Source organism: Nocardia jinanensis (assembly GCF_014645735.1).
Taxonomy (GTDB): Bacteria; Actinomycetota; Actinomycetes; order Mycobacteriales; family Mycobacteriaceae; genus Nocardia; species Nocardia jinanensis.
Window position 1 is genome coordinate 56519 of sequence record NZ_BMMH01000006.1, and the last position, 396001, is coordinate 452519.

332 protein-coding genes and 8 pseudogenes (1 of these 340 only partly in view) are annotated in these 396001 nt (G+C 66.8%); 141 read left to right on the plus strand and 199 right to left on the minus strand.

The features are described 5' to 3' along the window. A protein-coding gene (locus tag IEY68_RS15755) for a hydroxymethylglutaryl-CoA lyase-like TIM-barrel protein (protein WP_062999350.1) crosses the window boundary here: on the minus strand, positions 1–1062 show its 5' portion. Its footprint begins 390 nt before the window's first position; only the first 1062 of its 1452 coding nucleotides appear in the window; the start codon lies at positions 1060–1062; the stop codon falls past the left edge of the window. A 638-nt stretch (positions 1063–1700) separates the two neighbouring features. Here IEY68_RS15755 and IEY68_RS15760 point away from each other — a divergent pair. The 4 genes from IEY68_RS15760 to IEY68_RS15775 all read left to right on the plus strand — a co-directional run bounded on the left by IEY68_RS15760 (position 1701) and on the right by IEY68_RS15775 (position 5015). Beyond that, positions 1701–1946 carry a ferredoxin gene (locus tag IEY68_RS15760; RefSeq protein WP_229718815.1) on the plus strand — a complete coding sequence of 82 codons (246 nt, stop codon included), beginning with the start codon at positions 1701–1703 and terminating at the stop codon, positions 1944–1946. A 126-nt stretch (positions 1947–2072) separates the two neighbouring features. Next, on the plus strand, positions 2073–2393 hold the full coding sequence (locus tag IEY68_RS15765) for a hypothetical protein (RefSeq protein ID WP_062999354.1): 321 nt from the start codon (positions 2073–2075) through the stop codon (positions 2391–2393). A gap of 13 nt (positions 2394–2406) precedes the next feature. Beyond that, positions 2407–3957, plus strand: a complete 1551-nt coding sequence (locus tag IEY68_RS15770; RefSeq protein WP_062999356.1) for a class I adenylate-forming enzyme family protein — start codon at positions 2407–2409, stop codon at positions 3955–3957. Between the two features lie 44 nt (positions 3958–4001). Next, positions 4002–5015 (plus strand): amidohydrolase family protein, encoded by a 1014-nt coding sequence (locus IEY68_RS15775; RefSeq protein ID WP_062999358.1) that lies wholly within the window; start codon positions 4002–4004, stop codon positions 5013–5015. 226 nt (positions 5016–5241) lie between these two features. Here the strand turns inward: IEY68_RS15775 and IEY68_RS15780 are convergent. After that, positions 5242–6140 (minus strand): annotated as a pseudogene (locus IEY68_RS15780) (SDR family oxidoreductase). 98 nt (positions 6141–6238) lie between these two features. Between IEY68_RS15780 and IEY68_RS15785 the strand changes: the two are divergent. From IEY68_RS15785 to IEY68_RS15800, 5 genes and pseudogenes are all read left to right on the plus strand, one after another. After that, entirely contained in the window at positions 6239–6778 is a 540-nt protein-coding gene (locus tag IEY68_RS15785; protein WP_189094326.1) for a hypothetical protein, read from the plus strand. Positions 6779–6879: 101 nt separating this feature from the next. Further along, positions 6880–7179, plus strand: a pseudogene (locus IEY68_RS37100) (aromatic ring-hydroxylating oxygenase subunit alpha); the annotation flags it as partial. 586 nt (positions 7180–7765) lie between these two features. Next, a complete protein-coding gene (locus IEY68_RS36245) occupies positions 7766–8170 on the plus strand; it encodes an SRPBCC family protein (RefSeq protein ID WP_373292982.1) in 405 nt (134 codons plus the stop codon). 5 nt (positions 8171–8175) lie between these two features. Then, positions 8176–8739 carry a 3-phenylpropionate/cinnamic acid dioxygenase subunit beta gene (locus IEY68_RS15795; RefSeq protein ID WP_063916379.1) on the plus strand — a complete coding sequence of 188 codons (564 nt, stop codon included), beginning with the start codon at positions 8176–8178 and terminating at the stop codon, positions 8737–8739. A gap of 197 nt (positions 8740–8936) precedes the next feature. Next, positions 8937–9848: an NADP-dependent oxidoreductase gene (locus IEY68_RS15800; protein ID WP_062999364.1), complete on the plus strand. Its 912-nt coding sequence runs from the start codon at positions 8937–8939 to the stop codon at positions 9846–9848. A 32-nt stretch (positions 9849–9880) separates the two neighbouring features. On the opposite strand, the gene IEY68_RS15805 is transcribed toward IEY68_RS15800, so the two are convergent. The 12 genes from IEY68_RS15805 to IEY68_RS15860 form a co-directional block, all read right to left on the minus strand. After that, positions 9881–11230: a sensor domain-containing diguanylate cyclase gene (locus tag IEY68_RS15805; protein ID WP_063916374.1), complete on the minus strand. Its 1350-nt coding sequence runs from the start codon at positions 11228–11230 to the stop codon at positions 9881–9883. Between the two features lie 218 nt (positions 11231–11448). Then, positions 11449–12360 carry a hypothetical protein gene (locus IEY68_RS36250; RefSeq protein ID WP_229718817.1) on the minus strand — a complete coding sequence of 304 codons (912 nt, stop codon included), beginning with the start codon at positions 12358–12360 and terminating at the stop codon, positions 11449–11451. Then, positions 12357–13127 (minus strand): Rv1363c family protein, encoded by a 771-nt coding sequence (locus IEY68_RS15815; RefSeq protein WP_189094327.1) that lies wholly within the window; start codon positions 13125–13127, stop codon positions 12357–12359. The genes IEY68_RS36250 and IEY68_RS15815 overlap by 4 nt, the downstream gene beginning before the upstream one ends. Then, positions 13097–14548, minus strand: a complete 1452-nt coding sequence (locus IEY68_RS15820) for an MCE family protein (RefSeq protein WP_062999367.1) — start codon at positions 14546–14548, stop codon at positions 13097–13099. The genes IEY68_RS15815 and IEY68_RS15820 overlap by 31 nt, the downstream gene beginning before the upstream one ends. Further along, a complete protein-coding gene (locus IEY68_RS15825; RefSeq protein WP_189094328.1) occupies positions 14548–15690 on the minus strand; it encodes an MCE family protein in 1143 nt (380 codons plus the stop codon). Before IEY68_RS15825 ends, IEY68_RS15820 begins: the two co-directional genes overlap by 1 nt. After that, positions 15687–16934 (minus strand): MCE family protein, encoded by a 1248-nt coding sequence (locus tag IEY68_RS15830; protein ID WP_062999369.1) that lies wholly within the window; start codon positions 16932–16934, stop codon positions 15687–15689. The genes IEY68_RS15825 and IEY68_RS15830 overlap by 4 nt, the downstream gene beginning before the upstream one ends. Positions 16935–16937: 3 nt before the next feature. Beyond that, entirely contained in the window at positions 16938–18143 is a 1206-nt protein-coding gene (locus IEY68_RS15835; protein ID WP_062999547.1) for an MCE family protein, read from the minus strand. After that, positions 18140–19162: an MCE family protein gene (locus IEY68_RS15840; protein ID WP_062999372.1), complete on the minus strand. Its 1023-nt coding sequence runs from the start codon at positions 19160–19162 to the stop codon at positions 18140–18142. The genes IEY68_RS15835 and IEY68_RS15840 overlap by 4 nt, the downstream gene beginning before the upstream one ends. Further along, positions 19159–20376 carry an MCE family protein gene (locus tag IEY68_RS15845; protein WP_062999374.1) on the minus strand — a complete coding sequence of 406 codons (1218 nt, stop codon included), beginning with the start codon at positions 20374–20376 and terminating at the stop codon, positions 19159–19161. The genes IEY68_RS15840 and IEY68_RS15845 overlap by 4 nt, the downstream gene beginning before the upstream one ends. A 5-nt stretch (positions 20377–20381) precedes the next feature. Then, positions 20382–21239 (minus strand): ABC transporter permease, encoded by an 858-nt coding sequence (locus IEY68_RS15850; RefSeq protein WP_062999376.1) that lies wholly within the window; start codon positions 21237–21239, stop codon positions 20382–20384. Between the two features lie 2 nt (positions 21240–21241). Further along, positions 21242–21955: an MlaE family ABC transporter permease gene (locus tag IEY68_RS15855; RefSeq protein WP_062999549.1), complete on the minus strand. Its 714-nt coding sequence runs from the start codon at positions 21953–21955 to the stop codon at positions 21242–21244. 501 nt (positions 21956–22456) lie between these two features. Further along, entirely contained in the window at positions 22457–23197 is a 741-nt protein-coding gene (locus tag IEY68_RS15860) for a TetR/AcrR family transcriptional regulator (protein WP_062999551.1), read from the minus strand. A gap of 156 nt (positions 23198–23353) precedes the next feature. Between IEY68_RS15860 and IEY68_RS15865 the strand changes: the two genes are divergently transcribed. Continuing rightward, the gene (locus IEY68_RS15865; protein WP_062999378.1) at positions 23354–23725 is read left to right on the plus strand and encodes a DoxX family protein; all 372 of its coding nucleotides are present in this window, start codon (positions 23354–23356) and stop codon (positions 23723–23725) included. 120 nt (positions 23726–23845) lie between these two features. Here the strand turns inward: IEY68_RS15865 and IEY68_RS15870 are convergent, their stop codons facing one another. From IEY68_RS15870 to IEY68_RS15880, 3 genes are read right to left on the minus strand one after another with little or no spacing between them, the layout of a single operon-like run. Further along, positions 23846–24496 (minus strand): hotdog domain-containing protein, encoded by a 651-nt coding sequence (locus tag IEY68_RS15870; RefSeq protein ID WP_229718818.1) that lies wholly within the window; start codon positions 24494–24496, stop codon positions 23846–23848. Then, positions 24493–24732 carry a hypothetical protein gene (locus IEY68_RS15875; protein ID WP_062999555.1) on the minus strand — a complete coding sequence of 80 codons (240 nt, stop codon included), beginning with the start codon at positions 24730–24732 and terminating at the stop codon, positions 24493–24495. The genes IEY68_RS15870 and IEY68_RS15875 overlap by 4 nt, the downstream gene beginning before the upstream one ends. An 11-nt stretch (positions 24733–24743) precedes the next feature. Continuing rightward, a complete protein-coding gene (locus IEY68_RS15880; protein WP_062999557.1) occupies positions 24744–25868 on the minus strand; it encodes an amidohydrolase family protein in 1125 nt (374 codons plus the stop codon). Between the two features lie 204 nt (positions 25869–26072). Here IEY68_RS15880 and IEY68_RS15885 point away from each other — a divergent pair, with 204 nt between their 5' ends. Together IEY68_RS15885 and IEY68_RS15890 are read left to right on the plus strand one after the other, a co-directional pair. Next, positions 26073–26744, plus strand: coding sequence for a TetR/AcrR family transcriptional regulator (locus IEY68_RS15885; protein ID WP_062999380.1), 672 nt, complete (start codon positions 26073–26075; stop codon positions 26742–26744). Between the two features lie 57 nt (positions 26745–26801). Then, on the plus strand, positions 26802–27200 hold the full coding sequence (locus IEY68_RS15890; RefSeq protein WP_062999382.1) for a nuclear transport factor 2 family protein: 399 nt from the start codon (positions 26802–26804) through the stop codon (positions 27198–27200). 57 nt (positions 27201–27257) lie between these two features. On the opposite strand, the gene IEY68_RS15895 is transcribed toward IEY68_RS15890, so the two are convergent. Next, positions 27258–28115, minus strand: coding sequence for a TetR-type transcription factor C-terminal domain-containing protein (locus IEY68_RS15895; protein WP_229718819.1), 858 nt, complete (start codon positions 28113–28115; stop codon positions 27258–27260). 138 nt (positions 28116–28253) lie between these two features. Between IEY68_RS15895 and IEY68_RS15900 the strand changes: the two genes are divergently transcribed. The 3 genes from IEY68_RS15900 (at position 28254) to IEY68_RS15910 (ending at position 31200) form a co-directional block, all read left to right on the plus strand. After that, positions 28254–29462: an acyl-CoA dehydrogenase family protein gene (locus IEY68_RS15900; protein ID WP_062999386.1), complete on the plus strand. Its 1209-nt coding sequence runs from the start codon at positions 28254–28256 to the stop codon at positions 29460–29462. After that, on the plus strand, positions 29459–30469 hold the full coding sequence (locus IEY68_RS15905; protein WP_062999388.1) for a phosphotransferase family protein: 1011 nt from the start codon (positions 29459–29461) through the stop codon (positions 30467–30469). Before IEY68_RS15900 ends, IEY68_RS15905 begins: the two co-directional genes overlap by 4 nt. Before the next feature lie 182 nt (positions 30470–30651). Further along, entirely contained in the window at positions 30652–31200 is a 549-nt protein-coding gene (locus IEY68_RS15910; RefSeq protein ID WP_229718820.1) for a TetR/AcrR family transcriptional regulator, read from the plus strand. Here IEY68_RS15910 and IEY68_RS15915 read toward each other — a convergent pair. Next, entirely contained in the window at positions 31104–31913 is an 810-nt protein-coding gene (locus IEY68_RS15915) for an ABC transporter permease (protein ID WP_229718821.1), read from the minus strand. The two genes, IEY68_RS15910 and IEY68_RS15915, sit on opposite strands and share 97 nt — an antisense overlap. A 102-nt stretch (positions 31914–32015) precedes the next feature. Here IEY68_RS15915 and IEY68_RS36930 point away from each other — a divergent pair, with 102 nt between their 5' ends. Then, positions 32016–32246 (plus strand): ATP-binding cassette domain-containing protein, encoded by a 231-nt coding sequence (locus IEY68_RS36930; protein WP_062999394.1) that lies wholly within the window; start codon positions 32016–32018, stop codon positions 32244–32246. Positions 32247–32271: 25 nt separating this feature from the next. Continuing rightward, positions 32272–33021, plus strand: a complete 750-nt coding sequence (locus IEY68_RS15925) for an enoyl-CoA hydratase-related protein (protein WP_062999396.1) — start codon at positions 32272–32274, stop codon at positions 33019–33021. A 40-nt stretch (positions 33022–33061) separates the two neighbouring features. Here IEY68_RS15925 and IEY68_RS15930 read toward each other — a convergent pair whose 3' ends face one another. Then, a complete protein-coding gene (locus IEY68_RS15930; RefSeq protein ID WP_062999398.1) occupies positions 33062–34687 on the minus strand; it encodes an AMP-binding protein in 1626 nt (541 codons plus the stop codon). Between the two features lie 108 nt (positions 34688–34795). Further along, positions 34796–35251, minus strand: a complete 456-nt coding sequence (locus IEY68_RS15935) for a nuclear transport factor 2 family protein (protein WP_062999559.1) — start codon at positions 35249–35251, stop codon at positions 34796–34798. A gap of 347 nt (positions 35252–35598) precedes the next feature. Between IEY68_RS15935 and IEY68_RS15940 the strand changes: the two genes are divergently transcribed. Then, complete coding sequence (locus tag IEY68_RS15940; RefSeq protein ID WP_062999400.1) at positions 35599–36498, plus strand: NAD-dependent epimerase/dehydratase family protein; 900 nt, start codon at positions 35599–35601, stop codon at positions 36496–36498. 127 nt (positions 36499–36625) lie between these two features. On the opposite strand, the gene IEY68_RS15945 is transcribed toward IEY68_RS15940, so the two are convergent. Further along, a complete protein-coding gene (locus tag IEY68_RS15945) occupies positions 36626–37375 on the minus strand; it encodes an enoyl-CoA hydratase/isomerase family protein (RefSeq protein ID WP_062999402.1) in 750 nt (249 codons plus the stop codon). A gap of 108 nt (positions 37376–37483) precedes the next feature. On the opposite strand from IEY68_RS15945, the gene IEY68_RS15950 reads away from it, so the two are divergent. Continuing rightward, complete coding sequence (locus IEY68_RS15950) at positions 37484–38245, plus strand: 3-hydroxyacyl-CoA dehydrogenase (RefSeq protein WP_062999403.1); 762 nt, start codon at positions 37484–37486, stop codon at positions 38243–38245. 379 nt (positions 38246–38624) lie between these two features. On the opposite strand, the gene IEY68_RS15955 is transcribed toward IEY68_RS15950, so the two are convergent. Beyond that, entirely contained in the window at positions 38625–39275 is a 651-nt protein-coding gene (locus IEY68_RS15955) for a TetR/AcrR family transcriptional regulator (RefSeq protein ID WP_062999405.1), read from the minus strand. 105 nt (positions 39276–39380) lie between these two features. On the opposite strand from IEY68_RS15955, the gene IEY68_RS15960 reads away from it, so the two are divergent. From IEY68_RS15960 to IEY68_RS15980, 5 genes are read left to right on the plus strand one after another with little or no spacing between them, the layout of a single operon-like run. After that, entirely contained in the window at positions 39381–39629 is a 249-nt protein-coding gene (locus IEY68_RS15960) for a ferredoxin (RefSeq protein ID WP_268241630.1), read from the plus strand. Further along, on the plus strand, positions 39626–40843 hold the full coding sequence (locus tag IEY68_RS15965) for an NAD(P)/FAD-dependent oxidoreductase (protein WP_062999409.1): 1218 nt from the start codon (positions 39626–39628) through the stop codon (positions 40841–40843). Before IEY68_RS15960 ends, IEY68_RS15965 begins: the two co-directional genes overlap by 4 nt. 25 nt (positions 40844–40868) lie before the next feature. Further along, positions 40869–42080, plus strand: a complete 1212-nt coding sequence (locus tag IEY68_RS15970; protein WP_062999411.1) for a cytochrome P450 — start codon at positions 40869–40871, stop codon at positions 42078–42080. A gap of 11 nt (positions 42081–42091) precedes the next feature. Further along, positions 42092–42496, plus strand: coding sequence for a carboxymuconolactone decarboxylase family protein (locus IEY68_RS15975; RefSeq protein ID WP_189094330.1), 405 nt, complete (start codon positions 42092–42094; stop codon positions 42494–42496). Next, complete coding sequence (locus tag IEY68_RS15980; protein WP_062999415.1) at positions 42493–43296, plus strand: SDR family NAD(P)-dependent oxidoreductase; 804 nt, start codon at positions 42493–42495, stop codon at positions 43294–43296. The genes IEY68_RS15975 and IEY68_RS15980 overlap by 4 nt, the downstream gene beginning before the upstream one ends. A gap of 247 nt (positions 43297–43543) precedes the next feature. Here the strand turns inward: IEY68_RS15980 and IEY68_RS15985 are convergent, their stop codons facing one another. From IEY68_RS15985 to IEY68_RS16045, 13 genes are all read right to left on the minus strand, one after another. After that, positions 43544–45085: an acyl-CoA synthetase gene (locus IEY68_RS15985; RefSeq protein ID WP_062999417.1), complete on the minus strand. Its 1542-nt coding sequence runs from the start codon at positions 45083–45085 to the stop codon at positions 43544–43546. 55 nt (positions 45086–45140) lie between these two features. Further along, complete coding sequence (locus IEY68_RS15990) at positions 45141–46106, minus strand: NAD(P)H-dependent flavin oxidoreductase (protein ID WP_062999419.1); 966 nt, start codon at positions 46104–46106, stop codon at positions 45141–45143. Continuing rightward, complete coding sequence (locus IEY68_RS15995) at positions 46103–47155, minus strand: aldo/keto reductase (RefSeq protein WP_062999421.1); 1053 nt, start codon at positions 47153–47155, stop codon at positions 46103–46105. The genes IEY68_RS15990 and IEY68_RS15995 overlap by 4 nt, the downstream gene beginning before the upstream one ends. A gap of 2 nt (positions 47156–47157) precedes the next feature. Continuing rightward, positions 47158–48015 carry an enoyl-CoA hydratase-related protein gene (locus IEY68_RS16000; protein ID WP_189094331.1) on the minus strand — a complete coding sequence of 286 codons (858 nt, stop codon included), beginning with the start codon at positions 48013–48015 and terminating at the stop codon, positions 47158–47160. Then, positions 48012–48539: a DoxX family protein gene (locus IEY68_RS16005; RefSeq protein ID WP_062999423.1), complete on the minus strand. Its 528-nt coding sequence runs from the start codon at positions 48537–48539 to the stop codon at positions 48012–48014. Before IEY68_RS16005 ends, IEY68_RS16000 begins: the two co-directional genes overlap by 4 nt. A gap of 22 nt (positions 48540–48561) precedes the next feature. Further along, positions 48562–50862 carry an acyl-CoA dehydrogenase family protein gene (locus IEY68_RS16010; protein ID WP_229718823.1) on the minus strand — a complete coding sequence of 767 codons (2301 nt, stop codon included), beginning with the start codon at positions 50860–50862 and terminating at the stop codon, positions 48562–48564. Between the two features lie 133 nt (positions 50863–50995). Next, on the minus strand, positions 50996–51430 hold the full coding sequence (locus IEY68_RS16015) for an acyl-CoA thioesterase (protein WP_062999425.1): 435 nt from the start codon (positions 51428–51430) through the stop codon (positions 50996–50998). Then, the gene (locus IEY68_RS16020; RefSeq protein ID WP_062999566.1) at positions 51427–52086 is read right to left on the minus strand and encodes a PaaI family thioesterase; all 660 of its coding nucleotides are present in this window, start codon (positions 52084–52086) and stop codon (positions 51427–51429) included. Before IEY68_RS16020 ends, IEY68_RS16015 begins: the two co-directional genes overlap by 4 nt. Positions 52087–52155: 69 nt before the next feature. Further along, positions 52156–52965, minus strand: coding sequence for an acyl-CoA thioesterase (locus tag IEY68_RS16025; RefSeq protein WP_062999427.1), 810 nt, complete (start codon positions 52963–52965; stop codon positions 52156–52158). Next, positions 52958–53737: an enoyl-CoA hydratase-related protein gene (locus IEY68_RS16030; RefSeq protein ID WP_189094332.1), complete on the minus strand. Its 780-nt coding sequence runs from the start codon at positions 53735–53737 to the stop codon at positions 52958–52960. Before IEY68_RS16030 ends, IEY68_RS16025 begins: the two co-directional genes overlap by 8 nt. A gap of 16 nt (positions 53738–53753) precedes the next feature. Continuing rightward, positions 53754–54605 carry an alpha/beta fold hydrolase gene (locus IEY68_RS16035; RefSeq protein ID WP_062999429.1) on the minus strand — a complete coding sequence of 284 codons (852 nt, stop codon included), beginning with the start codon at positions 54603–54605 and terminating at the stop codon, positions 53754–53756. A 20-nt stretch (positions 54606–54625) separates the two neighbouring features. Beyond that, positions 54626–55612, minus strand: a complete 987-nt coding sequence (locus tag IEY68_RS16040) for an NAD(P)H-dependent flavin oxidoreductase (protein ID WP_062999431.1) — start codon at positions 55610–55612, stop codon at positions 54626–54628. A 10-nt stretch (positions 55613–55622) separates the two neighbouring features. Beyond that, positions 55623–56417, minus strand: a complete 795-nt coding sequence (locus tag IEY68_RS16045; RefSeq protein ID WP_229718824.1) for an enoyl-CoA hydratase/isomerase family protein — start codon at positions 56415–56417, stop codon at positions 55623–55625. Positions 56418–56801: 384 nt separating this feature from the next. Between IEY68_RS16045 and IEY68_RS16050 the strand changes: the two genes are divergently transcribed. From IEY68_RS16050 to IEY68_RS16060, 3 genes are read left to right on the plus strand one after another with little or no spacing between them, the layout of a single operon-like run. After that, positions 56802–58046 (plus strand): ABC transporter substrate-binding protein, encoded by a 1245-nt coding sequence (locus tag IEY68_RS16050; RefSeq protein WP_189094333.1) that lies wholly within the window; start codon positions 56802–56804, stop codon positions 58044–58046. Positions 58047–58091: 45 nt separating this feature from the next. Beyond that, positions 58092–60857: a branched-chain amino acid ABC transporter permease/ATP-binding protein gene (locus IEY68_RS16055; protein ID WP_062999433.1), complete on the plus strand. Its 2766-nt coding sequence runs from the start codon at positions 58092–58094 to the stop codon at positions 60855–60857. Further along, positions 60854–61579, plus strand: coding sequence for an ABC transporter ATP-binding protein (locus tag IEY68_RS16060; protein ID WP_062999435.1), 726 nt, complete (start codon positions 60854–60856; stop codon positions 61577–61579). Before IEY68_RS16055 ends, IEY68_RS16060 begins: the two co-directional genes overlap by 4 nt. A 215-nt stretch (positions 61580–61794) precedes the next feature. Here IEY68_RS16060 and IEY68_RS16065 read toward each other — a convergent pair whose 3' ends face one another. The 4 genes from IEY68_RS16065 to IEY68_RS16080 are packed head-to-tail and all read right to left on the minus strand — an operon-like array spanning position 61795 to position 66451. Further along, complete coding sequence (locus IEY68_RS16065; protein ID WP_062999437.1) at positions 61795–62592, minus strand: crotonase/enoyl-CoA hydratase family protein; 798 nt, start codon at positions 62590–62592, stop codon at positions 61795–61797. Further along, positions 62592–63737: a thiolase family protein gene (locus IEY68_RS16070; protein WP_062999439.1), complete on the minus strand. Its 1146-nt coding sequence runs from the start codon at positions 63735–63737 to the stop codon at positions 62592–62594. The genes IEY68_RS16065 and IEY68_RS16070 overlap by 1 nt, the downstream gene beginning before the upstream one ends. 13 nt (positions 63738–63750) lie before the next feature. Beyond that, positions 63751–64899: an acyl-CoA dehydrogenase family protein gene (locus IEY68_RS16075; RefSeq protein WP_062999441.1), complete on the minus strand. Its 1149-nt coding sequence runs from the start codon at positions 64897–64899 to the stop codon at positions 63751–63753. Between the two features lie 7 nt (positions 64900–64906). Then, positions 64907–66451, minus strand: a complete 1545-nt coding sequence (locus IEY68_RS16080; protein WP_062999443.1) for a class I adenylate-forming enzyme family protein — start codon at positions 66449–66451, stop codon at positions 64907–64909. 169 nt (positions 66452–66620) lie between these two features. Between IEY68_RS16080 and IEY68_RS16085 the strand changes: the two genes are divergently transcribed. Both IEY68_RS16085 and IEY68_RS16090 read left to right on the plus strand, forming a co-directional pair. Further along, a complete protein-coding gene (locus IEY68_RS16085; RefSeq protein ID WP_062999445.1) occupies positions 66621–67691 on the plus strand; it encodes an acyl-CoA dehydrogenase family protein in 1071 nt (356 codons plus the stop codon). Further along, positions 67688–68719: a TIGR03617 family F420-dependent LLM class oxidoreductase gene (locus IEY68_RS16090; RefSeq protein WP_062999447.1), complete on the plus strand. Its 1032-nt coding sequence runs from the start codon at positions 67688–67690 to the stop codon at positions 68717–68719. The genes IEY68_RS16085 and IEY68_RS16090 overlap by 4 nt, the downstream gene beginning before the upstream one ends. Positions 68720–68822: 103 nt before the next feature. Here IEY68_RS16090 and IEY68_RS16095 read toward each other — a convergent pair whose 3' ends face one another. Both IEY68_RS16095 and IEY68_RS16100 read right to left on the minus strand, forming a co-directional pair. Then, positions 68823–70010, minus strand: coding sequence for an acyl-CoA dehydrogenase family protein (locus tag IEY68_RS16095; protein WP_062999449.1), 1188 nt, complete (start codon positions 70008–70010; stop codon positions 68823–68825). Positions 70011–70053: 43 nt separating this feature from the next. After that, complete coding sequence (locus IEY68_RS16100) at positions 70054–70836, minus strand: enoyl-CoA hydratase/isomerase family protein (RefSeq protein ID WP_189094334.1); 783 nt, start codon at positions 70834–70836, stop codon at positions 70054–70056. Positions 70837–71037: 201 nt separating this feature from the next. Between IEY68_RS16100 and IEY68_RS16105 the strand changes: the two genes are divergently transcribed. Next, entirely contained in the window at positions 71038–72123 is a 1086-nt protein-coding gene (locus tag IEY68_RS16105) for an NADH:flavin oxidoreductase/NADH oxidase (protein ID WP_062999451.1), read from the plus strand. Positions 72124–72230: 107 nt separating this feature from the next. Here IEY68_RS16105 and IEY68_RS16110 read toward each other — a convergent pair whose 3' ends face one another. From IEY68_RS16110 to IEY68_RS16120, 3 genes are all read right to left on the minus strand, one after another. Continuing rightward, the gene (locus IEY68_RS16110; RefSeq protein WP_062999453.1) at positions 72231–73736 is read right to left on the minus strand and encodes an AMP-binding protein; all 1506 of its coding nucleotides are present in this window, start codon (positions 73734–73736) and stop codon (positions 72231–72233) included. A gap of 149 nt (positions 73737–73885) precedes the next feature. Then, positions 73886–76354, minus strand: a complete 2469-nt coding sequence (locus IEY68_RS16115) for a CaiB/BaiF CoA transferase family protein (protein ID WP_229718825.1) — start codon at positions 76352–76354, stop codon at positions 73886–73888. Positions 76355–76441: 87 nt separating this feature from the next. Further along, positions 76442–77905 (minus strand): aldehyde dehydrogenase family protein, encoded by a 1464-nt coding sequence (locus IEY68_RS16120; protein WP_062999455.1) that lies wholly within the window; start codon positions 77903–77905, stop codon positions 76442–76444. A 200-nt stretch (positions 77906–78105) separates the two neighbouring features. Here IEY68_RS16120 and IEY68_RS16125 point away from each other — a divergent pair, with 200 nt between their 5' ends. After that, positions 78106–78720 (plus strand): TetR/AcrR family transcriptional regulator, encoded by a 615-nt coding sequence (locus IEY68_RS16125; protein ID WP_062999457.1) that lies wholly within the window; start codon positions 78106–78108, stop codon positions 78718–78720. Positions 78721–78828: 108 nt separating this feature from the next. After that, complete coding sequence (locus IEY68_RS16130; RefSeq protein WP_062999459.1) at positions 78829–79659, plus strand: mycofactocin-coupled SDR family oxidoreductase; 831 nt, start codon at positions 78829–78831, stop codon at positions 79657–79659. A 22-nt stretch (positions 79660–79681) separates the two neighbouring features. On the opposite strand, the gene IEY68_RS16135 is transcribed toward IEY68_RS16130, so the two are convergent. From IEY68_RS16135 to IEY68_RS16155, 5 genes are all read right to left on the minus strand, one after another. Then, complete coding sequence (locus tag IEY68_RS16135; RefSeq protein ID WP_062999461.1) at positions 79682–80425, minus strand: SDR family NAD(P)-dependent oxidoreductase; 744 nt, start codon at positions 80423–80425, stop codon at positions 79682–79684. Then, positions 80422–81726 carry an acyl-CoA dehydrogenase family protein gene (locus tag IEY68_RS16140; RefSeq protein WP_062999463.1) on the minus strand — a complete coding sequence of 435 codons (1305 nt, stop codon included), beginning with the start codon at positions 81724–81726 and terminating at the stop codon, positions 80422–80424. Before IEY68_RS16140 ends, IEY68_RS16135 begins: the two co-directional genes overlap by 4 nt. Positions 81727–81774: 48 nt before the next feature. Continuing rightward, positions 81775–82818: a phosphotransferase family protein gene (locus IEY68_RS16145; protein ID WP_062999465.1), complete on the minus strand. Its 1044-nt coding sequence runs from the start codon at positions 82816–82818 to the stop codon at positions 81775–81777. Positions 82819–83012: 194 nt separating this feature from the next. Next, complete coding sequence (locus IEY68_RS16150) at positions 83013–83444, minus strand: Zn-ribbon domain-containing OB-fold protein (protein WP_062999467.1); 432 nt, start codon at positions 83442–83444, stop codon at positions 83013–83015. A 71-nt stretch (positions 83445–83515) separates the two neighbouring features. Continuing rightward, positions 83516–84715, minus strand: coding sequence for a thiolase C-terminal domain-containing protein (locus IEY68_RS16155; protein WP_062999578.1), 1200 nt, complete (start codon positions 84713–84715; stop codon positions 83516–83518). A 308-nt stretch (positions 84716–85023) separates the two neighbouring features. Here IEY68_RS16155 and IEY68_RS16160 point away from each other — a divergent pair, with 308 nt between their 5' ends. Beyond that, positions 85024–87489, plus strand: coding sequence for a CaiB/BaiF CoA transferase family protein (locus IEY68_RS16160; RefSeq protein ID WP_062999469.1), 2466 nt, complete (start codon positions 85024–85026; stop codon positions 87487–87489). Between the two features lie 297 nt (positions 87490–87786). Next, positions 87787–88581: a FadR/GntR family transcriptional regulator gene (locus IEY68_RS16165; protein ID WP_062999471.1), complete on the plus strand. Its 795-nt coding sequence runs from the start codon at positions 87787–87789 to the stop codon at positions 88579–88581. 274 nt (positions 88582–88855) lie between these two features. Here the strand turns inward: IEY68_RS16165 and IEY68_RS16170 are convergent, their stop codons facing one another. Then, a complete protein-coding gene (locus tag IEY68_RS16170; RefSeq protein WP_062999473.1) occupies positions 88856–90136 on the minus strand; it encodes an FAS1-like dehydratase domain-containing protein in 1281 nt (426 codons plus the stop codon). 180 nt (positions 90137–90316) lie between these two features. Here IEY68_RS16170 and IEY68_RS16175 point away from each other — a divergent pair, with 180 nt between their 5' ends. Next, the gene (locus IEY68_RS16175) at positions 90317–91126 is read left to right on the plus strand and encodes a FadR/GntR family transcriptional regulator (protein WP_062999475.1); all 810 of its coding nucleotides are present in this window, start codon (positions 90317–90319) and stop codon (positions 91124–91126) included. 113 nt (positions 91127–91239) lie between these two features. Here the strand turns inward: IEY68_RS16175 and IEY68_RS16180 are convergent, their stop codons facing one another. Beyond that, a complete protein-coding gene (locus tag IEY68_RS16180; protein WP_062999477.1) occupies positions 91240–92748 on the minus strand; it encodes a class I adenylate-forming enzyme family protein in 1509 nt (502 codons plus the stop codon). A 40-nt stretch (positions 92749–92788) separates the two neighbouring features. Continuing rightward, on the minus strand, positions 92789–93073 hold the full coding sequence (locus IEY68_RS16185) for a hypothetical protein (protein WP_229718826.1): 285 nt from the start codon (positions 93071–93073) through the stop codon (positions 92789–92791). A gap of 224 nt (positions 93074–93297) precedes the next feature. Here IEY68_RS16185 and IEY68_RS16190 point away from each other — a divergent pair, with 224 nt between their 5' ends. The 3 genes from IEY68_RS16190 to IEY68_RS16200 all read left to right on the plus strand — a co-directional run bounded on the left by IEY68_RS16190 (position 93298) and on the right by IEY68_RS16200 (position 97306). Next, positions 93298–94056, plus strand: coding sequence for an SDR family NAD(P)-dependent oxidoreductase (locus IEY68_RS16190; RefSeq protein WP_062999479.1), 759 nt, complete (start codon positions 93298–93300; stop codon positions 94054–94056). 30 nt (positions 94057–94086) lie between these two features. After that, on the plus strand, positions 94087–96228 hold the full coding sequence (locus tag IEY68_RS16195; RefSeq protein WP_062999481.1) for an acyl-CoA dehydrogenase family protein: 2142 nt from the start codon (positions 94087–94089) through the stop codon (positions 96226–96228). Between the two features lie 175 nt (positions 96229–96403). Then, positions 96404–97306: an acyl-CoA thioesterase gene (locus IEY68_RS16200; RefSeq protein ID WP_062999483.1), complete on the plus strand. Its 903-nt coding sequence runs from the start codon at positions 96404–96406 to the stop codon at positions 97304–97306. A 30-nt stretch (positions 97307–97336) separates the two neighbouring features. Here the strand turns inward: IEY68_RS16200 and IEY68_RS16205 are convergent, their stop codons facing one another. Together IEY68_RS16205 and IEY68_RS16210 are read right to left on the minus strand one after the other, a co-directional pair. After that, on the minus strand, positions 97337–98137 hold the full coding sequence (locus tag IEY68_RS16205) for an enoyl-CoA hydratase (RefSeq protein ID WP_062999485.1): 801 nt from the start codon (positions 98135–98137) through the stop codon (positions 97337–97339). A gap of 266 nt (positions 98138–98403) precedes the next feature. Further along, a complete protein-coding gene (locus IEY68_RS16210) occupies positions 98404–99045 on the minus strand; it encodes an FMN-dependent NADH-azoreductase (protein ID WP_062999487.1) in 642 nt (213 codons plus the stop codon). A gap of 342 nt (positions 99046–99387) precedes the next feature. Here IEY68_RS16210 and IEY68_RS16215 point away from each other — a divergent pair, with 342 nt between their 5' ends. Beyond that, complete coding sequence (locus IEY68_RS16215; protein WP_189094336.1) at positions 99388–100302, plus strand: DUF2889 domain-containing protein; 915 nt, start codon at positions 99388–99390, stop codon at positions 100300–100302. A 20-nt stretch (positions 100303–100322) separates the two neighbouring features. Here the strand turns inward: IEY68_RS16215 and IEY68_RS16220 are convergent, their stop codons facing one another. Together IEY68_RS16220 and IEY68_RS16225 are read right to left on the minus strand one after the other, a co-directional pair. Beyond that, entirely contained in the window at positions 100323–100973 is a 651-nt protein-coding gene (locus IEY68_RS16220) for a TetR/AcrR family transcriptional regulator (RefSeq protein ID WP_062999491.1), read from the minus strand. A gap of 169 nt (positions 100974–101142) precedes the next feature. Then, positions 101143–102360 (minus strand): hypothetical protein, encoded by a 1218-nt coding sequence (locus IEY68_RS16225; protein WP_189094337.1) that lies wholly within the window; start codon positions 102358–102360, stop codon positions 101143–101145. Between the two features lie 752 nt (positions 102361–103112). On the opposite strand from IEY68_RS16225, the gene IEY68_RS16230 reads away from it, so the two are divergent. After that, positions 103113–104291: a cytochrome P450 family protein gene (locus IEY68_RS16230; RefSeq protein ID WP_308434973.1), complete on the plus strand. Its 1179-nt coding sequence runs from the start codon at positions 103113–103115 to the stop codon at positions 104289–104291. A 238-nt stretch (positions 104292–104529) separates the two neighbouring features. Further along, entirely contained in the window at positions 104530–105495 is a 966-nt protein-coding gene (locus IEY68_RS16235) for a helix-turn-helix transcriptional regulator (RefSeq protein ID WP_062999582.1), read from the plus strand. Between the two features lie 112 nt (positions 105496–105607). Here IEY68_RS16235 and IEY68_RS16240 read toward each other — a convergent pair whose 3' ends face one another. Together IEY68_RS16240 and IEY68_RS16245 are read right to left on the minus strand one after the other, a co-directional pair. Next, positions 105608–106609, minus strand: a complete 1002-nt coding sequence (locus IEY68_RS16240; protein WP_062999497.1) for a DUF7064 domain-containing protein — start codon at positions 106607–106609, stop codon at positions 105608–105610. 45 nt (positions 106610–106654) lie between these two features. Further along, complete coding sequence (locus IEY68_RS16245) at positions 106655–107965, minus strand: hypothetical protein (RefSeq protein ID WP_062999499.1); 1311 nt, start codon at positions 107963–107965, stop codon at positions 106655–106657. A 283-nt stretch (positions 107966–108248) separates the two neighbouring features. Here IEY68_RS16245 and IEY68_RS16250 point away from each other — a divergent pair, with 283 nt between their 5' ends. Genes IEY68_RS16250 through IEY68_RS16265 form a run of 4 tightly spaced genes read left to right on the plus strand, consistent with a single transcriptional unit; the run spans position 108249 to position 110908 of the window. After that, entirely contained in the window at positions 108249–109226 is a 978-nt protein-coding gene (locus tag IEY68_RS16250; RefSeq protein ID WP_062999501.1) for a DUF7064 domain-containing protein, read from the plus strand. 4 nt (positions 109227–109230) lie between these two features. Continuing rightward, on the plus strand, positions 109231–109941 hold the full coding sequence (locus tag IEY68_RS16255; protein WP_189094338.1) for a hypothetical protein: 711 nt from the start codon (positions 109231–109233) through the stop codon (positions 109939–109941). Next, complete coding sequence (locus tag IEY68_RS16260; protein ID WP_062999505.1) at positions 109938–110615, plus strand: cytochrome c oxidase subunit 3; 678 nt, start codon at positions 109938–109940, stop codon at positions 110613–110615. The genes IEY68_RS16255 and IEY68_RS16260 overlap by 4 nt, the downstream gene beginning before the upstream one ends. Positions 110616–110638: 23 nt before the next feature. After that, on the plus strand, positions 110639–110908 hold the full coding sequence (locus IEY68_RS16265) for a cytochrome C oxidase subunit IV family protein (protein WP_062999506.1): 270 nt from the start codon (positions 110639–110641) through the stop codon (positions 110906–110908). Between the two features lie 24 nt (positions 110909–110932). On the opposite strand, the gene IEY68_RS16270 is transcribed toward IEY68_RS16265, so the two are convergent. The 5 genes from IEY68_RS16270 to IEY68_RS16290 form a co-directional block, all read right to left on the minus strand. Further along, positions 110933–111742, minus strand: coding sequence for a tyrosine-protein phosphatase (locus tag IEY68_RS16270; RefSeq protein WP_062999584.1), 810 nt, complete (start codon positions 111740–111742; stop codon positions 110933–110935). Positions 111743–111983: 241 nt separating this feature from the next. Beyond that, positions 111984–112175 carry a ferredoxin gene (locus IEY68_RS16275; protein WP_062999507.1) on the minus strand — a complete coding sequence of 64 codons (192 nt, stop codon included), beginning with the start codon at positions 112173–112175 and terminating at the stop codon, positions 111984–111986. Continuing rightward, positions 112172–113377 (minus strand): cytochrome P450, encoded by a 1206-nt coding sequence (locus IEY68_RS16280; RefSeq protein ID WP_062999508.1) that lies wholly within the window; start codon positions 113375–113377, stop codon positions 112172–112174. Before IEY68_RS16280 ends, IEY68_RS16275 begins: the two co-directional genes overlap by 4 nt. A 14-nt stretch (positions 113378–113391) precedes the next feature. Next, positions 113392–114714, minus strand: coding sequence for a hypothetical protein (locus IEY68_RS16285; protein ID WP_062999509.1), 1323 nt, complete (start codon positions 114712–114714; stop codon positions 113392–113394). Between the two features lie 7 nt (positions 114715–114721). Continuing rightward, positions 114722–115138, minus strand: coding sequence for a PEP-utilizing enzyme (locus tag IEY68_RS16290; RefSeq protein ID WP_062999511.1), 417 nt, complete (start codon positions 115136–115138; stop codon positions 114722–114724). Between the two features lie 157 nt (positions 115139–115295). Here IEY68_RS16290 and IEY68_RS16295 point away from each other — a divergent pair, with 157 nt between their 5' ends. From IEY68_RS16295 to IEY68_RS16320, 6 genes are all read left to right on the plus strand, one after another. Then, positions 115296–116291 (plus strand): helix-turn-helix transcriptional regulator, encoded by a 996-nt coding sequence (locus tag IEY68_RS16295; protein ID WP_373292981.1) that lies wholly within the window; start codon positions 115296–115298, stop codon positions 116289–116291. A 146-nt stretch (positions 116292–116437) separates the two neighbouring features. After that, entirely contained in the window at positions 116438–118036 is a 1599-nt protein-coding gene (locus IEY68_RS16300) for a pyruvate, phosphate dikinase (protein ID WP_062999590.1), read from the plus strand. After that, a complete protein-coding gene (locus tag IEY68_RS16305) occupies positions 118033–119265 on the plus strand; it encodes an NAD(P)/FAD-dependent oxidoreductase (protein WP_062999588.1) in 1233 nt (410 codons plus the stop codon). Before IEY68_RS16300 ends, IEY68_RS16305 begins: the two co-directional genes overlap by 4 nt. Before the next feature lie 18 nt (positions 119266–119283). Further along, positions 119284–120717, plus strand: a complete 1434-nt coding sequence (locus tag IEY68_RS16310) for an aldehyde dehydrogenase (RefSeq protein ID WP_062999513.1) — start codon at positions 119284–119286, stop codon at positions 120715–120717. Between the two features lie 21 nt (positions 120718–120738). Continuing rightward, positions 120739–121815: an alcohol dehydrogenase catalytic domain-containing protein gene (locus IEY68_RS16315; protein ID WP_062999515.1), complete on the plus strand. Its 1077-nt coding sequence runs from the start codon at positions 120739–120741 to the stop codon at positions 121813–121815. Between the two features lie 32 nt (positions 121816–121847). Further along, the gene (locus IEY68_RS16320) at positions 121848–122441 is read left to right on the plus strand and encodes a hypothetical protein (RefSeq protein WP_062999517.1); all 594 of its coding nucleotides are present in this window, start codon (positions 121848–121850) and stop codon (positions 122439–122441) included. A gap of 50 nt (positions 122442–122491) precedes the next feature. On the opposite strand, the gene IEY68_RS16325 is transcribed toward IEY68_RS16320, so the two are convergent. Genes IEY68_RS16325 through IEY68_RS16335 form a run of 3 tightly spaced genes read right to left on the minus strand, consistent with a single transcriptional unit; the run spans position 122492 to position 127895 of the window. After that, positions 122492–123619: an NAD(P)H-dependent flavin oxidoreductase gene (locus IEY68_RS16325; protein ID WP_062999519.1), complete on the minus strand. Its 1128-nt coding sequence runs from the start codon at positions 123617–123619 to the stop codon at positions 122492–122494. A gap of 28 nt (positions 123620–123647) precedes the next feature. Next, entirely contained in the window at positions 123648–125783 is a 2136-nt protein-coding gene (locus tag IEY68_RS16330; protein WP_062999521.1) for an acetate--CoA ligase family protein, read from the minus strand. A 27-nt stretch (positions 125784–125810) separates the two neighbouring features. Further along, complete coding sequence (locus IEY68_RS16335) at positions 125811–127895, minus strand: acyl-CoA dehydrogenase family protein (RefSeq protein WP_062999523.1); 2085 nt, start codon at positions 127893–127895, stop codon at positions 125811–125813. Positions 127896–128000: 105 nt separating this feature from the next. Here IEY68_RS16335 and IEY68_RS16340 point away from each other — a divergent pair, with 105 nt between their 5' ends. Continuing rightward, positions 128001–128606, plus strand: coding sequence for a TetR/AcrR family transcriptional regulator (locus IEY68_RS16340; RefSeq protein ID WP_062999525.1), 606 nt, complete (start codon positions 128001–128003; stop codon positions 128604–128606). Between the two features lie 59 nt (positions 128607–128665). On the opposite strand, the gene IEY68_RS16345 is transcribed toward IEY68_RS16340, so the two are convergent. Next, on the minus strand, positions 128666–131038 hold the full coding sequence (locus IEY68_RS16345; RefSeq protein WP_062999527.1) for an acetyl-CoA acetyltransferase: 2373 nt from the start codon (positions 131036–131038) through the stop codon (positions 128666–128668). 319 nt (positions 131039–131357) lie between these two features. Beyond that, complete coding sequence (locus tag IEY68_RS16350) at positions 131358–131525, minus strand: acyl-CoA dehydrogenase family protein (protein WP_308434974.1); 168 nt, start codon at positions 131523–131525, stop codon at positions 131358–131360. Between the two features lie 553 nt (positions 131526–132078). Here IEY68_RS16350 and IEY68_RS36260 point away from each other — a divergent pair. Next, entirely contained in the window at positions 132079–132312 is a 234-nt protein-coding gene (locus IEY68_RS36260) for a ferredoxin (protein WP_229718827.1), read from the plus strand. 174 nt (positions 132313–132486) lie between these two features. After that, the gene (locus IEY68_RS16360) at positions 132487–133749 is read left to right on the plus strand and encodes a cytochrome P450 (RefSeq protein WP_062999529.1); all 1263 of its coding nucleotides are present in this window, start codon (positions 132487–132489) and stop codon (positions 133747–133749) included. A 230-nt stretch (positions 133750–133979) separates the two neighbouring features. Here IEY68_RS16360 and IEY68_RS16365 read toward each other — a convergent pair whose 3' ends face one another. Next, entirely contained in the window at positions 133980–135233 is a 1254-nt protein-coding gene (locus IEY68_RS16365) for a cytochrome P450 family protein (protein ID WP_062999531.1), read from the minus strand. Between the two features lie 334 nt (positions 135234–135567). On the opposite strand from IEY68_RS16365, the gene IEY68_RS16370 reads away from it, so the two are divergent. After that, positions 135568–136557 (plus strand): LLM class flavin-dependent oxidoreductase, encoded by a 990-nt coding sequence (locus tag IEY68_RS16370; RefSeq protein ID WP_062999532.1) that lies wholly within the window; start codon positions 135568–135570, stop codon positions 136555–136557. 1942 nt (positions 136558–138499) lie between these two features. Next, positions 138500–139696, plus strand: a complete 1197-nt coding sequence (locus IEY68_RS16375) for an FAD-dependent monooxygenase (protein ID WP_229718828.1) — start codon at positions 138500–138502, stop codon at positions 139694–139696. On the opposite strand, the pseudogene IEY68_RS36265 reads toward IEY68_RS16375, so the two are convergent. Continuing rightward, positions 139669–139799, minus strand: a pseudogene (locus IEY68_RS36265) (APH(3'') family aminoglycoside O-phosphotransferase); the annotation flags it as partial. The gene IEY68_RS16375 and the pseudogene IEY68_RS36265 overlap by 28 nt on opposite strands. A 327-nt stretch (positions 139800–140126) precedes the next feature. Here IEY68_RS36265 and ctaD point away from each other — a divergent pair. Next, complete coding sequence (ctaD, locus tag IEY68_RS16380) at positions 140127–141890, plus strand: aa3-type cytochrome oxidase subunit I (RefSeq protein WP_062999534.1); 1764 nt, start codon at positions 140127–140129, stop codon at positions 141888–141890. Between the two features lie 144 nt (positions 141891–142034). Then, positions 142035–142328, plus strand: a complete 294-nt coding sequence (locus tag IEY68_RS16385) for a DUF427 domain-containing protein (RefSeq protein ID WP_058855901.1) — start codon at positions 142035–142037, stop codon at positions 142326–142328. A gap of 260 nt (positions 142329–142588) precedes the next feature. Here IEY68_RS16385 and IEY68_RS37105 read toward each other — a convergent pair. Next, positions 142589–142666: pseudogene (locus IEY68_RS37105) on the minus strand (hypothetical protein); the annotation flags it as partial. Between the two features lie 263 nt (positions 142667–142929). Between IEY68_RS37105 and IEY68_RS16395 the strand changes: the two are divergent. Continuing rightward, positions 142930–143670: a FadR/GntR family transcriptional regulator gene (locus IEY68_RS16395; RefSeq protein WP_156426299.1), complete on the plus strand. Its 741-nt coding sequence runs from the start codon at positions 142930–142932 to the stop codon at positions 143668–143670. A 24-nt stretch (positions 143671–143694) separates the two neighbouring features. Here the strand turns inward: IEY68_RS16395 and IEY68_RS16400 are convergent, their stop codons facing one another. From IEY68_RS16400 to IEY68_RS16435, 8 genes are all read right to left on the minus strand, one after another. Beyond that, positions 143695–144876 carry a CaiB/BaiF CoA transferase family protein gene (locus IEY68_RS16400; RefSeq protein WP_082681508.1) on the minus strand — a complete coding sequence of 394 codons (1182 nt, stop codon included), beginning with the start codon at positions 144874–144876 and terminating at the stop codon, positions 143695–143697. Continuing rightward, complete coding sequence (locus IEY68_RS16405; protein WP_058855904.1) at positions 144861–145562, minus strand: nitroreductase; 702 nt, start codon at positions 145560–145562, stop codon at positions 144861–144863. Before IEY68_RS16405 ends, IEY68_RS16400 begins: the two co-directional genes overlap by 16 nt. Positions 145563–145594: 32 nt before the next feature. Next, the gene (locus tag IEY68_RS16410; RefSeq protein ID WP_229718829.1) at positions 145595–147112 is read right to left on the minus strand and encodes a TRAP transporter large permease; all 1518 of its coding nucleotides are present in this window, start codon (positions 147110–147112) and stop codon (positions 145595–145597) included. Beyond that, positions 147105–147632, minus strand: a complete 528-nt coding sequence (locus IEY68_RS16415; protein WP_058855905.1) for a TRAP transporter small permease subunit — start codon at positions 147630–147632, stop codon at positions 147105–147107. The genes IEY68_RS16410 and IEY68_RS16415 overlap by 8 nt, the downstream gene beginning before the upstream one ends. 96 nt (positions 147633–147728) lie before the next feature. Then, a complete protein-coding gene (locus tag IEY68_RS16420; protein ID WP_058855906.1) occupies positions 147729–148931 on the minus strand; it encodes a C4-dicarboxylate TRAP transporter substrate-binding protein in 1203 nt (400 codons plus the stop codon). A 143-nt stretch (positions 148932–149074) separates the two neighbouring features. Continuing rightward, entirely contained in the window at positions 149075–150256 is a 1182-nt protein-coding gene (locus IEY68_RS16425) for an acyl-CoA dehydrogenase family protein (RefSeq protein WP_058855907.1), read from the minus strand. A gap of 30 nt (positions 150257–150286) precedes the next feature. Next, a complete protein-coding gene (locus tag IEY68_RS16430) occupies positions 150287–150769 on the minus strand; it encodes a MaoC/PaaZ C-terminal domain-containing protein (protein ID WP_058855908.1) in 483 nt (160 codons plus the stop codon). Next, complete coding sequence (locus tag IEY68_RS16435) at positions 150762–152963, minus strand: acetate--CoA ligase family protein (protein ID WP_082681509.1); 2202 nt, start codon at positions 152961–152963, stop codon at positions 150762–150764. The genes IEY68_RS16430 and IEY68_RS16435 overlap by 8 nt, the downstream gene beginning before the upstream one ends. 128 nt (positions 152964–153091) lie before the next feature. Here IEY68_RS16435 and IEY68_RS16440 point away from each other — a divergent pair, with 128 nt between their 5' ends. The 5 genes from IEY68_RS16440 to IEY68_RS36270 all read left to right on the plus strand — a co-directional run bounded on the left by IEY68_RS16440 (position 153092) and on the right by IEY68_RS36270 (position 158282). Further along, positions 153092–154285, plus strand: coding sequence for a thiolase family protein (locus tag IEY68_RS16440; protein WP_058855910.1), 1194 nt, complete (start codon positions 153092–153094; stop codon positions 154283–154285). Further along, on the plus strand, positions 154285–154716 hold the full coding sequence (locus tag IEY68_RS16445; RefSeq protein WP_058855911.1) for a Zn-ribbon domain-containing OB-fold protein: 432 nt from the start codon (positions 154285–154287) through the stop codon (positions 154714–154716). Before IEY68_RS16440 ends, IEY68_RS16445 begins: the two co-directional genes overlap by 1 nt. Before the next feature lie 84 nt (positions 154717–154800). Beyond that, a complete protein-coding gene (chcC2, locus tag IEY68_RS16450; RefSeq protein ID WP_058855912.1) occupies positions 154801–156534 on the plus strand; it encodes a 4-oxocyclohex-2-ene-1-carboxylate 5-dehydrogenase in 1734 nt (577 codons plus the stop codon). A gap of 1 nt (position 156535) precedes the next feature. Continuing rightward, entirely contained in the window at positions 156536–156844 is a 309-nt protein-coding gene (locus tag IEY68_RS16455) for a YciI family protein (protein WP_058855913.1), read from the plus strand. Between the two features lie 157 nt (positions 156845–157001). After that, positions 157002–158282: an MFS transporter gene (locus IEY68_RS36270; protein ID WP_063916375.1), complete on the plus strand. Its 1281-nt coding sequence runs from the start codon at positions 157002–157004 to the stop codon at positions 158280–158282. A 221-nt stretch (positions 158283–158503) separates the two neighbouring features. On the opposite strand, the gene IEY68_RS16465 is transcribed toward IEY68_RS36270, so the two are convergent. From IEY68_RS16465 to IEY68_RS37365, 5 genes are read right to left on the minus strand one after another with little or no spacing between them, the layout of a single operon-like run. Beyond that, positions 158504–159283 carry an alpha/beta hydrolase fold domain-containing protein gene (locus IEY68_RS16465; RefSeq protein WP_058855915.1) on the minus strand — a complete coding sequence of 260 codons (780 nt, stop codon included), beginning with the start codon at positions 159281–159283 and terminating at the stop codon, positions 158504–158506. Continuing rightward, positions 159280–159465, minus strand: coding sequence for a hypothetical protein (locus IEY68_RS16470; protein ID WP_156426300.1), 186 nt, complete (start codon positions 159463–159465; stop codon positions 159280–159282). The genes IEY68_RS16465 and IEY68_RS16470 overlap by 4 nt, the downstream gene beginning before the upstream one ends. A 34-nt stretch (positions 159466–159499) precedes the next feature. Then, positions 159500–159946: a phosphotransferase gene (locus IEY68_RS16475; protein ID WP_058855917.1), complete on the minus strand. Its 447-nt coding sequence runs from the start codon at positions 159944–159946 to the stop codon at positions 159500–159502. Then, positions 159936–160115, minus strand: coding sequence for a hypothetical protein (locus IEY68_RS36275; protein WP_058855918.1), 180 nt, complete (start codon positions 160113–160115; stop codon positions 159936–159938). The genes IEY68_RS16475 and IEY68_RS36275 overlap by 11 nt, the downstream gene beginning before the upstream one ends. Then, complete coding sequence (locus IEY68_RS37365; protein WP_505784202.1) at positions 160066–160278, minus strand: SDR family oxidoreductase; 213 nt, start codon at positions 160276–160278, stop codon at positions 160066–160068. Before IEY68_RS37365 ends, IEY68_RS36275 begins: the two co-directional genes overlap by 50 nt. A gap of 102 nt (positions 160279–160380) precedes the next feature. On the opposite strand from IEY68_RS37365, the pseudogene IEY68_RS37370 reads away from it, so the two are divergent. The 3 genes and pseudogenes from IEY68_RS37370 to IEY68_RS16490 all read left to right on the plus strand — a co-directional run. Next, positions 160381–160506: pseudogene (locus tag IEY68_RS37370) on the plus strand (TetR/AcrR family transcriptional regulator); the annotation flags it as partial. Positions 160507–160524: 18 nt separating this feature from the next. Next, positions 160525–161553, plus strand: a complete 1029-nt coding sequence (locus IEY68_RS16485) for a TetR family transcriptional regulator (protein WP_505784203.1) — start codon at positions 160525–160527, stop codon at positions 161551–161553. Positions 161554–161729: 176 nt separating this feature from the next. After that, positions 161730–162512 (plus strand): IclR family transcriptional regulator domain-containing protein, encoded by a 783-nt coding sequence (locus IEY68_RS16490; RefSeq protein ID WP_058855919.1) that lies wholly within the window; start codon positions 161730–161732, stop codon positions 162510–162512. A gap of 13 nt (positions 162513–162525) precedes the next feature. Here IEY68_RS16490 and IEY68_RS16495 read toward each other — a convergent pair whose 3' ends face one another. The 9 genes from IEY68_RS16495 to IEY68_RS16535 are packed head-to-tail and all read right to left on the minus strand — an operon-like array spanning position 162526 to position 170317. Beyond that, positions 162526–163482 carry a PDR/VanB family oxidoreductase gene (locus IEY68_RS16495; protein ID WP_058855920.1) on the minus strand — a complete coding sequence of 319 codons (957 nt, stop codon included), beginning with the start codon at positions 163480–163482 and terminating at the stop codon, positions 162526–162528. Further along, positions 163479–163979, minus strand: coding sequence for a hypothetical protein (locus IEY68_RS16500; protein WP_058855921.1), 501 nt, complete (start codon positions 163977–163979; stop codon positions 163479–163481). The genes IEY68_RS16495 and IEY68_RS16500 overlap by 4 nt, the downstream gene beginning before the upstream one ends. Beyond that, positions 163976–165094 carry a zinc-dependent alcohol dehydrogenase gene (locus tag IEY68_RS16505; RefSeq protein ID WP_058855922.1) on the minus strand — a complete coding sequence of 373 codons (1119 nt, stop codon included), beginning with the start codon at positions 165092–165094 and terminating at the stop codon, positions 163976–163978. Before IEY68_RS16505 ends, IEY68_RS16500 begins: the two co-directional genes overlap by 4 nt. Next, positions 165091–165963: an ABC transporter ATP-binding protein gene (locus IEY68_RS16510; protein WP_058855923.1), complete on the minus strand. Its 873-nt coding sequence runs from the start codon at positions 165961–165963 to the stop codon at positions 165091–165093. The genes IEY68_RS16505 and IEY68_RS16510 overlap by 4 nt, the downstream gene beginning before the upstream one ends. Positions 165964–165995: 32 nt before the next feature. Further along, complete coding sequence (locus IEY68_RS16515; protein WP_063916376.1) at positions 165996–166826, minus strand: ABC transporter permease; 831 nt, start codon at positions 166824–166826, stop codon at positions 165996–165998. Position 166827: 1 nt separating this feature from the next. Beyond that, positions 166828–167688 carry an ABC transporter substrate-binding protein gene (locus IEY68_RS16520; RefSeq protein WP_189094340.1) on the minus strand — a complete coding sequence of 287 codons (861 nt, stop codon included), beginning with the start codon at positions 167686–167688 and terminating at the stop codon, positions 166828–166830. Then, positions 167685–167897: a hypothetical protein gene (locus tag IEY68_RS16525; RefSeq protein WP_058855925.1), complete on the minus strand. Its 213-nt coding sequence runs from the start codon at positions 167895–167897 to the stop codon at positions 167685–167687. Before IEY68_RS16525 ends, IEY68_RS16520 begins: the two co-directional genes overlap by 4 nt. Before the next feature lie 18 nt (positions 167898–167915). Next, positions 167916–169199 (minus strand): aromatic ring-hydroxylating dioxygenase subunit alpha, encoded by a 1284-nt coding sequence (locus tag IEY68_RS16530; protein ID WP_058855926.1) that lies wholly within the window; start codon positions 169197–169199, stop codon positions 167916–167918. After that, a complete protein-coding gene (locus IEY68_RS16535; RefSeq protein ID WP_058855927.1) occupies positions 169193–170317 on the minus strand; it encodes an MFS transporter in 1125 nt (374 codons plus the stop codon). The genes IEY68_RS16530 and IEY68_RS16535 overlap by 7 nt, the downstream gene beginning before the upstream one ends. Before the next feature lie 197 nt (positions 170318–170514). On the opposite strand from IEY68_RS16535, the gene IEY68_RS16540 reads away from it, so the two are divergent. Further along, entirely contained in the window at positions 170515–171324 is an 810-nt protein-coding gene (locus tag IEY68_RS16540; RefSeq protein WP_058855928.1) for an IclR family transcriptional regulator domain-containing protein, read from the plus strand. 174 nt (positions 171325–171498) lie between these two features. Continuing rightward, entirely contained in the window at positions 171499–171810 is a 312-nt protein-coding gene (locus IEY68_RS16545) for a hypothetical protein (RefSeq protein ID WP_199804964.1), read from the plus strand. A 120-nt stretch (positions 171811–171930) separates the two neighbouring features. On the opposite strand, the gene IEY68_RS16550 is transcribed toward IEY68_RS16545, so the two are convergent. The 3 genes and pseudogenes from IEY68_RS16550 to IEY68_RS16560 all read right to left on the minus strand — a co-directional run. Next, the gene (locus IEY68_RS16550) at positions 171931–172584 is read right to left on the minus strand and encodes a beta-ketoacyl synthase N-terminal-like domain-containing protein (protein ID WP_229718830.1); all 654 of its coding nucleotides are present in this window, start codon (positions 172582–172584) and stop codon (positions 171931–171933) included. A 77-nt stretch (positions 172585–172661) separates the two neighbouring features. Further along, positions 172662–173171: a thioesterase domain-containing protein gene (locus tag IEY68_RS37110; protein WP_324609278.1), complete on the minus strand. Its 510-nt coding sequence runs from the start codon at positions 173169–173171 to the stop codon at positions 172662–172664. A 50-nt stretch (positions 173172–173221) separates the two neighbouring features. After that, positions 173222–175678: pseudogene (locus IEY68_RS16560) on the minus strand (type I polyketide synthase); the annotation flags it as partial. Positions 175679–176730: 1052 nt separating this feature from the next. Here IEY68_RS16560 and IEY68_RS16565 point away from each other — a divergent pair. Further along, positions 176731–182502 carry a helix-turn-helix domain-containing protein gene (locus IEY68_RS16565; protein ID WP_189094341.1) on the plus strand — a complete coding sequence of 1924 codons (5772 nt, stop codon included), beginning with the start codon at positions 176731–176733 and terminating at the stop codon, positions 182500–182502. A 413-nt stretch (positions 182503–182915) separates the two neighbouring features. Then, positions 182916–183185: a hypothetical protein gene (locus IEY68_RS16570; RefSeq protein WP_156426301.1), complete on the plus strand. Its 270-nt coding sequence runs from the start codon at positions 182916–182918 to the stop codon at positions 183183–183185. Positions 183186–183507: 322 nt separating this feature from the next. Here IEY68_RS16570 and IEY68_RS16575 read toward each other — a convergent pair whose 3' ends face one another. Then, entirely contained in the window at positions 183508–183936 is a 429-nt protein-coding gene (locus IEY68_RS16575; protein WP_058855935.1) for an NUDIX hydrolase, read from the minus strand. A gap of 239 nt (positions 183937–184175) precedes the next feature. Beyond that, complete coding sequence (locus IEY68_RS16580; RefSeq protein ID WP_058855936.1) at positions 184176–184583, minus strand: RidA family protein; 408 nt, start codon at positions 184581–184583, stop codon at positions 184176–184178. A 59-nt stretch (positions 184584–184642) separates the two neighbouring features. Between IEY68_RS16580 and IEY68_RS16585 the strand changes: the two genes are divergently transcribed. The 4 genes from IEY68_RS16585 to IEY68_RS16600 all read left to right on the plus strand — a co-directional run bounded on the left by IEY68_RS16585 (position 184643) and on the right by IEY68_RS16600 (position 192007). Continuing rightward, on the plus strand, positions 184643–185287 hold the full coding sequence (locus tag IEY68_RS16585) for a TetR/AcrR family transcriptional regulator (RefSeq protein ID WP_058855937.1): 645 nt from the start codon (positions 184643–184645) through the stop codon (positions 185285–185287). A 510-nt stretch (positions 185288–185797) separates the two neighbouring features. Next, positions 185798–186799, plus strand: a complete 1002-nt coding sequence (locus IEY68_RS16590; RefSeq protein ID WP_229718832.1) for a serine hydrolase — start codon at positions 185798–185800, stop codon at positions 186797–186799. After that, positions 186796–187254, plus strand: a complete 459-nt coding sequence (locus tag IEY68_RS16595) for a winged helix-turn-helix domain-containing protein (RefSeq protein ID WP_058855938.1) — start codon at positions 186796–186798, stop codon at positions 187252–187254. The genes IEY68_RS16590 and IEY68_RS16595 overlap by 4 nt, the downstream gene beginning before the upstream one ends. A gap of 289 nt (positions 187255–187543) precedes the next feature. After that, a complete protein-coding gene (locus tag IEY68_RS16600) occupies positions 187544–192007 on the plus strand; it encodes a glycerophosphodiester phosphodiesterase (RefSeq protein ID WP_444543821.1) in 4464 nt (1487 codons plus the stop codon). 416 nt (positions 192008–192423) lie between these two features. Here IEY68_RS16600 and IEY68_RS16605 read toward each other — a convergent pair whose 3' ends face one another. The 5 genes from IEY68_RS16605 to IEY68_RS16625 form a co-directional block, all read right to left on the minus strand. Then, positions 192424–192915 carry an NUDIX hydrolase gene (locus IEY68_RS16605; RefSeq protein ID WP_058856064.1) on the minus strand — a complete coding sequence of 164 codons (492 nt, stop codon included), beginning with the start codon at positions 192913–192915 and terminating at the stop codon, positions 192424–192426. 196 nt (positions 192916–193111) lie between these two features. After that, the gene (locus tag IEY68_RS16610) at positions 193112–195604 is read right to left on the minus strand and encodes an ATP-binding cassette domain-containing protein (protein ID WP_058855940.1); all 2493 of its coding nucleotides are present in this window, start codon (positions 195602–195604) and stop codon (positions 193112–193114) included. 64 nt (positions 195605–195668) lie between these two features. Next, positions 195669–196832: a substrate-binding domain-containing protein gene (locus tag IEY68_RS16615; protein WP_156426303.1), complete on the minus strand. Its 1164-nt coding sequence runs from the start codon at positions 196830–196832 to the stop codon at positions 195669–195671. A 38-nt stretch (positions 196833–196870) separates the two neighbouring features. Then, positions 196871–197920, minus strand: a complete 1050-nt coding sequence (locus IEY68_RS16620) for an ABC transporter permease (RefSeq protein ID WP_058855942.1) — start codon at positions 197918–197920, stop codon at positions 196871–196873. Next, positions 197913–198671 (minus strand): SDR family NAD(P)-dependent oxidoreductase, encoded by a 759-nt coding sequence (locus tag IEY68_RS16625; protein ID WP_058856065.1) that lies wholly within the window; start codon positions 198669–198671, stop codon positions 197913–197915. The genes IEY68_RS16620 and IEY68_RS16625 overlap by 8 nt, the downstream gene beginning before the upstream one ends. Before the next feature lie 114 nt (positions 198672–198785). On the opposite strand from IEY68_RS16625, the gene IEY68_RS16630 reads away from it, so the two are divergent. The 4 genes from IEY68_RS16630 to IEY68_RS16645 all read left to right on the plus strand — a co-directional run bounded on the left by IEY68_RS16630 (position 198786) and on the right by IEY68_RS16645 (position 203274). Beyond that, complete coding sequence (locus IEY68_RS16630) at positions 198786–199658, plus strand: carbon-nitrogen hydrolase family protein (RefSeq protein ID WP_063916392.1); 873 nt, start codon at positions 198786–198788, stop codon at positions 199656–199658. Between the two features lie 31 nt (positions 199659–199689). Continuing rightward, entirely contained in the window at positions 199690–200664 is a 975-nt protein-coding gene (locus IEY68_RS16635; RefSeq protein ID WP_058855943.1) for a cyclase family protein, read from the plus strand. Positions 200665–200739: 75 nt separating this feature from the next. Then, on the plus strand, positions 200740–202476 hold the full coding sequence (locus IEY68_RS16640; RefSeq protein ID WP_082681514.1) for a dihydroxy-acid dehydratase: 1737 nt from the start codon (positions 200740–200742) through the stop codon (positions 202474–202476). 87 nt (positions 202477–202563) lie between these two features. Further along, a complete protein-coding gene (locus IEY68_RS16645) occupies positions 202564–203274 on the plus strand; it encodes a GntR family transcriptional regulator (RefSeq protein WP_058855944.1) in 711 nt (236 codons plus the stop codon). Between the two features lie 823 nt (positions 203275–204097). Here IEY68_RS16645 and IEY68_RS16650 read toward each other — a convergent pair. The 6 genes from IEY68_RS16650 to IEY68_RS16675 form a co-directional block, all read right to left on the minus strand. Beyond that, positions 204098–205720: an outer membrane protein assembly factor BamB family protein gene (locus tag IEY68_RS16650; protein ID WP_058855945.1), complete on the minus strand. Its 1623-nt coding sequence runs from the start codon at positions 205718–205720 to the stop codon at positions 204098–204100. A gap of 240 nt (positions 205721–205960) precedes the next feature. Next, a complete protein-coding gene (locus tag IEY68_RS16655; RefSeq protein WP_058855946.1) occupies positions 205961–206749 on the minus strand; it encodes an SDR family oxidoreductase in 789 nt (262 codons plus the stop codon). A 311-nt stretch (positions 206750–207060) separates the two neighbouring features. Then, the gene (gene hydA, locus IEY68_RS16660) at positions 207061–208452 is read right to left on the minus strand and encodes a dihydropyrimidinase (RefSeq protein WP_058855947.1); all 1392 of its coding nucleotides are present in this window, start codon (positions 208450–208452) and stop codon (positions 207061–207063) included. After that, on the minus strand, positions 208449–208832 hold the full coding sequence (locus IEY68_RS16665) for an allophanate hydrolase-related protein (protein ID WP_058855948.1): 384 nt from the start codon (positions 208830–208832) through the stop codon (positions 208449–208451). The genes hydA and IEY68_RS16665 overlap by 4 nt, the downstream gene beginning before the upstream one ends. A gap of 11 nt (positions 208833–208843) precedes the next feature. Beyond that, the gene (locus IEY68_RS16670) at positions 208844–209992 is read right to left on the minus strand and encodes an NAD(P)/FAD-dependent oxidoreductase (protein ID WP_058855949.1); all 1149 of its coding nucleotides are present in this window, start codon (positions 209990–209992) and stop codon (positions 208844–208846) included. Then, positions 209982–210947, minus strand: coding sequence for a dihydrodipicolinate synthase family protein (locus IEY68_RS16675; RefSeq protein WP_058855950.1), 966 nt, complete (start codon positions 210945–210947; stop codon positions 209982–209984). Before IEY68_RS16675 ends, IEY68_RS16670 begins: the two co-directional genes overlap by 11 nt. Before the next feature lie 177 nt (positions 210948–211124). Here IEY68_RS16675 and IEY68_RS16680 point away from each other — a divergent pair, with 177 nt between their 5' ends. From IEY68_RS16680 to IEY68_RS16710, 7 genes are all read left to right on the plus strand, one after another. After that, entirely contained in the window at positions 211125–212171 is a 1047-nt protein-coding gene (locus IEY68_RS16680) for a LacI family DNA-binding transcriptional regulator (RefSeq protein WP_058855951.1), read from the plus strand. A gap of 170 nt (positions 212172–212341) precedes the next feature. Then, entirely contained in the window at positions 212342–213199 is an 858-nt protein-coding gene (locus IEY68_RS16685) for an ABC transporter substrate-binding protein (RefSeq protein WP_058856067.1), read from the plus strand. Positions 213200–213227: 28 nt separating this feature from the next. Next, positions 213228–213968 (plus strand): amino acid ABC transporter permease, encoded by a 741-nt coding sequence (locus IEY68_RS16690; RefSeq protein WP_058855952.1) that lies wholly within the window; start codon positions 213228–213230, stop codon positions 213966–213968. Positions 213969–213994: 26 nt separating this feature from the next. Further along, complete coding sequence (locus IEY68_RS16695; RefSeq protein ID WP_156426313.1) at positions 213995–214744, plus strand: amino acid ABC transporter ATP-binding protein; 750 nt, start codon at positions 213995–213997, stop codon at positions 214742–214744. A gap of 320 nt (positions 214745–215064) precedes the next feature. After that, entirely contained in the window at positions 215065–215442 is a 378-nt protein-coding gene (locus tag IEY68_RS16700) for an ArsR/SmtB family transcription factor (RefSeq protein ID WP_058855954.1), read from the plus strand. Beyond that, positions 215439–216533 (plus strand): ACR3 family arsenite efflux transporter, encoded by a 1095-nt coding sequence (arsB, locus tag IEY68_RS16705; protein ID WP_058855955.1) that lies wholly within the window; start codon positions 215439–215441, stop codon positions 216531–216533. Before IEY68_RS16700 ends, arsB begins: the two co-directional genes overlap by 4 nt. Positions 216534–216564: 31 nt before the next feature. After that, positions 216565–216972, plus strand: coding sequence for an arsenate reductase ArsC (locus IEY68_RS16710; protein ID WP_267886585.1), 408 nt, complete (start codon positions 216565–216567; stop codon positions 216970–216972). A 58-nt stretch (positions 216973–217030) separates the two neighbouring features. Here IEY68_RS16710 and IEY68_RS16715 read toward each other — a convergent pair whose 3' ends face one another. Further along, complete coding sequence (locus IEY68_RS16715) at positions 217031–217300, minus strand: hypothetical protein (protein ID WP_189094342.1); 270 nt, start codon at positions 217298–217300, stop codon at positions 217031–217033. A gap of 131 nt (positions 217301–217431) precedes the next feature. Then, entirely contained in the window at positions 217432–217947 is a 516-nt protein-coding gene (locus IEY68_RS16720) for an ArsI/CadI family heavy metal resistance metalloenzyme (protein WP_058856069.1), read from the minus strand. A 96-nt stretch (positions 217948–218043) separates the two neighbouring features. On the opposite strand from IEY68_RS16720, the gene IEY68_RS16725 reads away from it, so the two are divergent. Then, positions 218044–218403, plus strand: a complete 360-nt coding sequence (locus IEY68_RS16725) for an Rv2640c family ArsR-like transcriptional regulator (protein ID WP_058856070.1) — start codon at positions 218044–218046, stop codon at positions 218401–218403. A 593-nt stretch (positions 218404–218996) separates the two neighbouring features. Here the strand turns inward: IEY68_RS16725 and IEY68_RS16730 are convergent. After that, positions 218997–219218: a hypothetical protein gene (locus tag IEY68_RS16730; protein ID WP_058855957.1), complete on the minus strand. Its 222-nt coding sequence runs from the start codon at positions 219216–219218 to the stop codon at positions 218997–218999. 637 nt (positions 219219–219855) lie between these two features. Between IEY68_RS16730 and IEY68_RS16735 the strand changes: the two genes are divergently transcribed. Next, a complete protein-coding gene (locus IEY68_RS16735) occupies positions 219856–220977 on the plus strand; it encodes a cytochrome P450 family protein (RefSeq protein ID WP_229718833.1) in 1122 nt (373 codons plus the stop codon). 198 nt (positions 220978–221175) lie between these two features. Here IEY68_RS16735 and IEY68_RS16740 read toward each other — a convergent pair whose 3' ends face one another. From IEY68_RS16740 to IEY68_RS16765, 6 genes are all read right to left on the minus strand, one after another. Beyond that, entirely contained in the window at positions 221176–221808 is a 633-nt protein-coding gene (locus IEY68_RS16740; RefSeq protein ID WP_058855959.1) for a TetR/AcrR family transcriptional regulator, read from the minus strand. A 61-nt stretch (positions 221809–221869) separates the two neighbouring features. Then, entirely contained in the window at positions 221870–222730 is an 861-nt protein-coding gene (locus IEY68_RS16745) for an enoyl-CoA hydratase-related protein (protein ID WP_058855960.1), read from the minus strand. Positions 222731–222735: 5 nt separating this feature from the next. Beyond that, on the minus strand, positions 222736–224256 hold the full coding sequence (locus IEY68_RS16750) for a class I adenylate-forming enzyme family protein (RefSeq protein ID WP_058855961.1): 1521 nt from the start codon (positions 224254–224256) through the stop codon (positions 222736–222738). A gap of 46 nt (positions 224257–224302) precedes the next feature. Continuing rightward, on the minus strand, positions 224303–225169 hold the full coding sequence (locus tag IEY68_RS16755; protein WP_058855962.1) for an SDR family NAD(P)-dependent oxidoreductase: 867 nt from the start codon (positions 225167–225169) through the stop codon (positions 224303–224305). 211 nt (positions 225170–225380) lie between these two features. Then, a complete protein-coding gene (locus IEY68_RS16760) occupies positions 225381–226172 on the minus strand; it encodes an enoyl-CoA hydratase-related protein (protein WP_058855963.1) in 792 nt (263 codons plus the stop codon). A 28-nt stretch (positions 226173–226200) separates the two neighbouring features. Continuing rightward, positions 226201–227151 carry a PDR/VanB family oxidoreductase gene (locus IEY68_RS16765; protein ID WP_058855964.1) on the minus strand — a complete coding sequence of 317 codons (951 nt, stop codon included), beginning with the start codon at positions 227149–227151 and terminating at the stop codon, positions 226201–226203. Between the two features lie 138 nt (positions 227152–227289). Between IEY68_RS16765 and IEY68_RS16770 the strand changes: the two genes are divergently transcribed. Then, the gene (locus tag IEY68_RS16770) at positions 227290–228075 is read left to right on the plus strand and encodes an SDR family NAD(P)-dependent oxidoreductase (RefSeq protein WP_058855965.1); all 786 of its coding nucleotides are present in this window, start codon (positions 227290–227292) and stop codon (positions 228073–228075) included. Between the two features lie 266 nt (positions 228076–228341). Beyond that, complete coding sequence (locus tag IEY68_RS16775; RefSeq protein ID WP_058855966.1) at positions 228342–228977, plus strand: TetR family transcriptional regulator; 636 nt, start codon at positions 228342–228344, stop codon at positions 228975–228977. 86 nt (positions 228978–229063) lie between these two features. Here the strand turns inward: IEY68_RS16775 and IEY68_RS16780 are convergent, their stop codons facing one another. From IEY68_RS16780 to IEY68_RS16790, 3 genes are all read right to left on the minus strand, one after another. Beyond that, entirely contained in the window at positions 229064–230557 is a 1494-nt protein-coding gene (locus IEY68_RS16780; RefSeq protein ID WP_058855967.1) for an aldehyde dehydrogenase, read from the minus strand. A 15-nt stretch (positions 230558–230572) separates the two neighbouring features. Then, complete coding sequence (locus IEY68_RS16785) at positions 230573–231397, minus strand: mycofactocin-coupled SDR family oxidoreductase (RefSeq protein ID WP_058855968.1); 825 nt, start codon at positions 231395–231397, stop codon at positions 230573–230575. Between the two features lie 182 nt (positions 231398–231579). Beyond that, positions 231580–232515 (minus strand): GNAT family N-acetyltransferase, encoded by a 936-nt coding sequence (locus tag IEY68_RS16790; RefSeq protein WP_058855969.1) that lies wholly within the window; start codon positions 232513–232515, stop codon positions 231580–231582. Between the two features lie 154 nt (positions 232516–232669). Between IEY68_RS16790 and IEY68_RS16795 the strand changes: the two genes are divergently transcribed. The 3 genes from IEY68_RS16795 (at position 232670) to IEY68_RS16805 (ending at position 235704) form a co-directional block, all read left to right on the plus strand. Continuing rightward, a complete protein-coding gene (locus IEY68_RS16795; RefSeq protein WP_058855970.1) occupies positions 232670–233839 on the plus strand; it encodes an aromatic ring-hydroxylating oxygenase subunit alpha in 1170 nt (389 codons plus the stop codon). A gap of 26 nt (positions 233840–233865) precedes the next feature. Then, on the plus strand, positions 233866–235017 hold the full coding sequence (locus tag IEY68_RS16800; protein WP_058855971.1) for an acyl-CoA dehydrogenase family protein: 1152 nt from the start codon (positions 233866–233868) through the stop codon (positions 235015–235017). A gap of 144 nt (positions 235018–235161) precedes the next feature. Next, positions 235162–235704, plus strand: coding sequence for a Scr1 family TA system antitoxin-like transcriptional regulator (locus IEY68_RS16805; protein ID WP_058855972.1), 543 nt, complete (start codon positions 235162–235164; stop codon positions 235702–235704). On the opposite strand, the gene IEY68_RS16810 is transcribed toward IEY68_RS16805, so the two are convergent. The 16 genes and pseudogenes from IEY68_RS16810 to IEY68_RS16885 all read right to left on the minus strand — a co-directional run bounded on the left by IEY68_RS16810 (position 235667) and on the right by IEY68_RS16885 (position 254483). After that, positions 235667–238159, minus strand: coding sequence for a CaiB/BaiF CoA transferase family protein (locus tag IEY68_RS16810; protein WP_062999800.1), 2493 nt, complete (start codon positions 238157–238159; stop codon positions 235667–235669). The genes IEY68_RS16805 and IEY68_RS16810 overlap by 38 nt on opposite strands. A gap of 28 nt (positions 238160–238187) precedes the next feature. Continuing rightward, positions 238188–239633 carry an aldehyde dehydrogenase gene (locus IEY68_RS16815; protein WP_058855973.1) on the minus strand — a complete coding sequence of 482 codons (1446 nt, stop codon included), beginning with the start codon at positions 239631–239633 and terminating at the stop codon, positions 238188–238190. Positions 239634–239660: 27 nt separating this feature from the next. After that, positions 239661–240848, minus strand: coding sequence for a thiolase C-terminal domain-containing protein (locus tag IEY68_RS16820; RefSeq protein WP_058856071.1), 1188 nt, complete (start codon positions 240846–240848; stop codon positions 239661–239663). Further along, entirely contained in the window at positions 240845–241372 is a 528-nt protein-coding gene (locus IEY68_RS16825) for a Zn-ribbon domain-containing OB-fold protein (protein WP_082681515.1), read from the minus strand. The genes IEY68_RS16820 and IEY68_RS16825 overlap by 4 nt, the downstream gene beginning before the upstream one ends. Positions 241373–241443: 71 nt before the next feature. After that, the gene (locus IEY68_RS16830; protein WP_058855975.1) at positions 241444–241758 is read right to left on the minus strand and encodes a hypothetical protein; all 315 of its coding nucleotides are present in this window, start codon (positions 241756–241758) and stop codon (positions 241444–241446) included. Between the two features lie 119 nt (positions 241759–241877). Further along, the gene (locus tag IEY68_RS16835) at positions 241878–243365 is read right to left on the minus strand and encodes an acetyl-CoA acetyltransferase (protein WP_062999802.1); all 1488 of its coding nucleotides are present in this window, start codon (positions 243363–243365) and stop codon (positions 241878–241880) included. Continuing rightward, the gene (locus IEY68_RS16840) at positions 243362–244021 is read right to left on the minus strand and encodes an enoyl-CoA hydratase-related protein (RefSeq protein WP_058855976.1); all 660 of its coding nucleotides are present in this window, start codon (positions 244019–244021) and stop codon (positions 243362–243364) included. The genes IEY68_RS16835 and IEY68_RS16840 overlap by 4 nt, the downstream gene beginning before the upstream one ends. 161 nt (positions 244022–244182) lie before the next feature. Further along, entirely contained in the window at positions 244183–244467 is a 285-nt protein-coding gene (locus IEY68_RS16845) for an SDR family oxidoreductase (RefSeq protein WP_058855977.1), read from the minus strand. Between the two features lie 67 nt (positions 244468–244534). Beyond that, positions 244535–244801 (minus strand): annotated as a pseudogene (locus IEY68_RS37115) (hypothetical protein); the annotation flags it as partial. Then, the gene (locus IEY68_RS16855) at positions 244686–246320 is read right to left on the minus strand and encodes an FAD-dependent oxidoreductase (protein WP_058855978.1); all 1635 of its coding nucleotides are present in this window, start codon (positions 246318–246320) and stop codon (positions 244686–244688) included. The gene IEY68_RS16855 and the pseudogene IEY68_RS37115, both read right to left, overlap by 116 nt. Further along, positions 246317–248548: a molybdopterin-dependent oxidoreductase gene (locus tag IEY68_RS16860; protein ID WP_058855979.1), complete on the minus strand. Its 2232-nt coding sequence runs from the start codon at positions 248546–248548 to the stop codon at positions 246317–246319. The genes IEY68_RS16855 and IEY68_RS16860 overlap by 4 nt, the downstream gene beginning before the upstream one ends. Positions 248549–248818: 270 nt before the next feature. Next, the gene (locus IEY68_RS16865) at positions 248819–250363 is read right to left on the minus strand and encodes a class I adenylate-forming enzyme family protein (protein WP_058855981.1); all 1545 of its coding nucleotides are present in this window, start codon (positions 250361–250363) and stop codon (positions 248819–248821) included. 209 nt (positions 250364–250572) lie between these two features. After that, complete coding sequence (locus tag IEY68_RS16870; RefSeq protein WP_062999806.1) at positions 250573–251817, minus strand: CaiB/BaiF CoA transferase family protein; 1245 nt, start codon at positions 251815–251817, stop codon at positions 250573–250575. Further along, a complete protein-coding gene (locus tag IEY68_RS16875; protein WP_082681516.1) occupies positions 251814–252521 on the minus strand; it encodes a PaaI family thioesterase in 708 nt (235 codons plus the stop codon). Before IEY68_RS16875 ends, IEY68_RS16870 begins: the two co-directional genes overlap by 4 nt. Further along, complete coding sequence (locus IEY68_RS16880) at positions 252518–253291, minus strand: enoyl-CoA hydratase/isomerase family protein (protein WP_058855983.1); 774 nt, start codon at positions 253289–253291, stop codon at positions 252518–252520. Before IEY68_RS16880 ends, IEY68_RS16875 begins: the two co-directional genes overlap by 4 nt. A 7-nt stretch (positions 253292–253298) precedes the next feature. Continuing rightward, positions 253299–254483, minus strand: coding sequence for an aromatic ring-hydroxylating oxygenase subunit alpha (locus IEY68_RS16885; RefSeq protein WP_058855984.1), 1185 nt, complete (start codon positions 254481–254483; stop codon positions 253299–253301). A gap of 87 nt (positions 254484–254570) precedes the next feature. Between IEY68_RS16885 and IEY68_RS16890 the strand changes: the two genes are divergently transcribed. From IEY68_RS16890 to IEY68_RS16900, 3 genes are all read left to right on the plus strand, one after another. Further along, on the plus strand, positions 254571–255206 hold the full coding sequence (locus IEY68_RS16890; protein WP_229718834.1) for a TetR/AcrR family transcriptional regulator: 636 nt from the start codon (positions 254571–254573) through the stop codon (positions 255204–255206). Positions 255207–255800: 594 nt separating this feature from the next. Next, positions 255801–256043: a ferredoxin gene (locus IEY68_RS16895; protein ID WP_058855985.1), complete on the plus strand. Its 243-nt coding sequence runs from the start codon at positions 255801–255803 to the stop codon at positions 256041–256043. After that, complete coding sequence (locus IEY68_RS16900; protein WP_058855986.1) at positions 256040–257272, plus strand: cytochrome P450; 1233 nt, start codon at positions 256040–256042, stop codon at positions 257270–257272. Before IEY68_RS16895 ends, IEY68_RS16900 begins: the two co-directional genes overlap by 4 nt. A 518-nt stretch (positions 257273–257790) precedes the next feature. Here IEY68_RS16900 and IEY68_RS16905 read toward each other — a convergent pair. Further along, positions 257791–259080 (minus strand): MFS transporter, encoded by a 1290-nt coding sequence (locus IEY68_RS16905; RefSeq protein ID WP_058855987.1) that lies wholly within the window; start codon positions 259078–259080, stop codon positions 257791–257793. A gap of 246 nt (positions 259081–259326) precedes the next feature. On the opposite strand from IEY68_RS16905, the gene IEY68_RS16910 reads away from it, so the two are divergent. Genes IEY68_RS16910 through IEY68_RS16920 form a run of 3 tightly spaced genes read left to right on the plus strand, consistent with a single transcriptional unit; the run spans position 259327 to position 262199 of the window. Beyond that, positions 259327–260121, plus strand: coding sequence for an enoyl-CoA hydratase-related protein (locus tag IEY68_RS16910; protein WP_058855988.1), 795 nt, complete (start codon positions 259327–259329; stop codon positions 260119–260121). A 1-nt stretch (position 260122) separates the two neighbouring features. Continuing rightward, positions 260123–261259, plus strand: coding sequence for an acyl-CoA dehydrogenase family protein (locus tag IEY68_RS16915; protein WP_058855989.1), 1137 nt, complete (start codon positions 260123–260125; stop codon positions 261257–261259). Positions 261260–261299: 40 nt separating this feature from the next. Then, complete coding sequence (locus tag IEY68_RS16920) at positions 261300–262199, plus strand: SDR family oxidoreductase (protein ID WP_058855990.1); 900 nt, start codon at positions 261300–261302, stop codon at positions 262197–262199. Positions 262200–262276: 77 nt separating this feature from the next. Here the strand turns inward: IEY68_RS16920 and IEY68_RS16925 are convergent, their stop codons facing one another. The 5 genes from IEY68_RS16925 to IEY68_RS16945 are packed head-to-tail and all read right to left on the minus strand — an operon-like array spanning position 262277 to position 266847. Beyond that, positions 262277–263308, minus strand: coding sequence for an Rv3169 family protein (locus tag IEY68_RS16925; RefSeq protein WP_058855991.1), 1032 nt, complete (start codon positions 263306–263308; stop codon positions 262277–262279). Between the two features lie 36 nt (positions 263309–263344). Continuing rightward, the gene (locus IEY68_RS16930) at positions 263345–264388 is read right to left on the minus strand and encodes a phosphotransferase family protein (RefSeq protein ID WP_058856074.1); all 1044 of its coding nucleotides are present in this window, start codon (positions 264386–264388) and stop codon (positions 263345–263347) included. Between the two features lie 5 nt (positions 264389–264393). Further along, positions 264394–265206 (minus strand): enoyl-CoA hydratase/isomerase family protein, encoded by an 813-nt coding sequence (locus IEY68_RS16935; protein ID WP_058855992.1) that lies wholly within the window; start codon positions 265204–265206, stop codon positions 264394–264396. 30 nt (positions 265207–265236) lie between these two features. Beyond that, on the minus strand, positions 265237–266046 hold the full coding sequence (locus tag IEY68_RS16940) for an enoyl-CoA hydratase/isomerase family protein (RefSeq protein WP_058855993.1): 810 nt from the start codon (positions 266044–266046) through the stop codon (positions 265237–265239). 18 nt (positions 266047–266064) lie between these two features. Beyond that, positions 266065–266847, minus strand: coding sequence for an enoyl-CoA hydratase/isomerase family protein (locus IEY68_RS16945; protein WP_058855994.1), 783 nt, complete (start codon positions 266845–266847; stop codon positions 266065–266067). Positions 266848–267035: 188 nt separating this feature from the next. On the opposite strand from IEY68_RS16945, the gene IEY68_RS16950 reads away from it, so the two are divergent. Beyond that, positions 267036–267809, plus strand: a complete 774-nt coding sequence (locus IEY68_RS16950) for a FadR/GntR family transcriptional regulator (RefSeq protein WP_058856075.1) — start codon at positions 267036–267038, stop codon at positions 267807–267809. A gap of 51 nt (positions 267810–267860) precedes the next feature. Here IEY68_RS16950 and IEY68_RS16955 read toward each other — a convergent pair whose 3' ends face one another. From IEY68_RS16955 to IEY68_RS17000, 10 genes are all read right to left on the minus strand, one after another. Continuing rightward, positions 267861–268910, minus strand: coding sequence for an LLM class flavin-dependent oxidoreductase (locus IEY68_RS16955; protein ID WP_058855995.1), 1050 nt, complete (start codon positions 268908–268910; stop codon positions 267861–267863). A gap of 19 nt (positions 268911–268929) precedes the next feature. Beyond that, the gene (gene menB / locus IEY68_RS16960) at positions 268930–269772 is read right to left on the minus strand and encodes a 1,4-dihydroxy-2-naphthoyl-CoA synthase (RefSeq protein WP_058855996.1); all 843 of its coding nucleotides are present in this window, start codon (positions 269770–269772) and stop codon (positions 268930–268932) included. Further along, on the minus strand, positions 269769–270527 hold the full coding sequence (locus tag IEY68_RS16965) for an SDR family NAD(P)-dependent oxidoreductase (RefSeq protein ID WP_062999808.1): 759 nt from the start codon (positions 270525–270527) through the stop codon (positions 269769–269771). Before IEY68_RS16965 ends, menB begins: the two co-directional genes overlap by 4 nt. A 70-nt stretch (positions 270528–270597) precedes the next feature. Beyond that, positions 270598–271827, minus strand: a complete 1230-nt coding sequence (locus tag IEY68_RS16970; protein WP_058855997.1) for an acetyl-CoA hydrolase/transferase family protein — start codon at positions 271825–271827, stop codon at positions 270598–270600. Beyond that, complete coding sequence (locus IEY68_RS16975; protein ID WP_058855998.1) at positions 271827–273026, minus strand: thiolase family protein; 1200 nt, start codon at positions 273024–273026, stop codon at positions 271827–271829. Before IEY68_RS16975 ends, IEY68_RS16970 begins: the two co-directional genes overlap by 1 nt. A 1-nt stretch (position 273027) precedes the next feature. Further along, entirely contained in the window at positions 273028–273810 is a 783-nt protein-coding gene (locus IEY68_RS16980; RefSeq protein WP_058855999.1) for an SDR family NAD(P)-dependent oxidoreductase, read from the minus strand. Then, positions 273810–274976, minus strand: a complete 1167-nt coding sequence (locus tag IEY68_RS16985) for an acyl-CoA dehydrogenase family protein (protein ID WP_062999810.1) — start codon at positions 274974–274976, stop codon at positions 273810–273812. Before IEY68_RS16985 ends, IEY68_RS16980 begins: the two co-directional genes overlap by 1 nt. 63 nt (positions 274977–275039) lie before the next feature. Continuing rightward, a complete protein-coding gene (locus tag IEY68_RS16990; RefSeq protein ID WP_058856000.1) occupies positions 275040–276104 on the minus strand; it encodes an acyl-CoA dehydrogenase family protein in 1065 nt (354 codons plus the stop codon). A 9-nt stretch (positions 276105–276113) separates the two neighbouring features. Beyond that, positions 276114–278069: an AMP-binding protein gene (locus IEY68_RS16995; protein WP_058856001.1), complete on the minus strand. Its 1956-nt coding sequence runs from the start codon at positions 278067–278069 to the stop codon at positions 276114–276116. A 14-nt stretch (positions 278070–278083) separates the two neighbouring features. Beyond that, on the minus strand, positions 278084–279271 hold the full coding sequence (locus IEY68_RS17000; RefSeq protein ID WP_058856078.1) for an acyl-CoA dehydrogenase family protein: 1188 nt from the start codon (positions 279269–279271) through the stop codon (positions 278084–278086). Between the two features lie 65 nt (positions 279272–279336). Here IEY68_RS17000 and IEY68_RS17005 point away from each other — a divergent pair, with 65 nt between their 5' ends. After that, the gene (locus tag IEY68_RS17005; RefSeq protein WP_058856002.1) at positions 279337–279801 is read left to right on the plus strand and encodes an FAS1-like dehydratase domain-containing protein; all 465 of its coding nucleotides are present in this window, start codon (positions 279337–279339) and stop codon (positions 279799–279801) included. Then, the gene (locus IEY68_RS17010; RefSeq protein WP_058856003.1) at positions 279798–280208 is read left to right on the plus strand and encodes a MaoC/PaaZ C-terminal domain-containing protein; all 411 of its coding nucleotides are present in this window, start codon (positions 279798–279800) and stop codon (positions 280206–280208) included. The genes IEY68_RS17005 and IEY68_RS17010 overlap by 4 nt, the downstream gene beginning before the upstream one ends. A 36-nt stretch (positions 280209–280244) precedes the next feature. On the opposite strand, the gene IEY68_RS17015 is transcribed toward IEY68_RS17010, so the two are convergent. Genes IEY68_RS17015 through IEY68_RS17025 form a run of 3 tightly spaced genes read right to left on the minus strand, consistent with a single transcriptional unit; the run spans position 280245 to position 283713 of the window. After that, positions 280245–281222 carry a quinone oxidoreductase family protein gene (locus tag IEY68_RS17015; protein WP_058856004.1) on the minus strand — a complete coding sequence of 326 codons (978 nt, stop codon included), beginning with the start codon at positions 281220–281222 and terminating at the stop codon, positions 280245–280247. After that, positions 281219–282013: a PaaI family thioesterase gene (locus IEY68_RS17020; RefSeq protein WP_062999812.1), complete on the minus strand. Its 795-nt coding sequence runs from the start codon at positions 282011–282013 to the stop codon at positions 281219–281221. The genes IEY68_RS17015 and IEY68_RS17020 overlap by 4 nt, the downstream gene beginning before the upstream one ends. Beyond that, positions 282013–283713, minus strand: a complete 1701-nt coding sequence (locus IEY68_RS17025; RefSeq protein ID WP_058856079.1) for an AMP-binding protein — start codon at positions 283711–283713, stop codon at positions 282013–282015. Before IEY68_RS17025 ends, IEY68_RS17020 begins: the two co-directional genes overlap by 1 nt. Positions 283714–283968: 255 nt before the next feature. Here IEY68_RS17025 and IEY68_RS17030 point away from each other — a divergent pair, with 255 nt between their 5' ends. The 3 genes from IEY68_RS17030 to IEY68_RS17040 all read left to right on the plus strand — a co-directional run bounded on the left by IEY68_RS17030 (position 283969) and on the right by IEY68_RS17040 (position 287116). Next, a complete protein-coding gene (locus IEY68_RS17030) occupies positions 283969–285423 on the plus strand; it encodes an aldehyde dehydrogenase (RefSeq protein WP_058856005.1) in 1455 nt (484 codons plus the stop codon). A 71-nt stretch (positions 285424–285494) separates the two neighbouring features. Continuing rightward, positions 285495–286370 carry a helix-turn-helix transcriptional regulator gene (locus IEY68_RS17035; protein ID WP_156426304.1) on the plus strand — a complete coding sequence of 292 codons (876 nt, stop codon included), beginning with the start codon at positions 285495–285497 and terminating at the stop codon, positions 286368–286370. Beyond that, positions 286367–287116, plus strand: a complete 750-nt coding sequence (locus IEY68_RS17040) for a helix-turn-helix transcriptional regulator (protein ID WP_058856006.1) — start codon at positions 286367–286369, stop codon at positions 287114–287116. The genes IEY68_RS17035 and IEY68_RS17040 overlap by 4 nt, the downstream gene beginning before the upstream one ends. A 9-nt stretch (positions 287117–287125) precedes the next feature. Here IEY68_RS17040 and IEY68_RS17045 read toward each other — a convergent pair whose 3' ends face one another. Then, positions 287126–287443, minus strand: a complete 318-nt coding sequence (locus IEY68_RS17045; RefSeq protein ID WP_058856007.1) for a 2Fe-2S iron-sulfur cluster-binding protein — start codon at positions 287441–287443, stop codon at positions 287126–287128. Positions 287444–287684: 241 nt separating this feature from the next. Between IEY68_RS17045 and IEY68_RS17050 the strand changes: the two genes are divergently transcribed. The 3 genes from IEY68_RS17050 to IEY68_RS17060 are packed head-to-tail and all read left to right on the plus strand — an operon-like array spanning position 287685 to position 291401. After that, entirely contained in the window at positions 287685–289016 is a 1332-nt protein-coding gene (locus IEY68_RS17050) for a cytochrome P450 (RefSeq protein WP_058856008.1), read from the plus strand. After that, positions 289013–290254: an NAD(P)/FAD-dependent oxidoreductase gene (locus IEY68_RS17055; protein WP_058856009.1), complete on the plus strand. Its 1242-nt coding sequence runs from the start codon at positions 289013–289015 to the stop codon at positions 290252–290254. Before IEY68_RS17050 ends, IEY68_RS17055 begins: the two co-directional genes overlap by 4 nt. Positions 290255–290288: 34 nt before the next feature. After that, entirely contained in the window at positions 290289–291401 is a 1113-nt protein-coding gene (locus tag IEY68_RS17060; protein WP_058856010.1) for an NAD(P)-dependent alcohol dehydrogenase, read from the plus strand. Between the two features lie 199 nt (positions 291402–291600). Here IEY68_RS17060 and IEY68_RS17065 read toward each other — a convergent pair whose 3' ends face one another. Both IEY68_RS17065 and IEY68_RS17070 read right to left on the minus strand, forming a co-directional pair. Continuing rightward, on the minus strand, positions 291601–292488 hold the full coding sequence (locus tag IEY68_RS17065) for an HpcH/HpaI aldolase/citrate lyase family protein (RefSeq protein ID WP_058856011.1): 888 nt from the start codon (positions 292486–292488) through the stop codon (positions 291601–291603). Then, positions 292485–292937 (minus strand): MaoC family dehydratase, encoded by a 453-nt coding sequence (locus tag IEY68_RS17070; protein WP_058856081.1) that lies wholly within the window; start codon positions 292935–292937, stop codon positions 292485–292487. The genes IEY68_RS17065 and IEY68_RS17070 overlap by 4 nt, the downstream gene beginning before the upstream one ends. A 468-nt stretch (positions 292938–293405) precedes the next feature. Between IEY68_RS17070 and IEY68_RS17075 the strand changes: the two genes are divergently transcribed. Further along, positions 293406–293600 (plus strand): hypothetical protein, encoded by a 195-nt coding sequence (locus tag IEY68_RS17075; protein WP_058856012.1) that lies wholly within the window; start codon positions 293406–293408, stop codon positions 293598–293600. Between the two features lie 85 nt (positions 293601–293685). On the opposite strand, the gene IEY68_RS17080 is transcribed toward IEY68_RS17075, so the two are convergent. The 3 genes and pseudogenes from IEY68_RS17080 to IEY68_RS17090 form a co-directional block, all read right to left on the minus strand. Then, complete coding sequence (locus IEY68_RS17080) at positions 293686–293961, minus strand: hypothetical protein (RefSeq protein WP_229718835.1); 276 nt, start codon at positions 293959–293961, stop codon at positions 293686–293688. A gap of 382 nt (positions 293962–294343) precedes the next feature. Further along, positions 294344–294618, minus strand: a pseudogene (locus IEY68_RS17085) (RidA family protein); the annotation flags it as partial. Positions 294619–294643: 25 nt separating this feature from the next. Further along, on the minus strand, positions 294644–296029 hold the full coding sequence (locus tag IEY68_RS17090; protein WP_189094343.1) for an FAD-binding oxidoreductase: 1386 nt from the start codon (positions 296027–296029) through the stop codon (positions 294644–294646). Positions 296030–296267: 238 nt separating this feature from the next. Here IEY68_RS17090 and IEY68_RS17095 point away from each other — a divergent pair, with 238 nt between their 5' ends. Then, positions 296268–297131 (plus strand): LysR family transcriptional regulator, encoded by an 864-nt coding sequence (locus tag IEY68_RS17095; protein ID WP_058856015.1) that lies wholly within the window; start codon positions 296268–296270, stop codon positions 297129–297131. Here the strand turns inward: IEY68_RS17095 and IEY68_RS17100 are convergent. The 8 genes from IEY68_RS17100 to IEY68_RS17135 all read right to left on the minus strand — a co-directional run bounded on the left by IEY68_RS17100 (position 297113) and on the right by IEY68_RS17135 (position 305066). Then, the gene (locus IEY68_RS17100; protein ID WP_156426305.1) at positions 297113–297523 is read right to left on the minus strand and encodes a DUF3159 domain-containing protein; all 411 of its coding nucleotides are present in this window, start codon (positions 297521–297523) and stop codon (positions 297113–297115) included. The genes IEY68_RS17095 and IEY68_RS17100 overlap by 19 nt on opposite strands. Then, positions 297520–297777, minus strand: coding sequence for a hypothetical protein (locus tag IEY68_RS17105; protein WP_058856017.1), 258 nt, complete (start codon positions 297775–297777; stop codon positions 297520–297522). Before IEY68_RS17105 ends, IEY68_RS17100 begins: the two co-directional genes overlap by 4 nt. Positions 297778–298110: 333 nt before the next feature. Beyond that, positions 298111–300156 carry a CocE/NonD family hydrolase gene (locus tag IEY68_RS17110; RefSeq protein ID WP_058856019.1) on the minus strand — a complete coding sequence of 682 codons (2046 nt, stop codon included), beginning with the start codon at positions 300154–300156 and terminating at the stop codon, positions 298111–298113. 2 nt (positions 300157–300158) lie between these two features. Further along, on the minus strand, positions 300159–301679 hold the full coding sequence (locus IEY68_RS17115; protein ID WP_229718836.1) for an ATP-grasp domain-containing protein: 1521 nt from the start codon (positions 301677–301679) through the stop codon (positions 300159–300161). 105 nt (positions 301680–301784) lie between these two features. After that, positions 301785–302954: a zinc-dependent alcohol dehydrogenase gene (locus IEY68_RS17120; RefSeq protein ID WP_058856020.1), complete on the minus strand. Its 1170-nt coding sequence runs from the start codon at positions 302952–302954 to the stop codon at positions 301785–301787. Then, the gene (locus IEY68_RS17125; RefSeq protein ID WP_058856021.1) at positions 302954–303469 is read right to left on the minus strand and encodes an SRPBCC family protein; all 516 of its coding nucleotides are present in this window, start codon (positions 303467–303469) and stop codon (positions 302954–302956) included. The genes IEY68_RS17120 and IEY68_RS17125 overlap by 1 nt, the downstream gene beginning before the upstream one ends. A gap of 93 nt (positions 303470–303562) precedes the next feature. Next, entirely contained in the window at positions 303563–304147 is a 585-nt protein-coding gene (locus IEY68_RS17130) for a hemerythrin domain-containing protein (RefSeq protein ID WP_058856022.1), read from the minus strand. 28 nt (positions 304148–304175) lie between these two features. Further along, positions 304176–305066, minus strand: a complete 891-nt coding sequence (locus IEY68_RS17135) for a manganese catalase family protein (protein WP_058856023.1) — start codon at positions 305064–305066, stop codon at positions 304176–304178. A gap of 849 nt (positions 305067–305915) precedes the next feature. Here IEY68_RS17135 and IEY68_RS17140 point away from each other — a divergent pair. Next, a complete protein-coding gene (locus IEY68_RS17140; RefSeq protein WP_058856024.1) occupies positions 305916–306371 on the plus strand; it encodes an SRPBCC family protein in 456 nt (151 codons plus the stop codon). A gap of 91 nt (positions 306372–306462) precedes the next feature. Here IEY68_RS17140 and IEY68_RS17145 read toward each other — a convergent pair whose 3' ends face one another. Both IEY68_RS17145 and IEY68_RS17150 read right to left on the minus strand, forming a co-directional pair. Then, on the minus strand, positions 306463–307014 hold the full coding sequence (locus IEY68_RS17145) for a DUF2231 domain-containing protein (RefSeq protein ID WP_058856025.1): 552 nt from the start codon (positions 307012–307014) through the stop codon (positions 306463–306465). 328 nt (positions 307015–307342) lie between these two features. Next, positions 307343–308116, minus strand: coding sequence for an IclR family transcriptional regulator (locus tag IEY68_RS17150; RefSeq protein ID WP_189094344.1), 774 nt, complete (start codon positions 308114–308116; stop codon positions 307343–307345). 533 nt (positions 308117–308649) lie between these two features. Between IEY68_RS17150 and IEY68_RS17155 the strand changes: the two genes are divergently transcribed. The 12 genes from IEY68_RS17155 (at position 308650) to IEY68_RS17210 (ending at position 321481) form a co-directional block, all read left to right on the plus strand. Next, positions 308650–309567 (plus strand): MBL fold metallo-hydrolase, encoded by a 918-nt coding sequence (locus IEY68_RS17155; protein WP_156426306.1) that lies wholly within the window; start codon positions 308650–308652, stop codon positions 309565–309567. Further along, positions 309560–310384 carry an oxygen-binding di-iron domain-containing protein gene (locus IEY68_RS17160; protein ID WP_058856028.1) on the plus strand — a complete coding sequence of 275 codons (825 nt, stop codon included), beginning with the start codon at positions 309560–309562 and terminating at the stop codon, positions 310382–310384. Before IEY68_RS17155 ends, IEY68_RS17160 begins: the two co-directional genes overlap by 8 nt. A gap of 41 nt (positions 310385–310425) precedes the next feature. Beyond that, positions 310426–312072: an ABC transporter substrate-binding protein gene (locus IEY68_RS17165; protein WP_058856029.1), complete on the plus strand. Its 1647-nt coding sequence runs from the start codon at positions 310426–310428 to the stop codon at positions 312070–312072. Continuing rightward, positions 312063–313190, plus strand: a complete 1128-nt coding sequence (locus IEY68_RS17170; RefSeq protein ID WP_058856030.1) for an ABC transporter permease — start codon at positions 312063–312065, stop codon at positions 313188–313190. Before IEY68_RS17165 ends, IEY68_RS17170 begins: the two co-directional genes overlap by 10 nt. A gap of 10 nt (positions 313191–313200) precedes the next feature. Next, positions 313201–314118: an ABC transporter permease gene (locus IEY68_RS17175; RefSeq protein WP_058856031.1), complete on the plus strand. Its 918-nt coding sequence runs from the start codon at positions 313201–313203 to the stop codon at positions 314116–314118. Continuing rightward, the gene (locus IEY68_RS17180) at positions 314115–314954 is read left to right on the plus strand and encodes an ABC transporter ATP-binding protein (RefSeq protein ID WP_058856032.1); all 840 of its coding nucleotides are present in this window, start codon (positions 314115–314117) and stop codon (positions 314952–314954) included. Before IEY68_RS17175 ends, IEY68_RS17180 begins: the two co-directional genes overlap by 4 nt. Further along, positions 314951–315727: an ABC transporter ATP-binding protein gene (locus tag IEY68_RS17185; RefSeq protein ID WP_062999814.1), complete on the plus strand. Its 777-nt coding sequence runs from the start codon at positions 314951–314953 to the stop codon at positions 315725–315727. The genes IEY68_RS17180 and IEY68_RS17185 overlap by 4 nt, the downstream gene beginning before the upstream one ends. A 61-nt stretch (positions 315728–315788) precedes the next feature. Continuing rightward, the gene (locus IEY68_RS17190; protein ID WP_058856034.1) at positions 315789–317513 is read left to right on the plus strand and encodes a carbon-nitrogen hydrolase family protein; all 1725 of its coding nucleotides are present in this window, start codon (positions 315789–315791) and stop codon (positions 317511–317513) included. 7 nt (positions 317514–317520) lie between these two features. Next, positions 317521–319695 (plus strand): FAD-dependent monooxygenase, encoded by a 2175-nt coding sequence (locus IEY68_RS17195; RefSeq protein ID WP_058856035.1) that lies wholly within the window; start codon positions 317521–317523, stop codon positions 319693–319695. Beyond that, the gene (locus tag IEY68_RS17200; protein WP_058856036.1) at positions 319692–320459 is read left to right on the plus strand and encodes a maleate cis-trans isomerase family protein; all 768 of its coding nucleotides are present in this window, start codon (positions 319692–319694) and stop codon (positions 320457–320459) included. The genes IEY68_RS17195 and IEY68_RS17200 overlap by 4 nt, the downstream gene beginning before the upstream one ends. 21 nt (positions 320460–320480) lie before the next feature. Continuing rightward, positions 320481–320810, plus strand: coding sequence for a Dabb family protein (locus IEY68_RS17205; RefSeq protein WP_058856037.1), 330 nt, complete (start codon positions 320481–320483; stop codon positions 320808–320810). Beyond that, positions 320807–321481: an isochorismatase family protein gene (locus IEY68_RS17210; RefSeq protein ID WP_058856038.1), complete on the plus strand. Its 675-nt coding sequence runs from the start codon at positions 320807–320809 to the stop codon at positions 321479–321481. Before IEY68_RS17205 ends, IEY68_RS17210 begins: the two co-directional genes overlap by 4 nt. Before the next feature lie 126 nt (positions 321482–321607). Here IEY68_RS17210 and IEY68_RS17215 read toward each other — a convergent pair whose 3' ends face one another. Beyond that, positions 321608–322501, minus strand: a complete 894-nt coding sequence (locus tag IEY68_RS17215; RefSeq protein WP_156426308.1) for a serine hydrolase — start codon at positions 322499–322501, stop codon at positions 321608–321610. A 444-nt stretch (positions 322502–322945) separates the two neighbouring features. Between IEY68_RS17215 and IEY68_RS17220 the strand changes: the two genes are divergently transcribed. Continuing rightward, complete coding sequence (locus tag IEY68_RS17220; protein ID WP_189094345.1) at positions 322946–324202, plus strand: patatin-like phospholipase family protein; 1257 nt, start codon at positions 322946–322948, stop codon at positions 324200–324202. A 45-nt stretch (positions 324203–324247) separates the two neighbouring features. Here the strand turns inward: IEY68_RS17220 and IEY68_RS17225 are convergent, their stop codons facing one another. Genes IEY68_RS17225 through IEY68_RS17235 form a run of 3 tightly spaced genes read right to left on the minus strand, consistent with a single transcriptional unit; the run spans position 324248 to position 327221 of the window. Further along, positions 324248–325060: an ABC transporter ATP-binding protein gene (locus IEY68_RS17225; protein WP_058856040.1), complete on the minus strand. Its 813-nt coding sequence runs from the start codon at positions 325058–325060 to the stop codon at positions 324248–324250. Beyond that, entirely contained in the window at positions 325057–326139 is a 1083-nt protein-coding gene (locus IEY68_RS17230; RefSeq protein ID WP_063916393.1) for a FecCD family ABC transporter permease, read from the minus strand. The genes IEY68_RS17225 and IEY68_RS17230 overlap by 4 nt, the downstream gene beginning before the upstream one ends. Continuing rightward, positions 326136–327221, minus strand: a complete 1086-nt coding sequence (locus IEY68_RS17235; protein WP_199804970.1) for a FecCD family ABC transporter permease — start codon at positions 327219–327221, stop codon at positions 326136–326138. The genes IEY68_RS17230 and IEY68_RS17235 overlap by 4 nt, the downstream gene beginning before the upstream one ends. A 110-nt stretch (positions 327222–327331) precedes the next feature. On the opposite strand from IEY68_RS17235, the gene IEY68_RS17240 reads away from it, so the two are divergent. Continuing rightward, the gene (locus IEY68_RS17240) at positions 327332–328351 is read left to right on the plus strand and encodes an ABC transporter substrate-binding protein (RefSeq protein ID WP_063916400.1); all 1020 of its coding nucleotides are present in this window, start codon (positions 327332–327334) and stop codon (positions 328349–328351) included. 65 nt (positions 328352–328416) lie between these two features. After that, entirely contained in the window at positions 328417–329250 is an 834-nt protein-coding gene (locus IEY68_RS17245) for a siderophore-interacting protein (RefSeq protein WP_058856041.1), read from the plus strand. A gap of 375 nt (positions 329251–329625) precedes the next feature. Here IEY68_RS17245 and IEY68_RS17250 read toward each other — a convergent pair whose 3' ends face one another. The 3 genes from IEY68_RS17250 to IEY68_RS17260 form a co-directional block, all read right to left on the minus strand. Next, positions 329626–330273: an enoyl-CoA hydratase/isomerase family protein gene (locus tag IEY68_RS17250; protein WP_058856042.1), complete on the minus strand. Its 648-nt coding sequence runs from the start codon at positions 330271–330273 to the stop codon at positions 329626–329628. Between the two features lie 12 nt (positions 330274–330285). Further along, the gene (locus tag IEY68_RS17255) at positions 330286–330942 is read right to left on the minus strand and encodes a TetR/AcrR family transcriptional regulator (RefSeq protein ID WP_058856043.1); all 657 of its coding nucleotides are present in this window, start codon (positions 330940–330942) and stop codon (positions 330286–330288) included. A gap of 244 nt (positions 330943–331186) precedes the next feature. After that, complete coding sequence (locus IEY68_RS17260) at positions 331187–331621, minus strand: hypothetical protein (protein WP_058856044.1); 435 nt, start codon at positions 331619–331621, stop codon at positions 331187–331189. A gap of 97 nt (positions 331622–331718) precedes the next feature. Between IEY68_RS17260 and IEY68_RS17265 the strand changes: the two genes are divergently transcribed. From IEY68_RS17265 to IEY68_RS17275, 3 genes are all read left to right on the plus strand, one after another. Continuing rightward, a complete protein-coding gene (locus tag IEY68_RS17265) occupies positions 331719–332528 on the plus strand; it encodes a GTP pyrophosphokinase (RefSeq protein ID WP_082681521.1) in 810 nt (269 codons plus the stop codon). A 267-nt stretch (positions 332529–332795) separates the two neighbouring features. Beyond that, positions 332796–334739 carry an MFS transporter gene (locus IEY68_RS17270; protein WP_058856045.1) on the plus strand — a complete coding sequence of 648 codons (1944 nt, stop codon included), beginning with the start codon at positions 332796–332798 and terminating at the stop codon, positions 334737–334739. Next, complete coding sequence (locus IEY68_RS17275) at positions 334736–335323, plus strand: TetR/AcrR family transcriptional regulator (RefSeq protein WP_058856046.1); 588 nt, start codon at positions 334736–334738, stop codon at positions 335321–335323. The genes IEY68_RS17270 and IEY68_RS17275 overlap by 4 nt, the downstream gene beginning before the upstream one ends. Positions 335324–335671: 348 nt before the next feature. Here IEY68_RS17275 and IEY68_RS17280 read toward each other — a convergent pair whose 3' ends face one another. Then, positions 335672–336868 (minus strand): metallophosphoesterase, encoded by a 1197-nt coding sequence (locus IEY68_RS17280; RefSeq protein ID WP_229718837.1) that lies wholly within the window; start codon positions 336866–336868, stop codon positions 335672–335674. A 361-nt stretch (positions 336869–337229) separates the two neighbouring features. Here IEY68_RS17280 and IEY68_RS17285 point away from each other — a divergent pair, with 361 nt between their 5' ends. Both IEY68_RS17285 and IEY68_RS17290 read left to right on the plus strand, forming a co-directional pair. Further along, positions 337230–339197 carry a neutral/alkaline ceramidase gene (locus IEY68_RS17285; protein ID WP_058856047.1) on the plus strand — a complete coding sequence of 656 codons (1968 nt, stop codon included), beginning with the start codon at positions 337230–337232 and terminating at the stop codon, positions 339195–339197. Between the two features lie 344 nt (positions 339198–339541). Continuing rightward, positions 339542–340672 (plus strand): serine hydrolase domain-containing protein, encoded by a 1131-nt coding sequence (locus tag IEY68_RS17290; RefSeq protein ID WP_058856048.1) that lies wholly within the window; start codon positions 339542–339544, stop codon positions 340670–340672. A gap of 288 nt (positions 340673–340960) precedes the next feature. Here IEY68_RS17290 and IEY68_RS17295 read toward each other — a convergent pair whose 3' ends face one another. After that, on the minus strand, positions 340961–342712 hold the full coding sequence (locus IEY68_RS17295) for an ABC transporter ATP-binding protein (RefSeq protein WP_058856049.1): 1752 nt from the start codon (positions 342710–342712) through the stop codon (positions 340961–340963). After that, entirely contained in the window at positions 342712–344499 is a 1788-nt protein-coding gene (locus IEY68_RS17300; RefSeq protein WP_058856050.1) for an ABC transporter ATP-binding protein, read from the minus strand. Before IEY68_RS17300 ends, IEY68_RS17295 begins: the two co-directional genes overlap by 1 nt. Before the next feature lie 289 nt (positions 344500–344788). On the opposite strand from IEY68_RS17300, the gene IEY68_RS17305 reads away from it, so the two are divergent. Further along, positions 344789–345415, plus strand: a complete 627-nt coding sequence (locus tag IEY68_RS17305) for a TetR/AcrR family transcriptional regulator (RefSeq protein ID WP_058856051.1) — start codon at positions 344789–344791, stop codon at positions 345413–345415. 548 nt (positions 345416–345963) lie between these two features. Next, the gene (locus IEY68_RS17310; RefSeq protein WP_229718838.1) at positions 345964–346281 is read left to right on the plus strand and encodes a Zn-ribbon domain-containing OB-fold protein; all 318 of its coding nucleotides are present in this window, start codon (positions 345964–345966) and stop codon (positions 346279–346281) included. 1186 nt (positions 346282–347467) lie between these two features. Here IEY68_RS17310 and IEY68_RS36285 read toward each other — a convergent pair. The 8 genes from IEY68_RS36285 to IEY68_RS17350 all read right to left on the minus strand — a co-directional run bounded on the left by IEY68_RS36285 (position 347468) and on the right by IEY68_RS17350 (position 355425). Beyond that, positions 347468–349045, minus strand: coding sequence for an MFS transporter (locus tag IEY68_RS36285; RefSeq protein ID WP_199804972.1), 1578 nt, complete (start codon positions 349043–349045; stop codon positions 347468–347470). Beyond that, positions 349042–350112, minus strand: a complete 1071-nt coding sequence (locus IEY68_RS17320; protein ID WP_058856053.1) for an ABC transporter substrate-binding protein — start codon at positions 350110–350112, stop codon at positions 349042–349044. The genes IEY68_RS36285 and IEY68_RS17320 overlap by 4 nt, the downstream gene beginning before the upstream one ends. A 29-nt stretch (positions 350113–350141) precedes the next feature. After that, entirely contained in the window at positions 350142–350870 is a 729-nt protein-coding gene (locus IEY68_RS17325; RefSeq protein WP_058856054.1) for an ABC transporter ATP-binding protein, read from the minus strand. Then, positions 350867–351712, minus strand: coding sequence for an ABC transporter permease (locus IEY68_RS17330; protein ID WP_199804973.1), 846 nt, complete (start codon positions 351710–351712; stop codon positions 350867–350869). Before IEY68_RS17330 ends, IEY68_RS17325 begins: the two co-directional genes overlap by 4 nt. Before the next feature lie 149 nt (positions 351713–351861). Next, the gene (locus IEY68_RS17335; RefSeq protein WP_189094346.1) at positions 351862–352326 is read right to left on the minus strand and encodes a MarR family winged helix-turn-helix transcriptional regulator; all 465 of its coding nucleotides are present in this window, start codon (positions 352324–352326) and stop codon (positions 351862–351864) included. Positions 352327–352693: 367 nt separating this feature from the next. Next, positions 352694–352867, minus strand: a complete 174-nt coding sequence (locus IEY68_RS17340) for a hypothetical protein (protein ID WP_156426310.1) — start codon at positions 352865–352867, stop codon at positions 352694–352696. A 233-nt stretch (positions 352868–353100) separates the two neighbouring features. Continuing rightward, positions 353101–354903, minus strand: coding sequence for an MFS transporter (locus IEY68_RS17345; RefSeq protein WP_058856056.1), 1803 nt, complete (start codon positions 354901–354903; stop codon positions 353101–353103). A gap of 72 nt (positions 354904–354975) precedes the next feature. Next, positions 354976–355425 carry a MarR family winged helix-turn-helix transcriptional regulator gene (locus IEY68_RS17350; RefSeq protein ID WP_058856092.1) on the minus strand — a complete coding sequence of 150 codons (450 nt, stop codon included), beginning with the start codon at positions 355423–355425 and terminating at the stop codon, positions 354976–354978. Between the two features lie 180 nt (positions 355426–355605). Here IEY68_RS17350 and hrpB point away from each other — a divergent pair, with 180 nt between their 5' ends. Both hrpB and IEY68_RS17360 read left to right on the plus strand, forming a co-directional pair. After that, positions 355606–358065, plus strand: a complete 2460-nt coding sequence (hrpB, locus tag IEY68_RS17355) for an ATP-dependent helicase HrpB (RefSeq protein ID WP_058856057.1) — start codon at positions 355606–355608, stop codon at positions 358063–358065. A gap of 219 nt (positions 358066–358284) precedes the next feature. Then, positions 358285–359247, plus strand: a complete 963-nt coding sequence (locus IEY68_RS17360) for a peptidase (RefSeq protein WP_229718839.1) — start codon at positions 358285–358287, stop codon at positions 359245–359247. 50 nt (positions 359248–359297) lie between these two features. Here IEY68_RS17360 and IEY68_RS17365 read toward each other — a convergent pair whose 3' ends face one another. Then, positions 359298–361880 (minus strand): helix-turn-helix transcriptional regulator, encoded by a 2583-nt coding sequence (locus IEY68_RS17365; protein WP_062999815.1) that lies wholly within the window; start codon positions 361878–361880, stop codon positions 359298–359300. Between the two features lie 495 nt (positions 361881–362375). Here IEY68_RS17365 and IEY68_RS17370 point away from each other — a divergent pair, with 495 nt between their 5' ends. Further along, on the plus strand, positions 362376–363131 hold the full coding sequence (locus IEY68_RS17370) for a hypothetical protein (protein WP_062999817.1): 756 nt from the start codon (positions 362376–362378) through the stop codon (positions 363129–363131). A gap of 14 nt (positions 363132–363145) precedes the next feature. On the opposite strand, the gene IEY68_RS17375 is transcribed toward IEY68_RS17370, so the two are convergent. After that, positions 363146–363313, minus strand: a complete 168-nt coding sequence (locus tag IEY68_RS17375; protein ID WP_189094347.1) for a hypothetical protein — start codon at positions 363311–363313, stop codon at positions 363146–363148. Between the two features lie 11 nt (positions 363314–363324). After that, positions 363325–363723 (minus strand): hypothetical protein, encoded by a 399-nt coding sequence (locus IEY68_RS17380; protein WP_062999819.1) that lies wholly within the window; start codon positions 363721–363723, stop codon positions 363325–363327. Between the two features lie 302 nt (positions 363724–364025). Here IEY68_RS17380 and IEY68_RS17385 point away from each other — a divergent pair, with 302 nt between their 5' ends. The 3 genes from IEY68_RS17385 (at position 364026) to IEY68_RS17395 (ending at position 367025) form a co-directional block, all read left to right on the plus strand. After that, complete coding sequence (locus tag IEY68_RS17385) at positions 364026–364628, plus strand: nuclear transport factor 2 family protein (RefSeq protein WP_229718840.1); 603 nt, start codon at positions 364026–364028, stop codon at positions 364626–364628. 184 nt (positions 364629–364812) lie between these two features. Then, positions 364813–365454, plus strand: coding sequence for a TetR/AcrR family transcriptional regulator (locus IEY68_RS17390; protein WP_062999821.1), 642 nt, complete (start codon positions 364813–364815; stop codon positions 365452–365454). A gap of 311 nt (positions 365455–365765) precedes the next feature. Continuing rightward, positions 365766–367025 carry an MFS transporter gene (locus IEY68_RS17395; protein ID WP_062999823.1) on the plus strand — a complete coding sequence of 420 codons (1260 nt, stop codon included), beginning with the start codon at positions 365766–365768 and terminating at the stop codon, positions 367023–367025. Here IEY68_RS17395 and IEY68_RS36785 read toward each other — a convergent pair. Genes IEY68_RS36785 through IEY68_RS17410 form a run of 4 tightly spaced genes read right to left on the minus strand, consistent with a single transcriptional unit; the run spans position 367008 to position 369325 of the window. Further along, complete coding sequence (locus IEY68_RS36785) at positions 367008–367130, minus strand: hypothetical protein (RefSeq protein ID WP_268241629.1); 123 nt, start codon at positions 367128–367130, stop codon at positions 367008–367010. The genes IEY68_RS17395 and IEY68_RS36785 overlap by 18 nt on opposite strands. After that, positions 367127–367897, minus strand: coding sequence for a branched-chain amino acid ABC transporter permease (locus IEY68_RS17400; protein WP_062999825.1), 771 nt, complete (start codon positions 367895–367897; stop codon positions 367127–367129). Before IEY68_RS17400 ends, IEY68_RS36785 begins: the two co-directional genes overlap by 4 nt. After that, the gene (locus IEY68_RS17405) at positions 367894–368193 is read right to left on the minus strand and encodes a hypothetical protein (protein ID WP_062999827.1); all 300 of its coding nucleotides are present in this window, start codon (positions 368191–368193) and stop codon (positions 367894–367896) included. Before IEY68_RS17405 ends, IEY68_RS17400 begins: the two co-directional genes overlap by 4 nt. A gap of 28 nt (positions 368194–368221) precedes the next feature. Continuing rightward, positions 368222–369325 carry a GGDEF domain-containing protein gene (locus IEY68_RS17410; RefSeq protein ID WP_189094348.1) on the minus strand — a complete coding sequence of 368 codons (1104 nt, stop codon included), beginning with the start codon at positions 369323–369325 and terminating at the stop codon, positions 368222–368224. Positions 369326–369518: 193 nt separating this feature from the next. Here IEY68_RS17410 and IEY68_RS17415 point away from each other — a divergent pair, with 193 nt between their 5' ends. Continuing rightward, positions 369519–370361 carry a zinc-binding dehydrogenase gene (locus tag IEY68_RS17415; RefSeq protein ID WP_229718841.1) on the plus strand — a complete coding sequence of 281 codons (843 nt, stop codon included), beginning with the start codon at positions 369519–369521 and terminating at the stop codon, positions 370359–370361. A gap of 13 nt (positions 370362–370374) precedes the next feature. On the opposite strand, the gene IEY68_RS17420 is transcribed toward IEY68_RS17415, so the two are convergent. After that, positions 370375–395760 (minus strand): LuxR C-terminal-related transcriptional regulator, encoded by a 25386-nt coding sequence (locus tag IEY68_RS17420; RefSeq protein ID WP_229718842.1) that lies wholly within the window; start codon positions 395758–395760, stop codon positions 370375–370377. A 60-nt stretch (positions 395761–395820) separates the two neighbouring features. Between IEY68_RS17420 and IEY68_RS36290 the strand changes: the two genes are divergently transcribed. Next, positions 395821–396001 (plus strand): hypothetical protein (locus IEY68_RS36290; RefSeq protein ID WP_229718843.1); only part of this gene is annotated, 181 nt, incomplete at its 3' end.

Below are 396001 nucleotides of genomic sequence, written 5' to 3' on the forward strand. Positions count from 1 at the left end.
CTGCGTGAGGTCGATGCCGGTGTGCACCCCGTACAGCATTTCCATGGCACCGCTGATATGGGCGAGATCGCCTTGCGCCGGTCCCTCGGTGAATCCGTTGACCGAGGCCTCCAAGATGGTGGCCCCCGCCAGACCGGCCGCCACCGCGGTGGCGGTGGCCAGACCGAACATGTCATGGGTGTGGGCCGCTATCTCGATCTCACCCCCCGCTTCCCGAGCGAGGCGGACGAAATGCGCGAAACTTTCCGGAGATGTCCCCGAGGCGTGGTCACCGAGCTGGACGTCGTACGCGCCGGCCTCGGAAATGCCCCGGCAGTACTGGGCGACGTCCTCGTCGGTCGCATAGGACAGCAACAGCACACTGCCGCCCACTTTCACCCCGTGTGATACACCGAGTTCGATGAGCCGCTGCGCACGCGCCGTGACCTCGGTGGGCTCGACGGGGAACCGCAGATCTCCCCACTCGCGGCGCTGCCACGCCCGGTGATAGACAGCGCCGGCATACGCGGGCAACGCATCGCCCAGGAAGACACCGGACAGCACACGCACGACGTCGTAGCCCGCTTCGGCTGCCATACGCATATGCCGTTCGGTGCCGGCCCCGGTGTAGACCAGCTCGCAGTCCGGGTTGACGGCCTTGGCGGTCTCGACCTCCTCGCGCATCTCCTCGACCGTGTGCCCGCGACCGAACGATGACGTCTCCAGCGAGGAGACACCGGCTCGGACCAGCGCTTTCAGCAAGTGCAGCCGCTGCTGGTGGCTCAGCGATACATCACTCATCTGTTCGGTGACCCGCAGAGTCAGATCGCGCATACGCACGCTCGCCGGCCGTGGACCCACCACGTCCTCCCGGCGGTTCGCATCGCTGACCTTCCACTTTCCGGGTTCATACCCGGGGCCGGACCGAAAGGCATCGAGGCCTGCGCGCATCTTCGCGATCTGCGCGGTGGTGAAGATGTCACGGCCCCGTTGTCCGGCCGAGTCGGCCCGGGGGTCCGCTATGTCCGACGCGTGCCCCTCCTGAGCGCTCGGCGTACGAAGTGGCCCGCTGGAGATGGTCATCACCGATTCCTTTCATTTCAGCCGGATCGAGCCGGTCGCACCGCCTCGTGAACTCCTCGTCGGCACCCCGCACGACAACGGCCTGCACCGCAGCGCCGCGCTCGACGTGATCGGTCGAGCAGCGCGTTGTTCGGGCGCGATTCGCCGTCGGCCTACCGACAGGCATATCCAGGTAACTCCGAGACAAGCCGACGCCCCGGACGTGCGACCGAGCTGCAACGCAAAATTATCATTCTGGCTAATACTTTAACGCCAGAGACGTCGATCGCCAACTGCCCAAGGGCAGCCGGACCGCCTTCACGTGATGGTCACGCAACTACCGCTGACCCCAAAAATGGCCTCCACCTTTGGTTATTATCAGGAGTACCCGTTCGGCCCCGCACTTCGCCGACGGTGCTCGAGCTACCACTGTCAGGATCTCCAGGACTGCGCCGAGCGACCAGAATCCGGCGAGCCGACAGCCGCCCCCAGCGGGCCCCGAACCACATCGGAAACCGGGTAAACGGCCACATTCATGCCCACCGAGCTGGGGTGACAGCCACAAAGCACGCTTCCCGGCCGACGCTCCCCCACCCGTTCCAGCGTCGTCCCAATTATTAACCTCACGGCTAATTCTCTGCTATGGTGTCGCTGATCTCATGTCATGTCAGGAAGAGGTAGCGATGCATCGTGGCCACCCCGTCAATCTGCTCGAAATCGACCAGGACAAGTGCTGCGGATACGGCATCTGCGTCGAGATCTGTCCCGAGGTCTTCTCACTCGACCGGGACGGCTTCGTCGCTGCCGAGACGACCGAGATCCCGGACGAGCTGCTCGCCTCGGCCGAGGAGGCCGCCGGCAACTGCCCCGAGAACGTGCTGCGAATCAGCCGCCGCCCCGACTGACCCCCGACCGCCGAACTCGGCTCCTCGCACTGCCGACCTCGTACGCAAAGAAGGTTTCCCGTTGGCCGGACACACAACTCATTCGGACCAGACAACGCCGGACGCACAGAACGCGGCGGTGTTCCGGTGACCGACGCGATCGACCTCGAACCGGGCGCCCGCCTGATCAGTACCCGCTGCTCGACGCAGGTCATCGTAGTGCGGGCGCCTCGTTCTCCATTACAACTCACCTGCGGCGGCGACCCGATGCAATTACTCGACCCGACCCGGTCCCCAACTCTCGACGAGGCGCCGGCCGGGCCCGGCGGGGTCGTCCTGGGGAAACGATACGTCGACGAACATTCGGGCCTCGAATTGCTGTGTACCCGAGCAGGGTCCGGTCCGCTCTCGGCCGATGGCCGCGATATCGGACTCAAAGAGCCCAAACCGCTCCCCGCTTCGGACTGATCGGCAGCATGAGATGAATCTGTCCTTGCTTCTGGAGATGGCCGCCGGCGGGTTCGGTGAACGCGTTCTGTACTCGTCCCGGCCGCAGGCGGACGGCGAAGAACTGTTCACCGCCGCACGGCTCTACCAGCTTTCCCGGGCCGCGGCCCGGCACCTCACCGCGGCCGGCGCCACCGGAGTCGTGTATCTGGCCACCAACTCGCCGACATTCCCGCTGGCACTGTTCGCCGCGGCCGCCGCCGGGGTGCCGATGATCCCCTTGAACTATCGACTATCGGCCGAGCAGCTGGCGGACCAGCTCGCAGCCGATCGTGACAGCTACCTCATAGTGGACCCCGTCATCGCGGAGCGGATCGGCTGCACCGGATGGGTATCGCCCGCCGAATTCCTCGCCATGGCCGTCGTATCGGTCGAGGCCGGCGCCGACGCGGCGCCACTGTCCGCCGCCGACCCCGATGACATCGCGCTGCTGCTGTACACCAGCGGGACGACCTCGAAGCCCAAGGCCGCCGTACTGCGTCACCGCCACCTCACCGCATACGTCACCAACACGGTCGAATTCGGCTCCGCGGGCGCCGAAGAGGCCGGCCTGGTGAGTGTCCCGCCCTATCACGTCGCCGGCGTCTCCAACACAGTCACCAATCTCTACGCAGGCCGCCGGGTGATTCATCTACCGGACTTCTCGCCGGAAAGCTGGTTGGACACCGCTCGCACACAGGCGGCGACCCACGCGCTGGTAGTACCGACCATGCTCGCGCGCATCGTCGACCATCTGGGCGGGCGACCCGGCAACACACCGTCACTTCGGACATTGTCCTACGGCGGAGCGCCGATGCCCGCCGATGTCGTCGCGCGCGCGCTTCGTACGTTCCCCGGAGTCGATTTCGTCAATGCGTACGGCCTGACCGAGACCAGCTCCACCATCGCACTACTCGGTCCCGACGAGCACCGGGCCGCACTTGCCGCGACCGATCACGCCGGGCGGGCCCGGCTGGGCTCCGCGGGACGACTGCTGCCCGATATCGAGGCCGAGATCCGCGGGCCGGACGGAGAGCCGGTTGCGGCCGGAGCGCCGGGTACGTTGTGGGTTCGCGGTCCCCAGGTTTCGGGTGAATATCGCGACGGGGCGGCCCACCGCGACCCGGCGGGCTGGTTCGACACTCGCGACGAGGCATATCTGGACGCCGACGGGTATCTGTTCATCGTCGGCCGCGCCGACGACACGATTATCCGCGGCGGAGAGAACATCGCTCCGGTCGAGATCGAGGAAGCGCTCCGCGCACACGACAGCGTCCTCGACGCCGCCGTCGTCGGCATACCCGACCGTGAATGGGGCCACCGCATCGCGGCCGCGGTGGTCGTGGCACCCCAGCACCGCGACTCCACCTCGCCCGAGCAGCTGATGGCCCACGTGCGCGGGCTGCTCCGCAGTTCGAAGACACCGGACCAGATCGTCTTCGTCGCCGGCCTGCCCTACAACGACATGGGCAAACTCTCCCGGCGCTCGGTCGCCGAATCAGTACTCACCGGGTCCGAAACAGGCACGAACGAGGTAACAGCATGACACTCGGAATCGGCGCCTGATACCGCGAGAAAGGCTCCGACGCGATGATCATCGACGCACATGCCCACCATATCCAGCCCCGGATGCTCGGTTTCGAATCCGAGCGCGGATTCGGCCTTCTGCCCGATTCCGCCGGAAAGCAACGGATGCCGGCCACGGTGCGGCCGACGCCCGGCGCTCCGGATGCGAGTACCCCCGAGACCGGCGAGGGTGCTTCTCCGCTGGAATGGATGGAGGCGCCGAACCGGCTACGACAGATGGACGAGCGCGGTATCGACAAGTCGGTGATCTCCATCCCCGCGCATGCGTACATGTACCACACCGAGGACTTCGGCACACGATGGTGCCGGATGGTCAACGACGAATTCGCCGAATACTGCGCACAGGCGCCGGACCGGCTCTACTGGTGGGCGCCGCTGCCACTCCAGGATCCCAGTGAAGCGTTGACCGAACTGGACCGTGCGGTGAGTCTCGGTGCCCGCGGTATCAATACGGGTGGAGTGAACTTCGGTGGTCTGGAGTTCCACAGCGAGGAACTGCTACCGGTGTGGCAACGCTGTGCCGAACTGGACATACCGATCTATATCCACGGCCACAACCAGTCGATCACCTGGGAGGATCCGGCGAAGGACGGTTTCCGGACCACAGCTGTCCTGGGAGCCTGCCACGACGAGGCAGCAGCGTTCTGGAATCTGATCTGCGGGGGTGTCCTCGACAAGGCACGCAACCTGACGATATACATCACCCACGGCGGCGGCCTGGTGCCGTATCAGATCGGCCGATTCGCGCAAGCCAACAGCACTCTGTCCGACGGACGCAACAAGAAGCCGTTCCTGGACTATCTGGACCATTTCTACTTCGATACGCTCATTCACGATCCGATCATGCGGCAAGCCGTCATCGACTCGATCGGCGCCGACCGTCTGCTGTACGGCACGAATTTCAATGGTATCGACCAGATTCCCGGCTATCTGCTGGAGGGAATGAAGATCTCGGAGGCGGACGAGGCCAAGATCTGCTATCGGAACGCGGCGACCCTGCTGAGTATCGCGGTCTGATTCCCGATCGCCGTTCCCACCCGAAACAACCGAAGCGAGCCCAGTGATTCGCCGCCTCGGCCGCTCCACACCTATCCCCTGTGGTCCGCGCGCTGCCGACGCGCGCCCCACGACCGCCTCGACGCTGCGGCCGCCCCGGTAGTAGCCGGTGGCCGGATACGTCCAGTTCACGGCATAAGCCGACCGAGTGTCTCTGGGATGGCTCGGGGAACGACGAGGGCGGGCGTCACAGCGTGGCGCGCTGGGCCTTCGCGGCTTCGCTCGCGGCTTTGCTGTGTTCCCGAGCCCGGGCCCAGTCCTGCTCCGACATCGATGTCAGGCCCGCGAAGGTGCCCGGGCCCGCCAGCATCTGACCGCCGTCCATGGCGATGGTCTGCCCGGTCAGGTACTCGCAGGCATCGGAGAGCAGGAATATCGTGAGATCGGCGAGCTCCTCGACCGTCCCCGTGCGGCCCATCGGGATCTGGTCGGGCTGGGTGGCGCCGACCGAACTCTTCTCGGTGGGATTCAGCATCTCCCAGGCGTAGTCGGTCGGGATCGGTCCCGCGGCAATGGCATTGAGCCTTATTCCGTGCCGGGCCCACTCGACCGCGAGCGACATCGTCATGGCGTGAACGGCAGCCTTGGCCATGGCGGAGGGAACGACGAAGGCCGAACCCGTCCAGATCCACGTTGTCAGCGTGGACAGCACGACCCCGGGGTCCCGTCCCGTATCCAGCGGCTGCCCGCCGCATGCGTGGTGTGGAAGGACCCGTTCATGACGGTCGATGTCACCGCCGCATAGGCGCGCGGACTCAAGGACTCGGTCGGGGCGATGAAGTTGGCGGCCGCATTGTTGACAACGCTGGTCAGTGGGCCGTGTTCGGACCAGATGTGGTCCATGGTGGCCGATACCAGGTCCGGGTCGCGCACATCGACGGTATGCCTGTGCACGGAGCCGGGCCGGGACGCCGAAGCATGCGCCGCGGCCTCTTCGAGCACCGCGGGCCGACGACCCCAGAGATGCACCTCCGCACCGTGATCTACCAAATGCCGTGCGACGCCCCGGCCGAGGCCGGTGCCGCCGCCGGTGATCAGTACTCGTTTGCCCGCGAGTGCGCGAGATGTGAAGGGTGAGACGGTCAAGAGTTCGGTCCTGTCGATCGTATTGTCCCTGCGATGTAAATCACATACCATTTGACTAGTTAATTTTATCCTGCGCAACGCTGCGAAAGGAACACCACGTGGCTACATTCTCGACCTTTCATGAAACACGGAGTCGTCTGGAGAAATTGATCGCCGCCACCGAGACGCCCCGGTGGCGGCGGGGCCTGGAGGGCTTCCTCCAGCACTGGTGGGCCGAAGTCATCGGTGACCTCGACGCCGCGATGACAGTCTTCCCAGCGGAAGTGGTGTTCCGTACCTACGGTTCGATGGGCACCTCGTCCGAGTCCACAGTCGAGCAGCGGCGGGAGGTATATCAGGCCATCCTGGACGCCGGCATGTGCGCCGGCGGATCCTGGGACAACGAACAATTCCTCTTCGGCGACTCGGGCATTCTGATGGAAGCCACCTGGTCCTTCGTGCACTACGGCGCGCTGATTCCGGACCATCCGGAGCCACTGGACCCTGCCGGGCTGTACTTCGTTCAACGCCCGCTCTGCCTGCTGCTGCCGTTGACCGAGGACGGCCACTTGAAGGGCGAGATTCTCTACACCGCCCATCCGAGCCTGGTCGAGCCGCTCGATCCCGCTCGCAAGGACGATCTGCTGGGGGTTGTGTAGCAATGTCGACCGCAAGCCTGCCGCGCGGCGGCATCTCGACCACCCTCCCCGATGGCACCGCCGTGTCCGACCTCATCCATCGCGATAGTCGTGAGGTCGCGATGCGGGTGCTGGTGGATCCGGACGTGTACCGATTGGAGTTGCAGCGACTGTTCGGCAGTACCTGGAACGTGGTCGGACATGTGACCGAGATTCCGAACACAGGGGATTTCGTCACCAGATACATCGGCGAGGACCCGGTCATCGTGGTGCGCGACCGCGCCGGGGACATCCAGGTACTGCTGAACGTCTGCCAGCACCGAGGGATGCCGGTGTGCCGGTCCGAAGCGGGCACCGCGACTCAATTCCGGTGTATCTACCACGGCTGGGTCTACGACGAGCGGGGCAAGTTCCTCGGATCGCCGGTCGCCAACCAGCAGATGCACGGCGATATCCTCTCGAAGAGCCAACTCGGTCTGCGTCGGGCACGGGTCGGCACGCGCGCCGGGCTGATCTTCGCCACCTTGGACCAGGACGTGCCGCCGCTGGACGAGCATCTCGGTGAAATGGCCTGGTATCTGGATCTTTTCTTCGACATCAGCGAGGAAGGGCTGGAGGTCGTCGGACCACCACAGCGGTTCACCATTCGGGGCAACTGGAAACTCGCCGCCGAACAGTTCGTGGGCGGCGACGGCTACCACGCGCTCTCGCTGCACCGTTCGCAGTTCGACCTCGGTCTGCTCGGTACCACCGAGGCCATCACCGCGTCCACTGCGCCGGGTATGGAGGGACTCGATGTCTCTTTCGTCGAGGGACATGCCGCGCGGTGCTCGTATCTGGTGGCGATGGACCAGAACATTCCCGTATTGGAGCGGCTCGCGATCATCCCACCGGCCGGAATAACACCGGAAATGGTTCCGGCACTGGGCCGGCGCCTCGACAGCGACCAATTGCGGGTCCTCGCCGAAGCCCGGCCGGTGGTCGGGGGGGGTCTTCCCGAACACCGCGCTGTTCCGCTTCCCGTTCTTGAGCGCGGAGGGCGAACTGTCCGGGGTGGTCGGGTTCCACACCTTCGTGCCCAAAGGTCCCGACGCGGTGGAATTCTGGCATTGGTCGCTGGTCGAACGTGGTGCGCCGCCGGAGTTCAAGGAGAAGATCCGGCGCACCACCGTGCAGACGGTGGGCACCAGTGGCCAGATCGAACAGGACGACGGTGAATGCTGGCCGGCCACGACCCGCGCCGCGCGCGGTATCTACGCCGCTGAACAGACCCTCAAATACCAGGCGCTCCGAGGTGAGAGCAAGCCGGCCGACTGGCCCGGAGGCGGCATAGTGTCGGAAGGTTTCACCAAGGACGACGGCCAGTGGTACTGGTGGCAGCGCTATTTCGACTATCTGACCGGGAAGGTGTGACTGTGATGACGACTGGGACAACACCTGATTCCCAGCTGGGCGTGGATCCGGACCAGCGAATCCGGGTAGGCGAGCCACCCCACGGCGAACTACACGAATTTCTCGACGACGAAGCGGTGCTGCTCGACAACGACCGGCTCACCGAGTGGCTGCACACCCTCGCCGAGGACCTGGTGTACCGGGCGCCGGTGCGGGTCACTCGGAATCGTGCGGAGGGCCTCGGTTTCGCCGCGGCCATGGCCCATTTCGACGACACCTACAACTCGATCGCTCGACGTATCAAACGCGCGACCGAATCACCCAACGCGTGGGCGGTCGACCCGCCGTCGCGGGTGCAGCGACACATATCGAACGTCCGTGTCTACCGCACTCCCGAGCCGGCCGAGTACCGCGTACTCAGTTACGTACTCGCTGTCCGCAGCCACGCCGACTTTGCCGACCTCGATATCGTCTCCGCGGAACGCGACGATCTGGTGCGCCGTACGGCACAGGGTTTACTTCTGGCGCGACGGGACATCTATCTGGTCCAGTCCACCCTGGGAGTCCCCAACCTCGCCTTCTTCCTCTGAGGAATGCACGGATGGTTCGGCCGGCGGGCCGAACCATCCGTCATGTCATTCGAACCCGTAACGATCGGCTACAGCGGCGGCCCGAGGGTCCTACCCCCCGTGCGATGCCGGGACATCGACCGCCGATATGCCGTGCAGACCGAGACCGGCCACCGCCTGAAAGGTCAGGCGGTGGCGTCGACAAAGAAAGGTGATCTATGCGCGCCGTGAGATTCCACGAATACGGAGATCCCGAGATCCTGACCGTCGATCAGACCGCCGAACCACACGCCGGACCCGGAGAAATCCGTATCCGGGCCATCGCCGCCGGTGTGAACCCGGTCGACTGGAAGATCCGCGCAGGCCTCGTTCGCGAGTTCATGCCGGTGGAGCTGCCGGGCATCATCGGGCAAGATGCGGCAGGCATCGTCGACGAGGTCGGCGATGGCGTCACCACCGCGGCCGTCGGGGACGAGGTCTTCGGTCTCGCCGCGACCGGCGGCACTGCCGAATTCGTCGTCCTCAGCGCCTGGGCGAGCAAGCCCGCCGGCTGGAGCTGGGAGCAGGCCGCCGGCGCCGGTGTGGTCGTCGAGACCGCGACCAGATCCCTCGATCTGCTCGGTGTGGCCGAGGATATGACAGTGCTCATCGACGGCGCGGCCGGGGGCGTCGGCACCGCCGCGATCCAGCTCGCCCTGGCGCGGGGAGCGCGGGTGATCGGCACAGCCGGGTCGGCGAATCATGAACTGCTGCGCTCCCCCGGGGCGATGCCGACCACCTATGGTGCCGGTCTCGCCGAACGGGTCGCTGCGCTCGCTCCCGAAGGCGTGGACGCCGCTCTCGATACAGTGGGCGCGGGTTCGGTCCCGGAGCTGATCACGCTGGTGCCTGCGCCGGCGCAGGTGGTGAGCATTGCCGACCCGTCCGCGACCGAACACGGCGCCCACATGACCAGTGGGGAAACGGTGGCAGCACACGGTCTGGCCGAAGCCGCCCGACTCGCCGCCGCGGGGCGCTTCACCATCCCGATCGATTCCGTCTTCGACCTGCAGGAAGCAGCCGATGCACACCATCGGAGCCAGACCGGGCACGCGCACGGCAAGGTCGTGATCCGAATCCAGAACCCCTGAAATGACCGCGCCGAGACGCTGGATCCACCGCTTCACGGTCTACTCGGTCCCTGGGCTCTTCCGGCTTCCGCATCCGCCGCGGGGCTGGTGTCGAGCACTTGCAGCGCCCACTGATCCTTACCACCCGCCTTGGCGCGATAGAGCTCACGGTCCGCGGCGTCGAGCAACTCTTCGGCCTGCACACCCGCCACCACCGTCACCACCGCGCCGATACTGGCCGATACCCGGAGCTGGTGCTCCCCGACCGAGATCGGGTCCGCCAGCGCAGTGACCAGGGTCCTGGCGACGGCGGCGACGCTGTCGTCGTCGGCCGACGAGGAGACCAGCACCACGAATTCGTCGCCCCCGATCCGGGCGATCGTGTAGTCCTCGGTAGCGAGACTGTCGCGCATACGAGCGGCGGCGATACACAGAACCCGGTCGCCGACACCGTGTCCGTACCGGTCGTTGATCTCCTTGAACCTGTCGAGATCGACGAAACACAGCCCGACTCGGCCGCTGCCATCGGGTCGTGCCGACAAGTTCTCGATCTGCTCCAGCAGATGCCGCCGGTTCGACAGGCCGGTGAGCTGATCGTGACGGGCCTGCCAGTGCAGTTTCTCCTGGAGTCGGTGTCGCTCTGTCACGTCCTCGCCGACAGCGAGCAGGTAGTCGGGTCGTCCGCGGGTCCCCTTCACATAGGTAATGGAAAACGCGACCCAGACGGCACTGCCGTCCGCGCGGACTATCCGACGCTCCATCCGCACCGTGCCCTCCCGGGCGGGAACCAGCTTGTCGAACAGCCGGATACGGATCTCGTCCACATCGTCCGGGTGCGCGAAGCGGTAGATCGAGAGCCCTCGCATCTCCTCGATCCGGACACCGACCATATCGGCCAGGCACTGGTTCACCTCGATGAGCGTCCCCTCCGTGTCGCCGATGGCGATCGCCACCGCGAGGTTGTCGAAAACTATGCGGAACCGATCTCCTCCCACCGCCGCGGTAGCCCGGAACTCCGCCGATTCGCCACGGCCGGGAGGCGACGGTCGCCCGGACCCGGCCCACCTCTGATGCCCCAGACCGACAGCCACGAGTAGAGCTGTGATGCGACGGCAGGCTACGGCCGGCACCGGTCCGGGCAGTCCACGCCCGGCCAACTCGTACAGCACCTCCGCCGACACGATGGGTACCCGCGGATCGACGAAGCCCAGGGCAGCCACCCGCTCCCCCACTCGCACACCGACGGCGGCATCGAAGGGATCAGCGGTGAGTCCCGCCGCGAGGACCTCGACCAAGTCCCCCAAGACCTCCCGCACCCGCGATGACGACAGCGCCACTTCGCCGGTCGAGCTCAGCGCCTGCCACCACCGCGATACCACATCCGAACGCAGAAGCTCCTCCATTGCAACCTCTGAACTAATTCCCCTGTATCTGCATTGTCCCAGCTTATCGGGGAGAAATAACGGAAGGATCGGTATGGGCCTCCGATGGCCGACCCAGGCCGGCTGCGCATATTATCGCCGAGGCAGTCCCGGTGGGCGTGGCGTTATCGAGAGGTCGCCGGCGGTGGAGGCGGCAGCGTTCATGACACCGACCGGATCCACGGTGTGCGGACGCCTGGTCAGATCGGTTCGAACTTCGAAATCAGCCAGGTCCCGTCGGCCCTGACCAACTCGACACGGACCGTGCTGGCCAGCTTCGCCGGCTGCGGATTCTCCGCGGTTGTGGTGGTCTGGTTGACAAAAACGATGACTGTCGCAGTATTCGCCGCTGCGGACACGACCGCGGCCCCGGCAACCTCGGCCCGGGTGTGGACCTGTTTCTCCTTGGCAGCCGGAATCACCACATTCGTGGTGTACTCGGTGTAGTAGCCGAGGAAGTCGCCGGTCAGCTTCGCCGAGGCCGAGGAGAGATCGTTCTCCACCGTGCCCGGCCGGTAGCTCAGCAACGCCACCGTCGCATCGGAAGCCAGCCGGGCCGCGTCGGCGTGGATCTGCTCGGTGGCCTTGTCATTGCGGTAGTCCACCAGGTACTGGGTCACGGCGAGCCCGGCGAGGGCCGCGATGACGATCAGCAATCCGGCCACCGCGCGCCGGGGAGCCGCCGGGGAGCCGGGGGCGGATCCACGCAGAACTCTCGCGGCCGGGGTGCCGACGGGTCGGCCCCCACCACCACCCTTGCCGGCCGTACGACCGATCGCGCTGTGCCGATACACCATGTTCCACACCGCGGCGATGATGACGACGGCAGCCGTAGCGACCGGAACGTACAGCCATCGCGAGCCATCGAGCGTCACCACGATGAGCGCCGAGATCACGACGATGCACGCCGGGAGCCCGGCATCGATGAGGTAGTCGAGGGCTCGCCGACGCCGGCTCGACCAGGCACCGCCCGCGGCCGGCTCGGCCGACACCGCACCTTCCGGGTGCTCATTTTCCGGATCCCGATTCGTATCTCCGGCAGCGCTGGAGGTCGGCCTCTCCTCGTCGTCGAGCCGGATGCTTGTCACGCTCTTGTCGATATCGGTGGTCACGATGCGATGTACTCCATTTTGGCGATCTTGAACCGGTCCCCCTCCGGCGCTACGGTGACGCGCACCCGGAACGTACGCGGCTCTTCTTTGGCTCCGCCCGCATTCGAAACCTTCGAATGCGCGGCCACCAGTACCTGGGCGCTCCCGTCGTCGTTGACGCGCTCGAGGCCCGCCTCGGTGACCTCACCCGTGGTGACGACCTGCGCCTTCCGCACCACATCCCGGAACGGACCCGATTGCGGAGTGAACTCGTCACGCCATGCCCCGGTCGCGTCATCGAGGATCCGCGCCACGTCGTCCTCGGCGGTGTTGTGATTCACCGTCAGTACGTTGACGACCCCCTGTCGAGCCGCTTGGAGGTAGCCGAGCCGCTCCTCCGAGTCCGCAACGGCGTCTCGGTGGCCGACTGCGAGGTATCCGTTCACCCCGATGAGGCCGACAATGGCCACGACAACGGCGGCGGCGATGCCGAGGAGTAGATTCCGTTCACGTCGAGGAGGATTCGCGGCGGGTACGGCTTCGTCGGCGTCGGCGTCGGCGTCCGGAGGTTCGTCTGTGTCCCGGCTGTCCGGCGTTTCCGACCTGTCCGGCGAATCCGATTTCGCCGCCTCGGCCTCGGCTTCCGCTGCCGCGGCGACGGCTTCGGCTGCCTCCGCCTTGGCGATGGCGGCCTCCGCGGCCGCGCGGGCGGCCCGCACACGCGCACGCGCCGCGGCCGAGGGGCCCGGCACCGGAGCTACGCGGCCGGGTTCAACATGGTCTGCCATGACGGCTCCTCGGTGACGTGGTGCGGGTTGCGGGCGAGATCTTGTTGGGTATACGCCTGCCCGTCCGGGCCCACATACGCGCCGGTCTCCGGGTCGTAGGACGCGGTTCCCACTGATGGTGTGGCGGCGGCCGGTGCCGCTGCCCCCGGTGCGGGCGGCGCATTTCCCGCCGACGGCCGATACTCGGGGTTGTCGATGTAGGACTGCGATTCCCCGATCCACGGGTTGGTGCCGAGAGGCTGGTATTCCTCGTCGCTCTTGCACATCTCGACCGTGGGGGCGCGTTTTCCGGGTCGGTCCATACAGGGGTAGTTACGCGCCCCGCGCACCGCGTTCTGATCGGTCTGTGGCAGAGCGCAATACAGTGGGCGCGCTGGTCGCGTCGGGGCGTCCTGTGCCGACCCGTTGCGCCGCTCGGCGGCGGGCAGGAAGCCCACCGTGCACGGCTCGGGCGCGTTCAGGTTGAGGTTGAACGCCAGAATTCCGGAGTCGGTTCCCCCGGTGTTGGGGAAGTTGACCGTATCCACCGCGCTCATCCCCGCCGGCAGAATGACCAGAAGCTGCTCCAGCCCGGCGTTGTAGGTCGCCGCGACCTGCCCGAGGCCCACCAGGTTCGCGAGCAGGATCGGCGTGGTCGGCCGCAGACTCTGGAACAGCGCGTTCGCCTCGTCGGCGGCGTCGGCGCCACTGATCAGCAGATCGCGCACCTGCTGGTCGCTCGCCGCGAGTTGCCCTGTCAAGGTGTCGACGCTGGAGGCCCATGCGCGGATCGCCTCGTTGCTGATCGCCCCGGCATGCAGCACCGGACCGGCGTCCTCGATCAACGTCGTGATCGGCGAGATATTGTCCAGGACACCGGACGTGAGCGCATGCGACGAATCCAGCAGGCGTTGCAGCGAGGGCCCCGTACCGTGGAACGCGTTGTAGCCCTCGTGGATCACAGTCCGCAGATTCGCCCGCGGTATCGCGTCGAGACCGCGATCGACGGTATCGATCAGGGTTCCGATCTCCTGCGGAACCGACGTACGGTCGACGGGTATGACGTCTCCGTCCCGGAGGAACGGCTCGCCATCGGCCCGTGGTATCAGATCGATGTACTGCTCGCCGATCGCGGAGCGGCTGTGCACATTCGCGTCGAGGTTCTTCGGCACCTTCTCGTCGCTGAACATGCTCAACGTCGCTTCCGCGCCGGCGGGCGTGGCCGCCACATCGACCACTTTGCCCACCGTCGCGCCGCGGTAGCTGACGTTCGCTGTCGCGTAGAGGCCGCCGTTGGTGGCGAGTTCGACCTTGACGGTGTACCGGCCGATACCGAGCTGCGCGGGGATCTGCATGTACTCGATGCCCATGATGGTCACCGAGATGACGGTCAGGATCGAGAAGACGGCCAGCTGGATCCGGACGAATTTCGACAGCACCATCAGCGGCCTCCCGTCACCGGGCCGGTCAACGGGTTCGGCGTACCGAGCCCCGGTTGTCTGCCCACGGTTCGGCCGAGCGCGGTCTCGAGCGCGGTCAGCCGGCCCTCCAGCGGCGTTCCCTGCAACATGGAATTGTCGATGCGACCCAGTGTGAGGTCGAGGGTGGCGCTCAGATTCGCGTAGTCGCCCCGAACCCATCTGGGCAGTGTCTCTTCCGGCCACGGGAAGGTCGCATAGGCGCCCACTGCTCGGGTGAGGTCACCTCCGGCATCGGCGAGGCCCTGTAGTGCCGGTCGCAGGTTGCGCAGATTGGCGATCAGGTCGTCGCGGCTCTGAGTGACGACACTGTTGCCGACGGCGGCGAATCGGCCGACCGCGTCGATGGCGGCGACGAGGTTGTCCCGTTTCTGGTTGAGTACCTCGACGGCCGGCGGAATCGTCTCCAACGCGCCCGCGAGTACATCGCTTTGCCGGTTCACGGTGGCGGCGAGGCGATCGAGGCCCGCCATCGCGGCGATGATGTCGTCGCGCTGTCGATCGAGCCCATCGGTGAAGGTCTCCAGTTGTCCGAGCAAGCTGCGGACATCGGATTCCCGGCCGGACAAGGCGGCGTTGAGTTCGGTGTTGATCTGCTGGAGGTGACCGAGCCCGCTTCCGTTCAGCATGACCGATACGACAGCCAGGGTCTCTTCGGTGGTCGGATACTGGCTCGCTCGGTCCAGCGGTATCACGTCGCCGTCGCGCAGCCGATCTGTCTGCGGGGTGCCGATGGGCCCGGCGAGCTCGATGTGCTGACTCCCGAGCAGACTGGTTTGCCCGATGGTCGCGGTCGCATTCGCCGGCAGCACGACATCGCCGTTGAGGGCAACGGTCACCAGGGCGTGCCAGTCTCGGCGCTCGATCCCGGTGATGGTTCCGACGTTCACATCCGCCACCCGAACCCGCGAGTTCTCTTGAATGGCAGTGACATTGGGCATCTCGATGCGGACGGTGTAGGCGCCGGGTCCCTGGCCCTCGGTGCCGGGCAGCGGTAGCGAATTGAGACCGGTCCACTGTCCGCACCCGCTGAGCAGTACCGCCGACAGGCCACATATGGCGACGCCCGTGAGCGCCGCGGTAGCACGCCCGAATTTCGCTGTCATGACCCCGCCCTCGGCATCAGTCCGGCCAACCCGCTGCCCGCGGGAACGGGCGTCCCGGGGGTCGGCGCGGCGGACTGGGGGTCGAGGAATGGTTCGCTGTAGTCCACTTGATCCTCCCGCGCTTGGACGCCGGTGACAGGGTTCACCCCGACCGGCGGATAGTTGAACTGGATACTGTTCAGGACCGGCGCGAGGTACTGCACGCAGAGTTTCGCCGATTCGGCCGCTCCCAATTGGCTGGCTGCCTGGATCGCCCCGCAGATGAACTGGACGGGATTCTGCATCTGGCTGACCGCGAGCACGCCGGTGAGCGCGCCCTGTGCCGGTTGGTAGATGTTGTAGAAGTTCCCGAACGCGGTCGGCGCCACATGGAGCAACTGCTCGAGCACCGGCCGGCTCTCGTTGAGAGACGTAGTGACGGTGGTCAATCCGTCGACCGTATGCTTCAGTCGATCCCGATTCGCGGCAACGAATCGCTGCAGATCGGCAGCGACGGCGTCCACATCGGTGAGCGCGGCGGACAGTTCGTTGTCGGAGTTGGTCAAGACCTGACCGACCGAGGCCAGCCGGCCGTTGAACTGCACGATCTGTTGTTCGCTCGAGGCCAGTGCGCTGACGAAGGCCTGCAGATCGCGGAGCACGCTGAACAGATCGGCACGACCGTCGGAAATAGTCGTCATCGCCTCGGACAGTTTCGTCAAGGTCGTATTGATCCGATCGCCCTTGCCGTTCAGCGCGTTCGCCGCGGAATCGACGAACGAGCCCAGGGGGCCGGAAGGATCGTCCCGGGTCGGCTCCAACGACTCGGCCAGACGCTGGAGCTCCCCGCGGAAATCGTCCCATTCGACCGGAACCGCGGTACGTGTGATGTCGATCCGGTCGCCGTCGGACATTACGGGGCCGCCCGTGTAGGCGGGCGTGAACTGCACGGCTCTGGACGACACCAGACTCGGTGACAGGATCACGGCCTTGGCGTCCCGGGGAATCTCGACCGACGCGTCGTAGTGCAGGGACACCCGCACCTGATCACCGAGTGGTTCGATGCTGTCGATCGCCCCGATCGGCATACCGAGCAGCAACACGTCGTCACCCTCGTAGAGCCCGTTGGTGTTGGCGAAATAGGCCGTGACCGTGGTGTGGGCAACGGAGGAGTAGACGCGCCGGCCGAGAACGCCGAGGACCGACACCACAACGACGAGCAGGACCGCCGCCGGCACAACAAAACGGGTCTTCGGGAGTTTCACTGTTCAGCCTCCCATTCCTGGGATCGGGAGCCCTGGGATCCGGAGGTCAGGGATCGGGAGGCCAGGGATCGGCAAGCCGGGGGGCGGGGGCTCATGCGGTACCGGCCCGTTCGGTCCCGGGGCGGTACCGGTCGGCGGAATCGTGCCGCGCGGGCTGTCGTCTCCGCCGTCGATTGGGTGGCTGGGCACGCCGAGAACGCCGGGATCGACTCCCGCCTGCGCGAATGCGGCGTCTATGAAGGGCTGGAGGTACTGCCCCGGCAGCAAGTTGCTCACGTACGCCTTGAAGAACGGGCCCGAGGCCACCGATTCACCCAGCGACAGTGCGTACTGGCTCAACGGCAGCAGGGTCCGCTGGATATCGTCCTTGTGGGCGGACAACAGGTCGACGACTGCGTTCAACTTGTCCAGCGCCGGTGCCAATTGCGCCTCGTTCTCCGCCACGAGCAGACGTAATTGCTGTGCCGCCGCGCGCAGATTCGTCAGCAGGACATCGATGGCCTGCCGCCGCTCGTCGAGAGCGGTGAACAGAGTGCTGCCGTCCAGGATCAGCTGGTTGATCTGCGTGCTGCGCGCGGACAGCACGCCGGTCACCCCCGCGGCGTTGGACAGTAGATCTTTCAGCAATCCGTCGCGACTGCTGATCGAGGTCGACAACCGACTCACACCGTCGAGCGCCGCGCCGAGGCTGGGCTCGGCTTCGTCCAGGGTGTCACCGAGCACGTGCAACGCACCGGTGAGATCCTCGGTTTTCAGGCCGCTGATGGTCGTCGTGAGCTCACCGAGCGTATCGGTGAGCAGGTAAGGGGCGGTGGTGTGTTCGAGGCCGATGACGGCGTCGGGCTTCAGCACCGTGTCACCGCGGGGCCGCAGTTCGAGGGTTTTGCTGCCGAGCACCGTTCGCGTCTTGATCGCGGCCTCTGATTCGGCGCCCACCAGGACGCCCTCCGCGGAGAAACGGACAAGAACCTTGTTCTCGTCGAGCTCCATACCGGTCACCTTGCCGACTGTCACACCGGCCACCTCCACCGGCGCACCCACCTCCAGTCCACCGGCTTCGGCGAAGTGCGCACGATATTCACGGTGCGCACCCAGCAAAGGGAGTCTGTCGTAGTTCTGGGCGCTGAGAACTGCGGCGATGGTGAGCACCAAACCGACGATTCCGACCCGGAATGTGTCCGATACGTCGATCGGCTTCAGCGAATTCATGGTGCGGTGCACCTCCCGGCTCGTTGGCCGATGACGTCGATATAGGTGGGATCTCCGTTCGGACCGTTGACCTTCAAGGTGAGGTCGCACAGGTAGAAGTTGAAGAAATCGCCGTAGAGTCCGAGCCGGCTCAGGCGCTGGTAATCGTGCGGAAGGCGCGACAGGAGCCCGTCCATATAGTCCCGATCGTTGTCGATATTGGTGCTCACCCTTCCCAACTGCTGAACGTCTGCGCTGATATCGGGCCGGGTCACGTCGAGCAGCGAGGCAACCGTGGCCGAGGTGGCGCCGAGGTGGGCAAGCGAATCGGCGACGGGGTCGGCCTGTGCGGTGATTCCGCGTACCAGCTGCTGGAGATTGTCGACCATGGAATCGAACTGCTCGTCCCGGTCGTCGATAGTCGCCAACAGTCCGTTGAGGTTCGTGATCACGGCACCGATGAGCTGATCGCGGTCGGCCAGCGCGCCGGTGAGCTGCGCGGTCCGGCTCAAGACATTGGCCACTGTGCCGCCCTCGCCTTGCAGTACGGAGATGAGTTCCGCCGACAACTGGTTGACTTGATCGGGGTCGAGCGCTTTGAACAACGGCCGGAAGCCACCGATCAACGCGTCGAGATCCAAGGCGGGAGAGGTGTGGTCGAGGCCGATAGCGGCACCGGCCGGCAGCGGCGCCGAAGCACCGGGGCCCTCCAGCAATTCCAGATAGCGGTCCCCGACCAGATTCTCATACCGCACGACGGCACGGGTCCCCCCGCTGACGACGACGTCCTTGTCCAACGAGAAGGACACCCGCGCCAATGTGTTCTCGAGGACCCCGACGCTCTCGACCCGGCCCACCTCGATACCGGCGATCCGGACGAACTGGCCGGAGCGCAGTCCGGACACGTTGACGAAATCGGCCGAGTATTCCGCGCGGTCCTGGAAACGGAGCTTCCCGAAAACCGCGACGAGGCCGAACAGGACCATCAACATCACGAGGGCGAATACGGAGAACTTGACGATGGTGGCGGAGATTCTCATGGCCGGCCGGGACCTCCGATGGCGTTACCGAAGAGGAATTCGATCGCACTCGGGGAGCCGAGTCGCGGGGTGTAGGTGCCCGGCCCGTTGAGCGGGGCACCGGTATTCATCCGCAGGTACGGGGTGGGGTAGTTGTCCCAGGTGACCGGCGGATAGCAACCCGGCGCGCCGTGCGGCCCGCCCTTCGCCGCCACCACGGGCAGATTCTGCGGGTTCGTGTAGGGGTCGTCTCCGAACAGGAGACCGGCGTCGAGACTGATCGCGTGGTCGTTGATCTGCCGCGCCGAACGTACGGCCGTGGTCGCGCCGAGATGCGCCAGGCATGCGAACGACGGACTGTATTCGGCGAGAAGTTCCGTGGTCGGCACCAGCAGCCGCATCGAATCGACGATCCCGGCGCCGGTTTCGTCGAGGAACGCGCTCCCCGAATCACCGAGCCCGATGGCCGAGACCAGGAGACGCTCGAGGTTGTCCTGTTCATCGACCACCGACGCCGACGTCACGGTCGCATTCCGCAGGATCGACACGAGGTCTTCGCCGGCATCGCCGAAAGTATGCGCCACAGTGGCGGTATCGCGAAGGTCGGAGTGCAGCTGAGGGAGTCGCGGATTCAGCGCGGCCAGTGCGGTATCGGCGTCCGACAGTGTCTCGCCCAAGGCTTCACCGCGGCCCTGAAGACCCTCGGCGATGGCGCTCAGGGTGGCATTGAGTTGGTCCGGATCGATCTTCTCCAGGATCGAGGAGATGTTCTGGAAGACGGTGTTGACTTCCGTGGTCACGGTGCGGGCCCGTACCGATGCGCCCGGGGCCAAAGGTGTTGTCGCCGCGAGCCCGTCGGCGCCCAGCTCCACATACTTGGCCCCGAATACGGTCGAAGGCTTGATCTCCGCTTCGACGTTTCCGGGTATCCCGGCGAGTTCGGCCGGATCGATGGCGAGTTCGATACTCGCACCGTCGGGGGTATTGGCCACGCGCGCCACCCGGCCGACTTCTACACCGTGCACCTTCACTTTGGAACCGATATCGAGCACGAGGCCCGATCTCAGCGATACCACGGTAATCGGGATGCTCGTATCGAAGCCACCGCGAAATGAGGACAGACACACGGTGATGATCGCGGTGAGAGCGACTATCAACAGAATCCCGGCGGTCTTGTACCGCGGGGGACGGTAGCGCGACGTCTTGTCCTTCGATCCGATCGAGAAAGGACTCATACTCCTCAGCCCGCCAGGTTGAAATCGCCGGAGGTGCCGTATATCGCGAGAGATACGAGCAGGGTCACCATCACTACCGATACCAGCGAGGCGCGAACCGCTCGCCCGACCGCCTCACCGACCCCGGCGGGCCCGCCCGCCGCGTGGTAGCCGTAGTAGCAGTGGATCAGCATTACCGTCAGCGCCATCACGATCGCCTGCAGGAACGACCACCGCAGGTCCGAGGGACGCAAGAACGTGCTGAAGTAATGGTTGTAGACGCCCGAGGATTGACCGGCGATGAGTGTCGTATAGAACTGGGCCGACAGAAACGACATCAGGACCGCCATCGAATACAGCGGGATGATCGCGATCAGCCCGCCGATGACCCGAGTGGATACCAGGTAGGAAACAGATCGAACGGCCATGACTTCCAGGGCGTCGATTTCCTCGCTGATCCGCATCGCTCCCAGCTGTGCGGTGGCTCCGGCGCCGATGGTGGCGGCCAGCGCGATACCGGCCGTGGTCGGAACCACCACGCGGACATTGATGAACGCGGCGAAGAACCCGGTCAAGGCCTCGACGCCGATATCGCCCAGCGAGGCGAAGCCCTGAATTGCCAGCAGCGCGCCCGCCGACAAGGTCATGAAGGCTACGATCACCACAGTTCCGCCGATGACGGCGAGGGCACCGGAGCCCATCCCCATCTCGGCGACGAGGCGAATCGTCTCCTTTCGGTAGCCGGTCAGTGCGTGGCCGATATCGCGGAAGCTGCGGAAGTAGAACAGGCCCTGGTGCCCGGCCCGCTCCAGTGCCCTGGCCGGCGCCCCGATCAGCCGCACAGCGCTGGGATATCTGCTGCGAATTACCGATAAGTCTTCCATCTCTATCCCAACGTCGCTTTTACGCCGACAGCGGTCACCACGACATTCACCGCGAACAGGGCCATGAACGCGTAGACGACCGTTTCGTTCACGGCATCGCCGACACTTTTCGGGCCACCCTTGACGCTCAATCCCATATGACTTGCGACCAATGCCGCTATGAGACCGAACAATCCGGCCTTGACCTCCGAAATCACCACTTCCGGCAGGCCCGTCACCAAGGTCAGGCCGGATACGTAGGCCCCCGGCGTCACGTTCTGGGCGTAGACCGAGAATACGAATCCGCCCACCAGGCCGATCGTCACCACAAGTCCGTTGAGCAGCAGCGCTACCACTGTCGAGGCGAAGACACGCGGAACAACCAGGCGCTGAATCGGATCGATACCGAGAACTCGGATCGCGTCGATCTCCTCCCGCACGGTCCGTGCACCGAGGTCGGCGCAGATCGCGGTGGCGCCGGCACCGGCCACGATCAATACGGTGACCAACGGGCCGACCTGGGTCACCGCGCCGAGCCCGGCGCCGGCGCCCGACAGATCCGCCGCGCCGAATTCGACGAGCAGGATATTCAACGTGAAGATGACCAGAACAGTGAAGGGCATCGCCACCAGCAGGGTCGGCAAGAGTGCCACTCGAACCAGAAACCAGCCCTGATCGAAGAACTCACGCCACTGGAACGGGCGTTTGAAAGTCGCTCGGCCCGTGGCGGCGCACATCTGGAAGAACCCACCGACCGCACGGACCGGAACGCCGATGAGATGTTGCACTCCCGGACCTCCTCCGCACTGGCGCAATAATTAACCAGTGCGACAGTATGTGATTCCCACTACATTCACAACCCTCGATCCGAACCTCGGCGATCGGGCCAGAGCACCGCACACGCACGGTGAATGTGGCGCCTGCCTGCCAGATACCGGATCCCCGCCCAGGTTGTCTCGCGCAGCATCTCAGCAACACGATTGGCGTCGCAGCCCGGAAAACGGACGACCGACTCGACCTCGACTGCCGGGCAGGGACGCCGCTCAGGCTCTACGATTGGCCGCTGACCTGCTGATTCACACTAATTATTATTTAGTGAGTTAGTTTTTTGCCGTAGCATCGGATCGCCCGGCCCTTCACCATCGTTCGATAGCGTTCGCGACCGGAACCGGACGACGTGCGCCGGCCTGAAAGGTCTCGATCACGGCTGCTCCGAGCCGCGGGGCCGAGGTGGCGTGTCACGGGTCCGGGGTTGTGGAGCTTGTCGCGCCGGGCCGGTTTCCGGGCGCCCCGCCCGGCTGGGATCGGGTGAGGCGGACCATCGCGCGGTACAGCGCGCGGGGTTCCGGCGGCGAGGGTAGCGGAGCGAGTTCGGCTCCGGGGGTGGCAAATGCGCGCAACGCCTGGCCGACCAGTCGCTGCCAGGCGTCCGGAGCCGCGTCACCGGTCGCGGCGATGACGCCGGCGTTCGCCATGAGCAGCACGACCAGGTCCTGACTGACGAAGTCAGCGCGCAGGTGGCCGCTTCCCTGGGCGCGGTCGATGAGCTGCAGGAAGCCGTTGAAGGCTTGTGCGCGGCGGGCTTCCAGGGATTCGGCGGTGGGGAAGGTCATGGTCAGCACGTCCGCGAACCCGCGGTCGGCGGCCTGCATCGCACACACCGCCTGGATGTAGCCGGCGAACCCATGCCACGGGTCGGGATCGGCCAGTGCGGTGCCGGTGGCCGCGACATAGGCGTCCATACGATCGGCAAAGACCGCTGCGATCAGTTCCTCGCGGGTGGAGAACCGCCGCGACAGCGTGGCCTTACCCACCCCGGCTTCGCGAGCGACGGCCGCCATCGACACCCCCAGGCCTTCCCGGGCGAACAGCCGACGCGCGGCGGTCATGATGCGTTCGCGGTTGCGTTCGGCATCGACACGTAGTTCCGGTTCGCGCTGCTCGGGAAAGCCGGTGGCCGGCGTCGTCGGGAATGGCACAGCCACCACCCTACATAAGTGGAACACCGTACCCACTTATCTTGCTACACTCTCCGAGCGCACCGGGAGGCCCGTTCCACCCCGCAGATCGGGACCGGCAGGCGACAACCCACCGGGGCGTCGCGCTTCGCGCTCGATGATCGAAGGAGCTGTACGGTGAACGTTGCCCTGTGGATCGTGGCCGGGGTCCTGGCCGTCCTGTTCGGGATGGCCGGGGTGATGAAGGCCACCCAGCCCAAAGAAAAACTCGCCGAGAAGCTGCCGTGGGTCGCAGATGTCTCCGTCGGCACGCTGCGCCTGATCGGCGTCTCCGAGCTGCTCGGCGCGCTCGGGCTGATCCTGCCCGCGGTTACCGGGATCGCCCCGATTCTGACGCCGATCGCGGCAGCGGGGCTGGCCCTCATCATGGCCCTGGCCGTGGTCACCCACGCCCGCCGCAAGGAGCCGTCGGCGATCGTGTTCAACGTCGTGCTGTTCGCCGCCGCGGTATTCGTGGCCTGGGGACGCTTCGGCCCCTATAGCTTCTGACTCCCAGCTTCCCGCCGGGTCACCGCGCTGTGGACCAGCCGCTGACCCTCTACCCGAAAGCAGCGGGTCAGCGTGCCGCAGGCGCGCTGACCCGTCACCTGCCTCATCGTTGGATCGAGACTAGGGTTGACCCGGCCGGAGCTGGACGAACAACCCTTCCGCCTCCGCGCACAGGACATCGCCGTGCCGGATCTCGGCGCGCAGGACACGTTTACGGCCCTCTTCGCTGACGAACCGACCGCGAACCTGCAGTTCGACTCCGACCGGCGTGATGGACCGATAGTCGGTGTGCAGGTAGGCGGTGCGGCAGGGCGCCCGACCACCCGCCTGGGCCAATCGGCCCAGCACTTCGTCGAACAGCAGCGGGATCGCACCACCGTGCACGGCACCGCCCCCACCGAGGTAGTAGCGACCGAAAGTCACCGTGCCGTACACGCTGTCCCGGTCTCCCCCTTCCACGACAAAGGCCGGAGACATGGTCTGCCCCCGGCCGGGCAGATCGAGGCGCCGGGCGAAAATGGCACGGCGCTCCTCGACCGCCATCGGCGTCAGCTTCCCCGACCACGCGGCGAGGTCGGCGGCGAGGCCGGCGCTCGTCGCGGGGTCCGGCGCCGCCGCGGCCAGTACGTCGAGGAAATGCCGCAGTTCCGCGATCATGTCGCCGTATTCGGCGCCACCACCCGGGTTCGGTAATCCTGGTTCGCCCCACGTACGGGTCGGCGGGAAGCCTCCGCCCGACAGGGGAACATCGTCCGGCGCCTCGGCCGTCACGCGCTGATACTTCCGGTGTGGATCCGGGCCTGACGCAACCCCTCTTCCTGAGTGGGCGCCGTGGTCTCCCATTCACCACAGGTGCAGAACGCCCGGTAGTGGTCGTCCACGGGGATCACTGCCTGGCCGTCGTGGTAGCCGCCGGTGCCGGCCGCCGCCATGAAGAATTCCAGCGGCTTCTCGTTCAGGCCGCTCTCCTCGTCCGACACTGCCGGATCCTCCTTCGTCGTGGTCATCGCGTTCCCGGTCACTGCGCGTCGGCCGGGACCGGCGGGACGTGCGGGAACAGCTCGTAGAAGGTGCCCTGGGTGATGCGCAGGCGAGTCTCGTCGGAGATGCCGTCGAACAGTCCCTTGAGGGTGTCCTGGGTATGCCCGAAGGTGCCTTCCATATGCGGGTAGTCGCTACCGAACATCACATTCTTGTAGCCCATGTGATCGTAGGCGGCCACCGCGGTCTCGTCGTGCTGGAACGATGCGTAGATCTGGCTGAACAGGATCTCCTTGGGGTCACGGGAGAGCTTGGGCCGGACCGCCATGTGATGCTGGCGGTAACCCTCGATCATGCGGTCACCCAGGAACGGCACCCAGGTCGCGCCGCCCTCGGAGATCAGGACCCGCAGATTCGGATGCCGGTCCAGCGCACCCGAGGCAACCATCTTCATCGCCGCCCGCTGACCGGAGAACGTGGTCTCGGTGTAGTTCATCACCGCACCGCCGGGACCGCGGTACACCTGCCCCGCCCCGCCCGAGGCCATATCCACGGGATCGGTGCCGATATGGAAGGCCAGGACGATCCCGGCCTCCTCGGCGACCGTCCAGAACGGTTCCCAGCTACTGCGATGCCAGTCGTCGGCACTCGGATGCGGGGTGGTCGGCAGGAAGACGGCCTTGAAGCCCTGCTCCGCGGCCCAGGTCAATTCCTCCACCGCGTCGTTCACATCGAGGGTCGAGACCTGGGCGGTCACGACGTAACGGTCCGACACCGCCGTGATCTCCTCCAGTGCCCACTCGTTGCTCGCCCGCATGCACGCCTTCAGCAGCTCGGGAGTCCGGAAGGTCGAGGCCCACATGCCGAGCGACGGAAAGATGACCTCGCCCCAGACGCCCTCTTTGTCCAGGTCGGCCAGCCGGGCGCGGGCGTCGCGCACACCCTTGGGCTTGTGGCTCTCCTCGACGAACTGCACCGCCGCCGAGGAAGGCAGCTTGCGGCGGAACGACTGCCCGTCGACGTGCACCGTCTCCCACTCACCATCGGGCTCTTTCTCCGCGCGCGGAGTGAGATCGGCCAGCCGCTTCGGCAGTCGCTGCTGCCAGAGGTCGTCCGGCTCCAGAAAATGCGAGTCGCCGGAGTTGGTCCAGATCTTGCTCATCATCTCTCCCAGGGGGCTCGAGGACGCTCCCGATCTCTCACGGGTAGCCGAGACCCAGCATGGCACTTCCGAGCCGCGCAGTCCAGACAAATCTAATGATTAGTTCTTAGGTTTTTCCTTCTCGATGCGCAGACCGGGCAGAATCGACGATTTATGTAATACTCTCCGATTAGAAGCTCCGATATCGCGGGAACGAGTGGTTCGATGACTGGGATGGCAGAGACAGCCGAGCACAACGGGCGACGCAAGCACTCGACGGGCGAGTCGACCCGCATCGCCCTGATGGAAGCCGCCGAGCAACTGTTCGCGGCACGCGGTGTCGACGCCGTCACGCTCCGCGAGATACAGCTGGCCGCCGGCCAATCGAATTCTTCGGTGATCGGCTACCACTTCGGCTCTCGGGAAGGGCTGGTCCGCGCGCTGATCACCTACCGCCTCGCCGGACTCGACGCCGGTCGCCAGGCCCTGCTCGACCGGATCCGCGACGAGGGCACCGCCGCCGATCCGCGCGCGGTCGTCTGGCTCATGGTCCGACCGCTGGCCGACAGCATCCGGGCCGGGGAAATGTTCGTCCCGTTCCTCGCACGGCTGAGCGAAGATCCCGAGGCCCGCACCTCGTACTGGCCGGACCACCTGGAGGATTTCTGGAGTAGTGAGCGCATGGAGCAACTCGTCGAGGCCGCGCTTCAGGATCTGCCCGACCGTATCCGCCGCGGCCGGACGTTCCAGCTCTACAACAGCGTGCTGAACCTGCTCGGCGCGAGCGCCCGCACCCATCACATCAGCGAGGCCCAGCTACACAACTATGTCGACGGCTGGGTCGGCATGCTCACCGCACCGGTGTCCTACGAGACCCGCGCCCAGCTGACCGACTGACCGGCCGCCCGCACCACGTACCGAATTCCCACCGCCCACTCGCCAGGAAGGCACACCATGGCTGCGACCGACACCCCCTCCGCGGTGGCCGCGTGGCACCGGCTCGTCGCCGAGCCCGATACCGCGCGACTCCGGGATCTACTCGCACCCGAGGTGGTGTTCCGTTCACCGGCAGTGCACACACCGCAGGTTGGCCGCGATCGAGCCTTCGCCTACTTGTGGGCGGCCTTGCAGGTCCTCGGCCCGACATTGACCTACGGCCACCAGTGGTTCGATGACGATTCCGCCGTGCTGCGCTTCTCCGCGACCGTGGATGAGCTGGTGGTGGATGGTGTCGACCTCATCCGCTGGGATACCGACGGCCGCCTGACCGAGTTCACCGTCATGATTCGGCCTTTCAAGGCCTTGCAGGCCGTTATCGCGGCGATGGGAGCGGAACTGACACGGCAGCAGTGAACAGCGCCGGCGTAATGCCGAGAACCCGCTGATCCACACGGCTGACCTCCGGAACGCTCAGAGGGCGGTTTCTCGCCTTCCGAGCAGGTCGAGCGCGAAGGCCGAATACCGGCTCGCGATATGTTCCGGTGTGCTGGGGCCGTCGATACGGAACCACTGGGCCAGGGACGTGCACATCGTGGCGACGGCCCGTCCGGCCACGCGCGGATCCTGGGCCCGCAGGTAACCGTCGGTGATCGCGGCGGCTATCTCGTCGTCGAGTGCGTATTGGATCGCGTTGCGCGATGCGGTGATATGGCGGCGATTCTCACCGGTGAGGCTGCGCATCTCACTGGCGCCGATGAAGGCGAGCGCTCGGCGATGGGTGTGATAGAGCGCCAACGCCTCCACCATCAGGGCGACGCGGGCGATGCTCGTCGCGCCTTCCGCCCGCGCGGCGTCCACTCGCCAGTGCAGTTCGTCCATTGTGGTATCGAGTATCCGCATCAGGAGTCCCTGTTTGTCTCGATAACGGTGGTACACCCCGGGCACGCTGATACCGGCGCGGTGCGCCAGCGAACGCATCGTGGCGCCGTGATATCCCGTTTCGACGAACGATTCGAGCGCGGCGTGGAGTACCGGATCGAGGCGCAGGGGCGGGAAGTCCCGCCACCCGGCCGTCGGTCCCGGTGGGCGATCTCCATTGCTCCCGCGGGTAGCGACGGTCCGTACCGGGACGTCGCCGCCGCCGAGCAGGTCGTGCACGTCCACCTGGAGTGCCGCGGCGAACAATCGCAGGCGGTCGACGGTGACCTTGGTCTTTCCGTTCTCGATCGCGCTCAGGGTCGCCGGACTCAGCGAGAGACGGCGAGCCAATTCGCGCTGCGATATTCCCGCGGCTCGCCGAGCCGAGCGGATCGCCTCCGGTACGGCCATTGGATATGCACCTCGCTCCAGCATTCAGAAATCCTGAACATTTTGACGGTTGTTCGACACATATGCCAGGTTATAAGCCCGGCGGGCCGAACGATCGTTCCGACCCGTTTCCCGGCCCCCACCTTCGAGGAGTTTCGGATGCCCATCGATCTGTCCTGTGCGCCAGAGACCACCGAACTGGTGGAGCAGGTCCGGACCTTCGTCCGCGAGGTCGTGCTCCCGGTGGAGGACGCACACCTCGGCGATATCGCCGCCGCCGGCGGGGACACCGTGCGGGTCGAGTTGCAGCGGCAAGCGCAGCAGGCCGGGGTTTTCGCGCCGCATGCGCCGATCGAGTACGGCGGTCACGGGCTGAACATGTCCGAGCGCGCGCCGGTGTTCGAGGAGGCCGGGTACTCACTGTTCGGTCCCACGGCCCTGAATATCGCCGCGCCGGACGAAGGTAACGTCCATCTGCTGGCCCACGTCGCCGACCCGGAGCAGAAACAACAGTTCCTCGAGCCCCTCGCGCGCGGCGATATCCGTTCGGCCTTCGCGATGACCGAACCCGCACCGGGCGCGGGTTCGGATCCGGCGGCGCTGACCACCCGCGCGGTGCGCGCCGACGGCGGCTGGCGGATCACCGGCCACAAATGGTTCATCACCGGCGCAGACGGTGCGGGCTTTTTCATCATCTTCGCCCGCACCTCCGGTGAGCCGGGACAACGCGGGGGCGCCACGATGTTCCTCTGCCCGGCGGACGCACCCGGCCTGCGGGTGGGCCGGCATATCGGAACGCTGGACAAGGCCATGCTCGGTGGACACTGCGAGGTGTTCTTCGACGAGGTGTTCGTCCCGGATTCCGGCGTGCTGGGCGAAGTCGACCGCGGTTTCCAGTACGCGCAGGTACGCCTCGGGCCCGCCCGGATGACCCATGTCATGCGCTGGCTCGGCGCCGCCCGGCGCGGGCACGATATCGCAGTCGGCCATATCGCCCGGCGCGACGGATTCGGCACCAAACTCGGCGATCTCGGCATGACCCAGAAGATGGTGGCCGACAACGAGATCGATATCGCGGCGACCCGCGCCTTGCTGACCCGGGCCTGCTGGGAACTGGACCAGGGACAGCCCGCATCCGACTCGACATCCATCGCGAAGACCTTCGCCGCGGAAGCCATCTTCCGCATCGTGGACCGCAGCATCCAGATGTGCGGGGGCCTGGGTGTTTCCGACGATCTGCCGCTGGCCCGGCTCTCCCGCGAAGTCCGGCCGTTCCGGATCTACGACGGCCCGTCCGAAGTGCACCGCTGGGCCATCGCCAAACGAGTCGTCGGCGCCGCCAAACGCGCCGCGAAGGAAAACCAATGAGCACGCCCGGCATGGACGTCGCCGCATTACGCCGATACCTGATCGACGCGGGTGTACCCGTGCGTGGCGAACTGCGGGTCGAACTGATCAGCGGCGGACGATCCAACCTGACCTTCAAGGCCTACGACGACGAATCGACCTGGGTGGTACGGCGACCGCCGACGAGCGGACTGACTCCTTCCGCGCACGATATGTCGCGCGAGTACACCGTCGCCGGCCGGCTCCAGGGCACCCCGGTACCGGTCGCCCGAACCGTCACCTTCGATTCGGCGGGCACCGCACTCGGCGCCCCGATGACCGTCGTCGAATACGTCGACGGGCTCGTGATCCGAGACCGGGCAGATCTCGCGGCGCTCACCGACGCGCAGGTCGAGGCCGCCGCCGACACCCTGGTCTCGGTTCTCGTGGATCTGCACGCCGTCGACTACCAGGCGATCGGGCTCGGCGGCTTCGGCCGGCCGGATGGGTTCCTCGCTCGTCAGATCGCGCTGTGGGCTCGGCAATGGGAGCGGGTCAAAACTCGCGAACTCCCCGATGTGGCGGCGTTGCACGCGGCGTTGTCCGACGCGGTTCCGGCACATTCGGCCGCATCGATCATTCACGGCGATTTCCGTATCGACAACACCATTCTCGACGCCGCCCAGCCGAATATCGTTCGCGCAGCGGTCGACTGGGAACTCTCGACCCTCGGCGACCCGCTCACCGATATCGCCCTGATGTGCGTCTACCGCACGCCGAGCTTCGACCTCGTCCTCGGCACCGATGCCGCGTGGACCAGCCCCCGGCTGCCCGCCGCCGACGAACTCGCCCACCGGTACGCCACCCGCTCCGGCCGCGACCTCGGGAACTGGAACTTCTACACAGCACTGGCCAACTTCAAGCTGGGTGTCATCGGCGAGGGTATCGCCCATCGTGCACTGCGCGGCTCGGACGTGGGCGGCGATGCCCTGCGCGCCGCGGAGGTGACAGCAGAATTCATGGCCGCGGGATTGCGGGCTCTTTCGTAGCGCGTCCGGACCCGCCTACGATCCCGATTTCCCGCGCAGGCCACCGGCGAGGCCGCGCGGGAGAACCCATGGGAGAATACGGCTCCACAGGACGGGAGGGACAGATGGGCGCGACTGCTCACATAGGCCGCCCGATGGGAGCGGACGGAGACCGGACTCGCCGGCGGATCAAGGCTGCCACGATGAAGCACGTCGCCGAGGTCGGCTACGCCAATGCCACCATGAAAGCGATCGCCCAGGAAGCTCAGCTCACCAGCGCGGCGATCTACCACTACTTCCCGTCCAAGGAGTCGCTGGTGGTTGCCACGCTGGAGTCCGTACTAGGCGAAGTAGTGGGACGCCTCGAGGAAGCGGCGGAGCGGGAGGCCACACTGCTCGGCCGGCTGACCGCCATCCTCGAGGAGGCGCTCGCATGTGTCGAGGACTATCCGTCGGTGACCAGGTTCGAGGCGAGCATCTCGTTCGAGACCAATCGCCATCCGGACCTCTCCGCACTGCGCTCCCGCCGCCGCGAGGCCGAAGAGGAGTTGTACAGCCGGCTGATCAGCGATGCTGTGGCCCACGGTGAGCTTGCTCCCGATGTCGACGGACAGTCCCTGGTCGATGTCATTGTGTCGATTTCCTCCGGGTTGACCTACCTGTCGGCCACGTCGGTTCCGGAGCGACACCGCTGCGCCGTTCGCGCCGTGGAATCAATCCTGGATACCGGGCTACCGGTGGTCGGCAAGTAGCAGCGAACCCCGGGGATCACCCGGCACAAAACGCCCGAGTATCTGGAAGTCCGTGATGCCCTTCCGCGCACGCCGATCGGGAAGGTACGCAAGGCCGATCTCCGTCGAGAACTGCGCGTGGCGATCATCACGCGCTGCGCCATACCGCCGCTGAAACTGAAGGGCGCCGTATAGACGTTGTCGAATGCGGTGCGCAACAGCGATCCCCAGCTCGCCTGCGGCGGTGTCACGCCGAGACCGAGGAAGCCGAGGTTCGCCTCGGCGATCATCGCGATGCCGAAGAGCAGGCTGACCTGGACCAAAACGGGCGGGAAGGTATTGCGCAACACGTGGACGAACATGATGCGCAGCGGCCGGCAGCCGATGGCGACCGCCGCCTCCACGTATGTTTCCGAGCGCACCGCCATCGTGGCACCGCGAACGATGCGGAAGATCGAGGGCGAGAACACGATGCCGATCGCGAACATCGACGTCGCCATGGTCACGCGGGTGGCGTCGACGAGCCGGCTGAACTGGTCCCGGCCGAGAGCATCGGTGCCCAGCCAGAATTCGCCGTTCGGCGAGACGAGGGCATGGCGCAGGTTCAGCGCATTGGGTTCGGTACCCACGATGAACGGTCCGGCCACCACGACAATAGTGATGAAGGCGAGGAACACCAGGGCGCACAGCGTCACCCGGTCGCGGCACAGTGCGCGCACGACCGCCACGACCACGGATAGGTCGGCGAAAGCGCACCTTCACATAGAACACTATGTATACTAAGTTAGGTAGATCACGCAACCCCCGGTTTGTTTCCCGACCCGAAGTGGAGCACCATGCCCCTGCTCGACGTCCGCTCCCTGTCGAAAACCTTCCCGCACGGCTCCGCATCACGGCCGGCGGTCGACGATGTGTCGTTCACCTCGAACCAAGGCGAAACCCTCGCCCCGGTAGGCGAATCAGGCGCCGGCAAGTCCACCACGGGGCCGTCGCTGATCGTGTGTGACGAGCCCGTCGCGACCCTGCTGTCGGCCATCCCCGAGATGCCCGAGACCGCAGTGGCCTGAGCGCACCCCGGAGAGAAGCACCGCGATGACAGTACGAGAAACCATCCGGGGGCGAGTACTCGTCGTACACCTGGAGCGCGAAACGAAACGCAATGCCATCGACCGCGCGATGGCCGAAGGGATCGGCGCCGCCCTCGACCGGCTCGATGACGACGACCGATTGTGGGTCGGCATCATCACGGGGACCGATTCGGTATTTTCGGCGGGGTCGGACCTGAGCAGTGGCGGTGACGCGAAGACCGACCGCGGAGGCGAATACGGGCTGATCCGGCGTCAGCGCCGAAAGCCACTGATCGCAGCGGTCGAAGGCCCTGCCCTGGGCGGGGGATTCGAGATCGCCCTCGCGTGCGATCTGGTGGTGGCCTCGACCACGGCCCGGTTCGCCCTGCCGGAAACACGGCGCGGTGTGGTCGCGACGTCGGGAGCGTTGTTCCGGGCGGTGCGGACTCTGCCACTGCCTGTCGTCAAAGAACTTCTCATCACCGGCGCCGGCCTGTCCGCCGAACGAGCCCACCACTTCGGCCTCGTCAACAGGATCGCGGAGCCGGGCACCGCACTCCGCGAAGCGCTCGTTCTGGCCGACGATATCTGCGAATCTTCACCTGTCGCGGTCCGTCAGACCCTCGCGGCGCTCGCGGACCAGTACGCGGTCGCGGACGAAATCGGTTGGGCGGCAACCGCACGAGCAATCGACGCGATCATGACCTCGGAAGATCTCCAGGAGGGTGTACAGGCGTTCTTCGAGCGCCGCAGGCCGGAATGGCGAGGACGATGACGACCGGAGGGTCCGCGGCCGTGGACCCTCCGGCGCATACTTATCGGCTGCCGCCCTTCGGGAAGTGTTCGGCGCGGAGTTCGGCCTTGCGGATCTTGCCGAGTGCCGTCCGGGGCAGCGCATCGACCACGACGAGCCGCTCGGGTGTCTTCTGTTTCGCGAGACCGGATTTCGCGAAATGCTCGCGGATGCCGTCGAGATCGATCTCGGTGCCCGGCACCGGCACCACGACGGCGGCGACCACTTCCCCGAACCGGGGATCGGGAGCGGCCACGATGGCCGCCTCGGCCACTGCCGGGTGGGTCACCAGTACATCCTCGAGCTGGCCCGACGAGATGGTCTCCCCCGCCCGGATCACGACGTCCTTGATGCGATCGGTGATCGTGAGCCGCCCGTCGGCGTCGAGATGGCCGAGGTCACCGGTGCGCATCCAGCCGTCGGCGGTGAATGCCGAGGCGTTGAGCGTTTCGTCGCGGTACCCGACGAATTGATCGGGCCCGCGCGTGACGACCTCGCCATCGTCTCCGGGCGCCACGTCGGCGCCCGACTCGTCGACGATGCGCACCCGCACACCGGGAAGTGGCGCACCATCGGTGCCGAGGCGCGCGGGCTCGGGGTCGCTCGCGGTGCCCGAGGTGATGGTGGGTTGTTCGGTCGATCCGTAGCAGCGGTACGTGCTGATACCGGCAGCCGCTGCCCGGCGGACCAGGTCCTCGGGCACCGTCGCCGCGCCGATGAGGAATTCACGTAGCGTCGCCAGCTTGCCGGTGACATCTCCGAGGTCGAGCATGCCCATGAGGTGGAAGGGCGTACCCGAGGTCGCGGTGACGCGGTGCCGGGTGACCAGTTCGACGGCCAGCGCCGGATCCCAGGTATCCATGTAGACGGTGTCCTGACCGTGCAGCAGCGGCCGCAGCACACTGCCCACGCCCGCGATATGCCCGGGCGGGAACGAGACGAGCTGGACGGCGTCGGCACCGGATCCCAGGTACTGCGGCGCCGACCACTGCTCGGCGAGCAGCGAATTATGGCTGTGCTGTACGCCCTTCGGAGCAGAAGTGGTGCCGGAGGTGTAGATGAGCAAGGCGATATCGTCGGACCGGACGGCCGGGCGGGTGTACACCGCCGCGGTGGTGACGAACTCGTCCCATCCGACCGCGCCGGCGGGAACCGTACCGCCGCCCACGACGATCTGTTCCAGGCCGGGTATCCCGGCGTAGGAGGCGACGCGGTCGCCGTATTCGACCGAACGCCAGCGGTCGAGCTGGACGAGGACCTTGGCACCCGACTGTTCGAGGATGAAGCGGACCTCGTTCGGCCCGTAGATGTGCACGATCGGGACGAGGACCGCACCGGCGAGCAGTACCGCCGCGTAGGCGATCGATGCCTCGATCCGGTTGGGAAGCTGCACCGCGACGGTATCGCCGGGACGGACGCCACGCTCCTGTAGCGCCGCGGCCACCCGCCGCGCCAGCGTGTGGATCTCACCGACCGTCGTCACGAGTTGCGTTCCGCCGGTACCGGCGTATACGACGGTCGCCGCCGCTCCCGCGACACAGCTCTCGGCGAGCACGTCGGGCCACGTGCGGTCGCTGTAGAAGCCCTCGCGGTACCACATCGCGCGTAACGCGGCGGGATCGTAGGTGGTGATCTCGGGTGCTGTCATCTCGGCGCCTCGGTTCGCTTCGGGGTCATGATCTGTCTTCTCCGGCCTGCCGTCCACCGGCGCTGCGAGGCCGTGTGGGCGAGCACGCGTTGTCGTGGTGCGCGCGGTCTACTGCGACCACCGCGCCGCGAGGAACGAACCCGGCGCCGTCGTATCGACCGCCACCGAACGGTGCGCGAGAAGCCAGCGGTCGCCGACCGGGACGAACACATCCCGGTATCGGCCCCAGTGGTCCGCACCGTCGGGCCCGAACACCACGAAATAGGCACGGGTGTCGATACGCTCGGCAGTGATCGAATCGAACACCGGATCGGCGACGAAATGTCGCTGGAAGAATTTCGCTCCCGAGCTCGTCCGCGGGGGTTCGGCGGACGCAGTGCCGGCACCGAGCATCGCGACGATCGCGTCCCGCCCCGTCGCGGTGGACCTGCCCTTGATCTCGAGCGTGCCGTCCGGAGCGAAGCATTCGGCGAGTTCGTTGAGCTTCCCACCGTCGCCGGCGTGCGCGTACCGGGCGATCGTGTCGCGGACGCCTTCGCGAGCGAGCAGTTCCGTGAGGTCCATCGTCATAACGCCGTCAGCCACGTGCCGCGCGGCTTCGGCGCGGACCTGTCACCGGGGCCGGTATCGATCGGGTCCACTTCGGCTCCGTTTCGCTCGAGGTATGCCATGCTCGGACGCGGGTGTTGCCGAAGCCACACCATCGCTCAGAACAAGTATTACCTATCTAACTAGGTAGACGGCAAGGTTTCGTCGAACTCGGCCGCATATTCCCGGTACCCATGACATTGCTCGCGTCGGCGAAGCACTCACCGAGATCTCCGTCGTGCGAAACATTACACACCAAGTAAGCTATGTAATCCTCGCCGCTCCACGAGGCGCAGGCTCGACGAGAGTCCCGGGAGGACGCCATGAAGGTTCTTGTTTTCGGCGCGGGCGGGTTCCTCGGTTCCGCGCTCGTCCGGCGTTTCGTAGCCGGTGGGCACACCGTGCGCGGCCTGGTCCGCAACGACGCCGCCGCGGACGCGCTCCGGGCGGCCGGGGCCGAACCCGTGCTCGGCGACCTGCTCACCGACCCCGCGGCCACCGTGGCCCACGCGGCCGCCGCCGATATCGTCGTATACGCCGCACAGCTACTGCTCGAGCCCGAACGGCGCACCGTCGAGGCGTTGATCGACACTCTCGCGGGGACCGGGAAGACGCTGCTCTTCACGTCCGGCACCGGTGTCCTGTCGCAGCGCACCGACGGCGAGTGGAGCGAGGACACGTTCACCGAGTACGACGATTTCACCCCGTCCAAGTACATCGGCGGTCGCGTCGATACCGAGAATCTGGTGCGGGCCGCGGGTTCGCGCGGTGTCCGCGGCATTGTCGTGCGGCCCGCGATGATATGGGGTCACGGCCGCTCCCCCATGCTCGACGGCTTCCGCACGTCGATCGAGAAAACGGGCACGGTCTGCTATATCGGCCGCGGCCTGAATCTGTATTCGAACGTCCACGTCGACGACGTCGCCGAGATCTTCTACCTCGCGGCCGAGAAGGCGCCGGCGGGCGCGCTGTACCACGCGGTGTCGGGGGAAACGAATTTCCGCACGATCGCCGAGGCCCTCGCACGCCGGCACGGCGTACCGGCCCGCAGCATCGACCTGTCCGAAGGTGTGGAGATATGGGGCACCTTCGCCGCACTGATCGTCTTCTCGACGTGCAGCCGCACCCGTGCGCCCCGGTCGCGCCACGAGCTCGGCTGGCAACCGCATCCCGACCGGCTCGATGTGCTGGCCGAGCTCGACCTTCCGGTGGATGTGACCTGACCACCGGCGGCACCGGCCGCCGACGAACGCGAGTGCCGGTAATGCGGAAGGACCCGTCGGACAACAGGATCCGGACGCGCGATGCCAGGGGAGGTTCGAAAATCCGGACCTGCCCGGCGGAGCGATATCAGGACTTTCCGAGCAGCTTTCGGGTGAGGTTCTGGAACTGCGGCGAGGTCAGCAGATGACCCTGGAGGGCGCCGGCCTCGTCGAAGTTCTCGTCCACCGGCCAGGCCGCCCTGCGCGCCAATGCGGCGTAGTCGCCGAGAACGCGGCGATCGATATAGGACAGCGCCTCGACGCGAGCGAGCGACGCCGCCAGTGCGTCCGGTTCACCGCGTTCGGCCAGGCCCAGCTCCACCGCTCGATCCGCGGTGATCCGTTCCGGTGCCGCGAGCAACCGCCACAGTAGATTTGGCGCGATGCGGTGCAGCAGGGCTACGCCACCGGTTCCCGCGATCAGGCCCGCGCGGGCCCACCCTTGCATGAGAAAGCCCGCGGGGCCGACGAACCGCATATCGCACGCGAGGGCGAGGTCCATACCGAGTCCGACGGCCGCACCGTCCACGGCCGCGATGGTCGGGATCGGGCAATCACCGAGCGCGCGCACCATTGCCTGTACGCGGCGGTAGATGGTGCGATGGACCGCCTCGGGCGTCAGCGTACGGCCGAGTTCCGCGAAGTACGGCAGGTCGCCGCCCGCGGAGAATGCGCCCTCCCCGGTCAGGACGAGCGCTCGGGCATCGGGCTCGGACCCGGCCGCGGAGATGGCGTCGGACACGATATCGGCGTCGGCGGCCGACAGCGCGTTGCGCTTATCCGTCCAGCGCAGGGTGACGATCACTGCGCCGTCACGGACTTCGGTGGTTACCGGCATATCGTCTCCGTTCGTATCCGATAGCAGAACCCATCAGATAGATGACATAGTAAACTACGTCTAGCTAGTTAGCTTGCGAAACCGTCGCAGCACCGAAAGGAAATCCAGATGCAGATCAACGACAGCATCGCCGTCGTCACCGGCGGCGCCTCCGGCCTCGGCTTGGCCACCACCAAAGCCCTGCTGGCCGAAGGCGCCGTCGTCGTCATCATCGACCTGCCCTCCTCCGACGGCGAGGCGGTCGCCAAGGAACTCGGCGACCGGGTGCGCTTCGTCGCCGCGGATGTCACCGACGAGACCGCCGTCGCCGAGGCCCTCGACGTCGCCGAATCCCTGGGCCCGCTGCGTATCGCGGTGAACTGCGCCGGTATCGGCAATGCCATCAAGACTGTCGGCAAGAAGGGCGCCTTCCCCCTCGACGCCTTCACCAAGGTCGTCACCGTCAACCTCATCGGCACGTTCAACGTGATCCGCCTCGCCGCCGAACGCATCGCCCGGACCGAACCGGTCGAGGGCGAACGCGGTGTCATCATCAACACCGCCTCGGTCGCCGCCTACGAAGGCCAGATCGGCCAGGCCGCCTACTCCGCATCCAAGGGCGGGGTGGTGGGCATGACCCTGCCCATCGCCCGCGATCTCGCGTCCCTGCTCATTCGCGTCAACACGATCGCGCCGGGGCTTTTCAAGACGCCGCTGCTCGGCACCCTGCCCGACGAGGCCCAGAAATCTCTCGGCGCCCAGGTCCCGCACCCGTCCCGCCTCGGCGACCCGTCCGAGTACGGCGCCCTCGCCGCGCATATCGTCGCCAACCCCATGCTCAACGGTGAAACCATCCGCCTCGACGGCGCGATCCGGATGGCGCCCCGCTGAAACCCCCGGCGTTCCGCGCCTGCAAGACGTCGGATACGTGCGTGATCCGCCGGCGATGAAGGCGGAGCCGCCGAAAACGTCCGTTCCCACGGTCCTACGCAGCGGCGCGAGCTGCTGCGTAGGACATGAGCGGCAAACGTAGACACCCGACCGCCCGCAGCCGGTTCTGCCGAAGATGCCCGGGCTGCCGGAAAGACGCAGCCACGAGCGCGCCCGCCGCGCCGACGGCCGACACGGCCATCGAGTTCGAACCACCACGACACACACCTGCAGCACAGCAGCGGCACCACACCTCGACCACTGGTCCGGTGCAGGACTGCCGAAGAAATCCTCGACTCTCCGTGCTGAACACCTGCGGTCGATTTCGGGTGCCGAAACTCTAGCCGACGTCCACGACCGACCTGGTGAGGTCGTCGATGAACTCGTGTACACCGCCCTGCGGCCACACGTCGCGAACCGACAGGTCGAGCATCAAACGACCGTGCACGGCCGACCATAAGGACAGTGCCGCCTCCCGCGGGGCCATCGTCAGCCGCATACCTTCCTCCGCGAGCCACGTCACCGCGACCCGCCAGCGCTCGGCCACATCACCGGAGTTGGCGCCGTCGTCTCCCACCGCCTCCGGGGACACCGTGAAGATCAACCGGAAGCCGGCCGGGTTCTGCTGCGCGAAATCACAGTAGCTGTGCGCTACCGCCGCGAACCTCGCCGCGGGCCGCAGGCTCGCCGCGTCCTGTGCCGCTTGATCCATCTGCTCCAGCAGTCGGTCGAACAGGCAGTGCATGGCAGTACGCCCCAGCGTCTCCTTATCGGGAAAGTGCTGGTAAATGGCCGGTGGCGTGATGTTGGCCTCCTTGGCCACCTCCCGCAGCGACAGCGGAATGGGGCTCATCCGCTCCTCGTCGGCGATCAGCCGGAGCATCGCTTCCAGGATTTCGGTGCGCAGTCTGCCGCCTTCGCCCCGGGCATTGCGCGACCTGGCAAGACCCGGAGAACCAGACGTACCGGTCGAATCGGCGGATGAGGACATGCTTCCCAGGTTCGCACAACGCAAACCTGAAGCGAACATGACGCACACAACAGATGCCAACCGGAGAATCGCCTTTTCAACCAAACTAAACACTTGTAAATTTATATATGGAAAGTTAAAGACGGGCCGGCGTATTCCGACCCCTACCAGGGAGAACCCATGCAGATATTGATCGAAGAGGACAAGTGCTGCGGCGCCGGACAGTGTGTACTGGCCGCCCCGGAGGTCTTTGATCAGCGCGACGAGGACGGCGTCGTCGTACTGCTCGACGCCGAGCCCGGTGCGGATCAGTACGAAAACATCCGCAACGCAGCCGCCATCTGCCCCGCCGCGGCCATCGAGTTGCGGGAATGAGGCCGGCGCCACGCAGGGTCCTCGTCGTCGGGGCCTCGGCGGCCGGGTTGTCCGTAGTCGAGGGGCTTCGCCGCGCGGGGTACGAGGACGCACTCACTCTTGTCGGCGACGAACCGCACCTGCCCTACGATCGGCCGCCGCTGTCGAAACAACTGCTGTCGGGCGCCTGGCACACCGAGAAGCTCACACTGCGCCCCGCCGAGGCCTACCAGGATCTCGGCGTCGAGCTGGAACTCGGCACCCCGGCAGCATCTCTCGACGCGTCCGCCCGCGAGGTCCGCCTCACCGACGGCACCGCACTCGGCTACGACGCCTTGGTGGTCGCCACCGGCGTGCGGGCTCGCGCCCTGCCCGGAATCGACGGGATCGAGGGGGTACACCTGCTGCGCAATCTCGAAGACGCACTGGCCCTGCAGCGATCGCTGGCCGCACGGCCCCACCTGGCGATCGTCGGCGGCGGGTTCATCGGCGCCGAGGCCGCCGCCGTGGCCCGCGAACTGGGCTGCCGGGTCACCATGATCACCGACCGGCCGGTGCCGCTGTCCGACGCCGTCGGTGCCGAGGTCGGCGACATGCTGACCACCGTGCATCGCGACCACGGGGTCGACATCGTCACCGAGGCGATGGTCGAGAGCGTCACCAGCGAAAAGGGCCGCGCCACCGGCGTGCGGCTCGTCGACGGCCGCATCGTCGACGCCGATATTGTCGTCATCGGTATCGGCACCCGGCCCAACGTCGAATGGCTCGCCGGCAGCGGCATCCCTCTCGGCAACGGCGTCGAATGCGACGAGACCCTCTCTGCCGGCAACGGCATCTGGGCAGCGGGTGACGTGGCGTCCTTCCCCGACCCGGACACCGGCGAGCGCATACGTATCGAACACCGCACCAATGCCTCCGAACAGGGATCGGCCGTGGCGCGCAATATTCTCGCCCGCGCAGGCGAGGCCACACCGTTCCGCAGTGTGCCCTACGTCTGGTCCGACCAGTACGACCTCAAGATCCAGATCTACGGCCGCAGCCGCGGTGCCGACCGCATCCACGTCGTCGACGGCGATATCGCGGAGCGCAAGTTCACCGCGCTGTGCGCACGCGACGGCCGGGTGACCGCCGCTCTCGGCGTGAACATGGTCCGCCCGCTGCGTGCCCTGCGGTCCGTGGTCGCCGACCGCACCGATTGGACAACCGCCATGGCCGCGCACAGCCCCGCAGCCTGACCACACCACTACGCAAGGAGCAGCCTTGACGACCACCGAGCAACCCCGAGCCCCTCAATTCCCGCTGCACCGCGGATGCCCGTTCGCCCCGCCCGAACAGGCCACCGAATTCCGGGCGGAAGGCGCCCCACGGCGCGTGCGGATCTGGAGTGGCGCCCAGCCCTGGCTGATCACCCGCCATGACCAGATCCGCGAAGTACTCGGCGCCACCGATCGCTTCGGCGCCGATGTGACCGTGCCCGGCTTTCCCAGCACCAGCGATGCCCAGCCACATGTGGAAGGCGATCTCTTCTTCCGCAAGGACGGCGCCGAGCATCTGCCGACCCGGCGCGTCCTCAACCCCGATTTCACCGCGAAACGGTCCGAAGCGTTACGCCCCAGAATGATCGAGCTCACCGATCAGCTGATCGACCGGCTGGAAACCATGGAGCGCCCGGTCGACCTGATCGAACATTTCGCGCTCGCCCTGCCCACCGTCATCATCTGCGAAGTACTCGGGGTGCCGCCGGAGGACAGCCCGCGGGTCCACGAAGCGTCCAAGAAGGTGGTGCAACTCAGCATTTCCAAGGACGAAAAGCTCGCCGCCATGCAAGATATGCACGACGTTCTGCAGAAGCACGCGGAACGCAAGCGCACCGAGCCGGACAACGGTCTGCTGTCCCGCCTCGTCAACGAGTACGTCGACGAGAAAGGGCAATTCGATTTCGACTACGCCATTCGTCTCGGCATGCTCGCGATCAGCGCCGGGCACGAAACCACCGCCAACATGATCGGCCTCGGGATCCTGGCTCTCATCCGCGAACCCGAGCAGCGCCGGATCCTGCTGTCCGACCCGGACAAATACGCCGCCACCTGCGTCGAAGAGATGATGCGCTACTGGAGCATGGTGCAGACCGAACCGCGCCGTGTCTGCCTACAGGACACCGAAATCGGTGGCGTTCTCATCCGCGCCGGTGAAGGCGTCATCTGCAACCTGCCCGCCGCCAACCGCGACCCCGACGTGTTCGACAACCCCGAAGTCCTGGACATCACGCGCGTGGAGCGCCGGCATATCGGGTTCGGGTTCGGCGTCCACCAGTGCCTCGGCCAGAACCTCTCCCGCGTCGAGATGCAGGTGGCCTGGCCCCGGCTCTTCCAGCGTCTGCCCGACCTGCGGCTGACCGTCGACGAAACCGACCTGCACTTCCACAACGACGCGCTCACATACGGCCTCGAAGAACTGCCGGTCACCTGGTGAAAGGACCCGATATGACGGAAGATTCGTTCGCGCACCTACGGGAGCGCGGTATGCGGCGGATGCTGGAGGTAACCTGCGCCGACGAGACCACCCCGGCGCCGCCGATCGAGCCGCGTTCGGTCGAGGACCACGCCGTCACAGTCGTTTTCGGCGATCTGTGGTGCGGCGAGGCGCTCAGCGACCGGGACCGCAGACTGATCACTCTCGGGGTCCTCGGCGCGCTCGGCGCGGAGCGCGAACTGCCCTGGCATATCAAGGGCGCGCTCGAGTCCGGAGACCTCACGCCCGAGCAACTGCGTGAGGTGACGCTGCAGATCGCCCATTACGCGGGTGTGCCCCGGGGAGCGAGTATGTCGGCGATCATCCGCGAAACCACCGGAGCCACGTCCCCCGACGAGAAAGGCGGACAGCGATGACCGGCAGGCTCGACGGGCGCGTCGCGGTCGTGGTCGGGGGTGGCCAGACACCGGGCGCCACGCTCGGCAACGGACGCGCCGTAGCGTGCGCCTTCGCGCGCGAAGGCGCGAATGTCCTGGTCGTGGACCGCGACGCCGATTCGGCCGAGGACACTGCGGAGCTCATCCGGCAGGACGGCGGATTCGCCGTCTCGCACCGCGCGGACATCACTGTCGAACAGGATTGCGCGAGCATCCTCGACGCCGCACTGGCCGCATACGGCCAAGTCGACGTGCTGCACAACAACGTCGGCATCGTCCCGGCCGGCCGCACCGAGGACATCACGGCCGAGACCTGGCGGCACGGTTTCGAGGTGAACCTCACCGGCATGTGGCTCACGTGCAAGTACGTGCTGCCCCATATGCGCACCAGGCGAACCGGCGCAGTGATCAATATTTCGTCGATGGCCGGACTGCTGTACGCCGGCGACAACATCACCTACAGCACCTCCAAGGCCGCCGTGCATTCGATGACCCGCAGCCTCGCCATCGAATACGCGCCCCACGGCGTCCGGGTCAACTGCATCGCCCCGGGCATGATGGATACACCGATGGGTGTCGACGCCACCGCCCGCGCCACCGGGACCGACCGCGCGCAGATCGCCGCGAAGCGCGCGGCGATGGTCCCGATGGGGCATCAGGGCACCAGCGACGACGTCGCCAGGGCTGCCCTGTTCTTCGCCACGGACGACTCCGCGTTCATCACCGGCACCGTTCTTCCGGTGGACGGCGGATTCACCCTGCGGGCCGGACTGCTCTGACCACCCCGGACACGCGGGGCGAGGGCCGAACCGGCCGATCCGGCTCCGGCCGGCCGTGACCAGGGATCGTGCGGTGATTCGATCGATGTGCGGGACGAACCGCGCAGAACGGGTCACCGCACGTCCAGGGACCCGGGCACCCGACGTTCCCGAAGCCGGGTGCGGTGGTGCGGGTCCCGGCACGCTGTGCCGCACAGTGTGGAAAGGGTTCCCGCGACCCCACGGAGGACCGCGAACGCACCGTCGTTCAGCTCGAGGTCCGCGGCGGCCCGGCTTCCGCGTAGCCGGCCGACAGTTCGCGCCGCAAGATCTTGCCGCTCGGCAACCGTGGTATCACACCGAATCCGACCGAACGGGGCGCCTTGTAGTGCGCGATCTTCGCACGGCAGTAGTCGATCAGTTCTCGCTCGAGCTCCGGGCCCGGCGTCGCTCCGGCGGCAGGCTGGACCACGGCGTGCACTCGCTGGCCCATCTCGTCGTCCGGCAACCCGATCACCGCCACGTCGAGCACCGCGGGATGCAGGGTGAGGGCGTCTTCGATCTCCTGCGGATAGATGTTCACTCCGCCGGACAGGATCAGATCGGACCGGCGGGCGGACAGGTAGAGGTAGCCGTCCTCGTCGATATGCCCGAGGTCCCCGAGGGTGTTCCAGCCCTTGTCGTTGAACGCCTCCGCGGTTTTGGCGGCGTCGCCGAGGTACTCGAATCGTTCGATCTCGCTGAACCAGACGGTGCCCACCTCGCCCGGAGCGACGTCGTTGCCGTCGTCGTCGCAGATGTGCACGACGCCCCGGACGGCCCGGCCGACCGATCCCGGATGGGCGAGCCAGTCCGGGGTATCGATCATGAAGAACCCGGTTCCTTCGCTGCCGGAGTAGAACTCGGTCAGCGTGGGTCCGAACCATTCGATCATTCGCCGTTTGACCTCGACCGGGCACGGCGCGGCGGCGTGCACGACGAGCCGGAGACTCGAGACGTCGTAGCGGTCCCGGATATCGTCGTCGAGTTTGAGCATCCGCACGAACATGGTGGGGACGAACTGCGCGTGGGTCACCTTGCGCTCGTCGATGAGGTGGAGGGTGCGCTCGGCGTCGAACTTCTCCATGACGACCGCGGTGCCGCCGTTGCGCACGGTGCCGATCGTCCAGCCCAGCGGCGCCGCATGGTAGAGCGGGCCCGGACTGAGGTAGATGGTGTCCGGGCCGAAACCGAACGCGGTACCCATCAGGTGGTCGATGGCCAGTCCGGTGCCGAACGGCCGCCCGGTCAGTGCCGGGAGGATCCCCTTGGGACGCCCGGTCGTTCCGGACGAGTACAGCATGTACTGGCCCTCGGTCTCGTCGGCTATCGGTGTGACCGGAAGGTCGGCGACCGCGTCTTCGAGCCGTTCGGCGCCTTCGACGTTTCCCCCGGCCACCAGCCGCGACTGCAGCCCGGGTGCAGCGGCTTCGGCCGCGGCGGCGAGGTCGGCCAGCGCTGCCGAATGGATGAGCATGCGTGCGCCGCAGTTCGCGACGATATAGGACGCCTCGTCGGCGCTGAGGTGCCAGTTGACCGGCGTGTAGAGCAGGCCGGACCGCTGGGCAGCCCAGGCGACCGGGAAGACCTCGAGCTGATTCTGCATCAGGATCGCGAGGTGATCGCCGGGACCCAGCCCTCGGGACCGGAAGAGGTGCGCGATCCGGTTCGAGCGTTCCTCGAGTTCGCGATAGGTCAACGTATCGCCGCTGCCCGCCATCACGATCGCGGGTTTGTCGCCGTACCGCGCGGCCAGTTCGGTGAGGTTCATGCTGCCCCACTCCTTCTTGTCGGGCGTGGCCGGGTCGAGGTCGTATCCGGCCGATTCAGCTGTCGTCCGACAGCGTCTTACGCCAGTCCGCGGGTACGCGTGCACCGGCGAACTCCGCGGCGAGCCGGTCGACGACCGTCTGCACGCGCGGTACGTCGTCGATCAGCCCGGTCGAGTGCCCGGCGCTCCACACCGACTTCCACGGTTTGACGCCCTCGGGCAGGTTCGGCCGGTGTCGACCGGTAGGCCGGGGCAGGTTCGCGGGGTCGAGACCGGCCCGGATCATCGAGGGTTTCAGGAAGCTGGCCGGTAGACCGGCGATCGCGTCGGTGAAGAGTACGTCCTCGCTCTTGGCGGTGACCAGCATTTCCTTGTGGTCGGCGAAGGCACCCGATTCCGCGGTCGCGATGAATCTGGTGCCCATGACCACGATATCGGCGCCGAGCGCGAGCGCGGCCGCGATCCCGTGTCCGTCGGCGATACCACCGGCCAGCATGATCCGGCCGTCGAAGAAGCTGCGTACCTTCGGCAGGAACGAGAACGGCGACAGTGTGCCCGCGTGCCCGCCGGCACCCGCGCAGACCAGCATCAACCCGTCGACCCCTGCCTCGACGGCCTTCTCGGCGTGCCGGATGGTGGTCACATCGTGGAAGACCTGGCCGCCCCACTCGTGCGCCGCGTCGACGACCTCCCGCGGGTCGCCCATATTGGTCAGGATGAGCGGTGCGCGGTGTTTGCGCACGGTGGCCAGCGCCCGGTCGCGCGCCGTCTTGTCCAAGGCCGCGGAGGCGAGCATGTTCACGCAGAACGGCGCGAAATCGCCGCCGGCGTCGAGGGTCTCCTTCTCCGCCTCGCGGATGGCGTGCAGCCACGTCTCCAGGGTTTCCGGGTGGCGCGGGTTGGCGGACGGGAAGGCGCCGATGACGCCGGCCCGGCAGGAGGCGATGACCAGGTCCAGGTTGGAGACGATGAACATCGGCGCGGCCATCACCGGGAGTCTGAGCGAGTTCCAGTTGATCATGTGTTGTCGGCTCCGATCGGCCGGGGAGACCGGCGCAAGTGTTTGTGTCGCAGCGCTCGGGGTTCGTAGGCGAGATCGGCCCGCGCGATGGTCTCGCCCGGGGCGACGAGCTCGTCGACGAGGTCGAGCACCTCGTCGGTGAGTACGGTGCCGACGACCTTCAACTGGCTTTCCAGCTGATCCATCGTGCGGGGGCCGATGATCGTCGAGGTCACCGCGGGGTGCGCGAGGGTGAACCCGAGCGCCAGGGTGATCAGGTCCACGCCCGCCCCGGCGGCGATCTCGTCGAGCCTGTCCAGTAGCGCGAGCTTGCGCTGCGCCCCGTCGGAGTCGATCCGCCAGGATCCGCGACCGAGACGGCTGAAGCGTGCCTCGTCGCCGCCCGGGTTGTCACTGCGGTATTTTCCGGTGAGCCAACCTCCGTTCAGGGGGCTCCAGACGATCGCGCCCATGCCGTACTTCTGGCAGGTGGGGAACACGTCCCGCTCGGCGCCGCGCACGAAGATCGAGTACGGCGGCTGCTCGCAACGCGGCGTGATGTGACCGCGGTCGGCGGCCACCCACTGCGCCTCGACGATCGCCTCCGCGGGAAACGTCGAGGTGCCGACCATCCGCACCTTGCCCGCCCGGGCGAGATCGGACAGTGCGCCTAGGGTTTCGTCCAGGTCGGTGGCCTCGTCGAGCCGGTGCACCTGGTACAGGTCGATGTAGTCGGTGCCGAGGCGGCGCAGGCTGTCCTCGCAGGCGCGCACGATCCACCGGCGCGAAGCCCCGCGGTGGTTGGGGTCCCGGCTCATCGGGTTGAAGAACTTGGTGGCGACCACCACATCGTCGCGCCGGCCGGCGATCGCCTTGCCGACGATCTCCTCGGACTCGCCCCGCGAGTACGCGTCGGCGGTGTCGATGAAGTTGATGCCGGCGTCCAGGGCGCGGTCGATGATGCTGTGGCAGTCGTCGTGATCGGCATTGCCCAGGGCACCGAAGGACATCGCGCCGAGACACAACCGGGAGACCGTGACGCCACTGCGCCCGAGGTACTCGAACTCCATGCTCATCGCCCCTTCCAGACGGGTGCGCGTTTTTCGATGAAGGCACGCGGGCCTTCCGCGGCGTCCTCGGTCCGATGGATGTGCTCGTGCTCGGCGTGGTTACGCGCCCAGTCGGAAGCGGCGGCGGCGAATCGCGAATCGGTCAGCCCGGCGACGAGGCGTTTATGGGCCTGCACCGCCAGCGGCGCGTTCGCGGCAATCGCCTCGGCCAGGGCAAGAGCCGCGGTGAGGGCTTGCCCGTCGGGTACCACCCGGTTGACCAGGCCCCACCTCTCGGCTTGTGCGGCGCTGAACCGGTCGCCGAGCAACAGGATCTCCATCGCGATCGCGCGCGGCACCCACCGGGACAGCCACACCGCGCCGCCGCCGGAGGCGATATAGCCGCGCCGCACCTCCGGTAGGGAGAACTCCGCCGATTCCACCGCGACCACCAGATCGCAGGCCAGCGCCATTTCGGCGCCGCCGCCGATGGCGTGGCCGTTCACCGCGGCCACGATCGGCTTGTCGATCGGGTGCTCGCAGATCCCGCCGAATCCCCAACCCTGTTTGGCCGGGTCGGCGGGTTCGATACTGCGGCCGGCGGCCATTTCCCCGAGGTCGCCGCCGCTGCAGAAGCATGGGCCGACGGCACCGGTCAGGACGATCGCCCGCACGGCGGGGTCGGCCTGCGCGTATTCGAGCGCATCGCCGATCCCCTCGGCGACAGCCGCGTCGACCGCATTACGTACCCGGGGGCGGTCGATGGTGATCACCAGGACCGCGCCGTGCAGTTCGGTGCGGACCGGGCGCTCGGCCGTTTCGGTTGTGGCGGTCTCGTCCCTCGACGCGAGGTCGCGGGATATCAGCTCGGCTTGTGTCATTCCGTCGCCTGGCCCGCCGTGTCCGGTTCGCGCACCGGGCGATAGCACGTGCCCAGCAACGCCACCGCCGCCACGACGCCGAGGCCCGCGGAGACCGCGAACCCGGCCCAGCCGGTGAGGATGTCCGCCCCGAAGATCAACCGGTCCAGGCTTATCCGGCCCGCTCCGGCGACGGCGACCGATACCGCGCCGATCGCCAGGATCAGGTTGTACTCCCACCCGTTCCCGGCGATGAAGAAACCGCTGCCCCGGTGCACCGTCCACGCGGCCACCACCATCAGCGATACGAAGGCGGCCGCCGCGAAGGGGGTGAGCAGACCGAGTGCGAGCAGGATTCCGGCACCGACTTCGGTGAGCGCGGCCAGCCACGCGTGCACTGCGCCCGGACGCATTCCGATGCTGTCGAACCAGCCCGCGGTTCCGGGAATACGGCCCCCGCGGAACAGTTTTCCGTAGCCGTGTGCGGCCATGGTCAGCCCCAGGCATACCCGGAGCAGGGCCAGGCCCGCGTCGATCGAGGTCACAAGAACTCCTTGCCGAGTCAGGTCAGGACAGCCGGTCCAGTACCGCGCCGGCGGCGCGGTCGCGCAGATTCTCCGGCCGGCCCAATGCCACCTGGTTGGCGGTGGCCCGGCGCAGCAGCAGATGCGCGGGATGTTCCCAGGTGAAACCGATACCGCCGTGGATCTGGATGCAGGACTCGGCCGCCGAGACCGCGGCGTCGAGCGCGGCGGCCGCGGCGATATCCGCGGACAGCTGCGCCTCGGGATGGTCCGGATCGAGTTGCGCCGCGGCCAGCACCTGTCCGCGCGAACCTTCCGCGCCGATCAGCATCCCCGCGCAACGATGCGAAATAGCCTGGTACGAGCCGATCAACCGGCCGAACTGCTCACGCTGGCCGGCCCAGTCGACGGCGAGCGCCAGGGCCCTGTTCGCGATACCGACCGACTCCGCCGCGAGCACCACCTGGGCCGTTCGCCGGGACGCGTCGAGGATCCGGGTCACCTCCGCGCCGCGGGCGATGACCTCCGGCTCGACCCCGTCCAGCACCACGACGCCGATGGTGCCGGTGAGGTCCACCGATTCCTGCGGCTCGACCTCGGCATACATGGTTTTCACCGTGCCCAGGACCAGCTCACCGGTGCCGGCGTCACGGGCGAGCAGCACGAGCTGGTCGGCGACCGGCGCTCCCGGCACCCGCTCGACCGAACCGGACAGCCGGGATCCGTCCCACGTCGGCAGCGGGCCGTCGACGGCCCAGCCGTTGTCGTCCACCGGGACGACGAAAGCGGCGGTGGCACCGTCGCATACCGCCCGCACAGCCTCGGTGGCGCCGGCCTGACGCAGCACCTCGAGCGCGATCAGCGTCGGGACCAGGGGAACCGGCGCGACCGCGTAGCCGGCCTCTTCGACCGCGACCGCGAGCATCCGCGTCCCGGCACCACCGCCACCGAGGTCCTCCGGAACCGCGAGGCCGGGGAGACCGAACTCGACCAGTTCGTCCCAGAGCCCGATATCGTAGTCGGCGGTCTTCGACGCCCAGGACAGGAGCTTTTCGGTGCTGGTATGCGACGCCAGTGCCTTGCCGAGTACCTCGCGCAGCGCTGCCTCGTCCTCGTCCGGCCGGGTCAGCGGCCGGCCCGGCGCGACCGGCGCCGGACGGGTGCCCTCGCCGCGATGCGAGGGCAGGCCGAGTACCTGCTCAGCGATGGCGTTACGTTGGATCTCCGCGGTTCCGGCGCCGATGGTCGAGGCCCGGGTCATGAAGTAGCCGTAGGTCCAGCTGCCCCCGTCGACAGCACCTTTCGACCGGTTGCCCAGTGCGGCGCCCGTCCCGGTCAGCCGCTGCGCGAGCCGGTGCAGCTGCTGTTCGAATTCGGATTTGACCAGTCGGTTCACCGAGGCGACCCCACCGGGATCGGCCTTGCGCAGCACCGCGTCGAGTGCGCGCGCGCTGTTGGCGGCGATAGCGCGCACACCGGTCTCGACGTGGGCGAGTTCCTGACGTACCAGGGCGTTGTCGGCGTACCCCTGTTTCTTCGCGAGGGCGAACACCTTGTCGACCAGGCCGCGATAGCGGAATTCGTCGGCGAGGAACGCGGTGGCGCGTTCGTGGCCCAGGGAGGTCCGCATGACCGACCAGCCTTTGCCCTCCTCGCCGACCAGGTTCTCCACCGGCACCACGACGTCGTCGAAGAAGATCTCGGCGAAATGGTGTCCGCCGGCGGCATCGCGGAGGGGGCGCACGTCGATACCGGGCGAGTTCATCGGGATCAGCAGGTAGCTGATGCCGTCGGTGCCGCGGCCGGGTGGGCCGGTGCGCACCAGCGCGAACATCCAGTCTGCCTCGGCGGCCTGGGTGGTCCAGATCTTCTGGCCGGTGACGCGGTAGTTGTCGCCCTCGCGCACCGCTCTGGTGGACAGCGAGGCGAGGTCGCTGCCCGCGCCGGGTTCGGAGAAGCCCTGGCACCAGGCTTCCTCGGCCCGCAGCAGCGGCTCGAGGAAGCGCTTCTGCTGCGCGTCGGTGCCGTAGACGATCAGGGTGGGGGCGACGATGAAGGCGATCGAGTTCGGATGCTTCGGCACCCCGGCGGCGCTGGTCATCCGGTAGTAGTCGAGCTGATCCTCGAGCCCGAGCTCGAGCCCGCCGACCGATACCGGCCAGCCCGGGGCGGCCACCCCGGCATCGACCATCTCCGACTGCCACGCGCGCGCGGCGGCGGCGCGTTCCTCGGACGTCTTCGGCCGCGGACGCTTCGCGTAGGAGTCGAGCAACGCGGTCAGCCGCGCACGCCAGTCGCCCGTTTCGGTCGATCCCTCCAGCGGACCTGTCGTCGATCCAGCCACAACGTCTCCTCAGCTACCGATCAAGAGTCACTAGGTTAACTTAGTCATAGATTACAGCGAGCGCTTTCCGAGGGGAAGTCCCCCGCCCGTGAATCACGCGCAGCACCGGTCCTCCGCCCCGGCATCCGGAAACTCAGGCCGCATCGGGCAGGAGCAGCTTGCGCGCTGCCGCCCGGTACTCCTCGCTCAGCGGGACAGCTCCGGACTCCCCCGCGACGGTGTGCACATCGACCGAGCGCGACACCGCGACCGGCTTGCCGTTCTGGAACAATCCGGCTCGATGCGCTATCGAAGTCCGGCCGATCCGGTGCACACCGATCCCGAGCCGAACCTCCCCCGGGTACGTCACTTCCGCCAAGTAGTCGATATCGACATGGGCCAGCAGCATCCGCAGCGGCGTGCCGGCGGGCAGCAGCCCCTCGATCATCCGGTTCAGGGTGACGCGACCCTCTTCGAAGAAACGCGCGATCGCGACGTTGTTCACGTGACCGATCCGGTCGATATCGGCGAATATCAGGCTGATCTCACGTTCGCAGGGGTATGCGTCGAAGGGCAGCGGCGGCCTCATGTGCCGGTACCCGGCCGACCGGACTCCCCGCGGGCGATGAACAGTCCCTGCGCCGACACTGTCACCTGCCCGTCGGCGACGATCTCGCCGATCGTGTACAACTTGCGGCCCTCCCGGCCGATTCGCCGCGCCCGTACGGTGAGCGCGACGTACAGCGGCGTCGGCCTCCGATACGTCAGGTCGAGTTGCGCTGTCATACCGGCGGTCCCGGCCAGCTGGTTGGCCACGGCCAGCGCGCCGTCGAGCAGCAGGGCGCAGACACCGCCGTGCACCAGCGCCGGCGGGCCCTGATACGGAAGTCCCAGGGTGACAACACCTTCCGCCCAGCCGCCGCCCGCGTCCCGCATGGTCAGCGGTGGGGCGATCGGGTTCTCCGGACCGGTCGCGGGATCGTGTCGCGCGATCCCCTCGCCCTGCCACATCTCCGACAGCTGGGCGGGGACGGGCCGGGTGCGGCTCTCCAGCTGCTCGGCGATGCGCTGGAGTTCGGCGGCCGCGGCAGGTAGCCCGGCCTCGTCGGGCGCCGTACGGGCCAGCGCGTCCACGATCCGCCGGACCGCGGCCGCGGCGTCGTCGATCGGATCGTCGATCGGCGGTGCCGTAAGGCACGACTCACCGGGAGTCGCGCGGGACAGAACCTTGCGGCGAGTAGGCACGACCCAATCGATCGAGCGTGTGGTCTTCACGGATCAACGCCTCCCGCGTTCTGTGAGTTACCGATCAGGTCAGCGGCGATCGCTGTAGGCCATTTCCTGTGCCAGGCTCGCCACGATCTCGCCGTGGCCGATGACCGTGCCCCGGTACCAGCCGCGTTTACCCGCCGAGACACCCCGCCCGTGGTCGACGAAGAGCCAATCGTCCCAGCGCGGCGTCCGGTGGAACCACAGCGCGTGATCGAGGCTCGGCCCGAGGACCTCGGTGCCGACCGTGCGGCGCAGTCCGGTGGAGAAATCCGACATATAAGCGATGGCCGCGGCGTGCAGCAGCGGGTCATCGTGCGGTAGTTCGCAATTGGGGCGGACCCAGAATCTGGAGGGGAAGAACTTCTCTGGGCCCGACCAGTCCTCGACGCGGGCCAGTAGCGCCAGCTCGGGCTCCGAGGTCACGATCGGGCTTTGTTCCGGCGGGGCGAGCGGCACCACATCCGCCGTGGTGTGCTCCTCGCCCTCGGCGACCGTCCGGAACGACGCGGACATGTTGAAGATGACCTCGCCGTCCTGGAGTGCGACCACGCGGCGCGCCGAGTACGACCTGCCGTCCCGGTCGTTGTCGACACGGAAGACGACCGGTTGCGCGGCGTTGCCCCGCCGCAGGAAGTAACCGTGCAGTGAATGGGGCACACGGTCGGGCTCGACCGTTGCGCCGCAGGCCAGCAGGGCCTGCGCCAGTACCTGGCCGCCGTACAGCGCGCGATCGACCTCGAATCGGTGCACCGACCGGAACAGACCGCGATCGAGACGATCCAGCGTCAGGATGTCCGTGAGCGGGACAGTCCGTAGTTCATCCGCGCGCCTGCCCGTGGCCAACTCAGTCATCTCGGCTCGGCTTCGCCGCGCGCTTGCCGAAGCGGTCACCGATATCCTTGCCGTCGGGCCGCCAGGACGCCGAGGCCTCCGCCTCGAGGCCGAGGGCGTGGGCCACCGAGGCGCCGGCGCCTTCCTTCAGCAGGCGCAGCATTCGCTGCACCGCTACCGGATGCCCGGCCGCGATCGCCCCGGCGACGGCGAGAGTGCGTTCCATCAACTGCTCGTGCGGGACCACCTCGTTCGCCAGGCCGATGCGCAGCGCGGTGGCGGAGTCGATCGGTTCGCCGCTGAGGATGATCTGGGTCGCGGCGGGCAATCCCACGATGCGGGGCAGCATCGCGCTGCCACCCCAGCCGTTCAGCAGTCCGATCGAGGCGTGGGTGTCGGCGAATACGGCCTCCTCGGAGGCGATGATGAACGAGCAGTTCACCGCGAACTCGAACGCTCCGGTGTAGCAGGGCCCGTTGACCGCGGCGATCACCGGTTTGCCGATCGCGCGCAACGCCTGAGTAGGTGTGGTTCCCTCGGTACGCGGCGGCGGGCCGGTCAGCGCCTCGGGCAGGTCGACACCCGCGGAAAACGCGGTGCCCGCCCCGGTGATCACCACCACCCGGACATCCTCGTCCGCGTCGGCCTTCCACAGTTCCCGTTTGATCGCCTTGCGCATCGCCCGATTGATCGCATTACGCCGATCCGGCCGATTCAGCGTCAGGATCGCGACGTGGCCGTCACGAGTTACCAGGACCGGCTCGGCCTGGTCGTTGTCGTTGTCCGCACCCACGGGATTCCTCACATTCTCAGACGAATTCGACTACTGCTTCGGTGAACGCGTCGTTGTCATCACCGGCGGCGGTATGACCCGCACCGTCCAGCTCGACGCACCGCGCGCTCGGCACGGCCGCCAGGAATTCTTCGACAGCGCCCCGGCTGACCACATCGGACAGCGCGCCGCGGACGACCAGAATCGGCACGCCCAGACCGGCCGCCACCGATTCGAGTTCCCGCGCCCACGTGTGCAGGTCCTGCTGCGCCTTCCGGAGGAACTGCGGGTCCCAATGCCACCGCCAGCGCCCGTCCGGACGCCGGCGCAGGTTGCGGCGCAAACCTTCCGCGCTCCGCGGACGTTTCCGGTGCGGCAGGTACGCCGCAATCGCGTCCGCGGCCTGCTCGAGACTGGTGAAGCCGTCCGGGTTGCCCTCCATGAAGGCCCTGATCCGGCTCCCGCCGCCCTCCTCGATTCGCGGAACCACATCGACCAGCACGAGTTTGCGGATCCGGGCGGCGCCGAGCTCGCCGGCGGCCTGGAGTCCGGTCAGTCCGCCGAGGCTCGCCCCGACGAGGGTGACCGGTTCCCCGATCTGATCCACCACCGCGCAGATATCCCGGGCGAGGGTGTCCATGCCGTACTCGGCGGCCGAGGACGCCCAGGCACTGTCCCCGTGACCGCGGGTATCGATCGCGAGGACACGCAGGCCCCGGGCCGCCAGGTGGGCACCCGTCCGCTTCCATGAATGCCGGGTCTGGCCGGTTCCGTGCAGTAACAGCACCACCGGATCGCCGGCCCGCCCCCAGCAGTCCCCTACCAGCCGCAGGCCGCCCGACCCGCGGAACTGCACGGGCCGGGCAGATTCGGTGGTGGTGCTGCTCACTGCGCTCCTGTCCGACACTGTCAGGAGACCACGACCGGATCCGAGACGAGCGCCGCGTTGCGGCGCAGGACGATCTCGGCCTCGGCGGCGATCCGGGTGACCAGCTCGCCTGCCGTCGGGATGTCGTTGATCAGGCCCTGCACCATTCCGACGGTCCAGATCCCGGCCTCGGGGTCACCGTTCTCGTAGACCTTACGTCCGCGCGTACCCGCGACGAGTTCCTGGACATCCTTGAAACGGCCGCCCTTACCGAGGATATCGACCACCTCCTCGCTCACCGAGTTCTTCGCGGCGCGCATGGTGTTGCGCAGCTGCCGGAAGATGAGCTGGGTATCGAGTTCGGTCGCCTCGACGATCTGTTCCTTGATCCGCTCGTGGATCGGGCTTTCGACAGTGCACATGAAACGGGTGCCCATATTGATGCCGTCCGCGCCCAGCGCCAGCGCCGCGGCCAGCCCGCGGCCGTCGGCGAAACCGCCGGAGGCGAGGATGGGGACGGTCAGTTTGTCCGCCGCCGCCGGAATCAGCACCAAGCCGGGAACATCGTCCTCGCCGGGATGCCCGGCGCATTCGAAACCGTCGATGCTCACCGCGTCGACGCCCAGGCTCTGCGCCTTGAGAGCGTGCCGGACGCTGGTGCACTTGTGGATCACCTTGATGCCGTGCTGTTGGAAGTGCTCGACATGCACCTGCGGGTTGGAGCCCGCGGTCTCGACGATCGTCACCCCGGATTCGATGATCGCCTGGCGGTACTCCTCGTACGGCGGGGGGTTGATCGACAGCGTGAGGGTGAGGTTGACCCCGAACGGCTTATCGGTCATCTCCCGGGCACGCGCGATCTCTTTCGCCAGATCCTCCGGCGTGGGCTGAGTGAGCCCGGTGATGATGCCCAGACCGCCGGCCGCCGAGACCGCGGCGGCGAGTTCGGCACGACCGACCCACATCATGCCGCCTTGGACGATCGGGTGCTCGACGCCGAACTCCTCGGTGAAACGTGTCTTCAACATGGTGTGACTCCTAGACGTGCGCGGTGGTGGCCGGCTGCGAATCGGGGCGATAGAAGACAGCCTCTCGCTTCTCCAGGAAGGCCGCCTTCGCCTCCTCCGCCTCGGCGCCGACGATGTTGTTGGCTTGAACGTGGTTCTCCCGCTGCAGCGCGGCCTCGATACTGCCGCCGTCCGCCGCGGCATCGAGCAGCTGCTTGGTCAGCGAAAGCGCCTGGGCCGGCGCGTGCACCAGCCGGCGGGTCATGGACTCGACCGTGCTGTCGAGCTCGTCGGGCGCCACGACCCGGGTCACCAGACCGAGGTCCGAAGCCTGCGCCGCCGTGAGGATGTCACCGAAGAAGGCGAGTTCCTTCGCCTTCTGCAGCCCCACCAGTCGAGGCAGCAACCAGCTGCCACCGAAATCCAGCGACAGCGCGCGGCGAATGAATATTTGGGAGAACCGCGCCCGGTCGGTGGCCACGACGAGATCACAACCGAGCGCGAGGTTCCAGCCCGCACCGACCGCGACACCGTCGACCTTCGCGATGGTGGGGATGGTCAGCGCGGAGAGCGCCGCGGCGGCGTGGCTCGCGCGCTTCATATAGTCCAGCGCGTCGCCGGAGAGCCCTTCCAGGTCCGCCCCGGAGCAGAAGTCACCACCGGCTCCGGTCAGCACCATCACCCGGTCGCCCCCGGTGCGCTCGATCTCGGTGAAGGTCTCGGCGAGTTCGCGCCACATGGCGGGGTCGCCGGCGTTCTTCTTCTCCGGCCGCGACATCACCACCGTCACCACGCCGTCGCGCCGTTCGATTTCCAGCGTCTGCACCCTGCCCACCTCTCGGCCGACTATTTCCAGCAACCTCGCCAGAATCTCACCTAGATAACATAGTGCACTATGTCAGCGCCTGCAAGCCGCCGTTGATCGTCGGCCTATCGAGGCGGCAATCCGAGAAAATCGTTCACAACCCTCGGCACTTACGCACCGGGTCCACACACCTCCAGTGTCACGAGACCCCTCGCCCGACAATTCGCACCCCGAACACCGGAACCGGCGATGCGCGTCATGAATAAACACCTAGTGAACCTAGATTGCTTATTGACACATCTTGTCTGCGCACCCTACCTTTAGCTGGTCTCCGGCTTGTGATGCACATCACCCCATCGAGCGGTCCAGCTCGGTCACAGCCGCCCATGAGAGAAGGACTCCCCCATGGCCGATACGCATGCGAATTCGCCGACCGTCAAAACTCGGCTCGGCCGGCTCGGTCTGCTCGCACTGGTTCCCGCGATAGCACTCGCCACCGCCTGTGGCAGCGGCGGAGACTCCACGGGCACGGCCGCCGAGGCCCCGGACAGCGCCTTCCCCGACAAACCGGCGACCGGCAGCCCGATCAAGATCGGGCTGATCAATCCCGAGGGCGGCCCGGCGATTTCCCAGCCGTCGAACCGCGAGGCCGCGGAGGCCGTCGTGGCATACACGAACGCGAACCTCGGCGGAATCGCCGGGCATCCCATCGAACTCGTCACCTGCGCGAGCAAGGAGGATCCCGCCTCGAACCGCGATTGCGCCAACCAGATGGTCGAGGCGAAAGTCTCCGCCGTCGTCGTCACCACCACCGCCTACGGCGACACCATGGTCCCGGTCATCACCGGAGCGGGCATTCCCTACGTCACCCCGTCCGCCGCGGCCGGTGCGGAAATGACCACGCCCAACGCCTTCAGCCTCACCGGCGGATTCCCGGGCACTCTGAAATCGATGGCGGCCTACGCGGCCGGTAAGGGATACAAGAAGGTGACCGCCTTCGTCACCGAGAACGGCGCCGCGGTCCCCACCGCGAAGCAGATGGGCGGGGCCGCCTTCGGCGCCGCGGGCATCGATCTGCGGGTCGTGCCCATTCCCCTGGGCACGCCCGACGCGACACCCCAGGTCAGCTCGGGGATTTCCGGGGATATCGGCGCTGTGGCCGTGGTAGGCGACGCGACGATGTGTACCGCGGTGGTCAAATCGCTCGGCGCCCTCGGTGCGACCCAGGACAGAATGCTGATCCAGCCGTGCCTGGATCCCGCGACCATGGAGGCCATCGGCGACGCGATGGAAGGAGCCCATGTCTTCACCACCGCGGACCTGGTCTCCGACGATCCGGAGGCCGCGCTCTACCGCAGCGTGCTGAAAAGGTACGCACCCGACACCGACACCGCGGGCTACACCTACACCGGCTACCAGGGCATGCTCGGCCTCGTCCGCGCGGCGCAGGGCGTGACCGGCGACCCGACCGCCACGGCCGTCGCCACCGCGATCACCACGGCCGACAAGGTGACCCTGCCCGCCGGGCACGGCATGACCTTCGCCTGCGACGGCACGGCGCTGGCACAGCTGCGCTCGATCTGTAGCACGCAACTGGTGACGGTCACCATCACCGACGGCGAACCCACCGATCCGCAGGTCACCGAATAGGCCGACGGGGATTCCACGACCTATTCGATCCCCGAGGAGCTTTCCGTGACCGATCATCTGGTCTTCCTGGCATTGGGACTGGGCAACGGGGCCGTGTACGCGGCCCTGGGCCTGGCCCTGGTGATGACGTTCCGAAGTTCGGGCGTCGTGAACTTCAGTACCGGCGCGGTCGCCCTGTACGTGGCATACACGTACGGGTTGCTGCGCAAAGGTGAACTACTCAACCCGATTCCGGGCATGCCGAAATCGATCGATCTCGGCGGGCGCCTCGGCCTGCTGCCGGCGATGGGCATTTCGCTCGCCATCGCCGCGCTGCTGGGAACGTTGATCTACGCGATCGTCTTCCGGCCGTTACGCACCGCGCCACCGGTCGCGAAGGCGGTGGCGTCGATCGGCGTCATGCTCTTCGTACAGGCGCTCTTGGCGGTGCGGGTCGGCACCACACCGGTGTCGGTGAAAGCGATTCTGCCGTCCGGCGCCCTGTCCCTCGGCGATGCGCGCATCCCGGTGGACCGGCTGTGGTTCGCCGCGGTGATCCTGGCACTCGCGGTGGCTCTCACCCTGTTGTATCGCTGGACCCGCTTCGGCCTGGCGACCCGCGCCGCCGCCGAATCGGAGAAGGGGGCCCTGGTCACCGGGCTCTCCCCCGAACGCATCGCTTTCGGTAACTGGGCGCTCAGCACGATGGTGGCCGGGCTGAGCGGGATCCTGATCGCACCGATCGTGCCGCTCATCCCGGTGTCCTACACGCTGTTCATCGTGCCGGCGCTCGCGGCCGCGCTGGTCGGCAACTTCACCGCGATGGGGCTCACGGTGATCGCCGGACTCGGTATCGGCATGGTGCAGTCGGAGATGACGCACCTGCAGAGCACCGTGAGCTGGTTCCCGCAATCCGGGATGGCCGAACTCGTCGGGCTGGTCATGATCCTCATCTTCCTGGTGATCCGCGGAAAGCCCCTGCCCACCCGGGGCGCGATCATCCAGCAGACCCTCGGCCGGGCGCCACGGCCGCGGAACCTGCTGGTCCCCGCCGTACTTTCGGTGGTGGTCGCGGTGGCGGCGCTGCTGTGGACCTCGGGTAGCTACCGGGCCGCCGTGATCACCACCTTGATCCTCGCGGTGATCGCGCTATCGCAGGTGGTCGTCACCGGTTTCGCGGGTCAGATCTCGCTGGCCCAGCTCACGCTGGCCGGCGTCGGCGCGTTCACCCTGAGCCGCCTCACCGGCGACCTCGGTGTGCCGTTCCCCCTCGCACCGGTCCTCGCCGCCCTCGTCGCCACCGTGATCGGGGTGGTGGTAGGGCTGCCGGCGCTGCGGATCCGTGGCCTGCCGGTCACCGTGGTGACTCTGGCGCTGGCCGTTTTCCTCGAGACCTTCTGGTTCCGTAACAGCAACCTCAACGGTGGACTGGCCGGGGCGCATATCGAGAACCCGCGCCTGTTCGGCATCGACCTCGGTATCGGGGCCGGCGAGACGTATCCCCGGGTACCGTTCGGGCTCGTCTGCCTGGCTGTCCTGGTGCTGGTTGCGTTGTCCGTCGCCGCGCTGCGCACCAGCCGTCTCGGTGCCTCGATGCTGGCGGTCCGCGCCAACGAGCGTTCGGCCGCCGCGGCCGGAATCGACGTGGCCCGCACGAAGATCAAGGCCTTCGCCATCGGTGCGTTCATCGCCGGCCTGGGCGGTGCGCTGATGGGCTACCAGCAAACGGTCGCGACGGCCGAATCGTATTCGACAATCGCCGGAATCGGGCTGTTCGCCATCGTGTACATCGCCGGGATCACGTGCGTGTCCGGCGGTATCCTCGCCGGCGTGATCGGGGCCGGTGGCGTCATGTTCATCGTGATGGACCGATTCCTGCACCTCGGCGACTACTACGCGCTGATCTCCGGCGTCTTCCTGGTGCTGACGGTCATCAAGTACCCCGAGGGGCTCATCGGGCACCTGCACGAGCACACGGCACGAATCCGTGCCCTGCTCGGCCGGTTTCGCCCGCCCCGGCCCGGCCCGCCCGTTCCGGCGCCGCCCGCAGCCGAAATCGGGGCGCCGGAGCCGCGGGAGCTGCCCGCCGAGATCCTGTTGTCGGCCGACGGGGTCGGCGTGCGCTACGGCGGCGTCGTGGCGCTCGACGATATCGGCTTCGAGGTCCGCTCCGGCGAGATCCTCGGGTTGATCGGACCCAACGGGGCGGGCAAGACGACGTGTATCGACGCTCTCAGCGGGTTCGCGCCCGCGTCGGGGACGGTCACCCTGGGCGACCGGCGGATCGACGGTCTCGAACCGCACAAACGCAGCCGGCTCGGCCTCGGCCGGACCTTCCAGGGCATCGAACTGTACGACGATTTGACGGTGCGCGAGAACGTCGCCGTCGGGGTCGTGGCGGCGACACACCGTCCCGACGGCGCCGCGCCCTCGACCGCCGAGATCGACCGCCTGTTCGGCATGCTGCACCTCGACGAGGTGGCCGATCGTTCGGTCAACGAGCTGTCCCAGGGCCGGCGTCAACTGGTCTCGGTGGCCCGTGCACTCGCCGGACGCCCCCGGATCGTCCTGCTCGACGAGCCTGCCGCAGGCCTCGACAGCACCGAAAGCCGCTGGCTCGGCGAGCGTTTGCAAGCCGTCCGGGATGCGGGAGTGACCGTCCTGATGGTCGATCACGATATGGAACTCGTGCTCGAGATCTGCGACCGGATCGTCGTCCTCGACCTCGGGCGGGTCATCGCGGCGGGCACGCCCGCGGAGATCCAGTCGAATCCCGAAGTGGTGCGTGCCTATCTCGGCACCACCCATACAGCCACGGAGGTGTCCGCATGACCGCGGTTCTCGAATGCGCCGGGGTCGACGCCGGCTATTTCGCGGGGCGCCCGTGTGTGCGCGGTTTCGATCTGGTGCTGGAGCAGGGGGAGGTCCTCGCCCTGCTCGGGCCCAACGGCGCGGGCAAGACCACCCTGCTGATGACCCTCGCCGGGCTGCTGCCCAGCATCGGGGGCGCGATCAGCATCGCCGGCACCGCGATCGGACCCGGCCGCGCGCGGGCATCCTCCAGGGCCGGGCTGGTCCTGGTGCCGGACGACCGTGCGCTGTTCACCGGCCTCACCGTGCGGGAGAATCTCGAACTCGCACGCCACCGTTCGGGGCCGGCTGTTGCCGACATCATCGCGTACTTCCCGCCGCTCGGTGAACGGATCAAAGTCTGCGCGGGCATGCTGTCCGGCGGTGAGCAGCAGATGCTCGCGATCGGCCGGGCGCTGATGCAGAATCCGAAGGTACTGCTGATCGATGAGCTGAGCATGGGTCTGGCGCCGGTGATCGTCGAATCGCTGCTTCCGGTGATCCGCCGGGTCGCCGACGACAAGGGCACGGCGGTGATTCTCGTCGAGCAGCACGTACGGCTCGCCCTCGGAATCGCCGATACGGCCATAGTGCTCGCGCACGGGCACGACGTGTTGCGTGGCAGTGCGGCGGAACTCGCGGCGGCACCGGAAAAGATCGAGCGCGCCTATCTCGGCACCGCGGAGGCGAAAATCGGAACCTGACCTCGGGCCGGGGGCGGCACTCGGGGCCGCCCCCGGCCCGAGGTGTCGAGCTCATCCGCCATCGATCTCGATTATCCGTAGTCAGCTCACTACCAGCGCTTTTCGCCTCGGAGCGGACAGACGAAAAGTCCGCCCCTGTCCTCTTCGACAGGGGCGGACTGGACTCGCCGCCGGTGAGCTACTCCTGGCCCGACGGCGAGACAACCTTCGCTCGGCTACCGCGACTTCCACACGGGGGCGCGCTTTTCGGCGAAGGCCAGCGGGCCTTCCTTCGCGTCCTCGCTGTTCATCAGGTCCTGCCACTCGGCCTCCGAATGACCCCACCTGTCGTTCTCGCCGGGACGGTCGCCCGCCTGGATACCGAGCGCGATCCGCTTGCTGGCCTGCACCGACAGCGGAGCGTTGACCGCGATCCGCTCGGCCAGCGCCAGCGCCGCCTCGACCACAGCGCCGTCCGACACCACCTGGTTGATCAGACCGTACTCATGCGCGGTGGTCGCCGAGATCGGGTCTCCGGTGAGGATCATCTCCATGGCCAGACGCTGCGGGATCTGCGCCGGCAACCGGAACACCCCGCCCGCGCCGGCGAGCAACCCGCGCTTGACCTCGGGCAGCCCGAAGCTCGCGCCTTTCGCCGCGACGATGAGATCGGCGGCAAGGGCGAGTTCGGTGCCGCCGCCCAGCGCCGTGCCGTTGACGGCGGCGATGGTCGGTTTGCTGATGACGTGCCGGACGAATCCGGCGAAACCCCAGTGCTCGTTGCCGGGTGCGAACAGCCCCTCGCCGCGCGAGATCGCCTTGAGGTCCGCACCGGCGCAGAAGGATTTGTCGCCGGCACCGGTGATCACGACCACGCGAATCTCCGGGTCGTTCTCCGCCTGGACCAATGCGGCGCCGACGGCCGCGCTCACCGCGGCGTTCACCGCGTTGCGGGCCTCGGGACGGTTGATGGTGATCAGCAGGACATTGCCCTTGCGCTCGACCAGAGCGCCGACCTCGGTTGCCGCCGTCATCACTTCACCAGCTCGAGGATCGTCGCATTGGCCTGGCCGCCGCCCTCACACATGGTCTGCAGACCGTAGCGAATGTCGTTGCGGCGCATATGGAAGACCAGGTCGGTCAGAATCCGGGCACCGGAACCACCGAGGGGGTGGCCCAAGGCGATGGCGCCGCCGTTGGGGTTCAACTTCTCGTCCGGCGCGCCGATCTCCTTCTGCCACGCCATCGGTACCGGTGCGAAGGCCTCGTTGACCTCGAACACACCGATATCGTCGACCGATAGGCCCGACTTCTGCAATGCCTTCTCGGTCGCGGGGATGGGAGCACTGAGCATCATCACCGGGTCGGCGCCCGCGACGACCGCGGTGTGCACGCGCGCGATCGGCGTCAACCCGTGCTTCTGCGCGAACTCGTCGCTGACGATCAGCAGTGCCGCCGCCCCATCGGAGATCTGCGAGGAGTTGCCGGCGTGGATGACGCCATCCTCTTTGAAGACGGTCTTCAGGCCGGCCAGCTTCTCGACGGTGGTGCCGCGGCGGATACCTTCGTCCTTGGTGACGACCGTCCCGTCGGGCAGGGTGACGGGCACGATCTGCGCGTCGAACAGACCGGCGTCCTGCGCGGCCGCGGCGCGTTCGTGCGAGCGCGCGGAGAACGCGTCCACGTCGGTGCGCGACAGTGCCCACTTCTCGGCCATCATCTCGGCGCCGACGCCCTGATTGGGTGAAGCGTTGTAGCGCTCCATGAACTTCGGGCTGAGCGGGCTGCTGCCATCGGTCAGCGCGGCACCCATCGGAACCCGCGACATCGACTCGACACCGCCGGCCACGACCGCTTCGTAGTGCCCGGCGAGCACACTGGCGACCGCGAAGTTCAGCGACTGCTGCGACGATCCGCACTGACGGTCCACGGTCACACCCGGCACCGATTCCGGCCAGCCCGCCGCGAGCACCGCATTGCGCGCGATGTCATGGGTCTGCTCCCCGACCTGCCCGACGCAGCCCCAGATGACATCTTCGATCAACTCGGGCTCGATACCTGCCCGCTTCACCAGTTCCTGCAGCACCACGGCCGACAGATCGACGGGATGGATCCCGGACAGCCCACCGTTACGTTTCCCGACGGGGGTACGCACGGCCTCGACAATTACTGCACCCATGAGGGTTTCCTTTCTACAGTCCGAGCGAGCGCCCGATGATTTCCTTCATGATCTGGGTCGAACCGCCATAGATGGTCTGGATCCGCGCATCCGCGTAGGCCTTGGCGATCGGATACTCCATCATGAAGCCGTAACCACCGTGCATCTGCTGGCAGGTATAGATCAGTCGTTGCTGCAGTTCGGTGGTCCACCACTTGGCCTTGGCCGCGTCGGTGCCGTCGAGGGTGCCCGCGTTCAGCTCCGTGATGCACCGGTCGACGTAGACCTGCGCGAGATCGACCTCCGTCTCGAGCGTCGCCAGCTCGAACTTGTTGGCTTGGAAGGAACCGATCGGCGTACCGAATGCCTTGCGGGACTTGACGTATTCGAGGGTCGCGTCCAGCAGCGTCCGGCAGGAGGCGACGGCCGAGACCGCGATGGACAGCCGTTCCATCGGCAGGTTGCGCATCAGGTGCAGGAAACCCTTGCCGACTTCACCGACCACATTCGCGGACGGAACCCGCACCTCGTCGAAGGTGAGTTCCGCGGTGTCCTGGGAATGCAAACCGAGTTTCTCGAGGTTGCGGCCGCGGGTGAACCCCGCCATATCGCGCTCGACGGCCAGCAAAGTGAACGCCCCGCTCGCCTTGGCATCCGGGTCGGTGCGGGCGACCACGATGACGAGGTCGGCATGGATCCCGGACGAGATGAAGGTCTTCGACCCCGACAGCACCCAATGGTCGCCGTCTTTGCGCGCGGACGTGCGGATCCCCTGCAGATCGCTGCCCGCGCCCGGTTCGGTCATCGCCACCGCGACGACCAGTTCGCCGGCCGCGAAAGCCGGCAGCCAGCGGGCCTTCTGCTCGGCGTTGGTGAGCTCGAGCATGTACGGCGCGAGCACATCGTTCTGCAGGGTGAAGGCCGGCCCACCGGAGGAAGCCCGGGTCACTTCCTCGGCGACGATGGCGTTGTAGCGGAAATCGCCCGACATCCCGCCCCCGCCGAACTCCTCCGGAACCGAGAAACCGATCACCCCGAACTTGGCGGCATCGACGTAGAGCTGCTTGTCGATGATCCCGTCCTTCTCCCATTGCTCCTGGTGCGGGGTGGCGTACCGGGCCAGGAACTCGCGCACAGTCGCGCGGTACTGGTCGTGTTCGGTATCGAAGATTTCGCGTTTCATCCCTTGCCTACCTTCCCGACGCCACTGCCGCGGCCGGATCGGATTCCTCTATCTCCGCGACTATTTCGAGAAGCCGCCGCCGGTCCACTTTCAGCGACGCGCTTCTCGGCAACTCGGGTACCGTGTAGATCCGCACCGGGACCTCGTAGGCGGTGAGCTGATGGCGGCAGAACGCCTTCAGCTCGTCCTCGGAAACCTCCGCGGTGCCGTCGACCAGTTCGACGGCGGCGACAGGCACCTTCCCGAGCCGCTCGTCCTCGCGGCCGTACACCGTGGCATCCAGGATGGCGTCGTGGGCGCGCAGCGCTTCCGCGACCGTCTCGGGCTGAATCTTGAAGCCACCCCGGATGATCGCGTCGTCGGCGCGGCCGTCGATGTAGACGAAGCCGTCCTCGTCGAGGTGGCCGATATCCGAGGTGCGGACCCAGTCGCCCGTGCCGGTGCCGGTCTGGCTCGAACTGACCTCGAGGCGCCCGGACTGCCCGACGGGCAGGATCGTGCCGTCCTCGGCGACCGCTCGCAGGCGGACGCCGGGCATTTCCCGACCGACGCTGCCGCGCTTCTTGGTCCACCACTCGGCATGCATGGGCTTGGTCCACCCGGCGATCGCCCCGGAGAATTCGGTGGCGCCGTACATGACCAGCACCGGGATGCCGTATTTCGCGGTGAACTCGTCGGCGAGATCCGGGTTGACGAAGGTTGTGCCCGCGGTGATGGCCCGCAGGCTGGCCAGATCAGCGGCGGGGACATCGGCGCTGAGCACCGCGCGCATACCCGCGGGCGGCAGGCCGGCGACCTTGGGCTGGTGTTCTTTCACCGCCGCGCACCAGCCCTCCACGGTGAAGCGCGGAAGCATCACGAAGGGCCGGGCCTCGGCGAGGTTCTGCAGCACTCCCCACAAACCGCCGATATGCACGATCGGCAGGGTGACCAGCGCGACCCGTCCCGTCAGCAGTTTGCGGTCGGCCGGACCGGCCGCACCGGTATGGCCGTGCACCGCGGAGAGCGCGGCCTCGAGCTGACGCCAGGTGAGCGGAATCCGCTTGGGTGGGCCGGTGGTCCCCGAGGTGAACATCTCGATGCCGACCGGATCCGCGATCTCCGCACCGGTCTCCGGCGTCCCGGCCACACTCGCCTCGGTGGTCGCGATCACTTCGGTGTCGTCGACGGCGAATCCGATCATGCCGGCGCTTTCGGCCACCGACCGGAACTCCGGCTCATTCCACGTGGCGGCGGGCGCCAGGACGGCGCGCGGGCGGGCATCGGCCATATCGGCACTCAGCCGCGCCACCGGTTGCATGGGGTTGAGGGTGATGACGGTGCGCCCCTTGCCGAGGATGGCGATGAGGGCGGCGATCGACTCCATCCGGTTGCCGAGCACGACACCGACTCTGCTGCCCGCCCCGCAGCCGGCGCCGGCCAGGGCGGCATCCAGGCTCTCCGCAAGCGCCCGGACTTCCCCCCAGGTGAACCAGGTGTCACCTTGCTGGATCATGGCGGCGTCGTCGTCGGCCTCCCATAGCCGCGCCAGCGCGCCCCTGATGCTCGTCATTCGTTTCCTCCCACTCTTGCGGTAGCGGGCCACCGCGCCGGGACGCCGCACTTTCGGCACCCGACCGTGTCGATCGCCGTGATCACATAGCCCGGTATTCCGGGTGTCGTATGCTCTATTCAGAAGATAGCTGACATGGTTAACTAGGTCAATATTGAAAGGAGTCTCTGTGGATTTCGCATTGAGCGACGAGCAGGAAGTTCTTGCCGCCGGCGAGCGCGCCTGGCTGGCCAAGCACGACCCCCTCGCCGCACGCCGGCCGACCATCGACGCGGGCCCGGCCAGAGTCCCCGGCAGCGCCGCGAAACACCTCGTGGAGTCGGGACTGATCGGCCTGCTGACCAGTGATATGGGCGGTACCCATGTCGACCTTGCCGTGCTCGTCGCCGAACACGGCAGAGCGGGCAGCACCGTACCGCTCGCCGAACTGGCGCTGGCCACCGCCGAGCTGGACAAGCTCGACCATTCCCTCACAGCGCTCGCCGAGGCCAACGCCGGCGGTGCCGAATCCATCCCGCTTGTTCTCGCCTCGGATGACGGCGCCCCACTGACTGCCGAGATCAGCGGCGCCGAGCTGCGGGTCAATGGCGTCACCGCACCCGCCACCGCACTGCTCGACGCCACCGGATACCTGGTCGCCACAATCTCTTCGACGGGTACGGAGATTCTCGCCCACGTGCCGAGCGGGAGCGCGGGCGTCACGCTTCGCACTCGCGAAACACTCGACCTCACCAGGTCCTGGTCCGTTCTCGAACTCGACCTGACGGTGCCTGCCGATCGGTGGACTGCCGTACCGGACGGCACTCTTGCCTACCTGGACGACGCCCTCGCCTTCTACCGGAAAATGGACGCGTTGGGCGCCGCCGAACGGCTCCTGGAGCAGACGGTCGAGTACGCCGGTCAGCGCACCCAGTTCGGTCAGCCCATCGGGAGTTTCCAGGCCGTCAAGCACCACTGCGCGAATATGGCGCTGCAGACCGAGGCATCCCGGGCGGCGCTATGGGCCGCAGCCGTCGCGCTCGACGACACCGACTCGGGCCGCCGTGCCGCGGCCGTGTCCGCGGCGGCGGCTTACGCGGGAGAGGCGACCAGCACCATCGCCTCCACCGCCCTGCAGGTACACGGCGGCATCGGGTTCACCTGGGAGCACGACCTGCACCTGCTGACCCGCCGGATCAAGGTGGACGAGTTGTTGAACGGCTCGGTGAGCCTGCACCGCAGGCGGCTCGCCCGGCAATGAAGATCGATCTGCCCCTCTCCTCCCCCACCGGAGCCCTCGCCGATGTCGCCGCCATGGCCGACGAAGCGGAGTCGAGCGGGTTCGACGGCGTCTCCTACAGCGAGGTCGTCTCGGATCCGCTGCTCCATCTGACCATCGCCGCCGGCGTGACCGAACGCGTGGACCTGTTGACCAATATCGTGGTCGCCTTCGCCCGCTCTCCGATGACCCTGGCCGTCCAGGCCCGCGCGTTACAGGATTACAGCGGTGGACGGCTCGTTCTCGGCCTCGGCACCCAGATCAAACCGCATATCGAGCGGCGGTTCTCGATGCCGTGGAGCGCGCCGGCCCCGCGGATGGCCGAATTCATTTCCGCGATGCGGGCGATCTGGGACGCCTGGGCGACCGGCGAGAAGCTCGACTTCCGGGGCGACTTCTACACCCACACGCTGATGACACCCATGTTCACGCCGCCGACCGTCTTTCCGGCACCCCGGGTGCTGCTGGCGGGAGTCGGCGCGAAGATGGCCGAAACCGCAGGCAGAGTAGCCGATGGGATACTGCTGCACCCCTTTTCGACGGACCGTTACCTGCGCGAGGTGACCGTGCCCGCTCTCACGAAGGGACGCGGCACACCCGGCGCCCCCGAAACCTCACCGGAGATCGTCAGCTCGGCGTTCGTCGCCACCGGGAACACCGAGGAGGAGCTGGCCGCATCGGTGACCGCGGTGCGGCGGCAGATCGCGTTCTACGCGTCGACTCCGGCGTACCGGGTGGTGCTCGACCTGCACGGAATCGGCGAACTCGGCGAGGAATTGACCACCCTGTCGAAAAGCGATCGGGCCGGCAAATGGTCGGAGATGGGAACTCTCATCGACGACGAGATCCTGGAGCTGTTCGCCGTGGTCGGTCCCCCCGCAGAGGCGGCAGCAGCGCTGCGGGCCCGGGCCGGCGAGGTCGTCACCCGGTACGAGATCAACAATATCGGCGTGCAAACCCCGAGCCTGCAGCGCGAACTCGCCAGGGCATTGAAGGGCACTGCGGCCTGATCCGTCACCCATCGGCGGTACGCCGGGTGTCAGGCCGACCAGCGTCGGCGCGACGGTGTGACGGCGCGCGGGTGAGAGCGAAGCCGCGCGCCGGTCCGGCCACTCAGCGCGGCATCTTCAATCCGCGTTCGGCGATGATGTTGCGCATGATCTCGGAGCTACCGCCCGCGATCGTGAACGCGCGGGCGTAGAGGAATTCGTCCTGCCACCGGCCGCTGTCCACGGCACCGCTGTCACCTTCGACCAGGATGCCCGCTTCGCCGCTCAGTTCCAGTGCGAAGCGCGCGATCTCCACACCGATCTCACTGAACATCAGTTTGGCCATCGGCGCGTCCTGCACCCGCTCGGTGCCGCGTGACCATCGGCTGATGTTGGCGTATACCAGCGCGGACAGCGCCTCGACTGCCGCAGTCAACTTGCCCAGCGTCTCCTGGACCGCACCGTCTTCGATGGCCGGGCGCCCGCCGCGGGTCATCTTCTGCGCGAGGTCCTTCAGCGCGTCCACGTTCTGCCGCAATCGGACCACACTCGTCGCGACGCCGCTGCGCTCGTGCCCGAGGCTCGAATTGGCGATCGCCCAGCCCGCGTTCAGCTCACCGATCAGGGCGTCGGCGGGCAGTTCGACGTTGTCGAGGAACACCTCGTTGAAGTCCGATGTACCGGTCATCTCGCGCAGCGGCCGCACGTCGACACCGGGCAGGCTCATATCGACGACGAAGGCACTGATGCCCTTGTGCTTCGGCGCGTCCGGGTCGGTGCGGGCCAGCAGGTAACCGTATTCGGCCCACTGCCCATTGGTGGTCCACACCTTCTGGCCGCTGACGCGGAAGCCACCGTTCTCGGTACGCACAGCCTTGGTCCGCAGCGAGGCCAGGTCGCTGCCGGAGCTGGGCTCGCTGAACAGCTGACACCAGGTGTCCTTGCCGGAGCGGATGCCCGGCAGGTAGCGCCGGCGCTGTTCCTCGGAGCCGAAGTCGATCAGCGCGTGCGACACCAGACCACCGGCGCCCGCGAAATGCGGTGCCCGGGCCCGGGCCAGCTCCTCACCCACCACTACATCGCGCTCGCTCGAGTAGGAGCTGCCCTCGCCGCCGTACTCCTCCGGCCAATCGCCGCCCATATAACCGGCGGCGTAGAGCTTGCCGATCCACTCGGTGATCAAGGTGTGCTCGGCCCGGTCCTCGGCGCTGCGCACGCCGGCCTTCGGCGGGATCGCCGGCGCGTTGGCCTCGACGAAGGCCCGCACCTCCAGCCGGAACCGCTCCAGCTCCGGGCTCATTCCGTAGTCCATCTCAGCTACTCCTTCTGTGGATCCGCGCCGGGCTACCCGCCGGTCAGCGAACCTCGTAGTTTCGGGTGGGAACCTCCGACCGCTCGACCTGCGCCAGCCCGATCGGGTTGCCGATCACGGTGTACGACATACCGGTGGCGAGGGCGTGCGAACGGCCCGTATCGCGCGATTCCCAGATCGCCCGAATGCTGCCCTGTATCGCGGCCGGCGGCTTCGCGGCGATCCGCGCGGCCAGTTCCTGCGCCCGATCCCACAGCTGTGCGCGCGGCAGCACTTCGCTGACGAAGCCGATCTGGTGGGCACGTTCGGCGGACATCCGTTCGTCCAGACCGAGCAGGACCATCCGCAATACCTCACCGATCGGAATGCGGTGCGCCAGTCCGATCGGTTCGAGGGCCGCGACCATACCGTAGGAGACATGCGGATCGAAGAACTGGGCGTCGTCCGCGGCGACGATGATGTCGGCCTCGTTGAGCCAATACAGGGCGCCGCCGGCGACCATGCCGTGCACCGCGCAGATCAGAGGCTTCCAGCAGCCGTTCTGTTTGGGGGACAGATCGACACCGGGATCCTGCCGGCTGAACGGGTTGTCGGCCAGATAGGTGCCTTCCCGCACGTCCACCCCGGTGCAGAAGGCACGGTCACCGTTGGCCCGCAGCACGATCGCGTGCACATCGTCCTCGTCGTCCGCGAACCGCCAGAGCGCTTTGAACTCCGCGCGCATGGCGTCGTTGAAGGAGTTCATCCGCTCCGGCCGGTTGAGGGTGATGGTCAGGACGTGTTCTTTCAGCTCCGCGATCACCGTGGTCAACCCGTTCAGATCCACCGTTCCTCCTGCAGTCGTGAGTGATACTTCCGCACTATACCTATATAACTAAGTGAATTATCTTACGGTCGCCGAAACCGGCCCGGGAACGGCCGCTCGCGCGACAAGCATGTGGTAAACAAAACTTACTAAGTTATCCTTCAAATGTCAGTAGTAGAGACTGCCGAATCACCGCAGACTCCGACGCCGGGAGACCCGACCATGCCGCAAAGCCTGCTGTTCTCACCCATGACCCTGCGTGGGGTCACGGTCAAGAACCGGCTCTGGGTCGCGCCGATGGCGCAGTACTCGGCCACCGAGCGTGGCGTCCCGACCGACTGGCATCTCGCCCATCTGGGCGGTATGGCCCGCGGCGGCGCCGGCCTGGTGATGTCGGAGGCCACCGCGGTACTTCCCGAGGGACGTATCTGCCTCCCCGATGCCGGTATCTGGGGCGACGAACATATCGAGGCGTGGTCCCGCATCACCCGGTTCATTGTCGGCCAGGGTTCGGTTCCCGCCATGCAACTCGCCCATGCGGGCCGCAAGGGCAGCACTCAGGTCCCGACAGAGGGGCGCAACGCGATCACCGAAGCGGAGGGCGGCTGGCGCACCGTCGCCCCCTCCGCGCTCGCGTACGAGGGGCTGCCGGAACCACACGCGCTCACCCTCACCGAAATCGCCGATACCGTCGCCGCCTACGCCGCCGCGGCGAAGCGGGCGGTCGAGGCCGGCTTCCAGGTCCTGGAGATCCATGCCGCGCACGGCTACCTGCTCAACGAGTTCCTGTCCCCGCTGGGCAACGAACGCACCGACCGGTACGGCGGCGACTTCACCGGCCGTACCCGCATCCTGCACGAGGTCGTCGCGGCGATTCGCGCGGCAATCCCCGAATCGGTTCCGCTGTTCGTCCGGCTCTCGGCCACCGACTGGGCCGAGGGCGGCTGGAGCATCGAGGACACCGTGCGACTGTGCGCGGAACTCGACGGCACCGGCGTGGACATGATCGACGTATCCAGCGGCGGTATGGTCGCCCACCAGAAGATCACCGTCGGTCCGGGCTATCAGGTCCCGTTCGCCCGCGCCGCGCGGGCGGCCGGTTCCATTCCGGTGATCGCCGTCGGGCTGATCACCGAAGCAGTCCAGGCCGAGCAGCTCCTGGTCGACGGCGCGGCCGATGCGCTGATGTTCGGCCGTCAATTGCTGCGGGAACCGCACTGGCCGTTCCGCGCGGCGGTCGAACTGCGGGCCGAGCTGCGCTGGCCTGGGCCTTATCGTTCGGCCCGATACCAGGGCAGCATCCCCTGACCCGGCGGCTCCCCGATCGCGACCCACCCCCGGCGCACGAGAACCGCCGCGCATACGCCGGAGCCGTCCGCCGCCCCGGCAGGACGACGGGCAGCGGGACACCGCGGTCAACGCCGCCCGGCCGGCGGTTTCCACGCGGCGGTCAGGTCGATCGTGTCGAGGAGCCCGGTTTTGAGCACCTTGTTGGTCGGCGTACGCGGTAGCGCCTCGACCAGGGCAAGATACTTCGGCAGGGTGTGTTTGGGTAGCCGGCTCGTCATCCAGTCGTACAGCGCCGGGGCGTCCAGCGTGCCGTTCTCGACGACTTCCGCCGCGATCAGGATCTCGTGTCCGGCAACGGTATCGGGTACTCCGACCACCGCACAGGCAACCAGCTGCGGGTGCTCGTCCACGACCGCCTCGACCGCGGTGCTGGAGATGTTCTCGCCCATCCGGCGGATGGTATCGCCGGCCCGATGGACGAATTCGAAGTTGCCGTCGGCGTGCCGGATGACGATATCGCCGGTGTGATACCAACCGCCGGCCAGCGCCCGTTCGGTCGCCGCCGGCCGGTCCAGGTAACCGATCATGATCATGAGCCGGTGCCCGGGCCGGATCCAGAGCTCGCCCGGGACGCCGTCGGCAACGGGGTTCCCGTGCTCGTCGACAACCTGCGCTCGATAGCCGTCGCGTACGCGGCCGCACCACATGTGTTCGAGGTCCGGCGGGTCGGTCAGTACCAGCGGGAAGCCGACTTCTGTCGATCCGTAGAGGTCGTAGCACCGCACGCCGAATCGCCGAGCGAACTCGGCGGCGAGTGCCGCGTTGTGACCGGCGAACACCGCTTCGAGCGGGTTCTCGGCATCGTCCGGGCGTGGCGGCAACGCGAGCAGGAGCGCGGCATGGAACGTCCCGGTGGTGCAGCCGAACCTGCGCACATCGTCCATGGTGGCCCGCGCCGAGAACCGTTCGCGGAAAACGACCCGGCCGCCGGTCGCGCACATGGCCACCAACGGGCTGCGTCCGGTGACGTGGAACATGGGGTGGCAGTTGTAGGCCACATCACCGGGGCCGAGCGGAATCCGGTCGGCCATGGTGGCGAATTGGGCCCAGGCGAGTATCACTCCCTTCGCCGGCCCGGTACTGCCGGACGTATAGATCACGCAGGCGATATCGGCCGGCGTGGGCAGCGAATCGAATGCGACGGCCGTTGCGTCCAGGTCTGCCCATGCGCCCCGCTGCACTGCCCATACGGGCAGAGCCGGTCGTGTTTCCCGGATTCGGTCGACGAATTCCGGTCTGGCCAGGCACAAGAGTGGCGCTGCGTCGTCGAGCACGTGTTCGAGAAACGTACCCTTCAGGTCCGGGTCGATCGGCACTTCGATTGCCCCGAGGCAACCGAGGGCGATCCAGACCATCGCCGCATCGATCGAGGGCGGCAACAGGGTCGCCACCCGGGAGCCGGGCGCCACGCCGAGATCGCGGAGGTACCCGGCCCAGCGGCAGACGCCTTCCCACGTCGCACCGTAGGTGGCATGTCCTCCGGTCACTTCGTGCAGGAACGGCCGGTCCGGCTCCGACAGGGCGCGGGCACGCAATCGGACCGGCAATACCGATGCCGGATCGGTTGCCATGGCGACGAGCGTCGATGCGGCAGACAATTCGGTTCTCTTCCTACTCGCACTGCGGACGCCGCCAGCGCGGGACAGTGGGAATCCCGCGGTGGCGGCGTCTGTGACAGTGGGTGCGCGCCGGGCATCCGGCGCCGCGCACCGTCGATGGTTCAGTCGTCGCAGGCGATGACTCCGAGCTCGAGCAGCTCGTCGATGCGCTCCGCCGCGAGCCCGATCTCGCGAAGCACCGGGCGGGTGTGCCGGCCGATGGTGCAGCCGGCATCGGCTTTGGTGCGTGAGCGCGAAAACCGGGTGAGCGGCGCCAGCCGGCGGTGCTCCTCGAAGATGGGGCTGACCGCTTCGACGCTGTACCCGGCCTCGAAGAACGGGTCGGACTGCAGCGCCGATTCGGAGTTACGTTCGAGAACGGCGACACACCCCACGTCGAGGGGCGTGAGCTCGTCCTCCCACTGCTGCTGTCCTTTGGTGGCGAATACGTGTGTCAGCACCTCCGCGAGCGCCGCGTCGTTTTCGCTGCGGGCCTCGGGAGTGGCGAACCGCGCATCCGCAGCCAGATCGGCGTAGGGCGACAGCGCCTTCGCCAGCGCCTCCCATTCACTCGGCAGCGGCGCGGCGAGGAAGACCCAGCCTGCACCGGCCCGGTACATCCGGTAGAGGGCACCCAGCCCGAAGAACTGCGCGTCGGCGGTGGCGATCTCCGGCCGGCCCTCGTAGCTGGTGTTGTAGGAGATCAGCGCTTGGTGCACTGTCCCCAGCATCGTGGTGACCATATTCGAGAGCTCGACACCCTGGCGTTTGGCGTAGAGGCCCACCAGCATCGCCGAGGCGACCCCCAGGGCGGCAATACCGTCGGATTGGACGGCCGGTACCGCGCCGGCCGCATGCAGGGTCCGCGCTCCGGCGCGCAGTGCGTCCCCGTCGCCGGGCGGGTTGATGGCGTCGCGACCGTCGATCGCGGAGAGTCCGGTCGCCGCACCGATCGAGGGGGCATAGGCCGGCCTGGACGCGTACGGGCCGGTGATGCCGTAACCCGGTGTGCTCAGGTAGACGATGTCCGGATTGATCGTCTTGAGCGTCGCTTCATCGATCTGCGCCCGCTCGGCGGCCGCGCCCCGGAAGCACTGCAGCACGATATCGCTGCGTTTGACCAGCTCGTAGACGAGCTCGAGTCCCGCGGGTTTCGAGAGGTCGACCGCGACACTTTCCTTGCCCTGCAACACCTTGGCTCCCCCGGCCTCGGGGAAGGCCACGAGGTTGCGGATGTTGTCACCCTCGATCGGCTCGATCTTGATCACCCTGGCGCCGAGGTCGCCGAGCAGCGTCGCCCCGTAAGGCCCGGCGAACATGGTGCCGAATTCGAGGATCGTGACCCCGCGCAACGGCAACTCTTCCCGTTCGGGGTCGGCCGCGGCCGCTGCCGACGCGAGCGCCGCGAGCGCGGCGCGCACCTCGTCATCGTGCTGGCCGGGAAGCGGTGCCGGACGTGGCGGGACGAGCGGCTTGCCGTCCGCGTGGATGAGGGTGGACGGCTGGCGTACCGGGCCGATCCCGGGATTGTCGACGGTGACGACGCGACCGTCCGCCACGACCTGGGGGTGATCCAACGCCTCGTCGGGCGTGCGGAAGGCCTCGGCACTGATGTCGTGATTCGTCTCGAAGACCTGCTGCCACTCCTCGAACGAACGGGCGCCGACGCGTTCGAGCATCATCTCCCAGAATTCGGTCCGCAGTTCCGCGGTCGGCAGCATCGGGAAGCCGGCCCACTTGGGGTCGGCCAGCTCCCCGACGAGATCGAGTTCGGTGAGCCACGCCTGCATCAACCGCGGCGCGGTCTGCGCGAACTGCATCCAGCGACCGTCCGCGGTCGCGGCTATCAGCAGGGCATAGATCAGGTAGGCCTGTGGACGCCCCTCGTCGTCGTAGGCCACATCCATCGGGCTGAAGGCGTCGGGGTAACGCTCGAGGACCATCTCGTAGAACCAGTTGTACGGATCCATCGACCCCATACCGGTCACCAGGTTGGATTCGACGGCCTGGCCACAGCCGCTCGACATCCGTTCGATGAGCGCGGCGAGGATACCGTGCACCGCGGCCTGCGACGCTCCGAAGGAGGCGTAGGGCGTGGATACGAATGCCGGTCCCGGCCGGGTGGTCAGCTGGCGCTTCTCGAACATGACCCCGGTCTTGGCCATCACGAGACCTTCCCAGCCCTTGTAGTCCTTCCACGGGCCGGTACTCCCCCAGCCGGTGATCGACGCCCAGACCAGCCGCGGGTACTTCTCCGCCAGCGTCTGCGGGGTGAGCCCGAGCCGGGCGGCCGAATTCGGCCGCATCGTCGTGATCAGCACGTCCGCGCTACTCAGCAACGCACGCAGCGTCGCGAGGTCGTCGTCGGCGTGCACGTCCAGGGTGACGCTGCGTTTGCCGCGCAGCAGCCCGGGCCAGCCCGCAAGGTCGCGCAAATCGCTGCCTCCGGGCGGCTCGACCATGATGACGTCTGCGCCGCAGTCCGCCAGGAACTGGCTCGCCTGCGCGCCGGGCAGCGTGGTCGACAGGTCGACGACCACCAAATCCGCGAGGGGCCCCGGGCTCGTTGCCTGGTCCGGTCCTGTCGTCACGGTGTTTCCTTTCGTCGAAAATGGTCGGCACGGTCGGCAGCCCGGTGCCATGCCTTGCCCGCGTTCTCGGTTACGCGCGGCGAGAGATCAAGCGATGGCGATGTTCTTGAGCCGGAGGAACTCGTCGATGCCCTGCCGGCCCCCCTCTTTGCCCAGGCCGCTGAGGCCGACGCCGCCGAACGCCCGGTTGACACCGAGGTTCATCGCGCCGTTGATCAGGACTTCGCCGGTAACCAGTTCCTCGGCAACCCGGTGCGCGCGGCGCAGGTCGTTGGTCTGGATATATCCGGACAGGCCGTACTCGCTGTTGTTGGCGATCTCGATCGCCTCCTGCTCGGTCGCGAAGGGGGTGATGGCCAGCACCGGACCGAACACCTCTTTCTGCGCGAGTTCGGATCGGGGGTCGACATCGGCGAACACGGTCGGCTCGAGGAAGAAGCCGTCGGCCAGCGCACCGCCGAGCCGACGGCCACCGGTGACCAGACGCGCGCCGTCCGCCCGGGCGCGCTCGATCATGCCGAGGATCCGGTGCAGTGCCGCCTCGTTGACGACGGGCCCGGAGATCGTCCCCTCGGCCAGCGGGTCGCCGACGGTGATGAATTCGGTGAACGCCTTGACGCGGCCGATCATCTCCTCGTAGATGCTGTCCTGCACCAGCATCCGGGTGGGTAGTGCGCAGCCCTGGCCGCTGAGCGCTCCGATCGACATCATCGTGCCGTGCGAACATGCCTGGTCCAGGTCGGCGTCGGCGAAGACGATATTCGCTGATTTGCCGCCGAGCTCCAGGACCGACGGCTTCATCAGATCGGCGCAGCTGTGCAGTATCTTGCGCGCGGTGTCGGGGCCACCGGTGAAGGTCACCTTCTCGACCAGCGGGTGTTCGACCAGCGCCGCGCCGGCCTGGGGCGCACCGGGCAGAATATTGACCACACCGGCCGGTATGCCGGCCTGCTCGACGAGGTCGGCGAAGAGTTCGGCGGTGAAGGGGGTCAGCTCGGAGGGTTTGACCACTACCGTGTTCCCCGCGGCCAATGCGGCCGGAATCTTCATCGCGAGCGAGATCAAGGGACCGTTCCAGGTGATGATCACACCGATCACGCCATAGGGCTGGCCGAGCGAGTAGGAGAACTCTCCGTCGGGACCGAACGACCCGGTGACCTCCGAGGTCAGCTTGTCCGCCCAGCCCGCGTAGTAGCGCGTCCACTCGATCGACGACGCGACCAGACCGGCCGCGATCGGGAGCGGGGTGCCGTTGTCGAGCGCACCCAACCGGGCGAACTCGTCCGCATTGGCTTCGATCAGATCAGCGAGCCCGGTCAGCAGCTGCCGCCGCTCGGCGGGCCGGGTGCGGCGCCAACCGGCGAAGGCCTCGTGCGCCGTTTGCGCTGCCCGGTCCACCTCCGCCGGACCCGCCAGCGGTATCCGCGCGTCGACCCGGCCGTCGACGGGATTGATGTGCTCGTGCACTCCGCCCGACCCGCCCGCGAGCCGCTCGGCCCCGATTCGCAGGTGCACCGCGGGCCTGGTCGTATCGATTGCCTGACTGCTCATGGATTCGTCACTTCGCTTCATTGCGATCGGATATGACAACGCCATCTTAGTTAACGATGTTGCGCAGCTCACACAGTATTACGGACTCCAAGTGTCTGCAAGTAGCAAAAATCGAGCACCGCCGGACCACGCGCACACCCGACTGTGATTGGTTGATCCGAGACGAACGCGCGGCCCGTTGCAGCAAGGAGAGAACCCACATGAGCCGGCAAGCCACACCCCTCGGACGCCCGCGCGACCCCGAACTGGACGAGAAGCTGATGACGGCAGCACTGCTCGAATACGCCCAGCTGGGCTGGGGGGCGTTCACCATGCAGGGCGTCGCCAGGCGCGCGGGCGTCGGCAAGTCCGCGCTCTACCTACGCTGGTCGACCAAGGAAGAATTGCTGCTCGACAGCGTCGAATCGGTAGCGCTGACCCTAAGCGTCAACGTGGACACCGGCTCGCTGACCGGCGATTTGACAGCCTTGGCCACCGCGCTGCTCGAACACTTCCTCGACCCGATCGGCTGGGCGACCCTACGGATCACCATCGACGTCACCGCCGAGTTCACCGACCTCCGCCCCTTCCAGCAGCGCATCGTGAAGGCATTGCGCAGTGCCGCGACAGGAGCATTCACCCGAGCGGTCGAGCGCGGCGAGATGGCCACCGGCACTGCCCACGAACCACTGATCGAGTCCCTTTTCGGCGCCGTCCTGATGCATACGCTGTCACGCTCGCACGAGGAGAGAGAGCATGCGCGCACACACCCCGGCGAGCACGTCGCGCCGCTCGTCGACGTCATAGTGCGCTCGGCGCGGCCGCCGAAGAAGTGATTGCACATATCTAACTCAGTCGGTTAACTTCCAGGCATTCAATGCCGTACACGCCCGCCCCCGGCCGGTTTCTACGGCAAACCCGTGTCGAATCTACGGAGGACCCCAATGACCGGTCTCGAGGGCAAGGTCGCCCTGATCACTGGAGCGGCCCGCGGCCAGGGACGCTCGCACGCGGTGCGCCTGGCGAGCGAGGGCGCCGATATCATCGCCCTCGATATCTGCGCGGATATCGACACGATGGACTACCCGAACGCCACGCCCGCGGATCTGCGGGAAACGGTCGCCCAGGTCGAGGCGCTCGGCCGGCGGATCGTCGCGGTGGAGGCCGATGTTCGCGATGCCGCCGCGACCCGGGCGGCCGTCGACGGTGGCTACGAAACGCTCGGACGGATCGATATCGTGCTCTCCAATGCGGGCATCGTCCGGCTCAGCGACGGCCCGGACGATTATGCGCAGATGTGGCAGGACGTGGTGTCGACCAACCTGAGCGGCGGCTTCCACGTGGTCGCCGCCGCGGTTCCGCACCTCATCTCCGGCGGGCAGGGCGGTTCGATCGTCTTCACCGGATCGACGGCGGGCGTGCGCCCCACCGCGAACCTGAACACCGCCGCGCTGGCCTACACCGCGTCCAAGTGGGGTCTGGTCGGAATCTGTAAGCAGTACGCCGCATCGCTGGCCGAGCACTCGATCCGGGTCAATATCGTGCACCCGACCGGCGTCGCGTCGGGTATGACGATGAACGAGGCGATGGGCCGGCTCGCCCAGGAAGCCGCCGCCGGGGGGAAGAACTCCATCGCCGAGATGCAGAACGCCCTGCCGATCGAGATCCTGCAACCGAGCGATATCTCCGACACCATCGCGTTCCTCGTATCCGATCAGGCGAAATGGATCACCGGCGTCTCACTACCGGTGGACGCGGGTTTCTCCGTCCGCTGAGTCCGGATCCCGCGGGCGGCGGTCAGTACAGGCCGCCGTCCACCCGGATCAGCGATGCGGTGGTGTAGCTCGACGCCGGACTGGCCAGATACAGGGCGGTGGTGATGATCTCCGCGGGGTCACCGGGCCGCCCCGCCGCACTGCGACTTGTCCGCCGACCCTCCTCCGGCCATGCCTTGGAGATATCGGTGAGGAACGGTCCCGCGGAGATGGTGTTGACCCGTACCTCCGGGCCGAACTCGCGCGCGAATACCTGCGTCAGCGCGTTCAATCCCGCCTTGGCGCCGGAGTACGGGCCGAATCCGGGCTGCGGCATGAGCGCGCCGGACGAGGATACGTTGATGATCGAGCCACCCGCGCCCGCCGCCATCCGTTCCCCGACGAGCGCGCTCAGCCGGAAGGGCCCCTTGAAGTTCACATCGACGATCTTGTCGAAGAGATCCTCCCCGGTCTGCGCGGACGACGGTGCCACCGGCGACATACCGGCATTGTTGACCAGTACGTCGACCCTGCCGAACTCCGCGTAGGCCGCCTCGACCAGCGCGTCGATCTCGTCCCACTTGCCGACGTGACATCCCACGGCGAGCGCCCGGCGCCCCAGGGCGCGAACCTCTTCCGCCACCTCGCGGCATGCGTCGACCTTGCGACTGGTGATCACGATATCGGCGCCGGCCGCGGCGAAGGCCAGGACCATCTGCCTGCCCAGACCACGGCTACCCCCGGTGACGAGTGCGATCTTGCCGGCCAGTGAGAACAGATCCGTCATACGAGACCGTGCTCCTTCAGAATGTCTGCGTACCGCGCGCGGGCAGCGTCGCGGCGCGTCGGAATATGTTCGGAGGGGAAAAGTCCCGCGGCCGGTTGGTAACCTTTCAGTACCTGTTTGGCGACCGTGGCCTTGTGCACCTCCGTGGGGCCGTCGGCCAGCGCCAGCGAAGGCACACTGGTCCACCACTCGTAGAGCGGCAGTTCGGTGGTGACACCGAGTGACCCGTGGATCTGTACAGCCCGGCCGATGATATCGCCGAAGATCTTCGCCATCGCCACCTTGCACATCGCGATACCGGTCCGCGCCGCGCCGTGCGGCTCGTTGTCGATGATCCACGCGGTCTGCATGACCAGCAGCCGGAACTGGGCCAGCTCGATCCAGGAATCCGCGATGAACTGCTGCACCATCTGCTTGTCCGCCAGCAACTCACCCTGGGTACGCCGCGAGAGCACCCGCTCGGCCATCATGTCGAACGCGCGCCGGCATTTGCCGACAGTACGCATCGCGTGGTGTACCCGGCCGCCGCCGAGCCGAGCCTGCGCCACCTCGAACCCCTGGCCGGGGCCGCCGAGAATCGCCTCGCCGGGCACCCGCACCTCGGTGTACCGGATGTAGCCGTGCGTGCCCTCGTCGAGTTCTTCCCGGTCCGGCATCACCACCACATTGCGGATGATCTCGATACCCGGTGTTTCGGCGGGGACGATGAACATCGACATCCGGCGATAGGGGGATGCGTCCGGGTCGGTCACGGCCATGACGATGAAGAAGCTCGCATAGCGCGCGTTGGAGGAGAACCATTTCTCGCCGCTGATCACCCAGTCGTCACCGTCGCGGCGCGCCGCACAGACGAACTCCTTCGGGTCGGCGCCGGCCTGCGGCTCCGTCATCGAGAAACAGGAGACGATATCGCCGTCGAGCAGCGGCTGCAGATACCGCGACTTCTGCTCCGCGGTGCCGAACATGGCCAGGATCTCGGCATTACCGGTATCCGGCGCCGCGGTTCCGAATACCGTGGGCGCCCACATGGACCGGCCGATGATCTCGTTCATCAGGGCGAGCTTGAGCTGTCCGTAACCTTGGCCACCCAGTTCGGGCCCGAGGTGACAGGCCCACAGCCCCTGTTCCCGCACCTGCTGCTGCAGCGGCTTCACAATCGCGCGGGCCGCCGCGTTCTCGGTGTTGTACGGCTGGCCGATATGCGGGAAGAGCAAGTCCAGCGGCTCACACTCCTCCCGCACGAATGTTTCCATCCAGTCCAGCTTGTCCTGGAAATCGGGGTCGGTCCGGAAATCCCACATGCGCTCGGTCCTTCGTCTCGAAGCTGTCTCGGTGTATGTCGTCGCGGGTCAGCGCCCGAGCAGGGCCATCGCCTCGTCGATCAGGCCCGGAAGTGCGGGCTCCATCCGCCGAAACGCCGGCGGCATGGTGTCGGTTTTGCGAGCCCGTTTGATCAGCAGCGCGGTGGCCGCGGCCTCCTTGTACCGGGTCAGCGCATCGAACCAGACGAGGTCCGGCAATGATCGGCCCAGCGCCTGTTCGTACTCCCGGACCACCTCCGCGACGGTGGGCGTCCCGCACGGTTCGGGGCTGGGCGCGGCCGGGTGGCGCGCCTCATCGGTGAAGTAGGTCAGCCAGCTCAGGTCCACCCGGGGATCACCGACCGACCAGATCTCCCAATCGATGATCGCGGTGACCCGGTCGCCCTCGCACAGGGTGTTACCGAGTCGGTAGTCACCGTGGTTGACCACCGGCTCGGCCTGGTCCGGCGCGGATTCGCGCAAGGCGCGCGCGCAGGTTCGGTAATCGCCCTGTAGATCTTCCGGGACGGTCTCGAAAGCTCTTGTCCAACGGTCTATCTCGTCACCGAGAGTGACGACGGGCTCGGCACCGAGTCCGACCTGCGCCGGCAGCACACGGTGCAGGTGGCCGAGCATACGGGCGGCATCGAGGTACCGAGCCCGGACCCGGTGCGCTCCCGCGGGCTCACGCACCTCTTCGAGCAGTGGCTCCACGCATTCGCCGGCGACCAGATTCATCGCCACGAACGGCGGAATGCGCGGCGGCAGTCCTTCGTCGTCGAACAGCACCGCGGGTACCCGGACGCCGGGAGCTTGCGCCAGCGCGGACATCACTCGCCCCTGCCGCAGCACATCCCTGTTGCGCACCGGTGCCAATCCGGGCGGCGCGACCTTGAGTACCACCGATTCGGACGCTTCCGGCGCGCTCAGCTCCGCGACAAAGGTCAGGCTCGACGCGCCGCCGGTCAGCGGCCGGACGCCGGACACGGTCGCACCGGAGATGACCCGGCCCGCTGCCGTGGTGGCACGGACCCCGAGCCGGTCGGCGAAGGCCGCCGCGTCGAGGTGGGCATCAGAATCGGACGGTGGCATCGAAGTTGTTCCCTTCGGAGTGAGAAGCGCGACCGACGGCGCGCTCAGCGGTGCACAGAATCGAATTTACATTCTGAGAATATCATTCTGAGTTCTACGCCCGATGTCAACCCCGGAACAACGCAACGCGGGCCAGGAAAACCCTGACCCGCGTTGCGGCACAGTACAATCGGCGCGTCAGCGCACCGACGCTCTCACCCCCGCGCCGGACGGAAGACCGGCAGCTGCCAGCCGTCCGAAATGGGAGAGAAGGTCACCTCCAGTTCCATCCCGATCTGCACCTCGCTCGGATCCACATCGACGACATTGGTCACCAGCCGGGCATCGCCGGCCCCGTCGAGGGAAACCACGGCCCCGACGAGGGTGATATCGGGAAGACCGGGGAAGCCGTGGACCACGGCATAGCTGTAGACACTGCCGCGGCCCGAAAGCTCTTTCCAATTCTTCTCGGTGGACTGACATTCCGGGCAGAACGGTGTCGGCGGCATCCGGAAGTGCCCGCACGCACCGCATTGCAGCGCGACGAGTTTGCCTTCTTTGGCGTACTCCCAGAACGGCTCGGTGTCACTGTTGGTGGTGATATGCACTGCCTCGGCAGGCAATGTGGTCGCACGCAGGTCGCTCATGCCGTGCTCGTCTTCGGCATGAGCGGGGGCCTGCGTGGTGACGCTCCGCTGCCGACTCCGGCCCTGACCGCTCATGCCGCACTCCCGAGGATCAAGCCACTGACCGGCAGTGCAGCGGGCCCGCCCGTAGCGAGCGCGAATTCGGCGTCCTTCACCTGGTTGATCGCAGTGCCGCGCATCTGCTCGACCGCCTCCTTGATATGGGTCATACCGATGATGTATGCCTCCGATAACTGGCCGCCGTGCGTATTGACCGGAATCGACCCACCCCGGTATCGAATAGCACCGCTCTCGACGAACTCGCCGCCCTCGCCCTTGCCGCAGAACCCGTAGTCCTCGAGCTGCATGAGCACCATGGGAGTGAAATGGTCGTAGAGCAGTGCCACATCGATATCTTCGGCCGTCAGGCCCGACTGCTGCCAGAGCCGCGCGGCGATCGGCGCGTTACCCGAGGACGCGAAGTATTCGTCGGGCATGCCGTACCAGGCGAAGGCGCGGCCCCACTCACGGCGACCGCCGTGCGCGACGGCGACGACCGGCACCGGCTTCTGCCGGAGATCCTTCGCCCGCTCGGCACTGGTGGTGATGACCGCGACGGCACCCTCGGTTTCGAGACAGAAGTCGTAGAGGCACAGCGGGTCCGCGATCATGCGGCCGCTGAAGTATTCCTCTTTGGTCAGCGGTTTCTTCTGGATCGCCTTGGGACGGTTGAGCGCGTTCTCCCGAGTCGAGATGGCGATCTCGGCGAAGGCGTCCCGGCGGGTGCCGTACAGGTGCATGTGCCGGCGCGCCAATACCGACATCAGGTGGCCCGGGCCGGACAGCCCCGACGGCTGCAGGAAGGAGTTGATCGGATCCGGGGCGCTGGCCGCGAAGACCGAGCCCAGGCGCTGCTTCTGCTGCTGCAGCGTCATGACCGTGACCACCGTCGTGGCGTCACCGGCGACGATGGCCGCGCGGGCGAGTCCGATGGAGCCGGCCGCACCGCCACCGCCGGAAGTCAACGACGCGGTGAAGGTGACCTCGGGGATGCCCAGGGTTTCCATGAAATCGGCGGTGTCCATTTTGTCGCCGTACCCGGCGCCGGCGCCGGAGTAGTAGGCGAAACCATCGATTTCCTTGACCGAGATTCCCGCATCCTCGCAGGCCGCCAGGATCGCCTTGCCGGCCAACTCCAGATTCGTCTGCGGTGCGGACCCGCCACGTTTGTAGTACGGGGTCGCCCCCACGCCGACGATGGCGACATCCCTCAAACCGTTGGACACATCAATACTCCATTCTGGTCGCCGTCGACCACCGAGCCCGAGGCACGGAGTGCGCGGACCACACGCAGGAATCCTCGGCGTCACGAGTATGCGAAGCCACGGTTCACCTATATCACATAGTAAGCTTTCAGGCTATTTATTACCAGGTTACATCACTCGACCCACTGGGCCGCACAGCTAGAAGATGAACCTTGTGCACTATGTAATCTACGGTTAACCTGAGATCCAGATCACATCCGATCCCGCGCAGCAGCCGGCCCGCAGCAGCCGCCCCCGCGGGGTATCGGGAACCCATCTGATCCGGAGGATCACCCGTGACTGTTGGTACCCCCCGCAACGACGCATCTGCCGACTCCGGCCCCCTCGACCGCCTCACAGTGATCGACCTGTCGAGCACCCTGCCCGGCGCGCAGGCGACCATGTTCCTGGCCGACGCCGGAGCCGAGGTCATCCTCGTCGAACCGCCCGCGGGCAGCCCGCTGCGGTCCCTGCCGGGGTGGCCCGCACTCGGCCGCGGCAAGAAGAGCATCACCCTCGACCTGCACGAACCCGCGGATGCCGAAACCTTGCGTGGACTACTGCGGACGGCCGACGTACTGGTCACCACCATGCGCCCCGGGGCCGCCGCCCGGCTCGGCCTCGACCCTGACGCGCTCGCCGAGCTCAACCCTCGGCTGGTGAGCGCCGCCATCACCGGATGGGGTTCGACCGGGCCCTTCAAGGACCTCAAGGGGTACGAGGCCCTGGTGATGGCGAAACTCGGCATCATGTTCGGCAAGCGCCAGACCACCACGCGACCCGGGCCCTCCTTCGTACCCACCCCCTTCGCCTCCTGGGGTGCCGCTCAGACCGCGGTACACGGCATCCTGGCGGCGCTGCTGGAACGCGAGGACAGCGGGGCCGGACAGCACGTCGAAGCCGACCTCGTCCGCGGAATCGCGACAATGGACACGTGGCAGTGGTTCTCCGAACTCGTGGCGAACCGGTGGCCCGACGCGTTCGTCCCGGTGTCGGCGTTCGACGACGACGGCAACCCCAACGGGCATTTGATCTACCCGTTGCTCGTCACCCCCACCAAGGACGGTCATTTCATCCAGTTCGCACAGACCGAGCCGCGCCTGTTCCTGGCGTTGATGAAGGAACTCGACCTCACCTGGATGTTCACCGACCCGAAATGGACCGGCATCCCGCAGCTCGAGGACGTCGCCCTGCGGATCGAACTGTGGGAAATCATGCTCGAGCGAGCCTCCGCCCGCACTCTCGCCGAGTGGCAGCAGGTTTTCGACACCAACCCCGACCTCAGCGCGGAGATCTTCCGCACCCCGGCCGAGGCGCTGCGTCATCCGCAGATGGTGCACGACCGCCGGATCGTGACGATCACCGATCCCGATCTCGGCGAAGTGACGCAGCCGTCCACCCTCGTCCACGTGGACGGTGCCGCGATGGCGCCGCCACGCCTGGCACCGCGGCCCGGCGCCGATACCGAGGCGCTGCGGCGGCGTGCGACCGAGACCCAGGTCCCCCGAGCGGTTCCCGGTGACGCTCCCGCCGGACTCCCGCTGGCGGGCGTCACCATCCTGGAGCTGGGCTCCATGTTCGCCGGCCCCTACGCCGCCACGCTGCTCGCCGACCTCGGAGCTCGGGTCGTCAAGGTAGAACCGTCGACGGGCGACACCATTCGCGGTCTGGTGCCGTTTCCCGAGGCAGGCGGCGCAAAGGTGATGCAGGGCAAGGAATCCATCGCCCTCGATATGCACTCCCCCGAAGGCCTGGCGATCGTGCACCGGCTCGCCGGGCAGGCCGATGTGGTGCTGCAGACCTACCGGGCGGGCGCGGCCGAACGGGCCGGAGTGGACGCCGCCACCCTGACCGCGCTCAATCCCGGCCTGGTCTACCTGTGCGCACCGGGCTACGGAGTCGACGGACCGTACGGAGCCAAGCCCGCCTACGCCCCGTCCATCGGCGCCGCGGCCGGCCTCGCGTTGACCGATGTGCCGGATGCCACGGCACGGGTCGGCACCCTCGACGAGATCAAGGCCGCGGTGATCCGGCTCTACGCCGGTGCGGCCAACCTGTCGGTGCAGGCGGACGGGGTCGCGGCGCTCGGGGCTGCCTCGGCGATGCTGCTCGGACTGCTCGCCCGCCGCCGGGGCCGGCCGCTCGGCACGCTGACCACCACCATGATCGCTACCGGATCGCACGCGCTGGTCGACCGCAATGTCGACTACGCCGGCAAAGTCGAACCGTGGCAGGCCGATCGCGAGATGTACGGATACAGCGCCCTCTACCGGCTCTACGAGGCCGAGGACGGCTGGATCTTCCTCGCCGCCCCACTCGAACACGAATGGCCGGGCCTGACCGTCGCGATCGAGCCCCACGTCCGGCTGGCCGACGACCCCCGCTTCGCCACGGCGCAGACCCGGGCCGAGCACAACGACGCCCTCGCCGAGGTTCTGGCAGTGGTGTTCGCTTCGCGTGCGAAGGCGCTGTGGGAGAAGGAACTCGGCGGGGCCGATATCGGCTGTGTCGCGGTGGCCGAGCAGGTGGCGGAGAAAACGCTGCAGGAGGACGAGTTCTTCGATGCCGGATACAGCGTGAACGCGGTGCACCCCACATTCGATGTGCATCGCCGGCTCAGCCCGGCCACCACCTTCTCGCGGTCACGCACGAAGGCCGACGGAGGTTGCCTGACCGGCGCCCACACCGACGCCCTGCTCGCCGAGATCGGCTACGACGATGCGGCGATCACCGATCTGCGCGGCCGCGGGATCGTCGCCTGACCCGGCCGGGACGGTTCACCACGGCGTTCCACCCCACTCCGGCCGTGCCGGGCCGACACAACGCGGCCCGGCACGAGCCGAGACGCCGTTCCGTGCTTGCTCACGTGATCATTCGCCGCCTCGGGCCGATCCATGGCGCCGCGCCTACGAAACTTGTTTAACCTAGTACGATAGATTGTAACGATCGTGGAATTCGCTGGGCCCGGCGTCGGTGAACAGCCCGGCCCGCCCGACCGGCACGAGGTCGGACCAGATGGTTTACTTGGCCGACGAAGACGATCTACCTGGAGGAAACACGTGGCTGACAGGGCCCTGGCACCGATCTTCGAGTCGCGCAGCGCGGCGTCTCGCCCGATCAGGACGCCCAAGACCGCCCAGCTGGTCGCACGCAATCTGCGCCGCATGATCATCGACGGCGATCTGAAGGACGGCGACCACCTCCCGCACGAGGCCGAACTGATGGAGCATTACTCGGTCAGCCGCCCCACCCTGCGCGAGGCCGTCCGCGTCCTCGAATCCGAACGCCTCGTCGAGGTGCGGCGCGGGTCCCGCTCCGGCGCCCGGGTCTGCGTTCCCGGCCCCGAAATTGTCGCACGGCCGGCGTCGCTGCTCCTGGAACTCTCCGGCGCCACGGTGGCCGACGTCTTCGTCGCCCGCGAGGCCATCGAACCCGATGCGGCCCGCATTCTGGCGATCGAGGGCACCGACGAGAACTTCGACGAGCTCGAACGCATCGTCGACGAAGAGATCCCGGCCGCGTACGCCGCCGACAACCTCGCGGTCGGCACCTCGGCCTTTCATCTGCGGATCGTGCAGTTGTCCGGGAACGCGACGCTGGCCATCATCGCCGGAATGTTGCACGAGATCACCGAACGTCACACCGGCGCGGTACTGTTCGAGACTCGCGCGGACAAGGAACGGTACGAGTCCTCGTACAAACTCGAGGTCCGTTCCTGCCGCAGGCTGATCAAACTACTGCGCGCCCGGGACGCGGACGGCGTGTTCGCGCACTGGCAGAAACATATGGTCAACGCCCGGATTTCGCTGATGGAGGGCCGCGAGAACACCCAGGTGCGCGACATCCTCGACTAGCGGTACGGGGGCCGGGTTTTCCGAGGTCCGGGCCGAATCAATCCGTTGCGATAGCGCGATTTCGACAATTCGCAGATGCCGAGGTTCCGATTTCTCGTCGGCCTCGGACCAGCCCGCGGCAGGCATTGGCGGTCCGGCACGCGGAAGCGAGCATCCGAACAAACCCAGATATGAAAGAACTCGCCGGGAGTGCGTGTGCACCCCGGCGAGTCGTTCTGTTCCCACTCTGCCGAACCGGATTCGGTGTGCGCAGAGCGCTACCCGTCGATGCCCGTCAGTTGGCTGAGCCGCGGGCAGCGGCGCGCAATTCACCGTGCCGGGCGAGCATCTGCGCCGCGACTGCCTCGAGTTCCTTCGGCGGTGTCGGCAGGCCGACCAGGCCGCCCTCGCGACTGGGCAGCGCGATGGTGGCGGTTGCGGGGCAGGTGATCTCGCCACGCTGGCTGGTGCCGCGGAACTCGACGTCGACCAGATACCGGTCGCCGTCGACACGCTTGCCGACGACCTCGCCGGTGATGGTGTGCGTATCGCCCTGGTAGTTGAACTTGCGCATCTGGCTGGACATGCTCACCAGCCAGGCGTCGTCGCCCATCCAGTCGGTGAGGTAGTGCGAGAGCCAGCAGTCGCGCATCATGCCGTAGTCGTAGGCGGCGGGCAGGCCGATGGAGCGGGCGTACTCGCTGTCCCAGTGGATACGCTGCGCGACGTCCGGGACACCCTGTTCGTTCGGGATGTAGAACGCGGCGATACGCTGGCGGTTCTGGTAGGTCAGCCGGCCGGTCGACGGCGTGTACGGAGCGAAACCGTAGCCACCGGAATGGAAGACGACCATATCGGTGGTGGTCAGCGGGCCCTTCGCCATGGTGCCGAGGCTCTCCCCCACCGTGACGTCCTCGTAGTACCGGGTATTCGCGCCCTGACGGTGCTCGGCCGCGTAGATCTCGTCGATCTTCGCGATGTCCTCGGGGGTGTAGGAGGCCGGCTCGATCGCCTGGTACTTGTTGCGCTTCTTGGACTCGTGCCGCTCGGTGTGGATCGTGATGACCTTCTGCACCTGCACGACTTCGGCGCGCTGGTTCATCTGGACGTGCGAGCGGGTGACGATCAGCGAGCGGCCCGCGAACTCGGACTCCTTGAGCTCCACGTCGCTGAAGCCCTGGAACGAATACAGCGTGTCACCGTCGTACACCGGGCGGTACCAGTCGGTGGTGGTACCCGAGACGAACACATGGATACCGCGGAACGACGGGCGGCGCTGCTCCTTGGGAACCGGGTCCGCCAGCAGATCCCGGGTGAGGGCGATATTGATCATCGGGGGCGCGATCTGCCCGCCCCAGCGGGTGTTGGGGCCGTACTCCTCGTCGACGAAGAGCGGGTTGTCGTCGCCATAGCTGCGCGCGAAATTGCGCATCACATCGGGCGTGGCGCGCGTGAACTGCTCACGCTGGGTCACCGCGTGATAGATGCCGACCAGGTCGTGCGCGCGCTGAATGTCCTCGTCCCGGAAGGTGTACACCTTCGGTGCGTCCTGCTGCTTCTCTTCCGTCGTCGTCATCTTTACCTCCGTGGTCGTGAGCCGTGAGCCGACGTGGGCGCGCGCTGTCAGTGGGCGCCCGAGCCCATGCCCGTCGGGCGCACCTCCCACCCTACACAGAAGGTAAACTAAGTGAAAGAGGTTGAACTACACTTCCGACGTTGATCATGGTTGTCTAAGTTAACGAGGTATGCTGTCTTGGTGAGTAACCCCCACGCCTACGCGCCCCGGGAACTCGAGCCGGGGGCCTCGGTGCGCGCACCGAAGACGGCGGAACTCGTGGCCATGCGGCTACGGAGCAAGATCGTGCACGGTGAACTGGTCGCCGGCGATATCCTGCCCACCGAAGCGCAACTGATGGAGCAGTTCGGCGTCTCCCGCCCGACACTGCGGGAAGCGATCCGCATCCTCGAGACCGAGTCACTGATCAGCAGCCGCCGCGGCACCCGCGGCGGCGCTCAGGTGACCGGACCCGAGATCGGTGTCGCCGCACGCTATGTCGGGCTGATCCTGCAACTACAGGGCACCACCCTCGCCGATGTGTACGAGGCTCGGATGATCGCCGAACCGGCGTGCGCCGGGCTGCTGGCCGAGCGGCATACCGAAGCGGACCTGGACGATCTGCGGGGGTGCCTCACGGCGCTGCATCGACTCGGCGAACGGGAGCTCGACTCGCCGTCGGCCATGTCGGAGTGGTCGCAGCTGCTCTCCCAGTTCCACCAGTTGATCACCGAACGCGCGGGCAACAGGACCCTCGCGGTGCAGGCCGGGGTGGTCCGGGACATCATCGACACCCACCATGCCCACACGTTCGCGAAGGGATTGCGGACCGCCGCGCCCAGCAGGAATTTTCATCGGAATCTGCGGTCGCTGGAAAAGCTCGTCGCCCTGGTCGCCGCGCGCGACCGCGACGGCGCACAGCAGCACTGGAGCGAACATATGCGGGTCGCCGGTGAAGGTCTGTTCCGCGACGGATCGGGCCAGACCACCATCGTGGATCTGTTCACCTGAGCCCGATGAGAAACGACCGGTCGGCGGTCACCGACCGGAAAGGGTGGTGCCCCTCTCCTGGATTCGGAGAGGGGCATCATCGGCCGAGAGTATCTGCGGTCGAGCAGGAATGTTCAGACAGCGACGTCGTCGGTGACAATCCGTTCGAGTACGTGACGGCGGACCAGCTTCCCGGTCTCGGTCCGGGGCAATTCGTCCCAGTAGACGATCCGGTCGGGCGTCTTGCTGCCGCGCAGCACTGCGCGCACGTAGTCCCGCAGCTCCTCGGGGTCCAGCTCCAACCCGGCGCGCACCACGACGACCGCCTCGATCCGCTGCCCCCACTCCTCGTCCGGTACGCCGACGACGGCGGTATCGAGCACGGCGGGGTGGCGCAGGATCACGTCCTCGATCTCTGCCGGTGCGATGTTCTCCGCGCCGCGGATGATCGTGTCGTCGATCCGTCCGCCGATGTACAGGTAACCGGCTTCGTCGACGTATCCCTGATCGCGGGTATCGAAGAAGCCGCGATCGTCGACCGCACGCCCGATCCCCGCGTACTCGGCGGATACCTGGTCGCCGCGGACGCAGATATTGCCCGCGATCCCCGGCCCGACCGCCGCGTCGTTCGCGTCCCGGATCTCGAGTTCGATTCCGGGAACGACCTGACCGACCGAGCCCAGCCGGGCACGCACAGCGGGCTCGTCACTGCTGAGCGCCGCCCGATGGTCTTCCGGGCCGAGCACCGCGATGGTGGAACTCGTCTCGGTGAGCCCGTAGGCGTTGACGAACCCGACCTCCGGCCACATCCGCAGGGCGCGCTCGATGACGGCGGTCGGCATCGGCGCCCCGCCGTATGCGAGCGCGCGCAGCGAGGGCAGGGTCTTGTCCTCGTCGGCGTCGACAATGCGCGCGAGCATCGTCGGGACGACCAGCGCATTGGTGATCTCTTCTTCCCGGGCGAGCTGAAGCCACTCCCCGGGAGTGAACCGTTCGAGCACCAGGGTGCGCCGCCCCGCATAGAGGTTGGTGATCGCGTTCGCCACCGCCGCGATGTGATACGGCGGCACGCTGATCAGCGCGGCATCGGTCGGCTCCGCGGCGGCGAACTCGACCGAACCGAACACATAGGAAGTGAGGTTCTCATGCCGCAGCAGCACACCTTTGGGCGCCGAGGTGGTACCGCTGGTGTAGATGACGACGGCCGGTGTTTCGACATCGCCGAGGTCCGGCGCGGCCTCGGCACCGGCGGTGTCGCGCTGCGCCGTCCGTTCCAGCCACTGCGCCGGAGTGAGCACGGTCAGCCCGGCGTCTCGCAAGGTGGACACTTGCGCTTCATCGGCGATCCCGATCGCGCGCGGGTGGTTCGCCAGCAAGGACCGGAGTTGCTCCGCGCCGAGCCGGTAGTTCACCGGCACCAGCGGAACCCCCGCGCGCGCCGCGGCGAACATCGCAACCGGGAAGGCCGGGCCGTTGACCGCGAGATAGACCACGGAGTCCGCCTCGGACTCGCGGATCACCGCCGCGCCCGCCTCCGACATCGCGCCGAGTCGCGCGGCGGTGATACCGCCCTCGCGCCGGCCGATGACCACTCGGTCGGCGAACCCGTCGATCGCCATATCCAGCAGCAGGGTCAGATTCATTCGAAACTCCACAAGGTTCGCGTACTGATCGAGGCGGTGGTCAGTCCGAGGCGGGCAACGGTTTGGCCTGCTTGACCTCCAGCGGGCGGTCGCCCACCGCCAGCGAACCCGCACCACCCTTCGTGCACAGCACCTCGAGCCCGGTTTCCTCGTCGACGTAGCGCTTGCCGAGTGCGGTACCGGAGCGGTGCGCCGGGTCGATGGCGCTGCCGTCGCCGGTTCCGGCCTTGCCCGTCGCCATCTCCGCGCCACCACAGGTGAGGGCGATATCGCCCGCGGGTGCGCGCACGACGATGAGCGCGGTGGCGTCAGCGGTACTTGCCAATGACTGGCCGACCTTGAGAATCACGGTGCCTCCAACTGTGCGTCTGACCGGACGGGCCACGTTATCGGTGAGCAAATCGAAACTCTCACCGGCCGATGGCACCTGTCACATAGTTTAGATAGTACTATAAGTGAGCGAAGCAATACATACTCTCGCACCGTAGCGATCATCCGTCGAGCGGCCTCCGGCAGGCCGGCGACGGGCCCGGCGGACAGGAAGCACATATGGAGATCAACGGTAAGGGCGCGATCGTCGTCGGCGGCGCGTCCGGTATGGGCAAAGCCAGCGCGCAGGCCCTCGCGGCGGCAGGCGCGAGGGTCGCGATCCTCGATCGGGAGTCGAGCGACGGAAAAGAAATCGCCAACGAGATCGGCGGGCTCTTCCACGCTATCGACATTACCGATTTCGAAGGTGCCGAACAGGCCCTGGCCGCCGCCGTCGAAGACCTGGGCAGCCTGCACATCGCTGTCAACACCGCGGGCGGCGGCACCGTGAAGAAGACCCTCGGCCGTAACGGTCCGCACGACCTCGATACCTTTCGCCAGGTCCTCGACCTGAACCTGGTCTCCACATTCAACCTCAACCGCCTGCAAGCCTTCCATATGAGCAAGAACGAGGCCGAAGACTCCGAACGCGGTGTCATCGTCAACACCTCCTCGATCGCGGCATTCGAGGGACAGATCGGCCAGGTCGCCTACACCGCCGCGAAAGCGGGCATCGCGGGTATGGCGCTCGTGATGGCCCGCGACCTCGGCCCGCAGGGCATCCGGGTCCTGGCCATCGCCCCGAGCCTGTTCGCCACCGGCGCCACCGCCGGCTTCACCGACGAGCAGGTCGCACCCCTGGTCGCGGACGCCGCCTTCCCGAAGCGGATGGGGCGGCCGGAAGAGTACGCGAAACTCGCGCTCGCCATCGTCGACAATCAGATGCTGAACGGCCAGTGCCTGCGCCTGGACGCCGGCCAGCGGTTCGCACCCCGCTGATCCCACCCGCATCCAGCTAGGAGATAAGCCATGCCGTTGGCACTGACCGACGACCACCTCGCGATCGCCGCCGCGGTCCGGTCCTTCCTCACCGATCAGAAGGCCCAGGAACTCGCGCGCGGTTTCCTCGACGATCCGGAAACCGACGGCAGCGGACTGTGGAAACAGTTGTCCGGCCTCGGCTGGCTCGGGCTGCACCTGCCCACCGAGTTCGGTGGCGACGACTACGGGCTGCCCGAACTGGCGATCGTGGCGGAGGAACTGGGTGCCGTGGTCGCACCGGTCCCGTTCATCCCCACCGTCGTCACCTCATCGCTGCTCGCCGCATCGGACGCGGGCGCCGATGGGAAGGCGCTACTGCCCGGGTTCGCGGACGGCTCGCAGGTCGCGGGACTCGGTCTGCGCGGCGCGCTGGCCGCCGACGACTCGGGGACGTTGAGCGGCCACGCCGGCCACGTGGTCGGCGCGGGTGCGGCGACCCTGTTCGCGCTGCGGGTCGGGGACGACATCGCACTGGTGCGGGCAGACGCCGACGGAGTCGGTTCCGAAGCTGTCGACGCGCTCGACCCCACGCTGCAGATCCGCAGCGTGACACTGCGGGGCGTATCCCCCGAGGTTGTACTGCCCGGCGCGGCCGCGGCGGCCGCCCGTACCGCGCAGGCCCTCGGTGCCGCCGAGGCCGCCGGCGGCGCTCGGGCAACCCTGGAACACGCGCTCGGCTACGCGAAAGTACGGGAACAGTTCGGCCGTGCCATCGGCTCGTTCCAGGCCGTCAAACACCACCTCGCGAACATGCTGGCCGGTTCCGAACTGGCGGTGGCCACGGCCTGGGACGCCGCCCGCGCGGGTGTACACGACGAGCAGGGCGCGCTGGCCACGAATGTCGCGGGCGTGATCGCCTACGACGAGTACGTCCGCAACGCGGAGAAGAGCGTGCAGATCCACGGCGGGATCGGTTTCACCTGGGAGCACGACTGCCACCTGTACCTGCGCCGCGCCCAGAGCATTCGAGCGCTGTTCGGTGCGGTGGACGCCGCCCACCACACGGTGTACACGAGTGCCGCCCAGGGAGTGCGCCGCGAATATGCCGTAGATCTTCCGCCGGAAGCCGAAGCGTTCCGAGCGGCGGCCTCCGCGTTCGTCGACGAATTGCGCACCGCACCGGAGTCCGACCGACGCCGCGTGCTCGTCGATTCCGGCTACCTGATGCCGCACTGGCGCAAACCTTTCGGCCGCGAAGCCGGCCCGGTCGAACAACTCGTCATCGATGAGGAGTTCGCGGACGTGGAACTGCCCAATCTGGGCATCGGCGCCTGGGTCACGCTGACACTGAGCCAGCACGGCACCCCGGCACAGATCGAGCGGTGGATCCGGGCGAGCCTGTTGGGCGAACTGGTGTGGTGCCAGCTGTTCTCCGAGCCCGGTGCCGGGTCGGACGCGGCCGCGGTGAGCACCCGGGGTGTGCGGGTCGACGGCGGCTGGCGGGTGACCGGACAGAAAGTCTGGACTTCGAACGCGCAGAACTGCAACCGCGGTCTGGCGACCATTCGCACCGATCGGGACGCGCCGAAGCACAAGGGCATCACGGCGGTGGTGATCGACCTCCACGCGCCGGGCGTCGAGGTGCGCCCGCTGCGGGAGATCACCGGCGACGCGGTGTTCAACGAAGTGTTCTTCGACGATGTCTTCGTTCCCGATGCCGACGTGGTCGGCGAGGTGAACAACGGCTGGGCCGTTGCCCGCGCGACCCTCGGCAACGAGCGTGTCTCCATCGGTGGCATGGCGCACGGCCGGACCCCGTTCGATCTGATCGAGCTGGTGCGGGCGGGTGGCGACGACACGTCGACCGTCCGTGCGGTCGCAGACCTGCTCGCTCACGAACAGGCGTTGCAGGTACTGAATCTGCGACATGTCGCCCGGGCCGTCACCGGGGCGGCGCCGGGCCCCGAGGGGAGCGTCACCAAGATGCTCTCGGCCGAACACCTGCAGCGAACCGCCGAGGCGGGTATGCGGCTCGCGGGCGAGGCCGCGGTGGTCGGGCAGCTCCCCGAAGTGAGCCGCGACTATCTGTTCGGCCGGGCACACACCATTGCGGGCGGCACCTCCGAGATCAACCGCAATGTGATCGCTGAGCGGCTGCTGGGACTACCCCGGGAACAGATCGCCCGCTGACCATTTCCCTTGGTGAGCCGATGCCGCTCATGGGCCGCCAGGCCCCGGCCCGACCACATCCCGTTATCGTATCCACGATCCAGGGATGGTCTCGCCGGGGCGCTGGTGGCGTCGGCGGATCACTTCCGTCGCACCGATTCGCGGACAAGTATCACTTAGTTATATACTTCGAGGCATGTCCAGCGCTGTCGAGGCGGGCGTGATCGATCCGCCGCCCGGTCCCCGTCCACCGCTCGGGCGCATTCTGGAGCTGGAGGAGGTCGATACCGACCTCTATATCGGCCGTTCCCACAACGACGCCGCCCAGCGCATCTACGGGGGCCAGGCCGTCGCGCAGGCCCTGGTCGCCGCCGGCCGCACCGTCACGCCGGAACGCCGCATCCATTCACTGCACGGCCATTTCATCCATCCGGGCAACCCCGGCGCACCCGTGCTCTACCACGTCGAACGAGTCAGGGACGGTGGCAGTTTCACGACCCGGTCGGTACGGGCCACTCAGGCGGGGGCGACAATCTTCCTGTTGACCGCCTCCTTCCAGCGGCGCGAACGAGGGTTCTCACACCAGGCCCGCGATACTTCCGCGCCCCCACCCGAGGAGCTGCCGACCTTCGAAGAATCAGTCGACCCCGCGTACCTGGCCGGCACTACTTGGCTGCCCCACTTACGTGCGAACATCGCTGTCGACTTCCGGTTCCCCGAGGAGTATCCGCGCGTGGCCAACTCCCGCGGTGAAGCCCGGCCGCCCCGGCAGCGGGCCTGGGTACGGACCACCGAGCGGCTCGCCGCGGACCCGTTGATCCAGGCGGCCGGCTTCGCCTACACCTCGGATCTGTTCCTGCTCTCGTCCGCGCTCCCCCCGCATGCCGTCACCATCGACGAGCCCGGCATGCAGCTCGCCAGCCTCGACCACTCCGTGTGGTTACACGAGGAATTCCGCTCCGACGAGTGGCATCTGTACGAGCAGGAGGGGCTGTGGACCGGAGGTGGCCGCGGGCTCGCCCGCGGCCACCTCTACGACCGCAGCGGCGTTCTCGTGGCCAGCACCATGCAGGAAGGCTTGCTCCGGCTGCGGAAGTAGGCGGTTACTCGTGTGCCTGCGGCCGCACCCTCAGCCCTGGTTCTGAGCGCGCCCCCGGCCCACGACAGCGGCGCGGCGATCGGCGACACGGGAGGGGTCGAACTCCGCCATCCAGGCCCGCGACGTCTCGTCCTCGACGAGCAGCGCCGGATCGACGAGATGTTCCTCGGCGCGCCGGTAGGAGTCCAAGAGCGTGCGCACGCCGGCCTGGTCGTTGCCGACCACCGAGACCGCCACCTCCACTGCCGTCGGCAACAGCTGTTCGTGCGCGACCACCTCGGTCACCAGCCCCACCCGCAGGGCTGTCGCGGCATCGACGAAATCCCCGGTCAGGCTCATCCGGCGGGCGAAACCGCGCCCGACCGCCGCGGGCAGCCGGGAGGTCAGGCCCCAACCGGGCAGCACCCCGACCCTGGCGTGGGTGTCCGCGAAACGGGCACGCTCCGAAGCGATCAGAAAGTCGCAGGCGAGTGCCAGTTCCAAGCCGCCGGTGATGGCCGCACCGTTGACGGCGCCGATCATCGGTTTCGACAGCGGGCGCCAGGGGTGACCGACCGGGATCTCCGCATCGGCGATCCGCTCGGCGTTGCCCCCGGTCGCGCCCAGTTCGCGCAGATCCAACCCCGCACAGAACGCGGGATCGGATCCGGTGAGGATCACCACATCCACTCGATCATCGTCATCGGCGGCGGCGAGCTCGCGGCGCAGATCCTCGATCAGAGCACTGCTGAGCGCGTTCCGCGCCGCCGGCCGGTGCAGAGTGAGGATGCGGACCCCGCCGCGCTGCTCGGTGCGCACGATCGGCTCCGTTGATGCTTCGGGCTTGGCCATATGCACTCCTCGACGAGCCGGCGACCTGTTCGACCATCGGAAGCCTACGTGGAACTTGTTAATCTAGGTTATCTATGTAGCGGAGGTCATATTCCGCCCGCACCCCGGACGCCGGGTCAGGTCGAGCTGCCGAGGACAGTGCGGTCGTCAGGTAGTGATCAAGGCATCCGGGCCGGATCACCGGCTGCCGATCTGTCGGCCGCCCCGGACGACAGGCAGGCCCGCGGGTCGCCGGCGCCGCGCGGTGGAACAGCTCCGGCCGGTCATCATCCGAGGGCGCTCGCCAGCCGGCGAACCGCGTCCCGCGCCGCCGAGGCGCTGGCCTCGGACTGTTCCGTCAGCGACGCCATCGCCGGAATCCGGCCCGCCAGCGTCAGCTCCGCCGTCACCACGGTCACATCCATTCCCATCGAGACGCCCAGCGTTTGCCGCAGCGGTGGGACGGTGTGATCGGTCCCCTCGCCGGGTGTCCCGGCGGCGTAAGTGTTGCCGCGGCTCGAGATCACCACAGCCGGGATACCGGCCAACGGCCGGTCCGGAGTGTCGAACGGCACGGTGGTGCCGAGCACGTGGAGATAGTCGAGCCACGCCTTGAGTGTCGACGGCAGCGACCAGTTGTACATCGGCGCGCCTATCACCACCGCGTCCGCTTCGGCTACTTCGCGGATCAACTGCGCCTGCAACGCCTCCGCCTCCGGGTCCACGGCCGCCCCGGCTCGCCGCAGCCGGGCTGCGTAGTGCAACTCGGCGGCGGGCAGGTGTGGCAGCGGGTTTCGGTGCAGATCGCGTTCGATCACGGTGAACTCGGCACCACGGTCACGCCAGGTATCGGCGAACAGGCGGGTGAGCTCACGGGAGACCGACGAATCGAGCTCCGCCGACGAGTCGACCCGGAGTAGTCGGGGCACTGCACTTCCTTCCGTGAGAAGCCGGCCGTTCGAGTGCGGACGCACTGCCGGAGCGGTGTCGGCTTCCACAGTACGTCGCGAATTGCGATCCGCGCGGCGCGAATCCCCGCCGGCCGCCGTGGCTGCGCAGGGGAAACTTCTGCGATGATATATTACTAGGTGCACCTCGTTTGGCGCAGTGTTGAGCTGTCCGGGCCCAGTGCGGAATGTGCTGCGGCGTGAACGATCGAAGGAGGCACCGACTTGGTTGTCGAGATACCGGTTGGCCTCGTCGCGAAAGGACCGGCCGAGGCCACTCCCCCACGCCGGCCCGGGTCCGTTCGGCGCACGTCGACCATCGATATGCAGTGGCCCACCGGCCCCGGCACCCAGCTCCGGCTCCTCGGGCGCGCACGAGATCTGCTGACACCTCACAGCGGTAGCGACCCGATGGTGCTCCGTGAGGACACCATGCGGGCAGGCGTCGACTCCACGACGCGCACCATCGAGGAAATCGAGGCCCATCCCCCACGTCCCCACGTGCGGAAACTGATCGGTTCGCGAGGGGGCGGGAGTTCACGGGCGGTTCTCGCCGAGGCGATGGCCGACGAGGCTGCCACGGGAACCCCTCTGTACCTACTGCTGGACGATATCGCGGGCGCATCTCTCATCGCCGGATTCGCCTACTCCCGATGGATCGATCGCGATCTTCTCCTCCAGGCGATCAGCGCCGCGCCGGTACGCAATATGACCGGGATCTGCACGGGGTTCCAGCCCGGTTCCGGCGCCCTGATGCCGGACGGCTCGTCGAAGTGGAACCACCAGGTGCGACCGGTGGTCCCGCTGCCTCGTGCCGACGATCCGATGGGTTGGCATGCACTGGAGGAGATAACGGCAATGTCGATGCGCCGCGCACGCCGCATCGACGTGCACATCGGAGAGGTGATCGCCATCGACTCGATGTTCCAGGACAGTTCGACGGTGCCCACCGGAGGACGCGTCGCGGTGCACGAGTATCGGCTCACGGCCACCGCGGATCCGCGCACCGGGGAGCTGCTCACCATCGATGCCGACCCTCGCGTACTGCCCTACGATGAGTGCCCCCTCGCTTCGCGTAACGTCGGAAAAATACTCGGCACACCACTTTCCGAGCTCCGCACCGTCGTCCTGGAAAAATTCTCCGGGACCGAAGGGTGCACCCACCTGAACGACGCGATGCGCGCACTCGCCGAGGTTCCCGCCATGGTGCGCGCGCTGCGCGCGGACGATCAGGCCTGAGGCGCGACCCTCGACCGGGCTCAGGCTATTCCGATGCCCCCGAGGCAGAATCGCAGCAGATGTGCGCGCTCGGCGGCGGTCGGGACCGTGCCGTTCTCGTGATAGCGGGTGGTCATGCCGAGAACCAGTGTCTGCACGAACAATGCGGTGCGCTCGTGATCGACGACTCCGGCGTCGGCCAGCACAGAATCGAGCAGGCCCAGAATCCGTATATGCCCGACAGGTTCGATCTCACTCTTGTCCCGGGCGACCTGACCGACATTCCACAGGATCACGGCGCTGACCTCCGACAGGCGAGTGTCCTCGATCTGCGCCAGCACACCGTCGATCCAGGCTTGGATCCGCTCCCGGACCTCGGTGTACTTCGATACGCGGTGTTCGAGATAGCTGTGCAGGGTCAGCAGCCCCTGCTCGTAGGTCGCCACGATAACGTCGTCACGACTGCGGAAGTGACGGTAGAACGCTTGATTCGTCATCCCGGCCGCACGGACGATCTCGGCGACCGTGGGCACCTCCGTCCGCCCTTTACCGACCATGACGTCCTGGGCGGTACGGATCAGTTTTCTGACCTCGTCGTCGTACAGGGCCTGCCTGGCGGGATTGGCGACCCGGCGTAGGTGGCGACCACCGGAAAGCACCGTTTCCGGGGTTTTCGAGCCGCGGTCGGCCACTGGCGAGACCCCCTGATGTCAGAACGGAAATTTCGAAATAACATTCTGACTCTAACATCGGGTCCGATTACCGACCCGGAGACCGCATCGAGGGTTCGGCGAGTCCAGCGGCCCCTCGGGCCGCCGCTCGACGCTCATCTGGATCGACGGTCTCCCGGGGTCGGCACAGCTAGTCGGCGAGGAAACGGGGAAGGGATTCGCTCAGCGGTTTCGTATCATTGCGCGGGTCGAAGATGGTGGCGACATAGGTCGTCGAGTAGATCCACCACAGCAGCGCGGCCCGGATCTCCTGCCGGGCCAGCGGCGCGTCGTTCGTCGCCACGGCGGTGAGAGCGTTGAGACTGTCGGCCTTGTTGTACATGACCGCGTACGAGGCCCACGCGAGCAGCCGGTCGTATTGCTCCTGATCCCATCCGCGATAAATGGTGACCGTTCCGGGAATCACGCCGTTCCGGTAGATCGCGTCCCCCGCCGCGGTGAAACGTTGCTGTGTTGCCAGCAGCGGCTCCTGCCCCGCCCGGCCGCGCACCATTTCCGCCACCCGCGCGGCCGCGCCCGGATCACCCGTCGCCTCGGCGTAACTGCGCTCCGCGTCCTGCAGATACGGTTGGCTCGGCAGGGCGAAACGCGCATCGAGCAGTACGTCCGGGTTCGCGCTGAAGTAATTGTCGGTGAACGGTTTCGCCGCCGACGGGGCATTGAGACTCGGGGGCAGCAGGTTCCGCAGCCACGCCGCGTCGTATCCGAACATTCCCACTTCCGCCGGCCCGCGCTCGAGCATGTCGGTGTAGGGGCCCGGCAGGCCGGCGGTGAGCGGCGCATTACTCCGCAATGTCTGCTCGGCGAAGCCGACAGCCTGCGCATCGTTACCGGACAGCGCCGTGTCGCGGTACTGCGCGAGGGCCTGGCTGTAGAACTGCGCGTAGACATCGTCGGTAGGCGTCACCGAGATCAGCGACGGCCGATCGAAGACCCGCATATTCGAGCGCAACCAGGTGCTGGAGTAGTACCCGGCCATGTGGGCAAGCCATTGAGCGCGGCCCAATCCCTCGGCTGTCGCGAGATCGAGGGGGTGCCCCTCCGGCGGTTCGGCTTCGCCCATGGCGATATTGGCGAGCTGGTGCGGTAACCACCAGACGAAGAAGTCCTGCACGTTCGGATTCGCCGTGGTCACCGCACCGGTGTTGGTCAGGTGTGGATTGTTGGCGTATTCCCGCGCGAACGCATCCAGCAACTCCGGATCGGCGACCAGTCCGTTGCGGCCGAGACTCGGATAGCCGTTGTCGACCCATGGATAGAAGGTCAGGCCGACGCCGGAGACCGAATCCTGGGGCGCCGCCTGGGCGGCGACCACCGCGGACAGGCCCATCGTCACAGCCGTGACCACCGCAATCGATGATCTGATCACCCATCGACGACCTCGGATGCCCTGACCTCTCGCGAACCCCACGACTTCCTCCATTCTGTAGGCAGGGGGAGTGTGGCACATCCAGTTGCACTAGGTAGACGTTTTTAACTAAGTAGTCTGTGTCGGTGCCGGGACCGCACGGGATCACGCTCCGAGAACTTGCCGATAGCTGCGGGCTCCGAGCCGACCGGAGGCACCACAGGACCTTTCACCTGGCCGGGATCGAATCCCGATGAGCCGTCCGATGCGCTCGCGACGGTAGTCGATGGTGTCGGCGCGCACGTGGAGGACACGGATGCCATTCGTCTCCCGACCGGGGGCGACTTCAGTGCTCTCCACCCACGACAGGCTGTCGGTGGTCATCGGTGTCCATACGCTCGGTTGCGCTGCCCCAGCTCCTCGTATTCCCGCCAGAGCTACCGAAGCAGTCGAGCCCCGTGTCGCATGACCATGCTCGAGCGGAGTTCGCCGAGTAGGCGATCGAGACTTCCGCATCGCGGCGCGGCGCACGACGGGCGGCCTACGTAACGCCGGAATACTATTGGTACAGAACATGAACCAAGGCAGATCGGGCGCTCGAGGAACGCCTCGCCGCCGTCCACCAGCGTCACCCAGAGCCGATCCCGTCGTCCAAAGTGAGATTCTTGACCACGCAACCTTTTTCCGAAGCTATCGGGCGGGAGCCTGGATCCCGGCCCGCCCCTCCTGCCATGGAGCCGGATGGTGCGCGAGTGCCGCTCTACACCGGCGAATACACGCGGGATCCGATGCGGGTCTTCCAGCAGATGCGCGAAAAGTACGGCTCGATGGCGCCGATCGAGCTGGCCCCGGGAGTCCCCGCGACGCTGGTGCTCGGATATCACACGGCGGTTCGCATTCTGCAGGATCCGGAGCATTTCCCGGCCGACCCGCGCATCTGGCAGGAAACCGTTCCGGCCGATTCACCGGTGCGGCCGGCCATGGAATGGTGTCCCAACGCGCGGCGCAACACCGGTGCCGAACACCGGCGCTATCGCCAGGCCTACACCAGCAGTATCGACCAGATCGACCTGCACTCCCTCCACGGCACGGTGGCCGCGATCGCGACGCCGTTGATCAACGAATTCTGCGAAACCGGCTCGGCCGACCTGACAGCGCAATACGTCTTCCCGATCGTGTTCCAGATGCTGAACGAACTCGTCGGCTGCCCCCCGCATCTCGGGCAGCGGATCGCCGCCGGAATGGCCGCGGTCAGCGATTCCGGCGACAACGGCGCGGAGGCGTTCGCCGTGATCGAAGAAGCGCTGCGGGCGCTGGTGCGGCTGCGGCGCGAGAACCCGGACGGCAATGTGGCCTCGTGGATGGCGCAGCATCCGTCCCGGCTCGACGACACCGAACTCCTGCACCAACTGTTCGATTTCTACGGGGCCGGAGTGGAACCCCTGCACAACCTGATCGCCAACGCGCTGCTGCTGGTGATCGATGACCAGCGGTTCGGCGGTTCGGTCGTCGGGGGCAACCTGTCGACCCGGGACGCGATCGACGAGGTGCTGTTCGAGAACCCCCCGATCGCCAACCTCTGCATGTCCTACCCACGGCAGCCGGTCCTGGTCGACCGGTATTGGCTTCCCGCGCACCAGCCGGTGCTCATCAGCATGGCGGCGTGTAACAACGACCCGGCAGTCGCCGGTGGCGACCGTATCGGAAACCGGTCGCATCTGGCCTGGGGCAGCGGGTCTCATGCCTGCCCGGCCCGGAGCGTTGCCTATCTGATCGCCCAAGAAGCAGTCGACCAGCTCCTCGACGCAGTGCCCGAAATGGAGCTGGCGACATCGCGCGAGAAGTTGGACTGGCGGCCGGGCCCGTTCGCCCGTTCGCTCGCATCACTGCCGGTGACCTTCCCGCCGTCCCCGCCGTTGCCCATACCCTGATCCGGCAGGTCCTCGGCCACTCGCCGATGAGCGCCTCGGCGAGCAGGCCCGACCGCTGCGCAGACAACGGTCTGAGGGTCTAACCATTGACCATTAGTGTAACTGGTGTCACAATGGATCCTCTCGGTTCGACCGATATTGCCGGCTCCTCGATCGGGGACAGCGGCAACGCCGAGGCCACACACGCGGCAACGACGCCCGACGGCGCGCCGCACCCGGACGCAGGGTGGTGAACAATATGGATTCGGCGGTGCACAATGCGGTGCGCGCCGTGGCCGGGGCCGCACAGCGCCTCGGTGTGCAGCCGCAAAGCGCGACCCATGGGGTGCGCGACATCATCAGCGCACTCGAGGCATTGGATTCACTCGAACGCGCGATCGCGGCGTCACCGGAGAGAGCCGACGATATCGTTCTCGATATCCGCTCCGCGCGAGCGGATCTGCTGGCCTACGAATTGGGTCGCCAACGATCCATGCTCGGACTGCTGTCGAATGCCCTGGCGCGGTTACGTGCGGCGACCACGGTCGACGAGCTCGTCGAGTCCGTCCCCCTCCAGGTGACCTCCCTGGGCTATGAGCGGGCAATGTTCTCCTGGGTGGACCACGAACGCTGGGTTCCGCGAGCCATGCACACACTGAGTGGTCCGCAGGAGGCACAGGCGATCCTCGCCGCGGGAACGGCACCGTACCGGCATGTGCGCGACCTGCTGGAGGTCGATGTCGTACGCAAACGCCAGGCGATCCTGGTGCTCGACGCCGACCGCAATCCGCGGGTGCATCCGAATATCACTCCGGTCTCGCGGTCGACGACCTATGTCGCCGCACCGGTGGTCGCACGCAACCATGTCGCGGCATTCGTTCATCTCGACCGCAGTGTCGCCACCGGTGAAACCGACGAATTCGACCGTGATCTGCTGAGTTACTTCTCCGACAGTCTCGGCGTCGTTCTCGATCGACTACTCGCCGAACAACACCTCGCCACGGACGGCGGGGACAGTCCCGTGACCGCCTGGTCCGAAGTACTGACCGCCCGCGAACACGACGTACTGGAGTTGATGGCCGCCGGGCTCACCAACGCCGGGATCGCCGCACGCCTGTTTCTGAGCGAGGAGACGGTGAAGACGCACGTCAAGAAGCTGATGCGCAAACTCGGCGTCGGCAATCGAGCCCAGGCCGCGGCGTTGTATCACCGCAGCAAGGTCTGAGGGCGCTCGGCGAGTCCGTAGGCACCTGGTAAGTCCGTGGCCGCCCGGTAAGGTCGGCGGGCCGCTCGGCGGCGGGCCCGGCGGGCGCAGCGCCCACCGGGTCCGCCGCGAATCATGCCTTCGCGGTCGCCCCGACCGAGCCCACGTCCCGATTCACAGCGAGCACCGCGCGTTCCTCCTCGGACTCGAAGCTCTCGGCCATCATGACGCGCCGCCGGTCCACGAATTCCGGATGCCAGCCCTCTTCGATATGGATCAGACCGCGACGGCCCGCGACGGTGCAGTACCCGCCGGCATCGTGGGATTCCAGCCCGCCCGCCGGCCATACCGCCAGCGCGGAGCGGCCCTCTGCGGTGATCTCGGTCGTCCGGCCCAGCTCGTCGACGAGTACGAACTCGGCCGAGGTGTAGGAGAAGTACTCCCGATCCCGTTCGATGTTCACACTCGCCGAGGTGACCGGTGACTGCTCACCGTCGCGATCGACGTAGCCCAGCACCAGATTCTGGTCCAGTGCCGAGCCGTGCAGGAAGTTGATCGCGATATCGGGGCCGGCCTGGACATTCACCCAGCGGTACTGGTGGATCGCGGTCCAGTCACGACGCCCCCAGGAGTGGTCGCGATGCCCCGTGGTGTCGAATGCGACGACACGGTCACCGATGGTCAGGGTGCCGGTCACCAGCCCGCTCTGCTCGAGCCGGTTGTCGGCAAGCCAGGCCGGGCAGCCCCCACGGTTGTCGTGATAGGTGAAGGCAGGTGTCGTGGCACGGAAACGATAGTCGAGTGCGACGCCGTCGAACTCGAAGTTCACCTGCGCTTCCTGGTGGGGCGCGCCGTGCCGCACGGTCATCGGACCGACCGTCCAATCGTCGAAGTCGGCATCCGCCGGTACCGGCTGCCCCTCCACGTGGAACTGCCCGAATCGCTCGTTGTCGCGACCGAATACCAACCCCATCGCGCCGGCCGCGTGAGTGCCGTCGACCCAGGTGTAGGCGATCACCCCGAGGTCTTCTTCGGGCAGGAATGTGAGGAAGATCAGGCTTTCGCGTTCCAGCGGATCGGCGGCGAGACGATGCCTGCGGTCGTCGGCCGGGGTAAGGGCTTTGGCGAGGTTCACAATCGGTTCTCCGTTCTGTCGGGCGGCAGGATGGCCGCCCGGCGATCAGTTCTGCGGGCGGACCGAAGGAAAGCCGTCGCCGAGCAGGAAGACGGGGGCGAGGATCTCCCCCGCCCGGCCACTCGCCAGCGTGGGCCACGCCTTCTTGGTCAGCTCCGCCGGCGCATCGAAACCGGCTTCCCGCACCTGATCCCACACTCCGGCGCGCTGCGCGAGCGGACGCATGAAATCGTGCGAGTACACGGTGATGCCGTCCCAGATCTTCTCGTCCACACCCATCTTGGCGTACAGGCGATAGAGATCGAGGACACCCTTCTCGGCCTTCGCCGAGATCGCCCGCAGCTCGTCGTTTCCGAGCACCCGCAGCTGTGACATGGGGGTGTCGATGGTGTCGCGGGCGAACACCGCGACACTGTCCAGGTGGTCGAGGTAGGTCGACGGTGTGGTGAACGTCGTACCGATATCGTTGATCGTGACCTCGATATCGGTGTCGCGGAAGACCATCACCTCGGTGACCGCGTACGGCATGCCCTCGCCCACCGCGGCCGCCCAGCTGTACGAGGGTTCGTTGAGGAAGTGGTCGCGCACGAGAGCGAATCCGCCACCGGGCAAGGGATACGGGCCGGTATCGCCCATGCCGAGCCTGTTGTCGTAGTGGACCATGAACCCGAACAGTTCGGTCGCCGCGTTGAACCTGCGGAACACCGATCGATCCTGCGGGTCGGCCAGCGACGTCGCCGCCGCGACCAGCGGTTCCAGCACATCGGTGTCGAGGTGCGGCAGGACGAACCCGCGTCCCGAGGCCAGGCCCGGGCCGTCACCCCAGGTGCCGTGCCACAGCCGCCGGCCGAATTGGATACACGTCTCCACATCGGCCCGCGAACTCACCGGATCGACGAGGTCCAGCTTGACGCCGACGCCGCGGCCGAGGATCGCCATCAGGGCGCTCGCGTAGTTGCGCAGGTGATTGACCTTGGTGCCGACCTCACGCTTGGAGACCTTGCCCAGTTCCACCAGGCCGTCGATGCCGACCGCGGCCGTGATGGTCCGCATCGCCTCGGGATAGACCTCCCATTGCTGAACAAAGGAAAGGGTCTCGTACTCCTGCCGCGGGATGAGCCCGGACTCACCTTCGGTCGACCGTGACGCGATGAGCTCCCACAGGTTCCACGCCATGTAATCGAACCAGCTGTCGATCTGGTCGTCGTCGATCCGATCCGGCCGGATATCGGCGGCGGTGGTGTCGACGAACGGATGCGGATCCCGGCGGCGCATCTCCTGATCTCCGGGGATACCACGCGGAACCTCCCCCATGAACTTCTCCACGAAAACAGCGAAATCGATCGCATCGGTCACCGTCGGCCTCCAGCCAGTCGAAAAGGCATGATCTTTCAATTGAGCAGACCATGCGTGCCATCAACTGCACCCTGCCCGCTTCCCGCCGATCCGCCCATCCCCCGAAGGAGTGAACTGTGTCCCCGGTCACTTTCCGGCCTTCCATGGCGCGATCCACGGCTGTTAACTTCAGACACATCACCAGAGCCGGCCGCGCAACCGAAGACTGCGAACGGACTTCGAATCATCTGCGAGTCAACGCTTTTCGAGGTGCTCATGCCGCGGATCAAACGAGAGGACCACAATGGGAATCAATCTTCTGGAGTCCGGAGCCGAGCGGCGCCACATCTTCCACGATCCGAACGGTCATCCCGACGTTCGCGAGTCGCTGGCCTATCTCCTACCGCTACCCGAACTCGGAATGGGAGTGATCTTCTATACCTGGGTGCACGCTCTCGGCGAGAACGGCACAGGCCGTGCGGGCGTAGCGGGCATCGCCTACGGGCCGGCGGTGGGCGAAACGGTTTTCGAGGTCCACGACGGCATCGGAGTCAGCGATTCGATGTCGTTCGACGACTGGCGGGTGGGGCCGGCGACGATGACCCTCTCCGACGACATGATGGGCTCACGGATCGTTTTCACCGGTGAGCGCCTCACGCTCGACTACCGGTGGGACGGGTTGAACCCCGCCTTCGGTTATCGCGCCAACCGCAACGGATGCCCCGAGTGGCTGGCCCGGGATCGGGCCGAACAAGGCGCCCGCGTGACCGGTACGTTGCGCCTCGACGGGGTCGAACACCGGATCGACGGGTTCGGCCACCGCGACCATTCCTGGGGCATGCGCGACTGGGGCGGTGCCACGCACTGGAAATGGTGGAATGTGATGGCCGGGGGCGGTACTGCCATCCACGTGATGGAGTTGCAGTATTTCGGCAAGACCACCCTGCACGGCTACGTGCAGAAGGACGGAATCATCGCCACCGCCGTCGGACTCGATGCGGATATGACCTTCGACGAACGTTTCGTGCACACGAAGGTCGCCGCCACGGTGACCGACGACGCGGGCCGGGTCACCGAGATCACCTGTCGCCAAGGGGCCGACCTGCAGTGGCCGGTCAGCCCCCGCCTGTGGCTGCACGAGGCGTCGATGCACGCGACGGTCGACGGCGCACCCGCGGTGGGCTATATCGAATGCGCGTGGTCCCCGGAGTACATCGCCCACCATCGCACCGACGGGGCCGGTGCCGGTGGCCGCCACGAACTCACTCTCGACCGGGACTGATCGCATGAACAACCAGCGGACGCAGCTGTGGTGCGCCATGGCCGGACCGGCCGCCATCGGCATCGCGCTGGTGGGGTGGCTCATCGCGGGTATTCTCCCCAAGCCCCCCGCCGCCGATCTGCCGACCGCCGAGCTCGTCCGCTTCTACGCGGACAACCCGGCCGCGGTGCGGACGGGTTTGACCATCTCGATCTTCGGCATCTCCGGTATCGGTGTCTTGACCGCGGCGATCACCGTGCACCTGCTCGCCGCCGAGGGACGCTCGCCGGTCCTGTGCTTCACCCAGATGGTGGCCGGCACCGTGACCTGGGTGCTGCTGGTCGTGCCGCTGGTCATCATGAACGTCGCGGCGTTCCGGCCGGACAGGTCACCGGAGCTGACGGTCCTGTTGAACGATCTCGCCTGGATACTCTTCATACCGCCGGTGGCGCCGTTCGTCGTCCAGAACGTCGCCATTGCCGTGGTGATCCTGCGTGATCGAGCCGAACGGCCGATTCTGCCCCGCTGGGTCGCCTATGCCAACCTCTGGGTCGCCTTCCTCTTCCTGCCCGGTGTGTTGTCCTACTTCTTCAAGAGCGGGCCCTTCGCCTGGCAGGGATTGTTCTCGTTCTGGCTGGCGTTGTCCGCCTACACCGCGTGGGCACTCATCATGGGCTTCTCGCTGCGATCGGCCCTCCGTGCCCAGCACGGACCCGAACCGGCGCCGGCGGCGTGACGACACGGGACCCCGAGGCGCGCCGGGACAACGGCCGCGACGAACTGCCCGCGTTTCTCCGCCGCGAAATCGAATCCGGACCGGCTCGCGCGCCTGCCCGGCCGCGGCAGAGATCGGCCGGCGGCGGAGTCCCGGGAGAGCCGGGCCTCTGGTTGTTCATCCTCGGCGATATGACGCTCTTCGGGCTCTTCTTCGTGGCCTACCTCGCGGCCTACGATCGGGAGCGGGCGGTCTTCGGTGCCGGTGCCCTGACACTCGACACATGGTCCGGGCTCGTCAATACGATCGTGCTGTTGACGAGCTCGTTCTGCGTCGTCGCCGCTCTGGATTCGTTGCGGGCACAACGATTGCGGCGCGCCCGGAACCTCTTCGGGGTGACCGTCGGGCTGGGTACCGTATTCGTCGTCGTCAAGGCGACCGAGTACTGGCATCTCGCCGACCGTGGTTTGAGCCCGGCGACCGACCTCTTCTTCACCTACTACTTCGTACTGACCGGGATCCACCTGACGCACGTGCTGATCGGAATCGCGCTGATCTGCGCATGCCTTCCGGGCTGCCGGGGACCGGACGGCCACGCGTCCGGTTTCGCGGTGGGCGCCGGCGCCTACTGGCATATGGTGGACGCTCTGTGGATGGTGCTGTTTCCGATCCTGTATCTGGTCCCGGCGGCCTGACCTTCTCCCCGAGGAACACCCCCATGACATCACTCCGCGCCGGCGCCGCGATCCTGGTCGCGCTGACCGGCTCGACCGTCTTCGCCGTCGTGATGATCGACTCGCACCACACGACCGTGCTGCTGGGCCCCGGCCTGTGGGTGGCGCTGGTTCTGCTCACCGCTTTCGCCAAGGTCGCGGCCATCGGCTACTGGTTCATGGAGCTGAGGTCGGCCCCGAAGGGGTTGCGCTACCTGTTCTTCGGATGGTGCGTGGCGTTCGCGACGGCAGTGGTGGCAGTGGCGAGCACCTGATCACCTGAGCCGCCGTGGCACCCGTCAGGGCGCCAGCAACAGATTCGAACAGACAGCGTCGACGACCTCCGCAGGCACCCGCGCCATTTCGGCCAGGTAACCCCGGGCGCCTCCGTACTGTTCCTGCAGGTATCGCAGCGTCGAGGCCATCGCCGCGGCCGGTGATTCGAAAAGTACGCGGGCGATCTCGGGATCACGGCCCACCGCGGTGAACCTGTCCGCGTACGCGTCGATCCGGTTGGGCCGCAACAGTTCGGTCAGCGCGTAGTCCTCGATGACGAGTTCGTCGGGCACCCCCAGCGACGAGAGCACCAGAGCCGTGAACACACCGGTCCGGTCCTTGCCCGCGGCGCAGTGGACGAGCGCGGGGAGATCGCGGTCCTCGGCCAGGACGCGGTAGGCAGCACCGAATTGCTCCGCCCGGCGCAGCAACAGGTCGGTGTAGAACCTCGCCATATCCTCGATGCCGAATCCGTCGAGCTCACCGCTGATCAGCATCCGGATGTAGTTCGTATCGGCCCCCTCGCCACCTTCCGCGACAGGAAGGAGAACGAGGCGGGCACCACACACCTGCGCCCAGGCCGTGGGCGCCCGTGACGTCTCCTGCCCCGCGCGCAGATCGATAACGGTCCGCAGCCCGAGGCGCTGGTACTCCGCGCGCGCGGACTCGTCGTAGATCGCGTACGACCCGCTGCCGCCGGGCATGACCAGCGCTTCGGATCGGAACAGGCGACCGGATGCGACCACCCGGTCGTCTACCGTCGGATATCCACCGACATCGCGCAGATTCGAGGTGCCGGGAATCGGGATCCGGCGGCGCACCGACGATGTCATCGGGCGCTCGCGCTCGTGGCCGCCGGCCACTCGGACGCGGTGCCGGGACTCGTACCGAGGTAGTACTGCACGAACTCGCCGGCGTCGGAGTCGCGCGCCGGCGACAGTGCCCGTGCGGCGTCGGATCGTGCGTTCGGTCGCACGGCATGTCGTTTCATCGAAACCTCCGGATCGGGGCAGCGGATTCCGTGGAGAGCACGAATCCGTACCCGGCGCTGCGCCGGGTACGGATCGGCAGGGGTCAGTCCCCGATTGCGAGCGCACGCACCGGGCATCGCCGCACCGCGAGCTCCACCTCTTTGCGCTTGCCCTCGTCGGGCGTCTCGTCGAGAACTTCGAGTTGCCCTTCGTCGTCGATGGTGAATACGTCGGGAGCGGCGTATTCACACTGACCGTGACCCTCACAGAGGTCCCAATCGACATGCACCTTCATCGGCCGGCCTCCTTCTCCACTCGGACATGGAGACGCTTGAAGGCATGGAACTGGTTGGTGTGCAACCTGTCCGGCTCACCGAGCGGGCGAATCCGCAGCCCCCGGTCCAGAACCTGGGTGAGGAACGCGTTCGCCTCGGCGCGTGCCAGATGCGAACCCATGCACGCGTGGATACCCCACCCGAACCCGAGGTGTTCGTTGTCCTCCCGGTCGATCCTGACGGCATCGGGTTCGGCGAACACCGCCGGATCACGATTGGCCGCCTGGAACCAGCACACCACCTTGTCGCCCGCTCGAATCGTCCGGCCGTGCATATCGACATCGGCGGTAGCGGTTCGCCGCATCGCGCGGATGGGAGTGATGTAGCGCAGCATCTCCTCGATCGCCGGCTTCAGCAGGGTGCGGTCCTCGGCCAGCTTGTCCCACTGGTCCGGGAACTCGTCGAACGCCAGGACGGTACCGGTGAGCAGGTTCCTGGTCGTCTCGTTACCCGCTCCGACCAACACGAAGTAATAGGCGGCCAGGTCGTCCCACGGCAGCGGTTCGCCGTCGAGCTCCGCGTGCACCAGTTTGGAAACGATATCGTTACGGGGCTCTCTACGTCGCTGTTCGCTGAGCTCGCGGAAGTACCCGAACATCTCGGTGCGCGCGCGTTCCTTCTCGTCCGGGCCGCGCATGTACTCCGGGTCGTCGGAGACGACACGGTTGGTCCAGTCGAGCAGCAGCCCGCAGTCCTCCAGCGGCACGCCGAGCACCTGGCCCAGCGCCTGGATGGGCAACAACGCCGAGGCCGAGTGCACGAACTCGACCTCTCCCCGCACTTCGATATCGTCGAGAACAGCGGTGACCGATCGATCGATCACCTCCTGCCATTCCTTGATCCGCACCGCGCGCAGGTGCGGTGCCGCGAGCCTGCGGAGCTTGCCGTGCCGGGGCGGGTCGGTGTTGTGCACCGTGCTGGTGCCGCCTTCGACCTTGCGGCTGAGGATCTGGGTGCCCTCACCGTTGACGAAGGTCACGGGATCGGTGACGACGCGCATCACGTCGGCGTATCGCGTGACCGACCAGAACCCCGGCCCGTCGGACTCGTCGTTCCAGTGCAACGGGTCGTGCTCGCGCAGTTCTGCGAGCACGGCGTTCTCCACACCGTCGATGAACGGTGTCAGGTCCATCAGATCGGTGGACCGCTGTTCCACAGTCATGGTGTCCTCACCGCTCAGCTCGAGGTCACGTGCGGGAATCCCTTGCCGAACAACAGGACCGGCGTCAGGATCTCCGCGGCGCGGGAACTGGTCAGCGTCGGCCAGGCGGCCTCGGCGTTCGGGTGCAGGGTGTCGAAACCCTCGGCTACGAACCGGTCCCACAACCCCACGCGGGAAGCGTGCGGGAGCAGGAATTCGCGGGTGTAGACCAGGACACCGTCGCGGATCTTCTCCTCGGTCGATTTCTTCGACAATGTCCGGTACATCTCCATCGTGCCCTTCTGGCAACGCTGGGTGATGCTGTCCATCTCCGCCTTGTCGAGCACGCGCAGCTCGCTCATCGGCGTCGTCATGGTGTCCCGGGCGAAGACGACACCACTTTCGAGGAAATCCAGATAGTTCGACGGCTCGCTGAAGGTCGTCTGGATCTCGGTGATCGTCGCCGAAACCTGCTCGGCGGAGAACACCAGAACTTCGGTGACGCAGTAGGGCAGACCTTCGGCGACGCCCGCCCACGGGTAGGCCGTCTCGTTCAGGAAGTGATCACGCACGATCGCGAACCTGTTGCCCGGCAGCGGATACGGGCCCGTATCCGCCATTCCGGCGCGGCAGTCGTAGTGGAGCATGAACCCGAAGAGTTCGGTACGGGCATTGAACTGGCGGAAGGCCTGCAGATCCTGCGGATCGTCCAGCGGCCGGACCTGATCGACCAGCGTCTGCAGGACATCGGCGGCCAGAACGGGCACCGTGTACTGCCGGCCGGAGACGAATCCGGGACCGTCACCCCAGGTTCCGTGCTGCAAGCGCCTACCGAACTGGATCAGGGTTTCCAGATCCTCGCGCCGGTCCGCCGGGGTGTCCTGGCCGAGTTCGATCCCGATTCCGCGTCCGAGGATCGGGCAGACCGAGGCCGCCCAGTTGCGGGTGACGTTGATCTTGGTGCCGATCTCCCGGCTGGAGGTCTTCGCGAGTTCGAGGACCCCGTCGATCCCGATCTCGTCGGTGAGCATCCGGATGAACCGGGGGTAGGTGTTCCACTGCTGGACAAAGGAGACGGTCTCGTACTCCTGCCGCGGAATGAGCCCGGACTCTCCCTCGGAGGCACGTCCGAGAATGAAATCCCACAGGTTCCATGCCGCGTAGTCGAGCCAGCTGTCGATCTGGACGTCCGCGAGCTCGGTCGAGCGCACGTCCGCGGCCGTGGTGTCCATGAAAGGAACCTCGACACGCTCGCGCATCCGGCGGTCGCCCTCCACACCCTGGGGGACCTCGGCCTGGAACGCCTGCAGGAACGGGGTCGGATCGAAGGCCTCGGTGGTCTGTTCTGCTGTCGCCATAGTGCTGCTACGCGTCCTTCCCGAGCAGGAACACCAGGCCGGTGTCGCCCGCGGTGTCGAGGCGGACGGTGGTCCCGTCCGCGGGGATGGTCTCACCTCGCGAGGTCTGGATACCCTCGGTGAATTCGGCTGACATCACACAGGGGATCCCGAACTCACGGGACAGGATGCCGAGATGGCTCTCGGGGGCGCCCTGCAGGGTGATCAGGCCGGCGACGCCCGCCATCAGCGCCGGAGACATGAAGGTGGTGGTCCCGCCTCGGGAGATCACGATCGTCTCCGCCACATCCGGGCCGTCGACGAATTCGAGCACCTCCTCCGGGGAGTCGAGGAAGCGGATCTTTCCGGTCGCTCCTTGCGCGGAGGTGAAGGCCTTGATTCCGCTTCCGATCTGCTTCTCGGACACGATGTCTGCGGTGGTCATGCGGATCTCCTTGTCGAACGACTGGTCGCAAATTGTCGGACCATTGCCGGAAGCATGTAACCGCTGTCACAATGGCGTCAACCCATCCGGCGCAACTTGCCCGGAGTTTCCCCCGTTCGGGGTAGTCCGGGCCGCGAGCGACCGGAGATCGGAGGCGATGGTGAGTGGCGGCGAGATGGATCCCGCGATCAGCGAAGCGATCGAGGTGATCGTCGGTACCGCCAGACGCTTGAGCACATCACCGCGCAGCGCCACGCACGGTGTACTCGGCGTTGAGTCCGCCTTGGAAGCGTTGACGGCCATGGAAAGGGCTCTGACCAGTAGGGAAACCGCAGGAATCGGCCGCGCGGCCCGCTCGACGATCCGTTCCGCGCGAGCCCAGTTGCTGTCGGTGCGACTGGCCGGGAAGCGCTCGAAGGTCGAGCTGATCACTGCGCAGATCGCCCGCCTCCGCGCCGCGCGCTCCCTCGAGGACCTGCTCGAATCCCTGCCGTCGGAGGTCTCGGCACTGGGCTACGAGCGAGTTCTGTTCTCCTGGGTCGAGAACGAGCGGTGGGTCCCCCGGTCGGCCTATGTGATGGGCCGGCCGCAGGAGTCACAGGCGATGCTGACGGCGGGCGGCCCGCCCTATCAGCCGGTCCGCGAACTGCTCGAAGTCGATGTCGTCCGGAAGCGGCGCCCGATCCTGGTCCTGGACGCCGATACCAATCCTCGGGTCCACCCGACCATCTACCCCGTCACGAGATCGCTCACCTATGTGGCCGCGCCGGTGGTGGCCCACGACCGAGTCGCGGGCATCGTCCATGTGGACCGCAGCATCGAGACCGGGCTCAACGACGAATTCGATCGCGATCTGCTCGCGCTCTTCTGCCAGAGCGTCGGTATCGCTGTGGACCGCCTTCTCGATGCCCCCAGCAGCACCGACACCGATACCCCGAGCGCGATCACCCAGCACTGGCCGGCGGCGCTGACGCAGCGCGAGCGCGAGGTCCTCCGGCTGATGGCCGCCGGGTTCACCAACGCACAGATCGGCGCCCGGCTCTACATCAGCGAAGAGACGGCGAAGACCCACGCGAAGCGTCTGATGCGCAAGATGGGTGTCTCGAACCGGGCCCAGGCGGGGGCGATGTACCACCGCTTGCGCGCGTCCTGACCGCCGAACCGGCACACACCCCGCATGGTCCCCCGAAAGGGGGAAGTGTGGGACCGATCACTCCAAATGGTTTCGGTGAGCTGGGACATCCCGTAAATTGTGGCGCTATGACCGAATGGTCTGACCATAAACGACAGGAAGACAAAGTGACTGGCGTCTATTCCTTCGACCACGATCACGACGGGCCCGCACGAGAGCTGGGCCATCTCCTCGGCGGCAAAGGGGCAGGGCTGGCAGAGATGACGGGAGCGCTCGGCCTCAACGTGCCGCCCGGCTTCACCATCACCGTGCCGGTGTGCTGCGAGTACCTGCGAACCGGCTGGCCCACCTCGCTCGACGCCGAGATCCGCGCCCATATCGCCCGGCTCGAACGGGCGATGGGCCGGCAGCTGGGCGACCCGAACGATCCGCTGCTGGTCGCAGTGCGCAGCGGCGCTCCCGTCTCGATGCCGGGCATGCTCGACACGGTGCTCAACCTCGGCCTCAACGACGACACGGTGCTGGGTCTGGCTCGTCGCTCCGGTGACGACCGTTTCGCGTGGGACAGCTACCGCCGATTCCTCACCATGTTCGCGACCACCGTCATGGGCCTCGACGAGGAAGCGCTCGAGCCCGGTACGGCAGGTGCCACGCCCGAACAACTCCGCGGGCAGGTACACGCGCTGCGGGAGACGATCGGCGAACTGGCCGGACGACCGGTTCCCGCCGATCCCTTCCAGCAGCTCCGCGAGGCGATCGAGGCGGTCTTCCGTTCGTGGGGATCCCCGCGCGCACGCGCCTACCGGGACCGCGAGTCCATCGACGAGAGCATGGGAACCGGGTGCAATATCCAGGCGATGGTCTTCGGCAACCGCGGTGAGAACTCCGGTACCGGCGTCGTCTTCACCCGCAACCCGTCCACCGGTGAGGCCCTGCCCTACGGCGACTATCTGCCGCGCGCGCAGGGCGAGGACGTGGTGGCCGGCAATACCCGCACCCTGCCGATCACTCACCTCGCCGAACACCAGCCCGACGCCTACACCGAGCTGATGTCGACGTTACGGCGGCTGGAACTGCACTACCGCGACGTCTGCGATGTCGAGTTCACCGTCGAGGACGGCAGGCTCTGGCTGCTGCAGACCCGGGTCGGCAAGCGCGGAGCCGTCGCCGCGGTACGGATCGCGGTGGATATGGCCGACGACGACGCGATCGCGCTCACCCCCGAGGAAGTGCTGAGCCGGGTCCCGGAGCCGGTGCGCGCCCGCGCCCGCGCCGAGGTCGCGGCCGAAGTGCTCGCGCCCGGAACCGGCAGCTCCCTGTTCGCCACCGGGCTCGGCGCATCGCCCGGTCTGGTCAGCGGACGCGTCGTCCTCACCGCCGAGGACGCCCTCTGCGCCGATGAGGATGTGATTCTGGTGCGGACCAGTACCAGCCCCGAGGACGTAGCCGGAATGTCGGCCTCGGTGGGCATCCTCACCACCCGCGGCGGGCTGGTGAGTCATGCCGCCGTGGTCGCCCGCGACTGGGGCATACCCGCGGTCGTCGGTGCCGACCGGCTGGCCGTCACCGGCGACGAGATCCGGTCACAAGACGGGCTCGTGGTCCGCGCGGGTGAGATCATCACCGTCGACGGCGGCAGCGGATGCGTCTGGATCGGCGAGGTCCGCACCGCTGTCGCCGATGCCACCAGCGCGGTCACCGAACGACTCCCGCACCTGCTCCGCATCGAGCAGTGGGCCGGCCGGCGGGAAGTGTCGCCGGCATGACCGCGCCCACGCAACCACGGCATATCGTGGTCGTCGGTGCCTCGCTGGCCGGTCTGCGGGCCGTACAGGCCGCCCGCGAAAGCGGCTTCACCGGACGCCTGACCCTGGTCGGCGCGGAGGAACATCTCCCCTACGACCGGCCGCCGCTGTCCAAGGAGTACCTTGCCGAGGGCCCGGCGACCACCGCCCATGTATTCCCCGAAGCCGCCGATCTCGCCGCGACGCTGGACCTCGATCTCCGGCTCGGCACCCGGGCGACCGGGCTCGACATCGACGGCCACACGGTCACGACGACCCGCGGCGAGATCGACTACGACGCCCTCCTCGTCGCCACCGGGGTGCACGCTCGCCGGCTCCCCGGCACCGGGCACCTGACCGGCGTCCATGTCCTGCGCAACCTCGACGACGCGCGCGCGATCCGCGCGGCGTTCGACGCCCGCGCCCGGGTGGTGGTGATCGGCGCCGGATTCATCGGCGCGGAGGTCGCCTCGGCGGCGGCGCGTCGCGGCCTGGCACCGGCCGTCGTCGAGGCCGCGCCGATACCGCTGGTGCGGGCACTGGGCGAAACGGGAGGAGCCGGTCTGGCCCGAATGCATCACCGGCACGGTGTCGACTTCCGCTGCGGGGTGGCCGTTTCGGAACTTCTGGGCGATCACCACGTCGAAGCCGTGCGCCTGGTGGACGGCTCGGAGATCCCCGCCGATCTGGTGATCGTCGGCATCGGCGCGACGCCGGCCACCGAATGGCTCGAAACATCCGGTCTGACCGTCTCCGACGGGGTCGTCTGCGACCGGTTGCTGCAGGCCGGCCCCGACGTCTGGGCCGCGGGCGATATCGCCCGGTGGGAGAACCCGTTGTTCGAACGCCCCATGCGGCTGGAGCATTGGACCAACGCGGGTGAGCAGGCAGCACACGCCATGGAGAACCTGCTCTCGCCGGAAGAAGCCACTCCCTATCGGCACGTCCCGTACTTCTGGTCGGACTGGTACGGCCGGCGCATCCAGTTCGCCGGCCTTCCCGTCGGCGAACCGGCCGTGGTCGCCGGCAGCTGGGACGATGACCTCGTCGCCCTCTATCGGGAGGGCGAGCGGCTCGTCGGCGCGCTCACCGTCGATCGCCGCGGCGACATCATGAAGTACCGCTCCCGGATAGCGCGACACGACAACTGGTTCGCGGCACTCGAATTCGCTGCCGAACGTAATGCGGCAGTTATCGCGACGCGCACCTAGACCGCCGAGGAGACGCTCATGCACCACCACAACGAAGTCTTTGTCGACGGCCACTGGGTCCCCTCCCACAGCAGTCGGCGCACGCAGGTGATCAACCCCGCGACCGAGGAGGTCTGGGCGCACGTTCCCGATGGCGACGAACGCGATATCGACGACGCCGTACGGGCCGCGCGGACCGCCTTCCCCGGCTGGGCGAGCACGACGCCGGAGTACCGCGCGTCGCTGCTGCGCCGCCTCGCCGACGAGATAGACGCCCGCGCAGCGGATCTCGCGAAGATCATCACCGCGGAGAACGGCACGCCGGTCGCGGAGAGCGCTACGGCGCCGGGGCACAGCGCCGCGCATCTGCGACTCACCGCGGATCTCGCGGAGGTACTCACCATCCCCGACGACCGCCGTAACCCCATGGCACCCGGCCGTACCGTGGTCCGGCGCGTTCCCGTCGGGGTCGCGGGTTTGATCACCCCCTGGAACTTCCCCCTGGGCCTGATCATCATCAAACTCGGACCCGCGCTGCTGGCGGGCTGCACCGTGGTCGTCAAGCCCGCGCCGGAGACACCGATGGCTTCCCGGCTGTTGATGGACGCGGTGGCGGCGGCGGGTATCCCGGCCGGGGTGGTCAACCTGGTGACCGGTTCCACCCGGGCCGGCAGCGCCCTGGTCGAGCACCCCGGCGTCGACAAAGTGTCGTTCACCGGATCGACCGAGGTCGGGCGGTCGATCGCGCGAAGCTGTGGCGAACGTCTGCGACCCGTCACACTGGAACTCGGCGGCAAATCACCCGCGATCGTCCTCGACGACGCCGACCTCGCAGTCCTCGCCGCAAACCTGCTCGAGGTGTCGATGCGCAACACCGGGCAGACCTGCAAAGCCTGCACCCGGCTGCTGGTTCCGGCCGGTCGGCACGACGAATTGGCGGATCTCGCGAGTTCGGTGGTGGCGGCCGCGCCGATGGGTGATCCGCTCGACCCCTCGACCTTCTTCGGACCACTGGTCTCGGCCCGGCAGCGTGACCGCGTCGCCGGCTACCTGGAGGTGGGCCGGGCCGAGGGCGCCGTGCCGGTCACCGGCGGGAGCGTTTCCACCCGATTCGAGCGCGGCTACTTCGTCGAACCCACCGTCTTCGCGCAGGTATCCCCCGAGATGCGGATCGCCCGGGAGGAGATCTTCGGCCCGGTGCTGTCGGTGATCCCCTACCGAAACCTCGACGACGCCGTCGCTATCGCCAACGACTCGCCCTACGGATTGGCCGCCACGGTTTTCGGCGCCGACGAGCAGCGCGCCACCGAGGTCGCCGACCGGCTCGCGACCGGCAACGTGGGCATCAACCACTACGGCTCGAACGCCGCGGCTCCGTTCGGCGGGCACAAGGACAGCGGCCTCGGCACCGAATTCGGGGCGGAGGGCCTCGACGCCTACCTGCAGTTCACCTCGATCCACTATCAGTCCTGACTACCGGAAAGAACGATTCTGATGAGAGCAGCCGTCATGTGGGGCCCGGGAAAGCCCTTCGAAGTCCAGGAGATCGATATCGCCGCGCCCGCGCCCGGCTGTGTAGCGGTCGACCTGCACAGCTGCGGTGTGTGCGCATCGGATCTGTCGCTCACCACCGCTTTCGGACAACCTACCCCGGTGGTGTTGGGGCACGAGGGGGCGGGAATTGTCACCGAGGTCGGTGCGGGCGTGTCCTCGGTGCGGGCCGGCGACCATGTCGTGCTGGTGTGGGTCCCGCCCTGCGGTACCTGCGCGCCGTGTCGCCGCGGCGACGACTACCTGTGCGCCAACCGCCGGTCGTCGGCCGATGCCCGGGCGGGCAGAGCCGCCCGCCCCTCGCCTCTCAGCGTCGGCGGAACCTCGATCCACCAGGGCATGGCGACCTCGACCTTCGCCGAGCGGACCGTGGTCCCCGCCAACGCCGTGGTCCGCATCGACGACGATGTACCGTTCCCCGTCGCGGCCATGATGGGATGCGCGGTGCCGACCGGAGTCGGGGCCGCGCTGCGCAGCGCGAAGGTCCGGCCCGGTGACGATGTCGCGGTGATCGGTTGTGGCGCGGTGGGTCTGAACTCGGTCATGGGCGCGGTGGTCGCCGGCGCCGCCCGCGTGGTCGCCGTCGATCCCCTGCCGGAACGCCGCGCGCTGGCCAGGACCGTCGGGGCGAGTGAATCGCTCGAACCCGAGGGGTTGGGCGACTTGCGAAATATGGACGTCGTCATCGATGCGGTCGGCGCCCCCACCACGGTGTCGCAGGCGTGGACAGCGGTCCGGCGCGGCGGCACCGTGACCGTCGTGGGTGCCGGCCGGCCCGATCAGGTCGTCGAGATCAACGCCTACGAACTCTTCCACGACGACAAACGCCTGACCGGTAGCTTCCACGGCGGCATCAGCATGCACCGCGATCTGCCGATCCTCGTGGGACTGTGGCGCAACGGCCGGCTGCCCATCGAGAAACTCATCGACTCGACCGCGGACCTGAGCCGGATCAACGAGGTGGTGGCCGCACAGCAGAGCGGCAAGGCGCTTCGCATCGTGATGACGCCCCGGCCCTGATTGCCCAGCACGCACATCCAGAAAAGGTGATTATGAGCTTCGCAGCCCAGGAAGAATTCGACAGCCTGCACGGACTCCGGATCAAAGGGATGACCCAACCCGAGCACATCGCGTCGGCAACGGGCCTCGATCCCGCCGTGGTCCGGGAAGTACTCGATGACGCGGTCGCCCAGGGCCGGGCCCGCTCACGCACCGGCGGACGCGTGCAGGGCTACATGCTGACCTCGGCCGGGCGTGAGCGCCACGACGAACTCCGCGCCGACCATGTTCCCGACCGGCTCGACGATCTGGCCGGCGCCTACAAGGCGTTCCTCGCGCCGAACCGCGCGTTCAAATCGCTGACCACCAGGTGGCAGACCGAAGCCGCGGGCGAGGTGTCCGCGATCGTGCCGGAACTGCGCACGATCCACGAGAGCGTGACCGCGGTACTGGCAGCCGCGGTCGAGTCGGTCCCCCGCATGAAGAGCTACGAGCCGCGATTCGCGGACGCGCTCGCGGCATTCGAGAGCGGCGACGGTTCCGCGCTGGCCAAACCGATGTCCGGCTCCTACCACGATGTCTGGATGGAGTTGCACGAAGACCTCCTGCTCACGCTCGGGTGGGAGCGTTCCGACGCCGACGAGTAGGTGTGCGCGGAACACCGGCCCCGGCCGCGGGAGCCGGGGCAGTGCGCCACTCAGTCCGCCAGCGAGTCGGTGAGCCGCTGGACCGCGTCGAGATAGTCCTCGGCCATGGTGAGTACCACATCTCGGGCCGGGCGGGCGGTATTCATCAGTCCGACACCCTGCCCGACCCAGTAGGTCGCGAGGGCCTGGGCGCCCTCGTCACCGTTCTCGGCGAGCTTGTCGATCCGCCGCAGACTCGGTTCGCTGATCAGCGATTGCAGCGGCATCGGCAGTGCTTCCGGGCTCCCGTCGGCGGCCCACGCCTCGGTCCAGTTCGACCGCAGTTGGCGGGAGGGTTTGCCGGTCCGTCCTGTCGACCGCACGGTATCGCGCGAGGACGCGTGCAGCATTTTCCGCACCGTATGCGGCGCGGTTTCCGCTTCGGGTGTGGTGAGCCAGACCGACCCGGTCCACGCGCCGGCCGCGCCGAGCGCGACGGCGGCAGCCATCTGGCGGCCGGTGACGATACCGCCGGCGGCGAGGACGGGTACGCGACGGATGGGTTCGATCGCTTCGATGACCTCCGGTATCAGGACCATGGTGGTTACTTCGCCGCAGTGCCCGCCCGCTTCGGTGCCCTGCGCGATCAGGATGTCGACTCCGGCCCGAACCTGTTTGATCGCATGTTCTTTCGCGCCGACGAGCGCTGCGATCGGGATACCGGCCGCCTTGGCGCGGTCGATCATGAACGTCGGTGGGACGCCGAGGGCGTTGGCGATGAGCTCGATGGGGTGCCGTAGCGCGACATCCAGCAGCCGATCGCCGATATCGTCGGTCATTCCCGACCCGAACGCCTCGACGACGTTCTCTGGTGACGCCTCGATACCGTGCTTCATCAGCAGATCGGCGACGAAGCGGCGATGCGCTTCCGGCACCATACCCTGCAGCTGCTCCGGGGTGAGCTTCTGGCCTTTGCCCGCGAACTTCTCGGGCACGACGATATCTGCCCCGTACGGCTTGCCGCCGACGTGGTCGTCGATCCAGGCGAGTTCTTCCTCGAGTTGCTCCGGGGTGTGGGAGGAGGCGCCGAGGACGCCGAAGCCGCCCGCGTTGGTTACCGCGGCGACGACGTCTCGGCAGTGGCTGAACGCGAGTAGCGGGATATCGATTCCCAGCATGTCGCAGATCGGTGTCTTCATAGTGTTCCTCGGGGGATTCCGCTAGTTGTCAGTCTTCTTTGCCGGTCCAGGTGACGACTGCGTCGAGTGCCTCGACCGTGCTTCCGTCCACTCGCAGCGGGTTGACCTCCAGGGATTCGAGATCGCCGCCGAGCGCGAGGGCGAGGTCGCCGATACGGGCCACGACCTCGGCCAATGCGTCGAGGTCCGCGGGCCGAGTGCCCCGGACGCCGCGCAGCAGCGCGGCCGCCCGCAAACTTTCGATCAGTTCCCGGGCCTGCGCCGGGCTCACCGGCAGCGGTGACAGGGCCGAATCACCGAGGACTTCCACGAAGATGCCGCCGAGCGCCACCGCGAGGATCGGACCCCACTGGGGGTCACGGGCCACGCCGATCAGTAGTTCCGTGCCGCCGGACCGCATCGGGGAGACCAGCACGCCTTCCACCCCGGCGCCCGGGACGCGGCTCGCCGAACCCACCACCTCGGTGTAGGCGGCGGCGACGGCCTCGTCCCCGGCGACCCCGAGCCGCACCCCACCGATATCGCTCTTGTGCAGGATGTCGGGCGAGACGATCTTCAATGCCACCGGTCCGGCGAGTTCCGCCGCGGCGGCGACCGCCTGCTCGGCGGAGCCGACCAGTGTGCCTGGGACGACGGGAATTCCCGCGTCGATCAGCAGCTGCCGAGCGCTCGCTTCCGACCAGTTGCCGCGGCGTTCGGAAGATTCGGGTACCCGGACGGCCCGAGGTTCGGCGGACGGTCCCCTGCCCGCATCGCGGGTCGCCTCCGACCACCAGGCGAGATTGCGTAGTGCGACCACGGCCTGGCGAAGACCGGGGATAGCGTGCGGAACGTCCGCTTCCGCCATGACTTCCTTGGTGTAGTCGGTGATCGGCTCGAGGACCTGGTTCACATAGACGACCGGTCCACTCGCCCGCTGGATCCCGGCGCCGATGGCGTTCGCGAAAGCCTGGCCGCTGAACTTGCCGTCCCCCTCGCGCTCCCAGGGCAGGGTGTTGACCACCGCCACGACCCCGATCTCCGGGTCGGCGGATACGGCTTCGATGGAGCGGGTGAAGATCGTCGGGTCGATGATCGCGGCACCGGTCACGTCGAGCGGGTTCTGCACGGTGCCGTACTCGGGCATGATCTCGGCGAGTTTTTCCTGTGTGCCCGGGGCGAATTCGGGAAACCGCGCACCCAGGTCCTCGGCGCGATCGGCCAAGATATCGCAGGCTCCGCCGGATATCGACACCACGCCGATCCCGGAGTGCTCGAGGCGGCCCAGCCGGGCGGCGGTACCCGCGGTGATGAGCATGTCCTCGATGGAGTCCACGCGGATGATGCCGAGGTCGCGGAATATCGCGTCGATGGTGCGGTCGTCACCGACGAGCGCGCCGGTGTGGGCAGCGGCGGTGCGAGCGGACAGTTCGCTGCTACCGGCCTTGAGGACCACGATCGGTTTGCCCGCGGCGGCCGCGCGGCGGGCGGCGGTCCGGAACACCTCGGGTTCCCGAATGGTCTCCATGAAGATGGCGATGGCCTTGGTGTGCTCGTCTTCGACCAGGAAGTCCAGGACGTGACCGGCGGTGATCATCGCTTCGTTGCCGAGGGTCACCATGTAGGAGAGGTCGGCGCCGGACAGGGTGGCGAATTCGACCATCGCCTTCGAACTCGCGCCGCTCTGGGACAGCAGCGCGACCGAACCCGCCTCATGGGGCAACCCCAGGATCGGGGTCACCGGCGCATGGTCGACAAGATTGGCGAACCCGAGGTGGTTGGGGCCGAGCAGCACCATATCGAGCGATTCGGCATGGGCGACCAGTTCGGCTTGCGCCGCCCGCCCGGCTTCGCCCGCCTCACCGTAACCGGAGGACAGGATCACGGCGTTGCGGATCCCCGCTGCCGCCGCGTCGGTCAGGGCGTCGAGGGTGCCCGCTTGCGGCACCATCATGAATGCCACATCGACCGGTTGCCCGATCTCGGCACACGAGGTGACGGTGGGGCGCCCGTGGGTTTCCACGCCCCGGCGGTTCACCAGGAAAGTGCGGTCCGTGAAATCGAATTCGACGAGGTTGCGGTAGGCCGTGTTCGAGAACGGCGATTTGTTCGACGCCCCGACGAGGGCGACACTGCGCGGCCGGAACAGCGACCTGAGCCGTTCGGGGGTGATGACGCTGGACAATTCACAACTCCTTCGTGGTGAACGGTGTTACCGGGGCAGGCCGAGTCCGCGCGCGATGAGACCGCGCTGGATATCGTTCGTACCGCCACCGACGACGTACATGACCGACAGCCGGAGTCCGTATTCGAACGCGGTGTCGTAGCCGGGAACGGTCTCCAGAGCGCCCTGGGGCCCGAGGATTTCCAGAGCGGCCGCGCCGAACGCCTCGGCGGTCTCCCCGCCGAGGACACCGGCCATCGGCGCCTCCAGCCGGCCACCCCCACCGGTGGCGCCGATGGCAGCCGATACCAGCGCGCGGGTGGCCTGGATCCCCACCGCGATCTCGCCGAGCCGGGCGCGGCGGGCCGATCCACGCGGTCCGACGGTGCCGTCGATATCGGCCCGCACGACGCCGAGCAGATCGTCGAGCTGACGGTGCAACGCGGCCGCGATATTCCCCATGGTGATACGTTCCCCGGCGAGGGCGCTGGTGATGACCTTCCACCCGCCGTTGATCTCGCCGACCCGGGCGGAATCGGGTACGCGGACGCTGTCGTAGAACACGGTGCAGGAGATCTCGCCGGACAGCGCGCGATGCTGCTGCACGGTGATCCCCGGGGTGTCCATCGGCACCAGGAACACGGTGATGCCGGCGTGCCGCGGTGTCGCCTCCGGATCGGTGCGCACCGCCAGCCAGACCCAGTCGGAGCTGTGACCGCCGGTGGTCCACAGTTTCTGCCCGTCGATCACCCAGTCGTCGCCGTCGCGGACCGCGCGGGTCTTCAACGACGCCAGATCGGATCCGGCTTCCGGTTCGCTGTAACCGAGGCAGAACGACAGTTCACCGCGCCGGATGAGCGGCAGGAACTTGTCCTTCTGTTCCTGACTGCCGTGCTGCAGGATCGAGTTGCCCAGCAGCATCACCGCACCGAGCGCCTTGCTGATGGGTGCGCCCGAGTACGCGGTTTCTTCGTTGAGCACCACTTGCTCGGCCAGACCGGCGCCACGGCCGCCGAACTCCTCGGGCCAGGCGAACCCCAGCCAGCCCCGGTCGGCGACAGCGGCGATCAATTCCTTGTCCACCGCCATACTGCTGCGGGAGAACCGGTCCTCGTACTTCGCGAAGAGCTCTCGGACCTCGGCGCGGAACGCCTCTCCGGTCTCCCCCGCGTTCGGTGACGGCAGCGAGGCGCCGGTCTCCACCAGGACATCGACGAATTCACCGGTCGCCCGGGGGTAGTCCCGCAACCTGGTCACATCGGCGTGGACCCGGCGGAACAGCCAGGGCGCTTCGTGTTCCTCGAAGTAGCCGATCGCCGCGAGAGTGTGCTGAGCGCCCAGCTGCACCCGTGGCGCCACGGCCCGCACGTGCGCGACCGCGATCTCGGCCGACGCGGTCCAGCCGGCGGCGCAATCGGTCCATTCGGCCACGGCCGCAGCGATCAGCAGATTCCCGGCGCTGATATCGATCTGGCACGAGGCGATGCGCTGTTGAACCGCACCGAAACTACCGATCGGCCGACCGAACTGGTGGCGGGTCTTCGAATGTTCGACCGCCATCTCGTGCGCCCGCTCGGCCGCGGCCAGCGTCCGCGCGGCAAGTCCCAGGCGCAGCAGCAGCACGGCCTCGTCGGCCCGGGCGGGGTCGATATCGATCGTGTCCACCGTGGCACCGAGCGTGACGCGGGACCAGGCCGGCGCGGCCAAACCCGGCCGCTCCCGCACCTCGCCGATCTCCCGCAGCTCCGCCGTGCCGCCGGCGGGCGGAACGACGAGGACATGGGTGGCCGCGGTGGCCGCCTCGGCGTAGCCGATCTCGTCGCCGTCGGCCGTGGTCGCGACCACAATCCGCATCCGGCCGGATTCCACGGCGGATACGTCGGGCAACAGGCGCTCGGCCACGAACCCGTCCAGGACAGGGAGGGGGCAGGCCACCCGGCCCAGCTCCCGCGTGGCCGCCAGCGCGGCATCCAGGGCCTGCGCCGCGCCGAGTTCGAACCAGCCCTGTCCGGCGCCGGCCTGCCAGAGCTTTTCGAGGTCGCCGGACTCGGCGGCTGTCGCGTCGCCCCATTCCCGCCGGGCGGTTCCGGCTACCGCTTGGGCGAAGGCGGTCAGTTCGTCGTGTGCCGACATGATGATCCTCTATTTACTGAACAGTAATCGTCTGTAATAACCTCGACGGTATACTGACGGCCACCGTTCAGCAAGTATGAATCTGTAGTTCCGGAAGGTGACGCCGTGGCGCGAAGTACCAGCACGACCCAAGGGCGTCCGCGCGATCCCGATGTCGACCGGCGGGTCGCCGACGCCGCCATAGACCTGTTCGGCGCCGCAGGCTGGGCCGGATTCACCGTCGAAGCCGTGGCGAAACGAGCAGGGGTCGGTAAAGCATCGATCTACCTGCGGTGGCCGACGAAGGAAGCTCTGCTGCTGGAGGCGCTGCGACAGCGATTCAGCGGTGTCACCGCCGTCGAGCCGGCGAATGTCCGGGAAGAGCTCGTACAACTCGCCCTGCAACTGTTCCGGCGATACGTCGGCGATACCGGCCAGGCCGCCTTCCGGATCGCACTGGAAGCCTCCCGCATCCCCGGGGTGGCCGAACACTGGGCCGGTATCCGCAACTCGCAGGTCGTGGCCGCGCGCGCGATCGTCCGCCGCGGTATCCAACGGGGTGAGCTACCACCCGATACCCCGGTGACGCTGCTCCTGGACACCCTCAGCGGTGCCGTGATGAATCATGTGCAGACCACACCACCGGTAGCCCCGGAGGAGCGGGAGGCCGCAGCCGAGACCTACTCCCGCAAGCTGGTCGATTTCATCCTCGCGAACGCCACGGCGGGCTGACCGGGATCAGCCGACAGCCCGGCGAGGGATACTCGCCGGGCTGAGCAGGATTCCCGATATCAGCGGTTCTTCCATTGCGGTCGCCGCTTCTGCGCGAACGCTGCCGGCCCTTCGATCGCATCCGCACTGACCAGCAGTTCCTCCACCGCGGGCGACTGGTGGGTCACGGCGTCGAAAGTATCGGCGATACCTTGCGTTTCCTTCATGACCTGCAGCGAGATCCGCACAGACGTGGGGGAACCGTCGAGAATCTCCGCGGCGAGCGCCCGCGCCGCCTCCAACGCCTTGCCCGCCGGCGCGACCCGGTTGACCAGACCGTACGATTCGGCTTCGACAGCGGTCAGACGGCGGCCGGTCAAGATCATCTCGTTGGCCACGTTCGCCGGAACCTTGCGCGGCAACCGGATCAGGCCACCGGCGCCCGCGATGAGACCGACCTTCACCTCCGACAGCGCGAACCGGGCCGTCTCGTCCGCGACCACCAGATGACTGGCCAGTGCGATCTCGCAACCACCACCCATGGCGAAACCGTTCACCGCGGCGATCACCGGCTTGGGCATATCGCGTCGGCTGGTGAGCCCGCCGAACCCGGTCTTGGGTATCCACCTCGGCTTACCGGAGGCCGAGTACACCAGATCGTTGCCCGCGGAGAACGCCTTGTCCCCCGCGCCGGTCAGGATCGCGACCCACAGGTCCGGATCGGCGAAGTAGGCGTCGAAGATCTCCGCGAGTTCCTCATTGGCCGGCGGATGCAAGCTGTTGCGGACCTCCGGACGGTTGATGGTGATTTCCAGCAGATGACCGTCGCGGCGCACGAGAACATGCGCGTATTCGTCCCGGAACACCGCCGGACGCGACGGGAACAGTTGATCCATCCTTCCCTCGGTGGTGGTGACCCGGTTGCCGAAACCGAAGGAGCGCACATAGACCCGGCTACCGATCGGCTCGCCGGTACTCAGACGGTCGAGGATCTCGTCGTCGCCGGTCTCGGTCATAGCCACGAAACGCCGGTTATCGGCCTCCAGCCGGCCGATAACGACACCGGTACGGGAGCCGTTCCGGTCGTGTTTGACCGTGTAGGTCTCGATGACGCCCCAGCCGTCGGCGTGCACAGCCCGCTCCGGGGCGGGCCAGGAATCGATCTCGGCCTGCAACCGGGCACTGTGGCAGGCACGCCACGGTACGGGGGTGGTCGAGTAGATGCCGACGGAGTACTTGCTCATCGTGCCGCCGTTGGCGCCCACGAAACCGAAGGCGCCGGGCTGCGCGCGCATCCGTTGCACGGTCTCCGCGATGGCATGCATCGAATAGTTGTTGCCCGCGCCGCCGAAGAACGGCAGCCCGCCGGTCAGGGTGAGCCCACGGGGGTCGGCGGGGTCGATCCCGAGTCCGTCGCAGATATTGAACACCGGGATCGGGAAGCAACTGTAGAGGTCGACGGTGGCCAGATCGTCCACCCCGATTCCGGCGACCTCCAGCGCATGCTCGGCGGCCATCACCGAGGCCGGCCCACGGCTGAGATCCTGCCGGTCCAGCAGGCTGCGCTCACGCAGGTCGGCGTGACCGTGCAGGAACACCCACTTGTCTTCCGGCACCCCCAGCCGCCGGGCCGCGGCCACGGACATGATCAGCACCGCCGCGGCCTGGTTGACCTTTTCGCGGGCGACGAGATAACGGGTGTAGGGCTCGGCGATGATCCGGTTGGACTCCGTCGGGGTCACCAGTTCGTGGGCGCTGCGCTCCACCGGTGCGGACGAATACGGGTTCGCCGCGGCGACCTTGCTGAACGGAGCGAACAGTTCACCCATCGCGCTCGCGTACTCCGCACGTGACTGCTTCGAACGGGCCCGGCGGGCGTTGTCGAACAGCGCGTACTGGCTGGGTGCGTCGGTCAGGCCGTGGGTCCGGGACTGCTGCGAGCTCATGCCCGCGAGGCCGAATCCGCGGTCCTCGAGGCTGCCCTCGACATGCTCGGTGAAATCCGGCTTGTCCGGGGCCTTGGCCAGATGCTGCACGGTGGAGATGGCTTCGGACCCGAATACCAGCGCGACCTCGGAATCACCTGCCGCGATAACCGCGGACAGCTCGGTGACCAGGTGCTGCGGGCCCTGCCCGCCACCGACTTCCAGAATCGCCCGAGCGGGCGCCGCGCGGAGGCGGTTCGCCACCGACCTCGGGTAGTTGTCCGATTTGCCCAATGGGGCGGGCCAGCCCGGAGACGAGATCTCGAACTGCCGAATACCGGCGACGGTGTCGATCGCCGCGGCGATCGATGCGGTGTCCGCTGCGGTGTCATCGAGTGCTCCACGTGCTGCGTTTGCAGCGAGGTCCACGGCAGATAACCGCTGGTATCCGGGGGCATCGAGGCTCTCGGCGAACTGTCCGACACCCACGACCACCGGGGTGCGTGGGTCGAGATCGAAGTTGGTCATGCGTACTACTCCTGCTGTTGCCTCTGGTCGGGCAGCCCGGCGCGGCGTCCGGATCGCCCGGCGACTCGGTCACCCGACTTTCTAGACGTAATTCGTCTGAAACCAAGGCCGACTATACCCCGCCGGATCGGGCCGGCGACGAGACCCGGCCACCCGTCCGACGGCGGCGCCGCGATCCCGACCCGAGCCCCGACTCCCCCGAGCACGCAAATACGCCATTGGACCCACACATCGCGACAGAAAGGCCGGGTCCGGGATCTGTTATCAGGTCCGGAGCGATCCGGTGACCTCGATGGTCATCCTGTGACGTCACGGCCGATCAGCCCGGTTCGGCCGAGCGCGCACCGCGGTCCAACCGGATCGCAGCCTTCCGATACAGGCTGCGGGCCATCTCGACACTCGGTGCACGCTCGGCCATCTTGAACTGCCAGTACTGCATCCTGCCGAGCGGCCCACCGAAGAGATGGCGGGTGCGCAGGCGGTCCACAGCAAGATCGAGAGCAGCCTGCGCGACCCCCGACGGACGAGCCGGTCTGCTCGATTGGCAGGTGGTGGGGCGGGCGCCCGGGATGCGCGAGGTCGCCTACTTCCTCACCCACTCCATCGAGACCGAACTACGCCGCGGGCACGAGAAGCACCTGCTCCAGTGTCGAACCGTACCGAGTGAGTTGCCATGCCCTCATATCACTCTCCTGCCCGAGTGTCTGATGCCGTCTTCATCGCAAACTACCGCCGCGAATCGAGAACTCATCGCCGCGCCGGTCGCTCTGCACCAAGGTGCGATCTACCGCGGGAAGGAACATGTCCACGTCGGCCTCACCCATCGGTGCCTGTCCGTAGGCACGGTCACCCCACCGGAATGGTTTCGCCCGACTGCAGGAAGCACGATCCACCAGAGCGGTGCTCGGTGGCCTGAACTATATTGCGGGAGAGTGTTTTCGCGCCACCGCGCGAGTGCGGCGGCTACCCCCGCCAACCCTGCCGCCGAGGTCTCCCGATTCCCCAGGGAAGCAAAGCTCGGCCCACCCGTAGGAGCTATCGTGACACCATCGGAGAAGATCGCCCAGCACAACCGGTTTCACTACCGTGTGAACCCTGAGATCTGTGCCGGGCACGGCCGGTGTTACACATTGGCGCCTGATTCGTTCACCCCGGACGAGCTCGGTTACGGCCAGGCGGTCCACCACCTGCACCCTGCCGCGGAGCGGGACGCGATGGAACGTATTGCCCACGCCTGCCCCGAGGAAGCCATCGAAATCGCCCCGGCAGAGTGAGGCCGCCTCGACACTCGGCTCGCCCAGCAGCACCTCTGCGCGAGCAAACCCGTTGTGTCCCAGCCACTTTCACCGCCCGTCCTGACTTGATCCTTCAACCAGACGTTCTCTAATGTTCAATCCGAATCTCATCACGATTTCCGATCGACGCCCCCGGGCGGTTGGAGTTTGTACATGACCAGAGCTGATATACCCATCGAGGAATTGCGTGCGAGCCACCGGCGCGATTACGACCCCTACCATCAGGTACCGATTGCCGAGCAGCTGGCAGAGCTGGCGGACCGCCGAGAGACCGTACCGGTCAGTTATTCGGCACGAGGCAACGGTTGCTGGGTCCTGACCCGTTACGACGACATCGCCGGCGTGCTGCGGCGAAGCAACCGTGGGTTCATCAGTTTCCCCAACGACCCCGACGGCATCAACTCCACCGGCGCGGACGAGGGAATGATCCCGATCGAGCTGGACGGCCCGAGGCATCGCCAGTTCCGGGTGATGCTGGACCCGGCGTTCTCGCCGAAGCGAGTGGCGCAGCTGGAGGACGGTCTGCGGGAATGGGCGAACCGGCTGATCGACGACTGGATCGGTGCCGGTGAGTGTGATTTCAACAAGGGTTTCGCGCTGCCGTTCCCCGGTGTCACGGTCATGAAGATCATGGGCTGGCCCGAGGAGGACCTGGACCGCCTGTACGGCTGGGTGGACATCGTGATGCACGGTGTGCCCGGCGTACCGGAGGACGAGGCCAATGCGGCACGTGGCAAGGCCCACGGTGAGATTCGTGAGTACATGTTCGCGTTGATCGCCGAGCGGCGGGCCGCGCCACCGCGGGAGGATGTGACTTCGGCGGCGTTGGCGGCCGAGATCGATGGTAAAAAGCTCTCGGACAGCGAGCTGTTCGACCTGTTCCTACTGATGATGCTGGCAGGTCTGGACACCGTGCAGAGTGTGCTGGGTCAGGCGATGGTGCATCTGGCGCGGAATCCGGAGCAGTGGGATCAGATGTTCGAATCCACCGCAGTACTGAATTCCGCGGTGGAGGAGTTCCTGCGATGGGGTACGCCGCCGGTCCCGACCCGCACGATCGTGGACGACGAGGTGCAGGTGGGTGCGGTAACGCTACCCAAGGGCGAGCGGGTGCATTTTCCGCTCGCGGTGGCCAACCGTGACCCTTCCTACTACGAGAACCCCGACGACGTGATCGTCGACCGGTTCGTCGATATGGGCGCCAAGCCACACGTTGCCTTCGGCTTGGGTCCGCATCGGTGTGTCGGTGTGCACCTGGCACGGCTGGAATTGCGGATCGCGTTCCAGGAACTGCGTCGACGGCTGCCGAAATTCGAGCTGGCCGCCGACAGGATCCCGCAGGAGCACCTGGGTCTGGCATGGGGCGTGGACAACATCCATCTGCGCTTCGAACCCGGAACCCGCGAGCTCACCTGACCCGTGAACACGGTCGCATCGGTGTCGGCCGCCTGCCGTCGGCGGGCCGACACCGACCCGACCGAACCGCCATGGCCGGCTGATGGCCGAGGGATGCGGACTCTTCGACGACGTCTGTCCACCCGGCGAACTACTCGAACCGATCGGCCTCGCACTCCCGGCGAATCGGCCGACGCGCGACCGTGAGTGAACCCGTGTGGCCGGTTCGCACCGACCACACGGGACGACTCCTAGAGTCGCATAGGCGGGCTGGGATCGAACGCAACCGGCAACTCGGTCATGGAGCGATGAAACGGCCCCGGACGCCATTTCGGCCCGTCGCCGGGGAAGTCCAGTTCCAGCTCCGGCAGGGCGTCCAGAAGCTGGTCGATCGCGTCCTGCGCGACCAGATAGGAGATATCCTGCGCGGGGCAGCTGTGGTTGCCCAGCCCCCACGATAGGTGAGATCTGTTGCCCGCGACAGTATCACGTCGAATCCGGGGATCGGTGTTGCATGCGGCGATGCTGATCACCACCGGCTGATTGGCGGGAAGCCACACATCGTTGATCAGGATCGGCTGCCGCGGATAGGTGAGCAGGAAGTTCGCCATCGGAGGATCCGTGAACAACACCTCGTCCAGGGCATCACGAGTCGACATGCTGCCGCCGAGTACACCATCACCGAGATGCTTCTCGGAGAGGATCAGCAACAGAGTGTTGGCGATCAGTGTCTGCTGGATCTCGATGCCCGCGCCGTACTGGCTGTTGATCTGATGCAGGATTTCTTCCTCGGACAGACCGGCCGGATGCTGCAACATTCTTGTGGTGACATCGTTCCCGGGCTCGTTCCGCTTGAGCGCAAGCAATTCCGCCAGCGCTGCCCCCACGATCTGATTTCCGGCCTCGGCATCGGTGTTCTCGAAGATCTTCGCCATACCATCGGCAATCCGGTCTCCGAGGTGTGGCGGGCAACCCAGAAGAACATTACAGACCGCGAACGAGAGGGGGAACGAGTATTGCCGGATCAGGTCGGCGTGGCCATCTGCGCAGAAGCTGTTGATCAGTGGGACAGCGAGGTTCTCGACATGCGCGTGCATAGCGTACAGGTCCAGGCTGCGCATCGCCTCGATATGCACACTGCGGTAACGCTGATGCTCCGCTCCGGTGGTACGAGCGGGGACGGGACGATATCCCACGAGCGGCAGGATAGGGCAATCAGCGGCAACGGTTTTCTGCCATGCGCGGGGATCAGCCGAAAAGCGCTCGGGGTCGTTGAGAATCTGTACCGCCGTCTGGTAATCGATCACCAGAGTCGCCGGAACCCCGGGCGCCAGCTCTACCGACACCGTGGTGCGACCCCGCGCGCGCATTCGAGCGTAGTGGCGGTGTGGATCTTCAGCGAATTCCGGTTCCCATAAGAGGTACTGCGGACTGTCGCTGTCGAACGGCGTGCTGCGGACGACCGGGCAGGACGCGGCCGCGGGTTCGGGTGTAGTGGTACTCAAACATCGACTCCAGACTGATACCGGACTATCGCTGAAATGTGTTGCTATCGCCCGGCAGACGGCTCATGGCAACGTCAACCGTATACCTCGACTCGGAATCGTCTCGCCGCACCCGACCTGGCCCCTCCTCGCTCCGGCGGGTTAGGGCGCCCTGGCCACGACGTGCTGCGCGGTCTCGACATCGAGCAGATCAGCGAGCCGGCGGCCTTGAATCGACACCGGCACCGGTAGGACCGCCTGGAACCTCGGTTCGAAGCGACCGAGGAATAGACACCCAGGTTCAGATGGTTGACACGGCAATATCTACCGTCGTCAACGTGAGGAAGCCGCGACATTGTCCGTGCCACTGAGCATTCTCGATCTGGTCTCCATCCCCGAAGGCTCAACGGCCCGCGACGGCATCGCCGCCTCGATGGACGCCGCCCGGGAAGCGGACCGCCTCGGCTACCACCGGCTCTGGTTCGCCGAGCATCACAACACTGCCAACCTCGCCGCCAGCGCCACATCGCTGCTGATCGCTCAGGCCGCCTCGGTGACCGAACGGATCCGCCTGGGATCCGGCGGTGTGATGCTCCCCAACCATGCGCCGCTCATGGTTGCCGAGCAGTACGGGACCCTCGCCGCCATGTACGGCGACCGGATCGATCTGGGTCTCGGCCGCGCCCCGGGCACGGATATGATGACCGCCCGTGCCCTGAGCCGGTCATCCAGCGAACCGCACGCTTTCGCGGAAAACATCTTCGATCTGCAGGGCTGGTTCAGCGCAGATGGAACGGCCCGGACTGCCCCGATCGTCTCGGCTGTCTCCGCAGGAACCGAGGTCCCCATCTGGGTCCTGGGCTCGACAGTCAACGGAGCCTCCATCGCCGGCCGGCTCGGTTTGCCGTTCGCCCTCGCCTCGCACTTTGCGCCCGATCAACTGGACGAGGCCGCCGAGGTCTACCGGGACACGTTTTCCGGTTCCGCTCCCACCGCGCAGATCGCTGAGCCGTACCTGATGGCGGGCGTCAACGTCATGGTGGCACCGACCGACGAGGAGGCCGAGCGAGAGTTCACCACACTGGAGCAGATGTTCCTCGATATCCGGAGCGGCCGGCGGCGGAAGCTCCAGCCGCCCGTCGACCCTGACCAACTTGCCGCCCAGGGCGGTCGTGATCACGCGATGCTGCGTATCAAGGCAGTCGGCGCGCCGCGGACGGTCGTTCGGGAACTGGAGGAATTCGTCGAGCGCACCGGCGCGGACGAGCTCATCACCGTCACCTACGCCTACGACCCCGCAGTGCGGCAGCGCTCCCTGAACCTGCTTGCTGATAGCTGGTTCTGAGCCGCCAGGTGGTGTCTCGCAGTCAGGCGAGAGGGGCTGCCGCACGCTCCTGGTTATGCGACCCGAACGGCCGCTGGAATCATGAGCGTCTCCCACCCACTGTCGTAGTCGTCACGGCGATCGACGGCCGGGGTCCCGAAAGACACCCGCCCGCGGCGAGGCAGACCGCCCAGAGGTACTCGAGGTACCGAATCAGGTCCGGCCCTGAACCTGTTCGGGAGGAGTGGACCATCGCCCTCGATGTCGATGGGGACTGGCGTGCCCGTACCGAGTAAGGCAATTCGGTTCGGCGCGTTGCGATTTCGCTGCGACGACATAGTAGTGGCGGCGCCCGAGCCGGGTATCCAGCTCGCAAGCTCCACGCATTCGTAGTCGGGCATCGGCTCCCCGATCCCGGCGATGCCACGGTTGATTCGTCGTCCCTCCCCACGGGTCACGCTCTACATACTGCCGTTCACCCGGCCTCCCGACGAAATAACCCACAGCCGGCGAGACGCCCGCACCTCGTCCCCAGGCGGGGCGCGGTTTCAGGTTTCCGGCAACGGCAGCGCCGCGATGCGCTGTCGGCCACCGCGGAACGACACATACACGAGTTGGTTCTCAGGACTGTCTCAACCGAATACGACTTGAACCCCCACGCCGATGACCTGCACATATGGTTCGAGTAATTGATGCACAAACCAAATAACAGCAGGTAGAAAGATAGAGATACGTGTCCGGAGCGGATCAGAACACTGACCATGCCGCAAGTGTGCACACTTTCGGTGCGCATGCCGTCACCGTACTCGTTTCAGCGGCTATTTCTCTGCCCCGTTTCACCGCCCCGATCCGGCCTGCGTCATGGCGAAGGGGTGTGGTTGCCCGGCGACGCTACGAACGCGCTGTAGTGCGCGGATTGCCGTACCCCGGGCCGGGACGCCGCAGACCAGATGGCCGTTGGAGTCGCCGGTCCGAAGAGTGAGCGCCCCCGGGCGGGGCGATCGAAACTCGCGGGGGATGGTGTCCCGCTTCGAAACCTGGACACCCGGATGCCGAATCTTCGCTGGTCAGCGATGTCAGGGACCGTACATTTGCCATCAACCTCCCTTTCGGGGACACCGGGCGGTCGGGTTCTTCGGGGCCGGCGGTCGGGGAGGAGAAATTGATCTGATGATCCCCCTGACTCTGGCCGAGGTCGCTCACGCCACTGGTGGCCGTCTCGATGCGGTCGGTGACGCGGCCGCGACCGATCGCCGCGGTGTCGTCACGGGTGCTCTTCGCACGCTTGCGAGTACGGCAGCGCGGAGAACTCGGACCGCACCTCTTGCGACCTTCGCCACCGGCTCCCTCCGCCACGGAGTTTGCGGGCAGCCCCGGATTGGGCAATGGTCGAAAATTCGGCAAATTATAGATGAGGTAACGCGGTGACTTCCAGAGTTCGGCGCGTAGAATTCAAGCGGGTCGGGACAGTGTCTGGAGCCCTATCATGACGAGAAAGAATTCACACACGAAGTTCGCCCGGTTGGCGGCCGCCGCCGGTATAGCCGCAGTTGCCGCGATTCCGGTCGTCGCAACCGCGCAGCAAGCGCCTTCCGCGCACGCAACAACGCCCACGTCTGCAAGCCAACTCGTCGACAGCCCCGGTTGGGGTCGCGGCGATGGTTGGGGTCGCGGCGATGGTTGGGGTCGCGGCGACGGTTGGGGACGCGGCGACGGTTGGGGATGGAATCCCGGTTGGGGATGGAACCCCGGGTGGTGGAGTTGGTGGAGCGTACCCGGCTGGGGTGGCTGGGGCAGCTTCTAGCGCCGGTGACTGTGCCCGGACACGCGCAGCGTGCCGGGCTCGGTCGCATCGACTACCGATCATGTGAAGTGAGGTTCGACCAGCCTGGCTGGAGCTGGTAACGAGATGAAGATTGTGTGTGTCGGTGGCGGGCCGGCCGGGTTGTACTTCGCTATTTCGATGAAGCGGCGCGACCCGGCCCATGACATCACGGTAATCGACCGCAATCCCACCGGGACCACCTATGGCTGGGGCGTCGTGTACTGGGACGACCTGCTGGACATTCTGTACCGGAATGACCCCGACAGCGCCCAGGCGGTTCGTGCCGGGTCGGTCCTATGGCGCGAACAGGCAATCCATGTGCGCGACGGCCAGATTGCACATTTCGGGGGTTATGGATTCAGCATGGGTCGCGCGGCATTACTCGACGTACTTTCCCGACGGGCGAGCGATTTGGGCGTCGATGTTCGGCACGGGCAAGAGGTCCACGATCTGTCAGGATTCGACGACACCGATCTCATCGTCGCCTCCGACGGCGCGAACAGCCGGGTACGACAGCTGGGTGATCATTGTTTCGGCACGTCCGTCACACTCGGCGAGAATCGATATATCTGGCTCGGTACGGACAAGGTCTTCACCCGATTCACCTTCGCCTTCGAACACACCTCCGCTGGTTGGATCTGGTTCCATGCCTACCCGTCGGTTGCCGAGAAGATCAGCACCTGCATCGTTGAGTGCCAACCGCAGACTTGGCATGGACTGGGATTCGATTCCCTGGGCAACCTGGAGAACTTGCGTGTTCTGGAGAACATCTTCACGCGCATTCTCGACGGTCACTCGTTGATCAGCAAGACACGAGGCGAGTTCGCAAAATGGAGCCGTTTTCCCGAGGTGACCAACAAGACCTGGTATCACGACAATGTCGTGTTGCTCGGCGATGCAGCGCACACGACGCATTTCACGATCGGTTCGGGTACCCGGTTGGCAATCGTCGACGCCGTCGCGCTCGCACAGAACCTGTACGAGTATGCCGAGGTCGCCGACGCGCTGGAGAACTACGATGCGCAGCGACGCGCTGCGCTGCGTCCGATACAGGCTGCCGCCCGTACCAGCATGGCCTGGTTCGAACACGCCGACCGGTATCTCGACCGTAGCGCCGTGCAGTTCGCGTATGCGATGGCGGCTCGGCACGGGCCACAAGTGCCGTGGCGATATCAGCTACACCTGCTCACACAGATACGCGCTGTGCGCAAAGTCCGGCGTGCCATCGACTCCGGACAGCGGTGGTGGCGGGCTGCCCGACGAGGGGAACTCGCGATACTCTTGCCGGCCGGCGGTCCGGCTCTTCCTCATCCCCAGGTGAGGGGGTCGAGGTGAAGGTAGAAGTTCAGCCGGTCACGCTCCCGACGAGGCCGTACTCGGCCGCGAACAGCGCGTCCGCGGCCGGTGCCTGATCCTCGTTCTCCCAGGTTTCACGCGCTTCGAATCCGTTTCAGCTCCGAAGAGTGCACAAAGGTCTCGAGCACCGACGATTGAACAAGGTGCGGCTCCCAGCGTGGACCGCACACCACCCACAGGATTCCCGCACTCGACGACGATGGACCGGGACCGTTGAGCAGTGACAGACGACTCGGCCGCGCCTACTACGATCCGCATCGCCTCCGACTCGACGGGTCCGTCGCCGGTCGCCAGTGCTGTCCCCGGCGCCGCGGCGTTCCGGCGGGTGTCGTTGCCGCGACATTCCGAGAGGCTGAGGCAAGGTTTAGCCGAACGCGTCGGGGGTAAGGGCGCAGCACGAGTGGTTCGAATGCGCGGTGGATCGAACGGAGGAGAGCTCGTGGCAGTGACACCGTCTCGGCGCACAGAACTGACCGCCGCCCGCCCGTTTCCGGCACGGGTCGGACCCAAGGGCTCCTATCTGCGGAAGATGGTCACCACGACAGACCCGAAGGTGCTCGGTGTGCTGTACCTGGTGTCGGCGACCGGTTTCTTCCTGATCGGTGGTCTGATGGCGCTGCTGATCCGTGGCGAACTGGCCCGTCCGGGCCTGCAATTCCTCTCGCCCGAGCAGTACAACCAGCTGTTCACCATGCACGGCACAATCATGTTGCTGTTCTATGCCACACCCGTGGTGTTCGGTTTCGCCAACGCGATCCTGCCACTGCAGATCGGTGCCCCCGATGTGGCGTTCCCCCGGCTCAACGCCCTGAGCTACTGGCTGTATCTGTTCGGCGCTACCATCGCGACCGCCGGATTCGTCACCCCCGGCGGCGCCGCCGATTTCGGCTGGACCGGCTACACCCCGCTCAGCACGATGCAGTATTCGCCAGGTGTCGGCGGGGACCTGTGGATCATGGGACTGGTGCTGTCGGGACTGGGCACGATCCTCGGGGCGGTGAACATGATGACCACCGTGATCTGCCTGCGTGCACCCGGGATGACCATGTTCAGGATGCCGATCTTCACCTGGAACATCTTCATCACCAGCATCCTCGTACTGCTGGCCTTCCCGATCCTGACCGCCGCGCTGATGGCGCTGGCCTACGACCGCCACCTCGGCGGCCACATCTACGACCCCGGTGTCGGCGGTGTCCTGCTGTGGCAGCACCTGTTCTGGTTCTTCGGGCACCCCGAGGTCTACATCGTCGCGCTACCGTTCTTCGGCATCATCACCGAAGTGATCCCGGTGTTCAGCCGCAAACCCATCTTCGGATACACCGCGCTGGTGTTCGCGACCATCGCCATCGGTGGACTGTCGATGGCGGTGTGGGCCCACCACATGTACGCCACCGGCGCGGTACTGCTGCCCTTCTTCTCGCTGATGACCTTCCTGATCGCCGTCCCGACCGGGGTGAAATTCTTCAACTGGATCGGCACCATGTGGCGAGGGCAGCTGACCTTCGAAACACCGATGCTGTTCGCGGTCGGGTTCATCGTCACCTTCCTGCTCGGCGGACTGTCCGGAGTCATCCTGGCCAGCCCACCGCTGGACTGGCATGTCCACGACAGCTACTTCGTGGTGGCGCACTTCCACTACGTGCTCTTCGGCACCATCGTGTTCGCCACCTTCGCCGGCATCTACTTCTGGTTCCCCAAACTCACCGGCCGGTTCATGGACGAACGCCTGGGCCGCGTGCACTTCTGGACCACATTCCTCGGCTTCCACGCCACCTTCCTGGTCCAGCACTGGCTGGGCGCCGAAGGCATGCCGCGCCGCTACGCCGACTACCAAGCCGACGACGGCTTCACCGCCCTGCACACCGTCTCCACGATCGGATCGTTCATCCTGGGCGCCTCCATGATCGTCTTCGTGTGGAACGTCTTCAAGAGCTACCGCTACGGCGAAGTCGTCACCGTCGACGACCCCTGGGGCGGCGGCAACTCCCTGGAATGGGCCACCACCTGCCCGCCACCGCGGCACAACTTCTACGAACTACCCCGCATCCGCTCCGAACGGCCCGCCTTCGAACTGCACTACCCGCACATGGCCGAACGCCTACGCGAAGAATCCCACATCGGACGCGCCGACCAACACGGCGCCGGCGCCGAACTGTCCGTGCCCCCGCGCTAGACAACCTCCACCACAGGTTCGTCGAACCAGATATTCGAGGGGCTGATATGTCATTCTGCGCCGCTCGGCTGGGACCTCGGCTTCGAACCCATCGCAAACTCGCTCCGCACAGCCGGTTCCCGGGTGCCGAGGCAGAATCGAGGGATGACAAAGGCAATCGTGAACGGCGTCACCATCGCGTCCAGCGACGCCACCATCATCGTGGAAGGCAACCACTACTTCCCGCCGGACTCGTTACGGAAACAGTTTTTCGAGCCGACCGAAACACATACGTTCTGTCCGTGGAAGGGCCGTGCCAGCTACTACACCGTGGAAGTGGGCGATACCGAACCCTTGACCGACGCTGCCTGGTACTACCCCGAACCGAAGGCCAAGGCAGCCGAGATCGCAAACTACGTCGCCTTCTACAAGAATCGAGTCGAGATTCTCGACAACTGACCTATCGGCAGCCTTGCACCACAGCGATGTTCGACCACCTCGAGGTCCCCGCGATCGTCCTCGACGACGGACAGGTGTGGTTCCGGCCCGGACAGTGCGACCAGGTTGGCGACAGGCGCAGGTCCTCGATGGTGAGCGCGGCATCGAGGCGGCGCCGGGTCGCGTCGAAGCGCGGTTTCCGGAACCGCGACAGCGGCGCGAGGTCGTGGGGCGTGCTCGGCCAGCAGCCGGCACAGCAACCGGTTGCGTGCGCCGCCACCGACCAGGTGAACGGCGCGCACCGGGGTGCCGGTGAGTTCGGCGGCGGTGCGCACGCCCGCGGCGAAGGCGGCGATCACCTTCGCCGACCGCCGGCCCGACGCTCGAGTGACACGGTCTGCGGCTCCTCACGGTGTAGGTGCCGGTCGGGGTGGGGTTCACCAGGCTTGGCGGGTGGGGTGGATGACGAGGTCGTTGCTGGTTTGTCGGTCCAGCCGGGACGCCGGGACTGATCATCGAGAAGCCTTTACAATGGGCATGCAGTCAATGGTTGAACCAAGGTGACCGATTCGATCTGGGCTTCGAAACCAAGAGCGCACGATCGACGCGACAGGAGGATCTGATGGATGCGCGGCTAAAGTTCGAGCCCGCGAAGACACGACGCGCCTTCGACGACATCATCGACCAAGTGCGTGACCGTCTCCAGTCCGGAGAACTGCGGCCAGGAGAAAAGTTACCCAGTGAGCGTGAGTTCGCGGAACAACTCGGCGTCAGCCGGAACACCGTTCGCGAAGCGCTGAGAATGCTGGAGATCTCCGGCTTGGTGACGCTCAAGAAGGGGCACACGGGCGGTGCCTTCGTCGCCGATTCCACGTCCGGGGCCGTTGCCCGGGGAATCTTGGACGGACTGACACTTACTCAGTACTCCTTGTCGGATCTGACCGAGGCGAGGATAGGGGTCGAAAGCCTGATCGTCGAGAAGGTGTGCGAGCGGGCGACCGATGCCGAAATCGACGCTCTCGAGGAGGTGGTGCGGCGCACGGCAGCGATCGATGCCGCCACCCGCTGGCGGGAGAAGATGAACGTACATCTCGAGTTCCACCAGAAGCTGACCGATGCGGCGCACAATCCGATCCTGTCGATCCTGATCAAACCGCTGCTGGAACTGACCCACGATCTGACGCTGCGAGTGGGACCTTCCGCGGACGACTACATCATCGAGTCCCGCTATCGGTTGCTCGATGCCCTGAGGAAGCGCGATGCCGCCGCGGCGACAGCCGAGCTCGAATGGTATATGTCCAAGCTGCAGGACCGCTGGATCGAGGGGACTACCGCGACGCAGGCGGCGACGGTGGCGCGGTGATCCGCTCCACCCCTCGGCAGCGCTCTATGCGCTGTTCGCCGGAGTCCAGATATCGCCTATGGGTGTGACCGTTCGCGGCGGCCCGGCGGGGACTCGCCGATCGGTGCGCGAGAACCGCGGCGCGGGGGCGGGCTGAGTCACTCCCTCCAATTCGAAGAGCGTGCTCCGGGCTCGTAGATGCGGATCCCGGGCCGCCTCTTCGTACGACAGTACGGGCGTGACGCACGCGTCCGTATCGGCGAAGATCACGGTCCATTCCTCCCGGGTCCGAGTTTTGAATATGCGGGCGATGATCGCGCGCTGCTCGGCGTACCGGTCGGTGTCGAGTTGGCCGGGTACCTGGTCCGGTTCGAGCCCGAGACCGGCGATGAACGACGAAAAGAATTGCGGTTCCAACGCTCCTACCGCCATGTATTCGCCGTCCGAGGTTTCGTAGACGTCGTAGAACGGGCGTCCGGTGTCGAGAAGATTGGTTCCGGGGATATCGGACCATCGTCCACGGGGCCGCATGGCCCACATCCAGTGGCCGAGCATGCTCGCCCCATCGACCATGGCGGCGTCGATGGTCTGACCGCGGCCGGAGGCGTGCCTTTCGACCAGGGCCGAGACGATACCCAGGACAAGGAACATCGATCCGCCGCCGTAGTCCCCGACGAGGTTGAGCGGAGGCATGGGCGATTCGCCGTATCGGGCAATCGCGTGCAGATGCCCGGTCACGGCAATGTAGTTGATGTCGTGACCGGCTCGGTGTGCGCGTGGACCGGTCTGCCCCCAGCCGGTCATCCGCGCGTAGACCAGCCTGGGGTTGCGCGCCGCACAGTCTTCGGGGCCCATCGAGAGCCGCTCGGTCACCCCGGGGCGGAATCCTTCGAGCAAGACGTCGGCTCGGTCGATCAAGCGCATGATCTCCTCACGATCGTCCGGGTCCTTGAGATCGGCTTCGACCAGGGTGCGTCCGCGGCGGGTGTGATCAGGATCGTTGCCCTGTTGAGCGAGCCAGCCGGGGCGTGCCACCAGCACCACGTCCGCGCCGAGGTCGGCCAGCAGGGTGCCGGCGTGAGCACCGGGACCGAGCGTGAGTAGTTCGACGACACGAATTCCGGAAAGCGGGCCCGCGGCCGAGGCGGGTGAAATGGGAAGGGACACAGCCGGCTCGAGTACCTCTTCTTCGGTAGCCGCTGCCGTGCCCGCTAGCGGTCGATCCATTGGACCACCTCGTTCAGGTGTGCGCGGGATGTGCGAAAGCTGTTGGCGGGGTGCGTCTCGTCCTCGTACCCGAACGAGACTGCACACACGATGCGGCGGTCGGTCGGGATCGCGAGCTGCTCACGAACGGTGCCCGACGCCATGGCGATCGCGGCCTGCGGAACGGTAGCGATACCCAGGCTGTGGGCCGCGAGGAGCAGGGTCGCGACATAGGCCCCGCAGTCCACGGCCCCATAGGTGCCGAGTTGCTGGTCGGTGGTGATGATCGCTACGTGCGGAGCGCCGAAGAATCGCAGGTTCTCCAGGTGCTGCTCTGCTCGGCGCCGGTGATCCTGGCGGCGGATCTCGAGGCTGTTGTACAGCGCGTAGCCGGATTCACGGCGCCGTTCCCGATAGATGCCGAGATATTCGCGCGGTGGGTCCAGATCGGGTTGCCGCTCTCCGCGCTGGGCGCCGGCGCGCAGCGCGGATGCCAGTCGCTCGGTGGCCTCGCCGCTGAGGACGTGCACCTGCCACGGTTGGCAGTTGCACCAGGACGGGGTGAGCTGGGCCAGGCTGAGCATCCTCTCGATATCGCTGCGGGGCACCGCCGTCGAGCGGAAGGCACGGCAGCTGTGGCGGGCGGAGAGGATGCCCTCGACCGTATCGGATGGCGCCGCGCGTCGTGTGGTCGTGGGTTCGGTCATGCTGTTGATCCTCGGTTTCCTGGGTGGTCGTCCTATCCGGCGTTGGATTGCCCCGGCAACCACAGTGCGAGGTCCGGCCAGAAGATGAGCGCGGTCAGCACGGCGAGCCCGGCGATGATGAACCAGGCGGTGCCTTTGAAAACATCTGACAGGTGGACTGTGCGTCCGAGATTGACCTCGGGGTGCTGGGTGAGCCGGTGCACGATGTAGCTGAGCATCCCGATCGGCGGGGTGACCAGGCCGATTTCCACCAGGATCACCATGAATACGCCGTACCAGATCATATCGATATCCAGCGCCGAGAGGACCGGCATGAGCACCGGGACGGTCAGCAGGATCATCGCGAGGCTGTCCATGAACATGCCCAAGATGAGGAAGACGATGATCAGGACGAAGAGAAAGGCGATCCGGGACAGGCCCATACCGGTGACGGTGTCGGCCATGAGGTCGGCCAGACCCGAGAGCGCCACCGTACGGGTCAGGACGTGGACACCGATCAGCAGCAGGAAGATCGAGGCCACACCCGCGACGGTTTCCCGCAGACAGGCGACGAGGGTCGTGCCGAGCCTGCGTAGGTTGCGGTCGCCGCCGCCGAACAACCAGCCCAGCAGCACTGCCAGCAGCGCTCCGAAGGCGCCGGCCTCGGTGGGGGTGAAGAAGCCGGTGTACATGCCGCCGATGATGACGGCGATGATCAGCGCCAGGGGGGTGATGCCCGGCAGCGAACCGAGGCGCGATCTCCAGGTGATATCGCTCGATTCGATCCGCGGCGCGAGGGTGGGGTCGAGGGCCGAACGGACCAGGATGAGCACTGCGAAGGCCACCGCCAGGACCAGTCCCGGTACCAGCGCGGCGAGCAGCTGGGGCCCGATGGCGGTGCCCGCGGCCCCGGCATAGACAACGAGGACGACACTCGGCGGGATGAGCATCCCGAGGGTGCCGGCCATGGCGACCACACCGACCGCCAGGGACGGTTTGTAATTCGCGCGCAGCATTTCGGGAATGGTGATGCGGCCGAGGGCATAGGAAATGGCGATGGAACTGCCGCTCGCGGCCGCCAGCCCGGCGCCGGCGAAGTTGGTGGCAATGGCCAGCCCGCCGGGCAGTTTTCCCATCCACTGCTGGGCGGCGTCGAACAGCTTGGTGGTCAGGTTGAACTTCCCCAGCGCGATACCCATGAAGATGAAGAGAGGAATGACGCTCAAACTCCAACTGGCGGTTGTCGCGAACGGGACGTCTTCGAAGGTGACGGCCATCGCGTCGAATCCGGCCAGCTTCCACAGGCCTGCTCCGCCGGCGGCGAGGATGGCGATCCCGACCGGCACGCCGGCGAGCATGAGCAGGATCGTCGCCAGGATCACGACGAGACCTACTACTGGGTCGGGCATCTCGACCAGGCCCAGAGCGGCCGAAGTGACGGCCGTGGCAACAGCGACGAGGATCATGACGCGGTTCGCGCGCCGGGCGGAGGGACCGGGGCCGGTGTCGGCGGCGGTACCTTCGCGTGCGGGGATCACCGAGGGGGATGCGGTTACAGCGCTGTCAGCCATGGTCATTCCTGGTTGTCGGGTGGATGCACTGATCGGCCGTCGAGGCGATCAGCTGTCCGGCGAATAAAGCCGATCCGGCGGCCGTGAGCACCTTCACCGGCCATACCGGCAGTGTGATGGCGCCGAGCGCCTCCAGTCGGATCTCGGTGGCATAGATCGCGCCGATCACGGCGTAGTAGGTGAGCGCGAGTACCACCAGCAGCGTGATCAGCCGGCCGGCGAGCTCGGTGACCTGCGCGGTGCGCCCGGTCAAACGAGCGACGAGGATGGTTGCCCGGATATGTTCGCCGGCGGACTCGGCGTATGCCAGCGACAGGAACACGATCAACGGCATGAACAGGTATTGCGTCAGTTCGAGCGTGCCCGGAATCGGCTTGTTGAACACATTCCGGGACACGACATCCGTGACGATCTGCAGGGTCAGAATCAGCACGATGGTTCCCGCCACGGCGCCCGCGAATCGCGCCAGTCTGCGCGATAAGGCACTCAGTGCTGACGAAGTGGTGTCAAGGGTTTCCATGGCAGGCTCCCTTCCCGCGTCGATGCGGGGTAATGGCGATGAACGGATGCCCTTTCGGGCGGATGGCCGACGAGCCACCGGTTGACAAGGAATCTGTTATGGCCGGTAGCGGTCGAAGACTGTCCTGCGCACCTCGGCGGCGTATTCGGTGAAGTCGACACGCCCGTTGGTTCCCTCGAATCCCAGATCCATCGCGGCCAGTCGGCCGTGCCAGGTTCCCATGGTCTTCTCATAGTCGCGCAGCATCTGTTCCGGCGACTCGATCCGGTCGGGGGCCAGTGAGGGCAATGCGGCACGCACCGAGGCGTGATGGTTTTTCAGGGTCGTCAGTAATCCGTCCTCCGGATCATGGAATTTCAACGCGTGTTTCGAGGCGCCTGTGTCGACGAGGACCTTTTCCAATCCCAGCCCTTCATATTCGAGATAACCTTGAAACCACAGATAGGCGGCGTCCCATATCACGCGCTGGTCCTCGACCGGCAGCGAATTCCATACTTCCTGGTTGATCACGATGTACTGGGCGTTGATACCGGTCAGCGGCAGGTTGGTGTAGTGCTTGGCAACCTCCCAGAATCCGTATGAAGTCACGGTCTTGGGAGAGGCGAGGGTGCAGTCGATGACCCCGCGTTCGAGCCCTTCGTAAGTTTCGCCGATGGAAAGACTCACCGGTGTCATGCCCAGCGCGCGTACCTCGTCGTCCCACATCCCGCCGCCGGATCGGATGCGTTTGCCGGCCGCGTCCGCGAGTGTGGTGACCGGGGTCTTACAGAGGATGTCGTAGTTGGTGATCGGGTGCGCCGAGAACAGCAGCTTCATGCCACGGTTCTCGAATTGGCTGTTCACCTCCTCGCTGGACATCGCGAAGTCGGCCTGAGCGGCGTTGGCCTGCATAACGCCCCGGGGGTAGTCGGTATCGGCCAGATTTCCCAGGCGGGAAAGCCATTCGGTGACCGGGAACTCGCTGGGATAGTAGGTCGCGGTGAACATACCCAGATCCGCGACCCCGCCACGTACGCCCGAGGCCATATCCGTACCCGTCAGCAGGCTGCCACCCCAGTACGCGTCGAACCCGATACGGCCGCCGGTGCGTTCGGTGACCTCCGCCGCGAACGCGCGGAAACCATCACCCGATTGTGCGCTGGTGTAATCCGCGTAGCGCAGGACCAGCGGCTCGTCGGATGTTCCGGTGGCTCTATGCCCGGCGGCACCGCATGCCGACAAGAGCACCAGTATCGCCACCGCGGCGGCCCCGCGGCGGGCTTGCCGCCAGAAGCCGGCGGCATGTTTTCTTCGCCCCATCGTCTCGCCTTTCTACCGATCATCGGTGACCGGGTCTGGGTCTCTGTCCTCTGTGGTGCAGCCGGCCGGTCCACGCGTATCACGCCGGATCGCCGGAGTCCGGCGTGGTACGCGATCGGCCACGCGGTGGTGTGTTTACGCGATCAAAGTCCCATACGCTTTGCGATGACATTCCGCTGGATTTCGTTCGTACCGCCCCCTATGGGGCCGACGCGGGAGTCGCGGAAGAACATCTGCATATCGTATTCCATGGAATAGCCGGCGCCGCCGAGAATTTGCAGCCCGATATCGGCGCATTTGAAGTTGTTCTCGGTGCAGACGATCTTGGCGATCGACGTTTCCTCGATGGCATCGTGGCCGGCGTCGAGGAGTTCGGCCACCCGGTAGACCGACTGTCGTGCGGTTTCGGCCATTATGCGCATATCGACCAGTTTGTGCTGGTTGACCTGGAAGTCCGAGATCGGGCGGTCGAATTGGATGCGGTTCTTGGCGTAATCCTGGGCGTACTCGGTGATGCGGAAACAGTGTCCGGCCGAGATCGAGGCCAGCGCCAGCCGCTCGACAGCCAGGCACTTCATCATGTTCTTCCAGGTCTTGTTCTCTTCTCCGATCAGATTCGTTTCAGGGACGAATACGTTGTCGAGGATCACCTCGTTGGCATGAGTGGTGCGACGCCCGAGCATCGATAGCGGATTCACCGTTACTCCGGGCGCGCGGGCATCGACCAGGAAAGTGCTCAGCCCCTGGTGGCGCGATGCGGTGGGGTCCGTCTTGGCAATGACCACGATGTAGTCCGCCAGGTGACCACACGTGATCCATACCTTCGTCCCGGACAGTACATAGCCGTCGTCCCGGCGTACTGCCCTGGTGGTCAGCCCAGCTACGTCGGAACCGGTTCCCGGCTCGGACATGGCCAGCGCGAGCTTGACCTTGCCCTCGATGATCTGCGGGATGATACGGCGCTTGAGCTCGTCGGAGCCGAATTTGGAGACGTGGCCGCCGGCATAGATCAAGGTGGTCATCACACCCTGCCCGATGCCGGTGTAATGGTAACCGAGCGCTTCCATGAGGACGGTGAGATCCTTGAAAGTGCCTGCGGCACCGCCGTATTTCTCTTCGAATGGAATTCCCAGGAATCCCGATGCCGCGAGAGCCTGGTATGCCTCTTCCGGGAACTGCCGCTTTTCGTCGAGGTCGCGGATGCTGTCGAGAGGCAGAGTGTTGCGGAGAATATCCAGAACGCTCTCACGAATCATGATCTGCTCGTCGGAGAGCCCTACCGTGTTGACGAGGCCGGTATTCTGTCGGATGGCTGCGGTGGTCATGCATGTGCTCCTTCTGCGGTCTGATACGGCTCAGGGAATTCGTTTGCCGAGTTCGGCGGCCGCGAGCCCGGCCTTGCTGTACACCATGGTTTTCATCACTCCGCGCTGGGTCAGTTTCCCGTTCTGGTTGAGCAGCTCCATCTGCCGGGCCACCACACCGCGGTCGGGCTTGGATGAGCTGACTCGGCTCGAAAGAACGGTGGTCCGGAGATAAACCGTGTCTCCGATGAATACGGGCTCGAGGAATTCCCATTCGTCCACCCCGAGCGCGGCGATAGACGTGCCGTCGAACTGCCCCATCCGGGCGCTGAGGCCCGTGCAGATGGACATACCGAGTGTTCCGTGTGCGATGCGCTGTCCAAGAGGGGAGCGGGCGCTGTATTCCGCGTCGGTGTGCATGGGGTTGGTATCTCCGGAAATCCACGAGTACTGGACTACATCGGTTTCCGTGACGGTGCGGCCGGGGCTGACGGATACCTCACCGACGATGAATTCTTCGACACATTTACCCATTTCGGGCTCCCTCCTGGATGGCTGCCGCTTCGGGGTGACCCGTGACAACCAGAGCATCGGCGGCAGTCGCGCCGGTGCGTCCGACGATGAGCGGATTGACGTCCACCTCGGTGAGGACGTCCGCCAGGTCGCCCACCATCTCCGAGAACCGGACGATGACATCGACCAGGGCGTCGATGTCATAGCCGGGATCGCCCCGTACTCCGGTGAGAATCTTGTGCAGGCGCAGCGACGCGATCATCCGGCGTGCGGTGTCCGCTGTCACCGGCGCCGGCTGGGTCGAGACGTCACGAAGCAGCTCGACGAGGATTCCGCCGGAACCCACGGTGATCATCGGACCGAACTGGGGATCGATCCGGGATCCGAGCAGAACCTCCGCCCCGGCGCCCACCATCGTCTGCACACTGACGCCGTCGATCCGTGCGCCGGGAGCGAGCGAGCGAACACTGTGCAGAATTTCTGCTGCTGCGGCACGCACCTCCCCCGCTGAGCCGAGGTTCAACCGGACTCCACCGACTTCGGTCTTGTGCTGGATATCGGCCGAAGCGATCTTGAGAACCACCGGGTAGCCGAGGCGATCGGCGAATTCCGCAGCCTCCTCGGCTGTGGTCGCCAGCGCTTCCCGAGGTACGGCGATGCCGTATGCGGACAGGGCGGCTTTGGCCTGCTGCTCGGTCAGTGCCGATGACTTGTCCTCCACGGCCGCGAGGATGCCGCGGATGGTAGCCGCCGCGGCGGGGTCCGAGATCCGCTTCGACGAGGGGCGCGCGTCAAAGGTGCGCCGACGCGTATGCCAGTTCTGCCACAGCCGGATAGCGCGCATACACCGCGCCGCGGACCGGAACAACGTGATCTTCGGGTCCCCATCGAGGTCTCGGCTGCCCGGCCCCTCCAGCCACTCGTTCATCCAGACCGCGGCGAGCGCGGTCTCGGTGCGCGCACCGGCCTGGCCGAGTATCGATGCACGCACACCGGTCGTCGTCTCGTGTACGAACACCAGCGGGACCACGACCGCGCCCAGGCCCGGATCGGCGGTGAACGCGTCCAGGCAGTGGGCGAAGGTCGCCGCGTCCTTGAGGACTTCGGCGGTCAGATCGGCCGGGTTACCGATCGACCCGAATGCCGGCACCACTTCACTGAGAGCGAGGCGAGTGGACTCGTGCAATGCCGGCAGTTCGAGGTCGTTGGCCTCGGCCTTGTCGGCGTTGATGACCCCCGCGCCACCGGATGTGGACATGATGCCGACGCCGGGGGCGGCCGGGCCCCGCGGGTTCTTGGCGAAGAAGGACGCGATCTCGGTCAGCGCCTCGAGGTCGTCGACCCAGATAGCGCCCGCGCGCTCGCATGCCGCCTCGTATGCCGCGGTCGATCCGGTCAAGGTGCCGGTGTGCGACATCGCGGCCAACCCGCTCTTCACACCGTTGCCCGCCTTGTAGACGATCAACGGTTTGCCGGCAGCATCGGCCAGACGAGCAGCCTGCATGAAACGCTCGCCACTCTTGACGCCCTCCATCAAGCAGATGATCACCTCAGCGGTGGGTTCCTGTGCCAGGTAGGCGATGTAGTCACAGACATCGACGTCCGCGGAATTTCCCGAGGCCAGGTAGTGGCTGACGCCGACACCGCGCTGAACGGCCTGTAAGACGGTGTATCCGAGCGCGCCGCTCTGCGAGACGATCGCGATACCCCCGGCCGCTCCGGCGGTGATGGCCCCGGAGTCGGTCATGAAGTTCATCGCGCCGCCGGTGCCGAGGTTGATGAGGCCGACACAGTTCGGGCCCGCGACTCGCAGCCCGGTGCGCTGTGCCAGCTCCGCGATGGCAACCTGCGCGGCGATTCCTTCCTCGAGTCCGGTTTCGCTGAAGCCCGAGGCATAGACGACCGCCCCGCGGGCTCCGACCCGAGCGGCTTCCTCGAGGGTTTCCAGTACCAGATGCCCTGCGACACAGACGATTACGCAGTCCGGCAGTTCGGGAAGATCGCGCAGGCCGGGAACGCAGGGCCGACCCTCCACAGTGTCGTAGCGCGGGTTCACCCCGTAGACACGGCCGGTGAAGCCGCTGAGGTTCTCCATCGTGCGTTTCCCGAACCCCCCGGGGGTCGCAGAGGCGCCGACGACCGCGATCACGGCCGGATCGATCAGTTTCTTCAGGTCATCGCGGGAGAACACATCTCTCCCGTTCGTCTGGCTCACAAAGTCCTCCTTCGACCCGCTGGCGCATTGGTCCTTCCATTGATATGTTGTGAGTCACTCCCTGATCTGTCAAGTGGCTACGTCACAGCAAGCCGGGCCACCGGACGCGGCGGAAGAAGGATTCACACGTGGAAAAGACCGTCACCATCATCGGGGCCGCCGCATTGCCCGTCGGCAAATGGCAGAGCGCGCCCACCGCAGCTGTCCAGGTCCTCGAGCACGAAGTCTTGGCGCGGCTGGTACTGCAGGCCACCGCCGATGCCGGCATCGACAAGAGCGAGGTCCAGGGCATGACCTTCGCGCAGCCTCGGCCGTACACGGCGCAGAAGTACTTCGCGACGTTCATGGCCCACTACCTGCGGTTGCCCTGCGCGGGAAACATCTCCGAGGTGCTGGGCAACGGGATGACCGGTGGGTTCGCCTTCGAGCACGCCGCCAACGACATCCTTCTCGGGCGATCGAAGGTCTCCCTGGCCCTGGGAGTCAACTTCGAAACGGCGATCACCGCGCGCGAGCACATGATGAGTTCGATGCGCGCAGTCGGGGACGTCGACTTCCAAGCGCCGTTCGGGATCACTCCCATCGCGTGGTACGCAATGGACGCCACGCGCTACATCCATGACCACGGCTCGTCCCGTGAGGAACTGGCGACCGTTGCCGTGAAGAATCGCGGTCACGCCGCCCTGAACCCGCTGGCGCAATTCCGCAAGCCGATAACCCTCGACGACGTGCTGTCACAGCCGATGATCGTGGAACCACTCGGCCTCTACGAGGTCCCCCCGCGCAGCGACGGAGCCGTGTGCCTCGTGCTGGCCGAGGAAGAAGTCGCCAGGTCGTCGGGCCGGCCGTACGTGCGGGTTCGCTCCCGCGGCTTCTACCACGAGGGGGCGCACCAGATCAGCGAAGTACCCAACGATATGACCGCACTCGAGGCCGCGCAGGTCGCCGGTCGACAAGCATACGACCGGGCGGGAATCTCGCCGGCCGATGTCGACCTGGCCGAAATCTACGCGCCGTGCACCATTGTCGAAGTCCTGGCGGCGGAAGCACTCGGATTGACTCCACGCGGTATGGGTGCGCGATACGCGGCCGAGGGCCGAACCAGCCTCGGCGGCGATATCCCGATCTGCACCTCGGGGGGCCTCACCTCACGCGGCCACCCCGCCTACATCACCCCGCTCTACAGCTTCGTCGAAGTATTCGAGCAGCTACGCGGAACGGCCGGTGAGCGCCAGGTCCACGCCGCGGAACTCGCGCTGACCAGCGCCGAACTCGGCAATTACAACGCTGCCCTGGTTCACATCCTCGAAGGAGTGCACTGATGATCCCGATCGTCGATATCCCTTCTGGGCATCCGTATCCCCAGCGAGTCACCGAAGCCACCGCACCGTTCTGGGACGCGCTCCGCGAAGGAAGGCTCATCACGACCGCGAACGCCACAACCGGGCGCCCGACCTTTCCCCCGAAACCGATCGACCCACACACCTGGAGTCAAGACGTCACCTGGATCGAACTGGCCGGCCGGGGCACGCTGTACTCGTTCACCACGATCCACGCGGCTCCCGATGCCTTCGTCGATGAAGTGCCCTACCGAGTGTGCGTCGTCGACCTCGATGAAGGCCTGCGCCTGGCCACCCGTCTCTGGGGAAGCGACGAGGTCCGACCCGGCGACCGCGTCGAAATCATCGCTGTGCGATACACCGACCACATCTCTTTCGCCGCTCGTTCTCTCAGCGGCAGCGACGGGCGATAGCCGACGGCACCCCGATCCGCCCCGGCCACAGGGCAATACACAGAAGTCGGGCGGGGACGACGCCCCGCAGAAAGGAAGCGAAGTATGAGCTCGAAGACTGTCAAGTGTGACCTGTTGGTCATCGGATCCGGTGCTGCCGGCATGGCCGCGGCGCTCAAGGCCGCGAGCGAAGGTCACAGTGTGATCGTCGCCGAGAAGTCGAAATGGCTCGGCGGCACCACCGCGATCTCCGGTGGGTGGGCGTGGGTTCCCGGCAACAAGCAAGGTGTCGCGGAGGGTGATACCCGTGCGGAGATCGAGCTGTATATCAAGACCCTGGCCAAGGATTGCTTCAAGGCCGAGATGGTGCAGACCTTCCTCGACGCGGTGCCCGAAGCCATCGACTGGCTCGAGCGGGAAACGGATGTCGAATTCGTCTATCCCGAAATGGCTCCCGATTACCAGATGGATGCCCCCGGCGCGAAGCCCTCCGGGCGGGCGATCTCGGGCAAGGTCGCCGACGGGCGAATCCTCGGCCAGAACCGGTTACGGGTACGTCCCTATCTCGACACCTATACGGTCTTCGGCTACATGCCCGAGGTCGGCCCCGACATCGCGCAGTTCTTGCACGCGAACCAGTCGTGGAAGTCATTCGTATATGTATCGAAGAAACTGGTGAAGACCTGGGCCGAGACGGTGGCGTTCCGTCGCGCGTTCGACCGCACCAACGGCAATTCACTGATGGTTCGGATGGTCTCCTCGGCTGCGAAACTCGGCATCCGGATGTGGACCGAGACGCCGGTGACGGAAATCGTGCGCGGCGAGAACGGGATCGTGCGCGGGGCCGTCCTCGGTGGCGCGCACGAAGGCACCGTGGAAGCGCGTCTCGGTGTGGTGATCGCGGCGGGCGGCTATTCGGCGGACGCCTCGTTGCGTGCCCGGTACTGGCGGCACGACCCGGATGGCGCCAATCATTTCACGCCGACGGTCGGTCACGATGGCGACAACGTACGACTCGCGGCTCCTTTCGGGGGACACGTCGACACCGATGTCCACGAACCGGCCGCGTGGGCACCGGTCACCGTGTTCACCGGGTTACGCAAACAGCAGCGCCTCTTTCCGCACCTGCGGGCTTTCGGGCTGCCGGGGCTGATCGCCGTGAACCGGCACGGTAAGCGTTTCGCCAACGAGTCGAGCTCGTACCACGACTTCGGGGTCGCGATGATCGAGGACAACGCCGACTCCGACCGGACCTTCGGATACATCATCGCCGACTCGAAAGCAATGCGGAAGTACGGCATCGGGTATGCCAAACCGTGGCCGATCCCGCAGGGATATTTCAAGAAGACCGGGTTCCTGCACAAGGCGAACACCGTGGCGGAACTGGCCGACAAGATCGGCGTCGACGCCAGCGGCCTGAAAGAGACGCTATCGGAGTTCAACGCAGGCGCCGCACAGGGGAAGGATCCCGCGTTCAACCGTGGTTCCAATTGGTTCCACCACTTCAAAGGCGATATGGAACACACACCGAATCCCAACCTCGAGCCACTGGACAGGGGTCCGTACTACGCGGCGAAGATCCAGATGGGCGACCTCGGTGCCTACTCCGGACTCGCCGTCGACCGGCACAGTCAGGTGCTCGACGACGACAATCGGCCCGTTCCCGGCTTGTTCGCCGCCGGCTCGGCGGCGGTGAGCATCTTCGGCGGAGGCTACCCCGGGTACGGCGCCAACATCGGGCCCGCCCTCGTCTTCGGCTACACCATCGGCCGCGACGCCGCCCTGCTCGCCGAACAGCGGCAGCAGCCCACACCCTCCGCGGTCACCGAAGACGTCTGAGGTGGCGTTCTTTCTCGTCCGGTATCGGTACAGCGACGACACCGCAGGCCGAGACGAGCACCGGCCCGCGCACAAGGATCATCTGGCCGCGGCCGCGGACCGCGGATTGATCCTCGGATCCGGCCCTTTCGCCCCGGGAGAGGAGGCCGGCGCGGCCATGGTGTATTCGGCCCGCCGAAGGCGCGACGTTGTCGCCGTCATCGAAGCGGACCCGTTCTACCTTCGCGGGTACGTCGCGTCGTACGAAGTCACCGAATGGATCCCGATGATCGGACCCTGGGCGACCGACCCGCGAGGGCGCACCCCGTAGTGATATCGGCAGCCTCGTGCTGCGGCCGGGTTGTCGGCCCGATTCGCCGCCCGAGACGCGCGAACCACGAGCTGCCGCCGTCGGACGTGGCTGTGAAGCGGTCGGCACGCGGACAACTCGCGCCGCTGCCGGGGTCTCGAGAATGTGAAGGAGTGGCATGGCAGCCGAATCACTGCCCGGCCGAGTGGAAGTCGTCGATGCGGGGCAATTCGGCACCCCATGGGGAAGACATGCGATGGTCAGCATGCTCTTCTTTCTGCTGGGTGCCGAGATGTTCGTCCTCTCCCCGCTGATTCCCTTATTGGCGACCGAATTCGGCACCACCACACCGGTGGCGGCTATGTCGGTGTCCGCCTTCGCTGTGACCTACGCTGCGGCGAGTCCCCTGATCGGAGCGCTATCGGACGGTTCGACCCGTAAGGCCGCCATAGTCGGCGGAGCTATTGTGTTCGTCGGTGGGGAACTGCTCTGTGCGGCAGCGCCCCGATTCGAATTTCTGCTCATGGGACGTGTGCTCGCCGGTCTCGGTGCGGCATTGATGGGTCCTGCGGTGTGGTCCTATGTCACGGAGACCGCGGCTCCGCCAGAACGCGGCCGCGCTGTTTCCCGTGTGTCCGCGTTCTTCGCCGCAGGTCAGATCCTTGGTGTACCGGCCGGCGCGCTGGTCGCCGACAACGCGAGCTGGCGATGGGTATTCGCCGCGGTCGGGTTGGCCGCATCGGCTGTCATCCTGCTCATCGGCCTCAAAGTGACCGGCGAGTCACGTATTCCGCCACGAGGCCGGAGGGCATGGAGCGTTATCGTCGCCTCGGCCGGGTTGTGGAAGAGCCGCGATTTCACCTTGGTGGTATCCGCGAACTTCTTCGCCCAGGCAGCCCGGTACGCCACCTACACCTTTGCCGGCGCCCTGCTCTTGTCCCGCTTCGGGTTCGACACCATCCAACTCGGTCTCATAGGTGCTGCGGTGGGGACCGGATCGATGATCGGAGCGTTGCTGGCAGGGTATTCGGTCGATATCTTTCACCGAGCCGGTCGAAGCCAGTTCGCATTGAACGTCGGCTACGCCTCGGTGATGGCGTTGGCGCTGTTCGCCGCCACCAGCTCGGAAACCGTGTGGATCAGCGTCTTCGGATGGGTCATAACCTTCGCGGCCGGGTCGGCCTATGTCAGTACCAGTCAGGAGTACCTGACCGCAACAATGGGCGATCTGCGGGCTCCTGCGGTCGCCTGGAACAACTCGGCACTCTACGCCGGAACCGCGACAGGTACTTTCCTACTAGGAATGACGGAGCTGCGGTCTACCTCGTTCACCGTCCTCGCTGTCTCGTTCAGCGGCGTAGCCGTGCTCCTGAGCGGATCGGTCATGCTCTGCCAGCACCGTGCGCGTCCGATCCATGGCTCCGATGCACTGCCGGGGGCGGCCGACGCCAGGCCATAAGAATGCGGTACCACCGGAACGGGACGCCGGCGCCACCATACATCCGCCTTTCGACCGGTTCGGTATTCGGGGGCTCAGCCCCGCACTGCGATATCCAGTTCGGCGGCGAGTTCGCGACATTCGTCCACGTCGGCCATACAGGCTCCACATGGAGGGCAGATGCAATCGGGCGCAGTCGTCGCCGCCGACCGCGACCTCCACGAATCCGGACGTGTGCCGGATCATGAAGGCGAGGGCGGCCGTTGTCGCGAACCGTCGCGCAGCGCTTCGCGCTCGCTGGCCAGGAAAAGGATCGGCGGCAACCCGTCGAAGTCATCGAATACCGGAGAGGCCCGGGGATCACGGAGGTCGTGGCCCCGCAGATAGCTTGTGGCGAGCCCACGCAGCGCGCGTGCGCTGATCACCGGATCGATCCCGCTGTTCTCGGTGACGCTGGCCCCGGAACCGGTGAAGTCGGCCAGCGGGGAGACCACCACCACGGCGGCGGGCAGCGCGGCACCGCGGTCCCGCGCTCCGCTCAGTGCGGCGAGTGCCAGACCGCCGCCCGCCGAATCACCACCCACCAGCACATCTTCGGGCCGATTTGCGGCGAGTACGGCCTCCAGCACCCGGCCGGCGTCGTCCAGTGCGGCAGGGAACGGATACTCCGGCGCCAGGCGATAATCCGGTAACAGCACCGCTGCGCCGAGCGTTTCGGCCAGCACCGCGGCCGCTGCCCGGTAACCGTGCGGGCTGCCCATGACATATCCGCCGCCGTGAAACCACACCAGGACACGGTCACCGGCGACCGGGCCGGCGACCACACGCAGGCACGGGACGCCGCCGGCCACCTCCTCGGTCACCGTGACCCCGGACGGCAGCGGTGCCTCGAGCATCATGGCGTCCAGGTTGTGCCGCAACTGCGCGAGCGATAATGTGCCGTCGCCGAAGACGGCGGCGAACGCCGCCTCGGCACGCCGCAGCGCGACATCCTCGGCCGCCAGGGGCTCCGGTTCGGTCATCGATCGTCTCCTTCCGGCACCGTGAACGCACCGCGCAGCGCACCGGTGATCTGATCGGCCACATCCTCGGCGGTGAACCGGCCGACCGCTGCGAGCACCGGCCGCGGACCGGGTGGGTCGTCGCGGTAGGTCCCGGCGAGCACCTCGGCCACGGCGGCACGGCGCTCGCGCAGTACTGCCACACTCGGTAGGTCCTCGTGCGACGGCATGCCGAGTTCACGGGCCAAGTTTTCGGTGCGCGCACAGACGACGCCGAGACGTTCGGCGTCCCAGCCGATCCGGCCGGTGCTCCAGCCAGGCCAGCGCGAGGTCCAGTACCGGGATCCGGATATCGGCCACCTCGTGGTACCTCCTGGTCCAGGTCGCGTTCTCGACAGCCCCGGTACGGGCGGCATCGGGTACCACGCCCAGGCAGGTCAGGCCCAGCGAGTCCGGGTCGGCGCCGTGCAACCGGGCCATGGCGCGGGCCACCTGACGGCCCAGGTCCTCGCGGCGGGCCGGGTCCGGGATCAGGCGGGAGACGGTGCCGGGCAACGGGATCATCCCGGACACCTTCTCCATCACGAAGAACCCGCGGGAACGTCGCGACTCGTGAGTGATCACCGCGGGCACCGGCAGCCCGATCGCGGCGGCGGCACCCAGCAACGCAACCTCACGGTCCACGTCGTAGTCGGCGACGATACCCGCGCAGCGGCCTGCGCTTCACCGCGTAATCGACCGAACCGGGCCCGGCCGGGCCGTCCCATACTGCGCCGACCAGATAGGTCTCCCACGAGTTGCCCTCACCGCGCCGGTCCACCGCGCCGAGGCGCAGCGTGCCCGCGGCGCCCACGGCGCCGTCCAGTGCCGCGGTCAGATCGTCCAGGAAAGCGTCCAGCAGAACAACTCGTATCGGGGCCGCCGCCGTCCACGGTGAGCCGCTGCCCGGTGATGTAACCGGCGTCGCCGGAGACCAGGAACGCCACCGCGCCCGCCACGTCCTCGGGGGTGCACACCCGGCCGAACGGCGAACTGTCCGCCAGGTCGGTCAGTTCCGCGCCGCGCGCCGCGGCTCGACCGCGCCCCGGTCCCCGCGCCGAGGCCGCCGGGCCGAGCAGATCGCGGAAGCCGCGGGCGAACTCTTCCGGACCCAGGGCTACCAGAATGTCGGTATCGAGCAAATCGGTGCGGCGGTGGGCCTGACCGGCCCTGCGGTCTACCGCCATTTCAAGGGCAAACACGACATCCTCGTGGCAGCCCTTATGCGGCAGACCCGGATCGTCGAGGAACTCGGAGAGCGCGCGGACAACGAGGGCACCACCCCGCTGGAGCGGCTGGACCTGCTGCTGGACGGATTCGGCGACCTGACCGCCGAGCGCGACGAGGCCACCCTGTGGCGGCGGGAGCAACGCCACCTCGAGCCCGAGCAGCGAGAGGTGTTCCGCACTCACTTCTCCCACTTCGGCGGCCGGATTGCGGCGAGCATCATGGGCGTCCGCCCCGAACTGGCACAGCGGGATGCCGAACTGCTCGGATTCGCCGTTCTCACCATGTATTCGAATACCAGTGGTATCCGCGGCAAACTCACGCCAGATCGGTTGAAACAGATCCAATCGACCGTCGCCCGGGCGATCGTCGGCTGTTATCTCCCGGAACGAGATGCCGACAGCACGCCGCCTGAGATCACGGTGCACCGCCGCCCCGCCGGACGGCGCGAGCGCATCCTCGCGGCCGCTGCCGACCTGTTCGACGAGCGCGGCTTCTATGACGTCCGGATCGACGATATCGCGGCGGCCGCGCAGATATCGGTGAGCACGTTCTATCAATCCGCGGACAGCAAGTCCGATGTACTCCGCGCCATCCTGAAGCGCGGCGCCGAAGGTCTGCTATACGTGACCGCCGACGCCCTCGCGCCCGTCCGTGAACCGCAGGAAGTGCTCGGCGCCCTGATCGACACCTATATCCGGCAGGCGATGGGCCTGCACGGGCGGATCATGAAAATCCTCGCCACAGATCTCCTGTACTTGTCCGAAGAGGAACAGGCCGCACTCCAAGCGACTCAGCGCGAATACGTCGCTGAATGGGAGCACGCTCTCCTCGCCCGATCCGACCGACTCACCGGCGAAGACGCACGGTCACTCGCCAAAGCGACAATCGGCGTCATCACGGATATTTCCCAGACCCCCGAATACCGGGAACAACCGGCGATCGTCGCGGCCCTGACCGCCATCGCGCACGCGATGGTGCTACCTGGGGGCGTCGAGAACCGGTGTGCGGATGGCTTACGGTAGGAAGGAGGAGCAGTAGACGACAGCCTGATCAGCGCCACCGATACCTGGAATGACCAGCAAAGGCGCACAAGAAATGGCTGAACATCACTAGAGTTCGGTAGCGCCGGGCGGCCACTACCACCGGGGTAGAGCCGCGCCGAGCGTGTTCCGACGGCCGACGCGGCTAGAATTCAGGCGTGAGCCGTACGACCGCACCGGACGAAGAGCTGGTGACCTCCCTGTTGCGCGGGCTCGAGGTGCTCGACATTCTGGGCAGCAGCGAGGAGCCGTTGACCCTGGCGGAGGTCGCCCGAGCGGTCGACACCACTCGTGCCACGGCTCGACGGTTTCTGCTCACGCTCGAGCATATGGGGTATGTGGCCACGAACGGCCCCACCTTCTGGCTGCGGCCGAAGATCATGGAACTGGGCGACACCTATCTGGATTGTCTCGGACTTCCCGCCATCGCGCACTCCTATCTGGCCTCCCTCGCGCACGAAGTCCGCGATACCTGTTCACTGACAGTTCTCGACGGCGACAGCGTGGTGTACGTGGACCGGGTGAAGGCTTCCCGGGTGTTGCGGGTGAACATCGCGGTCGGGACGCGGTTGCCCGCGTTCGCTACCTCGACCGGGCGGGTGCTGCTCGCCGATCTCGACGACGAACGTTTGCATACCTTTCTGTCCGACCTCCATGCCGAGCCACTCACCGGACGCACCCAGACCGATCCGGACAGCGTCGCGCGCATGATCGCCACCGCCCGCACGGATGGTTACGCCATCGCCGACCAGGAGCTCGATCCCGTCCTCCGCTCGGTCGCCGCCCCGGTGCGCGGGAAGGACGGCCGCGCCGTCGCCGCGGTGAACGTTTCCACGCACGTCACCCGGACATCGCTGGAACAGTTACGTGAGTCGATCCTGCCTCGGCTCCTCGATACCTCGGCCGCGATCAGCGCCGCGCTGACCGCAGGCGCGGAATGAAACCGAGGATCGGTCAGAGGTCGAGGACGAGCCGGGGCGACTTCGAACGGCCGACACAGACCATCATCGTCTTGCCGGTGGACCGCTCCTTCTCGCTGAGAATGGTGTCGTGATGTTCCGGCTCGCCGTCGAGGACCTTTGTCTCGCAGGTCCCGCAGAAACCTTCTTCGCACGAGGTCATCAGGTCCGGACAGGAATCGCGAATGACATCGAGCATGAGATCGTCGGGACCCACCGTCAACACTGTTCCGGATCTTTTCAACTCGACCTCGAACGAGTCGCCCGCGGCTGCCTCCGCCGCGGCCGCCCCATTGGCCTCGAAGCGCTCGAGTCGTAGTTGGCCGGCGCGCCCGGCCTGCTCACAGGCCTTTTCGAGATCTGCGAGCAGCCCGGCAGGACCGCAGGCATAGATCAGGGTTTCCTCGGTGACCGAGCCGACGAGCTCGGCGAGGTCGGGACGGCCGGTCTCCGCACTCACCAGCACCTTGACGTGCGGGCCGGTCGCCAGTTTCCGCCGGAACGCCATCGACTCCAGGTCGCGGCCGACATACACCAGTTCGTAGGGTGACTTCTCCCGCTCCGCCCGGATCACCATGGCCAGCATCGGTGTGATGCCGATGCCGCCGGCGATGAACAGATACCGCGGCGACGGCTCCAGCGGAAAGTGGTTGCGCGGCCCGCGAATCCCGACCTTGCGCCCCACCAGCATGGTGTCGTGGAGCTCGGCGGACCCACCGCGACCGTCGTTTTCCCGCAACACGGCGATCCGGTAGTAGCTCGGGTCCCCCGGCGGGCTGCACAGGCTGTACTGGCGGATCAGCCCGGACGGCAGCATGATGTCCAGATGTGAGCCCGGCTCCCACGCCGGCAACAAGCCGCTGTCGGGAACCATCTCCAGCGAAATGACACCGTCGGCCTCCAGTGTGGCCTGCCGGACGGTGACCTCGATGAATTCCCGCTGCGCGGTCATGCCGACACCTCTGCCGCGGCCGATCCGGTCTCGGAGCGTGCACCGCCGCGCAGGACGTCGAGCAACCCGGCAAGCAACCGCGGACCGCGGACGGAGATCACCATATCGACTTCGTGGCGCAAGGTGACCATGGCGGAGGCACCGGCCGGGTCCGTCCAGTTCTGCGGGTCCACCAGCACCGCGGCGAGGAGATCGCCACCTTCGCGTCCGGCCGCGCAGACCTCGCGCACAACCGATTCGGGGACGTCGGACAGGTCGGTGCCGATCAGGACGACCATATCGGCCGACCTGGTCACCTCGCCGGTGCCGGCGGGGACGGGCGGTTCCCAGGCGCAGCTGCCCAGTGGCTCGGTCAGTGCCCGCACCGGATCGGGGTTACTCAGGATGCGGATACCGTCGACACCGAGCGCGGCCAGATCGTCGGTCAGGAGCGCGCTGCCGGCGCCGAGCGGGACGACGAGCACCCGCGCCTCATAGGAGCGGCGTAGTGGATTCATGTGGTTGCCTCCGCAGCAGGACGTGTGGTGGTGGCGTCGGCCGAGAGCCAGGGCGAGACGACCACGTGCGGTGTCGCGGGCCCGGTGCGCGAGCCCATCGCCCGCAGGGTCCGGCCCACCAGGTCGAGCGGAATATGCTGGGACTCAACGGTTTCCAGTCGGGTACTACGCGAATCCAGCAGGCCGACGGCCCGGCGCACGGCCCCCGGCGAGCGGCCGCGGACCCCGCGCACGGTCAGCAGGTTGCGTACGATCGCACCAGGGTCGAGCGCGGCCTCACCGCCGCTCAGTCCGCCGAGCACCAGGACACCGAACCGGCCGAGCAGGCGCAGCGCGGTCGCCACGGTCTGGGGTGACCCGATGGTGTCGATGACGGCGTCGGCACGACCGGCCCGGCCGAGCACGCGCTCGACCACGGTGTCGTCACTGAACTCCGCGTGCGCCCCCAGCCCGCGGGCCATATCCAGGCGCGCGGTATCGCTCGGCAGACCGAGCACCGTCACCGATTCCGCACCCCCGGCCACGGCCGCGGCCACGCAGGCGAGGCCGTGGTAGCCCGGTCCGATGACGACCGCCGTGGCACCCGGGCCGACACCACCGGCGTCCAGGGTCCAGTCGACAGCATTGGCCAGCGGGAGGGTCCACGCCGCCTCGTCGACGGTGAGGTGTTCGGGCAGCGGGTGCAGCGCATGGTGCGCGCTCAACTCCAGATACTCGGCGTTGCCGCCGTGCAGCCCCGAGCCGCGATCGGCCGGGATCATCCCGACCCGTTCGCCGCCGGTCCACAGGTCGACGCTGGGGCACAGCCGGTAACGACCGGCCCGGCAGTCGGCGCATTCACCACACCCCACGTACTCTTCGACCGCGACCCGGGTTCCGATCTCGATGCCGAGGGCCACGGCGTCGCCGTCGGTCAGATGCTCGACCCGGCCGATGGTGTGATGGCCGAGGACCGCCGGTTTCTTCAGTCCACCACCATGCAGGGTCACATCGGTACCGCAGACCGCGGAGGATTCCACCCGCAGCCGGCTGACCCGATCGGAGAGCACCCGCGTCCGTACGGCGGTGTCGCCCTTCCCGTCGCTGACGGCGGCCCGCACGACAAGATTGCTCATCGCCGGAACCACCCGCGCTTGGCCGGCGTTTTCTTCGCCTCGGCCTGCTGCTTCGCCCGTTCGACCTCTTCGCGCAACTGTTGCCAGATGTCGTAGACGATGGCGCCGTATTCGGGTTTGTGACGCAGCTCGAGGACATCACGCGGCCGCTCGAACGGGACATCGATGAAGGCCTTCGCCTGCCCGGGCTGTGCACTCATCACCATGATCCGGTCGCCGATGGTGACCGCCTCGTCGACCGAGTGGGTGATGAAGACGACCGTTTTCCGGGTCTCGTCCCAGATCCGCAGCAGCTCGGCCTGCAGCAGCGTTTTGTTCTGTTCGTCCAACACTGAGAACGGCTCGTCCATCAGCAGGATCTCCGGGTCGTTGGCGAACGCTCGAGCGATCGATACGCGCTGGCGCATACCGCCGGACAGCTGGTGCGGGTATGCCGCGGCGAACTTCGTCAGGCCGGTCTTGTCCAGGTAGTGACCGACGGTCTCTTCGATCTCGGCCTTCGGCACGCCGCGCATGGTCAATCCGTAGGCCGCGTTTCCCCACACGGTCATCCAGGGAAAGATCGTGTCCCCCTGGAAGACCATGGAATTCTCCGGCCTTCCCGCGGTGCCGCCGGCGATTTCGATGGTGCCCTCGGTCGGCTCCTCCAGGCCGGCGAGCATGCGCAGGAAGGTGGTCTTCCCGCAGCCACTGGGCCCGACGATCACGAGGAACTGCCCCTGCGGGACATCCAGGTCGAAGGATTCGAGTGCCGTGACGACGTGGCCACCGGGAACAGTGAAACGCTTGCTGAGGTTACGGATCGCGAGTTTGCTGCCGGCATGGTCCGGCGTGGTCGACGCCGTCCCCGGCGTAGCGATGTGGGACATGAGAAGTGGTTCCGATCGTTGAGTGGAGCGCGTCAGTCTCGCGTGATCCACGGGGTGAGTTTGCGGCCGATCGCGCCGACGATCATGGCGACTCCGAAGCCGACCACCGCGAAGACCAGCAGGTAGGCATACATCGCATCGATGGCGAAGAGCTGGAAGGAGTTCCACACCATGAAGCCCCAACCGGATCCCGCGCCGCCCATCATCTCCGCGATGGACAGCATGATCAGGCCCATTCCGGCGCCGAGCTCGATTCCGGTGATGATGCTCGGCATCGCACCCGGGATCGCCACGCTGCGGAAGACCTGCCAGCGACTGGCACCGAAGTTGTCGGAAACGTCGTAGTAGACGCTGGAGACATTCGCGACGCCCGCGGCGGTGTTGATCACCACCGGGAAGAAGGCGCCCACGGCGACGAACCAGTAGGTCGTCCACTCACCCAGGCCGAAGAAGAGCAGGAAGAGTGGGAACACGGCGCTCTTCGGGATGGGGTACAGCCCGGATATCAGCGGCTTCAGCGCGGCGCGGACCACCCGGGACAGCCCCATCGCCACGCCGATCAGGACCGCGGGAACGGTGCCGAGCACAATGCCCACCAGGAGACGGCCGATACTCACCGCGGACTGTTCCCACAGCTCACCACTGGCGGCCTGGTCCCACAGAGCGCTGAAGATCGCGGTGGGTGCGGGGTAGAACCGTTCGTCGATCACGCCGGTGCGGGCCAGCAGCTCCCACACCACCAGGATCACGACGGGAGTGAGGACCGAGATCGCGCGCTGCGCGGTACGGCCGAGCGCTGGGCGGCGCCGCGGCGTCGCGGCAGCCTCGGCCGCGACCGGTGCGTCGATGATCGTTGCTGTCATGTCATTGTCCCTTCGGCACGGTCCGCGCCGCCTTGTCGACGAAGCTGGTGTCGACCAGCGAGCCGAAGTCGACAGCCGTATCGCCGCGATACAGGCCCTGGTCGGTGAAGAACTGGTAGTCCCGCTGCAAACTCTTCTTGTTGGGGATCGCGTCCGGGTCGACGTACCCCGGAACTGTTTTCACGATGATCGCCGGATCCAGGCCGGTCCCCGCGGACACGATGTCGACGATCTCGCCCGCACCCGGCCCGTCCCAGCTGCCGCCCGCCACCGCCGCGCTGTAATCCCGCGCCGCACGCACGTAGGCATTCATGAAGCACTGGGCGGACGCCCCCTGCTCTCCGATGAAGTCGCCGCTGTAGAGCAGCACCGCGAGCTGCTGATCGTTGTAGACCTCGGTGGAGTCGGCCAGTTTCACCGCCGAACCTGCTCGCAGGGCCGAGGTGGCGGCCGGTTCGGTGGTCATCGCCGCGTCGATCGAACCGTTCTGGAACGCGGCCACGTGGTCGGCGAACCCGAGGAAGGTGTGGCCGACGTCGTTGTACCCCAGTCCGTGCGCGGCGAGCACGGAGCCCAGAGTCGATGATGTCGCCGTTCCCGGCGCCGGCTCAGCGACCGTGAGCCCCGCGAGGTCCGCGGGCGTCTTCACCCTGCCGGACTCGACCAGGTCCTTACGAACCAGGAGCGGCATGTAGTTGTGGTCGGTGACCAGCTTGCCTTTGTCGGCAACGATTTTGATGTCGATATCCCGCGCGATCCCGTTGTAGAACCCGGCGGAAGGGGCACCAGCACCCACATCGAGGTGCCCCGCCGCGAGATAGGGGATCATCTCGCCGGCGGACTTGAACGAGCGCAAGTTCACTTCCATGCCTTCGTCGGCGAAATATCCCTTCCGTCGGCGATGTAGAGGATCGCGTCGGACAGACTGCTGACGATGCCCGCGTCGATTCCGACACCCGCGCAGGAAGTAGCTCCGGCAGCGCTCGTCGAGCACGCGGTGAGCGGCGCTGCCGCCGCGGTGGCGGCCAGCGCGGCCGCTACCGCGCGTATGCGCCATGGTCGTTTCTGCATATCTTCTCCCTGGACCGCTCAGACGGAGACGAAGTTCTCGCCGGGCGTGACTCTGGTCGCCTCGGCGGTCCCCTCTTGGAACGGAACCTGCTTCGGCAGCACCATCGAGGTGGAGCGCACTCGGGTGTGCGCGGGGTCGAGACCGGGCAGGCCGTCGGACCCGAGATCTTCCATTGCCGCCAGCAGGCGGCGTCGGGCCAGGATGATGGCCGCGTCGCTGGTACCGAGGCGCTCTTTGGTGCGATCACAGATTGCGCCCATCGACTCCTGCAGCGAGAAGTCCTGCGCGGCGATTCCGGCGATGCCGGAGAAGGATTCGCGGCGGCGCTGCGCACCTCTGTCGATCAGATAGTCGTTGGCCTTCTCCGCCAGCGGATCGTAGGTGCCGGGCTTGTACTTCACATGGATACCGTCACCACTGGCCAGGGCCTCGAGCGTGGCTTCGTCGAAGTCCTCGGTGGGGTGATAGTTCCAGCTCCAGGCCCAGCACGTCTCGTCGTCGATCGGAACCCAGGCGTGGCCGCCGAGCGGATTGTGGGTGCCGAACGGCGGAATGATCGTGTACCACGGCATCATCCACTGCGTGACGCGCCAGTAGAAGTGCTCTTCGTCCGCGTTGCGGCGGGCACCGATCAGCAGCCCGCCGTCGGACTCGGCCACCTCGAATTTCGGACGGGTGTCCGCCTTGAGATACCTGTTGCCCTCGGTGCCGCTGTGCAGCGGGTCGTTGTCGAGGTTGTAGCGATGGGCGAAAGAAACATGGCTCGAGTCGATACCGCCCTCCATCGCCTGCAGGTAATTGCTGAACTGGCGCCGCTTGGAGATGAAACGCTGAGCCGGGCGCAGCGACATCCACTCCAGATCGGGTAGCGGTGGCTCCTTGTCCGCCGGGCCCATATACGCCCAGATCACGCCACCGGCCGCCACGGTCTTGTACGCACGCTGTTTGACTTTTTCGCGCATTTTCGTGCCCTCCGGCTCGGAGGGCATATCGACGCAGTTGCCGTCCACGTCGTACTTCCAGCCGTGGTACGCGCACCGGAGTCCGCACTCCTCGTTACGCCCGAAGAAGAGCGAGGCGGTGCGGTGACTGCAGAATTCGTCGATCAGGCCGAGGCGACCCTGCGTGTCACGGAACGCGATCAGCTGCTCACCGAGCAAGGTGACCCGCACCGGGTCGCAGTCGGGCTCGGCGACCTCATCGGCGAGCAGCGCCGGGATCCAATACCGGCGGAACAGGTCACCCATCGGCGTACCGGGTCCGGTGCGGGTGAGTAGTTCGTTCTGTTCGCGAGTCAGCATGGTGTGCCTTTCAACTGGGGACGAGACTGACCGGTGAGGCAGCCGAGGACAGCGGCGACCGCAAAGGCCGCCAGTGGTAGGAGCCAGGCGAGCTCGAAGGACAACGCGTGGCCGAGCACCAGGCCGAAGACGAGCGGACCGGTCGCGAAACCCAGGTAGAGTCCGGTGACGAGCAGGGCTGTCGCGGCGCCGAGACGGGCCGGCGGCACGCTGCGGACCAAGGCGGACATCGTCACGGAATTGGACGCCAGCGCAGCCGCGCCGAAAACACCGGCACCCACCCAGACCGCCCAGGCGCCGGCCCATACCGCCGACAGCACAAGCGCCACACCGGCCGCCGAGCCGAGGGCCAGCACCGTGAAGGTCGAGGGCGCGAGCTCCTGTCGATCCGAGCGCCGGCCCCACCAGATCCGGCTCGAAAGCCCGACAACGCCGATCATCGCTGCTGTCAGCCCGGCGGTGCGAACCCCGAAACCCAGACGCTGGTGTGCGAAGAGCGGCGTGTAGGCGTTGGTCGCCTGCAGACCGAAACCCATGAAGAAGATGTACGCGGTGAGCATCGGCACCGAGACCGCGTCGGTACCCTGCTCCGGATCGGGCGGCCGGACCACCGTGGCACGACGCACCCGGCGCGCGCTCAGCACGCCGATCACCGCCACCAGCAGGCAGCAGGCCACCGCGACCCGCCAACCGGCGAGCACCGCAAGGGAGGGGGTCAACAGGCCCGCCGCGAACTGGCTCATCTGCACTCCGGACTGTTTCCAGCCGATCAATGCGCCCCGGCGGTCGGGCGCGAGGCCGGCAACCATCCGGTTCGTGGCCGGATTGGACAGCGCCTGGGCGGCGCCGGCCACCACCGCGGCGGCCACCACCACGACATAGGAGGTGGCAACCGCGAGCAGCAGGATCCCGAGGGCCGCGCCGAGCGAGATCGCGACCATGAGCGTGCCGGCCTCGACCCTCGATGTGCGCCGCCCCAGCAGGAGTGCGGTCCCGGCCGCCGACGCGAAGGCGATCGCGGAAACCGCACCGTACTGGGTCGGTGTGAGCCCGAGGTCGCCGATCACCAGCGGCGAGACCGCGGTGAACGCGTAGAGGACCAACGGCCCCACGCCCATGCATGCAGCCAGCGCAACCCATAGCACCGCGCCGCTTTCATCAAGGGGGCTGGTACGTCTGGGCGGATTTCGAATACCCAATGTTTCATTCCACTCTGCGTACAAGTGTTTGTTTTCCGCGGCTCAGCATGTCACGCAGGTCACAGCCGGTCAAGGCATGTCGGCATTGTGTTCCGAAAATCAGTAGACTCGTACGCATGGCGGAATCCATAACCGGCGAGGTCCAGGCCGCGCCACGCTCCGCGCGCGACCTGGTGCAATCGCTGCAGCGGGGCCTGGCAGTGATCCGGGTATTCGACGCCGGCAATCCGGCGCTCACCCTGGACCAGGTCGCCGCCCGCAGCGGTATCAGCAGATCGGCGACCCGGCGACTGCTGCGCACCCTGATGGCCGCGGGCCACATACGGTTCGACGGCCATCGCTTCGCCCCCACAGCACGGCTGCTCGACCTCGGCTACCCACAGCAGTCGCGCCTGTCCCTGGCAGAGGTTGCACGACCACACTGCGAATCGCTCGCGCACCGGACCGGACACACCGCGTCACTGGCCCGGCTGGAAGGCCCGGAGGCTGTCTACCTGGTCCGCGTGGGACTCCCCCGGTTGATGGACGTCTCGATCAATGTCGGGACCCGGTTACCCGCTCACCTCCCGGCCATCGGACGCGTGATGCTCGCCTGGCTCCCCGGACAGGGATTGGAGGAGTTCCTCGCCTCGGATACCTACCGTGACAACCCCGCCCGCACTCTCCAGACGGAGGAGGACCTGCGCGAACAACTCGACCAGATCCGAGCGAACGGCTGGTGCCGATCCAGCGGAGAACTCGACGCGGGTCTGAGTACCCTCGCCGCTCCGGTACGCGACCGAAGAGGCAATGTCGTGGCCGGGCTCAATATCTCGACCCACACCGGGGAGGACGAGTTATGGGACGAGACCGGCGAGATCTGTCACCACCTGAGCGAATGCGCGGCTGCCATCGGATCGGATGTGCATCCGGCTCATCTGAGCTAGCGCGAGTGACAGACCGTTCCACCGGTCGGACTTCTCGCTTCGCCGAGCGGCCACCCGGTGCCCCGCCCCGATAGGGTTGCCCGGCTATACGGACCTGCGCCCGACCCGACAGGGTCGCGACATCACGCTCACCGCGGCCGCGCACCACCTCGGCGTCCGGCCGGGCACCCTGTCGTGTCTCGAACGTGGACAATCCCGAGACGGCCACCTGGGCGCGGCTGGAACGACGCCCGACCGGCCACCTCGTCGACGAACCCGACCGCCTCGACGACAACCACACTGCGGGCCATCGCCGACGCACAAGCGGCCGGACTGGTGCGCCACGGCGACCCGTTCGACATCATGGCCATGGTCATCGCGATGTCGATGGCATGGTCACCGGTCAGCAACGTCTACGCCGCCACCGCACAAGAACCCCAGGACCTCCATACGCAGCGCCGGGCCCTGCTCCACCGAAGTATCCGACGCGCCATGACGCCCGAGTAGGAATCCGCCAGCTGTACAAGCCTCCGACGATCGCAGTAATGGTCATCGACGCTCAGCCGAGGCGGGATTCACCGCCACCGGCCGCAAGTCGCTCTTGTTCTCAGGCCACGAGATCGCCGCTCAGCGTGTTATCTGCTGGTCGATAAGCGCGAAGAGCTCGTCGGCACTCGCCTCCTCGACCGCGGCGCGGGCGCCGTCGGCATCGGATTCATGCTCCCCCAGGGCTGCGGCCAGCGTCGCACGGATCCGCTCGGCCAGACGCTCTTTTTCGCCTGCCGACGGCAGTGTCGCCAACAGCGATCGGAGCGCGGCGATCTGGTCGTCGACCGTGGCGATGGTCGACTTGTCTGCCCAGTGCGAGCCCAGGAATGTCGCGACCGCGGTGGCGGTCGGGTAGTCGAACACCAGTGTCGACGGCAATGCCATACCAGTTCCCTCGGCGAGCCGATTCCGGAGCTCGATCGCCGCCCGCGCACCACGCAGGTCTTGGTAGCTCGCGTCTTCCAATGCCTCCCAGCTCAGTTCCAGGCCGAGCAGCTGGTGCGGATCGATCGACCGCGCCTCATTGGGCGGTACCCCGAAGAAGTCGGCATCGAATTCCGAGGCCGAATCGAGGAATCCGGCTGTCTCATCGATGTCCGGACGGTCGGCGGGAGCGGTGCCGATGGCGTCGCGGCCGTCACGCAGCAGCCGCCAGAACTTCTCGAGGTCGGCGGCGCCCGGCATCCGGCACGACATTCCGACAATGGCGACTACATGCCCGGGTTCGACCACGGAATATCCTCAAATCTTGACTGAGAGCTGTACAGCGAAAAGCGGAAGAAGTCCGTCACCAGGCCGGCCATCACGAATCACCTTGTGTCCGCTATGGATCGGAGCCATTCTCGAAGCCGCGCCGCCACCACCGGCGCCGCGGCTTCGAGGAGAGTGAGATGATCGGCCGATATCTCGATCGTGGCGCCGCGGTGCTGCCACTCCGGTATCGGCTCGGCCAGCTCGAGACCCGGCATTGTGGTGGTGGCGCGGAGCAGCAGGGTCGGCGCGCTGATCGGGCGCGCGAGCCGCTCACGGTAGATCCGCAGATAGTTCGCCATCACCATCAGAGTGCGGTCGTCTACGGAGATCAATTCGGGGCCCAGGCCGAGCGCGAGGCCCATCGCACTCGCGAAAACGTCCCGATTACCGTCCTCGTCGTCGGGTGAGTAGGTGTCGAGCATCGCGACGCCCATCGGGCCGCGGCCGCGCTGCTCGAGGCGCGCGGCGAGCGCGTGGGCGAGCGCTCCGCCGATCGAGTAGCCCGCCAGCGCGAAGGTATCGGCACCGACGGTGTCGAGTGCGGCGTCGGCCAGCTGGTCCAGCATCGAATCCCAGGTAGCCGGTAGCGGCTCGCCCGCCCGGGTGCCCGGCAACCCGCGACCCGTACACAGCCGCGAATCTGGCCCACCCAGTAGTCCGGATCGGTCGGCCCGGTATCGGCGACAGCGCCGGACGAGACGATCGGGATAGCGGGCGATCTGTACTCCAGGCGTTGCGCGACGGCACGGAACTCGGCCAGCATCGGCTCCATGAGGACCGAATGGAACGCGTGACCGACCCGCAGCCGGGAAGTCCGGACACCGGCATCGAACAGCAGCTTCTCGACGGCGTCGACGGCATCCGCGGCACCGGAGAACACCACCGATTCCGGACCGTTCACCGCCGCGATCGACAATTGATCCCGATGGTCGGCCAGGAGCAGCTCGGCGTGGGCTTCGGTGATCGAGGCCGCGAGCATCGCCCCACCCGGCGGTAGGGCGCCCATGAGCCGCCCCCGGGCCGCCACCAGGGCACAGGCGTCCGCCAGCGACCACACTCCGGCGACATGTGCGGCGGCGAGTTCGCCGATCGAATGCCCGGCCACCACATCCGCAGTGATCCCGAAGGATTCCATGAGCCGGAAGAGTGCGACCTCATAGGCGAACAGCGCCGGCTGGGTGAACTCTGTTCGATTCAGCGAATCCGCCGAATCCGCGGCGAACATCAGCTCCCGCAACGAGCACCGCAGCAACGGATCGAACTGTGCGCACACTTCGTCCAAGGCCGCCGCGAACGCGGGAAACGCACGATACAAACCGGCGCCCATCCCAGCCCGCTGCGCACCCTGTCCGGTGAAGAGAAACGCGGTGGTACCCGATCCGGTCCTGCCCTGGATCACGCTGCCCGCCGACACACCCGAAGCCAGCTCGGCCAGCCCCGCCAGTACCTGTTCGCGGTCACCGCCCACCACCGCGCCGCGCCAGTCCCACTGCGTCCGGGTGCCGATCAGCGACCAGGCCACCCTCCACAGGTCGTCGACCTCCGGATTGTCGATCAGCCAGCGGCGCAATCGGTCCGCCTGGGCGTGCAGCGCAGCGCGCGACTTCGCCGATATCAGCAGCGGCACCGCGGCGAGCGGGGCCGGTGCACCGGCCCCGCTCGCCGTGCCGACGGGCTCCTCGGGTCGGGGTGCTTCTTCCAGAACGACGTGGGCATTCGTTCCGCTGATCCCGAATGACGACACCCCCGCGCGACGTACCCGACCGTCGACGGCCGGCCACGCCTGCGGCTCGGCCAGAATCCGCACCGCACCCGCCGACCAATCCACATGCGGTGACGGCGCGTCCACATGCAGCGACTTCGGCAATATCTCATGCCGCAGCGCCTGCACCATCTTGATCACGCCACCCACACCCGACGCCGCGACCGAGTGCCCGATATTCGATTTCAACGACCCGATCAGCAAGGGCGCTGTCCGGCCCTGCCCATAAGCGGAGATCAGTGCTCGTGCCTCGATCGGGTCCCCCAGGGGCGTCCCTGTCCCATGGGCCTCGACCGCATCCACATCGGCCGGCTGGAGGCCGGCCGCGGCCAGCGCCGCCGCGATCACGCGTTCCTGCGACGGCCCGTTCGGCGCGGTGAGCCCGTTCGAAGCGCCGTCCTGATTCACCGCCGAACCCCGGACAACAGCCAGGATGTCGTGTCCCAACCGCAGGGCGTCGGACAACCGCTCGACAACCAGCACACCGACGCCCTCCGACCACCCGACGCCATCTGCCGCGGCGGCGAACGATTTACACCGTCCGTCGCCGGCCAGACCCCGCTGCCGGGCGAAGTCCACATAAAGCTGCGGAGCACCCGCGACCGCCACACCACCTGCCAGCGCCAGCGACGCCTCACCGTTGCGCAGTGCCTGGCACGCCACGTGCAGGGCCACCAGCGACGACGAGCACGCCGTATCCACTGTCAGAGCCGGACCCTGTAACCCGAGCACATAGGAGACCCGGCCCGAGATCACGCTTTCCGCGTTGCCGGTCAGCCGGAAACCTTCGTGTTCGCCGGTCACCCGCTCGGCGTACCCGGACGGCGCGGCACCGATGAACACGCCGGTGTCGCTTCCCCGTAGTGACACCGGACCGATACCGGCATCTTCCAATGCCTCCCAGACGGCCTCCAGGACGAGACGCTGCTGCGGATCCATGGCCCGCGCCTCGCGCGGACCGATACCGAAGAAGCCGGCGTCGAAAGCACCCGCTCCGGTGAGGAATCCGCCTTCCTTGACATAGGTGGTTCCCGGCCGGTCCGGGTCGGGGTCGAACAGTCGCTCGAGGTCCCAGCCACGGTCCGGCGGGAAGGACGTAACCGCGTCCGTGCCGGAGGCGACCAGACCCCACAGGTGTTCCGGCGATTCGACGCCACCCGGGAAACGGCAGCTCATCCCGATGATCGCGATCGGCTCGTCCATCCGCTCCCGCAACTGGTCCAGTTCGTCGCGAGTGGTCATGAGCTCGACGGTGACCTTTTTCAGGTACTCGAGCATGCGGTCGGACGAATCGCCAGTGCTTGTGTCCACGTCTCTATCCCAGTCTTCAGGGTCGCCGAAAAAGCCCGGCGGCGCGCACGGAGCCGCCGGGTCCAGAGAAAAGTGCCGAATCGAGTCCGGGGCGATGCCCCGGTTGCCCAGAACGGTGGGGGTGGTTGCCGGCCGCTTTGCCGACTCGTGTGCCGATCGATGAGTGGACAGGTCCTGCGCCTCTGTTCGGCCCGCACCCGACCGACCTCCGCCAGGTGTGGCGATCGCGCCGAGCCGCCGAACGGTCGGCGGCTGTTTGCCGTCCGGTTGTTCAGCAGCATCGACACTTTCGGCAACCACTCGCAGTGTGGCCGTGCCCGGTGGTGGCCGCCCTGGACACGCGGTGCGAAGCCGACGTGAGGCCACGCGAAATGTTCAACGGCTCAGGACATAACTCTTATCAACTTTCCTGGTCAGCGTGAGCCGAGTTCAACCAGCGGTTAGCGGGCCGAGAAAGGTGTCGCGTGAACATATTTGCCGAGGATCCGTGTGCAGATTGCACAAATGAGATCTCCGACCGACTCTGGCTGCCGCGGGCGGTGAACTGCGGCGGGTCGCCGCCCACGGCGTGAGCACGTACCGGCTGCGCCGAACCACCCCCATCTGGGTGGAACGCACAGGGTCGAGATCCCACCGACGGCGCCGCTCCCCGGCCTGCCGGGGAGCGGGAGCTCACCGAACCCGAACAGGGTCCTGGATGTGGAAGACATCTGGGCCGATCCTGGCCGCCCGAGAACCTGGCTCCATGCTTCGCGGCGGGATCACGGGGTTGCTGCGGGATGAGATGACAGTGGATATGCAGCCTTCCCGGCTGCTGGGGCCATGATGCCTCGTATTCGATCGGGGTGAACCGGCCGAGCCGGGCTCGGCGGCGTTGATGGTATGTCCGTTCGATCCAGCTCACGATCGCGATCCGTGGCGAATTCGGGGAGGTCCCGCGTACCGCCGCAGGGCCGGGGTAGGAAAGTGAGTTCTCAGTGCCGGGTAGCCGGGCTCGGTTGTGCCAACGTTGGTCCGAGGTTTGCTCAGGTGGTGGTATCGAGGTGAATCAGGTGCTCACTTTCCCGGAGGGGTTTCCTCTGATGCTGTGTGAGCAGGTAATGGGGCCGTATCCGCGGGGGAATGCGGGTGAGATGTGGGCGGGGGCGGCGGCGTGGTCCGCGGCGCAACAGGCGTGTTCGGCGGAGGCCGATCGGCTGGATGAGGTGGCGGGGGCGGCGCCGAGGCGGTTCGGCGGCAGGGCCGGTGCGGAGTTTCAGCGGTCGGTGGCGGGGCTGGTGGTGGTCAAGCGTCGGCAGGCGGAGTTCTGCGGGAGTGTGGCCGAGCAATGCGCGGAGGGAGCGTTGGGGACCGACCTGGGTCAGGTGACGTGGCGGTGTATGGCATTCGTGCTGGTGGCCGAGTTGGTGGCGGATATGTTCTTGGCCGGCGGTGCGCCGGTGGCGGCGGCGGCCCACCGGGCCGCGGCCCGAGCCGGGTGGCGGATGGCGTTGACGCAATTGGTGGAGTTGCTGACGTTGTCGGGGCAGCGGTTCGCGGCCTCGCGGGCGGCGATGTTGGGGGGTTCGGGGGTCCTGGGTGTGGGGCTCGGTGGCGGGATCATCTGGGGTGCGCAGGTGTGGCAGCAGATGCAGGGCCGGCGTGCAGAGATTGACTGGCAGTCGGTGGTGACCGCGGGGGCGGGTGGTGGTGTCGCTGGTGTGGCGGGTGCGGGGGTGTTCTATCTGCGGCCGGTGCATGCGGTGGTGGCACGGTTGCACAGGGCGGGTTCGTGGGCGGGGGCAGCGGGGGCGGCGTTGTTCGCGGGTGGGGTGTCGGGCGTGGCGGGTGGTGTGGGTGGTGCGGTGGGTGCGGCAGGTGCGGCGAGCGCGTATGCGGGGGCGTGGGCCGCGCCGCGGCAGGACGAGGTGTGGATGGGTGTGGTCAATGGCGTGTTCGAGGGGCTGATTTCGGGCGGAGCGCACACCGTGCACGCCGGCCGGGCCGCGGCCGGGCTGCGGACGTCCGGCCTTGCCGACCTTCCTGTTGTCACCGGAACCACCTCTGCACATTCATCTTTCGGTGCCATCGGCGGCCTGCTGCCGGCAGCCGCACCGGTGGACCCCGCGGGCGCCGCCGGGAGGTCGGAGTTCGGCGAGTCGGCTGCCCGGGCAGTGGCGGATCTGCCTCTTGTCCCGGGAGCCCGGCAACCGCTGAATCCCGAGCACTGTCATGCCGCGGCACACCCGGTATTGCCATCCCCGCCCGAAACCATAGACGAGGCGACGCCGTTTCCGCCGCAGAGCCACGGCCGTGCGTCCACCACCGAGCCCGGCACCGCAGCCGATCTTGTCTCGAGCACCGGTGGATCGGTAACCATCGACCCCGCCACGACAGTCGACACCACCACCAGGACCGATACCACCGTCCATACACCCATCACCTCACCCCCCGACCAGATCGTGCGGGATTCCTGGGCCGACCACTCGCAGACTCTCACCCAGTACCCACTCACCCCCACTCCCGGCGACCCGTACACAAGCACCGCCTTCCCGGCATCCACCGGGCCGACGACGACCCCACCAGCTACCGTTACCGACTCGACAAGCGTCCAGACCCCGGTCGGCGCCGGCACCGCTCCGAGCGTCGCCGGCACCGGCCATATCGTCGATGCGGAAGTGCGCACCCCGGCCACCCCCTCCCTCGCCGGGACCGACGGCCCATCCGACAGGCATCCGAGCATCCCGTGGATACCCACCGCGGAACAAACCACCCGGCCCGGACCTCGATCGGTGGAGTACGGCCCATCGCCCTGGCATCCGAACACCCCCCGCCTCCTCCCCGGCAACCCGAGGCCGGAACCGACACACTCCGCACCCGCCGACGCCGTCGAGCCCTCCCGACCCACCGCAGCCACAACCGCCGGCCCGTCCGTAGTGACCGCACGCGGCGCTACCACGCCACAGGTTCGATCCGGCGACACCCCCGCCCGGACCACCCGCTACCCGGCTCGATACGAAAGCAACACGACTCCGGGCAACCTACTGTCCGGCACTGCGGAAACCGTCGCGATCACCAATCCGCCCACCACCGTCACCCGCTGGGACACACCCGAACAAGCCAGGCGCGAAACACCGAAATCCGAGATCGGCAATTCCACCGACGGCGACCATTTCACCTCGGCCCCCGGCAGAACCACTACACCCGAACCCGGCGCTCACGCCGATGCCGGACCTCGACTTCCCGCTGAATCCGGTGCCGGCAATCGGAGCAACGACGGCGGCGGATCCGACAACAGCGACAACAGCGACAACGCGGAGAACAACGGCGACGAACCCACATTCGGCGACTGGCTCCGTGCTCTTCGCAAGAGCCACAACATGACCCAACTGGAATTCGCCGACCGTATCGGAGCCTCGGAGTCGTCCATCAGGAATTGGGAAGCATCCAGAAAAGCACCCTCGCTCGAGCAGCTACGGAAGCTGCTCGACAAAAACCTCGTGCCGGAAAATGCCCTGCAATCCGCCTACCAGAGATTCTGCGACGACCCCAGGAAATTCCCCCACGGACTACCACCTCTCATACCCCAGATCCACGACCCCACCATCTACTCCGTCCTCGGAGCCTGGCTGGCCGACATCCGAAGACATCGAGGCATGAACCAGACCGAGTTCGCCGAACACCTCGGGATCAGACGGGAAAGTATCGCCAGGTGGGAAGCGGGTCGGGGAAACCCTTGGTTGAAGAATCTGCGGACTATCCGTGATGTCACCGGCGTGCCCGCCGGGACGTTCCGTACCGCCGTCGAGCACTTCTACAGGGACCGCTCCGCCGATCGCGATACCCCCGACATCGAGGAGAAGTTCTGGGAGTTGATCGCCACCGCACCGGATTCCGCGGACGAGCGCAGACTCCAGCTGGAAATCGTCGAACACTATCCGTACACCTATTCAGGAGAATCATGCACACTGAAAGATTTCATCGACCGCAACACCCTGGCGAAAATCTATATCGGACAGCGTAGTGATATTGCCCAACAAGTTTATCTCAGGATCTGGCGAGCGGTCGTAACCCACAACCCCATGCTCGGACCGTTCGTTCGACATGCGCAGGTAACGGCCCGCGGCGCAGTACTGGAGGCGTTCTTCGAGAACAAGTATCCGGATCTCGACGGCACGAGCCGGCTTGCCGTGTCGAGGGTGAACGCGTATCTCACGCGGCAACTCGGCATCCCCGGCGGCACTCCGGGCGTGCCCGAAATCGCGGCGGAACTGAAGCTGAGCCCGAACCGGGTGCAGGAAGCGCTGCTCATCCTGCAGCAGGGGTCGGCGCTATCCGTGGACGCACCCTCGGGCAAAGGGGGTCCGGGATGGCTGGCCGATCCCTCGGACGATATCACCGACGCGACCTTGCGCATGACCGTGCGTGAAGCCCTCACTGCGGAATTCGAGGGATCCGGCCTGGCACTGGCCGAAGAATTGGTCATGCGCCATTTCACCTACGGTTCGTCTTTGGCCGACGCCATCGCCGACCTCGACCTGGATACCACCACCGCCCAGGCCATTCTCGATAAGGCACGCTCGGCGCTGCGTTCAGCTCTCGCCGAGCCAGAAGTTCGATCCGGCAGCGCCCCTACCAGCCACGCAGCACCGAAGAAAAGTGCCACAACTCCGGACAACTCATCATCCGGCGACGACAACAACGAAACCCCACTCGGCGACTGGCTCCGCACTCTTCGTAAGAGCCACAACATGACCCAACTGGAATTCGCCGAGCGTCTCGGAGTCGACAAGCCATCCATCAGTAGGTGGGAAAATGACAGCCGCAAACCTTCCATCGAGCAGTTACGAACAATGCTCGAAAAAGACCTGGTAGCAGAAGATGCCTTCCGATCCGTCTACCACCACTTCTACCACGACCCGGCGAAATTCCCCGACGGACTACCACCCCTCATACCCCAGATCCACAACCCCACCATCTACCCCACCCTCGGCACCTGGCTCACTGATATCCGCAAACACAACAACATGACCCGAGCCGAATTCGCCGAACTCCTCGATGTCAGCCCGTCATCCATCGATAGGTGGGAAATCGGCAGCAGCGCACCTTCACTCGACCACTCACGGATAATGCTCGACAAAGACGTCGTAACGGTAACGCTCCTGGAGTCCGCCTACCAGCACTTCTACCACGACCCGGCGAAATTCCCCGACGGACTACCACCCCTCATACCCCAGATCCACAACCCCACCATCTACCCCACCCTCGGCACCTGGCTCGCCGATATCCGCAAACACCACGACATGACACCGCCCGAATTCGCCGAACACCTCGGGCTCAGCCGGCCCACTATCGATGACTGGGAAACAGGCAGCCGCAAACCTCCACTCGTCCAGCTGCGGAACATGCTCGACAAAGACGTCGTAACGGTAACGCTCCTGGAGTCCGCCTACCAGCACTTCTACCACGACCCGGCGAAATTCCCCGACCGACTACCACCCCTCATACCCCAGATCCACAACCCCACCATCTACCCCACCCTCGGCACCTGGCTCGCCGATATCCGCAAACACCACGGCATGACACCGCCCGAATTCGCCGAGTTCTTCGGGCTCACACGGACAGCCATCGATTACTGGGAAGCAGGCAGCCGTAAACCCTCACTCGACCAGCTACGCACGCTGCTCGAGGAAAACCTGGTACCGGAAAACGCCCTGCAATCCGCCTACCAGCACTTCTACCACGACCCGACCGAATTCCCCGACCGACTACCACCCCTCATACCCCAGATCCACAACCCCACCATCTACCCCACCCTCGGCACCTGGCTCGCCGACATCCGCAAACACCACGACATGACACCGCCCGAATTCGCCGAACACCTCGAAGTCAGGCGGGAGACCATCGCCAGGTGGGAAGCGGACCAGGTAAACCCGTCGTTGGCGAATCTGCGGACTATCCGTGATGCCACCAGCAGCTCCACCGGCACGTTCCGTGCCGCCCTCGAATACTTCTATCGAGACCGGGCCGCGCATCGTGATGCCCCCGACATCGAGGAGAAGTTCTGGGAGCTGATCGCCACCGCACCGGATTCCGCGGACGAGCGCAGACTCCAGCTGGAAATCGTCGAGAACTACCCCTATACCAGCCCTTCGGGCCGATCGCACACACTGAAGGAATTCATCGACCGCAGCATCCCCCGACGAACCGACCCCGGCCAGCGTGATGACGTCGCCCAACAGGTGTACCTCGCGATATGGCGAGCAGTCGCAAACCACAACCCGATGCTCGGATCGTTCGATCGCTACGCGGCGGTAACAGCACGCGGCACAGTCCTGGCCACGTTCTTCCAGGGCAAGTATCCAAATCTCGACAGTACGACACGACGTGCCGTGGTGACGGTGAACTCGTACCTCACACGGCGATTCGGTATCCCCGGTGGTACTCCCGACGTGCCAGAAATCGCGGCTGAACTCGAAATGAATCCCGACCGGGTCCAGGAAGCGCTGCAAATCCTGCAAGGTGGGCCGGGACTATCGGTGGACGCACCCGCACGCGAAGGGAGTCGGGGGTTCCAGCTGGCCGACCCCTCGGACGATATGGCCGATGCGACCCTACGCCTGACCGTGCGTGAAGCTCTCGTGGCCGAATTCGACGGACCCGACCTGGCAGTGGCTGTAGAAGTGGTCATGCGCCACTTCACCTTCGGCTTGCCGCTGGCAGATGTCATCGCCGACCTCCACCTGGAAGCCGCGGCCGCACAGGCCATTCTCGACAGGGCGCGCCAGGCACTGCGCACAGCTCTCGCCGACGAGCAGGATCGGAATCGACCAGCGGGCTCCTGATTTCCCGCGAGCTCGACCGACGGCGCCGCAACCGTCGGCGCCGGATCGGCGCGAGCGCCACACCGAGAGCCCCGACGATCTCCCCCCCAAAGGTTGATCCGCTGCGACGCCCGCGGGCGCAAATTGCCGGCCGCCCCCATCAGAGATGCCATCCACAAGCTCACCGAAATAGAGGTCCGTGAACTCATCGACTCACTCGGCGATATCCGCGCAGTCCTCACAGCAGGCACCCTCAACCAGAAGATCAGCCTCTACCAGAATCACCAGGAGTTCGATTCCCGCGGACTTCTGCTACCGATAACACGGTCGGGCGCCTCCAGCGCTGCCCGGCAGCAGCGTCTTCTGCCGAAATGTTCTTCTTCGCATACTATTATTCGCGGTGGACAAAATTGTGCGTGCGGTGGTGCCGCACTGTGAATCCACGTAGAGACCCGGTCGCGTACTCGGCGCCGTACTCGTTCCTGAAGGGAAAAACCATGTTCCGCACTGTTCTGAAATTCGCCGGTCTCCCGCTGGCGGCGGTATCGGCTGTTCTCGTGCTTTCGGCGGGGTCGGCCTCCGCACAGCGCATAGGAGTGGCCCCACCCCGGATCGACGTCGATGCCCTCGTCGGCCAGTGTGTGGTTAAAACAGCTGGTTACAGCCAGTTCCAGGCGTGTGTAGCCGCAGCGCTCGATTCCTGACATCCGTCCCGCGACGGGTACGCCTGAATACCCATGTGCGGTTTCAGGGGTACCCGCCGCCCCACACCGGTTGCAATTCCTGTACACAATCAACACCCGCGAAATATCGAAAAATATGTGCACAGAGCACAACCCGAAAAGCGAATTCGTCTCGTGTGCACAACACCGCTGAACCGGTGTCCTTCCGCTGGATTAAACCTTTGCGAGCTACAGTCGGCGATCCGGCACAGGGCGGTCGGGGGGTGTCCCTATGGTTTTCGCGACACAGAAGTGAGGGCTGCTGGCGTGCCCAGTTCCCGTGTTGTGATCATTCGACCACGGCTCAGCCCGAGATTTGATCCAGCCAGGCGTCCTGTTTGTCGGCCAACGGCTTTTCCAGCGGTAGCGCCACGAAGCGACACGCGAACTCCATGCCGTGGTCGTCGCCTGCGCCGGTGACCCGATGTGTCCAGGCATCGGGTGTGTCCGCCCCGGCATCGAGGTGGAAGTAGGTGGTTCGGCGTGGATGCTGGGTCTGCGGGTGTGGGCGGTGGTCCACAGCAATTCGATTGATCACGGAGACATCGGATAGCCCGGTTTCTTCCGCCACCTCACGCCGGACCGCATGTTCGAGATCTTCGCCGGGCTGCACCCCACCGGCCGGTATCTGGGTGCCTGCCCCGGGTATGCCGACGTGGTCGAACACGAGGAGTTCAGGGGCTGTGCGTCGCCTGATTACGTATGCGGCTACCCGGATTCGAGGTTGTTCCACTTCGACATCGTGCCCGAATGGACGCTGAACGGCGCGGGACCTGTCCCCGGGCTCAGGAGACGCCGGCGGGCGCTCGGTCGAACTGTTCGGTCTCGAGCATGGCGAACAGGACGTCGCAGCGCCGCCTCGGTCGGACGCCCTTCGTCACGGATTCACAGACGAGTGAGAGCCCAGTACGGATCGGTCGGTGCTGGGCTCGCACCCACCACCGCCGCGCGGCAGGGCCCGTGGACGCCGACCTACTCGATGACCGCCGTGGCCTCGATCTCGACCATCAGATCCGGCTCGCCGAGGCCGACCACTCCCAGCAGCGTGATCGGCTTCAACGGATCGATCCCGCGTTTCGCCGCAGCACGGGCAACACCTTCGCCGAGTAGCGGATACTTGCCGGCATCCCAGCCGACGACGTAGATCGTGAGTCTCGCGATGTCGTCGAAGGTGCCACCGGCCGCCCGGACCGCCGTGTCGACATTCAGCAGCGCCTGCTCGACCTGCGCGGCGAAATCGCCGGCACCCACCGGATTTCCCTCGGCATCGCGAGCCACCTGACCGGCGACGAAGACGAGTTTCGACCCGCGAGCCACCGACAGCTGACGATAGACCTCCGGCTTCGGCAGCCCTTCCGGATTCATCAGAGTTACGGCCATGACATCCCCTCTCTCGATGTGGATGATCAAAACATAACATCGATATGTAATGTGAGGCCATGGTTCGCACGAAAGATCCGGCAGTCCGGTCGATGTTGATCGAACGAGCAGCCCGGATGCTCGCCGCCCGAGAAGCCGTCACCATCCGGTCACTGGTATCCGGAACGAGTGTGTCGACCATGGCGCTCTACACCTACTTCGGCGGGCTGCCCGGACTGTGGTCGGCGGTTCGCCAAGAGGGGTTCACCCGTTTGGCCGCCCGGATCGAAGAGGTCCACGCGACCGAGGACCCGGTTCACGATCTCGCGGCGCTGGGTGCGGTGTACATGAACAACGCACTCGCCGACCCGCATCTGTACCGGGTCATGTTCGACGCCGATTTCGAACTCGCCGATCCGGCCGCCGCCGATGCCACCCTGCACCACTTGGTCGTGGCGGTGGAACGCGCCAGGGACACCGGACGGTTCCGTTCCGATATCGACCCGTTGACGCTGGCCACGCAGACCTGGCTCATCGGACACGGCGCCGCGTCCCTTGTCACACACGGACCACTACCCGCCGAAACGATCGAACTGACACTTCCCGTGCTGGTCGCACTCTTCGCCGCCGCGGGCGACGACACTGCGCGCTGCAGACGCTCGGTGGAAACCGGGTGGCGCGCACAGTTCCCGGCCGATGCGGGCAGCATCGAGCCGCGCCCATGACCGGGCAGTTCGGCTCGGCTCCCGACCCCGGCGCCCGGCGCAGCAGGAACTGCGCGACGTGGGATTTCGAGGGTGGCGGGCGCTATCGGTATCGCCCCTGGTCTACGGGTGTCACGCGCACTGTCCAGCTGTCCTCGAAGGCGAGCTCCAGCCGATCCGCCACGTCGAACGCCTGCCCCACCGCGAGTACGGCCGCAGCGCGGACAGCGCTCTCCTCGATGTCCGTGAGCTGCAGCCGGGCGTCACGATCTCCACCCGCCTGCGGCAGGATGCCGGCGCGAGTCAGCGCACGAGCTCTAGGTGTAGTTCCCCGTGAGGTTGTGAACGCGGGCTGCGGGGGTTTGGCCGCCGCATATCGGTGCCTGGACGTTGAAAGAAGGGCCGTTCACGGGCGACGAGTGCGCGAACCTCGACATCCAGCGGTAACCGGGGTACTTTCTGTTAATTCGGAATTACGGATTTACAGATCAATGGGAGTTCGCAATGTTGCGCAAGCTCACTATCGTTGTCGTGGCAGCACTGCCCATGCTCGCGGGATGCACCAGCGATGCGACCGGCGACCACGCGTGCGCTCCGATCCCGGCCCCGGACGTCACATCGGCCGAGGGATGGCTGGGCCGGATCGACGCGGAGCCGGACAATATCTCGATCGCCGTCGACGACGGGAAAGGACATACTGCCGGACGGCGCGTCGACGACCAGCAACCCACTGCGTCGGCCATGAAGGTCGTCCCGCTCGCGGCCTACGCCCGGGCTGTCGCGGCGGGAACGCTCGACCCGCAGGAACGCGTTCCCGTCGCCGAATGGGAACGCTGGTACCTCCCGGGCACCGACGGCGGTGCGCACGAACAGGCGCGAACCCGCCTGCCCGGCGACACGGTCACTCTCGACCAGATGGTCAGCGCGATGATTCGCGAAAGCGACAACGCTGTCCCCGACTACCTGCGCGACCGCCTCGGTGACCGCGCACTGGTCGACGCCGCCGCAGCGGGCGGGTGGCACAATTTCTCGCCCTTTTCCAAACTCGGCGATATGATCCGCCTGCTCGAGCCGGGGGTAGTCGACGTGTGGTCGGCGGCGCGCCGCTATTCCGCCGATCCGCCGTACCGAAAGGCGATGCAGTCGAAACCATTGCCGCCCTATGCCGTTCAAGCATCGTGGGCCGCCACCACACCCACGGCATCGGCACATCAGCTCGCGTCGATGCACCGTTCGATCGCCACCGGCAGCTTCGGGCCGGGCACGGATATCGCACGTGGACAACTGGAATGGCAACCCGCGCCGGACGGGTACGCGGCGATGGGATTCAAGGGCGGCTCGTTCCCCGGCGTGCTGGCGGACGCGATCTATCTACGCCGCGCCGACGGTACCGCCGCGACCGCCGTCCTGCTCGATCGTCGCATACCCGAGACCACATGGCGCACCGCGCTACAGACCCTGAGCGAACAGGAGGTACTCATCCGGGCCATGATGGAACCGGATATGCTGCGGCGACTAACGTGTTCGCTATGACCGATGTCGCTGCCAAGCTCGCCGAGTTGGAGGCGCGAATCGAAGCGCTGGAGGGGCGCCCGCGCCCCGGCGACACAGCCGCCCACGGGTCCATCGAATATCGCGGTCACGTCGATTTCGCCGGCGAGGTCAACTGGACCATCCGCTACAGCGCGGCAGCGGTACTCCAGCTATCCGCCACTGCCCGTGGGGAAGTACTGGCCGCGCTGGGACATCCGGTTCGGCTGGCGCTGGTCCAGTTACTGCTCGACGGCCCGTGCACCGGGACCGAGATGGCCGAAGCCGTCGGCCTCACCTCCACCGGACAGCTCTACCACCATGTCCGCGCCCTGTCGTCGGCCGGAATCATCGAACAACACAGTCGCGCCACCTATCAGATACCACCGCCGAAAGTCGTTCCGGTACTCGTGCTGATGACCGCCGCGGCCGATATCGCCGGCCTTCTCAGCCGCTGACCGAGCCTGGTTGCCACGAGACCACTTTCCGCGATCAGTAGCAACGGTCGGTGTGACCGTTGCTACTGATCGCGGGGTTGTTGCGGGCGAGGGGGTGTGGTTGCCCGGTGAGTGCTTCGGCGCATTCGGGCAGCCCGGGAGCGGGGTTCTCGGTGGTGGGTGGCGGGGGTTGGGTATGCGACCGTTGCTTGGCTGGTGTTGGTCTGTTCGTCGGGTCGATGGTCGTTTCGAGGTGAGTTGTGTGGTTGCTCTGCCGGAGGGATTTCCTTTGGCGGTGTGTGAGCCGGTGATGGGGCCGTTTCCGCGGGGGAATCCGGAGGCGTTGCGGGCTGGGGGAGATGCGTGGGCGAGGGCGGCGCGGGAGTGCCGCGCGGAGGCTGATGAGCTCGAGGGGGTGGTGTTGTCGGTGCCGGGTTGTTTGGCCGGCGAGGCGGGGAGCGAGGCGCAGCGAGTGCTGGTGGTGTCGGCGGGGCGGAAGCGGGATCTGGCCGAGTATTGCGAGGGTAAGGCCTCGGAGTGCTACGAAACGGCCAATGTGATCGAGTTGGGGCAGGCCACGTGGATAGTGATGGGGTCGGCGCTGGTGGTGGAGTTGCTGGCGACGTTGGCGGTGCCCGGGGGCGGGCTGGCCGCGGCGGCGGGGGTGCGGGTTACGGCCAGGACGGGGTGGCAATTGGCTTGGGCGCGGTTGATCGAGTCGATGGTGGCGGTGTGTGCTCGGTTGGCGGCGTCGCGTGCGGTGTTGATCGGTCAGGGGATTGTGGTGGGTGGGGTGTTCGGTGGTGGGGTTTCGTGGGGTGTGCAGGTATGGCAGCAGGGGCAGGGGACTCGGGATGCGATCGATTGGGAGACGGTGGTGGTGTCCGGTGCGGGGGGTGCGGCCGGTGGTGTGGGTGCGGGGGTGTTGTATTCCCGGCCGGTGGCGGGGGTGATGGCGCGGTTGCACGGGTCGGGTTCGCGGCGAGGGAATGCGGCGGCGGTGTTGGCGGCTGGTGGTGCGGCGGGGGTGGCCGGTGGGGTGACGGGCACGTTGGGGGGTGCGGTGGCGGCGAGTGTGTATGCGGGGGATGCCTCGATGCCCGAGGGGTCGGAGTTCTATCTGGGTGCGGTCAATGGTGCGTTGGAGGGTTTGTTGTCCGGGGGCGTACACACCATCGGCGGTGCGGCCACACCCCCGACACCACCGGCCGGACTACCCGGACATCCTGGCCTGCCCCGGCAGGGGCTGGGCGACCTCGAGGCCCTCGCTCGAAACATGAACGCGGCCCGACCCGACGACCCCGCTTCGGCCCTGACCGCCGGGCATTCGACTCGGTCCGCGACATCCGTGGACACCGACGCCACCCGCACCGACGGCCCTGCACCCCTGGTTCGGTCAGTGGGCAACGACAACACTCCGGCCGCTACACCTTCCCCCGCTGCCACGATCACGGCGCCCCCTTTCCTGCCTCGGAGCAGCGACCACATGTCCGCGGCTGTCCCGGACGCCGTCGCCGACCCGACCGACACAATCGGCCCGACGCAGATCGCTGTGGGTCTCGGATCGGCGGTCACGGCCGATACCTCGTTCGCGGCCCGCGCCGAGACCCCGTCCGCCGCTCCCACCGGTACCTACTCGACCCTCGGTCCGGACCCCGCCGGCCGTACCACGACCGGCCCGGGGGCGGCCACCGCGAACCTGCTGGAGATCCACCGCGCATACCAGGGCTCCACGGCTCCCGGAGCAGACACCACACCGATCGGCGATGCGCCGGGCAGCGCGGCCGCCGCCCCGATGACTGTCGACCGATCGGCAACCACCGCGGTACCGACAGCCACCGCGGTACCGACAGCCACCGCGGTACCGGCGACCACCGCGGTACCGGCGACCACCGCCGTCCCGGCGATCACGGCCGACACTCCTTCCACCGCGCACACCGGCACAGCGCCCGAACCCGACGTTTTATCCCAGGCCCCGGAAACAGAGAACCGGCCGAGCACCCCGTGGTCACGCGACGATCCCATGGCACCTACCCCGCCCGGCGTTCAGCCGGTCGAGCGCACACCCTCAACCTGGTACCCGCGCACCACCGACCTCCTCTCCGGCATCACAACCCCGGAACCGGCGTATACCACCACGGCCGCTGCCGCGGTATCGCCCCGACCCACAGCAGCGACCCACACCGGCCGACGTGCCGGAGTAATGCTCGGTGGTGCCGCGCCCCCATCACACTCCCGAACCAGCGGCACGCTCACCCAGGCCGGTGGCTATCCGATCACAGCGGCCGCCGCCGCATCCGGGTCCACCGGACTGATCGGGACCGCAGCGACCACCACGATCACCGCGCCGGCCCACACCGCACCACCCGCCGACACCCAGTTCATATCAGAGCCCCGCGGCGCCACACCACTGTCCGGCACCACCGGTGTATCTACCCGCAGCGAACCCGGGCGTGTCCGTGGAACACATTTCACCACCACCCGATCCGAGGCCGCTCTGGTGGCCGATACCGGATCCGGGGCCGCGGCCGGTGGCAATGGTGATGGCCATTTCGGATCCGGCGGCAACGATGACGGTCATTTCGGATCCGGCGAATCCGGTGAACCCCCGGACCCTTCGGACGCGGAGCTACTGGGCGCACCCCGAGACGACTGGTCGCAGTGGTCGCCGTCAGAGGTGGGAATCAGACTTCGGGCCGCACTCGAGAACATGGGTCGCTCCGAAGTCGAGGTTCTCGGGTTCGACCGGGACGGCCTCAATCCAGAAGTAGCGCGCGAATTCGCGCGGGGAGTAATCGATATGCTCTCCGGGTTTCCGCGCGCGAAGATCGACAGTGTCGGTATCGAACGATTGAAAGATTCCGACGGTCTCGCGAAAATATCGGAACCCGGACGTGACCCCGGAACCGGCGATCTGGCTCCGATACGTATCCGCCTCGACTCCGAATATGCTTCCAGCGCAGTTAAATTCCGCGAGAAGGTCCGTGAAGGATGCGAAAGAAGCAGCGGCGGATTCGGTAAACCCGACCTGTCGCCGATCGCGTTGCAGCGGCCGGTCTACCACACCTTCGCCCGCCAGTACGGTCACGCACTCGACTACGCGACCGGCTACCTGGCCCGCGGATCCGCGGAACCGTACCTGTACCGAATCGCCGCGGAGCAGAACGCCGACTTTCCCAGCTGGATTACCGAACTCAGCGGCAACAGCATCGCCTTCGACCGCACCCTCGAACCGGGTAACGCAGTGGCCGACGCATTCGCCGACCACATCGTGGGCGGCCCGGACACGCCGATACCGGCACAAGCCCTGCACCACCTGCTGACCCGGCTCGCCGAAAACCCCACCGTGAGATACAACGATATCGAACCATTCCACCCCACCCGGCCCGCCGCGGGGCATTCCCAGGTCGGTGATGGTGCGCCCACCCGTGCGGAAATCGACATCGCCCACGCCGAACACGCACTGCGGCAACTGATTCCGGGCAGCGATCCCGCACTGCTCCGCCCCAGCCGGATCCGGGCCCTGGACCGGAAGTGGCAATCGGAGGGAGTGCCGCTGGATGAGCGGGCGCGGCGCGCAGCCGCGTTGCGGCACTACATCCGGATGCGCCTGCGTGAGCAGGACGATCCAGACGCAGCCCAGTTGAAGCGGGAACGTGACCTGGCCGACTACGGGAACCCCGACGGCCCGACGTTCGAGCAGTTGGTCGACAACGTGCGCCGCCGCGGGTATGAGGGCGACGGGGTCTATCGCGAAATCATCGGCGCACAACGCGCTTACGAAGATGGTCCGCCGAGGAGTCGACCCGAGGTGGAGGTGCAGGCGCATCGTGGTGGGCGCAGTTCGTCGGTGGAGAACACGCTGGCCGCGTTCGAACACGCTATGCGACTCGGAGTCGACACGATCGAACTCGATATCGGGCTGACCGCCGATGGGGTGCCGATCGTGTACCACGATCAGCGCTTCACCGCGAAAAAGATGCGAGACACCGGACCGGCTTTTGCTGGAGACCCGCAGTTCCCCTACGTCCGCAAACGGGTTGCGGACCTGACGTACGCGCAGGTCCGCAAGCTCGTCCCGGCCAGCGGGCATGGTGGATCCGCCGCACCTGCCGAGAGCGGATTCGACGCCGCCATCCCCAGCTTGGCCGAGGTTGCCGCCCTCGTGCGCGACACTGGGTGGAAGGGCACGCTGTGTGTTGAGATCAAAACCGATCCGTCCTGGGACGAGGCGCGGGTCGGCAAGCTGGTCGATGCCGCCGTCCACACCCTACGCACCACTGACCCGGACAGCCGGAGCGTTCCGTACCGGCTGCTCGCGTTCGATTGGCGGGCACTCGAGCGAGCGGCCGTCATTGCGCCGGAGGTCGACCGGGTGGGGCTGGTCATACCGTGGACCGCGAAACCTGCCTGGATGCGCAGCGACCCGGGGGTCCCCCTGTCGAGCAGGATCTATTCGATAGCCACGATGGAGAGAGGCGTCCTGCGTCTGCCGCGCGGTGTCGTGCGATTCGCGGGCGGTGATGTCCCCGCCGCCGCGCGCGATTCTGGTATCACCATGCTGTCACCGGACTATTCGATGGTCACCGAGGAGTTCATGCGGCAGGCCAGGGCGGTGGGAGTGCCGGTCGTGCCGCATACGGTGAACGATAGGGCCGAAATGGTAAGGCTGATCGATCTCGGCGTAAAGGGAATCGTCACCGATAGCCCCGAGTTGCTGCGGGAGGTGCTGAAGGAAAAGGGCTATCCCGTGCCCGCGTCCGTCGCCCTCTGAGCGAAGCCGCCACCGAACGCGGAATGACGCTTCTCGGCGGGCAAGATGCTCTGGTCGAAGCATTCCCCGTTCTTCGCCGCGTTTTCACTGACCGGCGGGGGCAAGACGTGACCGGTGAGCCGTGAATATCGCGCAGAGGCGAATGTGGGCGAGTCGTTTCATATGGATCCGGACGCCGTGCGCGCCCTGGCCGAGGAACTACGCGGTATCGCCCGCCCGAAACTCGGCCCGGACTGCCGCGCGCTCATCGCCGCCGGAATGACCGGACCGCCACCAGCTCGAGCGGATCCGCAGCACCTGCTGGGCTCCAGAGCCGGGACCGAGATCGATGCCGTTCGCCTGAATCGATACCCGGCTACAACAAGACCCGGGTGGACCGGGCTGTACCGCAATCTCCACTGCCGAGCCGACGATTGTCAGCGAAATCGCTCGGCAAGTCGGGTCAGCAATGGCCGCTGGCCGGTGGTCAGCCTGTCGTGCGCGGTGGTCAGATCGAACCATTCGACTCGATCGACCTCGGGGAAAGCGCGGTACTCGCCCGACCGCGGCGGCCATTCCATCTCGAATGTCCCCGGTACCACTCGAGCCGGATCGAGCTCGCCCTCGACCGCCCACACCGTAACCTGCTTCTTGCTCCGCCCGCTGCCGTACTGCACTTCACCCAGCGCGATCCACTCCCCGTCGGGCACCGGCACTCCCAACTCCTCGTCGAATTCGCGGCTCGCGGCGGCGCGGGCCTGCTCGGTCGCCGGCTCGTACTCACCCTTGGGGATCGACCACGCCCCCGAATCCTTACGCGCCCACAGCGGCCCGCCCATATGCCCCAGCAGCACTTGCACCTCCGGCTCACGACGAAACAGCAGAACTCCGGCGCTGTACTTCATGGCGTGCAGTCTGCCGGAATGCATCCCGGCAATGCGAACCGCCGAGAACGAGACCGGCCCGGTTCGAGCCGATCGAGAACGCACAGGGAACTGGTCCCACGTCATCGCCGACTTGGTGATGCCGCGGCGACCGTTGCTGTAGTGGGTCACCCGAGCGAGTGGAGCCACCGCCGGTTCGGCGGCGGCTCCACGGACCACATCGTGGTGACAGACCGACGGCCTATCGCGCGGTCCGCCGCTGCACTTGCGCGTACAGTGCCGTCGCCGCCAGCGCGATGACGCCGACGAACAGGTACTGCCACGCTTGGGAGAGCCCGAGGAAAATCGTCGAGTTCTCGATCAGTTGCAGGAACAGCACCCCGAACAGCACCCCGATGAAGCTGCCACGACCACCGAAGATCGAGGCGCCGCCGAGTACGACGGCGGTGATGGAGGTCAGCGTGTAGGTGAGGCCGGCCGTGGGGTCCCCGACGCCGATCTGCGACATCAGCAGCAGCGCACCGACGGCGGTGAGAACCGAACTCGCGATATAGGCCAGTAACTGGACCCGCCCGACCGGGATACCGCGGTAGTGGGCCGCCGAATCGTTCGAGCCCGCGCCGCGCAACCGCAGTCCCAGGGAACTGCGCCGGGACAGGTATTCCAGGCCGGCCAGCAGGGCGGCCCCCACGAGAACCGCGACCGGAATCGGCCCGATCCGGGTGTTCAGGACATCGACGACATCGAGGGCGATGATCCCGCCCGGCGCGTCCCGGAGCACGAGCGAAAGTCCTTGCAGCGCCGTATAGGTGATCAAGGTGGCGACCACCGGACTGACTCGCGCGAACCGGATCATGGACCCGTTGAGCAGGCCGACGACGAGCGCGAGCGCCGCCATCAACACAAAACCGAGGACCCACCACCCCCACCCGTAGCCTTCGACGACGAAGAAGGACGCGACGACGACGAGTGTCCCGGCCAGCGGACCTACCGACAGGTCGATACCGCCGGTCAGCATCACCACCAGCTGCCCGGCCGCGAGGAACAGGATCGGCGCCAGTAGCGCGAGCATACTGCCGATGTTGAACGCGGAGAGGAACCGTTCGCTGTGCGAGTAACTGACCGTCGCCAGGACGACGGCAGCGAGGACGAGGACCAGGCTCGGCGCCTGCTGGCCGACGATGAACCGCCGGAACGCGCTGCCGCGACCGCCCCCGGCCACAGCAGCGGGCGAGGCCGGGGCCTCGCCGCGGCCCGCGGTCAGCGACGCCTCGGTGATGGTGTGTTCGGTCAGCGCGTCGCCGGTGAGTTCTTCGACGATCCGGCCGTGCGAGAAGACCAGTACGCGATCGCACAACCCGGCCAGTTCGACATTGTCCGAGCTCGACACCACCACGGGGATACCGTTGTCCGCCGTTTCCCGCAGCCGGTGGTAGATATCGGAGCGGTTTCCGACGTCGATGCCCTGGGTCGGTTCGTCACACAGCAGCACCCGGGGTTCGGACAACAGCGAACGGCCCAGGACCACCTTCTGCTGGTTGCCGCCGGACAGATGCTCGAGCGGCGTTTCGATGGTCGCGGTTTTCACGCCGAACGTACCGACCTGCGCACCGGCGAACTCCCGTTCAGCGGCGGCCGAGACCATTCCCGCCCGCGATACCCGGCCGAGCGCCGCGACGGAGAGGTTCTCACGCACCGACAGCGCGGGCGCGATGCCCTCGATATGCCGCTCCTGCGGCATCAGGACGATCCCGCCGGCCCGGGCGGTCCGCGGATCGGACAGATCGACGACGACCTCACCGACCCGCACGCTGCCGCCGGCCGGGATCGCACCGCCCAGCGCCCTGATGAATTCGCGCTGGCCGTTGCCCTCCACGCCGGCCAGCCCGAGGATCTCACGACGGTGCACCCGGGTGGTCGCACCGGTGAGCGGCCCGGCACTCAGACCGTCGATATCGAGGGCCACGTCCCCGATATCCGCAGCCCGCGGCGGGAAAAGCGCGTCGATGGTCCGTCCGGCGATCAAGGTGACGATCTCGCGCTCGGTGACCTCACCCGCGGCGAACTCGCCGCGGGTGCGCCCATCACGCAGTACCGTCATCCGATCGGCGAGCGCGAAGACGTCCGGCAGCCGATGGCTGATGTAGACGACGGCGACACCGGACTCGGCGAGCGAGCGGATCAGCCCGAACAGTGTCTCGGTCTCGGTGGCGGCGAACGGCTCGGTGGGCTCGTCCAGGATCAGCACGCGCGGATTCGCGGCGAGCGCACCGCAGATCTCCACGGCCTGTTTCTCCGCCAGGCCCAGGCTGCCGGCCGGCGCCGCCGGATCGATGGTCATCCCCATCGGGGCCAGCGCCCGTTCGGCCCACGAGTGCGCGGCGGCCAGATCGGGTCGCAGCGCGGGCGGTACCGCGAGCACCAGATTCTCCGCGACGGTGAGGTCCGGCAGGATCGCCGGATGCTGGTAGGCGATGGCCAGGCCCTGCTCGCGCACCGCCAGCGGCGAGCCGCTCACGATCGCGGCACCGTCGACAGTGAGGGTGCCCTCGTCGGCGACCAGCGCCCCCGAGGCGATGGCCATCAAGGTGGATTTACCCGCACCGTTCCCGCCGATCAGGGCGTGGATCTCGCCCGCCTTCGCGGTGAACGAGACCGAGTCGAGTGCGGTGACGCCGGGGAATCGTTTGGTGACGCCGGTCAGAGCCAGACCACCGGTGGACACGGTTGTCATATGCAGGGCCTTTCGAAATGAGAATGGAACCGGTACCGCGCGGGCACGATCGGCGCGGAGGCGTTCACCGGTAGATCCGGGACAGCGTGTCGGTGGACAGCTCGGAGGACAGCACCGCGCTGCTGGGCAGGCCGCGGTCGCATCGGGGCTGCGCCTTCGGATCCACGGAGTTCTCGACGATCGGGATATCGACGATATTGGGCTCGGGATCGTCGATACCCTGGGCGTCGGCCACCGCCTTGCGCAGCGCGAGGCGCACCATCCAGGTCCGGGACGAGACCGTGACCACCTGGAAGCCGGGCTGTTTCGGGTGGTTGTCCTGGAAGGCGCAGGCGAAACCGTTGACGTCGTTGGCAGTCCAGATCGGCAGCGGCCGGCCGGCCTGGAGGAATGCCCGGATCCCGCCGAGCGAGGCATCACCGGAGTCGGTGATCACCGCGTCGATCTTCGGATATTTGGTGATGAGCCCCGCGACGACCTTCTGCGTCTGGGCCGGATTCCAGCCGGTATCGATCGGCGCGCCCGGGTCGTTGAGCAGGGTGACCGCCGCGCAGCCGGGATTCTCGGCCAATTCGGCTTCGATTCCGGCTATTTCGGTGAGGCTCTGCGCATTACCCGGGGTGCCGCCGAGGAATACCGCGTTACCGCCGCCAGGGCCCAGCGTCTCGCAGGTCCACCTCGCCCACGCCCGCCCGTCGTTGACGGTGTTGTGGCCGACGAAAGCGGTGTAGTCCACACCCGCTTCGCCACCGGGACTCGCGGTATAGGGCACCACCGACACACCGGCTTCGAAGGCTTCGCGCAGGGTGGGTATCAGAGCGGGCCCCGCGTCGGGGAATACGACGAGCGCATCGACGCCCTGGGCGACCAGAGCCTTGATATCGCCGATGGCCTTCTGCGGGTTCCCCTGCCCGTCGGCATAGGGCAGTAGTTCGATATTCGGGCATTGACGCGCCTCGTCCTCGAACTCGGCACGCGCGGTCTTGCGGAAGGCGTTGTCGCCCACGCCGTCGGCGAGCGCGACCCGTACCGTATCGGTGCCACAGAGACGGCTCATGGGTACGAATTCGTCGACCGACCCGATCTGCGATCGATCCAGGTAGACCGGGTCGACCTGGAAATCTCCGGTGGTGTCGGAGAAAGGGCCGCCGGCACATCCGCTGAGTGCGAGCGCGGCGAGTCCCAGCAGGGCCATGGCCCGGCCGCGGGGGAAGTGTGGTGATTTCACGTGAGGACAGTCCTTGCCTGGAGCCGGCTGGTGCCGGGTCAACTACGCGTAGCGGGGCGGCGGAGATAGGTGCGCCACGGGATGCCGCGGACGACGACCGCGACGGCGAGCACGACGGCCTGCACCAGCAGTTGCACGGCAGTCGACGCACCGGCGGCGAGTACGACCTGGCCCAGCTGGGTGAGGAAGAGCGCGGCGACCGCGGTGGCCGCGATGGAGGAGATCCCGCCGCGCAGCAGGCTGCCGCCGAGGACGACCGCGGCGATAGTGGTGAGCTGGTAGCTGTCGCCCAGGCGCAGATCGGGTGTGCGCAGGTAGGCGGCGAGCAGTGTTCCCGCCACCGCGTAGGCGACCCCGGCCAGGACATAGGCGCAGATCTCGGTGACCGCGGTGCGCAGGCCGAGGATCCGCGCGGCGGGCACCCCGGCGCCCACCGCGATGAACCGGCGGCCCGGTACCGAATGCCGGAGCAGGACGTGGCCGAGCGCGACCACGACGACCGCGACCAGGAACAGGCTCGGAACACCGAATACCGAGCTCACCGCGAAGGCGCTCAACGCCGGGTCCGCGCTACCGGGGAACCCGTCGGACAGGATCAGGACGAAGCCGAGCAGCAGCGAGTTGACCGCGAGCGTCGCGACGAACGCCGCCACCGAGAACCGTACGACGGCGATACCGACGATCAGGCCGGACACCGCCCCGCACACGATTCCCAGCACCACGCAGGCCACCAGCGGTAGCGAGCCGTTCTGGGCGATCTTGGTGGCGAATACCGCGGCCAGCGCCATGACCCCGGGCACCGAGAGATCGATACCGCCGTGCGCGATCACCAGCGTCTGGCCGAGCGCGGCGATCGCCATGATCGCCGCGAAGGGCAGCATCGCGCTCAGCGCGGACGACGACAGGCTGCCGGGGGCGAGCAGCGGGCTGAGCACGAACAGCGCGACAGTGATCACCACGACCGGCAGGAAACGATCGCCGCGCAGCCGGGACAACCACGATCCCGTGTTCGGCGTCGCAGGCGACTCGGCGGAGCTCGCGGCCGCGATCTCGGCTATCGGGGATTTCTCCGTATTCGAATCAGACACTGGTGTAACCGCCGTCCATGGCGAGGTCCGCACCGGTCACGAAGCCGGCGTCGGCACCGAGCAGGAATGCGATACCGGCCGCGATCTCGTCGGCTTCGCCGATCCGACCGATCGGATGCGCGGCATAGAGATCGGTGCGCGCTGCCGCCGGATCCGGCTGGGCGGCGAGATAGGTGGCGAGCTGATCGGTGGCCACCGAACCCGGGCTGACCACATTGCACCGGATTCCGTGCGGCGCCTGCTCCACCGCGATCTGCCGGCTCAGCTGGGCGACCGCGCCCTTGGACGCGCAGTAGGCGGCCTGGTTCGGGAGTGCCACCGAGCCGGAGATCGAGGACAGGTTCACGATGGCACCGGGCCGGCCGGTCGCGCGCAGTCGGCGGACGAACTCCCGGCAGGCGAGGAACGTTCCGGTGATATTCACCGACAGCACGGAATTCCATTCCGCCACAGTCGTATCGATCAGCGGAGTCGAGATCATGGTGGCGGCGCTGTTGACGAGACCGTCGACACGATCGAACTGCTCGTAGGCGGCGGCGAAGGCGGCCGCGACCGCGTGTTCGTCGGTCACATCGGCGGCCCGGACCAGAGCACGCGCGCCGGCCGCTGCTACCGCCGCGGATACCGATTCCAGCGCGGACGCGTCGCGATCGACGAGCACGATATCGCTTCCGCGCTCCGCGAGGAGCCGCGCCGTGGCTGCTCCGATACCACCGGCTGCCCCGGTGACCAGTACGACTTGGCAGGTCATGGGTATTCCATTCTGATTGAGCATGTTGCATGCAACACGTGACGTGTCGAGTAGGTTGACATGCTGCATGCAGCATGTCAACCTCAATCGAGCTTCGACCCAGAAGGGATCCCCATGTCCGACTCCCCCGTGTCCGACTTCGCTGCGCCCGCCGCCCCCGTGCGTGTTTCCGTTGCCCAGATCCCCTCGCTACGCGGGGATATCGAGGCCAACGTGGCGGCCGTCGCGCAGGCGATCCTGGACGCGGGCCGTTCTGGGGACACCCTGATCGTCTTTCCCGAATGCGGGCTCAGCGGCTATATGTTCACCGATCGTGATCAGGTCCTCGCCGCGTCCGTTCCGGTCTCGGATCCACGCCTGGCTCCGATCTTCGAGGCCGCCGCCCGGGCCGGCGTCCACGCCGTCGTCGGGCTGCTCGAAGCCGACGGGGAGCGGGTGTACAACACCGCGCTCCTCGTCGGGCCCGGCGGTATCGCCGGTCGCTACCGCAAACAACATCTGCCAGAACTGGGCGCCGACAACTTCGTCGACCCCGGCAACGGCGAAGAACCGCGCGTCATCGATATCGGCCCGATCCGGGTCGGGTTGATGATCTGTTTCGATCTGCGGTTCCCCGAATCGGCCCGCGCGCTCGCTCTGGCCGGCGCCGACGTTGTCGCGATGCCCACCAACTGGCCGCTCGCCTCGCATTTCCTCGCCGACCACATGACCCGGGTCCGGGCCGTCGAGAACCTGCTCTACCTGGCCGTCGCGGATCGCGCGGACGCCGAGGCGGGCACCCGATTCCTGGGCCGCAGCCAGATCATCGATCCCGGCGGGGACGTCCTCGTCGATGCCGGCGACACCCCCGGTGTGGTCACCGCGGAGATCGATCCGGCACGCGCCCGGATCAAACGGCTCGAATTCGACGAGCCGAAATTCGCACTCCCCGTATTCGCGGCACGGCGGCCGGAACAGTACGGCGCCCTGACCGAACACCAGAACTAGCGCCCCGACAACAGCACCGAGGAGGCCGACCATGTGCGGACCAGGATTCGTCGACGAACGCGCGCGGGCCACGATCGCGGCCCATGCGGCGAAGTTCCGTCAGGTCACCATGAGCCCGTTCGGGCCCGACGACGAGATCGGGATGCTCAACCTCATAAACGCCCAGACCTCGCGCGAGGTTATGCGCGCGGCCGACGGCGGCCGGGTGCTCGATCTGTCGGTCGACTACTTCACCGGGATGCCGTCCTGGACCAAGGCCGGCGATCCGGGGTTCCAGCAGTGGATGACACATACACCGGCGGGTACCGTATTCGACGACATCACCGGAGTCGGCGCCGAACAGAACGCGCTCGTCTCGTATTCGGGTGACGCGATGTCGATGTACACCCACTGCGGCACCCATATCGACACGCTCAACCATTTCGGGTATCACGGCAAGATCTTCAACGGATTCGAAGCGGCCCAGTGCATCAGTTCCCGGCATTGGACCAAGGCCGGCGCCGACAAGTTCCCGCCGATCATCGCCCGCGGCGTGCTGTTCGATATCGCCGCACTACTGGGCGTCGATATCGTCCCCGACAACTACGGTATCGGCGCACAGGATCTCGCGGCCGCGCTGAAGCGGCAGGGTACCGAATTCCGGCTCGGTGACGTCGCTCTCGTGCGTACCGGCCGGATGCGGGCCTGGCCCGACGTCGACGCCTATATCGACAACGCGCCCGGCCTCAACCGGGACGGCGCGCAGTTCCTCGCCGAAGCGGGGGCCAGTGTGATCGGCGGCGATACCCTCGCGCTCGAACAGTCCCCCGCCGCCGACGCCGAGAACTGGCAGGTCGTACACACCTATCTGCTCGCCGAGGCCGGCGTACCGATCATGGAGGTCGTCGATTGCGAGGCGCTGGCGGGTGAACAGCTCTACGAGTTCGCGTTCATCGCCGCGAGCATGAAGATCCGCGGCGCCACCGGCGCTCCGATGCGACCACTCGCGATGCCGCTGCTGAGCTGATCACTGCCGCCGACGCACACCACTGTCCACGCGCGACCCGATGCGGGTTCGCACACTGCCACGAAAGGGGCTCCGATGCCCGAACACACCGATCCGACCGAGGCCCCCGAGTCGGCAGCACCGGGATACAACGGCCGGTCCGCCGTCGACAGCAGCCGGACCTCCTACGGTGATGTCGGGTTCAGCCGTTACCTCCGGCGGGCGTTCCTCGCGTCCGCGGGGTACGACGACGAATCCCTGGAGCGGCCGATCGTCGGCATCGCGGTGACCTCTTCGGATTACAACACCTGCCATCGGGATATGCCCGCACTGCTGGCGGCGGTGCGCCGCGGGGTCGAACAGGCCGGCGGGCTGCCGATGGATTTCCCCACCATCTCGCTCGGGGAGATCCTCACCTCCCCCACCACGATGCTGTTCCGGAACCTGATGGCGATGGATACCGAGGAGATGATCCGCGCCCTGCCGATGGACGCCGCCGTCCTGCTCGGCGGCTGCGATAAAACCGTTCCGGCGCAGTTGATGGCGGCGGCGTCCTCGGATATCCCGGTGATGCTGGAGGTCGTCGGGCCGATGATGACAGGTAGCTGGCGCGGCGAGCGGCTCGGAGCGTGCACCGACTGCCGGCGGTTCTGGGGCAAACACCGGGGCGGCGAACTCGACGGCGCGGAGATCACCTCGGTGCGCAACGAACTGGTCACCACCGCGGGCACCTGCACGGTGATGGGCACCGCGTCGACGATGGCCTCGATCACCGAGACCCTGGGCATGATGCTGCCCGGCGGCGCGACCCCACCCGCGGTGAGCGGTGCCCGGCTGCGACACGCCACCGAAACCGGGCGGCGCGCGGTCGAACTCGCCCGCACCGGCGGCCCGCTGCCCCGCGAAGTGATGACGCGGGCGGCGTTCGACAACGCCATCCGGGTCCTCGCGGCGATAGGCGGCTCCACCAACGTCCTCATCCATCTGATCGCCGTCGCCCGTCGCGCCGGAATCGAACTGACACTCAGCGATTTCGACACCATCGGCGCGGACACTCCCCTGCTCGTCGATTGCAAACCCTCCGGTACCGGATATATGGAGGACTTCCACCGTTCCGGCGGTGTACCGGCACTACTCAAAGAACTCGCTCCGCTCCTCGATCTCGATCACGTGGGCGTCGGTGGTCGCCCGCTGCGGGAGTTGGTGGCCGAGACCAGCGACCGCGAAGAGTGGCAGGCCACCATCCGCCCGCTCGATGAACCACTGGGCGCTCCCGGCGCATTGGCCGTATTGAAGGGATCGCTGGCCCCCAATGGCGCGGTGATCAAGGTTTCGGCCGCCAGCCCGCATCTGATGAAACACACCGGGCCCGCGATCGTGGTCGACAACCCCGCCGACGCGACCCGGATCCTCGACGATCCGGAGCTCGATGTCACTCCGGATCATGTTCTGGTCCTACGCTATTCGGGGCCGATCGCCGCCGGTATGCCCGAGGCCGGCGCGCTGCCCATCCCCGCGAAACTCGCCGAACGCGGTATCCGCGATATGGTCCGGGTCTCCGATGCCAGAATGAGTGGAACGTCCTACGGCACAGTGGTGCTGCACTGCGACCCCGAAGCCGCGGCGGGCGGCCCGCTGTCCATCGTCCGCGACGGCGATATGATCAGCCTCGATGTCGAGGCCCGCTCCCTCGAACTACTCGTCGAGCCGGACGAGATCGCAAGGCGGCTGGAATCTTTCATTCCGCCGGTCCGAGCGACCCGGGGCTGGCAGAAGCTCTACCAGGACACCGTCCTACCCGCCAGTGAAGGCGCCGATCTCTCCTTCCTGTAAGGAAGCACTGCGAGGAGCACGATGCATGCAACATATCGGTTATTCTGAGACGGTTATGCCGACCGAGGAGATTAGGGGACGTCTTCGATGAGCGCGTTCGTGCCGGAGCAGACCTCGTTGACCGACCAGGTCTACGGCGAACTGCTGCGTGCGATCCAGGCGGGCGAACTACCGGCCGGCACCCTGCACTCGGTGGTCGAACTATCCGCCAAACTGGGCGTTTCGCGAACCCCGGTACGTGAAGCGTTCCAGCGCATGGCCAGCAGCGGGCTGGTCAAATTCGAACGCAGTCGCGGGGTACGCATCCTGGAGATATCGACCCGCGATATCGAGGAGATCTACTCGCTGCGGATGCTGCTGGAGGTGCCCTCGGCGCACCGTGCGGCGTCCCGGATGACACCCGCACTGTTGCAGCCCGTCGAAGAGGCTTTCGCGGCCATGAAGCGGGCGGCCGAGGCCGGCAGCGAACCGGATTTCCAGCAGGCCGATATCGCCTTCCACGCCGCGATCCTGCACGCTGCCGGAAACGGCAGGGTGGTCGACGTCGCCGCGAACACCCGCATGCAAATGCTCGACCGGGGACTGTCCACCACCCGAACCCGCACACTCGACGATATCCTCCTCGTGCACGAGCGCATCCTCACCGCACTGCGCAAAAGCGACTCCGCCGCCAGCGCCGGCACCATGCGCGATCATCTCCTCGAAACCACACAGCTGCTGATCGCCCAGTCGACCGGCGATCAAGATCTCGCCGACGCCTACCAGCCGCCACCGCTACCCATCGCCGGGGCATTCTGACGCCCCGGCGGCACCACCACTCGGCCGTGCGCGGAGCCCGACCCGTCGGCCGGGCCGAGGAAACCGTGAGCTGCCCGCCCTCGGCGTTGGATCTGCCCGGCACTCGGATTCCGCACCGAGGAAACCGAGGACTCGGCGACTACAGAACTCTGGTATTCGACGGCAGCGTGCAGCGGTGACTTCACAGACCGATCCGGGGGCAACGCGCTGCGCACACACGGCGTTGAGATGAGGTCCAGGATTCGTCAGCCGGTCCGACCCGAACGGTCGGGCAGCGGTTCGTAGCGTGCCGCAGTGGGCAGCGTGGATGGCCGGGACCACGCGCCGTGAGCTGCGTGATCCCCTCACCCCGTGGCCCGGTGAGGCGCTGGTCACGCGGGACCGCGTCGGCCCGAAAAGCCCGCAGGCAACTACCTGCGGTCGGTACCCGGACAGACCGGCAGCCATGCACTCCTCCTGATCGCCGCACAAGCCCGCTGATCTCGGTTCGTGGGGATGGACCCACCGCGCTCACCTTCGCGGTCATCAAGGACACAACACAGCGGCGACGGAATCCCGACCGAGAACACAGGGCGTCCCCTCCGGTCTGGCATGAGGGACGTTTCGCGTTCCAGCAACTCACGTCTCGATGTCGGAACTCACCGCGACTCACACCGGAAACAACCCCGCCCAGATCTCCTACTCGCGCCGGGGCCGGGCCCTACCGAGACCCCGGTGATCGGGGACCTTGGTGGCCACGGCGCCAGGAATTCGAAACGCCTCAGTCGCCCTCTCCTCGAAATCCTGGGCGCGCTCTGTTCCGGCAACTCGCAATCCGAGCAGGTCAGGGAAGCCCGAAGGCCAACAGGACATTGCCCGGCATACCAGTGGTGATCTGTCGGCCGTAACCGGAATTGGTGAACAGCATGCCGTTCGCGACGACGGCGCCATGACCGTTGATACCGCCGCCGACACCCGGCACCCCGTTCACGGTGTGGAAGTGCCGTGCCGTGTTGTATTCCCAGAGGACGGCACCGGTATCGGCGGAGAAAACGCGCATCTTGCCGTCCAGACTGCCCTCGTAGACCAGGCCGGGTGTCGACGAGACGGCGTTCGGCATGGCGAGCTGGCACAGCGGAAGCATCGGTATCGGCGGTGGATCGAACAGGCAACCGTGGGCGGGATTCGGCGTGCTCCAGATGACCTCGCCGGTCGCCGGGTGCAACGCGAAAAGTGTGCCCGGCGCGCCCTGATAAGTGGCGACATACAGGCGGTGGCCGTCATAGCCGGCACCCCACTGGATGCCTTGCAGCGACTCCGAGCCCGGGATGGGCAACACCGGTACCGGCGTGTTCAACCTGGTCTGCCAGACGATCTCGCCGGTGACGGCGTCGAGCAGGTGGTAGACACCGCTCTTCTGGCCCGCGCCGACGACCGAGCGGCCACCTATCTCGAAAATGTTCGGCTGCGAACCGAAGTCGAAATCGTGACCGGGCTCGGGGCAGTTGCCACCCGGCGGCGGGTACGTGCAGCGGCCGTTCCAGGGGGCTTCCCCGGGAGTCATCCGGCGGACCCACCGGGCGGTTCCGGTGTCGATGTCCAGCGCGCCGATTGCTTCCGCACCCTCGGGATGACCGGTGTAGGGGTTGCCCGCGGTGTAGTACAGCGTGCGCGACTCCGGGTCGATCGTGGGTGACGACCAAACCGGCGCACCGCTGGGGGCAAACGGCGGCGACCTACTGGGGGTCGGCTCCGGTGGCGGGATCGTGTAGTGCTGCCATTGCACGGTGCCGGTCGCGGCCTCGAGCGCCACAACACTTCCCCGGAAGGTGCAACACGGGTACAGGTCGCTGGTGGCGGTACCCAGCTCTTGACTGGACACACCGACATAGACGTGACCATCGAACACGAGGGGCGAACCGGTGATGATCGCGAAACGATGGTTGTCCAGTTGGCGGACCCAGCGCTGGGCACCGGTTTGCGCATCGAGGGCCCACATTCTGGCCGAGTTGTCGCCGAAGTAGACCGTTCCATCGACGACCGCGGGCCCGTTGCGCAGCCCGTACGTCGGGAGGTTTCCGCCGAGGGGTGTCTCGGCTCGGAACGACCACCGGGTCGCACCGGTGTACGCGTCCAGCGCGTAAAACGTCCCGTTGCGGCCGCCGACGTACACGGTTCCGTCCACGACCGCCGGCTGGCTGGAAGCGGCGATCGAGTCGGGGAACGCGAACGCCCACTTCAGCTGCAATGAGGACACTGTGGCCGGCGTGAGGGCGGTCTCGTGGGGATTGTGCCGGGAACCGGCGAGGTCGAACTGCCACATCGGCCAATCACCGTTGGTGCCGACAGGTGGCGCGGCGCTCCCGACGCCGGAGTTCGGCAACAGCAGGACAGCCGCGGCCACGAGGATCGGTAAACGCAAGAATGATGTCTTCCGCAGTCCGAACGCCCAAGCCGCGAAGATCATTGCCAGAGTCTTTCCATGCCAGAGTCTTTCCGATTATGGTGATGGAATCTTCCCACTCCTGCGGCCGGGAATTTTCAGGCCGAAGACGAATTGTCGAAAATGTTATCTGCATCGGCCCCGAACCCCTGAAGTCGGCCCGAACCGCAAAGTGGCTTCGCGTCGATCGCGGGCCCGGCGCCCGCCGGCCCGGCCGGCGGGCGTGGATGTCCGGTCGCCGGCCTCGCTCGGCTCGTGCAGACGTCAGGCGGTCTTGATGGTGCCGCCGTCGATGACGAAGTCCGCCCCCACGATATTGGCGGACTTTTCGGAAACGAGGAAGGTGATCAGTGCCGCGACCTCGTGGGGCTCCGTGATCCGGCCGGAGGCGATATTGAAGATATCGCCGAGGCTCTCCAGCAGTTCGGCGTGCGAAACACCCTGGGCGGCAGCGACATTAGCTCCGAAACTATCCGGGCCGCGCCACAGCGGGCTGCCCACCACGCCGGGCGACACCGTGTTGACGCGCACCCCGCGAGGGCCGAACTCGTCGCTGAGTCGTTTACCGAGGGCGGTCAATGCCGCCTTGGCCTCGCTGTAGCCGATCGGACCGGGAGTGGGGGTCCGGGCGAAGATGGAGGAGATGTTCACGATCGATCCGCGCCGTTGCAGCAGGCTCGGCAGTGCTGCCCGGGTGGCCCACACGGCACTGAAGAGATTGAGGTCGAAGAGTTTGCGCCACTGATCGTCGGTGACATCGAGAAAGCCGCCCAGACCCAAAAGATCCGCATCACCCGCGCCCACGTTGTTGACCAGGATATCGATACCGTCGAGTTCGGTGAGTGCGCCGTCGATCAGTCGCGTTGCTCCCTCCGGGGTGCTCAAATCGACGGCAATTGCGGCGACGCTGGCTTTTTCGAGTTCCGGTGTGATGGTCCGGGCGCCGCCGACCACCTGCACACCTTCGGCGGTCAACGCCTCGGCGACGGCCAATCCGATACCGCGGCTGGCTCCGGTGACAACTGCCGTTCTGCCGGTCAATTCGAGATCCATGGCAATCTTCCTTCCTGGACTGCCGGTGAAGGCGGGCGATGCCGGGATAGGCGGCACCGCCGCTTCGGGTCGGCCGAGGGTAGGCCGGGCAGCATGCGGGGATGGTATCTGAATACTCGGGCCGAAGTCGGCGAATACGGCCGAGAAGCCTTGGAACAAACAGTGTTTCGGTCCATCGGTAGTTCGTTGCCGGTTCAGCCGATCCGATTGCGACGCCCCATGGGTGCCGTCGACGGTTGTCCGTTCCGGCACACCGCTGAAGGACTCGGCGCACTACTCCTCGAACAGATCGTCGCCGAGCAAGCACCTGCTCACATGTGGAATGCGCCGCTGAAGTCCAACGGATCCGCCCGCAGGTGCCGTCCACGCGGCGTCGCGTCGACCAGCTTCCCGTCCTCGACGACAACGAAACCGCCTACCAGGACAGTCACCGGCTTACCGCGGAGACGCCGTCCCTCATACGGGGTGTAGTCGGTGGCCATATGCAGCTCGCCGGTGGTGACTGTCCACTCGAGTCCGGGATCCCAGATCGCGATATCGGCATCGGACCCCGGCATCAGTGAACCCTTCCGAGGGTAGAGACCGTTGGTCCGCGCGGGATTCGTCGCCGTCAGTTCGACGAACCTGCTCGGCGCCAACCCCATCCCGTCGACATAGTGGGAGAAGATGACAGGGAGCCGTGTTTCGACACCCGGCAGCCCATTGGGCATATGCCGTACGTCGTGACGGTGTGATTGCTTCTGCGTCGTGTCATAGCAGCAGTGATCGGACCCGATAGTGGTGATGTTGCCGGTGAACAGCTGCCGGCCGAGGCCTTCGACGATATCGGCGGATCGCAGCGGCGGACAGCAGACGAAACGTTCCGGTTCCGCTCCGGCATATTCGGTGTCATCGAGCGTGAGATGGTGTGCGACGGTCTCGGTGAAGGCGACCAATCCCCGCTTCCGTGCGTCGACTACCAGTTCGACTGCGGCGGTGCTGGATTGATGTACGAAGTACACCGGCGCGCCCTGCGACTCCGCGATCGCGAGAATCGCGGCGACCGCCGCGGTCTCGGCGAGTTCCGGTCGCGTCCGCGACATATGGGAAGCGTCGATACCGTCGGTGGCGGCCGCGGAGTTCTGCGCATCGGTGACAATGGCGTCGGATTCGCAGTGGATGACGACCATGCCGCCGAGGTCGCGGGTGGCCTGCATTGTATTCAGGATCGTGTGTTCGTTCGCCATGGTCTCGCCGGCGTAGGTGGTGAACATTTTCACCGTGCGAATACCGGCGCCGGCCATGGTCGCCAGTTGCCCGGCCGTTGTCTCGTCCCATTCGACGACACAGGCGTGCAGGGCCGAATCGCACAGCCCCTCGATAGCCTTGGCGCGTTGCCTCTCCGCGGCGTCGAGCGGCTGCTGGCCCGGACGGGGAATGGCGAAGTCGACGATCGTCGTGGTCCCACCGAAGACCGCCGCGGTGGTGCATTCGAGGTAGGAATCCAGCGAGGTGAACTCGCCGGAGGTGAATCCGACGTGGCAGTGCGGGTCCACGCCCCCGGGCATGACGAATTTGCCGGTGGCATCGATGATCTCGGTGGGTTCGCCGACCGCGGTGCCGGGTGCGACGACGGCTACGATCTTGCCGTCGTCGATTACGAGGTCGGCTGCCGCGGACCAAGTCGATTCCACGACAGTGCCACCGCGCACGACCTTCTTCATTTGCCCTCCAGGTATGCCAGCCATCCGCCGCGGTCACTGATATCGGTGACGCCGGGCGCGCCGCGTGCGCCCGCCCGCATGCGCATGGAGAGCGAGCCGCTACCGTCCGCCAGTTCTATGACGCCGAGTTCGAGTTCTGCCGGTTCGCGTGGTAGCAGTTTCTCGCGCAGGACGTCGTAGTCGACTTCGTACAGTTCACCCGGGACCGTGCTACCACCCTCGGCAACGGGGTGCAGGCCGGGGAATTCGTCGCGGACAGAGTAGAACCGGTACTTCGGCGCCGTTTCGACCTTGCCGAGAAGTCGTGCGTCGGTCAACGCGTCGTTGAGCGTGCCGCCGGACATCGCCTGCCCGTTGACGAACATTGTGACCCGATCCATGAGAACCGTCCTTACTGCGTGGGAAGTTGAATGAGGCGTGCGGGCGAGAAGGCCGATACGTCGAGCCCGGTCTCTTTTCCGAGCGCGAATGCCGTGAGCAGCTCCGCCCACAGGGGAGCGAACGTGAACGAGTAGGTACCACCGGCGACGAAAACCCCGGGTGCACCGTCGAGTTCACCGATGACCGGCATTTCGTCGGGTGTCGTGACGACCGGCCCGGTCCACGCCTCGAGCAGTTGCCCACCGGATAGCGCCGGCAGCAAACGGGCGACCTGGGCGAGGTTGCCGGTAGTGCTGTTCTCCAGGATCGCCGCGGGGTCGCTGTCGTGGAACGGCCCTGCGGGCCATCCGCCCCCGAGGACGAGACGGTCTCGCCGGTCCTGTTTGATCGACATACCTTCGCCGACATGCTGAACCAGCACCTCGAGCGTATTCGGGGCGGCGGCCAGCGTATGCATTTGCAGGGATGTCGGTGTCAGGTCGAGTTGCACTCCGGCCAGTGCGGCGATATCGGCCATCCACGGGCCGGCGGCGTCGATCACCACAGGTGTGTGCCACGTCCCGGCAGGTGTGCCGACCTCCCACCGCTCGCGTGCGCGATGCAGAGCCGTCACCGGCGTGTTCGAGTGCAGGGCCGCGCCTTCGGCGACCGCTCGACGCAGTAATGCCGGTCCCGCCATATCGGGTTCGGCGAAGCCGTCCCAGGCACACCAGGTGGCCCCTTCGATCGTCGGCCCCAGGAGCGGTAACGCGCGACGCGCTTCGTCCCCGGTCAGTACCTCCGTCGGTATCCCGGCGGCGCGTTCCCACTCATGCTTCGTATGCAGCCTGCGTACCTGCTCCTCGGTCTCGGCGACCATGTATCCGCCGCAGCGGACGAGGCCGAGATCGGGCACGGAGTCGGCGAGCGCATCCCATAACCCGCTGGTGGCCTTCTGCAGCGGCAGTAGGCGTTCGACATCGACGGCAACGCCCTGTCCCGGGCGCCGCGCGTGGATGGTCTGGATGTGCAGGTTTCCCGCCGTGGTACCCGAACCTGCCGTATTCGGTGTGGTGCGGTCCAGCACGGCGATTCGCGAACCGGCCCGGGTGAGCGCCACTGCGGTCGCGGCGCCGACTATTCCGGCTCCGATGACAACTGCATCGACCTCAGCGTGCACTGCCGGCTCCCAGGGTGCGCGCCGAGACTTCGGCGATACCGGATTCGTCGATGATGGTCTGCAATGCCGCAAGGGTCGTCGCGTCCGTGACCGGGAGCAACGGTTCCCGCACCGCGCCGCCCGGTTGGCCCAGCAGGTTCATGACCGCTTTCAGCTGCGGGATAGGTGAGGCGTACACGCCGCTGTAGTCGCCGTTGATGAGCCGCCCGGAGAACGCCCGGTATCGGTCGGCCCAGCCGCGAGCGGATCGGGCATCGCCGGCTGCCACCGCACGGTAGAACGGTACGGCGAACGGAGCGCCGACGCCGCCGCCATCGATATTGCCGTCACCACCCAGTTCGAGCAGTGTGGCGAGTCCGCGCCGGTGCAGAAAGCTGCCGAATACCCGGACTTTGCCGGCCACCGCTTCCACGGTGTCCAGCATCGACAGCCAGTTCCCGGTGCTGTCCTTGATCGCGACGACGTTGTCGAGGTCGGCCAGCCGGGAGAACAGCCCCGCGCTGGTGCCCATATCGACGGAGACCCCACGCGGCCAGTTGTAGACCATGAACGGCAACGACGTCGCCGTGGCGACGGTGGCGAAGAACTGCAGCGTCTCGTCGGGCGAGGTGTGCACGTACGGCGGAGGTGTGGCGAGCACGCCGTCGGCGCCGGCCGAGGCGGCGTGCACCGCCAGCGCCGACGCTTGTCGAGCCGTATACGCGCTGATTCCGACGACGACGGGGAATCGACCCGCGACGGCTTCCACCGCCACCTCTGTCACGGTCCGGCGCTCGTCGTCGGTCTGGCTGAACCATTCACCGGTGCTGCCGTTGACGAGTACGCCGTTCACGCCCATACCGGCGTACAGCTCCATCAGCGACCCGAGCGCTTCCGTATCGAGCGCGCCCGAGGGGGTGAACGGTGTGGGGGCCGCGGGCCAGTATCCGGACCACGAGACGTCATCGCGATTCATATGGTGCTGCCTTTCGAGCGAGAAAATCCACCGAAGATGGCCATTTTGGCGACCGTTATGGGATCGATTGCATACACTGCCGTCAGACAAGCGCCGCCGTCAAGCCGGAAACCCGGCCGTAACGCCGGCGGTGTCGAATATCGGAAGTCGGAAACGGAATGGAGACACGAGGAGTCGATGGCGGTCACTTTGATCGATGTCGCGGTCGCCGCGGGCGTATCGCGCAGTACCGCATCACGCGCACTGAGCGGATCCCGGTTGATCTCGGCCGAGACGCGCGCCGCGGTGGAAAACGCCGCCCGGACGCTCGGGTATCGACCGAACCGGGCCGCGAGCGCGCTTCGGTCGAACAGATCGCATCTGATCGGGCTGGTGATGAACAACCTCCTGAACGCGACATTTCACACGGTCGCGGAAGTGGTGCAGAAAAGAGCTTCGGCCGGCGGGTTCCAGGTGATCCTGTGCATCACCGATGCAGACCCCGGCCGGGAGAACGATGTGCTCGCGATGCTCGGCGAGCACGGGGTGGACGGCACGATCGTCATCGGCAGCGGTCGCAGCGCCACCGCGTCGAACGCCTTGCTGTCGCAGGGGCGCGCGGTGGTCAACCTCATCAGGTCGGTGCAGGGCAGCAAGGCTTCCACCGTGCTCGCCGACGATCTCGACGGCGCCCGGGACGCTACCGCGCATCTGCTGGCGCTGGGACACCGCCGGATCGGTTACCTGGGCGGCACCGCGGACGCAACCTCCGGCCGGGAGCGGTTCGAGGGTTACCGTCTGGCGCTGGCCGACGCAGGAATCGAGGTCGACGACGAACTCGTCCGCAAAGGACCATTCACCACAGAGTTCGGCGCGGAAGCGGTGAACTCCCTGCTCGACGGCACCGCGCCGATGACCGCGCTGTACGCGGCCAATCACGAGGCGGTGTTCGGAATCCTACCCACACTGTCGGCACGCGGCGTGTCCATACCGGACGAATTGTCCCTGGTCTGCCATGAGGACATGCCCTGGCTGGCACTGTGGAAACCGGCCATCACCGTCGTGGACAACGGGGCCGCCCAACTGGCGAACGTCGCGATGGATCTGCTCTTCCAGCAGATCAACGACGCGGCCGAACCGGATGGCCGGACATATCGGATCGGTGCGCGCCTGATCGAACGCGAATCGTGCCGCCCCCGTGCCGGAGCCCACCCGAATTCGTCGTCCGATCCGTCGTCTCGTTAACAATTGATTACCTGGGTGCCGGACGCGTTAACCGTATTGACGGCTTCCTCAGGTTTTGCCACTCTTCAGTGCAATCGATCCCATAACCCACCGATCCAATAACACTGGGCGAATCGATCTCGACTTTCCCGACCTCGGCTGCGATGCAGTTCATCTCGAAAGGCTCGTCAATGCGCAAGATCATCGGATTCGCGGTAGCGGTCATCACCGCCGCCGCCGTCACCGGATGCAGTTCGACCGAGGAGGCCGCCGCCCCGAAGGATTGTTCGCCGACACTCGGCGCCGCCGACCTCGCGGAAGAGGGCACGCTGACCATGGCGACCAACGCGACCCTCCCGCCCATGCAATACGTCGACGCCGACGGCGAGGTCATCGGCATGCGAGTCGATCTCGGCAAGGAGATCGCCGAGCGCCTGTGTCTCGCGCCGAAGTTCGTCAACATCGAGTTCGACGCGCAGATTCCGGGTGTGCAGAGCGGCCGCTGGGACATGATCGATACCGGCATGTTCTACACACCGGCCCGCGCGGAGACCATCGATCTCGTGCCCTACGAGGTACAGGCGGTATCCATCTCGGTTCCCTCGGGCAATCCGGAGTCGATCGCTGATATCGACGACCTGGCCGGTAAGACGATCGGCGTCGAAGCGCCCGGATACGAGTTCGACACGCTGACGGAGCTCGCTGCGCAGTTCGCCGCCCGAGGCAAGCCCGCACTGAATGTCCAGACTTTCAAGACGAACGCCGACGCCTACCAGGCATTGTCCGCCGGCCAAATCGACGGAGCCTCGATCGTGGAGTCGGTCACGTCCTTCTACCAGAAGGACGGCCGGTTCGAGACCGCCGTCGGCGGTATCAACGAAGCGCCCCTGGCCATGGGCTTTGCCAAGAACAGCAAGGCGGCCACCGAAGTGGCGCGTGTACTCACCGAGATGCGTGCGGACGGATACCTCCCGGACCTGTTCGGTCAGTACAGCGTCACCGGCTACGCGGGCGATATCGCCGTGCGTACGGGTCCGCTGGACAGCTGATCCACAGCCCTATCCGAAAGGCATCCCCATGTGGTCTTGGGACGCATTCTTTTCCATTCTGACGAGCCGGCAATTACTCGAGGGGGCGTGGGTCACGATCTGGCTCACGGTCGTGAGCATGGTCCTCGGTCTCATCCTCGCGGTAGCGGTCGCCGCCGCACGGTCTTCGCGGTTTCTGCCGCTGCGCGCGGTATCCGGGTTCTATGTCTGGTTGATGCGCGGCACTCCCCTGCTGGTCCAACTCGTCATCATCTACACCGGATTGCCGCAGGTCGGGATCAAACTTGGCGTCATCCAGGCCGCGCTGCTCGGTTTGGTGCTCAACGAGGCGGCCTACCTCTCCGAGATCGTGCGGTCGGGTCTCCTGTCCGTTCCCGCCGGTCAGACCGAAGCCGCGCGGGCGCTCGGAATGTCGCCGGCGAAGGTGTTCCGGGTGGTCGTACTACCCCAGGCGCTGCGCGTGATGATCCCACCACTCGGAAACAGCTTCAACGGGCTCCTGAAAACCACCACGCTGGTGTCGGTTATCTCTGTTCAAGAGCTGCTCCGGCGAACACAGTTCCTGGTACAGGTCAATTTCCGAGTGCTCGAAGGACTGTGTGCGGCAGCGCTGTACTTTCTGGTCCTGACCACCCTGTGGGGTTTGATTCAACGGATGCTGGAAGCCCGTGCGGGGAAGGGTTACGACCGCAACTACAAACGTAAGGGCACCCGGGATTCGAAGGTCCTGGACCAGAGTGCGCTGGAGGCAGAGGCGGTGAACCGATGACCGGTGTCATGGAGAAAACTCCGATGATGGTCGAAGTCCGGAACATGACGAAGGCGTACAACGACCTGGTCGTGCTCGACAGGATCGACTTCTCCGTGAGCAAAGGAGAAGTGGTCCTGCTACTGGGTCCTTCGGGAAGCGGTAAGAGCACCCTGCTCCGTACTTTGAATTGCCTCGAGACAATCGAATCCGGCACGGTGCGCGTCTGCGGCGAAATGATCGGATTCACCGACGACGATCGGCGGCGCCCCCTCCCCGAGACTCAGCTCGCGAAACAGCGGCGGTACACCGGAATGGTGTTCCAGAGCTTCAATCTCTTCCCGATGATGACAGCCCTGGACAATGTCGCCTCAGGACCGCGGCATGTACTGGGCACCCCGAAGGACCTCGCGCGCCGACAAGCCCGGGAACTGCTCGAACTGGTCGGCCTGGGAGATAAGGGCGACAACTATCCTTCGCAGCTGTCGGGCGGACAACAGCAACGAGTCGCCATCGCCCGCGCGCTCGCCATGAAACCGGAAGTCATGCTGTTCGACGAGCCGACATCGGCACTCGACCCCGAAATGGTCAAAGAAGTGCTCGACGTGATGATCCAGCTGCGGGACGAGGGTATGACCATGGTCGTGGTCAGCCATGAAATGGGCTTCGCCAAGGCAGCAGCCGACCGGATCGTTTTCATGAGTGATGGAAAGATCGTCGAAGACGCCGACCCGGATCAGTTCTTCGGCAATCCGCAGAATCCCCGGACCCGGCAGTTTCTGCGCCAAATCCTCTGATCCTGGCCGTTGGTCGTCTTCGCGGGACCCGCATGCGACGCTCAGGCGCTATCGTAACGGTGCGGTCGGGCATGCCGGAGCGGCGCACCCACGGCTATGCCCGTCACGGCACGGTCGGCCCCCTGCTTCGCTCCGTCGGTCCCAGCCGAACGGCGCCCACGCGAACGAGACTGGCTACGAGCTCCGCGCAGATGACCTCGTAGCAGGACCGGGCCGCGGTCGCGTCGGTGTCGATCAGGTCGCCGCAGCAGCCGAGCCGGAACGGACTGTTCACCGTATGTTCGTTTGCGTACAGAATAGATGATTGTCAATATCGATGAATGTCTAAGTCGCAGATACCGGTGGCGCCGATCGAGGCCTGCAACCCCGCACCGCAGGTACGCGAACCATTGACGGCCGAGGCCGCGGTGGAACTCGCGGCGGTATTCAAGGCCCTGTCGGATCCGGTCCGGCTGCGGCTGCTCAGCTCCATCGCCTCCCGCGCCGGCGGTGAAGCGTGCGTGTGCGATCTGTCCGAGGGCATCGACCTCACCCAGCCGACCATCTCCCACCACCTGAAGGTGCTGCGCGGCGCGGGGCTGTTGACCAGCGAACGCCGCGCGTCCTGGGTGTACTACCGGGTGGTCCCGCGGGCGCTGCGGCAGGCATCCGACGTGCTGTTGATGGAGAGCGGCGCGATCGCCGAGCTGACCGGATGAGCGCCGCCGCCGGCGCGCCGGATCAGGGTGTGGTGGGCAAGCTGTCCACCTTGGATCGGTTCCTGCCAGCGTGGATCGGCGTGGCCATGGCCGCCGGACTGTTGCTCGGGCGGTTGATCCCCGGTCTCGGGGACGGCCTGGCCGCGGTGGAGATCGACGGGATCTCGCTGCCGATCGCGATCGGGTTGCTGATCATGATGTATCCGGTGCTGGCCAAGGTCCGCTATGACCGTCTCCACACCGTCACCGGCGACCGCCGACTCCTGGCCGGGTCGCTGGTGTTGAACTGGGTGCTGGGCCCGGCGCTGATGTTCGCCCTGGCGTGGCTGCTGCTACCGGACCTGCCCGAGTACCGGACCGGGTTGATCATCGTCGGGTTGGCGCGCTGTATCGCGATGGTGATCATCTGGAACGACCTGGCCTGCGGGGACCGGGAAGCCGCCGCCGTACTGGTGGCGCTCAACTCGATCTTCCAGGTCATCATGTTCGCGGTCCTGGGCTGGTTCTACCTCTCGGCGCTGCCCGGCTGGCTCGGGCTGGAGCAGGCCACGATCGAGGCCTCGCCGTGGCAGATCGCGAAATCGGTGCTGATCTTCCTCGGGATCCCGCTGCTGGCCGGGTATCTCACCCGCCGGTTCGGGGAACGAGCGAAGGGACGCGGCTGGTACGAGACCACGTTGATCCCGAAGATCGGGCCGTGGGCGCTCTACGGACTGCTGTTCACCATCGTCGTGCTGTTCGCCCTGCAAGGCGACCGCATCACCTCCCAACCCCTCGACGTGGTCCGGATCGCGGTCCCGCTGCTCGCCTATTTCGCGATCATGTGGGGCGGGGGCTATCTCCTCGGCGCCGTCATGGGGCTGGGCTACGAGCGCACGACCACGTTGGCGTTCACCGCGGCGGGCAACAACTTCGAGCTCGCCATCGCGGTCGCGATCGCGACCTACGGCGCCACCTCCGGCCAAGCCCTGGCCGGGGTCGTGGGCCCGTTGATCGAGGTCCCGGTGCTGGTGGCGCTGGTGTATGTGTCGCTGGCCCTGCGTAGCCGGTTCCGGAATCCGACCGTCACGGCAGCGGTGGCGTCCCGGTGACCGCGGCTCCCACCTTGTGAAAGAGGCTGTTGTGTCCACGCCCAGTGTGTTGTTCGTCTGCGTCCACAACGCCGGCCGCTCCCAGATGGCCGCCGCGTTCCTGGCTCATCTGGCCGGTGGGGCGATCGAGGTCCGTTCCGCCGGCAGCGCTCCGGCCGAACACCTCAACCCCGCCGTCGTAACGGCGATGGCCGAGGCAGGGATCGACATCACCGACCAGTCCCCGAAAATCCTCACCGCCGATGCGGTGCAGTCCTCGACTGTGGTGATCACCATGGGCTGCGGTGACACCTGCCCGGTGTTCCCCGGCATCAGCTACCGCGACTGGGACCTGCCCGACCCGGCCGGCCACGGCATCCAGGCCGTCCGCCCGATCCGTGACGAGATCCGCGCCCGCGTCCAGGCACTGATCACCGAACTGGTCCCGGCCAACACCTGACCCCCGACGCAGACCCTGACCAGACACCGATCCGGCCTGGGCCCTGCGTCGTCTCCGGTCAGCGCACCCCGACCGCGTCCGCGCCGGTGCCGGCGGGCTGCAGGCGCCGCACCAGATATGCCGCGTCACGGCCGACCCCACGCAGCGAGTTCGACGACGGGGTGCGCTGCCACTCCAGCCCGAGAAACCCCGAACCGGGATGGGTGAGCGACAGGTCCTGTCGTTGCCGTGGGATCCCGGTCTCGGTGAGCGCCCCGGTTCCGGGTGAGATAGGGCAGGTGCGGGCGGTAACCGGTGGCGAACCGGTGGCGGTGGGCGCCTGTTTCACGATCCGACCCAGTGGGGCGGCGTCGAATCCGGATCGGCCGCCGCCGATTGACCACCACGTCGTATTCGTTCGCACCGAGGACGAGATAGGCGTGGGCGTAGCCGCCGGTCCATGCCGACAGGGCCGGGCCCCTACCGGGCAGCGGCCGGCGCGCAGCACGCCACCTTCGACCCGGTCTCGGTTTCCGCACCGGAGGCGGCACCGCGGCCGTCGGTGCCGCAGCATGCCTGCACCGCCTCCCCGTCGTTGAGCTCGGCGAACTCCGGGGCGGTACCGAAGTGTTCGGTATCGGCCAAGACGGCGTAGACCTCCCACCGCTCGGAGTTCGGCCCGGTCACCCACACCTTGTCCTGGGTGGCGAAGCAACACGTCGTCGCGATCTGCTCCTCGGTGAACAGACCCGCCTCCGACAGGCGCGCGATCTCGGCATGCACCTTCTCCGAGGACTCCACCTCCACCCCCAGATGGTTCACACTGCCGCCCTGACCGGGGTTCTCGATCAGCACCAGTTTCAGCGGAGGCTGCTCGACCGCGAAGTTCGCATAGCCGGGCTTGCGTTTCGCGGGCTCGGTGCCGAACAGGGCCGAGTAGAACTCGACCGCCTGCTCCAGATCGTCCACATTGAGCGCGAGCTGAACACGTGACATCATAACCACCACCTGTGTGACATATATCGAAGTACTGACAGCGGCCAGTCTGCCACCTTTTCGACATAAGTCAACATCGTAGGTAGGATGGATTTCATGCCCAAAGCGTTGCCCGTCATCGACATGACCGCACCCGTCTGTTGTCCACCCGTGGCCGCCGGCCCCGTCGACGACGAAGCGGCCCTGCACGTCGCACTCCGACTGAAAGCCCTCGCCGACCCGGTCCGGGTCAAGCTCATGTCGCTACTGCTGGCCAGCCCCGAGGACGGCCGCAACGGCGGCGAACTCGCCGACGCGGTCGGGCTATCCGAATCGACGGTCAGCCACCACCTCGGCCAACTCCGCAAAGCCGGACTCGTGAACTCCGAACGCCACGGCATGAGCGTCACCCACCGCGTCCACCGCGACGCCCTCGCCGCACTCTGCGTCGTTCTCGACCCCAACTGCTGCCGGTAACCGCGGCAGGCCCAGGCACCCACCCGCGAATAATTCCTCCCGCTCGTCCTCACCACTGAGCCCAGCCGGGGAGGTCCGCCCGCAGTTCCGCAGGTCAACGAGCGGGCCGGACAGATTACCGGCGCGCGGCATCGAACCGCTGCGTCGTCGGCCACAACGACTGGATCCGGCACCCTTGCCCGGGGCGCCACATCCCGGACTGGTACGGGATGTGGCGTGCGGTCTACGGGCGGCCCCGCCACCAGTGAGGCACCGGCGCCTGGACGCAGGCGTGAAATCGGCTGCAGGGCATGGCCGATGTCGCCACTCAGTCGGGCGATGGGCTTCCAGGATGGTGCACTGCCCGGGTACCCGCCGCCCTCGCTACACCTCGCTCACCAAGTGAAGGATCGTAGCGAAATGCACGAACCTCGTACTCGGGTCGGCTGCGGAAGATCTCGCGTAACCGGTTCTGTCGCTGAGCTACGACTGCCGTGACCCGTTCGATTGCCTCGGGTCGAGGTCGCGCGGACGTGTCCGCCGATCGAGCGCCCGTCGGACCGGGCCCGGCTCCGGCACCCATGGTGACGCCCTCGCCCTGATCGGCAGTGAAGTCACTCGGCCTTCTCACCGAGCGGTGTGACCGGCCTACGCGTCCAGCAGTATTCCTCGATCCGCGCGGCGCAGAACGCGGTCACATCGATTTCCGGCGGCAGGTGGAGGCGATCTGCCATGCGCAGCAGCGGGATACTGAGCAGAACGGCCGCGAGTACCTCACCGCGCTCGACGAGAACGTGGCGCTGGATTCCGGCGACCCGCCCGCGGCCCTGCTTCAACCCACCGCAGCGTCACGTGACACGGACGCTCACCGTGGGCGACGAAGTCGATGCACATCGTGAATTCCGTCGCGCCGGTGGAGATGCCGTGACGCGGCCATGTCGCGGCCGTGCTGCTGTCCTGGTTCCGGCTGGGAAATCGAGCCGGGCGAGTTCACCGTGCAGGCAGGAACCTCGGTCACCGACCTTCCTCATATCGGCTACGTCTGCTGAATCCGGATTCACCACCCGTCCGATTCCTGTGCCGCCTCGGGCGCGGGTGCCGCACATATAACCGTGAAAACGGATGCGGCAGCAAATCGTCCACATTCGCCGATCGGGTCGACACCCATGTATGGGGACGCAGCACGGCGGCGCCGGCCGATGAATTGGAGAAGTCGATATCCCCCGGATCGCCCGTGGTCGATGTCGGTTCGCACACAGCGTGCCGAGTGACGAATCGGACGCGCCCGATCTGCTGCTGCGCTAAAGTATTCACGCCCGGACCAGGTCTCCGGCGCGATCCTCGCTTTGATACGCCTGCGGCCGGAGAAAAGAATTGCCGACATCACCCTCGGATCTCGTACATAACGATCAACAGCGTGTTCACCTACACACACCCGAGTTCACTGCCGACCCGCACCGCGCCTATCAGCAGATGCGTGAACGTTTCGGCTCGCTCGTACCAGTCGAACTCGCGCCCGGTGTCCCCGCCACCCTCGTTATCGGCTATCGAACCGCGCTGGCAATCCTCAATGATCTGGACAGGTTTCCCACCGACGCACGGAAATGGGAAACCAGCGTTCCGGCCGACTGCCCGGTCCTCCCGGCGATGCAGTACCGGCCGAGCGCATCACGCACCACCGGCTACGCCCACACTCGACTACGCAAAGTCGTCACCGCGGCCCTCGACGAGGTCGATCTGCACTCGGTGAACACCATCGTCGAGCGCCTCGCGGCACCGCTGATCAACACCTTCTGCACCACCGGTAGTGCAGAGCTGGCGACGCAGTACTCCGCTCCCATCGCTTTCGCGGTGATCAACGACCTGCTCGGTTGCCCGCCGGCGATCAGCGAGAAGGCCGCAGCCGGCGTCGCCGCTATCTATGACGGCTCCAACGCCCAGGAAGGCAATCGCGCCTTCGAGGAAGCTCTGCTCGAACTGATCCAATTCAAACGCGCCACGCCCGGCACCGACATCACCACCGGTCTGCTGCGCCACGGCGGCGCACTCGACGACGACGAGATCCTGCAGCAACTCGTCCTGTTCTACGGCATCGGAGTGGAGCCGGTACAGGCCCTGATCACCACCGCGCTGTTCCGGCTGCTCACCGACGAGCGATTCGGCGGCGGCGTCATAGGTGGCGCGTTGTCCACGCGGGACGCACTCGACGATGTCCTGTTCGAGGACCCGCCCACGGCCAATATCAGTTTCAGCTACCCCCGGCAGCCGATCATGCTCGACGGTGGGTGGCTGCCCGCGCACCAACCCGTTGTCGTCAGCATCGCCGGGTGCAACACCGATCCGGAGATCGCAAGCGGAGACCGGACCGGCAACCGCGCGCACTTGGCATGGGGCGCCGGACCGCACGCGTGCCCGGCCACATCGCTCGGCTATTCGATCGCACAATGCGCCATAGACCAATTGCTCGACGCACTCCCAGAGCTCGAACTCGCTGTTCCCGCCGACGAACTACAGTGGCGGCCGGGCCCGATACAGCGTGCTCTGGTTGCACTACCCGTCACCTTCCAGCCCTCACCGCCACTACCGGTCCTTTGATCAGCTGGCGCGGTGGGATCGATGCTCCACTCCGCGCCGCTCCACTCCGCATCCGGTGCGAGAAAAGGCGGGCATAGGCATAGCGCCGCGGCGGTCGGTTACTGACACCGCGACAACACATCCGAGTTGTTGCCGACCGGCTGTCGACTCCACGGATGACCATGACAACCGCCACGGCCCCGGATGGGGTTGTGTGCCTCAGATTCCCGCGCGGGCCGCGGCCTCCGGAGTGACGATCCCCGGTAACAGGAATTTGATCAGCATCCGCCGGTGATCGGGATCGGAGTCGGAACCGAAATCCATGCGGCCCACCAGAATCAGTTCCACCAGTGCGATCCACTGGCAGATCTCGGAATCGGTGCGGTCTTCGCGTACCTCCCCGCGGACGCGGGCCGCCTGCAGTACCGGCGCCCACATCTCTTCGGTGAGCCGGGCGGCGAGTCCCGAACTACCGACCAGCGCGGTGGCCAGATCCATATGCTCGGGACTGACGATCAACCGCACCACCGGATCCTTGCGGCCGATGTTCACCAGATAGATCAGGCCGTCGACGACCTGTTCGGCGAAGGTTTCGCGTTTGCGCAGGAAGGTCCGCGCGCGGGTGAACATGGCCCGCGCGCGGACCTCGATCAACGCGGTGATCAAGCTGTCGCGATCACCGAAGTAGCGGTAGACGGTGGGCCGGGAAACATCGGCTTCCTTGGCGATATCGTCCATGGTGGTCTTCGCGACGCCGTAGCGTTCGAAGACCGCCTCGGCGGCCGTGAGGATCTGACGGCGCGCTTCGTCGGGGTCCTCACTGAGGACGCTCCCGGTTCGCCGTCGAGCCATCTCCGTATTCCTCCTTCATCACCCACCCGGCCGGACGCCGAGCCCGGTGAGATCCTAGCAATCAGGTAGCCGGCTCGGCGGCACCGAACAGGTCGGGCAGCCCCGCGGAGACGCGATCGGGGAACTGTGGGTCTCGTTTGGCCAGGAAGGACTCGACACCTTCCCGGACGTCGCCGGACACTCCCCGCAGGTGGATTCCGAGCGAATCCGCGCGATGGGCCACCTCGGGAGAGGCCGCACCCAGCATCCGCCACATCAGACCACGGGTGAGCGCGACGGAGACCGGCGCTGTTCCCCCGACGAGTTCGCGGGCGAGTTCGAGCGCACGCTCCAGCACCTGGCCGGCCGGCACGATCTCGCGAACCAGACCCCGTTCCCGGGCTTCGTCCGCGCCGACCATGCGCCCGCCGAGGGTCCATTCCAGCGCGGTGGAGATACCGACGATCCGCGGCAGGAACCACGACGAGCAGGCCTCCGGCACCAGGCCACGCCGGGTGAAGACGAAACCGAATTTCGCGGTGTCCGAGGCGATCCGAATATCGGCCGACAATGTCATGGTGACACCGACGCCTGCCGCCGGACCGTTGATCGCGGCGATGATCGGTTTGGTGGACCGGTAGAAGCGCAGGGCCACGAGCCCGCCCTGATCCGCCGGCGCGCCGCCGGTGACGGGATCGTCGCCGAGTACGAAGGTGTCACCGCCCGCAGCGAGGTCCGCGCCGGCGCAGAACCCCCGCCCTGAGCCGGTGAGCACTACCGCGCGCACGGAGTCGTCGGCATCGATCCGGTCCATGGCGGTGAGCAGCAGCTCGCACATCTCATCGGTGAAGGCGTTGAGCCGATCGGGCCGGTGCAATCGCAGGATCGCGATCTCACCGTCCCGATCGAGCAGGACCGGAGAGCCGTCCGAGGTTTCGATCATCGGGCTCAACGCACCTTCTCGAATCGGTCCGCCACATCGCGGTATTCCGCGCGCACCGCGGTCTTGGACATTTTGCCGTTGGGCAGCCTGGGCAGTGGTTCGGATCGAATGACCACGTAGCGGGGCACCTTGTAGTCGGCCAACAATCGCTCGCAGTGCGCTACCACCGCCGCGGCGTCGACGTCGCCGCCGGCGGCGGTGACGATGGCGGCCGGTGTCTCCCCGAAACGTTCGTCGGGGGCGGCGATCACCGCCACCTCCTCGACACCGGCGAGTTCGCCGATGGCCCGTTCGATCTCGACCGGGGAAATATTGATACCGCCGGTGATGATCAGATCTTTCATCCGGTCCACGAAGGTGATCCGGCCGTCCGCGTCGCGGGTGCCCAGATCGCCGCTGTGCAACCAGCCGTCACGCAGCGCCTGTGCGGTGGACTGCGGATCGTTCCAGTAGCCGGGGGTGACGCCCGGTCCGCGGAGCACGATCTCGCCTTCTTCCCCGGGTTCGGCCTCGTTGCCGTCCGGGCGGATCACCTTCAGTTCGGTGAAGATCGAACCCGTGCCGCAGCTGCCGGGGTGGGTAAACGTCTCGGCGCGTTTGGTCGCGGTCGCGACGCCGCCCGCCTCGGTCATCCCGTAGATCTGACGCAATTCCACGCCCTTGTCCGCCCAGGTCTTCAGGAGTGCGGGCGCGACGGCCGCGCCGCCGACGATGGCGGTGCGCAGCGAGGAGACATCGGTATCGGCGAAGGCGGGAGTGCGGGCGATGGCCTCGAAGACCAGGGGCACACCGAACAGTGTGTTCACCCGGTGCTCGCCGATCAGCGCGACCGCCCGCTCGGGACGCAGTTCCTTTTCGACCACCAGCGTGTTTCCCAGGACCACGGCCATGATCAGGCCCCAGACCACACCCGGGGTGAACACCAGCGGTAGCAGCAGCAGTGCGGTCGAACCAGGTCGCAGGCCCTCCTCGGTGAGCGTGGCCTCGAAAACGATATCGAGCAACGTCCGATTGGTGCAGACGACACCCTTCGACAGACCGGTCGAACCGCTGGTGAACAGGAGCGCCACGGGATCGTCGCGGTCGACGTCGACGCGGAAATCGTCGCGGCCGTCGGCGCGCAGGCCGGTGAACTCGTCGAAGAACTTCGCCACGAAATCATCGCCCAGTTCCCGGGTCTGCGCGATCGGCTCGGCGAATTCGGCCGGGGCGATGGCCAGCACCGCACCCGAATCATCGAGCACCTTGCGCAATTCGGCCGGTTTGAGGCGGGGATTCAGCGGAACCAGCACCGCGCCGGCCTTGAGCACCCCGAGCGCCAGCACCGGCCAGATCAGCGAGTTCGGGCCGAGCACCCCCACCCGCTCCCCCGGCGCGATCCCGGCGTCGGCCAGGTGCCGCGCTACGCGGCTCGACCAGTCCTGCAGTTCCCGGTAGGTCAGCGCCTCGTCCTCGACGATCAGCGCCCGCTGATCCCCTTTGGTCTCGGCCCACCAGCACAGGGCCGACCCGATTGTCGCAGCCATCGTTGTCCTTACTTCTGTGTACGGCGCCGTCCGGACCCGGTGGCTCTCAGGAGGCCTCGGTGAAGCCGCGATCCTCGTCGAACCACATCGCGACCCGCGACAGCGTGCCGCCATCGGTGGTGGGCAGCGTGACCCCGGAGATGTAGGCGGAATCGTCGGAGACGAGGAACAATGCGGCGCGGGCGTTGTCCAGCAGTGACGGCGGCCGGTTGAGCTTCAGCGGAATCGGGGAGACGGCGGGCTCCCACGGACCGGCGACCTCTTCGTAGGACTTGCCGACCACCGGGGTGCCGGCGGGGGCCAGGAAGTTCGGTGACATCCCGTGAGTCGGGGCGATGGCATTGACCCGGATGCCGCGCTTACCGAGGTCCAGGCTCAGGCCGCGCACCAGGCCGTTCACGCCGGCCTTGGTGGCCGAGTACATCGCGATGCTGTGGTAGGCCGCGATCGACGCGGCCGAGGAGGTCGCGAGGATGACCCCGCCACCGTTGGCCTCGAGCACCGGGACCGCGGCCTGCGCCGCGTACACGACACCGCTGAGGTTGACGCCGAGGACGTGGTGCCAGTCGGCTTCGGTGAGATCTTCGAAGGCGACCTGTTCACCCCCGGCCACCGAGGGAACACCGCCGCGGGAGACGACGCCGGCGTTGGCGAACATGATGTCGAGTTTGCCGAACTCGGCGACGGTTCGGGTCACCGCCTCGGTGATCTCGGCCTTCTTACTGACATCGGCGACCAGGGCGATGGCTTCCCCGCCCTGCTCCCGCACCAGTTCGACGGTGCCCTTGGCGCGTTCCGGATCGATATCGACCACGCCGATCCGCGCGCCCTCGGAGGCGAACAACTGGGCGGATTGCCGGCCGAGACCGGAGCCGCCGCCGGTGATGATCGCGACCTTGTCCTGCAGTTTCATCTGCGAGCTCCTTTGCCCACCAAGTGACGACCGGGCCTCCGGCGTCGGTGATTCTGGATGATTCGAGTCGAGCGCACCGGCATCGAGTCACGGTGCGGAAGTCGGGGCTTGCCGGGGTGATCGGCTGCCGTGTGATCCACGCTACAGAGCGAGCTGTGATACGTCAATCAATATTTGTATTTTGACAAATACCCGCCGTACCCACCCGCGCTCAACGCCCGGTCCACCGAGGCTCGCGCTTCGCCGTGAAGGCGCGCGGGCCTTCCTTCGCGTCCGCGCTGGACAGCACCACTTTCGCGGCCGCGCGGTTCACCTCCCATTCCCCGGGCGACCAACCGGTATCCGACGCGGCGCTCTCGTGCAGCACCTTCTTGCTCTGCTGCACCGACACCGGCGCGTTCGCGGCGATCACGCCGGCGAGCTCCACGGCGACCGCCAGCGCGGTACCGGCCGGGGCAACCTTGTTGACCAGGCCCAGTTCGTACGCCCGGGCCGCCGAGATAGATTCGCCGGTGAACACGATCTCGGCGGCGATCTTCGCGGGCACTTGGCGGTGGATCCGCAGCAGGCCGCCCGCTGCGGCGAGCAGCCCCCGCCGGACCTCGGGCAGACCCAGCGCGGCGTTCTCGTCGATCACCGCCAGATCCGCGGCGAGCACGATCTCGGTACCGCCGCCGAGCGCGAACCCGTTGACCGCGGCGATCACCGGTTTGCCGATCCAGTGCCGCACGATGCCGGCGAAATCCCACTCCCGATGATCGGGGTCGTACACACTGCGGCCGGCGGCGATCTCCTCGAGGTCCGCACCCGCACAGAAGCCGCGGCCGGCGCCGGTGATCACCACGACCCGGACCTCCGGGTCGGCGGCGGCCCGCTCCAGCGCGGCGCCCGCCGCCGCGGAGAGCGCCGAGTTCACCGCGTTCAGGGCGTCGGGCCGGTTCAGCGTGACCACGGCGATGTGGTCGTGCACTTCGCACAGTGCCGCGGGTTCGGATGGGGACACGATGCCTCCTGGAAGGAACGAGTGGGGATCAGAGATCGAGCACAAGACGAGGTGTACGACTTCGGGAAACGCAGATCATCATGGCGTCGTTCGCGGCTTGCTCATCCTCGGTGAGGACCGAATCGCGGTGTTCCGGGCGGCCCGACAGCACAGCGACCTCGCAGGTTCCGCAGGTACCTTCCCGGCAGGAGAAGTCGACCTCCGCGCCGCCGCGTTGCAGAGCGTCGAGCACCGACTCAGATTCCGCAACCGTCACCACCGCACCGCTGCGCGCGAGTTCGACCTCGAACGCGCCGGCGGGCGCCGCGCTGACTTCTTTGGGAGCGAACCGTTCGACGTGCAGGGCGAGATGGTCACGCTCGCGGCAGGCGGTTTCGATCGCCCGCAGCAGCGGTTCCGGACCGCAGCAGTACACCGCGGTATCCGCCCCGGCGGCGTCCAGCGCGGCCGCCAGGTCGAGCAGACCGTATTCGTCCTGTGGGTTCAGGCGGACCTGCTCGGGGTACGCCGCCGCCAGGTCGGCGGCGAAGGCCATACTCCCCCGCGACCTTCCCCCGTACAGCAGTCGCCACGGCTTCCCCTGTTCGGCGAGGAGCCGCAGCATCGGCAGCAGCGGGGTGATACCGATACCACCGGCGACGAACAGGTACGAGGGAGCTTCCACCAGCCCGAAATTATTGCGGGGCCCGCCGACCTCGAGCAGATCGCCGATTTCCAGCTTGTCGTGGACGAAAACCGACCCGCCCCGCCCGTCCGATTCGCGGAGCACCGCGATACGCAGTGAGGACCGGTCCGTGGGATCGCCGCACAGTGAGTACTGCCGGGTGATGTCACCCAGAACGAGATCGATATGGGCGCCGGGCGCCCACTCCGCTACCGCCCCGCCGTCCGGATCAGCGAGCGTCACTGTGACGACGCCGTCCGCGACGGAGTCTTTACCGGCCACCCGCATACGGCGGGTCGTCCGAGTATCACCCATCACCTCTCCGTTCCCTCTCCGATAAATCTTATGCTTTTAGTTTAATCAGAGGCAATAGCCACGTGGGGCGATCCTCCATAGATAACACATACCTGATAAAACTAATACTGTTAGCTAACCGACGAGAGGAGACGGTGGATGAGTACAGCGGTGTCGCAGGGCGGATCGGTACTCGACCTCTTCCGCCTCACCGGCCGCGTGGCCGTGGTGACCGGGGCGGGCAGCGGACTCGGAGCAGGGTTCGCCCGGGCGCTGGGCGAGGCAGGCGCCGATATCGTGGTCGCGGGACGGCGACGCGATAAGCTCGACCAGGTCGCCGATAGCGTGACCGCCCTGGGACGGCGCTGTCTGGCGGTGCCGACCGATGTCACCGACCCCGGCCAGTGCGAGGCATTGGCGCGCGCTGCCGTCGCCGAATTCGGCCGGCTCGATGTACTGGTGAACAACGCGGGTGTCACTCACACCGCGCCGGCCACCCGTGAGGACCCCGACGACTATCGGAAGGTGCTGGAGGTCAATCTTTTCGGGGCGTACTGGGCGGCGCAGGCGTGCGCGCGGGTGATGCGCCCCGGCTCGAGCATCGTCAATGTCTCGAGCATGCTCGGGCTGGTCAAGTCGGTATTGCCGCAGGCCGCCTACGCGTCCAGCAAGGCAGGCCTCATCGGGTTGACGCGCGATCTCTCGCATCAGTGGGCCGGGCGAAAAGGTATCCGCGTCAATGCGATAGCGCCGGGTTTCGTCGACACCGACATGATCGGCGAGATGTCCACCGACACCCTGAACGAATTCCTGCGGGACTGCTCCCTCGGCCGTACCGCCACGCAGCGCGAGATCGACGCGGCCGTGGTGTTCCTGGCCGGCCCCGCCGCGAGCTATATCACCGGCTCCACCCTCGCCGTCGATGGCGGCGCGTCCGGCCACTGAACAGCAGAGGAGATTCGAGCCATGACCTCGACCAGCACCGTTGTGCGCCTACGGGACGCGGGTGTCACACTCGTCGCCGACCGCTTCGAACCCGCGGCCGGCGCGGACCACGGCACCGTGGCGACGACAACGATGTGCTGACCGAGGGACTGCTCACCTTCCTCGACGAGTCGGTGCCGCACCCTGGGCCCGGCCCCGCCGCACGTTAGGATCAACCTCACAACGCTAGGTAAGTCGCCTGGCGCGACCCGAGTGGAAAGCCGCCTATGCCTCGCCCGTCGCAACCGCTGATCAGCCGCTCCTCGGTGGTGGCGGCTTCCATCGAGATCATCGACACCGAGGGCTTGGACGCGTTCAGCCTGCCACGGCTCGCCAAACATCTCGGCGTGCGCGCACCCTCGCTGTACCACCATTTCGCGGATAAATCGGAGATCCTGGCCGCTGTCGCACGCCACATCGCCGGGGCGGGAAGCATTCCGCGCCGTAAACCCGGTCCGGATTGGCCCGAGTTCTTCGTCGCCCTCGCGCTGAACCTGCGCCGCTCGATCCTGCGCCACCGCAATGCCGCGCCGATCCTGTTGCAGTACCTGCCCCGGGATCTACTCATCAGCACATACGAGGAAACCGCCCGTTTCCTCGCCGATTCGGGCGTACCACCGCATCTGCACGTGCAGATTCTCGACGGGATGGAACGGATCACCCTGGGAGCCGCGCTCACCGAGGCGATGCGCGGGCCCAGCACACGGTCCACGATCTTCCCGAATGTCGACGCGGACTCCCAGCCCGTGCTGACCGTCGCGCTGGCGGCGAACAGGATGACCTCCAAGCAACTGTTCGAGGAAATGGTCCGCAGCTTCCTGCACGGCGTGGTGCGCGACGCGGAGGTCGCCGTGCCCGCCTGACCAGCGAGCGAATTCGGCCGGCACGAGGGGGGCGACCTCGTACCGGCCGATCCAGCGCAGTGTCGATTCCTGCGCGGGCTTCCTCGCTAGTGCCCGGATGCGGGCATATGGACCGTCTTCGTCTCGAAGAACTCCGCGAGTCCCTCGACGCCGCCTTCCCGGCCCACCCCGGACTGTTTGTAGCCACCGAACGGCAGGGTGAAATCGATGACCGAACCGTTGACGCTCACGGTCCCGGTCCGGATCCGCTGGGCCAGCGCGTAACCGCGCTCCAGGTCCTCGGTGTACACCGCACCGGACAGCCCGTAGATCGAATCGTTGGCGAGGGCGACCGCATCGTCCTCGTCCTCATAGGTGATGAGCGAGATGACCGGGCCGAACACCTCCTCCTGGGCGATGCGCATATCGTTGCGCACCCCGTCGATCAGGGTGGGGGCGACGAAGTAGCCCCGGTCGAGCCCGTCCGGGCGGCCGCCGCCGGTGAGCACTGTCGCCCCGTCCCGGACCGCGGAGTCGATGTAGTTCTGCACCCGCTCCTGATGACGCGCTCCGGCGAGCGGACCGAGAAAATTCTCCGGTGCCCACGGATTGCCCATCGGCAGCGCGGAATACGCGGCAGACAACGCCGCGGCGACCTCGTCATGGCGCTTACGCGATACCAGTACCCGGGTCAGCGCGATACACGCCTGCCCCGACTGCATACATCCACCCATGGGCAGCGACTGCAGGACGTGGTTCAGATCCGCGTCGTCGAGAACGATGGCCGCGGATTTCCCACCCAGTTCCAAGGAGACCCGGGCGATCCGCTGCGCGGCGAGCGCGGCGATCCGGCGCCCCGCCCCGGTGGAGCCGGTGAAGGTGATGTGGTCGACGCCCGGGTTGGTGACCAGGGTTTCCGAAACCTCCCGGTCGGCGAGGAGAACGCTCACCACACCTTCCGGAATCCGGCCCTCGGCAACGAGTTCGGCGATCACATCGGCGAACACGGCGGGCGACGCCGGTGCGTCCGGAGCACCTTTGAGGATCACCGAACAGCCCGCCGCGAGCGCGGGCGCGACCTTGAACGCGATCGTGCCGATGGGGCCGTTCCACGGGATGATGGCCGCGACGACGCCGGTGGGTTCGGACAGGATGCGCGAAATCCCACCGTCGGCGCGGGTCCGATCCTCACGAACCGTGAAGTTGCGGGCCTCCTCCGCGACCGCCCGGAACAGGCTCGCGGTCATCTGCTGGGTGCCGGCACTGACCGTGACCGGCACGCCGACCTCGAGCACGCCGAGGGTGGTGAGTTCGTCCCTCCGCTCGTCGAGCCGGGTCGCGATCTCATCGATCACCGCTGCCCGTTCGGCCATGGACTTACCGGCCCAGATGCCCGAGTCGAACGATTGCCGGGCAGCGTCGACGGCACGTCGGACATCCTGCTCGGTGGCACTGCGGATACGGGCCACAGTTTTTTCGCTCCACGGATCGATCAGTTCGATCCATTCGTCGCCGGTGGAGTCGGTCCAGCGGCCGCCGATGAACACCTGCTCCCGGTCGGTGACCGGCGGTGCGGACAGGGCGGTATCGGTGGTTGTCATGGCGCGGTGCCTTTCTCAGCGATTGTTGTAGCCGGCGTCGACGGGCAGGGTGACGCCGGTGATGTAGCGGGCCTCGTCGGACGCGAGGAAGACCAAGGCGTTGCTGATATCGACGGCCTCGATCAACTCGACCGGCATCGGGTTCTTGTACGCGTCGTCGTTGGCGACATCAGGATTGGCGTCGACGAATGCGCCGTATTCGGCATTGGCGACCATCGGAGTGTTCACCCCGGTGGGGTGGATGGTGTTGACCCGGATGAAGTGCTTCGCGAGCTGCTTCGAGTACAGCCGCATGAGCCCGACGACTCCGTGCTTGGCGGCAGAGTATCCGGCCTGCCCCGGGAAGGTGCTCAGGCCGATACTGCGCAGACCGGCGGCGGAACTGGTGATCGCGATGGAGCCACCCTCCCCGCGCTCGATCATGCCGGGGACGGTCACCTCCAGCGTGTGCCAGACGCCGGTGAGCATGGTGTCGACCGCGTCGTGCCACGCCTGCGGCTCGCTGCCCTGGTCCAGCACCGGCATGATGCCGGCGTTGGCGACCACGGTGTCGACGTACCCGAATTCGGCGAGACCCGCGTCGTAGGCCCGCTGCACATCGTCGCGATCGCGCACATCACCGATGGTGGTGACGATCCGGCCGCCCGCTTTCTCGACCAGGCGCACTGTCTCGGCGAGGTCGTCCTCGGTCGCCATCGGGTAGAACACCGACGGGATCTGGGCACAGATATCCATCCCGATGATGGCGGCGCCTTCTTCGGCCAGCCGGACGGCGTGTGAACGCCCTTGGCCGCGCGCCACACCGGTGATGAACGCGACCTTGCCGTCGAGACGTTTCATGAATTTCTCTTTCTCGCTGAGGTTTTCGAAGAGATCGATGCCGGGGTGAATTCCCCGCTCCCGTGCACCGGCCCGCTGCCGACGCGGGCGCGGAACTGATGCCGAATGACTGTGAGTGGTGTCACAACAAAGTACTGCGGACCATCGCCGCGGTCAACACGGAACAGAAAACGTTTTTTATCTCATGTTTCAGATACACCGAACAATGTGTGCGTCTCCTCCTGCTCGAAGGACAACAACCGCAACGTCCGGACAGCACGCTCATCGGCGGGATCCACCCGGATCAGCGCCACCTGCGCGCCGGCGTCCCGCATCTCCCCCAATGCGCGCGTCAGCAGCGCCGAGCCGATCCCGCGCCTACCGGCACGCGGCGCGACGGCGGCGGCCCGGATCCAGGCGCCACGGAATTCGGCGTAGGGGGTGGTTCCCGCGTCGAACCGAACCAGGCCCACCGGACCCCGCGCATCACCGACGGCGATCACCCGGCCGGGTCCGGGCACCGATGCCGCGGCGAGTGTGTCCGGCAGCACCGCAGCCGCGAATTCGGCCGCACCGCCCCATCCGTCGGCAGAGCGCGACCCCGGTATCTCGATGCCGACGTCGACTGCGCCGAGCGGGACGGCCCACGGCCCGGACAGATGCCGCACCAGCGTCCACCGCCGGTCGACCGCGGCGATGCCGAAGCGCGCGGCCAGCCGCTCGGTTGCCGGATGAGTACCGTAGGCCCACGCGCGCAACCTCCGCGCACCGGTCCCGCACCATCCGCCCGGTACAGCGACCTCCAGGCCCAGTTCTTCCACCAGCAGAGTGGCGACCCCACGCGAGCGATAGTCCGGGTGCACCACGAACCGCACGGTGCCCAGCCCGTCCGGATCCACCCGGAGGTTCAGATAGGCCACGGTCACCCACGGCGCGTCCGCGCGCATGCTCAGATCACGACGGGCGCGGATGGGCAGATGCGCGACGCGGACCGCACCGCGCGAACGTTGACCGGGCACGCTCGCGTCGATGGTGGAGAAACCGGCCTCCGCGTCGTACTCGGCCGCGGCGCCGATCAGCGCGGTTACCTGCGCGAGGTCCGCGGCATCCAGTTCGGGACACCATCGGTAAGAGATCATCCGTACTCCTCGACGAGCGGAAGCTGGCCCTAAATCTAACGGTAGTCGGTTTTCGGGGCAATGCCCCGCGCTTTACAGGTAAAACTAACTGATTTAGATTTAAGCAAGGATCGGCGGCGGTCACGCCGCCGCGCATCAGATTGGAGGTAACCCGATGACCGAGGTCGGAGCACCCCGCGAGGAGCGCATTCGGCGCACCCTCGACCACCTGCGCAACGACACCACCGACGCGTTCGAGCACACCACCTGGTTCGAACCCGAGGAGTTCACCGATACCGCTGTCGCCAAGCGCGAACGCGATCTCGTCTTCGGCCGGGTGCCCAGCATCGTCGCGCACGGTTCCGAGATTCCGCGCGCCGGCGATTTCTTCACCCTGCAGTTGCCCCGGAACAACGTGATCGTGGTCCGCCAGCGCGACGGCAGCGTCAAAACCCTGGTCAACCTGTGCCGGCATCGCGGTGCCATGGTCGAGAAAGAGGAGAAGGGCCGTTGCCGGTTGTTCTCCTGCCCTTACCACCGCTGGTCCTACGACACCGACGGCAGTCTGCGGACCATCACCCGCGACAACACCTTCGGCGAGGCCGAACGAGCGCAGATGGGCCTCGTCGCATTGCCCACCGAGGAGCGGCACGGATTCATCTGGGTGATCGACGACGCCGGCGCCGAGATCGACGTCGCGACCTGGTTAGGACCCGAGATGGACGCTGTCCTGGCGTCCTACAACCTCGAATCGCTGGTCACGGTACGCAGCGAAGGTTTCGACGAGCCGGTCAACTGGAAGATCATGCAGGACGCCTTCCTCGACGGCTACCACATCCAATACGCGCATCCGAACACCGCCGCCAAGCACATCCACACCAACGTGCTCGCCTTCGACGATTTCGGCCGGCACTGCCGCTTCATCGCCCCGCGCAAATCGATCGACCGCTGGATCGAGGAGGACCCCGGCGACCGCAGCCTCGCGGGTCACGTCACCGAAACCCATTTCCTGCTGCCCAACAGCACCCTGCTGCGCCAGCCCGACCACTTCCAGCTGCTCACCTTCCGGCCCCACCCCACCGACCCCCAGCGCAGCCGCATGGAGATGCGCCTGATCGTGCCCAAGGTGGAGGACACCGAGATGACCGAGGAGCGCTGGACCCGGCTGTGGGACAAGAACTGGGAGATCCTGCTGGCCGTGCTGCACGCCGAAGACTTCCCGCTGCTGCGCGATTCCCAGGTGAGCATGGCCAGTGCGAATGCCGGGCGGATGATTTTGGGCCGCAACGAGGTGGCCAACCAGGTGTTCCGCCGCGGCGTGCAGCAACTACTCGCCCAGCCCTGAGACGGAAGAACGAAGGAGACCCGACCGTGCAGAGCGACCTCTTCGACGAAGACCACGAACTGTTCCGCGCTTCGGTGCGCGGATTCGTCGACAAACACGTCGTACCGAATATGGAGAAGTGGGACGCCCAGCGCCTCATCGACCGCGATATCTGGCTCGCCGCCGGCCGCCAGGGCATCCTCGGCCTGTCCGTACCGGAGGAATTCGGCGGCCCCGCCGAAACCGACTACCGCTACCGGGTGATCATCCAGGAGGAGATCGCCCGCGCCGGTGCCTCGGCACTGCAGTCCGGTTTCTCCACCAACGACGATATCGTCCTCAACTACCTGCTCCGCCACGCCACCGACGACCAGCGCCGCCGCTGGCTACCCGGATTCGTCACCGGGCAGACCATCGGCGCCATCGCGATGAGCGAACCCGGCGCGGGCAGCGATCTGCGGGCCGTCACCACCACCGCGGTACCCGACGGCGACGACTGGATCATCAACGGCGCAAAAACCTTCATCACCAGCGGTATCCTCGCCGACCTGGTGATCGTCTTCGCCAAGACCGACCCCGAGGCCGGCTCCAAAGGATTCAGTCTGTTCGTCGTCGAGGACGGTACCGCCGGTTTCACCCGCGGCCGCAAACTGGACAAGGTCGGCCTGCACGCCCAGGACACCGCGGAACTGTTCTTCGACAATGTCCGGGTGCCGGCCGCGAACCTGCTCGGTGAGCGCGGCGCCGGATTCGCCTACCTCATGCAGTCGCTGCCGCTGGAACGCCTCGGTATCGGTATCGCGGCCCAGGTCTCGGCCGAGGCGGTGTTCGGCTGGACCATGGACTACGTGAAAGAACGCACCGCGTTCGGCAAGCGGATCGGCGAATTCCAGGGAATGGGTTTCGATCTCGCGCAACTGCGCACCGCCGTGGAGGTCTCCCGCGCCTATCTCGACCGCTGCGTCCGGGAACACAACAGCGGCACTCTCACCGCGGTGGACGCGGCCAAGGCCAAGCTGTGGGCCACCGAACTACAGGGCCGGGTCATCGACGCCGGGGTCCAGTTCCACGGCGGATACGGATACATGATGGAGTACCCCGTCGCCCGGGCGTATCTGGATCACCGCATCCAGCGGATCTACGGCGGCACCAACGAGATCATGAAAGAGATCATCCACCGCGACCTGATGAAAGCCTGATCTGTGGCCGTGGGCTCCCACCCACTCGAGCTCGTTCTCGACCCACCCGGACAGTGAGTCCACGGCCCACCACGCTCCAACAAGAACGGCTGCCCGTCGCTGTACCGGACCGACCGCAATACCTATGTTGTTCAAGGTCGGCGGATGCCCGGGAACGATGGAGTGCTGGAGATCCCACACCCGCTACTCACGTTCCTCGAACCGGGTACATGTCTGGGTGTGTTGCTCCAGGACATGAGATGGTTCTCGATTTCTACGACGACACACCGTCGGACCTCGAACCCGGGTCGGCCGCCCGCCTCGAACGTCAACAGGTTCTGTACCGGGGGCAACCACCGTTTCTATTTCCTCATCGCCGAACAGGTGCTCCACACCCACGTGGGCGATCCGAATGTGATGGTCGAGCAGCTGGACCGGTTGCTGACCGCAATGTCCCTACCACGTGTAGTGCTGGGTATCGTGCCGGCGGGGGCGGAGTACCGGACACCGGTGATGAACGACTTCATCATGTTCGACATCCGCATGGTGCAGGTCGAGACCATATCTGCTGAACTGACCATCACCCAGCCCAGCGAGATAGCCGTGTACGGCAAGGCTTTCCATACCCTCACCAGCCAGGCGATCCACGGGCAGGCCGCGCGGGCGATGATCACGGCCGCAATGAACGGTTCGGCGCTGTACCCGTAGCCACCGGCTGGAGAACCCCGGCCCCGATCAGCACGTCGATTTCGGCGCTGACCATGCCGAGTTCGGCGCAGATCTCCCGGGTGTGCTCCCCGGCGAGCGGTGCCTGCCGGGTCGGCGGGTCGGCGATCCCGGTGAACACGGCCGCGCGGGCGACGGCGGGCAGACTCATGGGCAGGAGGTCGTGCTCGACGCGGGTGTAGGTCGCGCGGGCGGTGAGGTGCGGGTCGGTGAGCAGCTGCGGGAGCCGCAGCATCGCGCCGGCGGGAACGCCCGCCGCTTGCAATTCGGCGGCGGCCTCCTGGGGGTCCCGGTCGCGTAACCAGGCGGCGAGAAGCCGGTCGACCTCCGATCTGTTCGCGATACGGTGCGCGGCGGTCGAGAAACGGTCGTCCGACCGGAGGTCCGGCCGGTCGAGGACGCCGCACAACGCAGCCCACTGGTGGTCGTCGCGCACGGTGACAACGCACCATTCGTCGTCACCCGCACAGGCGTAGACGCCGCTCGGTGCCGCGTACGGATCGGCGTTGCCGGGGGCGGTGACCGTGCCCGCGCACAGGGCCTCGGTCACCAGCTGGGTGCCGAGGTGCACGAGGGCCGTATCGGCCTGTGCCACTTCGATATGCGCACCGTGGCCCGTGTGGCGGCGGCCGATCAGGGTGGCGAGTACCGCCACCGCGGTCACCTGGGCGGCGATATGGTCGGGATAGACGGTCTGGCCGTCGCAGAGCAGTTCCGCGTCGTCCGGGTACCGCCAGAGGGCGGAGACACCGCACGACGCGCGGACCAGCGGACCGTAGCCGAGGCGGGCCCGCCAGGGGCCGGTACTGCCGAACGCGCTGGATTCGGAGATCACGAGACGCGGGTTGATCTCGGCGAGCACGTCGTAGGACAGGCCCATCGAGGCGAGGGTGCCGGGTTTGAAATTGGCCAGGATCACGTCGGCGCCGGCAGCCAGCCGCCGGAAGACCGCCGAGCCGTCGGTACTGCGCAGGTCCAGGCCGAGGCTGCGTTTGTTGCGATGCCCCCAGGCGACCGAGGCGGCGAGCGCCGAGCCACGCCTGGACTGGCGCAGGCCGTCCGGGAAGTTCGCATTCTCGATTTTGATCACGTCGGCGCCGTAGTCGGCGAACTGGCGGCTCAGTTCGGCACCGAACACGATCACACCCAGATCCAGCACCCGAAGACCGGCAAGGGGCGCGGCGGCCGGGTCACCTGCCCCGGTGTCATGGCGGGCGGACCGGACGAGGGGCGCCGCGGCCAGGTCACCGGTCGTGGTGGCGGCGCGGGTGGGCCGGGCGCGGTCCGCGGTGATATCGCGTGCGGTCCGGGGGAACTCCCTGGTGTCGTGTTCACCGGGTTCCGGTGCCCGCGTGCGGAATCCTGCGCGGCGACCGTCGAGCGAGACGTATCCCGAGGGCACGCGGGCACGTAACCCGCAGGCGATCTCGGCGTCCGCGAGCACGCCGGAGACGGCGAACTGTTCGGTGCCGAGGACCTCGGTCAGGGTGTGCACTCCGCCGACCGGGACACCGCGCCGGGAGCCCTCGGCTACCAGTTCGGACTGGGTGTATTCGGCGAAGAGTTTTTCGATCAGAGGGTGCAGGGTGTCCGCCGCCGCGAACCGGGCGGGGATGGTGTCGTATTTCGGGTCGGCGAATTCCGCCGGTGCGCCCAGCCATTCGAACATTGCGCGCCACTGCCGTTTCGCCAGCATGCAGATCCGGACATGTCCGTCGCGGCACGGGAACACCGGATAGAAGTTCGCCGCGTCGGGGCGCCCGCGCGGGAAGTCTTCCGACCGGCCGGCGGCCGCTGATCCCTGCGTGCCGAAACCGGGATCGAAACCGTGCACGATCGCCTCGAAGGCGGAGACATCGACGGTGTCACCGTGCCCGGTGTCCAGGCGGTGATGGTAGGCGAGCAACGCAGCCCAGGCGGCGTGGACGCCGACCGATTCCTCGATCAGGCCGGCGGGCGGCAGCAATGGTTCCGCACCGGGCGCACCGGACCGCGACAGCACACCCGAGAGGGCATACAGGACGGGCTCGGTGGCCTGCCAGTCGCGGTAGGGCCCGTCCTGGCCGAATCCGCTTATCGAAACCCACACCAGCCCCGTTGCGACAGAACGGATCTCGGCCGGACCGACGCCCAGGCCGGACAATCGGCCGGGCGGCTGCGATTCGACCAGAATATCCGCAGTTCCGGCCAGTTCGCGCAACCGCTCCCGGCCGGTCTCCGTGGCGAGGTCCGCGGTGATCGCGAGCTTGTTCGCATTGCGCAGCGCGAAGGGAATACTCACTCCGTCCACGACGGGTTCGGCGGCCCGCGAGAGCGAACCGCCCGGTTGTTCGATTCGGATCACTTCCGCGCCCAGGTCGGCGAGGTAGCGGCCGCAGGATTCGCCCAGCCCGTCGGTGAGGTCGAGGACACGGACGCGGTTCAGTGGGAGGTTCATCGTCGACTCCGTTCGATCTGCCATGTGCTCACCGCGTCCCGAAGTAGACGGATTTCGCGGTGTAGTAGGGAGCGAGTCCTTCCGGGCCGAGTTCGCGGCCGAGACCGGAATCCTTGACGCCACCGAACGGCGCGTCCAGGTCCAGCTGGTAGTGGTTCACTCCGACGGTCCCGGATTCGATCCGGCCGGCGATGGCCAGGCCGCGTTCCTCGTCGGTCGTCCAGACGGTGCCGCCGAGCCCGTAGCGGGAGTCGTTGGCCATTTCGATCGCGTCCTCTTCACCGTCGTAGGGGGTGATGGTCAGGACGGGTCCGAAGATCTCCTCCTGGGCGATCCGGGCGGCATTGTGAACTCCCTCGAACACCGTCGGCTCGACGTACCAGCCGGTGGGCCGGTCGGCCGGGGTGCCGCCGCCGGTCGTGACGCGGTAGCCGTCCCATCGGCCGGATTCGACGAACCCCAGGACCCGCTCCCGCTGGGCGGCGCTCACCAGCGGGCCGATCTGGGTCTCGCGGTCCAGCGGGTCACCGATCCGCAGGTTGCGCACGGTTTCGGTAACCGCCTCCACCACCTCCGCGTAGCGGCTGCGGGGCGCGAGAATACGGGTCCCGGCATGGCAGGTCTGGCCGTTGTTCACCAGCGACACCTCGAGCAGGTTCGCGGCGAAAACCTCGAGATCGGCATCGGCGGTGACGATCGAGGCGGATTTCCCGCCGAGCTCCAACGTGACCGGTCGCAGCAACCGCCCGCACACCTCGCCGATCGCTTTCCCGGCCGCCGTGGAACCGGTGAAGGCGACCTTGTCGACACCCGGGTGCTCGACCAGGTGAGCCCCGGCCTCCCGACCGCCCACGACAACGTTCAGCACACCGGGCGGCAATCCGGCCTCCAGCGCCGCGTCGGCGAAAACATAGGCGTCCAAGGCTGTTTCGGGCGCCGGTTTCAACACCACAGTGCAACCCGCGGCCAGCGCGGGGGCGAGTTTCATCGCCGCCAGGGACTGCGGATAGTTCCACGGAGTGATCGCGGCGACGACACCGACCGGGTCACGGCGCACTACGGTGCGACCACCGAACGCACTCGGCCGCACCTCATCACGTTCGGTGCCGCGCACCGCGTTCGCGTAGTAGCCGACCATGAGACTCGGCGCGTAACCGTTGACATTGATCGACAGTGCGATCGGCATACCGTTCTCGCGGCTGGCCAGCGCGGCGGTCGCCTTCGCCCGGGCGCGCAGGGCGGCGGCGAATCGGTCGAGATACTCCGCGCGCTCGGCCGGGCTCAGCGCCCGCCAGGCCGGTAGTGCGCGACGCGCGGCGGCCACGGCCGAATCGATATCGGCGACCGTCGCCAGCGCGGAGGTGCCGAGCACCGTTTCCGTGGCCGCCTCGATCACCTCGACGGTGGTCTCGGTATGTGGCTTCGTCCATTCGCCGTCGATGAACAACGCGCGGCGATCCAGAGTGGTGTCCATATCGGTCCTCGGATAGTGCGGAGGTGGTCAGAGGGTTTCTTCGCGGCCGAACAGGGTGGAACTGACCAGTGGCGCCATCGGACCGCCGATGAACAGCGAGAGATGGGCGTCCGCAACGGGATTGGTCGAGGTGCCGCGGATCTGCCGGACGGCTTCGACGGCGAGGCCCATACCGTTCACGAAGGAGTCCGCGATATTCCCGCCGCTGGTGTTCACCGGGAGCTTGCCGATACCCGCGGTCAGGTTGTCGACGGTGAGCACCTCCCCCGCGGCCGGTCCGGTCGGTGCGAGACCGTGGTCGATCAGCGCGGCGACGGCGGGGCCGCTGAAGTTCTCGTACACCTGGACGACATCGATATCGTCCGGTCCGAGGCCCGCCGCGGCCCAGAGCCGACCCGCGACACCGGGACGGCCGGATCGTCCGGCGAAACCCGCGCTCGTGTAGAGGTCGTCGTTGTCGATGATCGACGAGTAACCGCCGGGTGCGCCCTGCGCGCCGGCCAGGACGTACGCGGCGTCGGGGCGTATTGCCTGGGCTCGTTCAGCGGAGACCAGGACCAGCGCCACCGCACCGTCGTTCTCACGGGAGCAGTCGAAGAGGTGGAACGGTTCGGTGATCATGCGAGAGGTTTCGTAGGTCTGCTCGTCGAGCGGTTTGCCGTAGGCGGCGGCCGCCGGATTGTTCTGCGCGTGCCGATAAGCCGCGAGGACCAGTGCCCGCATCGCTTCGCGCGGTACCCCGTCGTGTTCGAGCAGCCGCTGCGTACGCAGTGCACACACCTGGGCGGGTGAGCCGACACCGTGGGCGAGATAGTGCGGCCCGTAGAAGTATTTCGCGTATCCGAGCCGCCCGGTGTCCTCCTGGGCCATCGACCGGAACACCACGACGCATTCGGCCTGGCCGGCGGCGATGGCGACCGCCGCATTGTTGATCGCGGCGGCGACGGCACCGCCACCACCGCCCCACATCATGTTCGACCAGCGCACCTCCTCGACGCCCAGCGCGCCGCCGAGTATCGCGCCGTCGTGGCCGCCGCCGCCGGCGTAGGACACGAAGCCGTCGAGTTCGCGCGGCGAGATCCCGGCGTCGGCGCAGGCGGCGACGATCGCCTCCAGGGTCATCCGTAGTTCACCGTGCGGCGCCGCGCCGCGTTTGTAGTGGATATCCGCGACGCCGACGACCGCGGCGGCTCCGCGCAGCAACGCACCGGTCACGGCCGCGCTCCTTCCGTGGTTTCCCGCCGCCACCGCAGCAAAGGCCACGTGGCGCCCGGGTCGAGTTCGATATGCCCGACGACCCGCTCACCGATCCGGACCGACTCGGCGTCGGCGCCGGTGAGGATCCCGAGGACTCGGCGGTCACCGGCGGCGGGGAGTTCCACCAGCACCGTCACGTACGGAGTCCGGTCGGCGAGTTCGGTGATGAACGGGTAGTGGCTGCGCGACCAGCTGTAGACGGTGCCCACCGGATCGACCGCTTCCCAGCCGGGGTCGAAGGTGTGGCAGGCACCGCAGATCCACTGCGGCCCCCAGATCCATACCCCGCACTGCCCGCACCGCTGCAACCGCAGTTCGCCCGCGACCAGTCCGTCCCAGTACGGCTGGTCGAGTCCGTCCTCGGCGGGACCCCACGGATAATCGCGCGGCGTCGCCACCTCGGAGCCCGGTGCGCTCGTACCGCCGGGCGGGGGCCCTGCGGGGTCACGCTTCGCTACCGCCTCCGGGCCCGACCCACTCATGCTGTGTCGATCGGGCACGAGCGGGGGCCCTGCGGGGTCACGCTTCGCTACCGCCTCCGGGCCCGACCCACTCATGCCGGGTCCCCCGGGACCGGGAAGTTCTCCAGCGCGGCAGCTTTCCAGACACCGTCGCGCAGTTCCCAGATCGAGCGCAGGCCGATCATGCCCTGGGCGGTGTCGTAAACCGTTTCGCCGATCTGTTCATCGCCCTCGGCCCGGACAGCCTTGATCTCGTACCCGTTCACCGCACCCCGGGGCACGGTGACGCCCTCGAAGACGGCCGGCAGATTCTCCGGAACCATATCGGCCAGCGCCGCCTTCATATCGCCTCGAACGACACAGCCGACGTGACGTTCGTACAGCGCGCGGAAATCTTCTGCGGACATGTTTTCTCCTTGCTCCCCCGGGGTCGCCCCACAGCGGGTGGGGGAACCCTTCGACATTTACCTTATGACTTTAGGTATTTTTGGTCAACGACCGAGTTCACAGCCTCCATGGGAGTGCCTCACCAGGTGCTGAAACGGAAACTTCCGGCGGCGGATATCTCGACGACCGCACCCGCCGTCTCGGCGGCCACCAGGCGCGCCACGGCCTCCGATTCGGTGGTGGACGCCAGGGTCCGGCCACCGCCCGGAGTCCGTGCGGCGAGAAAACCGCGTTCCGGCTCGCCCGAGCGGTCGTAGACCACGGTCCAGGCTTCAGCGGTCGCGGGCCCCGCGTACTCGGGTTCCGCACGAACGGTCGGTTCCCGGTCCACCGCGCCCTGCACGTCCTCGCGACGGAACCCGGCTCGCGCCGGTTCGGTGCGGTACACACCGAAAGCGTGTTTGGTCAGGTAGCCGCTGTTGGCGGTCACCAGACCGTAGGTGCCCGGTGCCGCGCGCAGCCGGGTCGCCATGGCCGCGATCGCGTGGGTGCTGTAGTTGTTCCACGGACCACCCGCGAACGTCAGGCCACCGGTGACCGTCAGCGGGCGGCTCGGATCGTCGACCGCCACGCCCAGTTCCCGAGCGGCCACCTGAACCGCCGAGGGGAAACACGAGTACACGTCGATATGGGTGAGGTCGTCGAGTCCGATGCCGGCCAGTTCGAGGGCACGGGCACCGGCGAAACGGATGGCCGGCGACCGATCGAGTGCGCCGCGGGCGGCGATATCGGCGGTGTCGTGCGCCTCGGTGCCCGACTGCGGAAACACCCAATTCTCCCGGGCGATACCGAGTCTCGTGGCCGTCTCCACCGAGCACAGCAGCAGCGCGGCACCCTGCTCGACCATATTGTTCGAGTTCATCAGCTTGGTGTAGGGCGCGGCGATCCAGCGGTTCCCGTCGCTCGGTGTCGCGATCTCCGCGGCGGTGTGCACACGCTGCGTCCAGGCGTACGGGTTGAGCGTGGCGACCTCACTGAACCCGGCCCACAGTTCACCGATCGCGGCGCGGTGCTCGGCGATGGACCGGCCGGCGCCGAGCCGCAGGGCTTGTTCGAAGATCGGGTAGAGATAGGCGGGCCGGTCGAGCCCGGCGCGCATCTCGGTATCCGACCGCATCGGCACTTCGGGGACCAGTATCGGCGCCGGCGGGACGGATTCGTCCTGTACGGACCACTCCGGCCGAATCCCCTCAGCGCGCAACTTCATCCGAGTCCGCCATGATTCGGCGCCACCGATCAGGACCACATCCGCCCGCCCGGCCGCGATCTCCTCGGCCGCCGCGTTCACCAGCACCTGCGGAGTACTGCCGCCGCTGCCGGTGTATCCGGTGTGCCGGGGTTCGGCGCCGATCCGGGCCGCGACCAGCGCACCGGGGTCGCGGTAGCGCCACGACAGCAGACCCACGATCCGCACCGAGTCGACCAGTTCGAGCAATTTCGCGCTGCCCGCTTCGTCGGCCGCGCGGAACGCGGCGTCGGCGATCAGCTCGATCGGTTCACGACCGCCCGCCCGATCGCTGATCTGGCCGCCGCCGACGAGTACCGGGGTACGAGGATCCAGCGTCACGACCGCACCGCCTCCAGGATCTGCTCCCGGGATTCGGGTCGCGGCCGGCCGCCGAGTATCAGCGTGGTCGGGCAGGTCGGTTTCCAGCGATTCACGATGTCCTCACAGATTTTGTCGGCCGGTCCGACAAGCGCGACGTCTTCCACCATTTCGGTAGGCTCTTCGGTCATCCACACCCCGAACGGACTGTTGCCCGCGATGACCTCCGCGGTGTTCAGCGCCGCGTCCAGCAGACGATCCGCGGGCTCCACCGACGATACGATCCCGATCCGCTGGGCCTCGTCCGCATCGACCGAGCGGCCGGTGAGCAGGATCTGCGCCGCCCGGGAGAAACCGATCATCCGCGGCAGCAGCCAGCTCACCCCGATATCGCAGTTCGACAGACCCCTATTGATGAACGACGCGTGCAGTGCGGCGGTATGGGCCATGATCCGGATATCGGCCATGAGCGCCAGCGCCATACCACCGCCCGCGGCGGCGCCGTTCACCGCGGCGATCACCGGCGCCCGCACACCCCGGAACGTCTCGACGAGCGAGGCGATGTGCTGTTGCACTCGCAGCCCGGCGGTGTTCATCGCGTCGAGCGCATCGGGGCGGTTCAGGCGTACCAGCAGCACACCCGGCCACGGCCGCTCGGTCTGGATCAGGTCGGACATATTTCGCATCACCTCGGATGGTCTGGCACAGCCCTTCGTGGCGAGTGGGGCGTCGACACTAAAGCTAATGGCTTTAGGTTAATTACTCAAGATGCCACCGCTCGAGAACAGCGCGCCGGCACGAAGTGGGCACGGCACGGCCGTTGTCCTGTAGCCGACGGCTACACCGGACCGCCCAGCCGGACTCCGACCTCCTCACCCGATACATGGCATCCCTCGGCGCCGACCAGGAACGACACTGCGTTGTTCACCAGCACGGTCGGCGGGCCGAGCTCGGTGGTCATCGCGGTGATCAACGCCGTGGCCTGCTCGGCGTCGGAGATATCGGCGCGGACGGCGATCCCCCGGCCGCCGCCGGTGACGATCGCGACCCGCTGGTGTTCCGTGGCGTGCGTCGCGGAAGGCCACGTCCCAGTCGACCGGCACGAAGTCGCCGGACTCCGCACCGCGTGGAGTCCGCCGTTTCAGTGGGCGGTCGAGACGGTCGGGGTCGTCGTGTACCTGGAGGTAGTGCACACCCTTGTGGCAGCAGAAACCCTTGTGTACCGGGTGTTCGATGTCCGGGCGCAGCCGGGTCACCTTCCCGTCGCGTACCTCGGCGAGCAGACCGCAACCCGGTTCGCAGATTCGGCAGAACGTGTGGACCTGTTCGGCTACCACCCGATCACCCTCGGTCGCGCTCGGTGGCGGCGACCAGCGCGGCGACCGCGGGGTCGACGATCTTGACCCGCGGCCGCCCCGATTCCTGCCCGCGCTGCCGCTCGTACCGGTCGATCGCACGCCAGTCCGCGCCGCTCGAGACGTCCGGGCATCGGCGCCGGATCAGCGCCGCGAAATCCGCGGCCGCCGCGGACGGCGTGCGGAGCCGGCCGCGGCGATGATCCGCCACCAGCGCGGCCACCGTTTCGGCCGCACAGTATCGATTCGTGCCGATCACCCCGGTCGCGCCACGTTTGATCCAGCCGGATACATACTGGCCGGGAACCGGTTCACCGCTGTCCGGATCGATCACACGCCCTGCGACATTGGCGACTGTTGCCGTCTGCTCGTCGAACGGCAGGCCGGTGATCGGCAGGCCGCGATAGCCGGCGGCGCGGATCACCAGGCCGCACCGGATCGACTCCGATGCCCCGGTCCCGGTGCCGCGCACCGTCAGTGCCGTGGCGCGCGCACCGCCTTCGACCTCCACCGGTGTAACCCCGAAGCGCAGCACGATCCGCTTGTTACCCGGGGTCGGCCGCCGCCGGGCGTACTCGGCCAGCACCCGCAGTTTCATCGGGGCGTCCGGCCCGGCGGCGACCGGGCAGTCCACCAGCACATCGACCCCCGGCAGCGAACCCAGCGCCAGCAGTTCGGGCGTGGTGCAGGCCGCGTGTTCCGGCCCGCGCCGGCCGAGTACGACCACCGCCTCCACCGCACTCTCCGCGAGAGTCGCCAGCGCGTGATCGGCGATATCGGTGCCGCCCAGCCGCTCCGTGCCCGTGACCAGGATGCGCGCGATATCGAGGGCGACATTGCCGGTACCGATCACCACCGCCCGGCGCGCCGACAGGTCGAAGGTCCGGGCGGCATGGTCGGGATGGCCGTTGTACCAGGCGACGAACTCGCGCGCGGAGTGACTACCCGGCAGATCCTCACCGGGGATATCGAGCCGGCGGTCCCCGGCCGCGCCGGACGCGTGGAGCACGGCGTGGTGGTATTCCAGCAGTTCCGCGACCGCCACGTCCCGGCCCACCTCGACACCGAGGTGCATAGTGAAACCGTCGCGGCGAGCGGTCCGCGCGAAGACCCGGTCGACCGTTTTGGTACGCCAGTGGTCCGGGGCCACGCCGAAACGCACCAGCCCACCGGCCACCGGCAACCGTTCCAGCATGGTCACCTCGGCAGCGATATCACGGCGGGCCAGCAGTTCCTCCGCCGCGTAGAACGCGGCCGGACCGGATCCGACGACGGCCACCCGCAACGGTGCCGGTGCGCCGTCGGTGGCGGTCGCGATGGACAGCGGCAGCGGCTGGACATGCGCGCCCGGCGACGCTTTTCGCGGATGGCGATCGAAGTACTCCGCATTCAGGTCGCGATAACGCTGCTGCTCGGGCCGGAGCGCGTCCGCGGACGCGATGGCGTCCACCGGGCACACATCGGCGCAGGCCCCGCAGTCGATACAGGCACCCGGGTCGATGTGGAGCATTTCGCTGGTCCGGTATTCGCGTTCGGCCGGAGTGGGATGGATACAGTCCACCGGGCAGACCGCGACGCAGGTGGCGTCGTTGCAACAGTTCTGGGTGATCACATAACTCATCGAGTGCGCTCCTCGCGGCGGCGGGTGACGGTGACCGGCACCCCGTTGAAGATCGGGGCCGCGGTCAGTGGCTCGAGCGCGGCGGTATCGTCCACCAGCGCGTTGTAATCGGTGCCCGGTGCGGCGGCCGAGCGGGTGGTGCGCAGCCCGGGTCCGCGATGTCCCCACCCGTGCGGCATGCTCACCACGCCGGTCCGCAGCGCGTCGTCGACGCGCAGTTCCGCGGTGACGGTGGCGATCGAGGAGGCGACCGTCACCCGATCGCCGTCCACCAGTGCGCGCCCGGCCGCGTCCACCGGGTTCATCAGCAACGCGCACTGGCCGTCGTCGGGCTGGGGCAGAGCGTTGTGCAGCCACGAGTTCATGGCCCGGCGCTGTCGCCGGTTGATCAGCAACAGGTCCGGCACCGGCCGCGCGAGACTCCCCCGTAGGCGGGCGATGTCGGCGACGATCGGTTCCGGCATCACCTCGACGCGGCCGTCCGGCGTGCGCAGCACCTCCGGGAGACGGGGGCGCAGCGGACCGTAGTCGATGCCGTCGGGATTCGCTTCGAGCAGCGCGAGAGTCAGGCCGCCGGGTTCGGCGCCGAAGCGGTCACCGTAGGGGCCGCTGCGCAGCCGCAGATCCAGCAGTCGTCCGGGTCCGTGGCGGCCGGTGGTCGACGCGAGGGCCCGATCGGGTTCGACACCTGCCAGTTTCGCGGCGCGGCGCGCGGCGACCGCTGCGACCTCGTCGTCCAGTTCCTCGATCGAGCGACCGGATTCCCCCTCGGCGATGGCGGCCAAGCGCAGCAGGATCTGCCACTCCGCGAGTTCGTCGTCGGCGAGGTCGAGCAGGGGCGGGGTGTAGCGGGCGACATTGCGGATCTGGAAATGCGCGAGGGTCACATCGTGATGACCGCGGGTCGCCAGCGGTGGGGGCGGCAGGATCACATCGGCGTACCGGGTGGTTTCGTTGACATAGCAGTCCACCGACACCATGAATTCCAGTTCCCGCAGCGCGTTTTCGACATGCCCGGTGTTCGGCAGCGACCGGGCGGGGTTGCCCGCCACGGTGAGCAGGGCGCGCGTGCGTCCCGGCCCCGGGGTCAGTATTTCCTCGGCGAGGCAGACGGCGGGAAGTTCACCCATGGCCTCCGGCAGTCCGCGCACCCGCGACCGCCATCGGCCGACCATCGGGCGCGCGGTGGATATCGGCCAGGTATTCGGCCCGCCACAGGGCGGCAGCGCGAACATCGCGCCGCCGGGCCGGTCCAGGTTCCCGGTCACGATGGTGACCACCTCGACCAGCCAGTTCGCGATGGTGCCGAATTCCTGCATACAGCTCCCCATCCGGGAGTGCGCCACGGCCGATCCGGCCGCCGCGAAACCCCGGGCCACCCGGCGTACGAGTTCCGGATCGATACCGCAGGCGGGACCGACCACCTCCGGCGGGAATTCCCGGGCCAGGTCCAGGACTTCGGCCACCCCGTGGACGGATTCCGGAATACGCGCCGGGCGCGACAACCGCTCCGTCGCGATCACCGAGAGCACACCGAACAGGAACAACGCGTCGGTGCCCGGCCGGATCGGCACGTGCAGATCGGCGAGGGCGGCGGTATCGGTCCGCACGGGATCGACCACGACGAGGGTGCCGCCGCGTTCACGTAGTCTGCGCAACCGGTCGGCCATCCCGGGCGCCGTGACCGTACTACCGTTCGACACCACCGGATTCGAACCCAGGATCAACAGGTATTCGGTGCGGTCGATATCCGGCAGGCTCAGTCCGAGCCCGGTGCCGTACAGCAGGATGTGCGCGAGATTCTTGGGCCAGGTGTCGACGCTGGCCGGCGAGTAGATACCGCGTGTGCCCAGAGCGGCGATCAATTCGCCCAGATAGAAGGTCGTGTCCAGATGGTGCGCGCCGGGGTTTCCGTGATAGATCGCGCAACTGCCGGGGTCACCGGTGACGAATTCGGGTAGCCGGCGGGCGATCTCGCCGAAGGCCTCGTCCCAGGTCGCAGCGCGGAATCCGCCCTCGGGAGTACGCAGCAGCGGTGTGCGGACCCGATCCGGGTCGGACTCCAGCGCACCCAGCCCGAGGCCCTTGGCGCAGCTGTGCCCACCGCTGAACACATCGCGTGGATTGGGCGCGATCCGGGTGATCCGGCGGTGGTCGATATCGACGAGCAGACCGCAAGTCGATTCGCACAGCGGGCAGATCCGGTGCGCAGCACGCAAAATGGTCATTTCACCTCCGGGTTCGGTCGCGGTGCCGGTTCCACGGCGACCGGAATGGCCGTCGAAGTCGGCACCGCGTTGATCGTTCGGCGAGGTTCGAATGCGGGCCCATGCACACCCCGGTGTGCGAACCGGTACCGCGGAACCAGGCCCGCGCCAGCGGCGGGGTGAGCGCCGCGAAATTCCGCTCGATCGCCGGGACGCTGGATCCGCGGCACGAAACCCGGTCGTGCCGTGGCGGTCGGATCCGACCGCGCCACGGCGCCGACGGCACAGCCCTCATGCGCTCGTGGCGGCACTGCCCTCGACCGCCAGCGCATCGGCGGGCACCTCGGGGAACCGCTTCCGCAGCAGCGGTTTGGCGAGCTTGCCGGAGAACGTCCGCGGTAGCGGCTCACCCAGCGCCACAGCGTGTTTGGGACGTTTGAACTTGGCGAGATCCATCGACGACACCGCCGCGATATCGGCGAGGACCTCGGCCACGGGCCGGTCGCTGTGGAAGACCACCATGGGCACTTCACCCCACCTGGCGTCACGCACCCCGATCACCGCGAGATCGACCAACCCATCGATACCGTGCAATGCCTGCTCGATCTCCGCCGGGTACACATTCAGGCCGCCGGAGATCAGCATGTCCTTGCTGCGGTCCACGATCTTGAGGAACCCGCCCTCGTCCTGCAGCCCGAGGTCGCCGGTGCGCAGCCATCCGTCGATCAGGGTGGCAGCGGTCGCCTCCGGTTTGTTCCAGTACTCGCGCATCACGTGCTCGCCGCGCACCAGGATCTCCCCCACCTCGCCGGGAGGTGTGTCCACCCCGGGGTCGCCGATCTTGACCTGGGTGCCGACCAGTGCGAGCCCGGCGAACCCGGGGCGGCTGCGGGCATCGGCGAAGCTCAGGGTGGCGACCATGCCCGAGGCCTCGGTGAGACCGTAGGCCTGAGTGAGCGGAATCCCGTGCGACCGGTAGAACTCGACCAGGTCCAGGCTCACCGGGGCGCCGCCGGTGCCGGCGAAGGTGAATTTCGCCAGCTTGCGGGATCCGAAATCGGGCAGGGTGGTCATCCGTTCCCAGATGACCGGCACGGTGGTCGTCGCGGTGATCTGCTCCCGTTCGAGAGTGTCCAGGGCGATCTCCGGATCGTATTCGCGCAGCAGCACCATGGTCGCGCCGGGCACCACCACCAGCTGCATGAAGATCGACAGCACCGAGCCCGTGTACACCAGCGGCGCCGAACACAGAACCCGGTCACGAGCGGTGAACCCATGGCTCACGGTCTGCGAGATACCCGGAGCCATCGCACTCCGGTGGGTGACCAGGGCGCCCTTCTGGACCCCGGTGGTACCGGAGGTGTAGCAGATGAAGGCCGCGTCGTCGCCGGTGATATCCACCCGCGCTGCCGGGCCGGGGTCGAGCAGACTCTCGTAGGGGCGATGCGCGTCGCCACCGATGGCATAGGTCTCGAAGTCCAGCTGGTCGGCCGCGACCTCGAGCAGCGGCGCGAAATCGTCCTCCACGATCACCACCCGCGGCGCCGAATCCACCACCATCGGCGCGAGTTCCCTGGCGGTGAGCCGGAAATTCAGCGGGACGCTGATGGCCCCGAGCTTGAGAGTGGCAAGAATGATGTGGGCCAGTTCCGGGCGGTTGAGCATCATCACCGCGACCCGGTCGCCCTTGCCGACGCCGCGGGCGGCCAGACCGCGGGCGAGCGCGTCGGTCACCGCGTCCACCTGGGCCCAGGTCTCGGCGGTATCGCCGAACACGATGGCCTGCTGATCCGGGCGGGTCTTTCCCCAGTAGCGAGTCAAATCCGCAAGATTCATCCGATCTCCTCAAGATCCGCCGGAAACGCCGGCCATATGCAGGGCGATGTGATCGCGCTCACTGCGTGCCGTAAACCTAACACCTGTAGATAGCCGGGGCAATACCCGATTTCGCCGATATGTCCGTATCGTCGCGCACGCACGACGACGACGCCCGCGGCGAAATACTCACCGGGGCGTCGTCAGCGGCGGTTACAGGTGGATCAGCCCTACGTGAGAGCTCCTCCTCGTGATGATTGCCCACCGGTAGCCGTGGCGATCCGGAGCTCGTCGTATCCGGCGAGATCACGCAACACGGCGACGGTATCGGCCCCCACCTCCGGTGGCAGCGCCGGCGCGAATTTCTCCCCCGCCACCCGGACAGGGCTCACCAGGAACTCCAGTTCCCCGGCGCCCTCGTCCTCGACGCGATAGGTGTTCTCCCGCGCCCGGAAGTGTGGATCGGCGAGCATATCGGGCACAGAGTTGACCGGGCCGCCCGCTATCCGATGTTCGAGGAACAACTGCACCCACTCGTCCCTGGTGCGCTGCGCGAAGATCTCCGTCAGCGCTCGCCAGACGAGATCCGCGCGGGCCGGTGCCTCGGCATCGGTGCCGGTCAGGTCCACGTCGACGAGATCTTCCCGCCCGACCGCGACCAGGAAGTTGCGCCAGAACTTCTCCACATGGGACCCGAAGAGGATGGCCGCGCCATCTCTGGTCCGGTATGCCTCCAGCCGAGGCCAATCCGGCAACCGCCCGTCCGGCAGCCAGGTGGGCCGAGGTATCGACCGGTCACGGTTCAGCTCCGCATCCGTCAGATCCGGCATCCACGCCGCCGCGATATCGATCCCGGACACCTCCACCCGGCATCCGGCACCGGTAGCGCGGGCCCGATGCAGTGCCGCGAGCAGTCCCATCGCGCCATAGGCACCGAGCGCGTACATCGCGATCGGCGGGCTGGTCGACCCGGCGATGCCGGTGACCGGTGGCTCATCCGGGGTGTTCACTTCGCGCAGTCCCGCGTAGGCGTCGAAGACCGGGCCACCGGTGCCGAGAGTGCGGTAGGGGCCGTCGGTCCCCATCCCGGATACCGCGCACAGGACGATCTTCGGATTCACCGCGCGCAGTGCGTCGAAGCCGATACCGAGCCAGTCCAGATAGCCGCCGCGCATACCCTCGATCACGGCGTCGCAGGAACGAGCCAGATCCAGGAACGCCTGTTTCCCCTCGGGGGTACGCAGATCGAGCGCCACCGATTTCTTGCCCCGGTTCCAGCGCAGATGCATGAATGCGGGGCCGTCCGGGCCGCCGACCGCGCGGCTGCCGCCGACCCGCACCGGATCGCCCGCCGGCGCGGATTCGACCTTGATCACCTCGGCGCCGAGGTCGGCCAGGTGCCCGCCGAGCGAGGAGGGGGCGAGCTGGGCCACCTCCAGGACCCGCACGCCGTTCAGCAACGAGAAACCGCTCATCGGCCGGCTCCTTCCCATTCGTTCGAAATATTGTGTGTCTGCTCGGGTTTCAGCTCGATCCACAAGCCGTCGGCTTCGGCGAGCAGCAGGTCACCGTGGTGCAGAGCGCCGCGCATGAAACGCTTCCGTCCCTCCTGCCGGACGAACCGGGCGGTCACCGTCAGTTCGGTGTGCAGCGGTGCGGGCGCCCGGTAATCGACCCCGAGATGCGCGGTCCGGGCCCACGGCCGGCCGTGGTTGGCGAGCCGGGCCAGGATTTCGTCGAAGATCAGCGGCGTCACGCCGCCGTTCATCGCGTACCGCCCGGAGTAAAAACGCCCCACCGTGACCCGGCCCCGCGCCGAGGTCGCGGTGATCTCGTCGAGATGCAACGGCGGCGCCAGCGCGTGCCCGCGCCCGGCCAGGTCCCAGCGTTTACCGGCGACCTGGGTGTCCTCGTCGACCTCGAACTCCCGCATCGCGGCGGCTATCTCGGACAGGCGAGCACTCGCCGCGGCGGCCACCGCCGGAGTCGGCCGACTCCTGGTCACCGCCTCCTGGACCACCCGCAGCGCCCGGACGAGACCGGCGTATCCATCGCCGGATTCCCGGGTCGGCAGAAAGGGATCGTCCCAGCCCGATTCGCTCGTACCGTCTCCACCGGGCACGAGCCGGGGTTCGGCGTGGTCACGCTGCGCCGCCGCCTGCGGACCCGGCTCATTCATGGTGTGACTCCCGTACCCCGGCTCCGGGCCGCGAAGAAGGACGAGAACATCTCCGAGATCGGCTGTACGGCCAGATTCGCTCGCACCGCGGCGTTCTCGCGCTCGTACCGGTCGCGCAGACTCCGGCCCGCTCCTTCGAGGAGCAACGCCTTGATCTCCCGCAACCCCTCGGATGGACGCCGGGCCATCAGTCCCGCGAGGTCCACCGCGGTCCCCGCGACATCGATCGCGTAGCGATGCAGCAACCCGATCCGATGGGCCTCGGCGCCGCGCACCTCGCGCGCCGTCAACAGCAGGTCACGGGTGTGCGCCCCACCGATCAGCGAATCCAGCAGCCAGGTCAGGTTCACTCCCCCGTATTTCGCGGCGGTCACCGCCAGCGACGTATCCGCGCCGCCGACCCGCAGATCCGAGCACACAGCCAGCATGGTGCCCGCTCCGTGCGCCGCACCTTGCACGGCCGCCACGGTCGGCTTGGGGAAGGCGGCGTACCGCCACAGCAGTTCCTCCCGCTCGGTGGTCATGGCAGCGGCCTGCGCCGGCGTCGCCGCGCCGAGTTCGGCCAGGTCGTACCCGGCGCTGAAGGCCCGCTGTCCCGCGCCCGCGAGGACCACCGCACGCACCGAATCATCCGCCGCGGCCTCGGACAACACCTCGTCCATCCGCCGGTGCAGAGACAGTGTGATCGCATTGCGCGCAGCGGGCCGGTTCAGGGTCAGCCGCAGCACCCCCGGCGCCGGCCGGTCCAGGTGCAGATCTCTATCGATCACGACGCCGCTACCGGGCAGGCGCCGGCTGAGGCACCCGCTTCTGATCGAGCGTGGCCACATCGGCGGCGACCATATTGTGGAACACCTGACCGGGCAGTTCGTTGCGTCCGTAGATCAGTTCGCGGACCTGTCCGTGCGCGGCGTTGTCGGTGATGGTCTTGGTGACGAACCAGTCCTCGTCGTGCAACGTCTCCATGAGCAGTTCCCAGTTCTTCTCCAGGATCCGTTCCTCCCGCGGCGTCTCCGGCTTCCGCGGCGACAGCAGCCGGATCGTGCACCAGCTGACATTCGGATCGTCCTTGTCCGGGACGATTGTCCAGATCTCGAAGTGGTTCGGCTCGGTGACCAGCATGGTGCCGGGATAGACCGTGTAGTTCGCCAGCGAGTAGTCACGGACGTCGAAGCTGTCCGGGTCGGCGTCGCGCACCTCGGTGATCGCCTTGCGCGCCACCACCAGCCGCCACGACCGGCCGACCGGGTCGAAGGCGGTGATATTGCCTTCCAGGTAGTTGCACACTGTCTTGGTGTGCAACTGACACAGGTGGTAGGAGTCCTGCACACCGTCCACGGCGATCTTCCAGTTCATGCCCAGCCGCCAGGTCTCCTTGCGGACCTGATGGGAATCGGTCATCCCGGTATCGGCGACCTCGGCGTCGTGCTTGGCGCCGAGTACCGCGGCGATATCCAGTTCCGCGCCCACCGTCGGCACCACCCAGACCAGCCCGTGCCGCACCTCGCACGGGAACTCGACCAGTCCGTATTCGGAGCGGTCCATCCCCTGGAAGCCGTCGGCGTGCGGCAACCCGCGCAGCGACCCATCCTTGCCGTAGGACCAGTTGTGATACGGACAAGCGAACACCCGCTTACAGCCCGACTCACCGAACTCGACCTTCGACCCACGGTGCCGGCACACATTCGAAAAGGCCTTCACACTGCCGTCGTTCTGCTTCACCACCAGCAGCGGGGTGCCGATCAGCTCGGTAGTGAGGAAATCGCCGGACTTCTGCAGTTCGTCGACATGAGCCACGATATGCGGAAACCGGCGCACCACATCGCGTTCCTTGGCGGCCAACTCCGGGTCGTCGAACACCGAGAACGGCACACGGAGCAGATCGTCCGCGTAGTCGGTGGTGTCGTTGTCCACATGGGCGATCAGTCGCTGGGTGAGCCTGATCTTCTCCTCGCGCTCCATTCACCGAGAATGACACATACAACAAATCTTGTCTAGCGTCTTATCTAAAGCCGTTCGATTGATCGAGTTCTTGATACGGTGCGATACGTGACAGCGAGCAGCGCGAAGACGGTGAGCGGAACCGACCCCCGGTCGGCCATTCTGGCCGCGGCGGAATCATGCTTCGCCCGCTACGGCATCACCAAGACCACGATGGAGGACGTGGCCCGCGCCGCGTCGGTCTCCCGGGCCACGGTGTATCGCTACTTCACCGACCGCGACTCCCTGGTCACCGAATCCGTGACTCGCCGGGCCCGGGCGAACCTGGGTCCGGCCCGCGCCTATATCGCGCGCTGGCCGAGCATCGAAGAGAAGCTGGTCGAAGGAATTTGCGAGGACATCCGCAAAGGCATGCTCGACCCGATGATGCACCGCCTGGTGTCACCGGAGGAGATGATCCTGTCCTCCCAGCTGCTCACCGATTCCGGGCGCGCGGTCGAACTCACCTACGAATTGTGGGAACCGGTACTCGCCGCCGCGCAGCAGGCCGGTGAGCTCCGGCCGGAGCTGGATCTACGCCTGGTCTGCGAATGGATTTCCGAGATCGAGATCATGTACATCAGCCGGGCCGACACGGAAGCGAGCTCGCTCGACCGGGTCCGGGCGAAGATCCGCACTTTCGTGGCCCCCGCCCTGATCAAAAGCCCCACAGAGCACGGTCGAGAAGTGCGAACCCCTCGCTGACCGTTGCGCCGGGGCCGACCCGAGTAGCGGAACGCCCGCCGACCACGACTGCCGCGCGGGTTCGGCCGGCCGCCGGCGCCCTTTACCGCGCGGTCGGCGATACCGGTCCGCACAAGTGTCGCCGCGCCCGACGACGAGCCACGTTCAGCGCATATCGATTCATGCCACTCGATTCCATCTCGCTATGACCGCGGGTCGCGAATCGCTCCGCCGCATACGAGAACCAACCCACCCGAATCCCTACCCGAACGCGCAGAGGAGATTGCGCCGCTGCCGGACAACCTATTTCGACATAGGCGTGCCCCGGCGGCCACTCTGCGGACAAATTACGATTGACGTCATTCGTTGCATGAAGTATCTTCTGCTGTGAATTGGAGCACTTTTCAGTCGGCTGCTCCGACACGGCGACCGCGTCGATTCGATCCCTTCGACCCGGCCCAGCGGCAGCACAGGAACACCCTCAGTACTCGACAGTGGAGTCCCCTGGATGAATCTCGAAGACACACCCGTCAGAACCATCACGACCGGATCGGTCCCGTTGTCCCGGCTCCTTACACCCGACGAGGCGCTGAGGCCCACCCGGCGTCGTCCGGCATGAGCACCATCCCCGTCCGCGTCGTCGTTGATCGCACCGCTTGCGCGGGCCACGGCATGTGCTATTCCGTGGCGCCGTCCCTCGTCGAATGCGACGAACAGGGTGACCCGGTGGTCCTGCTGGATCCCGTTCCCGACACCCACCGCGGCGACGCCGATCGAGCCGTCGCCGTCTGCCCCGAACGTGCGCTCTCGCTGGCGTATACGGCCCCACCCCCTGTTTCCGAGGAACCATTGCGATGACAAATGCCGCCGAAATACCCGCCGACCTCGTAGTCGACTTCGATATCTACGATCCGTCCCTCGCTTTCCCGGTCGATACCCTCCAGGAGCGTGTGGCCGAACTCGCCCGCACGGGACCGGTCGTCTACTCCGCCGCCCACGGCGGCCATTGGATCGTGACCCGGTACAAAGAGATCCACGAGGTCCTACGCGATCCGGAGACCTTTTCGAGTCACCCGAACAATCTGGTCACCACAACGGCCGGTTTCGGCAAGTTCCTCCCGCTCGAACTGGATCCGCCCGAGCACACCGGCTACCGCCTGGCGCTGCAGCCGTTGTTCAGCCCGATCCGTATGAAAGCGCTGGAGCACGATATCCGCGCAGTTGTCAACGAGCTCATCGACGATTTCGCGAGCCGGGGCCGGGCCGAGTTCATCACCGAGTTCGCCCACGAACTACCCACTCGTGTCTTCCTGGCGCTGATGGGCTGGCCGCTCGAAGATGCCCCGCTGTTCACCGACTCCACCGACATCCTCCTCACCGGAATTCCCGGGGCCGGCGAGGAGGAATCGAACCGGGCCCGGGGCGAGGCGGCCGGGCAGATGCTGAGCTACTTCCAGTCCATGATCGACCAGCGCCGGCAGCATCCCGGTGACGACATCACCTCGCAGATCATCGGCACCGAGTTCGCATTGCACGACGGAAAGCGTCTGCTCACCGACGAAGAACTCAACCGGATGTTCTTCCTGCTGCTCATCGCCGGGCTGCACACCGTCCAGGGATCGTTGGCCTGGAGCATCATCCACCTGGTACACAACCCCGATCAGCGCCGGGAGATCATCGACGATCCCGATGTCATTCCGCAGGCGGTCGAGGAGATCCTGCGCATCGAGGCCGCGGTCGTCCCCGGCCGTCGAGCGACCCGGGCAACCGATCTCGGCGGGGTCAGTATCGCCGAGGGCGACCAATTGATCTTGATGCTGTGTTCGGCCAACCGTGACGGCGCGGAATTCGACGAGCCCTCCGAGCTCCGGATCGACCGGCTGCCGAACCGCCACCTGTCCTTCGGCGCGGGAGCGCACCGTTGCCTCGGATCCCATCTCGCCCGCCTCGAACTCAGGCTGGCGCTGGAGGAGATCCACCGGCGGATCCCGGACTACGATCTCGTCCCCGATGACGCCCCGGTGCTCCATGCCAGCCAGGTGCGGGGCTGCACACGACTGCCGATCACCTTCACTCCCGCTTCCTGATGTCGACCGGGAGGCGCGACTGCCCATCGTCGCCCCTCCCGGCGCATTTCCGTGCTTCATCAAAGGAACAGGTCGGCCGAAAGAGGACCAGGTGAGCCTTCGTTCGGCACTCCGCCGGTCCGTGCCGATCCTTCCGTTCCGCCTCGAACGTAGCGCGCTCCGCGCCGGCAGTGGGGGCACAGCAGCGCCCCGACGTTCGTCGGCAACCGACCGGGTCGGCGCCGCGGCCGTGCGTGCGAAGATATCCCGACACCCGCCACCGCCTTCCTGGAAGCCATGGGCGCCCTCCGTTGGGACGGCTTCGGCAATCCGCTGCCGTCCGTATGGGTCTCCCCCATCCGACCTGTGCAGTCTCTCGTTCGTCGGCCGCGCCGATGGGATCGGCCTGGCCGTCGAGGAGATCGTGCACCGCGCGTGGGACTTCGATGGCCTCGACCGTCTCTACGCGAGCCTGGTCGACCGGTTCCATGCCATACGTCCATCGACCGACCCGGAGTACTGCGTTGCCCGGTGCGGTGTCACGGTGTCGCCGGCTCGGCGGCGGGTGGCATCGTCTCCGCGGCGGCCGTTTCCCGATGGTCGAGCCCGTAGCGGTAGGACCCCATTCCGAGCAGGCACACGACGGCGATGCCGACCATGGCCACGATGGGCACGATCCCGGCGGTATAGGAGCCGGTGAGGCCGTAGACCTGTCCCAGCAGGAACACCCCCGCCGCCGAACCCATCGCGAACAGGAAGTAGACGAACCCGAGAACCCGGCCGTAGGAGTGCTTCGGGAAGTACCGGCTCGTCATATAGGCGGCGACGTCGCCCTCGGCGCCCAGCGCTAGACCGATCAGGACGGCGCCGAGCAGCAGCACCCCGGTACTCGTCGAGGAGATCAACAGCGCCACCCCCACCCCGCACAGCGCGAACAGGATCGAGCCGATGAACGGCGCGAAGAACCTGTCGAGCAGATAGCCCACCACGAGCCTGGCCCCGACCGAGGACAGACTGAGCACCGACAGCACGACCACGGCAACGTCTCGGTCGATACCCTTGTCCGTCGTCATCGGAACGACCTGTGACATGAGCCCGAAGGTCGCGGTCGAGACCAGGAAGATCGCCAGGCTCAGCAACCAGAACTGGCGGTAGCCGCGGGCGATCGTCCACAACGACTCGCCGGCGACCCGCCCGGCGGCCCGCGCCTGTCGGCGCTCGTTCTCATGTGTGGGCGGCATCTTCGTGACGAAGGCGTATACCGCGGTGGGGATCATCGCGCACAACGCACCGATCACCAGGAAGGCGCCACGCCAGCCCGCCGCCTCGAGGGCCCAGTTGGCCAGGTAGGGCATGAGCACACCACAGGCACCCATCCCCGCCATCAGCAGACCCAGCGCCAACCCCCGCCGGTCGGCGAACCACGCACTGACAACAGTGGCGTGAGCGACCGGATTCAACGCACCACCACAGGCGCCGATCACCGCACAGAGCGCGTAGAAGGCCAATCGACTGTCCGGGAGAGCAGCCATCAACATGAGCCCGCCGCCGAATCCCACGGCCATCGGAACCGACGGCATCCGAGGACCGTACCGGTCGACCAGGATCCCCAGTCCGATGATGCTCACGCCCACCATCACGGTTTCGATCGAGAACCCGTTGCTGATGACGCTGCGACTCCAGCCGAACTCCTCGGACATGGGCTTGCCGAGAACGTTGAACAGCACGTTGACCGTGCTGGAGCCGAAAAGAAGGGTCAAGAACCCCGTCGCGGCGTACCACCATCTGTTGAGATGCCGATCTGAGGTTGCCGGAGTCACCGCTGCCATTCGCCTGTCCTTCTGCTGAAACGATCCGTCACGCACGCCGCTCCACTGAAGATCAGTGGCCGCCGTCACACCGATAACAGCATATGGACAGTCCAAAGTAAATATCGGACCTACAGCACCGGCCCTTCGAGCACGGGTGTGACATGTTGCCCCCGAACGACGAAAACGCTACTGTTATGCAAATGGTCAGTCCTAATGACCACAATTCGAACGTGCTGTTCAGCACAGGAAGGACACCGAAGTCTGATGGCCGAATTCACCGACATCACCTACGAGGTCGACAAGGGGCTGGCCTGGATCACCATCAACCGGCCGGAGCGTTATAACGCGTTCCGGGCGCAGACCGTCGACGAGCTGGTGTTCGCCTTCAAGCAGGCGTGGGCCAGCAGTGAAGTCGGAGTGGTCGCGCTGACCGGCGCCGGCGACAAGGCGTTCTGCGCCGGCGGTGACCAGAAACAGCGCATGGAGACCGGCGATTACGGCCCCTCCGCCAGCGGCCTGTTCGAGGTCGAGGCACTGCACCGGGTCATCCGGGACACCCCCAAACCGGTGATCGCCGCCGTCAACGGTCTCGCCATCGGTGGCGGACACGTGCTACACGTGCTGTGTGATCTCACCATCGCCGCCGACACCGCGCAGTTCGGCCAGAACGGCCCCCGCGTCGGCTCATTCGACGCCGGCCTGGGCTCCGGCTACCTCGCCCGTGTCGTCGGGGAGAAGCGGGCCCGCGAGATCTGGTTCATGCTGCGGCGCCTCTCGGCGGAGGAAGCCCTGGACTGGGGTCTGGTCAACAAGGTCGTACCGGCCGCCGATCTGAAGGCCGAGGTCCGCGCCTGGGCCGATCAGATGCTCGACTTCTCCCCCACCTCGCTCAAGGTGCTCAAACAGTCCATGAACACCGATACCGAGCATTTCGTCAGCATCGGCACCATGGCCTACTCGACGCTCGAGATCTTCGGCGAGACCCCCGAGGCCCGCGAGGGCATCGCCGCGTTCAACGAAAAGCGCAAACCGGACTTCTCCCCCTACCGGGGCAAATGACGTGCAGTTCTCCGCAGAACAACGCGAGTTCGCGGCGGCGGTAGCCGACTACTGCCGCCGCGATCTGGCGACGGTGGCTCAGCGCGATACCCGGACCGAGGGCGGCACCCTCGCCAACAGCCCACAGGTGCTGGCCGATATGGCACGCAGCGGCTGGCTCGGAGTCTCGCTACCCGAGAAGTACGGCGGCGGCGGGGCCGGCTTCGTCGACGAGTGCCTCTTCCTGGAGGAATCGGCGCGCGGGCTCGCGCCCATCACCGCCTACTCCACCGGACTGACCGCGGCGCAGACGTACCTGCGCTGGGGCAGCGAGGAGCAGAAGAAGACCGTCGGCGCGAACATCACCGCCGGCCGCCTCGAGGCGATCGCGCTGAGCGAGCCCGGTGCGGGCTCGGATCTTGCCGGCCTGCGGGTCACCGCCCGGCGCGACGGCGACCGCTACCTGATCAACGGGCAGAAGACCTGGATATCGGCAGCGCATATCGCCGAGCACATCTTGGTGCTCGCGCGCGAGGACTCCTCGGGCACCAGGCACCAGGGCATGACCCTGCTCATGGTTGCGACCTCCGCGCCCGGCCTGACCATCCGCGGCATCGAGACGATGGAGCCCCGCACCTGCAACGACATCTTTTTCACCGATGTCGAGGTCCCCCTCTCCGCCGTCGTGGGTGAGCCTCGCGACGCCTGGAAACAGCTTATGCGCGGGCTGAGCATCGAACGCCTGATCATCGCCGCTATGAGTGTGGGCGCCGCCCGGCGCGCACTCGATGATGTCATCGCCTACACCCGGGAACGGGAGCAGTTCGGCCGACCCTTGGCCGCCAATCAGGCACTGCGCCACCGCATCGCCGATATCGCTACCGATGTCGAGCTGTCCCGTGTCTTCGTCTACGACGTCGCGGCCAAGATCGACGCCGGGCTCGAGAGCGATCTGGCCCGGGAGAGCGCAATGGCCAAAATGCGCTGCACCGAGGTCGCCAAACACGCGACCCTCGAGGCGATGCAGATGATGGGCGGGTACGGCTACGCCCGCGAGTACGGCATGGAGGGCCAGGTTCGTCGCGCCCTCGCACCCCCGATCTACGGCGGTGCCAACGAGATTCAACGCGAAATCATCGCCAAGACCATCGGCCTGTGACCGGCTTGCCGGCCAGGCCCATCGGACAACGAGGTACACGATGACCGATCACCCGACCTTCTCCCCGGACCTGCTCTCCGGCAAACGCATCCTCATCACCGGAGGCGGCACCGGCCTGGGCCGCGGGGTCGCCCGACACCTGGTCGACCACGGTGCCGAGGTGCACCTGTGGGGACGTCGTGAAACCATCCTGGCCGAGGCCGCGCAGGAGGCGTCGGCCGGGCGCGAGGGGGCAGTGCACTATCACACCGTCGACGTGCGCGACTACGACAACGTCGACGAGACGATGGGCCGGATCTGGGACGAGCACGGTCCGTTGACCGGCGTCCTGAACAACGCGGCGGCCAACTTCATCGCCCAGACCGAAGAGCTGAGCCCGCGTGCTTTCTCGGCGATCACCGGCACCGTGATGAACGGCTCCTTCCACACCACACATGCCGCGGGCAAGCGCTGGATCGCCGAGGGACTGCGCGGCAGTGTGCTGTCCACCCTCACCACCTGGGTGTGGACCGGCTCGGCATTCGTCGTGCCCTCGGCCATGGCCAAGGCCGCCGTACATTCGATGACCATGTCGCTGGCCGTGGAATGGGCCAAGTACGGAATTCGGATCAACGCGGTCGCACCCGGGCCGATACCCACCGATTACGCGTGGGAGATGCTCAACCCCACTGATAAGAGTTCGGTGGGCGCCACCCAGGCGGACCAGATCCCGGCCGGTCGTACCGGCACCGTCGAGGAGCTGGCCAATCTCACGATGTTCCTGCTCTCGGATGCGTGCGACTACCTGACCGGCCAGACCATCGCCATGGACGGCGGTCAGATGCTGGCGGGGCCGGGTACTTTCGCCGGGCTGACCAGCCTTACCAATGCGGACTGGAAGCAGATCAAAGAGACCAGCAAGGCGGCGTCCGAGGCCAGCAAGGCTCAGCGAACGGTGTGATCAGCAGCCGCTGCGGTCCTATGACGAAGGGGTGCCCATCCGATTCGGATGGGCACCCCTTCGTCGTTGCTGTTCGTTCAGCGCAGCGAAGGCCGGTACCGGTAGGAGCTGCTGCGAGTGAGAGCGAACTCGAAGATCCCCGATCCGGCGACACCGTCGAGCGTGAAGGCGCACAGTCGATCGGTCAGCGCCGAGTCCAGCATGCGCGGCGATACCGAGCCGTCCAGCGGGAACCGGTCCGATTCGACGTGATCGAGCCCCTGCGACACACCGTGATGCCCACCGTAACCGGCTCCGGCCATGAATCCGCCGCCGGCGCGGGCGTCGGCGTCGACCAGGTAGGTGCGGCCGGTCGCGGTCGACACCGCGACCTTTCCACCCACCAGGTCGAGCCCGTCGGTGAACTCCAGCGCATGCCGTACATCGACGATCCCGTCGAGCGTGCCGTCCTCCCCCATGACCGCGCCTTCGAGCAGTAGGCGATCGTGCGACCGGGTCTCGACGAGCAGGAATCCGATGGAGCAGTCCGGGAACTGCGCCTGGTACCAGATATGCAGTCCCTGCCCGCCGGACATCGTCCGCACCCCGCGCGAACGGTCGCGCTGTCCGTACCAGCCGTCGACCGGGACCCGGGTGCCGTCGAGCGTCAGGCTGCCCTCGTAATGCCCGGATTGGAACAGGTGCTCGAAGGAGGTGCGCTGCGCGGATGCGTTGGTTACCGCTATCTCACCGAACCAGGCGGGTGTGCGAGCCCGCCAGGTGAGGTCGAACTCGGCGCCGATCTCGTTCTGCGTGAGCCGGAGCCGCCACACCCGATTCGGCTCGACGACCTCCACCCGCAACGGTCCGGCACCGTCGCGCTCCGTAGCGCTCAGCACCGTCGAGAACCGCAGGTTGCGCTGCTCGGTGGCATCGGAGACGACGACGAACCCATCGGCGGTGTCCTTGCCCGGGTAGATACCGAAACCCGTGATCAAAGACGGCGACAGGGCATCGACGGGATGCAGATTGAACATGAGCCGGTCGAAGAAACCGTCGGGAAGACCGGTCTGCTCCGGACCCACCAAGGGGTCGTGGAAAACCCGCGAGGGCTCCTGGGTGATCGCCATATGTGCTCCTTGTCGTGGATGTGCGCGCCGCTCGCGTCACCGGTGTGCGGCATCGGCTCCCGCGAGACCCGCGCTGCGGCGGGCGTCGTCGAGGAAACGCCGGACCAAGTCGAGGTCGGTGTAGTAGGGGTCACCGATACCATCGAGCACTCGCCGGCGGCTGTATTCGTAGAGCACCGCCAGTTTCCACAGCGCCAGTGTCGTGTACCAGGCCAGATTCGTCAGGTCCCGACCGGTGTGTGCGGAGTAACGGTCCATCAGTTCATCCTTCGACGGATAACCGTGCTCGAGCAGGGCGGCGCTCAGCTCGGCGGTCGGGTTCATCGGACGGCCCGGTTCCGGAATGGTCGCCAGCAGATACCCCACATCGAGCAGCGGATCGCCGACGGTGGCGAGCTCCCAGTCGAGCACGGCCGCCACTCGCCCCGGTATATCGGGAGCGAGCACGAGGTTGCCGATGCGGAAGTCGCAGTGCACGATCGTCGCCCCCGATTCCGGTGGCGTGTTCGCCTCCAGCCAGGCGTCTATATCGGCGAAATGTGCCGGCGGATCACCGTTGTCGTCGGCGACCAGGCGGCGCATCCGCCGCAGATGCCTGCTGTTGAATCCCTGAGGTCGGCCGAGATTTTCCAAGCCCCTGGCGCGCCAGTCGACCGCGTGCAGGGCGGCGAGGGTGTCGACCAGATCGTTTCCCACCGCTCGCCGCTGTTCGGGGGTGTTCAGCGGCGCCGGGGTCTCGGTGGTGACCACCGGTCCCGGCGCGTAGCTCATGACGTAGAACGGGACGTCGAGCACGTCGCCCTGTTCGGCAACGGCGAGAACCTCCGGAACCGGAACCGCCGTCGGCATGAGAGCGGTGAGCAGCCTGGCCTCCCGCAGCATATCGTTGGCGCCGGGCGGGATCGGCGGCGGCGGCGGCCGGCGCACGATCACCTTCCGGGTGCCGTCGGCGACGAGATAGGTCAGATTCGAATGGCCGTCGCCGATCGCCCTGGTAGTGATCGGCCCCGACAGAATCCCGCGCGCAACCAAGAACTGCTGCAGCTCGCGCCGGGTCTCCGCGGTCCAGTCCCATGCCATCGCGGTCACCGGCCCGTGAACTCGGGCAGGCGCTTCTCTTTGAAGGCCGCCAGCGCTTCGGGCATATCGTCGGTGCGGGTCAGCAGCGCCTGGCCCCGGTTCTCGAGTTCGAGAGCCGCTTCGTAGGACCCGATCTCGGTGTTGCGCTGGATGGCGCGCTTGGACATCCGTACCCCCCCGGGCGAGTTCTGCGCGATCCGGCGTGCCATCGCCATAGCCTCATCGAGCAGTTGCTCGGCAGGTACGACATGGTTGACCAGACCGATGCGCAGCGCCTCCTCCGCCTCGACCACGCGGGCGGTGTAACCGATTTCGGCGGCGTGGGCCGGGCCCACCAGGCGGGTCAGGTTGAACGAGGTGCCGAGCTCTCCGATGGACAGGCCCACCTTCACGAACGCGGCACTCATCTTGAGTGTGGACGCCGCCAAGCGGATATCGCACGCCAGTGCCAGCGCCAGGCCACCGCCGGTGGCCGGGCCGTGGATGGCGGCGATCACCGGGAAGGGCAGGTGCCGGATCGATTGAATGCCGCCGGTGGCGGTCTCCTGGAACTTCAGGAACTCCCGTACGCCCATCTCGGTGATGACATGGATCTCGTCGAGATCGAATCCGGCGCAGAACGCGCGTTCGCCGGTGCCCGTGACGATCAGGGCGCGCAGGCCGCTGTCGCGCAGCGCCCGCCCCGCCGCCAGGTACTCGTGGAACATCCGCACCGTCTGAGAGTTCAGCCGGTGCGGACGGTTGATCCGAAGTATTCCGATTCCCGGTTCGGCCTCTTCGAAGGTCAGCGTCTCGAGCTCGGAAAGGTCGGTGGTCATATCGCGGCCTGTCTGCTGGTGGTGAGCGGTCTACTTGCCCTGGAACACCGGGGCGCGTTTTTCCTTGAACGCGTTCAATGCCTCGGCCATGTCCGGGCTGCGGGTGAGCAGCGCCTGCCCCCGGTTCTCGAGTTCGAGGGCGGCGGCGTAGGAGCCGACCTCGAGATTGGCCTGCAGCGCGCGCTTGGACAGCTGTACACCGCCCGGGGAGTTCGCCACGATCTGTTCGGCCAGTGCGACCGCGGCGGCGACGACGTCGTCACCGCATACCGAGTTCACAATGCCCAGTTCGCCGGCTTCCGCTGCTTCGACGATCCTCCCGGTGAAGCAGATCTCGCTGGTCTTGGCCGGGCCGATCAGCCGGGTCAACAGCCAGGATGTTCCGAGGTCGCCGGCGGACAGGCCGATCCGCACGAACGCGGCGTTGAACTTGGCGGTAGGGCTCGCCAGCCTGATATCGGCCGCCAGCGCCAGCGCCAGCCCGCCTCCGGCGGCTGGACCGTTCACCGCGGCGATCACCGGGACCCGCAGCGAGCGGATCGCGGTCAGCGCACGGGCCGCGCGCTCCTGCTGGTCGAGCATGCCGAGCGCGCCGAGGTTCGGCAGGTCGTCGGCGTCGGCGAGGTCGTAGCCGGAACAGAACGCCTTGCCCGCGCCGGTCAGGATCACGACGCGGCAGCTGTCCTCGGTCTCGAGGCCCCAGGCGAGCCGCTCGAGTTCTACGAACATGGTGTTGGTCATCGCGTTGTAGCGGTCGGGCCGGTTCAGGGTGACGACTACGACCCCCGGCTGTACCTCGGCAGCGAGCAGGGTCTCGAATTTTTCGTCCAAGGTCTTCATGACTGGGACTCCTCGGAATCAGCGGAAATTGGGGGCGCGCTTCTCGACGAAGGCGGCGATGCCTTCTGCCGCCTCCCCCTCCTCGAACAGCGACTGGATCCGGTCGACCTCGTAACGGGCGCCGTCGGCCAGCGCAAGATCGCCGGCGGCATCCACCGTCCGGACGACCGCCAGTTGCGCGGGCAGCGAAGGACCGATCAATTCGGCAGCGAATTCCAGCGCGGCCTCGAGCACATCACCGTCGGCCAGCCGATCCACCAGCCCGATCCGGTACGCCTCCGCTGCGCCGATCTGGCGCGCGGTGAGCATAATGTCCAGGGCTCGGCCGCGGCCGACCAGCCGGGGAAGGCGCTGGGTGCCGCCCGCACCGGGAATCAAGCCGAGCTTGACCTCCGGTAGTCCGAACCGGCCACCGGGGCCGGCGACCCGCAGCGTGCAGGCCAGCGCGAGTTCCAGCCCGCCACCGAGAGCGACACCGTCGACCGCGGCGATGGAAAGCCACGGGGCGGCCGCGATACGGTCGTTGACCTCGCGCATGATGTCGCCGTACGCGGTGAAGGCCGACGCGTCGATCGACGACAGGTGTTTGATGTCGGCGCCGGCGGCGAAGTACTTCGGCAGGGCCGACGTGATCACCATGACCTTGGCATCTCCCGCCTTCTCGGCGGCGTCCATCGCGGCGTGCAAACCTTCCAGCAGCGGCACACCCAGCGCATTGGCCGGGGGGCGTGCCAACCGCACCACGGTGATCCCCGGTTGGGCCGTGCTCCACGTGACCACGTCCGCGGCCCGGTCTGTCATATCGCCCTCGTCTCGCCTGATCCTCGCCGGTCACCGGCATGCCTCTTCTTGCAAACTAGCCCCGATTCCGACATCTAGTCAACCATTATTTTGGTATGACCAAATATAAAGGTGCTCGTCCAAATCGCTTTCCTGGTCTACCACCTGATAGATTTAGGTACGACCAAAAGCACAGAAAGCAGGTGGCGATGCCCGAGTCGACCCCGTCGGGCGTGGTGGCGCGGCAACCGGTCCGATTGCAGCCGATGCAAGTGCCCAAGGCATCCGACGTACTCGCCAACGATCTGCGCGAACGCATCCTGCGCGGGGAGTTCCCGTCCGGCACCGCGCTACCCCCCGAACGCGAGCTCGTCATCCAGACACAGATGAGCCGCACCACCGTTCGTGAAGCGCTGCGCATCCTCGAGGTACAGGGACTCGTCGTGATCAAGACGGGGCGCTCGGGCGGCGCGTTCGTGCAGCAGCCCGGCGGTGATTCGGTGGCGACCTCGGTGAGCCTGTTGATCCGCGGTCAGCAACTGCGGCTCACCGCGTTGCTGGAGACCCGCGAAGCCATCGAGCCCGCTTGCGCGGGGCTGGCCGCCAAATACCGTACCGACGTGGATCTCGCCGCGCTCGACGCCGCCAACCTCGCCATCGGTGATCCCGCACTACCCCTCGAGGCGTTCCTGCAGGCCAATGTGGACTGGCATCTCGCCGTCGCGACCGCGAGCCACAACGAACTGCTCACGGGATTCATGACCGCACTGTCCAAGGCGATCTACAGCTCGACCGAGAATCAGGCCTTCGTCGACGACGCCGTGCGTAAGACGACCTACAAAGCACACAAAACGATCACCGACGCTATCCATGCCGGTGATTCCGCGGCCGCTACTCGGCGGATGAGCAAGCATGTGCACGGATACGCCGAGGCCGTGGTCCAGGTCGAGAAGCGCACCGAAATCGAGCTCGTCGAACCCTGACAGCACACGCCGACCGGGCTCGGCGCATAGCGCGCGAGCCCGGTTTCGGTGTCAAACGGCCGACGGCGTGGACAAGTGCCGGCGAAGGCCCGCCAGGATCTCGAGATTGGTCGTGTGGGTCTGCTCCTCGGACAGTCCCCACGGCGGAGCGATGAGGTCGAGGTGGTCGAAGCCCTCCGGGATCCGGGCCAGCGCCCCGGCGAGTTCACCCGGCCGGCACGTGATGGTGATGGCATCGATCATTTCGTCGGACACCGCGCGGACGAGCGCGTCGTGGTCGCGGGCGCGGGCGGCTTGCCGGATATCCTGCTGCTGCGCGCTCCACCCGTGGAGCTCGAAGAGCCGGTCGTAGACGCGGGAGGCCGCGTATTGGCCGATGGCGAAAGCCGCCTGCCTGCGTGCGATCTCGATGTCATCGTCGATCGCGCACATACGAATACCCATCACCGTGATCGCGCCGGCGTCGCGGTCGGCCAGGTCGGCGCCGACCGCGATCGCTTCGGCCACCGGGCCGCGGACGTACTCGGTGGTGAACATCGGATGACCGACCAGACCGTCGGCGTGCTGCCCGGCGACCCGTAGCATCCGCGGATTCACCCCCGCGATCCAGATCGGGATCCGCGGCCGCACCGGTTCGGGCACGTCCGAGGTCGGGGTGATGTGCACCCGGTAGAAACGCCCGTCGTGGTGCACCGGCCCCTCGTGCAGGCGCCACAGCGCCTCGAGCACGGTCAGCAGTTCGGCCATCCGGACCGCCGGCGCCTCGCCGCTCACCCCGTGCCAGGCATCCATCATCGTCGGGGTGCCGTTGCCGAGCCCGAGAATAACCCGCCCACCCGATAGTTCGTCGAGGTCGCGGGCCTCGGCCGCCCACATCAGCGGGCTGCGCCCGACACCGTAGGCGATATTCGAGCCGATAGCGATGGTGCTGGTACCCGCCGCGATCGCAGCCATCGGAACGGTTGCCGAGCGACTGTAGAGCTCGCTCGTCCACACCGCGGCGCACCCGATCTCCTCGGCTTCGCGGGCCACCCCGGCCATCGATTCGAACCGCTGCCGTCCACGTCCGACGCCGAAAGCGTTCACTCCGAATGTCGTCAACTGAAGGAACCTTCCGTGGTCATGCCCGGCGCGGGAACTGATCGAACTGCGGGGCGCGTTTGGCTTTGAACGCCTCGCGCCCCTCCTTTGCCTCCTCGGTGGCGTAGAAGAGGAGGTTCGTATCGTGGGCGAGTTGCTGGATACCGGCCAGACCGTCCTCGGCCGCGTGGAAGCTTGCCTTCATCAGGCGTAGCGCCATCGGCGACAGCTCCATCATCTGCCGGCACCAGTCCACGGTCTCCGACTCCAGTTCGGCCAACGGGACCACGGCGTTGACCAGCCCCATCTCCAGAGCTTCGGCGGCGTCGTACTGGCGGCACAGGAACCAGATCTCCTTGGCCTTGCGCACCCCGACCATGTCGGCGAGCAGTCCGGCGCCGAATCCACCGTCGAAGGAGCCCACGCGGGGGCCGACCTGGCCCAGGCGGGCGTTGTCGGCGGCGATGGTCAGATCGCAGACGATCTGCAGGACGTGTCCACCGCCGATCGCGTACCCGGCGACCATCGCGACCACCGGTTTCGGCAAGCGCCGGATCTGCATCTGCAGGTCGGTCACATGGAATCGGCCGACCGCGTCCGGCCGGTCGGGGTCGGTGAGGTAGCCGGTGTCGCCACGCACCCGCTGATCGCCACCGGAGCAGAACGCCTGCTCGCCTTGCCCCGTCAGCACGATCACCCCGATCGAAGGGTCTTCGCGTGCGTGGGTGAGTGCGTCGGAGATCTCGATCAGGGTCTGCGGCCGGAAGGCGTTGTGCACCTCGGGGCGGCAGATCATGATGCGGGCGATGCCGTCGGCGGTCCGGGAGTAGTCGACGTCGTCGTAGCGGCGGACCGTAGTCCACTCCGCCTCGGTCGCGCTCACGCCATCGTCAGGCCGCCGCTGACTGACAGCGTCTGGCCTGTGACGTAGCCGGCCTCGTCCGAGGCGAAGAAGGCGACCGCTGCCGCGACATCGGCGGGTAGCGCGAGCCGCTTCATCGGTACCGACCGGGTCATCCCACCGATCACCTTGTCCGCGTCCTGGCCCGAACTGTCCGCGAACTTGCGCAGCGCGGGGGTGTCGGTCGGTCCGGGGCACACCGTGTTCACGGTGACGCCCTTGGTCGCGACCTCCCTGGCCAGGGTTTTGGTGAAGGCGATGATGCCGCCCTTGGCGCCGGAGTACACGGCTTCCAGCGAGGAGCCGACCCGGCCGGCGTCCGAGCCGATATTGATCACCCGGCCGTAGCCGCGCTCGATCATGCCGGGCACAACCGTGTGGTTGACCCGCAGCGCGCCCTTGAAGTTGATCTCGAGGATCTTGTCCCAGAACGCCTCGTCGGTATCGAGGAACTTCATGAAATCGTCCCAACCGGCGTTGTTGACGGCGACCTCGACAGGCCCGAGTTCGGCGGCGACCTGGTCCACGGCCGCCCGTACCGACGCGGTGTCGGTGACGTCGATGGGAATCGCGACGGCTTCCCCTCCGGCCGCGACGATCTCCTCGGCCGTCCGCTGCGCGACCTCGAGGTTGAGGTCGGCCACGGCTACCCGGAATCCGACAGCGGCCAGTTTGCGCGAGATTCCTTCGCCGATGCCCTGGGCACCGCCGGTGACAAGTGCGACTCGATTGCTCATGATGCCGATCCCTTTCGATGATGTTCGGTCGGTCGGGCAGATGCCGGAGCATCTGCGAATTTCGGTAACCTCACGCTGCGGCACGGGCGGCACGGGACAATTCCTCGCGGAACTCCGGAGCCGCCACGGCGATGAGCCTGCGACGGCGTTCGGCCAGCGGTTGCCCGCGCAGATGGGCGATCCCGTGTTCGGTGACCACGCAGTCGACATCGGCGCGCGCGGTCGTGACAACACCCTCGTCGAGGCGGGCCTTGATAGACGAGCGCCCGCGCACGGTCGATCGCAGCGCGACGATGGACCTCTTGCCGGTGAGGGCAGCGGCGCGGGCGAAATCGACCTGCCCACCCACCGCGCCGAGATAGGTGCCACGGCTCATCTCGGCGCCCACCTGCCCGGTCAAGTCGACCTCGATCGCGAAGTTGACCGCGACCAGTGACGACAGCTGCGACAGCACCTGCGGTGCGTGGGTGTAGCTCGTCGGCCGGAACAACACCGGCAGATCCGGAAGCCGGGAGTACAGCTCAGCAGAGCCCAAGGCGGTGCCCGCGACCGCGAGCCCGGCGTCGATCTGTTTACGGCCGCCGGTGACCACCCCTTTGTCGATGAGCGCCAGCACGCCGTCGGTGATCATGCCCGTATGGACGCCCAGCTCATGGTGCTCGGAGAGCGCGCCGTGGACGGCGGCGCCCAGCGATCCGATGCCGACCTGCACCGTGTCACCGTCGTCGATCAGTTCGGCGATATGACCGGCGATGACCCGGTCGGCTTCACCAGCCGGGCGGCGGGTCTCCTCCTGCAGCGGCCGGTCGGTGGTGATGGTAGCCGCGAATCGGCTCATCGGGACCCGGGGCGAACCGGGGAGCACCGGCATCTGCGCGTTGATCTCGGCGATCAGCACGGGGGTGTGCTCGAGGGCGTCGGCCATATAGTCGACGCCGATGCCCAGTGAACACATTCCGCCGCGATCCGGCGGCGCGACCTGGAGCAGTCCCACATCGCTCGGCAGCCGGCGTTCGGCGAACATCCGGGGCAGTGCCGAATAGTGGCAGGGCACCACCTCGAGCTGGTCGGTCGCACCCAGCTCGCGCAGTGCGCCGAGGCCACCGTAGGACACCATCGTATCGGCGGGCGAGATCGCCCCTGCCAGTTGGTCGTTCCAGCTCAGCCCGGTGAAAAGCCGTAGCGGTCCGAGATCGCCCGCCTGCGCGAGCAGCAGGTCGACCAGGGGGCGCGGTTCGGCGGCGGCCTGGCTCCACCAGACCCCCGCGCTCGGGGGCAGCAGCGCACCGAAGTCGACCATCAATCCACCCGCTCGAGCAGCGTGCCGGTGCCCAGCCCGCCGCCACAGCACATGGTGACCAGGCCCAGCTCGCTGTCGCGGCGTTCCATCTCGTTCAGAATCGTCGCGATCAGCCGGGCGCCGGTGGCGCCCACGGCGTGCCCCAGCGCGATGGCTCCGCCGTTGACGTTGACCCGGGTCTCATCCGGTTTCAGCTCCCGCTGCCAGGCCAGCACCACCGAGGAAAAGGCTTCGTTCACCTCGAACAGGTCGAGATCGTCCACAGTGAGCCCGTTGCGGTCCAGCAGTTTGCGCGTCGCCGGGATGGGCCCGGTGAGCATGATGATCGGGTCGACGCCGACGGTGGTCTGGTCGGCGATGCGGGCGCGCACCCGCAGCCCGTGCTGTTCGGCGGCCTCCCGCGTGCAGAGCACTACCGCGGCGGCACTGTCGCAGATAGGGCTGGAGGTCCCTGCGGTGATCCGGCCGTTTTCCGGGCGGAACACCGGTGCGAGCTCGCCCAGAGTGTCCAGCGAGGTGCCGGGCCGGATCGTCTGATCGCCGACGCGGACCTCGCCGTCCAATTCCATCCGCACCATCTCGTCCTCGAACCGGCCCGCGGCAACCGCCTCGGCAGCCAGGCTGTGGGAGCGCACGGCGAACTCGTCCATCTCGGTGCGCGAGATACCCCACTGGTCGGCGATCAGCTCGGCGCTCTCGCCCTGGGTGACGAAGTCGTAGCGGTCCCACATCTCGGCCGGCCAGGGCTCGCCGTACAGCTTGCTGATCTCGGCCGGGGAATTCATCGGCACATGCCCCATATGCTCGACACCGCCGGCGATCACGATGTCGTGCACACCCGAGGAGACCAGTGCCGCGGCGAAGTTCACCGCGGTCTGCGCCGACCCGCAGCGCCGATCCAGCGTCGTCGCGGGTACTTCCGCCGGGTAGCCCGCCTGCAACCACGCATTGCGCGCGATATTGCGGGACTGCTCGCCGAACGGTGCGGTGCACCCGATGACCAGATCCTCGACCCGGGCCGGGTCGAGGCCGGTGCGAGCAATGAGATCGCGGTAGCAGGCGGCCAGCATGGCGTTGGGATGGGTATCGCGGAACCATCCTTTTTCCCGGTGGGACTTGCCGATCGGCGTGCGGACCGACTCGGCGATCACCACCTCGCGGCCGGCGTTGACGAAGGGCCCGGAGATTCGACGACTCATATCAGATCACCGTCCCACCGTCGACCGGCAGCACTTGTCCGGTGATGTAGGCTGCGGCACCCGAGGCCAAGAACACGAACGACGGCGCGATCTCGTCGGGATAGGCCCAGCGGCCCAGCGGGATTCGCGCGAGTGTTTTGGCGGCGAGCTTTTCGTTGCCGCGGATGTTCTCGGTCATCGCCGTGGCGGCCAGCGGTGCGATCGCGTTCACGGTGATCGCCCGGCGGGCCAGTTCGCGGGCCAGCGATTTGGTGAGCCCGATGATCGCGGCCTTGGCGGCGCCGTAGTTGGCCTGACCGATGGTCCCGGTCAGCCCGGCGGCGGACGTGACGTTGATGATGCGGCCGGTGCCGTCGTCGGGCAGATGGTCGAGCGCAGCCTGGCTGCAGTGGTAGCTGCCCATCAGGTGCGTATCGAGGACCTTGCGGAACTTCACCTCGTCCAGCTGCGGGAACATCGCCGGGGCGATCACTCCGGCATTGTTCACCAGGATGTGCAGTGTTCCGTCGCCCAACCGGGCGGCAGCCGCGGCAGCGTCGCGGGCGTTGCCGGGATCACAGACGTCCAGCGCGAACGGCTCGGCGGTCCCGCCCGCGGCGGTGATACCCGCGGCCACCGCGGCAGCAGCGTCCTTGTCGATATCGGTCACGAGCACCGCGGCACCCGCCGCGGCGAAGGCCGCGGCGACGGCGGCGCCGACTCCGCCGCCCGCACCGGTCACCAGCGCGGTCCGGCCGTCCAGGGCGAACGCCCGGATTCCGGCGGGTTCTGATTTTTCGGTCATCAGTAGCTCCTGGGGAGGCCGAGGACGTGGGAGCCGAGGAAGTTCAAGACCATTTCCTGGCTGATCGGTGCGATCCGGGTCAGGCGGGCTTCACGGAAGTAGCGGGAGACGTTGTACTCCTCGGAGTAGCCCATCCCACCGTGGGTCTGCAGGGCACGGTCGGCGGCCTCGAAACCGGCGTCGGCGCACAGGTACTTCGCGGTGTTCGCCTCCCGTGCGCAGGGTAGGCCGTTGTCGTAGAGCCAGGTCGCCTTCCGCAACATGAGCTCGGCCGCGTCGAGACGGGCCAGCGAGTCCGCGAGCGGGAACTGGATGCCCTGATTCTTGCCGATGGGACGCCCGAAGACCTCGCGATCATTGCCGTAGCGCACCCCGGCGCGCAACGCGGCGCGGCCGATACCCAGCGCCTCGGCGGCGACCAGCATCCGTTCGGGATTGAGTCCGTCGAGAATATAGGTGAAACCCTTGCCCTCTTCGCCGACTCGATCCTCTACCGGGATCTCCAGGTTGTCGATGAACAGCTCATTGGAGGTCACCGCGTTACGTCCCATCTTCTCGATGGGCCGGATCTCGACTTTGCTGCGGTCGAGGTCGGTGAGGAACAGGGTCATCCCATCGGTCTTGCGCGGGGACTCGTCGAATTTCTGGGTGCGGGTCAGCAGCAGGATCTTCTCCGACTCCTGCGCCTTGGAGATCCAGACTTTGCGTCCGTTGACCACGTAGGTGTCGCCCTCGCGGCGAGCGAAGGTGGTGATCCGGGTGGTGTCCAGCCCCGCGCCGGGTTCGGTGACGCCGAAACAGACATGCAGATCGCCGTTGACGATGCGCGGCAGGGTGCGCTGCTTGAGTTCCTCGCTGCCGTGCACGATGACCGGATGCATGCCGAAGATCGACAGATGCATGGAGCTGGCGCCGTTCATACCTGCGCCGGAGGCGGCGACCTGCTCGAGCAGGATCGAGGCTTCGGTGATGCCGTAGCCGTGGCCGCCGTACTCCTCGGGGGTGGTGATGCCCAGCCAGCCACCCGCGGCGAACGCGTTGTAGAACTCTGTCGGGAACTCGTGCGCGGCGTCCTTCTCGGCCCAGTACCGGTCGTCGAACTTCGCCGCCAGTTCGGCGACCGTGTCACGGATCGTGACCTGGTCCTCTGTCAGTTCGAAATCCACCTGACGCTCTCCATCTCTTCGATGCGGTAACTATAACAATGGACTGACCAAAAGAAAAAACTGTCAAACCGCCGCAACCGGGGTGGTGAGTAGATCCGCGGCTATCCGCTCGTTCCACGCGCCCGGCGCTCCGAAGAGGGCCCTGTCCAGCTTCGCGCGCTTGTAGAACAGGTGCAGGTCGTGCTCCCACGTATAGCCGATCGCACCGTGCACGGTCAGTGCCGAATCAGCGAGCTCGGCCACCGGCCCGGTCACCTGAGCCTTGGCCACGGCCGCGATGGTCGCCGCCTCGTCGTGCTCGAAGTCGACCGCGGCCGCGGCGTACAACGCCGTGGAGTAGGAAGCCTCGACGGTGACCAGCATCCGCGCCGCTGCGTGCTTGACGGCCTGAAAGGCGCCGATGAACTGCCCGAACTGCTTGCGCTGCTTGCTGTATCCGACCGCGAGGTCGAGCATGCGCTCGGCGCTGCCCAACGCGTCCGCGGCAACCAGCACCGCCGCCACCGTGGCGACACGAGACAGCGCGTCACTTCCCGGCGCGATCTCGGCTACGCGGGCGTCGGTGAACTCGACGGTGGCCGCGGAGCGCCCGCGATCGAGCAGATTCTCGGGGGTGATCACCGCCTCCGAGGCACGCACCCTGGCGATACCGCGCCCGTCGGGGCCGTCGACCGGTACGAGCAGGACCGTGGCATCGGCTGCCCCGATGACATGCGGTACGACGCCGCTCAGCCGTGCGCCGTCGGTGGGCAGAAACGTCGAACCCGGCACTCGATCGCCCCGGGTCGCGACAGCGAAGCGCTGATCACCGGCCAGTTGGGCAGCCAGATCCCCCTCGCTCAGCAGTGGTGCGGCCAGCGCGGCGGCCAGCCAGGACGAATCGGGGGCCGCGGCGCGGCCGAACTCGCGCGCGGCCAGCGCCAGCTCCAGCACGCCGCCGCCCTCACCACCGGCTTCCTCCGGGTATCCGACACCCCACCAGCCCTCCCCGATCAAAGCAGTGGTGAACTTGTCGGCCGCGCCGGATGTTCGCAATTCGCGCACGACCTCGACCGGGAACTTCGCCCCGAGCCACTCGCGTAGCGACGAGGCGAACAGTTCTTGTTCCTCCGATAATTCCCAGTGCATTCTCGCTCCTCAGCTCGCCGCCGTGCCGTGCACAACATCTCGGATGGTCTGGACGGCCTCCGGATTCTCCGCACTCGACAGATCGCCCGGGTCGGTGCCGATGGCGGCGGCCCGTACCGCTCGCCGCAGGATCTTCGCCGACCGAGTCTTGGGCAGCGCTTGCACCGGCCAGACTTCGGCGGGGGCGAACGGCTTCCCGACTCCGGTCGCCACCATCCGGCGCAGCTCGTCGGACACGCCCGCGGTCTCGGCACCCGCGCGGGGCACCCAGAAAACCCACACCGTCTCACCCTTTTTCGGGTCGGGCACGCCGACCGCGGCGGCTTCGGCTACCGCCGGATGGGTCGTGAGCACCGACTCCACTTCCGCGGGCGCCAGTCGCTTACCGGCGATATTCATCACGTCGTCGGACCGTCCGAGGATGTACCATTGCCCGTCGCCGTCGACCAGGGCGAAATCGCCGTGACACCAGAGACCGTCGAAGGTGGACCAGTAGGACTCGAGGTAGCGCTCGCGATCCCGCCATACCCCGCGAGTCATCGCCGGCCACGGCTGGCGGCAGACCAGTTCGCCTATCGCACCACGTATCGGTGCGCCGGTATCGTCGACGACGTCGACGTCCATTCCGAGCGACGGACCTCCCAGCGAGCAGCTCGGGATGGGCTCCACCGGGTACGGCGCCAGGAAGGAGCCACCGACCTCGGTCCCACCGGAGAAGTTGATGACCGGCACCCGGCCACTGAAAACATCGCGTGCCAGCCAGTCGTAGGAGACGGGATCCCACGGCTCTCCAGTGGAGCCCAGCACCCGGACCGAGGAGAGATCTCGCGTCGCAATCTCATCGAGCGGGGTTGCCTTGAGCGCCCGGACCAAGGTCGGCGAGACACCGAGCATGGTGATCTTGTGCCGCTGCACCAGGTCCCACAATCGGTTGGCGTCGGGCACATCCGGTGAACCTTCGTAGAGTGCCAGGGTCGCCCCGTTGGCATGCGTACCGAATGCCGCGAGCGGGCCCATGACCCAGCCCATATCGGTGATCCAGCAGAAGGTGTCACCGCGAGAGATATCGAAGGAATACGCCACCTCGGTAGCGACCTTGACGGTGAACCCGGCGTGCGTGTGCACGGCCCCCTTGGGCTTGCCGGTCGTCCCGGAGGTGTAGCCGAGCATGAGTGTCTGCATGGCCGGTAAGGGCCGGAACTCGTACGGATCCCGATCGCAGCCCACCAGCGCATCCCAAGCCGTCACCGTGACGTTGACTCCGCTGAGCTCTTCTATACCCTCGCCGATGTTGTCGACTGTGACGACCGTGCGCACCGACGGGCACCGCGGCAGCGCCGTGGCGAGCTCCCCCGCCATCGGTACCGTGCGGCCCCGGCGGATCGTGCCGTCGGCGACCACGACTGCCTTCACGTCCGCATCGGCGAGGCGGGCAGCTATGGCAGGGGCGGCGAACCCGGAGAACAGCGGCACCAGGATCGCGCCGAGGCCGACCGCTGCATAGCAGGCCACCACAGCTTCCGGGATCATCGGCAAGTAGATCGCGACAGCGTCGCCTTCGCCGATTCCGAGCTCGGTCAAGCCTGCGGCGACTCGGCCCACTTGATCGGCCAATTCGCCATAGGTGAGGGTCCGGACTGTGCCGTCCTCGGCCTCGTGGACGATCGCCGGCCGGTCCGCGTCGTCGGCGAGCCAGCGGGTGAGGCAGGCATCCACGGCGTTGAAGGCGCCGCCGACGAACCACTCCGGAAACTCGATTCCCGCAGTCAGGTCGAGGACCTGCTCGTACGGCGTCGCGAACGGGATCCCCAGGTCTTCGACAGCCGCGTTCCAGTACCAGGAGACGTCGGCAGTCGAGCGTCGGCGCAGTTCCTCGATCGAGTCGATACCGTGTCTACGAGCCAGCCGCATCACGTTCGCTTCCGCGATCCGCTCCGCAGTTGGATTCCAGACATAGGTGCTCATCACGCCACCCTTTCTCAGCTCCGGGGCATTCCGAGCACGCGCTCGGCAGCGATATTGCGTTGAATGAAGGTCGAGCCGCCGGCGATGGCGGTGCCGCGCGCCTGGTAGGCCAGCCGCAGCCACCGCTGCTGGTCGGCGTCGGCACTCTCGCCGTTCTCCGCGAGGCCGAACTGTCCGCCGAATTCACCGAGTTCCAACCCGAAGTCTGCGATCTCCTCGACCAGCGGGCAGAAATAGAGCTTGCCGATGGAGGTGACCGGACCCGGAGGTTCGCCCGACGCAGCGCCGGTGACCACCCGTTGTCCGATCAGATAGTGCGTGAGCGCCCTGCCGTACAGATCGGCGATCCGCTGACGGATCTCGGGATTCGCGGCCAACGGACGGCCCTCGTCGTCGCGGCCGCGCTCGATCTGCGCGATCAGATCACCCACCGCGCGGGTGGTGTTCACGCGACCGGTCGCGATCCCGACTCGCTCGAAGGCCAGCGTGCCCATAGCGACCTGCCAGCCGCCGTCCACTTCGCCGACGACCGCCGAATCGGGGACGAAGACGTCGTCGAGGAAAACCTCGTTGAACTCGGCTTCGCCGAGCATATGGGCCAGCGGCCGCACCGAGATGCCCGGTGCGGACATGGGCAGCAGGAAGTAGGTGATACCCCGGTGCCGCTCACCGCCGCCGGTCCGTGCGAGCAGGATGGCGTTATCGGCGATCTGCGCGCGCGAGGTCCAGATCTTCTGACCCTGAATCCGCCACCCGCCGTCCACCTTGCTCGCCTTCGTGCGCAGCGAGGCCAGGTCCGAACCGGATTCCGGCTCGGAGAACAGCTGGCACCAGATCTCGGCGCCCGCGAGGATCGGCTGCAGGTAGCGCTGCTTCTGCTCGTCGCTGCCGAACGCCACGATGGTGGGGCCGGCGAAGTCCTCGCCGATGATGTTCAGTCGCTCCGGGGCGCCGGCCCGATCCATCTCCTCGGTGAAGACGGCTTTGATCTTGGCGTCGGCCCCCGCACCGCCGTACTCGACAGGCCACGACAGCCCGGCCAATCCGGCGTCGAACAGCTTGCGCTGCCAGGTTTCCCAGTACGCGCGCTTGTCCTCCAGCAGCGCCGGTTCCGCTCCCGGCAGCGCGGGCAGCGTCTCGGCCAGCCACACGCGCACGCGCGCCCGGAACCGCTCTTCCTCCGGCGAATCGCTCAGGTCCATCTGCACCTCCACATCGTTACGGACCAACGTTACAATAGGTCAGACCAAATGACTAGGAGGTACCGATGCCGAGCCCCTCTATACGCGAGGCGCCGCCGGGAGCCGTCGTCGACCGCGTGTCGTTCGAGGTGGAGGCGGGCAAGGTGCGCGAGTTCGCACACGCCACGCGAGCGACCGACGCGGTCCACACCGATCCGCAGGCGGCCGCGGCAGCCGGATTTGCGCGTATGCCCGCGACGCCGACCCATGTGGTCGTCGCCGGGCACCACCGCGATCAGCAACAATTCGTCCGCGACCTCGGGCTGGCCATCGAACGCGTGGTGGTGGGCTCGGTCAAGTGGGAATACCACCGTCCCCTCGTAGCGGGCGATCGGCTCACCGGAACACGCCGGGTCGTCGCCGACACCACAAAAGAGGGAAAACGCGGCGGCACCATGCGGCTGGTGACACTCGAGACGTCCTGGGTGGACGACTCAGGTGAGACCGCCGTTACTCAGCGCGAGGTCCTGATCGAAAGGGGCCGGCGATGACGCGTCCACCGCTGCCACTGTCCGCGGGACAGAATCTGGGTACCCGCACCATCGGCCCGATCACCCGGACCGACATCATCCGGTTCGCCGGTGCCGGGGGCGATTTCAACCCACTGCACCACGATCCGGAGTACGCGCTCCGCGCCGGACTCCCGGGGGTGATCTCGATGGGGCAGATGCAGGCCGGCATGCTCGCCGCGTGGCTGACCGATGTGGTGCATGTCGAGCATCTGCTCACCTATGCCGTGCGGTTCGCCTCGCCACTCGCGGTCGGTGAAGCACTCGAGTTGACCGGGCGCGTGGAATCCGTGCTCGGCGATATCGCCGAGACGACACTGACGGCGAGTGTCGCCGACCGAGTGGTGGTGAGCGCTACCGCGCGCGTCCGGATCTCCCCGACGACGTAGCCGGCCGCGGTGCCGGCCCACCCGGCCGGCACCGCGCTACGGCCGCAACACGATCTTCCCGAACGCTTCGCCGGCCTCGATCAGCCGATGCGCCTCGGCCGCTTCGTCGAGAGGGAAGACGCGGGCGATGGGCGGCGGGGGCACCTCGCCGTCCGCGACCAGGCCGAGCAACCCGCGAAAGTCCGCGGGCCCGCCCATCGTGGTGCCCAGCAGGCTGTACTGGCCGAAGAAGAATGCTCGAACGTCCATGTCGGCCCGCTCGGCGACGTTGGCGCCCAACACCACCAGCCGCCCGCCGGGTCGCAGCGCACGCAACGACCGGTCCCACAGACCCACCGGATCGAGCACGACATCGAAACCGGTACCGCCGGAGGACCGTTCCCTGATCTGTTCGGGCCAGTCCGGCGCGGTGTGCAGCACACCCCCGGCAGCTCCGGCCGCGCGGGCCCGGTCGAGCTTGTCCGGCGTGGACGCGGTGACGAACACCTGGGCACCTACGGCGCGGCCCAGCGCCAGTGCCATGGTGGCGACGCCGCCTCCCGCGCCGATGATCAGCAACGATTCACCGGCACCGAGGCCGGCCCGGCTCACCAGCGCGCGATAGGTGGTGACACCGACGAGAGGCAGGGCCGCAGCCTCTTCCCAGGAGTAAACGGCGGGCTTGGGTGCCAAGCACTCCTCCGGCACGCTCACATAGTGCGCGTAGGTACCGGGAATCCGATCCCCCAGGATTTCGAACCCGGAAGCCGGGGCATCGGTCCGGTCGCCCCAGAACAGCGAAGGCAGGATCACCACCTCCGTGCCGGTATCGGTGCGGATCCCGGCACCGTCCGCACCGGGGACATGAGGAAGCGGCGAACGGTAACGCCCGCGCCGGACCAGTACGTCGTGCCAGTTGAGCGCCGCGGCTCGCAGCTCGACGGTGACCCAGCCGGGACGGTCTTGCGGGTCGGCGATATGGCGCGGTACCAGGCATTGCGGATCGCCGAAGGCGTCCAGCACCACCGCCTTCATCGAGGCTCCCCTTGCACCACCACGGTCGCGACCGCGCAGGGTTTGTTCGACGAGTTCACAGCCGTCACCTGTACCACGGCCAGCGTGCGGCCGCGGTGCAGGACCCGGGTTTGGAATGTCGTCGTGCCGCCGGCGTCGGCGGGCCGGACATAAACGATGTCGATGCTGGTGGTCCGCGCTCTTCCGGCCGCCCCGAGGGCGGACATCGCGGCGAACTCAGCGCCGGCGCACAGGATACCGCCGTGCACGTTGCCCATACCGTTGGCAGCGAACGCGGTGGACGGGAGTTCCAGTACATCGGGCGCCACCGCGCGGAACCCCAGTACCTCCCGTAGCGGCATATCGGCGGGCGGGCCGGCGGCCGGTGCCCCCGCGCCGGCAGGCGGGCTGTCCACCGGCACGAGATGCGAACGCTGCACCACGAGCGCGAGGACACGCCCCCGGTCGTCGGTCACTGTGCCGCGTGTCGTGCCGCCGCGATCATCACGTGCGACGAGCTCGCCGGTCACCGTCATCGGCGGGCCGTGCAGCGGCGGATCGGCGAGGAAATCGACCCGGATGCCGAGGCTCACCGGCCAGCCGCCCGCCGGTGCGGCCGCGGCGACCAGGTAGCCGGTCACGTCGTCGAGAGGTACCCCGAGGGCGGCGCGGCTGCAACCGGCCTCGACGTCGCGCAGCCACGGGCCGGATTCCACGATCAGTTGCGCCCGCTGCGACGCCAGGGTGACGGGAGTTACCCGGACCAGGGCCTCCGGTCCTCCGAGAGCAAGTTGTGGGGTCGAGATCGGCATCACGGTCGGTGCGCGCCCGACGCAGTCGGCTGATTCAGCTCTGCCGCGATTTGCCTACGCAGAAGATGTTTCTGAATTTTGCCTGTCGCGGTCATCGGCAGTTCCTCGACGGCCACAACCCGCTCGGGAGTCTTCTGAATCGCCACTCCCCGTTCGACGAGATAGCCGCGTAGTTCCTCGACGGTGGGGGCCCGGTGGCCTTCCCTGGCCACGACGTAGCAACAAACCTTCTCCCCGAGCCGCTCGTCGGGCATACCCACCACGGCGAGGGCCGATAGATCCGGGTGGTCGGCGAGCTTGTCCTCGACTTCGCGGACACTGATGTTCATCCCGCCCCGGATCACGATGTCCTTGGTACGACCCGTGACACGGACATACCCGTCGGCGTCCATCACACCGAGATCACCCGATCGTGAGTACCCCTGCGGGGTGAACAGTTCCGCGGTCTCCGCGGGCCGGTTCAGGTATTCGATCATGTGCGACGGGCCGCGGTAGGCGATATCGCCCTCGGTTCCGCGCGGCACCTCGAGGCCGTCGTCACCGACGATCTTCACCTCGGCGCCCGGCAGCGCCGCGCCGTCGGATTTGATTGCTCGCTCCGGGGCGTCGGCGACGGTGCAGGTGGTGGTGGACAGATTCTCACTGCGGCCGTACAGCGACAACACACTCGCGGTCGGCAACGCCGCTTTGGCGTGCTCGACCACGGTGGCCGGGATCGGGGAGCCGGCGCAGGTCCAGACCCGTAGCGAGGAGAGATCCGCCCCGGGTCGCTCCTCGGCGGCGGCCAGCAGGGTCTGCAGGAAGGTTGTCGCCGTCACTGCCGCGGTGCAGCCGTACTGTTCGATCTCGGCCAGAGCCCGGACCGGACTCCACTCCGCCATGATGTGGGTCGCCGCACCGGCCAGCAGCGGGACCAATACGCTCGTCACCAGCCCGGTGGTGTGGGTGATCGGCGAAGGACCGAACTGCACGTCGGACTCGGTGTGCCCGAAGGCCACCGTCAGCGCGCGCGCCCCGGCGGCATAGGTGTTGAAGGTGTGTACACACCCCTTGGGGCGGGATGTGGTGCCGGAGGTGTACACGATGACGAACGGGTCGTCCGGATGCGCCCGGAAGCCCAATTCGGCATCGACCTGCTCCGGATCCACGCCGGCGACCATGAGGTCTTCCAGCACCTCGATCCCGCGCTCGGCGTATGCCATTTTCCGGTCTCGCGGCGCACGCACCGCCACGATGGACTGCAGAGTCGGTGCGTCACGGCGGATTTCTTCGAGCATGCCGACATAGTCGAAGCCCTTGAACTCGGCCGGCGCGATGGCCATTCGCACCCCGGCATCGGCCACCACATGCGACACCTCGTCCTTGCGGTAGATCGGCATCACCGGGACCATCACCACACCGATCCGGGCCAGTGCCGCCGCGAGCAGCACGAAAGCCGCCCAGTTGGGCAACTGCACGGCAACGCGATCCCCTGGGCGTAGCCCGTGCCGGTACAGACCGAGAGCGAGTCGCTGCGAGGACTCGTAGAGCCCGTCGAAAGTCAGCGCATAGGTTCCATCGGTGACGAAGACCTTGCCCGGGTTCGACTCGGCTCGTGACCGAAGCAGTTCGGTGAAATTCTCGTCCGCCCACTGCGCGCTCGCGTAGAACTCCTCGATCTGCGCCGGGGTGTACCGGCCGAGGTCTGGCTCGCTGGTCATGGTGCCGTCCTCCATTGCATATGTCACACACACTCAGTCTGAAGATTAGAATGGTTAGACCTAATAGCGCAACAGGCTCCCTTCACAGAAAGCACTACGCAGCCGCCCCGGCATCCGAATCGCACCAGGTTCACCCGAACGAGGGATTCCGCGGATCATGCGAGTGATCCTTATTGGTCGTACCAAATTAACCATTGCCATCTGATTATATTTTGGCATGCTGAGAGTGACGCCGTTCACAGAATGAGGAGCGAGATGACGTCCATCGACTACCGCGAGTTGTACATCGACGGAGGCTGGCGAACGCCTGCCACCGGCACCACCATCACCGTGCACTCCCCCACCACCGAACAGCCGATCGGCAGCGTGCCGGCGGCCGCGCCGCAGGACATCGACCGGGCGGTCGGCGCCGCGCGGGCGGCTTTCGACGATCCGCGGGGCTGGTCGACCTGGCATCCGAAGGAGCGCGCAGAGGCACTCGAGCGTTTCGCGACCGAACTCGAATCACGGTCGGCCGAGACCGCGCTCCGGGTCTCCCTGCAGAACGGAATGCCGATCTGGCTGGCCGAACAGTTCGAGGGCGGGTTCCCCGCAGTCCTGCTGCGATACTTCGCTCAGCTGATGATCGACACACCCGAGGTAGACGAGCGCGCGGGAATGCTGGGAGGTACCGCGCGCATCACCCGCCATCCCATCGGAGTGGTCGGCGCGGTCGTACCGTGGAATGTCCCCCAGGCCATCTCGTTCCTGAAGCTGGCGCCCGCGTTGGCCGCGGGCTGCACCGTCGTGCTGAAGCCGGCGGAGGAAACGGTGCTCGACGCCTTCCTGATGGCCGAGGCCGCCGAAGCCGCGGGCCTGCCCGCCGGCGTCCTGAATGTAGTGCCCGGCGGCCGCGACATCGGCGCGTACCTGGTGGAACATCCCGGAGTCGACAAGGTGTCGTTCACCGGATCCACGGCTGCCGGGCGCAAAATAGCCGAGACGTGTGGACGACTGCTGCGTCCGGTCACCCTCGAGCTGGGAGGTAAATCGGCGGCTATCCTGCTCGACGATGTAGATCTCGACGCGTCGCTGGAGTCGCTGTTCGGGGTCACATTCCTCAACAACGGCCAGATCTGCTGGCTCAACACCCGGGTGCTCGCCCCACGTTCGCGTTACGAGCAGGTGGTCGACGCCCTGACCGACCTGGCTCGGTCGCTGAAAATCGGCGACCCACTCGATCCCGCGACCAAGATCGGCCCATTGGTCTCGGCTCGGCAGCGGGAACGGGTGGAGAGCTACATCGCCCAGGGCCGGCGCGAAGGCGCCCGGTTGACCACCGGCGGCCGCCGTCCGGCCGGTTTCGACTCCGGTTACTTCATGGAGCCGACCATCTTCGCCGACCTGGACAATTCGGCGACCGTCGCACGCGAGGAAATCTTCGGTCCGGTGCTCAGCGTGATCCCGTTCACCGATGAGGACGAGGCCATCGCCATCGCCAACGACAGCGACTACGGCCTCGGCGGTTCGGTGTGGTCGTCGGATGTGGAGCGCGCCGCGAATCTCGCGGCGCGGGTGCAATCGGGCACCATCGGGGTCAACCACTACACGAACGACCCCGTCGCGCCGTTCGGCGGCATCAAGAGCAGTGGTATGGGCCGCGAGCTCGGCCCTGAGGGCCTGCACACCTTCCAGCACATCCGGACGGTGTACCTGCCACCCGCCGTCTGACCGGCGGCGCACACCCGACTGATATTGTGTCTTACATCACGTCCCTGAGCATTGTGGAGAACGTCGAGCCAATGAAGGTGATCGAACCGAAGCCGGACGACTTCGCCGTCCGGGCGATGCGGCGGTTTCTCTCCCAGCTCCGAACGGCCGGAGGCGAGGCGCTCGGCGCTGTCGCATGCCGCGAGGCATGCGAAGCGCTGGGCTTCACCAAGGCGATGTTCTCTCGGGTGAGTGGTGCGTCGTGGACCCCGGAGCATGTCTACATGGCACCGGATCTGCAAGATTGTTTCCACGAACTCCGTCGTGCCGTCGACGGCACTCCCGTGCCGTTGCTGCGGGCACCGCGCGAGGCCGATCTGGTCCGGTTCCGGCGCCCGTACCTGCTCGGTCGGCGCGCTTACCATCGTGGGGCGTACCGGCCGCTCATCGACCTGTCCGATCCCGTCGCGTATGCCGCGGCGCCGATCATCGCCAACGGACGCACCGTGGCGATTCTTCATGTCGACCGCAACCGTGAAGTGGTCACCGACGAGGATCTGCGGCTGCTGGCCATGGCCGCTCGGGTATCCGGGCTGGTGATCGCCACCGAGGAGAACCTGGGGTATCTGGCCCGGCGACGGAGCACGCTGGCGGGGCTGGTCGAGCAGCTCGTCGACGCCGATACGGGCGACGCCACCATGTTCCGCCGCGGCCGGCCCGAGCAGTCGCCCCCTGGACTCGGGGTCGCGCTGACCGCCACCGATCCGTTGACCGACCGCGAAGAAGATGTACTGCGACTGATGGCAGCCGGCGCGACCAACCGGCAGATCGCCACCCAGCTGTTCATCTCCGACGGCACCGTCAAAGCTCATGTGCGCCAAATTTTCCGCAAGCTCGCTGTGGAATCTCGCGCGCAGGCCGCCGCCTACTACCGGCACGGCCGGGCGGGCACGACGATACGACCGTGAGTGCCGATCGAAATCATCGCGGGCAGGTCGACCGAGCAGTCGCGACCGTTACGCAGGCCACCGATCGCGATATGCTCGCCGCGGCGCTGTGCGCGGCCAGCGCAGCGGTCACCGGCGCCGATTCGGTGCTACTCGCCGAAGTCACCGGCATGCTGCTACACGAGATCGCCCGTCACGATCGGACCGGCTCCGCGCCGCCCGGACTTCGAGCCGAGGAGATCACGCTCCCGCTTCCTCCCGCGCATGAGGACCGCGGCATGGTGCGGCACGAGATCGGCTTCGCTGTACCCGCGAGCCGGCGCGCCATCACCGTGCTGGAGATCGAGCAGGCCGCTACCCGTACCGTCCTACTTGTAGAAGGCACGGTCGGCGACGAGGACCACGCTGCCGTACTGCTGCTGATCGACCTTGCTGTCGCGACCGCCGAACGACTCGACAGCGAGGAACGTCTGCGTGCCCAGCAGCTGCGGCTGCGCACGCTGAGCGAGGAGATCCGCGGACTGCACTCGGCAGGCGCCGATCCAGCCCTCCCGCACAGTGATCGGGCTGCCGAGTTCGCCGCCGCGGCGGCACTGCTCACCGATCGCGAGCGCGACATACTCGAGAACATTCTGCAGGGCGCGTCCAACGCGGCCATCGCCCAGACTCACACGTTATCGATCGAGACCGTGAAGACCCACGTCAAACACATTCTGCGGAAGATGGGAGCCGTCAACCGGGCCGAACTCATCGCCCGGTCCGGTTGACACACATCGCTAGACCGACGAATCGACCACCTCGACGTGCACCTCGTCCTGCTCCCCCACGATCAGCTGGCAGGACAGCCGCGAATTCGACTGCGATCCATCGAGAAATTCCACGAGCTCGGATTCCTCGGCCGACGGGGGATCGAAGAGATCGGACGAGGAATCGGGCAGATAGACGTGGCACGTCGCGCACGAACAGCTGCCGCCGCATTCGGCGACGATACCGGGAAGGTTATTCCTGACCGAACCATCCATCACGCTCTGACCTGCGGGAACCTCAACGGCCTTCGTAGTGCCGTCGGGGAGGTGGTAAACGACTCGTGCCATGATCTCTCCTCGTCTGTGTCTCGAGGCTGCGCTGCCTCGCCTCATCGTGGGGCAGCGGCGAAGCCCGGATCATCACCACGGGGATATATTCGGCAGCCCGCCGGAGGGAGCCGGTGGAGTGGTCTCGACAATTCCCTCTCGAAGGCACCGAGATACCCCGTCGGGGTGATGAGAGTCACGTGATCCAGGGCACACACTGATCGAGTTCCAGCCCTGCGAAAGCGCGAGATAGGACTTTCGAATGACCTCCTCCACGCAATCCCCAGCCGACCTGCGTATCCCCGACGATGTGGCCGCGCAGGTCGTTCTGCCCGAAGGGCACCGCGACGATGCGCGTCTGTTCGAGGCATATCGGTGGCTGCGTGAGAACAACCCCCTCGGGCTTGCCGAGGTCGAGGGATACGACCCGATCTACCTCGTGAGCAAGCACGCGGACATCATGGAGATCGAGCGGCAGCCGGAGATTTTCACCAGCGCCGGCGGCGAGGAGAAGGGCGCCTTCAACCCGATCCTGGCCAACCAGGCCGGTGACACATTCACCCGATCGATAAACAACGGCAGCCTCCGCATCCTGGAGACGCTGACCTACCTCGATCCCCCCGAGCACACGGTCATCAAAGATATCGCCGCCGACTGGTTCCGGCCGAACAACCTGAAGCAGTGGGAGGACACGATCCGGACCCTGGCGCGCGAATCGGTCAACCGCCTGCTCACCGGCGACGGGAAGATCGACTTCGTCAAGGACTTCGCGCTGCACTACCCGTTGCACGTCATCATGAGTCTGTTCGGTGTCCCCGAATCCGACGAAGCGCGGATGATGACGCTGACCCAGGAATTCTTCGGTACCGCCGACCCGGACGCCGCTCGCGACGATGTCGAGCCCCTCACCCCGGATGCCGCCGCCAAGCAGTGGGTGGCGACCATCCAGGACTTCTTCGCCTATTTCGACAATCTGCTGATGGATCGTCGGGCGAACCCGACCGGCGACCTCGCCTCCATCATCTCCGAGGCCAGGGACGAGCACGGCGAGTACTTCGCCAAGGAAGTCGCCTACGGCTACTTCATCGCGATCGCCACCGCCGGTCACGACACCACCTCCTCCACCCTCGCCGGCGGTATTCATGCGATCTCGCAGAGCCCCGGGCTGCTCGAGCGCCTGCAGGGTGATCTGTCCTTGGTGCCGAACCTGGTGAACGAGTCGCTGCGCTGGGCTTCCCCGGTCAAGCACTTCATGCGCACCGCACTGCAGCCCTATGAGCTGCGCGGTCGCGCGATCCAGCCGGGTGATCGGTTCATGCTGCTCTATCAGTCCGGCAACCGGGACACCGATATCTTCGACCGCCCGGATGTTTTCGATATCGACCGCAGGCCCAACAAACACATCGCGTTCGGCTACGGGCCACATATGTGCATCGGCCAGCACCTGGCCAAGATCGAGCTGCGCATCATGTTCGAAACGCTGCTCCCCCATCTGAAAGCAGTCCATCTCACCGGCGATACCAAGTTCATCCAGACCAACTTCGTGGGTGGGCTGAAGAACATGCCCGTCGAGCTGGAGTTCAACGGTCGATGAGCGGTACCGACGATTCGATCGTCATCGTCGGTACCGGACACGGCGGAGCAGCGCTCGCGGCGCTGCTCCGGCAGTCCGGCTACACCGGTAGCGTCGTCATGGTGGGCGCCGAACGGCACCACCCCTACCATCGACCTCCGCTGTCGAAGAAATTCGCCGGGCCCGAGGTCTACCGGATGCTTCGCCCGGCCGAGTTCTATCCCGACAATGACATCGACCTGCGCCGTGGTGTCCAGGTGACCGCTGTCGACCGCGTCGCCGGGCGTATTCAGCTCTCCGACGAATCGACCCTGAGTTACCGGGCCCTCGTCCTCGCCACCGGTTCGACACCCCGCGCGCTGCCGGTACCCGGCGCCGACGCCGCGGGTGTGCAGGCATTACGCACCCTCGACGACGCCATGGAACTCGGCAGGGCACTGGAACGCGGCGACCGGCTGGCCATCATCGGTGGCGGATACGTGGGGATGGAGGTCGCCGCCGTCGCCCGATCCGCGGGTATCGCAGTCACAGTGATCGAGCGTGAGCGGCGCGTACTGGCCCGGGTCGCGAGCGCGGAACTGTCCCGGCGCCTGTCCGACTCACACCGCGAGCGGGGCACCGAGATCAGAACCGGCGCCGACGTGGCAGCGGTACGCACCGAAGCAGGCCGCGCCCGCGGTGTCGAACTCGCCGACGGTACCGTGGTCGCCGCAGATACCGTGCTGGTCGGAATCGGCGCCGTTCCCTCCGACGAGCTCGCGCATCACGCCGGGCTGGCGTGTGACAGCGGCGTGCTCGTCGACGAGTGGGGCCGCACCACCGATCCGGCGATATTCGCGATCGGCGATGTGGCACGCCGCCCGATCCCCGGGATGAACGGCCTCGTCCGGCTGGAATCCATCCCGAACGTGACCGAACAGGCCCGGCAGATCACCGCGGCACTCCTCGGCTCCGACCACCCGGGCCACGAAGTGCCGTGGTTCTGGTCCGATCAGTTCGACCTCAAACTGAAGATCGCCGGACTGGTCACGCCCGGATGCCGGGTCGTTGCTCGCGAGGGACGCGAGCCAGGCTCGTTCGCCCTGTTCCATCTGTCCGGTTCGGACACCGTAGTGGCGGTCGAAACCGCCAACGCCCCCGGCGACTTCGTCGCCGGCAAGAAGTTCGTCGCCGAGCACAGGAAAGTCGATCCTGCCGCTCTGGCCGACTCGGAGGTGTCGCTGCGCGACGTCGCAGCCGACTCGGCGCTCGGCGTCTAGACCCTCGTCGACGAAAAAATATCCAGGAGAATCCATGCAAGCACAGGCAGCGTTGCTCACCGAACCGGGCAGCGAATTCACCCTCACGCAGATCGATATCGACGGTCCGCGAGCCGGCGAGGTCCTCGTCCGGATCGAGGCGGTCGGCATCTGCCATACCGATCTCGCCGCCCGCGACGGAGTGCTGCCCCTCGAGTTCCCGGGCGTCGCAGGTCACGAGGGTGCCGGGACGGTGCTTGCGGTCGGCGACGGCGTGACCGCGGTGGCGCCCGGGGACAAGGTCGGTATCACTTTCAACAGCTGTGGCGACTGCGCCACCTGCACCACCGGCCGCCAGTCCTACTGCGAGAACTTCATCCAGCTGAATTACGGCGGCACTCGCGCCGACGGCAGCCGGCCGCTGAGCCGGGACGGGGAGCCGATCGGAGGCATGTTCTTCGGACAATCGTCGTTCGCACGCGTGGCACTGGCCAACGAACGCAACGTCGTGAAGGTCGATGACGAGATTCCCTTCGCGTTGCTGGCTCCCCTGGGCTGCGGAGTGCAGACCGGCGTGGGTGCCGTCACGCGATCGCTGAAAGCCGAGAAAGGTTCCGCGATCGCGATCGCCGGCGGCGGGTCGGTCGGGCTGTCCGCGGCGATCGGCGCCGTGGTCCAGGGGTGCGCGACCATCATCGTCGTCGAACCCAACGCCGCACGCCGAGACCTCGCGCTCGAACTCGGCGCCACCCATGTCGTCGACCCTGCCGCGGGCGAGCTCACCGAGCAGGTCCGCGCGATCGTTCCCGCGGGCGTCGACTATGTCGTCGATACCACCGGGATCCCGGCGGTGATCGAGTCTCTGATCGGCGCCACTCGGGTCCGGGGCACAGTGGGCCTGATCGGAGTCCCCGCCGACCCTGCCGGGGCCGTGAACCTGAACATCATCGCCACCCTTACGCTCGGGCTGACAGTCACCGGCATCATCGAGGGCGACAGTGTGCCGGACGAATTCATCCCCGAGCTGGTGGCGCTCTATCGCGCGGGGCGGCTGCCGTTGGACAAGCTGGTGACGACCTTCGATTTCGCGAACATCAACGATGCCGTCGCCGCGCAGCACGCCGGAACCGTGGTGAAGCCGGTGCTCGTCTTCGATCAGTCCGCCTGATCTCGCCCCTGTTCGCTGCTCGGCCCTGCGGCGCCCACTCGGGCCGCAGGGCCGACCTGCATCCGGAGAATCGCGTGAAGGCGACGGCCTCTCTCGAAAGAGGCAATCGGACAGCCCGTCTCCGTGCTGTACCTGAAACCGGCTCGCGTGCGGTTCACGAGAATCAGGCGCGACATCGGCGGCAACGCCGATTGGACTGTTACAGCTCGAGCATCCCGGCCAGCGCCAGCACCCGCTCGGCCTGCTTCAGATGAGGCAGGTCGAGCATTTTGCCGTCCAGCGCCACCGCTCCCGCGCCCTCGGCGAAAACATCGACCACCCGTTTCGCGAACTCCACCTCGTCGGCGGACGGAGTGAAGGCGGCGTTGATGATGTCGACTTGCGCCGGATGGATGGCGATTCGCCCACTGAAGCCCTCGGCCCGCGCTCGGCGTGATGATTCCGCCAGCCCGGCACCGTCACGGATATCGACATACAGTGTCTCCACGGCTTCCACCTGCGCGGCCCGCGCCGCCATCAATGTCAGCGAGCGCACCAGCTGATAGGTGGTCGTCCACTCTCCACCGGGCCCGGTGTTCCCCGAGGCCCCCAACGCCGCACTGAGATCTTCCGCTCCCCAGGTCAGGCCATAGAGACGGCCGAGCTGCGCGGCGGCGAACTCACCGAGCCGGAAAGGCGCTACGGGCGTTTCGGTGGCGACGGGCAGCAGCCGGATACTGCCGGCATCCAGGCCGTGGGCCGTTTCGAGAACTTCGAGGTAATTGTGCACACGCAGCACATCCGCCGGTCCGTCGATCTTCGGTATGACGATTCCCGCCGGCCCGGCCGATACGACGGTTGCCAGATCCGCCAAGGCGTGCTCGCCACCGAGCGGGTTCATCCGCACCCACAGCTGAGGCGTCCGGGCAGTTCGGTCCCGATCAGCGATGAACTCCGAGACCATCTGTCGCGCTGCTGGTTTGCGCGCCTCACTCACGGCATCCTCGAGGTCGAGGATGATGGCGTCCGCGGCCGAGTCCGCGACCTTGGCGAGTTTCTTCTCGCTGTCGCCCGGCACGAACAGGAACGAGCGGATCGGCGCCTTCACTGCGGCCGCTTCCGTTGCAGCCCGGCGCGTTTACACGAGGCGACCAGCTCGTCGTGTTGATTGTAGGCGCGGTGCAGGAAGACGACGATTCCCTGGTCCGGACGCGATTTCGACTCGCGCAGTTCCAGCACCTCGGTCTCCACGTGAATCGTATCGCCGTGGAACAACGGGGCGGGAAAGCGGACCTCGTCCCAGCCCAGATTCGCCACCGCGGTCCCGAGCGTGGTGTCACCCACCGAAATTCCCACCATCAGACCCAGCGTGAACGCGCTGTTGACCACCCGGCGGCCGAACTCGGTGCCCTTCATGTACTCCTCGTCGAGATGGAGCAGCGCCGGGTTGTGCGTCATCGCGGTAAAGAGCACATTGTCGGTCTCGGTGACCGTGCGCCGGATCGGATGCTCGAACTTCTGCCCCACTGTCAACTCGTCGAACCACACACCAGCCAAATCCTTCACCTTCCCTCAGATATGGCTGAATGGTAAGACCATATAAGGGCGGCGTCAACGACCGACCTACGAGGCCCTTCGCGGCGGCACCCGTCCACCGCGACAATCCCTCGAAAGAGGGACAGCTGTGGCCCACCTCACCATGCGTTCTTTCCGGAGCCGGCCACCGAGCTCGTCGAAGCCTTCCGAGAAGCCCGGCGTGGTGTGACCACGGCATCGTCGAGAAGACCGGCAACCGGTCGAGTCGGCGACTCCGATGGAGAGCGACACGCGACCGGCAGAAATCCGGCGGGAGATCCGGCGCGCGACCCCCCCGGAGCACGAATCGAAGGGGAAACCCCGCACGGTCCGGCGTGTACGCTGCGCGCCGATCCGCCCGTATGACCATCACAGTCACGGTCACGGTCGAGATGTGGCGGCCCTCGACACTCGCTGCTCGCACAGGACCACGCCGTCGAAGGCCTCGCGGTGAGCGCAGACAGCAAGTTCATCTGCGCGATCGCCGGGTTCTCCATGCAGCAATCTGTGACAGTCGCCGATACCACCCGCCGACCCGTCGGGCAATCCGCGGTGCCGATCCGCGACATGATGTCCATCGCTCCCGGCCTGTACGCGGCCCCCGAGTACAGCCTCGTGCAGATCGATATCAGTGGATTCGGCTGACCCATACACGCTTTCCCCGGAGGAAACCATCGCCGGCCGACCCTCTCCGGCACAGTCCTGGCGCCGCCGCGCGAATCTGTGCCGCTCAGCCGCAATGCACCTTGAAAGTCTGCCACTTGTCATCACCGATGAGACCGCCCCAGTCGATGCACTCGCCCTTCGCTGCAACTTTCACCGGGCCGGCGAACTCGGTGTAGTCGGCATCATCGATGATCACATTGCTGCGATCCTTCGACGTCCGCAGTCCGGCGCCCATCCGCACAGGTTTCCCCGGCTGGTCCCGCACGGTGACGACGCAGTTCTTCTCACCGTTGTAGGTGAGGTAGACGGTGCCGCCCCTGAGTTCGCGTGAATCGATCACGTCATATCCCTTGCCGCACTGACCGCCGTAAGTTGCCGCGGACGCGGTTGCGGGGTGGAGTACCGCCACTCCGGCGGTAATTCCGATTGCATACGCGCACACCGCGATTGTCTGCCTTGAATTCATCACGTAGAAATCTCCTTCGAATGGCGTTCGTTTCAGCGACCACAATTCTTCGGCTTCGGACCCGAAGGGTCTGTACGCGCACCGACATCCACTGTGTGTCCGAGCCGACACAAAGACTCGCCGAAACCTCATGCGGGCCTTGCCGGGCGGTATGTTTCCTCGTGCGTGGGAGGAACGAGCGGGACGATCACCGCTGCTACGGACAGTCCGGCGGGCGACTGTGGAGAGTCCCGGAAGCTATTCGGTGATCGGGTCCAACGCGGACGAGGGTGTCGAGGCCGACGAGGGCGTGGACAGCGGCCGAACCGTTCAGCGTGCAGAGCCGGGCGGCGTCCGCCCCCTGATCCACGGTGACGGTCTCACCCAGTTCGCCGACGGTGGTGCAGACCCCGTCGACGAGCGGAAGCTGTCCGAAGGTGTACACGAGGTTCCGGTGCGCACCGCGGGCAGGTATGCGGCGGCCGGTGTGGGCACGGTCGGCAGGGTGATGCCGAGCTCGCGCAGCCGTTCGGTCCAGGTGGTGATCGTCATGTGGTCGAGAGACGTTTCACGTTCGTCAGGGCTGTGGGTTCGAGGGAAGGATTGCGGGATTGAGGATTCCGGCGGGGTCGAGGGCGGATCGGATAGAACGCATCAGCTGGAGGTCCACCGGGGTGCGGCCGAGTCCGATCCACGGCGCCTTCGCACGTCCGACCCCGTGCTCGGCGCTGATGCTGCCGTCGTGTCGGGCGACGAGGCGCAGCACCATATCGGTCACGGCTTCACGCTGATCGTCCGCGACGTCGAGGAGATTCACGTGGATGTTGCCGTCACCGATATGCCCGAAGCAGATCGCCCGCACTCCGGGGAAAGCGTCGCGCATCCGGACCGTCAGCTCCGCGAGGAAGCTTTCGATCTCGCGGAGCGGCGTGGAGATATCGAGTTTTACCGGCGGCGTCGTCGAGACCGCGCCGACCGCCTCGGTGTGGCTCTCCCGGTAGTTCCACAGCCGGTGCGCCGGACCGTCCTCGATCGCCGCGTCGACGATCACCGACTCACCCGCGGTGAGCGCGTCGAGCAGCAACTGCTGTGCGTCCGCCTGACCCGACACCTCGACCAGCAAGGCGAACGGGGTGTCCTCCGCGAACGGCGCCCGGAGCGATTTGTGGTGCTGGACCAGGTCGATTCCCGACCTCGTCATCAGCTCGGCGGCCTCGAGGGACAGACCGGACCGCTGCAGCGTGTCCACGAACTCCAGTGCGCCCCCCACCGATTCCACGCCGACGAGTGCGACCTTGGTGGCTCGCGGGGGTACCACCAGCTTCATGCGGACCCGGGTGATCACCGCGAGGGTACCTTCGGCGCCGGCGAGCAGGCCGGGCAGATCGTAGCCGACGTTGTCCTTGGTGAGTTCTTTCCACCGGGTGAAGACGGTGCCGTCCGCGAGGACGGCCTCGACGCCGAGGAGCTGCGCTCGGGTGTTGCCGTTCTTGATCATCCGGATGCCGCCCGCATTGGTGGAGACGATGCCGCCCATCGTCGCCGAATCGCGCGACGCCAGGTCGATGCCGAAGTCGAGCCCGTGGTGGCGGGCCGCGCGCTGTGCCTCCGCGACGGTGACACCCGCGCCCGCGTCGATCGTCCGGCCTACCGGATCGACCCGGTCGATCCGGTTGAGCCGCACCGTGCTGAGCACGATCTCGCCGTGCATCGGGACGGAGCCGCCGACCAGGCCGGTGTTGCCGCCCTGCGGAACGACCGCCGCCCCCGCACGGTGACACGCCGCCAGTACCGCGGACACCTCGTCGGTGTTCGCCGGCCGCACGACGGCGGCGGTATGCCCGGTCCAGCGCCGGGTCCAGTCCGTGACGAAACCCGAGATCAGCTCCTGCTCGGTCAATACGTGAGCCGCACCCACGATTTCGGTCAACTCATCTGTGAGCGACCGGGTTTCCACCGTCATTCTCCTACTTCCTTCTACTGACCGGCGCGAGGCCGGTGGCGACGGGGATGTCCGCGGCGGTGGCGCCGCCGAGGGCGGCTTCGCCGCTGCTGCGGTGTTCGTGTCGTATGCCATGGGAAATTCTCGTTGTCAGACACATCACCGCGATCGCGGTGCGCGAGGGAGAGCCTCCTCCGACGTCACCGTCGCGTCCAAGACAGATTCTCGATCGGTGATCACTTTTCCTTATAATTGCAGGATGAACCTCCAACGCGCCCGCTATCTCGTCGCGGTGGCAGAGCACTCCAGCTTCACGCGGGCCGCCGCGGCACTGCACGTCGCCCAGTCCGCGCTGAGCCAGCAGATCAAAGTGCTCGAACGCGAGGTAGGGGTGACCTTGATCGACCGGAACGGCCCGCGGATCGGACTCACGGATGCGGGCGTAGTCGCCGTTCGCGAGGCGCGATTCCTGCTTGTTGCCGCGGATCGGGCACTGATGCGGATCCAGGCCGCCGCCGGCGGGAGCGCGACACTGCGATTCGCGCATACCCGATCCTGGGCGGGCGGCGCCATCGCCCACACCCTCGACGCGTTCCGCACGCGGTTCCCCGACGTCGCGATCGACGAACATCGAGGCTTCACGAAGCGGAATCTGGAGTTGGTGCGGGAGGGGGTGGTGGACATCGCCGTAGTGCGGCCTCCCGTCGACGAACCCGATATGACCGTCGAGGTGATGGACCGCGAACCACTGCTACTGGCCGTTCCGGCGAACCACCCGTTCACGACCATGGACCGGATTCGACCGGAGCAACTGGTCGACGAGCCGGTCGTGTTCTGGCCGCGCTCCAACGGACCCGGCATGTACGACTGCATCGTCGAACAGATGTGGCCCGACACTGCACCGCGCGTGGTGCGCAGTGAAGCCGACGACGAACAGGTCCTGCACGCTGTGGGGGCGGGAGTGGGGATCGCCCCCATGCCCGCCGGACGAGCGAACACCTTTCGCGTTCCCGGCGTCCATCTCTGTCAGCTCGACGGGCCCCCGAAGTATCTGACCGTCGGGATCGCCTATCGCCCCGACAATCCCAACGCGGCTCTGCGAGACTACCTCGAATTGATCTGAGCAGAGGCGGCCCCCCGATCGCTGCCACGGCGCAGACCGAACTGCGGATATCGAGCTCTACCTGCGGTCTTGCCGGCGTGGACGATGGCGGTCAGCATGGCGATCAACAGGAGGATACTGAGGAGCGGGACGAGGTCGAGGGGCAGTGTGTAAGCCATGACGAGACACGCGGCGGCGTCGATGAGAAATGCGCAACCCCAGGCGAGAGTCATCAGTCGCATGGCACGGCGAAAGGTGGGGTCGTCGCGCCAATTGTCCTGCCAGGAGCGGGCAATAGCCTCGGGTAGCAGAGGCAACGTTGCGGTGTCGGCGAGTAGTAGTGCGGCTGTCACGGCGCGACTGCGGCAGGTGCCCGCTGCCTGTGTCGACGATGTTTCCGAGTGCGCTGTCATGACGGGTTCTTCCTGGTGGCTCGGTCGACCATGGTCACCAGCTCGGTGGTGTAGGAGTCGATGTCGAAGCCGGGGTCTGCGATGCGTCCGCCCGCGGCGTCGACGGCGGCTCGAATGGCGATGGCCATCGGCCGGGTCGCGAACGGGCGGAACTCCCCGGTTTCCTGCCCGGAACGCAGGAACCCTTCGAGGTGTCGAACAAGTCCGTCAGCGGGTGGCGGCGCCGCACTCGCCGACTCCGGTTGGAAGTACATCCTCACCCTGCAGGCGCCACCGGGGGAAATCCCCTACGCCGGCCAGGACGGAGTACTCGCCGAGGGCCGAACCGGCGTTCCCGACGCCAATCTCCGTCTACCTTCCGGATCGGCGAGCGGTCTGAAGAGCGGTTCCTCCAGTGGGTCCGGCGGGTAGCCGAGCCGAACGAAGGCCCGGCACGGTCAGCGGGATCAGCGGGATCGCGGTGAACAGGTGCCGAGGCACCAGCGCCGCCACCGTGTTCGGTGCCGGCACCAGCACCGGCGCGGCGAACCCCACCATCCCCGGCCGGCCGGCACTGTGCCTTCGTCGATTCCGGTAGGCCGGGCTTCCTACACGAGATCGCGGGGGATGCGGCGATGCCAGTTCTGTGAGTACACGCGCTTTTCGGCGGTGCGTGGATCGGCACCGGGATCATCCAACTCGAAAGCGTCCAATTCCGCGTCGAGGATGAACTCTCCGGGTGTGCAGCGCAATGTGGTGTGCGTGGTGACCTCGGTGCGCCAGTCTTCGCGCTCGAGGCGGCGTACCGTGCGGGTCTCGCCCCATACCGAGGTCGGGTCGTTGCCCCGGAAGCTGAACCATTCGGTGGTCGCCCGGCGCACTACTGTGCCGACATCGTCGAGCACGATCGTGCCCTGATCGTTCTCGATCTCCAGGGTCGAAACCCCTGTTACCAGATCGCGCTCGACCTTCCAATGATGTGTACCCGGTTCTACCTGCCTCGAGGGTGCTTCCGGAGCGGCTTCGGCCGGCCCGAACCGACGCAGCTGCCGGTCCTCGTCCCGGGGTGGGCGCTGGGGCAACGTCAGCACGCTCTGCCCAGTGGTGACGGTGAGCATCGCCGGCTCCGGCGACGGCCATGCCAGTGGCCAGTAGGAGGAGGACACCGACAGCCGGATCCGGTGGCCGGGCGGAAAGGAATGCGCCAGCCCGTTCAACGGCACGCGCACCCGGTAGTCGTGGCCCGGTTCCAAGGGTTCGGGAGCTTCGCTGCCGCCGCGGTGGGTGAGGTTCAGCAGCCCGTAGGTCACCCGGGTCGCCTCACCGTTGGGTGCCACGTCGGACAGCCGCGCCGCCACCATCGCGTTGGGCCGGTCCGCCGATACGGCCAGATCCAGCGTGGGAACGCCGAGCACCTCGAAAGCCGTGTCCAGCGGTTCGGTTTCGAACACGAGGGATCCGCCGTCCTCCTCGCGCTGATCCGAGGGGAGGTCCGGGGTCGCTGCGTAGGACGCCCACTTACCGGCGAACGACCCCACACTCAGCGGTGATTGCACGGAGAGCGAGCGCTGCTCGACCTGCTCCGCGGCTTCCTCCAGGGCATGCCTGGTGAGCGTGAATTGGCGCGGTACCAGGTTCGGCGACGGCCAGCTCGGTTCGCCCACCCAGCGTCCCGGCCGGTCGTCGTAGGTGGGCTGCGGTGTCACGCTGTCCTGCATCCATGCCCGCAGCATCGGTTCGTCCATCACGCCGGTATCGCGGCCCTTGAGCCAATGATCCCACCAGCGCACCATTTCCTGGAGGAAGCCGATCGCGGGCCCCGGGACCCCGAGATGCGGATACTTGTGACCCCAGGGTCCGATCAGTCCGCGCCGTGGGACGTCGAGATGCTCGAGCAGCCGGAAAATCGCGTTGGTGTAGCCGTCGGCCCAGCCTCCGACCGCCAGGACCGGGCATTGCACCGATCCGTAGTCCTCGTTGACCGAGGCACGTTTCCAGTAGTCGTCACGGTGCTGGTGCTCGAGCCATCGCTCGATCCACAGCCCACTGCCTTCGAGACGCTGGTGCCACAGTTCCCGCCAGCGATCGCCGACGATGGCGGGATCCGGTGGCAAGCTGTTGAACGCGAACATCACTGTCGCCTCGGACAAGTTGTCCGAGAGCAGGCAGCCGCCCATATAATGCATATTGTCGACGTAGAGATCCTCGGTCGCCGAGGCGCTCACGATCGCCTTCAATGCCGGCGGCCGGCGCGCAGCGACCTGCAGGCTGTTGAAACCGCCCCAGGAGATCCCCATCATGCCGACATTGCCGTCGCACCACGGCTGCGCGGCCAGCCATTCGATCACATCGCAGGCGTCGTCGTGTTCTGTGGCCAGGTATTCGTCGGTCAGGACTCCGTCGGAGTCACCGCTGCCGCGTAGATCAACCCGGACACTCGCGTAGCCGTGCCCCGCCGTATACGGATGGTTGAGCGCGTCGCGGGCGCGGGTCAGATCACGCTTACGGTACGGGATGTACTCGAAGACCGCGGGCACCGGTTCCTCGGTGACAGGCCGCCAGAGCCGCGCGGCGAGCTGCGCGCCGTCACGCATCGGGATGAAGATGTTTTCGGTGTCGATGACCTGGTAGGGAAACTTGTCGACGGTACGCAACCTCAGCGGACCTCCTCGAATTCGAAGGGCAGGGCATCAACGGCATCGCGATAGCGCTGCTCGAGCGCCGCCGAATCGCCGGCACCGATATAGAGGGTGGCGAGCTTGTAGCGATAGGCATCCTGGTTCGGCAATTCCGACAGCCGCTCCCCGACTCCGACATCCACCTGTACCTCGGTGCCCGGGAAGCGCTGCCGCAGCGCCTCGATCTCGATGTCGCTGGGCACCCGCGTAACGATCCCGTCCTCGTAGCGGGGCACCATGCACTGTGCCGCAACCGCGAATTCGCCCTTGCGATGCGGCATCCGCGGCGGAATGCCGAGGGCCACATCGATGGCCACGGCATGGTTGGAGCAACCGTCCACCTTCGCGAACAAGTCGCTGTGCGATTGTGAGATACGGGTGTTGACCTCGATGAGCCAGAGTTTCCCGGTCTCGGCATCCCACATGAACTCGGAGTTGAAGCAGCCGTTGTCGTAACCGGTGTGACGCAGGTATCGCTCGGTGACATCGATCATCTGCTGCTGTACATCCGCGGGCACCGTGCAGGCCGGATAGTCGAGGTGATCGAAGCTGAGCCCTGCGGCGTCCTTACGCATATCGAAAACGCCGTGCACGTGGTATTCGCCCCGGAACATCGATCCCTCGGGAGCAGCCTGGGTGCCCGTCACGATCTGTTCGGCCAAGCAGGTTCGCCCGCCGGCCGCGCGGATACCATCCGGTACATCGACCCGGGCCAGTGCTCGATCGAACGGGTCGGCGATACGACCGATCTCGGCACGGATCTGCTCCACGGCGGCGGCGAAGGCCTTCGGGTCCGATACCTCGAATCCCAGCTGCGAGGAATGTGATTTGATGGGCTTCACCCAAAAGGGGAACGGGATATCGATATGGTCCAGAGCATTATCGTCGAAGGGATCGAACGCACAGAACCGCGGAACGCACTCGGGTACTATTTCACGTTGCAGTACCCGACTCCAGTACTTGTGCTCGGTTTTCAGCACACTCTCCAGATCGGCTGAGGGCAAACCGAACTCGTCGGCGAGAATCGGCACGATCACGCTGGTCGGGAAGTCCCAGTGCGCGACAAGCGCGTCCACCCGCCCATCGAGGGCACGCAATTCCGCGCGTGCCCGATCCAGCAGCTCATCGAAATCGAATTCCTCGGCGGATACCAGGGACTCGTAATCGAGTAAACCGTGTACGGACAATTCCACGGGAAGGTCGACCGTGCCGATTTCGTCACGCTGAGCCTCGGTGAGGGCCGGCACAAAAACATTTTTCTTCACACGGGCCGTGTTATCCCACAATCCACGGGCCAAACGTTTCTGCCGGAATTCACCTTCACCTGGAACGACGACTGTGTGTTGTTGGGCATCGAGACTGCGGTTCTCGCGGTCCGGGTCGACCGGCGAGAGACCGGATGCAGCCTCGCCGGGCAGGATGGCCGACTCGACCGCGACAAGGCCGCCACCGCGGCCGTGGCCGGCCGCCGCCGGATCCTGTTCCTTGCGCAGGCCCATGACCGCGATCGTAGGAATACTGACGCACATCCGGCGGAATGGAAGTTCTGGGTGCCGACCATGGGCGGGCTCGGGGTGCGGTGGAACGGGACTCCGCTGGTCGGCTCAGGGCCGGAACACCGCTCGGATACATCCCTGCTCTTTCGTCTTGAACAACTCGTAGCCGCGTACCGCGTCCTCCAACGGCAGGTCATGAGTGATCAGATACGACGGATCGAGGTCGCCCTGCTCGATGTAGTCGAACATTCGCGCCATGTACCGCTGCCCGTGTTGCTGAGCCGTACGGATGGTGAGGCTCTTGTTCGTGACCACCCCCATCGGGAACTTGTCGGTGAGCCCGTAGATGCCCAGCACCGAGACCACTCCGCCTTTGCCGCAGGCGAGGATGGCCTCCCGCAGTGGGGTTGCACGATCGGTTTCCAGACGAAGCAGCTGCTTGACTCGGTCGTAGACCTGTTGCAACCCCGTCCCGTGGCCCTCCATACCGACCGCGTCGATACACGCGTCCGGTCCCCTGCCACCGGTGATCTCCCGCAGAGTCTCCTGAACGCTGTCCACCTTCGTGTAGTCGATCGTGACCGCGTCGAATCGCTCCCGCGCCAGCGCCAGACGTTCGGGAAACCGATCTATCACGATGACTCGCTCCGCGCCGAGCAGCCCGGCGGAATGCGCTGCCATCAACCCCACACCGCCCCCGCCCCACACCGCGACGGTGTCCCCTGCGGAGATATCGCAGAAGTCCGCGCCCATGAGGCCGGTCGGTACCGCATCGGAGCAGAACAGGGCCTGTTCGTCGGTGATACCGTCCGGGACGGTGAAACAGTTGACGTCGCCGAACGGGACGCGGATGTAGTTCGCATGCGATCCCTGGTACCCGCCGAACGGATGGGTGTATCCGTAGATACCGCCCGTCGGGTACCCGAAGACGGGCTGCTGCAGGGCAGCGTTCGGGTTGGTGGTGTCGCATATCGAATACTGGTCGTGTGCGCAGTAGCGGCACGAGCCGCAGCCGATGAACGAGGGCACGACCACTCGCGCGCCGACCTTCGTCGCGGCGACCTCCCGGCCCGTCTCGACGACCTCGCCCATGAACTCGTGACCGAAGACGTCTCCCGCGCGCATGCCCGGGAGGTAACCGTCGATGAAGTGCAGATCCGAACCGCATGTGGTCGTCAGTTTCACCTGCACGATCACATCGTGCGGGTTGACCAGTACCGGGTCGGGGACGGTCTCGACCGCGAGATCGTTGACACCGTTCCAGCACAGTGCACGCATCACTCCTCCTCGGTCGGTCGGCGGCGCGCGCTCGGGTTCTGCTCGAGTGTGGGCACCTCGCCTGTTTGCAGCAGCGCACGCGCGCGATAGAGAACCGTGAAGATCGCCATACCGCTGAGCTGTTCCGGCAGCGGCGCTTGCGCCGACATCCGGACCTCGGTGCCCAGTTCGTGCGGGGCGTCGGCGAATCCGAGCTCCACCTGCACGAGGTCGGTATCGGTAGCGTCGACGAATCGGAGCCCGTCTTCCTCCGCGACCAGAACACTCTCCCAGTTGATGAGCTCGTGGCCGTCGCGCCGCACCGCCCACTCGTAACGATCCGGGGCAGTCGAGCGCACCTCGGCGATCCCGCTGAAGACGCGCGATAGATTCTCGGCATCGCGCCAGAACTGTGCCGCCGCCGCACGCGGGCACCTCATTGTCAATGTCTGGCTGGTGCTGCCGCCGCTCACCGATCCCGCGGCTTTGCCGGCGAGCGTGACGAGCTCTTGTTTCACCTTGTCGAGATAGTGCACGAGGCCCTTTCCCTTCGCATGTAGCCACCGTGTCTCGTCGTTCGCTGAACGGACCCTGCCGGCCGCCGGTATGGACCAGCGGCCGGCAGGCGATCACGGTGCGGGCGGGTCGGGTGGTTGATCGGTTTTCCGTCCGCTGGCCATATCCCGGAGTTTGTCCATTGCGGCGGCGCCCAATCCTGCTGTCCGCTGGGCACCGGGGCTGGATGGGGTGCCCGGGTGCGGGCGTGTCGGCGCAGTCTTCTTCGCCGCGGCCATCCGATCGCCGAGGCCCGCCATGTCCTGCGGTGGTTCGATCTCGGCGAACCGCGGCCACACCTGGTCCTGCTCGTAGTCGATGTGCTCGCGCATCGCGGCGATGAACTCGGTGAGGGCCTGCTCGAACTCCGGAGCCCCGACCTCGGAGCGCTCGATGCGCTCGAGCAGTTGTTTGCCCGTGTCCTCTTGTTCGAGGGCACGGTCGGCGAGTTCGTCACCGTCGGGCAATGCCGTGCGGACGGCGGGCCAGAAGTACTGTTCCTCCACCGCCTCGTGCTGGGAGGCGGCGATCACGAGGCTGGTCGCCAGGTGTGCGCGGTTCTGTAGCTCGATCTCACTGTCACCGCGGCCGCGTTCGAGCGACTCGATCATGCCGAGCACGCTTTCGTGCTCGCCGCGTAGAAAAGTCAACGCATCCACGGTGGTCTCCCTTCTCTGCCCGAATTCCTCAGGCGGGCCCGTGTTGTTCGTGGGTGAACTGCTTGGTCCCCACTACCGCAGGGCTGCCCTCGGGATTGGCGGTCGCGCCCTGGTTCTCCCGCTCACCGGTACCGAGCCAGTCGCGCACCGGATCCTCGACGTACTGCCACTCCACGCCTGCGGGCCACGGTCCCTGACCTTCGTTCCACGGACCGCGCGCGCTGCCGTCGCCATTGGACATGTTGAACGCGACATTCTGGAAGCGGTCGTCGCCGGGCAGCACGCCGGGCGGGAAGTTGACCGGCAGTTCGTTGAGGGCCGCGGTGAACTGCTGGAAATGGGCGACCTCGCGCGACATCAGGAACGACAGGGTGTCCTGGACACCGGAATCGTCGGTGAACTGCTTCAAATACTCGTAGACGATCTTGGCGCGAGATTCCGCGGCCAGGTTGCTGCGCAGATCCACCGACGGCTCACCGTTGGAATTGACATACGCCCCGCTCCAGGGAACACCGGCGGAGTTGCCCACATCGGGGCCACCCCCGCGCAGCGCGAGGAACAGCGGATCGGTAGCGACTTGGTGGATGGCCTGTTCCTTCCCGTCGGCCGAGGCGATCACCGGCATCCAGTCGCAGTGCTCGTTGGCCTGCTTCAGGTCATCGTTGAGACCGTCCAGCAACATCGTGATCATGTTTCCGACGATCTCGAGGTGGCTGAATTCCTCGGTGGCTATATCCATGAACAGGTCGTACATCCTCGGGTGCTTGCGGCGCAGTACGAAGGCCTGGCTGAAGTACTGCATGGCGGCCTTGAGCTCGCCGTTGGCACCACCGAACTGCTCCTGTAGCAGTGTCGCGAACCGCGGATCCGGGCGCTCGACACGTACCTCGAACTGCAGATCCTTGTTGTGGATGAACACTCTCACTCCTCATGATCGGGCCGTGTCGACCCCCACGACCTACCGGCGCCGCGGCGGGAAACAGCATTGAACAGAAGTTCGACTGCGAGTGCGCCTGCGCTTACTCGAAGGTCTTCGCGGAGCCCCTCGAGTCCGAAAGAAATCATCGGGCGACCTGGGCACTGACCGATGCGCGCCATTCGGCTCGGTGGTATCGGCCCCTGAGCGTGATCCCACCGTAGGGGAACACCCGCCCTCCAGCAGGGAAATCGGAGGGCGTGTCCAGCTCACTGCAGTTCTCGCCGGCCTGCCGAACTCGAGCGGCGAAACAGTTACATTCCGTCATGGCGTCGAGCAGGTGAATCTTCGGGATCCGGTAGGCCGTTACGAACTCGGATCGCTAGTGGCGGCCGGAAAACGGTGGCCAGCTCGAGGTGATGTACGCACTGATATGACAACGCCGGTGTGACTAGTTCACGCCATTTCGTGGCGGCGGCCCGGGGCATCGCGAGCGGCACCGGAGAAGGTATCCATGCGAGCGACAGCGTGCGGGGCCCTGTACAGAGCACGGCCAGCGGAGAAGGATCTCCACCGAGGCGGCCGAGCCGGCGGCGCTCCTGTCGAGTGCCGGCCGTGCGGATGCGTTCGACCTCGGCCGCCCGCCGATCGTGGGAACCTCGCCGATCACGGGGATCGGTACGGAACGGGCGGGACGGGCGGGACGGGTTTGTCGAGCGGTGTCGGCAAATCCCTCTGAGCACCACGTTTAGGAGATCCACCGAGGGGTAACGCGCACGAACCTACCGCGGGCGAGCAATGCCGCGTCCAGGTCGAGCAGGTCGAGAGTGGAGCCGGAGGATCGGAGGATCGATGCCTGCTGAACCGAGTGTGCAAATCCCGCTGCCCGCCGAGGACGTCTTCGCGATCCTCGCCGACGGCTGGCTCTACGGGCTATGGGTTGTCGGCGCCACCCATATACGCAAGGTCGATCCCGGCTGGCCCGACACCGGCTCTCGTATCCACCACAGTGTGGGCGGGTGGCCGCTGACCCGCAACGACACCACGGAGGTCCTGGTGGTGGACGCGCCGCACCGGCTCGAGCTCGGTGCCCGGCTGTGGCCCGCCGGTGCCGCGCGCATCCGGCTGAACCTCATCGAGCGCCGACCCGACCTCACCGAGGTGAGGATGGTCGAGCGCGTGTACCAGGGGCCCGGACGCCTGTTGCCGGGCGTGGCGCAAGACCTGGTGCTGGTTCCGCGGAACCGGGAATCATTGCGACGTCTCACGGCGCTGGCCGTCGGCCGCGCAGCTACCGGCATGACCTGATCACGCTATCCCGCACGCCCGCCCACGCACCCGAGTGCCGGTCGGCAACCGTGCTGCGGTCGCAGATCTCCGCGGGGTTCCATCACTGGCGTCAGGTCTGGACGGGGATGTCCGGCGGGGTGGTCGATGGCCCGGTCTGCCACCGGTGCACGCCCGCGCCGAGCGCGTAGGACAGGTGACCGCCCAGCGCTCCGCCGACGCCCACCGCCGCCAGCCCGAAGGCGCCGAGGATCGTGGCGTGACGTTGATGTTCTCTGCGTAGGTAAGCCCCGAGGAACAACGCACTGCCTACTGTGTTGGCCGACGCGTGGATCAGTGCCACACGCCGTTGCGGTGTATCGAGACCGCGCACCTCGGCGAGGCCGGTGACCACGGTGGGCACGGTGGCCGCCAATCCGATCAGAACCAGATGCTGCGCCGCGTCGTAGCGACCGGTCAGGCGAAGCACCGCAGCGCTGGACCAGGCCCCGATCGGCATCGTGACGAGCAACGGGTGCACCGGATGACCCAGCCACGAACCACGCAACCACTCCCCGGTACGGCCCCGCCCCACGACACGATCCGCCACGGCCGACAGCACCGCGGCCGGCCGATCGACCACACCGGCCTCCTCGACTCCTCGCAGAACTCGATGCAGGTTCATTCCGCCGCCATACCCGCTCACCTCGCGGCAAACCTGCCGGATTCGGGGCAACCGACACAGCTGCCGGTACCGGCGGCCGCCGCCGGCGCCGGGGCGAGGTTCCGATGGCTACCGGCGAGTGCCCCGGGACCGTTCCGCCGACGGCGCCGCCCGCGAGGGAAGTGCTCGCGGCCACGAACACGCGGCCTCCCGTGTTCACGGTCGTCGGCGGTCCGTCACACCCGTACCTACTCGGCCTCGACACCCACCGCGGCAGACCGACGCCTCGAGCACCATGTGCCGACTCGGCGATTCCGCGCCGTGGTGCGACAGTCTCGCTTCAGCGCCCTCAGTATCCGTCGGCGAGACGGCCCGAGATCTCCTCGGCGGCAGCGATGATCAGTCGGGTCAGTTCCGCGCGACGTTCCTCGGTCAGCCTGGACACCGGCGCCGCGGTACCGAGCGCGGCAACCGGCCTTCCTGATCGCCGGATCAGCGCGGCGGTACCCCAGATACCTTGGTCGATCTCCTCGCTGGACTGGCTGAATCCGGCCTCGCGTACCGCGCGTAGCGCCTGGTCGGAGATCATCTGCACGTGCGCGGGGGCGAGCAGCGGGCGGGTCCGATCGAGATACTCGTCGCGCTCGGGTCCGGGCATGGTGGCCAGCAGCAGGCGGGGAATGGACCCGGAATGCAACGCCATCGGCTGACCCCGGTCGAACTGCAGGGACACCGGGCGGGTGGATTCGACCCGATCGACGCAGAAGGCGAAGTCGCCTCGGCGGCGAGCGATGAGGACGGTCTCGTCGGCGGTGTCGCGCAGCCGGGTGATGATCGGGCGGGCGACGTCGGCGAGGGTGTCCCGTGCCTCATCATGAGCCTCGGCCAGGGCCAGGACCTTGTTGGTGAGCCGATAGCCACCACCCGGGCACGGCTCCACGAAACCCGTTTCGCGCAAGATCCCGATGTAACGATAGGCAGTGGACTGCTTGTACCCGAGGTGATCCGCGATTTCGGCGACGGTCCAGACCGAGTTCGCTCCGGTGAACGAGCTCAGCGTGGCCAGAACCCGACGACCGCTCTCCGCTCCCGCCACCTGTCCGGGCTCCTGAGGTCGAGCCATATTCATCCTCTCGCAATGCTCATTTTCATTATGTGGGAATAGTACACGGGAACATGATCTTCCGTCACAGGATTTCCACTGCGCTCCTTCGACCAACCTCTCGAACACGCCCCAGCGATCAACAGCTCGCCCTTCCACCGCCAGAATCCCGACCATTAACCATGACCACCAGCTAATATTGTCATCCATCAGAATTACGACGACACCCCGGGCCGCGCAGCAGACGCGCTGAGGTATACGCAATCTCCTCGAAACACGTGATTAACACCTCAGAACCGCCTTGACGAGACCGCACGGTTCGCCTAATCTAATTCCCACATTGCACCTTCTTTTCTCTCACATTATGAGAGACAGGATTCGGGTTTGGTTGGCGGTCCGCGGCGCAGGGCCGGGCTCCGATCGGAGCGCCCGGCATACGAGTACTGCTCCACGACAGGTCCGGCCCTGAAATGCGATCGGGGCCGGTCGCCCTGCGCCCCGGTTCTCGGACGCGACTTCGGGCGTCCCGTGAGCCGCACAGGAAAGGACTATCCATGCCTACTCGTTCCACGACTGTGGCCGCTCCGGCGGTCGAGCTCGTACCGGACAGGCTTTACCGGCTGGGCGGTGTGGTGCCGATCGACGGCCGGCTGAGCTGGCGCCGCCCGGGGGTCACGGGATTCGAGCCGATCAGCGCCTACCTCCTGCTCGAGGAAGACAACGCACTCCTCGTGGGCACCGGCGTCAAACTGCATCGCCGGCTGATCATCGATCAGGTTCGCGAACTTCTCGGTGACCGCAAGCTACACCTGTACGCCGACCGCAACGAGGCAGACGAGATCGGCAACCTCGCGGCACTCGTCAGTGAGTTCGACGTCGAGCACATCTGGTTCGCCGGTGCCGGTCATCTGCTCAGGTGGTTCGAACACGACGACTTCGGCGGATCCGCACCGGGCGAGGACCGAGTGACCATGCACTTCCTGATGCCCGCCGACAACCCCGGCCGGACCCTGATCCGGGAGTTGAACCGTCCCAGCGAGGTGGCATTCGATCCGAACCACCGGACGACGCTCATGAACACTCGCCTGACGGTGCTCGGGTTCGCGTGGCTCTACGATGCCGGGACCAGGACTTTGTTCTGCAGTGACTTCTTTTCCGAGGGCAAGCTCGACACAGCGGACGGCTCCCCGGTGATGTCGGCCGAGGAACGATCCACTCTCGACGAGGTCCGCGATCACATCTACACCCGATTCGAGTGGATGAGAGACGCCGAGACCGGGCCCCTGATCGAGGACCTGCACAAGTTCTTCGACGGCGTCGAGATCGACCGTCTCGCGCCTTACCACGGCACGGTCATCGAAGGCCCCGATCAGGTCCGTCGGCACCTGCAGATGGCCCTCGATGTGCTGGCCCCCGACGCCGCACTCGCCGCGGCCCCGACTTCGACGCAGGAGACCACCGACCATGCCTGATCTCGACGACCTGCTCGATGTCTTCGGCACCTATTTCGTGCACGAGCGCTTCCCCCGGCCGATCGCGGACGGGGTGCAGTGGATCGGCGGCTGCTCCGCGCTGTTCATGGACAAGGAGCGCCAGGACCTGGTGCACTCGGCTCTGAACACCTACCTCATCACGGGCACGGAGAAGACCCTGCTGGTCGACACCGCGCATCCGGGGTTGTGGGACACCTACCTCCCCGCACTCGAAAAGGCGCTCGGCGGACGCCGGCTCGACTACGTGATGCCGACCCACCCGGAGATCCCGCACGGTGGTTCGTTGTCCATGCTCTACGATGCGCATCCCGAAGTGAAGGTGGTCGGCGACGTCCGCGACTACTTCCTCTATCACCCATCGGTGCCGGATTCGGCGTACCAGGCGATGGCGCCCGGGTCGACCCTCGACCTCGGTGGCCGTGAGTTCGAGTTCGTCGACTCGGTGTTCCGTGACCTGCCGAACACGATATGGGGATTCGACCATGGATCCCGGGTGCTGTTCCCCGCCGACGGGTTCGCCTTCTTCCATTGGCACCGCGAGGACACGTGCGGGTTCACCGCCGAGGAGTCCGGTATCGAACCGTCCACCGAGATGTACTCGGTGATGACCGCGATCGTCAGTGGCATAGGACATCTGGATGTCGAGTCGCGGATCCAGCGGTTCATGGATCTGCTGGAGCGCTTCGCCCCGTCGATGCTCGCTCCCGCCCACGGCACGGTCGTCGCCGACATCCCCGTGGCATTGAACTACCTGACCGCGCTGCGCAACGACAGCCGCGCCGGAATCTCGAAGTGATCGGCCGCCCCTTCTCCACCGAGTAAGACCGAGGACAAGCCATGTACGCCAGAACTTCTCGTCGCGCCAAGCTCGTGGTGGCCGGTGCGACCGTCGCAGTGTCCGCGCTCCTGTTGTCCGCGTGTGGCGGTGGCGGCGGACCCGCCGCGGGTGGCGACCTGCCCGAATCCTCCACCTACGTGATCGCCATCCCACAGGACTTCCAAGGTGTCGACCGCGCGAGCTACTCCAGTGAGGCGTCGAAGGTTCTCGCCGACGTCATGCAGAGTCGGCTGCTCGAGTTCGAGACCGACGCGAGCACACCCACGTCCTGCCTGTCCGAGGTACCCACCCCACTGAATCCGCAGTCCGCCCTGGTGGAGAAGTGGGCGGTGACCCCGGACGGGCTGGGCATCGAGATCGCTCTGCGTAACGGGGTGCGCAGCGCGGTGGGTAATACGCTCACCGCCGAGGATGTGAAGTGGACCCTCGATCGTGCGGTGGCCATCGATGCCGGCGCTCAGACCCTGTTCTTCAAGGTCGGCGGCTTCGACCGGGCGAACCCGGTCACGGTGATCGATCCGGCGCACCTGCGGATGAATCTCGTGTCGCGGAACGCGATGGCGCCGTATGTGCTGGCCAGCGTCGCGGGCATCATCCTCGACAGCGCCGATGTGCGTGCCAACTCCACCCCGGAGGACCCCTGGGGCAAGAATTACCTCACCGACAACACCGCGAACTTCGGTCCGTGGGATCTGACCGGGTTCACCTCCCAGCAGCTCACCTTCGACCGGAACCCGAACTTCGCCGGTAAGCGCGGCAATATCGACCAGATCCTGCTGCAGACCGTCGCCGATGCCTCCTCGCGGATCCAGCTGTTGCAGTCCGGGCAGGTCGCCGAGGTCACCAACCTCGACTACACGCAGCTCGAGCACCTCCGCGACAGCGACACCGTCAATCTCGCCGACTGCGCCAACCCCGCCCGGGACTGGCTGGGGCTCAATGCCTCCGATCCGATCGTCGGCAAGCCCGAGGTGCGGCAGGCGATCTCCTATGCACTCGACCGGGTCGCGATCAACCAGGCCGTCTACCGCGGGTTCGCCGCGCCCTCCGCGGGTGGGTTGTCGGCCCAGTTCGGTGCACCGGCACCGGATCCCGACCCGTACGCTCGCGATCTGGACAAGGCCCGGAAGTTGCTTTCCGAAGCCGGCTACGCGGACGGCTTCACGCTGGATCTCAGCGTCTCCCCCGCCCAGCCCGGACCGCATTCGGCGAATCTCGCCGCGATCGTCCAGCAGCAGCTCGGTGAGGTAGGTATCGAAGTCAACGTCGTGACCGTGCCCTCCGCAGTGCAGTTCCGTTCCGACGGGCTGGCACACACGATGCAGGCCTGGCTACTGGCGGAGACGCCGGCGTTCGCCAACGCGGGCTACTCCGGCTGGCTGACCAGTGGTTGCGGAGGTCTGCAGAACTACGCCGGATTCTGCAATCCCGAGTTCGACACGCTGACCGCCGAGCTGATGGCCGACAGCACGGGACCGCGAGCGCAGGCGACCACGAATGGCGTCGCCACACTGATCGCAGAACAGCAGCCCGCCGTGTATCTCGCGGACCGCTCCACGATCAATATCCGCAGTATCTGTGCCGAGCAGGTACCGGCGTCGTCGTTCGGCACCAACTACACCGAGGCGAACACCCGATGCCAGTAGAAACCCAGCCCGTATCGGCGTCCTACGACGCCACGGATACCACGACCGCATCGGACATGTCTCCCGCGGAACCCGGAAAGGGCTCCGCGGGGGCGGCCCGGCGAGTTCCGGTGGCGATGCTGCTCGGTCGGCTCGTAGCCATCCCGGTATCCATCTTCGCGGTCGCGACACTGGCGTTCTGGCTGATCCGGCTGCCGGGCACCAACGCCGCGGCCGCGATCGGCGGCGAGTACGCCGACGCGGAGGCCATCGCCCGGATCGAGGGAGAGCTGGGGTTCAACCGGCCGCTGTGGTCGCAGTACACCGACTTCCTCGCCGGCCTCGTCCGCGGTGACCTCGGGATGTCGTACTTCACCCGCCGTCCCGTCTCCGAGGAGATCTTCGGGCGACTGCCGCTCGACCTCACTGTCGGCCTGCTCGGCCTTGTGGTGGCGATCGTCGTGGGCGTCGGAATGGGTGCCGTCGGCGCCTACTACCGCACCGGACCCGCTGATCAGACGACGCGGGTGATCGTCAGTGTGCTGCAGTCTCTTCCGGAGTACGTATTCGCCCTCGTCCTGGTCTACGTGTTCTTCTACGTCCTCGGTGTGGCTCCCGCCCCGGTGGGGCAGGTGTCCATGCGCACTGCCGTACCTGACGGGGCCACCGGTGTGGTGGTGATCGATTCGCTCCTCGCCGGCGATATGTCCACCTTCGGCAGGGCCGCGCAGCAGCTCGTGCTCCCGGTGCTGAGTTTCGGACTGGTCCTTTCCGCGGTTTTCGCCCGTGTCACCCGGTCGCAGTTCGCGACGGTGCTGTCGTCCCAGCAGATCCAATACGCGCGCGCTTGCGGACTGACCCCGGCTCGGGTGTTCTGGTCGGCATTCACCGTCTCACGAACCGCTGTCCTGACCACGATCGCCGTGGTCACCGGTGCGATCATCGGCGGCGGCGCGATCATGCAGAAGATCTACAACCTCGACGGAGCGGCAGCATTCGGCGTCGACTCGATCTTCAAGTTCGATCTACCTGTCATCCAAGGAATCGTCATCGCGCTCGGTGGCCTGACGGTAGTGGCGTTCCTCGTCATCGACATCGTCATCCTGCTCCTCGACCCGCGCGTCCGTCACAAGTCCTGAGGCCTCCACCATGACCAGCCACATCGGGGCGGACACCGCCCCCAGCACTTCGCCGGACACCACCCCGCCCGGCGCCGTCCCCGAGCCGGCCATCGTCCGTGCGGACCGAGCCCGGAAGAAGAACCGCCGACGCGGGCTCGCCGGCGCGTATATCGGCGGGGGGATGCTGGCGGCACTCGCCGTCGCCGCGATCGTCTGCAGGTTCTTTCTCGACTCGGATCGCATCGATCCGGCAATGGTGCTCACCGCACCCACCGGCGAGCACCCGTTCGGAACGGACTCGGCCGGTCGCGACGTTGCGCTGCGCACCTTCGCCGCCGCCGCGGCCGACCTGCCGCTGGCGCTCGGAGGTACCGCCGTCGCCATGGTCGTCGGTACCGCGCTCGGCCTGTTGGCCGGTTCCGGTGGCCGCGGCTCGGGCTACATCATGCGCATAGTCGACGGCTTCGACGCCTTCCCGTTGCTCATCCTGATCCTGGTGATCGTGCAGATCAGTGGTGGTGGCACCGCGATCCTGCTGGCAACCATCGCGATTCTCAACATCCCCCGCTTCATCCGGCTCACCCGCGCGGAATCGATGCACCTGCGGGAGTCGCGCTACGTCTTCTACTCGCAAGTGATCGGCACCTCGGTGTACTACCGGCTGCGCACCCATATCCTGCCGAATATCTCGGGCACGATCCTGTCGCAGGCGAGTACCGGTGCGGCACTGGCACTATCGGCGGTCGGCGCGATGAGCTTCCTCGGTCTCGGCATCGCCCCACCGATACCCAGTTGGGGATCGATGATCCAGGCCGGGTCCGCCGGGCTCACCACCGGCCAATGGTGGCCCATCGCCTTCCCCGCGCTGGCACTGGTGTATTCGATCGTCGCGCTGAACCTGATTTCCGACAGCCTCGACGCCCACTTCGCCAAGGAGGTCGAATGACCACCGAGACAACACCACTACTCCAGGTCACCGACCTCGCCGTCGAATTCGGCCGCGGCGACACCGCCACCCGGGTCGTACACGATGTGTCCTTCGAGGTACACCAGGGCGAGTTCGTCGGCATCATCGGCGAGACCGGGTCGGGCAAGTCGGTATCTCTGCGGGCGGCGCTGGGAATGCTGCCCTCGACCGGCCGTATGGTCAGCGGGCGGTCCCTTTTTCAAGGCAAAGACCTGCACAAACTCGGTAGACGTGGGCTCCGTGCGGTGAAGGGTAACGATATCGGGTTCATTCCGCAGCAGCCCTGGAGTGCGCTCAATCCCGTCCAGTCCGTCGAGAAGCAGTTCCTCGCGGTCGGCCGCTCGCACGGCAAGAGCAAGGCGTGGATCCGCGAGGCGGCGCGCGAGATGCTGCGCCGGGTGGAGATCACCGCCCCCGAGCGAGTGTTGGCGGGTCACTCCGGCAATCTGTCCGGCGGAATGGCGCAGCGCGTGGTCATCGCCATCTCGCTGATGCTGCAGCCCGATCTGGTAGTCGGCGATGAACCCACCACCGCACTGGACGTGACCGTGCAGAAGGAGATCCTCGATCTGCTCAGCCGGATCTGCCGGGAGGACGGCAAGTCCATCCTCGTGGTCACCCACGATCTCGGTGTCGTGTCCACCTACTGCGACCGGGTCTATGTCATGCGTGACGGACGGGTACTCGAGAACGGGCCGACCCGCTCGGTATTCTCCGGCCCGCAGCACGAGTACACACAGCAGCTGGTCACGGCGTCCACCCGCTATCTCGACGACGAACCCTCCGACGCTTCGGTGAAAGCTGTTGTGGCATGAGCAGACTCGAAGTTCAGCGGCTGCACAAGATTTACGGACGTGGCGATCGGAGCGTGAAGGCCGTCGACGACGTCTCGTTCTCCGTCGCGGCCGGGTCCACGCTCGGGCTGATCGGTGAGAGCGGCTCGGGGAAGTCCACCCTGGGCCGTATCTGCCTCGGGGCCGAGGCCGCCGACAGTGGCCGGATCGTGATGGACGGAGTCGACTTCGCCTCGCTGGACAAGGCCGGCCTCGCCCGGTGGCGCCGGCGTAGTTCGATCGTATTGCAGGAGCCGGAGCTCGCGCTCAACCCGCGCAGAACAGTGGGACAATCGGTGTCCGAGCCACTGGACGTGCACTTCAAGGACATGTCGAAGGCGGACCGGCGGGCACGCGGTGAGCAGGCGTTCGAACTCGCGCACCTGAGCCCGGCCCTGTGGAACCGCTACCCGGCCGAACTCAGCGGTGGTCAGCAGCAGCGAGTCGGTATCGCGCGTGCCATGGTCACCGAGCCCGAATTCGTCGTGCTCGACGAGCCCACCGCCTCACTGGACCTGTCGGTGCGTTCGCGGATCCTCGACACCCTGTGCGAGGTCCAGGAAGCGATGAACGTTTCCTACCTGCTGATCACCCACGATATGTCGACCGTCTCGGCGCTGGCCTCCGACGTCGCGGTGCTCTTCCGTGGACGCGTGGTCGAGGCCGGTCCGTGGCGCTCCGTCCGGCGGAACCCGCAGAACCGGTACACCCGCCAACTGTTGTCGGCGGTGCTGACCGTCGATCGAAGTACCTGACAGCAGACCATCCGTCGACCACCCCACCTCCCCGACTCAGCGGAAGGTCATGTGACACAGCATGAAAACGCCAGACAGTTGTGAACGCGACGGTGACGTCGTTCGCGTCGCCACCGCGCAGTTCTTCTCGGGCCCGGATGTAGCGGCCAACACCGAACTCTGCGCCGGTTATATCCGCGCCGCCGCCACAGCCGGTGCCCAGCTGATCGTGCTGCCGGAGAACAGCAATCGAGTCCGGGACTATGCAGATCGTGCCGAGTGCCACGAACACTCCGAGGAACTCGACGGCGAATTCGTCACCGGTCTCCGGGAAGCCTGCCGTGCGACCGGCATCCACGCGGTCGTCGGTGTCGACCTGCGCGCCGATACCGCACCGGAGGTATGGATCGCCTCGATTCTGATCGGACCCGACGGCGAGATCCTGCACATCCACCACAAAACCGTTTTGTGGGACTACGAATACACCCTGTTCACGCCGGGAGCGGAACCACTCGAGGTGGTCGACACCGCGATCGGCCGACTCGGCCTGTTGATGTGCGCCGACGGAATCGCACCGGACGTACCGCGAGTACTCGGCACACTGGGTGCCCAGATCCTGTGCAACTCGCTCAACTCCCGCGGCCCGGACGAGGTGCGGGTACACGTTCCGTTACGAGCACTCGAGAACCACGTCTGGCATATCTCGGCCAACACCGTCGGTGGGCCTGCCGACGCGTATCCGTGGATGGGTGGCTCGCAGATCGTTTCGCCACGCGGTGAAGTACTCGGCGCCGCCGGTGAGGTGCAGGAGGCTCTGGTGTGGGCGGATATCGTGCCGGCCGCGGCCGACGACAAGAACGTTCCCGGTTTCGCCGATATCATGGGCTGGCGCCGGCCGGATCTCTACGGCGACCTGATGACCCCGCACGAAGGCCTTCCCGTCGCTTCCATGCTCGGTCCGGTCGACCCCGAGATGCCGGCGAAACCGCTCGATGTGGCAACCCTGCAGGTCTCCTGGTTCCACAACCAGGACTGGACCATCACCCGTGCCCTCGGGCAGATCGCCCATGCCGCACGCCGAGGCGCGACCCTCGGGGTTCTGCCGGAGTTGTTCTGCTTCCGCCCCGGCGAGGTCGCCGAAGATCCCGCGGCCGCCGCCCTCGTCTCTCGGCGGGTACTCGACACGATCCGGCAGTCGGCACGCGAGCATCAGCTGTGGGTCGTCGTCCATCTCGTCGAACGTGAGGGCACGGCCTTCTACTCGACCGCCTACCTGATCGACGCGAGCGGCGAGGTCGCGTTCACCTACCGCAAAACCCATCTCGATGCCGCCGAAACCGGTTGGGCGAGTGCGGGTGACACCATCGAGGTGGCGCACACCGCGATCGGCTCCATCGGCCTGATGATCGGCAACGAAGTGTGGGTGCCGGAGGTGATGCGACTGCTCACCCTGCGCGGCGCGGAGATCGTCGCCCACCCCGCGAACTGGGACCGTCGAGAGGCGCCCGATATGGCGGCGACCGAGCGAACCGAGGAGAACCGGGTGCATCTGGTGTCGGTCAACCGACTCGACAGCCCAGCGAAGGTCGGCAGTCAGATCGTGCGGGCCGATCCGTTCGTCCCCGGACAGCCCATCGCGCTGATGCGCTACCCATCCGCTCAGTGGACCCGCTACGGCTTCGAGGAACAGTTGCTGATGCGCCTGGACCTGCGCGAATCGCATAACAAGATGATGGGTTACCACCTCGACCCCGTCGGAACCCGGCAGCCGAAGCTATACGGCCCGTTGTTGACCGAGAAAGCGTGAGACGGCCGTGACCGACAGCGATACCACCAGTATGAATACCGTGGTCGTGGCCGGTATGGGCCCGGTGGGAATGGTTGCCGCGCTCAAGCTCGCCCAGCTGGGCCACCAGATCCTGGTACTCGAGGCCGGCAGCGGACTGTCCACCGAATCGCGGGCCTCGACTTTCCACCCGTCCACCCTCGAACTGCTCGAGGAGCTCGGGGTGGTCGGCGCGTTGCACGAGGTAGGGCTGAAGGCACCGGTGTACCAGTACCGCGAACGCAGCGGTGCCGTGCTCTCCGAAATGGATATGGGACTGCTCGCGACGGAGACGAAATACCCCTACCGATTGCAGAGTGAGCAGGACAACCTGACCCGCATCGTCCGCGATGTGCTGGTGACGATGCCCAACGTCACCCTGCGGTACTCCTCGCCGGTGGTGCGAGTCGAGCAGGGTGATGCCCACGTGCGGATCTTCCTGCCCGACACCGATCGTGATCGTCCGGTCCTCGCCCGGTGGCTGGTCGCCGCCGACGGAGCGAGCTCCGCGATCCGCAAGTCCCTGGGCATCTCCTTCGAGGGAAGTACCTATGACGAACGATTCCTCGTCATCTCCACCACCCACGAATTCCGGGACGATTTCCCCGACCTCGCCTACGTGTCCTACATCTCCGACCCCGAGGAGTGGGGGGTGCTGTTGCGGACGCCGAAACACTGGCGAGCGCTGTTCCCCATCCGCGACGAGGAGTCCGACGAGCAAGCGCTGGAGAGTGCCTCACTGCAGGCTCGTCTGCAGCGCATCGCCGCACAGCCCGGTGACTACGAGATCGCCCACGCGAACGTCTACTCGGTGAACATGCGCGCCGCGGCCACCTTCGCGGTAGGCCACATCCTGCTCGCCGGCGACAGTGCCCACGTCAACAACCCGCTCGGCGGTATGGGGATGAACAGCGGCATCCACGACGCGTGGGCCGCCGCACTGTGCATCGATGCCGCTCTGACCGGCACAGACGACACCCACGTCGGACAGCTCTACAGCGAATTGCGCCGTGACGCCGCGCTCAACCACGTCCAGGCGCGAGCGCAGAGCAACTACGACGGTATGCGGCAATCGGACTCGGCGGCCCGGGTGGAAAGGGCCGAGGAGCTGTCGGCACTGGATCGGGACCTGCTGGACAAGCGGGAGCACCAGCGGCGCGCCGCGATGTTCCCGTCGCTGCGCATCACTCTCGGGCGCCTCGCGCGGGAGCTGCGGGCGGTTCCCGACGCTACCCGGCCCGCCGGTCGGCGGCTGTCGGAGTTGCTGTGCTATGAAACGGTATCCGCTCCTGGCGTGTACGACGGGGTGACAGTTCGGGCCGCAGACGCGGCAGGTTTCACCGCGGCCTATGTCTCGGGTGCCGCCGTTTCCGCCACCGCGCTGGGCAGGCCCGACCTCGGATACCTGGGTCTCGCGGAGATGGCCGAGCAGGTGCGCCGGATGACCTCGGTCAGTGACCTGCCGCTGATCGTCGACGGAGACACGGGCTACGGCGGAATACTGCAGGTCGAGGAGGCGATGGCCCGGTTCGAGGCGGCCGGGGCCGCAGCGGTGCAGTTCGAAGATCAGGTTGCGCCCAAGCGCTGTGGACACATCGCCGGGAAGCAGCTCGTGCCGGTCGAGGAGATGATCGCCAAGGTCCAGTCCGCGGTGTCACGACGCACCTCGGCGTTGGTGATCGCGCGCACCGATGCACTCTCCGTCGAAGGCGAGGCAGCTGCGCTCGACCGCGCACGCGCCTACGCGGCGGCGGGCGCGGACCTGATCTTCGTCGAGGGGGTGTATTCGGAGCACGCGCTGCGTCGCGTGCGTGACGCGGTCCCCGGTGTCCCACTGATGGTGAATCTCTCGGAGGCCGGTGATCACTCCGACCTTCCCCCCGCCCAGGTGCTCGCCGAGTGCGGTGTAGCCCTGATGATCTACCCCGTCGCTCCCCTGCTGTCCGCGGCCGAAGCGGTCGCCGACACCTATCGGACGATCCGCGACACCGGCACATCCGGTCGCAGTGCCGCGGAATGGCAGGCCCTCACCGCACTCCTCGGCCAGGACGATCGACTGGCTGCCGCGGAGCATGCTGTCACTGCCGCGAACACTTTGTCCCCCAACAGTGGCACGGCCAACGGTGTCGCTTCCGGTATCGACAATCACAGGAGCCTCGTATGACCGCGCCGACCCCTTCCGTGGCGGGCTCATCCGTCCACAAGGGCCTCAAGTTCGCCCTGATCGTCCCCTCCACCAACACCTCCGTCGAGCGCGAGTTCCATCATCTGCGGCCGCGGGACTGCTCATGGCACACCGGCCGGATCATGATCAGCGCGGTGGCGCTGGATTCGGCCGATGCCTTCGGCAAGTTCCGGGACAACCTCAACGAAGCGCTGCCCGCGGCACTCGAGACGGTGATGACCGCGCAGCCGGACTACCTCGTGATGGGGATGTCCGCCGAAACCTTCTGGGGCGGAGTGGCGGGCAACGCCGAGTTCGAGTTACGGGTGCGTGACCTCACCGGGCTCGAGGTAACCACCGGAGCGACCGCGGCCGGCCACGCCCTGCAGGCGTTCGGGGCGAAGAAGATCGGGGTGATCACGCCTTATCAGCCGGTCGGTGACGAGCAGGTCGTGGCCTACTTCTCCGAACTCGGTTTCGAGGTCACCGCGATCCACGGCTTGAAGTCCGCGTCGGCGACATCTATCGCCGACGAGACACCGGACGATATCCGGGCGGCGTTCCTCGCTGTGGACGGCCCCGATGTCGATGCTCTCATCCAGTGTGGCACCAACCTCGAGGCTGTCGCGGTCGCCGCGGAGTTGGAGCGCGAATTGGACAAGCCGGTGATCGCGATCAATCTCGCGACGGTGTGGCACGCCCTGCGCGCCAACGGAATCGACGACAAGATCTTCGGCCACGGCTCGCTACTCGAGCGATTCTGACGAGTCGAAGGAGGAGGACTCATGTTCAACCATGTAGGGCACTTGACCTTGGTGCCGGAAACCACCGACGCGCAGATCGAAGGAATCGCCGACGCGCTACTGGCTCTGCCCGACCGGATCGACGGGCTGGTCTCCGCCGAAGTCGTGCGGGACGCCGGTCTGTCCGACGGGAACGCGACGCTGCGCTTCCACCTGCGATTCGAGGCGCAGCCTGCATGGGAGGCATACCGCACGCACCCCGCTCATGTCGCCGTGATCGCCGATCACATCGCACCGGTCGTTTCCGCCAAGGCGTTCGTACAGTACGACGACAACACGGTGCGGACGTCCGGGGTCGAGGCGGCGGCATGACCGGCACTCCGCTGCTCGGCACAACACTCGCCGAGGACTACGCGCACGCCGGGTTCGGGGGTCACCTCGAACCCGGCGTGCGGCCGGCTCTTCTCGTCGTCGACCCTGCCCGCGCCTACACCGAGCCCGACTCCCCGTTGTATGCGGCTGTCGGGGATGCCGTCGCGGCCATGCTCGAATTTCGTGAGCAGGCCGCCACAGCGGGAATTCCCATCTATCTGACACGAGTGCGCTACGACCACGCCGATGGCGTGCTCGGCGGATTGTTCTTCCGCAAGGTCCCAGGTCTGGCGTGCTTCACCGAGGGCAATCCCCTCGCGGAGTTCGTCGACGGCTTCGCGCCCCGCCGAGGAGAGACTGTCGTGACCAAGCACTACCCGAGCGCTTTCGCAGGCACATCTCTCGCGGCGTCGCTGACAACGCGCGGAATCGACACCGTCCTGATCGTCGGCCTGTCGACCAGCGGGTGTATTCGAGCGACCGCACTCGATGCCCTACAGAACGGTTTCGTCCCGATAGTCGTACGCGAGTGCGTCGGCGACCGGCATCCCGATCCCCACGAGTCGAACCTGCGCGATATCGCGGCCAAGATCGGCGAGGTCTACTCGCTCACCGAAGCACACGCCTATCTGACCTCACTGGCCGGCGAGGGCACCATACGCTCGACGTAGGACACCCGCGCGAGTTCCACGCGATCTTCTACACGCTTCGGCGCAACGTTCGGCATCGATGCCGCCGCGCACCGGGGCGCGCTGGTACGCCGGGCACCGGCGATCGAGCCGGCGCCGAGGTTCACGCTAATACTCCAGGCCGAAGTAGCCGCCGAACAGGATTTCACTGATCTTGGTCGTGGTCTCCATGCCGACCTTGTCACCGCCCTCGATCACCCGGGTGTTGTCCATGATCGCCAACGTGTACCGCTCATCCGGGCCGACGAATCCCACTGAATTCATCAGCCAGGAGCCGTCGTCGTTATCGTCGGACCAACCGTTCTTGTTCCCCGGCCGCGCCTTCGCACCCGCACCCCAGACCCCCCACTGCTGGTTGACATCCACCGCACGCATCTCACCGACGATGTAGTCCCGATGCCGCGCAGGCAGCTCCTCCAGCACGTAGCCGATGAGACGGTCGAGATCGTTCGATGTGGTCAGGATCCAACCCCAATGATGCTTGTGTTGGTCGGTGAATCTCATATCGGTCATACCGTACGACGGAAACCGCGCCGCGTACTCCGCCTCACCGCCATAGCGGTACCACATCGTCGTGGCCGCCTCGTCGTCGCTGGAGTTCAGCATCCTGTGGATCAACTCACGATCCTCCGTGGTCAATGTGATCGCGCCCGAGTCGTTGCGGAGCAGCAGATCCACCACCATGGCCAGCTTCGGCGTAGAACAAGCCCAGACAAGCGTGCCCGCGTCCGCGCTACGCCATACCGCACCGGTCATACGGTCGCGGACCACGATTCCCGCAAACCCGGGACGGGTTTTCACATACGCTTCGGCCCGCGCGATACGGACCAGCAGCCCTGAATCGAACACCCCGCCGTCCCGGGGCGACCGGGCGTCGTCGGTCACGGTGTAAGCCCTGATTGCCATCGCGGTCACGGTCAGCAACACTGCCGCCAACACACCGGACAACACCAGGAGGAACAGCCGTCTCCCGCGGTGCTCGAAGATCGCAATAGAACGCATGGGCTTCCTTCCGTCGTGATCCCGCTCAGCGGATAGCAACCCTGTGCGGGACCGGCTGAATCAGCTCGGCGGCAATGTATCCGCCCTGCATCGCGAACATATCGCTGCCCACCAGGCCGGCGGATCGTCCCCGCCCGGCCCGACAGCCGACGGTGTGTGCTGCGGAGTCCGGGCCGCCGGGCGCTCGGAGAGCGGCTCGGTAGAAGCGGCGAACAACTTCCTTGTTCAACTCGGCCTGGGATCGGCCCCGAGGATTGCACCGGACCGGACGCGCGGGCCCGTTCGCTGACGGCCCACAAGGCGAATTGCTCATATCCTGGCAGGCGATCTATACCCTGCCCCGGTCGGCAATGCGCCAGGACCTGGGAATCATCCCGAGAATGCTGTAGGTATCTCCCGAAGCACTGCTGAGCAGGAACTTCCCTGGAACGAAGGAGGTCACTGGTGATCGACTGGTCTGGTACCCCGCCCCGCCGGGTGAGCGTCGTCGTGGCGGGTGCGGGCGCCCGTGGTGGCTACGAGGCCGGCGTGCTCTCGGTACTGGTACCGCGCCTACGCAACGCGGGTGTGGACACGGTGCGGTTCGTCGCTACCAGCGCCGGGGCTGTCAACGCGACGATCTTCGCTGCCCTATCGCATCTGCCGCCGGACGAGCAGGCTCAGCGGGCGCTGCAAGTGTGGCGCGACATCACCGTCTGCGACGTGTTCCGGTCCCCGGCCCTCGGCCTGCCTCGCCTCGTCGGCCGCGCCGCCGGTCAGCTGCTGGGTGTACCCGGAGTGCAGTTGACCAATCTGCTCGATACTTCTCCGCTGCACCGCACGGCCCGCACCGCCATCGATTGGAAGTGGCTGCGCCGCAATATTGCCGAGGGTCGGGCCACGTTGGCAGTGGTCGCGACATCCGGTGCGGACAATCGCACCGTGGTGTTCGTCGACCGCGCCGACACAGCAGCGCTGCCGCCGTCCGATGACGAACGGCCGATCGATTATGTGGCCGCCGAGATCACGGCCGAGCATGTGCTCGCCTCGGCGGCGATTCCGGTCGTGTTCCCACCCGTCCACGTCAGCACCCCGCCACAGTGGGCCGGTTGGTATCTGGACGGCGGGATACGACTCAACGCGCCACTCAAACCTGCGATCGCGCTGGGCACCGATGCGATCGTGGTCGTGGCGACCCACCCCGTAGTCGATTCCATACCGCCGGTACCCGCGAACAACCTGCCGCCCGACGTGGACGATGTCATCGTGCGGTTGATGGATGCCGCGCTGGTCGACCGGATGATCGAGGATGTGCGCACGCTGGCCAAGGTCAACACGTTGGTGGACTCGGCCGTATCCGCCACCACGACGGAGCTGCCGAAGAGAATTATCCCCTTCCTCCCCATCACGCCGCCCACGCGAGCGACGCTGGGCGACCTGGCCGAAGAGGTTTTCGCCGATCAACGCCGGCGTCAGAGCGGGATCGTGTCGACCCTGCGTCAGGCGGAGTTACGGATGTTGGGCCGGGCGCTGGCCGGCGACGGCCCCCGCCGCGGCGACTTGTTCAGCTACCTGTACTTCGACCGCGAATTCATCGAATCATCCATCGAACTCGGTCGACGTCACGCCGACGCCGCACTTGCCGGCGCACCGGCACGCCAACTGCCATGGTGGATCGGACCACGACAACCGGTATCGACCGCACGAGAGAGCAGCGATTGAACAATCCCAACGATCAGGCCACCCAAAGGGCACCGGAGCTCGGTCCTACCGAGAGGATCTCGATGATCCCAATGGGATGACGTGTGGTCGCCCTTCGGCCGGTTCGGTCACCACGTGCGCGGCGAGTCCGAAAACATCACGCAGCACGTCGGGGCGCACCACATGGTCGGGTGCGCCCTGAATCACGATGGCACCGTTCTTCATCGCGACAAGGTGGTCGCTGTATCGAGCGGCCAGCGAGATATCGTGCAGCACCATGACGATGGTCCGGTTGTGTTCCCGGTTCAGCCGGACGATCAGTTCCAGCAGTTCCACTTGATGCGCCAGGTCCAGGTAAGTGGTCGGCTCGTCCAGCAGCATGATGTCGGTTTCCTGGGCGAGCGTCATGGAGATCCAGGCTCGTTGGCGTTGCCCACCGGAGAGCTCTTCGAGTCTGGCGCCGGCCAGATCCAGCAGGCCGGTGCTGTTCAGGGCATGCCGCAGCGAAGCTTCGTCGAGAAAGGAGAACTGCTCATACCATCGTTGCCTGGGGTGGCGCCCGCGCGAGACCAGGTCGGCGACCGTGAGGCCGGGCGGGGCGGCGGGCGATTGGGGCAGGATACTGATGCGCTGGGCGACTTTCCGGGTGGGCTGTGTGTTGATGGGTGTGCCGTCGAGCAGGACTCGACCGGACTTCGGAGCGAGCAATCGGCCGAGGCCGCGCAGCAGTGTCGACTTCCCGCACCCGTTCGGGCCGATGATCGAGGTCACCGACCCGGTGGGGATATCGAAGGTCATATCGGTGACGACATCGGCCGCGCCGTAGCCGAGGGTGAGGTTCTCCGCGCGTAGCACGGACGCCGTGGCCGGACGACTCACGTAAGCCTCCTCTGGTTCCGCAGGACGAGAAAGATCAGATACGGTCCGCCCAGTACGGCGGTCGCCACACCGACCGGCAGCGATACCGGCAGCACATTCGTGGCGACAGTATCGGCGACCAGGACGAATACGGCGCCCACCAGCCCCGAGATGAAGATCGGCGCAACAGCCGATCCGGTGAGCAGCCGTGCGATCTGCGGACTCGCCAGAGCGACGAATACGAGCGGACCCGCGACGACGACTCCGGTGGAAGCCAGCAGTGTCGCCGACGCCAGCGCGTACAGCCGGAGGCGGCCGATCCGCACGCCGAGCCCGATCGCCACATCGTCGTCCATGGTGAACAGCACCAGCCGCTGCCCGAGCAGCAGCGCCCCCGCCGACAAGGCCAGGGCCAGCAGACCCATCGGCTCGACCAGCTGCCAGTCTTTGCCGTTGAGCGAACCCGACATCCAGGTCAGTGCCTGGGCGGCATTGCTGACATCACCGAGGGTCAACATCCAGGTCGTCGAACTGACGGCGAGTCCGTTGATGCCCAGGCCCACCAGCACCAGGCGGTAGCTGTCGAGGGTCCCGGATACGGCCAGGAGATATACCAGGACTCCGGCGGACACCCCTCCGGCGAACGCGGCGACCGGCAGGCCGACCTCACCGGCGAAACCACTCAGACCGGCCGCGCCGCCGCCTGCCAGCACGAGCACGGAGACGGCGCCGAGCGAAGCTCCCGCCGTCACTCCCAGAATGTCGGGGCTGGCAAGGGGATTGCGTGCGACAGTCTGGGTGAACGCCCCTGCCATTGCCAGACAGGCGCCCGCGACAACGGCCCCGGCGGTGCGCGGCGCTCGGAACTCCGTCACAGCGAGATGCACACGCGCATTCGAATCGTCACCGAACAGGGCCCGCACTACAGCGCCCAGTGGTAGGGCGGAGCCGCCGTTCGCCAGGTGTACCGCAGCGGCCGCCAGGGCCAGCAGGAGCAGCAACAGCCCGACCCACAGCGCGCGAGGCGCGACGCGCACGGAGATCGGCCCACACCGCACAACCCGGGCGGGGGCGAGCAGATTCCGGTCCGGGTGGCTCATATGGTCACCAGCCGGCGGCGGCGGGCGAGGAGCACGAAGAACGGCGCTCCGATGACTGCGAGCACCACCCCGACCGACAACTCGCCCGGCCGGGCGACGACCCGGCCCGCGGTATCGGCGATGAGCACCAGCGAGATACCGAACGCCGCGGACGCAGGTACCGTGCGACGGTAGTCGGCACCGACCAGGGCCCTGGCGATATGGGGAACCAGTAGCCCGGCGAAAGCGATCGGACCGGCCATGGTGACAGCCGACCCGGCGAGCAGGGTGATCGCGGCGATACCCACACACCGCGCGACCGGTACCGAGGTTCCCAGCGATCGAGCCGTGTCCTCACCCAGGGCCAGCGTATTGAGCGCGCCGATATTGAGCAGGGCGAACAGCAGGCCGACGGCAACGAAGGGCCATATCGCCCCCAAGGTGTACGGCCGCGCCGCCAAGGAGCCGACCTGCCAGAACCGCAGGGTGTCCAAGGACGCGCTGTCCAGCAACACCAGTCCGGTGACGAGCCCACCACAGAGCGCGGTGACAGCCGCGCCGGACAACACCAGGGTCACCGGCGTCGCTCCGTTGCGGGCGGCGGTCCCGACCGCGAACACCAACACGCTGGCCGCCAGTGCACCGGCGAAGGCCAGACCGGCCTGGGTATGAACCGACAGGCCGCCGAAGAGGAACGTCGCGGTAACGATCGCGAGAGCGGCACCTTGGTTGATGCCGAGCAAACCTGGTTCGGCGACAGCGTTACGCGTATGCCCCTGGGTGAGAATTCCGGCCACACCCAGACACGCTCCGGCAGCGATGCCGACGAGGGTGCGAGGCCATCGGAGCTCGCGGATCGTCACATCCATATCGGTCCCGGAGGGCGTGGAGATCGCATGCCACACCTCGGCCAAGGTCGAGGGATTACTGCCGACGCAGATGCTGAGCAGAACCGCCGCCAGCACAGCGGCGACCGGCACGGCGACCATGACCAGTGGTGAGCGTCCCGCGCGAATCGCGGCATTACTTCGAGGCGTGGCCGGAGCGTCGATCGAGGAATCCGGCGGATCGGGGGTGGTCCCGCTGGTCACCGATTCGCTCACGCTGGTGTCGCCATCTCGGTTCTCCTTGCTAAGGTCAGCCCCACGTTGGGCAGCCTATCCTTATCGTCTTGATGGTTCACGGCGGCCCGGCCCGGATGAAAGGCCATTTGATGAGGGGAACGTCCACCCGATCGATCGCGCGCCGGTCACTGATTCCGCTCATGGCATGCGGGCTGGCGTTCGTCAGCGCCTGTGGTGGCTCCGGCGAGGTGAGCCCGGACGCCGCGGGCAGCAGTGGCTCCCCGATCACGATCGAGCACGCCATGGGCATCACCACGATCGAGGCCCCACCGGAAAGCGTTGTCGCACTGGATCCCAGCTTCACCGACGCCGCACTGCTGCTCGACGTCCCCCTCGCCGGTTATATCCAGTACCGCGCGGACCCCGACCATCCGTTCCCGAACTATCTCGGTGATATCGATGATGCGGTCGCCGATTCCGTCAACGTCGGCACAACGGCAGAGCCCGACCTGGAGAAGATCCTGGAACTCGAGCCCGACCTCATCATTTCCGCCAAGGTGCGGCACGAACCGCTCTACGATCAGCTGTCCAAGATCGCGCCGACCGTGTTCTCCGAGACCACGGGACCGACCTGGAAGCAGAACATCGTTCTTCTCGGCGAAGCACTGGGCAAGAAGAGCAGGGCCCAAGAGCTGATAACTTCCTACGAGGAACGTGCGGCCGCGGTGGGTGAGCAGATACGGGCCGCGAATCCCGAATTGACGTACTCGCTGGTCCGCTTCGCCGGCGAGGACACCGCCCGGCTGTACTCCAGCAACTCCTTCATCGGCGACATCATGACGGATATGGGCATCCCCCGCCCCGCCGACGCACCCGATAACAACGACAGCATCTTCACCCCGTTGTCGGTGGAACAGATCCTGCGAGCCGACGCGGGCCTCATCATGGTCTCGGCCTACACCCCACCGGGAGCCGAGGGCGACTCCAGCCGCGACCAGAAGAAGTCCTATGAAGCCAACCCGCTGTGGAAACGCCTGTCCGGTGACGTGATCCAGGTCGACGACGAGCCCTTCGTCCTGTCGGTGAGCATTCAGGGCGCACATACCTCGATCACCACCCTGGCCGAGCACTTCGGAGTGGACCCGAGGAAGGATCTGATCCCGGTATGAACCGGCATATGCGCATTCATCGCACCCCGATTGGTCGATAGTTAGGTTTTGCTACCCTAATTTCCATGGCGACGCGCACCAAACACCTCGAGCCGCAGGAGCGACGGGTCTGCACCGCTGAAACTCTCGCCACCGAGCGAATCGGTCCCAGCTTCATCCGGGTGACGATCGGCGGACCCGACCTTCACGATTTCGCCCCGATGGGCTATGACCAGTGGTTCCGCCTATTCCTACCGAGGGCGCAGCAGCCCGGCCTGCGCCTGCCGACCGTGGCGAAGGACAAGCTCTGGTATGCCCAGTATTTGGAAATGAGCAGCAACACTCGGCCGTTCATCCGCAACTACACCGTTCGCGCTTTCCGACCGGCAGGTGCCGGGAGATTCGGCACGCACGCCGAAATCGACATCGATTTCGTTGCACACGGAGATACCGGCCCCGCCTCCACATGGGCAGACCGAGCGCTTCCCGGCACACGGATCGGGTTGCTCGACGAAGGAACTATGTACCAGGCTCCGCCGCATACGAATTGGTCGCTGCTGGCCGGGGACGAAAGCGCACTACCCGCGATTGCGGGTGTACTCCGCTCCGCGCCGAGAGATCTGCAGGGCGCGGCGTATATCGAAGTGCCCCACAGCGAAGATATCCAGGATCTGGACGAACCAACAGGGGTTCGGGTGCACTGGTTACCCCGTAACACCCCCACCCGCCGAATCGGCACACTGGCCACCGAGGCGGTGTGCGGCGCCCACCTCCCCGGTGCGAACGTCTACGCCTTTGTCGCGGGCGAGCAGCAACTCGCCTCCGGAATACGCCGGCATTTGGTGCGCGACCGGGGATTCGACAAGTCCGACATCACGTTCACCGGCTACTGGCGCATCGGCATAGCCGCGTCGAGCTGAGGGATCACCGACCGGTCGCAGGACCGTCGATCCCCGAGAGCCGATATGGGCATTCGGGATTATCCCGGATACCACCCTCCCAGCCGTCGCCGAACTACCGGGAGAGTCGGTCGGCGGAGCCCGGCATGGTGCGAACGCGCGGTGTCCGCCGTTGGCTGATCCACCATCCGCACGACCTGCTCGAACCCGAGGGCATCGAGGGCCCCTGTGCTACCGAACCGAAGAACCAAAGGGATCTCGGTGAACTGAGGCGAGGGCGGTGCGTTCACGCGAAAGTGCTACAGCGGGTTCCAGAGGTGAGATCGGCGCTGCCCGGCCGGGCCGGGGTGGTGACCACGGACCGTCTTCCTCCGATTGTGATCGATCCGGGATGTCTCAGCGCAGTGCTGTGGCGACGGTGCTGTACATGGTGGTTTTGATGGCGGCGAGTGTTGCTGGGTTCTTGCCGATAATGGGTGCGAGCCGGTCGACGGCGGTGGTGAGGACCTCGGCTTCGGAAGCGGTGGCGTCGACGAGCCCAGCGGCCAGAGCCTCCGGGCCGGCGAAGCGGTGGCCGGTGGTCATGGCGATCACCGCGGTCTGGGGGCTGAGCTTGGCCTGGATGAGGGCGGCCATGCCGGGGGTGAAGAGAATGTCGATATCGACTTCGGGGAAACAGTAGTAGCCGCGGTCCGCCCGCATGACGCGATAGTCGTGGGCGATGGCCAGCATGGCACCGGCGCCGAAGGTGTGGCCGTTGACCGCGGCGATGGTGGGCAGCGGGAAGGTGAGGATGCGGGCGAACAGTTCTTGGACGCCGGCGATGTACCATTCGACGCGGTCGCCGTTGGCCATCAGCCAGTCCAGGTCCAGGCCGTTAAAGTAGAACTTTCCGGTACCGGTTGTGACCAGGCCTCGAGCGTTTCGCTCAATGGTGTCGAGGTGGGCGTTGGCGGTGTCGAGCCAGTCCGGCGAGAACCGGTTCTCGTCGTCGCCGAGCGTCAGTACGGCAATCTTGTCCTGGTAGTGCAGGTTCGCGGTCATCGTTGTTTTCTTTCACTTCGTTGTGGTTGGGGTGGTGTCACTGCTGGGCCGCGGTGGCGGTAGGGGTAGCGCCAGGACCGCGCGGACGGCTGCGGCGAGCCGTTGACGCACTGCCGGATCGGGGTTTCGTCGGCCACGCAGCAGCAGTGCGGTGGGCAGTTCCACCACGCAGTCGCGGATGACCGCGACGGCTTCGCGATCGCCGCGGCCGAACACGCTGCGCGCCAAGCCGGCGAACAGGTCGATCAGGAATTGATCGAGTCGGCGCAATTCCTCGGCGATATCGTCGGGGAGCTCGGCGGAACCGAGCAGTTCCCGCCGGGACACGGTCAGCAACAGGCGGCCCGAGACCGGTTGTTGCAGCAAGAATTCGGCGGGCGTGTCGGCAGCGGCGACGGCCGCCTCGACCGCGTCCTCGCGTGAGGAGCCCACGGCCATCGCGCGGTCGACCGCCTCACGCTGCAGAGCCAGGAAGCGCTGCGCGGCTCGCAGCCAGACCTGACCCATCAGTCCGGCCCGGGAGCCGAACGTGTGGTAGATCGCCCCATTGGACACCGAGGTGGCCTCCGAAAGCGCACGGACGGTGACCGCGGCCGGTCCGGAGTCCACGGCCAGCTGCTCGGCCGCATCCATCAGGTGATCGAGGTCGTGGATTCGCGGGCGGGGCATGGCCACATAATAACAGAGCGCGTGCTCCGTAATCAGCAGACCGCGTGCCGATCGGCGGATTCCCACACCTCGTACACACTTGACGGCCCGACCTACAAGATGAGACATCGGCGACGGCACTACAGCCCAGGAGAATGCCGCTCGCGGTTCGCGCGGTCTCGGCAGCGCCCGCATTCGGCGCCGCACCATCGGGCAGACAGCAGTTCAGCCGCAAGAAGCTGGTCCAACGGACCGAGCGGCGGGTTCACCGGACTCGGTCGTACTCCGGGCCGTCGCAACGTTCGATCCACCACCATCCGCCCGCCAGCTCCATTGTGGGGCACACCGGAATTCCGACGCTGTTGTACGGCCCCGGCTCCGGGGTGCCGACGAAATGACCGTAACCGTAGGTGTGGTCCGCGATGTCGATGTAGTCGGCGGCGTATCGGACCGGTGCTCCATTGCTGTAGCCGAGGTTCGCGATAGGGATCGCGCCGCAGCGGCAGCGCTCGTCGCCGACGACGCTCATATCACCGACGCCGGACACGACTACCTCGGGATCGCCGAAATCCGGGTATGGCTGGACCGAGTTGCCGGCGAATACACCTGCCGCGATCTCGGCGCCGACACCGAAATCGCCGACGGCCTGGTGGGCGACCACCGGACATCGGCCTTCGCCGACATCGAGCTCATACGCCACCCCGTCAACTCGGCCGTAGCGATCGAGCACCGCGCCGGTAGTGGTCTACCTCACCCGACGTGGCGGCGAAATCGCAGGTAACGGCAGACTGGAGCCAATGAGATCCTGGCAACCGGCACCGAGCGCCGATACCGACCCCCCGGGTAATGCGAGCCCGGTCACCGTCGACGACGTACGTGCGCTCCGCGACCAGTTCTTCGACTTCATGCTCGGCTACAAGTTCGCGATCGACGAGATCACCACCAAGATCAACATCTTGCGCGAGGATTTCAACAGCACCCACGAATACAATCCCATCGAACACGTCGGATCACGACTCAAATCCCCCGAAAGCGTGATGGAGAAGATCCAGCGCAAGAACTACCCGATGACCCTGGCCTCCATCCGGGAGAACATCCTCGATATCGCCGGAGTCCGAGTCGTGTGCAGCTTCATCTCCGATATCACCGAGATAAGAGACATGCTCGCCGGACAGGAAGACATCACCGTCCTGGAAGAACGCGACTACATCACCCACCGCAAACCGAACGGCTACCAGAGCCTGCACCTGATCGTATCGATCCCGGTCTTCCGCTCCCACCGCACCGAACACATGCCGGTCGAAATTCAGATCCGAACCATCGCCATGGACTTCTGGGCCAGCCTCGAACACAAGATCTACTACAAATACCGCGGTGAGGTCCCGCCGAACCTCCGTAGCGACCTGACCCAAGCCGCCCGAGTCGCCACCCAGCTCGACGAAAAAATGGAAGCCCTGCACCGCCAGGTCGACCGCACCGAGCGCACCCAGGCCGGCCCGTCCGAGACGCTGGACCTCAGCCGCCTGTACAACAGCCTCACGAGAGACACCTCATCCGGTGGCCGGCGCAGTGACACCACCCCACACGATCGCTCTCCTGAGCTGTAGACGAGCCGGCCCGACGAGTAGGTCGGCAGGAACTGGAACCCCTCCGTAGGCCATACGACCATTACGGCTCGAGCGCCGCGAGATCACCCCGGTGCACCGTGCAGCCGGAATTACGTTCATCACAATCTTCGCTCGGCGCTCGACTCATTGGGGTGAACACTGGTTCACTCAGCGGGGTGAACACTCGTTCACCCCGAACGAAAGGGTTCTTGTGTGAGCGCGCAAGACCGTGTCACAAAGTCCGAAGGCGCACGGAGTTGGACCGTGATGGCGACCTTGGCGCTCACCGGCACCGTCGTCTCCCTCCAGCAAACACTCGTCCTCCCGCTCTTGCCCGATCTGCCCGGCCTCCTGAACACCACCGCCGATAACGCGTCGTGGCTGGTGACCGCGACTTTGCTTTTCGGTGCGGTCTCGATTCCCACCGTCACCAGGCTCGCCGATATGTTCGGCAAGAAGCGGATGATGATGGTCGCACTCGCCATCATGGTGCTCGGTTCGGTCCTCGGCGCGGTCAGCACCGACCTCATACTGATAATCATCGCTCGCGCGATGCAGGGTGTCGGGCTTTCCCTCATACCCGTAGGTATAGCGATTCTTCGGGACGAGCTGCCTCGCGATCGCATGCCGCTCGGGGTAGCACTGATGAGTGCCAGTCTGGCGATCGGTTCCGGTGCGGGGCTCCCCTTATCCGGTCTGATAGCGGCGCATTTGGACTGGCATGCCATATTCTGGGTCACCGGAGTCGTGGGAGTTGTCGTCCTTACCGCCGTCTGGCGGGTGATCCGCGAGTCTCCGGTCAAGACCGGCGGGTCGTTCGACTATCGGGGCGCGGTCATCGGATCGGTCGCCCTGACAGCGGTGATGCTCGCGTTGTCCAAAGGGGCACATTGGGGCTGGACCTCGGGCACCACTCTCACCATTATCGGCGTAGGCACAGCTCTTTTGATCGCATGGGTGCCGCTCGAACTTCGAGTCCGAAATCCGCTCGTCAATGTCCGAATCGCTGCCCGCCCGGCAATCGTGCTGGCGAACGCGGCCTCACTGCTGCTGGGCTTCGCCATGTTCGCGAATATGCTCGTCACCACCCAATTGCTCCAACTGCCGGTGAGTTCGGGTTACGGGCTCGGATACGACATAGTGAACACCGGGCTGTGGATGGCGCCGATCGCGTTGGTCTTCGGCGCGATGGCGCCGGTGTCTGCAAAGATCATCCGCCGATACGGCCCGGTGGCGACACTGCTGGCCGGAACGCTCCTGATGGCCGGCTCTTATGTGGCTCGCGTGTATCTCAGCGACAATCTCTGGCAGATAGTCGTCGGCTCGGTGCTGGTGGCCGCCGGAACATCGATGACCTACGCTGCCCTCCCCACATTGATAATGCGCGCCGTTCCTCTTACGGAATCGGCGTCGGCAAATGGACTGAACACCCTACTGCGGTACATCGGCACGGCCCTGTCCAGCGCAGTCATGGCCGCGGTGGCCACCATGAGTACGATCCGAGTCGCTGACGAGGTATTCCCCAGCTTCCAGGCCTTCACCGTGCTGTTCTGGGTTTCCGCAGGTGCCTGCTTCGCCACAGCGATCATTGCGTTGGCCATGACCAAACTTCGGGAGATACCGGACGAGAGCACCGAGGAACTCGACAAATCCGCGCATTCGCATGAGGCGGTGGCCGGCGGGAAAGTGCTGAACCAGTCGGAGCGCCCGATCGGTCACGCGGTCGTCACAGTGTTCACACCGTCTGCAGACCACGTCGATTGGAGTCAGGTGGACTCGGCGGGCCACTTCTCGGTCGCCGTTCCCGGCCCGGGCCGCTACCTGCTGGTCACCGCAGCCGACGGATGGACACCGGACTCTCGCCTGGTAGACATCGACACCGGTGGCAGAATCGATGCGATAGTGCTGAAGGAACGGCTGATGATGGCGGGCACAGTGGTCGATGCGAGCGGGCCGGTACACGGTGTCAATGTGGTACTCACCCGGCAATCGGGCGAAGCCGTCGGGACGACCAAGACCGGTGCGATCGGAGACTACCAATTGCCCCTTCCTCAGAACGGGAGATACATCATCACCGCGTTCACGAATTCCTCGTCCACCGCACGCGCAATCACGATCTTGGGCTCAGCTCGTAACTTCGATATCGAGCTTCCCGAGCCCTCCGCGCAGATATCGGCTACACCGCACGCCGACGCGGTATCCGCGCGGTGACCCGAGCCAGGGATGCCGCGCTGGCAGCGGCGGCGAAACTGTTCGCGGAGCGCGGATACCGCCACGTGACCATCCGCGATATCGCGCTGGCCGCAGAGCTGTCACCCGCAATGGTGATGAAAGCGGTGGGAAGCAAGGAGAAACTCTTCCACGAGGTGGCCGAGGTGCAGCCACTCGAGCTTGCCGGAATACCTGACGAAGAACTCGGCCGAGCCCTGGTCCGAAACATCATCGAACGCAGACGGACGAACGCGGTGGAACCAATGGGACGCGCGATCATGCTGCGGCTCACCGCCCCCGATCCCGACACGATTCAAGAGAAGTTCACCAGTGGCTACTTCGATGCGCTGGCCGAAAGGCTCGGCGGTGGTGACGACGCCGAGTTGAGGTCCGAGCTGGCAGTAGGTGCGCTGATGGGCCTCGCCGCTGCTCTGCGAATCTTCGAGGCCCCCCACTCTGCCGCACATTCTGATCAGGTGTTGCTGCGTTTCGGCGATATCGTCCAGAAGCTGCTGGACGGAGACGACCGAGGCAGCACATCGGCGCATACGACCGCTCAGGATGGCCACGTCCCCGGCTCGTGATCTCCCGAACCCCATCGAGTCCGTGAACCGACAGGCCCCACAGCGTCCGGCCGATCCGCGGATAGGCCCGGGCGTTGCACCACGCGCGCGTCATCAGCCACAGATTCACGGGGAGGGCGGGCTCGGTCGGTCAACGGAGATTCTTCACGAGACCCCGGCCGTACAGTGGCGGATGGACACGCTGACCAGCCGGTTCAGGGCATGGAAGGGGAACGGCGGCGGGCGCAGCACGTCGACGATGAGGACCACGCGCAGATCGTCCGCGTCGTTGCGGACCTCGTGCCCCAGCTGTCGTCGAAGAGGATGCTTTCCCGCTCGCTGGATCCGGCACTGCGATGTTCGCTGATGTCAAGCCGAATGAAGCGTTATCACCGTGATTTCGCTGGGTGCGAAGATACGGAAAGGAGGACCCCAGAAGCCGGAGCCCCTGCTCGTGTACAGCTGTGTCCGTGCACCGTGGCGGCTCAACCCGTGAACGGTGGGCTGATCGAGGCGGACCAGGAAGTTGAACGGCCAGATCTGCCCACCGTGGGTGTGGCCGGCGATCTGAAGGTCGACACCGGCAGCCTCGGACTCGAAGACCTGCTTGGGTTGATGCGCGAGCATGAGCACCGGAAGCCCGGGATCGACTCCCGCCAGAGCATCGTCGAAGTTCGCGCCGTGACCACTCAGTTTCGCGGACTTCGCAGTGGCATCGTCGACCCCCGCGACGACGAGCCGGTCACCGCCGCGCTCGACGACGATGTGATCGTTGTGCAGAGTTTTCCAGCCGATCGAATCCATGTAGTCGAGCCAGCCCTGCGCCTCCCCGAGGTACTCGTGATTGCCGGTGACATAGACCCTGGCGAGCCCGGCATCCATGGTGGCGAGCGGGGCCGCCTGCACACGTCGTTGTTCGACGGTGCCGTCGGCGATATCACCGACGTGGGCAACGATGTCGGGACGTAATTCGTTCACAGCCGCGGCGACTCCGAGCGACCACTTCGTCCGGTTGATCGGGCCGAAATGCGTATCGGTGACGGCGACGACTCGGGTGCCGTCCAGGCCGCGGCCGAGTCGTGGCAGGGTGACGTCCACATATTTGATTCGAGGAATTCGCATGGCCTCCCGATTGCCCCAGATCAAGAGAACCGCGGTCACGAGAACGACCGCTGTGGCGACCGAACGTGAGCGAACCGGGTCCGCCACCCCCATCGAGCCGAGTGCGAGGCGCGCGATATTGCCGAGCACCGACCACACGAAGAGCACCCAGATAATTCCCAGGACGGAGTCGCCGATCAGGCCGGCCCAATCGAGATGCCGTCGGCCGTGGCTCGAGACAAGTGTCACGGGCAGGCCCACGAGAGTGATCACGAAGGCCGCTGTTCCCAGTGCGACTATGGCTGTCGGCCACTGTGTCCCGGATATCACCAGCGTCCACCAGGGGACGGCGAAAAGGATCAGCAGAACGGAGACGAGCGTCGTAGCGATCGCGACTACACGCAGGGGTCTGTGTATCGTGCGCGAATCTGATCGGGTCGTCGTTTCTGGCAACGGAGTGCTCACCACCTCGATCCTAAATCAGTTCTCGAGGCTCTCGAATGAGCACGGCGAATAGTCGGCCAGCAGATCCTGCCTCCGCCTGTCACCGACTGCGCCGATCGCGTCGAGGTGGCGTGAAAGCAGGCCGATAGGCGACGATGGCACAGCAGGAACGGGGAGGCTCCCGAGATCGAGATCGCGTAGGAACCGTCAGGGTCGCCGGTCCCGCCGCGCCTGCCCACCGAACCACCCTCCATCGACGTGTCGAACCAGCGAAACCATAGGTCGCGCAGCGCAATCCTGACTTCGTCCTTGCTAGTTTGTCGGTGCAACAAATCTGGACCGCTGCCGCGGGCCGGTCCCAACAGGACGGAAGACGAGGTCGATGCCGGAAACGATCTATTCGAACGATCGCCATTTGGTCGGGCGTGGCTTTGCCGACATCACCGGAGAACCGGCCGAGGTCGGCATGCTCGGCTACGGTAAGGCCGATCAGAAGACCACCGGAATACACCTCCGGTTGCGCGCACGCGCCTTCGTCTTCGCGGACCCGATCGTCGATCGGCGGGTGCTGCTGATCGTGAGTGAGCTGCCTCTGGTCTTTTCCAGCATCACCCAGGAGGTGTTGCGCCGCCTGGGTGAGAGCTTCGGCGACACCTACACCGAGTCCAACGTGATGCTCACCGCAACCCACACCCACTGCGGGCCCGGCGGCTATTCGCACCACCGGTTGTACAACAGCTCGACCGGGTTCCGCCCCAAGACCTTCGCGGCCATCGTCGACGGGATCGTCGAGGCGGTCGAGCGAGCGCACGAGGATCTCGCACCGGCAACCCTGCGCCTGATACACGGCGAGCTGCGCGAGGCCAGCGTCAATCGCGCGCGTGCGGCATTCGACCGAAATCCGCAGGAGGACAGGGACTATTTCCCGGACGCCGTCGACCCACAGACGACCCTGCTACGCATCGATCGCGAGGGCGAACCGGTCGGCGCCATCAACTGGTTCGCCACGCACGGCACGTCGCTGACCAACCGAAACACGCTGATCAGCGGCGACAACAAGGGATACGCGGCCTATCACTGGGAGCATGTGGTCGAAGGCGTGGACTATCTCGCGGACCCGGATCCCGACTTCGTCGCGGCCTTCGCACAGACCAACGCCGGTGATATGTCACCCAACCTGGACGGCAGGCCCGGTCACGGCCCTACCGGCGACGAGTTCGACAACGCCCGGATCCTCGGCCTGCGCCAATACGAGGCCGCGGCGAAACTCGGAGCGGGGTACATACCTCGAATGGCCGGCAGCGTCGATTACCGCTTCGTACATGTCGATCTGTCCGCGGTGACCGTGTCCGCGGAGTTCACCGGAGACGGGCGCGAGCACCGCACCGGCAGTCCTGCCGGGGGTGCGGCCGCCTTCGCCGGCGCGGAGTACGACGGGCCCACCCACTGGAAGACCTTTCACGAAGGCCGTAATCCGGGCTGGGATCTGCTGTCGCGGTTGGCGTACCGATTCGCGCCCGCACTGCGGGACGCGCAGGCGCCCAAAGCGATCGTCGCTCCGGGCAGACTGCTCAACCGGTTCGGGCCGTACGTGCAAGAGATCGTTCCGGTACAACTCATCCAGATCGGCGAGCTGTATCTGCTCGGCATTCCGGGCGAGGTGACGATCACCGCCGGCCTGCGGTTGCGGCGCACGGTGGCGGCCGCCCTCGGCGCCGAGCTGGCCAATGTCCTGGTCGCCGGATACAGCAACGCCTATATGCATTACGTCACAACTCCTGAGGAGTACGACGCACAGCACTACGAAGGCGCGAGTACCTTGTTCGGCCGATGGGAGCTGCCGGCCCTGCAGCAGATAGCGGCGCAGCTCGCGACCGCGATGCACGACGGCGACACCGTACCGTCCGGTACCACGGCGCCCGATCTGGCGGAGCGGCAGCGACCTGCGGAAATAGCACCACCGCCGGACTTTCCGCCGGCGGGAAAGCAGTTCGGCGACGTGCTCACCGAGCCGGAACCGGCGTATCGCGCCGGGGAGCCAGTGAACGTCGAGTTCGCCGGGGCGCACCCCAACCACGACCTACATCGCGGCAGCACTTACCTCATGGTGCAGCGGCGCGACGAGAAGCGCTGGCGGACGATCGCCGGCGACGGCGACTGGGCGACCACCTTCAGCTGGTCGCGTGGCCCCGCATCGAGCTCGCGAATCACCATCGTCTGGCACAGCCCGGCCGACGCAACACCCGGCAGCTACCGGATCCGGTACTTCGGCGACGCCGTGCAGCTCAGCGGCGACCGTGTCCCCATCAGCGGCACGTCGCCCGAGTTCCAGATCCACGGCGAGGACTGAACTGGCCACAGGCGGACACCACCACTCCGTCCCAGGGGCTCTCGAGACTGGCGCGAGAGTTCTTCCTCTGCTCGGGAAGCGGATGTTCTGCCTCTCGAACCGCACCCGCAGCGGGATGCGAACGGGCGCGGGAAGGACGAACGCCCGAAGGCTGCGTCTCGGGGGATCCTGCGAGGGCTGCGTGCGTAGGTCGAGCAGTGGGCGGGCGCGCCGGTTCCGGGGGTAGGTGGGCGTGATCCGCGTAAAGGCGGTTCGCCGGCTGTTCGGACCTGGTACTCCAGTTCGATATGCGCCAGTACTGCGGTTCGATGTGTGCGCGGACTTCGGATTCCTATCGTCGGCTCATGCGTATCCGAGCCTTCGCTGTGCTGGTCTGCACAGCAGTGGTATTCCTTTCTGCCTGCACGACGAGCCCGGCAGCGCCCGCTACTGTGCCTTCAGCCGCAGACGCGCGTCTGGATATTGTGCGCGGTGACCTCGAAGCGCTGGTCGGCTCGGGTGCTGTCGGCGCCGTCGCCACGCTGACCGAGAACGGTGCGACCACGGTCGTGGCATCCGGTCTGGCCGATATCGCGGCGGGTACTTCCATCCCTACCGAGGTTCCTCAGTATGTCCGGGCCGGTAGCATCACCAAGTCCTTCACCGCCGCGATCGTGCTGCAGTTGGTAGCCGCGCAACGGATCGATCTCGATCGGTCGATCGAGGCGTATCTACCCGGCCTGCTCACCGGTGCCGGCCTGGACAGGAACGCCATCACGGTCCGCCGGATTCTGGGCCATCGAAGCGGGCTACCCGAGCCGGCCCGCTCCTGGGAGACGAACGAGTACGCGGCGGCACAGGAAGGCCGTACCTACACCCCGGCGCAGGAGATCGCACTCGCCTTGCGGTCTCCCGCGCGGTTCGCTCCCGGTGCCGGGTTCGAGTACTCGAACACCAACTACATTGTCGCCGGCATGCTGGTCGAGGCGGTGACCGGGCATCGCTACGCCGACGAGTTGCGCGACCGCATTCTGGTGCCGCTGAGCCTGTCGGGTACCTATCTGCCGGCCACCGGGGAAACCGGCCTGCGCGACCCGCATCCGACCGGTTATGCCACCGTCGGCGGCGCCCTCACCGACACGACACGCATGGAGCCGTCGCTGCCGTGGGCATCAGGCGCGCTGGTCAGCACCGGCGCGGACCTGAACCGGTTCTTCACCGCGTTGCAGACCGGTCAGTTGGTGCCGGATACCGTCTTGCAGCAGATGCTCGACGGGAGCGATATGGGCCACGGTGACGGCATGTTCTACGGGCTCGGCGTCGGATACACCCGGCTACCGTGCGGCGCGCAATTCGTGGGCAATGTCGGTGGCGTTCAAGGCTTCTCCGCTGTCTCCGGTGCCACCGCGGGCGGGCGCGCGGTCACCGTCTCCTACACCGGCACCCCCTCCACTGTGGATATCGGCGACTTGCTCACCCACGCATTGTGTGGGTGAGCGGTGGCTCAGCTGAAATTTCCGTATCCTGCTCGGTGCCGCCGGACGGGGGCGCGGGCTGGGTACCGAGGCCACGCGTCTGATCGTCGGTTACGGCTTCGAGCGGCTCGGCCTGCACCGGATTTCACTGGAGGGTCTATGCCTTCGATCCGCGTGGCGGTGATGTCTACAAGAAGGTCGGCTTTCGCACGGCACGGCCGCCGGCCACAGACCATCGGGCACAAGTCGGCGCGCGAGATGCCCCGCCATGGATCCAGGCCGCAGCCGCGCGCCCGGCACGCTCGCTGGTCAGGCTCGATCGGCGTGTTCGCGGCGAGCGGCATCGCCTACGGCCCGAGGGCGAGTCGTGGAAATATCCCAGAAGTCGGCGTAGCGGCCGCCCCGGTCCAGCAGGTCGTGGTGAGTGCCTTCTTCCGCGATCCGGCCGTGGTCGAGGAAGACGACGCGGTCGGCGGTTCGGACGGTGTGTACGCGATGGGCCACGGTCACCACTGTGCGGCCGGCCATCAGTCGTTCGATGCCGTGGTGGATCGCGGCTTCGTTGACCGGGTCCAGAGCGGAGGTGACCTCGTCGAGTAGGACGATGGGAGCGTTTTTCAGGAGAGCGCGGGCTATCGATACGCGTTGGCGTTCGCCGCCCGAAAGCAGTGTGCCGCCTTCTCCGACGTCGGCGTTCCAGCCGCCGGGGAGCCGTTCGATCACCTCGTCCAGGCGGGCCGCTGTTGCCGCGGCGCGGATTTCGGCGTCGGTGGCGTCGGGACGGCCGAGGCGGATGTTGTCCTCGATCGTGCCGTCGAAGAGGTAGACCTTCTGGAAGACGACGGCGATCTGCGCCATCAAAGTGCTGGTGTCGATGTCGCGCACGTCGACGCCCCCGACGCGAACCGCACCCTTGCTCACCTCGTGGAACCGCGCCAGTAGTTGGAGCAGGGTGCTCTTGCCCGCACCGGAAGGGCCGACGATCGCCACCTTCTGACCTTGCGGCACGGTAAGCGTCAGATCGTCGATCACCAGGCGGTCGCCGTGCAGGAAAGCGACGGCGTCGAACTCCAGGTCGTAGCGGCGCGGCTGGATCGGGGCACTGGGCTCCGGCAGGGGCTCGGTGCGCAACAGGGCATCCAGCCGGGTCAGTTGGGCTCGCGCACCGCGGAGTCGGCCGCCGATATCGGCCAGCGACAGCAGGGGCTCGGCGCAGCGGGCCGCCAGCACCAGGATCGCCAGGACCTCGGGTGTGCCGATGTTCCCGCCCAGCGCGAGATAGGCGCCCATGGCCAGCAGCACGGTGAACGTCGCCTGCACGGTGAGCGTCAATCCGACGACGCCGGGCAGGGCCGATAGCGCCGACCGGCGCGAAGCGCGTTGGATTCCGCGTAGTGAGTCGTCCAGCATGTCGAAACGTTCGGTGGTGCGCCCGCCGGTCCGCAGCACCGGCTGGGCTTGCAGGTATTCGATGACCCGGCCGGTGGCAAGCTGGTCACGTTCGTGGCGTTCGGCGTCGGCAGCGGCCATCGCGCGTCCCGTCCAGCTCTGGATCGCCGCCACAAGCGGGACGGCCATCAGTGCGGCCAGCCCCAGCTTCCAGTTGAACACCAGCATCACCACGACGATCATCAGCGGGGTCACCGAGGCCGCCACGAACGGAGCCAGCAGGTGCGCGATCACGCTCATCGCTTCCAGAACGCCCCGGCTGGCGAGCACCGACACTTCGCCGACGCGGTCGGATCCGTACCAGCCCATGGGCAGCCGGGCCAGATGGTCGCCGAGCCGGTGATAGGTGCCGCGCAGCAGCGTGGTTCCGGCGCGGAAACCGACCAGATCGCTGATGTAGCGCAACGCGGCGTAGACCGCGACCGCGGTCCCGAATGCGATGAGCCAGGGCCGAGCGTTTCCGGGATCGCTCCCGAACAGCTCCCGGAGCACCGGGACCAGCAGGGCGTAGGACAGGCCCTCCACGACCGCGGTGGTGGTCATCAGGGCCACGGTCCGACGCACGGGGCCGGCGTACTGATCGCCCAGCACGCGCAACAGCATTCGGATCATCACAGCTCGTTTCCTCGGTGGGATCGCCAGAACGCGGCGAACTTGCCCTGGCCGGCCAGCAGTTGCGCGGGTGCGCCGCTCTCCGCGATCACCCCGTCCTCCACCAAGACGACAACGTCGGCATCGGCGATGGTCTCCAGCCGGTGGGCGATTACGAGGATCGTCCGGTCGCCCTGCAGACTCGCCAGGGCGCGACGCACCGCCTGTTCGGTCTGCGGGTCCGCGAATGCGGTCGCCTCGTCCAGCACCAGAACGGGGGTGTCCGCCAGCAGCGCGCGGGCGAGCGCGAGGCGCTGTGCTTCGCCGCCCGATAGCCCGGCCTCCTCGCCGAGCACTGTCTCGTAGCCGTGCGGCAGCTCCAGGATCCGGTGGTGAATGCCCGCCAGCCGGGCGGCGCGGACCACCTGCTCACGGTCGGCGTGCGGGACCGCCAGCGCGATGTTGTCGGCCATCGAAGTACGTAGCAGCCGCACATCCTGGAAGACGAAGGAGATCGCTCGATACAACTCGCGACTGCCGATCTCGCGCAGGTCGACACCGCCCAGGGTGATCGTGCCGCGCGTCGGGTCGAAAAACCGCGGAAGTAGCTGGACAAGGGTGGATTTGCCACTACCCGACGGTCCCACGAGCGCGGTGACCGTGCCCGGCTCGAGCACCAGGTCGATTCCGCGCAACACCTCGCGGTCGGCGCCGTAGGCGAACCGGACACCGCGCAATTCCACCCGATGTCCGCGCGGCGCGACCGGGCGGACAGGTTCGGGCAGCGGCTCGACATCGAGCACGTCCCGGATCCGGCTGACCGCGCGCCCGGCGGCCTGCATATCGTCGAAACCGTGGCCGAGCGCCGCAACCGGGGCGGTCAGCCCCAGCCCGAGCAGCAGGAACGGCAGCAGATCAACAGCAGCCATCCCGCCGCTGGTGATCAGAATCGTGCCACCGAGCAGCACGACCAGCAGCACGAACGGCGGCGACAGCGCCAGCTGCATCCCGGCCGCGACCGGGGAAAGGCCCCGTGCCCAGCGCAGGAAGGTATCGGCGAATTCGTCCACCGCCCACCGGAACCGGTGGTGCGCGCGGTCTCCACCACCGAAAGCCTTGACCACCGCGATGCCCTGCACGAATTCCACGACCGAATCGGCGATCCGGCCCATCGCCGCATCGAAATCGCGCTGCTCGCGCTGCCGGGCCGGAGCCATCATCAATGGAACCAGCGCCACCGCCAGCAATACCGGAATCAGCGTGATCAGCGTGAGCCGCCAGTCGACGGTGAACAAGTAAACCAGCGACCCCAGCGGCACCACGAACGCCGACACCAGCTCTGCGGGCGCATGGGCGATGAACGGATGCAGCGCGGCGACATCCTCTCCCACCACCTTGGCCAGCTCCCCCGTCCGGCGCTGGGAGAACCAGCCGATCGGTACACGCCCGAGGCGAGCGGCCAACTGCCGCTGGAACGATAGCTGCACCCGACCATCGACCAAGTGCCCGAGCCCGGATGAAGCGGCGGTGAACAGGAGCCGGACGAACAGTCCGCCCACCCCCACAACAACCACGCACCAGGCACGACCGTCGTCGATCGGACCGGTCGACAGCAGCACGCGCCCCAACTCGACCACCGCCAGCAACGGCGCCAAACCTGCGACAGCGCCGATGACCTGCAGGACGACTACCGCGGAGAAACTCCAGGCATGGGGGCGTAGGAGCGCCGCGAAGCTCTGTTGCTCGGCGCGGACGGGATCCGGACGGCCGGATTGATTCCTCGCCTCGGCAAGATCGGTCGTGATCATCGTGCTCCCGTCTCGGACGGCTCGGCTCGATGTGGACTGCCGGGACGGTCGTGGCGGCCGGGTCGGTGCATGGCCGGAGTCCTTCCAGGTGAGTTCGGTGGGTGGATTCGACGGCGGGTAGGCGCCGGCGGCCGCGCAGCCCCCGAGTCCACGTGAGCTGGGCGAGCCACGCGCACCATCGAGAAAGTCACTGTCTCCAAGGAAGGACTTTAGAGGCGCGATTTCAGACAGTCAATGTCTGAACGACAGCAACGTTCTTCAGAAAGTCACTTCCTGATACTCTTCCCATATGACGGGACTTCGCGAGCGCTGGCGACTCAGGGCCATGCACACCATCCAGGAACGCGCCCTCGATCTGTTCGACGAGAAGGGGTTCGGCGCAGTCACGATCGAGGAGATCGCGGCCGCGGCCGAAGTCTCACCATCGACGGTCTACCGTCTTTTCGGCACGAAGGAAGGGATCATCGTCGCCGACGAGTTCGACACCATGAGCGCGGAAGAACTCGAAGGCATCGTCGATCCGCACGATCCCATCGGCAGCCTGCTCCGCTCCGTGCGCGCTGATGAATCCACACCGGAGCACACCCCCGACTCCCAGAACGCGGGCGCTCCGCCCGACACTGGTCCGTGGCGCAGGGTCCGCTATCACTTCACCGAACCATCGGTTCGCATGGCCGCCTGCGCCTCGGCCGACCGCACCAGCCAGCGGCTCACCCCGTTGATCGCGTCGACCGGAAACCTGACCGAAACGCAGGCCCGCGTGGCCACCAACGCCCTTGTGTTCGGCTACTTCGCCGCGCTCGAACAGTGGTACCTCGACGGCGGCAACCGCCCCATTGCCGACTACGTCGAAGACGGCATGCGGCCGCTACGCGGCATCTGGCCATCGTCTGCCGACTACGGAGATTCCGCGTAGCAACTGGTCGGATCGCCGCCTCACGCGATGGCGCTGCAGTGATCAATGTGGACCTTCGCGGGTTCGATTTCGCCGGCCATGGGGCCGGGGTTGCCGGCCTGTTACCGACGGCTGCTCACTCGGCAGTCAGCAGCGGTCGCGGCGGGCCGGCACCCTCGGCCGGGGGCTGGTTCGCGGGCGCCCCGCCCCCGCGTCTCGCACACGCGGCCAGCGGCAGTACTTCCGCTGGCCGAGGAACCCCGCCGGACGCCCGGACAAGCTGTTTTAGCAGATAGATCGCTTATAGGGGCGCAATACGCGGATCGAACAGCAACCTGCCACGGTCGAGGAACCGCACTTTGTTACCTGATAGAAACAGGTATGTCCCGGGTCATTCGACCGTCGCGCAGTAACGCCGGACACAGCCACGGTGGAGAAAACGTCGGAACCATTTCGCGAGGGTCTGCATGTATCAACCTGGTTCAGAGAGCACCAGCCGCATCCGCGGCGGCAACCCACAGTCCGCGGGAGACACGTTGATGATCCGCAGGTGTGCACATTGTGACAAATTGTTCGCACCGCTGACCATCGAATGTTCATCGTGCGCCTCCGACAGTCTCGACTGGGTGCCGTCGTCCGGTATCGGTTCGATCCTGTCGTGGCGGGTGGTGGACCGGGCCGTGGCCGGCGTGGGCGGCGGGCCGATGCCACTGACCATCGCCATCGTCGAACTCGACGAAGGCCCGTGGGTCTACACCTCCATCGAGGGGGACGTCCCCTTGTGGTCGAGCCGTCCGGTGCGGGTGCGATTCCAGCCGCAACCCCGCGAGGACAGGTTTCCGGTCTTCGCCGTCAGTTCCGATCCCGAGATCCCGACAAGTGGGTAGCGGACGGACAACGGTGCCGACGAAAACGGAGAGGTCAACCCTCCCGTCACCCGACCGGCAGAATGACGACCGCGCCGATGGCGCCTCGTGGGTCCGTACCTCGTCGCAGCGATGCCATGTTCCGGAGTCCGGTAGTAGATCGCTGGGCCCGGTGCGAAACGATGATCGTTTCCGCGATCCGCTCGGCCCCGTTCGGCGGTGCCACCGCTGAGGAGCTGTTCGTGAATTTCGGGGGTCACCCGGCGGCGGTTCCGGCAGCTGGTGAGTGAGGCACCGAGTTCACGGGGCTCGGACGGACCCGCCGCGCAGTCGCGGCGGGATTCACACACGAGGCGGATACCGGGGCAGGCGCGGCACATGCCACACCGCCCCGGCATCACCGAGTCACGAGGACAGCGCGCGGTTGTCGACCAGCTTCTTGAACTCGGAGCCCTGTTCGATCAGGCCCCACTTGAGCAGCCAGCGATAGGTCTGGTCGAACTGTTCGGGCGCATACGGCTGCGGGTCCGCGAAGCGCAGGCGCCAAGGACTGATATCCGACTCGTCCAGCGTGCCCAGATCCTCCGGAATCTCCTCGGTGAAGTAGTGCAGGTACGGCGTGACATCGGAATTGATATCGGCGACGGCCCGCCGTACGCCACGATCGATCGCGGCGTAGACCTCGGGATCGACCTTCTCGTCGGCGATCTCGGCTCCGGTGTAGAACGCCTCGGCGATCAGTCGGTACCCCTGCTTCAGCGCGAGGCTGATGTAGGGCTCCATCAGCGCGACGGCTTCCACGGTGCCGTCGCGCAGCGCCTTGAATCGGTCCGCCGGACCGCCCACATGCACGACTTTCAGTTCGTCGGGCTCGACGAATCCCTCGAGTGTCTGGATGGCGAGGTAATGGGAGCCGTGGTGGAAGTTCACGGCGACCTGCTTGTTGCGCAGGCTCTGCGGGTGGAAGACGTCGGAGTCGGGGCGCACGAAGATCGCCTGGCTGGCGATCGCCGCCCGCTGGGTCACGATCTGACCGCCGCGCCCGGAATCCTGTGCCCGCCGGACCTGTCCCCATTCGCAGGCGCGGTACAGCGAGACCTCGCCGTCCTCGAAACCCCGCGAGATCCCGCCGAACGAGCTCACCAGATGATGGTCTTCGATCGGCTTGACGCTGACGTTGTAGGCGCCGGGCGCGACGAGCTCCAGATCAACGCCCTCGTCGAGGAAGTAGCCCTTCTCGAGGCCGACCAGATATGGGAGCGTGAAGATCGCTCCGGTCCGGACACTGGTGATCTTCGGCAGCGGCGCCTTCGAATCGTTGGTAGTCATCGAATCGTTCCTTTCGTGGGGTGTTGTCGACCTCGGATACGGTCGATTTCGGGGTCGCCGGGAACCAGCGATTCGCAGCGATGAGCGCGAGGACCGCCGCTACTGCCGTGGCGGCGTAGGCAATTCGCATTCCGGAGGTGAAGTCGTGCGCCGAAACGGTTTCGGGCCGGGCGAGAACCCCCGCGATGGAGACGGTCACCGCGCCGAGCGCGGCCGTACCCAGGTTCATGCCGACCTGCCGGGAGGTGCTGGTGATCGCGCTCGCCGAGCCGGCCCGTTCCGGTGGCAGTGCGGCCACGGCCGACGATGTCGCGGGCGGATTGGCCATGCCCATCCCGATCCCGAGCAGAGCGAAGGCCACCAGCACCCAGCCGATCGACGAGGTCGTCGACGCCGCGAGCGCGAGCGACGCCATGGCGGCGACGAAGAAGAGGTAAGCGAGGAGAATGGGTTTTCGTGGGCCGTGCCGCCCGAGCAGCCGGCCGGAGACCTGCGCGGCGACGAGTGTTCCGGCCGTGAGGGGTAACGCCATCAGCCCCGCCTCCCACGGGGCGTACCCGCGCACTTGCTGGAGATAGAGCGTATTGACGAAGTTCATTCCGGTGAGGCAGAAGTAGGAGAAACCCGCTGTCAGCACAGCGCCGCGCAGTTGCGGCCGGCGGAACACCGTCAGGTCGAGAACCGGATCGACGGCCCGTCGCTCCACCCGCACAACGACCGCCATCGATACCGCGGACGCGATCGATCCGAGGACCGTCGATGCCGACATCCAGCCGTCGCGGGCACCACCGGACAGGGCGAAGGTCACGAAGAACAGTGTCGCGGCGATGGATACGTGTCCGGCCGGATCGATTCGGCGCCGCAGCCGTGGAACCGGAGACTCCGGTACCCAGCGCAGGCCGACCACGACCAGCGCCGCGAACGGCAGGCAGATCAGGAAGACACTGCGCCACCCGACGGCCGCGACGAGTACACCGCCGATGACCGGTCCCAGAGCCGTCGACACCCCGGCGGTCGCGCTCCAGGAACCCAGTGCTCTGCTGCGTGCGACGGGATCCTGGAAAACTCCGGTGAGCAGCGAGATCGACGCGGGGGTCATCAGCGACCCTCCGATCCCCTGCAGCACCCGCCAGGTGATCAATTCGACGAAGCCGGACGAGAGGAAGCACATGAGGGATGCCGCGCCGAACAGCACGACACCGATCCGGAAGACCCGCCGCGGACCGTAGCGGTCGGCGAGCGAACCCGCGAGAAACAGCGTGCTGCCCCGGGCCAGGGCATTGGCCACGACAACCCACTGCAACCCCGCCACATCGAGCCCGAGATCCGCCTGGAGCGCGGGAAGCGCGACCACGAGCGCCGAGGTGTCGAGCGAGGAGAGGAACAGGCTCGCGCAGCACGCCAGCAACGCGGTGCGTGGATGCCGCACGGCGTGCGGGGCCTGCGGCTTACTCAACTCAGGCTTTCGTAGACCGGCCGCTCCGCGGTGCGCGACAGCAGGCCGATATCCAGGGCGACCCGGATCTGCTTGTCCATGTTCGCGAATACGCTCGGATCCCAGGCGGATGGATAGATATCGCGCAGCCGCTGGGGCAACAGGTCGATGGCGGCTTCCTCTTCGGCCGGTATACCGAATGCCTCGTAGTTCGCGGCCAGCAGTGCGGGATCGTTGGTGATGAGCGCGTTGGCTTCCGAACGCAGTGCGACGAATCTCGCCGCGGTGTCGCGGTTGCCTTCCAGCCAGGAGCGATTGAACGCCGCGCCGTTGAGGAACAACGGGTTCGAGTCGCCCGTGCCCTTCTGCCACAGCTCCGAAACCGTCGCGACCTGACGGTTGCCCTGCGCGACCAGGCGGGTGGCGTTGGGTTCGATGGCGATGATCGCGTCGAGGTCGCCGCGCTCGTAGAGCGCCAGGTTGGCGATCGGCTGCCCGGGGAAGATCTGGAACTCGCGTTCGAAGTCGATTCCGTTGACCGCCAGGGCCAGTGCGGCCGCCTTGTAGGTGTCGGAGCTCGCCGGTTGGACACCGATGCGCTTACCCCGCAGATCCTCGACCGAGTTGATATCGCTGTCGGCGGGAACGAGCCATCGTCCGTGATTCCAGAGCTGGGGCCCCACGATCACCACATCGTGACCGGCGATATTGGCTTCGGTGGCTCCCAGCGGTCCGAAGGCGAAAGTGTCGAGCAGGCCGGTCAGGAGATTCTCCTGACCGGTGCCGACCCCGCCGCCACCGTCACGGAGCAGGTCCAGCCCGTGCTTCGCCTCGAGCCCGAACTGTTCGGTGATCGGATCTATCACCGACCCCGCGGTTCCGGGCTGTACGGCACCGACCTTGATCGGTCGCAGCGGGTTGCCGTTCGCATCGACGGCGGCGGGTGCGGCCTCACCACATGCGACGAGGAGCGCGCCCAGGCCGAGTCCGCCGAACAGCGCGGCACCGGCCCGGAGCGCCTGCCGGCGTGAGACGGCCGGTCCCAGCGCGGATTCGCGAGTGAAAATGTTGCCACGTGGTGCGGACACGGGGTCTCCGTTTCTGGATCAGTTCTGTCTCAGGCGATATGGGCGATGATGTCGCGATGCAGGTCGAACAGGGTGGCGTCCTCGGTGGACCGCGGCCGCGCGAGGGTGACGCGGATGTCCTGCACGATCCGCGCCGGGCGGTCGGCGAGCACGACGACCCGGTCGGACAGGAAGGCCGCTTCGAGGGCGTTGTGGGTGACCAGCAATCCGGTGACCGAACGTTCGACGAGCAAGGTCTGCAACAGCAGCCGGAGTTTGCGGCCGGTGAGTTCGTCGAGCGCGCTGAACGGTTCGTCGAACAGGACGATGTCCGGGTCGACGGCGAACGCCCTCGCCACTGCCGCCCGCTGGCGCTGCCCGCCGGACAGCACCGAGGGGTAGGCGTCGGCGTATTCGCTCAGGCCGACCGCCTCGATGAGTTCCGGGACCGCGGCCACGCTCTGTCCGGCCGATTTCGCGGCGATCTCGATGTTCTCGGCGACACTTATCCAGTCCAGGAGCCGTGGTTGCTGGAAGACCATTCCCGTCCGGCCCGGCGTCGCGTTCGTGCCCACCCGGATCACGCCGGCGTCCGCCGTCTCGAGGCCGGCCACCAGATGCAGCAGAGTCGTCTTGCCGGTGCCCGAAGCGCCCACCAGGGATACGAGCTCACCCGGAGCCACCTCGAGCGAGAAGTCCTCGAAGACCGTCTGGACGGTGCCGTCCTTCTTGCTCACGAAGGATTTGGAGATATTACGAAGTTCGATTCCGGCGCTCATACCGCGGACTCCTTACGCCAGCGAGAAACTCGCCGTTCCAGTGTCTGGAGGACGCCGTACTCGATCGCCGTCATGACCAGCGCGAAGGCGATCGTCCAGGCGAGCACGCCCGCCACATTGTGGTTGGAGAACTCCAGGTTGAGTTGATATCCGACGCCACTGGCCAATCCGAAGATCTCGACCAGCACGATCACCTTCCACGCCATGGCGATGCCCAGTCGCGCGCCGGTGAACAGCGCGGGAGCCAGGGCGGGCAGCCAGATACGGCGTAGGCGGGTCCACGCACTGAAGCGGTACACATGGGCCATCTCGTGCAACTGTGGATCGACCCCGCGAACGCCCTGGGTGATGTTGACGATCAGTGCGGGGGCGGCGGCGAGTGCCACGGCCAGGATCGGGTTGACAACGCTGATCCCGAACCAGATGACACACAGGAGTGCCTTCACCAGACCCGGCGTCACCAGCCCCAGCAGCACCGCGGGTTCGAAGAACCGCTGCACATATTTGTTGCGCCCCATCGCGATTCCGAGCACCACCGCGACAACGAAGGCCACCGCGAACCCCAGGAGTACCCGTGTCAGCGTCACCTGGAGATTCGTCCACAGCAAACCGCTGTCCGACAGCACCACCAGCTCGTCGGCGATCGCGCCGAGCGACGGCACCAGCGGACTGTCCATCCGGGCGGCCATGACATTCCACCCCACCGCCAGCAGGATGATCAGCGCCAGCGGCGGAGCAACCACTCCGGCGAGAGAGGTGGCGCGTGAGACCGGGGTCGGTCGGCGGATCGGAGGTGTTCGGCCCGCCCGTTCGGCCGCGGGCTCGGCACTCAGCACGGTCATGAGAATCCGTTCGATCGGCCGGCGTCGCGGGTGCGTCGCCGGCGGAGCAGGGTGTGAATTGTCTGCGGGCCGATCGCGGCCCCGCAGATGTCAGGCAGTGGGATCGGTACGGTGCGCAGGTGCGGGTGTCGGACACCCGCGCGGGGTCGTTACGACGGATGCGGCCCCGTCGCCGACACCAGGAGTTCCAGTCCGTCGCCGAGGGCGATGATCGTGGCCATCTGCTCGGGTGAGAGTGTCGAGATCCGGTCCAGGATGATCTCGGTGAGCTGTCGGCGGCTGCGCAGGAACAGCTCGCGGCCCGACTCGCTCACTTCGATCAAGTTGACCCGGCCATCCGCATCCGAAGTGCGGCGGACGACCTCCCCGGACTCCTCGAGCTTGCGAACCGTTCGCGATACGCTGGCCGGGTCCACACCCTCGTGTGCCGCGAGTTCGGACATCGACAGCGGCCCGAATTTGACGATCGCCGCGAGGGTGCTGCGCGCGGATTGGTTGATACCCGCACGATCCATCGTCCGGAACTGCCGGGCCGCTTGAATGAGTGCGACCTGCACTCGCTCCACCGCTGCCACGTACTCCGCGCTGGTGGTCGACGAGTCGGGCAGGGTCATCGGCATGTCCTTCGTGCAGAGGGGTCCCGGGTGGGGAGACCTGACACATTGTCGTCATCGTGCAGGTTCCCTTCGTTCGCAGGTGACCGGTCAACCGTGTGGAACCGACGACAAAAGGTTAACAACGATCAAGTAAATCCCGGCATGGACCGCGGGTGGCCGACACACTCAGTTTCCGGCGATCACGGTTCCAGAATTCACATTTCCCCAGCTCGAGGGCGTGATCTCCGAACGCGCCGCCTCCCCTCCGGACTTTCGGATCGCAGCGATCCGAATATTCGGCCCCGCTACGGGCCGGGTCTTTTTGATCTATCCGCCGGTCGTGGCCGAGAATCGGCTCATGGATGTTCCTGCCCTGCTCAGCAGGTCAGTCGACATGGTCCCGGCAGACGCAGCAAGCGATACCGGCCCGACGAAGGCAGACGTCGACGAATATCTCCGCGACGAGCGGGAGATCGCGCTCGGTATCCTCCAGGACTTCGACGGCATCGGGTGGCAATCCGGTCGCGCGCAGGGTTTCCATTCCTTCGGACTCCCTCATGCGCGACCTTCGAGCCGGTCGTCCATCTGCTCATCGGCATCGAGCTGCTCGAATCCCTGGGTTGGGAGCTCGTCGGTGTGGTCGAACGGAATATCGAGCACGTCTACTACACAATGGCGTTCATAGGCCGGGTCCGCCGGAGGCCGGGTCGGATATGCGGCCGGCCAGGCCCCGAGAACGAGAGGGTGGCCGATTCACCGCGTCCCCGCGCCGCAGTCCCGGTCGGAACCGGCTCAGCGTCGTACAGGTCCGTCGATCAGTTCGGACGGAGCCTCCCCCGACGCGAGTGCGGCGACCGCGGCCAGCTCTTCGCCGACCGACTCGTGGATCTCCTCGCTGTCCGCCTTTCCCTTCCGGCGTCCGTCCGTGAAGAGTGAGAAGATCGCACCGAGCACACAGCAGATGAGCGCGAAGGTGAAGGCGGCGCTGAGACCGTCGGCGAACGGGTCGCTGATCAAATGGGGGAAGAACTCCAGCCCGGTCAGGTGATCGATACTGGACTGCGACAGCCCGTGCAGCGCGTCGCCACCGACCTGCTGGATGGGGTTGTAGCCCAGGAACGCCGCGAACAGGATGCCGACTGTCGGCAGCTGGGCGATCCCCTGAGCTGATTCTCCGGTCATGCCGCCCGCGGTCAGACCGTCGAACATCGCGGCCGGGAGATGCGCGCTCAGTCCGGCGATCATCAGCGAGAAGAACAGCCCGATCGACAGCACCATCGACGCGTTCTGGAAGGTCGTCATCATGCCGGCGCCCGAGCCGCGGGAGGTGATCGGCAGTGAGTTCATCACCAGGGCGCGGTTCGGTGAGGAGAACAGACCCATGCCGATGCCGTTGATCAGCAGGATCAGCGCGAATGCCCAGTAGCCGAAGTCGACCGGTATGGCTGTCAGCGCGCCGAAGGTCCCCGCGGTGATGAGCATTCCGGTGGTCGTGAAACCCTTGGCGCCGAACCGATCCGACAGCGCGCCGGAGAGCGGGGCGCTGAGCAGGAAGCCGACTGTCATGGGCAGCATGTAGATCCCGGCCCACAGCGGGGTGCGGGAGTAGTCGAAGCCGTGCTGCGGCAACCAGATGCCCTGCAGCCAGATGATCAGGACGAACTGCAGGCCACCGCGGCCTATCGATCCCATCAGATTGGCCGCGTTACCGAACGCGAACGAACGGTTCTCGAACAAGGACAACTCGAAGAGCGGGCTCTCGACTTTCGTTTCGATGTACACGAATACGCCGAGCACGACGAGACCACCGATGATCGCCGTCAACACCCAGGGGTTCGACCATCCCATATCGGAGCTGCCATAGGGCTGGATGCCGTAGGTGATGCCGACCAGGATCGCGACGAGACCCACAGCGAACGTCACATTGCCCCACCAGTCCATCTTCGCCCTCGTGCGGACGCCGGTGTCGCGCAGTTTCAGGTAGGCCCACACGGTACCGACGACACCGAACGGAACTGATACGAGGAAGATGTAGTGCCACTGGATCGGCGCCAGCACACCGCCGACGAGCAGGCCCAGAAACGAGCCGGCGATAGCGGCGACACCGTTGATACCCATGGCGAGTCCGCGCTGGCCGGCGGGAAACGCGTCGGTGAGAATGGCGGAGCTGTTGGCCATGAGGAAGGCGCCGCCGATGCCCTGGACGATCCGCCAGGCGATCAGCCAGATCGCCGCGGCGGGGCCGTCGAACCAGGTGATCGCCAGGAAGACCGACGAGATGGTGAAGATGGCGAAGCCCAGGTTGTACATACGAGCTCGGCCGAACATATCACCGAGACGGCCGAAGCTGACCACGAGCACAGCGGTGACGACCAGGAACCCCATCATCATCCAGAGCAGATAGCTGGTGTTCCCGGATTCCAGGGGATTGAGACCGATGCCCTTGAAGATATCGGGCAGCGCGATCAACACGATGGAGGAGTTGATCGTGGCGATCAGCATGCCGAGAGTGGTGTTGGAGAGCGCGATCCATTTGTAGTGCGGTCCGAGGTCTGCCGATCCCGCGGTGGATGCTCGTACGGTGGGCGTGGTCATGGGCAGTTCCTCTGAGCGGTGGTCCAAGGGATGGCTGAAACGCGACGCATCGTCGGCGTGTGTCCGGAAGCGTTAGGTCATCCCGAGCGCCTCGGCCAGAATCGTGACTCCGCGGCCGACCGTCACGCGATCGTCCGCGTCGAGGCCGTCGAGGGCCTCCGCGAGCAATTGCGCTCTCTTGGTCCGGGCGTCGGCGATCAATTCGATCCCGGCCGCTGTCGGGTTCAGCAGGCGGGCGCGGCCGTCGCCGGGGTCGGGGGTGCGTTCGATGTACCCCCGGTCCACGAGGACGGCCACGATACGAGACATCGTCGGTGCGGAGACGGATTCTCGTTCGGCCAGGGTGGACATCCGGATCGGGGCGTGGTTGATGATCGTCCACAGCGCCGACGCGACACCCGCGCTGAGATTTCGGCCCTGATCGCGGGTGCGCAGTGTGCGGTTGATTCGGGTGAGCAGGTGATACAGGGTCGCGACGTCGGCGGGGGTGCCGAGCTCGTCAGCGACGGATATCAACTCCATCGCGCCCATCCTTCGTCTGTTCGATTACCAGAGATGAGAATGTTTATGCCGGTAGATTAGTTGCTTCTGCTAAGCAAGTAAACCGTACCCGGCGTCGATGCGTGGGCTGCGGATGGTGTCGGCGGCCCACCGATACGGTGGGCGTCGTGGATCGGAGCCGAGGCCTCACACTGATCGGTGATGAAACCGCCCGAGCTTCCCGACCTACCTATCCGTAGCGTTCTCGATCATCTCGTCGAGACGTTGGCCGAACGCAGGACTGCCGTGCTGGTCGCGCCGCCGGGGACCGGTAAGACAACCCTGGCACCCTTGGCGCTGGCGGCGTCTGTCGCAGGGCGGGTGGTCGTCGCCGAGCCCCGGCGGTTGGCGGCCCGGGCCGCAGCCGGGCGGATGGCTGCGCTGCTGGGCGAGCAGGTGGGCGAAACCGTCGGTTACTCGGTCCGGGGGGATCGACGGGTGGGCCGCGGGACTCGGATCGAGGTCGTCACATCGGGGTTGCTGGTACGACGGTTACAGGACGATCCCGAGTCGGCAGGGGTCGATGTGATCATGCTCGACGAGTGTCACGAGCGGCATCTCGACGCGGATCTGCTGTTGGCGTTGCTGCTGGACGCCCGAGCCGGATTGAGGCCGGACCTGCAGGTGCTCGCGACATCGGCAACTGTCGCAGCCGAACGGCTTTCGGCCCTACTCGGCGGGGATCACGCGGCGCCGGTGGTGCGGGCCCAGGGTCGGACCTATCCCGTGGAGACCACCTACGTCCCGTCGTTGCCACGGGAGCGGATCGAAGCGCAGGTCGCGCGCGCCACCCGAACCGCGCTCGCCGAAACCGAAGGCGATGTACTGGTCTTCCTCCCCGGCGCAGCCGAAATCCGGCGGACGACAGTACTTCTGGCCGATCCGGACGACGTGGATATCGTTCCGTTGCACGGCAGACTCTCCGCGGCGGGGCAGGACACCGCGTTACGGCCCGGGACTCGGCGGCGAGTGGTGTTGTCCACGGCGGTGGCGGAGTCCAGTCTGACGGTGCCGGGGGTGCGGGCAGTGGTGGATTCGGGTCTCGCCCGAGTCCCACGTATCGATCGGGCGCGAGGACTCTCCGGTCTTGCCACAGTTCGAGTGTCGGCGGCGGTGGCCGAGCAGCGGGCCGGGCGAGCCGGGCGTGAAGCCCCGGGACGGGTATGGCGGTGCTGGCCCGAATACGAGCACGGCACGCTGCCCGCCTATCCGGAACCGGAGATCCGGACAGCGGACCTGACGCGGTTGGCGCTGGAACTGGCGTGTTGGGGTACCGCCGATGGGCACGGCCTCACCTGGTGGGATGCCCCACCGCCCGGCGGATTGGCCGCCGGGCGGGAGGTACTGCGCGCGTTGGGAGCTGTCGACGGAGACGGTGCGGTGACCGACCGCGGGCGGGGAATCGCCCGGATCGGGCTCCATCCGCGGCTGGCGCGCGCGTTGCTCGACGGGGCCGCAGTGGTGGGCGCGCGGGCGGCTGCGGAAGTGGTCACCGTCCTCGATGACGACACCCATATATCCGGTGTCGATCTCACCGCAGGCCTGCGTGCGCTGCGGCGCGAGCGGCCGGCGCGCTGGCGACGGGAGGTCGAGCGACTGGCCCGATCGGTCGAGGGGCCCGACGGGGTCGACGATCCGGCTTTCGTTGTCGCGCTCGCTCATCCGGAGCGTCTGGCTCGCCGGCGCGGCCCGGGTTCGGCGAGTTATCTCATGGTCGGTGGCACTGCGGTGACGCTGCCGCCCGGCTCCGGAACAGGTGATCCGGAGTGGCTGGCGATCGGCGTCGCGACCCGCGACCCGGGTCGTGCCGAAGGGTACATACGGTTGGCCGCGGTCGCCGATGAAGAGCTGGCCCGCCGTGCCGCGTCGAACCTGCTGATCACCGTCGACGAGATCGATTGGATCGACGGCGATGTGGTCGCCCGGCGGGTCGAACGACTGGGTGCGATCACACTGTCGGAGAAACCGATTCCCGACCCCGATCGCCGATCGGTCGGCGCAGCGGTGCGGCGCGGGCTGAACTCGACCGGTCTCGGCCTACTGCGCTGGAACGCCGAGGCGATCGCCTTCCGGCAACGTCTCGACTTCCTGTACCGCGCTCTCGGCGCCCCCTGGCCGCGGGTCGACGACGAGTCACTCCTCGCCACCGCCGACACCTGGCTCGGCCCCGAACTCGCCGCCGCCCGGCGCCGCGCCGACCTCGAACGCGTCGACGCCGGACAGGCACTGCGCCGCCTGCTGCCCTGGCCGGATGCCGCCCGCTTGGACGAACTGGCGCCCGAACGCGCGGAGGTCCCCTCCGGCAGCCGGCCCCGCCTCGACTACTCGACCGACCCGCCGGTGCTCGCGATCAAGGTGCAGGAGGTCTTCGGTTGGACAGACACACCACGCCTGGCAGGCGGTCGCGTCCCGATCGTGCTGCACCTGCTCTCACCCGCCCGACGCCCGATAGCAGTCACCGCGGACCTCACATCCTTCTGGCGGACCGGCTGGCCGCGAGTCCGCGCCGACCTGCGCGGCCGCTACCCCAAACATGCCTGGCCGGAAGACCCCACCACCGTGCCCGCCCACCGAGGCACTGCCCGCAACGCCGACCGTGACCGGCCAGGACCATCACGCTGACCCCGCGTCTCGACTGATGATATCCCGCAGGAACGTGCCGTCTCCGGCACATGACGAGCCGGAGACCCCGGCGATCGGCCCAGACCTGATCTCTCGCGTCCGGGCCCGAGCCTGCCGACCGGCCGAAGGCATCGGGATAATTGCGCAGTAGTTGCCGTTGCGCGCAGACTCGATGCCGGGCAACGATCCGGCTCGGCCCGTACCGGGAGGTCAGAGGTGATGATGAATCGCACGCTCGCGCTCGTCACAGCCGTCTCGCTCGCCGTGGTGGGCTGCGGTGACGACACCGGCACCCGGGCCGACGAGACACGATCGCAGGCGGCTCCCGCTCCACCGCCGGAATTCTGGTCGGCACCCGCCGACACCCCGCAACAGCAAGCGGACGTCGCCCAGGCGACCCGGGAGATCGACGTCTGCGCTCTGCTCCCCCGCGAAACCCTCGGTGACCTCGACCTGGGCGATATCCGGAGCGTTACGGTCGGTCTGGACTCGTGCCGAGCAGTCCTCGGCGACGCGGGCGCGGGTGAAGTCGGCACTCTGACCTGGCATACAACCCTGCTCCCCACACTCACCCCGAGCCGCGGTATCAGCAAGCAACTGGGCGATGTGAGCGTCCTGCTGGTTCCCGGACGCGACAACGATCCGCGCGCCTGCGGTGCCACCGCCCGTTTCCCGGTGGGCGCCGCGTTCTACCTCAGCATCGCCGTTCCGGACCGTGATTCGTGTGCGGTCGCCGATAGTTTGCTGCCCGGTATGATCGAGCGATGGCGGCAGTCCCCGGCCCAGGGCACCTCACCCGATACCGTCGACACGGTGCTGCTCGGTGCCGACCCGTGCGCGGTGCGCGCGAAACTGGCCGACACCACCGATACCGATCAGCGACGGCTGACCCAATGCCTGTTCGGGTACCGGAACGAAACAGTCACGGTGGGCTATGAGTACCGCGTCCCCGACCAGTTGCGGGCCCGCGGCACCGAAGAGAAGATCGGTGACCGGACCGTATTCCGCTCGACATCGCTGTACGACAGCAGCATCCCGATCTACTCCGCCGTCGTCGGGCCCGAATTACCTTCCGGCAGTACAGCTTTCGTACCGCGCATACCGGTCGTCGAGGTCACCTCGGCCACCGACGACGTCGCTCGGCAGGTGATGTCGGAGGTGCTGACCCTCTTCCCCCGGTAAGAGCCCCCGCGGCCCGTCCACTGTGACCGGTTACCGTGATCCACGGTCACTCAGATCAGTTCGGCGAGCTGGTCGCGATCAGCGGCATCCAGTTTGATGCAGGCACGGTAGATATGGCCTTCGACCGTGCGGACCGAGACGCAGAGACGCTCGGCGATCGCGCGGTTGGACAGCCCTCGGCCGATCAGGGCCGCGATCTCGCGTTCACGCTCGGTGATGGGCAGGGGGCGGGCGGCAGCGGTGATGGCAGGAGTGCCCGCGCCGTCACACTGGGCGGCCAGGGCCATGGTGCGGGCGGCGGCGCCGGCGCTGGGCCGGCGTTGTCCGGCGTGGTCGTAGATCGGAACCGTCTGCGCCGCGGCGTCGGCGGCGGCGAGGAGCAGGCCCGCGGACTCGAACTCCCGGCTGACCGCGGCGAGCCCGCAGGGGTCCGAATTCGCGAGGGCGGCGGCATGGCGGGCGTAGATCGCCGCCGCCGGGCCCTGCACGCGGCCGGCGACGACCGCGAGCCGGGCAGCGAGGGTGCGATCACCGAATCGAGTCGCGTGATGTAATGCTTCGGCTTCCAGAGCGAACTGGCCCGTGCGGTGCGCCGTATCGGCGGCTTTGCGAGCCAGCTCCACCGCCGAGTGCGGGTTGTGTGCGGCGGCGGCGAGCCAGGCCCGGGCGATCATGCGCTGCGGTTCGTGCAGGGCCATATAGGGGCCGCTGTGTTCTTCCGCGTCGGCGAGGACCCGTTCGGCGTGTTCGACCTCGCCCAATACGGCGTAGGCACGGGCCAGCAGCAGCCGCGCGGGCAGTTTCCACGGCAGCGAGGTTTCGGCGTCGAGTGCTGCCAGCGCCTGCTCGAAGGCGGTGATCGCCGCGCGGAACCGGCCCCGGTAGGTGGCCACGACACCGACCGCGATGCGAGCGATCGCCCAGCCGACGAACTGTCCGGCCGAGGAGAACTCCCGGAATTCGGTCGCGCGCCGTTCGGCGAGGTCGAAGTCGCCGAGGGTGGTCAGGGCGAGCACCTCGCCATAGCCGACCATCACCCGGATGATGCCGTCGGTGGATTTTCGCTGGGCCCGGCTGCGGGCCGCGATCGGCGCGAAATCGGCGCCGCGCCCGGCGACCGGCATCGCCAGGCCGAGAGCGAAGGCGGCGAAATCGATGGCCTGGCGGGGTGAGTTCGGATCGGCGAGGACCCGTTCGGCGGCCTGAATGCCCGCGGCGATGTGGTTCTCGTGCACCGCCATCGCCGCCGCCGCGGCGTCGACCGTCAGGCGCAGGGCGGGATACTCGACCCGTGTGCGGAGTACCTCGACCAGCTCGCGGGCGTGTTCGACATCGCCCAGCGACCAGAATTGCAGGCTGGCCCGCACCACACCCCACTGGACGAGTTGCAGCGGATCGAGGCAGTCGGGGTCGAAGCGGGCCAGGATCCCGTCGGCTTGCTGCGGTCTGCCCTGCCACAGCAGCGCCCGGGAGAGCAGCTCGGCCGCGCGCAACCCACCGCCGCGCTCCCACGCCGCCCGCGCGAGTTGTTCGCCCAACGGCAGGTTGGACAGGGACACGGCGTCCTTGGCGGCATCGACCAGCAACGCGATATCGATCGGCCGATCGCTGTCGACGCACAGCTGGGCCAGCCGGATCCGGTGCGCCGGGGTGCTCGTATCCCGGTTCCGCAGCGTCTCGACGAGGCGTCCGCGGCGGGCGCGGGCGGCGGCGGTGCCGACTCGGCGGCGTATCACCTCGCCGAGCAGTGAATGGCTGAACCGGACATCGACGGCACCGTTGTGCCGGGCGACCCGGATCAGCCCGGTGGCCTCGGCGGCGTCCACGGCGTCCGCGCCGACCAGCTCGCTGAGGACGTCGATATCGAGTGGCTCGTAGACGGCCAGCATCTCGAGCACATCCAGCACCGGCCCACCCGCCCTGGTCAACCGCTCGTCGAGCAGATCGACCAGTCCGGCGGGCACCGCGGTGGGGCCACGCAGTTGCCAGACGCCGTTGACGTCGGTCAGGGTGCTCGCCTCGACGGCGCCTTCGACCAGATTGCGTAAGAACAGCGGGTTGCCACCCGACGATTCCCACATCACGTCGGCACTGAGCCCTTCCAGCGCACCGCCCAGGACGGTCTCGACGAGCTGGGTGCACTGCTTTTTGGTGAAGGGCGCGAGCTCGATGCGTTCGAGGTAGCCGTCCTTCCACAGCGAGGTGACCGCGTCGGGTACGGGTTCCCCGGCGCGGACGGTGGTCACGATATGGGCGCCGCGGTCGACGGCGATCTGGTGCACCAGCGTCGCGGAGAGTTTGTCGAGCAGATGCGCATCGTCGACGCCGATCACAGTGCCGGGCCGGGCGAGCAGATTCTCCCGCGCGGAGTGCAGGAGCGCCAGCGGATCGCGCGACGCGGAGGCGGCGATCCAGGGCGCGAACACGCCCAGCGGAATGGCCTGTGACGACGCGGTGCAGGCCGCCCAGCGCACCGGATCGGACAGCACCGAGGTAACGAGGCGAGCCAAAGTGGTTTTGCCGACCCCTGCGGCACCGACCAACACCACACCGCCGGTATGGCCGTTCGTCAAAGCCCCACGGACGGCTTCGTATTCGGCGGGGCGCTCGAGCAGCTGCCAGAGTGCGCCCATGCATGAAAATTGTAGTTCTCGTCCGGCGCCGTCACAACGAGTCGGTCCCGGCGCCCGGTAGGTGCCGAACCGGGCCACCGGGATGGGCCCCGCGAACCGGATGCGCGGGTGGCGCGGTGGTCACGGTGGCAGATCGGTGGCATCGCGCGGCTCGAGCCGGGGCGCGTTGTCGACGTCGTGGCGGTTGCCTGCTGATCGTGCGCGGGTTGGGTTGCAGGATCGGCGCCGACCCCGGCGCGGACCGGACCGGATCGCATTCAGTCTCCGGGACGATGCCGGGCCCGTCACGAGTAGTCGACTACTCCACGACTCGGACGTCCCCGAGCCGCCGGCGGGACCGGGGTGCCATCGGTGGAAGTCGCGCCGTGACTCGGGTACTCGACCTGATCGCGTAGCGCACTACGCGCGCGCCATGGCAGGTCCATGGGCGAGGCTGACTACCAGGGGCGCTCGCGCACCGCGGAACGCTCTGTGACAACGACGGAAAGGCCTCCGGTGAGCACGCCGATCCATATCAAGGTGAACCTCGACAGGGATGTCGCGGGCGCACTGAGCCGGCTCGGATGCACCCGTGCCACGGCGACCGGCCGCGATATCTGGTTCGCCGAGCCGCGCTCCGCCGGTGTCACAGGAGCGCCCACCTTGCTGTCGAGTGGCATCGTGATCCGGCTGCGCAGCGGCGCCGCCCACGACCTGACCGTCGAACTGCGACCGTGTCAGCGCCCCCAACTGGTGGGGCGCTGGGTCGCGCCCTTCACCGATTCCGCGGTGCAGTACCGCATCGAGAGCGATTGGTGCGGCGGGCGGCGGATGCTGTCGGCCTCGGTGATCGGCCGGCGACCTTCCGGTTCCCTCCGCGATGCTGTGGCCCGCGGTGTCGATATCACCGCCGCCCTGGACCCCGCCCAGCGGCAGTTCCTGGTGAGTTGCACTCCTCCTGGCGTGGCGGTCGAGCGGTTACGGGCGCTGGGCCCGGTCGCCTCGGCGCAGTGGACGGGGGTGCTCGTGGCAGATGTGTACGCCGATGTCGAACGCTGGACCGTCGCCGGCCTCGACCTGCTCGAATTGTCGCTGAGGGTCACTCCTACGGACGGTGAACCACCCGCGGATCTGCACATGCGCGCATTCGACGCACAGCGAGGGCTGGAGAATGCCCTGCGTGCGCTCGACCTGACGTTCGCGAGCGGCAAGACCAAGACCGAGCAGGTGATCACCGCGCTCGCGGCCGCACGTTCGGAGTTCGGTGAATAGGCCGTACGCCGCGACTATCCCGGTTTGCCGGGCGGCTCGCCGGATGCGTCGTCGGAGCCCGGACCCGGCGTACTCAGCGCCTTGCCGGATGCGCCGTCGGCGCCCAGGTCGTCCATGAATGATGCTGTGGTGGTGCGGTTTCCGGATTTCTTCGGGATCCCGGCGAACTCCCGGCCGGCCAACGCGCGTGTGGTCAGTTCGTGACCGAGCGCCCAGTATGTCCGACCTCACGGGCGGCCGTCCGATGGTGGCGGCCACCGCGGCATGGCATCCCGGCCTGCTGCGCCGCCTCGGCGACCAGACTCTCGTAGAGGACCGATCCCGTATCGACGCCCTCGTGCGTATCCATGCTCGCGACGAGCTGGTCACCGTAGAAGGGGAAGTACACATCGGCGGGGTCGATCGTGCTCAGACCGGCGAGGGTGAGCCCCTTGTTCAGGCCGGCCGTCCAGGTGCGGCGCAGCTCCTCGGGAATGCGCTCCTGTTGCCCGCGGCCGTGCAGGAACAACACGCTGCGGTGACCACCGAAGGCGGTCGGCCCGCCCCGCGGACCGCGCCTGTGACTCTCGGTGGCCGGAACACGCGGCGGCACCGGTGTCCTCACGCGGGCATCGGTGGTGCCGGTGCCGGTACCGGTGGATACCGACCGGGAAGATACCGCCGGTATTGCGCCATCGGTCGCCCACGCCCGACCAGTCCGGGTAGATCGTGTGCGCGGCGTTCACATCGCCCGCCGAGAGCGCGGTGCGCTGTCCCATGGTCACACCGGGTGGGACGGTGGCGCGCGGAACAATGGTCGCCTGCCCGTTGGCGCTGAAAGCCGTTGCGGGGTAGTTCGACGGTGATCCGAGCCGTGGTCCGCGGGCACTCGGGCGGCAGCACGACCGAACCTCCTTGATTTATGCGACACTCTGTCGTAATCTTTACGACAGGGTGTCGCATAAACGTATGGAGCTGCGGGAAACCACCCGACCGCCGCACAACGAACGCTCCGATGTCGCCACAGTGAATGGAGATGGATTCATGAATGCGCCGACCGATCGCGCCGATCTCATCGAACTGCTGAGCCGCTATGCCGACATAGCGGACCTGAAGGAGTTCACCGAGCTGCCCGGCCTCGTTTTCACCGACCCGCTCACACTCGACTTCGAGTCCGTCGCCGACATTCCACCGATGACCACACCGCTCGACGATTACCTCGAGATCATCCGCGCCTCTTTTGCGCCCTTTACGGCAACTCACCACGCCATCACCGGCCATGTCATCGGCATCGACGGCGACAGAGCGACGATCCACGCGCACGTCCGTGCCGAACACTGGCTTTCGGAGGAGTTCACCGGCGGTGGGCCCAATCGCTGGTTGGTGGTCGGCTTCTACGACAACGAGGCGGTCCGCACAGCGGACGGCTGGCGCCTGGACCGCGTAAAGCTCACCGCGACCTACCAGGAGAACGCCCATCTGTCCGGCGCTGCCCTGGCCGCCGGGCAGGCACGCTAGCGGCGAAGGCCACAGCCGCCACACGACTCTCGCGAGGTAGCCCGCGAGGAGAAGACCATCGCTCCGCCGTGCGGCGGACCCGCGCCGAGCGGCAGGCGGAACCGGGGCGAAGCGCACGTCCGCGTGCGGGATGGGAGGCGGACCCGCGGCAGGAATGACGCCGCGGTGGAGGGAGGATGATCGGATGCCGCGGATCCGGGGAGCCAGTATCGAGGAGCACCACGAGATGGTGTGGGCCGACCTCGCCGAGGCGATGCGGCAACTGCTGCTCGAACGTGACTACGACACGATCAACATGGGCCACATCGCGGCCCGGGCCGGGCTCGCGCGCAACACGCTGTACAACTACGCCCGCGACAAGAGCGCGCTGGTTCTGGCGCTGACCCAGCGGGCGAGCCGGCCCGCGGTCGAGCGTGTAGCCGCGATCGCCGCACGCTCCGCGGACCCGGCCGCGGAGCGGATGCGGGAGATCATCGAGGCGGTCCTGGAAGCATCCACGGACCAGGCCATGCAGCTGATGTTCCGGCCGGGGTCCGGCCCGCTGGTCGACGAGTTGCCGAAGGGGCCCGGCAGCCCGTTCCACACGATCGTGGTCGAGGTGGAGAACGTCGTCCGCGACGGTATCGAGCGCGGAGAGTTCCGTGACGTCGGTGATGTGCACCTCGCGGTGGAGCTACTGTCCGGTGCCATGCGCGCGGGCGCCGAACGCGTCGGCCGGGACCCGGCCGCCTTCGCTGCCACGGTCCACGCGGCGCGGGACATCATCCTCACGTTTCTGGCCCGCCACCCGGATCAGCACCCGTCGAGGCCCGCGAGAGGGACCTGAGGCGCTTCGGCTATCGGCCGTGGCCTCGTTCGGTAGCCCTCCGATCCCCCAGCGGTGCGCCGGACTGGTGCGGACGGTGGTCCGCCCCGAATAATATGCGTCCCTGTGCAACCGGATGCCGATGAGTCCGGGTCGGCATGTGGTGAGCGGGCTCGGTGGCCCGCCCGGATAATGGACCTCTGGGTCCTGTGGGGGGTGGATATGACGAGCGCCGACTCGCGTGGACCGACGACGCGGGGTGCGAAATCACCACGACAGGAGTTCGCGCGACAGTTCGGTGCGCTGTTCCCCGCATCACGGAAGTCGTCCACATGACCGTGCGGACCGCCGGTGATGAGCAGGCTCCGGCGGCATTGCGCTTCTTTCTTTTCGCGACACTGGTATCCGGCTTCGGCACGGCCCTGATGCCGAGCATCATCGCCTACACGACCCTTGATTCGAGCGACAACAGTCAGCGCTGGTTCGCGGTGGTTTTCCTGGTCGGGCAGGTCGTGCCGTTCTTCGTCACACTGATGCTCGCCGGCTACCTCGACAGAGCAGAGCTGTACTCCACGTCTCTCGCGGTGCAGTGCGCGCTCGCCGCAGCATGTTTCGGTTACGCCGCCGTCTCCGACTTCTACCGGTCGACCATCGCTCTCGCGATCGGACTGCAGGTGATCCTGACCGGGCTGGGCGCTGTAGCCGGGCCCGCATTGACCCGCAGTCTGGCCGTTATCTCGCCGGGCGAGCGCTGGCTGAACGAGGCGGCCCGCAAAACGACTCTCTATCGCAGCATCTCGCAGCTGCTCGGGCAGGGAATCAGCGGATTGCTCCTGGCCGGGCTCGGCGCGGGATTGGTGGTGACGATAAACGGCGTGACATTTCTCGTCATGTCGATGGCGATCATCTGGAACCGGAACAGGTATCGAGAACACCGCGATCAGATCGACGAGGGCGCGGACGCTTCCCCCCGTGGCGGCATCTTCCGGCCGCTCCGGTCCCGGCGGAGTTATCAGCTGGTGCTGTCCTATCAATTGATCACCAACATCCTGGTCGTCCATCCGTATCTGATACTTACCCCGGTTGCACTCGGCCACCACCTCGGCGTCTCCGCTGCCGTAACTCGCTGGGGTGCCCTGGGCGCCGCATTCGGCCTCGGGGCGATCGCCGGGGCGATGATCGTCGAGAAACTGGAGATCGAGAACAGACTGTCCGTCTCGGTGGCATCCGGAATTCTGGAGATACCGATTCTGATAGTCCTCGCGTGGAACCCGACGTCGCTTCTCCTGGTTCCGATGGCAGTGATCAGCGGCTTTCAGAGCACATTCGCGCGAGTTCTGTTCTCGCAACAGATGTTCACAGATTTTCGGCAGGACGAGATCGGTCGCGTCTCATCGCTGACCGGTCTCACCTGGATCGGATCGACCGCCGTCGTCTCCGCGCTCGCCACCGTGCTCGGAGCCGGTCATTCGAGGACACTGTTCTCGGTACTGACCGTATCGAGCGTGCTGGCGACAGCGACGTTCTGGTACGCGGTCATGCGCAATGAGAGGAGCGAAGCGATTCACGACAGATCAGGCGACGCTCTCTGACGGGGTAGCTTGTTCGACCGCGCCGCGGTCCAGCAGCGGTCGCGCCCGGGCGTCGAACCCGCGCCGAGTGGCACAGGACAGATCCTGGGCGGCGTGGATGGTCACGCGGCGCCTCCCGCGGCAGGGCCACCATGCCGGCGTCCGGGGATGCGTGCGACCACCGGCCCGAAACCCCGCCGCACGAGGCTGATCACCCCGTAGGGCAGGACCAAGATGAACAGGATCAACGCCATGCCGTACGTGATTCCGGTGGCCGACTGGTTGATATCCGCGGTCCACTGCGGGACGTACACGACGAAGAAGGCGCCGAATACCACACCGGGCACCGTGCCCAGTCCACCGACGACGATCATCGTGATGAACGCGATCGCGAGCGGCAGCCCGAACGCCTCCGGCCCCACATACTGGACCACGAAGCTGTAGAGCACACCGCCGACACCGGCCAGCGCGGCACTGAACGCGAAGACCGTCGTCTTGGTCCGGGTCGCAGGCACCAGCTGGAGTCCGGGCAACCGCAGTGCCGGCAACCCGAACAGATAGCCCACGATGTAGCCGACCGCGAACGCGATCGGCATCAGGAGCAGATACGGCACACTGTGGTTCTCCACCAGCACGGCGCTCAGGTACGCGCCGAGTGCGAAGAAGAAGCCGTGGCCCAGGGAGATCTGGCCGGTGTTGCCGGTCAACAGGTTCAGCCCGAGTCCGACGACGATGTACACCAGCACCATCGAGCGGTCGAAGTTCACATATGGCGCGGACACCAGCGGCGCCACCACGGCGACTCCGACGACCAGGATCACCGTGGCACGGGAGAGCCACAGCGGCGCGTCGAGTTCGGCGTGTGGACGGCGGAGGAGTTGAACGAGGCTCATACCCGTGCCACCTTCTTCGCGCCCAACAGACCTTCCGGTTTGAGTAACAACACGCCGAGGATGAGGACGAGCGCGACCGCCTGCTCGAAATCGTGGCCGATCCAGGAGATATAGGTACCGGCGAGGTTCTCGGCCACCCCCACGCACAGGCCGCCGACGATCGCGCCGACGATCACCACGGACTGCCGGGACATCACGACCGGGCCCAGCATGAGCACCGGCCCCGCGACCATCGCCGGGAACTCCCTGCTCTGCACTCCCCAGATCCACCCGGCCGCACTGTTGAGCACGAGCATCAGTCCGAGAGTGATGACCGCACCCGCGTTATCCGGGAACCGGGTGGCGGTGATCCCGCGGTGGGGTGAGATCGTCGACCATCACCAGATTCCCGCCGGACTGTTTGGCCCGGTACATGGCGGCGTCGGCGGATTGCAGCAGCTGGTCCGGGGACGGGCGCGGGCACCGCGGACAGATCGTCGCATCGAAGACCGCGACACCGACGCTCGCGGTGACCTCCACCGAGGTCTCCGGCGGGTCGGCGACCGCGCCGCGCAGGCGTTCGGCCTCGGTGCGCGCGGCGACGGTGGCCATCGGCACGGCCACCACGAACTCCTCCCCACCCGTACGCGCCACCACCGCCGCCTCCCCCGCGGCGTCGTGCAGCCGCCGGGCGGTCCGTACCAGGACGGTATCGCCGACACGATGCCCCCAGGTGTCGTTGACGCTCTTGAACCGGTCGAGATCGAAGGTCATCACGCAGATCGCGGGATACCGGTCGATCATCAGCGGCAGCCGGATCTCCAGACCCCGGCGGTTCAGCAGTTCGGTCAACGGGTCCGACAGTGATTCGGTGCGCAGCAGCCAGTACAGAACCTGCAACGCGGGCAGCGCGCTGACCACCGAGACGAACAGCAGCAGCGCGACCGCGACGGCCAACCGGATATCACCGCCGCCGGTGGCGATCCGCACCGAGAACACGATCACCGACAGCAACGACCACACCGAATGCGCCGCCAGGGCCCGCGCGCTGTGGAAGAACCCCAGGTAACTGCCGGTGACCACGAGCAGCACCGCGCCCATCGCGCCGAACACCCGATCCGGCACCTGCAGGAACTCCATCGTGAACAGCACATCGGCGCCGGCGATCAGCACCAGCGACTCGGTCCTACTCGGCCAGGGCAGCAGCCACCAGCGCAATGCCCACAGCGTCCCGCTCAGCACCCCGATCGTCGAAGCGATACCGGGATCGCCGACCGGCCCCACCGGGGTACCCGCGATCACCGCGCCCATCACCGCGATCGCCGCGCCCGCGACGCCGATCAGCACTTTCAGCGGACCGAGCGCCGACCGGGCCGCCAGCGTGCGCACCAGCCAGCGGTAGTCGACCGGATCGTTCCACCAGTCCCGCAGTGTCTTGCTGTCATTCATCGACTCACCCTTGGTCCCGACCACGTCGGCCACTGCCGCTCGTACCGAGTGCGAGAATTCCAGGAAATCTCACCAGCTGATCCGGAGCAGTCTAGACCGGACATATTCATACCCGACGCGCGAGCATGTGTTCCATCCCACAGCTGATGTGTCGGGAAAATCCGGTTCCCTCAGGTCCCATAGAAGGGACTGCGTGGTCTACATCGATATTCCGCTGACCGAGGACATCCGAGCCGCGGTCGCGGCATCGTGGGGATACGAAGGTGACAGCGAACGGCTATTCGGTGGAGAAGAATCGGCGGCGTACCGGGTCGGCGAGGCGGTCGTCCGGGTCGGGTCCCGACAGCGTGACCCCCGCGAAATGGAATGGTGTCACGGAATCGCCACCGCGGCCCGAGCTGTCCCGGAGGTTGTGGCACCGTTGGCCCGCGCAGACGGCACCACGCTGGAGATGGTGGCAGGGCGGCCCGTCACCCTTGCCGTGACCGGCGCGGCAGGCGCGGTCGGGGGCTACGCGGTCGAGCTGGCCAAGGCCGACGGACTGACCGTCGTCGCGGATGCCGCCCCGCGCGATATCGGCCGGGTGCGCGAGTTCGGCGCCGACCATATCGTCGAACGCGGTCCCCAGGTGGCCGCGCGGATCCGCCGGTCGGCGCCCGGCGGGGTCGCCGGGCTCGTGGACGGCTCGATGCAGACCACCGAGGCAGTGCCCGCCGTGGCCGACGGTGGGACGATCGCCGAACCGCGCGGCTGGACCGGCCCGGCCGGGCGCGGTATTCACGTGATCCCGGTGATGGTGACGGACGGTATGACCGATACCGAGCGACTCGATGCGCTGCGCCGCCGGGCCGAGGACGGCATCCTGACGCTGCGCGTCGCCGACGTACTGCCCGCCGAGAAAGCAGCCGAGGCCCACCGTCTGCTCGAGGCCGGTGGCCTGCGCGGCCGGTTGGTGCTCGACTTCTCTGAACAGCGGGTACGTCGTCGTCCTATCGCCGAGGGTCGGAGCGACCGGGCTTTCCATCGCGCGGCATAGGGTCGCCCGAAGCCTACGAGACCGGTTTCGGCTGTACATCGTCGTCGGTATCATCGCGCGGGCTCTCCTGCAGGGCCCCCGGTTCAGGGACTTCTGTCTCGAAGAACGCCACTGCCGCCAGCATTTTCTTTCGCTCGAAACTCATGGCATCACCATTGTCCGGCGCCGGATATATATGGCCCGCGAGGCGGTTTGCGGTTCCGCGCATCGTCTGCGTGCTATTTTCGACAAGACCACCCGCCATATCCAGCAGCCGTCGCCCCGATTCGCCGGGCAGTAGAACGGCCATGTCCCGGAGGATGTCCTCGACGGTGCCGATCAGCAGGTTCGGCGCCTCCCGCACGACAGCGCTCGCCAAGTAGCGGTCGACGACCCTCATCATGTATTCTTCGGCGGCTCGGCTGCCGATGTTCGACCAGACATAGGCAGCGAGATACCGCGCCCGCAGATAAGTTCTGCTCTCCGGAGCATGCGCTCGGCAGCCCGGGAAATGCAGCGCAGACCAGAGGTCGTCCTTCAGATGCTCGGCCCAGAACGCGTATTCATCGGGCTCGAGTATCTCTTCCATCCTCTCGAGATCCCCCTGCAACAGCGGCCGGCCGGAGAAATACTGCATCGTGCCGAAGGCGATCGCCAGCAACTGTGGGAGTTCGTCGAGCGAGGTGTCGCGCGCGAACTGCGACAGCGGGGTGGTCTTGTCCGCGCTCTGCCGGCTGCTGGGCTCGAGCCGTGTGCCCTTCCGCATGGTCCGGACTTTCCAGACGGTAGTCGTCTCACCCTCGCGGGTGATCTTCGTTTGTTTGACGAACAGCTTGCCCCAGCCCATTTTGCGAATATGAACCAGCTGATCGATCGACAAGCCGGCCGCTACGATCAGGGCGAGCGTCGCGTAGACGGGGAAGCGCTCGATGATCCGGCCGAGCTCGAGGAAATCCTTCTCCGTGAGTTCGATATCGCTCAACTCATCGAATTCCCCCCGGAACAGAGCGTTGAACCATGCCCCTCGATTGCTGAACCAGTCGACGCCGAAGGTGTCCCCGGGCTCGGGCATCGGCAAATCGTGCATATACCAGTAGCCGGGGAGTGCGGCCAGCTCTCTCCTGGCGGCATCCACTTTCGCGAAATTCTCCGGTCCGAGCGCCGCCAGCCCCGGCGCCAACCCGATCCGGACATCGGTGAACGCCCGGGCATGCGCCGGGAGGTCCTGGACCACCCGATCCTGCGGACCGTCCGCGACCCGCATTCCCAGCACCGCGGCCACCGGCGCCGACGGCGACCACTCCGATTTGTCCACACCCGACTCGTGCACCACCACCGAGCCGTCGTCCAACCGTTTCATATTCACCGCATGCCCCCACCGTGGGGCTTCCCCCGGCTGCCCCTCGTACACCACCACGACAATCATCGGCTTCCCGGTACGCGCCACCCGATCCATCGCCTGCTGCACCGATCTGATCTCGGGATCCCACCCCGCCCCGACCACTTCGGCCACATTCTTCAACAGCACCCAGTCCGGACGTGCCTCGGCCGACCCGGCCGGCGGCTCCTGCCCCGAGGCCGCCCAGAAATCCTCCGCCGCCCTCGGCACGCAATCCAGCCGCAAATTGTGTCCGTCCAGCGCATCGGCGGCACCACCGAAATCGACCTCCGCGGCACCGACCGGCTGTGTGGCCCGGTCGGGCGGAGAGGCAACGAATCCGGATACCGGCCTGATGTCACCGCCCGCCCGCCCGAGGTCCACCGACCGGTCGGGCGCCCGGTACCGGCCCAGACCTTCCTCTCGCGGACCCGAGCCGCTGTCCGGGGCAGTTCCGCCACGGCTGTCCCGATGACCCGCTCCGTCAGGCGCGTCCGCATCGGATTCGGAAGCCGTCGGCCTGTCCGACGAGCCGAATACCACGCGCAGTCGGCGCGCGGCCTCGTCGGCCAATTCGATTACTCGTTCCGGTGTGGTGCCGATGAGTTCGGCCACCTGCTCTTCCGGCAGTCCTTCCACCAGGTGGAGCATGACCACTTCCATTGCCAGTTCCCACTCCGGCATATCCGACAGTGCTTCCTCGACCCTCGTGGTGAATCTGTCGTGGTCGAAGTGAGGTCTGTCCGCGGCAACGCCGATGGAGTTCGGTTCGGCGACGATATCGTAGAAATCGGCTCCGCCGTCGCCGATCGGCGCGTCCAGGGACAACAGAGTCTCGTCGAGACGGGTCAGGCCGGCGTGCATATGCGACCATGCGAGGGCAGAAAAACGGCTCCCGGGAACAATATTGCGGGTCGCGGCGAAAAGCAGCGCACGTCCGTGCTCCAGATAACGCTCGTATCTGTCCCCGCCCCAGCGTTCCGCCGCCTGTTCCGCTATCCACAAGTATTCTTCGACGATTCGTTCGCGCGCAGCCGCCTCCTCGGGCGAGCCCACCCGCGTGGCGAACAGATCCCGAATCAGCCGTTCGTCCGTCGCGGAACCCTTCGGAAAACCGGATTTCCGATAGAAACGCCCGAGTGCGCGATCCATCGCACCGTCGTCCAATCCCAGCGCGTCCCGGACGGACCGCAGCTGCACCAGCCGAGGCCGCTTTCCCCCGGACTGGAGATAGTCTCCGGATCCTCTCGCCCCCATGGCCTCATCGAATTCCGGTATCGTCAGCCTGCGATACAGACGCAGGGCCCGTATCCACTGGTTGACCGTGCGATAGTCGGCGGGATCGGGAGTTGTCTCCCCAGCCGGATCGATTCGATACCCGAAACCCCATGATCGCGCCAGATCGTTCCAGGGCGAGGCCCGATGGAGAACAGCGTCGTAGAGCTTCAGCAGGGCGAGCTCACCTCCGTGGCGGTGCATCGCATGCTGCTCGTGTCGCTGTATTGTCCACACCGTCAGTCCGAAGATCGGGGCGGCGGCCTCCTGCGTCAAATTATTGACTTTCCGGAAGTGGAGAAGGTATTCGCCGAACGAGATCGCCACAGGCGCCGGCGGATAGATGAGTGATTGCCTTGCCAGCTTGGGAACAAGTTCGGATATTTCGTCGCCGGTGACCCCGAACGGTGGCGGAACGAACCGCAGCAGGGATAGACACTTACCGCTCGACGGAATCTGCTCACCCCGCTCGATCCTCCGGCAGTACTCCTCCGAAACACCGATAGCGGCGGCGATCGCGGCCGAATTCAGCCTCTCGGGTGACAGGTATCTCCGAACAGGAGCGTAGAACTGCTGCAGTTCGCTGTCGTGGTGCCGCCGCACAAAGGCGAAATACCGACCGATGTGGTCGTAGCCTTCCGGAAAGGCAGGCGATCCGTCTGCCGTCAGTAGCTCCGGATACAGTCGTGCTACCTCCGGATAAACCTCCCGCGCACCGGGGACCCGGCGCAGTAGTGCGCGCACCTGAGCGATCCCGAGATGCACGGCGCCCCGTTCCGCCGCCTCCCACAGACCAGTGGCATCGACCAAAATATCCATCTGTTCCGGAGTCACGCCGAGATACCGGCGCACCTCGCCGAGCCAGTGGGTGGCGTAACGGTCACGGGGGCAGGGGAAGGGACCGCTCGGCAGCGCCTCCGGTGGCACGATTTCCAGCCCGGCGGCCGTGAGCCATCGGGCGACCTGGGAGGGCAACAGGTGATGCAGAGCCATGTAGTCCGACAGGCCCTGGCGCGGACGGGGGGACGTGTTCCGCACACGTCGCTCATACCACTGTAAGAAGGCACTCTCCACAGTCGAGTTCGGTGGGTGCGAGTCCATCGCCGAATCGGATATCGGTAACTCTTGTGTGGACGAAGCGGCCGCCGGCTCCCCGGCTTCCCGGATGGCGGACGACTCAGGAGAAGTGTCCTCGGAATCGCGGGACGTGGAACGCGTTGCATTCTGTTCGTCCGAAGTATCGATTCCCAGTGCCTCACCGTAGGGACGGGCCACCGCCTTCAGGTCCGCCCTCCGGTCGATCCCCATCTTGTGCCGGATCCTGGACAACGAAGTCGAGATCGAGGATTTGGTCGCCCCCAGTTCGGCGGCGATATCCTTCTGTATGAGTCCCCGGAAGAGCAGGCGAAGTATATCGATTTCGCGGGCGGTGAGCTCGACACGGGGTGCCGACTCATCGAATTCACGCAGTTCTCGCTCATGACCGAATTCGAGTACCGATTTGTGCCTACCGTGGCCACCGAGCTTTATCCTGATGTTCCTGAGATAGTTTTCGACAGTGCTCTCGGTCAACTGGGTCACTTCAGCGATCTCCTTGACCGGACGACCGGCCTCGAAGAGTTCGAGCACTTCCGCTTCCCGTTCCAGGAGGCGGCGTTCCGTACGCGGGACTCCACCCCATCGCTCCCAGTCGGCGCCGTCGACATCGATGAGCCCCCGGCGCAGACCGATCGCCACCATGACCGTGCGGTCCGCCGATCCGAGGCGCCTCGCTATCCGACTCAACATCGCGGTGACCTGGTTGGCGGTCACAGGTTCGCCGGTGAACCGAGTGAGCGTCTCGGCGATTTCTGGATTGCTCGACCCGGTGGCGACAAGGGTCAGGATCCGGATATCGGCCGGGGTGAGTGCGATCTCCGGTCTGTTCTCCGCCGCGGGCAAGCCGCGCACATCGAGAATCCCCCTGCGCACGGCCTCGGTCACCGCAGCGGTCTTGTTCTTGACTCGCAGCTTCGCCAGCACACTCGAAAACATCCATGCCGTTGTCTGTCGAGTCGAGCCGACTGCCTCGGCGATCTCCCCGGGACTCTTTCCGTGCGCTGTGAGTGCGAGAATCTCGGTTTCCTTTTCGCTCAGCCTCTCGTTGGCTTCGAGTGCTCCTCGCTCGGACGCGACCGATCGAACCAGCCGCCGGATCGCGCCGGCCGTAACGATGCGTATCGCCGCCGCTCCGAGCGGAACCGGTGTTTCCTCTTCCCTGTCGAGCACCTCTGCTGTTCCGCGCTCCGACAACCCTTTTCGGTACCGGAGCAGAAGGACTGCCTGCTGGATCGGAAGGAGTCGCCGGAAATGGACGACGAAACTGTTGTCCGGCAGTCGATCCAGCACATCGACAGCCGCAGCGGCGTCCGTGAGTCCCGCTAGATTCGGATACTCCTGGCAGACCGACCGCCGCAGCTGCCGGACCAGACCGTCGAGACCTCCGATGATCTCGGCCCCTCCGGTCTCGGCCTCAACACTGGTGTCGGCGTCCGGTACCGGCCCGCCCTGCTGGACGTCCGATAGCGACACCTCCTTCGCCTGCTCAGCCCGACCCGAGACCGCCTCCGCCGGCGGATCGGACGCCGGCCCGAGGAGCTTTCCGCTGCCCGGGTCGGGCTTCGCTCCGGAGTCACTCTCCGATGCCCCGGTGATCGCTTCGTGATCCGCCGGATGATCCGCGCTGGGTACCGCGGGGTTTTCGGATACCGCCGCGGCCTCGTCCGGACTGCTCGCCGCCTGCCGATCCTCGTACTGCCGACGTCTGCGCTCTGTTTCCGCGCGTGCCGATTTCACCTGTTGCGCGTAAATTATCCGCTCGGCTTGTTCGGGGTGCAGGCCGTGCCGCACCGCCGAGCGAGCTTCGGCGAACGCCTGACCGAAATCGAGCGAACCGTCGGCCTTGAAGCTGTACCCGGCGAGCACTGCCCGAAGCCCGTCCAGCATCGGGCCCAGGTCGTCGTCGGGAAGGCCGGTTCCGGTGAAGAGTCCGGCCAGCGCCGGGGTGATCGCTCGCCATTCCTGCGCCTGGTGCCGCTCCAGGTCCTCGGTGCCCACCGGCGAGGTGGTGTCCGGTGTGAGCGCTCTCGCCGAGTACCGCTGGGCCACATGGGCCAGTTCATGAGCGAAGATCGCTCGCCAGGCGGAGCCGCGCAACCGGGGGTGGAAGCCGTCGGCGACCGAGATTCGATACGACGTTTCGAGGTAATCCCTGTTGATCGCCCACTTCTCGTTCAAGGTGAGTACCACGCCGTCGGGTGCGGCGGATACGAATGCGTACGCCGGATCCCCGTACGGTGACACACGCAATTCGACGAGGTCGGTCCCGCCGGCTTCGTCGAAGTGGTGCACGATCTCGTCGACCAGTTCCAGCACCGTCTCGAGATCGACCTCGACCATTTCGAGGCCCTCGAAACGGAGAGGATGGCCGATTCGCGCCTCGAGTTGCCGCAGCGCCTCGAGCTTGGCTCGATGGACGGCCCGCTCCTGATCGTTCGCCGGGGCGCGGTAGGCATAGCCGCTGTCGAAGTTCACTTCCTGGGCCAGTTCCACCAGGAGCTCGTAGAGAACCCTCTTTCCCTCGGTCACCTGATCGCCGGGTTCGGTATCGAGTTCGGCCATTTCGCTGTACACACTGGCGAACGAGCGGGCGAGGGCGGGTCCCGGGAGGAAGGTGTCACCGCCGTAGAAGCAGGGCTCGGGGAATTGCCGACGCAGCCAGGCGGTGAACTCCGCACTGTCCGGATCACCGTGCCCGCTGCGGTAGTGATCTCGCAATGCGCGTAGCGCGTGCAGCTCGGCGCGCCAGCGACCGGCGATGACCAGTGCCTTCCCGAATCCGATGACGGCGGCCTGGCGAGCCTCGTCATCGGACACAGTTCGCCGGGCCGGTATTGCCACTTTCAGCTGCGTCGATTCGATCGCCGAGCCGAAGGTATTCGCATTCGCGACCGACAGTACGGAATCCGGGTCCGGCGAATTCTCGTCGCTCTTACGCGCGACGACGAGTCCGGCCACCGGAATCGGGAATCGCTCGAGCAGGTCGTGGATTGTTTCCACCATTACCCGGCCGGCCGAATCTGTCAGCGTGCCGTGGCCGTCCACAGTGGTACCGTGCCGCCGGCGCAGCTGGTCCGCGGTGGAGACCGAGAGTCCATCGGCGAGATCCCGATAGGAAACGATCGCCTCGACCAGCCCACCGAGAGCCGGATCGGCCGACTGACGCGCCAGCCGCAGGAGGCCTGTCTGCCCTTCCGGTGCGGGCCAGGATGCCGGGAGGCCGCTCGGCCAACCGAGCACACCGGCCAGCTGATCTTCGAAGTTCTGGTTCAGCAGGCGCGTTTTGAACTGCCGGCGCAACTCGTCGGAAACGGTGGTCTTCGTGACCTGCAGATCCGTCAAGAATCGGCCGAGCACACCAGGTAACAGCCTCGGTGCCCGGCCGGCTGCCACGCGTTTCCATCCGTCGTCGTCGAGACGGTCGAACTCCTGCCGAACCGATCGCAGAGCGTGTTCCAGGTGCTCCCGGTCCACGATCTCCGGCTCGATCCCGAGCAGCGACGACAGTTGCGCAACGGCCTGGTCGAGCTCCTCTCGGGTACCGGTGCGCTGCCCCCACGGCAGAGTGCGGGCAGCCCGTTCCAGCGCGCCGAGCCGGCGGGACGGTCCACGCCGCGCCTGCACCTCCGCATCGAATTCTTCCTGCGCCACACCATCGGCGTCGAAACCTGCCACATGGATTTCCGCGGAACCGACCCAGCCGGAGGTCACCCAGTCGTAGATCGCCCGGCCTCGCAGCAGTCCGCCTGCGGCATTGTCGAATACGACCACCTCGCCGCTCTCGACCTCGGCCGCGCCACGCAGCGCTGTCGGCAGTGCGTTCAGTACCGCGGCGAACTCCTCGGTCACCGTGGCGACGACGAAACAGTGCCCGAGCCCCTCGCCTACCGGGTCCACGCCGCCGACCATGACACCGCCGGCCCGGCGTACCTGTTCGACCATGGCGGCGAGGCCGGTGATCCCGGCACCGATCGGCTGCTCGGCCCAACCGGTTCGTAGACCTGCGACGAGCGTGAACTTGTCCATACCCGCCATCGCGATCACCGGATCGTCCACCGCCGCCGGTCGCATGGCCGCCGCGGCGCCACCGCCGACAGCGTCACGGGCGAACCATTGCGTCAATGGACCACAGTTGAACGGGCCGCCTTCCTCGGTATGCCCGTCGACACCCGCCCACACCGCGGTGGCCTCATCACTCGCCGGAAACTGCGCACTACCGGCCGCCGGATCGGACGACTGCCGTTGCTGCGCAGCGAGTTCGCCGGTCTGCGGCTGTGCTTCCCGGCCACCGGGCGAATCGGCCGGGCGAACATAGGCGGCGATGCCGTCCGGTTCGCCACGGTCTCCGGCAACGGTGCCACCGAAGCCTTTCGATGTGTGGGAAGCAGCGGCGGGTGCCTCGTCGAAGTACAGCGCGAAGCCGGCGTGGCTGCTCGCGACGGTGATATCGAGTGCGCGGGAGCCGCGCACCCCGGAGAGCTCCGCGGTGAACGTACCGTCGGCCCCGATCAATCGCCCGGTACGCGGCTGGTTCACACCCGCGAAACGCTCGACTACCGTGTCGAAGACGTTAGTGGACTGCGTATCGTCCCATCCGGTCATCAGCTCGGGAAACAGCTGCTGCGCGAACAAGACCCGGTCGGGCCGGTTACGGTGCAGGTGCAACCGGACACTGGCGACACCGTCCGTCATCCGGATATCGAGCAGCCGTCGGCCGCCGGCGTCACGGACCTGGATCCGGTGACCCACACCGAGCGTCTCCAGTGGCCACAGCTGGGCGCCCTTGCGCTCCAATGCCCGTTCCAGGACGGCGGCGACCGCGGTACGGCCGTCGGCGTCGAGATCCGGTACTGCGTCGAGGATTTCCCGGATCCGGGGGACACCGATCGCGGGCGCCACCGGGTGCGCGCGCTCGTCGAGCCAACGCGCCTGCGATTCCCGCTCGGCCGTGATCTCGACGGCTCGAACGACCAGGTCGGCAGCGAGGAACCGCCGGCACATCGAGGCTATACGGTCGGCGAATCGCAGCCTGCGTGGATCATCCAGGGACAGTGGGTACCGCTGCTGCTGACGCTCCGCCTGGCCCAGCAGGTTGTCCATGTGGTCGGCGGTCACCTGCTGCGGTTCCAGGTTCAGGAAGGCCGCGAGTTCCCCGCGCACCTCGTCCCACTCTCGACGTACGGCCTCCATCGGCGAGGAGCCCGGGCCCACCCGCCCGCGGCCGATCGAGCGTTCCGCGGCGAGCCGATCGGCGGCGGCTCTCCCCCGGCTGGTTTCCTCGTAGGCCGCGATCGCGGAATCCAGTAGTTCGATCTGGAGGCCCCACCGGTTGTACAGGTCGATCGACCCGACCAGCGCCCGGCTCGGCGTATCGGTGGCGCGCCGTAGCGATTCCAGCTCGGCCGACAAAGGTCCCAGGCCGGCCGGATCCGCCTCCGTCGACGCCGCGATTTCCGCGCGCACCCGCTCCCGGCGCAGCACTGCTTCGTCGCGTTCCCGGGCCAGCGCGGCCAGCCGCGCGGGTATATCGAGCTCGGCCGCCGGTATGCCATGGTCGTCGGTCCGGGAGCCGGCAGCGCGATCCCGGCCTTGCGCCTCGTCCCAGGCCCAACCGTAGAAGTCGGCGTAGCTCCCCTCCGCCAACCGCGGTCCGACACTTCGCAACAGCGGGTGAACGGCGTCGAGGCCGGCCTTCCGGGCGATAGCCACAGCGGTCGGCCCGCTGCCGGGCGCGGACGACGCGACAGCCTTCAGATACGCGGCGGTATACGCAAGCTCCAGCTCATCGGGTGGTTCTGTGTCGTACCCGGCTTCCCGCAGCTGCCGCATCGCCTCGCAGCGCCGCGCCTGCGCCCCGGCCTCCTCCTCGAGCCGTCCATCGATATAGTCCGCACGCCGCGGATTCATCGACTCTTCGGCCTCGCTCGACCCCGCACGCGCGCGCTCGTACGCCTGCCGAGCGTGGTGGGCACCCGCCACCATTTCTGCTGCCAGTTCGGCATCGGAGAGACCGACATCGAGTACGAGAGCTTTCCTGGCCGGATAGAAGCGGTTATCGGCGTGCGCTTCCAGCAGCAGATGGATACCGTTCTCCCGCAGCGCCTCGTCGGCCCATCTCCCGATCTCGGTGTCCCGCAAGATTTTCCGAACCCGGGCGATTCGCCGCCGCGCGGCCTGCTCGGCGAGATCCAGCCACGGGATCTCCGGCTGCCGGGATTCCTTTCGCGGTGGCAGTGCCTCGGCCCGTACCGCCCGGACCACACCGTTCCAGTCACTGGCGGCGGACACGTATACACAGTCCAGCGCGGCCAGACCCGGCTGGTCGGGATGAGCTGCGATCGCCGCGTCCCGGAACTCGGTATGCCCGCTCTCCTCGGCGACGATGTAGAGATGGGGCCGTTCGCCCCCGATCACCGCCACGTGGTCGGTCAGCACTCGACCACCCCGAGTAGCTACGGCGCGGGCCAGCACATCTCGAGTGACCGCGGATTCGGCGGCGGCGCGACACGCGGCAGCGTCTCGCGCCGCCGCGGCGCGCCAGGCGATCAGATCACGCAGCAGCAGTCCCGCGTGTTCGCGGCGCCGGGCATCGGCAGGCGAGTTCGGCACGGGCACAGTGGCTCGTTGCCGCGTGAATTCCCTGGTGACCGCCCGATCCAGCAGGGCGAGGTCACGGTCGGCGGCGGTTCTGGCCAATGCCGCGCGCCGGATTTCCGTTGCTCGCTCCGGCGTGGTCGGGGTGTGCCGGACCGACAGGTCGTCGTGTCCGGCGGCAAGCCACTCGCTCCGAGCTTTCCGCACATAATGACCGGGTTCGCCGTCTTCACGCGGCTTTGCGAGATGCTTCGCCAATACCTCGACCGCAACCCGAAAGCCGGAGGCATTCCACTCGTCCGGGGCCCCGGCCGGGTTTGCCGTGCGGGCCGCTGCCACCGCCGCATCGTAGTTGGCGATGAATGTGGCCAATCCCGGCACATCCGCCATATCGTAGCCCTGGTCCGCCAGCGCCCGAGCGAAGAGCATCTCCCGAACGAACGCGCGGGCTTCACGATGCAGGATCGCCCGCACGTATTCGCCGCGCGCCATCGTGGCGGGGTCCGGCCGGGGATGGTCCTCGAAATCCAGGGCGTGTTGGTTCTCGTGGATCATGGTGATCGCCTGGTTCCGCAGATCCAGCCCCCGCGACTGAATCAGGCTCGTCAGAAACTCGGGACGAAACCTACCGACCTCATTCGCTGCGAGGTGCGGTGCCCGCCGGATCTTCGCCGACCGCGACAGCTGCGCCCGCCATCCGGGCCCGGCCTCGGCCAGCAATCCCAGCTGTAGGTCGTGCAAGGTGTCCTGGGACAGGCCGACTGCGAAATCCAGCTCGCCGAGCTGGGCCGGCACTCCCCCCGGCAGCTCGATCGGGTTGCCGGCGCTGTCGAAGGCAGCGGCCCACAAACCCGCCGGGCCCGCCGCATCCGTCGTGTCCCGATACGGCCCCAGCACTCCCCTGCCGCGATCCTCGATCCGGATCTCGCCGTCCTGATACACCCATCGCAGCACATGTCCGCCGACGCGGTGCTCGTCGGCCACTGCGACGTCGTGCGCGTCGTGTTCGGCCGAGTTCTCGATCACCACCAGCGACATACCCGCACGCTGCGCTTCGGGTACGCGATGGAACGCTTCGGCGATATGCCGGTGCGGTTGCCGCGGATCCACCTCGAACCTGCGAACCAGCCCGATCCGCCCACCGGCGATGCGCACGACCTCACTCGCGGGCATACCGGCGAGGCCGATCTCCCCGGGCCCGGGTATCGATGCGGGGTCCACCCAGGGCATCATCTCCAGCACCAATCGCCCGCACTGATTCGCGGCGTGCGATGCCTCACGGGCCCCGGTCGAATCGACCGGAGCTCGGTAGGTCGCTCCGCCGGTCCTCGCCTCGTCACCGGGTTCCTGTTCTTTCCAGTGGGAACTCGGGTCGGCGAGTTGCGCCGCGCGCACGAGCCGACCGAGGTAACTACCCCGGCCTTCCGTCGGCATATCCGCTCGAGGCCGGCTCGGGACGCCGACGTCCGGCTGGAATCGCGTTCCCGCAGCGGGAGTTGTCGCTGCCCGGCCGGTGCCCGATGCTGGTTTGTTCAGCGCTCTCCCGGCCGAACCAACTTGTCGGACAGCATGATCGGACCTTTCCCGGTCGACGGGTGCCGCGGCAGTGATCCGTTCGTTCGGCGTAGTGCGGGCCTGGTCGCTCCACGGTGTCCGTCCACCTGCGGGCGTGTTCCCCGGTGTCTTCGTCTCCGAATCGGCACGACCTGTTCGATGGTCCGCCTCGACGGTCACACTCAGGCGTCCGGTCAGCCTCTCTTGTAGGGCGTGCACAATCGACCAGGTCCGGGCGCCGGCGCCGGCGATACCGGAAGTGTCCAGGCGTGCCGTCGCGATACCGTCGTTCTCCCGCAGATGGACCGTGACCTGAGCGGGCTCGTCGCCGACCGCGCACACGGTGATCCGCACGATGAGCCCATCGCCCGTCGGCTCGACATCGGCCGCGTGCACCCAGAAGTCGTTTCCGTGTCCCGTGAGTACTGTTCCGGCGTCAAGACCCGCTCGGACCACGTCGAGACCAGTCGTGGTGGCCGGTGTGTCGGCCCACAGTTCGCCCTGGCTACCGTCCTCGAATTCGATCGCCGCCGGGTCGATACCACGTTTTATCAGCGCGGACTTCATATGCGCAGCGGGCATCGGGTGGCTGTTCCAACCCCGGAAGCCCTCGGAGAAGATGGCGACCTTCGTCAGCTCACCGCCGGCCATCCAGCCCACCGCGGCAGCCGCTGTCTCGCTTCCCTTCGCGAGCAGCTCGGCGTGCAGGTCCATATGCACGCCTTCCGCGGACACGAGCAGCTCATCGTTCGTGCCCAAACTCAACGAGTCGCCCCACGCCTTCTCCGTGGTGTGCAGGCCGTGGCGTCCGCCGAACTGTTTCTCGGAATTCACCACGAGCTCGATGACCTCGACCCGCCCGTGATAGTCGGCGATCGGATCGTCCGGAGTGATCGCCGCGTACTCGGTGGACCGGGCACTGTCTCGGGCCGATACCTGTTCGCTTTCCGGCCCACGGTTCGTCGTATCCGCACTGTCGCTTCCAGAAGCACCACCGGGGTCGCGTTCGCTTCCGGTCCATTCCGAGCCGTCGGGGTGCTGGTGAAAGGCCAGGAAGGGGGAGAGCCCGTCTGGCCCGGGACCGGCAGGGCGTCGCCGATAGCCGCTGGGAGCAGCGCGGTTCGGCGCGAACGGGTCGGCCCCGGCGAAGGAGACCACCGGTCCGGGGAGCGGCGCGACAACCCCGCGCCGCTCCGGCGCGGCCCCGGTGTTGCGGCGCTGCGCGGTGGAGTCGGCGACCGGCCAGAGCCGCTTCCCGCCGCGCTGCGCCCGGAAACCGAGTCTATGTATCGCGGACACGACTTCGGGAGAGTCGGCCCCGCCGCCGTATACCCGGTACACCGTGCTGACACTGACTCCGGCCAGGTGGGCGACATCAGCTGCGGTCACCGGCCGGACAGTGCCGAGAACGGTGTATTTGTCGGCAAGCGCGCCGGGAAGCAGGTCGGCGACGAGCAATTCCGCCAGCTTCACGACCGCACGCCTTCGTATCTGGTTGACCGAGTTCGTGGTCTTGCCCAGTGCGGTCGCGATGTGTTCCGGCGGCGCGCGGTCGAGGAATCGCAGTTCGAGATATCGCCGCTCTTCATCGCTGACCGCGTCCGCGCTCATCCCGCGAACGAATTTCGCGAAACCCGGCCGGTCGTGCCGTTCGGCTGCCTCGATCCGCTCGGTCGCTTCGGCGGGGGTGGGCGGGACGAACCCCGTGATCTCTTCGGCCAGGCGGCGCACCGCCTGCTTGTACAGCTGGGCGAGTCCCATCTCGGTACGGCCCGTTCCCGCGAGCGCAGCCACCATCTCGTCGCGGGTTTTCTCCTGCACGATCCGCAACTCGATGCATTGACGCTCATCGGCCGGCAATTTCCGCAACGCACGTCGGAACCCGCGTCGATTGTCCAGTGACACCAGCTTGACCAATGCCAAGGCCCGTCCCCCTACGGTGGACACCTCGCCGGTCGTCAGCGCCGATGCCACCTTCGGGACCAGCCGATCCTGCAATGTTCCCGCGGCCGACTCCGATATTCCCATCGCCACCGCGATCTGTGGAATGGACAGCGGTCTCTCGACAAGGAATCGCAGACGGATGAACTCGCGATGGCGAGGCGTGAACGTCCGGATAGCGAGCCGTATCGTATCGACCGGGGTGTTACGAACCAGTTCCAGATCAGCGCCACCGGTCGCGGGGAGTTTCTCCGCCACGGAGGGCATTTCCGCAGCGGCCGGGCCGACGGTGAGCAATTCGGCGGCGCGCACGACAGCGCGGCGTCGCAGACTGTCCACCGCTTTGCTCGAAATACTCAGCGCAGCGGCGATTTCCGCGTCCGATGCCGCCTCCTCACGCAGGTACCCCATCCCGAGACATTTCCACTGCTGCGGCGTGAACGAGCGCCGATGGGGCAGCAGCGCCGCATTGTCCTCGGTCAAGGCACGGGTGAGTACCTCGGATGCCTCGGCGTGTGTCAGCAATTCGATGCCGGCCAGCCCATCGATGAGCTGGCGGACCAGCACTCCGCAGAGCTGCCGGAGCCGTTTCCGGCTCTTTCCCGTATCGGCCGATATCTCGGCGAGGGTCCTGCCGTACAGGAACCACTGCGTACCGATCTCTTTCAGGGCCGGGGGCAATTCACCTATGCACTGTCGGATTCGGTCATAGCGAACAGCCTCCATCACCGCGACTGCCGGGTTGCGCTGCTCGGCCGCCAGAGTCAATGCGAGCTGCCGCAGAGTGGCTCGATCTCGAGTGGTGACCGGCTCGTCCGCCGACGATTGCGCCAATTTCGAAGCCACTGCGTACTGCGCGGCCGACAGGTGCTGCAGAGCCCGCTGCCATTCTGATCGACCGGCGGTGGCCAGTGCGCGGCCCAGCGGACCGCTAGCAGGCTCGCCTTCCCCTAGTACGAAGAGATGATGGAAATGATTTCGCTGCTGGAATTCAGCGAACCGCAGATGTTCCCGCAGTACACCGGCCACGCCCGCGAGCGCGGCGGCGCGCACATGCCAGCGCCGGTCGTAGAGCCTCCGGCTCTGCTCGGGGAATACCGCCGTAGGCGTACTCTCGGCGACCTCGCGGGTGGTTGCTTCGAGGAAAGTACGTAGCGCCCGATGCTCGAAGGCAGCCACAGCCTCGTCGCCGGTGTCGGCCAGACTTGCGAACTTCGCGGCGATCGTGGTGCGTGAATTGGGCTTCGGCTGCCCGAAACGCATGGTCAGCCAGAGACGCTGATGTTCCGGGAGCTGGTGATGCAGCACCCGGTCGATCGCCCCCAGATCGACGGTCGGTGCGATCCGATACTGCGGCGTGGACGCCGATGCCGGATCATCGGCCAACGCTCTCATGGCTCGCGCACGGATCCGGCGAAGACTCAGCGCTGTCTCGGTGGTCCATCCGAACCACTCTCCGAGATCCTGTCCGGGACGGACAGTGGAAAGTTGTTGCGCCGCATAGGTGAAGACTTCGTCGACGACCTCGGCGGCTGCGTTCTCGCGCACCCCCCTGACCAGCAGCCGCGCGTGAACAGTGGGCTCGAAGCGCGCACGCAGCAACCCCAGGGCTGCCGGGTCTCCGTTCAGAGCCGACCGCACCAGCCCTTCCGCGCCCGTGGTCCCCCGGTAGTAGGGGGACCGGTACCCGAGCCGGGCGACAGCCGCCAACACCTTGTGCGCGACGTCCGCCTCCGCTGATCTCCTGCCCTGGAGCACATTGAAGACCGTCTTCGAGTCGACGCCGGCCGCACGGGCCACATCATCCCGTGAAGGGATCCTGACCTGGGCCAGGTTCGGGAATCGAGCACCGAACTCGTCGAGAATCCTGGGCGCCAGCTGGTCGACCGACTCGGTGTACAGCCGCGAAATCGTCTGCTGGCTGCGACGCATGACTCGCGCGGTATCGCGGATGGACAGACCGTCGCGCACTATCAGCCGCAGGCACTGCTGCTGTCTCTTATCCGAACCTGCGGCTACGCACTGTTCCCAGAGTTGTTCGTCCGCACGCCAGGCCGCCCAGGCGAGATCACGGTTGTTGCCCTGCCCTGGTCGTCGAGAATGACCACGTGGACGGGACTCGGCCGACTCACCGCGTGTGCTGGGCAGGCGATACCCGAGGCGGGCAGCGACAGCGAATACCTGCCGGGCGTATTCGGTATCCGGTGACCGCTTTCCGCGAAGCACCATGGACACCCCGGACACTGTCCCGCCCGCCTCCCGCGCGATATCGCGCAAGGTAGGCGGTGAGATCGCCGCCGATCGCGTTTCTTCGATCGCCGCAGATACACGCTCCGCCAGGTCGGGAAGGAAAGCCAGCAAACGAGCGTGTATCGCTTCTCGGGTGACGTTGTCACTATCGGCGATTTCGGATATCCCGTAGCCGAGAAACCACATAACAAAGGTGTCACGGTTCCGCGGACGGGACTTTTCGACAAGGCGGCGCAACACATCGAGATGGTCATCGCGCGCCGACCGCAACACCGCGATCGCGGGCGCGAGCCGGCCGGTGGACATGGCGAGGGTCACGCCGCCTCCGGCGAGCAGCTCCGCCAGCGGCTCGCCTTCCGTCGGAAAACCGTCGGAATCGTCGAGAGTCTCGTCCGGTGGTGGCTCCTGGTTCAGCGCACCGGCCAACTCACGCAGAATCTCCGGGACCACACGTACGACCACGTCTGCGCCGACGCCGACCGCGGCGGCCGCGGCCCGGTCGGAACCATTGTCCCCGAACCGCCCCATCAGCATCTGCCGTCGGCCCCGCCTCAGCCCGGCGACCGCCGCTCGGAACTCCGGATAGCTCGCCCGCTCCAGTGTCGAGCGCGCCGCACCCGACGCCGCGCCCTCGACCGCACCGCGGAACCGCACGAACTCGACCGGTACCGAGAGCACTTCATCGGCCAACGACAACAGCCACTGGTGGATACTCTCCTGCCCACTGGGGCACTCGTCAGCGCGAATCTCCGCACAGCGGAACACCTCACGGACCAGCTCGGGGACGAACTGCCGACGCCGCACCGCCCCGATCCGCTGCGCCACCGGCCCCGCGAAATGATCACGCAACCGGTCAGCGGAAACCGGCGAACCTTCCGACGACGCCCGCGACCCGGACGGCGCGCCCTGGTAGCGGCCGCCATCCGCCCACGCGCCCGGACCGAGCCGATTATCGTGGGCGTGCCAGACCCACGGGTCGGAGCCGCCACGCCGCGAACTCCGACCAGCGCTCTCCGATACCTCGGTGAAACCGGTCTCCGGCCCGGATATCGGCTCCCGCCCGCCGCCGGGAGGCCGGGGCCGCTCTTCCGCCTGGGCCGCCTCGCCGCCGCTCCACGGTGTCGGTGCGGGGGCAGGTGCGCCGGGCGTTCGGGCGTTCGGTTTCGGTATGGTCCCGTCTCCGACGTCATCGGCCGGGGATTCGGTGATCGTGCGTGGTGGGTGTGGCTTGTTCTCCCCCGGGGCTGTGGGGCGCTGTCCTCCCGGCGCCGGGATCCCGAACTGTTCGAATACCGCTCGATACAGCCCGGCCACCTCTCCGTCCGGGGCAAGGAATGCCGATTCGTCCACCACCTGCATACCGGCCATCTGCATCCCCAGCACTACCTCGTAGAGAGAATGATGCTGCGGTAGCAGGAAGGCCAGAATCGCTCCGGCGGCGGCGGTCTGCGAAATCCCCGCTCGTAGTGGCAGGCGGAAGCGAAGAGCCAGTCTCGCCGCGGTTCCCGAAATTCCTGCCACGACCGGGAATCCACGTTCGACCGCAGTGCGCCGGAACCACTCACCGTCCGTCCGGAAATCCAATCTGGCAACGCCCGGCCGCCACGGAAGCGGAACAGCGTACTGGTCCGGGTCCAGTCGTAACGCAGTGGCGGGGCCGACTACTCCTTCCTCGTGGTAGGCCAGTACGCCGATCACGCCGGCGTGTCGGCCGCTCCTGTCGTATCGGTAGAGCGGCAGGACGTACCGGAATGTGCTGTCCTCGGCCGCGAGTTCGGTTTCCAGCGTCTCCACATCGACCCGGCCCCGATCGTCGTGTGGTATCCGACGGTGATCGAGCCGGCTCTTCCGGAGCACGGCGAGGCCACCGGGAATCGCTTCCAGTTCCCTTAATGACAACGGCATTCCGAGCAGGTTCCAGTCCTGAACGGTCAGACTCCGACGGATCTGATCACGGCCCGCGCGATTCTTTCTGTCCGCGTAGCTCCGGGTGAGTTCCTCCGCGACAGCGGCGAACCTCGGGTCGGATACGGCGTTGCGTTCATCGCGGATGTCCTGTGCCCTGATTTCTTTGCGCGGGTCGCCCCCGGTGATCGACTCACGCACCCGGCTCAGCGCGGGCACGTTCAGCCCCGACCGGTCAGCCTGCTTTTGCCAACCCGGCTGGTTCAGCAGTCGGGCCAGACCCTCGTCCAGCGTTGTGCCCGAAGGCTGGGGAAGTTCCCTGCTTCGGATCATCGCGTTGAGTACCGCGGACATCAGCTCACGGAGGTTTCCGTCTCGCCGCAGCTCATCCAACGGCACGGAGCGCAAGACCATGCCGCTCGCCGTCGTGTTCGCGGGCGCGTAGAACGCGTTGTCGATCTGCTCAGGTGCCGCGTCCGGGTGCAGGACGGTCAGAACCGCACGCAGATGATCCAACATCACGACCGCGGCCTGCCTGCTCTCCGGTCTGTGATATAGGGCTCTCGCCAGCTCGACCTCATCCTGCACACGCCGCAGCCGCCACCCTCGCTCGTCGTCGGCATGGGCCGGTGGTCGTAAGCGCTCGGACAACTCGGCCTGTTCGGGGACGCCGGCCGCCCCGGCTGTCCCCGGGGCGCCCGGCTGCCGGGCGGCGGACCACGGTGTCCCCGCGGCGGCGGACCGATCCTCCCGGCCGTCATCGGTCGGAGCGCCGGTGATCGTGCGTGAGGGGTGTGAATCGTGCTCGTGGCCGGGGTTTCGGCGATCGCGAGCTGTGAGCGTGCCCTCGTTGTCGTGGAAGAAGGCGACGAACGCACTACCGTTGACGAGTCGTTCGTGATCGTAGCTGGGCTGCCAGTGATCCTTGTGGTAGAGCCGGATTCTCGGGGTACTGCCCCGCGTGGGCGTATCGATAGCCGTGTCGTGGACATACAGAGTGCCGGCGATCATTGTGAGGAGATACCCGTGGGACTCCCGGCCGTCGTCGACCACGACCACGGCGGTGTCGCCGTCTTTTCCACCGGCACGCAGAGTAGCGGCGACCTGAGCCAGCGGGTCGTCCGGATCATCCGGGTGGCGGGGGCGCTGCGTGCTGGGCAGCGAGTCGATGTCGACGAGATCGGCCACGATCTTGTCCTCGACGATTCGCCAGTTGTCGGTGGCGTGCCAGGCGGGATTGTTCTCGTCCAGGTCGAGGTCGGGGGCGTTGCCGAGCACGCGCAGCACCCGGACGAGGCGGCGGGCACAGATCTCATTGCGATGGTCGATATCGCGACCCGCCGGATTCTGTAGCGACTTCGCAGGGTTCGCCGACCCCTGTGCTCGAGAACCGCTGGTGTACTCGGCTTTCCACGGATAGGTCCCGAATCGGGGGTGGTGTGCCGAACTCTGCTGCGCGGACGAGCCGTGCGCCGACGAGTCGCTCCACGGCGTCGTTTGCGCGATCGCATCCGCGGGTGCCCGGTCGCTGCCGGAGTCTGTGACCGTGTCGCCGGACTGTACGAATGCCGTTACCGGCCCCGGGCTTCCGCCGGAATCTCCGGCTCCCGGAGGTTTCGACTTCGGGGTAACGCCGGGCGTCGCGATCTCACCCTGCGGCGCGGACGTCGACGGCGGCGTATCCGTGGTACCCGTGTCCGGAGCTTCGGGACCGGCGTGCCGGGAGCCACGGGCATCCGACTGCTGCGCAGGACCTGTCCCGGTGCCGTCGAGTAGGCCTCGTCGTTGCGCTTCCAGTGCCAGACCCAGTTTGCTGTCGACGCCGAACTTGCCGTACAGCTCGGCCATGAGCCGCCGGCGGCGACGATCCCCCACCCTTAGCTCGGCTTCGATGGTGTCGTTCGTCTCGCCGTGCGCCACCAGCCGGACGACACGGGTTTCGATCGCCGACAGTTCGACGGTATCGCCGCGTACGGTGTCGTTGACCAACACACCAGCGCGCACAGCCGCCAGGACGGTCGGGATCACACCCTGGGTACGGAATTCCTGCTCCGCATGCGAGAAGTAGCTGCCGACCGTGTTGCGTGGGAGATTCAGAATCGGGGCGGCTGTTCTGGCCGAGTGGCCCTGCATGAACAGGTTCAGAACTTCGATCTCGTGTTCGCTCAAGCCCGCGCCGGCCTGATTCGCCACGTGAGTTCGGAAGACTTGCAAAGTATTCGACGGCACGACTGGCGCGCTCTCGGGGGTCCGGTCGGGCAGATCGTCCGCCAGCAGACCCAGGATCTCGACCTGGGCGGGTGACAGCCCGAGATCTCGCGCGGAACGACGCGCCTGTGCCGTCGGCGCCGCGCGCACAGCCGTCGCGCCCGCCAGTTTGTCATTCAGCCGCAGAAGTATCCGGTTCGCTCGTTCCGGAGTCAGTCCCAGCACGGCACCGAGAGAGCGTGCCGGGTCACCGCCGGCCACGGCGATACCTGCGACAATACGTACGATTTGCGCTTCGTACTCGGACAATCCGACGCTGCGGGGCTCCGGGGTGTCCAATACCTCGGAGCCTTGGAGATGCCCTTCGCTACTACCGAGGCCACTCTCTGTGGTTATCGGCGCGGAAACAGTCGCCATCGCGTGAAATGCCGCACGAATTTTCGGGAGGGCCTCGTCGAGGATGACCTGGGCGCTCTCCGGCGAGATGGCACAGCGCCGGGCGACCCTGGACACCGGAAGCTCCTCGTAGAGCCGCAGCCGCACAACATGGACCGCGAGTTCGACGTCCGGCAGACCTACCAGCGCATGCCGTAGGAGCGCCATGTACTTCTTCGAAAGCGGTCGGCTCGCGGCCGAGCGTCGCTCGAGGATCGCACGTGCTCGTGCGACCTGAGCCAGTTCGAGATCGAGTGCTCGCGCTAGCTCGATATCGGGGATCGTATCGGGTTCACCGGTACGCTGGACGTAGGATTCGACCCTGGTCACCAGCTTTCTCGTGCTTTCGTCCATATCGGGGAACCGGCGCAAGAAATAGTCGTCCATACATGCGTAGCGGGCCGCCGAGAAAGCGAGTGCGGTGAAATCGTCCACCGGAGCGAAGTTCATGATGGCGGTGTAAATTTCCGCGGCGCCCAGCTGTACGAGGTCCTGCCGGTGCGCTTCGGATTCCGCCCAGTCCGGGGCGATCACAACCGGAATCCACGCATACTCCGTGAAAATCTGCTCCTGTATCTCCCTTTCCTCGCGAGATCCCGGCCGGGCAGCGAACAGATTCCAGAACAAGCGTTGTATCGCCGGATCCGCTACCTTTGCGTTCGGGCGTGCATAGAAGCGTTCCACCGCTCTTCGGAGGACCTCGTCGGGAATGCCCAGCCCGTCGCGCAGCCTCCGCAGAACAACAACCGACGGCCGGTTGATCCTCCGCAGCATTCGGGATACTGTCGAGGCTGCCGTTCCGGCGAGTTCGGCAAACTGTATCTGCGTGATACCGGAATAATCTCGCAGGTCTGTCAACCATTCGTGGATCCCGCTGTAGGCAGGATCATCGGGATCCGGCAGCACTCGGGGCGCGGGCCGCTCCTCCGGGAAAAACTCGCGCAGCCGTTCCCGCGCCTGATCCTGTCCTGCCGACCCCTGTCGAGCATCGGCTACAGCAATGGTCATAGCGACCATCTGAGCTCGCGTCTTCGCATCGATCGTACTGCGGATATCCCTGAAATACTCGCCGATGGCCCCGCCCGTCCTACCGACGATCTCTCCGATCTCCCGGTCGCTCTTGCCTTGTGCCGCCAGTTCGAGTAAGGCGAAATCCCTCGAAGTCAATGATTCGACTTCGGGAATATGTTCGGGCGGATCGATGATCCCGTTACGGACAGCGAATGCGACCATGACGATACGATTGCTTTCCGTACCGAGCACTTTCGCAACGAACCGCAACTGCCTTTCCACCGTCCTGGCGGGCTGTTTCCGGTGCTGCTCTATCTGCTTGTCTGTCCACCCTGCCGCGATGAGACGCAAGAGCTCGATATGAGTTTCGGATATTTCCGTTTGCTCTGTACCCCGCCGGCGACCGATCGGCGCATCGGGCTGCGGAGGATCGATCACCCCTTCCCTGACGGCGACCTCCACAAGTTCGTTGCGATACTCGACATCGATCTTGTCGGCGATCTGAAGCCACCGCGCGGCGATATCCTTCACAGACAGCCCCCAGCGCTGCGCGATCTCACTGTCGGTGATTCCGGCCGTGGCCATACTGAGCAGTTCCTTGTCACCCGCCGTCAGTGCGCGGAACAATTTCCTCTCGCCTGCGGTCATGGCGCGCTGCCGCTCGTCGGGAAGAAAAGGGACAGTCTGCTCCGAGACCGGGGAATCGGCGAACCAGTGGTGTACTGCGTTCAACACCGATGTGCGAAGGCCGAGGTCGAATTCTTGGGCGATGACCAGGAAGTATCCCGATATCTGGCGCGGCGTCGTCCCCCAGCGCTCGGCGATCTCGTAGATGGGTACGCCGCGCACGGCCAGGCGGAGCAGTTCGACCTGCAGGCTGTTCAGCTCGACCGATCCGGACCGGGCCTCAGTGTTACTGCCCCGAACCCACCGAAATATCCTGTCCCCGAACTGAGGCCGGAGCCCAGCGATCGCTTCGTCCCGGCGACCCTGTGCGATATACGGTTCGAGCAGCTGCCGAAGCGCTGTCGCAGGGAGCCGCGCACTGGGTGGTCCCGGTTCTCCTGGTGCCGGCTCCCGGTCGCCCGCATCCGCGGCCGGCTGGGCCGGGCTCTTCGTCCCATCGACTGATCCACCCCGTCCGATCACGGTGTGCGAACCGATGGGGGCGGCGGGATTGATCGCGGTGACCAGCATGGGGTCGAAGCGGCCGGTCGGCGTTGCGACCCCGGGCTCGGCGTATCCCCCATCCATTCCCGCATAGGGATTCACCGCCGTCGGGACCGGCTGGGCTGCGGCGCCTGCAGAGGTGGCTCCGGCGCCGGCCGGCGCGGCGGAATCGGCACGGCGGGACCGTTGCTGCGCCACCGCCACGAAGCGCTGGATCGCGGAGATCTGGTCTTCCGTCAGATCGCCGCCGCGGTGCAATCCTTTTATCGCGGCCGCGACGAGTCGGCGGTCGCCGCTGTCCACGTACTCGAGGCATTCGAGGAAAGTGTTCTGGGCTTCCGCGAACATCCAGTCGGGGATGGCCTGTACCGCGGGTACGGGCCAGTTGTTTCTGCCGGCCGAAGCTACGACACCGGAATGGATCGCATAGGCCAGCCGTACGATCTGTGTTGGCGGTGTGCCGCGTGCCGTGTCCCAGCCCAGCATGGCCATCGTGCGCACGACATTGTCGCGACCGTATCGTCGGTGCAGTGCCCGATCGGCCGACTGGTCCCCCGCCCGAGCCTTGAGCAGGGTCGAATCGTCGACGGTCGGCTCGCCGAGCCCGGCGGGATCGACGGGTACCGGCCTGCCACCTGGGTCGTCTGCCGTGACGACGGCCACCGGGCCCGAACGCGATTCGCCTCGGGTGGGGTCGCTGCTGGTCCGGTCCCATTTCGACCACCCCGGGCCGTTCACCTCCAGAACCCCTTCCCGGATTCCGACCGCCACCATACCGGCGGGTATGTGGGTGCCGAGTGTCCTGCCGATATCACCGAGGTGGGCGTGCACCTCGGCCGGCGGGAGGGACAGGGCCGCCGCGACGGCCTCGGGTGTCAGGCCTTTCGCAGTGAGGGCCAGCACCGCGGTTTCTCGCTCGGACAGGCGCACCGCCGCGGAATCTTCCGCCGCCGGGAAGGCGGTGATGTCGAGATCTCCGCGACGAGTCGCCTCTGCGACGGACGCGGCCCGGTTGGCGACGTTCAGTTTGTGCGCGGCCCGCCTGGCCACGGCTGCCATGGTGCGCTGCGGCATATTCAGACGCTGGGCGATCACCGCACGGGACAAACCCTGCGCCATCGACTCCAGGACCACGAGTTCGACGTCGGTGAGCGACGCACCAGCCGCCGGAACACCGTGCTCCGCGGCGATGGATCCGGCCAGACGGCGTAGCCCACCAGCAGCGATCGTGCGCACGGTCGTGGCATGCCAGCGCATCCCCGTGGTCGAGCGGGCATTGTGCAGATAGGCGGTTTGCGCTTCGGACAGACCCTGCCGGAACCGGAGCTGGACAGCCGTCCGCTGGCTCGGGTGCAGCTGATCGACGAACCGCCCGAACAAGGCGAGCGGGGCCGTGGCGAGCGCGGCGACCACGGGGTCGGTGTCGGTAACGCCCTCGAGGTTCTTGTAGGCGGCCACGACTCCCCGTTGCAACGCCCGTAGATCCCGTGCGGTATTCGGATCCATCTTCGGTGGTTCGGTCGAATCAGCGGAGACCACGGCGGCGACGGGTGATACCTGCGCATCGTCGGATCGGCTCGCAGCGGGTGGGTGGTCGGTGCCGACGCGCGGAACGGCAGCGGATACGACCACTTCGGCGGAGTCGGCGGGCGCGACCGGCTCGGCGGAATCGCCGGGCACAGGAGCATCGGCGCGCCCGGTGACGCTCTCCGTGGTCGACTGCGGCACATGCGCGACCGGCTCCCCGGAGACGGTCGTACCGGCATCTCGATACTGTGCGTGCACGGATTGCGTGAGCCGTTCCAGCATGCCGACCTGCTCCTCGGTCGGCTGCTGTCCACGTGCCGGCACCTGGAGTGCGGCCGCCACGAGTCGGCGCTCGGCCGGGGTCAGCTGACCCAGCCCGTCGAGCAGCGCGTTATCTGTCTTCGTACGCAGCCAGTCTCCGAGGGCCTGATCGGCGGGCACCGACCAGCCGTCCAGTTCGGCGGCCCGGAATCCGGCGAAGGCCACAGCGTGTGCCAGTTGCCGCATCGGCGCCGGGGATGTGCCGGTGGTGGTGGTGTCCGAACCCAGCGTCGCGCTCACCCGCTCGAGGGTGCTGGGCCACTGGGTCTCCACCAGTGATCTGGCGGCGGCCGGATCACCCTGCTGGGCCATCTGTAGTTCGGCGGGATGTCCGGCGAACACTTGGGCGGCCTGATGCTGTAGCCCGACTGCGGCGCCGGGCGATTCGGCCGCCACCATCGCGGCGGCCGCGGACGCGCCGGAGGTGTCGACCGACGGTATCCGTATCACCGGATCCGTCGACGGTGCGTGCTGTCGCGGTCGAACGGTGTTCGGCTCCCCAGCTGTGGCCGCGGGCATGGATTCGGCCGGGTCGATCGCGGGTCCGTCGTCGGCGGTGCGGATCGGTGGCGGCTGCTGGGGTCGGTCCGGAGTGTGGGTCCGGGCGGCCGGGGTATCGGTGGCCGGTGGCCCGTTGGCCGGGTGAGCGGTAGCGGGGTCGTGGATACCGGGCTGACGAACCCCGACAGGCTGCAACTTCTCCGCGAGTCCGCGGATATCGTCCACAGCCGCGGCGAGATTCTTCTCGGCCACCTCGAGCTTGTTAGCGGTCAGCCGAAGCTTTTCCTGGGTCTCACGACTCGGCGCCACAGCATGTTCGGCAAGCGCGGCGCGGTGTTCGGCCAGCGCCTCTTGATGCTGCGTATAACGAATAACCGAAACCTGAGCTTCGACCGTATTGGCGTAGAGCGCGTCATCGGGCGCGGTGAAATACTGCGCGCTACCGTGACCACCACTGCGCGCGGTACGGTTCTCCGCCTGAATATCGACAGCA

Coding starts and splice junctions, on each gene's coding strand:
- IEY68_RS15760 (WP_229718815.1), top strand. CDS start 1,701: ATGTCATGTCAGGAAGAGGTAGCGATGCATCGTGGCCACCCCGTCAAT.
- IEY68_RS15770 (WP_062999356.1), top strand. CDS start 2,407: ATGAATCTGTCCTTGCTTCTGGAGATGGCCGCCGGCGGGTTCGGTGAA.
- IEY68_RS15775 (WP_062999358.1), top strand. CDS start 4,002: ATGATCATCGACGCACATGCCCACCATATCCAGCCCCGGATGCTCGGT.
- IEY68_RS15795 (WP_063916379.1), top strand. CDS start 8,176: ATGACGACTGGGACAACACCTGATTCCCAGCTGGGCGTGGATCCGGAC.
- IEY68_RS15800 (WP_062999364.1), top strand. CDS start 8,937: ATGCGCGCCGTGAGATTCCACGAATACGGAGATCCCGAGATCCTGACC.
- IEY68_RS15805 (WP_063916374.1), bottom strand. CDS start 11,230: ATGGAGGAGCTTCTGCGTTCGGATGTGGTATCGCGGTGGTGGCAGGCG.
- IEY68_RS15815 (WP_189094327.1), bottom strand. CDS start 13,127: ATGGCAGACCATGTTGAACCCGGCCGCGTAGCTCCGGTGCCGGGCCCC.
- IEY68_RS15820 (WP_062999367.1), bottom strand. CDS start 14,548: ATGGTGCTGTCGAAATTCGTCCGGATCCAGCTGGCCGTCTTCTCGATC.
- IEY68_RS15825 (WP_189094328.1), bottom strand. CDS start 15,690: ATGACAGCGAAATTCGGGCGTGCTACCGCGGCGCTCACGGGCGTCGCC.
- IEY68_RS15835 (WP_062999547.1), bottom strand. CDS start 18,143: ATGAATTCGCTGAAGCCGATCGACGTATCGGACACATTCCGGGTCGGA.
- IEY68_RS15840 (WP_062999372.1), bottom strand. CDS start 19,162: ATGAGAATCTCCGCCACCATCGTCAAGTTCTCCGTATTCGCCCTCGTG.
- IEY68_RS15845 (WP_062999374.1), bottom strand. CDS start 20,376: ATGAGTCCTTTCTCGATCGGATCGAAGGACAAGACGTCGCGCTACCGT.
- IEY68_RS15850 (WP_062999376.1), bottom strand. CDS start 21,239: ATGGAAGACTTATCGGTAATTCGCAGCAGATATCCCAGCGCTGTGCGG.
- IEY68_RS15855 (WP_062999549.1), bottom strand. CDS start 21,955: ATGTGCGCCGCCACGGGCCGAGCGACTTTCAAACGCCCGTTCCAGTGG.
- IEY68_RS15875 (WP_062999555.1), bottom strand. CDS start 24,732: ATGACCACGACGAAGGAGGATCCGGCAGTGTCGGACGAGGAGAGCGGC.
- IEY68_RS15880 (WP_062999557.1), bottom strand. CDS start 25,868: ATGAGCAAGATCTGGACCAACTCCGGCGACTCGCATTTTCTGGAGCCG.
- IEY68_RS15885 (WP_062999380.1), top strand. CDS start 26,073: ATGACTGGGATGGCAGAGACAGCCGAGCACAACGGGCGACGCAAGCAC.
- IEY68_RS15890 (WP_062999382.1), top strand. CDS start 26,802: ATGGCTGCGACCGACACCCCCTCCGCGGTGGCCGCGTGGCACCGGCTC.
- IEY68_RS15895 (WP_229718819.1), bottom strand. CDS start 28,115: ATGGCCGTACCGGAGGCGATCCGCTCGGCTCGGCGAGCCGCGGGAATA.
- IEY68_RS15900 (WP_062999386.1), top strand. CDS start 28,254: ATGCCCATCGATCTGTCCTGTGCGCCAGAGACCACCGAACTGGTGGAG.
- IEY68_RS15905 (WP_062999388.1), top strand. CDS start 29,459: ATGAGCACGCCCGGCATGGACGTCGCCGCATTACGCCGATACCTGATC.
- IEY68_RS15910 (WP_229718820.1), top strand. CDS start 30,652: ATGAAGCACGTCGCCGAGGTCGGCTACGCCAATGCCACCATGAAAGCG.
- IEY68_RS36930 (WP_062999394.1), top strand. CDS start 32,016: ATGCCCCTGCTCGACGTCCGCTCCCTGTCGAAAACCTTCCCGCACGGC.
- IEY68_RS15925 (WP_062999396.1), top strand. CDS start 32,272: ATGACAGTACGAGAAACCATCCGGGGGCGAGTACTCGTCGTACACCTG.
- IEY68_RS15930 (WP_062999398.1), bottom strand. CDS start 34,687: ATGACAGCACCCGAGATCACCACCTACGATCCCGCCGCGTTACGCGCG.
- IEY68_RS15935 (WP_062999559.1), bottom strand. CDS start 35,251: ATGGACCTCACGGAACTGCTCGCTCGCGAAGGCGTCCGCGACACGATC.
- IEY68_RS15940 (WP_062999400.1), top strand. CDS start 35,599: ATGAAGGTTCTTGTTTTCGGCGCGGGCGGGTTCCTCGGTTCCGCGCTC.
- IEY68_RS15945 (WP_062999402.1), bottom strand. CDS start 37,375: ATGCCGGTAACCACCGAAGTCCGTGACGGCGCAGTGATCGTCACCCTG.
- IEY68_RS15950 (WP_062999403.1), top strand. CDS start 37,484: ATGCAGATCAACGACAGCATCGCCGTCGTCACCGGCGGCGCCTCCGGC.
- IEY68_RS15955 (WP_062999405.1), bottom strand. CDS start 39,275: ATGTCCTCATCCGCCGATTCGACCGGTACGTCTGGTTCTCCGGGTCTT.
- IEY68_RS15965 (WP_062999409.1), top strand. CDS start 39,626: ATGAGGCCGGCGCCACGCAGGGTCCTCGTCGTCGGGGCCTCGGCGGCC.
- IEY68_RS15975 (WP_189094330.1), top strand. CDS start 42,092: ATGACGGAAGATTCGTTCGCGCACCTACGGGAGCGCGGTATGCGGCGG.
- IEY68_RS15980 (WP_062999415.1), top strand. CDS start 42,493: ATGACCGGCAGGCTCGACGGGCGCGTCGCGGTCGTGGTCGGGGGTGGC.
- IEY68_RS15985 (WP_062999417.1), bottom strand. CDS start 45,085: ATGAACCTCACCGAACTGGCCGCGCGGTACGGCGACAAACCCGCGATC.
- IEY68_RS15990 (WP_062999419.1), bottom strand. CDS start 46,106: ATGATCAACTGGAACTCGCTCAGACTCCCGGTGATGGCCGCGCCGATG.
- IEY68_RS15995 (WP_062999421.1), bottom strand. CDS start 47,155: ATGGAGTTCGAGTACCTCGGGCGCAGTGGCGTCACGGTCTCCCGGTTG.
- IEY68_RS16000 (WP_189094331.1), bottom strand. CDS start 48,015: ATGACACAAGCCGAGCTGATATCCCGCGACCTCGCGTCGAGGGACGAG.
- IEY68_RS16015 (WP_062999425.1), bottom strand. CDS start 51,430: ATGAGGCCGCCGCTGCCCTTCGACGCATACCCCTGCGAACGTGAGATC.
- IEY68_RS16025 (WP_062999427.1), bottom strand. CDS start 52,965: ATGACTGAGTTGGCCACGGGCAGGCGCGCGGATGAACTACGGACTGTC.
- IEY68_RS16040 (WP_062999431.1), bottom strand. CDS start 55,612: ATGTTGAAGACACGTTTCACCGAGGAGTTCGGCGTCGAGCACCCGATC.
- IEY68_RS16050 (WP_189094333.1), top strand. CDS start 56,802: ATGGCCGATACGCATGCGAATTCGCCGACCGTCAAAACTCGGCTCGGC.
- IEY68_RS16060 (WP_062999435.1), top strand. CDS start 60,854: ATGACCGCGGTTCTCGAATGCGCCGGGGTCGACGCCGGCTATTTCGCG.
- IEY68_RS16065 (WP_062999437.1), bottom strand. CDS start 62,592: ATGACGGCGGCAACCGAGGTCGGCGCTCTGGTCGAGCGCAAGGGCAAT.
- IEY68_RS16070 (WP_062999439.1), bottom strand. CDS start 63,737: ATGGGTGCAGTAATTGTCGAGGCCGTGCGTACCCCCGTCGGGAAACGT.
- IEY68_RS16075 (WP_062999441.1), bottom strand. CDS start 64,899: ATGAAACGCGAAATCTTCGATACCGAACACGACCAGTACCGCGCGACT.
- IEY68_RS16080 (WP_062999443.1), bottom strand. CDS start 66,451: ATGACGAGCATCAGGGGCGCGCTGGCGCGGCTATGGGAGGCCGACGAC.
- IEY68_RS16090 (WP_062999447.1), top strand. CDS start 67,688: ATGAAGATCGATCTGCCCCTCTCCTCCCCCACCGGAGCCCTCGCCGAT.
- IEY68_RS16095 (WP_062999449.1), bottom strand. CDS start 70,010: ATGGACTACGGAATGAGCCCGGAGCTGGAGCGGTTCCGGCTGGAGGTG.
- IEY68_RS16105 (WP_062999451.1), top strand. CDS start 71,038: ATGCCGCAAAGCCTGCTGTTCTCACCCATGACCCTGCGTGGGGTCACG.
- IEY68_RS16110 (WP_062999453.1), bottom strand. CDS start 73,736: ATGGCAACCGATCCGGCATCGGTATTGCCGGTCCGATTGCGTGCCCGC.
- IEY68_RS16120 (WP_062999455.1), bottom strand. CDS start 77,905: ATGAGCAGTCAGGCAATCGATACGACCAGGCCCGCGGTGCACCTGCGA.
- IEY68_RS16125 (WP_062999457.1), top strand. CDS start 78,106: ATGAGCCGGCAAGCCACACCCCTCGGACGCCCGCGCGACCCCGAACTG.
- IEY68_RS16130 (WP_062999459.1), top strand. CDS start 78,829: ATGACCGGTCTCGAGGGCAAGGTCGCCCTGATCACTGGAGCGGCCCGC.
- IEY68_RS16135 (WP_062999461.1), bottom strand. CDS start 80,425: ATGACGGATCTGTTCTCACTGGCCGGCAAGATCGCACTCGTCACCGGG.
- IEY68_RS16140 (WP_062999463.1), bottom strand. CDS start 81,726: ATGTGGGATTTCCGGACCGACCCCGATTTCCAGGACAAGCTGGACTGG.
- IEY68_RS16145 (WP_062999465.1), bottom strand. CDS start 82,818: ATGCCACCGTCCGATTCTGATGCCCACCTCGACGCGGCGGCCTTCGCC.
- IEY68_RS16150 (WP_062999467.1), bottom strand. CDS start 83,444: ATGAGCGACCTGCGTGCGACCACATTGCCTGCCGAGGCAGTGCATATC.
- IEY68_RS16170 (WP_062999473.1), bottom strand. CDS start 90,136: ATGACGACGACGGAAGAGAAGCAGCAGGACGCACCGAAGGTGTACACC.
- IEY68_RS16180 (WP_062999477.1), bottom strand. CDS start 92,748: ATGAATCTGACCCTGCTGCTGGATATGGCGATCGACGGGTTCGCCGAC.
- IEY68_RS16190 (WP_062999479.1), top strand. CDS start 93,298: ATGGAGATCAACGGTAAGGGCGCGATCGTCGTCGGCGGCGCGTCCGGT.
- IEY68_RS16195 (WP_062999481.1), top strand. CDS start 94,087: ATGCCGTTGGCACTGACCGACGACCACCTCGCGATCGCCGCCGCGGTC.
- IEY68_RS16200 (WP_062999483.1), top strand. CDS start 96,404: ATGTCCAGCGCTGTCGAGGCGGGCGTGATCGATCCGCCGCCCGGTCCC.
- IEY68_RS16205 (WP_062999485.1), bottom strand. CDS start 98,137: ATGGCCAAGCCCGAAGCATCAACGGAGCCGATCGTGCGCACCGAGCAG.
- IEY68_RS16215 (WP_189094336.1), top strand. CDS start 99,388: ATGCAGTGGCCCACCGGCCCCGGCACCCAGCTCCGGCTCCTCGGGCGC.
- IEY68_RS16235 (WP_062999582.1), top strand. CDS start 104,530: ATGGATTCGGCGGTGCACAATGCGGTGCGCGCCGTGGCCGGGGCCGCA.
- IEY68_RS16250 (WP_062999501.1), top strand. CDS start 108,249: ATGGGAATCAATCTTCTGGAGTCCGGAGCCGAGCGGCGCCACATCTTC.
- IEY68_RS16255 (WP_189094338.1), top strand. CDS start 109,231: ATGAACAACCAGCGGACGCAGCTGTGGTGCGCCATGGCCGGACCGGCC.
- IEY68_RS16265 (WP_062999506.1), top strand. CDS start 110,639: ATGACATCACTCCGCGCCGGCGCCGCGATCCTGGTCGCGCTGACCGGC.
- IEY68_RS16270 (WP_062999584.1), bottom strand. CDS start 111,742: ATGACATCGTCGGTGCGCCGCCGGATCCCGATTCCCGGCACCTCGAAT.
- IEY68_RS16275 (WP_062999507.1), bottom strand. CDS start 112,175: ATGAAGGTGCATGTCGATTGGGACCTCTGTGAGGGTCACGGTCAGTGT.
- IEY68_RS16280 (WP_062999508.1), bottom strand. CDS start 113,377: ATGACTGTGGAACAGCGGTCCACCGATCTGATGGACCTGACACCGTTC.
- IEY68_RS16285 (WP_062999509.1), bottom strand. CDS start 114,714: ATGGCGACAGCAGAACAGACCACCGAGGCCTTCGATCCGACCCCGTTC.
- IEY68_RS16290 (WP_062999511.1), bottom strand. CDS start 115,138: ATGACCACCGCAGACATCGTGTCCGAGAAGCAGATCGGAAGCGGAATC.
- IEY68_RS16295 (WP_373292981.1), top strand. CDS start 115,296: ATGGTGAGTGGCGGCGAGATGGATCCCGCGATCAGCGAAGCGATCGAG.
- IEY68_RS16305 (WP_062999588.1), top strand. CDS start 118,033: ATGACCGCGCCCACGCAACCACGGCATATCGTGGTCGTCGGTGCCTCG.
- IEY68_RS16310 (WP_062999513.1), top strand. CDS start 119,284: ATGCACCACCACAACGAAGTCTTTGTCGACGGCCACTGGGTCCCCTCC.
- IEY68_RS16315 (WP_062999515.1), top strand. CDS start 120,739: ATGAGAGCAGCCGTCATGTGGGGCCCGGGAAAGCCCTTCGAAGTCCAG.
- IEY68_RS16320 (WP_062999517.1), top strand. CDS start 121,848: ATGAGCTTCGCAGCCCAGGAAGAATTCGACAGCCTGCACGGACTCCGG.
- IEY68_RS16325 (WP_062999519.1), bottom strand. CDS start 123,619: ATGAAGACACCGATCTGCGACATGCTGGGAATCGATATCCCGCTACTC.
- IEY68_RS16335 (WP_062999523.1), bottom strand. CDS start 127,895: ATGTCGGCACACGACGAACTGACCGCCTTCGCCCAAGCGGTAGCCGGA.
- IEY68_RS16345 (WP_062999527.1), bottom strand. CDS start 131,038: ATGACCAACTTCGATCTCGACCCACGCACCCCGGTGGTCGTGGGTGTC.
- IEY68_RS16360 (WP_062999529.1), top strand. CDS start 132,487: ATGACCAGAGCTGATATACCCATCGAGGAATTGCGTGCGAGCCACCGG.
- IEY68_RS16375 (WP_229718828.1), top strand. CDS start 138,500: ATGAAGCGGCGCGACCCGGCCCATGACATCACGGTAATCGACCGCAAT.
- ctaD (WP_062999534.1), top strand. CDS start 140,127: ATGCGCGGTGGATCGAACGGAGGAGAGCTCGTGGCAGTGACACCGTCT.
- IEY68_RS16385 (WP_058855901.1), top strand. CDS start 142,035: ATGACAAAGGCAATCGTGAACGGCGTCACCATCGCGTCCAGCGACGCC.
- IEY68_RS16395 (WP_156426299.1), top strand. CDS start 142,930: ATGGATGCGCGGCTAAAGTTCGAGCCCGCGAAGACACGACGCGCCTTC.
- IEY68_RS16400 (WP_082681508.1), bottom strand. CDS start 144,876: ATGGATCGACCGCTAGCGGGCACGGCAGCGGCTACCGAAGAAGAGGTA.
- IEY68_RS16405 (WP_058855904.1), bottom strand. CDS start 145,562: ATGACCGAACCCACGACCACACGACGCGCGGCGCCATCCGATACGGTC.
- IEY68_RS16410 (WP_229718829.1), bottom strand. CDS start 147,112: ATGGCTGACAGCGCTGTAACCGCATCCCCCTCGGTGATCCCCGCACGC.
- IEY68_RS16415 (WP_058855905.1), bottom strand. CDS start 147,632: ATGGAAACCCTTGACACCACTTCGTCAGCACTGAGTGCCTTATCGCGC.
- IEY68_RS16420 (WP_058855906.1), bottom strand. CDS start 148,931: ATGGGGCGAAGAAAACATGCCGCCGGCTTCTGGCGGCAAGCCCGCCGC.
- IEY68_RS16425 (WP_058855907.1), bottom strand. CDS start 150,256: ATGACCACCGCAGCCATCCGACAGAATACCGGCCTCGTCAACACGGTA.
- IEY68_RS16430 (WP_058855908.1), bottom strand. CDS start 150,769: ATGGGTAAATGTGTCGAAGAATTCATCGTCGGTGAGGTATCCGTCAGC.
- IEY68_RS16445 (WP_058855911.1), top strand. CDS start 154,285: ATGATCCCGATCGTCGATATCCCTTCTGGGCATCCGTATCCCCAGCGA.
- chcC2 (WP_058855912.1), top strand. CDS start 154,801: ATGAGCTCGAAGACTGTCAAGTGTGACCTGTTGGTCATCGGATCCGGT.
- IEY68_RS36270 (WP_063916375.1), top strand. CDS start 157,002: ATGGCAGCCGAATCACTGCCCGGCCGAGTGGAAGTCGTCGATGCGGGG.
- IEY68_RS16465 (WP_058855915.1), bottom strand. CDS start 159,283: ATGACCGAACCGGAGCCCCTGGCGGCCGAGGATGTCGCGCTGCGGCGT.
- IEY68_RS16485 (WP_505784203.1), top strand. CDS start 160,525: ATGCGGCAGACCCGGATCGTCGAGGAACTCGGAGAGCGCGCGGACAAC.
- IEY68_RS16495 (WP_058855920.1), bottom strand. CDS start 163,482: ATGACCGCGCAGCGGGAATTCATCGAGGTCACCGTCCGGCAGGCCACA.
- IEY68_RS16500 (WP_058855921.1), bottom strand. CDS start 163,979: ATGAATCCACTACGCCGCTCCTATGAGGCGCGGGTGCTCGTCGTCCCG.
- IEY68_RS16505 (WP_058855922.1), bottom strand. CDS start 165,094: ATGAGCAATCTTGTCGTGCGGGCCGCCGTCAGCGACGGGAAGGGCGAC.
- IEY68_RS16510 (WP_058855923.1), bottom strand. CDS start 165,963: ATGTCCCACATCGCTACGCCGGGGACGGCGTCGACCACGCCGGACCAT.
- IEY68_RS16515 (WP_063916376.1), bottom strand. CDS start 166,826: ATGACAGCAACGATCATCGACGCACCGGTCGCGGCCGAGGCTGCCGCG.
- IEY68_RS16525 (WP_058855925.1), bottom strand. CDS start 167,897: ATGCAGAAACGACCATGGCGCATACGCGCGGTAGCGGCCGCGCTGGCC.
- IEY68_RS16530 (WP_058855926.1), bottom strand. CDS start 169,199: ATGCTGACTCGCGAACAGAACGAACTACTCACCCGCACCGGACCCGGT.
- IEY68_RS16535 (WP_058855927.1), bottom strand. CDS start 170,317: ATGGGCGTGGGGCCGTTGGTCCTCTACGCGTTCACCGCGGTCTCGCCG.
- IEY68_RS16540 (WP_058855928.1), top strand. CDS start 170,515: ATGGCGGAATCCATAACCGGCGAGGTCCAGGCCGCGCCACGCTCCGCG.
- IEY68_RS37110 (WP_324609278.1), bottom strand. CDS start 173,171: ATGCTGGACCAGCTGGCCGACGCCGCACTCGACACCGTCGGTGCCGAT.
- IEY68_RS16580 (WP_058855936.1), bottom strand. CDS start 184,583: ATGGCCGTAACTCTGATGAATCCGGAAGGGCTGCCGAAGCCGGAGGTC.
- IEY68_RS16585 (WP_058855937.1), top strand. CDS start 184,643: ATGGTTCGCACGAAAGATCCGGCAGTCCGGTCGATGTTGATCGAACGA.
- IEY68_RS16595 (WP_058855938.1), top strand. CDS start 186,796: ATGACCGATGTCGCTGCCAAGCTCGCCGAGTTGGAGGCGCGAATCGAA.
- IEY68_RS16600 (WP_444543821.1), top strand. CDS start 187,544: ATGGGGCCGTTTCCGCGGGGGAATCCGGAGGCGTTGCGGGCTGGGGGA.
- IEY68_RS16605 (WP_058856064.1), bottom strand. CDS start 192,915: ATGCATTCCGGCAGACTGCACGCCATGAAGTACAGCGCCGGAGTTCTG.
- IEY68_RS16610 (WP_058855940.1), bottom strand. CDS start 195,604: ATGACAACCGTGTCCACCGGTGGTCTGGCTCTGACCGGCGTCACCAAA.
- IEY68_RS16625 (WP_058856065.1), bottom strand. CDS start 198,671: ATGACCTGCCAAGTCGTACTGGTCACCGGGGCAGCCGGTGGTATCGGA.
- IEY68_RS16630 (WP_063916392.1), top strand. CDS start 198,786: ATGTCCGACTCCCCCGTGTCCGACTTCGCTGCGCCCGCCGCCCCCGTG.
- IEY68_RS16635 (WP_058855943.1), top strand. CDS start 199,690: ATGTGCGGACCAGGATTCGTCGACGAACGCGCGCGGGCCACGATCGCG.
- IEY68_RS16640 (WP_082681514.1), top strand. CDS start 200,740: ATGCCCGAACACACCGATCCGACCGAGGCCCCCGAGTCGGCAGCACCG.
- IEY68_RS16645 (WP_058855944.1), top strand. CDS start 202,564: ATGAGCGCGTTCGTGCCGGAGCAGACCTCGTTGACCGACCAGGTCTAC.
- IEY68_RS16650 (WP_058855945.1), bottom strand. CDS start 205,720: ATGATCTTCGCGGCTTGGGCGTTCGGACTGCGGAAGACATCATTCTTG.
- IEY68_RS16655 (WP_058855946.1), bottom strand. CDS start 206,749: ATGGATCTCGAATTGACCGGCAGAACGGCAGTTGTCACCGGAGCCAGC.
- hydA (WP_058855947.1), bottom strand. CDS start 208,452: ATGAAGAAGGTCGTGCGCGGTGGCACTGTCGTGGAATCGACTTGGTCC.
- IEY68_RS16665 (WP_058855948.1), bottom strand. CDS start 208,832: ATGGATCGGGTCACAATGTTCGTCAACGGGCAGGCGATGTCCGGCGGC.
- IEY68_RS16675 (WP_058855950.1), bottom strand. CDS start 210,947: ATGAATCGCGATGACGTCTCGTGGTCCGGATACTGGCCCGCGGCCCCC.
- IEY68_RS16680 (WP_058855951.1), top strand. CDS start 211,125: ATGGCGGTCACTTTGATCGATGTCGCGGTCGCCGCGGGCGTATCGCGC.
- IEY68_RS16685 (WP_058856067.1), top strand. CDS start 212,342: ATGCGCAAGATCATCGGATTCGCGGTAGCGGTCATCACCGCCGCCGCC.
- IEY68_RS16690 (WP_058855952.1), top strand. CDS start 213,228: ATGTGGTCTTGGGACGCATTCTTTTCCATTCTGACGAGCCGGCAATTA.
- IEY68_RS16695 (WP_156426313.1), top strand. CDS start 213,995: ATGGTCGAAGTCCGGAACATGACGAAGGCGTACAACGACCTGGTCGTG.
- IEY68_RS16700 (WP_058855954.1), top strand. CDS start 215,065: ATGTCTAAGTCGCAGATACCGGTGGCGCCGATCGAGGCCTGCAACCCC.
- arsB (WP_058855955.1), top strand. CDS start 215,439: ATGAGCGCCGCCGCCGGCGCGCCGGATCAGGGTGTGGTGGGCAAGCTG.
- IEY68_RS16720 (WP_058856069.1), bottom strand. CDS start 217,947: ATGTCACGTGTTCAGCTCGCGCTCAATGTGGACGATCTGGAGCAGGCG.
- IEY68_RS16725 (WP_058856070.1), top strand. CDS start 218,044: ATGCCCAAAGCGTTGCCCGTCATCGACATGACCGCACCCGTCTGTTGT.
- IEY68_RS16735 (WP_229718833.1), top strand. CDS start 219,856: ATGCGTGAACGTTTCGGCTCGCTCGTACCAGTCGAACTCGCGCCCGGT.
- IEY68_RS16740 (WP_058855959.1), bottom strand. CDS start 221,808: ATGGCTCGACGGCGAACCGGGAGCGTCCTCAGTGAGGACCCCGACGAA.
- IEY68_RS16745 (WP_058855960.1), bottom strand. CDS start 222,730: ATGATCGAAACCTCGGACGGCTCTCCGGTCCTGCTCGATCGGGACGGT.
- IEY68_RS16750 (WP_058855961.1), bottom strand. CDS start 224,256: ATGGCTGCGACAATCGGGTCGGCCCTGTGCTGGTGGGCCGAGACCAAA.
- IEY68_RS16755 (WP_058855962.1), bottom strand. CDS start 225,169: ATGAAACTGCAGGACAAGGTCGCGATCATCACCGGCGGCGGCTCCGGT.
- IEY68_RS16765 (WP_058855964.1), bottom strand. CDS start 227,151: ATGGGTGATACTCGGACGACCCGCCGTATGCGGGTGGCCGGTAAAGAC.
- IEY68_RS16770 (WP_058855965.1), top strand. CDS start 227,290: ATGAGTACAGCGGTGTCGCAGGGCGGATCGGTACTCGACCTCTTCCGC.
- IEY68_RS16775 (WP_058855966.1), top strand. CDS start 228,342: ATGCCTCGCCCGTCGCAACCGCTGATCAGCCGCTCCTCGGTGGTGGCG.
- IEY68_RS16780 (WP_058855967.1), bottom strand. CDS start 230,557: ATGACAACCACCGATACCGCCCTGTCCGCACCGCCGGTCACCGACCGG.
- IEY68_RS16785 (WP_058855968.1), bottom strand. CDS start 231,397: ATGAAACGTCTCGACGGCAAGGTCGCGTTCATCACCGGTGTGGCGCGC.
- IEY68_RS16790 (WP_058855969.1), bottom strand. CDS start 232,515: ATGATCTCTTACCGATGGTGTCCCGAACTGGATGCCGCGGACCTCGCG.
- IEY68_RS16795 (WP_058855970.1), top strand. CDS start 232,670: ATGACCGAGGTCGGAGCACCCCGCGAGGAGCGCATTCGGCGCACCCTC.
- IEY68_RS16805 (WP_058855972.1), top strand. CDS start 235,162: ATGCCCGGGAACGATGGAGTGCTGGAGATCCCACACCCGCTACTCACG.
- IEY68_RS16810 (WP_062999800.1), bottom strand. CDS start 238,159: ATGAACCTCCCACTGAACCGCGTCCGTGTCCTCGACCTCACCGACGGG.
- IEY68_RS16815 (WP_058855973.1), bottom strand. CDS start 239,633: ATGGACACCACTCTGGATCGCCGCGCGTTGTTCATCGACGGCGAATGG.
- IEY68_RS16825 (WP_082681515.1), bottom strand. CDS start 241,372: ATGAGTGGGTCGGGCCCGGAGGCGGTAGCGAAGCGTGACCCCGCAGGG.
- IEY68_RS16830 (WP_058855975.1), bottom strand. CDS start 241,758: ATGTCCGCAGAAGATTTCCGCGCGCTGTACGAACGTCACGTCGGCTGT.
- IEY68_RS16840 (WP_058855976.1), bottom strand. CDS start 244,021: ATGTCCGACCTGATCCAGACCGAGCGGCCGTGGCCGGGTGTGCTGCTG.
- IEY68_RS16855 (WP_058855978.1), bottom strand. CDS start 246,320: ATGAGTTATGTGATCACCCAGAACTGTTGCAACGACGCCACCTGCGTC.
- IEY68_RS16860 (WP_058855979.1), bottom strand. CDS start 248,548: ATGACCATTTTGCGTGCTGCGCACCGGATCTGCCCGCTGTGCGAATCG.
- IEY68_RS16865 (WP_058855981.1), bottom strand. CDS start 250,363: ATGAATCTTGCGGATTTGACTCGCTACTGGGGAAAGACCCGCCCGGAT.
- IEY68_RS16870 (WP_062999806.1), bottom strand. CDS start 251,817: ATGAGCGGTTTCTCGTTGCTGAACGGCGTGCGGGTCCTGGAGGTGGCC.
- IEY68_RS16875 (WP_082681516.1), bottom strand. CDS start 252,521: ATGAATGAGCCGGGTCCGCAGGCGGCGGCGCAGCGTGACCACGCCGAA.
- IEY68_RS16885 (WP_058855984.1), bottom strand. CDS start 254,483: ATGGAGCGCGAGGAGAAGATCAGGCTCACCCAGCGACTGATCGCCCAT.
- IEY68_RS16895 (WP_058855985.1), top strand. CDS start 255,801: ATGAGCACCATCCCCGTCCGCGTCGTCGTTGATCGCACCGCTTGCGCG.
- IEY68_RS16900 (WP_058855986.1), top strand. CDS start 256,040: ATGACAAATGCCGCCGAAATACCCGCCGACCTCGTAGTCGACTTCGAT.
- IEY68_RS16905 (WP_058855987.1), bottom strand. CDS start 259,080: ATGGCAGCGGTGACTCCGGCAACCTCAGATCGGCATCTCAACAGATGG.
- IEY68_RS16910 (WP_058855988.1), top strand. CDS start 259,327: ATGGCCGAATTCACCGACATCACCTACGAGGTCGACAAGGGGCTGGCC.
- IEY68_RS16920 (WP_058855990.1), top strand. CDS start 261,300: ATGACCGATCACCCGACCTTCTCCCCGGACCTGCTCTCCGGCAAACGC.
- IEY68_RS16925 (WP_058855991.1), bottom strand. CDS start 263,308: ATGGCGATCACCCAGGAGCCCTCGCGGGTTTTCCACGACCCCTTGGTG.
- IEY68_RS16930 (WP_058856074.1), bottom strand. CDS start 264,388: ATGGCATGGGACTGGACCGCGGAGACCCGGCGCGAGCTGCAGCAGTTC.
- IEY68_RS16935 (WP_058855992.1), bottom strand. CDS start 265,206: ATGACCACCGACCTTTCCGAGCTCGAGACGCTGACCTTCGAAGAGGCC.
- IEY68_RS16940 (WP_058855993.1), bottom strand. CDS start 266,046: ATGAAGACCTTGGACGAAAAATTCGAGACCCTGCTCGCTGCCGAGGTA.
- IEY68_RS16945 (WP_058855994.1), bottom strand. CDS start 266,847: ATGACAGACCGGGCCGCGGACGTGGTCACGTGGAGCACGGCCCAACCG.
- IEY68_RS16950 (WP_058856075.1), top strand. CDS start 267,036: ATGCCCGAGTCGACCCCGTCGGGCGTGGTGGCGCGGCAACCGGTCCGA.
- IEY68_RS16965 (WP_062999808.1), bottom strand. CDS start 270,527: ATGAGCAATCGAGTCGCACTTGTCACCGGCGGTGCCCAGGGCATCGGC.
- IEY68_RS16970 (WP_058855997.1), bottom strand. CDS start 271,827: ATGGTCGACTTCGGTGCGCTGCTGCCCCCGAGCGCGGGGGTCTGGTGG.
- IEY68_RS16975 (WP_058855998.1), bottom strand. CDS start 273,026: ATGAGTCGTCGAATCTCCGGGCCCTTCGTCAACGCCGGCCGCGAGGTG.
- IEY68_RS16980 (WP_058855999.1), bottom strand. CDS start 273,810: ATGACCGAAAAATCAGAACCCGCCGGAATCCGGGCGTTCGCCCTGGAC.
- IEY68_RS16990 (WP_058856000.1), bottom strand. CDS start 276,104: ATGCACTGGGAATTATCGGAGGAACAAGAACTGTTCGCCTCGTCGCTA.
- IEY68_RS16995 (WP_058856001.1), bottom strand. CDS start 278,069: ATGAGCACCTATGTCTGGAATCCAACTGCGGAGCGGATCGCGGAAGCG.
- IEY68_RS17000 (WP_058856078.1), bottom strand. CDS start 279,271: ATGGACCTGAGCGATTCGCCGGAGGAAGAGCGGTTCCGGGCGCGCGTG.
- IEY68_RS17005 (WP_058856002.1), top strand. CDS start 279,337: ATGCCGAGCCCCTCTATACGCGAGGCGCCGCCGGGAGCCGTCGTCGAC.
- IEY68_RS17010 (WP_058856003.1), top strand. CDS start 279,798: ATGACGCGTCCACCGCTGCCACTGTCCGCGGGACAGAATCTGGGTACC.
- IEY68_RS17015 (WP_058856004.1), bottom strand. CDS start 281,222: ATGAAGGCGGTGGTGCTGGACGCCTTCGGCGATCCGCAATGCCTGGTA.
- IEY68_RS17020 (WP_062999812.1), bottom strand. CDS start 282,013: ATGCCGATCTCGACCCCACAACTTGCTCTCGGAGGACCGGAGGCCCTG.
- IEY68_RS17025 (WP_058856079.1), bottom strand. CDS start 283,713: ATGACCAGCGAGCCAGACCTCGGCCGGTACACCCCGGCGCAGATCGAG.
- IEY68_RS17030 (WP_058856005.1), top strand. CDS start 283,969: ATGACGTCCATCGACTACCGCGAGTTGTACATCGACGGAGGCTGGCGA.
- IEY68_RS17035 (WP_156426304.1), top strand. CDS start 285,495: ATGAAGGTGATCGAACCGAAGCCGGACGACTTCGCCGTCCGGGCGATG.
- IEY68_RS17045 (WP_058856007.1), bottom strand. CDS start 287,443: ATGGCACGAGTCGTTTACCACCTCCCCGACGGCACTACGAAGGCCGTT.
- IEY68_RS17050 (WP_058856008.1), top strand. CDS start 287,685: ATGACCTCCTCCACGCAATCCCCAGCCGACCTGCGTATCCCCGACGAT.
- IEY68_RS17055 (WP_058856009.1), top strand. CDS start 289,013: ATGAGCGGTACCGACGATTCGATCGTCATCGTCGGTACCGGACACGGC.
- IEY68_RS17060 (WP_058856010.1), top strand. CDS start 290,289: ATGCAAGCACAGGCAGCGTTGCTCACCGAACCGGGCAGCGAATTCACC.
- IEY68_RS17090 (WP_189094343.1), bottom strand. CDS start 296,029: ATGACGGTGGAAACCCGGTCGCTCACAGATGAGTTGACCGAAATCGTG.
- IEY68_RS17095 (WP_058856015.1), top strand. CDS start 296,268: ATGAACCTCCAACGCGCCCGCTATCTCGTCGCGGTGGCAGAGCACTCC.
- IEY68_RS17100 (WP_156426305.1), bottom strand. CDS start 297,523: ATGACAGCGCACTCGGAAACATCGTCGACACAGGCAGCGGGCACCTGC.
- IEY68_RS17105 (WP_058856017.1), bottom strand. CDS start 297,777: ATGTACTTCCAACCGGAGTCGGCGAGTGCGGCGCCGCCACCCGCTGAC.
- IEY68_RS17115 (WP_229718836.1), bottom strand. CDS start 301,679: ATGGGCCTGCGCAAGGAACAGGATCCGGCGGCGGCCGGCCACGGCCGC.
- IEY68_RS17120 (WP_058856020.1), bottom strand. CDS start 302,954: ATGCGTGCACTGTGCTGGAACGGTGTCAACGATCTCGCGGTCGAGACC.
- IEY68_RS17140 (WP_058856024.1), top strand. CDS start 305,916: ATGCCTGCTGAACCGAGTGTGCAAATCCCGCTGCCCGCCGAGGACGTC.
- IEY68_RS17145 (WP_058856025.1), bottom strand. CDS start 307,014: ATGAACCTGCATCGAGTTCTGCGAGGAGTCGAGGAGGCCGGTGTGGTC.
- IEY68_RS17150 (WP_189094344.1), bottom strand. CDS start 308,116: ATGGCTCGACCTCAGGAGCCCGGACAGGTGGCGGGAGCGGAGAGCGGT.
- IEY68_RS17155 (WP_156426306.1), top strand. CDS start 308,650: ATGCCTACTCGTTCCACGACTGTGGCCGCTCCGGCGGTCGAGCTCGTA.
- IEY68_RS17160 (WP_058856028.1), top strand. CDS start 309,560: ATGCCTGATCTCGACGACCTGCTCGATGTCTTCGGCACCTATTTCGTG.
- IEY68_RS17165 (WP_058856029.1), top strand. CDS start 310,426: ATGTACGCCAGAACTTCTCGTCGCGCCAAGCTCGTGGTGGCCGGTGCG.
- IEY68_RS17170 (WP_058856030.1), top strand. CDS start 312,063: ATGCCAGTAGAAACCCAGCCCGTATCGGCGTCCTACGACGCCACGGAT.
- IEY68_RS17175 (WP_058856031.1), top strand. CDS start 313,201: ATGACCAGCCACATCGGGGCGGACACCGCCCCCAGCACTTCGCCGGAC.
- IEY68_RS17180 (WP_058856032.1), top strand. CDS start 314,115: ATGACCACCGAGACAACACCACTACTCCAGGTCACCGACCTCGCCGTC.
- IEY68_RS17185 (WP_062999814.1), top strand. CDS start 314,951: ATGAGCAGACTCGAAGTTCAGCGGCTGCACAAGATTTACGGACGTGGC.
- IEY68_RS17190 (WP_058856034.1), top strand. CDS start 315,789: ATGAAAACGCCAGACAGTTGTGAACGCGACGGTGACGTCGTTCGCGTC.
- IEY68_RS17200 (WP_058856036.1), top strand. CDS start 319,692: ATGACCGCGCCGACCCCTTCCGTGGCGGGCTCATCCGTCCACAAGGGC.
- IEY68_RS17205 (WP_058856037.1), top strand. CDS start 320,481: ATGTTCAACCATGTAGGGCACTTGACCTTGGTGCCGGAAACCACCGAC.
- IEY68_RS17210 (WP_058856038.1), top strand. CDS start 320,807: ATGACCGGCACTCCGCTGCTCGGCACAACACTCGCCGAGGACTACGCG.
- IEY68_RS17215 (WP_156426308.1), bottom strand. CDS start 322,501: ATGCGTTCTATTGCGATCTTCGAGCACCGCGGGAGACGGCTGTTCCTC.
- IEY68_RS17230 (WP_063916393.1), bottom strand. CDS start 326,139: ATGAGCCACCCGGACCGGAATCTGCTCGCCCCCGCCCGGGTTGTGCGG.
- IEY68_RS17240 (WP_063916400.1), top strand. CDS start 327,332: ATGAGGGGAACGTCCACCCGATCGATCGCGCGCCGGTCACTGATTCCG.
- IEY68_RS17245 (WP_058856041.1), top strand. CDS start 328,417: ATGGCGACGCGCACCAAACACCTCGAGCCGCAGGAGCGACGGGTCTGC.
- IEY68_RS17250 (WP_058856042.1), bottom strand. CDS start 330,273: ATGACCGCGAACCTGCACTACCAGGACAAGATTGCCGTACTGACGCTC.
- IEY68_RS17255 (WP_058856043.1), bottom strand. CDS start 330,942: ATGCCCCGCCCGCGAATCCACGACCTCGATCACCTGATGGATGCGGCC.
- IEY68_RS17265 (WP_082681521.1), top strand. CDS start 331,719: ATGAGATCCTGGCAACCGGCACCGAGCGCCGATACCGACCCCCCGGGT.
- IEY68_RS17270 (WP_058856045.1), top strand. CDS start 332,796: ATGGCGACCTTGGCGCTCACCGGCACCGTCGTCTCCCTCCAGCAAACA.
- IEY68_RS17285 (WP_058856047.1), top strand. CDS start 337,230: ATGCCGGAAACGATCTATTCGAACGATCGCCATTTGGTCGGGCGTGGC.
- IEY68_RS17290 (WP_058856048.1), top strand. CDS start 339,542: ATGCGTATCCGAGCCTTCGCTGTGCTGGTCTGCACAGCAGTGGTATTC.
- IEY68_RS17295 (WP_058856049.1), bottom strand. CDS start 342,712: ATGATCCGAATGCTGTTGCGCGTGCTGGGCGATCAGTACGCCGGCCCC.
- IEY68_RS17300 (WP_058856050.1), bottom strand. CDS start 344,499: ATGATCACGACCGATCTTGCCGAGGCGAGGAATCAATCCGGCCGTCCG.
- IEY68_RS17305 (WP_058856051.1), top strand. CDS start 344,789: ATGACGGGACTTCGCGAGCGCTGGCGACTCAGGGCCATGCACACCATC.
- IEY68_RS17325 (WP_058856054.1), bottom strand. CDS start 350,870: ATGAGCGCCGGAATCGAACTTCGTAATATCTCCAAATCCTTCGTGAGC.
- IEY68_RS17330 (WP_199804973.1), bottom strand. CDS start 351,712: ATGACCGTGCTGAGTGCCGAGCCCGCGGCCGAACGGGCGGGCCGAACA.
- IEY68_RS17335 (WP_189094346.1), bottom strand. CDS start 352,326: ATGACCCTGCCCGACTCGTCGACCACCAGCGCGGAGTACGTGGCAGCG.
- IEY68_RS17340 (WP_156426310.1), bottom strand. CDS start 352,867: ATGAGGGAGTCCGAAGGAATGGAAACCCTGCGCGCGACCGGATTGCCA.
- IEY68_RS17345 (WP_058856056.1), bottom strand. CDS start 354,903: ATGACCACGCCCACCGTACGAGCATCCACCGCGGGATCGGCAGACCTC.
- IEY68_RS17350 (WP_058856092.1), bottom strand. CDS start 355,425: ATGGAGTTGATATCCGTCGCTGACGAGCTCGGCACCCCCGCCGACGTC.
- hrpB (WP_058856057.1), top strand. CDS start 355,606: ATGAAACCGCCCGAGCTTCCCGACCTACCTATCCGTAGCGTTCTCGAT.
- IEY68_RS17360 (WP_229718839.1), top strand. CDS start 358,285: ATGATGAATCGCACGCTCGCGCTCGTCACAGCCGTCTCGCTCGCCGTG.
- IEY68_RS17365 (WP_062999815.1), bottom strand. CDS start 361,880: ATGGGCGCACTCTGGCAGCTGCTCGAGCGCCCCGCCGAATACGAAGCC.
- IEY68_RS17390 (WP_062999821.1), top strand. CDS start 364,813: ATGCCGCGGATCCGGGGAGCCAGTATCGAGGAGCACCACGAGATGGTG.
- IEY68_RS17395 (WP_062999823.1), top strand. CDS start 365,766: ATGACCGTGCGGACCGCCGGTGATGAGCAGGCTCCGGCGGCATTGCGC.
- IEY68_RS17400 (WP_062999825.1), bottom strand. CDS start 367,897: ATGAGCCTCGTTCAACTCCTCCGCCGTCCACACGCCGAACTCGACGCG.
- IEY68_RS17405 (WP_062999827.1), bottom strand. CDS start 368,193: ATGCTCGTGCTCAACAGTGCGGCCGGGTGGATCTGGGGAGTGCAGAGC.
- IEY68_RS17410 (WP_189094348.1), bottom strand. CDS start 369,325: ATGAATGACAGCAAGACACTGCGGGACTGGTGGAACGATCCGGTCGAC.